Origin of the sequence: Mesorhizobium sp. M2A.F.Ca.ET.043.05.1.1 (assembly GCF_003952445.1) — a bacterium.
In the GTDB taxonomy this organism is placed as follows: Bacteria; Pseudomonadota; Alphaproteobacteria; order Rhizobiales; family Rhizobiaceae; genus Mesorhizobium.
Genome location: NZ_CP034446.1, coordinates 1,640,317 through 2,089,359, shown reverse-complemented (window position 1 = coordinate 2,089,359; position 449,043 = coordinate 1,640,317). Strand labels below are relative to the sequence as shown.

Annotated in this window: 451 protein-coding genes, 7 tRNA genes and 12 pseudogenes (2 of these 470 cut by a window edge); 269 read left to right on the top strand and 201 right to left on the bottom strand. The window is 62.8% G+C overall.

Annotation, left to right across the window (positions count from 1 at the left end; translation table 11 throughout):
- Positions 1-120, top strand: the final stretch of a protein-coding gene (locus EJ069_RS10090) for a hypothetical protein (RefSeq protein WP_126061142.1). 177 nt of this gene lie to the left of the window's left edge; the window shows 120 of its 297 coding nt (coding positions 178-297); its start codon lies beyond the left edge, outside the window; it ends in the stop codon at positions 118-120.
- A gap of 36 nt (positions 121-156) precedes the next feature.
- On the opposite strand, the gene EJ069_RS33720 is transcribed toward EJ069_RS10090, so the two are convergent.
- The gene (locus tag EJ069_RS33720; RefSeq protein WP_126061141.1) at positions 157-882 is read right to left on the bottom strand and encodes a LuxR C-terminal-related transcriptional regulator; all 726 of its coding nucleotides are present in this window, start codon (positions 880-882) and stop codon (positions 157-159) included.
- Positions 883-1,110: 228 nt separating this feature from the next.
- Between EJ069_RS33720 and EJ069_RS10080 the strand changes: the two genes are divergently transcribed.
- From EJ069_RS10080 to EJ069_RS10040, 9 genes are all read left to right on the top strand, one after another.
- Complete coding sequence (locus tag EJ069_RS10080) at positions 1,111-1,524, top strand: hypothetical protein (RefSeq protein ID WP_126061140.1); 414 nt, start codon at positions 1,111-1,113, stop codon at positions 1,522-1,524.
- Positions 1,525-1,650: 126 nt separating this feature from the next.
- The gene (gene glyA / locus EJ069_RS10075) at positions 1,651-2,964 is read left to right on the top strand and encodes a serine hydroxymethyltransferase (protein ID WP_126061139.1); all 1,314 of its coding nucleotides are present in this window, start codon (positions 1,651-1,653) and stop codon (positions 2,962-2,964) included.
- Between the two features lie 108 nt (positions 2,965-3,072).
- The gene (locus tag EJ069_RS10070) at positions 3,073-3,666 is read left to right on the top strand and encodes a hypothetical protein (protein ID WP_126061138.1); all 594 of its coding nucleotides are present in this window, start codon (positions 3,073-3,075) and stop codon (positions 3,664-3,666) included.
- A gap of 140 nt (positions 3,667-3,806) precedes the next feature.
- The gene (gene nrdR, locus EJ069_RS10065; protein ID WP_040983276.1) at positions 3,807-4,286 is read left to right on the top strand and encodes a transcriptional regulator NrdR; all 480 of its coding nucleotides are present in this window, start codon (positions 3,807-3,809) and stop codon (positions 4,284-4,286) included.
- Positions 4,287-4,288: 2 nt separating this feature from the next.
- Positions 4,289-5,416, top strand: a complete 1,128-nt coding sequence (gene ribD / locus EJ069_RS10060; RefSeq protein WP_189476254.1) for a bifunctional diaminohydroxyphosphoribosylaminopyrimidine deaminase/5-amino-6-(5-phosphoribosylamino)uracil reductase RibD — start codon at positions 4,289-4,291, stop codon at positions 5,414-5,416.
- A 60-nt stretch (positions 5,417-5,476) separates the two neighbouring features.
- Positions 5,477-6,094, top strand: coding sequence for a riboflavin synthase (locus EJ069_RS10055; RefSeq protein WP_126061137.1), 618 nt, complete (start codon positions 5,477-5,479; stop codon positions 6,092-6,094).
- A gap of 244 nt (positions 6,095-6,338) precedes the next feature.
- Entirely contained in the window at positions 6,339-6,833 is a 495-nt protein-coding gene (locus EJ069_RS10050; protein ID WP_126061136.1) for a 6,7-dimethyl-8-ribityllumazine synthase, read from the top strand.
- A complete protein-coding gene (nusB, locus tag EJ069_RS10045; RefSeq protein WP_126061135.1) occupies positions 6,830-7,324 on the top strand; it encodes a transcription antitermination factor NusB in 495 nt (164 codons plus the stop codon). Before EJ069_RS10050 ends, nusB begins: the two co-directional genes overlap by 4 nt.
- Positions 7,321-8,541 (top strand): MFS transporter, encoded by a 1,221-nt coding sequence (locus EJ069_RS10040; RefSeq protein ID WP_126061134.1) that lies wholly within the window; start codon positions 7,321-7,323, stop codon positions 8,539-8,541. Before nusB ends, EJ069_RS10040 begins: the two co-directional genes overlap by 4 nt.
- A 46-nt stretch (positions 8,542-8,587) precedes the next feature.
- Here EJ069_RS10040 and EJ069_RS10035 read toward each other — a convergent pair whose 3' ends face one another.
- Positions 8,588-9,160 carry an NADPH-dependent FMN reductase gene (locus tag EJ069_RS10035; RefSeq protein WP_126061133.1) on the bottom strand — a complete coding sequence of 191 codons (573 nt, stop codon included), beginning with the start codon at positions 9,158-9,160 and terminating at the stop codon, positions 8,588-8,590.
- A gap of 275 nt (positions 9,161-9,435) precedes the next feature.
- Between EJ069_RS10035 and EJ069_RS10030 the strand changes: the two genes are divergently transcribed.
- The 5 genes from EJ069_RS10030 to EJ069_RS10010 all read left to right on the top strand — a co-directional run bounded on the left by EJ069_RS10030 (position 9,436) and on the right by EJ069_RS10010 (position 15,617).
- Positions 9,436-10,314 carry an ABC transporter substrate-binding protein gene (locus EJ069_RS10030; RefSeq protein ID WP_348639373.1) on the top strand — a complete coding sequence of 293 codons (879 nt, stop codon included), beginning with the start codon at positions 9,436-9,438 and terminating at the stop codon, positions 10,312-10,314.
- 50 nt (positions 10,315-10,364) lie between these two features.
- On the top strand, positions 10,365-11,531 hold the full coding sequence (locus EJ069_RS10025; RefSeq protein ID WP_126061131.1) for an ABC transporter permease: 1,167 nt from the start codon (positions 10,365-10,367) through the stop codon (positions 11,529-11,531).
- Positions 11,528-12,466, top strand: coding sequence for an ABC transporter ATP-binding protein (locus EJ069_RS10020; protein ID WP_126061130.1), 939 nt, complete (start codon positions 11,528-11,530; stop codon positions 12,464-12,466). Before EJ069_RS10025 ends, EJ069_RS10020 begins: the two co-directional genes overlap by 4 nt.
- On the top strand, positions 12,463-13,212 hold the full coding sequence (locus tag EJ069_RS10015) for an ABC transporter permease (protein WP_126061129.1): 750 nt from the start codon (positions 12,463-12,465) through the stop codon (positions 13,210-13,212). The genes EJ069_RS10020 and EJ069_RS10015 overlap by 4 nt, the downstream gene beginning before the upstream one ends.
- 263 nt (positions 13,213-13,475) lie before the next feature.
- The gene (locus tag EJ069_RS10010; RefSeq protein WP_126061128.1) at positions 13,476-15,617 is read left to right on the top strand and encodes a sodium-translocating pyrophosphatase; all 2,142 of its coding nucleotides are present in this window, start codon (positions 13,476-13,478) and stop codon (positions 15,615-15,617) included.
- A gap of 91 nt (positions 15,618-15,708) precedes the next feature.
- Here the strand turns inward: EJ069_RS10010 and EJ069_RS10005 are convergent, their stop codons facing one another.
- The 3 genes from EJ069_RS10005 to EJ069_RS09995 all read right to left on the bottom strand — a co-directional run bounded on the left by EJ069_RS10005 (position 15,709) and on the right by EJ069_RS09995 (position 17,898).
- Entirely contained in the window at positions 15,709-16,698 is a 990-nt protein-coding gene (locus EJ069_RS10005; protein ID WP_245456492.1) for a glycosyltransferase family 2 protein, read from the bottom strand.
- Between the two features lies 1 nt (position 16,699).
- Positions 16,700-17,245, bottom strand: coding sequence for a dTDP-4-dehydrorhamnose 3,5-epimerase family protein (locus EJ069_RS10000; RefSeq protein WP_245456491.1), 546 nt, complete (start codon positions 17,243-17,245; stop codon positions 16,700-16,702).
- Between the two features lie 131 nt (positions 17,246-17,376).
- A complete protein-coding gene (locus tag EJ069_RS09995; RefSeq protein WP_042640142.1) occupies positions 17,377-17,898 on the bottom strand; it encodes an outer membrane protein assembly factor BamE in 522 nt (173 codons plus the stop codon).
- A gap of 117 nt (positions 17,899-18,015) precedes the next feature.
- On the opposite strand from EJ069_RS09995, the gene EJ069_RS09990 reads away from it, so the two are divergent.
- The 8 genes from EJ069_RS09990 (at position 18,016) to EJ069_RS33225 (ending at position 22,793) form a co-directional block, all read left to right on the top strand.
- Positions 18,016-18,582 (top strand): ubiquinol-cytochrome C chaperone family protein, encoded by a 567-nt coding sequence (locus EJ069_RS09990; RefSeq protein ID WP_126061126.1) that lies wholly within the window; start codon positions 18,016-18,018, stop codon positions 18,580-18,582.
- A complete protein-coding gene (locus EJ069_RS09985; protein ID WP_126061125.1) occupies positions 18,569-19,117 on the top strand; it encodes a DUF177 domain-containing protein in 549 nt (182 codons plus the stop codon). The genes EJ069_RS09990 and EJ069_RS09985 overlap by 14 nt, the downstream gene beginning before the upstream one ends.
- 130 nt (positions 19,118-19,247) lie before the next feature.
- Positions 19,248-20,318 carry a phosphate acyltransferase PlsX gene (gene plsX / locus EJ069_RS09980; protein ID WP_042640146.1) on the top strand — a complete coding sequence of 357 codons (1,071 nt, stop codon included), beginning with the start codon at positions 19,248-19,250 and terminating at the stop codon, positions 20,316-20,318.
- 9 nt (positions 20,319-20,327) lie between these two features.
- On the top strand, positions 20,328-21,299 hold the full coding sequence (locus tag EJ069_RS09975) for a beta-ketoacyl-ACP synthase III (protein WP_126061124.1): 972 nt from the start codon (positions 20,328-20,330) through the stop codon (positions 21,297-21,299).
- Positions 21,300-21,391: 92 nt separating this feature from the next.
- The gene (locus EJ069_RS09970) at positions 21,392-21,727 is read left to right on the top strand and encodes an integration host factor subunit alpha (protein WP_126064675.1); all 336 of its coding nucleotides are present in this window, start codon (positions 21,392-21,394) and stop codon (positions 21,725-21,727) included.
- Between the two features lie 132 nt (positions 21,728-21,859).
- Positions 21,860-22,399, top strand: coding sequence for a MerR family transcriptional regulator (locus EJ069_RS09965; protein WP_042640150.1), 540 nt, complete (start codon positions 21,860-21,862; stop codon positions 22,397-22,399).
- 92 nt (positions 22,400-22,491) lie between these two features.
- Positions 22,492-22,698, top strand: coding sequence for a hypothetical protein (locus EJ069_RS09960; protein ID WP_245456490.1), 207 nt, complete (start codon positions 22,492-22,494; stop codon positions 22,696-22,698).
- On the top strand, positions 22,695-22,793 hold the full coding sequence (locus tag EJ069_RS33225) for a hypothetical protein (RefSeq protein ID WP_245456489.1): 99 nt from the start codon (positions 22,695-22,697) through the stop codon (positions 22,791-22,793). Before EJ069_RS09960 ends, EJ069_RS33225 begins: the two co-directional genes overlap by 4 nt.
- Before the next feature lie 139 nt (positions 22,794-22,932).
- On the opposite strand, the gene EJ069_RS09955 is transcribed toward EJ069_RS33225, so the two are convergent.
- Positions 22,933-23,541 (bottom strand): hypothetical protein, encoded by a 609-nt coding sequence (locus EJ069_RS09955; RefSeq protein ID WP_126061123.1) that lies wholly within the window; start codon positions 23,539-23,541, stop codon positions 22,933-22,935.
- 293 nt (positions 23,542-23,834) lie between these two features.
- On the opposite strand from EJ069_RS09955, the gene EJ069_RS09950 reads away from it, so the two are divergent.
- From EJ069_RS09950 to EJ069_RS09920, 7 genes and pseudogenes are all read left to right on the top strand, one after another.
- Positions 23,835-24,101, top strand: a complete 267-nt coding sequence (locus EJ069_RS09950; RefSeq protein ID WP_126061122.1) for a helix-turn-helix transcriptional regulator — start codon at positions 23,835-23,837, stop codon at positions 24,099-24,101.
- 153 nt (positions 24,102-24,254) lie between these two features.
- Positions 24,255-24,713, top strand: a complete 459-nt coding sequence (locus EJ069_RS09945; protein WP_126061121.1) for a YbaK/EbsC family protein — start codon at positions 24,255-24,257, stop codon at positions 24,711-24,713.
- 245 nt (positions 24,714-24,958) lie between these two features.
- Positions 24,959-26,287: an NAD(P)H-dependent oxidoreductase gene (locus EJ069_RS09940; RefSeq protein WP_126061120.1), complete on the top strand. Its 1,329-nt coding sequence runs from the start codon at positions 24,959-24,961 to the stop codon at positions 26,285-26,287.
- A gap of 2 nt (positions 26,288-26,289) precedes the next feature.
- Complete coding sequence (locus EJ069_RS09935; protein ID WP_126061119.1) at positions 26,290-27,318, top strand: thiamine pyrophosphate-dependent dehydrogenase E1 component subunit alpha; 1,029 nt, start codon at positions 26,290-26,292, stop codon at positions 27,316-27,318.
- A complete protein-coding gene (locus EJ069_RS09930; protein ID WP_126061118.1) occupies positions 27,318-28,316 on the top strand; it encodes an alpha-ketoacid dehydrogenase subunit beta in 999 nt (332 codons plus the stop codon). The genes EJ069_RS09935 and EJ069_RS09930 overlap by 1 nt, the downstream gene beginning before the upstream one ends.
- A gap of 3 nt (positions 28,317-28,319) precedes the next feature.
- A pseudogene (locus EJ069_RS09925) lies at positions 28,320-29,665 on the top strand (pyruvate dehydrogenase complex dihydrolipoamide acetyltransferase).
- A 50-nt stretch (positions 29,666-29,715) separates the two neighbouring features.
- Positions 29,716-31,008, top strand: a complete 1,293-nt coding sequence (locus EJ069_RS09920) for a DUF930 domain-containing protein (protein WP_348639362.1) — start codon at positions 29,716-29,718, stop codon at positions 31,006-31,008.
- Here the strand turns inward: EJ069_RS09920 and EJ069_RS09915 are convergent.
- Positions 30,982-31,656 (bottom strand): HAD family phosphatase, encoded by a 675-nt coding sequence (locus tag EJ069_RS09915; protein WP_126061117.1) that lies wholly within the window; start codon positions 31,654-31,656, stop codon positions 30,982-30,984. The two genes, EJ069_RS09920 and EJ069_RS09915, sit on opposite strands and share 27 nt — an antisense overlap.
- A gap of 89 nt (positions 31,657-31,745) precedes the next feature.
- Complete coding sequence (locus EJ069_RS09910) at positions 31,746-32,387, bottom strand: hypothetical protein (protein WP_042643978.1); 642 nt, start codon at positions 32,385-32,387, stop codon at positions 31,746-31,748.
- 188 nt (positions 32,388-32,575) lie between these two features.
- Between EJ069_RS09910 and EJ069_RS09905 the strand changes: the two genes are divergently transcribed.
- From EJ069_RS09905 to ptsP, 5 genes and pseudogenes are all read left to right on the top strand, one after another.
- On the top strand, positions 32,576-33,013 hold the full coding sequence (locus tag EJ069_RS09905) for a transcriptional regulator GutM (RefSeq protein ID WP_042643996.1): 438 nt from the start codon (positions 32,576-32,578) through the stop codon (positions 33,011-33,013).
- Positions 33,014-33,065: 52 nt separating this feature from the next.
- A complete protein-coding gene (locus EJ069_RS09900; RefSeq protein ID WP_126061116.1) occupies positions 33,066-33,833 on the top strand; it encodes a PTS glucitol/sorbitol transporter subunit IIC in 768 nt (255 codons plus the stop codon).
- A gap of 14 nt (positions 33,834-33,847) precedes the next feature.
- Positions 33,848-34,851 (top strand): annotated as a pseudogene (locus EJ069_RS09895) (PTS glucitol/sorbitol transporter subunit IIB).
- A gap of 29 nt (positions 34,852-34,880) precedes the next feature.
- The gene (locus EJ069_RS09890; protein WP_126061115.1) at positions 34,881-35,261 is read left to right on the top strand and encodes a PTS glucitol/sorbitol transporter subunit IIA; all 381 of its coding nucleotides are present in this window, start codon (positions 34,881-34,883) and stop codon (positions 35,259-35,261) included.
- Between the two features lie 48 nt (positions 35,262-35,309).
- The gene (ptsP, locus tag EJ069_RS09885) at positions 35,310-37,295 is read left to right on the top strand and encodes a phosphoenolpyruvate--protein phosphotransferase (protein ID WP_126061114.1); all 1,986 of its coding nucleotides are present in this window, start codon (positions 35,310-35,312) and stop codon (positions 37,293-37,295) included.
- 17 nt (positions 37,296-37,312) lie between these two features.
- On the opposite strand, the gene EJ069_RS09880 is transcribed toward ptsP, so the two are convergent.
- On the bottom strand, positions 37,313-38,083 hold the full coding sequence (locus EJ069_RS09880) for a hypothetical protein (protein ID WP_126061113.1): 771 nt from the start codon (positions 38,081-38,083) through the stop codon (positions 37,313-37,315).
- 142 nt (positions 38,084-38,225) lie between these two features.
- Here EJ069_RS09880 and EJ069_RS09875 point away from each other — a divergent pair, with 142 nt between their 5' ends.
- On the top strand, positions 38,226-39,239 hold the full coding sequence (locus EJ069_RS09875; protein WP_126061112.1) for a sugar-binding transcriptional regulator: 1,014 nt from the start codon (positions 38,226-38,228) through the stop codon (positions 39,237-39,239).
- Between the two features lie 291 nt (positions 39,240-39,530).
- Here EJ069_RS09875 and EJ069_RS09870 read toward each other — a convergent pair whose 3' ends face one another.
- The 6 genes from EJ069_RS09870 to EJ069_RS09845 form a co-directional block, all read right to left on the bottom strand.
- A complete protein-coding gene (locus EJ069_RS09870) occupies positions 39,531-40,481 on the bottom strand; it encodes a proline iminopeptidase-family hydrolase (RefSeq protein WP_126061111.1) in 951 nt (316 codons plus the stop codon).
- A gap of 449 nt (positions 40,482-40,930) precedes the next feature.
- A tRNA-Pro gene (locus EJ069_RS09865) sits at positions 40,931-41,007 on the bottom strand.
- 54 nt (positions 41,008-41,061) lie between these two features.
- Entirely contained in the window at positions 41,062-42,345 is a 1,284-nt protein-coding gene (locus EJ069_RS09860) for an O-antigen ligase family protein (RefSeq protein ID WP_126061110.1), read from the bottom strand.
- Positions 42,342-43,877, bottom strand: a complete 1,536-nt coding sequence (locus EJ069_RS09855) for an undecaprenyl-phosphate glucose phosphotransferase (protein WP_126061109.1) — start codon at positions 43,875-43,877, stop codon at positions 42,342-42,344. Before EJ069_RS09855 ends, EJ069_RS09860 begins: the two co-directional genes overlap by 4 nt.
- A 98-nt stretch (positions 43,878-43,975) precedes the next feature.
- A complete protein-coding gene (locus tag EJ069_RS09850; RefSeq protein ID WP_126061108.1) occupies positions 43,976-45,106 on the bottom strand; it encodes a glycosyltransferase family 4 protein in 1,131 nt (376 codons plus the stop codon).
- Positions 45,107-45,116: 10 nt separating this feature from the next.
- Entirely contained in the window at positions 45,117-45,680 is a 564-nt protein-coding gene (locus EJ069_RS09845; protein WP_040983193.1) for a polysaccharide biosynthesis/export family protein, read from the bottom strand.
- Positions 45,681-45,943: 263 nt separating this feature from the next.
- On the opposite strand from EJ069_RS09845, the gene EJ069_RS09840 reads away from it, so the two are divergent.
- A complete protein-coding gene (locus tag EJ069_RS09840) occupies positions 45,944-48,193 on the top strand; it encodes an exopolysaccharide transport family protein (protein ID WP_126061107.1) in 2,250 nt (749 codons plus the stop codon).
- A gap of 181 nt (positions 48,194-48,374) precedes the next feature.
- A complete protein-coding gene (locus EJ069_RS09835) occupies positions 48,375-48,809 on the top strand; it encodes a peptidylprolyl isomerase (protein ID WP_126061106.1) in 435 nt (144 codons plus the stop codon).
- A 19-nt stretch (positions 48,810-48,828) separates the two neighbouring features.
- Here the strand turns inward: EJ069_RS09835 and EJ069_RS09830 are convergent, their stop codons facing one another.
- On the bottom strand, positions 48,829-50,058 hold the full coding sequence (locus tag EJ069_RS09830; protein WP_126061105.1) for a GNAT family N-acetyltransferase: 1,230 nt from the start codon (positions 50,056-50,058) through the stop codon (positions 48,829-48,831).
- Between the two features lie 91 nt (positions 50,059-50,149).
- On the opposite strand from EJ069_RS09830, the gene EJ069_RS33220 reads away from it, so the two are divergent.
- Both EJ069_RS33220 and EJ069_RS33215 read left to right on the top strand, forming a co-directional pair.
- A complete protein-coding gene (locus tag EJ069_RS33220) occupies positions 50,150-50,683 on the top strand; it encodes a polysaccharide deacetylase family protein (protein ID WP_245456488.1) in 534 nt (177 codons plus the stop codon).
- Positions 50,641-51,207 carry a polysaccharide deacetylase family protein gene (locus EJ069_RS33215; protein ID WP_245456487.1) on the top strand — a complete coding sequence of 189 codons (567 nt, stop codon included), beginning with the start codon at positions 50,641-50,643 and terminating at the stop codon, positions 51,205-51,207. Before EJ069_RS33220 ends, EJ069_RS33215 begins: the two co-directional genes overlap by 43 nt.
- A 30-nt stretch (positions 51,208-51,237) precedes the next feature.
- Here EJ069_RS33215 and EJ069_RS09820 read toward each other — a convergent pair whose 3' ends face one another.
- Positions 51,238-51,453, bottom strand: a complete 216-nt coding sequence (locus tag EJ069_RS09820; protein ID WP_042643947.1) for a DUF2842 domain-containing protein — start codon at positions 51,451-51,453, stop codon at positions 51,238-51,240.
- A gap of 151 nt (positions 51,454-51,604) precedes the next feature.
- Here EJ069_RS09820 and EJ069_RS09815 point away from each other — a divergent pair, with 151 nt between their 5' ends.
- Complete coding sequence (locus tag EJ069_RS09815; RefSeq protein ID WP_126061104.1) at positions 51,605-52,696, top strand: COX15/CtaA family protein; 1,092 nt, start codon at positions 51,605-51,607, stop codon at positions 52,694-52,696.
- 62 nt (positions 52,697-52,758) lie between these two features.
- Here EJ069_RS09815 and argC read toward each other — a convergent pair whose 3' ends face one another.
- Both argC and speB read right to left on the bottom strand, forming a co-directional pair.
- On the bottom strand, positions 52,759-53,691 hold the full coding sequence (argC, locus tag EJ069_RS09810) for an N-acetyl-gamma-glutamyl-phosphate reductase (RefSeq protein WP_126061103.1): 933 nt from the start codon (positions 53,689-53,691) through the stop codon (positions 52,759-52,761).
- A 29-nt stretch (positions 53,692-53,720) separates the two neighbouring features.
- Positions 53,721-54,722, bottom strand: a complete 1,002-nt coding sequence (speB, locus tag EJ069_RS09805) for an agmatinase (protein ID WP_126061102.1) — start codon at positions 54,720-54,722, stop codon at positions 53,721-53,723.
- Positions 54,723-54,847: 125 nt separating this feature from the next.
- Between speB and EJ069_RS09800 the strand changes: the two genes are divergently transcribed.
- On the top strand, positions 54,848-56,062 hold the full coding sequence (locus EJ069_RS09800; protein WP_126061101.1) for an acyltransferase: 1,215 nt from the start codon (positions 54,848-54,850) through the stop codon (positions 56,060-56,062).
- A gap of 94 nt (positions 56,063-56,156) precedes the next feature.
- Positions 56,157-57,215 carry a glycerophosphodiester phosphodiesterase family protein gene (locus EJ069_RS09795; protein WP_126061100.1) on the top strand — a complete coding sequence of 353 codons (1,059 nt, stop codon included), beginning with the start codon at positions 56,157-56,159 and terminating at the stop codon, positions 57,213-57,215.
- Between the two features lie 181 nt (positions 57,216-57,396).
- On the opposite strand, the gene EJ069_RS09790 is transcribed toward EJ069_RS09795, so the two are convergent.
- Entirely contained in the window at positions 57,397-58,269 is an 873-nt protein-coding gene (locus EJ069_RS09790; protein WP_126061099.1) for an aldo/keto reductase family oxidoreductase, read from the bottom strand.
- 94 nt (positions 58,270-58,363) lie between these two features.
- Here EJ069_RS09790 and EJ069_RS09785 point away from each other — a divergent pair.
- Both EJ069_RS09785 and EJ069_RS09780 read left to right on the top strand, forming a co-directional pair.
- Positions 58,364-59,271 (top strand): annotated as a pseudogene (locus EJ069_RS09785) (LysR family transcriptional regulator).
- Between the two features lie 224 nt (positions 59,272-59,495).
- Positions 59,496-60,524, top strand: a complete 1,029-nt coding sequence (locus tag EJ069_RS09780; protein WP_126061098.1) for an acyltransferase — start codon at positions 59,496-59,498, stop codon at positions 60,522-60,524.
- Positions 60,525-60,566: 42 nt separating this feature from the next.
- On the opposite strand, the gene rpsI is transcribed toward EJ069_RS09780, so the two are convergent.
- The 4 genes from rpsI to EJ069_RS09760 all read right to left on the bottom strand — a co-directional run bounded on the left by rpsI (position 60,567) and on the right by EJ069_RS09760 (position 62,925).
- Positions 60,567-61,037 carry a 30S ribosomal protein S9 gene (gene rpsI, locus EJ069_RS09775; RefSeq protein WP_040999876.1) on the bottom strand — a complete coding sequence of 157 codons (471 nt, stop codon included), beginning with the start codon at positions 61,035-61,037 and terminating at the stop codon, positions 60,567-60,569.
- Complete coding sequence (gene rplM / locus EJ069_RS09770) at positions 61,037-61,501, bottom strand: 50S ribosomal protein L13 (RefSeq protein WP_040983169.1); 465 nt, start codon at positions 61,499-61,501, stop codon at positions 61,037-61,039. The genes rpsI and rplM overlap by 1 nt, the downstream gene beginning before the upstream one ends.
- Before the next feature lie 267 nt (positions 61,502-61,768).
- Positions 61,769-62,380, bottom strand: coding sequence for a LysE family translocator (locus tag EJ069_RS09765; RefSeq protein WP_245456486.1), 612 nt, complete (start codon positions 62,378-62,380; stop codon positions 61,769-61,771).
- 80 nt (positions 62,381-62,460) lie between these two features.
- Positions 62,461-62,925 carry a PaaI family thioesterase gene (locus EJ069_RS09760; protein WP_126061096.1) on the bottom strand — a complete coding sequence of 155 codons (465 nt, stop codon included), beginning with the start codon at positions 62,923-62,925 and terminating at the stop codon, positions 62,461-62,463.
- A 152-nt stretch (positions 62,926-63,077) separates the two neighbouring features.
- Between EJ069_RS09760 and EJ069_RS09755 the strand changes: the two genes are divergently transcribed.
- The 6 genes from EJ069_RS09755 to EJ069_RS09730 all read left to right on the top strand — a co-directional run bounded on the left by EJ069_RS09755 (position 63,078) and on the right by EJ069_RS09730 (position 67,798).
- The gene (locus EJ069_RS09755; protein WP_126061095.1) at positions 63,078-63,899 is read left to right on the top strand and encodes an enoyl-CoA hydratase; all 822 of its coding nucleotides are present in this window, start codon (positions 63,078-63,080) and stop codon (positions 63,897-63,899) included.
- A 44-nt stretch (positions 63,900-63,943) separates the two neighbouring features.
- The gene (locus EJ069_RS09750; protein ID WP_126061094.1) at positions 63,944-64,726 is read left to right on the top strand and encodes an AAA family ATPase; all 783 of its coding nucleotides are present in this window, start codon (positions 63,944-63,946) and stop codon (positions 64,724-64,726) included.
- Positions 64,727-64,736: 10 nt separating this feature from the next.
- Positions 64,737-65,492, top strand: a complete 756-nt coding sequence (locus EJ069_RS09745) for a GNAT family N-acetyltransferase (protein WP_126061093.1) — start codon at positions 64,737-64,739, stop codon at positions 65,490-65,492.
- The gene (locus tag EJ069_RS09740) at positions 65,489-66,010 is read left to right on the top strand and encodes a CoA-binding protein (protein ID WP_126061092.1); all 522 of its coding nucleotides are present in this window, start codon (positions 65,489-65,491) and stop codon (positions 66,008-66,010) included. The genes EJ069_RS09745 and EJ069_RS09740 overlap by 4 nt, the downstream gene beginning before the upstream one ends.
- A 161-nt stretch (positions 66,011-66,171) precedes the next feature.
- Positions 66,172-67,452, top strand: coding sequence for an O-acetylhomoserine aminocarboxypropyltransferase (locus tag EJ069_RS09735; protein WP_126061091.1), 1,281 nt, complete (start codon positions 66,172-66,174; stop codon positions 67,450-67,452).
- Position 67,453: 1 nt separating this feature from the next.
- Complete coding sequence (locus EJ069_RS09730; protein WP_126061090.1) at positions 67,454-67,798, top strand: cupin domain-containing protein; 345 nt, start codon at positions 67,454-67,456, stop codon at positions 67,796-67,798.
- A 23-nt stretch (positions 67,799-67,821) separates the two neighbouring features.
- On the opposite strand, the gene EJ069_RS09725 is transcribed toward EJ069_RS09730, so the two are convergent.
- From EJ069_RS09725 to EJ069_RS09715, 3 genes are all read right to left on the bottom strand, one after another.
- Positions 67,822-68,520 (bottom strand): transporter substrate-binding domain-containing protein, encoded by a 699-nt coding sequence (locus EJ069_RS09725; RefSeq protein WP_126061089.1) that lies wholly within the window; start codon positions 68,518-68,520, stop codon positions 67,822-67,824.
- Between the two features lie 54 nt (positions 68,521-68,574).
- Entirely contained in the window at positions 68,575-69,813 is a 1,239-nt protein-coding gene (locus EJ069_RS09720; RefSeq protein WP_126061088.1) for a cytochrome P450, read from the bottom strand.
- A gap of 81 nt (positions 69,814-69,894) precedes the next feature.
- The gene (locus EJ069_RS09715; RefSeq protein WP_126061087.1) at positions 69,895-70,623 is read right to left on the bottom strand and encodes a hypothetical protein; all 729 of its coding nucleotides are present in this window, start codon (positions 70,621-70,623) and stop codon (positions 69,895-69,897) included.
- A gap of 109 nt (positions 70,624-70,732) precedes the next feature.
- Here EJ069_RS09715 and EJ069_RS09710 point away from each other — a divergent pair, with 109 nt between their 5' ends.
- Together EJ069_RS09710 and EJ069_RS09705 are read left to right on the top strand one after the other, a co-directional pair.
- A complete protein-coding gene (locus EJ069_RS09710) occupies positions 70,733-71,077 on the top strand; it encodes a hypothetical protein (protein ID WP_126064674.1) in 345 nt (114 codons plus the stop codon).
- A 19-nt stretch (positions 71,078-71,096) separates the two neighbouring features.
- A complete protein-coding gene (locus tag EJ069_RS09705) occupies positions 71,097-71,624 on the top strand; it encodes a gamma carbonic anhydrase family protein (protein WP_126061086.1) in 528 nt (175 codons plus the stop codon).
- A gap of 20 nt (positions 71,625-71,644) precedes the next feature.
- Here EJ069_RS09705 and EJ069_RS09700 read toward each other — a convergent pair whose 3' ends face one another.
- The 4 genes from EJ069_RS09700 to EJ069_RS09685 form a co-directional block, all read right to left on the bottom strand.
- Complete coding sequence (locus tag EJ069_RS09700) at positions 71,645-72,196, bottom strand: ankyrin repeat domain-containing protein (protein ID WP_126061085.1); 552 nt, start codon at positions 72,194-72,196, stop codon at positions 71,645-71,647.
- Between the two features lie 257 nt (positions 72,197-72,453).
- Entirely contained in the window at positions 72,454-73,059 is a 606-nt protein-coding gene (locus tag EJ069_RS09695) for a transglutaminase-like cysteine peptidase (protein WP_126061084.1), read from the bottom strand.
- Positions 73,060-73,300: 241 nt separating this feature from the next.
- On the bottom strand, positions 73,301-73,918 hold the full coding sequence (locus tag EJ069_RS09690) for a PilZ domain-containing protein (RefSeq protein WP_126061083.1): 618 nt from the start codon (positions 73,916-73,918) through the stop codon (positions 73,301-73,303).
- Positions 73,919-74,090: 172 nt separating this feature from the next.
- Positions 74,091-74,729: a PAS domain-containing protein gene (locus EJ069_RS09685; RefSeq protein WP_126061082.1), complete on the bottom strand. Its 639-nt coding sequence runs from the start codon at positions 74,727-74,729 to the stop codon at positions 74,091-74,093.
- 426 nt (positions 74,730-75,155) lie between these two features.
- Between EJ069_RS09685 and EJ069_RS09680 the strand changes: the two genes are divergently transcribed.
- Together EJ069_RS09680 and EJ069_RS09675 are read left to right on the top strand one after the other, a co-directional pair.
- Positions 75,156-75,893, top strand: coding sequence for a rhomboid family intramembrane serine protease (locus EJ069_RS09680; protein ID WP_126061081.1), 738 nt, complete (start codon positions 75,156-75,158; stop codon positions 75,891-75,893).
- A gap of 133 nt (positions 75,894-76,026) precedes the next feature.
- Positions 76,027-76,458, top strand: coding sequence for a CBS domain-containing protein (locus tag EJ069_RS09675; RefSeq protein WP_126061080.1), 432 nt, complete (start codon positions 76,027-76,029; stop codon positions 76,456-76,458).
- A 49-nt stretch (positions 76,459-76,507) separates the two neighbouring features.
- Here EJ069_RS09675 and EJ069_RS09670 read toward each other — a convergent pair whose 3' ends face one another.
- Positions 76,508-76,780 carry a YjhX family toxin gene (locus EJ069_RS09670; protein WP_042643899.1) on the bottom strand — a complete coding sequence of 91 codons (273 nt, stop codon included), beginning with the start codon at positions 76,778-76,780 and terminating at the stop codon, positions 76,508-76,510.
- A 374-nt stretch (positions 76,781-77,154) separates the two neighbouring features.
- Here EJ069_RS09670 and gatB point away from each other — a divergent pair, with 374 nt between their 5' ends.
- Positions 77,155-78,654, top strand: coding sequence for an Asp-tRNA(Asn)/Glu-tRNA(Gln) amidotransferase subunit GatB (gene gatB / locus EJ069_RS09660; protein ID WP_126061079.1), 1,500 nt, complete (start codon positions 77,155-77,157; stop codon positions 78,652-78,654).
- 4 nt (positions 78,655-78,658) lie between these two features.
- Positions 78,659-79,147, top strand: a complete 489-nt coding sequence (locus tag EJ069_RS09655) for a GNAT family N-acetyltransferase (RefSeq protein ID WP_126061078.1) — start codon at positions 78,659-78,661, stop codon at positions 79,145-79,147.
- 104 nt (positions 79,148-79,251) lie between these two features.
- On the opposite strand, the gene panC is transcribed toward EJ069_RS09655, so the two are convergent.
- Both panC and panB read right to left on the bottom strand, forming a co-directional pair.
- Complete coding sequence (panC, locus tag EJ069_RS09650) at positions 79,252-80,103, bottom strand: pantoate--beta-alanine ligase (RefSeq protein ID WP_126061077.1); 852 nt, start codon at positions 80,101-80,103, stop codon at positions 79,252-79,254.
- Positions 80,100-80,939: a 3-methyl-2-oxobutanoate hydroxymethyltransferase gene (panB, locus tag EJ069_RS09645; RefSeq protein WP_126061076.1), complete on the bottom strand. Its 840-nt coding sequence runs from the start codon at positions 80,937-80,939 to the stop codon at positions 80,100-80,102. The genes panC and panB overlap by 4 nt, the downstream gene beginning before the upstream one ends.
- Before the next feature lie 213 nt (positions 80,940-81,152).
- Between panB and EJ069_RS09640 the strand changes: the two genes are divergently transcribed.
- From EJ069_RS09640 to EJ069_RS09630, 3 genes and pseudogenes are all read left to right on the top strand, one after another.
- Positions 81,153-81,551 carry an NADH:ubiquinone oxidoreductase subunit NDUFA12 gene (locus EJ069_RS09640; protein ID WP_042643890.1) on the top strand — a complete coding sequence of 133 codons (399 nt, stop codon included), beginning with the start codon at positions 81,153-81,155 and terminating at the stop codon, positions 81,549-81,551.
- 135 nt (positions 81,552-81,686) lie between these two features.
- Positions 81,687-82,256 (top strand): annotated as a pseudogene (locus tag EJ069_RS09635) (DUF2155 domain-containing protein); the annotation flags it as partial.
- 118 nt (positions 82,257-82,374) lie between these two features.
- Complete coding sequence (locus EJ069_RS09630; RefSeq protein WP_126061075.1) at positions 82,375-82,758, top strand: hypothetical protein; 384 nt, start codon at positions 82,375-82,377, stop codon at positions 82,756-82,758.
- A 2-nt stretch (positions 82,759-82,760) separates the two neighbouring features.
- Here the strand turns inward: EJ069_RS09630 and aat are convergent, their stop codons facing one another.
- From aat to EJ069_RS09600, 6 genes are all read right to left on the bottom strand, one after another.
- Positions 82,761-83,378 carry a leucyl/phenylalanyl-tRNA--protein transferase gene (gene aat / locus EJ069_RS09625; protein ID WP_126061074.1) on the bottom strand — a complete coding sequence of 206 codons (618 nt, stop codon included), beginning with the start codon at positions 83,376-83,378 and terminating at the stop codon, positions 82,761-82,763.
- A gap of 12 nt (positions 83,379-83,390) precedes the next feature.
- The gene (gene accC / locus EJ069_RS09620) at positions 83,391-84,734 is read right to left on the bottom strand and encodes an acetyl-CoA carboxylase biotin carboxylase subunit (RefSeq protein ID WP_126061073.1); all 1,344 of its coding nucleotides are present in this window, start codon (positions 84,732-84,734) and stop codon (positions 83,391-83,393) included.
- Positions 84,735-84,747: 13 nt separating this feature from the next.
- Entirely contained in the window at positions 84,748-85,215 is a 468-nt protein-coding gene (gene accB / locus EJ069_RS09615; protein WP_042643882.1) for an acetyl-CoA carboxylase biotin carboxyl carrier protein, read from the bottom strand.
- 26 nt (positions 85,216-85,241) lie between these two features.
- Positions 85,242-85,676 carry a type II 3-dehydroquinate dehydratase gene (gene aroQ / locus EJ069_RS09610; RefSeq protein ID WP_042643880.1) on the bottom strand — a complete coding sequence of 145 codons (435 nt, stop codon included), beginning with the start codon at positions 85,674-85,676 and terminating at the stop codon, positions 85,242-85,244.
- A 132-nt stretch (positions 85,677-85,808) separates the two neighbouring features.
- Positions 85,809-86,636: a DsbA family protein gene (locus EJ069_RS09605; protein WP_126061072.1), complete on the bottom strand. Its 828-nt coding sequence runs from the start codon at positions 86,634-86,636 to the stop codon at positions 85,809-85,811.
- Positions 86,637-86,694: 58 nt separating this feature from the next.
- Positions 86,695-88,107 carry a M48 family metalloprotease gene (locus tag EJ069_RS09600; protein WP_126061071.1) on the bottom strand — a complete coding sequence of 471 codons (1,413 nt, stop codon included), beginning with the start codon at positions 88,105-88,107 and terminating at the stop codon, positions 86,695-86,697.
- A 185-nt stretch (positions 88,108-88,292) separates the two neighbouring features.
- On the opposite strand from EJ069_RS09600, the gene EJ069_RS09595 reads away from it, so the two are divergent.
- Genes EJ069_RS09595 through EJ069_RS09585 form a run of 3 tightly spaced genes read left to right on the top strand, consistent with a single transcriptional unit; the run spans position 88,293 to position 90,634 of the window.
- Positions 88,293-89,441, top strand: coding sequence for an aminotransferase class I/II-fold pyridoxal phosphate-dependent enzyme (locus EJ069_RS09595; RefSeq protein WP_126061070.1), 1,149 nt, complete (start codon positions 88,293-88,295; stop codon positions 89,439-89,441).
- 5 nt (positions 89,442-89,446) lie between these two features.
- On the top strand, positions 89,447-90,376 hold the full coding sequence (locus EJ069_RS09590; protein WP_189341672.1) for a glutaminase: 930 nt from the start codon (positions 89,447-89,449) through the stop codon (positions 90,374-90,376).
- Between the two features lie 27 nt (positions 90,377-90,403).
- Complete coding sequence (locus EJ069_RS09585; RefSeq protein ID WP_126061068.1) at positions 90,404-90,634, top strand: hypothetical protein; 231 nt, start codon at positions 90,404-90,406, stop codon at positions 90,632-90,634.
- Positions 90,635-90,741: 107 nt separating this feature from the next.
- On the opposite strand, the gene EJ069_RS09580 is transcribed toward EJ069_RS09585, so the two are convergent.
- Positions 90,742-93,705, bottom strand: coding sequence for a ribonuclease E/G (locus EJ069_RS09580; RefSeq protein ID WP_126061067.1), 2,964 nt, complete (start codon positions 93,703-93,705; stop codon positions 90,742-90,744).
- A 92-nt stretch (positions 93,706-93,797) separates the two neighbouring features.
- Here EJ069_RS09580 and EJ069_RS32685 point away from each other — a divergent pair, with 92 nt between their 5' ends.
- From EJ069_RS32685 to EJ069_RS09540, 10 genes are all read left to right on the top strand, one after another.
- On the top strand, positions 93,798-93,935 hold the full coding sequence (locus tag EJ069_RS32685) for a hypothetical protein (protein WP_189341632.1): 138 nt from the start codon (positions 93,798-93,800) through the stop codon (positions 93,933-93,935).
- A gap of 417 nt (positions 93,936-94,352) precedes the next feature.
- Positions 94,353-95,609: an N-acetylmuramoyl-L-alanine amidase gene (locus EJ069_RS09575; protein ID WP_126061066.1), complete on the top strand. Its 1,257-nt coding sequence runs from the start codon at positions 94,353-94,355 to the stop codon at positions 95,607-95,609.
- 230 nt (positions 95,610-95,839) lie between these two features.
- Positions 95,840-98,296: a penicillin-binding protein 1A gene (locus EJ069_RS09570; protein WP_126061065.1), complete on the top strand. Its 2,457-nt coding sequence runs from the start codon at positions 95,840-95,842 to the stop codon at positions 98,294-98,296.
- 16 nt (positions 98,297-98,312) lie between these two features.
- Positions 98,313-98,495, top strand: a complete 183-nt coding sequence (locus tag EJ069_RS32680; RefSeq protein WP_189476591.1) for a hypothetical protein — start codon at positions 98,313-98,315, stop codon at positions 98,493-98,495.
- Positions 98,424-99,555, top strand: a protein-coding gene (gene prfB, locus EJ069_RS09565; protein ID WP_108702967.1) for a peptide chain release factor 2 whose coding sequence is annotated in 2 segments (ribosomal slippage) — positions 98,424-98,489 and positions 98,491-99,555 — 1,131 coding nt in all. Because the reading frame shifts where the segments join, the coding sequence is not laid out codon by codon here. Before EJ069_RS32680 ends, prfB begins: the two co-directional genes overlap by 72 nt.
- A 31-nt stretch (positions 99,556-99,586) precedes the next feature.
- A complete protein-coding gene (locus EJ069_RS09560) occupies positions 99,587-99,991 on the top strand; it encodes a GFA family protein (protein WP_126061064.1) in 405 nt (134 codons plus the stop codon).
- 297 nt (positions 99,992-100,288) lie between these two features.
- Positions 100,289-100,666 (top strand): hypothetical protein, encoded by a 378-nt coding sequence (locus EJ069_RS09555; RefSeq protein ID WP_126064673.1) that lies wholly within the window; start codon positions 100,289-100,291, stop codon positions 100,664-100,666.
- Between the two features lie 148 nt (positions 100,667-100,814).
- Complete coding sequence (locus EJ069_RS09550) at positions 100,815-101,183, top strand: GFA family protein (RefSeq protein WP_071036034.1); 369 nt, start codon at positions 100,815-100,817, stop codon at positions 101,181-101,183.
- 136 nt (positions 101,184-101,319) lie between these two features.
- Positions 101,320-101,970: an OmpA family protein gene (locus EJ069_RS09545; protein ID WP_126061063.1), complete on the top strand. Its 651-nt coding sequence runs from the start codon at positions 101,320-101,322 to the stop codon at positions 101,968-101,970.
- Positions 101,971-102,218: 248 nt separating this feature from the next.
- Positions 102,219-102,827: a hypothetical protein gene (locus EJ069_RS09540; protein ID WP_126061062.1), complete on the top strand. Its 609-nt coding sequence runs from the start codon at positions 102,219-102,221 to the stop codon at positions 102,825-102,827.
- A gap of 79 nt (positions 102,828-102,906) precedes the next feature.
- Here EJ069_RS09540 and EJ069_RS09535 read toward each other — a convergent pair whose 3' ends face one another.
- From EJ069_RS09535 to EJ069_RS09500, 7 genes are all read right to left on the bottom strand, one after another.
- On the bottom strand, positions 102,907-104,445 hold the full coding sequence (locus tag EJ069_RS09535; protein ID WP_189476250.1) for a DEAD/DEAH box helicase: 1,539 nt from the start codon (positions 104,443-104,445) through the stop codon (positions 102,907-102,909).
- 190 nt (positions 104,446-104,635) lie between these two features.
- Positions 104,636-105,409 carry an NAD kinase gene (locus tag EJ069_RS09530; RefSeq protein WP_126061060.1) on the bottom strand — a complete coding sequence of 258 codons (774 nt, stop codon included), beginning with the start codon at positions 105,407-105,409 and terminating at the stop codon, positions 104,636-104,638.
- 431 nt (positions 105,410-105,840) lie between these two features.
- Positions 105,841-106,599, bottom strand: a complete 759-nt coding sequence (locus tag EJ069_RS09520) for an MBL fold metallo-hydrolase (RefSeq protein ID WP_126061058.1) — start codon at positions 106,597-106,599, stop codon at positions 105,841-105,843.
- A gap of 3 nt (positions 106,600-106,602) precedes the next feature.
- Positions 106,603-107,667, bottom strand: coding sequence for an ABC transporter ATP-binding protein (locus EJ069_RS09515; protein ID WP_126061057.1), 1,065 nt, complete (start codon positions 107,665-107,667; stop codon positions 106,603-106,605).
- Complete coding sequence (locus tag EJ069_RS09510; RefSeq protein ID WP_126061056.1) at positions 107,664-108,446, bottom strand: ABC transporter permease; 783 nt, start codon at positions 108,444-108,446, stop codon at positions 107,664-107,666. The genes EJ069_RS09515 and EJ069_RS09510 overlap by 4 nt, the downstream gene beginning before the upstream one ends.
- A 2-nt stretch (positions 108,447-108,448) precedes the next feature.
- Positions 108,449-109,294 carry an ABC transporter permease gene (locus EJ069_RS09505; protein WP_126061055.1) on the bottom strand — a complete coding sequence of 282 codons (846 nt, stop codon included), beginning with the start codon at positions 109,292-109,294 and terminating at the stop codon, positions 108,449-108,451.
- A gap of 8 nt (positions 109,295-109,302) precedes the next feature.
- On the bottom strand, positions 109,303-110,385 hold the full coding sequence (locus tag EJ069_RS09500; RefSeq protein WP_126061054.1) for a spermidine/putrescine ABC transporter substrate-binding protein: 1,083 nt from the start codon (positions 110,383-110,385) through the stop codon (positions 109,303-109,305).
- A gap of 94 nt (positions 110,386-110,479) precedes the next feature.
- Here EJ069_RS09500 and EJ069_RS09495 point away from each other — a divergent pair, with 94 nt between their 5' ends.
- On the top strand, positions 110,480-111,094 hold the full coding sequence (locus EJ069_RS09495; RefSeq protein ID WP_126061053.1) for a TetR/AcrR family transcriptional regulator: 615 nt from the start codon (positions 110,480-110,482) through the stop codon (positions 111,092-111,094).
- Positions 111,095-111,231: 137 nt separating this feature from the next.
- Here the strand turns inward: EJ069_RS09495 and EJ069_RS09490 are convergent, their stop codons facing one another.
- Positions 111,232-113,148 carry a BTAD domain-containing putative transcriptional regulator gene (locus EJ069_RS09490; protein WP_126061052.1) on the bottom strand — a complete coding sequence of 639 codons (1,917 nt, stop codon included), beginning with the start codon at positions 113,146-113,148 and terminating at the stop codon, positions 111,232-111,234.
- 120 nt (positions 113,149-113,268) lie between these two features.
- Between EJ069_RS09490 and EJ069_RS09485 the strand changes: the two genes are divergently transcribed.
- Positions 113,269-113,469 (top strand): hypothetical protein, encoded by a 201-nt coding sequence (locus EJ069_RS09485; protein WP_126061051.1) that lies wholly within the window; start codon positions 113,269-113,271, stop codon positions 113,467-113,469.
- 38 nt (positions 113,470-113,507) lie between these two features.
- Here EJ069_RS09485 and EJ069_RS09480 read toward each other — a convergent pair.
- Positions 113,508-113,582: transfer RNA gene (locus EJ069_RS09480), tRNA-Thr, on the bottom strand.
- Between the two features lie 152 nt (positions 113,583-113,734).
- Here EJ069_RS09480 and EJ069_RS09475 point away from each other — a divergent pair.
- Both EJ069_RS09475 and EJ069_RS09470 read left to right on the top strand, forming a co-directional pair.
- A complete protein-coding gene (locus EJ069_RS09475; protein WP_126061050.1) occupies positions 113,735-113,902 on the top strand; it encodes a hypothetical protein in 168 nt (55 codons plus the stop codon).
- 175 nt (positions 113,903-114,077) lie between these two features.
- Positions 114,078-114,389, top strand: a complete 312-nt coding sequence (locus EJ069_RS09470) for a BA14K family protein (protein WP_126061049.1) — start codon at positions 114,078-114,080, stop codon at positions 114,387-114,389.
- Between the two features lie 509 nt (positions 114,390-114,898).
- On the opposite strand, the gene EJ069_RS09465 is transcribed toward EJ069_RS09470, so the two are convergent.
- A complete protein-coding gene (locus EJ069_RS09465; protein ID WP_126061048.1) occupies positions 114,899-115,255 on the bottom strand; it encodes a hypothetical protein in 357 nt (118 codons plus the stop codon).
- A gap of 205 nt (positions 115,256-115,460) precedes the next feature.
- Between EJ069_RS09465 and EJ069_RS09460 the strand changes: the two genes are divergently transcribed.
- Complete coding sequence (locus EJ069_RS09460; RefSeq protein ID WP_126061047.1) at positions 115,461-115,820, top strand: hypothetical protein; 360 nt, start codon at positions 115,461-115,463, stop codon at positions 115,818-115,820.
- Here the strand turns inward: EJ069_RS09460 and bhcR are convergent.
- Positions 115,817-116,638, bottom strand: coding sequence for an HTH-type transcriptional regulator BhcR (gene bhcR / locus EJ069_RS09455; protein ID WP_126061046.1), 822 nt, complete (start codon positions 116,636-116,638; stop codon positions 115,817-115,819). The two genes, EJ069_RS09460 and bhcR, sit on opposite strands and share 4 nt — an antisense overlap.
- Positions 116,639-116,841: 203 nt before the next feature.
- Here bhcR and gcl point away from each other — a divergent pair, with 203 nt between their 5' ends.
- The 3 genes from gcl to EJ069_RS09440 all read left to right on the top strand — a co-directional run bounded on the left by gcl (position 116,842) and on the right by EJ069_RS09440 (position 120,430).
- On the top strand, positions 116,842-118,623 hold the full coding sequence (gene gcl / locus EJ069_RS09450; RefSeq protein ID WP_126061045.1) for a glyoxylate carboligase: 1,782 nt from the start codon (positions 116,842-116,844) through the stop codon (positions 118,621-118,623).
- Between the two features lie 20 nt (positions 118,624-118,643).
- Positions 118,644-119,441: a hydroxypyruvate isomerase gene (hyi, locus tag EJ069_RS09445; RefSeq protein ID WP_126061044.1), complete on the top strand. Its 798-nt coding sequence runs from the start codon at positions 118,644-118,646 to the stop codon at positions 119,439-119,441.
- A gap of 104 nt (positions 119,442-119,545) precedes the next feature.
- Positions 119,546-120,430, top strand: coding sequence for a 2-hydroxy-3-oxopropionate reductase (locus tag EJ069_RS09440; protein WP_126061043.1), 885 nt, complete (start codon positions 119,546-119,548; stop codon positions 120,428-120,430).
- Between the two features lie 95 nt (positions 120,431-120,525).
- On the opposite strand, the gene EJ069_RS09435 is transcribed toward EJ069_RS09440, so the two are convergent.
- Positions 120,526-121,389, bottom strand: a complete 864-nt coding sequence (locus EJ069_RS09435) for an RNA methyltransferase (protein WP_126061042.1) — start codon at positions 121,387-121,389, stop codon at positions 120,526-120,528.
- 198 nt (positions 121,390-121,587) lie between these two features.
- On the opposite strand from EJ069_RS09435, the gene EJ069_RS09430 reads away from it, so the two are divergent.
- Both EJ069_RS09430 and EJ069_RS09425 read left to right on the top strand, forming a co-directional pair.
- Positions 121,588-121,672: transfer RNA gene (locus EJ069_RS09430), tRNA-Tyr, on the top strand.
- A gap of 89 nt (positions 121,673-121,761) precedes the next feature.
- Positions 121,762-121,835, top strand: a tRNA-Gly gene (locus tag EJ069_RS09425).
- A gap of 79 nt (positions 121,836-121,914) precedes the next feature.
- On the opposite strand, the gene EJ069_RS09420 is transcribed toward EJ069_RS09425, so the two are convergent.
- Positions 121,915-122,370: a YidB family protein gene (locus EJ069_RS09420; RefSeq protein ID WP_126061041.1), complete on the bottom strand. Its 456-nt coding sequence runs from the start codon at positions 122,368-122,370 to the stop codon at positions 121,915-121,917.
- Positions 122,371-122,499: 129 nt separating this feature from the next.
- Here EJ069_RS09420 and EJ069_RS09415 point away from each other — a divergent pair, with 129 nt between their 5' ends.
- Entirely contained in the window at positions 122,500-122,757 is a 258-nt protein-coding gene (locus EJ069_RS09415; protein ID WP_126061040.1) for a GlsB/YeaQ/YmgE family stress response membrane protein, read from the top strand.
- 72 nt (positions 122,758-122,829) lie between these two features.
- Here EJ069_RS09415 and EJ069_RS09410 read toward each other — a convergent pair whose 3' ends face one another.
- Entirely contained in the window at positions 122,830-123,717 is an 888-nt protein-coding gene (locus EJ069_RS09410; protein ID WP_126061039.1) for a DMT family transporter, read from the bottom strand.
- A 227-nt stretch (positions 123,718-123,944) separates the two neighbouring features.
- Here EJ069_RS09410 and tuf (EJ069_RS09405) point away from each other — a divergent pair, with 227 nt between their 5' ends.
- The 13 genes from tuf (EJ069_RS09405) to EJ069_RS09345 all read left to right on the top strand — a co-directional run bounded on the left by tuf (EJ069_RS09405) (position 123,945) and on the right by EJ069_RS09345 (position 141,217).
- Positions 123,945-125,120 (top strand): elongation factor Tu, encoded by a 1,176-nt coding sequence (gene tuf / locus EJ069_RS09405; protein ID WP_040983039.1) that lies wholly within the window; start codon positions 123,945-123,947, stop codon positions 125,118-125,120.
- 216 nt (positions 125,121-125,336) lie between these two features.
- On the top strand, positions 125,337-126,935 hold the full coding sequence (locus EJ069_RS09400; protein WP_245456485.1) for a hypothetical protein: 1,599 nt from the start codon (positions 125,337-125,339) through the stop codon (positions 126,933-126,935).
- A 250-nt stretch (positions 126,936-127,185) separates the two neighbouring features.
- Positions 127,186-127,671: a group II truncated hemoglobin gene (locus EJ069_RS09395; RefSeq protein WP_126061038.1), complete on the top strand. Its 486-nt coding sequence runs from the start codon at positions 127,186-127,188 to the stop codon at positions 127,669-127,671.
- A 146-nt stretch (positions 127,672-127,817) separates the two neighbouring features.
- Positions 127,818-127,893: transfer RNA gene (locus EJ069_RS09390), tRNA-Trp, on the top strand.
- Positions 127,894-128,242: 349 nt separating this feature from the next.
- A complete protein-coding gene (secE, locus tag EJ069_RS09385; RefSeq protein ID WP_027170383.1) occupies positions 128,243-128,446 on the top strand; it encodes a preprotein translocase subunit SecE in 204 nt (67 codons plus the stop codon).
- 27 nt (positions 128,447-128,473) lie between these two features.
- Positions 128,474-129,001 carry a transcription termination/antitermination protein NusG gene (gene nusG / locus EJ069_RS09380; RefSeq protein ID WP_095818149.1) on the top strand — a complete coding sequence of 176 codons (528 nt, stop codon included), beginning with the start codon at positions 128,474-128,476 and terminating at the stop codon, positions 128,999-129,001.
- 182 nt (positions 129,002-129,183) lie between these two features.
- Positions 129,184-129,612, top strand: a complete 429-nt coding sequence (gene rplK / locus EJ069_RS09375) for a 50S ribosomal protein L11 (RefSeq protein ID WP_042642146.1) — start codon at positions 129,184-129,186, stop codon at positions 129,610-129,612.
- A 4-nt stretch (positions 129,613-129,616) separates the two neighbouring features.
- The gene (gene rplA, locus EJ069_RS09370) at positions 129,617-130,315 is read left to right on the top strand and encodes a 50S ribosomal protein L1 (protein ID WP_126061037.1); all 699 of its coding nucleotides are present in this window, start codon (positions 129,617-129,619) and stop codon (positions 130,313-130,315) included.
- Between the two features lie 370 nt (positions 130,316-130,685).
- Positions 130,686-131,204, top strand: coding sequence for a 50S ribosomal protein L10 (gene rplJ / locus EJ069_RS09365; protein ID WP_126061036.1), 519 nt, complete (start codon positions 130,686-130,688; stop codon positions 131,202-131,204).
- Between the two features lie 54 nt (positions 131,205-131,258).
- The gene (rplL, locus tag EJ069_RS09360) at positions 131,259-131,639 is read left to right on the top strand and encodes a 50S ribosomal protein L7/L12 (protein WP_042642152.1); all 381 of its coding nucleotides are present in this window, start codon (positions 131,259-131,261) and stop codon (positions 131,637-131,639) included.
- A gap of 264 nt (positions 131,640-131,903) precedes the next feature.
- On the top strand, positions 131,904-136,040 hold the full coding sequence (gene rpoB, locus EJ069_RS09355; RefSeq protein WP_126061035.1) for a DNA-directed RNA polymerase subunit beta: 4,137 nt from the start codon (positions 131,904-131,906) through the stop codon (positions 136,038-136,040).
- Between the two features lie 135 nt (positions 136,041-136,175).
- Positions 136,176-140,372 carry a DNA-directed RNA polymerase subunit beta' gene (gene rpoC, locus EJ069_RS09350; protein ID WP_126061034.1) on the top strand — a complete coding sequence of 1,399 codons (4,197 nt, stop codon included), beginning with the start codon at positions 136,176-136,178 and terminating at the stop codon, positions 140,370-140,372.
- A gap of 179 nt (positions 140,373-140,551) precedes the next feature.
- Complete coding sequence (locus EJ069_RS09345) at positions 140,552-141,217, top strand: O-methyltransferase (RefSeq protein ID WP_126061033.1); 666 nt, start codon at positions 140,552-140,554, stop codon at positions 141,215-141,217.
- Between the two features lie 33 nt (positions 141,218-141,250).
- Here the strand turns inward: EJ069_RS09345 and EJ069_RS09340 are convergent, their stop codons facing one another.
- Positions 141,251-142,180, bottom strand: coding sequence for a Gfo/Idh/MocA family oxidoreductase (locus tag EJ069_RS09340; RefSeq protein WP_126061032.1), 930 nt, complete (start codon positions 142,178-142,180; stop codon positions 141,251-141,253).
- A gap of 85 nt (positions 142,181-142,265) precedes the next feature.
- Positions 142,266-142,547 carry a hypothetical protein gene (locus tag EJ069_RS09335; RefSeq protein WP_042642163.1) on the bottom strand — a complete coding sequence of 94 codons (282 nt, stop codon included), beginning with the start codon at positions 142,545-142,547 and terminating at the stop codon, positions 142,266-142,268.
- Positions 142,548-143,009: 462 nt separating this feature from the next.
- Here EJ069_RS09335 and rpsL point away from each other — a divergent pair, with 462 nt between their 5' ends.
- From rpsL to EJ069_RS09125, 41 genes are all read left to right on the top strand, one after another.
- A complete protein-coding gene (rpsL, locus tag EJ069_RS09325; protein ID WP_006202128.1) occupies positions 143,010-143,381 on the top strand; it encodes a 30S ribosomal protein S12 in 372 nt (123 codons plus the stop codon).
- 9 nt (positions 143,382-143,390) lie between these two features.
- The gene (gene rpsG, locus EJ069_RS09320; RefSeq protein ID WP_027170372.1) at positions 143,391-143,861 is read left to right on the top strand and encodes a 30S ribosomal protein S7; all 471 of its coding nucleotides are present in this window, start codon (positions 143,391-143,393) and stop codon (positions 143,859-143,861) included.
- Between the two features lie 27 nt (positions 143,862-143,888).
- The gene (gene fusA, locus EJ069_RS09315) at positions 143,889-145,979 is read left to right on the top strand and encodes an elongation factor G (RefSeq protein WP_126061031.1); all 2,091 of its coding nucleotides are present in this window, start codon (positions 143,889-143,891) and stop codon (positions 145,977-145,979) included.
- 65 nt (positions 145,980-146,044) lie between these two features.
- On the top strand, positions 146,045-147,220 hold the full coding sequence (gene tuf / locus EJ069_RS09310; RefSeq protein ID WP_040983039.1) for an elongation factor Tu: 1,176 nt from the start codon (positions 146,045-146,047) through the stop codon (positions 147,218-147,220).
- A 68-nt stretch (positions 147,221-147,288) separates the two neighbouring features.
- Entirely contained in the window at positions 147,289-147,597 is a 309-nt protein-coding gene (gene rpsJ, locus EJ069_RS09305) for a 30S ribosomal protein S10 (RefSeq protein WP_006205468.1), read from the top strand.
- Positions 147,598-147,658: 61 nt separating this feature from the next.
- Complete coding sequence (gene rplC, locus EJ069_RS09300) at positions 147,659-148,378, top strand: 50S ribosomal protein L3 (protein WP_042642177.1); 720 nt, start codon at positions 147,659-147,661, stop codon at positions 148,376-148,378.
- A complete protein-coding gene (gene rplD / locus EJ069_RS09295) occupies positions 148,378-148,998 on the top strand; it encodes a 50S ribosomal protein L4 (RefSeq protein WP_126061030.1) in 621 nt (206 codons plus the stop codon). The genes rplC and rplD overlap by 1 nt, the downstream gene beginning before the upstream one ends.
- Positions 148,995-149,288: a 50S ribosomal protein L23 gene (locus EJ069_RS09290; RefSeq protein ID WP_040983033.1), complete on the top strand. Its 294-nt coding sequence runs from the start codon at positions 148,995-148,997 to the stop codon at positions 149,286-149,288. Before rplD ends, EJ069_RS09290 begins: the two co-directional genes overlap by 4 nt.
- A gap of 22 nt (positions 149,289-149,310) precedes the next feature.
- Positions 149,311-150,144 carry a 50S ribosomal protein L2 gene (gene rplB, locus EJ069_RS09285; protein ID WP_040970375.1) on the top strand — a complete coding sequence of 278 codons (834 nt, stop codon included), beginning with the start codon at positions 149,311-149,313 and terminating at the stop codon, positions 150,142-150,144.
- A gap of 16 nt (positions 150,145-150,160) precedes the next feature.
- Positions 150,161-150,439, top strand: coding sequence for a 30S ribosomal protein S19 (gene rpsS, locus EJ069_RS09280; protein WP_006205463.1), 279 nt, complete (start codon positions 150,161-150,163; stop codon positions 150,437-150,439).
- Between the two features lie 2 nt (positions 150,440-150,441).
- Positions 150,442-150,831, top strand: coding sequence for a 50S ribosomal protein L22 (rplV, locus tag EJ069_RS09275; RefSeq protein WP_010909277.1), 390 nt, complete (start codon positions 150,442-150,444; stop codon positions 150,829-150,831).
- The gene (gene rpsC, locus EJ069_RS09270) at positions 150,831-151,562 is read left to right on the top strand and encodes a 30S ribosomal protein S3 (RefSeq protein WP_040983028.1); all 732 of its coding nucleotides are present in this window, start codon (positions 150,831-150,833) and stop codon (positions 151,560-151,562) included. Before rplV ends, rpsC begins: the two co-directional genes overlap by 1 nt.
- A gap of 27 nt (positions 151,563-151,589) precedes the next feature.
- Positions 151,590-152,003: a 50S ribosomal protein L16 gene (gene rplP / locus EJ069_RS09265; RefSeq protein WP_040970378.1), complete on the top strand. Its 414-nt coding sequence runs from the start codon at positions 151,590-151,592 to the stop codon at positions 152,001-152,003.
- 12 nt (positions 152,004-152,015) lie between these two features.
- Entirely contained in the window at positions 152,016-152,216 is a 201-nt protein-coding gene (rpmC, locus tag EJ069_RS09260) for a 50S ribosomal protein L29 (protein ID WP_042642190.1), read from the top strand.
- A 4-nt stretch (positions 152,217-152,220) separates the two neighbouring features.
- On the top strand, positions 152,221-152,460 hold the full coding sequence (gene rpsQ, locus EJ069_RS09255; RefSeq protein ID WP_042642192.1) for a 30S ribosomal protein S17: 240 nt from the start codon (positions 152,221-152,223) through the stop codon (positions 152,458-152,460).
- A gap of 87 nt (positions 152,461-152,547) precedes the next feature.
- A complete protein-coding gene (gene rplN / locus EJ069_RS09250) occupies positions 152,548-152,916 on the top strand; it encodes a 50S ribosomal protein L14 (RefSeq protein ID WP_006205457.1) in 369 nt (122 codons plus the stop codon).
- A 12-nt stretch (positions 152,917-152,928) separates the two neighbouring features.
- On the top strand, positions 152,929-153,243 hold the full coding sequence (gene rplX / locus EJ069_RS09245) for a 50S ribosomal protein L24 (protein ID WP_040983021.1): 315 nt from the start codon (positions 152,929-152,931) through the stop codon (positions 153,241-153,243).
- Complete coding sequence (gene rplE, locus EJ069_RS09240) at positions 153,236-153,814, top strand: 50S ribosomal protein L5 (RefSeq protein WP_042642197.1); 579 nt, start codon at positions 153,236-153,238, stop codon at positions 153,812-153,814. The genes rplX and rplE overlap by 8 nt, the downstream gene beginning before the upstream one ends.
- A gap of 26 nt (positions 153,815-153,840) precedes the next feature.
- A complete protein-coding gene (gene rpsN, locus EJ069_RS09235) occupies positions 153,841-154,146 on the top strand; it encodes a 30S ribosomal protein S14 (protein ID WP_042642199.1) in 306 nt (101 codons plus the stop codon).
- A 12-nt stretch (positions 154,147-154,158) separates the two neighbouring features.
- Positions 154,159-154,557: a 30S ribosomal protein S8 gene (gene rpsH, locus EJ069_RS09230; RefSeq protein ID WP_042642201.1), complete on the top strand. Its 399-nt coding sequence runs from the start codon at positions 154,159-154,161 to the stop codon at positions 154,555-154,557.
- Between the two features lie 90 nt (positions 154,558-154,647).
- Positions 154,648-155,181, top strand: a complete 534-nt coding sequence (gene rplF / locus EJ069_RS09225; protein ID WP_042642203.1) for a 50S ribosomal protein L6 — start codon at positions 154,648-154,650, stop codon at positions 155,179-155,181.
- A gap of 136 nt (positions 155,182-155,317) precedes the next feature.
- A complete protein-coding gene (gene rplR / locus EJ069_RS09220; RefSeq protein ID WP_042642205.1) occupies positions 155,318-155,680 on the top strand; it encodes a 50S ribosomal protein L18 in 363 nt (120 codons plus the stop codon).
- A 128-nt stretch (positions 155,681-155,808) separates the two neighbouring features.
- Complete coding sequence (gene rpsE, locus EJ069_RS09215; protein WP_027046810.1) at positions 155,809-156,378, top strand: 30S ribosomal protein S5; 570 nt, start codon at positions 155,809-155,811, stop codon at positions 156,376-156,378.
- A gap of 25 nt (positions 156,379-156,403) precedes the next feature.
- Positions 156,404-156,601 (top strand): 50S ribosomal protein L30, encoded by a 198-nt coding sequence (rpmD, locus tag EJ069_RS09210; protein WP_027170355.1) that lies wholly within the window; start codon positions 156,404-156,406, stop codon positions 156,599-156,601.
- Between the two features lie 22 nt (positions 156,602-156,623).
- Positions 156,624-157,100: a 50S ribosomal protein L15 gene (gene rplO, locus EJ069_RS09205; protein ID WP_126061029.1), complete on the top strand. Its 477-nt coding sequence runs from the start codon at positions 156,624-156,626 to the stop codon at positions 157,098-157,100.
- A gap of 257 nt (positions 157,101-157,357) precedes the next feature.
- Entirely contained in the window at positions 157,358-158,698 is a 1,341-nt protein-coding gene (gene secY / locus EJ069_RS09200; protein ID WP_126061028.1) for a preprotein translocase subunit SecY, read from the top strand.
- Complete coding sequence (locus tag EJ069_RS09195) at positions 158,695-159,285, top strand: adenylate kinase (RefSeq protein WP_126061027.1); 591 nt, start codon at positions 158,695-158,697, stop codon at positions 159,283-159,285. Before secY ends, EJ069_RS09195 begins: the two co-directional genes overlap by 4 nt.
- Before the next feature lie 206 nt (positions 159,286-159,491).
- Entirely contained in the window at positions 159,492-159,860 is a 369-nt protein-coding gene (gene rpsM / locus EJ069_RS09190) for a 30S ribosomal protein S13 (RefSeq protein ID WP_027170351.1), read from the top strand.
- A 124-nt stretch (positions 159,861-159,984) separates the two neighbouring features.
- Positions 159,985-160,374: a 30S ribosomal protein S11 gene (gene rpsK / locus EJ069_RS09185; RefSeq protein ID WP_006205444.1), complete on the top strand. Its 390-nt coding sequence runs from the start codon at positions 159,985-159,987 to the stop codon at positions 160,372-160,374.
- A gap of 97 nt (positions 160,375-160,471) precedes the next feature.
- Positions 160,472-161,482 (top strand): DNA-directed RNA polymerase subunit alpha, encoded by a 1,011-nt coding sequence (locus EJ069_RS09180; protein WP_040994640.1) that lies wholly within the window; start codon positions 160,472-160,474, stop codon positions 161,480-161,482.
- A 104-nt stretch (positions 161,483-161,586) separates the two neighbouring features.
- Positions 161,587-162,018 carry a 50S ribosomal protein L17 gene (rplQ, locus tag EJ069_RS09175; protein ID WP_042642218.1) on the top strand — a complete coding sequence of 144 codons (432 nt, stop codon included), beginning with the start codon at positions 161,587-161,589 and terminating at the stop codon, positions 162,016-162,018.
- Positions 162,019-162,211: 193 nt separating this feature from the next.
- Complete coding sequence (locus EJ069_RS09170) at positions 162,212-163,699, top strand: DegQ family serine endoprotease (RefSeq protein WP_126061026.1); 1,488 nt, start codon at positions 162,212-162,214, stop codon at positions 163,697-163,699.
- Between the two features lie 123 nt (positions 163,700-163,822).
- Positions 163,823-165,133: a replication-associated recombination protein A gene (locus tag EJ069_RS09165; protein ID WP_126061025.1), complete on the top strand. Its 1,311-nt coding sequence runs from the start codon at positions 163,823-163,825 to the stop codon at positions 165,131-165,133.
- A gap of 180 nt (positions 165,134-165,313) precedes the next feature.
- On the top strand, positions 165,314-166,141 hold the full coding sequence (locus EJ069_RS09160) for an aspartyl/asparaginyl beta-hydroxylase domain-containing protein (protein ID WP_189476248.1): 828 nt from the start codon (positions 165,314-165,316) through the stop codon (positions 166,139-166,141).
- Positions 166,142-166,310: 169 nt separating this feature from the next.
- Positions 166,311-167,279, top strand: a complete 969-nt coding sequence (locus EJ069_RS09155; protein WP_126061023.1) for a helix-turn-helix domain-containing protein — start codon at positions 166,311-166,313, stop codon at positions 167,277-167,279.
- Between the two features lie 143 nt (positions 167,280-167,422).
- Positions 167,423-168,940: an aldehyde dehydrogenase gene (adh, locus tag EJ069_RS09150; protein ID WP_126061022.1), complete on the top strand. Its 1,518-nt coding sequence runs from the start codon at positions 167,423-167,425 to the stop codon at positions 168,938-168,940.
- Positions 168,941-169,010: 70 nt separating this feature from the next.
- Entirely contained in the window at positions 169,011-169,376 is a 366-nt protein-coding gene (locus EJ069_RS09145) for a DUF779 domain-containing protein (protein WP_126061021.1), read from the top strand.
- A 121-nt stretch (positions 169,377-169,497) separates the two neighbouring features.
- Positions 169,498-170,478: an RluA family pseudouridine synthase gene (locus tag EJ069_RS09140; protein WP_126061020.1), complete on the top strand. Its 981-nt coding sequence runs from the start codon at positions 169,498-169,500 to the stop codon at positions 170,476-170,478.
- A gap of 43 nt (positions 170,479-170,521) precedes the next feature.
- Positions 170,522-171,397 (top strand): DMT family transporter, encoded by an 876-nt coding sequence (locus EJ069_RS09135; RefSeq protein WP_126064671.1) that lies wholly within the window; start codon positions 170,522-170,524, stop codon positions 171,395-171,397.
- Between the two features lie 10 nt (positions 171,398-171,407).
- Complete coding sequence (locus EJ069_RS09130) at positions 171,408-172,199, top strand: ATP12 family chaperone protein (protein WP_126061019.1); 792 nt, start codon at positions 171,408-171,410, stop codon at positions 172,197-172,199.
- A 255-nt stretch (positions 172,200-172,454) separates the two neighbouring features.
- Positions 172,455-174,344: an MFS transporter gene (locus EJ069_RS09125; RefSeq protein WP_126061018.1), complete on the top strand. Its 1,890-nt coding sequence runs from the start codon at positions 172,455-172,457 to the stop codon at positions 174,342-174,344.
- Between the two features lie 182 nt (positions 174,345-174,526).
- Here EJ069_RS09125 and EJ069_RS09115 read toward each other — a convergent pair whose 3' ends face one another.
- Entirely contained in the window at positions 174,527-174,718 is a 192-nt protein-coding gene (locus EJ069_RS09115; RefSeq protein WP_126061017.1) for a DUF2735 domain-containing protein, read from the bottom strand.
- A gap of 309 nt (positions 174,719-175,027) precedes the next feature.
- Between EJ069_RS09115 and EJ069_RS09110 the strand changes: the two genes are divergently transcribed.
- Complete coding sequence (locus EJ069_RS09110; RefSeq protein ID WP_042642239.1) at positions 175,028-176,065, top strand: glutamine synthetase beta-grasp domain-containing protein; 1,038 nt, start codon at positions 175,028-175,030, stop codon at positions 176,063-176,065.
- Positions 176,066-176,388: 323 nt separating this feature from the next.
- On the opposite strand, the gene glnA is transcribed toward EJ069_RS09110, so the two are convergent.
- Positions 176,389-177,798 (bottom strand): type I glutamate--ammonia ligase, encoded by a 1,410-nt coding sequence (gene glnA, locus EJ069_RS09105; RefSeq protein ID WP_042642240.1) that lies wholly within the window; start codon positions 177,796-177,798, stop codon positions 176,389-176,391.
- A gap of 61 nt (positions 177,799-177,859) precedes the next feature.
- A complete protein-coding gene (locus EJ069_RS09100) occupies positions 177,860-178,198 on the bottom strand; it encodes a P-II family nitrogen regulator (RefSeq protein WP_018428041.1) in 339 nt (112 codons plus the stop codon).
- Positions 178,199-178,544: 346 nt separating this feature from the next.
- On the opposite strand from EJ069_RS09100, the gene EJ069_RS09095 reads away from it, so the two are divergent.
- Positions 178,545-180,062 (top strand): NAD(P)H-hydrate dehydratase, encoded by a 1,518-nt coding sequence (locus EJ069_RS09095; RefSeq protein ID WP_126064670.1) that lies wholly within the window; start codon positions 178,545-178,547, stop codon positions 180,060-180,062.
- A gap of 18 nt (positions 180,063-180,080) precedes the next feature.
- Here the strand turns inward: EJ069_RS09095 and waaF are convergent, their stop codons facing one another.
- From waaF to EJ069_RS09080, 3 genes are read right to left on the bottom strand one after another with little or no spacing between them, the layout of a single operon-like run.
- Positions 180,081-181,085, bottom strand: a complete 1,005-nt coding sequence (waaF, locus tag EJ069_RS09090) for a lipopolysaccharide heptosyltransferase II (RefSeq protein ID WP_126061016.1) — start codon at positions 181,083-181,085, stop codon at positions 180,081-180,083.
- 59 nt (positions 181,086-181,144) lie between these two features.
- A complete protein-coding gene (locus EJ069_RS09085) occupies positions 181,145-182,086 on the bottom strand; it encodes a glycosyltransferase (RefSeq protein WP_126061015.1) in 942 nt (313 codons plus the stop codon).
- 19 nt (positions 182,087-182,105) lie between these two features.
- A complete protein-coding gene (locus EJ069_RS09080; RefSeq protein WP_126061014.1) occupies positions 182,106-183,638 on the bottom strand; it encodes an acyl-CoA carboxylase subunit beta in 1,533 nt (510 codons plus the stop codon).
- 388 nt (positions 183,639-184,026) lie between these two features.
- Here EJ069_RS09080 and EJ069_RS09075 point away from each other — a divergent pair, with 388 nt between their 5' ends.
- Entirely contained in the window at positions 184,027-185,484 is a 1,458-nt protein-coding gene (locus EJ069_RS09075; protein ID WP_126061013.1) for a DEAD/DEAH box helicase, read from the top strand.
- A gap of 56 nt (positions 185,485-185,540) precedes the next feature.
- Here the strand turns inward: EJ069_RS09075 and EJ069_RS09070 are convergent, their stop codons facing one another.
- Positions 185,541-186,530 carry an alpha/beta fold hydrolase gene (locus tag EJ069_RS09070; protein ID WP_126061012.1) on the bottom strand — a complete coding sequence of 330 codons (990 nt, stop codon included), beginning with the start codon at positions 186,528-186,530 and terminating at the stop codon, positions 185,541-185,543.
- A gap of 84 nt (positions 186,531-186,614) precedes the next feature.
- Positions 186,615-187,463: an SDR family oxidoreductase gene (locus tag EJ069_RS09065; protein ID WP_126061011.1), complete on the bottom strand. Its 849-nt coding sequence runs from the start codon at positions 187,461-187,463 to the stop codon at positions 186,615-186,617.
- Between the two features lie 191 nt (positions 187,464-187,654).
- Here EJ069_RS09065 and EJ069_RS09060 point away from each other — a divergent pair, with 191 nt between their 5' ends.
- The 6 genes from EJ069_RS09060 to EJ069_RS09035 all read left to right on the top strand — a co-directional run bounded on the left by EJ069_RS09060 (position 187,655) and on the right by EJ069_RS09035 (position 192,247).
- On the top strand, positions 187,655-188,689 hold the full coding sequence (locus EJ069_RS09060) for a cysteine synthase A (RefSeq protein WP_126061010.1): 1,035 nt from the start codon (positions 187,655-187,657) through the stop codon (positions 188,687-188,689).
- Entirely contained in the window at positions 188,689-189,432 is a 744-nt protein-coding gene (locus tag EJ069_RS09055) for an alanyl-tRNA editing protein (RefSeq protein WP_126064669.1), read from the top strand. The genes EJ069_RS09060 and EJ069_RS09055 overlap by 1 nt, the downstream gene beginning before the upstream one ends.
- Positions 189,433-189,452: 20 nt before the next feature.
- Positions 189,453-190,304: a 3-mercaptopyruvate sulfurtransferase gene (gene sseA, locus EJ069_RS09050; protein WP_126061009.1), complete on the top strand. Its 852-nt coding sequence runs from the start codon at positions 189,453-189,455 to the stop codon at positions 190,302-190,304.
- On the top strand, positions 190,304-190,867 hold the full coding sequence (locus tag EJ069_RS09045) for a GNAT family N-acetyltransferase (protein WP_126061008.1): 564 nt from the start codon (positions 190,304-190,306) through the stop codon (positions 190,865-190,867). Before sseA ends, EJ069_RS09045 begins: the two co-directional genes overlap by 1 nt.
- Before the next feature lie 109 nt (positions 190,868-190,976).
- Positions 190,977-191,534, top strand: a complete 558-nt coding sequence (locus tag EJ069_RS09040; protein WP_126061007.1) for an OmpA family protein — start codon at positions 190,977-190,979, stop codon at positions 191,532-191,534.
- A gap of 245 nt (positions 191,535-191,779) precedes the next feature.
- Positions 191,780-192,247, top strand: coding sequence for a DUF1203 domain-containing protein (locus EJ069_RS09035; RefSeq protein WP_126061006.1), 468 nt, complete (start codon positions 191,780-191,782; stop codon positions 192,245-192,247).
- A 439-nt stretch (positions 192,248-192,686) separates the two neighbouring features.
- Here EJ069_RS09035 and ald read toward each other — a convergent pair whose 3' ends face one another.
- A complete protein-coding gene (gene ald, locus EJ069_RS09030; protein WP_126061005.1) occupies positions 192,687-193,802 on the bottom strand; it encodes an alanine dehydrogenase in 1,116 nt (371 codons plus the stop codon).
- Positions 193,803-194,015: 213 nt separating this feature from the next.
- Here ald and EJ069_RS09025 point away from each other — a divergent pair, with 213 nt between their 5' ends.
- Both EJ069_RS09025 and EJ069_RS09020 read left to right on the top strand, forming a co-directional pair.
- On the top strand, positions 194,016-194,489 hold the full coding sequence (locus EJ069_RS09025) for an Lrp/AsnC family transcriptional regulator (protein WP_040994689.1): 474 nt from the start codon (positions 194,016-194,018) through the stop codon (positions 194,487-194,489).
- 39 nt (positions 194,490-194,528) lie between these two features.
- Entirely contained in the window at positions 194,529-194,879 is a 351-nt protein-coding gene (locus tag EJ069_RS09020) for a hypothetical protein (protein ID WP_126061004.1), read from the top strand.
- Here EJ069_RS09020 and EJ069_RS09015 read toward each other — a convergent pair.
- The gene (locus tag EJ069_RS09015; protein WP_126061003.1) at positions 194,876-195,535 is read right to left on the bottom strand and encodes a 5-formyltetrahydrofolate cyclo-ligase; all 660 of its coding nucleotides are present in this window, start codon (positions 195,533-195,535) and stop codon (positions 194,876-194,878) included. The genes EJ069_RS09020 and EJ069_RS09015 overlap by 4 nt on opposite strands.
- Positions 195,536-195,707: 172 nt before the next feature.
- On the opposite strand from EJ069_RS09015, the gene EJ069_RS09010 reads away from it, so the two are divergent.
- The 6 genes from EJ069_RS09010 to EJ069_RS08990 all read left to right on the top strand — a co-directional run bounded on the left by EJ069_RS09010 (position 195,708) and on the right by EJ069_RS08990 (position 199,908).
- A complete protein-coding gene (locus EJ069_RS09010) occupies positions 195,708-196,973 on the top strand; it encodes an NAD(P)/FAD-dependent oxidoreductase (protein WP_126061002.1) in 1,266 nt (421 codons plus the stop codon).
- A 131-nt stretch (positions 196,974-197,104) separates the two neighbouring features.
- A complete protein-coding gene (locus tag EJ069_RS33715) occupies positions 197,105-197,233 on the top strand; it encodes a hypothetical protein (RefSeq protein WP_278161972.1) in 129 nt (42 codons plus the stop codon).
- A gap of 101 nt (positions 197,234-197,334) precedes the next feature.
- On the top strand, positions 197,335-197,625 hold the full coding sequence (locus EJ069_RS09005) for a Dabb family protein (protein ID WP_126061001.1): 291 nt from the start codon (positions 197,335-197,337) through the stop codon (positions 197,623-197,625).
- 72 nt (positions 197,626-197,697) lie between these two features.
- Positions 197,698-198,573, top strand: coding sequence for a VOC family protein (locus EJ069_RS09000; RefSeq protein ID WP_126061000.1), 876 nt, complete (start codon positions 197,698-197,700; stop codon positions 198,571-198,573).
- Positions 198,570-199,415, top strand: a complete 846-nt coding sequence (gene kdsA, locus EJ069_RS08995; RefSeq protein ID WP_126060999.1) for a 3-deoxy-8-phosphooctulonate synthase — start codon at positions 198,570-198,572, stop codon at positions 199,413-199,415. Before EJ069_RS09000 ends, kdsA begins: the two co-directional genes overlap by 4 nt.
- A 127-nt stretch (positions 199,416-199,542) precedes the next feature.
- A complete protein-coding gene (locus tag EJ069_RS08990; protein ID WP_042642274.1) occupies positions 199,543-199,908 on the top strand; it encodes a PRC-barrel domain-containing protein in 366 nt (121 codons plus the stop codon).
- A gap of 66 nt (positions 199,909-199,974) precedes the next feature.
- Here EJ069_RS08990 and EJ069_RS33710 read toward each other — a convergent pair whose 3' ends face one another.
- On the bottom strand, positions 199,975-200,097 hold the full coding sequence (locus EJ069_RS33710) for a hypothetical protein (RefSeq protein ID WP_280952541.1): 123 nt from the start codon (positions 200,095-200,097) through the stop codon (positions 199,975-199,977).
- Between the two features lie 200 nt (positions 200,098-200,297).
- On the opposite strand from EJ069_RS33710, the gene eno reads away from it, so the two are divergent.
- The 10 genes from eno (at position 200,298) to EJ069_RS08940 (ending at position 210,259) form a co-directional block, all read left to right on the top strand.
- Entirely contained in the window at positions 200,298-201,572 is a 1,275-nt protein-coding gene (gene eno / locus EJ069_RS08985; protein WP_126060998.1) for a phosphopyruvate hydratase, read from the top strand.
- A 156-nt stretch (positions 201,573-201,728) separates the two neighbouring features.
- Positions 201,729-202,052 (top strand): septum formation initiator family protein, encoded by a 324-nt coding sequence (locus tag EJ069_RS08980; RefSeq protein WP_042642278.1) that lies wholly within the window; start codon positions 201,729-201,731, stop codon positions 202,050-202,052.
- 176 nt (positions 202,053-202,228) lie between these two features.
- Positions 202,229-203,266 (top strand): pyruvate dehydrogenase (acetyl-transferring) E1 component subunit alpha, encoded by a 1,038-nt coding sequence (pdhA, locus tag EJ069_RS08975; protein WP_126060997.1) that lies wholly within the window; start codon positions 202,229-202,231, stop codon positions 203,264-203,266.
- A gap of 15 nt (positions 203,267-203,281) precedes the next feature.
- Positions 203,282-204,673 carry a pyruvate dehydrogenase complex E1 component subunit beta gene (locus tag EJ069_RS08970; protein WP_126060996.1) on the top strand — a complete coding sequence of 464 codons (1,392 nt, stop codon included), beginning with the start codon at positions 203,282-203,284 and terminating at the stop codon, positions 204,671-204,673.
- Positions 204,674-204,691: 18 nt separating this feature from the next.
- Complete coding sequence (locus EJ069_RS08965; RefSeq protein ID WP_126060995.1) at positions 204,692-206,062, top strand: pyruvate dehydrogenase complex dihydrolipoamide acetyltransferase; 1,371 nt, start codon at positions 204,692-204,694, stop codon at positions 206,060-206,062.
- 115 nt (positions 206,063-206,177) lie between these two features.
- A complete protein-coding gene (locus EJ069_RS08960) occupies positions 206,178-206,816 on the top strand; it encodes an SGNH/GDSL hydrolase family protein (RefSeq protein ID WP_126060994.1) in 639 nt (212 codons plus the stop codon).
- Between the two features lie 28 nt (positions 206,817-206,844).
- A complete protein-coding gene (gene lpdA, locus EJ069_RS08955; protein WP_126060993.1) occupies positions 206,845-208,293 on the top strand; it encodes a dihydrolipoyl dehydrogenase in 1,449 nt (482 codons plus the stop codon).
- A gap of 156 nt (positions 208,294-208,449) precedes the next feature.
- Positions 208,450-208,707 carry a GlsB/YeaQ/YmgE family stress response membrane protein gene (locus EJ069_RS08950; protein WP_042642286.1) on the top strand — a complete coding sequence of 86 codons (258 nt, stop codon included), beginning with the start codon at positions 208,450-208,452 and terminating at the stop codon, positions 208,705-208,707.
- A gap of 124 nt (positions 208,708-208,831) precedes the next feature.
- On the top strand, positions 208,832-209,797 hold the full coding sequence (lipA, locus tag EJ069_RS08945; RefSeq protein ID WP_042642288.1) for a lipoyl synthase: 966 nt from the start codon (positions 208,832-208,834) through the stop codon (positions 209,795-209,797).
- Positions 209,798-209,803: 6 nt separating this feature from the next.
- Positions 209,804-210,259, top strand: a complete 456-nt coding sequence (locus EJ069_RS08940) for a type II toxin-antitoxin system RatA family toxin (RefSeq protein WP_126060992.1) — start codon at positions 209,804-209,806, stop codon at positions 210,257-210,259.
- Here the strand turns inward: EJ069_RS08940 and EJ069_RS08935 are convergent.
- Both EJ069_RS08935 and EJ069_RS08930 read right to left on the bottom strand, forming a co-directional pair.
- Positions 210,256-210,744: a CinA family protein gene (locus tag EJ069_RS08935; RefSeq protein ID WP_126060991.1), complete on the bottom strand. Its 489-nt coding sequence runs from the start codon at positions 210,742-210,744 to the stop codon at positions 210,256-210,258. The genes EJ069_RS08940 and EJ069_RS08935 overlap by 4 nt on opposite strands.
- A complete protein-coding gene (locus EJ069_RS08930) occupies positions 210,741-211,970 on the bottom strand; it encodes a bifunctional 2-C-methyl-D-erythritol 4-phosphate cytidylyltransferase/2-C-methyl-D-erythritol 2,4-cyclodiphosphate synthase (protein WP_126060990.1) in 1,230 nt (409 codons plus the stop codon). Before EJ069_RS08930 ends, EJ069_RS08935 begins: the two co-directional genes overlap by 4 nt.
- Before the next feature lie 140 nt (positions 211,971-212,110).
- On the opposite strand from EJ069_RS08930, the gene dusB reads away from it, so the two are divergent.
- From dusB to hflX, 8 genes are all read left to right on the top strand, one after another.
- On the top strand, positions 212,111-213,139 hold the full coding sequence (gene dusB / locus EJ069_RS08925; protein ID WP_126060989.1) for a tRNA dihydrouridine synthase DusB: 1,029 nt from the start codon (positions 212,111-212,113) through the stop codon (positions 213,137-213,139).
- Positions 213,136-214,272, top strand: a complete 1,137-nt coding sequence (locus tag EJ069_RS08920; protein ID WP_126060988.1) for a nitrogen regulation protein NR(II) — start codon at positions 213,136-213,138, stop codon at positions 214,270-214,272. Before dusB ends, EJ069_RS08920 begins: the two co-directional genes overlap by 4 nt.
- The gene (gene ntrC / locus EJ069_RS08915) at positions 214,269-215,729 is read left to right on the top strand and encodes a nitrogen regulation protein NR(I) (RefSeq protein WP_042642300.1); all 1,461 of its coding nucleotides are present in this window, start codon (positions 214,269-214,271) and stop codon (positions 215,727-215,729) included. Before EJ069_RS08920 ends, ntrC begins: the two co-directional genes overlap by 4 nt.
- Before the next feature lie 127 nt (positions 215,730-215,856).
- Positions 215,857-218,148: a PAS domain-containing sensor histidine kinase gene (locus EJ069_RS08910; protein WP_126060987.1), complete on the top strand. Its 2,292-nt coding sequence runs from the start codon at positions 215,857-215,859 to the stop codon at positions 218,146-218,148.
- The gene (locus EJ069_RS08905; protein ID WP_042642304.1) at positions 218,138-219,499 is read left to right on the top strand and encodes a sigma-54 dependent transcriptional regulator; all 1,362 of its coding nucleotides are present in this window, start codon (positions 218,138-218,140) and stop codon (positions 219,497-219,499) included. The genes EJ069_RS08910 and EJ069_RS08905 overlap by 11 nt, the downstream gene beginning before the upstream one ends.
- Before the next feature lie 141 nt (positions 219,500-219,640).
- Positions 219,641-220,504 carry a D-amino-acid transaminase gene (locus EJ069_RS08900; RefSeq protein WP_126060986.1) on the top strand — a complete coding sequence of 288 codons (864 nt, stop codon included), beginning with the start codon at positions 219,641-219,643 and terminating at the stop codon, positions 220,502-220,504.
- Positions 220,505-220,646: 142 nt separating this feature from the next.
- Positions 220,647-220,892: an RNA chaperone Hfq gene (gene hfq, locus EJ069_RS08895; protein WP_006202172.1), complete on the top strand. Its 246-nt coding sequence runs from the start codon at positions 220,647-220,649 to the stop codon at positions 220,890-220,892.
- Positions 220,893-222,281, top strand: a complete 1,389-nt coding sequence (gene hflX / locus EJ069_RS08890; protein ID WP_126060985.1) for a GTPase HflX — start codon at positions 220,893-220,895, stop codon at positions 222,279-222,281.
- Between the two features lie 8 nt (positions 222,282-222,289).
- Here the strand turns inward: hflX and mazG are convergent, their stop codons facing one another.
- Positions 222,290-223,114, bottom strand: coding sequence for a nucleoside triphosphate pyrophosphohydrolase (gene mazG, locus EJ069_RS08885; protein WP_126060984.1), 825 nt, complete (start codon positions 223,112-223,114; stop codon positions 222,290-222,292).
- 80 nt (positions 223,115-223,194) lie between these two features.
- Positions 223,195-224,379, bottom strand: coding sequence for an amino acid aminotransferase (locus EJ069_RS08880; RefSeq protein ID WP_126060983.1), 1,185 nt, complete (start codon positions 224,377-224,379; stop codon positions 223,195-223,197).
- A gap of 148 nt (positions 224,380-224,527) precedes the next feature.
- On the opposite strand from EJ069_RS08880, the gene EJ069_RS08875 reads away from it, so the two are divergent.
- From EJ069_RS08875 to EJ069_RS08855, 5 genes are all read left to right on the top strand, one after another.
- Positions 224,528-225,049 (top strand): sigma-70 family RNA polymerase sigma factor, encoded by a 522-nt coding sequence (locus EJ069_RS08875; protein WP_245456484.1) that lies wholly within the window; start codon positions 224,528-224,530, stop codon positions 225,047-225,049.
- Positions 225,046-225,819 (top strand): anti-sigma factor, encoded by a 774-nt coding sequence (locus EJ069_RS08870; protein WP_126060981.1) that lies wholly within the window; start codon positions 225,046-225,048, stop codon positions 225,817-225,819. Before EJ069_RS08875 ends, EJ069_RS08870 begins: the two co-directional genes overlap by 4 nt.
- 17 nt (positions 225,820-225,836) lie before the next feature.
- Complete coding sequence (locus EJ069_RS08865) at positions 225,837-226,553, top strand: Bax inhibitor-1/YccA family protein (RefSeq protein WP_126060980.1); 717 nt, start codon at positions 225,837-225,839, stop codon at positions 226,551-226,553.
- A 173-nt stretch (positions 226,554-226,726) separates the two neighbouring features.
- On the top strand, positions 226,727-227,602 hold the full coding sequence (locus EJ069_RS08860; protein ID WP_126060979.1) for an aldose 1-epimerase family protein: 876 nt from the start codon (positions 226,727-226,729) through the stop codon (positions 227,600-227,602).
- Between the two features lie 76 nt (positions 227,603-227,678).
- Entirely contained in the window at positions 227,679-228,017 is a 339-nt protein-coding gene (locus tag EJ069_RS08855) for a hypothetical protein (RefSeq protein WP_245456483.1), read from the top strand.
- Between the two features lie 18 nt (positions 228,018-228,035).
- Here EJ069_RS08855 and EJ069_RS08850 read toward each other — a convergent pair.
- Positions 228,036-228,949 (bottom strand): annotated as a pseudogene (locus EJ069_RS08850) (agmatinase).
- Positions 228,950-229,080: 131 nt separating this feature from the next.
- Here EJ069_RS08850 and EJ069_RS08845 point away from each other — a divergent pair.
- A complete protein-coding gene (locus EJ069_RS08845) occupies positions 229,081-229,626 on the top strand; it encodes a lysozyme inhibitor LprI family protein (RefSeq protein ID WP_210211326.1) in 546 nt (181 codons plus the stop codon).
- Positions 229,627-229,855: 229 nt separating this feature from the next.
- Here EJ069_RS08845 and EJ069_RS08840 read toward each other — a convergent pair whose 3' ends face one another.
- The 7 genes from EJ069_RS08840 to EJ069_RS08810 all read right to left on the bottom strand — a co-directional run bounded on the left by EJ069_RS08840 (position 229,856) and on the right by EJ069_RS08810 (position 237,496).
- Positions 229,856-230,674, bottom strand: a complete 819-nt coding sequence (locus EJ069_RS08840; protein ID WP_126060977.1) for an MBL fold metallo-hydrolase — start codon at positions 230,672-230,674, stop codon at positions 229,856-229,858.
- Entirely contained in the window at positions 230,671-231,465 is a 795-nt protein-coding gene (locus EJ069_RS08835) for a TatD family hydrolase (protein WP_126060976.1), read from the bottom strand. Before EJ069_RS08835 ends, EJ069_RS08840 begins: the two co-directional genes overlap by 4 nt.
- Positions 231,465-233,009, bottom strand: a complete 1,545-nt coding sequence (gene metG / locus EJ069_RS08830; protein ID WP_126060975.1) for a methionine--tRNA ligase — start codon at positions 233,007-233,009, stop codon at positions 231,465-231,467. Before metG ends, EJ069_RS08835 begins: the two co-directional genes overlap by 1 nt.
- Positions 233,010-233,136: 127 nt before the next feature.
- Positions 233,137-234,192, bottom strand: a complete 1,056-nt coding sequence (locus tag EJ069_RS08825) for a DNA polymerase III subunit delta' (protein WP_126060974.1) — start codon at positions 234,190-234,192, stop codon at positions 233,137-233,139.
- Positions 234,189-234,863: a dTMP kinase gene (tmk, locus tag EJ069_RS08820; protein ID WP_126060973.1), complete on the bottom strand. Its 675-nt coding sequence runs from the start codon at positions 234,861-234,863 to the stop codon at positions 234,189-234,191. Before tmk ends, EJ069_RS08825 begins: the two co-directional genes overlap by 4 nt.
- Positions 234,864-234,935: 72 nt before the next feature.
- Positions 234,936-236,114 carry a D-alanyl-D-alanine carboxypeptidase family protein gene (locus EJ069_RS08815; RefSeq protein WP_126060972.1) on the bottom strand — a complete coding sequence of 393 codons (1,179 nt, stop codon included), beginning with the start codon at positions 236,112-236,114 and terminating at the stop codon, positions 234,936-234,938.
- A gap of 116 nt (positions 236,115-236,230) precedes the next feature.
- Positions 236,231-237,496: a septal ring lytic transglycosylase RlpA family protein gene (locus tag EJ069_RS08810; RefSeq protein ID WP_126060971.1), complete on the bottom strand. Its 1,266-nt coding sequence runs from the start codon at positions 237,494-237,496 to the stop codon at positions 236,231-236,233.
- 531 nt (positions 237,497-238,027) lie between these two features.
- Between EJ069_RS08810 and EJ069_RS08805 the strand changes: the two genes are divergently transcribed.
- A tRNA-Ser gene (locus tag EJ069_RS08805) sits at positions 238,028-238,117 on the top strand.
- A 96-nt stretch (positions 238,118-238,213) separates the two neighbouring features.
- Here EJ069_RS08805 and EJ069_RS08800 read toward each other — a convergent pair.
- Positions 238,214-238,480 (bottom strand): hypothetical protein, encoded by a 267-nt coding sequence (locus tag EJ069_RS08800; protein WP_126060970.1) that lies wholly within the window; start codon positions 238,478-238,480, stop codon positions 238,214-238,216.
- Positions 238,481-238,610: 130 nt separating this feature from the next.
- On the opposite strand from EJ069_RS08800, the gene EJ069_RS08795 reads away from it, so the two are divergent.
- The 4 genes from EJ069_RS08795 to rimO all read left to right on the top strand — a co-directional run bounded on the left by EJ069_RS08795 (position 238,611) and on the right by rimO (position 242,102).
- A complete protein-coding gene (locus tag EJ069_RS08795; protein WP_126060969.1) occupies positions 238,611-238,874 on the top strand; it encodes a hypothetical protein in 264 nt (87 codons plus the stop codon).
- A gap of 270 nt (positions 238,875-239,144) precedes the next feature.
- On the top strand, positions 239,145-239,552 hold the full coding sequence (locus tag EJ069_RS08790) for a DUF930 domain-containing protein (protein ID WP_042642342.1): 408 nt from the start codon (positions 239,145-239,147) through the stop codon (positions 239,550-239,552).
- A 269-nt stretch (positions 239,553-239,821) separates the two neighbouring features.
- Entirely contained in the window at positions 239,822-240,508 is a 687-nt protein-coding gene (locus tag EJ069_RS08785; protein ID WP_126060968.1) for a TerC family protein, read from the top strand.
- A 280-nt stretch (positions 240,509-240,788) separates the two neighbouring features.
- Positions 240,789-242,102, top strand: a complete 1,314-nt coding sequence (rimO, locus tag EJ069_RS08780; RefSeq protein ID WP_126060967.1) for a 30S ribosomal protein S12 methylthiotransferase RimO — start codon at positions 240,789-240,791, stop codon at positions 242,100-242,102.
- Between the two features lie 82 nt (positions 242,103-242,184).
- On the opposite strand, the gene EJ069_RS08775 is transcribed toward rimO, so the two are convergent.
- The 8 genes from EJ069_RS08775 to EJ069_RS08740 all read right to left on the bottom strand — a co-directional run bounded on the left by EJ069_RS08775 (position 242,185) and on the right by EJ069_RS08740 (position 250,631).
- Positions 242,185-243,252 carry a BMP family ABC transporter substrate-binding protein gene (locus EJ069_RS08775; RefSeq protein ID WP_126060966.1) on the bottom strand — a complete coding sequence of 356 codons (1,068 nt, stop codon included), beginning with the start codon at positions 243,250-243,252 and terminating at the stop codon, positions 242,185-242,187.
- 51 nt (positions 243,253-243,303) lie between these two features.
- On the bottom strand, positions 243,304-244,224 hold the full coding sequence (locus EJ069_RS08770) for an ABC transporter permease (RefSeq protein WP_126060965.1): 921 nt from the start codon (positions 244,222-244,224) through the stop codon (positions 243,304-243,306).
- A complete protein-coding gene (locus EJ069_RS08765) occupies positions 244,224-245,351 on the bottom strand; it encodes an ABC transporter permease (protein WP_126060964.1) in 1,128 nt (375 codons plus the stop codon). The genes EJ069_RS08770 and EJ069_RS08765 overlap by 1 nt, the downstream gene beginning before the upstream one ends.
- Positions 245,348-246,925, bottom strand: a complete 1,578-nt coding sequence (locus EJ069_RS08760) for an ABC transporter ATP-binding protein (RefSeq protein ID WP_189476239.1) — start codon at positions 246,923-246,925, stop codon at positions 245,348-245,350. Before EJ069_RS08760 ends, EJ069_RS08765 begins: the two co-directional genes overlap by 4 nt.
- Before the next feature lie 265 nt (positions 246,926-247,190).
- Positions 247,191-248,168, bottom strand: a complete 978-nt coding sequence (locus EJ069_RS08755) for a quinone oxidoreductase (protein WP_126060962.1) — start codon at positions 248,166-248,168, stop codon at positions 247,191-247,193.
- A gap of 130 nt (positions 248,169-248,298) precedes the next feature.
- Positions 248,299-249,117 (bottom strand): phosphatidylcholine synthase, encoded by an 819-nt coding sequence (gene pcsA, locus EJ069_RS08750; RefSeq protein WP_126060961.1) that lies wholly within the window; start codon positions 249,115-249,117, stop codon positions 248,299-248,301.
- A complete protein-coding gene (locus EJ069_RS08745) occupies positions 249,114-249,728 on the bottom strand; it encodes a DUF1326 domain-containing protein (protein ID WP_126060960.1) in 615 nt (204 codons plus the stop codon). The genes pcsA and EJ069_RS08745 overlap by 4 nt, the downstream gene beginning before the upstream one ends.
- Before the next feature lie 12 nt (positions 249,729-249,740).
- Positions 249,741-250,631: a DUF2182 domain-containing protein gene (locus EJ069_RS08740; protein WP_126060959.1), complete on the bottom strand. Its 891-nt coding sequence runs from the start codon at positions 250,629-250,631 to the stop codon at positions 249,741-249,743.
- Positions 250,632-250,733: 102 nt separating this feature from the next.
- On the opposite strand from EJ069_RS08740, the gene EJ069_RS08735 reads away from it, so the two are divergent.
- Entirely contained in the window at positions 250,734-251,945 is a 1,212-nt protein-coding gene (locus EJ069_RS08735) for a UbiH/UbiF family hydroxylase (protein ID WP_126060958.1), read from the top strand.
- On the opposite strand, the gene EJ069_RS08730 is transcribed toward EJ069_RS08735, so the two are convergent.
- Complete coding sequence (locus EJ069_RS08730; protein WP_126060957.1) at positions 251,922-252,884, bottom strand: AEC family transporter; 963 nt, start codon at positions 252,882-252,884, stop codon at positions 251,922-251,924. The genes EJ069_RS08735 and EJ069_RS08730 overlap by 24 nt on opposite strands.
- A 308-nt stretch (positions 252,885-253,192) precedes the next feature.
- Here EJ069_RS08730 and hspQ point away from each other — a divergent pair, with 308 nt between their 5' ends.
- Complete coding sequence (gene hspQ, locus EJ069_RS08725; protein ID WP_042642369.1) at positions 253,193-253,516, top strand: heat shock protein HspQ; 324 nt, start codon at positions 253,193-253,195, stop codon at positions 253,514-253,516.
- Positions 253,517-253,589: 73 nt separating this feature from the next.
- Here hspQ and EJ069_RS08720 read toward each other — a convergent pair whose 3' ends face one another.
- Positions 253,590-254,210, bottom strand: coding sequence for an invasion associated locus B family protein (locus EJ069_RS08720; RefSeq protein ID WP_126060956.1), 621 nt, complete (start codon positions 254,208-254,210; stop codon positions 253,590-253,592).
- Between the two features lie 296 nt (positions 254,211-254,506).
- Between EJ069_RS08720 and EJ069_RS08715 the strand changes: the two genes are divergently transcribed.
- On the top strand, positions 254,507-256,327 hold the full coding sequence (locus tag EJ069_RS08715) for an extracellular solute-binding protein (protein ID WP_126060955.1): 1,821 nt from the start codon (positions 254,507-254,509) through the stop codon (positions 256,325-256,327).
- 38 nt (positions 256,328-256,365) lie between these two features.
- Entirely contained in the window at positions 256,366-257,049 is a 684-nt protein-coding gene (locus EJ069_RS08710; RefSeq protein WP_126060954.1) for a DsbA family protein, read from the top strand.
- Between the two features lie 40 nt (positions 257,050-257,089).
- Here EJ069_RS08710 and EJ069_RS08705 read toward each other — a convergent pair whose 3' ends face one another.
- A complete protein-coding gene (locus EJ069_RS08705) occupies positions 257,090-257,548 on the bottom strand; it encodes a hypothetical protein (RefSeq protein WP_245456482.1) in 459 nt (152 codons plus the stop codon).
- 230 nt (positions 257,549-257,778) lie between these two features.
- Between EJ069_RS08705 and EJ069_RS08700 the strand changes: the two genes are divergently transcribed.
- The 3 genes from EJ069_RS08700 (at position 257,779) to mgtE (ending at position 262,075) form a co-directional block, all read left to right on the top strand.
- Entirely contained in the window at positions 257,779-258,180 is a 402-nt protein-coding gene (locus tag EJ069_RS08700) for a DUF6252 family protein (RefSeq protein WP_126060953.1), read from the top strand.
- Positions 258,181-258,537: 357 nt separating this feature from the next.
- Positions 258,538-260,430: an ABC transporter ATP-binding protein/permease gene (locus tag EJ069_RS08695; protein WP_189341681.1), complete on the top strand. Its 1,893-nt coding sequence runs from the start codon at positions 258,538-258,540 to the stop codon at positions 260,428-260,430.
- A 280-nt stretch (positions 260,431-260,710) separates the two neighbouring features.
- Positions 260,711-262,075 carry a magnesium transporter gene (gene mgtE, locus EJ069_RS08690; protein WP_126060951.1) on the top strand — a complete coding sequence of 455 codons (1,365 nt, stop codon included), beginning with the start codon at positions 260,711-260,713 and terminating at the stop codon, positions 262,073-262,075.
- Between the two features lie 43 nt (positions 262,076-262,118).
- Here mgtE and gor read toward each other — a convergent pair whose 3' ends face one another.
- The 3 genes from gor to rpiA form a co-directional block, all read right to left on the bottom strand.
- The gene (gor, locus tag EJ069_RS08685) at positions 262,119-263,507 is read right to left on the bottom strand and encodes a glutathione-disulfide reductase (RefSeq protein WP_126060950.1); all 1,389 of its coding nucleotides are present in this window, start codon (positions 263,505-263,507) and stop codon (positions 262,119-262,121) included.
- A 119-nt stretch (positions 263,508-263,626) separates the two neighbouring features.
- Positions 263,627-264,226, bottom strand: a complete 600-nt coding sequence (locus EJ069_RS08680; protein WP_126060949.1) for a DUF2059 domain-containing protein — start codon at positions 264,224-264,226, stop codon at positions 263,627-263,629.
- Positions 264,213-264,944, bottom strand: a complete 732-nt coding sequence (gene rpiA, locus EJ069_RS08675) for a ribose-5-phosphate isomerase RpiA (RefSeq protein ID WP_126060948.1) — start codon at positions 264,942-264,944, stop codon at positions 264,213-264,215. Before rpiA ends, EJ069_RS08680 begins: the two co-directional genes overlap by 14 nt.
- Positions 264,945-265,104: 160 nt before the next feature.
- On the opposite strand from rpiA, the gene EJ069_RS08670 reads away from it, so the two are divergent.
- Both EJ069_RS08670 and EJ069_RS08665 read left to right on the top strand, forming a co-directional pair.
- Positions 265,105-265,785 (top strand): phosphoglycolate phosphatase, encoded by a 681-nt coding sequence (locus EJ069_RS08670; protein WP_126060947.1) that lies wholly within the window; start codon positions 265,105-265,107, stop codon positions 265,783-265,785.
- A 127-nt stretch (positions 265,786-265,912) separates the two neighbouring features.
- A tRNA-Val gene (locus tag EJ069_RS08665) sits at positions 265,913-265,987 on the top strand.
- Positions 265,988-266,067: 80 nt separating this feature from the next.
- Here the strand turns inward: EJ069_RS08665 and EJ069_RS32670 are convergent.
- Positions 266,068-266,238: a hypothetical protein gene (locus EJ069_RS32670; protein WP_181179958.1), complete on the bottom strand. Its 171-nt coding sequence runs from the start codon at positions 266,236-266,238 to the stop codon at positions 266,068-266,070.
- Between the two features lie 87 nt (positions 266,239-266,325).
- On the opposite strand from EJ069_RS32670, the gene EJ069_RS08660 reads away from it, so the two are divergent.
- The 3 genes from EJ069_RS08660 (at position 266,326) to EJ069_RS08650 (ending at position 267,982) form a co-directional block, all read left to right on the top strand.
- Positions 266,326-266,781 carry a rhamnan synthesis F family protein gene (locus EJ069_RS08660; protein ID WP_210211325.1) on the top strand — a complete coding sequence of 152 codons (456 nt, stop codon included), beginning with the start codon at positions 266,326-266,328 and terminating at the stop codon, positions 266,779-266,781.
- Positions 266,782-266,852: 71 nt separating this feature from the next.
- A complete protein-coding gene (locus EJ069_RS08655) occupies positions 266,853-267,350 on the top strand; it encodes a C-type lectin domain-containing protein (protein WP_126060945.1) in 498 nt (165 codons plus the stop codon).
- 74 nt (positions 267,351-267,424) lie between these two features.
- A complete protein-coding gene (locus EJ069_RS08650; protein ID WP_126060944.1) occupies positions 267,425-267,982 on the top strand; it encodes a hypothetical protein in 558 nt (185 codons plus the stop codon).
- Between the two features lie 63 nt (positions 267,983-268,045).
- Here EJ069_RS08650 and EJ069_RS08645 read toward each other — a convergent pair whose 3' ends face one another.
- Both EJ069_RS08645 and EJ069_RS08640 read right to left on the bottom strand, forming a co-directional pair.
- Positions 268,046-269,572 (bottom strand): MBL fold metallo-hydrolase, encoded by a 1,527-nt coding sequence (locus EJ069_RS08645; protein ID WP_189476236.1) that lies wholly within the window; start codon positions 269,570-269,572, stop codon positions 268,046-268,048.
- On the bottom strand, positions 269,565-273,071 hold the full coding sequence (locus EJ069_RS08640; RefSeq protein ID WP_245456481.1) for a S8 family serine peptidase: 3,507 nt from the start codon (positions 273,069-273,071) through the stop codon (positions 269,565-269,567). The genes EJ069_RS08645 and EJ069_RS08640 overlap by 8 nt, the downstream gene beginning before the upstream one ends.
- Positions 273,072-273,834: 763 nt before the next feature.
- Here EJ069_RS08640 and EJ069_RS08635 point away from each other — a divergent pair.
- On the top strand, positions 273,835-274,518 hold the full coding sequence (locus EJ069_RS08635; protein WP_126064666.1) for a Crp/Fnr family transcriptional regulator: 684 nt from the start codon (positions 273,835-273,837) through the stop codon (positions 274,516-274,518).
- A 49-nt stretch (positions 274,519-274,567) separates the two neighbouring features.
- On the opposite strand, the gene EJ069_RS33210 is transcribed toward EJ069_RS08635, so the two are convergent.
- The 3 genes from EJ069_RS33210 to EJ069_RS08625 all read right to left on the bottom strand — a co-directional run bounded on the left by EJ069_RS33210 (position 274,568) and on the right by EJ069_RS08625 (position 280,691).
- Entirely contained in the window at positions 274,568-275,659 is a 1,092-nt protein-coding gene (locus EJ069_RS33210; RefSeq protein WP_245456480.1) for a Dyp-type peroxidase domain-containing protein, read from the bottom strand.
- Complete coding sequence (locus EJ069_RS08630) at positions 275,587-278,793, bottom strand: cytochrome P450 (RefSeq protein WP_245456479.1); 3,207 nt, start codon at positions 278,791-278,793, stop codon at positions 275,587-275,589. The genes EJ069_RS33210 and EJ069_RS08630 overlap by 73 nt, the downstream gene beginning before the upstream one ends.
- Positions 278,794-278,909: 116 nt before the next feature.
- Positions 278,910-280,691 (bottom strand): adenylate/guanylate cyclase domain-containing protein, encoded by a 1,782-nt coding sequence (locus EJ069_RS08625; protein ID WP_126060941.1) that lies wholly within the window; start codon positions 280,689-280,691, stop codon positions 278,910-278,912.
- 248 nt (positions 280,692-280,939) lie between these two features.
- Between EJ069_RS08625 and EJ069_RS33205 the strand changes: the two genes are divergently transcribed.
- From EJ069_RS33205 to EJ069_RS08610, 4 genes are all read left to right on the top strand, one after another.
- The gene (locus EJ069_RS33205; protein ID WP_245456478.1) at positions 280,940-281,389 is read left to right on the top strand and encodes a PepSY domain-containing protein; all 450 of its coding nucleotides are present in this window, start codon (positions 280,940-280,942) and stop codon (positions 281,387-281,389) included.
- Between the two features lie 85 nt (positions 281,390-281,474).
- Complete coding sequence (locus tag EJ069_RS33200) at positions 281,475-281,798, top strand: hypothetical protein (protein ID WP_245456477.1); 324 nt, start codon at positions 281,475-281,477, stop codon at positions 281,796-281,798.
- On the top strand, positions 281,782-282,165 hold the full coding sequence (locus tag EJ069_RS33195; RefSeq protein WP_245456476.1) for a hypothetical protein: 384 nt from the start codon (positions 281,782-281,784) through the stop codon (positions 282,163-282,165). Before EJ069_RS33200 ends, EJ069_RS33195 begins: the two co-directional genes overlap by 17 nt.
- A gap of 103 nt (positions 282,166-282,268) precedes the next feature.
- Positions 282,269-282,751, top strand: coding sequence for a hypothetical protein (locus EJ069_RS08610; RefSeq protein ID WP_126060939.1), 483 nt, complete (start codon positions 282,269-282,271; stop codon positions 282,749-282,751).
- A gap of 61 nt (positions 282,752-282,812) precedes the next feature.
- Here the strand turns inward: EJ069_RS08610 and EJ069_RS08605 are convergent, their stop codons facing one another.
- Positions 282,813-284,696: a murein L,D-transpeptidase gene (locus EJ069_RS08605; RefSeq protein ID WP_126060938.1), complete on the bottom strand. Its 1,884-nt coding sequence runs from the start codon at positions 284,694-284,696 to the stop codon at positions 282,813-282,815.
- A gap of 299 nt (positions 284,697-284,995) precedes the next feature.
- On the opposite strand from EJ069_RS08605, the gene EJ069_RS08600 reads away from it, so the two are divergent.
- A complete protein-coding gene (locus tag EJ069_RS08600; protein ID WP_126060937.1) occupies positions 284,996-285,397 on the top strand; it encodes a rhodanese-like domain-containing protein in 402 nt (133 codons plus the stop codon).
- Positions 285,398-285,405: 8 nt separating this feature from the next.
- Here the strand turns inward: EJ069_RS08600 and EJ069_RS08595 are convergent, their stop codons facing one another.
- Positions 285,406-286,314: an alpha/beta hydrolase gene (locus tag EJ069_RS08595; protein WP_126060936.1), complete on the bottom strand. Its 909-nt coding sequence runs from the start codon at positions 286,312-286,314 to the stop codon at positions 285,406-285,408.
- A 47-nt stretch (positions 286,315-286,361) separates the two neighbouring features.
- On the opposite strand from EJ069_RS08595, the gene EJ069_RS08590 reads away from it, so the two are divergent.
- Positions 286,362-286,814: a MarR family transcriptional regulator gene (locus EJ069_RS08590; protein ID WP_042642392.1), complete on the top strand. Its 453-nt coding sequence runs from the start codon at positions 286,362-286,364 to the stop codon at positions 286,812-286,814.
- Positions 286,815-286,826: 12 nt separating this feature from the next.
- Here EJ069_RS08590 and EJ069_RS08585 read toward each other — a convergent pair whose 3' ends face one another.
- Both EJ069_RS08585 and EJ069_RS08580 read right to left on the bottom strand, forming a co-directional pair.
- Positions 286,827-287,438, bottom strand: a complete 612-nt coding sequence (locus tag EJ069_RS08585; RefSeq protein ID WP_126060935.1) for a pyridoxamine 5'-phosphate oxidase family protein — start codon at positions 287,436-287,438, stop codon at positions 286,827-286,829.
- Between the two features lie 92 nt (positions 287,439-287,530).
- Positions 287,531-287,884, bottom strand: coding sequence for a DUF971 domain-containing protein (locus EJ069_RS08580; RefSeq protein ID WP_126060934.1), 354 nt, complete (start codon positions 287,882-287,884; stop codon positions 287,531-287,533).
- Between the two features lie 309 nt (positions 287,885-288,193).
- Here EJ069_RS08580 and moaA point away from each other — a divergent pair, with 309 nt between their 5' ends.
- The 12 genes from moaA to EJ069_RS33190 all read left to right on the top strand — a co-directional run bounded on the left by moaA (position 288,194) and on the right by EJ069_RS33190 (position 297,164).
- A complete protein-coding gene (gene moaA / locus EJ069_RS08575) occupies positions 288,194-289,189 on the top strand; it encodes a GTP 3',8-cyclase MoaA (RefSeq protein WP_126060933.1) in 996 nt (331 codons plus the stop codon).
- A gap of 56 nt (positions 289,190-289,245) precedes the next feature.
- On the top strand, positions 289,246-289,740 hold the full coding sequence (locus EJ069_RS08570) for a hypothetical protein (RefSeq protein WP_126064665.1): 495 nt from the start codon (positions 289,246-289,248) through the stop codon (positions 289,738-289,740).
- Between the two features lie 87 nt (positions 289,741-289,827).
- Positions 289,828-290,184, top strand: a complete 357-nt coding sequence (locus EJ069_RS08565; RefSeq protein WP_042642401.1) for a hypothetical protein — start codon at positions 289,828-289,830, stop codon at positions 290,182-290,184.
- A gap of 124 nt (positions 290,185-290,308) precedes the next feature.
- The gene (locus EJ069_RS08560) at positions 290,309-291,229 is read left to right on the top strand and encodes a DMT family transporter (protein WP_126060932.1); all 921 of its coding nucleotides are present in this window, start codon (positions 290,309-290,311) and stop codon (positions 291,227-291,229) included.
- 4 nt (positions 291,230-291,233) lie between these two features.
- Entirely contained in the window at positions 291,234-291,866 is a 633-nt protein-coding gene (mobA, locus tag EJ069_RS08555) for a molybdenum cofactor guanylyltransferase MobA (RefSeq protein ID WP_126064664.1), read from the top strand.
- Positions 291,863-292,378, top strand: a complete 516-nt coding sequence (gene mobB, locus EJ069_RS08550) for a molybdopterin-guanine dinucleotide biosynthesis protein B (RefSeq protein WP_126060931.1) — start codon at positions 291,863-291,865, stop codon at positions 292,376-292,378. Before mobA ends, mobB begins: the two co-directional genes overlap by 4 nt.
- Before the next feature lie 151 nt (positions 292,379-292,529).
- Positions 292,530-293,315 (top strand): ABC transporter substrate-binding protein, encoded by a 786-nt coding sequence (locus EJ069_RS08545; RefSeq protein WP_126060930.1) that lies wholly within the window; start codon positions 292,530-292,532, stop codon positions 293,313-293,315.
- Between the two features lie 78 nt (positions 293,316-293,393).
- Positions 293,394-294,110: an ABC transporter permease gene (locus EJ069_RS08540; RefSeq protein WP_126060929.1), complete on the top strand. Its 717-nt coding sequence runs from the start codon at positions 293,394-293,396 to the stop codon at positions 294,108-294,110.
- Complete coding sequence (locus tag EJ069_RS08535) at positions 294,107-294,931, top strand: ABC transporter permease (protein ID WP_126060928.1); 825 nt, start codon at positions 294,107-294,109, stop codon at positions 294,929-294,931. The genes EJ069_RS08540 and EJ069_RS08535 overlap by 4 nt, the downstream gene beginning before the upstream one ends.
- Positions 294,932-295,047: 116 nt before the next feature.
- Positions 295,048-295,917, top strand: coding sequence for an NAD(P)-dependent oxidoreductase (locus tag EJ069_RS08530; RefSeq protein WP_126060927.1), 870 nt, complete (start codon positions 295,048-295,050; stop codon positions 295,915-295,917).
- A gap of 5 nt (positions 295,918-295,922) precedes the next feature.
- On the top strand, positions 295,923-296,627 hold the full coding sequence (locus tag EJ069_RS08525; protein ID WP_126060926.1) for a DNA alkylation repair protein: 705 nt from the start codon (positions 295,923-295,925) through the stop codon (positions 296,625-296,627).
- Positions 296,628-296,810: 183 nt separating this feature from the next.
- Positions 296,811-297,164, top strand: coding sequence for a GNAT family N-acetyltransferase (locus tag EJ069_RS33190; RefSeq protein WP_245456475.1), 354 nt, complete (start codon positions 296,811-296,813; stop codon positions 297,162-297,164).
- A gap of 21 nt (positions 297,165-297,185) precedes the next feature.
- Here EJ069_RS33190 and EJ069_RS08515 read toward each other — a convergent pair whose 3' ends face one another.
- Positions 297,186-298,532, bottom strand: a complete 1,347-nt coding sequence (locus tag EJ069_RS08515; protein WP_126060925.1) for a hypothetical protein — start codon at positions 298,530-298,532, stop codon at positions 297,186-297,188.
- 249 nt (positions 298,533-298,781) lie between these two features.
- Here EJ069_RS08515 and EJ069_RS08510 point away from each other — a divergent pair, with 249 nt between their 5' ends.
- On the top strand, positions 298,782-299,348 hold the full coding sequence (locus EJ069_RS08510; RefSeq protein ID WP_126060924.1) for a DUF3299 domain-containing protein: 567 nt from the start codon (positions 298,782-298,784) through the stop codon (positions 299,346-299,348).
- A 21-nt stretch (positions 299,349-299,369) separates the two neighbouring features.
- Here the strand turns inward: EJ069_RS08510 and EJ069_RS08505 are convergent, their stop codons facing one another.
- From EJ069_RS08505 to EJ069_RS08490, 4 genes and pseudogenes are all read right to left on the bottom strand, one after another.
- Entirely contained in the window at positions 299,370-299,861 is a 492-nt protein-coding gene (locus EJ069_RS08505) for an Lrp/AsnC family transcriptional regulator (protein ID WP_006205209.1), read from the bottom strand.
- A 108-nt stretch (positions 299,862-299,969) separates the two neighbouring features.
- A complete protein-coding gene (locus EJ069_RS08500; RefSeq protein ID WP_126060923.1) occupies positions 299,970-300,587 on the bottom strand; it encodes a uracil-DNA glycosylase family protein in 618 nt (205 codons plus the stop codon).
- 28 nt (positions 300,588-300,615) lie between these two features.
- Positions 300,616-301,225: pseudogene (locus EJ069_RS08495) on the bottom strand (glutathione S-transferase).
- A 47-nt stretch (positions 301,226-301,272) separates the two neighbouring features.
- Entirely contained in the window at positions 301,273-301,896 is a 624-nt protein-coding gene (locus EJ069_RS08490) for a thermonuclease family protein (RefSeq protein ID WP_126060922.1), read from the bottom strand.
- A gap of 76 nt (positions 301,897-301,972) precedes the next feature.
- On the opposite strand from EJ069_RS08490, the gene EJ069_RS08485 reads away from it, so the two are divergent.
- Entirely contained in the window at positions 301,973-303,496 is a 1,524-nt protein-coding gene (locus tag EJ069_RS08485) for a HAMP domain-containing sensor histidine kinase (RefSeq protein WP_126060921.1), read from the top strand.
- 14 nt (positions 303,497-303,510) lie between these two features.
- Here EJ069_RS08485 and EJ069_RS08480 read toward each other — a convergent pair whose 3' ends face one another.
- The gene (locus tag EJ069_RS08480) at positions 303,511-304,506 is read right to left on the bottom strand and encodes a nicotinate-nucleotide--dimethylbenzimidazole phosphoribosyltransferase (protein ID WP_126060920.1); all 996 of its coding nucleotides are present in this window, start codon (positions 304,504-304,506) and stop codon (positions 303,511-303,513) included.
- 165 nt (positions 304,507-304,671) lie between these two features.
- On the opposite strand from EJ069_RS08480, the gene EJ069_RS08475 reads away from it, so the two are divergent.
- Both EJ069_RS08475 and EJ069_RS08470 read left to right on the top strand, forming a co-directional pair.
- Positions 304,672-304,902: a DUF1289 domain-containing protein gene (locus EJ069_RS08475; RefSeq protein WP_126060919.1), complete on the top strand. Its 231-nt coding sequence runs from the start codon at positions 304,672-304,674 to the stop codon at positions 304,900-304,902.
- Between the two features lie 10 nt (positions 304,903-304,912).
- A complete protein-coding gene (locus EJ069_RS08470; protein WP_126060918.1) occupies positions 304,913-305,617 on the top strand; it encodes a TIGR02281 family clan AA aspartic protease in 705 nt (234 codons plus the stop codon).
- Positions 305,618-305,627: 10 nt separating this feature from the next.
- Here the strand turns inward: EJ069_RS08470 and dusA are convergent, their stop codons facing one another.
- Positions 305,628-306,626: a tRNA dihydrouridine(20/20a) synthase DusA gene (dusA, locus tag EJ069_RS08465; protein ID WP_126060917.1), complete on the bottom strand. Its 999-nt coding sequence runs from the start codon at positions 306,624-306,626 to the stop codon at positions 305,628-305,630.
- On the opposite strand from dusA, the gene EJ069_RS33895 reads away from it, so the two are divergent.
- Positions 306,564-307,802: a site-specific integrase gene (locus EJ069_RS33895; protein ID WP_348639361.1), complete on the top strand. Its 1,239-nt coding sequence runs from the start codon at positions 306,564-306,566 to the stop codon at positions 307,800-307,802. The genes dusA and EJ069_RS33895 overlap by 63 nt on opposite strands.
- A 335-nt stretch (positions 307,803-308,137) precedes the next feature.
- Here the strand turns inward: EJ069_RS33895 and EJ069_RS08455 are convergent, their stop codons facing one another.
- Positions 308,138-308,341 (bottom strand): KTSC domain-containing protein, encoded by a 204-nt coding sequence (locus EJ069_RS08455; protein WP_126060915.1) that lies wholly within the window; start codon positions 308,339-308,341, stop codon positions 308,138-308,140.
- A gap of 75 nt (positions 308,342-308,416) precedes the next feature.
- Here EJ069_RS08455 and EJ069_RS08450 point away from each other — a divergent pair, with 75 nt between their 5' ends.
- Both EJ069_RS08450 and EJ069_RS08445 read left to right on the top strand, forming a co-directional pair.
- A complete protein-coding gene (locus EJ069_RS08450; RefSeq protein ID WP_126060914.1) occupies positions 308,417-308,638 on the top strand; it encodes a hypothetical protein in 222 nt (73 codons plus the stop codon).
- A 38-nt stretch (positions 308,639-308,676) separates the two neighbouring features.
- Complete coding sequence (locus EJ069_RS08445; RefSeq protein ID WP_126060913.1) at positions 308,677-309,270, top strand: SOS response-associated peptidase; 594 nt, start codon at positions 308,677-308,679, stop codon at positions 309,268-309,270.
- A gap of 1 nt (position 309,271) precedes the next feature.
- Here EJ069_RS08445 and EJ069_RS08440 read toward each other — a convergent pair whose 3' ends face one another.
- The gene (locus tag EJ069_RS08440) at positions 309,272-309,589 is read right to left on the bottom strand and encodes a hypothetical protein (RefSeq protein WP_126060912.1); all 318 of its coding nucleotides are present in this window, start codon (positions 309,587-309,589) and stop codon (positions 309,272-309,274) included.
- Positions 309,590-309,776: 187 nt separating this feature from the next.
- A complete protein-coding gene (locus EJ069_RS08435; protein ID WP_245456474.1) occupies positions 309,777-310,403 on the bottom strand; it encodes a hypothetical protein in 627 nt (208 codons plus the stop codon).
- Between the two features lie 57 nt (positions 310,404-310,460).
- On the opposite strand from EJ069_RS08435, the gene EJ069_RS08430 reads away from it, so the two are divergent.
- Positions 310,461-311,024, top strand: coding sequence for a hypothetical protein (locus EJ069_RS08430; protein ID WP_245456473.1), 564 nt, complete (start codon positions 310,461-310,463; stop codon positions 311,022-311,024).
- A gap of 72 nt (positions 311,025-311,096) precedes the next feature.
- Here EJ069_RS08430 and EJ069_RS08425 read toward each other — a convergent pair whose 3' ends face one another.
- Positions 311,097-311,585 (bottom strand): hypothetical protein, encoded by a 489-nt coding sequence (locus EJ069_RS08425; RefSeq protein ID WP_189341652.1) that lies wholly within the window; start codon positions 311,583-311,585, stop codon positions 311,097-311,099.
- Between the two features lie 360 nt (positions 311,586-311,945).
- On the opposite strand from EJ069_RS08425, the gene EJ069_RS08420 reads away from it, so the two are divergent.
- Positions 311,946-312,410, top strand: coding sequence for a hypothetical protein (locus EJ069_RS08420; protein WP_126060911.1), 465 nt, complete (start codon positions 311,946-311,948; stop codon positions 312,408-312,410).
- Positions 312,411-312,719: 309 nt separating this feature from the next.
- Here the strand turns inward: EJ069_RS08420 and EJ069_RS08415 are convergent, their stop codons facing one another.
- From EJ069_RS08415 to trbB, 11 genes are read right to left on the bottom strand one after another with little or no spacing between them, the layout of a single operon-like run.
- Positions 312,720-312,941: a DUF2274 domain-containing protein gene (locus tag EJ069_RS08415; protein ID WP_126060910.1), complete on the bottom strand. Its 222-nt coding sequence runs from the start codon at positions 312,939-312,941 to the stop codon at positions 312,720-312,722.
- A 1-nt stretch (position 312,942) separates the two neighbouring features.
- Positions 312,943-314,079 (bottom strand): TrbI/VirB10 family protein, encoded by a 1,137-nt coding sequence (locus tag EJ069_RS08410; protein WP_126060909.1) that lies wholly within the window; start codon positions 314,077-314,079, stop codon positions 312,943-312,945.
- Complete coding sequence (gene trbG / locus EJ069_RS08405) at positions 314,076-315,140, bottom strand: P-type conjugative transfer protein TrbG (RefSeq protein WP_126060908.1); 1,065 nt, start codon at positions 315,138-315,140, stop codon at positions 314,076-314,078. Before trbG ends, EJ069_RS08410 begins: the two co-directional genes overlap by 4 nt.
- On the bottom strand, positions 315,137-315,826 hold the full coding sequence (trbF, locus tag EJ069_RS08400; protein ID WP_126060907.1) for a conjugal transfer protein TrbF: 690 nt from the start codon (positions 315,824-315,826) through the stop codon (positions 315,137-315,139). Before trbF ends, trbG begins: the two co-directional genes overlap by 4 nt.
- 4 nt (positions 315,827-315,830) lie before the next feature.
- Positions 315,831-317,201, bottom strand: a complete 1,371-nt coding sequence (gene trbL, locus EJ069_RS08395) for a P-type conjugative transfer protein TrbL (protein ID WP_126060906.1) — start codon at positions 317,199-317,201, stop codon at positions 315,831-315,833.
- On the bottom strand, positions 317,202-317,528 hold the full coding sequence (gene trbK-alt / locus EJ069_RS08390; RefSeq protein WP_126060905.1) for a putative entry exclusion protein TrbK-alt: 327 nt from the start codon (positions 317,526-317,528) through the stop codon (positions 317,202-317,204). It abuts the gene before it with no gap.
- A 10-nt stretch (positions 317,529-317,538) separates the two neighbouring features.
- Positions 317,539-318,297: a P-type conjugative transfer protein TrbJ gene (gene trbJ / locus EJ069_RS08385; RefSeq protein WP_126060904.1), complete on the bottom strand. Its 759-nt coding sequence runs from the start codon at positions 318,295-318,297 to the stop codon at positions 317,539-317,541.
- Positions 318,294-320,744: a conjugal transfer protein TrbE gene (trbE, locus tag EJ069_RS08380; protein WP_126060903.1), complete on the bottom strand. Its 2,451-nt coding sequence runs from the start codon at positions 320,742-320,744 to the stop codon at positions 318,294-318,296. Before trbE ends, trbJ begins: the two co-directional genes overlap by 4 nt.
- An 11-nt stretch (positions 320,745-320,755) precedes the next feature.
- Positions 320,756-321,037: a VirB3 family type IV secretion system protein gene (locus tag EJ069_RS08375; RefSeq protein WP_126060902.1), complete on the bottom strand. Its 282-nt coding sequence runs from the start codon at positions 321,035-321,037 to the stop codon at positions 320,756-320,758.
- The gene (locus EJ069_RS08370; RefSeq protein ID WP_126060901.1) at positions 321,037-321,369 is read right to left on the bottom strand and encodes a TrbC/VirB2 family protein; all 333 of its coding nucleotides are present in this window, start codon (positions 321,367-321,369) and stop codon (positions 321,037-321,039) included. Before EJ069_RS08370 ends, EJ069_RS08375 begins: the two co-directional genes overlap by 1 nt.
- Positions 321,366-322,349, bottom strand: coding sequence for a P-type conjugative transfer ATPase TrbB (trbB, locus tag EJ069_RS08365; RefSeq protein ID WP_126060900.1), 984 nt, complete (start codon positions 322,347-322,349; stop codon positions 321,366-321,368). Before trbB ends, EJ069_RS08370 begins: the two co-directional genes overlap by 4 nt.
- A 428-nt stretch (positions 322,350-322,777) precedes the next feature.
- Between trbB and EJ069_RS08360 the strand changes: the two genes are divergently transcribed.
- From EJ069_RS08360 to EJ069_RS08350, 3 genes are read left to right on the top strand one after another with little or no spacing between them, the layout of a single operon-like run.
- A complete protein-coding gene (locus EJ069_RS08360; protein WP_126060899.1) occupies positions 322,778-323,431 on the top strand; it encodes an amino acid ABC transporter permease in 654 nt (217 codons plus the stop codon).
- Positions 323,421-324,080 (top strand): ectoine/hydroxyectoine ABC transporter permease subunit EhuD, encoded by a 660-nt coding sequence (gene ehuD, locus EJ069_RS08355; protein WP_126060898.1) that lies wholly within the window; start codon positions 323,421-323,423, stop codon positions 324,078-324,080. Before EJ069_RS08360 ends, ehuD begins: the two co-directional genes overlap by 11 nt.
- Positions 324,081-324,123: 43 nt before the next feature.
- Positions 324,124-324,849, top strand: coding sequence for an amino acid ABC transporter ATP-binding protein (locus EJ069_RS08350; RefSeq protein WP_126060897.1), 726 nt, complete (start codon positions 324,124-324,126; stop codon positions 324,847-324,849).
- A gap of 76 nt (positions 324,850-324,925) precedes the next feature.
- On the opposite strand, the gene EJ069_RS08345 is transcribed toward EJ069_RS08350, so the two are convergent.
- The gene (locus EJ069_RS08345; RefSeq protein WP_126060896.1) at positions 324,926-325,624 is read right to left on the bottom strand and encodes a response regulator transcription factor; all 699 of its coding nucleotides are present in this window, start codon (positions 325,622-325,624) and stop codon (positions 324,926-324,928) included.
- Between the two features lie 343 nt (positions 325,625-325,967).
- Between EJ069_RS08345 and EJ069_RS08340 the strand changes: the two genes are divergently transcribed.
- Positions 325,968-326,321 (top strand): hypothetical protein, encoded by a 354-nt coding sequence (locus tag EJ069_RS08340; RefSeq protein ID WP_245456472.1) that lies wholly within the window; start codon positions 325,968-325,970, stop codon positions 326,319-326,321.
- Between the two features lie 85 nt (positions 326,322-326,406).
- Positions 326,407-326,985 (top strand): DNA-binding protein, encoded by a 579-nt coding sequence (locus EJ069_RS08335; RefSeq protein WP_245456471.1) that lies wholly within the window; start codon positions 326,407-326,409, stop codon positions 326,983-326,985.
- Here EJ069_RS08335 and EJ069_RS08330 read toward each other — a convergent pair.
- The 3 genes from EJ069_RS08330 to EJ069_RS08320 form a co-directional block, all read right to left on the bottom strand.
- Complete coding sequence (locus EJ069_RS08330; protein ID WP_245456470.1) at positions 326,963-327,403, bottom strand: acyl-homoserine-lactone synthase; 441 nt, start codon at positions 327,401-327,403, stop codon at positions 326,963-326,965. The genes EJ069_RS08335 and EJ069_RS08330 overlap by 23 nt on opposite strands.
- 160 nt (positions 327,404-327,563) lie before the next feature.
- Positions 327,564-328,295 carry a LuxR family transcriptional regulator gene (locus tag EJ069_RS08325; RefSeq protein WP_126060895.1) on the bottom strand — a complete coding sequence of 244 codons (732 nt, stop codon included), beginning with the start codon at positions 328,293-328,295 and terminating at the stop codon, positions 327,564-327,566.
- Between the two features lie 167 nt (positions 328,296-328,462).
- Positions 328,463-328,729, bottom strand: a complete 267-nt coding sequence (locus tag EJ069_RS08320) for a helix-turn-helix transcriptional regulator (RefSeq protein ID WP_126060894.1) — start codon at positions 328,727-328,729, stop codon at positions 328,463-328,465.
- A gap of 164 nt (positions 328,730-328,893) precedes the next feature.
- On the opposite strand from EJ069_RS08320, the gene EJ069_RS08315 reads away from it, so the two are divergent.
- A complete protein-coding gene (locus tag EJ069_RS08315; protein ID WP_126064661.1) occupies positions 328,894-330,195 on the top strand; it encodes a threonine synthase in 1,302 nt (433 codons plus the stop codon).
- Here the strand turns inward: EJ069_RS08315 and EJ069_RS08310 are convergent.
- From EJ069_RS08310 to EJ069_RS08300, 3 genes are all read right to left on the bottom strand, one after another.
- The gene (locus EJ069_RS08310) at positions 330,190-331,263 is read right to left on the bottom strand and encodes a PLP-dependent cysteine synthase family protein (protein WP_126060893.1); all 1,074 of its coding nucleotides are present in this window, start codon (positions 331,261-331,263) and stop codon (positions 330,190-330,192) included. The two genes, EJ069_RS08315 and EJ069_RS08310, sit on opposite strands and share 6 nt — an antisense overlap.
- Positions 331,257-332,195, bottom strand: a complete 939-nt coding sequence (locus EJ069_RS08305) for a kinase (protein ID WP_126060892.1) — start codon at positions 332,193-332,195, stop codon at positions 331,257-331,259. The genes EJ069_RS08310 and EJ069_RS08305 overlap by 7 nt, the downstream gene beginning before the upstream one ends.
- Positions 332,196-332,309: 114 nt before the next feature.
- Positions 332,310-334,691, bottom strand: a complete 2,382-nt coding sequence (locus EJ069_RS08300; protein WP_126060891.1) for a transketolase — start codon at positions 334,689-334,691, stop codon at positions 332,310-332,312.
- Between the two features lie 126 nt (positions 334,692-334,817).
- Here EJ069_RS08300 and EJ069_RS08295 point away from each other — a divergent pair, with 126 nt between their 5' ends.
- Positions 334,818-335,285, top strand: a complete 468-nt coding sequence (locus EJ069_RS08295; protein WP_126060890.1) for an Lrp/AsnC family transcriptional regulator — start codon at positions 334,818-334,820, stop codon at positions 335,283-335,285.
- A gap of 232 nt (positions 335,286-335,517) precedes the next feature.
- On the top strand, positions 335,518-336,393 hold the full coding sequence (gene ehuB, locus EJ069_RS08290; protein WP_245456469.1) for an ectoine/hydroxyectoine ABC transporter substrate-binding protein EhuB: 876 nt from the start codon (positions 335,518-335,520) through the stop codon (positions 336,391-336,393).
- Between the two features lie 94 nt (positions 336,394-336,487).
- Here ehuB and EJ069_RS08285 read toward each other — a convergent pair whose 3' ends face one another.
- The 6 genes from EJ069_RS08285 to EJ069_RS08255 all read right to left on the bottom strand — a co-directional run bounded on the left by EJ069_RS08285 (position 336,488) and on the right by EJ069_RS08255 (position 342,033).
- On the bottom strand, positions 336,488-336,928 hold the full coding sequence (locus EJ069_RS08285) for a CopG family transcriptional regulator (protein WP_126060889.1): 441 nt from the start codon (positions 336,926-336,928) through the stop codon (positions 336,488-336,490).
- A 5-nt stretch (positions 336,929-336,933) separates the two neighbouring features.
- Positions 336,934-338,919 (bottom strand): conjugal transfer protein TraG, encoded by a 1,986-nt coding sequence (locus EJ069_RS08280; RefSeq protein ID WP_126060888.1) that lies wholly within the window; start codon positions 338,917-338,919, stop codon positions 336,934-336,936.
- A 635-nt stretch (positions 338,920-339,554) separates the two neighbouring features.
- A complete protein-coding gene (locus tag EJ069_RS08270) occupies positions 339,555-340,094 on the bottom strand; it encodes a class I SAM-dependent methyltransferase (protein ID WP_189341622.1) in 540 nt (179 codons plus the stop codon).
- A 970-nt stretch (positions 340,095-341,064) separates the two neighbouring features.
- Positions 341,065-341,358, bottom strand: a complete 294-nt coding sequence (locus EJ069_RS08265; RefSeq protein ID WP_126060885.1) for a hypothetical protein — start codon at positions 341,356-341,358, stop codon at positions 341,065-341,067.
- Between the two features lie 151 nt (positions 341,359-341,509).
- A complete protein-coding gene (locus tag EJ069_RS08260) occupies positions 341,510-341,752 on the bottom strand; it encodes a hypothetical protein (protein WP_126060884.1) in 243 nt (80 codons plus the stop codon).
- Positions 341,753-341,799: 47 nt separating this feature from the next.
- Positions 341,800-342,033 (bottom strand): hypothetical protein, encoded by a 234-nt coding sequence (locus tag EJ069_RS08255; protein WP_126060883.1) that lies wholly within the window; start codon positions 342,031-342,033, stop codon positions 341,800-341,802.
- A 262-nt stretch (positions 342,034-342,295) separates the two neighbouring features.
- On the opposite strand from EJ069_RS08255, the gene EJ069_RS08250 reads away from it, so the two are divergent.
- On the top strand, positions 342,296-342,517 hold the full coding sequence (locus EJ069_RS08250; RefSeq protein ID WP_126060882.1) for a hypothetical protein: 222 nt from the start codon (positions 342,296-342,298) through the stop codon (positions 342,515-342,517).
- A 95-nt stretch (positions 342,518-342,612) separates the two neighbouring features.
- Here EJ069_RS08250 and EJ069_RS08245 read toward each other — a convergent pair whose 3' ends face one another.
- Entirely contained in the window at positions 342,613-342,801 is a 189-nt protein-coding gene (locus EJ069_RS08245; RefSeq protein WP_245456468.1) for a hypothetical protein, read from the bottom strand.
- 122 nt (positions 342,802-342,923) lie between these two features.
- On the opposite strand from EJ069_RS08245, the gene EJ069_RS08240 reads away from it, so the two are divergent.
- Positions 342,924-343,793, top strand: a complete 870-nt coding sequence (locus EJ069_RS08240) for an RNA ligase family protein (RefSeq protein ID WP_126060880.1) — start codon at positions 342,924-342,926, stop codon at positions 343,791-343,793.
- Positions 343,780-344,004 (top strand): hypothetical protein, encoded by a 225-nt coding sequence (locus EJ069_RS08235; protein WP_126060879.1) that lies wholly within the window; start codon positions 343,780-343,782, stop codon positions 344,002-344,004. Before EJ069_RS08240 ends, EJ069_RS08235 begins: the two co-directional genes overlap by 14 nt.
- Here the strand turns inward: EJ069_RS08235 and EJ069_RS08230 are convergent.
- The 12 genes from EJ069_RS08230 to EJ069_RS08180 form a co-directional block, all read right to left on the bottom strand.
- Entirely contained in the window at positions 343,998-344,243 is a 246-nt protein-coding gene (locus EJ069_RS08230; protein WP_126060878.1) for a hypothetical protein, read from the bottom strand. The two genes, EJ069_RS08235 and EJ069_RS08230, sit on opposite strands and share 7 nt — an antisense overlap.
- Before the next feature lie 305 nt (positions 344,244-344,548).
- Positions 344,549-346,288: a VirD2 family relaxase/mobilization nuclease gene (locus EJ069_RS08225; protein WP_126064659.1), complete on the bottom strand. Its 1,740-nt coding sequence runs from the start codon at positions 346,286-346,288 to the stop codon at positions 344,549-344,551.
- A gap of 242 nt (positions 346,289-346,530) precedes the next feature.
- The gene (locus EJ069_RS08220; RefSeq protein WP_126060877.1) at positions 346,531-347,193 is read right to left on the bottom strand and encodes a lytic transglycosylase domain-containing protein; all 663 of its coding nucleotides are present in this window, start codon (positions 347,191-347,193) and stop codon (positions 346,531-346,533) included.
- 110 nt (positions 347,194-347,303) lie between these two features.
- Complete coding sequence (locus tag EJ069_RS08215) at positions 347,304-347,633, bottom strand: DUF736 family protein (protein WP_126060876.1); 330 nt, start codon at positions 347,631-347,633, stop codon at positions 347,304-347,306.
- Positions 347,634-347,669: 36 nt separating this feature from the next.
- Positions 347,670-348,215 (bottom strand): S26 family signal peptidase, encoded by a 546-nt coding sequence (locus tag EJ069_RS08210; RefSeq protein WP_126060875.1) that lies wholly within the window; start codon positions 348,213-348,215, stop codon positions 347,670-347,672.
- Positions 348,212-348,703: a DUF2840 domain-containing protein gene (locus EJ069_RS08205; protein WP_126060874.1), complete on the bottom strand. Its 492-nt coding sequence runs from the start codon at positions 348,701-348,703 to the stop codon at positions 348,212-348,214. The genes EJ069_RS08210 and EJ069_RS08205 overlap by 4 nt, the downstream gene beginning before the upstream one ends.
- The gene (locus EJ069_RS08200; protein ID WP_126060873.1) at positions 348,700-349,746 is read right to left on the bottom strand and encodes a replication initiator protein A; all 1,047 of its coding nucleotides are present in this window, start codon (positions 349,744-349,746) and stop codon (positions 348,700-348,702) included. Before EJ069_RS08200 ends, EJ069_RS08205 begins: the two co-directional genes overlap by 4 nt.
- Before the next feature lie 9 nt (positions 349,747-349,755).
- Positions 349,756-350,037: a helix-turn-helix domain-containing protein gene (locus EJ069_RS08195; protein ID WP_126060872.1), complete on the bottom strand. Its 282-nt coding sequence runs from the start codon at positions 350,035-350,037 to the stop codon at positions 349,756-349,758.
- A gap of 301 nt (positions 350,038-350,338) precedes the next feature.
- Complete coding sequence (locus EJ069_RS08190; RefSeq protein ID WP_126060871.1) at positions 350,339-350,665, bottom strand: DUF736 domain-containing protein; 327 nt, start codon at positions 350,663-350,665, stop codon at positions 350,339-350,341.
- 1 nt (position 350,666) lies between these two features.
- On the bottom strand, positions 350,667-351,044 hold the full coding sequence (locus EJ069_RS32665) for a hypothetical protein (RefSeq protein WP_189476232.1): 378 nt from the start codon (positions 351,042-351,044) through the stop codon (positions 350,667-350,669).
- Between the two features lie 478 nt (positions 351,045-351,522).
- Positions 351,523-351,897: a DUF2285 domain-containing protein gene (locus EJ069_RS08185; protein ID WP_245456467.1), complete on the bottom strand. Its 375-nt coding sequence runs from the start codon at positions 351,895-351,897 to the stop codon at positions 351,523-351,525.
- A 181-nt stretch (positions 351,898-352,078) separates the two neighbouring features.
- Positions 352,079-352,273: a DUF6499 domain-containing protein gene (locus EJ069_RS08180; RefSeq protein ID WP_126060870.1), complete on the bottom strand. Its 195-nt coding sequence runs from the start codon at positions 352,271-352,273 to the stop codon at positions 352,079-352,081.
- A gap of 321 nt (positions 352,274-352,594) precedes the next feature.
- Between EJ069_RS08180 and EJ069_RS08175 the strand changes: the two are divergent.
- The 3 genes and pseudogenes from EJ069_RS08175 to EJ069_RS08160 all read left to right on the top strand — a co-directional run bounded on the left by EJ069_RS08175 (position 352,595) and on the right by EJ069_RS08160 (position 355,929).
- A pseudogene (locus tag EJ069_RS08175) lies at positions 352,595-353,913 on the top strand (DUF2130 domain-containing protein).
- Between the two features lie 633 nt (positions 353,914-354,546).
- Positions 354,547-355,452, top strand: a complete 906-nt coding sequence (locus tag EJ069_RS08165) for a ribonuclease Z (protein WP_126064657.1) — start codon at positions 354,547-354,549, stop codon at positions 355,450-355,452.
- A 9-nt stretch (positions 355,453-355,461) separates the two neighbouring features.
- Positions 355,462-355,929 (top strand): metallophosphoesterase family protein, encoded by a 468-nt coding sequence (locus tag EJ069_RS08160; RefSeq protein ID WP_126060868.1) that lies wholly within the window; start codon positions 355,462-355,464, stop codon positions 355,927-355,929.
- A 259-nt stretch (positions 355,930-356,188) separates the two neighbouring features.
- On the opposite strand, the gene EJ069_RS08155 is transcribed toward EJ069_RS08160, so the two are convergent.
- From EJ069_RS08155 to EJ069_RS08140, 4 genes are all read right to left on the bottom strand, one after another.
- Positions 356,189-358,300 carry an ABC transporter permease subunit gene (locus tag EJ069_RS08155; RefSeq protein WP_126060867.1) on the bottom strand — a complete coding sequence of 704 codons (2,112 nt, stop codon included), beginning with the start codon at positions 358,298-358,300 and terminating at the stop codon, positions 356,189-356,191.
- Positions 358,297-359,358: a betaine/proline/choline family ABC transporter ATP-binding protein gene (locus tag EJ069_RS08150; protein WP_126060866.1), complete on the bottom strand. Its 1,062-nt coding sequence runs from the start codon at positions 359,356-359,358 to the stop codon at positions 358,297-358,299. The genes EJ069_RS08155 and EJ069_RS08150 overlap by 4 nt, the downstream gene beginning before the upstream one ends.
- A gap of 94 nt (positions 359,359-359,452) precedes the next feature.
- Positions 359,453-360,394 (bottom strand): ABC transporter substrate-binding protein, encoded by a 942-nt coding sequence (locus EJ069_RS08145; protein WP_126060865.1) that lies wholly within the window; start codon positions 360,392-360,394, stop codon positions 359,453-359,455.
- A 109-nt stretch (positions 360,395-360,503) separates the two neighbouring features.
- Positions 360,504-361,541, bottom strand: a complete 1,038-nt coding sequence (locus EJ069_RS08140; protein ID WP_126060864.1) for an alcohol dehydrogenase catalytic domain-containing protein — start codon at positions 361,539-361,541, stop codon at positions 360,504-360,506.
- A 111-nt stretch (positions 361,542-361,652) separates the two neighbouring features.
- Between EJ069_RS08140 and betI the strand changes: the two genes are divergently transcribed.
- On the top strand, positions 361,653-362,291 hold the full coding sequence (gene betI / locus EJ069_RS08135) for a transcriptional regulator BetI (RefSeq protein ID WP_189476229.1): 639 nt from the start codon (positions 361,653-361,655) through the stop codon (positions 362,289-362,291).
- A 59-nt stretch (positions 362,292-362,350) separates the two neighbouring features.
- On the opposite strand, the gene EJ069_RS08130 is transcribed toward betI, so the two are convergent.
- Genes EJ069_RS08130 through EJ069_RS08110 form a run of 5 tightly spaced genes read right to left on the bottom strand, consistent with a single transcriptional unit; the run spans position 362,351 to position 368,838 of the window.
- Entirely contained in the window at positions 362,351-363,178 is an 828-nt protein-coding gene (locus tag EJ069_RS08130) for an SDR family oxidoreductase (RefSeq protein ID WP_126060862.1), read from the bottom strand.
- A gap of 18 nt (positions 363,179-363,196) precedes the next feature.
- Positions 363,197-363,967 (bottom strand): glucose 1-dehydrogenase, encoded by a 771-nt coding sequence (locus EJ069_RS08125; protein WP_126060861.1) that lies wholly within the window; start codon positions 363,965-363,967, stop codon positions 363,197-363,199.
- Positions 363,968-363,974: 7 nt separating this feature from the next.
- Positions 363,975-364,481: an acetone carboxylase subunit gamma gene (locus EJ069_RS08120; RefSeq protein WP_126060860.1), complete on the bottom strand. Its 507-nt coding sequence runs from the start codon at positions 364,479-364,481 to the stop codon at positions 363,975-363,977.
- Between the two features lie 5 nt (positions 364,482-364,486).
- On the bottom strand, positions 364,487-366,682 hold the full coding sequence (locus EJ069_RS08115) for a hydantoinase B/oxoprolinase family protein (RefSeq protein ID WP_126060859.1): 2,196 nt from the start codon (positions 366,680-366,682) through the stop codon (positions 364,487-364,489).
- A 14-nt stretch (positions 366,683-366,696) separates the two neighbouring features.
- Positions 366,697-368,838: a hydantoinase/oxoprolinase family protein gene (locus EJ069_RS08110; protein WP_126060858.1), complete on the bottom strand. Its 2,142-nt coding sequence runs from the start codon at positions 368,836-368,838 to the stop codon at positions 366,697-366,699.
- Positions 368,839-368,948: 110 nt separating this feature from the next.
- Here EJ069_RS08110 and EJ069_RS08105 point away from each other — a divergent pair, with 110 nt between their 5' ends.
- Positions 368,949-369,731 carry a helix-turn-helix transcriptional regulator gene (locus EJ069_RS08105; RefSeq protein WP_126060857.1) on the top strand — a complete coding sequence of 261 codons (783 nt, stop codon included), beginning with the start codon at positions 368,949-368,951 and terminating at the stop codon, positions 369,729-369,731.
- Between the two features lie 168 nt (positions 369,732-369,899).
- Here EJ069_RS08105 and EJ069_RS32660 read toward each other — a convergent pair whose 3' ends face one another.
- The 6 genes from EJ069_RS32660 to EJ069_RS08080 all read right to left on the bottom strand — a co-directional run bounded on the left by EJ069_RS32660 (position 369,900) and on the right by EJ069_RS08080 (position 380,509).
- On the bottom strand, positions 369,900-370,067 hold the full coding sequence (locus tag EJ069_RS32660; protein ID WP_189341749.1) for a hypothetical protein: 168 nt from the start codon (positions 370,065-370,067) through the stop codon (positions 369,900-369,902).
- Positions 370,068-370,414: 347 nt separating this feature from the next.
- Positions 370,415-371,344: a DUF2493 domain-containing protein gene (locus EJ069_RS08100; RefSeq protein WP_126060856.1), complete on the bottom strand. Its 930-nt coding sequence runs from the start codon at positions 371,342-371,344 to the stop codon at positions 370,415-370,417.
- 356 nt (positions 371,345-371,700) lie between these two features.
- Complete coding sequence (locus EJ069_RS08095) at positions 371,701-372,759, bottom strand: toprim domain-containing protein (RefSeq protein WP_126060855.1); 1,059 nt, start codon at positions 372,757-372,759, stop codon at positions 371,701-371,703.
- A complete protein-coding gene (locus EJ069_RS08090; RefSeq protein ID WP_126060854.1) occupies positions 372,759-377,081 on the bottom strand; it encodes a strawberry notch-like NTP hydrolase domain-containing protein in 4,323 nt (1,440 codons plus the stop codon). Before EJ069_RS08090 ends, EJ069_RS08095 begins: the two co-directional genes overlap by 1 nt.
- 155 nt (positions 377,082-377,236) lie before the next feature.
- Positions 377,237-379,357, bottom strand: a complete 2,121-nt coding sequence (locus tag EJ069_RS08085; RefSeq protein WP_126064656.1) for a ParB/RepB/Spo0J family partition protein — start codon at positions 379,355-379,357, stop codon at positions 377,237-377,239.
- A gap of 192 nt (positions 379,358-379,549) precedes the next feature.
- Positions 379,550-380,509, bottom strand: a complete 960-nt coding sequence (locus EJ069_RS08080) for a zincin-like metallopeptidase domain-containing protein (RefSeq protein WP_126060853.1) — start codon at positions 380,507-380,509, stop codon at positions 379,550-379,552.
- Between the two features lie 1,090 nt (positions 380,510-381,599).
- On the opposite strand from EJ069_RS08080, the gene EJ069_RS08075 reads away from it, so the two are divergent.
- The 3 genes from EJ069_RS08075 (at position 381,600) to EJ069_RS08065 (ending at position 384,622) form a co-directional block, all read left to right on the top strand.
- The gene (locus tag EJ069_RS08075; protein ID WP_126060852.1) at positions 381,600-383,117 is read left to right on the top strand and encodes a PAS domain S-box protein; all 1,518 of its coding nucleotides are present in this window, start codon (positions 381,600-381,602) and stop codon (positions 383,115-383,117) included.
- A gap of 127 nt (positions 383,118-383,244) precedes the next feature.
- On the top strand, positions 383,245-383,994 hold the full coding sequence (locus EJ069_RS08070; protein ID WP_126060851.1) for a DUF4142 domain-containing protein: 750 nt from the start codon (positions 383,245-383,247) through the stop codon (positions 383,992-383,994).
- 22 nt (positions 383,995-384,016) lie between these two features.
- Positions 384,017-384,622, top strand: a complete 606-nt coding sequence (locus tag EJ069_RS08065; RefSeq protein WP_126060850.1) for a general stress protein — start codon at positions 384,017-384,019, stop codon at positions 384,620-384,622.
- A gap of 160 nt (positions 384,623-384,782) precedes the next feature.
- On the opposite strand, the gene EJ069_RS08060 is transcribed toward EJ069_RS08065, so the two are convergent.
- Together EJ069_RS08060 and EJ069_RS08055 are read right to left on the bottom strand one after the other, a co-directional pair.
- The gene (locus EJ069_RS08060; RefSeq protein WP_126060849.1) at positions 384,783-385,613 is read right to left on the bottom strand and encodes a plasmid partitioning protein RepB C-terminal domain-containing protein; all 831 of its coding nucleotides are present in this window, start codon (positions 385,611-385,613) and stop codon (positions 384,783-384,785) included.
- The gene (locus EJ069_RS08055) at positions 385,601-387,175 is read right to left on the bottom strand and encodes a recombinase family protein (RefSeq protein WP_126060848.1); all 1,575 of its coding nucleotides are present in this window, start codon (positions 387,173-387,175) and stop codon (positions 385,601-385,603) included. The genes EJ069_RS08060 and EJ069_RS08055 overlap by 13 nt, the downstream gene beginning before the upstream one ends.
- 65 nt (positions 387,176-387,240) lie before the next feature.
- Between EJ069_RS08055 and EJ069_RS08050 the strand changes: the two are divergent.
- The 4 genes and pseudogenes from EJ069_RS08050 to EJ069_RS08035 all read left to right on the top strand — a co-directional run.
- Positions 387,241-387,492: pseudogene (locus EJ069_RS08050) on the top strand (type II toxin-antitoxin system HicB family antitoxin); the annotation flags it as partial.
- Positions 387,493-387,690: 198 nt separating this feature from the next.
- The gene (locus EJ069_RS08045) at positions 387,691-388,008 is read left to right on the top strand and encodes a YMGG-like glycine zipper-containing protein (RefSeq protein ID WP_066999331.1); all 318 of its coding nucleotides are present in this window, start codon (positions 387,691-387,693) and stop codon (positions 388,006-388,008) included.
- Between the two features lie 194 nt (positions 388,009-388,202).
- A complete protein-coding gene (locus EJ069_RS08040) occupies positions 388,203-388,925 on the top strand; it encodes an acyltransferase (RefSeq protein ID WP_145965053.1) in 723 nt (240 codons plus the stop codon).
- On the top strand, positions 388,892-389,299 hold the full coding sequence (locus EJ069_RS08035; RefSeq protein ID WP_126060845.1) for a hypothetical protein: 408 nt from the start codon (positions 388,892-388,894) through the stop codon (positions 389,297-389,299). Before EJ069_RS08040 ends, EJ069_RS08035 begins: the two co-directional genes overlap by 34 nt.
- Before the next feature lie 74 nt (positions 389,300-389,373).
- On the opposite strand, the gene EJ069_RS08030 is transcribed toward EJ069_RS08035, so the two are convergent.
- Both EJ069_RS08030 and EJ069_RS33185 read right to left on the bottom strand, forming a co-directional pair.
- Entirely contained in the window at positions 389,374-390,546 is a 1,173-nt protein-coding gene (locus tag EJ069_RS08030) for an acyltransferase (RefSeq protein WP_126060844.1), read from the bottom strand.
- A gap of 816 nt (positions 390,547-391,362) precedes the next feature.
- Positions 391,363-391,524, bottom strand: a complete 162-nt coding sequence (locus EJ069_RS33185; RefSeq protein WP_245456748.1) for a hypothetical protein — start codon at positions 391,522-391,524, stop codon at positions 391,363-391,365.
- On the opposite strand from EJ069_RS33185, the gene EJ069_RS33180 reads away from it, so the two are divergent.
- Positions 391,468-391,692, top strand: a complete 225-nt coding sequence (locus EJ069_RS33180) for a DUF982 domain-containing protein (protein ID WP_245456466.1) — start codon at positions 391,468-391,470, stop codon at positions 391,690-391,692. The genes EJ069_RS33185 and EJ069_RS33180 overlap by 57 nt on opposite strands.
- A 625-nt stretch (positions 391,693-392,317) precedes the next feature.
- Here the strand turns inward: EJ069_RS33180 and EJ069_RS33175 are convergent.
- The 3 genes and pseudogenes from EJ069_RS33175 to EJ069_RS08015 form a co-directional block, all read right to left on the bottom strand.
- Positions 392,318-392,443 (bottom strand): annotated as a pseudogene (locus tag EJ069_RS33175) (PLP-dependent aminotransferase family protein); the annotation flags it as partial.
- Between the two features lie 199 nt (positions 392,444-392,642).
- Entirely contained in the window at positions 392,643-394,466 is a 1,824-nt protein-coding gene (gene glmS, locus EJ069_RS08020) for a glutamine--fructose-6-phosphate transaminase (isomerizing) (protein WP_126060842.1), read from the bottom strand.
- A gap of 1,125 nt (positions 394,467-395,591) precedes the next feature.
- Positions 395,592-396,610: pseudogene (locus tag EJ069_RS08015) on the bottom strand (NAD-dependent epimerase).
- A 235-nt stretch (positions 396,611-396,845) separates the two neighbouring features.
- On the opposite strand from EJ069_RS08015, the gene EJ069_RS08010 reads away from it, so the two are divergent.
- From EJ069_RS08010 to EJ069_RS07990, 5 genes and pseudogenes are all read left to right on the top strand, one after another.
- A complete protein-coding gene (locus EJ069_RS08010) occupies positions 396,846-399,479 on the top strand; it encodes an AMP-binding protein (RefSeq protein ID WP_348639360.1) in 2,634 nt (877 codons plus the stop codon).
- A gap of 5 nt (positions 399,480-399,484) precedes the next feature.
- Positions 399,485-400,468, top strand: a complete 984-nt coding sequence (nadE, locus tag EJ069_RS08005) for an NAD(+) synthase (protein WP_126060840.1) — start codon at positions 399,485-399,487, stop codon at positions 400,466-400,468.
- Between the two features lie 4 nt (positions 400,469-400,472).
- Complete coding sequence (asnB, locus tag EJ069_RS08000) at positions 400,473-402,494, top strand: asparagine synthase (glutamine-hydrolyzing) (protein ID WP_126060839.1); 2,022 nt, start codon at positions 400,473-400,475, stop codon at positions 402,492-402,494.
- A pseudogene (locus tag EJ069_RS07995) lies at positions 402,491-404,043 on the top strand (AMP-binding protein). Before asnB (EJ069_RS08000) ends, EJ069_RS07995 begins: the two are co-directional and overlap by 4 nt.
- A gap of 47 nt (positions 404,044-404,090) precedes the next feature.
- Complete coding sequence (locus tag EJ069_RS07990; protein ID WP_126060838.1) at positions 404,091-404,366, top strand: acyl carrier protein; 276 nt, start codon at positions 404,091-404,093, stop codon at positions 404,364-404,366.
- A 122-nt stretch (positions 404,367-404,488) separates the two neighbouring features.
- Here the strand turns inward: EJ069_RS07990 and EJ069_RS07985 are convergent, their stop codons facing one another.
- The 7 genes from EJ069_RS07985 to EJ069_RS07955 all read right to left on the bottom strand — a co-directional run bounded on the left by EJ069_RS07985 (position 404,489) and on the right by EJ069_RS07955 (position 411,305).
- Positions 404,489-405,181 carry a class I SAM-dependent methyltransferase gene (locus EJ069_RS07985; RefSeq protein ID WP_126060837.1) on the bottom strand — a complete coding sequence of 231 codons (693 nt, stop codon included), beginning with the start codon at positions 405,179-405,181 and terminating at the stop codon, positions 404,489-404,491.
- Between the two features lie 48 nt (positions 405,182-405,229).
- Positions 405,230-406,492, bottom strand: a complete 1,263-nt coding sequence (locus EJ069_RS07980) for a polysaccharide biosynthesis/export family protein (RefSeq protein WP_126060836.1) — start codon at positions 406,490-406,492, stop codon at positions 405,230-405,232.
- A 269-nt stretch (positions 406,493-406,761) separates the two neighbouring features.
- Entirely contained in the window at positions 406,762-407,766 is a 1,005-nt protein-coding gene (locus tag EJ069_RS07975; protein WP_126060835.1) for an SDR family NAD(P)-dependent oxidoreductase, read from the bottom strand.
- Positions 407,767-407,814: 48 nt separating this feature from the next.
- Entirely contained in the window at positions 407,815-408,489 is a 675-nt protein-coding gene (locus tag EJ069_RS07970) for a sugar transferase (protein WP_126060834.1), read from the bottom strand.
- On the bottom strand, positions 408,486-409,622 hold the full coding sequence (locus EJ069_RS07965; protein WP_126060833.1) for a DegT/DnrJ/EryC1/StrS aminotransferase family protein: 1,137 nt from the start codon (positions 409,620-409,622) through the stop codon (positions 408,486-408,488). Before EJ069_RS07965 ends, EJ069_RS07970 begins: the two co-directional genes overlap by 4 nt.
- 37 nt (positions 409,623-409,659) lie before the next feature.
- Positions 409,660-410,376: a sugar phosphate nucleotidyltransferase gene (locus EJ069_RS07960; RefSeq protein ID WP_126060832.1), complete on the bottom strand. Its 717-nt coding sequence runs from the start codon at positions 410,374-410,376 to the stop codon at positions 409,660-409,662.
- 161 nt (positions 410,377-410,537) lie between these two features.
- A complete protein-coding gene (locus tag EJ069_RS07955) occupies positions 410,538-411,305 on the bottom strand; it encodes an AAA family ATPase (RefSeq protein ID WP_126060831.1) in 768 nt (255 codons plus the stop codon).
- Positions 411,306-411,588: 283 nt separating this feature from the next.
- On the opposite strand from EJ069_RS07955, the gene EJ069_RS07950 reads away from it, so the two are divergent.
- Together EJ069_RS07950 and EJ069_RS07945 are read left to right on the top strand one after the other, a co-directional pair.
- A complete protein-coding gene (locus EJ069_RS07950) occupies positions 411,589-412,380 on the top strand; it encodes a class I SAM-dependent methyltransferase (protein WP_348639359.1) in 792 nt (263 codons plus the stop codon).
- A gap of 545 nt (positions 412,381-412,925) precedes the next feature.
- Positions 412,926-413,495: pseudogene (locus EJ069_RS07945) on the top strand (response regulator transcription factor); the annotation flags it as partial.
- Here the strand turns inward: EJ069_RS07945 and EJ069_RS07940 are convergent.
- Positions 413,418-414,851: a sensor histidine kinase gene (locus EJ069_RS07940; RefSeq protein ID WP_245456465.1), complete on the bottom strand. Its 1,434-nt coding sequence runs from the start codon at positions 414,849-414,851 to the stop codon at positions 413,418-413,420. The pseudogene EJ069_RS07945 and the gene EJ069_RS07940 sit on opposite strands and share 78 nt — an antisense overlap.
- Positions 414,848-415,243, bottom strand: a complete 396-nt coding sequence (locus EJ069_RS33170; protein WP_245456464.1) for a hypothetical protein — start codon at positions 415,241-415,243, stop codon at positions 414,848-414,850. Before EJ069_RS33170 ends, EJ069_RS07940 begins: the two co-directional genes overlap by 4 nt.
- A 394-nt stretch (positions 415,244-415,637) precedes the next feature.
- Between EJ069_RS33170 and EJ069_RS07935 the strand changes: the two genes are divergently transcribed.
- Positions 415,638-416,162, top strand: coding sequence for a helix-turn-helix transcriptional regulator (locus EJ069_RS07935; protein ID WP_126060828.1), 525 nt, complete (start codon positions 415,638-415,640; stop codon positions 416,160-416,162).
- 173 nt (positions 416,163-416,335) lie between these two features.
- Here the strand turns inward: EJ069_RS07935 and EJ069_RS33165 are convergent, their stop codons facing one another.
- The 4 genes from EJ069_RS33165 to EJ069_RS07920 all read right to left on the bottom strand — a co-directional run bounded on the left by EJ069_RS33165 (position 416,336) and on the right by EJ069_RS07920 (position 420,017).
- Complete coding sequence (locus tag EJ069_RS33165; RefSeq protein ID WP_245456463.1) at positions 416,336-416,620, bottom strand: hypothetical protein; 285 nt, start codon at positions 416,618-416,620, stop codon at positions 416,336-416,338.
- Positions 416,575-417,825 (bottom strand): calcium-binding protein, encoded by a 1,251-nt coding sequence (locus tag EJ069_RS07930; protein ID WP_245456462.1) that lies wholly within the window; start codon positions 417,823-417,825, stop codon positions 416,575-416,577. Before EJ069_RS07930 ends, EJ069_RS33165 begins: the two co-directional genes overlap by 46 nt.
- A gap of 294 nt (positions 417,826-418,119) precedes the next feature.
- The gene (locus EJ069_RS07925; RefSeq protein WP_126060827.1) at positions 418,120-419,229 is read right to left on the bottom strand and encodes an acyltransferase; all 1,110 of its coding nucleotides are present in this window, start codon (positions 419,227-419,229) and stop codon (positions 418,120-418,122) included.
- Positions 419,230-419,273: 44 nt separating this feature from the next.
- Positions 419,274-420,017 carry a class I SAM-dependent methyltransferase gene (locus tag EJ069_RS07920; protein WP_189341551.1) on the bottom strand — a complete coding sequence of 248 codons (744 nt, stop codon included), beginning with the start codon at positions 420,015-420,017 and terminating at the stop codon, positions 419,274-419,276.
- A gap of 598 nt (positions 420,018-420,615) precedes the next feature.
- Here EJ069_RS07920 and EJ069_RS07915 point away from each other — a divergent pair.
- The 4 genes from EJ069_RS07915 (at position 420,616) to EJ069_RS07900 (ending at position 424,849) form a co-directional block, all read left to right on the top strand.
- A complete protein-coding gene (locus tag EJ069_RS07915; RefSeq protein WP_189476226.1) occupies positions 420,616-421,941 on the top strand; it encodes an oligosaccharide flippase family protein in 1,326 nt (441 codons plus the stop codon).
- A gap of 165 nt (positions 421,942-422,106) precedes the next feature.
- Positions 422,107-422,709: a hypothetical protein gene (locus tag EJ069_RS07910; RefSeq protein WP_126060824.1), complete on the top strand. Its 603-nt coding sequence runs from the start codon at positions 422,107-422,109 to the stop codon at positions 422,707-422,709.
- Positions 422,710-422,738: 29 nt separating this feature from the next.
- Entirely contained in the window at positions 422,739-424,007 is a 1,269-nt protein-coding gene (locus EJ069_RS07905; RefSeq protein WP_126060823.1) for a hypothetical protein, read from the top strand.
- 629 nt (positions 424,008-424,636) lie between these two features.
- Positions 424,637-424,849, top strand: coding sequence for a Trm112 family protein (locus tag EJ069_RS07900; RefSeq protein ID WP_126060822.1), 213 nt, complete (start codon positions 424,637-424,639; stop codon positions 424,847-424,849).
- Between the two features lie 216 nt (positions 424,850-425,065).
- Here EJ069_RS07900 and EJ069_RS07895 read toward each other — a convergent pair whose 3' ends face one another.
- The 5 genes from EJ069_RS07895 to EJ069_RS07880 form a co-directional block, all read right to left on the bottom strand.
- Positions 425,066-427,261: an exopolysaccharide transport family protein gene (locus EJ069_RS07895; RefSeq protein WP_126060821.1), complete on the bottom strand. Its 2,196-nt coding sequence runs from the start codon at positions 427,259-427,261 to the stop codon at positions 425,066-425,068.
- Between the two features lie 2 nt (positions 427,262-427,263).
- Positions 427,264-429,252 (bottom strand): asparagine synthase (glutamine-hydrolyzing), encoded by a 1,989-nt coding sequence (gene asnB / locus EJ069_RS07890; RefSeq protein WP_126060820.1) that lies wholly within the window; start codon positions 429,250-429,252, stop codon positions 427,264-427,266.
- Positions 429,252-430,340, bottom strand: coding sequence for an O-antigen ligase family protein (locus tag EJ069_RS07885; RefSeq protein ID WP_245456460.1), 1,089 nt, complete (start codon positions 430,338-430,340; stop codon positions 429,252-429,254). The genes asnB (EJ069_RS07890) and EJ069_RS07885 overlap by 1 nt, the downstream gene beginning before the upstream one ends.
- Before the next feature lie 172 nt (positions 430,341-430,512).
- Complete coding sequence (locus EJ069_RS33705; RefSeq protein WP_281060049.1) at positions 430,513-430,947, bottom strand: glycosyltransferase; 435 nt, start codon at positions 430,945-430,947, stop codon at positions 430,513-430,515.
- Positions 430,902-431,720 (bottom strand): glycosyltransferase, encoded by an 819-nt coding sequence (locus EJ069_RS07880; protein WP_281060048.1) that lies wholly within the window; start codon positions 431,718-431,720, stop codon positions 430,902-430,904. The genes EJ069_RS33705 and EJ069_RS07880 overlap by 46 nt, the downstream gene beginning before the upstream one ends.
- 905 nt (positions 431,721-432,625) lie before the next feature.
- On the opposite strand from EJ069_RS07880, the gene EJ069_RS33160 reads away from it, so the two are divergent.
- Positions 432,626-435,742: a type I secretion system permease/ATPase gene (locus EJ069_RS33160; RefSeq protein WP_245456459.1), complete on the top strand. Its 3,117-nt coding sequence runs from the start codon at positions 432,626-432,628 to the stop codon at positions 435,740-435,742.
- Positions 435,743-436,616: 874 nt separating this feature from the next.
- Here the strand turns inward: EJ069_RS33160 and EJ069_RS07865 are convergent.
- Complete coding sequence (locus tag EJ069_RS07865) at positions 436,617-436,901, bottom strand: hypothetical protein (protein WP_126060818.1); 285 nt, start codon at positions 436,899-436,901, stop codon at positions 436,617-436,619.
- Between the two features lie 303 nt (positions 436,902-437,204).
- Here EJ069_RS07865 and EJ069_RS07860 point away from each other — a divergent pair, with 303 nt between their 5' ends.
- The 5 genes from EJ069_RS07860 (at position 437,205) to EJ069_RS07840 (ending at position 441,873) form a co-directional block, all read left to right on the top strand.
- Positions 437,205-437,426, top strand: coding sequence for a hypothetical protein (locus EJ069_RS07860; protein ID WP_126060817.1), 222 nt, complete (start codon positions 437,205-437,207; stop codon positions 437,424-437,426).
- Between the two features lie 161 nt (positions 437,427-437,587).
- Entirely contained in the window at positions 437,588-437,794 is a 207-nt protein-coding gene (locus tag EJ069_RS07855) for a hypothetical protein (protein ID WP_126060816.1), read from the top strand.
- Positions 437,795-437,806: 12 nt separating this feature from the next.
- Positions 437,807-438,031: a hypothetical protein gene (locus EJ069_RS07850; RefSeq protein WP_126060815.1), complete on the top strand. Its 225-nt coding sequence runs from the start codon at positions 437,807-437,809 to the stop codon at positions 438,029-438,031.
- Positions 438,032-439,292: 1,261 nt separating this feature from the next.
- Positions 439,293-440,831 carry a winged helix-turn-helix domain-containing protein gene (locus EJ069_RS07845; RefSeq protein WP_126060814.1) on the top strand — a complete coding sequence of 513 codons (1,539 nt, stop codon included), beginning with the start codon at positions 439,293-439,295 and terminating at the stop codon, positions 440,829-440,831.
- A gap of 493 nt (positions 440,832-441,324) precedes the next feature.
- A complete protein-coding gene (locus EJ069_RS07840) occupies positions 441,325-441,873 on the top strand; it encodes a J domain-containing protein (protein WP_126060813.1) in 549 nt (182 codons plus the stop codon).
- A gap of 567 nt (positions 441,874-442,440) precedes the next feature.
- Here EJ069_RS07840 and EJ069_RS33700 read toward each other — a convergent pair.
- Entirely contained in the window at positions 442,441-442,566 is a 126-nt protein-coding gene (locus EJ069_RS33700; protein ID WP_281058766.1) for a hypothetical protein, read from the bottom strand.
- 418 nt (positions 442,567-442,984) lie between these two features.
- Here EJ069_RS33700 and EJ069_RS32600 point away from each other — a divergent pair, with 418 nt between their 5' ends.
- Positions 442,985-443,239 (top strand): hypothetical protein, encoded by a 255-nt coding sequence (locus tag EJ069_RS32600; protein WP_145965052.1) that lies wholly within the window; start codon positions 442,985-442,987, stop codon positions 443,237-443,239.
- 390 nt (positions 443,240-443,629) lie between these two features.
- On the opposite strand, the gene EJ069_RS07825 is transcribed toward EJ069_RS32600, so the two are convergent.
- From EJ069_RS07825 to EJ069_RS07800, 6 genes are read right to left on the bottom strand one after another with little or no spacing between them, the layout of a single operon-like run.
- Entirely contained in the window at positions 443,630-444,892 is a 1,263-nt protein-coding gene (locus tag EJ069_RS07825; RefSeq protein WP_126060811.1) for an ABC transporter substrate-binding protein, read from the bottom strand.
- Positions 444,893-444,941: 49 nt separating this feature from the next.
- Positions 444,942-445,370, bottom strand: coding sequence for a DUF4440 domain-containing protein (locus EJ069_RS07820; protein WP_126060810.1), 429 nt, complete (start codon positions 445,368-445,370; stop codon positions 444,942-444,944).
- A 5-nt stretch (positions 445,371-445,375) separates the two neighbouring features.
- Positions 445,376-446,425: an aldo/keto reductase gene (locus EJ069_RS07815; RefSeq protein ID WP_126060809.1), complete on the bottom strand. Its 1,050-nt coding sequence runs from the start codon at positions 446,423-446,425 to the stop codon at positions 445,376-445,378.
- Positions 446,422-446,781, bottom strand: coding sequence for a TIGR04076 family protein (locus tag EJ069_RS07810; protein ID WP_126060808.1), 360 nt, complete (start codon positions 446,779-446,781; stop codon positions 446,422-446,424). The genes EJ069_RS07815 and EJ069_RS07810 overlap by 4 nt, the downstream gene beginning before the upstream one ends.
- A gap of 2 nt (positions 446,782-446,783) precedes the next feature.
- A complete protein-coding gene (locus tag EJ069_RS07805) occupies positions 446,784-447,272 on the bottom strand; it encodes a DUF3830 family protein (RefSeq protein WP_126060807.1) in 489 nt (162 codons plus the stop codon).
- A 1-nt stretch (position 447,273) separates the two neighbouring features.
- A complete protein-coding gene (locus EJ069_RS07800) occupies positions 447,274-448,002 on the bottom strand; it encodes a GntR family transcriptional regulator (RefSeq protein WP_126060806.1) in 729 nt (242 codons plus the stop codon).
- 152 nt (positions 448,003-448,154) lie between these two features.
- On the opposite strand from EJ069_RS07800, the gene EJ069_RS07795 reads away from it, so the two are divergent.
- Both EJ069_RS07795 and EJ069_RS07790 read left to right on the top strand, forming a co-directional pair.
- Positions 448,155-448,943 carry an ABC transporter ATP-binding protein gene (locus EJ069_RS07795; protein WP_245456458.1) on the top strand — a complete coding sequence of 263 codons (789 nt, stop codon included), beginning with the start codon at positions 448,155-448,157 and terminating at the stop codon, positions 448,941-448,943.
- Positions 448,940-449,043, top strand: the 5' portion of a protein-coding gene (locus EJ069_RS07790; protein ID WP_126060804.1) for an ABC transporter ATP-binding protein. It continues 664 nt past the right edge of the window; only the first 104 of its 768 coding nucleotides appear in the window; its start codon is at positions 448,940-448,942; its stop codon lies off the right edge, out of view. The genes EJ069_RS07795 and EJ069_RS07790 overlap by 4 nt, the downstream gene beginning before the upstream one ends.

The window sequence follows — 449,043 nt, the reverse complement described above, 5'->3', positions numbered from 1 at the left end:
CTGACGGCGAAACCCAAACAAGCGAGAGCCGTGTCGTTGCTGACCAGGGTAAACTACGTGCTGGTCGTAGTGCTAATCGGTGGCTCCTTCGCTGCATTTAAACTCGGCTTTTTAGCGTAAATATTCGCCCGACCTGCTAGCCTCTCTGCCGAACTGCTAGATCAGCCGCTGGTTCACCAGCCGCGCGACCGCTTGCGCGCGGTTGACGGCGCCCAGCTTGCGCCTGGCATTGTCGACATGGAAGCGCACGGTCGCTTCCGCGATGCCGAGGATGACCGAGATCTCCCAGTCGGTCTTGCCTTCGGCGACAAGCGCCAGGCTGTCGCGCTCGCGCGTCGTGAGCCTGACCGCGGTGGTCGGGGGCGGCGAGGTCAGGCTCATCAGCCTTTCCGTCAAGGCAAGGCCCGCCATGTGGATTGCGAAACGCTCGTCCGGCGCAAACTCCCGCCGATGAAAGCCGAGATGCAGCGAAGCGATCACGCCTTCCGCGCCGTAGGAGGTGGCGCAGAGCGCGTCGTCGATATTGGCTTCGCTCAGCGCCTCCCAATAGGCGCCGTATTGCGCATCGTCGTGCGGCGCGAAATCGCTGAAGCGGTAGCTCGTGCGGCTCTCGCGGATCGCGCCAAGCAGCGGATTGCATTCGAAACAGACATAGTCGAAGGCCGGACTGCCGGGCCAGCCGCTTGGCGCCAGCCTGGTGATGAAGCCGCCGGCCGCCCAATGGCTGGCCGAAGTCAGGATCGCCGCCGGCCGCCGGTATAGCCTCGTCTGCAGATAGGAGGCGCCGAAATCTTCCATTGCCGCGAAGAAGGCCGCGCTGGCGTCTTCGGCCGTAGGCGCCGCATACGCCGCCTCCACATGCGTCATCAATCGTGACAGCATCTCACACCCCAGTATCAACCCACCCGGGAAGACAGGGTTGCACGGGCCGTGCCATGCCGCAAGGGCAGGGGCGCTTCGTCTGTCAACCCGGCGATTTCGAGAGGTTGATGGAGTTGGCCTCTCGGGTATCAGGAAAGACGCGGCGCCAGCCACCCGCGCGCTTCCGGCGGAAGGGTGCGGACCCGGCGCCCTCTTCTGTATTTGCCACGCCGATTCCAGGGCCTTGGCGTGGCGGCCGGCCACCCGGCGCCCCCTAGCAGCCTTGCGCTGACGCCGGGTGCCGGCCGGTTTTTTCGAATTTGGCTGGCGCTCCAGATTATCGCGAGCCGCCGGATGCGCCCCGACATTGGGGGACGCTCTCGACCAAGCGCGGCGGCTGCGGCGAGAGAGCGGACGTGGGGCCGTCGGGGCGCATCTTCGGCTTGCTCAAATCTTCTGTGGCCGCTTCGAACGCCGAGCGCCGAAGCCCGCGATTCCGGCCGCATCGAGATCGAATTCAGGCTTGCCGGCATCGAGGCCGAGCGCGCCGAACTGCAGGCCATGCTGCGCCGCGGTGACATCAACGACCACACGGCGCGCAAGCTGTTGACCGAGATCACCTTCTCCGAAGCGATCCTCAAGGGCCGGGAACCGCGGGATTAGAACCAGGCGGCTTTATCTTGGCGCAAACCGGCCAGCAAATTTCGCGCCGCAAACGTGGCGGCCCGAAAACAACTGTGTTAATGCGCGGCGACCTCGCAGACCTCCGGCCCCAAGGGAAAGCAAGCCATGTCAAATGCAGCGGCAGCCTCCAGCAAATTCGTATCCTTCTTCGAGACCACGCTTGCCGACGCCGATCCGGAAATCTTCGGCGCCATCCGCAACGAGCTCGGCCGCCAGCGCCATGAGATCGAGCTGATCGCGTCGGAAAACATCGTGTCGCGCGCCGTGCTCGAAGCGCAGGGCTCGATCATGACCAACAAATATGCCGAGGGCTATCCGGGCAAGCGCTACTATGGCGGCTGCCAGTTCGTCGACGTGGCCGAGGAACTCGCCATCGAGCGCGCGAAAAAGCTGTTCGGCTGCAACTTCGCCAATGTCCAGCCGAATTCGGGCAGCCAGATGAACCAGGCGGTGTTCCTCGCGCTGCTCCAGCCCGGCGACACCTTCATGGGGCTCGATCTGAATTCGGGCGGCCATCTCACCCACGGCTCCCCGGTCAACATGAGCGGCAAGTGGTTCAAGGTCGTCTCCTACGGCGTGCGCAAGGACGATCACCTGCTCGACATGGACGTGATCGAGAAGACCGCGCACGAGACCAGGCCGAAGCTGATCCTGGCCGGCGGCACCGCCTATTCGCGCATCTGGGACTGGAAGCGTTTCCGCGAGATCGCCGATTCGATCGGCGCTTATCTGATGGTCGACATGGCCCATATCGCCGGCCTCGTCGCCGGCGGCGTGCACCCGTCGCCGCTGCCTTATGCCCATGTCGTGACCACGACGACGCACAAGTCACTGCGCGGTCCGCGCGGCGGCATGATCCTGTGCAACGACGAGGAGATCGCCAAGAAGATGAACTCCGCGGTGTTCCCGGGTCTCCAGGGCGGCCCGCTGATGCATGTTATCGCCGCCAAGGCGGTGGCCCTCGGCGAAGCGCTGAAGCCGAACTTCAAGACCTATGCCGAAAGCATCGTCGCCAACGCCAAGGCGCTGGCCTCCAGCCTGCAGGAGACCGGCCTCGACATCGTCTCGGGCGGCACCGACAACCATTTGATGCTGGTCGACCTGCGTCCGAAGAACGCCACCGGCAAGCGCGCCGAGGCGGCGCTCGGCCGCGCCAACATCACCTGCAACAAGAACGGCATTCCGTTCGATCCGGAAAAGCCGTTCGTCACCTCGGGCGTGCGTCTCGGCACGCCGGCCGGCACCACGCGCGGCTTCGGCCAGGCCGAATTCCGCGAGATCGGCAAGCTGATCGCCGAGGTGCTGGACGGTCTGAAGGTGGCGAATTCCGACGAAGGCAATGCGGCGGTCGAGGCCGCGGTGAAGGCCAAGGTCACTGCGCTGACCGACCGCTTCCCGCTCTACCCCTATCTCGGTTGATCCCTCCGCCGGCTGTCAGCCTTCGGTTGACCGGACGCCGCGCGTCATCTTTTATCCTCGCGCTTCGCGCCGCTCCCTGATCGGGCGGCGCGGCTTACCGGAGACTTGATGATGCGCACTTTCCACCTTGCCGCCCTGGCCTTGTCAGGCTCGCTGACCGCTTTCGCCCTGTCCGGCGCGGATGCGCAGGAGCAGACGCAGTCCGCCTCCGACATGCCGGCCACCAAAAGCTTCGGCAGGTGGACCACCATCATCGACACGCTGGATACCGGGCAGGACGCACACAAGACCTGCGCCGCCTCGACGGCTTTCGTCGATGGCGACGGCAACGCCGGCTCGCTGACGCTCTCGATCTCGACCGGCGACGCGCTGCCGCCGGACGCCTATCCGGCCATCATGTTCATCATCGACAACAAGACGCTTCCGACCGGCGACAAGATCGCCGCGACTTTCGGCGACCCCGGCGTAAAGGTGGCCGCGACCGTAAGCTCCAACGCGGCCGCGGGCGGCCGTCCGAGCTGGATGGTCGACGACCAGGCCAAGACCAGTCTTGCCCTGCTGCGCGCGATGCGCAAGGTGACGTCGCTCGATGTGACCTTCGGCAAACAGCAGGTCACCAGCATCCCGATGGACGGCTTCACCAAGGCCTATCGCAATCTCGGCACGTCCTGCGGGTTCTCGACCAAGGATGTCGCGCCCTGACACCTGTCGGCCGGCGGGGCGGGGCGCTGGCAATTATCCCCGCGCCTCGCTATCTCTGATACGAAGGCTCCGCGCTTTGCCGTGGCGGCAAAACAGACTAAGCCTGCGGCATCCCGAGAATCGCCAACCGAAAGCTCCCTATGCGCTGCCCCTATTGCCAGTCCGAAGATACGCAGGTGAAGGATTCGCGTCCCGCCGAGGATGGCGCGGCGATCCGCAGGCGGCGGGTGTGCCCGGATTGCGGCGGCCGCTTCACCACCTTCGAGCGCGTTCAACTGCGCGATCTCGTCGTCATCAAGAAGTCCGGCCGCAAGGTGCCTTTCGACCGCGACAAGCTGCTGCGCTCCGTCGAGATCGCCGTGCGCAAGCGCAATGTCGACCCTGAGCGCATCGACCGCGCCGTCACCGGCATCGTGCGCCAGCTGGAAAGCTCGGGCGAGACCGAGATCGCTTCAGGCGAGGTCGGCCGCTTGGTCATGGAGGCGCTGAAGTCGCTGGATGACGTCGCCTATGTCCGCTTCGCCTCGGTCTATCGCAATTTCCGCGAAGCCAGGGATTTTCACGAGCTGCTGGGCGAATTGAAGGGCGACGAGGAAAAGACCGAAGAGGACGCCGGCTGATCATGGCAGGACCGCGACTGGACGAGGCCGCGCAGGCGGCCCTTGATCGCCGCTTCATGGCCGCGGCCATCAGGCTGTCACGCCGCAATGCCGGCCGCACCTCGACCAATCCTTCCGTCGGCACCATCATCGTGCGCGATGACGGCGCCGGGCCGATGATCGTCGGCACCGGCGTGACCGCCGTGGGTGGGCGCCCGCATGCCGAGACAGAGGCGCTGGCCGAGGCCGGTGAATTGGCCCGAGGCGCCACCGCTTATGTGACATTGGAGCCTTGCGCCCATCACGGCCGCACGCCGCCTTGCGCCAACGCGCTGGTCAATGCCGGCGTAGCGCGCGTCGTCGGCGCCGCCAGCGATCCCGACTTGCGCGTCTCCGGTAAGGGCTACGCCATACTGCGCGCCGCCGGTGTCGAGGTGGTGGAGAAGGTGCTGGCAGCCGAAGCCGCAGAGCAGATGGCTGGCTATCTCACTCGTTCTCTGAAGAAGCGCCCGGAAGTAACTCTGAAGCTTGCGCTCTCGAGCGACGGCAAGATCGGCCGCAAGGGCGCCGGCCAGGTCGCCATCACCGGCGAGATCGCGCGGCGCGACGTCTATCTGATGCGCGCCGAGTCCGACGCCATCCTGATCGGCATCGGCACCGCGCTCGAGGACGACCCGGCGCTGACCGTGCGCCTGCCGGGACTGGAGAACCGCTCGCCGGCGCGCATCGTCCTCGATCGGCAGATCCGGCTGCCGGAGACATCCAAGCTGGTGTCCGGCGTCGACCGCGTCCCGCTCTATGTCGCCTCGTGCCTCGAAGCCGACCCGCACCGGCGGGCCGCGCTCGAACGCGCCGGCGTGCGCTTCATCGGCACCGAAACCCATGACGGCGTCGTCGCCCTGCCGGAATTGCTGGAAGACCTTGCCGCGCTCGGCATGGCAAGCGTTTTGGTCGAAGGCGGCGCTAAGGTGGCCAAGGCCTTCCTCGAGGAAGACCTTGTCGACCGTATCGTCCTGTTCCAGGGGCCGGACGCCATTGGCGAAGACGGTATTGCATCGCCGATCGACGCAGACCACATCCCGGCCGGATTTCGCAAGCTGCGCGACATGCGCTTCGGCGAGGACAGCTACGCCGAGTGGATAAGACCATGATCCCAAAAGTGGGAACCGGTTTTTGGATCAGATCATGGTCAAAACGAAAGAAACTCTCTGATGTTTACGGGAATTGTGACTGACGTCGGCACGGTAGCCGCTGTGAAGCCGCTCGCCGAAGGCGTCGGCCTGCGGATCGTCACCGCCTACGATCCGGAGACCATCGCCATCGGCGCCTCGATTTCCTGCGGCGGCGTCTGCCTGACCGTCACGGCGCTCCCCGAACACGGCTCGAACGCGCGCTGGTTCGAGGTTGAGGCCTGGGAGGAAGCGCTCAGGCTGACCACCGCGTCGAGCTGGAAATCCGGCACCCGGATCAATCTCGAACGGGCGCTGAAGATCGGCGACGAGCTCGGCGGCCACATCGTCTCCGGCCATGTCGACGGTACCGCCGAGATCATCGAGCGCAAGGAGGAGGGCGATGCCGTGCGCTTCACGCTGGAGGCGCCGCGCCATCTGGCAAAGTTCATCGCGCCCAAGGGTTCGGTCGCGCTCGACGGCACATCGCTCACCGTCAACAAGGTCGAAGGCACCCGCTTCGACGTGCTTCTCATCCATCACTCGCTGAGCGTCACCACCTGGGGCGAACGCCAGGCCGGCGACCGCGTCAATATCGAGATCGACACCATGGCCCGCTACGCCGCGCGGCTAGCGGAGGCAGCGAAAGAGGGGCTTTGATGGATCCCGCCGGAGCCGAAGAGAAGGCCGACCGCCGACAGATGACTCTTGACGCGTTGGCGGATGTCGATGCCGGCCGAGTGATCGATCACAGAGAGGTAGAGGCTTGGGTCAAGAACCTCGTAAAGCGCGTGGAGACCGTAACGCGCCGGCCTGACTAGGCCACAGAACGTCGCGCCCAGCATCTTCCGCTTGCGATCAACCTCGCTTCGGCCTAAGTCACCGGCAACCCCCGGAGACTTTTATGGCAGGCACATCCCAACACGGCAAAGCGTTCATTCGCCCGAAGGCGAAGGCGCATCTGCTCATTGTCGAAGCGCGTTTTCACGACGATCTGGCCGACGCGCTTCTGGAAGGCGCGACAGCCGCGCTCGATGATGCCGGCGCCACTTATGACGTCGTGACCGTTCCCGGTTCGCTGGAGATACCGGCCGTCATCACCTTCGCGCTCGATGGCGCCGCCGAAGGCGGCACGCATTATGACGGCTTTGTCGCGCTCGGCACCATCATCCGCGGCGACACCTATCATTTCGACATCGTCGCCAATGAATCGAGCCGCGCGCTGATGGACCTGGCGGTGCAGGAAGCGATCGCGATAGGCAACGGTATCCTGACCACCGAGAACGACGCGCAGGCATGGACGCGCGCGAAGAAGACCGAGGGCGACAAGGGTGGCTTCGCCGCGCGCGCGGCGCTGACCATGATCGCGCTCAAAGAGAAATTCGGAGCCCAATCGTGACCGAGTCTGCCTCGACCGGAGCGGTGCGCCACGCCAACAAGCGCGGCGCCGCCCGTCTTGCTGCCGTCCAGGCGCTTTATCAGATGGATGTGGCCGGCAGCGGCGTCTTCGAGATTACGGCTGAATATGAGGCCTTCCGCCTAGGCAAGGAAGTCGATGGCGCGCTCTACCGCGAGGCGGACGCGCAATGGTTCCGCGCCATCCTGACCGGCGTTGTCGAGAACCAGAAGACCATCGACCCCGTCATCCGCCAGGCGCTGACCGAGGATTGGCCGTTGTCGCGGCTGGATTCGACGCTGCGCGCCATCCTGCGCGCCGGCGTCTATGAATTGATGAAGCGCGAAGACGTGCCGGTGGCCGTGATCGTGTCCGAATATGTCGACATCGCAAAAGCTTTTTACGAGGAAGACGAACCCAAGCTGGTGAATGCCGTTCTCGATCGCGTCTCGCGCCGGGTTCGCGGCGAGGGGCGCGGCAAGGACGCTTCGTGACGACCGCAACGGCCGCGGTCGCCGCGACCGGCAGGGAAGGGCGCCGCACAGCCGTCCTGCTTGCCGCCGCGCAGGCGATCGTCGGTTCGGCCGCTCCGATCGCCATTTCGCTCGGCGCGCTGGCCGGTCAATATCTGCTCGGTCCCGATAAATCGCTGGCGACGGCGCCGGTCACCGGTTTCAATCTCGGCGTGGCGCTGGGAGCCTTGCCGGCCGCAGCCATCATCCGCAGCCTCGGCTATCGCGGCGGTTTCATGACCGGCACCGTGGTCACCGCGCTCGGCGGCCTGATCGCGACGCTAGCGCTCTTCCAGGCAAGGTTTTGGCTGTTTGCCTTCGGCCTTTGCGTGATCGGCGTCGGCGGCGCCTTCGTGCAGCAGTTTCGCTTCGCGGCCGCCGACAACGCGCCGCCCCAATTCAAGGCACGCGCCATCTCCTTTGTGCTAGCGGGCGGCATCGTCACCGCCATCCTCGGGCCGCAGATCGTCATTTACACCCGCGAACTGCTGGCCCCAGTCATGTTCGCGGGATCTTTCGCTTCGATCCTGCCGCTTGCGGCGGTTGGCGCGCTTGTCCTGTCGTTCCTGCGTGTGTCTTCAACGACCAACACCGTCACCGAAACCGCTGCAAGCGATGCCCGGCCGCTGGCTGAAATCGTCACACAGCCGCGTTTTGTCGCAGCACTTTTCTGCACCGTCGGCAGCTACGCGCTGATGAGCTTCGTCATGACCGGCGCGCCGCTCGCCATGGTCGGCTGCGGCCTGTCGGAAGACGATGCGACGCTGGGCATTTCCTGGCACGTCATGGCCATGTTCGGGCCGAGCTTCTTCACCGGCTCGCTGATCCACCGCTTCGGCGCCGAACGCATCCTGGCCACTGGCCTCGTGCTCCTGATCGGCTGCGCCACGGTGGCGCTTTCCGGGCTGCATCTGTGGCAATTCTGGACGGCGCTGATCCTGCTCGGGCTTGGCTGGAACTTCGGCTTCATCGGCGCAACGGCCATGGTCGCGGCCAGCTACCGCCCTTCAGAGAAGAGCAAGGTGCAGGGTTTCCACGACTTTGTCCTGTTCGGCTCCGTCGCCTTCTCCTCGCTCATGTCAGGTGCGATCTACAACGCATGGGGCTGGACGATGCTCAACTGGGTCGTCTTCCCGGTCGTCGCGCTTTGCTTTGTCGCGCTCGGCACGTTGAGGATGGTAGGCTCCCGCGAACTCTGAGGAAGGTGCCGAGGCCGTTCCGGCGACAAGTCCGAAACGGTCGGCGTCATGCATCAGGCGGGAGCACCTGCAGCACCCGCGCGATGAACATGTGGAACTCGTCCATGTAATTGCGCAGGAATGTTTCGGTTGACGCCACAGTCACCTCGCCGTCGTCGGTGATCAATCCCGGGGTAAACTGGATATAGGCTTCGGGAGAGTTCATCTGGGGTGCGTTGCAGAAGCTGAGCACGCTGCGCAGGCTCTGCTGGGCGACGGCTGTCGCGATCGCACCGGGCGACGTTCCGATGACGGCTGTCGGTTTGCGGGCGAAAGAGTTCTTGCCGTAGGGCCGGCTCGCCCAGTCGATCGCGTTCTTCAGGCCGCCGGGGATCGAGCGGTTGTATTCCGGCGTGACGAAAAGCACTGCCTGGACGGACGCGATGGCCTTCTTGAACTCCAGGGCGACCGGCGGAAAGTCGGCATCATAGTCGTAGCTGTAGAGCGGCAGGTCCTTGAAGGGGATTTCCGTCATCTCAAGTTCGGGCGGCGCCAGTTTCACGAGGGCTTTCGCAAGCTTGCGGTTGATGGAGCCCCTGGCAAGGCTGCCGATGAGGTAGCCGACTTTATGCTTGGCCATGACACACTCCCTGTTTTTGGCCGCCGACCCGCCTTTCCCTAGTATTCCCCAGAACAGGGCAGGCGGCCAGCCGACGTTAGGTCGGCATAGCCATGTCGGGGTGCGCCCGTGGCCTTCGTCTGGGCCGAACAAAATTATTGCGTGTATCCCCCTAGTTATGAAACCGTATGCCCCGACCGGCCGTTGAAGCTGTGCTCATATGCGACCACCGATTGAACGGCTTATAGCAAGGGATTTTCACAATGTTTTCAGGTAGAAAGCTCGCTTTCGCGGCGATGGCGCTTGGTATCGCGACGGCATCGGCGAATGCCCAGGTGGTGGTGTCTTCCAAGATCGACACCGAAGGCGGCGTGCTAGGCAACATCATCCAGCTCGTGCTCAACGCCAACAACATCAAGACCACCGACCGTATCCAGCTCGGCGCGACGCCCGTGGTGCGTAAGGCGATCACCGCCGGCGAGATCGACATCTATCCAGAATATACGGGCAATGCCGCCTTCTTCTTCCAGAAGGCCGACGATCCGGTCTGGAAGGACGCCGCCAAGGGCTACGAGACCGCCAAGAAGCTCGACTACGATGCCAACAAGATCGTCTGGCTGTCGCCGTCGCCGGCCAACAACACCTGGGCGATCGCGCTGCGCAAGGAAGTGGCTGACGAGAACAAGCTCGCCACCTTGTCGGACTTCGGCAAGTATGTCGCCAGCGGCGGCAAGGTGGTGCTCGCGGCTTCCGCCGAATTCGTCAATTCTGCGGCGGCGCTCCCCGCCTTCCAGACGACCTATGGCTTTACGCTGAAGCCAGACCAGTTGATCACCCTCTCCGGCGGCGACACCGCGGCGACCATCGCTGCCGCCGCCAACCAGACCAACGGCGCCAACGCCGCCATGGTCTATGGCACCGACGGCGGCATCCAGCCCTCCGGCCTCGTCGTGCTCGAGGACGACAAGGGTGTGCAGCCGGTCTACCAGCCGGCGCCGATCATCCGCGAAGAGGTCCTGAAGCAGCATCCCGAAATCGAGGCGCTGCTGAAGCCGGTCTTCGCCAAGCTCGATCTCGTCACCCTGCAGGAGCTCAATGGCCGCGTCCAACTGGGTGGCGAGCCTGCAAAGGGCGTGGCGGAGGATTTTCTGAAGAAGAACGGGTTCTTGAAGTGAGGTGAGCTCGGCGCGCCGTGCTGCGGCGCGCCGCCGATTGAGGGGCGATCGTGACCATCCGCTTCGACAAGCTCGGCGTCGTCATTGCCGCGATCGTCGTCTACGCTGCGTTGGCGGCCCCCTTTGCGACGTTCCGCGCCAACCGCATCGTGCCAGGCCAGGCGCGTTCGATCCTCGAAGCGCTGCCGCCCGCGCTTGGCATGGTGCTGCTGGCTATGGTGATCGTCGCCGCCATCGTCGCCTTGCTTAAGACGCCGCTCATCCTCAGGCTGGCGGTCAGCGTCGTCGCGCTGGTCGCGCTATCGGTCCTGATCGGCACCGCCGGCGGTTTCCTGACGCCTGCCGGAAACACCTTTGCCCGCGTCGCGCCCGCCTCCGGTTTCTGGCTGCTGATCTTTGCCTTCACCCTGCTATTGGCCGATGTGCTGACCAGGCTGAACCTGTCGCCCTGGTCGCGCGTCGGCGTGCTCGTCCTTGCCGCGCTCGCCATTGCCGTGCTGCTCGTCTCGGGAAGCTGGGACAGCCTCTCCATCCTCAAGGAATACGCCAGCCGCGCAGACAGCTTCTGGGCCGAGGCTTCCAAGCACGTTAGCCTGGCGCTTGGCTCGCTGGCTGGCGCGGTGATCGTCGGCATACCGCTCGGCATCCTTTGCCATCGCGTCGAGAAGCTGCGGGCGGGCGTGCTGAACGTGCTCAACATCATCCAGACCATTCCCTCCATAGCGCTATTCGGGCTGCTGATCGCGCCGCTCGGCTGGGTCGCCGTCCACGTGCCGGGGGCCGCCGCGATCGGCATCAGGGGCATCGGCACCGCGCCCGCCTTTGTCGCGCTCTTCCTCTATTCGCTGTTGCCGGTGGTGGCCAACACGGTGGTCGGGCTGGCTGGTGTGCCCCGAGCGGCCAACGACGCCGCACGTGGGATGGGTATGACCGATCGCCAGCGCCTGCTCGATGTCGAGTTCCCGCTCGCCTTTCCGGTGATCCTGACCGGCATCCGCATCGTGCTGGTGCAGAATATCGGCCTTGCCACCATAGCCGCGCTGATCGGCGGCGGTGGCTTCGGCGTGTTTGTCTTCCAGGGCGTCGGCCAGACGGCGATGGATCTGGTGCTGCTCGGCGCGCTGCCCACCGTGGCGTTGGCCTTTGCGGCTGCCATCATCCTCGACGCGGTCATCGAGATGACCGCCACCAAGCGCAGGGTAGTTGAAAAGGCATGATCGAGATCGAGGGCATCACCAAGCGCTATGACGAGACGACTGTGGTCGACAACGTTTCGATGGTCATCGAGCCGCGAACCATCGCCACCATTGTCGGCACATCCGGATCCGGCAAGACGACGCTGCTCAGGATGATCAACCGGTTGGTCGAGCCGACCTCCGGCGTCATCAAGCTCGACGGCGCCGACAACCGCTCGGTGCCCGGCTATCAGCTGCGCCGCAGCATCGGCTACGCCATCCAGGGCCACGGCCTGTTTCCACACCGCACGGTGGCGCAGAACATCGCCACCGTGCCGCTGCTGCTCGGCTGGGACAGGGATCGCATCAAGGCGCGTGTCGACGAGCTGATGACGCTCTACCAGCTCGATCCACAGGCCTATGGCCCGCGTTACCCGCACGAGCTTTCCGGCGGTCAGCAACAGCGTGTCGGCGTGGCCCGCGCTCTGGCCGCCGAGCCCAACGTGCTTTTGATGGATGAGCCCTTCGGCGCTGTGGATCCGATCATCCGCACGAAGGCGCAGGAGGATCTACTGGCGATCCAGAAGCGTTTTGGCACCACCATCATTCTCGTCACCCACGACATGGAAGAGGCTGTGCATCTGGGCGACAAGATCGCCGTCATGGATGCCGGCAAGCTGGTGCAATACGCAACACCGGCGGAGATTCTGGCCAGGCCTGCAAGCGATTTTGTCGAGACATTGGTCGGCACCAACGAAAGGCCGTTCCGGCTGCTGTCGCTCGGGCCTGTGAGCGATGCCATAGAGCCGGGCGGCGCGGAAGGCGATGCGATCCCCGGCGAGGCCACGCAGCGCGACGCGCTGGCCGAGCTGTTGTGGTCGGGCCGTCCTGCGCTGCCGGTGAAGGGCACCGACGGCAAACTCATTGGCCGCGTCACCATCGAAGGCCTGGTGAAGCGCGCGGCGAGGCCGCAATGAAAGCCTGGCTGCCCGCGCTGCTGAGGCTGGCTGTCCTGGCGCTGCTGGTGATCTTCATCACCAGCCCGGGCTGGTTCGAGCCGCTGTTGAAACCTTTGACGGAGAATGGCGCGCCGGCGATCTACAACCAGGGCAGCCTGCTGACGCTGACCCTGCAGCACCTGCGGACCGTCCTTGTCGCGACGGTCGCGGCAACGATTGTCGCGGTGGCTTTAGCCATCCTGGTCACGAGGCCGGCAGGCGCCGAGTTCCTGCCCTTGTCGCGCAGCCTGGTTAATATCGGCCAGACCTTTCCGCCGGTTGCCGTGTTGGCGCTTGCGGTTCCGGCCGTCGGCTTCGGCGAGAAGCCGACGCTGATCGCGCTCTTCCTCTATGGGCTGTTGCCGATCTTCGAGAATGCGCTGACGGCGCTGACAACGCTGCCCGGCAACGTGATGGAAGCGGCGCGCGGCGCCGGCATGACCGGCTGGCAGAGGCTGATGAAGGTCGAGCTGCCGCTGAGCGCCCCGGTGATCCTGGGCGGCATCCGGCTTTCGGTGGTCATCAGCCTCGCCACCGCGACGATCGGCTCGACGGTTGCCGCAAAGACCCTGGGCGAGGTGATCATCGCCGGCCTGATCTCGAACAACCTTGCCTTCGTGCTGCAGGGCGGCCTGATCGTGGCAGCGCTTGCGGTGCTGATCTATGATGGCCTGTCGGCGATCGAACGCTACGCCGCGCGGCGCATGGGGCAGGGGGCGGAGTAGCGCGATACGGGGGCAGGCGGGCAGGGTTGCCCTGTGATGCCCTGCGTCATTTTAATCGATCTAATTCCAGGCTCGCACTGGCACAACGATTCCCGCCTTCTTCTTTTGGGCGAAAGCCGGGCAAAAACCGAACAATATCTTGACGTTCCAAGCCTTGTTTCGCATACCCCAACCAAGGGGTGGATTCCGCGCGCGGCATCCATCTCCGTTCCAACGGCCCAGGGAGGGGTTCTTTTGGGCCATCAATCGAGGAAAATCCGGCAATGACCATTATTACCGCCGTCATCGCCTGCGGCTTGCTGTCAGTTCTGTACGCCATCTGGGCGACACGTTCGGTCCTTGCGTCCGATCAGGGCAATCAGCGCATGCAGGAAATATCCGCCGCCATACGCGAAGGCGCCCAGGCCTATCTGGCGCGCCAATACACCACCATCGCCGTGGTCGGCATCGTCGTGCTCCTGCTTGCCTGGTGGTTGCTCTCGATTACCTCCGCGATCGGCTTCCTGATCGGCGCCGTGCTTTCGGGCGCCGCCGGCTTCATCGGCATGCATGTCTCGGTGCGCGCCAACGTGCGGACCGCGCAGGCCGCCTCCAACAGCCTCGCCGCGGGCCTTGATATCGCCTTCAAATCCGGCGCCATCACCGGCCTGCTGGTCGCGGGGCTGGCGCTTCTCGGCGTCTCGATCTACTACGCCATCCTGACTGGCCCGATGGGCCTGCAGCCGAATGACCGCGTCGTCATCGACTCCCTGGTCTCGCTCGGCTTCGGCGCTTCGCTGATCTCGATCTTCGCCCGTCTCGGCGGCGGCATCTTCACCAAGGGTGCGGATGTCGGCGGCGACCTCGTCGGCAAGGTCGAGGCCGGCATTCCCGAAGACGATCCACGCAACCCGGCCACCATCGCCGACAATGTCGGCGACAATGTCGGCGACTGCGCCGGCATGGCCGCGGACCTTTTCGAGACCTATGCGGTGACGGTTGTCGCCACCATGGTCCTGGCCGCCATCTTCTTCGGCGGAACGGCCGCGCTGGGCGCGGCCATGCTCTATCCGCTCGCCATCTGCGGCGCCTGCATCCTGACCTCGATCGTCGGCACCTTCTTCGTCAAGCTCGGCTCCAACGGCTCGATCATGGGCGCGCTCTACAAGGGCCTGATCGTCACCGGCCTGCTGTCGATCGTCGGTCTTGCCGCCGCGACCTCCGCCACGGTGGGCTGGGGCGAGGTCGGTACCGTCGCCGGCATCGCCATCACCGGCAAGAACCTGTTCATCTGCGGTCTCATCGGCCTTCTGGTGACGGGCCTCATCGTGGTGATCACCGAATACTACACCGGCACCAACAAGCGCCCGGTGAACTCGATCGCCCAGGCGTCGGTGACCGGCCACGGCACCAATGTCATCCAGGGCCTCGCGGTGTCGCTGGAATCGACCGCGCTGCCGGCAATCGTCATCGTCGGCGGCATCATCGCGACCTACCAGCTCGGCGGCCTGTTCGGCACGGCGATCGCGGTCACCACCATGCTTGGCCTGGCCGGCATGATCGTGGCGCTCGACGCCTTCGGCCCGGTCACCGACAATGCCGGCGGCATTGCCGAAATGGCCGGCCTGCCGAAAGAAGTGCGCCACTCCACCGACGCGCTCGACGCCGTCGGCAACACCACCAAGGCTGTGACCAAGGGCTATGCCATCGGCTCGGCCGGTCTCGGTGCGCTGGTGCTGTTCGCGGCCTACTCGAACGACCTCCGGTTCTTTGCCGCCAATGGCGACAAATACCCCTACTTCCAGGGCATGGGCGACGTCTCCTTCGACCTCTCCAACCCCTACGTCGTCGCCGGCCTGATCTTCGGCGGCCTGATCCCCTATCTGTTCGGCGGCATCGCCATGACCGCCGTCGGTCGCGCCGCCGGCTCGATCGTCGAGGAAGTGCGCAAGCAGTTCCGCGAGGACAAGGGCATCATGGCCGGCACCTCGAAGCCGAACTATGCGCGCGCCGTCGACATCCTGACCAGGGCGGCGATCCGGGAAATGATCATCCCGTCGCTGCTGCCGGTGCTGGCGCCGCTCGTCGTCTATTTCGGTGTGCTGCTGATCTCGGGCTCGAAGGCCTCGGCCTTCGCCGCGCTCGGCGCCTCGCTGCTCGGCGTGATCGTCAACGGCCTCTTCGTCGCTATCTCGATGACCTCCGGCGGCGGCGCCTGGGACAACGCCAAGAAGTCGTTCGAGGACGGCTTCACCGACAAGGACGGCGTCAAGCACCTGAAGGGCTCCGAGGCGCACAAGGCCTCGGTCACCGGCGACACCGTCGGCGACCCCTACAAGGACACCGCCGGCCCGGCCGTCAATCCGGCGATCAAGATCACCAACATCGTCGCGCTGCTTCTTCTCGCCGTGCTCGCGCACGGCTGATCGCGGCGGCTATTCCAGGATAAAGCCCGCGGGAGCGATCCCGCGGGCTTTGTTTTTTCGCATGACACCATGCCGCCTTCCCGGCGGGCGCTCAGTTGGCTTCAGGCCTTTCGCTGGCATGGCGATAGCGGGCCAGCAACGCGTCGATGTCCGGCTCTCGCTCGGGCATCGGCGGCAAGCCGCGTGTCTGGCGCAGCATGACAATGAAGGCGCCTCGGCGATGCTGGCGACGGAAGGAACGCGCACGCGGATGTATGCCAAGCATCGCCAGAAACCTGCGTTTAAGGTAACGGGAACGCTTAAGGGGAGCAGGTTCCTCGGCGTTGCCAAGAATCCTGGCGCGCAAAGCGTCCGGCGAGCTCATCGCGTCCATCAGTTCTTCCTGCTCCTGCGCCGTATCACGCGCATAGCTGCCTTCGCGCTTGCCCGAATGCAGCATGAGCACGGTCAGATGCGGCATTGTCGCGATCACCGCACCCTTGCGCCAGGCACGGAACAGCCAGTCTTGGGAACTCTCGCAAACGCACTGGCTGGCCGGGCGCCATGGCCCAAGCTTTGGTAGCGACGTGCGCCGGATCATTTGCGCGGAGCCAAATCCGACCGTGGTGACGGGGTCATAGAAGCCGTCCCGCCCCATCCCGAGGATCATATGCCTGGAACCCTTGCTCGCGGCCGACTCGATGACCGCGCCGCGGGCGATCACTACATCGGCAGCGGTGGCGTCGATCCAGCCGCTCATGGATGCCAGATGGTCGGGTAACCAGAGGTCGTCATGATTCAAGATCGCGACGAAGCGGCCGCGAGCCCTGGCGAAGCCGATGTTGTTCGGCCCTGATTGCTCGCCGAAATTCACCGGAAGATCGATGTAGGAAATGCGGCAGTCATCGAAGTCGGCGACAATTGCCGGTGTGTCCGGCCGGCACGCGTCGCCGACGACGATGGCTTCCCAGTCCTGCAGGGTCTGACCGATGAGGCTTTTCAGCGTCTGGCGCAGGACCGCGGGGCGGTTGTGCGTCGCGATGATGACCGAGACAAGCGGTTCGATTCGCCCTTTTGGTGCGCGCTGGCCGGCCTGTTCCACGCTATGCCAGCTTGTAGGGGATCTGTTCGGTATCGGGCGGTAGCCGCCAGTGATCGGGCGCGTCATAGGCATAAGCCTTGTCGACCAGATTGAGCACCAATGCAATGTCCGGTCCGAGCGCGACGACTCCGTGCCAGACGCCGGGCGGAATGACGACGATGGCAGGCCTGAGCGCGCCGACGATCTTGTGCCAGACCGCGCCGAATGTCGGCGAGGCCTTGCGACCGTCGAACAGTGAGATGCGAACGCTGCCCACCGAGCAAAAAAGCCGGTCGGTTGTGACGCCATGGGCATGCCATCCCGTCACCGCGCCGGGATAAAGCGTGCGTTGAAACACCTGTCCGACGGGAAGCCCGTCCAGATCCCATTCCTCGCGAAAGATCTCAGTGAGGTAGCCGGTCGAAGTCGCGACAGGCCGGATTTCCTTGAGCGCGACGCCGTCGATTGTCGGCGCATCGACGACAAGCCAGTCAGGTGTCACGGTCTGCCGGTCGGGCGTGCCTGTCGCCATCCAGCCTTGCGGCACAGTATGATCGCTGTTGCTCATGACCGGCTCCCAAACCCCGGCAAATTGATAGGGGGACGCCGGAACATAAGCAAGTATGCGTCTGGCCTCACATACACAAAACCCGCCGGCGAGGCGGCGGGTTTTGATTGCTCTGCAGGCCGTCGATGGACTTAAGGAGTGCCGCTGCCACCGCCGGGGATGCCGGGTGCCAGCTTGGCGGCGCCGTTGATGACCTGGCTGAGGAAGTTCTGGTCCTTGCCGCCGGTCGGTGTCGTCCTGGAGATGAAGTCGAAGATCTTGCCGTCCTTCAGGCCGTAATTGGCAATCTGGGTCACGCGGCCGTCAGCGCCGAAATAGACCGCCAACACATGCTGGTCGATGATGTGCGGGTTGTCGAAGGCGACGTAGCGCTTGCGCGTCTGCGAGATATAGTAGAAGGCCTCGTTGTCGAAGGTCGCCGTCGTCGAGGGCGTGCCCAGCGCCAGCAGCACCTGTTCACGGCTCGATCCGACCGGCACCGAATCGATTGCCTGCTGGTCGATGACGTAGCCTTTGGTCAGCGTCTCGCTTGGATGGAGATCGCCGAACATCTTGGACGAATTGCAGGCGGAAAGCGCTGATACGACCATCAGCAGTGAGGCCACGCCCACCGGGGCGGGCGCAAGAAACGACTTGAATTTCAGCGCACCCAACAACAATTCTCCATCACATCCCCGCAACTTGCGCTGGGCCGCAAAACCGGTAAACCAGCTTGCATGCCGATGCAACAAGGCCAAATCAAACAACAGGTCCCCGGGAGACCGCCCTCAATGTTCCAGCGCCTTTTTGGCCGCGAACGCAATGCCAACCGCGCTATCACCGACGCGCTCTACGCACAAATCGTGGCGGCGGCGCGGCAAACGCTGTTTTATTCGGACTGGAATGTGCCGGATACGCCGCTCGGCCGCTTCGAGATGCTGTCGCTGCATATCTATCTCGTCCAGCACCGTCTGCATGGCGAGCAAGGCGTGGCGGCCGAGGTCGCGCAAGTGCTGATCGACGAGTTCTTCCTCGACGTCGATCATTCGCTTCGCGAACTTGGAATCAGCGACGTCGGCGTGCCCAAGCGCATGAAGAAGCTGGCAAGGATGTTCTACGGCCGGACGGCCGCCTATGATGATGCCCTCCGGGAAAACGACCGGGCGGCGCTTGCGGCGGCGCTTGCCCGCAATGTCAGGCCGGACGCGGGCCCCTGGCCGCAGGCCTCGCTGCTGGCGGATTATGTCTGCGATGCCAGCAAGAAGCTCGCCGCGCAGCCGACCGAATCGATCGCCGCCGGCACGGTCGCGTTCCCGGCGCCGGGGCCGCATGAAGGAGGCCAGCATGAAAGACGCTGAATTGCGCAGCCCGGTATCCTTTGTCGCCAATGTCGCGCGGCTGCCGCAAAAGGGCCTGCCGGTCCTGGTCGAGGCCGACCAGCGCCAGCGCGAGGCACTTGCCGCCGAATATGAGCTGCTTTCGGTCGAAAGCTACCGCGCCGAGCTGCTTGTTGCTTCGTGGAAGCGCAACGGCGTCAAGGTTACCGGCCGCGTCGAGGCCGAGATCACGCAGGCCTGCATCGTCACCCTGGAGCCGGTAAGCGCGCATATAGACGAGCCGGTCGAGGCGCTGTTCCTGCCTGAGCAGTCGAAGCTTGGACGCGAGGGCTTCGAGGGCGGCGGCGAGATCATTCTCGACGCCGATGGACCGGACAGTCCGGAAACATTCTCCGGCGACACGATCGACGTCGGTGCGCTGGCCGAACAGTTCTTCGGCTTGGCGATCGACCCCTATCCACGCAAGCCGGGAGCCTCGCTCGACGTCGCCGGCGACGATCAGGCCGAGGAAAGCGAATTCCAGAAAAAGCTGCGTTCGCTGCTCGGAAAATCCTGAGAGTGGTCCGGATTTTGGAAAAGTTGGTTGTGCGCAGGCGCAAAACCGCTATTTTCGCCGAACCTTCGCGAGCCCCCTTACCTTGGCAGGCGTCCGCCGCTAGCCAGGCAAACCGTGAGAAAAACACCGAGTGATCAGGATTTCCATCGATGCCATGGGCGGCGATCACGGACCGAGCGTGGTCATCCCGGCGCTGATGACGGTCGTCATCCGCCGCCCTGACATCCGCTTCGTCATCTATGGCCGCGAGGACGTGGTGCGTCCCGAGCTCGCCAAGTTCCCGAAACTCGCCGAAGTAAGCGAGTTCGTCCATTGCGAGATCGCTGTGCGCATGGACGACAAGCCGAGCCAGGCTCTACGCCACGGCCGCTGGAAGTCGTCGATGTGGAAGGCCGTCGAGGCGGTGAAGAGCGGCGCCGCGCAGGCCTGTATCTCGGCCGGCAACACCGGCGCGCTGATGGCGATGTCGAAATTCTGCCTGCGCACCATGGCCACCATCGACCGCCCCGCGATCGCGGCGCTCTGGCCGACGACGCGTGGCGAAAGCGTCGTGCTCGATGTCGGCGCCACCATCGGCGCGGACGCGCATCAGCTGATCGATTTCGCCATTCTGGGCACCGGCATGGCGCGCTCGGTGTTCGGCATCGAGCGCCCGAGCGTCGGCTTGCTCAATGTCGGTGTCGAGGAGATCAAGGGCCAGGAAGAGGTCAAGGAGGCCGGCCGCATGCTGCGCGAGGCCAACATGGCCTCGATGAACTACCGCGGCTTCGTCGAAGGCGACGACATCGGCAAGGGCACGGTCGACGTGGTGGTCACCGAGGGCTTTGCCGGCAACATCGCGCTCAAGACCGCCGAGGGCACGGCAAGGCAGATCGCCGGCTACCTTCGCGCCGCCATGAGCCGCACGCTCATGGCCAAGATCGGCTATGTCTTCGCCAAGGGCGCCTTCGACCGGCTGCGCGAGAAGATGGATGTCGGCCGCTCCAATGGCGGCGTCTTCCTGGGCTTGAACGGCATCGTGGTGAAGAGCCATGGCGGCGCCGATTCGGATGGCTTCGCCGCGGCGATCGAGCTCGGCTACGACATGGTGCGCAACAATCTGCTTGACCGGATCGAGGCCGACCTCGATCTGTTCCATGCGCGCAATCCCAATGCCCAGGCAAACAGGAAATCCGGCGTCTCCGCCGACGCCGAGGAATAGGAACGGACCTTGATCAGATCAGTCGTGCGCGGCAATGGTGCCGCGCTGCCCCGCCGCATTATGAAGAATGCCGACTTCGAAGGCATGGTCGAGACATCCGACGAGTGGATCGTCCAGCGCACCGGCATCCGCCAGCGCCATGTCGCGGCCGATGACGAGACGACGGCCTCTCTGGGCGAGGCGGCGGCGCGCGCCGCGCTCGACAGCGCGGGCATGACGCCAGCCGATATCGACCTCATCATCCTGGCGACTTCGACGCCCAACAACACATTCCCGGCGACCGCCGTTGAGATCCAGAACAAGCTCGGCATGCATCACGGCTTTGCCTTCGACATGCAGGCCGTCTGCTCTGGCTTCGTCTATGCCGTCGCCACCGCCGACCTTTATATCCGTGGCGGCTTGGCCAATCGTGTCCTGGTGATCGGCTCGGAGACATTCTCGCGCATCCTCGACTGGAACGATCGCTCGACCTGCGTGCTGTTCGGCGACGGCGCCGGGGCGCTCGTTCTCGAAGCCCAAGAGGGCGCCGGCGCGATCACCGACCGCGGCGTGCTGGCGGCGAGCCTGCGCTCCGATGGCGTGCATAAGGACAAGCTCTTCGTCGATGGCGGGCCTTCGACGACGGGAACCGTCGGTCATCTCAGGATGGAAGGCCGTGAGGTGTTCAAGCATGCCGTCGGCATGATCACCGATGTCATCGAGGCGACCTTCGGCGAGGCCGGCATAACGGCGCAGGACCTCGACTGGTTCGTGCCGCATCAGGCCAATAAACGGATTATTGACGCTTCCGCCAGGAAGCTCGGGATAGCCGAGGAGAAAGTTGTGGTCACCGTCGATTTACACGGTAACACCTCGGCTGCCTCGGTGCCGCTGGCTCTCTCGGTGGCCGTCGCCGACGGCCGCATCAAGAAGGGCGATCTGGTGCTTCTCGAGGCGATGGGTGGAGGCTTCACCTGGGGCGCGGTGTTGCTCCGCTGGTAAGTGCCGAACGCGCCGGTTCGGTCCTTGACCTTGCCGGATCAATTACTTAGGCTCTGCCTTTGGCTGTATCGATTTACATTTTCTGCGAGCAGATGGGACGGTCGCATGGGGGAAAGACACTGACGCGTGCCGACCTTGCTGAAGCCGTTTATCGGAAGGTTGGCCTGTCGCGGACTGAATCGGCGGAACTCGTCGAAGCCGTGCTGGATGAAATCTGCGAAGCCATCGTTCGGGGCGAGACGGTCAAGCTTTCGTCCTTTGCCACCTTCCACGTCCGCTCCAAGAATGAGCGCATCGGCCGCAATCCCAAGACCGGTGAGGAAGTGCCGATCCTGCCGCGCCGGGTGATGACGTTCAAATCGTCGAACGTGCTCAAGAACCGGATTCTGCGCTCGCACCAGAACAGCAAGGGCAAAGGCGGCAAGTAGTTTGCTGGCGAATGCGGTTGAAAACCCCCGGCCGTTTTGACGCTGGGCTTGAATATCGCTCCATAAATCGCTGAAATAAGGGGCGATTCGGCATCATGCGCCGGATCGTGGTCCAGTGTGGAGGATTGGCCCATGGACAAGAGCCCCGATGCTTTCCGCACCATCAGCGAAGTCGCGGAGGATCTCGACCTGCCGCAGCACGTGCTGCGTTTCTGGGAGACGCGCTTCACCCAGATCAAGCCCATGAAGCGCGGCGGCGGCCGTCGCTATTACCGGCCGCAGGACGTCGAGCTGATCAAGGGCATCCGGCACATGCTTTACGATCAGGGCTATACGATCAAAGGCGTACAGAAGCTGTTGCGCGAGAACGGCAACCATTTTCTGGTCGCCATCGGCAATGGCGACATGGCCGCGGTGGAGGCGATCGCCCAGCGCCGTCAAGCCGAGCAGGTGCCGCTGACGGCGGCCGCGCAGCCGCGCGGCGATGAGGATGCGCTCGTCGGCCAGCCGAAGGTGAAGCCCAGCCGCCGTTTCTTCGGTCTCGGCAAGAGTGACGACGAAGGTCCGGTGCAACCGGACGCCTCAAAGTTGTCGCGTGACAATCGCGCCTTGCTGCAGGAGGCGCTGTTCGACTTGCTGGAATGCAAACGCCTGCTCGACCAGGTTCGTTGAAGGCATCATTCCACGTGATGCCGCGCGGTCGGACCGCCGGAACTGGCCCGTCGTCCGTGCGTTAGGCCTTCTCGAAGAGAAGGACAATCAGCATGGCATCGTTTTCGACCCTCTCCGACCTCGACATCGACAAGCAGGTCGCGGCGCTCTCGCGGCAATTGAACGACCTCAAGAAGGTTTTGGCCAGGCGCGGTGACGCCTATTATGAGGATGGCCGCGAGGCGGCGTCCGACTATTACTCGCAACTTGCCGACCGCCTTCACGAGGCGCTGCCGGCAATAAGGCGCAGGGCAGGGTGATCGAGCGGACGGCGCGCGACCATCCGGCCACGACCGCCGCCGTCGGACTTGTCGTGGTCGGACTGCTTGCCGGCCTTTTGATCAGTCGGCGCTGATCTTTTTTGGAACGGCCTTAGAAATGGCGGCCGCGTTTTGCGACCGCCATTTCCATGCCGTGGGTGGCGATCAGCGAACGGGCTTGAAAGCCAAGATGACGAGGAGGAGTCGAACCGGCCGGCCGCGGCCTGCGCGGCCTCACATGGGCGGCGCGATGCCGTGATTCCCGACCACCACCCGGTTCGCGAGGAGCTTGCCGTCGCTGCCGCGTTGGGCGTTGACGAACACCGCGACGCCCGGCGCGAGATCCGCCGGCGTGGCAGCGGCGAATGTCACGATCGGCGTCGTCTGGGGGATCGCGATCTGCTTTTTCTGGCCGTTGTCATAGGTGAGCGTGACCGTGCGGCCTTGGATTTCGGTGACGTCGGCGACGGTGCCGTTGGTCATCCGGCTGTTGGGCTGCAGATCCCAGTCGCGGTCGCCTTCTCCCGTGCCCTTCAGCGCCGCGGGAAAGATGACGACTTCCAGCGCCCCGCTGCCGCCATCGGCCTTGGAAATCGAGGCGATACCGAGAAAATCACCCTGCTTGATATCGGCGGCCGACCCCTTGGCGACACCCGAAATCTTCCAGCCGTCGGCAAGCTTGATCGCATCGGTTTTGCCGTCGCGGTCCTTCACCGTCAGTGTCGATCCGGCAACGCCGACGACAGTGCCTCGAACGCGAGTGGCGTCCGCCGCCCATGTTTCCGTCGCGCCGATGACGCCCGAGATTGCGCCGAGCACAATTGCGAATGATTTCAAATTCATGGCATTCGATCCTTCCGTGAAACGCCCTTCGCCCGGGTTTTGGCTGCCGGTGACGGCTAGCTAACGAATCGAGGCGTCGAAAATGCCGGCGAAACTGGTCGCCGAGCTTCAAAAGAACTTGATTGGGCGCCACGCGACCTTACATGTGGGAGGCCTGCGATACCGGCCGGAATGCCGCTTCACGATGGCGTGACGGCCTAAGCTCTTGGCAAATCATTTGTTAACGAGCATTCTCCCGCCAGTCTCAGGCAACGCCACATTTCATCCGACCTGTTTCATCCAAAGGAGTTGCCATGCCCAACACCGCACGGAACGCCGTTTCCAACGACATCATTGCCGCGCCCGGCCTCAATCCGCTGAAGGCCGCTCGCGAAACGAGGGGATATACGATCGAGGAACTGTCTTTGACCTGCGGCCTGGCCGTGGGCGAGATCGTCGACATCGAGGACGGCAAGGACGCCGATCCCGCCAAGCTCCGGCGCATCGCTTCCGCGCTGCAGATGCCGGAAGAGGAATTGATCAAAGTGCCGGCCGCCGATAATCGGCCCACGCATCAGTAGAGGCGCGAAAAGCGTCCATTCGAGCCCGCCGAGGTTTTACCCGGCGGGCTTTTTAATGCCTGAATGGCGGGAAGCGCTGGCCCTTGCCAACAATGGTTTAGCCGTGCGATTCGCCGACCGCTGCTATCCGACAGACCTGACGAGGGGTCCACCATGAGCTTGGAATCGGTTCGCGCTTTCTTTGCGCGGCATGCGCCCGACATCGAAGTCATCGTCACCGAGGCCAGTTCGGCCACCGTGGCGCTGGCGGCGGAAGCCCATGGCGTGATGCCCGCGCAGATCGCCAAGACGATCTGCCTGCGTGTTGGCGACGAGGCCATGCTGGTCGTCACCAGCGGCGTCGCCAGGCTCGACAACCGCAAGTTCAAGGACAGGATGGGCGGCAAGCCGCGCATGTTAGGCGGCGAGGAGGTGCTGGCCGTCACCAGCCATCCGCCGGGCGGCGTCTGTCCGTTTGGCCTGCCGGCGCCGCTTCCCGTCTATTGCGATCTGTCGCTCAAGGCCTTCGACGAGGTCGTCCCCGCTGCCGGCGCCACCAACGCCGCTGTGCGCATCACGCCGCAGCGCATGGCCGATCTGGTCGGCGCCATATGGGTCGACGTTTGCCAGTAACAATTGCCGCCTAGATATCTCCTTGCGGTCCGTCGAGCGGCCTTGGCTGGCATTCGGCCGCAGGCGCACTCTCGCATTGGGTTTGATGGCGGCGCTCATGGTCCATGCCTTTCGCGGCCGCGCCTCGACCAATCCGAAAGCGTCGACTAACGGCCAAAATTTTGGACATTAGTCTTGACAGAAATACATATGTTCAATACCCGTCAAACAATCAAACAGCATGCGATATGGGAGGAATAAGCGGCATGGCTTCCAATATTTCGTTGACGGGCCTTGCCCGGGATCTCGAGGAACGCCGCAAGTCCGGAAAGCCCATCCGCATCGGCCTCATCGGCTCAGGCGAAATGGGAACCGACATCGTCACTCGCGTCGCCCATATGTCCGGCATCGAGATCGGCGCCATTTCCGAACTCAACCTGCCGGCGGCCAGCAAGGCCGTCGACATTGCTTTCCAGGAAACCGGACACGCGCGAGAGGTTTCCAACGCCTCGGCCATGACCGCTGCCATGGAGGCGGGCAAGATCGCCGTCACCAGCGATTCCAGTCTTGTCATCGGCAATGACCTCATCGACGTCGTGATCGACGCGACCGGCGTTCCGGCCGTCGGCGCCGAGATCGGCCTGCGCGCCATGGAGCACGGCAAGCACCTGGTGATGATGAATGTCGAGGCGGACGTCACCATCGGCGCCTATCTCAAGGCCGAGGCCGACCGGCTTGGCGTCACCTATTCCCTGGGCGCCGGCGACGAGCCGTCTTCCTGCATGGAGCTGATCGAGTTCGTCTCCGCCATGGGCCATCCGATCGTTGCCGCCGGCAAGGGCAAGAACAACCCGCTCAACATCGACGCCACGCCTCCGGACTATGAGGAGGAGGCGAAGCGCCGCCACATGAATGTGCGGATGCTGGTCGAATTCGTCGATGGTTCGAAGACCATGGTCGAGATGGCGGCGATCGCCAACGCGACCGGGCTGGTGCCCGACAAGCCGGGCATGCACGGCCCGGCGGCCACGCTCGGCGAATTGTCGAAGGTGCTGGTGCCCGAGAAGCACGGCGGCGTGCTGTCGAAGGTCGGCGTCGTCGACTATTCGATCGGCAAGGGCGTGGCGCCGGGCGTCTTCGTCGTGGCCGACATGTCGCATCCGCGCATCTCGGAGCGCATGGAAGACCTGAAGATGGGCAAGGGTCCGTACTTCACCTTCCATCGCCCCTATCACCTGACCTCGCTGGAAGTGCCGCTGACCTGCGCCCGCGTCGTGCTCTACGGCAAGGCCGACATGGTGCCGCTGGCAAAGCCGGTCGCCGAGGTCTGCGCCGTCGCCAAGAAGGACCTGAAGCCCGGCGACAAGCTCGATGCCATCGGCGAGTATTGCTACCGCGCCTGGATCATGACCGCGTCGGAAGCCCATGCGGCGCGTGCCATCCCCTGCGGTCTGCTGCAGGGCGGCTCGGTCACCGCGCCCATCAAGAAGGGCGAACTCATCACCTATGCCAATGCGGCGCCCGCGCCGGGCTCGAAGATCGCCGAGCTGCGCGCCCGCCAGGACAAGCTCGTCTACGGAACCGTGGAGGCGTGATCATGGCCGGAGCCAGCAAAGCCGTCATGGATAGCCGGGCCAACCTGCCTTTCGTCTATCGCCAGTACAGTCCCGAGCAGCTGAGACAGGTCCTTCACAAGATGTACCTCATCCGTCGCTTCGAAGAGGGCGCGGAAGAGTGCTACATGCGCGGCCTCATCCACGGCACCATGCACCTGTCGATCGGGCAGGAAGCGAGCGCCATGGGCATCTGCATGCCACTCGCCGAGGACGACCAGATCACCTCGACGCATCGCGGCCATGGCCATTGCATCGCCAAGGGTGCCGAGGTCAGCCGCATGTTCGCCGAGTTCTTCGGCAAGACCACCGGCTACTGCAAGGGCAGGGGCGGCTCCATGCACATCGCCGATGTCGCCAAGGGCAATCTCGGCGCCAACGGCATCGTTGCCGGCGGCATTCCGATCGCCGTGGGCGCAGCACTTTCATCCAAGAGGATGAAGACCGGCAAGGTCGTGGTCTCCTTTTTTGGCGACGGCGCCAACAATGAAGGCGCCTTTCACGAGGCGCTGAACATGGCGGCGATCTGGAAGCTGCCGGTGATCTTCGTGTGCGAGAACAACGGTTACGGCATGTCGACCTCGACGGCGCGCTCGACCGCGGTGAAGAACATCGCCGAGCGGGCGGCCGCCTATTCGATGCCGGGCGTCATCGTCAACGGCAACATCTTCTCCGAGGTGGCCGAGGCGTCCTTCAAGGCGGTTGAGCGGGCGCGCGCCGGCGAGGGGCCGACGCTGATCGAGTCCAAGACCTACCGCCACCGCGGCCATTCCAAGAGCGACCGCAACCGCTACCGCACCAAGGAAGAGATCGAGGACTGGATGGCGAACCGCGATCCGATCACGCTCTTCGAGACCGAGCTGCGCGATTTCGGCTTCATCGACGACCGGGGCATTGAGGCGATCCGCGACGCGGTCGCCAAGGAGATCGCCGACGGCATCGAATTCGCCAAGGCGAGCCCGGCGCCGGAGATCACCACCCTTCAGAATTATGTTTACACGGAGCACGCCTGATGGACGCCGCGGTGCGTGAACTGAGCTACGCCCAGGCGATCCAGGAAGCCATGGCGATCGCCATGGACATGGACGAGCGCGTCTTCCTGATGGGCGAGGACATCGGCGTCTATGGCGGCGCCTTCCAGGTGACCGGCGACCTCGTCGAGCGCTACGGCACCGACCGGGTGATCGACACGCCGATCTCCGAACTGGGCGGTGCCGGCGTCGCGGTGGGCGCGGCCGTCACCGGCATGCGGCCGATCTTCGAATTCCAGTTCTCGGATTTCGCGACGCTCGGCATGGAGCAGATCGTCAACCAGGCGGCCAAGATGCGCTTCATGCTCGGCGGCGAGGTCTCGGTGCCGGTGGTGATGCGTTTCCCTGCCGGCTCCGGCACGGGTGCCGCCGCGCAGCACAGCCAGAGCCTGGAGGCTTGGCTCGGCCATGTGCCTGGCCTCAAGGTGATCCAGCCGGCGACGCCGCACGATGCCAAGGGCATGCTGCTTGCCGCTGTCGCCGACCCCGACCCCGTCATGATCTTCGAGCACAAGCTGCTCTACAAGATGAAGGGCCATGTGCCGGAAGGCCACTATACGGTTCCGATCGGCAAGTCCGAGATCCGCCGCGAAGGTCGCGACCTCACCATCGTCGCCACGTCGATCATGGTACAGAAGGCGCTTGACGCTGCTGCCGCGCTGGAAGGCGAAGGCATCGACATCGAGGTGGTCGACCTGCGCACCATCCGCCCGATCGACAGGCAGACCATCATCGACAGCGTGAAGAAAACCTCGCGCCTGCTTTGCGTCTACGAAGCGGTGAAGACGCTCGGCATCGGCGCGGAAGTAAGCGCGCTTGTCGCCGAAAGCGAGGCCTTCGACTATCTCGATGCGCCGATCGTGCGCCTGGGCGGTGCCGAGACGCCGATCCCTTACAATCCGGACCTGGAAAAGGCGACCGTGCCGCAGGTTCCCGACATCATCACTGCTGCCCGCGACCTCGTGAAAGGGGTCCGTTGAGCGATGCCGACAGAAGTCATTCTTCCCAAGGTCGACATGGACATGGCGACCGGCCAGATCTCGCGCTGGTTCGCCGAGGAGGGCGCTCGCGTCAAGAAGGGCGACGTGCTCTTCGAGATCGAGACCGACAAGGCGGCGATGGAGATCGACGCGCCGGCCAGCGGCACGCTGCGCAACGTGACCGGCAAGGAGCGCGTCGACATTCCTGTCGGTGAGCCCGTCGCCTGGATCTATGCCGACGATGAGGTTTACGCGCCAATCTCCCCCCAAGTGGGGGAGATGTCGGCGAAGCCGACAGAGGGTGGCGCTGTCCCGCCAACGTCTCATTCCTTCGCGCCCCCCTCTGCCCTGCCGGGCATCTCCCCCACAGGGGGGAGATTGGCCAATCGCAGGGCGAGCGCGCAACGCCGCTGGCGCGCCGCTTGGCTCGTGAAGCCGGTCTCAAGATAGCCGAAATACAAGGCAGCGGTCCGCGCGGCCGTGTCGTGCGCGCCGACGTCGAGGCCGCGATCGCAGTGAAAGGCACGGCCACCCCTGCCAAGCCGGCCGCCGAGATTCCGGTCGAGGTCCCGTCCGCTCCGGTGCCCGCGCCGAAGCCGATGTCGGACGACCAGGTGCTGAAGCTGTTCGCCGAAGGCTCCTACGAGTTGGTACCGCATGACAACATGCGCAAGACCATCGCGCGCCGCCTGGTCGAGGCGAAGTCCACCATCCCGCATTTCTATCTGACGCTGGATTGCGAGCTCGATGCGCTCTTGGCGCTGCGCACGCAGCTCAATGCCGCCGCCCCGATGAGGAAGACCGACAAGGGCGAGGTTCCGGCCTACAAGCTTTCGGTCAACGACATGGTGATCAAGGCCATGGCCATGGCGCTGATGGCGGTGCCGGATGCCAACGCCTCCTGGACCGAGAACGCCATGGTCAAGCACAAGCATGCCGATGTCGGCGTCGCCGTGTCGATCCCCGGCGGCCTGATCACGCCGATCATTCGGCACGCGGACGAAAAGACGCTGTCCGTCATCTCCAACGAGATGAAGGACCTGGCCAGCCGTGCCCGCAGCCGCAAGCTGAAGCCGGAAGAATATCAGGGCGGCACGACGGCGGTGTCCAATCTCGGCATGTTCGGCATCAAGGACTTTGCCGCCGTCATCAACCCGCCGCATGCGACGATCCTGGCGGTCGGCGCGGGCGAGGAGCGGGCGGTGGTGAAGAAGGGCGAGATCAAGATAGCCACCGTGATGTCGGTGACGCTCTCGACCGACCATCGCGCGGTCGACGGCGCGCTCGGCGCGGAGCTCCTCGGCGCCTTCAAGCGCTTGATCGAAAACCCGATGGGCATGCTGGTGTAAGCCAACTCCTGCAGGCCTTTGATCCGGCTTGATCTTACGCTACGGGCCCTGTGATCACCGACTTGTCAGGCCGGCAGCTCGCGCAAATCCCGGCCCGGTGCTTGAAGCCGCCGCCATTTCGTTCCACATCGGGCGCAATGAACGGCAAGATGCGGGAATGGTTTCGGAATTGGCGATGGGCCTTGGCCGCATCGCTGTTCCTGCATGTCCTGATTGCCGCGTTCCTGTTCTTTGGCCTGCCGAGGCCCGAGCAACAGCCGGACCAGCAGGAACAGCCGGTCAACGTCGCGATCGTGCCGCCGCCGGAACAGCCAAAGCCGAAGCCCGCTCCGAAGCCGCCGGACCCGAAACCTGAACAGAAGGTCGAAAAGCCGCCTGAGCAGCCGGCTCCGCGGCCACCACCTCCGCAGCCGCCGAAGCCGCAGGACATCCCGGTTCTGAAGCGCGTTTTCCAGTACGGCGAGAAGGATACCGGCCCGGAGAAATCTCTGAACGGGGGCAGCGCTCCGGCCAACGCGCCATCGCCGACCCAGGATGAGCCCGCGAAGCCGCCGGTCGCGCCGAAGCCCGCGCCCGGCCAGCCCGCTTCGCCTGCAACGCCCGAGCAGCAGCAGCCGGATTCCAATAAGGCTCAAGAGAAGCCGGCAACCGCAGCGTCGGACGAAAAACCCGCGCAAAGCGAGGAGAAACAAACCACTAAGGATGCCGACAAGCAGCAGCCCGACAAACAAGAGACGCCGCCGCAAACCACCGAGCAGCAAGCGGCCGTGCCGTTAAAGCCATTGTCGGCCGAATCAGGCGACAAGCCCGCGCCTCCACCCATGGCCGAAAAGGCAAAGCCCAAACCTTCCAAGGCGATGAAGTTCAAATCCGCAAGAGCCTTGAGAGCGCCGAGCTTGAACCCAGAGAGATCAAATCCAGCCGACAGCGCGGCTGCGGGAGCGCCGATCTATTCCGGCCTGCCGGGCGTCAGGAAACTTTACTCGCCGGGTGCGACCGGCAATATGCAGGCTACGAGCTCGATGGAGAACGTGCCGCGCGATCAACGCATCGCCAATCTTTGCGCCAACGTCCTGAACCAGGAACTGCAAAGTGCCGACTACGCGCCGAAATGGCTGCCGACCATCCCCCTGAAGCAGGGCAATGTTCTCAACCCTCCGCAGGCCGCCTTCAGCACGACAACCCAATGGTACGATCTGAGCTTCCGCTGCGAGGTCGACGCCGATGCAACGAGGGTCCTGTCCTTCAACTTCCGTGTAGGGGATTGGTGCCGCCGGGGGACTGGACCCGGCGTCGCTTCCCCAGTCTCCGCTAGCTTAAGCCGGCACGCCGAGCTCGGCTAAGTGTCGGGCAACCTCATGCCAGTCGGCGCAGACAAAATCGGCGCCGGCAGCCTTCAGCCGCGCGCCGTGCTCGGGATAGGTGTGACCGCCGCCGGTATAGCCGATCGCGATCATGCCGGCAGCCACCGCGCCCTGAACGCCGAAGGGCGAATCCTCGACCACGATACAGTCGGGCGGCTTCGCGCCCATCTTCTCGGCGGCGTAGAGGAAGATGTCGGGCGCTGGCTTGCCGTTCTTCACCATCGAGGAGGAAAAGATCGCCTCGCCGAAGAAACGCGACAATCCCGTCACCGACAGGCTGTGGTTGATGCGCTCGACCGAGGACGACGAGGCGACGCAACGGTTTCCGGCAAACGCGCTGAGGAATGGCGCGATCCCCGCCGTCGGCTTCAACTCCTCGGAGAAGAGCAGCTTGGTCTCGGCCCAGATGTCGCCATCGGCCGCCGGGGGGAACTGGTGGCCGGTCAGTTCCTTGATCTTCACGATGATGTCGGCCTGCTTCATGCCGATGCATTGCGCGATGATGCCGCCATGCACGCCCGGCATGCCGTGCTTCTCATAGACGCGCTCGTAAGCCTTGGCGGCCAACGGTTCGCTGTCGACGAGAACGCCGTCGCAATCGAAAATCATCAGTCTAGCTTGCGCCACGCGCCTCTCCCAGCTCCTGTGCTAATGCGCACATCGCTATCGGTAAATAGTCAGATGTTCAATAGTAAGGCGGCTACGTCTCCAGCGGCTCAAAGCTGGCGCAACGCCTCGCTTACCGGCGAAGATCCGAGCGCGCGCTGCATGGCCTGGCGTGACTGGGCGCGGTCGGGTGTGATCCAGTTGGGCTCGGCGCCGAGGAAGCGGTCGAGGAATGCCACGGCATAGGCGGGCATTTCCGTTGCGTTCTCGCGGTAGGACCACCAGGTGCGCAGGTCGTCGGCGCATTTATCGATGCTGGGCGCGGTGCCGAATTCCTGCTCGTGCACTGCCAGGATCGCCGACACGCAGTAGTTGGTATAAAGGAAACCTTCCGGCCAGAAGCGCACGATTTCCGCCGTGCCGGCATTTGCCTCGGTCTCGATCATTTCCTTCAGACCTGAGACCTCCCGCGCCGGCGCCTGCCGGATCAGCTCACGCAGCACCAGTCCCGCGGCGAAGACGATGAAGTCCGCGCGGTCGACCGCCGCGAATCGCTTCTGCGCTTCCATGACCTCGATCCAGTCGAGGAAGGCGCGCGTCAGCTTGGCCTCGTCGATCTCGAAGCGCACGCCGAACGTTTCCGACACCACCTTCGCACTGCTGCGGAAGGTGGCGCGGAACCAGCGCAGCTGCCGCAGCCGGTGGCGAAGGTCCGGCATAAGCGCCAGTTCGTGCCTGAAGGGCAGGTCCATGTCTCACATCCCGTTTGACGACAGGCTAGCACAGCGCCGCCGATGCCGAAATCGGCCGGTCGCCTGTGGAGCGTTGCGGCCGCTAATATAATACATGTTGACATTCGAGGAAACAAATGTTCTCACTTTCGGGTCATCTCGCCTCCGTCCAATATGTGCCGGAGGAAGAGAATCGGGAGGAGACCGAAATGGCGATCTGGCAGTGGGCACTGCTTCTGCTGTTTGTTGTATGGGCGCTGCAATCATTGGGCGTCTGGCTGCAGATGCGGCACTATTCGGATGTCTTCAAAGGCGTCACCAGCCAGTACAAGGACGGTTTCGTCGGCGCGGGCAATTTCCGCGGACGCCTGGCCAAGGGCACCATCGCGCTCATCGTCGTGACGCCGGATCTCATCGTGCGCCGCATGATGGTCATGAGCGGCCGTTCGGTGCTGACCAAGTTCAAGCGACATGAAGAATTCGAGGGCATCCCCCTCGATCGACTCCGGTCCAACCCTGCGATCATGGGGGAGGGGGAACCCGGTGTGGCCGAGGCTGTGAAACGGGCGATCGAGCAGATCGACCGCGCACGGTCGGAGCCGGGGAAGAAGCCGGGCCTGGCCGGCTTGAACATAGCAAGGGCTTAAACGACGCCGGCAGCCGGCTGGGAATGACCGGCAGGGGTCATAAGGAGGAGAAATGTCTGTAATTACACTATTTGCGCAGCATGCGGACCTCGCGGTGCACAACCTGCATGTCGCAGGCACCATGGTCTCGGATGCTGCCTGGCACGGCAAGCTCGGCGTCGAGCATGCCACCGATCATCTCGTGGTCCTGGCGCAGGCCACGACCGACAACGCGCCGGTCACCGCCGATCAGCTCAAGGAACAGCTGAAGAATGTGCAGCAGGAAGAGCAGCTCGGCTGGCTGACTGCGATCGGCAAATATTTCATCGGCATCTTCCAGAAGGGCGGCGAAGTGTTCGCCGGCTTCGTCACCGGCATCATCCCGACCCTGGTCGTGCTGATGACGGCCTTCTACGCCGTCACCGAGCTGGTCGGCGAGGAGCGCGTCCACGGCTTGGCGCGTGGCGCCGGCCGCATCGCGCTGACCCGCTACACCGTGCTGCCTGTGCTCTCGGTGTTCTTCCTCACCAACCCGATGGCCTATACCTTCGGCTCCTTTCTGGAAGAAAAGCACAAGCCTGCCTTCTATGACGCGGCGGTGTCCTATGTGCATCCGCCGCTCGGCCTCTTCCCGCACATCAACCCCGGCGAATATTTCGTCTGGGGCGGCATGCTGGTGGCACTGCTCGACCTCGAGAAGCGCGGCGTTATCGCCAACGGCTATCACGTTAAGGTGGCCATCTGGTACGCCATCGTCGGCCTCGTCGTCATCCTGCTGAAAGGCATCCTGACCGAGCGCATCACCGCCATCATGGCACGCCGCCAGGGCGTCGAGCTCTAAAGCGGGAGGACACCATGGCCAAGACATACAAGGCAGTAAAGATATCGAGAGGCTCGACCGGCTGGGGCGGTCCCCTGGTCATCGAGCCGACCGAGCAGCGCAACAAGGTCGTGTCGGTGACCGGCGGCGGCATCCATCCGGTGGCGCAGCTCATTGCCGACATGACCGGCGCCCAGGCCGTCGACGGATTCAAGTCGCCGCCGATCGAGAGCGAGATGGCGGTCGTCGTCGTCGACTGCGGCGGCACCGCGCGCTGCGGCGTCTACCCGCGCAAGCGTATCCCGACCGTCAATCTGACGCCGGTCGGCCAGGCGGGTCCGCTCGCCCAGTTCATAACGGAAGACATCTACGTTTCGGGCGTGAAGCCGGCCAATGTCACAATGGCGGACGGATCCGAAGCGGTCACCACTGCGGGGGAGCAGCAACGATGAGTTCAAGCAACAACACCACTGCCAGGGCGGCCGAGCCGCTGCCGAGCGAAGGCGGGCTTATCGGCCTGATCAGCTCGATCGGCCGCGTCATGGGCCGCGTGGTCGGCATCTTCTTCAACTCCGGCCGCCGCACCATCGACCAGGTCGTCCGCAACGTGCTGCCCTTCATGGCCTTCGTGACCATGCTGATCGGCCTCATCCTCTATACCGGCATCGGTGACGTGCTGGCGCAGCCGATGGGTCCGCTGGCCAACAACATCGTCGGCCTGCTGATCATCTCGGCCATCTGCGGCCTGCCGTTCCTGTCGCCCATCCTGGGACCGGGCGCGGTCATCGCCCAGGTCATCGGCGTCGCCATCATCGGCCCACAGATCGCCAACGGCACCATCTCGCCTGCAATGGCGCTGCCGGCGCTGTTTGCCTACAACACTCAGGTGGGCTGCGACTTCGTTCCCGTCGGTCTGGCGCTCGGTGAGGCCAAGCCGAAGACGATCGAAATCGGCGTGCCGGCGGTGCTCATCAGCCGCCAGATCATGGGCCCGGTCTCCGTGCTGATCGCATGGGTCGTGTCCCTGATCGTGTTCTAAAGCAGCAGCAATAAAACGAGGTTCGTCATATGTCGGTTCTTCTCAAGACACGGGTCACGGCAATTGGACCCGAAGTGGCGGACCTCGCCGAGGGCGGCGTGCTCATCCTGTTCGCGGATGGCTCGCCTCCCGAACTGGCCGAGGTCTCCGTGCTGCACAAGACGGAGGAAGGCCCGAGCGACGATGCGCCGGCAACAGGCGCCTCCATCACGCTCGGGCCGGTCTCGGCGACGATAACGGCGGTCGGCTCCACGGCCTGGAGCAAGGTCCGCGAGATGGGTCATGTCGTGATCTCCTTCAACGGAGCATCCGAGGCCGAAAGGCCGGGCGAGGTTTGCGCATCCGAGGTCGATACCGGAGCGCTCGTGGCCGCCCTGACACCGGGCGCTGTCATCACCATCGCCGCCTGATAATATCCGCGCTGTCTGTCGATAAGCGCCCAAACCTAGAGTATTGCCATGGAACGCTCGACCATCGTCAGAGTGCACGAAGGTTTGCACGCCCGTCCCGCCACGCGGTTCGTAAAACTCGCCAAGGGTTTCGAATCCGATGTCGAGCTGGTCAAGGACGGCAAGGCGGTCAGCGCCAAGAGCTCGGTCAAACTGATGCTGCTGGCGGTCAAGGAAAACCAGGAAGTCACCGTGCGCGCCAACGGCGCCGACGCCATCGAGGCGATCGAGGCGCTGATCGGCTATCTGGAGAATCCGCGCGCCGGTCTCGACGACGAGAGCGAAGCGGGTGAGGGCAGCTCTGAAACCGCAGCCGTCGCACTGGCGTCGGAGCCCGTGGAACCGGCTGCAGCATCGGCGGATGGAACGCCGAAACTCCAGGGCGTAGCCGCCAGTGAGGGCGTGGCGGTCGGGCCGGCCTTCGCCCATTTCCCGCCGGAGATCCAGGGGCCGGGCAGGCAGCTGCAGGCCGGTGAGATCGAAGGCGAGCTCGAGCGCTTCCGCAGCGCCGTCGCCAGCGTCCAGGCGCGCATGGACCGCACGCTTGCCGAGAACAATCTCTCCGCCGGCGACCGCGGCATCGTCGCAGCGCTGCGCGACATCGCCGCCGACGACAGCCTGACCGGCGAGGTCGAAAGACTGATCAAGGGCGGCGACGATGCGGTTTCCGCGGTCATCGCGGCCGCGTCCACCATCGCCGCCGATTTCAGCGCGGTCGACGACCATTATCTCAATGCCCGGGCCGACGACGTCCATGCCGTCGGCCGGCAGATCTGCCTGGTGCTGCTCGGCCAGGACGAAGTCAGCCTGGAGACCATTCCGCAAGGCGCGATCCTGATTGCCGACGACATCGGCGCCTGGGATCTGGCGCGCGCGCCGCTGAAGCGCATCGGCGGCGTGGTCTGCGGCCATGGCGGCGCCACCTCGCACATCGCCATCATCGCCCGCTCACACGGCATTCCGGCCGTGCTGGGTCTGGGAGACAAGGTCAACGAGTTGCGTGCGGCCAAGGAGGTCGCCATCGACGGCAATGCCGGGCATGTGATCGTCGATCCGGATGAGGCGACGCGCTCCGATTTCAACAAGCGCGTTGAAGCCGCGACGCAGGAGCGCGCCGGGCTGAAAGTGTTCAAGAGCGTGACGCCGACCCGCGCGGATGGCACGGTGATCGAGGTCGCGGCCAATATCGGCTCGCTGGAGGAGATCGAAGCGGCGCAGGAAGCCGGCGCCATGGGCGTCGGCCTGTTCCGCACCGAGCTGCTCTTCATGCGCCACATGCATCTGCCTTCGGAAGACATGCAGGCCGAGACCTACAGCGCCCTGGCCAGGGCGTTCGCGCCGCATTCGGTCATCGTGCGCACGCTCGACATCGGCGGCGACAAGCCGATCGCCGGCATCGAATTCCCCGACGAGGAGAATCCCTTCCTCGGCTGGCGCGGCATCCGCATGTGTCTGGATCGTCCCGACATCTTCAAGAGGCAGCTGCGGGCGCTACTCAGGGCCGCGGTTCACGGCAACATCAAGGTGATGCTGCCGATGGTCTCGGAAATCGCCGAGGTGACGCGGACCCGTGCGCTGGTCGATGAATGCGCGGCCGAGTTGAAGGCTGAGGGCGTGGAGCATGCAAGCTTCGACCTCGGCGTGATGATCGAGACGCCGGCCGCCGTGCTGATCGCGCCGGCGCTGGCGAAGGAAGTGGCGTTCTTCTCGATCGGCACCAACGACCTCACCCAGTACATCATGGCCGCCGACCGCCTCAATCCGACGGTCGCCAAGCTCAATGACGTGACCAATCCGGCGGTGATGTCGGCGATCGAACTGACGGCCAAGGCGGGTATCTCCGCCGGCATCATGGTCGGCATGTGCGGCGAAGCGGCCGGTCGTCCGGACCTTATCCCGGCCTTCATCGGGATGGGCCTGACCGAGCTCAGCATGAGCCCGGCCTCGATCCAGCGCGCCAAGAAGACCATCGCGGCCATTGCGGCCGAACGATAGCGGATCCCTCGCGGCGGTTACGTCAGATGCGCGAGCAGAGTGGCGAGAACCGGTGTCAGTTCCTGGACGGCATTGGCCTGGGCGCAAGCCTGCCGGATGCGATCCTCCCGCACTTCGGCCGCCAGCACCGCGATCTCGAGAATGTCGGGCTCCGGCGTGCCGCCGTCCGCCTTGGTCGCCAGTCCGCAGGCAAGCACGACGGGCGCCAGACATCTTATGTCGAGCGACCGGTCGGCCGTGGCCGCCTCGCCAGGCTGAACCGGACGGTGGTTGAGGCATTCGACGAGGAGAGCCGCGCAGGCCGCAGCGACCTGGTCGGTGGAGGCCGCATCCGCCGTCGCCCCAGCCAGAAGATCGGCATGGCGCTTGCGCATCGCGGCGTGCACGGCGGAAAAACTCGCCTCGTGCACGCGGGGATTGTCGACGCCGTAACCGGCCAGAACCGCGCGGGTCAGATAATACATGTCGCGCCTGAATTGACGTTCGCCGCCGATCTGCCGGTCTTCATCGCCGTCCGGGAAATAGGAGCGCAGGCTTTTCACGGTCGTTCCGTCGACCTTGAGCGGCCGGGAATGGGGAACGAAGGATTCGGCGATCGTCAGCGCGTCGTCGACAGCGCTCGCGGCGTGGCCGAGCAGGCTGCGGCCCGGAAAGGGAGGCAAATTCCCTGCTATATCATGAGACGTCTCGCCGGCGCTGTCGTGCCGGCTCTGGCGAATGGCGTCGCGCAGTTCCCGAAGCCGGTCCTTCAGGTTGGCGCGGACGTCCTCGGAGATTTGTCGCAGCATCGCCAATTGCCTCGAAATGCTGAAGTCGCTAACGGCTCGGGGGCGCCAGCCGCCCCTCTCTAGATTGTTCGTGTCGATTGGTAGATCAATAGACGATATTTAACCAGCACGCAGAATCGGCGACGGCATCTCGGAGGGGAACTTGGGCAGGCGACGGCAGGGCGAAGCTGAAAACGGCAAGGCGACAGCGGAGGCGGCCGAGCAGGTCGTCAATGAAAGCCGGACCGACCGGCTCAGGATCCGCGCCGCCTGGATGTATTTCGTCGAGCAGATGACACAGAACGAGATCGCCGATGTGCTCGGCGTCGGCCGGGTCACCATCGTGCGCATGCTGGCGGAGGCGAGGGCGCGCAACGAGGTGAAGATCACCATCGAGAGCGAGCTTCTGGAGATCGTGCGCCTGGAGCGCGCGCTGGAAAAGACCTTCGGCCTGCGGCAGGCGCTGGTGGCGCCGCTCTCCGACCCCAACGCCGATCCGATTCCGGCGATCGCCGCCAAGACCGGCATGTTCCTGTCGGACGCGATGAAATCCGGCATGCGGGTCGGCGTCGGCTGGGGCGTGACGCTGTTCCACACCTTGCCTTTCATCAGCGCCAAGTCGCTGACCGACTTCAGCGTCATCTCGCTGCTTGGCGGCGTTGGCGTCGCGCGCCGGGTCAACCCGGCCGAGTTCGCCTGGCGCTTCGCCCAGATTTTTCAGGGCGACGGCTATCTGATGCCGACGCCGGCCGTCGTCGACAGCATCGAGACCAAGATCGCGCTGGTCGAGCGCTGCGGCCTGCAGGAAATCTTCGAGATGGCCGACGCGCTCGATGCGGTCCTGCTGAGCGTCGGCGGCATCGCTTCGGCCACCACCTTCTCGCGCGGCGGTTTTCTCAAGGAGGCGGACCGGGAGGCTCTGCTTGCGCGTGGCGCCGTCGGCGACCTTCTGTTCCATTTCTACGACCGCAAGGGCGACCTGGTCGACCATCCCGTCAACAGCCATGTGATGTCGGTGGACGTCGATCGGCTGCGCAAGGCACCGATCCGAATCCTCACCTCCGGCGGAGCGGAGAAGACCGAGGCGCTGCTCGGCGCCATGAACCTGGTCGCGCCGACCGTGCTCATCACCGACGAGGAAAGCGCGCGCCGCATGCTGGCTGGGCATGCGGCATGAATCAGGCGACGGAAGGGCTTGCCCGTTCCGCAATTGAACCGCGGAGGAGCTTGCGGGCAGGCTCCTCCATCAGGATGAAGACGGCGACTGAAATAACGATCAGCAAGGGCTGATACAAAAGCCGTCCGACTGGCGCGCCGTCGGACGCTAGGTGCGCAGGTCAGCGGTTGGCGGGATGCGCTGGCCGGATCCGATCGCTCCGGGATACGCGCCAGCGCCTTCAGGTATCTCGACTTAGGTTGTCAAACTAGGACGAAGGGTCAAACCGATCAGTGGCGGAGACATAGTCCATCAGACTGGACCATCACGGACCTGGGTATCTTGTCTGAGAGGGTCGCCGCAAAACGCATGTTCGTCGAGGAAGGATTGCAGTATTGTGAAGTAGGCTTCCGGTTCCTCTAGGAATGGCGAATGTGAGCTGTTGGGAAAAACCACCATTCGGCTGTTCGGGAACATCTGCTGCATCAGTCGCGAACAGGCAGGAGTCAGAAGGTCGTGCTGGCCGCACAGCAGCAGCGTCGGCTGGCTAAGACGATGCAGTTGACCGAGCCTATCCCAGCCCTTCAGGTTGCCTGTGAACACAAAGTCGTTTGGCCCCTGGATGGCATTGAAAACGGCGGTGTTGACGTTGCGGACCGAGCGCAGCAGGGGTTCTGGTACCGTCTCGAGACGGCAGATATGGCGGTGCGTAAGAAGCTCGATGGCAGCCTGGTAGTCCGGATGGTCGAATCTGCCTTCGGCCTCGCAATGTCGCATCATGGCCGCTGTTTCGCTGTCGAGCGCGTCGCGTAGCATATCCAGCTGTTCCGTTAGGTGAGGAATGCTGGCCGCGCCGTCGACGATGATCAATGTCTTGATGGCGTTCGGATGGGTCAGCGAATATTCGATGCCGAGCATGGCACCCCAGGACTGTCCTAGGAGATGAACCTTGCCGAGATTGAGAGCATTCCTAACGATTTCAACCTCGTCGACATAGCGGTCTATGTTCCAAAGCCTCTCATCGTCGGGTCTGTCCGAGGCTCCGCAGCCGAGTTGGTCGTACGTGACAACGCGATATCGACCGTCAGCCAGCCATGAGTGGGTATCCCGAATATAGTCGCAGGACAGCCCCGGTCCGCCATGGAGGCAAAAGAGAACCTCTTCGCCGTTGCCGAAGCTGTAAGTCGCAACTTCGTAGCCATGCACCGGAATGCGCACGACCTCCTGTGGATGCGGTTTAAGGTCTCCCCCGTGCGTATCCATTCCGTCGTCCACCGCTTCTGATCCGTCGACACCGGAACCTAACCCGGCGACGGGGCGGACGATAGGGGGGCTGGTCGGCAGGGCGAGTGAACTCGCCTTTGTATGGTGGGTAGGCGCGTCATCGGAACATTCGCGGAGATGGTCTTCAAGGAATGCTTCTCGAATTAACGGAACGCTAAGCTGGTCGGTGGGTGCCGTTCATACTCTGCAGATGCTCAGGACCCACCAGGGATAAGCCAGCCAGAAGCCCCGGGCTGCCGACGCTGCTCTGTCCCAATCGCAGTCGTGCTCGTCCTCAAGGGACGCTCCGTGGGACGCGCGACGGCCGCTCCCGGGATCGGGCTTGGGTTCCAGACAACCCTTACAGCGCAAGGTGGCATGGTTGCGCGGAATCGGTCGAGTCGCTCTCCGGTCGATGAAAGCTCTGGGGCCAAGTCTCAGGTAGAAAATGGTCGGAGTGGCCGGATTCGAACCGACGACCCCTTGACCCCCAGTCAAGTGCGCTACCGGGCTGCGCTACACTCCGGACCGGGTGGCGATGTATCTTGATAACCCTGTGCGGGTCAACCGAATTCGGTGCCTATCGCGCAGGTGAAATTGCAAGAAGGGATGCGGGCCTCGCCAGCCGCAAGTCCCGCTGATGCCGGTACTCCAGCGCGATGGCGCCCCAGACCAGGCCGAGCAGCAGATAGAGATGGCGCCAGTGGTCGATGTCGATGAAGGTGCCGAGCCCGATATTGCCGAGATAGGCGACATAGGCGCAGAGCAGATAGGGCTGCCAGGGCCGGTCGCGCAAAAGGATGCGGAAGCCGGCGCCGATCGTCCATAAGGTCAGCGTCAGGAACGAGACGAAACCCAGCCAGCCATAGTCCATCAGCGCCTTCAGCCAGATGTCGTGCGTGTCCTCGCCATAGATCGTGCCGAAGACCAGCGGGCCGATGCCGAACGGGTGCTCCGTCGCCAGCTGGAAGCCGATCGCGTAGCGGGCGAAGCGGCCGAGTCGCGCCGAATCGTAGCTCTGCTCGAGCTGCGCGCGCTGGGTGAACATGTCCGACACGCCGGGCAGTTGCAGGATGATGAGGAAGGCGATGACCAGCAGCGCCACGGCGGCGACCGTCATCACCACGACCCGCAGCCGGAACTTGCCGCTGGCGCTCTGCAGGAACAGGCATGCCGTGAGCAGCACCGCCGACACCGCGAACATGCCCCAGGCGCCGCGCGAGAAGGAAAAGAAGATGCCGGCGGTGATGATGAGCAGCGGCATCGCAAGCAGCGGCATGCGCGACACCGGCCCGGTGAGCAGAAGGTAGAGCAGGTAGGTGCCGGGCAGCACCAGGAACGGCCCGAACACGTTCGGGTCCTGGAAGGCGCCGGCGGCGCGGTCGTATTTGGTGAACATCTCAGCGCCGGGAAAGACATGGAAATAGCCGGCGATGCCGAGCAGCGACGTCGCCACCGCCGACACGACATAGGCGATGAAGATCAGCCGGTAGAGGCTGGGCTGGACCGAGGTCACCGAGGCGAAGAACACCGCGCTGAAGGCCAGGAACAGCGAGACGGCGAGATAGAGCGGCGTGTTGGCGAGATCCGCCATCTGCGTCATGGCGATCATGCCGCCGATGTTCATCGCCACCAGCAGCACCAGCAAGGGAACGATCGCCCGCGAGATTCGAAGGCCGAACAGCGCCCAGACCGCGATCAGCCCGGCCATGTATATCTCGTAGGGCGCGGGCTCGCTGATGACGAAGCCTGAGAGCAGGATGCCGATGCCGATCGCGGCCGACGCGATCAGCGAGATCAGCTTCGCGTTGACCGCCGAAGGCGGCATTGCCCGCGGCTGCAACTCATGGGCGACGGCGCTCAATAGGCGTTTTCCGTGTTGAGCAGGCGGATCGGCGTCAGGAAGAGGATGCGCAGGTCGAACAGCATCGACCAGTTCTCGATGTAATAGAGGTCGTATTCGGTGCGCATGCGGATTTTTTCGTTGGTGTCCATCTCGCCACGCCAGCCATTGATCTGCGCCCAGCCGGTGACGCCGGGCTTCACCTTGTGGCGGGCGAAATAGCCGTCCACCACCTCGTTGTAGAGCAGGTTGTGCGACTGCGCGGCGATGGCATGCGGGCGCGGCCCGACCAGCGACAGCGAGCCGAAGAGCGAGTTGAAGAACTGCGGCAGCTCGTCGATCGAGGTCTTGCGGATGAAGCGTCCGACGCGGGTGACGCGCGGGTCGTTCTTGGTCACCGTCTGCTTGGCGGTCGGGTCGGACCGGTCGGTGAACATCGAGCGGAACTTGTAGACCTCAATGATCTCGTTGTTGAAGCCGTGCCGCTTCTGCTTGAACAGCACCGGGCCCTTGCTGTCGAGCTTGATGGCGATCGCGGTGGCGAGCATCACCGGCGAGAAGACGATGATGCCGACAAGCGAGAAGACGATGTCGAAGGCGCGCTTGGCGACCGAGTCCCAGTCGTTGATCGGCTTGTCGAAGATGTCGAGCATCGGCACGGAGCCGATATAGGAGTAGGCGCGCGGCCGGAACTGCAGCGCGTTGGAATGCGCCGAGAGCCGGATGTCGACCGGCAGCACCCAGAGCTTCTTGAGCAGTTGCAGGACGCGCGATTCGGCGGTCAGCGGCAGCGAAACGATCAGCATGTCGATGCGCGCGATGCGGGCGAATTCTATGAGCTCGGAGATCGTGCCGAGCTTCGGATAGCCGGCGACGATCGGCGGCGAGCGCTTGTCGTTGCGGTCGTCGAAGATGCCGCAGATGCGGATGTCGTTGTAAGGCTGCTTCTCGACCGAGCGGATCAGCTGCTCGGCGGCCTTGCCGCCGCCGACGATGAGGGCGCGGCGTTCCATGCGGCCATCGCGCGCCCAGCGCCGGATGAGCCTGGACATCACCAGCCTCAGGCCGAAGATCAGCACGAAGCCGACCACGAACCAGGTGCCGAACAGCAGACGCGAATAGTCTTCCGACGCCTTGATGGCAAAGGCGGTCAGCGCCATCAGCGCGAAGCTGCCGGCCCAGACAAGCAGCACCCGGCCGAAATTGGCCAGCGGGCGCATCAGCGCCGCGATCTGGTAGCAGTCGGTGACGTCGAGCAGCACCACGGCCAGGAACGATGTCGCCGCGATCGCCAGCGGGTATTGCCAGGCCAGATAATTGAAGAAGCCGACATAGTAGAAATAGACGCCGAGCCCCGACAGGAACAGCAGCGCGAACTCGACCATGCGCAGCACGCCGCTGACCATGATCGGCGACATGGTATCGCGCCGGTATTGCGAGGCGACCTGGCGCGCCACATCGTTGATGCCGCCGGGCTTTTCGCTTTCGGCGGGAGCGTCGTAGTTGCGCACCGCATCCATGGAAAAGCGGCGTGCGGGGTCGATCTCATTCATGGGAACTGTCCGCGAGCTTCGCGCAATTGCTTAGCAAAAGAGAGCTAAGAAAGGCTTGAAACAACCCGTGGTTTTGAAGCTGTTGTGCGGTTGCGAACCTACTTGTTCAGCGCCGCGAAATAGGCCTTCTCGATCTCGGCCGCCATCACGTCGGCGCCGAATCGCGCCTTCAGCTCGTCGGCCTGCGGCATCGCCTTGCGGTACGCTTCCATGTCTTTGATCGCCATGCCGATTTTGCCGGCAAGCTCGACGGGATCCGGCCGGATCAGGGCAGGGGAGCCCTCGCCGAAGACTTCCGGAATGCCGCCGACCGCGGTCGCGATCATCGGCATGCCGGCGGCCAAGGCCTCGAGCACGATATAGGGCATCGCCTCCGCGCGCGACGGAACCACGACCATCTCGGCCAGGGCGAAAGCTTTCCTCGCCGGCATCGGCGGCAGGAAGCGAACGCGGTTCTTGAGGCCGAGCCGCTCGACCTGCGCATGGTAGCGAGGCAGGTCGTCGCCATCGCCAACCATCACGGCGCTCAAGGGGCGTTCAAGCTCACTGCCGGCCAAGGCCAGCGCATCGATGAAGATATCCGGACCTTTCAGGTCGCGCATCATGCCGATGTACAGGAAATCGGCGGCATTCGTCGCCGCCGCCACCGATTCGAATTCCGCGGCGCGCAGGCCGTTATAGACGAGCCGGTTGGGTATGGGCGGCTCGCCGACCTTGCGCCGATAGGTTTTCCGCTCGTAGTCGGAAACGAACAACAGGCAGTCGGTGAAGCGCGCCATGAAGCGCTCCAGGCCGAAGAACAGCTTTCCCGTCGCCGTCGTTTCGTCATAGTGGAGGGAGCCGCCATGCGGCGAATAAAGGCGGGCCACGCGAGACCTTGAAACCCGCAACAGTGAGCCGAACAGCCGGGCATAGGCGCCACCCTTGGCGCCATGCCCATGCAGCACGTCCGGCCGCAATTCCTGAATGATTCGATAGGTGCGCCAGGCCGAGGCGAGGTCGCCCGGCCCGACATGACGCTGCATTGGCGTGCGATGGATGCCGAGCACGAGGCTGTCCTTCATCGCCTCGAACAGCCGCTCCTCGTAGTCGCCGCCGGTCGTCGAATCGCAGACGATTCCCACCGCATGGCCGGCGGCGACCTGCGCCTCGGTCAGGTCGCGCACATGCCGGAAGATTCCCCCGACAGGTGAGCGGAAGCAGTGGACGATCCTGAGGTTCACCGTCACGACGACTTTTTCAGAACAGGCGTTCGCGAACGTAGACGGTGTCGCCTGGCAGCAGCGGATCGGATGTCAGCACCCGTCCTGTCATCACCTTGCCGTTGATGTCGCGGGTGATGTCGACGCTCTCCTGATTGGCGCGCGGGGTGAAGCCGCCGGCGATGGCGACCGCCTTTTGCACGGTGAGCCCCGGCACATAGGAATACTGGCCGGCAGCGCCCACTTCGCCCATCACGAAGATCGGCCGGTAACGGTCGATCTCGACCGAAACGTCGGGATCGCGCAGATAGCCCTGGCGCAATTTGTCGGCGATCTCCTTTTCCAACTGCTGCGCGGTGTGGCCGCGCGCCGGCACGGCGCCGACCAGCGGGAAGGAGAGGTAGCCGGACTGGTCGACGCTGTAGGTGTTGGTCAACCCGTCCTGCTCGAACACCGTGACACGGACGCGGTCGCCGGCACCGAGCCGGTAGGGCTGGTCGAGCACTTCATGGAAGGCGGCGGGCGTCGGGCGATAGCTCGAGCAGCCGGTCAGCAGCGACAGGGCAAGCAAAGCGCGAAAGAGGGAAGCAGTGCTTTTCATGACCGGCCAGGAACCTTCATCGCTCTTGCCGCAAGCCGCGGCACAACCCCAGGAATGTGCGACCGTTATCATCCTGTTAGGGTTAATGGGCGGTAAAGGAGGGCGGCCGGGCAGCGTGCTGATCGGTAAAAAGCCCAATTGTTCTATTGCTTTCGCCGGATGTTCTTTGAGGATTGTCTAATAAGTGTGCATTCCGATCTTAACGGGTGAGTTACCATAGTTGTTTACGGTCCATCCTCGACTCAAAGTTCGGAGCAGGATGCATGTCCGTTCAGTCCGCGGCCGCAGATGTCGATGTCGACCTGAAACAGCTGTTCGCCAGCCTGGCGAGGAACTGGCTGCGCATTGTTCTCGTCACGCTGGTGGTCACCGGGCTCGCCTTCGCTTTGGCCTGGCTCGCGACGCCTTATTACAAGGCGACTGCCAAGCTGGAGATCGGCTCGCGCGAATCGGAATACACAAGGCCGCCGGGCACCAACGATGACGACAAGCCGATTCTCGACGAACAGGGCGTGGCGACTCAGGTCCAGATCATTTCCTCGCCCGATATCCTCAAGCAGGTCGCGACCAAGCTCGACCTGGACAAGCTGCCGGAGTTCGATGAAACGCTGAAGATGTCGGCGCTCGGACGCATCCTCGTTCTCGTCGGCTTGAAAAGCGACCCCTTCGATATTCCGCCGGAAGAGCGCGTGCTGAATGCCATGCACGACAAGCTCAATGTCTACGCCGTCGAAAAGACACGCGCGATTGCAATCGAGTTCTCTTCGAAGGATCCGAAGCTTGCCGCCGATATCGCGAACGGCATTGCCAACGCCTATATCGCCTCGAAAGGCGACGCCAAGCTCGAATCGAACGCCGCCGCCACCGACTTCCTGGCGCCGGAGATTGCCGATCTGCAGAATCGCGTGAAGGACGCCGAGGCCAAGGTCGCGGCCTTCCGCGCCCAGTCAGACCTTCTTATGGGCGGCAACAATGCGGTGCTGCCGACTCAGCAGCTCGCCGAGCTGTCGAGCGAGCTGTCGCGCGTGCGCGCCAGCCGCGCCGCCTCCGAGGCGAGTGCTGAGAGCGTGCGCCGGGCGCTGCAGAATGGCGGTTCGCTGGACAGCGTGCCGGAGGTTCTGTCCTCCGAGCTGATTCAGCGCCTGCGCGAGCGGCAGGTCGAACTCCGGGCCAACATTGCCGACCTTTCGACGACCCTGCTGGACAATCATCCGCGCATCCGGGCGCTGAAGTCGCAGCTTGCCGACCTCGACGGCCAGATCCGCAACGAGGCGCAAAAGATCATCCGCGGCCTGTCGGCCCAGGCGCAGACGGCCAAGGCCCGCGAGGATCAGCTGGTCGCGGACGTGAACACGCTGAAGGCCGCCTCGGCGCGCGCCGGCGAACAGCAGGTGCAGTTGGATGCCTTGCAGCGCGACGCGAACGTTCAGCGCCAACAGCTTGAATCCTATATGGCAAGTTACAATGCGGCGGCCTCGCGCAAGGACCGCAAATACTCCCCCGTCGCGGCGAGCCTGATCGCGCAGGCGCAGGTGCCGTCGCAGCCTTATTTCCCGAAGATCGGGCCGATCACCGGGGCCGCCGCCGCCGCCTCGCTGCTGCTGATGGCGATCGGCACACTGCTTGGCGAGTTGTTCTCCGGCCGCGCCATGCGTCCTGCCCCCGGTGCTCGGTTTGAGAGCATAGAGCAGGTGGCGATGCCTGTCGCGCGCACGGAACCGGCGATCGATGACCAGCGTCGTGCTTTCGCTCCTTACGAGGAAGCCGCTGCAGGACATTCAATCGCGGAAGCGGAACTCCCAAGGCCGGCCGAGAGCGAGCCGGTGGAGGTTCATGCCCCCGCTGCCGGATCCGCTGACTCCGTTGTCGGGCCTTCTCAACCCGGCAAATCGGCGCTCGAGCCGCGCCAATCCCGGCTCGGCGAGATCGATGTCGACAAGGCGGCGGAGAAGCTGATCGCTTCAGGCGCGGCGCGCGCGATCTTCGTGTCGCCCGAAGGCGATGAGGCGGCCGCGTCCGCCGTGCTGGTGGCGCGCGAAGTGTCGGATGCCGGCCTGCGCGTGTTGCTGCTCGATCTCACCGCGTCGGGCGCGGCATCGCGGCCGATGCTGGACTCGAGCCTCTTCCCCGGCATCACCAATCTTCTAGCCTCCGAGGCGCAGTTCAGCGACGTCATCCATCCCGATCTCTATTCGGATGCGCATGTCATTCCGGTCGGCACCGCAGACCCGGTCCGCGCCATGCGCGCCGCCGACCGGCTGCCCATCATCATGCAGTCGCTGACCACGGCCTACGATCTCGTCGTAGTCGAATGCGGCCCGGCCGATGCGCAAGGCATCAGCCGCCTGGTCGGCGATGGCACCGAAGTCTTCCTGTCGATGCTGGAAGCCGACGACCAGGTGACCCAGGCTGCGGTGAAGCTGATCGAGAACGGCTATCCCGACGTCACGCTGGTCACCCCGGTCGGTCATGAGCCGGGAGATCCATTGCCCGGGCGCCGGTCGGCTGCATAAGGCCGGAGGCCGACAAGGCTGTCCCGCGTTGCCGCAGCATTTCTCGGCGGCTCCCGCACTTTACATTGGCGGCAAGGCTCCTAGTTTCGATGTTTCGCGCTGCGCATTCTGATGCGTGGATGATCGAGAGCGGGACCGAGATTCCTAGGCCGGCCCCCAAAACTCCCAAAGGATGGCTGCTATGACACAAGCCAAGAACGGCGACACCGTACGCATCAACTACACCGGGCGTCTGGTGGACGGCACCCAATTTGATTCTTCCGGCAATGACCCGTTGCAGTTTACACTCGGTGAAGGACAGGTAATTCCTGGTCTCGAAACGCATGTCGAGGGCATGGAGGTCGGCACGAAAAGCACCGTCACAGTTCCCGCTGACGCCGCTTATGGTCCCCATCGCCCCGAGGCGGTCGTAACCATCAACCGCGCCGCCGTCCCGGCAAACATCAACATCGATGTTGGCACCCGATTGCAGGCTCGCACCCGCGAGGGACGTCCCATGCAAGTGACGGTCATCGGCGTCGACGATGCCAGCGTCAAGCTCGACGGCAATCATCCGTTGGCCGGAAAGGACCTGGTGTTCGACGTTGAGTTGGTCGAGATCGTTCAGGCGGCGTAATCAGCGACTCTGACCAGGCCTAGCTGTCGTCCTCGGCTGCGGCAGGTGCTGCCTGTCCGGCAGCCTTGCGGCGCAGCATCTTGGTCAGCCTCCAGATCGTCGGATTGTTCTTGATGAAGGCCTTCACCCGCGCGCCTTGCCGCAGTCCCGTCGCCAGCGCGCGGCCCTTCAGCGTCAGCGGCGCGAGCACCTCGAAATGCTGAACCTCGATATCGCACCAGAGCCGCTTGTAAGGCTCGTCGCCGACGGAGAAGTCGTAGACATCGAAACCCTGCTCGCAGGCTTCCTGGATGTTGTCGAAGAACAGGAAGTCGCCGGGGCTGGTGAAGGCGAGATCATCCTCGGCGATGGCGCCGAACTCGCAGATCAGCCGCTTGCCGGACCGGCTGGAGCCGGTCACCGCGCGCAGCTTTCCCGCCACCTCCAGGCCGTGCAGCAGGAAGGACGGCTTTTCCTCAGCCAGCGCATCGGTAAACAGCGCCCGGAAGAAGTCGCGCACTTGCCTGTCGCCGAAGACATTGGCGATGCCCATCTTGGCGAAACGCGCTTCCTTCATCTCGATGAAGGCGTCGAGCAGCCTGTCGACCTCCTCGCGGCTGCCGGCCTCGATGCGGCGGAAGGTTCCGACTGCCTCGAACTTGCGCGTCTGCGAGCGGTGCTTCTTGCGCTTGCGCTTGCCGCTCGCGCGCGACAGCAACGCGTCGAACCCGCCGTCGAGATCGATGGCGAGCGCGATGTTCGGACTCGCGAAATTGGGCAGCGCTGCGAACGGGTTGGCGACGCCATCGAGGTTGGGCAGCAGCCTTTCCAGCGAGATCAGGTCGATGTCCGGGCGCACCCTGGCGATCGCCTTGAACATTGAGCGGATCGCCGAAGCGTCGATGGCGGGCAGAAAGCGCGGATCGGCCGCCGCGAAATTGCCGTTGGCGTGACGCCCGCCGGCGAAACGGGCAAGCTTGAACGGGCCGAGCCGCACGACTTCCAGCGCCAGCGATAGCGCCGGGCGGGCATCACAAGTCAGCTTGGCGACAACCATGTCGGCGCCTGTCGCGGCTGCCCAGTTGTTCACCCAGGATGCGCTTTGCGCCGGCGCAAACAGCGCCGAGGCGCAGAATTGGATGTAATCGGCAAGGCCGGCACCGTCGCTTGCGGCAACGGTCCATCGACCCTGATCGGCTCGCATGGAGCGCGCGGAAATCTCGTTGGCCGCGACCCGGTTGCCGTCAAATGACGCGGCGGCGTCAACCATCCCTCAATCCTTAAGACGTATTGGTTCCGACTTGGGGGTTCGCATAGGCGAATGTCGTGCTTGGATGAGCCTAGGCGCAAAAGGTGAAGGAATGATCGACGGGGGCGAGGCAATCCGGAAACTGGCGTTGAACCTTGCCCGCTACTCCGGTCTGGCGCCCTTGGCGCGGCCGTTTGTCGGCGGCATCGGCGCCATCCTGATGCTGCACCGCGTCACAGCGGCGCCGGAGAAGCCGAACAGCGTCAACCGCCATCTCAATATCGCTCCCGCTTTCCTCGACAGGCTAGTCGCGGACATGAAGGGGCGAGGTTATGCCTTTGTTTCCCTTGATGAAGCGATCGAACGCATCAAGACGGGCGGCAAAGGCGGCCAGTTCGCCACCATCACCGCCGACGACGCCTATCGCGACAACATGACCGAGGCGCTTCCGGTGCTGGAAAAGCACGGCGCGCCAATCACCATCTACGTCGCCCCCGGCCTGATCGACGGCGCCGTCGATCTCTGGTGGGACGTCATCGAGGATATCGTCGACACCAGCTCGCGCCTGACCCTGACAATGGCGGGCAAGCCGAGGGTGTTCGATTGCTCGACACGGGCAGGAAGATCCAGGCCGTCGCGCGGCTGAACGCTTGGCTGACCGTGGAAGTGCCCGAGGAGGAGCAGGGTGCGGCATTGCGCGAGCTTGCCCGATCGAACGGCTATGAATTCGGCACAGGCCGCCCATGCACCTTGATGAATTGGGATGAGCTCCGTGCCGTGGCCGCACACCCGCTGGTGACCATCGGCGCGCACACGGTCAATCATCGAAACTTGAAGCGGCTGTCCGAAACCGATGCGCGCCATGAGATCGGCGACGTCCGCCGCATCCTAGCGGAAAGGCTCGGCGAGGAGCCGCGTCATTTCGCTTACCCTTACGGCTATGCCAGCGCTGTCGGCTGCCGCGAAGTGGGCTTCGCCCGCGACGCGGGCTATGTCTCGGCGGTGACCACGCGGCATGGCGTATTAAGGGCCGAGCATGCCGGCTTCCTGCACGCGCTGCCGCGCATCTCCGTCAACGGCCGCTACCAGAGCGTTGCGCATATCCAAACGATGCTGTCAGGCATCACCACGCCGCTCGCCAATGCCGGCAAGATGGTGGTGACCATCTAGACCAGCCGGCGCCGCTGGCGTCAGCGAGGATCAGCCCTTCGGACGCGGCTCGATGATCAGCCATTTGATAATGGCCATGGCCGGCAGAACCCAGAGAAAGCCGCTGAGCAGGAAGAACAGGAGATGCGCCGTAGGCCCGTATTCGGCGAGCCTTGTGACCGCGACCGCGGAGGCGATCAGCGCATAAATGATGACCAGCGCCACAAGCAGGATGGTTCCGATCAGCTTTTTCAGGCGAATGGGCATGTCGCGGTCTCGTTGACCCGTCTCGCTTAAGCTGAATGGCGTGCGTGTGCAACCACCGCGGCCCGGCGCGACGGCGTGCCGCGCTGTCCAGCCTTGCCACGGCGCGAGCCTTGGTCCACCACTCCAGCGTTTCAATTGCCGGAAAACGTCCATGGCTGCCATCACCGCCACGGCCCACTATGCCGCACGCGACCGAGACCTCCGTAACCGCGCTTTGGTGCGCGGCTGGCTCTACGTCGTAGTGCTCGTGCTGTTCGCGCTGGTGCTGGTTGGCGGCTCCACCCGTCTCACCGGCTCGGGGCTGTCGATCACCGAGTGGCAGCCGATCCATGGCGTCATCCCGCCGCTCAACGACGGCGAATGGCAAGAAGAGTTCCAGCGCTACCAGCAGATCCCGCAATATACCGAGATCAACAAGGGCATGAGCCTCGAGGATTTCAAGTCGATCTTCTGGTGGGAGTGGGCGCACCGCATCCTGGCGCGCAGCGTCGGCGTGGTCTTTGCCTTGCCGCTGCTGTTCTTCTGGGCAACGCGCCGCATCGAGCGCGGCCTTGGGTTGAAGCTCATCGGTATCCTGGCGCTCGGCGGGCTGCAAGGCGCCATCGGCTGGTGGATGGTGGCTTCCGGCCTTGTCGACCGCGTTTCGGTCAGCCAGTACCGGCTGGCGACGCATCTGACGCTTGCCGCGCTGATCTTCACCGCCACCATGGCGGTCGCGCGAGGTCTCGCGCCGCATTCCGAGCCCGCAGCCGATCGCTCGACGCAGCGGCTCGCCGGCTTCATCGTGTTCCTGACGCTGATCCAGATCTATCTCGGCGGATTGGTCGCCGGCCTTCATGCCGGTCTTTCCTACAACACATGGCCGCTGATGGACGGAAAGGTGATCCCATCCGATCTGCTTCTCCTGAAGCCCGTCTGGCTGAACTTCTTTGAAAATCCGAAGACGGTGCAGTTCGTCCACCGGCTGGGCGCCTACACGGTCTTTGTCGTGGCGCTCTGGCATATGATCGCCACGTGGCGGCGTCTGCCCGGCACCACCCATGCCCGTCGCGCCACGCTTCTCTTCGCGCTTGTGGTCGTCCAGGCCTCGATCGGCATCGGCACGCTGCTGATGCAGGTGCCGCTGCACATGGCTCTGACACATCAGGCGATCGCGCTGGTCCTGCTCGGCTTCGCCACCGCGCATTGGCGCGGCACCAAGGGCGCCTATCCGCTACCGACCGAGATAAACGTCAGAAGCTGACGGCCGGCAATGAGCTCAGGAGCGCCGACCTTCCAGCGCTCGGGAAACGCCTGCATTGCCGCTCAGTGCTTGATGCCGAGCATCAGGTCGAGATTCTGCACCGCGGCGCCCGACGCGCCCTTGCCGAGATTGTCGTAGACGGCCATCAGCAATGCCTGCGCCCGCTCGTCATTGGCGAACACATAGACCTTCATCCGGTTGGTGCCGTTATAGATCTCGGGATCGATCTCCGGGATCCGCTCCATATGAGTGTAGGGCGCGACCTCGACCACGCCGCCGTCGATCGACGCATAATGGTCGGCGATCGCCGCGTGGAGTTCGGCGCCGGTCGGCACGCGGTCGAGACCGCCGAGCTGCAGCGGCACCACCGTGATCATGCCCTGCGCGAAATTACCCACCGCCGGCTGCATGATCGGGTCGTGCGACAGCTTCGCATAGGCGCGGAGCTCCGGCACATGCTTGTGCTGCAGCGTCAGCCCGTAGGGCAGGAACTCGGGCGCGTCCTCACCCTTGCCGACATAGTCCTCGATCATCGGCCGCCCGCCGCCGGAATAGCCGGAAATGCCGTTGACGGTGACCGGAAAATCGGCCGGCAACAGGCCAGCGGAGACCAGCGGCCGCAGCGTCGCGATCGGCCCTTGCGGCCAGCAGCCCGGATTGGCGATGCGCTTCGCACTGACGATCTTCTTCGCCTGGTCCTTGTCCATTTCGGCAAAGCCGTATTCCCAGCCCTCGGCGACGCGATGCGCGGTCGAGGCGTCGATCACCTTGGTCGTGTCGTTCGTGATCAGCGACACGCTTTCCTTCGCCGCCGCATCCGGCAGACAAAGGATCGCGACATCAGCCGCGTTGAGGAATTCGGCGCGGGCTGTGGTCTCCTTGCGGCGCTCCGTCGGGATGGAGATGATCTCCAGGTCGCCGCGGTCGGCAAGCAGCGCCCTGATTTGCAGGCCCGTCGTGCCATGTTCGCCGTCAATGAAGATTTTCGGTTTCATCGCCTGTCAAATTCCCTGCGATTCCAATGTCATATGCCGAGAGCATGATTTATCGCGGCATGATTGCCGTTGTTCAACTCTTCCGCCCGTGCCTTTCGTTCCGCCAACAGGCCGAGATAGTGCATGGCGATGATCGATCCGGCGATCGCCGTTATATCGGCATGATCATAGGCAGGCGCAACCTCGACGATGTCGGCGCCGACGACATCGACCTGGCCGAGTTGACGCAGCGTCGACAGCATCTTGGCCGAGGACGGGCCACCTGCCACCGGCGTGCCGGTGCCTGGCGCGAAGGCCGGATCGAGGCAGTCGATGTCGAATGTGAGGTAGGTCTTCTTGCCGCCGGTGCGGTCGACGATCGCATAGGCGATATCAGAGGCGCGCATTTCCTCGACCTCATGGCCGTAGAGGATTTTTATGCCGAACGTATTCGGCGCATGGGTGCGGATGCCGATCTGGATCGAGCGATCGGGGTCGATGATTCCTTCATTCACCGCGCGGGCGACGAAGGAACCGTGGTCGATGCGCTTGCCGTCATCCGGCCAGGTGTCCTGATGCGCGTCGAACTGCACCATTGCCAGCGGCCCGTGGATCGCGGCATGCGCCTTGAGCAGCGGCCAGGTGACGAAATGGTCGCCACCGAGGGTCAAAAGGAACGCGCCTGATTTCAGGATCTTGGCCGCCTCGCGCTCGATCGTGCCGGGCGTCTTCTGATGATTGCCGCTGTCCAGCAGGCAATCGCCGTAGTCGACCACCGAAAGATGCTCGAACAGATCGCGCGAGAACGGGTATTGCGGATCGTTGTCGAGGATCGCCGAGGCGCGGCGGATCGCCTGGGGCCCGAAGCGGGCGCCCGGCCGGTTGGTGACGGCGGCGTCGAAAGGAATGCCCCATACCACGGCGTCCGCGCCCTTCACGTCCTTCGTGTATTTGCGCCGCATGAACGACAGCGCGCCGGCATAGGTCGGCTCGAACGACGCGCCCGTCTTGGAGCGGGCGGTGAAGGCGTGGTCGATCTCTTGGTTCGCCATTACGGGTCCTCGGTTTGCATCGGGGCAGCCACAACTACAGAACCGGCACGCAACATGCCAGTCACAGCTTGCGGAAACGGCGCGGCGCTCGGCGAGTGCCACGGCAACACAGGATCTGTATCATTATGGCTGAGACGGCTCTGCTCAATCTTGCGCCCGCACCAGCGGCGACCCGTGCCGGCACGGCGGCCGCCGAGCGCTTTCTGGTGCTGGATTCCTGGCGCGGCATCTGTGCGCTGCTGGTGGCGCTGTTCCACTTCCCGACGACCTCGATGATTTCGCAAAGCGCCTTTGTCGGCGGCTCCTATCTGTTCGTCGATTTCTTCTTCGTGCTCTCCGGCTTCGTCATCGCCAGCGCCTATGGCAGCCGGCTTAACGAGCCGGACGATCTTGCCCGTTTCGCGCTCGTGCGCTTCGGCCGCATCTATCCGCTTCATGTCCTGATGCTTGCCGCTTTCGCCGGCTTCGAGGCGCTGCGGCTCGTCCTGCCGGCGCTGCACGGAACGGGTCCCGCGCCCTTCACCGCCGGTTTCGACCTGAAAAGCCTCCTCGCCAACCTCTTCCTCCTGCAGGGCATGGGCGTCGAGGATCATCTGAGCTGGAACGCGCCGAGCTGGAGTATTTCGGCCGAGTTCTTCACCTATTTGCTGTTTGCCGCCGTCGTCTTCACCGCTGGACAGCGCGCCTGGATATGGTTGGTCGCCGCCGCGGTGACGGCGCCGCTTTTCCTGGTGGCGGTCTCGACGCGTCATATGGACGTATCCTTCGACTTCGGCTTTATCCGTTGCCTTTACGGCTTCTCGCTCGGCGCGCTGCTCGCCTGGTTTCAGCATGATTCCATTGCAGAGGCGCGACAGGCGCTTAGCGGCGGGGCAGGGCGCATCGCCTGGACGATTGCAGAGCTTGTGATGATCGCGGGGATCGCGCTGTTCGTCTCCATCGCCAGCACCAATGACATCGGCATCGCGGCGCCCGTCGTCTTCGCGCTGGCGCTTTACCTGTTTGCACATGAGGGCGGTTTGGTCAGCGCCATGCTGCGCAGCCGGCCGATGCTGCTGCTCGGTTCGCTCTCCTATTCGATCTACATGGTCCACATCTTCGTCCAGGCGCGCCTGATCAATGCCGGCGGCCTGATCGAACGCAAGCTTGGGCTTGGCATCGTTGGCGACCTGATGCTGCGGGGTGAGCATGCGACCGGTTTCGGCGCCGGCTCGCCCTTGATCGGTTTTGCGGCTTTGATCTCGATGTTGATCGCCGTCGTCGTCGCGTCGTGGTTCACCTGGCGCTTCGTCGAAATGCCGGCGCTCGCCTGGTTCCGGCGCCTTTCCAAGCGGATTTGACGGACTTCGAAACGAAACAGCTAGCCGGCTTCGTTCACCGCCCTGTCATGGGCATCGCCTAACCGGGTCGCGACCGGAACGGAGCGATTCCCCGATGCGAACACTCTGGCTGAGCCTTTTTCTGTCCGCCGCGCTTGGTGCAATTCCTAACCAAAGTCTAGCCGGCGAGACGCGCGCCGCCCAAATCCTCGATCGCTTCGAGCACGCCAACCAATGGCGCGATCATGTGATGATCGCCGCGCACCGCGCTGGCAGCATGCAGGCCGGCAAGACGCTTTACGCCGAGAACTCGTTGGCTGCGGTCGAAGGGTCGATCGCGATCGGCGCCGAGATCGTCGAGGTCGATGTCCGGCGCGCGAAGGACGGCGAGTTCGTCATCATGCATGACAGCTGGCTCAACCGCACCACCACCTGCAAGGGGGAGGTCGTGAACTACACGCTGGCCGAGCTGAAGAAATGCCGGCTGGTCATCGAGGGCACGGGCGCCGTCACCAACGAGACGGTGTCGACGCTGCGCGAGATGCTGCTGACGACCAGGGACAGGATCCTGATCAACCTCGACAACAAGCTGGAGGTGACCGACCTGCCGGGCATGGTCGCGGAGGCGCGCGACCTCGGCATGGCCGACCAGGTGATCGTCAAGGAGAACCTCTGGAACCGGCAGCGCATCGATGCCGCCAGTGCCGCGCTTGCCAGGGCAGGCGGCGGCTTCCAGTTCATGCCGATCCTCGCCGACGACGCCGTGCATGATGCCGCCTTCGCCGATGAGGTCGACAAGGCGTTCGCGCCGCGCGCCATCGAATTGATCAACTGGCGCAACGGCGCCGAGACGCTGACCGCCTCTGGCGGGCCGCTGTTCAGCAACCATATGCGCGCGGAAGCCGCCCGCGGCGATTGGCACCTTTGGGTCGACACCTACGCCATCGTGCACAAGCCGGGCGGCTTTCTTGCCGGCGGTCGCGGCGACGAACTCGCCGTCGCCGCGGGTCTGCCGCGCGAAGCCTGGGGTTTCTGGGTCGACCGCGGCGCGACGATCATCCAGACCGACGAGCCGAAAGCCGCGATCGAGTGGCTGGCGGCGAATGGCTATCGGGTGCCTTACACGACGGGCATCAAGCAGGCCGAGCCGGCGCATACGGCGAGTATTAATTGAGCGAGGCGCTGGAACTGCGATATCCCCCCTCGAGGGGGAGATGGCCGGCAGGCCAGAAGGGGTCGTCTCACGTAAATCGCCAGCGTGGCCCTGCGTCGCGGAAGGCGCTGGCGCTCCACGCGAAGCGACCCCCTCTGTCGCCTTCGGCGACATCTCCCCCTCAAGGGGGGAGATTAGCTAATCACGTAGCTTTCGCCACGCCATCCAGCTCGTTCAACACATCAGCCGACAGCTCCAGCTCCGCGGCTGCCAGATTCTCCCGCAGATGCGCGACCGAAGAGGTGCCCGGTATCAAAAGGATATTTGGCGAACGCTGCAGCAGCCACGCCAGCGCCACCTGCATCGGCGTCGCGCCGAGCCGGTCGGCCACGTCGGACAGCGTCGACGATTGCAACGGGCTGAACCCACCGAGCGGGAAGAACGGCACATAGGCGATGCCCTCGCGCGCCAGCTCATCGATCAGCGCGTCATCGTCGCGGTGCGCCAGATTGTACTGGTTCTGCACGCAGACGATGTCGCAGATCTTGCGGCCTTCCGCGATCTGCGCGCGGGTGACGTTGCTCAAGCCGATATGGCGCACCAGGCCTTTGCGCTGCAACTCGGCCAGCTTGGTGACCTGCGCCTCGATGGAACCCTCAGCCGGACCATGCACCCCGAACATGATGCGCAGATTGACGACGTCCATCACCTCAAGACCGAGATTGCGGAGATTGTCGTGCACGGCCTGTTCGAGCTCGTCGGCTGTGAAGGCCGGCAGCCAGGAGGCGTCTTCGCCACGGCGGGCGCCGATCTTGGTGACGATGGTGAGGTCGTCGGGGTACGGCGACAGCGCCTCGCGGATCAGCCTGTTGGTGACGTAGGGACCGTAGTAATCGCTGGTGTCGATATGGTTCACGCCTTGCGCCACCGCTTCGCGCAGCACAGCGATGGCCGCGTCATGATCTTTCGGCGGACCGAACACGCCTTTGCCTGCTAGCTGCATGGCGCCGTAGCCGAGGCGGCGGACCGGACGGTCGCCGAGTTTATAGGTGCCGGATTTGTCTACGCTGGACATCTTGGTCTCCTTCGCTGTCGACGACGGAGATAGAGCATGGCCGCTGTCCCGATAACCGGATATAACCGAAACAACTTGTACGGATTGCAGAACAATGGCTGATCTCAATGATCTTCAGGCGTTCATGGCCGTGGCGCGCGCCGGCGGCTTTCGCGAAGGCGCCCGCGCAACCGCGGGCAGCGCCTCTGCGCTCAGCGAAGCCATCCGCCGTCTGGAAACCCGGCTTGGCGTACGGCTCTTCAACCGCACCACACGCAGCGTCGCTTTGACCGAGGCTGGCGCCGGCCTGCTGGCGCGGCTCGGCCCCGCGCTGGGGAGGTCGAAGCCGCGCTCGATGTGGTGAACGGCTTTCGCGACCGGCCTGCCGGAACCTTGCGGCTCAACGTGCCGATAAGCGCCTCGCGGCTGGTGTTGCCAAGGATCATTCCGGGATTTCTGGCGGCCAATCCTGCCATTCGCCTGGAGGTGATCGCCGAGGAGAACTTCATCGATCTGCTGGTGGCTGGCTGCGATGCCGGCATCCGCTATGACGAGCGGTTGGAGCAGGACATGATCGCCGTGCCGATCGGACCGCGCACGCAGCGCTTCACAACCTCCGCCGCGCCGGCCTATCTTGACCGGCACGGCCGACCGCAGCACCCGCGCGACCTGCTTGGCCATGCCTGCATACGTGGCCGCTTCCCGAGCGGGGTCATGACGCCCTGGGAGTTCGAGCGGGACGGCGAGGTGGTGCGGGTCGATACCACGGGACCATTGCTCGTCAGCATCGGCGGAGGCGTCGATCTCGCCATTGACGCGGCCATCGCCGGCGTCGGCATTCTCTGGCTCTTCGAGGACTGGGTACGCCCGCATTTCGAGAGCGGCGTGCTGGAGCCCGTGCTGGAGCCGTGGTGGCAAAACTTTTCGGGGCCGTTTCTCTACTATCCCGGGCGCCGCTTGGTGCCGGCGCCGCTGCGTGCCTTCATCGACTACATCAAGATGCCGGCCGGGCACTGGCAGTAGCTGGCGCGAACGCGGCAATTATCCGTAATGAGCATGGTCCTTCTCCCATCGGTGAAGGGGGCGCACCCTGTCGGCAGTCTTCACAACTGAATAGAGTCGCGCGGTAGGTGCGATAGAGTCGATCGCGATGACCACGCATTTTTGGCCGCGGCGCGGAGAAGCCGGCTCGAGACTGAAACCCCGCCTGTCTTCAGCCGTGGGAGAATAGCGTGCACCGGCGATACGTGACGCTGGACCTGCTTCGTGGCATCGCGGCTATCGGCGTCATGCTTTTTCACAACTGCGTTGGTGTCGTTCAAAGCGGCTATTTGGCCGTCGATCTCTTCTTCGTTCTCAGCGGCTTCGTGATCGCCCTTTCCTACGAGGACAAGTTGAGAGGCGGACTGGCCCAATCGTCCTTCTTCCTTGCGCGGTTCATCCGCCTCTGGCCGATGATTGTAGTCGGCAGCGTGCTGGGACTTTTGGCCGGATTGGCCCACTATGTTGCGCATCCCGGTGATCTATGGACGTTGGGGGCTCAGTTCTCGGCTTCCCTGATTCTGTTCCCGAAATTGGCCATAGCCGAGGGAGACGAACTGTTCCCTCTCAATACGGTCTTCTGGTCGCTGTTCTTCGAGATTGTCGTCAATGTGATTTACGCCGCATGGCTATATAGCCGGCGAGCGCAGGGCTTGTTGGTTGCAGTGGTCATCGTGTCCGCAATCTGCATCTTGCTCCAACCGGAGATAAGGATGCTGATGTTGTTCACCCGCGCGCTCCTTGGCTTCTTCCTGGGCGTGCTCATGTACCGTATGTCGAACAAGCTGCAATTGACGGCGGTTCGGTTCGGCTGGCTTTTTTGCGCTGCCGCCGTTGTTCTCATTCTCGTCATGCCCACGTCGATCAGGCCGCCCGGGATGCTCGTCTTGCTGATAGACGCGGCATTCTGCGCGATCATTCTCGTGGCCGCTGCCAGCGACAAGACGATGCCTGCCATCACGGTAGGCTGGTCGCAGTGGCTCGGGGATATCTCCTATCCGCTTTATGCCATCCACCGGCCGCTGTTTTACTTCTGCTCGCTGCTTGTCGTGAGGGCCACGCATGATCTGGCCGCCTACAACCTCGCGGCTCTCGTTGCCTCCGTCGCCATCGTCGCTGCATCAAGCGTCGTGCTGCGCTCGTTCGATCAGCCAGTCCGGCGTTATCTGACAGGGCTGACCCGACCATACCTGAAAGCAAAAGGCCGCCCGGAGGCGGCCTTTCGAGAAGCTTGATCGAGTAGCGCGTAGCGCCTGGATCTTAGCCCCAAGCGCTCTTTAGCGCTTGGAGAACTGGAAGCTGCGACGGGCCTTGGCCTTGCCGTACTTCTTGCGCTCGACCACGCGGCTGTCGCGGGTCAGGAAGCCGCCCTTCTTGAGCACCGAGCGCAGGCCCGGCTCATAGTAGGTCAGCGCCTTGGAGATGCCGTGACGGACCGCACCGGCCTGGCCGGAGAGGCCGCCGCCGATGACGGTGGCGACGATGTCGTACTGGCCGGCGCGGTTGGCCGCTACGATCGGCTGGTTGAGGATCATCTGCAGCACCGGACGCGCGAAATAGGTCGCGAATTCCTTGTCGTTGACAGTGATCTTGCCGGAGCCCGGCTTCACCCAGACGCGCGCGATGGCGTTCTTGCGCTTGCCGGTGGCATAGGCGCGGCCCGACTTGTCGAGCTTCTGGACATGCACGGGCGCGGCCGGCTGCGCGGCGACGGTGCCGAGTTCTGCGAGCGAGGAAAGCTCAGCCATTACGAAGCCCTCTTGTTCTTGGAGTTCAGCTTGGCCACGTCGAGCGTGACGGGCTGCTGGGCGGTGTGCGGATGCTCGGCGCCGGCATAGACGCGAAGATTCTTCATCTGGCGGCGGCCAAGCGGGCCGCGAGGGATCATGCGCTCGACGGCCTTCTCGACGACGCGCTCGGGGAAACGGCCCTCGAGCAGCTGGCGCGCGGTGCGCTCCTTGATGCCGCCGGGATGGCCGGTGTGCCAGTAATAGACCTTGTCGGTGTATTTCTTGCCGGTGAACACCACCTTGTCGGCATTGATGACGATGACGTTGTCGCCATCATCGACATGCGGGGTGAAGGTGGGTTTGTGCTTGCCGCGCAGATGGTTGGCGATGACGGTGGCCAGACGACCGACGACGAGACCTTCGGCGTCGATCAGCACCCACTTCTTCACCACATCCGCAGGCTTCTGCGAAAAGGTAGCCATGGTTTTGCTCTCAGGTTGACCCTTCCTGCCTGGGGGCAGGAGAAGGCGTTTCTTGTTGCTTGGATTGACGGAAAGCCGAGCCAGCCGCCAATAACAAAACGGCGGCCGTTGCGGGCCGCTGCTTCGCGAGGGCTTATAGGCGAGGGGGGCATATACGTCAAGGGTCAGTTGCGGGCGATCGTTATGAAAAACCGTTTAATTTCAACGGCCAAGGGCAGAGGTATTATTTTACCCCACCCACAGGTTGCTAATCGACGATCATCTCGCTCAGCGCCGACCGCCCACAGCTGTAAGAAGAAGTCGGACGCCGATGGCGATCATTAAAGCTCCTGCCAACCTTTCTTGCCAGACAAGAAAGGAGTTTCGGCGCGCCAGCCAGCCGCCCACCGCGCCGGAGGTCAACGCGACAGCGCCGAGGATGACCAGTCCGGTTATTTTCATGGTCGCGCCGAGAATGATGAACTGCAGCGCCGGCGAACCGCTCCAGGGGTGAACAAATTGCGGCAGCACCGCCAGCATGAAAGCGAGCGTGGTCGGATTGGTGAGATTGCAGATCATGCCTTGCCGGAAGGCAGCCGGGATGCTGTTGGTGTTGGCAAAGGTAGACGCGCCGCCACCCTCGCCCAGTCGGCGCGCCAACAGGAATTTGATCCCGATGGCGATCAGATAGGTGGCGCCGATGATCTGAAGGAAGCTGTAAAGAGTTGGGGAGGATGTGACCAGCGAGGCAAGCCCCATTGCCAGCAATGGGATTTGGACGACGCCGGCCGATACGCAGCCCGCTGCGGTGGCCAAGGCATGGCGCCAGCCTTGCCCGACGCCGCGGCTGATCACCAGCATCATGTCGGGGCCGACACCGGAAAGCTGATAGGCGAGCACGGCGCCGACAAAGGCAAGGTAGGTTGTAACATCGGGCATGCCGCAGAACGAACGTATCGACTGGGAGTTCCGGCAATACGTCAGGCGGGCTTGTCGTTTATTCGCTTCCTCGGGATCGAGTAGGTCCCTGTGGCATGGGCCACAGTGTGCCCATCCGGGCCCGCCACGATGTCGATGTCGAACACCATCAGGCTCTTGCCGAGCTTCAGGATCCGGCAATGGCCGTCGATCGGACCGGCTTCGGCCTTGCGCATGAAATTGATGTCGAGGTTGACGGTCACCGAAAGCGCATCCGGTCCGGCATGGCTGAGCACGCAGACATAACCGCCAATGTCGGCCAGCGTGAACAGCGACGGACCGGACACCGTGCCGCCGGGACGCAGATGCCGTTCGTCGGCGTTGAGCCGAACCATGCAGCCGCCGGGAAACACGTCGATCGCCTCGTAGGAGGTGAAACTGTCGTTGAGCTGCGGATAGACGCTTGCCATCAGCGCATTGACTTCGGCCGCATTGAGCATTGGCTTCAGATCGCTTTGGGCGGGCATGGGCAACGTCCTATATGAGGTGACAAGCTCCGGGCGATAGGCCTGGACCAAACGGTGTGACGGAGAAAGCACGCCTCGCGGCTGTTCTTCAACCAGCAGCGTGCTAGTTCTGTTGCTCCATGCGCCGCGAGCGCTGACCCGAAAGGTTGGACATGGCTGAAGTTGTTGCCATCAAGCCCGCCGTCGCCGACGGCCCCATTCTTGTCAGCCAGGACAAGGGCATCCTGCGCCTCACGCTCGCCAGCCCGCCAGCCAATGCGCTCTCGCTGGCGACGATGGCAGCGCTGCAGGCCGAACTCGATCGCGTGAAGGCCGACAAATCCGTGCGAGTCATCATCCTGGCGGCGTCGGGAAAAGTGTTCTGCGCCGGTCATGACCTCAAGGAAATGACGGCGCACCGCGCCGAGCCGGACCGCGGCAAAGCTTTCTTCGAAAGAACCTTCGCTGCCTGCGCGAAGTTGATGCAGACCATCGTTCGCCACCCGAAACCGGTCATCGCCGAGGTCGACGGTCTCGCCACCGCCGCTGGTCTGCAACTGGTCGCGAGCTGCGACCTCGCCATCGCCTCGCATGAGGCCACCTTCTGCACGCCTGGCGTCAACATCGGCCTGTTCTGCTCGACGCCCATGGTGGCGCTGTCGCGCAATGTCTCGCGCAAGCAGGCGATGGAAATGCTGCTCACCGGCGAGACGATCGACGCTGTGACCGCCAAGGAATTCGGCCTGATCAACCGCATCGTGCCGCGCGAATATCTCAACCAGGTGGTCAACAAATACGCCCAAACCATTGCTTCCAAGTCATCTTTGGTGGTCAAGACCGGCAAGGAAGCCTTCTACGCCCAGGCCGAAATGAGGCTGGCCGACGCCTATGCCTATACCGGCCGCGTGATGGTGGAAAACATGCTGGCGCGCGACGCCGAGGAAGGCATCGGCGCCTTCATCGGCAAGCGCAAGCCGGAATGGTCCGACGAGTAGCCGGGTTGAATGGAGCCGCGCCATTCCATCGCTGAAGGTTCGACGTGGCTGCCCGCAAGCAACTGACACGGCTGAAAGCGCCTTACCTCAAGCGCATCCTGCTTGAGCCCTCGCGGGTTGCCGATTGGGACCAATATCCCTGGAACCTGCCGATTTTTCGCGACCGCGAATTCGAGTTCGAATTCGCCTCGGCCATCACCATCATCGTCGGCGAGAACGGCACCGGCAAATCGACGCTGCTGGAAGCGATCGGAGCATTGGCAGGCTATGATGAGGCGGGTGGCGGCAAGGGGTATCGTCCGGTAGATCATTCCATCGCCATCGACAAAAGCGGCGCGGCGCTTGCGGACACGCTGCGCGGCCATTGGCTGCCGAAGGTCACAGCCGGCTGGTTCTTCCGCGCTGAATCCTTCTACTCGGTCGCGCGCTATCTCGATAAGGTTGCGCTCGAAGATCCGTTCAGGCCACCGCCACCCGACTTCCTGTCCTGGTCGCATGGCGAGGGCTTCATCCGCTTCTTCGAGGAGCGCTGCCGCCGGCAAGGCATCTACATCCTCGACGAGCCCGAAAGCGCGCTGTCGCCGACGCGCCAGATCGAGCTGCTCAAATTGCTTCAACGCATGGAGCAATCCGGCACGGCGCAGGTGATCATGGCGACGCACTCGCCGCTGCTGATGGCCTGTCCGAATGCGCGGCTCTTCCGCATCAGCCGCTTCGGCCTCGACCCGATCGATTTTCAGGACACCGACCATTTTCGCATGATGCGCGACTTCTGCAGCGACCCACAGATGTTTATGGAGGAGGCGCTGCGGGATGACGACGAGTAGTGGCGAGCGCATGACTTTGGACGATCTCAACTGGCGGATGGAAGAGGCGTGCCGCTCGGCCTGGCCATCGGCGCTCGAAACCATTGCCGATGGCTGGGTGCTGCGGCGCTCCGGCGGCCGTATCCGGCGCAGCAATTCTGCCAACCCCTTGCGTGGCAAACGCGGCGCGCCGGAGCGGGTGATCGACGTTGCCGAAGCTTTCTACACCGGCCACGGTCAGGCTCCGCTGTTTCGCATACCCGATATCGCCGCGGAGCTGGAACCCGAGCTTGAGCGTCGCGGCTACAGTTGGGAAGGCGGGACCATCCATCTCCATGCCGGCATCGATGCGCTGGTGGGATGCAGCTATGACGACGTCACGGTTTCCCCGACACCCAGCGAGCGCTGGTTCGAGGCACGCTTCCGTACAGGGGGTTATGATGACGCCGAGCGCGGCATCTTTCGCTACATGACGAGCTTGATCGTGAGCGACAGGGCGTTCGTATCGTGCGAGCGCGATGGCCAAATCGCAGCCTTTGCCTTCGGCGTCATCCGCAGCGGGCTGCTCGTCGTCGAGGCGGTTGAAACCGACGCCCGATTCAGGCAGCAGGGGCTCGGTCGCAGGACGGTCGGCGGGCTGATTGATTGGGCCAGGCGGGCAGGTGCCGGGGCTGGCTGCCTGCAGGTGGTAGCCGACAACACGCCCGCACGCGCGCTTTACGCTTCGCTCGGCTTCAGCCGGGAACTCTATCGCTACCATTACCGCAGGAAGACGACCGCAGCATGAATCACGACACTTACGACAACGCCTACATCGCCGGCATTTTGAACTCGGTTAAGACGATCGCCATGATCGGCGCGTCGCCCAACGACGTGCGGCCGAGCTACTTCGTGCTGAAATATCTATTGGCCAAAGGTTTTTCGGTGTTCCCGATCAACCCCGGCCATGCCGGCAAGGAGATCCTGGGCCGCACTGTCTATGCCAGCCTAGCCGACCTGCCACAGCCGGTCGACATGATCGACATTTTTCGCGCTTCCTCGGCAGTGCCCGGCATCATCGACCAAGTGCTGAAGCTCGACCCGTTGCCCAAGGTCGTCTGGACGCAGCTTGGCGTGCGTCATGACGAGGCCGCCGCCCGCGCCGAGGCGGCCGGCATCAAGGTGGTGATGAACCGCTGCCCGAAGATCGAATACGGCAAGCTGTCAGGCGAGATCGGCTGGACCGGCGTCAACTCCGGCGTTCTGTCGTCGAAGAAACCCTTGATGCGCCAGGGGTTTCAGAGCTTCGGCGTGCGCCAGAAGTAGGCGCCCTAGCGGCGCGCGCAAAATTATTCCGGGAAGAAACGGATTTTCTCGGCCGTTCGTCGCAGATCGCGCCCGGAAAGATATTTTCTTCTTTGCATTCCAACCCGGGCTTCGCCAAGAATGCCCGGCGTTTTTTCGAAGATCAGGAGAGGAAGATTTAGATGACCCGTACGCCCGGTTTCAACACCTTGGCCGTTCATGCCGGCGCCAAGCCCGATCCGGCAACCGGCGCCAGGGCCACGCCGATCTATCAGACCACCTCCTTTGTTTTCGACGATGCCGACCATGCCGCCTCGCTGTTTGGGCTGAAGGCCTTCGGCAACATCTACACCCGCATCATGAACCCAACGCAGGCGGTGCTCGAGGAGCGCGTCGCAGCACTTGAAGGCGGCACGGCCGCACTTGCCGTCGCCTCCGGCCACGCCGCGCAGGTAATCGTCTTCCACAACCTGATGCAGCCCGGCGACAATTTCATCGCCGCCAACAAGCTCTATGGCGGTTCGATCAACCAGTTCGGCCACGCCTTCAAGAACTATGGCTGGGAAGTGCGCTGGGCCGACGTCAACGACCTCTCGACCTTCGAGAACCAGATCGACGACAGGACCAAGGCGATCTTCATCGAAAGCCTCGCCAATCCAGGCGGCATTTTCGTCGACATCGAGAAGATCGGCGACATCGCCCGCAAGCATGGCCTGCCGTTGATCGTCGACAACACGCTGGCTTCGCCCTACCTGGTGCGGCCGATCGAGCATGGCGCTGACATCGTCGTGCATTCGCTGACAAAATTCATTGGCGGTCACGGCAATTCGATCGGCGGCGTCATCGTCGACGGCGGCACGTTCGACTGGTCGAAGTCGGGCAAATACCCGATGCTGTCGGAGCCGCGGCCCGAATATGGCGGGCTCGTCCTGCACGAGACCTTCGGCAATTTCGCCTTTGCCATCGCCGCGCGCGTGCTTGGCCTGCGCGACCTCGGCCCGGCTATCTCGCCCTTCAACGCCTTCCTGATCCTGACCGGCCTGGAGACGCTGCCGCTCAGGATGCAGCGCCACTGCGACAATGCCGCAAGCGTCGCCGGCTGGCTCTCCAACCATCCCAAGGTCGCCTGGGTGAACTATCCCGGACTGCCGAGCGACAAGAACAATGCGCTGCAGAAGAAATATTCGCCGCAGGGCGCCGGCGCGGTCTTCACATTCGGCCTCAAGGGCGGTTACGAGGCCGGCGTCAAATTCGTCGAGGCGCTGGAGCTGTTCTCGCATCTCGCCAATGTCGGCGACACCAAGTCGCTGGTCATCCATCCGGCCTCGACGACGCACCGCCAGCTCTCCGACGAGCAGAAGGTCAAAGCCGGCGCGGGACCGGATACGGTACGGCTGTCGATCGGCATCGAGGACGTCAACGACATCGTCGCCGATCTCGAACAGGCGCTCGGCAAGGTCTGATATGCCGGCCTTCCTTGCGGTCAATATCGACAGCGTCGAGCCGGAGGCCGGTGCGCCGGCCCCGGACCGGGTGATCTCGGGCGATCCGAAATTCCGCACCTGGAATGTCGAGGAGCGCGACGGCGGTCTCTATGCCGGCATCTGGGAAGCGACGCCGGGCAAATGGCGCATCTCTTACGACGAATGGGAGTTCTGCCACATCCTGTCCGGCGTCTCGGTGATCGCCGAGGACGGCGGCGAGGCGCGCACCGTGCGGGCCGGCGACAGTTTCGTGCTGAGGCCGGGCTTCAAGGGCAGCTGGGAAGTGCTCGAGACGACGCGCAAGGAATATGTGATCAAGCTTTGACGATTTCGGCCGGATCACAACAGTCAGTCGACATCCTCATCGGAAAGACCATATTCGCTCATCATCTTCCGGTGCCAAGGACTGCCGAGTAGATCACTCAGGCATCGATCGATCCGCTGGCGCAGCGCGGCGTCGCTCTTGGCCAATGCAAACGCGCCGGCGGCAGGCTGCTTCTCCGATGCAGGAACGTCGACGACATCGAGCCGCGCATCGGGGCGCTGGGCAATGTAGCCGCGATGCGCCATGGCGACGCTGGCATAGGCCTGGGCCATGCCCTTCGCCACGGCCTCCGCCGCCTGAGCCTGCGTCGCGAACATCCTGATCCGATCGGGCAGGACGCCGTTCTGCAACGCGGTTTGATGCTGAACCTGGTCAGATATCACGGCAAGCACCGCTGAAGGGTGCCGGACAAGCGAGCGATAGCCCTCCAGCCCCAACGGATTGTTCTTCGCGACCATCAGCCCGTCAGGCAACGACCAGATCGGGCGCGTAAACTCAACGAGCCTTTTGCGCTCATCCGAGATGAACAGACCGGTCGTCATGTCCCATCGGTTGTCCACCAGCCCGGGAAGCAGTTCAGCGAACTCGGCTTCGACGGGAGAAAACTCGCCCAGCCCGAGCATCTGGCATATCCGCTTGGCGAGCTCCACGTCGCAGCCGACGACCAAGCCCGATGCATCGGTGAAGCAGAAGGGTGGTTCCTGCAGGTAGGCGAATTTCATGTCTAGGTTCCCGAACGACAATTCTAGCTGCTCGAGGCAGGATCGATTCGCCGATCAAAAAGTCACGGCAACCCGTTCCAGCCCGTGGAAATGATAAGTGTCGCGGAAGCGCGGCGTTTCCGCCAGGCGTAGTTCCGGCAGCCGGTCGAACAGCGTCTTCAGCGACACCTGCAGCTCAAGCCTGGCCAGCGGCGCGCCGATGCAGAAATGGATGCCGGCGCCGAAGGAGACGTTCTTCTGGTCCGCGCGGGCCGGATTGAAGGTGTCGGGTTCGGCAAAAGCCAAGGGATCGTGATTGGCCATGCCGAGCAGAAGCGCAACCATCTCGCCGGGCTTGACCACGATGCCTGGTGACACTTCGATCTCCTCATAGGCATAGCGCAGGAACATGTGCAGCGGCGCGTCGAAGCGAAGGCACTCCTCGACCGTCGCGACGTTTTTCTCCGGCATTTCAAAGAACCGGCGTGGATCGCCGCCCTGGGCCAGGATCGAGCGCACCGCATTGCCGGTCTGGTGCACCGTCGCTTCATGACCGGCGTTAAGAAGCAGGATGGCCGAGGACACCAGCTCGTCCTCCGACAGCCTCTGGCCGTTGTCCTGGGCCTCGATCAGCAGGGAAAGCAGATCATCGCCCGGCTTCTTGCGCCGCTCGGCGACGTAACCGCGCAGAAAGGCGGCAAAATCTCGTGCGGCGCGGTTGGCTGTGTCCTCGACCTCGCGTGTGCGGCCATGCATGTACATGGCCACCATCTGATGCGACCAGCCGAGCAGTTGCGTCCCCATCTCGACCGGAACGCCGAGCATCTCGGCAATGATGGTGATCGGCAGGGGCGAGGCGTAGGCCGGCAAAAGGTCGACGCCGTTTGGCTGGAAGCGGTCGACCAGCTCGTTGGCCAAGGTCTCGATGCGCGGCCTGAGCCGCTCGACCTGGCGCGAGACGAAGGCGCGGTTTACCAGCGTTCTGAGCCGCGTGTGCACCGGCGGCTCGAGTTCCAGCATGGAGTTGGCCTCGATCTTGTCGAACGCCGCGAGATGCGAGCGGTCGTCCCCCACGCCGCGGCTGTCGGGAATCCCCGCCGGGTTCTGGCGGCCGAAACGGCGGTCGCGCAGCAAGCGGTTGACGTCGTCGAAGCCGCCGAAGCACCAGAAGCCGTAGTCTTCCCAGAAGAAGGCGTTGGCAGTGCCATGAAGGAAGGCATAGGCCTCGTAAGGGCTCTGCACGAAGGCCGGTTCGTGCGGGTCCAGACGCAGGTGGCGGTTCGATGTGTCAAAGTCGAGATAGGCTGGCTTCATGGTCGATCTTTAGCGCGCCTTGTCAGCGCGATGCCAGACAATGTCTTGGCGCCCGAGGCGGAGAAGCGTTGAGCCAACCCCTCAGTGTCCCGCCTTCAGGATGCTCGCCACCTTGGCGGCAATCGCCGCGTCCAGCGCCGGCCAGTTCGCCAGCAACTCGCGCGGAAAGCGGTAGGTGAGGCTGAGATCGTCGCCGACCTGGATGTCGCGCTCGCAAGGCGCCAGCGATTCGTCCGCGCTCGGCCCGCTGAGGCAGCGGGCGACGAACGGATCCTTGCCGGGACGCTCAGCGACGGCCAGCACCTCGTTGAGATAGCCTGACTTTTCCGTGAAAGCGTAGACCGTTGTGCCGCCCGGGCCGGGCGTACCCGGCTTTTCGATCAGGGCGCTGTAGATCGGCGCGAAACGGCCGCTCATGTCGCGCGACATCATGCGCGGCTCGAACGACAGGAAGATGATCTTCCTGGTCGTGGTGTGGTTGAAGTCGTCGCGCGCGGCCGCGCTGTAGCCGTCCATCTCGGGATAACGCAGATAGAGATCGAGCCGCGAGGCGATGCCGTCGCGCCTAGCCTGATCGAAACGGATGAAGTTCGCCGGCACGCTGATCAGATTGTTGCCCATGACGACCTGGCGCACCGTCGTGTCATCCGAATAGCCCGCCATGGCGATCGACCGTCCGAGCCATTTGCCGCCGAGGCTGATCGCTACCGAAAGCAGCGCCAGCGCCGCAAAAATATAGAAGACCCGCTTCATCAGGGTCGAATCGACGACCTCGAAGTCCGGGCTCTCGGCAGCCGTTGCGTCTCTCATCGCTCTTTCCCGATCCGCCCACCTGTCCTTCGGCGGCACAGCCTGCGCGGCATGGCTCTTGCAGCGCGTTGGCACGACTGTGCGTTTTCATGGTAAACGGTTGGTAAACATGGGTGCCGTTCTGCTTGTTCTTTACGCTTTTGCGGTTGGTCTCACGGCCTGCGGGTTGTCCGGATCGGCCATGGAACTTTTGTCAGGCCGGCGCCTGGCCTTTGCCGAGCCCTATGTTTCGCCCGTCCAAATCCTGCGCTCGCTCGCGGCAACGGCCTGCGCCGGACCGTTCATGCTCACCAACGAAGCCCTGACCGCCCGCCGCGAAGGCCGCATCGGCACGATGGCGCTCTTGTCCTGCGGCTGCACGGCCATCGTCTGGGCTCTGGCGCTTGGTGTCGTGCTCATCGCCATTGCGTCCTGGGCGACCGCCAATTTAGGGTCTTTCGAATTCGCTGGTTGAGACGAATCGGAGACGAAAAATGCCGGTCTATGCGATCGATGGGAAGGCGCCCGAGTTCGAGGACGCCGATACGAACTGGATCGCGCCCGATGCCACGCTGATTGGCAATATCCGGGTCGGCCGCAATGTCGGCTTCTGGTTTGGCGTCGCCATCCGCGGCGATGGCGAGCCCATCACGATCGGCGCCGACACCAATGTGCAGGAGCACACGATCATGCACACCGATCCGGGCTTTCCACTGACCATCGGCGAAGGTTGCACGATCGGTCATAGAGCTCTGCTGCATGGCTGCACGATCGGCGACAACAGCCTGATCGGCATGGGCGCCATCGTGCTGAACGGCGCCAGGATCGGCAACAACTCGCTCGTCGGCGCCGGCGCGCTGGTGACGGAAAACAAAGTCTTTCCGGACAATTCGCTAATCGTCGGCTCACCCGCCAAGGTGATCAGGACGCTGAATGATGCGGCGATCGAGCGCCTGCGCGCCTCGGCCGCCCACTATGTGGCCAATGCCAAACGCTTCAAGGCCAGGCTGACGGTGGTATGACGACGGCCGCGCTCCGCGCGTCATCCGCGGCGGCTGTTCATCGCTTCACGCAGCAGAAAGGCGCCGGCCTCGAAGCCAGCCTCTTCCGCGCCTTCCAATGGTGTCTCATAGTCGTCGACGCGGGTTCTTAGCGATGGGTCCGCGCCCGAGAGCAACAGCAGGTGGATCGCCTCGGCGTCGCGCCGGGATACCGCATAGTGCAGGGGCGTCCAGTCGTTCACGCCGCGCATGTTCGGGTCGGCGCCATGCTCGAGCAGGATATGGATGACGTCAAGCCGGTCCGGCCGCTCCGTCGACAACGCCGCTATGATCGAAGGGAACCCGGCGGGATCGTCATAGTTCGGGTTCGAGCCGGCATCGAGCAAGGCGGTGATGAAAGCGGTCGGGCTCCAGTAGATGGCATATTCCAGCGGATGGCCAAGGCCGAGCTCGAACGGCATCCGCTCGTCGAACCAGCGCGCGAAGCCGCCGAGCGCAACGCCCAGGGCCGCGAAATCTCCGGCCTTGAACGCTTCGTCTATGGCCTTGAACAGCCGGTGGCGGGCGCCGCGATCCTCAGGGACTTCCAGCATCGCCTTCATCCGCAATGAACGGAGCTATATTGCTCCCTTCCGACTCGCTCGGAAAGGCCGGCCCGGCCTGTGGCCCTCGGCTGAACCCCGATCGTTTGCCCTCGACAGGCCCGGCCTGAAACAGCGGAGCCGGCCCCGGGGACAGGGGCCGGCTCCTAAAACCCGGTCGTTGGGGACGGGGAGGGTGGGGACTCGACCGGGCTTTCTTCCTGGGCACGCCGCCGCGTCACCGCGACGTGCCCGATCGCGTTGGCGCCTTAGCGGACGCTGGCGACCGCGTCCTCGCGGCCGTCGTTGATCGTCACCCAAACGCCGGAATTCTCAGTCGATTGGCGCTTGAGATAGGTGTAGACCGTATCGTTCCAGGCGAGCACTTTCGGCTCGAGATTGTCGAGGATGAACTCGCCGAGGCTGGTGCGCACGGTGAGCACGGCATGGCCGTCGCCATTCGGCTGGCGCACCACCGTCATCAACAGATTGCCGGCCGGGACACCTGTGGCCATCAGCTCGCGACGCTTCTCCAGCGCGTAGTCCTCGCAATCGCCAACGCCATGGTCGGGATAGGCCCAGTATTCCTCGACACCGTAGATTTCCATGTCGGTGCGCGGCTTGACGCGGGCGTTGACCGAATTGTTGATGTTGATGATCGTCGCCCACAGCTTGCGCGTCAGCTCGACCGGCGGTCCCTTCGGTGTCCGCTCGTTGCATTCGACCGGAATGCGCTGACAGAAATCATAGTGACCGACCGGCTGGGTGGTGCGGCCACCCGTATGCATGAAAATCGGTCCTGCGCTTGCCGTGCCCCAGGCGGAAAGCTGCATCGCCATTGCCAAGAGCAACAGCTTGCCCCTCGTCATTGTCATTCTTGTAGTCTCCCCGTTTGAGGAGACTGTGCCACGTTGGGATTTATTTGACGCAAAAACCCGAAGTAGACATTGAGTAAAACGCCAGTAGAATAAGCATAAAATTTGAACTACCGTGGGCCTGGATTGTTCAGATTTGTGAAGATTTGGTAGGTGCCGGGTGGCCTATTTCGGGTGAAAACCGGGCAACAAAAAACCAGCCGCCGAGGGCCGGTTCGTTTTCGCTTTGCGGTGGCTTGCGTCAGGACCGCGGCGCGTTGAATTCCTGGTCGAGCGTTTCCGGCCGCTGAATGACGGCGAATTCGATGGCTACCCCGTCCTCGAAATGGCGCACCACCTGGCCGCGCATGGTTCCAAGCATGACCTGGATGCCGATCGCCGGCTTGACGTCGATCTCGATCGCTGCGCCCGAGAGCGACAGGTCGATGATGCGGCACTGATACTGGCGCCCGTCGGTGAGCTGCAGGACGCTCATCGGATTGCGCGGCGCCACGCGCTCGTGGCGACGGTCCTCGGGCAGGTCCAGCTCATGCTTGTTGGCAAGCCAAGTGAGCTGCGCGGCAAGCTTGTCCTTCTTGCGATCGGAGGCAATGACAGTCATGGCGAAACCGTCCGGCGACGTGCGCGTCACGATGCCCTCGACGCGGCCGATATGGTCGATATAGGCGATGACCTTCTCGCCTGGCATGCCGATGCGGTCGGTGCGCAGCGCGACATTGCCCGGTGACATATCGATCACCTGGCATGGATGCTCGGTGCGGTCTTCCAGCATGAAGCGCCCGTAAATCTTGACCCGGACACGCTGAAAATTGCGCCGCTCAGCTCGTGACGGTGCAAATTCTACCGCCGCTGACCTCATGACTGCCTACACCCCATTGGCATTCCGCGCGACGATGCGTGGAATTTCGCCCGAAAAACTACAGCGAAGCAGGTTAACAAACGGGAAAAATCGGCCGCGAAAGCCCTGGCCATGAGACTCGCGCGACGTGGAAAAATTAACCGCGCGAGGGGAAAATCCCGCGCGGCCGGGCTCATTCGTGACGTCCGCCGTCGAGGACGACGAGGTGGCGGATCCGGCGCACACGGCCGAGCGCCGAAATGGTTTCCGGCGGATCGAATTCGGACGGAACGAGCGAGGGAACCTCGATCGCCGGCCGGTTCTTCAGGAACATCGGTTCCTTGTCGGGATCTATCACCCGGATCGTTTCGATGAGCGCGTCGGCGAGCGGGTCGGCGCCAAGCCAGAAGGGCTTTTCGGCGGTGCTGATGATGCCGAGGCAGCGCGGGTTCTCGTGGCCCCCGTCCAACGGCAGCGCCAGGAGCTCGAACTTGTTGGAGCGGCCGTTGCGGCTGAATCCCTCGTAAGTCATGAACAGAACCGATTTCTGGTCGAAGACGCCCTGCATCAACCGCGACACCAGCCGCTGGTCCTTCTCGCGCCACAACGAAGGGAAAGAGAAGCCCTTGAGCTCGCGTCCGTAATAGGCGCAGAGCCTCGTGCCGGCCAGCCGGAACACCGCTTCGCCGCGGGTATCGCGCTCGAGGATGAAGGTGTCGGCCAGAAGCGACTTGATGTCGGCCGGCTCCACTTCCGATCGCTTCGGGGCGAGGCGGCCATCACGCAGCTGGTTCCAATATTGGAACAGCGCGATCGATCCTTTTTCTTTCATTTCCATTCCGCTCCGCACAATCTGTCTTTTGATGTCCCATCGGCGAACAGACAGGGCGCCCTCCGATGACCTTCATGCGGTGCGGAGCAGGATGCGTGCCAGTATCGTTAACGTTTGTTCACGCCTCGGGGTCGTTAAGGTTAACGAATGGTTTACATTGCGCGCTGCCGAGGCCCGTGGCACACAAAAGTCACTCCAAAACGGTCGTTTCAGCAGCGATCGGCAGCACTTCAGTCACGAGTTTACGGGGAGCAGGGGACTCGACCGGCCGTTCAGGGGGACACCTGGACGGCCTTCTTTTTGATTCGACCCTGTTCTGATTCGCCCCTTTTCTGCTGGGACGCTGTGGCGATTAGCCGTTTGTGATTCGAACGGGCGTGATCTACATGCTCGCCGAAACCTCAAGTCCCAGACCTGCGAAGGCGCATGAGCGAACCGGCAAGCCCCGCTGAAACCGAACCGTCGCCGGACGAGGCGCCCGAGCCCGGGCGTCGCGAACCGGTGTTCAACTTGCCGCCGGTCGTGCTTGCGGTGATCGCCATTTGCGCGGTCGTCTATCTGCTGCAGGAATATGTGCTGAGCGAGACGCAGCAGATGACGCTGCTCTACGACGGAGCCTTCATTCCGGTGCTCTACACCGGCAAATATGGCTTCGACTGGTTCTTGTTCACGCGTCCATTCACCTATGCGTTCATGCATGGTGGCTTTGCCCACATCGCCATCAACATGATCTGGCTTGCGGCCTTCGGCTCGCCGCTCGCCAATCGTCTCGGCGCGCTGCGTTTCGCCATATTCTACGCGGTGACCGGGCTGGCTTCGGTTGTTCTGTTCTGGGCGCTGCATCCCTACGGCGAGGTGCCGCTCGTCGGCGCATCGGGCGCGATTTCCGGCATGATGGGCGCGGCCGCGCGCTATGGCTTCCGCATCGACCGGTCATCCGGCAGGGCGGCCTTCGCCGGCGAGCCGCTGCCGATCGCGGCCGTGTTGCGCTTGCGCGGCGTCATGACCTTTCTCGGCGTCTGGATGGTGATCAATCTGGCCACCGGCCTGCTCGGCGTCGCGCCGGGCGTCGATGGCCAGATCGCCTGGGAAGCCCATATCGGCGGCTTCATCGCCGGCTTCTTCGGATTGCGCTTCTTCGACCGCCCGCTGGCTGCAGCCTAGTCCTTAGGCGCACTTGAAAAGCAACCAATCACGGCGCACCATGTTTGCTAAGCACCCGGTGTCTTCCTAGGGGCGCAGGGGCTGAAAAGCCGGTCGGGGCGGGGAGCCGGCGTCAAAGGCAGTGGAGGACGCCATGACGGTTAAGGCAATTCTCGAAAGCAAGGGCCATGACGTGTTCACGCTCGGGCCCAATGAGAAACTCAGCGAGGCCATTCGAATGCTGGCCGAGCACAGGATCGGCGCGCTCGTCATCACCAATGGCGACCGGAAGATCGTCGGCATCCTCTCGGAGCGCGACATCGTCAAGGTCCTGGCCAGGGAAGGCGCCGCCGCGCTCGATATCGCCGTGCGCTCGGCGATGACGCCGAAGGTGAAGATCTGCAACGAAAACCACACGGTCAACGAGGTCATGGAGATCATGACGAGGGGCCGCTTCCGCCATCTGCCGGTTGAGAAAAACGGCTTGCTCGACGGCATCGTCTCCATCGGCGACGTGGTCAAGCGTCGCATCGAGGATGTCGAACGCGAGGCAGAGGAGATCAAGCAATACATCGCCACTGCTTGATCTTGAGTGAAAACCGCCGGCTGTTGCCAGCCGGCGGCGTGGGCGCGTTCTATCGGTTGTCGAGTTCGGCGCGGACGAGCTGCAGCCCGCGCCGGGTGATGCGGTAAGGTCCGCCATCCGTCGAGGAAACCGCTTTCTTGCGCCTCAGTTTTCGAAAGAGCTCCAGGTCGAAGCCAGGATAGCGCCAGCCGTCGCGGGTCAAGCACTGGACGGAGGCGATCTTCCTGCTCTCGTTCTTTTCGATTTCGATACGCCCGCCCTGCGCGAGCAGGTGCAGGATGCGCTGTTCCCCACAGCGCCGCGCGTCCTCTTGGACGCGCAAAAGGACGCTGTGGTACTCTTGGTTGGCGCATGATCCTTTCCGAAAATCGGTTCCGATTTTCGGGGTCATGCGCTGCGCGAAATGTCCATTGGATAAAGTCCCGGGAAAAACAACAAAAGCCGCAGCCGCGAGAAATCGCGGCACGGGGTTTCAGGTTTTTCTGCCCTGCCTCGCTTACGAGGTCAGGGCTTCACCGGGACTGAGCGTAAGTGGACATCCACTCTCCATTGGGATGCACGCTTCTTAGGCGAACGCGCGGGCAAACGCCAGTAGATGGCTTTGCGCTTGTCTCTCCGTGCGGTTTGCACTAGCGAAGTTGCGCAGCGAAATTTGCATTAATGCAACTCCGAGAATTCTAAGTTCGTAGGCCCTCCATGAGCATCATCGACACCCGCACCCCCGACGCGAAACGCCTGATCCCCGGCGCCACCGGCGACTGGGAGATCATCATCGGGCTCGAAGTGCATGCGCAAGTGATCTCGGAAGCAAAACTCTTCTCCGGCGCCTCGACCTCGTTCGGCGCCGCACCCAACGCCAATGTCAGCTTGGTCGACGCGGCAATGCCCGGCATGCTGCCGGTCATCAACGAGGAATGCGTCAAGCAGGCGATCCGCACCGGGTTGGGCTTGAAGGCGGCGATCAACCACAAGTCGGTCTTCGATCGGAAGAACTATTTCTATCCGGACCTGCCGCAGGGATACCAGATCTCGCAGTTCAAGCAGCCGATCGTCGGCGAGGGCAAGGTGATCGTCTCCGTCGGTCCCGACCGCCAGGGCGAGTTCGAGGACATCGAGGTCGGCATCGAGCGCCTGCACCTGGAACAGGACGCCGGCAAGTCGATGCACGACCAGCACCCGACCATGTCCTATGTCGACCTCAACCGTTCCGGCGTCGCGCTGATGGAGATCGTCTCCAAGCCCGACATCCGCTCGGCCGACGAGGCCAAGGCCTACGTCACCAAGCTGCGCTCGATCATGCGCTATCTCGGCACCTGCGACGGCAACATGGACGAAGGCTCGCTGCGCGCTGACGTCAACGTCTCGGTGCGCCGCCCGGGCGGCGCGTTCGGCACGCGCTGCGAGATCAAGAACATGAACTCGATCCGCTTCATCGGCCAGGCCATCGAATATGAGGCGCGCCGCCAGATCGCCATTCTGGAAGACGGCGGCAAGATCGACCAGGAGACGCGTCTGTTCGACCCGAACAAGGGCGAAACACGTTCGATGCGCTCCAAGGAAGAAGCGCATGACTATCGCTATTTCCCCGATCCCGACCTGTTGCCGCTGGAGTTCGACCAAGCCTATGTCGACGCGCTCGCCAAGGACCTGCCAGAACTTCCTGACGACAAGAAGGCGCGGCTGGTCGATGTGCTCGGCCTTTCGGCCTATGACGCCTCGGTGCTGGTTTCGGAAAAGCCGATCGCCGACTATTTCGAGAAGGTTGCCGCCGGGCGCGACGGCAAGCTCGCCGCCAACTGGGTCATCAACGATCTCCTTGGACAGCTGAACAAGGCTGGCAAAGACATTGAAAATGCTCCGGTTTCGCCTGAGCAGCTGGGCGCCGTGCTCGACCTGATCAAGGAAGGCACCATTTCAGGCAAGATCGCCAAGGACCTGTTCGAGATCGTCTGGAACGAAGGCGGCGATCCGCGCCAGCTCGTCGAGAGCCGCGGCATGAAGCAGGTCACCGACACCGGCGCCATCGAGAAGGCCGTCGACGAGGTGATCGCCTCCAACCCGGACAAGGCGGAGCAGGCGCGCGCCAAGCCGACCATGGCCGGCTGGTTCGTCGGCCAGGTGATGAAGGCGACGGGCGGCAAGGCCAACCCGCAGGCGGTCAACGACCTCGTCAAGGCCAAGCTGGGCATCGAATAGGGCGATGTTCGTCCGTACCGCCAGCGAGCGCGATCTTGTTGCGGTCCGCGCCCTGCTGGTCGAGACCTGGCATGCGACCTATGACGTCATCTACGGCGCCGAGCGGGTTACGGCGATCACCGACGACTGGCATTCGATCGCCTCGCTCAAGGCGCGGCTGACGCGACCGAATTCCGAGTTCCTGGTGGCTGACGACGGCAAGCGGCTCGGCGGCATGGCATTTGCTGCCGCTACCACCGACCCGAAGATCGTCCTTCTGAACCAGCTCTACGTGCATCCAGGCTGTCAGCGGCAGGGGATCGGCCAATCGCTGCTCGACGAAGTCGAGGCCAGTTTTCCGGAGATGGATATGCTGCGCCTCGAAGTCGAGGAAGCAAATGCCGTGGCGATCGCCTTCTACCAGGCGAACGGGTTCCGCTTGGCGGGCAGGACCGCCGATTGCGGCGGCGGTTCGGGATTGCCCGCGCTCATCATGGAAAAGCGGCTGGGCTAGATCGCCGGCGCGCATTCAGTCGATGTATCTGCATATGCCGTCGGAAGAATAGGCGTCACGGCGGCGACAGCCCGCGGATCGGCAGCCGACCGGGCAGCGGACGCTCAGGCGGAGGGAATCTCCACATTGTCGATCAGCCGCGTCGTGCCGAGCCAGGCTGCCGCTAGCAGGCGGCCGTCGCCGTCCCGTCGCCAGGGTGCAAGCGTGACGCTCGCGCGAGCGGCGACATAGTCGATCTTCCGGAAGCCCGCGGAGACAAGCGCCTTTGCAGCATCTTCGGTGGCGCCGGATTCATCCGCACCGGCCGAAAGGGCCGCTGCCGCGCGGCGCAGGATTAGGTTGAGCTGGCGCGCGATGTCGAGCTCGGCTTCGCCCAGATAGGCATTGCGCGACGACATGGCGAGGCCGTGCGCGTCACGCACGGTCGGCGCGCCGATGATCTCGACAGGCAGGTCCAGATCACGGCAGAGCTGCCTGACGACGCAAAGCTGCTGGTAGTCCTTCTCGCCGAACACGGCGCAATCGGGCGCCGCCTGCAGGAAGAGCTTGGCCACCACGGTCGCGACGCCGTCGAAGAAGCTTGGCCTGAAGTCCGTTTCGAGGCCCGACGAGGGGCCGCCCACCGAGATCTTGGTGGCGAAGCCGGCGGGGTACATTTCGCTTACGCCCGGCGTGAAGGCGAGATGCGCGCCCGCCTCCCGCAACCGGTCGAGATCGCGGGCCAGCTGGCGCGGATATTTGTCGAGGTCCTCCGTCGGCGCGAACTGCGTCGGATTGACGAAGATCGAGACGACGCAGCGATCGGCCCGTTCGAGCGCGATCCTGACCAGCGAGATATGGCCGTCATGCAGCGCGCCCATGGTCGGCACCATGGCGACCCCGAGTCCGGCCCGGCGCCAGTCACGGACCTGTGCGCGAAGGGTGGCGACGCTGTTGACGACGATTGGAGGGTTCATGTCTCGTCCTTGCCGGATGCCGTCGTGAAGACATGGGTAGCACCGGGGAAGGCGCGGCTGCGCACCTCGGCCGCGTAGCGCGCCGCCGCATCCGCGATGACGCCGCGCAAGTTGGCGTATTCCTTCACGAATTTAGGCACGCGGTCGACGGTCATGCCGACCATGTCGTCGATCACCAGGATCTGGCCGTCACAGTCGGCGCTGGCGCCGATACCAATGGTCGGTATGGAAATATGACGAGTTAGCCTCGCCGCGACGGCCTCCATCGTCCCCTCTATGACGACCGAGAAGGCGCCGGCCTTTTCCACCGCCTCGGCGTCGCGGAAGAGCTCTGCGATGTTTTCCTGCGTGCGGCCCTTGACCTTGTAGCCACCGTCCTTTTCCACCGACTGTGGCTGCAGCCCGATATGACCCATGACCGGTATGCCTTCGGCGACGATGGCCGCGATCTGGGCGGCCATGTCGACGCCGCCTTCGAGCTTCACGGCCTGGCAGCCCGTTTCCTCGACAATGCGCCTCGCGGACGTCGCGGCCTGCGCCGGCGAGGTCTCATAGCTGCCGGCCGGCATGTCGACCACCACGCAGGCCTTGGCCGAGCCGCGCACTACGGCCTGGCCGTGGGCGATCATCATCTCCAGCGAGGCGCCGAGCGTGGTGGCGTGGCCATGCAGAACCATGGCGACGCTGTCGCCGACCAGCATCAGGTCGACATGCGGATCGAGCAGGCGGGCGACGGGGTAGGTGTAGGCGGTGAGGCAGACGATCGGCACGCCGCCCTTGCGGCGGCGGATATCTTCGGCGTTGATCCGGCTGTCGGCGGACGGTTTCCGGGTCAATCGTCACCTCCCTGAAGGCGCCCCGAACCGGGGGCGGGTCGAGCTTTAGAAAGACAGGCAAGGCTTTGCAAGCCGCCCTGCCGCCAGCGGAGCGGCTGCATCGATTTAGCGCACGAAGCATTATGTTCCGGGAGCGGCAAAACCCTTGCCTTCGCGGTGGCGTGACGCCATAAGCAGGGGAGAGGCGCAGCCGCTGCCGCCGCGAGGATCTGGATGAAAACTTTCCTGCTGCAGTTTTTCACCTGGTGGAACAGCCAGACGCTTGGCACCCGCTTCCACACCTGGCGCTTCGGCAAGAAGGTCGGCGAGGACGAAGCAGGCAACGTCTATTATGAAGGCGGCGTCGATTCGGAAGGCCGCACCCGCCGCTGGGTGATCTATCGCGACTATTCGGAAGCCTCGAAGATCCCGCCCGGCTGGCATGGCTGGATCCATCACCGCGTCGACACGCCCCCTTCGGGCGAGAGCTACAAGGCGCGCGAGTGGCAGAAGCCGCATCGGGCGAACCTCACGGGAACGCCCGGCGCCTATCGGCCGCAAGGTTCGATCTTGACCAACCAGCATCGTCCGCAAGTGACCGGCGACTACGATGCCTGGACGCCGGGATCGTAATCCTCCGGATCGCAATCCAAAGCGCCGCTTCGATCCTTTATCGCCACAATTGGCGTTTAGCTGCTTGCTGACTGCGCGGCCATGATTAGCCTTGGGCATTGAAGAATCACCCGGGCACAACCACCGGTATTTTGCATGAGCTCTTCTAAGCAATTCCAGGAAAAGTGCGCAGCGGTTTTCCGTTCGGAATTGCGGCTCAGGATTCCAGCCCAAATCTCTAAGGCGCTGATCGCCGGGACGTCCCTTCTGCTTGCCTCGACAGCCACTTTCGCCGCCGCGCAGGCGCCGGCCCCTGCGCCGGCTACCTCCGAGCGTATCACCAACCCGGTGGCCGAATTCGCCGGCATAGACAAGATCACCGGCCGCATCATCACCTTCGACGTCTATGTCGACGAGACCGTGCAGTTCGGCGCCTTGCAGGTCACGCCCCGCGTCTGCTATTCGCGGCCGGACACGGAGCAGCCGAAGACCGATTCCTTCGTCGAGGTCGACGAGATCACGCTTGATCGCAAGATCCGTCGCATCTTCACGGGTTGGATGTTTGCCGAAAGCCCTGGTCTCAACGCCGTCGAGCACGCCGTCTATGACGTCTGGCTCAAGGGCTGCAAGCAGAAGTCGGACGTGCCGCCGCCGACTGCGGCAAAGGCCGAGACGGGCAAGCCGAAGACCCAGGCCGCCAAGCCCAAGGCTTCGGCGGAGCCGGCGGCCGAGCCGGCTGACACTGCCCCGAGCCAGCCGACGACGATCCTTCCAGCACCAACTGATCCCGGAACCTGCCCGCCTTTCAGCCGTTCCAACTCGGCAAGGCGAGGAGGATTCCGCGATGACCGCCACGAAGCCCATCATGGCCAACAAGCAAGAGCTTCTCGACATCGAGAAGGGCTTCTGGACCGGCGATTCCGCCTATTATGAAGCCAATGCCGATGTGGAATGCCTGGTGGCGTTTCCGCAAATGGCCAAGGCGATGACCAACGCCGAACTGGCGGCGACAGCCAGCAAACCCAACCGTTGGCGCGACCTCGACATCAAGCTGAAGGGAATGGTCGAGCCGGGCAGCGATATCGTCATGCTGACTTACGAAGCGCGCGCGACGCGTGAGAACGGCGAATCCTATGCCGCGCTGGTCAGCACCGGCTATGTTCACCGGGCCGACGGCTGGAAGATGATGTTCCATGCGCAGACGCCGATTGATACGGCGCAGGGCTGACCTCAGGGATAGAAGACGGCCTCGCCCTTCAGCGCCTCGGCCAATAGCTTCTCATACTGTCCGCGCGGCACGTCGATGGCGCCGAAGCGCTTCAGATGCTCGGTGGTGAACTGCGTGTCGAGCAGCGCGAAACCGCGCGCCTTCAGCCGCTCGACGAGATAATAGAGGCACGTCTTCGAGGCATCGGTCTCCCTTGCGAACATGCTCTCGCCGAAGAACACGCGCCCGAGCGAGACGCCGTAAAGGCCGCCGACCAGGCGGTCCTCGCGCCAGGCTTCGACCGAATGGCAGTGGCCGAGGCGATGGAGCTCGACATAGGCTTCGCGGATCGGCGCATTGATCCAGGTCGAGCGGCGCTCTTCGCGCTTCTCGGCGCAGCCGTCGATCGTCGCCTCGAAATCGAAATCGTAGCGGATCTCGAACGGGTGCCTGCGGATCGTCTTCTTGAGGCTGCGCGGTGTATGGAACCCGTCCAGCGGAATGATGCCGCGCGTTTCCGGCCGCACCCAGAACACTTCCGGGTCGTCGGCGCTCTCGGCCATCGGGAAGACGCCCGAGGCGTAAGCCCTGAGCAGCAGGTCGGTCGGGATGCGATAGCCTGGCGCGTAGGGGCGGGTCATCGCATCCCCGTGCTATTCACCCTTGGCCAGGTATTTTTCCAGCCAGTGGATGTCGTAGTCGCCATTGGCGATGTCGGGATTGCCGACAAGGTCGCGAAACAGCGGCAGCGTCGTCTTGATGCCGTCGACGACGAATTCGTCGAGCGCGCGGCGCAGCCGCATCATGCATTCGACGCGGTTGCGGCCATGCACGATCAGCTTGCCGATCAGGCTATCGTAATAAGGCGGGATCTTGTAGCCGGAATAGACACCGGAGTCGACGCGGACTCCGAGGCCGCCCGGCGTATGGAAATGCGTGATCGTGCCGGGCGAAGGCGTGAAGGTGCGCGGGTCCTCGGCGTTGATGCGGCACTCGATGGCGTGGCCGGTGAACTTGATGTCCTCCTGCCTGACCGACAGCCCGCCGCCGGAAGCGACGCGGATCTGCTCATGCACGAGGTCGATGCCGGTGATCGCTTCGGTCACCGGATGCTCGACCTGCAGTCGCGTGTTCATCTCGATGAAATAGAACTCGCCATTCTCATAGAGGAATTCGATCGTGCCGGCGCCGGAATAGCCGAGATCGGCGATCGCCTTTGCGCAGATGTTGCCGATGCGCGAACGTTCCTCGGCATTGAGCGCCGGCGAATTGGCTTCCTCCCAGACCTTCTGGTGGCGCCGCTGCAGCGAGCAGTCGCGTTCGCCGAAATGCACGCCGCGACCGGCGCCGTCACCGAACACCTGCACCTCGATATGGCGCGGCCTCTCCAGATATTTCTCGATATACACGGCGTCGTCGCCAAAGGCCGCGCCCGCTTCCGACTTTGCCGTCTGCAACGCGACTTCGAGATCCGCTTCAGTGTGCGCCACCTTCATGCCGCGGCCGCCGCCGCCCGCGGAGGCCTTGATGATCACCGGATAGCCGATGTCGGCCGCAACGCGCTTGGCTTCCTTCTCGTCGCTGATCGCGCCGTCGGAGCCGGGCACCACGGGAATGCCGAGACGCTTTGCCGTGCGCTTGGCCTCGATCTTGTCGCCCATGATGCGGATATGGTCGCCGGAGGGGCCGATGAAGGTGATGTTGTGCGCGGCGAGGATATCGGCGAACTTGGCGTTTTCCGACAGGAAGCCGTAGCCCGGATGCACGGCGTCGGCGCCGGTGATCTCGCAGGCGGCAACGATCTGGTGGATGTTGAGATAGCTTTCGCGCGACGGCGGCGGGCCTATACAGACGCTCTCGTCGGCGAGCCGCACATGCATGGCGTCGGAATCCGCGGTCGAGTGGACCACCACCGTCTGGATGCCGAGCTCCTTGCAGGCGCGCAGCACCCGGAGCGCGATTTCGCCGCGATTGGCGATGAGGATCTTCTGGAACATCTCTTGGCTGTTCCTACTCGAGGACCACCAGCGGCATTCCGTACTCGACCGGCTGGGCGTCTTCGATGAGGATCGCCGTCACCGTGCCGGCGCGCGGCGAAGGAATCTGGTTCATCGTCTTCATCGCCTCGATGATGAGAAGCGTCTGGCCTTCCTTCACCTTCTGGCCGATCTCGACGAACGGCTTGGCATCGGGCGAGGGCGCCAGATAGGCAGTGCCGACCATCGGCGAAGGCACGGCGTTCTTGGACGGATCGGCAGGCGCCGCGGCGGCGGCCGCTGCCGGCTGAGCCGCGGCAGCGACGGGAGCGGCGATCGCGGGCAGGGGCGCGGCAACCGCATGGACAGCCTGCGACTGACGCGACACGCGCACCTTGAGGTCGCCGAGCTCGACCTCGATCTCGGTCAGATTGGTGTCGTTCAGGATGCCCGCCAGATCGCGGATCAGCTGCTGGTCAACACCGGTCTTTTTTATCGACATTTTCGAGCCTTCTGTTTGGGGGCCGGTCACAGGCGTGCCGCCAGTGCCTGCAGCGCGAGCGTGTAGCCGAGCGGCCCGAACCCGCAGATCATGCCGACAGCGACCGGCGCGACCATGGAGACGTGGCGGAAGGGCTCCCGCGCGTGGATGTTGGAAAGATGGACCTCAGCGACGGGCAGCGGCGCAACAGAGCGGATGGCGTCGTGGATGGCGATCGAGGTGTGGCTGTAGGCGCCGGGATTGATGACGATTCCTGCAGCCTTCTCGCCGGCTTCCTGAATCCAGTCGACCAGATCGCCCTCATGATTGGACTGGCGAAAATCGATCCCGAGCCCAAGCGCGGCGCCCGCCGCCTTGCAGTCCTCTTCGATGGCCGCAAGCGTCTTGCCGCCATAAATTCCCGGCTCGCGTTTGCCGAGCGCATTGAGATTGGGACCGTTGAGGACGAAAATCGTTTTCAATATGCCGACCTTGTTTCACGCCGACCCCAAGCCGGCGCACTGGGCCTCTATAATGGGCATAGCCGCCCGCGAAAAGAGCGCAAGTGCGTTCTTACGCTGTCCACAGCGGCCGGCTTTTGTATCCGCAAGCGCCTACAGCGCGCTTTTTGCCTCTTCGATCTTTTCCGCCAGAACCTGCTGGCCGAGCGCTCCGAAGATCACCTCGTTGCCGACCACATAGGACGGTGTGCCGGTGATCGACAGTTTCGTCGCAAGGTCATAGGTGCGCGAAAGCGTCTCGGCGATGCGCGGATCCTTCATCTTCTCGCGCAGCGTCGCCTCGTCGGCGCCGAGCGAAAGCGCCACCTTGATAGCGGTCGCTTCGGTGGCGCGGCCCTGGCCGCCGAGCAGCGCGGTATGGAATTCGCCGTATTTCTCCGGGTGCATCAAGTGGAACGCCATGGAGACGACGCTGGCCTTCTGCGAATCGGGGCTCAGGATCGGGAACTCCTTGAGCACGAAGCGCAGGTCCGGGTCGGCCTTGGTCAGCGCCTTCATGTCCTCGATGGCGCGTTTGCAGAAGCCGCAATTATAGTCGTAGAACTCGACGATCGTGACCTTGCCCTTGGGGTTGCCTACGACGCCGTCGAACGTCGAGTTGAAGATCTCGTCCTTGGAATTCTTGATGACGCCCAGTGCGGCAAGCCGCTGCTCTTCCTTCTGCTTGGCCTCGAGCGCGTCCTGCACCTCGAGCAGCACTTCCGGGTTCTTCAAGAGGTAGTCGCGGATAATGCCCTCGACCTCCTTGCGGTCGATCTTGGTATCGGCGGCCGCCTTGGTGTCGGTGGAGGACGTGACCTGGGCGACCTGCACGGTGTCGGCCTTCGCGGCCTGCGGATTTCCCGCCACGAAACCGAAGGCCAGCATGCCGAGCGCCACCGCCAGGCCGCCGGCACTGCCAAGCAGGATTGCCTTGTTCATTGTCCTCGTCCTTTTTCCTGTTCCGGTCCGCCTTCGTCGTCGTCGACGTCCGGGAGGTTCATTTGAGTTTGTTAGACGGTGTGTAGTTTATAATATCCTGAGCGCGTACCCAGCGGGGTTCGCCGCGCTTCAATTTCTGTTGAGCGCGCATGGCGAAGATCTTCGCATTCTTGTAGTCGCCCGCATAGTAATGGCCCTCGGCGGTGGCAAGATCGGCTGCCGGAATGTCGCCCTGTTCTCCATAGGCCTGCGCCAGGAAGCGGTAGGCTTCGGCATTCTCCTTGTCCCGCCCGACGCCGTTGTTGAGCTGGACCACGGCCTTTTTCAGCGAATCGGGCGTGCCCACCGCCATCAGCGCCTGGCCGAGCGAGACCAGCAGCAGTCCGGAATGCGCGGGATCGAGGCTCACCGCCTTGGCATAGGCGTCCGCCGCGTCCTTCGGCTTGTTGGCCTTCATCAGGATATCGCCGCGCAGCTCCTGGAAATAGGGGTTCTTCGGCTGTTCCTTGATCAGCGCCGCCGTCTTGGTCAGCGCCGCGCCCGGATTGCCGTAGAGATAGGTCTGCTGCGCGTCGCCATAGCGCGAGGCGATGCTGGCCGGATTCTTGCGCATCAGCCGCGCGACGGCCGCCTGGCCCTGCATATAGGCGGCGATCTTGATGCGCATCATGTCGTGCCGCTGCTGCAGCGCCGGCGGGTCGACAACATTGACGAAGGGGCTCTGCTTGACCAGCACTTCAAGGTTGGCGATGCGCTCCTGCGGCATCGGATGGCTGATCCGGTAGGGATCCACCTGGGTGCCGGCGAGCGACAGCGCGCTCTGGAAGCGGCCGAAGGTCTTCAGCATGCCCATGCCGGACTGGCCGGTGGCGTTGAGATAAGTGATCGCCGAGCGGTCGGCGGTGATCTCTTCGGTACGCTGATAGGCAAGGATCGAGCGCTGCGCCATCTCGCCGCCGCCGGCGGCAACACCCATGCCGGCGCCCGCCAGGCCCTTGCTGTTGGTGGTCGCGCCGGCAACCATGGCGCCGGCGCCGAGCAGCGTGGCGATGATGGCCATTGTCTTGGCGCGGTCGAGCTGGTCGCGCAATTTCTGCTGATGTCCGCCTGCGATATGGCCGGCCTCGTGCGCGATGACGCCGATGATCTCGTTCGGCGTTTCGGCGGTCACCAGCGCGCCGGTGTTGACGAACAGGCGCCGCCCGGTGACGAAGGCGTTGAAACTCGGATCGTTGACTAGAACGATGTCGATGCCGTCATTTGCAAGCCCCGCAGCCTTGAAGATCGGCCGGGCATAATCGCGCACCAGCGCCTCGATCTCGGCGTCGCGCACCACCGGCACGCCTTGCGCGAAGGCGCTGACCGAGCCCGACACGGCAACGGCGGCGGCAAGCATAAGCGTCGCGAAGCCGCGCGCGGTTCGGCTGAGAGAGGTCGATCTGCCAATCGATGGTCGGGGTCGGCTCAACATAGGTCCACTGGTAGACGAGCGGGCGAAAGATGAAAAGTCGGCGCCGGCAACTTCCTGCGCGCTTGTGATCCCCACATCAATCGGGCATTTGTGCGGCGCTGTTCCTTTAACTAGGGCAGTTCAAGGACAAGTCTGCGCTGCTTGCGTCCGGAATTCACCGAAATAGGGCAGTTGGAAGAGGTCAAATGGTCGTTTCGCTTTCGCGCCGGGGGGAAGTCGAGCCCTTCCACGCCATGGACATCCTGGCCGAAGCCAACCGGCTGAAGGCCACCGGCGTGCCCGTGGTGTCGATGGCCGTCGGCCAGCCGTCGGATCCCGCGCCGGCGGGCGTCCGCGAAGCGGCGGCCGCGGCCCTCAGGCACGGCCGCATCGGCTACACCGATGCCTTGGGCCTGGCCGATCTGCGCAAGGCGATCGCCGAGCACTATGGCGAGCATTACGGGATCGACGTCGCGCCGTCGCGCATTGCCGTCACCACGGGGTCGTCGGCCGCCTTCAACCTCGCTTTCCTGGCGATGTTCGATCCGGGCGACCGCGTCGCCATCGCCGCGCCCGGCTATCCGGCCTATCGCAACATCATGGCCGCGCTCGGCATCGAGATCGTCGAGATCGAGCTCGGCGCGGACGCCTATCTGCATGCCGAGCATCTGAAGAGCGCGCATCGCGATAAGCCGCTGAAGGGTGTGCTGTTCGCCAGCCCCGCCAATCCGACGGGTGCGGTGATCCCGGCGGACGAACTTGCGGCGCTGGTGAAGACGGCCGAGGAACTCGGCATCGCCGTCATCTCCGATGAAATCTACCACCGGCTGGCCTATGCGGCGCCCGATGTGACCGCGCTGGCGTATGGCGCCGGCGTGACCGTGATCAATTCCTTCTCGAAATACTATTGCATGACCGGCTGGCGCATCGGCTGGATGGTGCTGCCCGATGAACTGGTGCGGCCGGTCGAGCGCATCGCCCAGAGCCTTTATATCTCGCCGCCGGAATTGTCGCAGATTGCCGCGATCGAGGCCTTCAAGGCCACGGAGGAACTCGAAAAGGTGAAGGCGCGCTATGCCTGGAATCGCGACCTTCTGATGAAGCGTCTGCCGGAACTCGGCTTTGCGCTGGCTGCTCCCATGGACGGCGCCTTCTACGCCTTCTGCGATGTCACCCGTCACACCAATGACAGCATGGCCTTTGCGCGAAAAATGCTGGCCGAGGCGCATGTCGCGGCGACGCCAGGCCGCGATTTCGATCCGCAGCAGGGGCATCGCACCATGCGCTTTTCCTATGCCGGCAGCCATGAAGACATGATCGAGGCGCTGGCGCGCATCGAACGCTGGCTGAAATAGACGACATGCCGGAACTCGAGCAAGCATTGGCGGAAGTCGCCGCCGAAATGGCCGAGCGTAGCGATCGCGGCAAGGTGGCGACCTACATCCCGCAACTGGGCAAGGTCGATCCGAAGAGATTCGGCATCGCCGCCGTGACCAATGATGGCCGGGTCATCCTTGCCGGTGATGCCGATCAGCCCTTCTCTATCCAGAGCGTCTCGAAGGTCTTCACCCTCACGCTGGCGCTGGGCAAGATCGGCGATGCGCTCTGGCAGCGAGTCGGCCGCGAGCCGTCCGGCAATCCGTTCAATTCGATCGTTCAGCTCGAGCATGAGAACGGCATCCCGCGCAATCCGTTCATCAATGCCGGCGCCATCGTCGTCTCCGACGTGCTGCTCGCCGGGCATCAGCCGCGCGAGGCGATCGGCGAGATCCTGCGCTTCATCCAGTTCCTCGCCGATGACGAGACGATCATCATCGATCGCGAAGTGGCGGCGTCCGAGCGGGCGACCGGCTACCGCAACTTCGCCTTAGCCAACTACATGAAATCCTTCGGCAATCTTCATCATGAGCCGGAGCTGGCACTGGGCGTTTATTTCCATCACTGCGCCATCGCCATGAGTTGCCGGCAGCTTGCCATGGCGGGCCGGTTCCTCGCCAATAGCGGAAGGAATCCGGCGACCGGGCATTCGGTCGTGTCGGCCGAGCGGGCACGCCGTATCGGCGCGCTGATGCTGACCTGCGGCCACTATGACGGTTCCGGCGATTTTGCCTTCCACGTCGGCATCCCCGGCAAAAGCGGTGTCGGCGGCGGCATTTTGGGCATCGTGCCCGGCGTGGCTTCGCTGGCGGTGTGGTCGCCCGGCCTCAACGAGAACGGCAACTCCAAGCTCGGCTCGATCGCGCTCGAGAAGCTCGCGCGGATGATGAACTGGTCGATCTTCGCGCCATAGGATGAATGAGGTGGGAGGAGGTGGCCCATGGAAGATCGAAATCGGTGGATATTGCATATTAAGGAGCTACGCTCCCGCCAAGGCGCAAGCATTCTTGAGGCCGAGCGCATCGCACTATCGGATCCTCATTGGCGACGTTGGGTAGAGCGCCAAATCAACACGGACGAACGCTGCCACAAGTTCGCCCGCAGTCACATGAAAGCCAACCGAGAAGCCGCTTTGATTTACAAAGACGGCGAGATGCTAAAATTGCGGTAGGTGAAGCGCCACACAGAGTGTTTCCAATTCGGCCACACCCATAGCAAAAATCCCGCGCCGGATGGCGCGGGATTTTGTTAGCTGCTTAGCTTAGAAGATTGAAAGGCCTAGAAAAAGCCCTTGCGCTGCCACCAGCCTGCACGCTTCGGCTTGTCCTCGGTCTTGGCCTCTTCGGACACGTTCGAGGACACGACGGGAACAACCGGCGCATCGATCGATTGCGGCTTGCGCCGCGTCGGATGCGGGTTGGCGGCAGACTCCGCCTCGGCCGCCGCGGGAGCGGCAGGTGCCGGCTCCGGCTCGACCGCCACGGGCGCGACCTGAGCTTCCGCCACCGGTTCGGACACCGTCTCCGCCACGGCCTCCTCGGCGGCCTTCTTGGCGCGCGAACGGCGGGGCTTCTTCGGCTTTTCGACCGCCTCGGCGTCGTTATTGGCGGCCGCGGGGGCAGCAGGCTGCGAAAGCGCGGCTGCCACCGCCGGCTCGCCTGCGGCGTCCTCATCTTCCGCCGCTTCCTCCTCGACGTCGCCGGCGGCGGCCTCTGAAGCCTCGTCGTCGCGGCGGTTGCGCTTGCCGCCGCGCTTGCCGCGCCGGCGCTTCTTGCCGGAAGCATCATCGGTAGCGGTTGCCTCGGCTTCGCCGCCAGCGGTCGCCTCCTGGGCCGCTTCTTCCGGCGCATCCGTGGCATCGTCGCTGGTTTCGCCAGCTTCCGCCGGCGCCGCCACGACATCCCCATTATGCTCGCGGTCGCGGTCCCTGCCGCCACGCCGCCGGCGGCGCTTGCGACGCTTGCGGTCGCGGCCTTCGCCGTCCTCTGACCGCTGCTGGTGCTGGCCCTGCTGCTGCGGCTGGCGCGGCTGTTCGGCCTGAACCGCAGCCTCTTCTTCCTCCTCGATGACGATCTCGTCCTCGGGCTCGTCCGGCTCGACATAGGCCGGCAGGCTGCGCACCTCGACGAAGCCTTCCGGCTTCTCGGCGATGGCGCCGCGGAAGATCGCGTAATGCTGGGTGCCGAGCGTCTCGTCAGCCTCGATCGTGATCGTCAGGCCGAAACGGGCTTCGAGTTCCACAAGGTTGGCGCGCTTGTGGTTCAGCACATAAAGCGCGGTCGCGGCCGGCGTGCGCACGATGATGTGGCTGCGCGAATCCTTGAGCAGGAATTCCTCGATCGCCCGCACCACCATCAGCGCCACGGAGGAATCGGAACGCACATGGCCGGTGCCGCCGCAATGCGGGCAGGGCTTCATGGTCGATTCCAGCACGCTGGCGCGGATGCGCTGACGCGACATTTCCATCAGGCCGAAATGCGAGATGCGGCCGACCTGGATGCGGGCGCGGTCGTTCTTGAGGTGATCCTTCAGCCGCTTCTCGACAGCGCGGTTGTTGCGATTCTCCTCCATGTCAATGAAGTCGATGACGATGAGGCCGGCAAGGTCGCGCAGTCTGAGCTGCCGCGCGACTTCCTCGGCCGCCTCCAGATTGGTGTGGAGCGCGGTCTCCTCGATCGAATGCTCCTTGGTGGAGCGGCCGGAGTTGACGTCGATCGAGACCAGCGCCTCGGTCTGGTTGATGATGATGTAGCCGCCGCTCTTCAGCGTCACCTGTGGCTGCAGCATGCGATCGAGCTGCGCCTCGATGCCGTTGCGCACGAAGATCGGCGTGGTGTCCCGGTAGGGCTGAACCACCTTGGCGTGGCTCGGCATCAGCATGCGCATGAAGTCCTTGGCCTCGCGGTAGCCGTCCTCGCCGGAGACCAGGATCTCGTCGATATCCTTGTTGTAGAGGTCGCGCACCGAGCGCTTGATCAGGCTGCCTTCCTCATAGACGAGGGCAGGGGCCGTGGATTGCAGCGTGAGGCTGCGGACGTTCTCCCACAGCCGCATCAGATATTCGTAGTCGCGCTTGATCTCGGCCTTGGTGCGGCTTTCGCCAGCGGTGCGCAGGATGACACCCATGCCCTGCGGCACGTCGAGGTCGGTCACGACCTCCTTCAGCCGCTTGCGGTCCTGCGCGTTGGTGATCTTGCGCGAGATGCCGCCGCCGCGCGCCGTGTTCGGCATCAGCACCGAATAGCGGCCGGCAAGCGAAAGATAGGTGGTGAGCGCGGCGCCCTTGTTGCCGCGTTCTTCCTTGACCACCTGCACCAGAAGGATCTGGCGGCGCTTGATGACTTCCTGAATCTTGTACTGGCGGCGGACCGGCTTGCGGCGGCTGCGGATTTCCTCGAGCGCATCCTCGGCGCCGACCGATTCGACCTCGTGCTCGTCCGAATGCGAGGCCGAGACGTCCTCCAGCATGCCGCGATCATTGTCGCTGGCGGCGTCGCCGGTCTGCTCGGGCTGATCCGCCTGCGGGACCGCCTCGGAAATCACATCGGCTTCGACGCTCGCGGCAATCGAGGTGGGGCCACCTTCGGACGGCTTGTCGCCCTCGTTGTCCGCTGCGTCGCCGCCGCCGGTCTCGGCGGCGGGCTCTTCAGCCGTTTCCTGGTCGGTTTCGACTTCGACGGCTTCGGCGACGATGGATGCATCCGATGCATCCGATGCGTCTTCTGGCGAGGCATCGGCAGTTACGCCGCCGGCTTCCTCGCTCCCGGCAGCCTCTGCCGCGGGCTCTTCGAGGGCTGCGGGCTCAGCCGGGCTTTCCTCGTTTTCCGAGGAAGCGTGTCTGTGCTCGCCGCGGTCACGGTTCTTGCCGCCGCGCCTGCGGTTGCGCCGGCCGCCGCGATCGCGCGCCTGCTGCTCTTCGCCGTTCTCCGCTTCCTCGTCGTCTTCGTCCTCGGCCTCCTGCGCTTCGGCGCGCAGTAGAGCCTGACGGTCGGCGACCGGAATCTGATAGTAGTCGGGATGGATTTCACTGAAGGCGAGGAAACCGTGACGGTTGCCGCCATACTCGACAAAGGCTGCCTGGAGGGAAGGTTCGACGCGGGTTACGCGGGCGAGGTAGATGTTTCCTTTGAGCTGCTTCTTGTCCTGGGATTCAAAGTCGAATTCTTCGATGCGGTTACCGCGAACGACGACAACGCGTGTTTCCTCCGGGTGGGAGGCGTCTATCAGCATCTTGTTGGGCATTATCTTGTTTCCTGCCGGCAGCCGACGGCCGCAGCTGGCGTGGCAATGCCCGCCGCTGTGCGCCTGTATCTGTGTGCATGCCGGATAATTGAATGTCCGCTAGCCGCCGCTTGAGCGCGATGGCGGTGCCGCCCGCAGCCAATATGGCGCGGTTTGATGCGGACCTTTCCATGATTGCGCTTGAAGCCATCGGCACCCAGCAGAACCTTTTGAACCAAAGCCCGGGCTGAGCCGGACCAGCTTGTTTGCTCACGAAGAGCCGGCGCGGGGCAAACCCGGCCGTTTTCCACACGCAAGCGATTCCCCCGCCACGGGAGCACGCCTGCGAAAATCGTCGCGACCACCTGAGCCTGGAAGGATAAAGGAGCCGCCTTTGCATCCGACCTTTGGCAGGAAACTGCTGAGGCGAGCGGTTCCAGGATTGCAGTGATCCAACGTCGCTTTTATGATTTGGCGGGATGGAAGGCAACCCCGATTTCGGATGCCGGCAAAAAGCGCTTCCGTTGGGGAAGGTGCCCTTCGTCTCACATCATGAAAGGCTTGGTTAACCTTCTCTGAATACCAATCGTTAATCGAATTGGCGGCCTTACGGGCACTCTGCGAGAAGACCGGGCGCAATGCGTCAAACCGGGAGCAACGGATAACAGATGGGACTGGCGGGCAGCGCGGACAAGAGGGGCGGGGCCGCGGCGCATGTCACGCGCCTGGCCTGGGCCGCCTTGATGCTGGCGCTGCTGCTTTGTTTCGCAGCCGCCGCGCGCGCCGACGGCCTGCTTGGCGCGACCGGCTACAAGATGGCCGGCGACGCCACCAAGATGCGCATCGTCGTTAATTTCGATCGCGAGCCGGACGTCAAATGGTTCTTGTTGCGCGGCCCCAATCGCCTGGTCGTCGACTTGCCGCGAACGCGATTCGCCCTGGAGGCCAAGGATGTGAAGCCGCGTGGCCTTGTGCGGGCCGTCCGTTACGGCGATCAGGGACATGGTTCGCGACTGATCCTCACCGGCAAGGGTCCTTTCGCCGTCGATAAGCTTGACGTGCTCAAGAATGACGACGGCACCGGCTATCGCATCGCCATCGACATATCGGCCGCCTCCGAACGGGAGTTCGACGAGGCGCTGGCCAACCAGTCGCTGACCACCGGTTCGACGGTCTCCACCGAGAAAGGCGAGCGGGTCGGCACCGGGCCGGTCTCGGCGCCCGGTCATCGCTTCACGGTGGTGATCGATCCAGGCCATGGTGGCGTCGATGGCGGCGCCGAAAGCTCGGCCGGTACGGTCGAGAAGGACGTCACGCTCGCTTTTGCCAAGGAATTGCGCGACAAGCTGGCCGCGGTCGGCAAATACGATGTCTTCATGACCCGCGATGACGACGTCTACCTGGCGCTTGACGAGCGTGTGCGCATCGCACGGCAGCACGAGGCGGATCTCCTGATCTCGATCCACGCCGATACGATTGCCGTCAAAGGTCTTCGCGGCGCCACGGTCTACACACTTTCGGACAAGGCCTCCGACCCGGAAGCCCAGGCGCTCGCCGATCGCGAGAACCTGTCCGACCAGTTCGCGGGGATGAAGATCGAGGACGACAACAAGGAAGTCACCGACATTCTTATCGACCTGATCCGCCGGGAAACGCACGGATTCTCGATGAGCTTCGCCCATACGCTGGTCGGCCAATTGTCGACCAGCGTTGGCCTCATCAACAATCCGCAACGCTCGGCCGGCTTCAAGGTGCTCAAGGCTCCGGACGTGCCGTCCGTACTTGTCGAGCTTGGCTACCTCTCCAACAGCAAGGACGAGGCGCAATTGCTCAGCGCCGACTGGCGCGGCAAGGCGGCGCAAAGCATAACCAACGCGGTCGCCCTGTTTGCCGCTGCCAAGGCCGGAACGGCGACGGGCGGTTGATCCGCCCACGCCCCCACAACCGCCCGAGGTCTGCAACCCCAAGCAGCCGTTGCATGACGACAACACCCGGCGTTATTATTCGGCGACCGAGTCCTCAAATCTCGCGCTGCCGTATTTTGTCCACATGGTCGCGACATGGGTCTTTTGATTGCGGATTGGGACCGCCCCGGGAAGCTTGCGCGACTGCCGGCTTCGTCTAGGAAACTCCCGAACCTCGGACTGGAGCGGGCATGATTCGTCTCATCGGCTATTTCTTTGGCATCGGCACGACGCTGGCGTTGCTGGTGGCGGCCGGCCTTGCCATCTATATCAGCCATGTCGCGAAGGACCTGCCCGACTATGAGGTTCTGGCCAAATACGAACCGCCGGTGACGACGCGCATTCATGCCTCCGACGGCTCGCTGATGGCGGAATATGCGCGCGAGCGGCGCCTCTATCTGCCGATCCAGGCCATCCCGGACCGCGTCAAGGCCGCCTTCATGTCGGCCGAGGATAAGAACTTCTACAACCACCCCGGCATTGACGTCACCGGCCTTGGCCGCGCCATCATCGTCAACCTGCAGAACCTCGGCTCGGGCCGGCGCCAGGTCGGCGCTTCGACCATCACGCAGCAGGTGGCGAAGAACTTCCTGCTCACCTCGGACCAGACCTACGAGCGCAAGATCAAGGAGATGATACTGGCCTTCCGCATTGAGCAGGCCTATTCCAAGGACCGCATCCTCGAACTCTATCTCAACGAAATCTTCTTCGGCTTCGGTGCTTATGGCGTCGCGGGTGCCGCGCTCACCTATTTCGACAAGTCGGTCAACGAGCTGACGGTCGCGGAAGCCGCCTATCTCGCCTCGCTGCCCAAGGGCCCGAACAATTATCACCCCTTCAAGCATGCTGACCGCGCGATCGAGCGCCGCAACTGGGTCATCGACCAGATGGTCGAGAATGGCTATGTCACCCGCGAGGAGGGCGCCAAGGCCAAGGCCGAGCCGCTTGGCGTGTCGCCGCGCCGCAACGGCTCCTATCTGTTTGCCGGCGAGTATTTCACCGAGGAAGTCCGCCGCCAGATCATCGCCCGCTACGGCGAGAACGCGCTCTATGAGGGCGGCTTGTCGGTGCGCACCACGCTCGACCCGAACATCCAGCTTATCGCCCGCAAGTCGCTGCAGAACGGCCTACTCAAATACGACATGCTGCGCGGCTACCGCGGTCCGGTCACGCATATCGACATTTCCGGCGACTGGGGCGTGCCGCTCGGCAATGTGAAAGGCCTCGAGGATGTGCCGGAATGGACGCTTGCCGTCGTGCTCGACAGTTCGGCGGACGGCCTGACCATCGGCATCCAGCCGACGCGGCAAGTCTCTGGCGAACTCGTCAAGGACCGCGTCCAGGGGACCGTCAGCAAGGACGACATGGGCTTTGCCATGCGCCACTTCGTCAACGGCAAGTCCGTGAGGGCGAAGTCTCCGGCGGAGGTTCTGGAGCCCGGCGACGTCGTCTTCGTGCAGAAGAATGACGGCTCCGACAACACCTATATGCTGCGCCAGGTGCCGGAGGTCGAAGGCGGTCTCGTCGCCATGGATCCGCACACCGGCCGCGTGCTCGCCATGGTCGGCGGATTCTCCTACGCGCAGTCCGAGTTCAACCGTGCCACCCAGGCAATGCGCCAGCCCGGCTCCTCGTTCAAGCCGATCGTCTATTCGGCCGCGCTCGACAATGGTTACACGCCGGCCTCGGTGATCATGGATGGCCCGATCACCATCCAGAGCGGCAACACCACCTGGACGCCGAAGAACTATGACGGCACGGTCGCTGGCCCGGCAACCTTGCGCTCCGGCATCGAGAAGTCGCGCAACCTGATGACGGTGCGGCTCGCCAACGACATGGGCATGAAGCTGGTCGTTGAATATGCCGAGCGCTTCGGCGTCTACGATCATCTGGCGCCCTATCTGCCGATGGCGCTGGGCTCCGGCGAGACGACCGTCATGCGCATGGTCTCGGCCTATTCGATCATGGCCAATGGCGGCAAATCGATCAAACCCTCGCTGATCGACCGCATCCAGGACCGCTACGGCAAGACGGTGTTCAAGCAGGATGAGCGCGGCTGCGAGGGCTGCAACGCCGCCGAATGGAAGAACCAGCCCGAGCCGGAGCTGGTCGACAATTCCGAGCAGGTGCTCGACCCGATGACGGCCTACCAGATCACCTCGATGATGGAAGGCGTGGTCCAGCGCGGCACCGGCGCCACCATCGGCGAGCTCGGCCGCCACATCGCCGGCAAGACCGGCACCACCAATGACGAAAAGGACGCCTGGTTCATCGGCTTCACGCCGAACCTCGTCGTCGGTCTCTACATGGGCTACGATACGCCGCGCGGCCTCGGCAAGGGCGCCACGGGCGGCGGTCTCGCCGCGCCGATCTTCAAGGATTTCATGCGTGTGGCGCTGGACGGCAAGCCGAACACCGACTTCCAGGTTCCGGACGGCATGAAGCTGATCGCCATCAACCGCAAGACCGGCATGCGCGCCGCCGAAGGCGATCCCAACACCATCGTCGAGGCGTTCAAGCCCGGCACCGGCCCGGCCGACAGCTACTGGGTGATCGGCATGGGCGCGGATGGCTCCAACGGCTCGGGTGGCGCGCTGTCGCCGCAGGCCAACCAGGCCATCCAGGACGGCGGCGGCGGCCTCTACTGATCTCCTGCATTCCGGAATGGGCCGGCGCGAAACCGCCGGCCCATTTCGCTTTACAGGCGGCGATGCCGTGCCTATGTATCGCGCCTATTCCGAAAAGACCGAAAAGAACAGGACCGAACGAAAAGCCATGCGCGCGGAAACGCTCAACATTGTCGACGAGATCAGGCAGGCGATAACCCTGCTGAGGAGGCATCTTTGACTGGGATCAGGCTGTAAAGCGGCTTGAGTACCTGAATTCGCGCGCCGAGGATTCCAGCCTCTGGAATGATCCGATCGAAGCGCAGAAGCTGATGCGGGAACGCCAGGAGCTCGAGGACGGCATCGCCGCCGTCAAGGGGCTGACCCAGGCTCTGGAAGACAATATCGGCCTGATCGAGCTCGGCGAGGAAGAGGGCGACGACGGCATAATCGCGGAAGCGGAGGCTGCGCTGCGCTCGATGCAGGGCGAGGCGAAGGCTCGGCAGGTCGAGACGCTGCTCTCCGGCGAAGCCGACGCCAACGACACCTATCTTGAAATCCATGCCGGCGCGGGCGGCACCGAAAGCCAGGACTGGGCCTCGATGCTTCTGCGCATGTACACGCGCTGGGCCGAGCGCCGCCGCTTCAAGGTCGAGGTGCTGGAAGTCCATGACGGCGAGGAGGCGGGCATCAAGTCGGCAACCGTGCTGATCAAGGGCCACAATGCCTATGGCTGGCTGAAGACGGAATCCGGCGTCCACCGCCTGGTGCGCATCTCGCCGTATGACAGCAATGCGCGGCGCCACACCTCCTTCGCCAGCGTCTGGGTTTATCCGGTTATCGACGACTCGATCGAGATCAATGTTTCCGAATCCGACGTGCGCATCGACACCTATCGTTCCTCGGGCTCGGGCGGCCAGCACGTCAACACCACCGACTCGGCGGTCCGCATTACCCATCTCGCGACCGGCATAGCGGTTGCCTGCCAGGCCGAGCGCTCGCAACACAAGAACCGCGCCAAGGCCTGGGAAATGCTGCGCTCGCGCCTCTACGAGGAAGAGCTGAAGAAGCGCGAGGCGGTCGCCAACGCCACGGAGGCGTCGAAGAGCGACATCGGCTGGGGCCACCAGATCCGCTCTTACGTGCTGCAGCCCTATCAGCTCGTGAAGGATCTGCGCACGGGCGTCGAAAGCACCTCGCCTTCGAGCGTGCTCGACGGCGACCTCGACGAGTTCATGGAAGCTTCGCTCTCGCATCGCATCGAGGGCGGTGCGGGCGAAGCGGTGGCGGACCTCGACTAGGATTGCCGGCGCTGGACGACGGAGGAAGCCGGTGACGCGCAAACTTACCGGAAGATGCTTCTGCGGCGCCGTTCACTATGAAGTGGCGGACGAATTCGTCTATGCCGCGAACTGTCACTGCTCCAACTGCCGGCGCACGACGGGGGCGGCGTTCAAGCCCTTCGCCGGCATCGAGCGTGGCAAGTTCCGTCTCACCGCGGGCGACGACAGGCTGTTGATTTTCGGCGACGAGAGCAGCCATGACGCGCATTGCGGCCGCTGCGGCTCGCTCGTCTATTCATTGGTCCGCGAAGGTGCCTATGTCCATGTCGCTATGGGGACGCTGATGGACGATCCAGGCATTCGCCCGAGCGCACATATCTTCGTCGGTTCAAAGGCGCCGTGGTTCACGATTACAGACGATCTGCCGCAATATCGTGAACACGCCGACGGCTGAAGGCCGGAACTTCCTTTGGAGGAACTTCGTTCTTAGGCACCCTGGGCGCAGGCCGTTGTCTGGTTCTTGCCAGCCAGGTCTGCGCATCCTTTCCGTCGCCGAAGCTTGAAACCGGCGCGTCGCCATGGCGCGCCCACTTCTTGCGCTGGCTATGGAATCAGCTCAGCATTCGAGCTGTGGGATAGAAGCATTTATGGCCGGACGCGGCATAAACTGCGACCGACGATCCGGCCACTGGGAAGACACGTTCCGGGAACGGGCAAGCTGAAACGCTTGATGCTCGAAAGGAACGTTTCGATGTCTGCTGCCACATCAAGATCGGCCCAAGCCGCTCGACCGGCTGGCCGACTGTTGTTCTCCCTCTTCGCTGTTGGAGCTGTCTCGGTGCTGACGCCGCCGGCCATCGCGCACGACGCCCAGCCGACGGCGGCTGTGCCGCAAGGCTGGAAATATCCCTTTGCCTGCTGTGCCAACTTCGATTGCAAGGAAGTGCCGCAGTCATCGATCAGCGAGCGGCCCGAAGGCTATGTCATAAAAGGCACGGGCGAGGTGGTGGCCTACAGCGACAAGCGGATCAAGAATTCGCCCGACGGCGAATACCACTGGTGCGCGCATCAGGCCGGGCTCGACGCCGGCAAGACCATCTGCCTGTTCGTCCCGCCGCCTTCTTACTAGGCGGCCAAGGTGCTGCGGAAGATGGCCAAGCGCAGGCCTGACCCCTAGCGGCAGAACATCGCCATCCCTGCCGACAGACAGTTGTCAGGACGGCTCCTTTATGTTGCCTTGCCGCAGCGGGCGCGGCGGACAATGGAGAGGTGAGTTCATGACCATCAAAGGCAGCTGCCACTGCAAGGCGACAACCTTCGAGGTTGCCGAGGCGCCGCAGACGGTGACGCAATGCACATGCTCGTTCTGCTCGAAGCGCGGGTCGCTGTGGGCCTACTATGTCCCGTCGCAATTCAAGCTCACGAGCCCGCCTGAGAACGTCTCCTTCTATCGCTGGGGCTCGAAGACCGTGAAGCATGGTTTCTGCGCCATATGCGGTTGCGGCACCTTCACCGAGACCCCTGACTGGTCGACCGGAAAGCCGGATTTCGACAACCCGAAGATTAGCGTCAATTCGCGCCTGTTCGACGATTTCGACTTGGATAAGGTCGAGGTGGTGGTCATCGACGGCAAGAATTTGTGGTAGAGGCGAAGCGGGAACGGCCCGAGGGTTTTGCGGCTGCATTCCCGTTCCGTTTTTCGCCGCATTTCATGCTACAAGGCTGCGGAAGGGCTGATTTGGCGTGGCCGCAAGGGCCGCGAACTGGAGAGGGACCAATCTCATGAAGAAGACCGTGCTCGTCGTCGTGGCGACGGCTGTGCTGGTGAGCGCCTGCACCACCACCGATCCGTATACCGGCGACCAGAAGATTTCCAACACGGCGGCCGGCGCCGGCCTTGGCGCGCTGGCAGGCGCCAGCCTTGGTCTGCTCGCCGGCGGCAATGACCGCCGCAATGCGTTGATCGGCGCCGGCATCGGCGCGCTGGCCGGCGGCGCGATCGGCGCGACCATGGACCAGAACGAGGCCGAGCTTCGCCGTCAGTTGCAGGGCACCGGCGTCAGCGTCACCCGCAGCGGCGACCAGATCATCCTCAACATGCCGTCCGACATCACCTTCAACGTCGACCAGGACGCGGTGAAGCCGGGCTTTTATCCGGTGCTGAATTCCGTCGCGCTGGTGCTGAAGAAGTTCCGCCAGACCACGGTGGACGTGTTCGGCCACACCGATTCGACCGGCAGCGACGAGCATAATTTCGACCTGTCGCAGCGCCGGGCGCTCGCCGTCGCCAATTACCTGGCCGGCCAGGGCGTCGATCAGCGCCGCTTCGCCGTCACCGGCTTCGGCAAGACGCGCCCGATCGCGTCCAATGCGACGGCCGCCGGCCGCGAACAGAACCGGCGCGTCGAAATCCAGCTGTCGCCGCTCACCTGAGAAACCGCGCCCAACTGCGCAGCGCCATCGAAGCAAAACGGTCCCGTAAGGGGCCGTTTTTTGTTGGCGTGTCCAAGGATGGTCAAAGGTCGTAGGACATTAGCTTGTTCTAATTGATACTTTTCAAATCCAGGGAAAGGACTACCATTCCGCTGTTCCAGAGGGGATGGGGCGGTCAAACCGGCCGCGCAATAGCATCTGCCGCCCCGGTCTTGCACGGCCAGATCAAGGGAATCTGGGAGGAATGCATGACAAGAACAACTCGCCTCGGGCGCTGCGGCGTCCTCGTTTTGACTGGCCTTTTGGGCGCATGGCTCGGAGCCGCCACGGCCCGGGCAGAGGATGCCAACAAGGCCGATATCGAAGCCCTGAAGAAATCGCTGGCCAAATATGAAGATTACACCGCCGCCATCCGCGACCTCTATCTGTCGACCGAAGGCTGCGTCTACTATGGCGGCGAGAAGATTGACGGCGCCATGTATTATCCTAAGGGCGCCATGGGCATCCATTTCGTCAATGTCCCGAGCATCGGCAAGCCGCTCGACCCGATGAAGCCCAACGTCCTGATCTACGAGCCCACGAAGAAGGGTTTGAAGTTGGTCGCCGTGGAATGGCTGGTTCCATTGACGCCGGACGTGAAGGCGGTTCCGACACTGTTCGGCCAGAAGTTCATGGGACCGATGGAAGGGCACTACCCGCTCATCCCGCGGGAGTTCGTCCACTACGACCTCCATGCCTGGCTGTTCAGGGACAATCCGAACGGCATGTTCACCCCGACCAACCCGAAGGTGAAATGCACCAAGGCCGAGTTCCCGATGCTGGAGAAGCCGACCAAGATGATGCCTGGCCCGATGTAGGGCAGGGCGAGCAAGCAGCTTGAAAAGAAACGGCCCCGTTTTGGGGCCGTTTTGATTTCTGCTTTATTGGCGGGAAGCTTTAGACCTTGGCGACAATCCGCATGAAGGCCGGCACGTCGTCGCCGAAACCGATAGTCGCGTCGTCTTCCTCGCGATGGCGCCCGGGGCGGTCGCGTTGCGGGCGGGCATCGCCGCGTTGCTCGTGACGGTTGCCCGAACCCTTGCGTTCGTTCTCGGAACGGATCGCATCCTTACGGGCGCGGCGTTCGGCGATGTCGGCCACTTCGGCGACGGGCTGCTCTTCGCGCACGGTCTCGGGCGTCTCGTCGCGCTTGGCGTGGCGGTCCTTCCGGCGCTCGCCGCGATCCTTGCGGTCGTCGTCATTGCGGCCGGCGCGACGCGGCGCGCCGCGGCCGCGGCGCGGCTGCTCCTCGCCTTCGCTTTCGGTCACGGTCGACAAGTCGCCGTCATGCCATTCGATCTTGGTGCCGATCAGCCTCTCGATCGCGTCGACATATTTGGTGTCGGAGCGGGTGGCGATAGTGAAGGACTTGCCGGCGCGCCCGGCGCGGCCGGTGCGGCCGATGCGGTGGACATAGTCCTCGGCATGGATCGGCACGTCGTAGTTGAAGACATGGCTGACATCGGGAATGTCGAGGCCGCGCGCGGCGACGTCCGAGGCAACGAGATAGCGCAGCTTGCCGTCGCGGAAATTGTTGAGCATCTGCATACGCGCCCGCTGGTCCATATCGCCATGCAGCGCGCCTGCGTCGAAATCATGCTTCAACAGCGAGCGGAACAGCTCCGACACCTCGACCTTGCGGTTGCAGAAGATGATGGCGTTCTTCAGGTCGGCGTCTTCGGCCTTGATCAGATTGCGCAGCGTCTCGCGCTTCTCCCAAGGCTTGTTGCCGGACTTCACCAGCCGCTGCGTGATGCTGGTCGCGGTGGAGGCGGCCTTGGAGACCTCGACGCGCACCGGCGCGTGCAGGAACTTCTCGGTCAGCTTGGTGATCTCCGGCGGCATCGTCGCCGAGAAGAACAGCGTCTGGCGCGTGAACGGGATCATCTCGCAAATGCGCTCGATGTCGGGAATGAAGCCCATGTCGAGCATGCGGTCGGCCTCGTCGATGACGAGGATCTCGACGCCGTTGAGCAGAAGCTTGCCGCGCTCGCGATGGTCGAGCAGGCGGCCAGGTGTCGCGATCAGCACATCGGCGCCGCGCTCGAGCTTCTTGTCCTGCTCGTCGAAGGAGACGCCGCCGATCAGAAGCGCGATGTTGAGCTTGTGGTTCTTGCCGTATTTGATGAAGTTCTCCTCGACCTGCGCGGCGAGCTCACGGGTGGGTTCGAGGATCAGCGTGCGTGGCATGCGCGCGCGGGCGCGACCCTTTTCCAATCGCGTCAGCATCGGCAGCACGAAGGAAGCTGTCTTGCCGGTGCCGGTCTGGGCGATGCCCAGCACATCCTTGCCGAGCAGCGCATGCGGGATGGCGCCGGCCTGGATCGGAGTCGGCTTGGTGTAGCCGGCATCTGAGACTGCGGAGAGGACCTTGGGCGAAAGGCCAAGGTCTGAAAATGTCAACGCTTCTTGAACGGTCTGGGTGTCTGAGGACAAGTGTTTGTTGTCTTTGGCTGGTTCGGGAAATCGCAACGCGTGTTGCGGCAGGCGCCGCGCGCCTGCAAGATCGCGGTTGCAGTTAGGCGCAAGTCCGCGATTTGTCAACACAAACAGCCGGAAATCCCGGCGATTGTGAAGACGTAACCTTAATCGCGATGCTTAATCGAACAGGTATCGTTGCGCCGGCTCAGTAGCGGAACTGCTCGGCAAGGATGCGTTCGTTCCAGGAATGGTTCGGATCGAACAGCAAAGTCGCCGTCTCCGTCGGCGATTCCCGCACGGTGACGGAAGCCACGGCCTTGACCTCGGTGTGGTCCGCGGCGGCATTCACAGGACGCTTTTCGGCTTCGAGAATGTCGAAGCGCACCGTCGCCTTGTTGGACAGCAGCGCCCCGCGCCAGCGGCGCGGCCGGAAAGGGCTGACCGGCGTCAATGCGAGGAGCGGCGCATCGAGCGGCAGGATCGGCCCGTGCGCCGACAGATTGTAGGCCGTCGAGCCGGCGGGGGTGGCGATCATGACGCCGTCGCAGTTCAACTCCTCCAACCGCACCTGGCCGTCGACAGTGATGCGGATCTTCGCGGTCTGGTAGGACTGGCGCCACAGCGCCACTTCGTTGATGGCCGGCGCCGATACGGATTCGCCGTCATGCGTCACGGCGACCATTTCCAGCGGCCGGATCATCTCGGCAACGGCGTTGGCGATGCGCTCCTCGAGACCGCCGGCGCGATATTCATTCATCAGGAAGCCGATGGTGCCACGGTTCATGCCGTAGACCTTCTTGCCCGTGCTCATCGTCTCGCGCAGCGTCTGCAGTAAAAAACCGTCGCCGCCGAGCGCGATGATGATCTCGGCCTCAGCGACAGGCACGTGCCCATAGCGCGCCGACAGGCTTTCCCGCGCGGCGAGGGCGTCGTCGGTGTCGGAAGAGACGAAGGCGAAACGACTGGCGGCTTTGCTCATGGCTCCCGGAGGGCGACCGTCTGCGGGGCCGCGCCGGCGACGGCGTAGCATGCGCCGCCCATATCTGTGAAGGGCGGCGTGCCGGCTGGCGGGTCACACCCGCAGTCGCGCTTCGTGACAGGCGCGACATGAATGTGATGGCCGCAATGGTTAAGAGGAGGCTTAAACACTCGTAAAGCCGGATCGATCATGTTAGCCGACAGTGGATGGGTTGGCGGGGGCTGGCCAGTCGAGAGACCTGTCTATTGCCGGTAACGCGTCTGATCATAGTCTTCCTGATGATGGGAAGTTTCGCGCTTATGTTCGCCGAACTCGTGCGTCATTCGGAAGAGACGAGCCAGCGGCCGCAGCCGACAGCTTCCCGTTGCGGCGATGCCACGGGTACACCTTGCCCGCAACGGGCGCTGTAGGCTTTCGCTTTTTCCGTTCGCTCAACCGCCCTGCAGGTGGCAGCCCGCCTTGCGCTTGCCGGCGACATAGTCGTCGATGAGTTGCCGGTAGCGCACCTTGCCGAAGCTTGGGAAATGGCCGCCATGCACGACCGACACGTCCAGGTTGCGCATGGCGAGCAGCGTCCCGACATAATCCTCGATGTCTGAGTGGTAGACGTCGTCAATCAGCGGCCCGTCATAGACGATGTCGCCGGACAAAAGGATACCGGTCTTCTTCTCGTAAAGTGCGATGCCGCCCGGCGAGTGACCCGGCGTGTGGATGACCTCGAAGCCGCGGTTGCCGAGATCGACGATGTCGCCGTGTTCGAGCAGCCGGCCGGCTGGCGCGGGCGGGATGCGATAGCGCGCCGTATCCCAGCCTTCCGGCGCGCCGTCGAACATCTCCTCATTGGCGTAGCGGTCGGCGACCGTCCATTCGTTGCGCGGATCGGCGAGGATTGACGCCTCGGCCGAATGCACGCAGCGGTCCGGGAACTCGTGATGGCAGCCGATATGGTCGAAATGCGTGTGGCTGGCGACGCAGGTGAGCTTGCGCTCGCTGACAAGCGGCACATGGCTTCTCAGGCTGAAATGGCCAAGGCCGGTGTCGAACAACAGGTCGCGGTCGCGCCCCCGCACATGCCAGATGTTGCAGCGGAAGAACGGCTTGATCCATGGCTCATGGATGAGCGTGATGTCGTCGCCCATGCGGATGGTTTCGTACCAGTCTGGAGCCTCGATGACCGGAAGCGTGCCCATGGATCAGTCCGCCAGCAGGATGATGTCTTGAGCGTTGCACGAAATCGCTATCGTGTCGCCTGCCTGAACGGTGGCGGAAGCGGAAGCCTTGGCGATGAACTGCGGTGCCGGATCCAGCGTCGACGTGGCCAGCACGCGCTTGAAGCTGCCCTGGAAGACGACATCGCCAACCTTGCCGTCGCCGAGCGCGACATCGCCTTTCGCTTTGCCGAGAACCAGGTGCTCGGGCCGGATGGCGAGCGCGACCGTGGCGCCGGCAGTCGATGCGCCGGGCAGCGAGACCGGCCCGACCGCCGTCGAGACGGTGACGATCCCGTTCTCCGCTTCGGTCACGGTGCCGGCAAGAATGGTGCTTTCGCCCATGAAGGTCGCCGAGAAGCGTGTCTTCGGCCGCGCATAGACGCGCTCGGGCGGGCCTTCGTCCTCGATGCGGCCGTCATTCATCACCACGCAATGATCGGCCAGCGCCATCGCTTCTTCCTGGTCATGCGTGACATGGACGAAGGCGGTGCCGACGCGCTTCTGGATCGCTTTCAGCTCGTCCTGCATCTGCCGCCGCAGCTTGAGATCCAGCGCGCCGAGCGGCTCGTCGAGCAAAAGCACCGCCGGTTCGATGACCAGCGCACGGGCCAGCGCCACGCGCTGGCGCTGGCCGCCCGAGAGCTGATGCGGCTTCTTGTCGAAGGCGGCCGCCAGCCCGACGAGGGCAAGCGCATCGCGCGCCTTCGCCGCCCGGGTCGCGCCGTCGACACCCTGCATGCGCAAGCCGAAACCGACATTGCCGCCGACGCTCATATGCGGAAACAGCGCATAATCCTGGAACACGGTGGTCGTCGGGCGCTTGGCCGGCGGCACGGCGGTGCAGTCCGCGCCGCGGATGAACACCTTGCCTTCGCTGGGCGTGACGAAGCCGCCAAGGATCGACAGCAGCGTCGTCTTGCCGGAACCCGACGGCCCAAGCAGGATCGTGTAGCTGCCGGGCTCGATCGCCAGCGAGACATTCTTCAGCACCGGCAAGTGGCCGAAGCGGTGCGAGACGTTGCGGATGTCGACCAGGGGCGCGCTCATGCCGGCTTTCTCCGCAACAGCGTCAGTTCGAAAAACACCACCAGCACGATGGAGACGGCAAAGACCAGTGAGCCGACGGCATTGGTCTTGGGATTGAGGCCGGAACGCAGGAGGTTCCAGATCTCCACCGGCAGCGTCGTCTCGAAGCGGGTGAGCAGGAACGAGATGACGAACTCGTCCCAGGAGAACGTCATCGACAGGAAGAAGCCGGCGAAGATCGCCGGCGCCATCACCGGCACGGTGATCAGGAGCAGCACCTTCCATTCGGCGGCGCCGAGGTCGCGCGCGGCGCGCTCGATGTTGATCTGGTGGTCGCCCATCTGGCTGTAGATGATGGCGAAGCAGAGCGGCAGGTTGATCACGACATGGCCGATGCCGGCCGCAAGCAGCGATTTCGGCACGCCGGCCCAGTTGAACAGCACCAGCAGGCCCATGCCGATGATGAGGTAGCTGACGGTGAGCGGCAGCGTGATCAGCCCGCGCAGGATGGCCGAGCCCGGCAGGACGAAGCGCGCGAAACCCCAGGCTGACAGAAATCCGAGCGTGGCCGATGCGAGCGAGGAGAGCACCGCCACCAGCAGCGAATTGACCAGCGCGGAGGTCAGCCGCGCATCGGAAAGCACCGCCTGGTACCAGCGCAGCGATGGGCCGGTGAAAGGCGGTATAGGGAAGGAGGTGGCCTGCAGCGAGAAGAGCACCAGCACGACCACCGGCAGGAAGATGAAGCCGTAAACGGCTATGGCATAGAGCCAGGCGGCGAGGCGGACGGCGGCGCGCATCGTCAGGCCCGCTCGATCTTCAGCCAGCGCGCGCAGGCGAGATAGGCGATGGTGACGATGGCCATCAGGATGATCGAAAGCGCCGAAGCCAGCGGGAAATCGCCTCGGCGGCCGATCTGCATCATGACGAGCTGCGGCATGACCAGCTCGTTGTTGCCGCCAAGGATCTGCGGCGTGATGTAGTCGCCGATGCAGAGCACGAAGGTGAGGAAGGCGCCGACCATGATGCCGGGCAGGGTCAGCGGCAGCACGACATGCAGGAAGGTGCGCACCGGCCCGGCGCCGAGATCGGCGGCGGCCTTGCGGTAGCTCGGGCTGAGCTGCTTCAGGTTGGCGAAGATCGTCAGCGTCAAAAGCATGACGAAGAAATGCACGAAGCCGGTGACGGTGGCGAAACGCGTGTTGGCGAGCTGCAGCGGCTCGGCGATGAGGCCGATGCCGGTGAGCGCCCGGTTGATGACCCCATTCTGCGCCAGCACCAGCAGCCAGGAATAGGAGCGCACGACATAGGACGTCCAGAACGGCAGCACGGCCAGCATCAGCGCCAGCCGCTGCCAGCGTTCCGGAACCATTTCTGCGAGGATCCAGGCGAAGGGATAGGCGAGCAGGATCGAGATCACGGTGACGGTTCCCGTCACCTTCAGCGAGTTCACCATCGCCCGCCAATAGGACGGATCGGTGAAGAACTGGCTGTAATTGGCCAAGGTGAAGCCGCCGCCTTCATGGGCGGTGAGGCTGGAAAACCCCATGGCGATAAAGGGCAGCACGAAGAACAAAAGCGTCCATGCCAGCGCCGGCGTGACCAGCGCCCAGGGCAGGGCACGCGAGTTGCTTCCAGAAACACTCATCGGCCGATTTACTGGGCCTGCAGCATCTCGGTCCACATGTCCTGCATCTTCTTGTCGAGATCGGCGTTCGGCGCCGGATAGGCCTGGGCGCGGGCGAGGAAGCCGGGCTGCTCGTCGAAGCGCAGGATCTTCTTCTGCTCGTCGGTCAGCGCCGCGGTCTTGTTCGCCGGCATGCCCCAGTAGCAGGAGGAGGTGGCAAGCCGTGCCTGGCCCTCAGGGCTCATGATGTACTGGATGAATTTCAGCGCCATGTCCTTGTTCTTGGAATCCTTGAACATGGCGAGCGACTGCGACCAGAGCACAGCACCTTCTTTCGGGATCGAGAAGTCGAGCGCCGGGTTCTCCTTGGCAAGGCCGGCCGTGACCCATTCGCCGCCGCCGACCAGAACGTCCACCTCGCCGGTGGCCAATGCGGTCTGGCTGGCGGTGACCTCGCCGACCAGCTTGGCATTGGCCTTCATCTTGAGCAGTTCCGCCTTCAGCGCTGGCAGATCGGCCTCGGTGAGGTCGGCGGTCTTCTTGCCGATCGCCAAAGCCGCCATGCCGATCACCGGCAGATAGTAATCGTAGATCGCGACCTTGCCCTTGTATTTGTCGCTGGTGAGCGAGGCCAGCGACTGCATGTCGGCCGGATCGACCTTGGTCTTGTTGAAGCCGATCGTGTTGTAGCCGAATTTTTCGGTGATGCCGTAGCGCTTGCCGTCGACGATGGTCGACTTGTCCATCTTCACTTGCGGGAAGAGGTCGGCGAAAGGCAATTTGTCCTCGGGCAGCGGCTCGAACAGGCCCTTCTCGACGCCGCGCGGCACGTCGATGGAATCGATCACCATCACGTCCCAGTCGCCGGGTTGCGACTGGTCGACGATGGCCAGCCCCGCGCCGGTGCCCTCGAATTCCTTGACGTTGACCTTGACGTCGTTGGCCTTCTCGAAAGGCTCGAGCAGCGCCGGATCGGAATGGTCGCACCAGATCAGCGCATTGAGATCGGCAGCCTCAGCGCCGCCGGTCGCGAGCAGCAGCGCCGCGGCCGCGCAGGCGGCGGAAAGGTGCGACTTCAGCATGGAAAGCGGATTCTTGGCATTGACGGTCATCGAGTGTTCTCCCTGCCTTGCTGGCTTGTTGGAAGAAAAGTTGAACCAATTCTAAAATTGAGTCAATTATGATTTTGTGGCAGAGAGGCCGATTATGAGCGGATTGCGCGAACGGCAGAAGGCGGACCGGCACCGCCGCATCATCGATGCGGCCACCGCGCTGTTTCGCGAGGCCGGCTATGAAGGCGCCAAGATCGAGGCGATCGCCGCGCAAGCCGAGGTCTCGATCGGCACCATCTACAATTACTACCAGAACAAGGGCGACATCCTCGGCGCCATCGTGTCGATGGAGGTCAACGAGGTGCTGAATGCCGGGCGAGGCGTGGTCGCCAGCCCGCCCGCCAATGTCGGCGATGCGCTCGACACGCTGATCGGCATCTATATCGAGCACTCGCTGAACTATCTCAGCAAGGAGATGTGGCGCCAGGCAATGGCGATCTCCACGCAACTGCCCGACAGCCCGTTTGGCCAGGCCTATACCGCGCTGGACCGGGAACTGACCTGGCAGATCAGCGCCTTGATCGCCCGCCTGCAGCAGATCGGCCTTGTGCGCCCGGACATCGACGGGCTGGCAGTGGGCGAGCTGATCTTCAACAACATGAACATGATGTTCATCGAGTTCGTGAAGCGCGACGAGGCGAAGATATCGGAGCTGAGGGCGGCCATACGAAGGCAGAACAGGGTGCTGGTGGCGGCTATTGGGGTGTGAGGGTGTCACAAACAGCAACGCTATTCCTCACTGACGTGCCCCTCCGCGCAGGGAGCCATTCCTTTCACGCATTAGGAGCTTTCGTCGATTGAGGCATGGCGGTTTGCGGGCGGAGAACCGGTCGAGCATTGCGACTTTCACCCATCGGGTATGCCGAGAGCAAGAAGGTCGTTCCGAAGGCCCTCAAGGATTTTTGGGTCACGATATGGGTCTGAGAGAATGGCGCTGACGGTTAGGCCGGGTTTGGCGGCCAAGCATTGCCTGACTGCATCGGCAGCGAGAGCGACGTCGCCCTCCCGCAAATGGCAAACTGCAAGAAACGCGTATGACCAAAATGAATAGGAGTTGAGATTGCGGTAGGACTTTATTGCCTCCGAATGCCGCCCGAGAACCAAAAGAATCTGCCCACGCACGTCCCAGAACCAATCGTAAGTCAGCGGATCACGGGCAACACATGCGTCAAGATCGGACAACCCTTCCGCGTGCTGACCGATATAGCTGCGGCATAAACCGCGGATTGCTCGTATCCAGACGTCATTGGGGTTGAGGCTCACGCCCTGTTCCAGGTGGGCAAGAGCCTCGTCGAGCTGCCCCAGGAACATGAGCGGGTGAGCCACCGCCTTGTGGCACCACGCCTGTTGCGGTCCGAGTTTGAGGGCGCGGCGACCATGAGCCAAAGCCGTCTCGAGTAGTTCTCGATTGTGCGGATTCGCCTCGAGCAGCCATCTTGTCGAAAGTACGATCGCCATCATGGCATGGATCGACGCGACGTTCGGGTCCAGTTCGATCGCCCTGACGAGGTAAGGCTCCGCTTCCAGGATAGTGTCATAGCGAACGAAGCGAACGCGGGCCTGCAGGTAAAGTTCATAGGCATCAAGTTGAGTAATAGGAACACGCCGTATTTTCCCTACGCTTGAAATCCGGATCGTTCCCGCAACGATCGTGGCCACGCTTCTGGCGATCTCGTCCTGAAGATCGAAAATGTCGACGAGTTCCCGATCAAATCGATCTGCCCATATTTGATTGCCGGACCGTACATCTATGAGTTGAGACGAAATCCGCACCCGGTTGCCGGCACGGCGGACGCTTCCCTGAACAAGGTAGTCGGCAGACAACTGCTTCGCGACGGTGGAGGTGTCGGCAACTCTGCCCTTGAAGGTGAAGGATGAATTGCGGGCAATGACGTGAAGTTCACCAAATCTGCCCAGTTCGGTGATGATATCCTCTGTAATTCCGTCGCTGAAATAGTCCTGATCGGAATCGCCGCTCATGTTCTCGAAGGGAAGAACCGCTATCACCGGGCTGTGGCTAGATGGACCCTTGCCAGATCGCGTGACCGACGTCTCGTCCAGCACACGGCGCAATTGCTGAAGTTGGTCGCCGGGATCCACGTTCAACTCGCGCTTTAGCAGCAGCTTGCATGCCTCGTACTGCTTGATGGCAAGAGCCGTCTGGCCCATGGAGACATGGGCCAGAACCAAGGCAATGTGTGACTGTTCGCGTAGGGGTTCGAGGCCCACCAGCCGCTCAGCCACCGCGACACGCTCGCTACCGCTCACCGATGCTGACAGGGACTCGAGCACGCGAATGGCACGGGCCAACAAGTCGGCGCGGACGTCGCGCAGCCAGTCTTCGAAGACGTCGTCCGTCGAACTCAGGCCGTCAAGGAAAGGCCCGGCATAGAGATCCGCCGCTTGCCGGAGCCCAGCGGCATCGCGGCTTGCGGAGGCGGCGATGAACTCCGTCACGTCGACCGATATGCGTCTTGGACTGAGCGCGACACGATCTCCGATCAGAACGAGAGTATCGGCATCCAGATCCGCAAAATCCCTGCGCATGGAAGCCAGGGCCTGCCGCAGGCTATTTCGGGCCTGCTCCTCGCCTCGATCCCCCCATAAGAGCCCGGCGAGCTTCTGGCGGGTCGCCTCATGGTTCGGCGCCAAGGCGAGGACGCCCAGAAGCGCTCGATTCTTCCTGGCGGGCACCTCTAGCCTCGTTCCCTCCCGAGACGTCAGGCGAAACCCGCCCAGCAGATCGAGCCGCGCCAAGCTCATCGCGATTTGCTCTGAATTTCGATTTCTTGCGCGATTTTCACGCGGCTTTTCACAGCCACCTCACGCCCTTTGTTCCACGTTGCCCTTCGATGACTAAACAACATCTGAGGGGAAACTCCAATGTCCGTCGCACCGAAGGTTTTGAAAACGGCAAACAAGGTTCGGACAGCCGATTGCGCGAGACTTCCGGGAACCGATTTCCGTCGATTTTTCTGCAAGCTGCCATTGGCTTACGCCAGCGCCATCTGGGCGGCCTACAGCGTTGCGATTGGTTTCAGCTCAAACACCTGTCGCCTCGGCGAGGACGTTGGCGAGCATTGATCCTGGACAGGCGACAGAAGAGAAATACGCGCAATATCTGGTGCCCCGGCAGGGATCGAACCCGCGACCTTCGGTTTACAAAACCGCTGCTCTACCAGCTGAGCTACAAGGGCATGGGCGCTCCGGTAGCACATTTCGTGCGCCAGTAAAGACAAAACTCCGTTTTGGCTTGCTAATGGATGGCGCGGTTTGGCCGGCATGCTGAAAAGCGACGGGCCGCTTCCTACATTCCGTTCAGGTGCAATCGCATCGAACGGGGTGTCGCATGATCAGATTAGTCATCATCCTGCCGCTCATCGTCGTGACCTGGCTTCTCCTGGTGAAGCTCATCAGCGATCTGAAGAAAGCCAATATCGACTGGACCGGTGTCGCTACCTTCGTCGGCTTCATCGTGCTCGCCTTCTGGCTGAGGCATGTCACGGGGATGGGATGAGGTGAGCGAATAGCGAATAGAGGACCTCCGTTCTGGTCGCTATTCGCTATTCCCTACGCGCTATTCGCTACTCCCTTCGAAAAAATCTCAAAATCTTCGAACCTTTCTCGAGGCCGCGACGACAGACGATCAAGAGGCGGATGGTTCGCCTCTCCAACGAAACCAGGAGATCGTCATGTTCAAGCGCACCATCGTTTCCGGCCTCATCGCCACCACCGTCGCCGCCGGCTCGCTCGTCGGCACCGTCCAGCCTTCGGCTGCTCACAACCACCACAATCGCGAGCTCGGCATCGGCATTGCCGCCGGCGTCGGCGGCTTCGTCCTCGGCAGCCTCCTCTCTCAGCAGCCGCGCCCGGTCTATGTCGAGGAGGGCGGCTACGAAGGTTCCTGGCACGTTCGCCGCTGCATGGCCCGCTACGGCAGTTACGACCAGGATACGAACACCTATATCGGCTACGACGGTTACCCGCACTATTGCCATCTGTAAGAGAAGGCGGGCCAGGAAAGAGGGCTGCACGCAGCCCCTTTTCTTGCGTTCGAGCGTTAGACACCAGTTCCCCTGCACAGGGATTTTGACTGGTCGGCTATGTTAGGCAGGTGGAATGCCTTGGAGATTGGCCGAAACGCCTCACCCAGTCGTCATCCACGGGCGGAGCAAGGAGCGAAGCGACGCGCGCAGACCCGAGGATCCATTCCGTGACCCTGATCGAAGAGTGCAGCGGATCAGAATTCTGCACCGCCGCAGCGCTCATGCGTCACGGAATGGATCCCAGGTCTCCGCGACGCCGCTTCCGCTCCTTGCTCCGCCCAGGGATGACGAGGTTGGAAGGCTTCGGCCGATCCTTGGTGTTTGCACTGATTCACGGAAAGGAACGGTGAAAATCGTGCCCGTCGACAAACGGCCACCTTCAAAAATCCCTGTGTAGTGCCACTAGCCTGATTGGCTTTATTTGAAGCGGACATCTTTCCCGCCTCGACTGATTCAGGAATTGGGCCTCAGCTCGGCATCGCCAGTCCGGCTACCCTGCAGGCTCCGCTGACCGAAACGTCGTTTATCGCGACGAGTTCGAAACTGTTTCCGGCGTCGGGATAGATCTTGCCGATGAAAGGCTCGTTGCCGCCGGAAGAACCCTTGTCGTCGACATAGCCGCACACCACGATTTCGTGGCGGCCGTTCAAACTGCGTTCGCCGGCGAGCATCGTTCCGAACTTGGCGGCGAGCGGGTTCTTCAGGTGCTGGCGGACGCCGGCGGTGACGATCTCGTCCATCGCCAGCGAGATCGGAACGGGATCGACCAGCGGGTTGCCGCTGGGGCTGCCGATGGGCTCGACCGGCGCCGGTGCCGCCGCCACGCATCCGCAAAGGGAAGCGGCGGATAGGAGATAAGCTGTTTTCCGCATCCGCGCCCTTTCGCATGCATGCCGACGCCCCGGCAAGATGGTCAAGCCGGTGGTCCGGCCTGCCTATGCCCGGTCGGATCCTGCCAGGCATCCAGCGATGTACAGCGATTTTGCAAGCGTTTAGTCTGGCTTTGACGCCAAGTGAGGGGAGGGTGGCATGGACGAGCAGTATCCCAAGGAAGAACGGGTCGAACCGGTTTTCCGCAACGGCACCATCACCATCGTGGGTATTCTGCTTGCGTTCTCGCTAGGCTTCATCACCCACTGGGCGGCCAACCCGATCCCCTGGCAGACCTACCATCTGATTGCCGTTCTGCCGATCCTGGTCGGAATTGCGCTGCAGATCCGGGCGCTTGCCATTCTGCTCGACATGAAATCCCTACAGCGAAGCGTTCATGACCGCGCCAGTCGGATATTCCTCGCCGGGCTCATCCTGGCGGCCTGTGGCGTCGGGCTGGCGATCCTGCTCGATTTCTTCGAGGTAGCGGCCAAGAGCGCCTTGCCGGGTGCGTCCTAATACGCTTTCACGCCGCCGATCATCCTGGTCACCTCGGCCGCGGCGTCGCGCACCAGCGGGCCGATCTCGGCCAGCCGCTCGGGCGTGACCCGCACCGTCGGGCCTGATACCGAAACGCCGCCGATCGGCTCGCCATATTCGTTGAAGATGGCCGCGGCCACGCATCGCATGCCGGGATGGCGCTCCTCGTCATCCACTGACCAGCCACGATGTTTTATGGTCGCGAGGTCATGGGCAAGCGCCGAGATGTCGGAAAGCGTCTTGTCGGTGTAGCGCTGCAAGCCTGCCTTGCGCAGGATGGTGGCAACCCGCTCCGGCTCGAGATGCGCCAGCACCGCCTTGCCGATGCCTGAAGCATGAAAGGGGCTGCGCGTGCCCGGCCGGAAGAAGGCGCGGATCGCCTGATGCGTCTCGACCTGGCTGACGAAGACGACGCAATCATCCTCGGCGACCCCCAGATTGGCGGTCTCGCCGGTCTTCTCCATCAACTCCTGCATGACGATACGGGCGCGGTCGACCAGCTTGCGGCGGCGCAGGAAGGCGGCGCCCATGCGGTAGGTCTCGACGCCGACCGACCAGAGCTGGTCGGTCGTATCGAACTCGACCATGCCGTGGTTTTCCAGTGTCGTCAGCATTCTATAGGCTGTGGAGGCGGCAATGCCGCTTTGCGCCGCGATTTCGCTGAGCGACAGCCCGCTGGCATCAGCGACGATCGCCAGGATCCGCAGCGCCCGGTCGAGCGACTGCACCGAAGCCGCTTCGGAAGGACCGTTGAAGGCGCGCGGCCGGCCGCGCTGGCGTTTTTCCGTCGTTTCCATAGGCGGCATTCTCGCTGAATTCGCGCGAGGTGCAATGGAAAAGTTTTTCATCGTTCTGGCAGGGTGAATTTCTGGAAAACCGAAAATGACGTGAATTCAAAGGGTAAATGCCGTCTGCTAGAAATGAAAAAATATTCTGAAAAAATTGAAAAATCGAAGGTGCGCTGTCACTATCAAGCCAACCAACGAAATGGAGGCTTGTCATGGCCAGGATGCGCGCTGTCGACGCGGCAGTTCTCGTTCTCGAAAAGGAAGGCATCACCAATGCCTTCGGCGTGCCGGGCGCGGCGATCAATCCGCTCTACTCGGCGCTGAAGGCGCGGGGCACCATCCGCCATGTGCTTGCCCGCCATGTCGAGGGCGCCTCGCATATGGCCGAAGGCTATACGCGGGCCAAGGCCGGCAATATCGGCCTCTGCATCGGCACCTCGGGCCCCGCCGGCACCGACATGATCACCGGCCTCTATTCGGCTTCGGCCGACTCCATCCCGATCTTGTGCATAACTGGCCAAGCTCCCCGCGCGCGCCTCAACAAGGAGGATTTCCAGGCCGTCGACATCGCGTCGATCGCGGCACCAGTCGCCAAATGGGCGGTCACCGTCATGGAGCCTTACCTGCTGCCGATGGCGCTGCAGAAGGCGTTCCACCTGATGCGCTCCTCTCGGCCAGGTCCAGTGCTGGTCGATCTGCCCCTCGACGTCCAGCTTGCGGAGATCGAGTTCGACATCGACGCCTATGAGCCGCTCGCGGCGTTCAAGCCGGCTATGACACGCGCCCAGGCCGAGAAGGCGCTGGCGATGCTCAACGAAGCGGAAAAGCCGCTGATCGTCGCCGGCGGCGGCATCATCAATGCCGATGCCTCCGATCTCCTGATCGAGTTCGCCGAGGTCACCGGCGTGCCTGTCATCCCGACGCTGATGGGCTGGGGCGCGATCCCCGACGACCACCGGCTGATGGCCGGCATGTGCGGCCTGCAGACCTCGCATCGCTACGGCAATGCGACGATGCTGGCGTCAGACTTCGTCTTCGGCATCGGCAACCGCTGGGCCAACCGGCACACCGGTTCGGTCGACGTCTACACCAGGGGGAAAAAGTTCATCCATGTCGACATCGAGCCCACCCAGATCGGCCGCGTCTTCGCGCCGGATCTCGGCCTCGTCTCGGATGCGGGCGCCGCGCTGAAGATCCTGCTCGACGTCGCCACCGAATGGCGCACGGCAGGCAGGCTGCGCGACTGGTCGGGCTGGGCCAAGGAATGCCAGCAGCGCAAGAAGACCATGAAGCGCAAGACGCATTTCGAGCAGGTGCCGCTGAAGCCGCAGCGCGTCTATGAGGAGATGAACAAGGCCTTTGGCCGCGACACCACCTATGTCACCACCATCGGCCTGTCGCAGATCGCCGGCGCGCAGTTCCTGCATGTCTACAAGCCGCGCAACTGGATCAATTGCGGCCAGGCCGGACCGCTCGGCTGGACGCTTCCGGCAGCCCTTGGCGTGCGGGCCGCCGATCCGGACCGCGCTATCGTGGCGCTCTCCGGCGACTATGATTTCCAGTTCATGATCGAGGAGCTGGCCGTCGGCGCGCAGCACAAGCTGCCCTACATCCACGTCGTCGTGAACAACGCCTATCTCGGCCTCATCCGCCAGGCGCAGCGCGGCTTTTCGATGGATTACGAGGTGAGCCTCGCCTTCGAGAACGTCAACCGCGCAGGCGATCCGGAGGCCGGCTACGGCGTCGATCATGTCGCCGTCGCCGAAGCCATGGGCTGCAAGGCGGTCCGCGTGAAGAAGCCCGAGGAATTCGCCGGCGCCTTCAAGGAAGCGCAGCGGCTGATGAAGGAGCACCAGGTTCCGGTGGTGCTGGAGTTCATCCTCGAGCGCGTCACCAACATTTCGATGGGCACCGAAATCGACAAGATCACCGAATTCGAGGAACTTGCCGAGAGCCACGAGGATGCGCCGACGGCGATCGTGATGTTGGACTAGCGGGACGAAGGAGAAAAAGAATGCCGCGTTTTTCAGCCAATCTTTCAATGCTCTTCGGCGAGCACGAGTTCCTCGATCGCTTCGATGCCGCCGCCCGCGCGGGCTTCAAGGGCGTCGAATATATCGGTCCCTATGATCACACGCCGGACGTGGTCGAGGCGCGCCTGAAGAAGAACGGTCTCAGCCAGGTTCTTTTCAACCTGCCGGCCGGCGACTGGGGCAAGGGCGAGCGCGGCATTGCCGTGCTGCCCGACCGGGTGCCGGAATTCCGCCAGGGCGTCGCCAAGGCGATCTCCTATGCGCATGCGCTGGGTTGCGAGCAGGTCAACTGCCTCGCCGGCATCGCGCCGCAGGGCGCCGATCGCGCGGTGCTGGAAAATGTCTTTGCCGAGAACCTGGCCTTCGCGGCGGAGAAGCTGGAGCAGGCCGGCATCAGGCTGCTGATCGAGCCGATCAACACCCGCGACATCCCGGGCTTCTTCCTGAATTATTCCGACCAGGCCTTGGCGCTGATCGACCGCATCGGCTCGAAGAACCTATTCCTGCAATACGACATCTATCACATGCAGATCATGGAGGGGGATCTCGCCCGTACCATCGAGGCGAACCTTAGCCGCATCGCGCACATCCAGCTTGCGGACAATCCCGGCCGTCACGAGCCGGGGACGGGCGAGATCAACTATCCCTTCCTCTACGACCACATCGACCGCATCGGCTATTCCGGCTGGATCGGCGCCGAATACAAGCCGAAGGCCGGCACTGAGGCCGGACTCGGGTGGTTCAGCGCGTTCGCCGGACAGGGCAGCGCCGCGGCTTAGAGCCGACGCCGAAACTGCCAATCTCCCCACTTGTGGGGGAGATGGCCGGCAGGCCAGAGGGGGGCGCGAAGGAACGCGACCTCGACAAATTGACGGAGACACAAATGGAAACCATCGGCTTCATCGGCCTCGGCATCATGGGCGCGCCGATGGCGGGGCACCTCCTCGACGCCGGCTACACGGTCGTTGCCAGCGACCACCGCTCCAAGTCGCCTGCCGACCTTGTCGCCAAGGGCCTGAAGGCCGTCACTGGCCACAATGCGGTGGCCAAGGTCGCCGACATCATCATCACCATGGTGCCAGACACACCCCAGGTCGCGGATGTTCTCTTCGGCGAGAGCGGCGTCGCCGCTGGCTTGTCCAAGGGCAAGCTCGTCATCGACATGAGCTCGATCTCGCCCATCGCCACCAAGGAATTCGCCAAAAAGATCAACGATCTCGGCTGCGATTATCTCGACGCGCCGGTGTCGGGCGGCGAGGTCGGCGCCAAGGCGGCCTCACTCACCATCATGGTCGGCGGCGAGGAAAAGGCCTTCGAACGCGCCAGGCCGGTCTTCGAGAAGATGGGCAAGAACATCACGCTGGTCGGCCCGAACGGCGTTGGCCAGACCACCAAGGTCGCCAACCAGATCGTGGTGGCCCTCACCATCGAAGCGGTCGGCGAAGCGCTTGTGTTTGCCTCGAAGGCGGGCGCCGATCCGGCCAAGGTCAGGCAGGCGCTGATGGGCGGGCTCGCCGCCTCGCGCATCCTCGAAGTGCATGGCGAGCGCATGATCAAGCGCACCTTCGCGCCGGGCTTCCGCATCGAGCTGCACCAGAAGGACCTCAACCTCGCGCTGGAAGGCGCGAAAGCGCTTGGCGTCTCGCTGCCAAACACCTCGACCACGCAACAGCTGTTCAATTGCTGCGCAGCCAATGGCGGCGCCAAGGAGGATCACTCGGCGCTGGTCAGGGCGCTGGAGCGGATGGCGGCCCACGAAGTGGGCTAGCCAGTAGCGAATAGGGAGTAGCGAATAGGGATTGCAGGCCGGCACCTCGCTGTGTTCCGCTTATTCGCTATTCGCTATTCGCTATTCGCTATTCGCTATTCGCTATTCGCTAGGAATTTTCTTGCCGCATAAAGGCTCACCGCCGCCGCATTCGACACGTTGAGCGAATGGATGGCGCCCGGCATGTCGAGGCGGGCGAGCGCGGCCACCGTCTCGCGGGTTTTTTGCCGCAGGCCCTTGCCTTCCGCGCCCAGCACCAACGCGATCTTTTGGCCGTCGAAGGTCTTTTCGAGCTCGGCCGGTCCTTCCGAATCGAGTCCGATCGTCTGGAAACCGGCCTCGTGCAGCTGCCCCAGCGCATCGGCGAGGTTCTTCACCTCGATCTGGTCGATATGCTCCAGGGCGCCGGACGCGGATTTCGCCAGCACGCCCGATTCCTGCGGGCTGTGGCGTGCAGTCGTGATCAGCGCGCCGGCGCCGAAGGCGACCGCGGAGCGCAGGATCGCGCCGACATTGTGCGGGTCCGTCACCTGGTCGAGCACAAGCACCAGCCTGGTGCCGCCGAGCGCGTCGAGGCGCTTGGGCTTCAGCGGCTCGGCCTCGATCAGCACGCCCTGATGCACGGCGTCCGACCCGGTGATCCTGTCGATGTCCTTCGGCTCGACCAACTCGGCCTTGAAGGGCAGGGCGGCCAGATCGCCGATCGAAAGCCGCTCGGCCGCGTTGCGGGTCACCAGCATCTTTTTGATCTTGCGGCGCGGATTGTCGAGGGCGGCCCGCACCGTGTGAAGGCCGTAAAGCCGCACCAGCCCGTCGCCAGGCCCTTCCCCCGGCGGCACCGGCTGGCGCGGCCGGAATGCCGGTGCGCCGCCCGCCCTCTGGTCGCGATGCGCGCGCCTCAGCTTGGCGTAGTGGGTGTCCTTGCGCGTGCCGGGCTTGTTGCTTTTTTCGTCGCTCATGCGGCCTCTATAGCGGCCCTGTCGGGCCAAGGATATGGCCTGCGGCAATGAATGCGGAACATCTTCGAAAAACCCTCGCCGCGCCGGTTGACACCCACCGGCCTTGCCGCCATAAGGCGCTTCGCTGATTTCGGAGAAGATCCTGCTCGGGCTTCGGATCGGCGAAAATGCCTCGTTGCATGGCTCCGGCGGCAGACTGGAGAGGTGCCCGAGTGGTTAAAGGGGACGGACTGTAAATCCGTTGGCTTAGCCTACGTTGGTTCGAATCCAACCCTCTCCACCACTGCCGGCCCGGAAGCCCTGAAACGAAAAGTCTCGGACCGAAAAGTGGATGGCGCTTTTCGGGTGAATCCGGTACCTCAGTGCAAGGGCGCGGGTATAGCTCAGTGGTAGAGCAGCAGCCTTCCAAGCTGAATATGCGGGTTCGATTCCCGCTACCCGCTCCAGATTTCCCGCCCCTGCCGCCAATCGCACAAAAAACGCCGCGCGCCGTAGCGCGCAGCTCATTGCCTTTCGTCCAGCCACTCAGCTGTTGAAGGCCGAAGCGACCTGATGGTTCTGCGGGATCTGGCCGTTCGGCGTCAGCTTGTCGACGATGCCGGGCAGGGCCGTGGAGAGCTGCTGCAGCAGCTCCTGCTCGTTCATGCCTGTGCGCTGGGCGATCTCGCGGATCACCGCCGGCCCGAGCGCCGAGCCGAGATCGCCCGGATTGATCGGCTGGTTCTGGCCGGTGCCGACCCAGGAGTCGGCGACATTGCCGTGGCCGGCATCCTTGAGCTTGCCGAGCAGGCCGCCGAGACCGCCGAGCAGGCCGCCATCGGCCGACGCGTCGGTTCCAGCAGGCGCCGGGGCCGGCGCTTGCGGCGCGGCCGGTTCCTCGCTTCTGCCGCTCAGCATCTTGCCGACCAAAAGCGCGCCGAGCGCGATCATCAGGGGTTTGGTGATATTCCCGCCGGGAACGGCATTGTCGAAAAGGCCCATCGTGGATCTCCTTGTCCAGTCAAGTCCGCCGGCCTCAGAATGGCGCAAACCGACGGCATTTCAAGCTGTCTTGAGCTTTTGACAATCATATGACCATGATGGCGGGGGCGGGGGTATTTGGAGGGAACTATGGGCATCATCAGCTGGATCATTCTGGGCCTTATCGCCGGCTTCATTGGCAGCAAGATCGTCAACAAGACCGGCCAGGGCATGATCATGGACATTGTGCTCGGCATCGTCGGCGCTATCGTCGGCGGACTGATCTTCAGCGCTTTCGGCTCGGCGGGCGTCACCGGCCTCAACATCTGGAGCTTAATCGTGGCCGTCATCGGCTCGATCGTCGTGCTCTGGGCCTATCATCAGATCAGCGGCAAGCGCACGCTGTAGGCCAAGAAAGTCGCAGCCGGCCGGGCTGCTGTGGGTCGATCCTGTCGGATCGGCCCAGATTGATGCGCGTCGTCAGGCGACCATGGCCAATCGGCGCTTCCTCTCGTCGAGCGAAACGATCACCAGGCCGCTGGCCATGACCAGCAGGATGCCGCAGACGGCGAGCGCGTTGGGAAACTGCCCGAACACCAGCAGTCCGGATATGACCGCCCAGACGGTGAAGCAGTAATAGAAGGGCGCGACCGCGCTTGTCGGTCCGACCCGGTAGGCCATGAAGATGAAGAAATGGCCGAAGATCAGGAAGAGGCCTGCTCCAGCGATTAGCAGCAGATGGCGTCCTTCGGGCATCACCCATTGCTCGGAGACGAGATGCGCCGCGCCTGAGCCGACCAGCACCACCAGGACGGCGGAGATGGCGACGATCATGCCGGGCACCTCGGCGCCCACCTTGCGGCCGGCTATATCGCGCACCGCCGCGAAGGCTGCATTGCCGAGCGCCAGCAGCGCATAGACCGAAATGCCCTGCATGGTCGGCTGCGCCACCATCAGCGCCCCGACAAAGCCAAGGCCGATCAGCGCCATGCGCGTTGCGCCGATCCTTTCGCCGAACAGCATTGAGGAGCCGACCAGCACGAGGAGCGGCGTGATCTGCCCGAGCGCGGTGGAATCCGCGATCTGCATGTTCGCCAGGGCGACGACATAGCAGAGGATAGCCAAGAGCTCGAACAGGTTGCGGCGCAGCACCTTGCGCTCGAAGAGCAGCGGGATCTGCCGGGCGTAACCCAGCATCAGGAGCAGCGGCACGCCCCACAGCGTCGCGGCGGCACCACGCAGCAACAGCACTTCGTAGGGCGGCAATCCCGTGGTCGCGAGCTTCATCATCGTGTCGTTGACGAGGTACGATCCCGTCGAGACGACCATGAACAGCGGGCCGCGGATATTGGATGGAATGACCTGCATGCGGCGGACAAGATCAGAGCGGCGCGGCGGCCGCAATGGGCCAGCCTGGAGCCTTTGATTTTACGCGCGGCAGCCCTATATCCGCCCGCATCCCCCTGAAATCGACCGTCGGTTCGGGTCGAGCCGGAATCCGCTCAGCCACAAGGTACTTGTGTTTTTCGGCCGTTGTCGCTAATCGCCCCGCATTCGACTGAACTGAAGGTCAAGGCCGTCCAAGGAAAGAGACTATGGCAAAAGGTAAATTCGAGCGCACCAAGCCGCATGTGAACATTGGCACGATCGGCCACGTCGATCATGGCAAGACGTCGCTGACGGCGGCGATCACGAAGTATTTTGGCGAATACAAGCGCTATGACCAGATCGACGCAGCACCCGAAGAGAAGGCGCGCGGCATCACCATTTCGACGGCGCACGTCGAGTATGAGACGGCCAACCGTCACTATGCCCACGTCGACTGCCCCGGCCACGCCGACTATGTGAAGAACATGATCACCGGTGCCGCCCAGATGGACGGCGCGATCCTGGTCGTGTCGGCCGCCGACGGCCCGATGCCGCAGACCCGCGAGCACATCCTGCTTGCCCGCCAGGTCGGCGTGCCCTCGATCGTTGTGTTCCTCAACAAGGTCGACCAGGTCGACGACGCCGAGCTGCTCGAGCTGGTCGAGCTCGAGGTTCGCGAGCTTCTGTCGAAGAACGAGTTCCCCGGCGACGACATTCCGATCGTCAAGGGCTCGGCTCTGGCCGCTCTCGAGGATTCGAACAAGACCATCGGCGAGGACGCCATCCGCGAGCTGATGGCCCAGGTCGACGCCTACATCCCGACGCCGGTTCGTCCGCTGGACAAGCCGTTCCTGATGCCGATCGAGGACGTGTTCTCGATCTCGGGCCGCGGCACGGTCGTGACCGGCCGCGTCGAGCGCGGCGTGGTCAAGGTCGGCGAGGAACTGGAGATCGTCGGCATCCGTCCGACCGCCAAGACGACCTGCACGGGCGTTGAGATGTTCCGCAAGCTGCTCGACCAGGGCCAGGCCGGCGACAACATCGGCGCGCTGCTGCGCGGCATCGACCGTGAAGGTGTCGAGCGCGGCCAGGTTCTGGCCAAGCCGGGCTCGGTGAAGCCGCACAAGAAGTTCGTGGCCGAAGCCTACATCCTGACCAAGGACGAAGGCGGTCGTCACACGCCGTTCTTCACCAACTACCGTCCGCAGTTCTACTTCCGCACGACGGACGTGACGGGCATCGTGACGCTGCCGGCCGGCACCGAGATGGTGATGCCCGGCGACAACATCACCGTCGACGTCGAGCTGATCGTGCCGATCGCGATGGAAGAGAAGCTGCGCTTCGCCATCCGTGAAGGCGGCCGCACCGTCGGTGCAGGCATCGTCGTCACCATCAAGGAATAATCGATCCGGCATTTGCCGGTTCGACAAGGAAAGGGCGGTCTTCGGGCCGCCCTTTTTCGTTTGGAAGCAGTATCGGGCCGGCAAGCTCAATTCTGTTGCAAGCATCGTCGCTGGAACTAGTATGGGTTGTACCCGAGGGGCTAGCCAGGCGTGGTTTCGGCGTTTCGTTCAAAAATCATTTTGCGGCGGCTTATCCGGCTCGGGCTGCCTATCGCCATGGGATTGGCCGCCTTCGGCGCCGCCGCAAAGGAGGATCCGCCCGATCTCGGTCCGACGATGCGCTTCGTGGTGGTGCGCAGCAGCGCGACGGGCTGCGAGCCGAATTGCCCGGAATGGATTTCCGCCGAAGGCACGATCGAGGCCGGCACGCCGGCGCTGTTCAGGCGCTTGCTGAAGACGCTCGACGGGAGGCAACTGCCGATCGTCGTCAATTCTCCCGGCGGCAATGTCGATGCCGCGCTCCAGCTTGGCCGCATGATCCGCAAGAACAAGCTCGATATCGCGGTCGGCATCACGGAGTTTTCCGGCTGCTCGCCAGGGATGAGGAACTGCCGGGGCAACGACGCCAGGCAGCAGCCCTATTCCGGCGTCGCTTACGACAGCGGCGCGATGTGCAATTCGGCCTGTCCGCTGATGTTTGCCGGCGGCATCCGCCGCGTCGTTGGCGAATGGGCCTATCTCGGTGTCCACCAGATCACCACCACCTTCCGGCGTGAAAAACTGCTCTACCGCACCACCTATCGGATCGTGAACGGCAAGAAGAAGATCATCGGCACCACGATCGTCAGCCGCAAGAATGCCGGCAGCTACAAGACCTATGAGATGAGCAAGGCGATCGAGAAACGGCTGTCGGCTTATCTGAAGGAGATGGGCGTCGAGCAGGGCGTGCTGGATGTGATGAAGACGACGCCCGCCAGCGATATCCGGCAGATCGAGCCCGACGACATGCTGGAGATGAAGCTCGTCACCAGCCCGGATTCGCTCGATCTGCTGACCGATAAGAGCATGTGCCGGCGCAATCCCGTGCCGGCGAATTGCCGCAAGGTGCCGTCGAACGCCAAGCCGGCCGAGGTCGCGAAGGTCGAAGCCGCGCCTTTGTCCGCTGCTCCGGTCCCGGCGCCCTGGCCGCAGGTCCAGGATCAGGAGATGCGCTTCGTTGTCGTTCGCGGCAGCAACCCGCTCTGCAATCCCGATTGTCCGGAGTGGATTTCGGCGGAAGGCACGATCGCCGCGGGCACGGCCGGCAAGCTTCGCCAGCTGCTCGATACGCTCGGCGGGCGCAGATTGCCGGTGGTCGTCAACTCGCCAGGTGGCGATGTGCAGGCAGCGCTTGCCGCAGGCCGCCTGATCCGTGAGCGTGGGTTGGATGTCGCGGTCGCCCGAACCGACTTTCTCGATTGCGATCCGGGCAAGGCGGGTTGCGAACCAACCGATGGCCTCTACAGCGGCCTCACCATCGATGCAGGCGCCCAATGCGACGCCGCCTGCGCGGTGATGATCGCCGGCGGCATCAGGCGCCTCGTCGGCGCCGATGCGCATTTTTTGGTGCATTCCATGAACATGGAAGAGAAGGTCAGGGCGTATCTCGACGAGATGGCTATCGGCCCGGGCTTTTTTGCCGCCATGCAGTCGGCGCAGTTCGCCAAGCACAGGGAACTCAAGCAGGGCGAACTTCGCGAATTCGGGCTCACGACCGGACCGCAATCGGTGGATGCGCTGACTGGGGCGACCATCTGCAACTCATCGCCGAAACCGGACAATTGCCGGGTGCTGCCGGCCGCCAATGCCGCGGCCGAGGCGCCAGCGAAACTTTAGGGCATGTCTCCCGAAAGTGGGAACCGGTTTCGGGATAAAGACATGCGTAAAATCAAAAACCTAAAGCGCATGGAGCGAATCTGAAAGATCGCGACGCGCTTTAGGAGCAATTCCAGGAAAAGTGTTTGCGGTTTTCCGTCCGGAATTGCGTAGACAAGGAGAGAGCCCGCACTGGCCATCGAGGCAGGTTGAGGCGGGCAGGGTGGCGCCGCTATCCTCCTCGCGCGATTTGCGGAACGGAGGATCGGCGATGAGCGCGGAAATCCCGACTTTGTACGAATGGGCCGGGGGCAGCGAGGCGCTCTACAGGCTGACACGCACTTTCTATGACAAGGTGGCGCTCGATCCGATCGTCGGCCCCGTGTTCAAGACCATGTCGCCGGACCATCCGGCGCATGTAGCCGCCTTCATCGGCGAGGTCTTCGGCGGGCCAAAGACTTATAGCGAAGAGTTTGGCGGCCATCGCGAGATGGTGATGCATCATCTCGGCAAGCACCTGACCGAGGAGCAGCGCCGGCGCTGGATCAACCTTCTCGCCGACGCGGCGGACGAAGTCGGCCTGCCGGACGACCCCGAGTTCCGCTCCGCCTTCATGGGCTATGTCGAATGGGGATCGCGGCTGGCGAAGATGAACTCGAATCTGGGTGAGACCTGCGACCCCGAGATGGAGCCGATGCCGGCCTGGGGCTGGGGCGTGCCGGGCGGACCGTACAAGCCGCCGGCCGGAAAATCGTAGGCCCAGGCCCGTTTTCCGGTAACGCAATCCGTTGCCGACGGAAATGCGATCGAGAAATCCGGCAAAGCTTCGAAAACGGCAGGTCAGTGCTCTTTACAGAGGGCCCGGAAGCTTTTAGGAAGCGCCTGCGCCGAACAAGCGCATGCACGGGCATAGCTCAGTTGGTAGAGCGGCGGTCTCCAAAACCGCAGGTCGTAGGTTCGAGCCCTGCTGCCCGTGCCAATCTCCCATACGGCCAATCGGAAGCCTCCGCAGTTGAAAATCGGCGGGTGGCTTGCCATTTTGGGAAAATTGGGGCATAAGCCCCGCATAGCCGGGACGGGACGACTGGATGGTTCCGAGGCGGCGCCAGGACATAAAGCGGACCTTGCCACTTGCGTGGATTAAGAATCGGTTTTATGTAGACAAGACAGACACGCGACGCGTGGAGCTGGGAAGCCGGCTTTACGCGTCTGATTTGCGTGGGTGAAATAGCGGCGCTGATTCGCACCGCATGGAGCCCAGGCGGCACGTCCCGGCCAGCGGGATCATCCAGGAGGCCCGGCCAACGGGTCTTGAAAACAGGCGGCACATGGCTTCGAAAACCACTAATCCCTTCACCTTTCTCCAGCAGGTCCGCGCGGAGACGGCAAAGGTGACATGGCCTTCGCGGCGCGAAACCATGATCTCGACCGTGATGGTCCTGGTGTTCGCGGTGATCGCGATGCTCTTCTTCTTCGCAGCCGACATTTTGATGGGCTATGCGATCGAGTGGATCCTGGGTCTCGGGCATTAATTCGGCGGTTTACGGAGAGGTCGGGAAATGACTGCGCGCTGGTATATCGTCCACGCCTATTCGAACTTCGAGAAGAAGGTCGCCGAGGATATTGAGAACAAGGCCAAGCAGAAGGGCCTGGCCGGCGAGATCGAGCAGATCGTGGTGCCGACCGAGAAGGTCGTCGAGATACGCCGTGGCCGCAAGGTCGATGCAGAGCGCAAGTTCTTCCCGGGCTATGTGCTCCTGAAGGCCAACCTGACGGACGCCGTGTTCTCGCTGGTCAAGAACACGCCGAAGGTCACCGGCTTCCTGGGCGATTCCAAGCCCGTGCCGATCACCGAGACCGAGGCGCAGCGCATCCTGAACCAGGTCCAGGAAGGCGTCGAGCGGCCCAAGCCCTCGGTCACCTTCGAGATCGGCGAGGCGATCCGCGTCTCGGACGGTCCGTTCGCGTCTTTCAACGGCGTCGTCCAGGAAGTGGACGAGGAGCGTGCCCGCCTCAAGGTGGAAGTTTCGATCTTTGGGCGCGCCGTGCCCGTCGATCTGGAATTCGGACAGGTCGAAAAGGGCTGATCCGTACACCCGCGCCGCAAGGCGTCGGGATCCGCGCCGCGAGGCGTCGGGGCGGTTGCCTAAGGCGCCGCATGAACGGGTGGGAGGCGAAGGCGGCATAGCCGGCCGTCGGAACCGCACCACCAGACTGCAACCGCCGGTGTTCCGCTAACGGGCCGGCATGAGAAAAGGCAGGAATAGAGATGGCTAAGAAAGTTGCAGGCCAGCTCAAGCTCCAGGTTGCCGCGGGCTCGGCCACGCCGTCGCCCCCGATCGGCCCGGCGCTTGGTCAGCGCGGCATCAACATCATGGAATTCTGCAAGGCGTTCAACGCGCAGACGCAGGAGCTCGAGAAGGGGTCGCCGATCCCGGTCGTCATCACCTACTACCAGGATAAGTCGTTCACCTTCGTCATGAAGACGCCGCCGGTGAGCTACTTCCTGAAGAAGGCCGCCAACCTGAAGTCGGGCTCCAAGGAGCCGGGCAAGACCAAGGTCGGCACGATCAGCCGCGACAAGGTGCGCGCGATCGCCGAGCAGAAGATGAAGGACCTGAACGCAAACGACGTCGAGGCGGCCATGCGCATGGTCGAGGGCTCCGCCCGCTCGATGGGCCTGGAAGTGGTGGGCTAAGATCATGGCAAAGATTGCAAAGCGTGTTGCTGCGAGTCGCGAAGGCATCGATCCGAACAAGGCTTACGCGCTCTCCGAGGCGCTGCAGCTGCTCAAGGACCGGTCCAAGGTGAAGTTCGACGAGACCGTCGAGGTCTCGATGAATCTCGGCGTCGATCCGCGCCATGCGGACCAGATGGTCCGCGGCGTGGTCAACCTGCCGAACGGCACCGGCCGCTCGGTGCGTGTCGCGGTGTTTGCCCGTGGCGACAAGGCCGAGGAAGCCAAGGCCGCCGGCGCCGATATCGTTGGCGCCGAGGATCTGGTCGACATCGTCCAGAAGGGCACGATCGATTTCGATCGCTGCATCGCCACGCCGGACATGATGCCGCTGGTCGGCCGTCTGGGTAAGGTGCTCGGCCCGCGCGGCATGATGCCGAACCCGAAGGTCGGCACCGTGACCACCGACGTCGCCGCGGCCGTCAAGGCTTCGAAGGGCGGCGCCGTCGAGTTCCGCGTCGAGAAGGCCGGCATCGTCCAGGCCGGCGTCGGCAAGGTCTCGTTCGGCGTCAAGGCGCTGGAAGAGAATGTCCGCGCCTTCGCCGATGCGGTGAACAAGGCCAAGCCCGCGGGCGCCAAGGGCAACTACGTCAAGAAGGTGTCGGTCACCTCGACGATGGGCCCGGGCCTGAAGCTCGACATCGCGACGCTCGCCGCGTCGTAAGTGTCGTCGGGTCGGCCCTGCGTCGACCCATGAAGAATTCCGGACCGCCGATCCGTCGGCGGCCCGGTAATCCGGGAGCCGAAAGGTTTCCGGATATCCTGTCCGAGATTGCAGGCGGCCCAACAGCCTTAATTCATGTGGGCCTGCATGAGACGGGTGAAGACCCGACAAAGGAGCCAAAGGCTCCAATGAAAGGTTCGAACCGTGTTTGCCTTTTGTCAGCGCATCGCCGGCTTAGCCGTCGGTGTGGCGAAAGGGGGCAGGATCCTCGAGCGTCGTTCGGGAGATCCATTTTTGGATGGCCCGGCCGGCAAAAGGCAACCCGACTTCTGACCTCGAGAATGAGGCAGTGGTCAACTGGAGATAGGCAGTGGACAGAGCGGAAAAGCGCGAACTCGTCACGGGCCTGAATGATGCGTTCTCGAACGCGGGTTCAGTCGTCGTGGCCCACTACGCCGGTATCACCGTGGCGCAAATGAACGACCTTCGGTCGAAGATGCGCGCCGCCGGCGGCACCGTCAAAGTCGCGAAGAACCGTCTCGCCAAGATCGCTCTTCAGGGCACGGACTCCGCATCGATCATCGATCTGTTCAAGGGACAGACGCTGGTCGCTTATTCGGAGGATCCGATTGCGGCGCCGAAGGTCGCGTCCGAATTCGCCAAGGGGAATGACAAGCTGATCATTCTCGGCGGCGCGATGGGCTCGACCTCGCTCAACGCCGATGGTGTCAAGGCGCTCGCCACGATGCCGTCGCTCGACGAGCTGCGTGCCAAGCTGGTTGGCATGATCGCCACGCCGGCAACCCGGATCGCCCAGATCGTCAATGCGCCCGCGGCTTCGGTCGCGCGTGTCATCGGCGCTTACGCCCGGAAGGACGAGGCGGCATGAGGCCGTTCCTCGCTGTCAACAACACACGTTCGAACCAAGTAAAGGAATATCAAAATGGCTGATCTCGCGAAGATCGTAGACGACCTTTCGAGCCTGACCGTCCTCGAGGCGGCTGAGCTTTCGAAGCTCCTGGAAGAGAAGTGGGGCGTTTCGGCCGCCGCTCCGGTGGCTGTTGCCGCCGCTGCTGGTGGTGCTGCCGCTGCCGCTGCTCCGGCTGAAGAGAAGACGGAATTTGACGTCGTTCTCGCCGACGCCGGCGCCCAGAAGATCAACGTCATCAAGGAAGTCCGCGCCATCACCGGCCTTGGCCTCAAGGAAGCCAAGGACCTGGTCGAAGCGGCTCCGAAGCCGGTCAAGGAAGGCGTTTCCAAGGCCGACGCCGACAAGTTCAAGGCTCAGCTGGAAGCAGCTGGCGCCAAGGTCGAGCTGAAGTAACAGGCGAGGGCGGACGGTCTCGCGCCGTCCGCCCCCTCCCTTGGACTGGGGGGAGGCTTTGTTTGCGCGAGGCGTTTGAAAACCTCTTTCCTGAGGGCCGAAAAGCGGCCTTCCGGAAACGGGTTTTCTCCCGTTTTAGCCGGTACCCGCCAAGCTGTTGGCAAGGGAGGCCGGAAAACAGATAGGGGCAGCCGCCGAGGCGGCCCGTTGGTGCAAGGCGAGCCGCGGCGAGGTTCGTCCCGAGTTTAGAGCTAAGGAGCGACGATGGCCCAGACCCAGACTTTCAATGGCCGCAGACGCGTACGCAAGTTCTTCGGAAAGATCCCGGAAGTTGCGGAGATGCCGAACCTGATCGAGGTTCAGAAGGCATCCTATGACCAGTTCCTGATGGTGGACGAGCCCAAGGGCGGCCGTCCGGACGAAGGGCTGCAGGCCGTTTTCAAGTCGGTCTTCCCGATCTCCGACTTTTCCGGCTCCTCCATGCTGGAGTTCGTGAAGTATGAGTTCGAGGCACCGAAATTCGACGTTGACGAATGCCGTCAGCGCGATCTGACTTATGCTGCGCCGCTCAAGGTGACGCTGCGCCTCATCGTGTTCGATATCGACGAAGATACCGGCGCGAAGTCGATCAAGGACATCAAGGAGCAGGACGTCTATATGGGCGACATGCCGCTCATGACGTCGAACGGCACCTTCATCGTCAACGGCACCGAGCGCGTCATCGTCTCGCAGATGCACCGCTCGCCGGGCGTCTTCTTCGACCATGACAAGGGCAAGTCGCACTCGTCGGGCAAGCTGCTGTTTGCCGCGCGCGTCATCCCCTATCGCGGTTCGTGGCTCGACATCGAGTTCGATAGCAAGGACGTCGTGCACGCCCGTATCGACCGCCGCCGCAAGATCCCGGTGACGTCGCTGCTGATGGCGCTCGGCATGGATGGCGAGGAGATCCTGTCGACCTTCTACAACAAGATCACCTACAAGCGCTCCGGCGACCACTGGCGCATTCCGTTCAATGTCGAGCGGTTCCGCGGGCTCAAGGCCGTCGGCGACCTGGTCGACGCCGACACGGGCGAAGTCGTTGTCGAGGCCGGCAAGAAGATCACCGCCCGCCAGGCCCGCCAGCTCGGCGAAAAGGGTCTTAAGGCCATCAAGGCGACCGACGAGGACCTGCTCGGCAACTACCTTGCCGAGGACATCGTCAACTACGCCACCGGCGAGATCTTCCTCGAGGCCGGCGACGAGATCGACGACAAGACGCTGAAGGTGCTGCTCGGCACGGGCGAGGAAGAGATCCAGATCCTGGACATCGACCACGTCAATGTCGGCGCCTACATCCGCAACACGCTTGCCGTCGACAAGAACGAGAGCCGCCAGGACGCGCTGTTCGACATCTACCGCGTCATGCGTCCGGGCGAGCCGCCGACGCTCGAGACCGCCGAAGCCATGTTCAACTCGCTGTTCTTCGACAGCGAGCGCTATGACCTGTCGGCCGTCGGCCGCGTCAAGATGAACATGCGCCTCGAGCTCAAGGCCGAGGACACCGTGCGCGTGCTGCGCAAGGAAGACATCCTGGCCGTGGTCAAGACGCTGGTCGAGCTCCGTGACGGCAAGGGCGAGATCGACGACATCGACAATCTCGGCAACCGCCGCGTGCGCTCGGTCGGCGAGCTCATGGAGAACCAGTACCGCGTCGGCCTGCTGCGCATGGAGCGCGCGATCAAGGAGCGCATGTCCTCGATCGAGATCGACACAGTCATGCCGCAGGACCTGATCAACGCCAAGCCGGCGGCGGCGGCCGTGCGCGAGTTCTTCGGCTCCTCGCAGCTGTCGCAGTTCATGGACCAGACCAACCCGCTGTCGGAGATCACCCACAAGCGCCGTCTCTCGGCGCTTGGACCGGGCGGTCTGACCCGCGAGCGCGCCGGCTTCGAGGTGCGCGACGTGCACCCGACGCATTACGGCCGCATCTGCCCGATCGAGACGCCGGAAGGCCCGAATATCGGTCTGATCAACTCGCTGGCCACTTTCGCGCGCGTCAACAAGTACGGCTTCATCGAAAGCCCGTACCGCAAGATCGTGAACGGCAAGCTGACCAACGAGGTTGTCTACCTGTCTGCGATGGAAGAGGCCAAGCACTATGTCGCGCAGGCCAACGCCGAGCTCGACAAGAACGGCAGCTTCGTCGACGAGTTCGTCATTTGCCGTAACGCCGGCGAAGTGATGATGGCGCCGCGCGAAAACGTCGACCTGATGGACGTCTCGCCGAAGCAGATGGTGTCTGTCGCGGCAGCGCTCATCCCGTTCCTCGAGAACGACGACGCCAACCGCGCGCTGATGGGCTCGAACATGCAGCGTCAGGCCGTGCCGCTGGTGCGCGCCGAGGCGCCGTTCGTCGGTACCGGCATGGAGCCGGTCGTTGCCCGTGACTCTGGTGCTGCCATCGGCGCCCGCCGCGGCGGCGTGGTCGATCAGGTGGACGCGACCCGTATCGTCATCCGCGCCACGGAAGATCTCGATCCCGGCAAGTCGGGCGTCGACATCTACCGGCTGATGAAGTTCCAGCGTTCGAACCAGAACACCTGCATCAACCAGCGTCCGCTGGTGCGCATGGGCGACCGCGTCAACAAGGGCGACATCATCGCCGACGGTCCGTCGACCGAGCTCGGCGATCTGGCGCTCGGCCGCAACGTGCTGGTCGCGTTCATGCCGTGGAACGGGTACAACTACGAGGACTCGATCCTGCTCTCCGAGCGCATCGTGGCCGACGACGTCTTCACCTCGATCCACATCGAGGAGTTCGAGGTCATGGCGCGCGACACCAAGCTCGGGCCGGAGGAAATCACGCGCGACATTCCGAACGTTTCGGAAGAGGCGCTGAAGAACCTCGACGAGGCAGGCATCGTCTATATCGGCGCCGAAGTGCAGCCGGGTGACATCCTGGTCGGCAAGATCACGCCGAAGGGCGAAAGCCCGATGACGCCGGAAGAAAAGCTTCTGCGCGCCATCTTCGGCGAAAAGGCCTCGGACGTTCGCGACACCTCCATGCGCATGCCTCCGGGCACCTTCGGCACCGTCGTCGAAGTGCGCGTCTTCAACCGCCACGGCGTGGAGAAGGACGAGCGCGCGATGGCGATCGAGCGCGAGGAGATCGAGCGTCTGGCCAAGGACCGCGACGACGAGCAGGCGATCCTCGACCGCAACGTCTACGCGCGTCTTTCCGACACGCTGGTCGGCAAGGAAGCGATCGCCGGGCCTAAGGGCTTCAAGAAGGGCTCGAAGCTGTCGAAGGACACGCTCGACGAGTATCCGCGTTCGCAGTGGTGGCAGTTCGCCGTGGAGAACGAGAAGCTCCAGGGCGAGCTCGAGGCTCTGCGTGGCCAGTACGACGAGTCCAAGAAGGCGCTCGAGCAGCGCTTCATGGACAAGGTCGAGAAGGTGCAGCGCGGCGACGAAATGCCTCCGGGCGTCATGAAGATGGTCAAGGTCTTCGTGGCGGTGAAGCGCAAGATGCAGCCGGGCGACAAGATGGCCGGCCGTCACGGCAACAAGGGTGTCGTGTCGCGCATCGTTCCGGTCGAGGACATGCCTTTCCTCGAGGACGGCACGCATGCCGATATCGTGCTCAACCCGCTGGGTGTGCCGAGCCGCATGAATGTCGGCCAGATCCTGGAAACGCATCTGGGCTGGGCTTGCGCCGGCATGGGCAGGAAGATCGGCGAGCTGATCGACGCGTATAAGGGTGGCGGCGACATCAAGCCGCTGCGCAAGACGCTGGAAAGCTTCATGCCGGCCAACGACCGCAACGAGCCGATCCGCGACTATGACGACGAGAGCATCGTTCGCCTGAGCGAGCAGATGCGCCGCGGCGTCTCCATCGCGACACCGGTGTTCGACGGCGCGCATGAGGTCGACATCAACACCATGCTGGAGCAGGCGGGCCTGCACACCAGCGGTCAGTCGCAGCTCTATGACGGCCGCACCGGCGAGCCGTTCGATCGCAAGGTGACGATGGGCTATATTTATATGCTCAAGCTGCATCACCTGGTGGACGACAAGATCCACGCGCGTTCGATCGGTCCGTACTCGCTCGTCACCCAGCAGCCGCTGGGCGGCAAGGCGCAGTTCGGCGGCCAGCGCTTCGGCGAAATGGAGGTCTGGGCGCTCGAAGCCTACGGCGCCGCCTACACGCTGCAGGAAATGCTGACGGTGAAGTCGGACGACGTCGCCGGCCGCACCAAGGTCTACGAGGCGATCGTGCGCGGCGACGACACGTTCGAGGCGGGCATTCCGGAGAGCTTCAACGTTCTCGTCAAGGAAATGCGCTCGCTCGGCCTCAACGTGGAGCTGGAAAACACCCAGGTCGAAGAGGCTCCGACGCGTCTGCCCGACGCAGCCGAATAAAGCCTAATGGCGCGCGCCGCGCTCAGAGCGCGGCGCGCGCCTCAAAATTCTCGGCCGGTTTGACCGGCCAGTCTGCGGACATTTCGTCCGCGAACGATTGAAGGGGTTATCGAGGACCCCGAAAAGGAGAACGGCATGAACCAAGAGGTCATGAATCTCTTCAACCCGCAGGCGCCTGCGCAGGTGTTCGATTCCATCCGGATCTCGCTTGCCAGCCCAGAGAAGATTCTGTCCTGGTCGTTCGGCGAGATCAAGAAGCCGGAGACCATCAACTACCGCACCTTCAAGCCGGAGCGTGACGGCCTGTTCTGCGCGCGCATTTTTGGTCCGATCAAGGACTATGAGTGCCTGTGCGGCAAGTACAAGCGCATGAAGTACAAGGGCGTCATCTGCGAAAAGTGCGGCGTCGAAGTCACGCTGTCGCGCGTTCGCCGCGAGCGCATGGGCCATATCGAGCTCGCCGCGCCCGTCGCCCATATCTGGTTCCTGAAGTCGCTGCCTTCGCGCATCGGCACCCTGCTCGACATGACGCTCAAGGACATCGAGCGTGTGCTCTACTTCGAGAACTACATCGTCACCGAGCCGGGCCTCACCGCGCTGAAGGAGAACCAGCTCCTCAGCGAGGAAGAGTACATGCTTGCCGTCGACGAGTATGGCGAGGATTCTTTCACCGCAATGATCGGCGCCGAGGCCATCCATGACCTCTTGGCCGGCATGGACCTGGAAAAGATCGCCGGCGACCTGCGTTCGGAGCTGGCTTCGACCACCTCCGAGTTGAAGCAGAAGAAGTATCTGAAGCGGCTCAAGGTCGTGGAAAACTTCATGGAGTCCGGCAACCGTCCGGAATGGATGATCATGAAGGTGGTTCCGGTGATCCCGCCGGACCTGCGCCCGCTGGTTCCCCTAGACGGCGGCCGCTTCGCCACGTCGGATCTGAACGACCTCTATCGCCGCGTCATCAACCGCAACAACCGCCTGAAGCGGCTGATCGAGCTGCGCGCGCCCGGCATCATCGTGCGCAACGAGAAGCGCATGCTGCAGGAAGCCGTCGATGCGCTGTTCGACAACGGCCGTCGCGGCCGCGTCATCACCGGTGCCAACAAGCGTCCGCTGAAGTCGCTGTCCGACATGCTCAAGGGCAAGCAGGGCCGGTTCCGCCAGAACCTGCTCGGCAAGCGCGTCGACTATTCCGGCCGTTCGGTCATCGTGACCGGTCCGGAGCTGAAGCTGCATCAGTGCGGCCTGCCGAAGAAGATGGCGCTGGAGCTCTTCAAGCCCTTCATCTACGCCCGCCTCGACGCAAAGGGTTTTTCCTCGACCGTCAAGCAGGCGAAGAAGCTGGTCGAGAAGGAGCGTCCGGAGGTTTGGGATATCCTCGACGAGGTCATCCGCGAGCATCCGGTGCTGTTGAACCGCGCGCCGACGCTGCACCGCCTCGGCATCCAGGCGTTCGAGCCGACCCTGATCGAAGGCAAGGCGATCCAGCTGCACCCGCTGGTCTGCACCGCCTTCAATGCCGACTTCGACGGCGACCAGATGGCGGTCCACGTGCCGCTGTCCTTGGAAGCGCAGCTCGAAGCCCGCGTGCTGATGATGTCGACCAACAACATCCTGCACCCGGCCTCCGGCGCGCCGATCATCGTGCCGTCGCAGGACATGGTTCTCGGTCTCTACTATCTCTCGATCGTTAACCAGAACGAGCCGGGCGAAGGCATGGTGTTCGCCGACATGGGCGAGCTCCAGCATGCGCTGGAGACCAAGGCCGTGACGCTGCACGCCAAGATCAAGGGCCGCTTCCGCACCGTCGACGCCGAAGGCAACGTCGTGTCGAAGATCTACGACACCACGCCCGGCCGCATGATCATCGGCGAGCTTCTGCCGAAGAACGTCAACGTGCCGTATGAGACCGCCAACCAGGAGATGACCAAGAAGAACATCTCCAAGATGATCGACACCGTCTACCGCCACTGCGGTCAGAAAGAGACGGTCATCTTCTGCGACCGCATCATGGCGCTCGGCTTTGCCCATGCCTGCCGTGCCGGCATTTCGTTCGGCAAGGACGACATGCTGATCCCGGATACCAAGCTGAAGCTGGTCTCCGAGACCGAGGCTTTGGCCAAGGAATACGAGCAGCAGTACAATGACGGCCTGATCACGCAGGGCGAGAAGTACAACAAGGTCGTCGACGCCTGGGCCAAGTGCTCGGAAAAGGTCGCCGACGAGATGATGGCGCGCATCAAGGCGGTGGAGTTCGAGGACAATGGCCGTCAGAAGCCGATGAACTCGATCTACATGATGTCGCATTCGGGTGCGCGTGGTTCGCCCACCCAGATGCGTCAGCTCGCCGGCATGCGCGGCCTGATGGCGAAGCCCTCGGGTGAAATCATCGAGACGCCGATCATCTCGAACTTCAAGGAAGGCCTCACCGTGCTCGAGTACTTCAACTCGACCCACGGCGCCCGCAAGGGTCTGGCCGACACCGCCTTGAAGACGGCGAACTCGGGCTATCTCACTCGCCGTCTCGTCGACGTGGCGCAGGACTGCATCGTCAACTCCGTGGATTGCGGCACCGACAAGGGCCTCACCATGCAGCCGATCGTCGATGCCGGCCAGATCGTCGCCTCGGTCGGCCAGCGCGTGCTGGGCCGCACGGCGCTCGACGACATCAACCACCCGGTCACCGGCGATTTGCTGGTCAAGGCCGGCAAGCTGATGGACGAGCGCGATGTGGAGCAGATCGAAAAGGCCGGCGTGCAGTCGGTCCGCATCCGTTCGGCGCTGACCTGCGAGGTCAGGACCGGCGTGTGCGCCGTGTGCTACGGTCGCGACCTGGCCCGCGGCACGCCCGTCAACCAGGGCGAGGCCGTCGGCGTCATTGCGGCGCAGTCGATCGGCGAGCCGGGCACCCAGCTCACCATGCGTACCTTCCACATGGGTGGCACGGCGCAGGTGGTGGACTCCTCGTTCCTTGAAGCCTCCTATGAGGGCAAGGTGCAGATCCGCAACCGCAACGTGGTGCGCAACTCGGAAGGCCAGCAGATGGTCATGGGCCGCAACATGGCGGTGCTCATCCTCGATGAGACCGGCAAGGAGCGCGCTACGCACCGCGTCGCCTACGGTTCGCGTATCTTCGTGGACGATGGCGACAAGGTGAAGCGCGGCCAGCGTATCGCCGAGTGGGATCCCTATACCCGCCCGATCCTCACCGAAATCGAGGGTCGCGTGGCGTTCGAGGACCTCGTCGACGGCATCTCCGTTCAGGAAACGGCCGACGAGTCGACCGGCATCACCAAGCGTGAGGTCATCGACTGGCGTTCGACGCCGCGCGGCAGCGACCTGAAGCCGGCGATCGCCATCCAGGACGCCAAGGGCAAGGTCGGCAAGCTGTCGAAGGGCGGCGATGCGCGCTTCCTGCTCTCGGTCGAGGCCATCCTCTCGGTCGAGCCGGGCGCCCATGTGAAGCCTGGCGACGTGCTGGCGCGTATCCCGATGGAAAGCGCCAAGACCAAGGACATCACGGGTGGTCTGCCGCGTGTTGCCGAACTGTTCGAAGCTCGCCGTCCGAAGGATCACGCCATCATCGCCGAGATCGATGGCACGATCCGCTTCGGCCGCGACTACAAGAACAAGCGCCGCATCATCATCGAGCCGCATGACTCGACGCTGGAGCCGGTGGAGTACCTGATCCCGAAGGGCAAGCCGTTCCATCTCCAGGACGGCGACGTCATCGAGAAGGGCGACTACATCCTCGACGGCAACCCGGCGCCGCACGACATCCTGGCGATCAAGGGCGTGGAGGCGCTTGCCTCCTACCTCGTCAACGAGATCCAGGAGGTCTACCGTCTGCAGGGCGTGTCGATCAACGACAAGCACATCGAGGTGATCGTTCGCCAGATGCTGCAGAAGGTCGAGATCACCACCCAGGGCGACTCGACCTACATCCCGGGCGACCATGTCGACGTGATCGAGTTGGAAGAGGTCAACGAGCGCCTGATCGAGGACGGCAAGAAGCCGGCGGAAGGTCAGCCGGTGCTGCTCGGCATCACCAAGGCCTCGCTGCAGACGCCGTCCTTCATCTCGGCCGCCTCCTTCCAGGAGACGACCAGGGTGCTGACCGAGGCTGCGGTTGCCGGCAAGACCGACATGCTGCAGGGCCTGAAGGAAAACGTCATCGTCGGCCGTCTGATCCCGGCCGGCACCGGCGGCACGATGAGCCAGATCAGGCGCATCGCCACCTCGCGCGACGAGCTCATCATCGACGAGCGCCGCAAGGCCTCCGGTGTCGAGGTCGCCGACCCGATGCTGACCGACATGGTCAACGCCGCGCAGTAAGCGGCATGATGTGAGAAACTGAAGAGAAGGGGCCCACGCGGGCCCCTTTTTGCATTCAGAGCATGATCCCGAAAAGTGGGTACGGTTTTCGGGAAAGATCATGCTCCACAAAGAAACCGGATCGGAATGGTGGATCTAAGAGCGTCATCCCGATCTGACTTCACGAACGAGGAAGAGCTATGAGCAGCAAGACCTGGGCGGCAGTCGACGACTATATCGTTTCCTCGCTTTTCGAAGCGGACCCCGTGCTGGACGCGGTGCTTAGGGCCAACCGCGACCAGGGCCTTCCGGCCATCGACGTGTCGCCCGCGCAAGGCAAATTGCTGTCGCTGCTGGTGCGCATCCGCGGCGCGAAGACCGTGCTGGAGGTCGGCACGCTCGGCGGCTACTCGACCATCTGGATGGCGAGGGGACTGCCGGCGGACAGCAAGGTGGTGACGCTGGAGCTAGATCCGCATCACGCCAGGGTCGCGCGTTCGAATTTCGAGCAGGCAGGGGTTTCCGGCAAGGTCGACCTGCGGGTCGGTCCCGCGCTCCAGTCTCTCGCCGCGCTGGTCGACGAAAATGCCGGGCCCTTCGATCTGATCTTCATCGACGCCGACAAGCCCAACAACCCGAACTATCTCGACTGGGCAATGAAGCTGTCGCGCTCAGGCACGATCATCGTCTGCGACAACGTCATCCGCGACGGCGCGGTCGTGAAGAAGAACAGCGGCGACGTCAACGTCGAAGGCGCCCGCGCCGCGTTCTCGTTCATCGGCGGCGAGAAGCGGCTGGACGGCACCGCCATCCAGACGGTTGGCGCCAAGGGCTATGACGGCTTTGCCATCGCGATCGTAGAATAGGGATATCGCTCGCCTCGGCGCTTTGCCGCTGACTCAGTCGAAGAACGCCTCGACCACATTGCGCTTGCCGAGCATGAAGGCGTCGGCCACGTGCTGCAGCGGCGCGAGGTCGACATCGGAAGTGCCTGCGCGAATGATCTCGGCGAAACGCTTGTAAAGCATCGGATATTCCGCCTCCGGCTCGTCGTGAATGACTTTGCCGTCGACGGCGAGCTTCGCGCCGCCGCCCGACAGCAGCATCTTGCCCTTGTCGGTCTCGGCCACGATGTCCCAGCTCTGCGGGCCGGTCTGCAACCAGTCGAGTTCCATCGTCACCGGCAGGCCGTTCGAGGTGCGGAAGGCGACATGCGCCGCGACCGGAGCTGCGCGGTTCTCCGGAAAATCGAGCTCGGCCGAGGTGATGAACATCGGCGGCAGGATGTGGGTGGCGATCGACAGGGCGTTGATGCCCGGATCGAACACGCCAAAACCGCCTGGTTCCCAGATCCATTCCTGGTTCGGATGCCAGCGGCGCACGTCTTCCTTCCAGTTGATGGCGGCCGAGGTCAGCCTGGCCGAACCGAGGAAGGCGCGTGCGGCCTCTACCGCCGGCGCATAGCGGGAATGCCAGCTGGCAAAGAGCGAGACGCCGTTCTTGTCGGCCAGCGCCTTGAGGTGCTCGACCTCGCTTACCGTCGCGCCCGGCGGCTTTTCGAGGAACACGTGCTTCTTCGCCTCCAGCGCGGTGCGCGCTGCGTCGTAGCGGAACTGCGGCGGCATGCAGAGCGAGACCGCCGCGAGACCAGGTTCAGCCGCAAGCATCGCCTCGATCGTCGGGTAGTTCGCAATGCCTTCAACCTTGCCATGGCGGCTCGCCGCGGCGACGAGCCGGTAATCGCCGTCCTTGGCGACCGCAGGAAGATGCTGGTCACGGACGATCTTGCCCACGCCGACGATGCCGAGCTTGATGGGGTTGCTGGTCATGGGAACTCCGGAAGGAAAGAATGGCTGTCTGATAGAGAAGTGTTGCGGGACAGAGCGGGAAGGGGCGTCGCGCCCGGCAGCGAGATCAGAACGGCTCGTCAAAGGTGACGATCGAGACCTCGCCTTCGAGCGCGCCCTGATAGGCCGACAGATGCGGCTCCTCGTCGGGCTCGCCCTCCATGTCGCCGATCTGGTCGAGCTCGGCCTCTGCGAATCCCTCGGCGGCGAGCGATTCGAGCGCGCGGCGCACGGCAGAATCATCGTCGGGCGCAACCAGCATCACATGCACGCCCTCAGCCTTGCCGCCCTTCTTGCGCCAGACTCGTCCGGTGATGATGGTGACCGGCCGTTCTTCATTGTCGTTCACGGGCTGATTCCTCGTTTTCCGGCGGAAAGTCCGGTTGAAGCCGCCTTTTGGCACGAAGCCAGTGCGGAAGACAGCCGCAAGTCGGTCACTTTCTTCCTCGCTCTTGAAAAAAGGCGCAATAAAATTACATGCGTTTTTGCGCATGGCTGCCAAGCCTCGAATTGACCGCAATATTTGGCGTTGCGGGGTTGACGGGCAATGGCCTTACGAGTAGAAGCCGCGACGTCAGAACCGATGTGAGACCAGCCTTTCCAAGGCGACACGCTTTGGAGTTTGTCTCAAACAGGGTTCGTTTTACGAGCGAAAAGACATTTCCGGCGCGCATGAAGCGGCTTCCGCTTCCTCTGCAATTTGTTCGGGCAGGACCGCGAGACGCGGTGTGTTGCCCGAATTCGCGTATGGAAATGACGCTTTGAGCGGCCCTGACAGGGCAGACACGGAATTGAGAGACAAGAGGGTTTAATGCCTACCGTCAACCAGCTGATCCGCAAGCCGCGCCTGGCGCCGGTGAAGCGAAACAAGGTCCCGGCCATGCAGCAGAACCCGCAGAAGCGGGGCGTCTGCACGCGCGTCTACACCACGACGCCGAAGAAGCCGAACTCGGCGCTGCGCAAGGTGGCCAAGATTCGCCTGACCAACGGTTTTGAAGTGATCGGCTACATCCCCGGCGAAGGCCACAACCTTCAGGAACACTCGGTGGTCATGATCCGCGGCGGTCGCGTCAAGGATCTGCCGGGCGTCCGCTACCACATCATCCGCGGCGTGCTCGACACGCAGGGTGTGAAGAACCGCAAGCAGCGTCGTTCGAAATACGGCGCCAAGCGTCCGAAGTAAGGGTTTCCCATGTCCCGTCGTCACAGTGCAGAAAAGCGTGAGATCAACCCGGATCCCAAGTTCGGCGATCTGATCGTCACCAAGTTCATGAACGCCGTCATGTATGACGGCAAGAAGTCGGTTGCCGAGACCATCGTCTATGGCGCTCTGGACCAGGTCCAGGCGAAGACCAAGCAGGAGCCTGTCACCGTCTTCCACCAGGCGCTCGACAATGTCGCGCCGCATGTGGAAGTGCGCTCGCGTCGCGTCGGCGGCGCCACCTACCAGGTTCCGGTCGACGTGCGCCCCGAGCGCCGCCAGGCGCTGGCCATTCGCTGGCTGATCGCCGCGGCCCGCAACCGCAACGAGACCACCATGGTCGACCGCCTCTCGGGCGAGCTGATGGATGCGGCCAACAACCGCGGCACCGCCGTCAAGAAGCGTGAAGACACCCACAAGATGGCGGAAGCCAACCGCGCCTTCGCGCATTACCGCTGGTAACGCGAAAGAGACTGAGAGGCACCTCCCATGGCCCGCGAATACAAGATCGAAGACTACCGCAATTTCGGTATCATGGCGCATATCGACGCCGGCAAGACGACGACGACCGAGCGCGTCCTGTACTACACGGGCAAGTCGCACAAGATCGGCGAAGTCCATGACGGCGCTGCCACCATGGACTGGATGGAGCAGGAGCAGGAGCGCGGCATCACCATCACGTCCGCCGCGACCACGACCTTCTGGAAGGGTCGTGACGGCAAGATGCGCCGCTTCAACATCATCGACACCCCCGGACACGTCGACTTCACCATCGAAGTCGAGCGTTCGCTGCGCGTGCTCGACGGCGCCATCGCGCTGCTCGATGCCAACGCCGGCGTGGAGCCGCAGACCGAGACCGTGTGGCGCCAGGCCGACAAGTACCATGTGCCGCGCATGATCTTCTGCAACAAGATGGACAAGATCGGCGCCGACTTCTACCGCTCGGTGGAAATGATCGGTTCGCGCCTCGGCGCTCAGGCCGTCGTCATGCAGCTGCCGATCGGCGCCGAGACCGAGTTCAAGGGCGTTGTCGACCTGGTCGAGATGAACGCGCTCGTCTGGCGCGATGAGACCCTGGGCGCCGCCTGGGACGTCGTCGAGATCCCGGCCGACCTCAAGGAGAAGGCGGCTCAGTACCGCGAGAAGATGATCGAAGCCGCGGTCGAGATGGACGAGACCGCGCTCGAGAACTACCTCGAAGGCAACATGCCGTCGAATGACGAGATCCGCGCGCTGATCCGCAAGGGCACCATCGCGGTCAAGTTCTTCCCGATGTTCTGCGGCTCGGCCTTCAAGAACAAGGGCGTGCAGCCGCTGCTTGACGCCGTCGTCGAATACCTGCCGTCGCCGATCGACGTGCCGGCCATCAAGGGCGTCGACGCCAAGACCGAAGCCGAGATCGAGCGTCACGCCGACGACAACGAGCCGCTGTCGATGCTGGCGTTCAAGATCATGAACGACCCGTTCGTTGGTTCGCTGACCTTCGCCCGCATCTATTCGGGCAAGCTCACCAAGGGCACCTCGCTCGACAACACGGTGAAGGGCAAGAAGGAGCGCATCGGCCGCATGCTGCAGATGCATGCGAACTCGCGCGCCGACATCGAGGAAGCCTACGCCGGCGACATCGTTGCGCTGGCCGGCCTCAAGGATACGACCACCGGCGACACGCTCTGCGACCCGCTGCACCCGGTCATCCTCGAGCGCATGGAATTCCCCGATCCGGTCATCCAGATCGCCATCGAGCCGAAGACCAAGAACGACCAGGAAAAGATGGGCCTCGCGCTGCATCGCCTGGCGGCCGAGGATCCGTCCTTCCGCGTCAAGACCGACGAGGAATCGGGCCAGACCATCATCGCCGGCATGGGCGAGCTGCATCTCGACATCATCGTCGACCGCATGCGCCGCGAGTTCAAGGTTGAAGCCAATGTCGGCGCGCCGCAGGTAGCTTATCGCGAGACGATCACCCGCACGCACGAGCAGGACTACACGCACAAGAAGCAGACCGGCGGTACCGGCCAGTTCGCCCGCGTCAAGATCCTGTTCGAGCCGAACACCGAGAGCGAAGAGTTCGTGTTCGAGTCCAAGATCGTCGGCGGTGCGGTTCCGAAGGAATACATCCCCGGCGTCGAGAAGGGCATCAACAGCGTCATGGGTTCCGGCCCGTTTGCCGGCTTCCCGATGATCGGCGTCAAGGCGACCCTGATCGACGGCGCCTTCCACGACGTCGACTCCTCGGTGCTGGCGTTCGAAATCGCTTCCCGCGCCTGCTTCAAGGAAGCCGCTCCGCGCCTCGGCGTGCAGTTGCTCGAGCCGATCATGAAGGTCGAGGTCGTGACGCCCGAAGATTATGTCGGCGGCGTCATCGGCGACCTCAACGGCCGTCGTGGCCAGATCCAGGGTCAGGAAGCGCGTGGCGTTGCCGTCGTCATCAACGCGATGGTGCCGCTGGCGAACATGTTCAAGTACGTCGACAATCTGCGTTCGATGTCGCAGGGCCGCGCCCAGTACACGATGCAGTTCGACCACTACGAGCCGGTTCCGACCGCGGTCGCCCAGGAAGTTCAGAAGAAATACGCGTAACTCGAGCGGGTTGCACGAGACCTTAATTCAAGGCCCGCACGGGCAGGCAGGAATGGAGAGATCACATGGCAAAAGGTAAATTCGAGCGCACCAAGCCGCATGTGAACATTGGCACGATCGGCCACGTCGATCATGGCAAGACGTCGCTGACGGCGGCGATCACGAAGTATTTTGGCGAATATAAGCGCTATGACCAGATCGACGCGGCCCCCGAAGAGAAGGCGCGCGGCATCACGATTTCGACGGCTCACGTCGAGTATGAGACGGCCAACCGTCACTATGCCCACGTCGACTGCCCCGGCCACGCCGACTATGTGAAGAACATGATCACCGGTGCTGCCCAGATGGACGGCGCGATCCTGGTCGTTTCGGCCGCCGACGGCCCGATGCCGCAGACCCGCGAGCACATCCTGCTTGCCCGTCAGGTCGGCGTGCCCTCGATCGTTGTGTTCCTCAACAAGGTAGACCAGGTCGACGACGCCGAGCTGCTCGAGCTGGTCGAGCTCGAGGTTCGCGAGCTTCTGTCGAAGAACGAGTTTCCCGGCGACGACATTCCGATCGTCAAGGGCTCGGCGCTGGCCGCTCTCGAGGATTCGAACAAGACCATCGGCGAGGATGCCATCCGCGAGCTGATGGCCCAGGTCGACGCCTACATCCCGACGCCGGTTCGTCCGCTGGACAAGCCGTTCCTGATGCCGATCGAGGACGTGTTCTCGATCTCGGGCCGCGGCACGGTCGTGACCGGCCGCGTCGAGCGCGGCGTGGTCAAGGTCGGCGAGGAGCTGGAGATCGTCGGCATCCGTCCGACCGCCAAGACGACCTGCACGGGCGTTGAGATGTTCCGCAAGCTGCTCGACCAGGGCCAGGCCGGCGACAACATCGGCGCGCTGCTGCGCGGCATCGACCGTGAAGGTGTCGAGCGCGGCCAGGTTCTGGCCAAGCCGGGCTCGGTGAAGCCGCACAAGAAGTTCGTGGCCGAAGCCTACATCCTGACCAAGGACGAGGGCGGTCGTCACACGCCGTTCTTCACCAACTACCGTCCGCAGTTCTACTTCCGCACGACGGACGTGACGGGCATCGTGACGCTGCCGGCCGGCACCGAGATGGTGATGCCCGGCGACAACATCACCGTCGACGTCGAGCTGATCGTGCCGATCGCGATGGAAGAGAAGCTGCGCTTCGCCATCCGTGAAGGCGGCCGCACCGTCGGTGCAGGCATCGTCGTCACCATCAAGGAATAATTGGACTGAAACGGATCTGTCGCGGGCGCGGGAGCTGCCCGCGCCGCGCCAGAACAAGGAATTGACGCATGAACGGACAGAATATCCGCATCCGCCTTAAGGCGTTTGACCACCGGGTGCTCGACGCCTCGACCCGCGAAATCGTGTCGACCGCCAAGCGCACCGGCGCGAACGTCCGCGGCCCCATCCCGCTGCCGACGCGGATCGAAAAATTCACGGTCAACCGGTCGCCCCACGTCGACAAGAAGAGCCGCGAGCAGTTCGAGATGCGCACGCACAAGCGGCTGCTCGACATCGTCGATCCGACCCCGCAGACGGTCGATGCTTTGATGAAGCTCGATCTTGCCGCCGGTGTCGACGTCGAGATCAAGCTCTAAGGGAACGAGAGCGCGGTAAGGGGCGCTGCCCCTGGCCCGGAACTCTAAAGGAATTGAACCGATGCGTTCAGGTGTGATTGCAAAGAAGGTGGGAATGACCCGCATCTATAACGATGCCGGCGAGCACGTTCCCGTCACCGTTCTCCAGATGGAGAACTGCCAGGTCGTGGCTCAGCGCACGCAGGAGAAGAACGGCTACACCGCCGTCCAGCTCGGCGTTGGCCTTGCCAAGGTGAAGAACACGTCGAAGGCGCTGCGCGGCCATTTCGCCGCCGCCTCCGTCGAGCCGAAGGCGAAGCTCGCAGAGTTCCGCGTCTCCGCCGACAACATGATCGACGTCGGCGCCGAGCTGACCGTCGAGCATTTCGTCGCCGGCCAGAAGGTCGACGTCACTGGCACCTCGACCGGCAAGGGTTTCCAGGGCGTGATCAAGCGGCACAACATGGGTGGTGGCCGCGCGACCCACGGTAACTCGGTCTCGCACCGCACGCACGGCTCGACCGGTCAGCGCCAGGACCCCGGCAAGGTGTTCAAGGGCAAGAAGATGGCCGGCCACATGGGTGACACCCGCGTGACCACGCAGAATGTCGAGGTCGTCTCGACGGACGTGGATCGCGGCCTGATCTTGATCCGCGGCGCGGTTCCCGGCGTCAAGGGCGCCTGGATCCTGGTTCGCGACGCTGCCAAGGTTGCGCTGCCGGCCAACGCGCCGAAGCCCGCCGCGATCCGTGCCGCTGCTGCCGCCAAGAACGAAGCCCCGGCCACTGAGGGAGCGGAATAATGGACCTCAAGATTAAAACGCTGGGCGGCAAGGACGCCGGCGAGCTGAAGCTCTCCGAAGAGATTTTCGGCCTCGACCCGCGCGAGGACATCCTGCAGCGCGTCGTGCGCTGGCAGCTCGCCAAGAAGCAGCAGGGCACGCACAAGTCCAAGGGCCGCGCCGAGATCGCGCGCACCGGCGCCAAGATGTATAAGCAGAAGGGTACGGGCCGCGCCCGTCACCATTCGGCTCGCGCTCCGCAGTTCCGCGGCGGCGGCAAGGCGCACGGCCCGGTCGTGCGCAGCCACGAGCACGACCTGCCGAAGAAGGTGCGCGCGCTTGGCCTCAAGCACGCTCTCTCGGCCAAGGCCAAGAGCGCTTCGCTCATCATCGTCGACGAGTTGAAGCTTGCCGAAGCCAAGACCAAGGCGCTGGCGGCGAATCTCGAGACGCTGGGGCTGACCAACGCCCTGGTGATCGGCGGCGCCGAGCTTGACCAGAACTTCAAGCTGGCCGCGACCAACATTCCGAACATCGACGTGCTGCCCATCCAGGGCATCAACGTCTACGACATTCTGCGCCGCGGCACGCTGGTCCTTTCGAAGGCCGCCGTCGAGGCTCTCGAGGAGCGCTTTAAATGACCGACCTCCGTCACTACGACGTGATCGTCTCGCCGGCGATCACCGAAAAGTCGACCATGGCTTCCGAGCAGAACCAGGTCGTCTTCAACGTCGCCAAGAAGGCGTCGAAGCCGGAAATCAAGGCTGCCGTGGAAGCTCTCTTCGGCGTCAAGGTGACGGCTGTGAACACGCTCGTCCGCAAGGGCAAGATCAAGCGCTTCCGCGGCACGGTTGGCCGCCAGGGCGACGTCAAGAAGGCGGTTGTGACGCTGGCCGACGGCCAGTCGATCGACGTCGCGACGGGTCTCTGAGCAAGGCCGCGAGGACAGGACAATGGCACTTAAGAAATTCAACCCGGTAACGCCGAGCACCCGCCAGCTGGTCATCGTCGACCGCTCGGGCCTCTACAAGGGCAAGCCCGTCAAGGGGCTGACCGAAGGCCTGACCAAGTCGGGCGGCCGCAACAATTACGGCCGCATCACGGCCCGCTTCATCGGCGGCGGTCACAAGCGTTCGTACCGCATCATCGACTTCAAGCGTAAGAAGTACGACGTCGTCGGCACGGTCGAGCGTATCGAATACGATCCGAACCGCACCGCCTTCATCGCGCTGATCAAGTATGACGACGGCGAGCTGTCCTACATCCTGGCCCCGCAGCGCCTTGCTGCCGGCGACAAGATCGTGGCCGGCGAAGCGGTCGACGTCAAGCCGGGCAATGCGATGCCGCTGGCCTCGATGCCGGTCGGCACGATCGTCCACAACATTGAGCTGAAGCCGGGCAAGGGCGGTCAGGTCGCCCGTTCGGCTGGCGGTTACGCCCAGCTCGTCGGCCGCGACCAGGGCATGGCGATCCTGCGCCTCAACTCGGGCGAGCAGCGGGTCGTGCATGGCTCCTGCATGGCCACCGTCGGCGCGGTGTCGAACCCCGACCACGGCAACATCAATGACGGCAAGGCCGGTCGCACCGTTTGGCGCGGCAAGCGTCCGCACAATCGCGGCGTGGCCATGAACCCGGTCGACCATCCGCATGGCGGCGGCGAAGGCCGCACCTCGGGTGGCCGTCATCCGGTTTCGCCTTGGGGCAAGCCGACCAAGGGCAAGAAGACGCGGTCCAACAAGGCGACCGACAAGTTCATCGTGCGCTCGCGCCATCAGCGCAAGAGCTAAGAAGAGGTAACGCCAAGTGACTCGTTCGATTTGGAAAGGCCCCTTCATCGACGGCTACCTTCTCAAGAAGGTGGACAAGGTTCGTGAAGGCGGTCGCAATGAGGTGATCAAGATGTGGAGCCGTCGCTCCACCATTCTGCCGCAGTTCGTCGGCTTCACCTTCGGTGTCTACAACGGCCAGAAGCATGTCCCGGTCTCGGTGAACGAGGACATGGTCGGCCATAAGTTCGGTGAATTCGCTCCGACCCGGACCTATTACGGTCACGGCGCGGATAAGAAGGCGAAGAGGAAATAATCATGGGCAAGGCCAAAGCTCCGCGCAGGCTTGCTGATAACGAGGCGCGTGCCGTTCTGCGCACGATCCGTATCAGCCCGCAGAAGCTGAACCTTGTTGCCGCGCTGATCCGCGGCAAGAAGGTCGCGACAGCGCTTTCCGACCTCGAATTCTCGGCCAAGCGGATTTCCGGCACGGTCAAGAAGACGCTGGAATCGGCGATCGCCAACGCGGAAAACAATCACGACCTCGATGTCGACGCGCTCGTCGTGGCGGAAGCCTATGTCGGCAAGTCGATCGTCATGAAGCGTTTCCACGCTCGTGGCCGCGGTCGCGCCAGCCGTATCGAAAAGCCGTTCTCGCACCTCACGATCGTCGTTCGTGAAGTCGAGGAAAAAGGGGAGGCCGCATAATGGGCCAGAAAGTCAATCCGATCGGGCTGCGTCTCGGCATCAACCGCACCTGGGATTCGCGCTGGTTCGCGAACACCGGCGAGTACGGCCAGCTGCTGCATGAGGACCTCAAGATCCGCAAGTATCTCGAGAAGGAGCTCAAGCAGGCCGCGATCTCCAAGGTCGTGATCGAGCGTCCGCACAAGAAGTGCCGCGTCACCATCCACGCTGCGCGTCCGGGTCTGATCATCGGCAAGAAGGGCGCCGACATCGAGAAGCTGCGCAAGAAGCTGACCGAGATGACGAAGTCCGAGACGCACCTCAACATCGTTGAAGTGCGCAAGCCGGAAATCGACGCCACGCTGATCGCCCAGTCGATCGCTCAGCAGCTCGAGCGCCGCATCGCGTTCCGCCGCGCCATGAAGCGCGCCGTTCAGTCGGCCATGCGTCTCGGCGCCGAAGGCATCCGCATCAACTGCTCCGGCCGTCTCGGCGGCGCCGAAATCGCGCGCATGGAGTGGTACCGTGAAGGCCGCGTGCCGCTGCACACGTTGCGCGCCGATGTCGATTACGGCACGGCCGAGGCAAACACGGCTTACGGCATCTGCGGCGTCAAGGTGTGGGTGTTCAAGGGAGAGATCCTCGAGCACGACCCGATGGCTTCCGAGCGCCGTGCAACCGAAGGCGATGCCGCGCATGGCGGCGGTGCTGGTGGCGAGCGCGAACGCGGCCGTCGTCGCGAGAACGCCTGAGACATTTGAGAATTTGGAGTTAGAACGATGCTGCAGCCAAAGCGCACAAAGTTCCGCAAGCAGTTCAAGGGCCGTATCCACGGTACCGCCAAGGGCGGCACCAACCTGGATTTCGGCGGTTTCGGGCTGAAGGCGCTTGAGCCGAACCGCGTCACCGCGCGCGAGATCGAGGCGGCCCGCCGCGCGATCACCCGCGAGATGAAGCGCGCCGGCCGCGTCTGGATCCGGGTGTTCCCGGACCTGCCGGTCACCTCGAAGCCGACCGAAGTCCGCATGGGTAAGGGCAAGGGCGGCGTCGACTATTGGGCGGCGCGCGTGAAGCCCGGCCGCATCATGTTCGAGATCGACGGCGTCAGCGAGGAGACCGCGCGTGAGGCGCTGCGTCTCGGCGCCGCCAAGCTCTCGGTCAAGACGCGCTTCGTGCAGCGCATCGCAGAATAAGGACAGGCGATCATGAAAGCCGAAGACATCCGGACCAAGACCCAGGATCAGCTGACCGACGACCTGGCCGCGCTGAAGAAGGAGCAGTTCAACCTGCGCTTCCAGAAGGCTACCGGCCAGCTCGAAAAGACCGCGCGCGTGAAGCAGGTCCGCAAGGACATCGCGCGCATCAAGACCATCGCCGCGGAAAAAGCCGCGGCCAAGAAGGGTTAAGACCATGCCGAAGCGTATCCTGCAGGGCACCGTCGTCAGCGACAAGAACGAGAAGACGGTTGTCGTCAAGGTCGAGCGTCGCTTCACGCATCCGGTGATGAAGAAGACCGTGCGCATGACCAAGAAGTACAAGGCGCACGACGAGAACAACGCCCACAAGGTCGGCGACCAGGTGTTCATCCAGGAATCGAAGCCGATTTCGAAGGACAAGCGCTGGGTCGTGGTTACCTCGGACCAAGCCTGATCTTTGGGCGTAAACAAACGAATTTTGGACAGACCGGGGAGGGGCGTCGCGCGCCTGTCCCGTTAGAAAAGAAGAAGGCGGCCAGTCATGATTCAGATGCAAACAAACCTCGACGTCGCGGACAATTCCGGCGCCCGTCGTGTCATGTGCATCAAGGTGCTGGGCGGCTCGAAGCGGAAGTATGCCTCCGTCGGCGACATCATCGTGGTGTCGATCAAGGAAGCCATTCCGCGCGGCCGCGTTAAGAAGGGCGATGTGATGAAGGCGGTCGTGGTTCGCACGGCCAAGGACATCCGCCGTCCGGACGGCAGCGTGATCCGTTTCGACAAGAACGCGGCCGTTCTCGTCGACAATAAGAAAGAGCCGATCGGCACCCGTATCTTCGGACCGGTTCCGCGCGAGCTGCGCGCCAAGAACCACATGAAGATCATCTCGCTCGCGCCTGAAGTGCTGTAAGGAGCCGGACCAATGCAAAAGATCAGAAAAGGCGACAAGGTCGTCGTGCTTGCCGGCAAGGACAAGGGCCGTTCGGGCGAAGTCCTGTCGGTGCAGCCGAAGGAAGACACCGCGGTCGTCCGCGGCGTGAACCTCATTCGCCGTCACCAGAAGCAGACCCAGTCCCAAGAGGGCGGGATCATCACCAAGGAAGCGCCGATCCACCTGTCGAACATCGCGCTGGCCGACCCCAAGGACGGCAAGCCGACCCGCGTCGGCTTCACCATCCAGAAGGACGGCAAGAAGGTGCGCGTCGCCAAGCGCTCGGGAGAAGTCATCAATGGCTAAGGCTGAAACCAAGCAGGCGGCTGCCAAGAACGAGCCGCGCCTCAAGAAGGTCTATCAAGAGACTATCCGCAAGGCGCTGCAGGAGCAGTTCGGCTACGACAACGAGATGCAGGTTCCGCGCATCGACAAGATCGTGCTGAACATGGGTGTCGGCGAAGCAACCGCCGATTCCAAGAAGCCCTCGGTCGCGGCCGAGGATCTCGCGCTGATCGCCGGCCAGAAGGCCGTCGTCACCCGTGCCCGCAACTCGATTGCCGGCTTCAAGGTGCGTGAGAACATGCCGATCGGCGCCAAGGTCACGCTGCGCAAGGAACGCATGTACGAGTTCCTCGACCGCCTCGTGAACATCGCGCTGCCGCGCGTTCGCGACTTCCGCGGACTGAACCCGAAGAGCTTTGACGGCCGTGGCAACTACGCCATGGGCATCAAGGAACACATCGTGTTCCCGGAGATCAACTACGACAAGGTTGATCAGGTCTGGGGCATGGACGTCATCGTTTGTACGACGGCGAAGACGGATGACGAAGCCAGGGCTCTGCTCAAGGCTTTCAACTTCCCCTTCCGCCAGTAACGGCAGCGAAAAAGGAAAAATCTGAAATGGCAAAGACCAGCTCAGTCGAGAAGAACAACCGGCGCCGCAAGCTCGCCGACCAGTACGCCGCCAAGCGCACGGCGCTCAAGGCCATCATCATGGATCAGTCCAAGCCGATGGAAGAGCGTTTCCGCGCCCAGTTGAAGCTGTCGGCGCTGCCGCGCAACTCGGCCAAGATCCGCATCCGCAACCGTTGCGAAGTCACGGGCCGTCCGCGTGCCTACTATCGCAAGCTGAAGCTTTCGCGTATCGCGCTTCGCGATCTGGGCAACACCGGCCAGATCCCGGGCCTGGTCAAGTCGAGCTGGTAAGGAGACACTGAGATGTCATTGAGCGATCCTCTCGGCGATATGCTGACCCGCATCCGCAACGCCTACGGCCGCAAGAAGTCGAGCGTCTCGACCCCGGCCTCGCGTCTGCGCGCCCGCGTCCTCGAAGTGCTGAAGTCGGAAGGCTATATCCGCGACTACAGCCAGACCGATTTCGAAAACGGCAAGTCCGAAATTGAGATCGAGCTGAAGTATTTCGACGGCGCTCCGGTCGTGCGCGAAATCGAGCGCGTCTCGAAGCCCGGCCGCCGCGTCTATGTCTCGGCCAAGTCGATCCCGCAGGTCGCAAACGGCCTCGGCATCGCCATCCTTTCGACGCCGAAGGGCGTCATGGCCGACCATGAGGCGCGTGAGCAGAATGTCGGCGGCGAGATCCTCTGCCAGATCTTCTGATCGGCCAAGAGATTGATGAATGGGCTTCGGTTCTCGGGATCGCGCCCGGGAACTGGAACCTGAAACGAAAGAAGTGACGAGGACAACAAAATGTCTCGTATCGGAAAGAAACCCGTTTCGCTGCCGCAGGGCGTGACCGCATCCGTCAACGGCCAGACCGTGACGGCGAAGGGCCCGAAGGGCGAGCTGAAGTTCGTGGTCAACGACGAAGTGCTGGTCAAGATGGAGAACAACGAGATCTCCGTCGAGCCGCGCGACCAGACCAAGACCGCACGCTCCAAGTGGGGCATGTCGCGCACGCAGATCGTCAACATCCTGCAGGGCGTGAAGGATGGCTTCGAGAAGAAGCTCGAGATCACCGGCGTCGGCTATCGTGCGGCGTTGCAGGGCAAGAACCTGCAGCTCGCGCTTGGCTTCAGCCACGACGTCGTCTACGAGACGCCTCAGGGCATCACCATCACGGTGCCGAAGCCGACCGAGATCACGGTCTCGGGCATCGACAAGCAGCAGGTCGGCCAGGTCGCCGCCGAGATCCGCGAGTATCGCGGTCCGGAGCCGTACAAGGGCAAGGGCGTGCGCTATGCCGACGAGCGCATCGTGCGCAAGGAAGGCAAGAAGAAGTAATGGGCTCGGCCCGGAAAGTCGCGGACTTTCGGACGGGGCCTGGCTTGAGAAGTGTAACGCCGCGGGGAGCGGCCGCGGGAGGCCTAGCCTACCGCACAGGGTTGCCCCCGTTTTCTGAAGGCAAGGAACTGACATTATGGCAAGCCCCAAGGAAACTATCCAGCGCCGCGCGCAGCGCGTCCGCCGTCAGCTGAAGAAGGTCGCCGGCGCGCGTCCGCGGCTTTCGGTGCACCGCACCTCGAAGAACATCTACGTCCAGGTCATCGACGATGCCAACGGCCACACGCTGGCTGCCGCCTCGACGCTCGAGAAGGACCTCAAGGGTTCGCTCAAGACCGGCGCCGACACCGCCGCCGCCGCTGCGGTCGGCAAGCTGATCGCCGAGCGCGCTTCGAAGGCCGGCGTCAAGGAAGTCGTCTTCGACCGCGGCCCGTACATCTATCACGGCCGCGTCAAGGCGCTGGCCGAAGCTGCCCGCGAAGGCGGGCTGAGCTTCTAATGCATGATCCCGAAAAGTTGCAGACTTTTCGGACAAGATCATGCAAAGGAAAAAGTTCGCCGCTGATGACCCAAAGCGGCATCGGCAAACAGCAACCCGTGCTTCCGGAAAAGAACAAGGACTAGGATATGGCACAGGAACGTAGAGAAGGCGGCCGCGGCCGCGAGCGTGAACGTGAAGAGCGTGACGACGGCATGGTGGACAAGCTCGTCCACATCAACCGCGTCGCCAAGGTGGTGAAGGGCGGCCGTCGTTTCGGCTTTGCCGCTCTCGTCGTAGTCGGCGACCAGAAGGGCCGCGTCGGCTTCGGCCACGGCAAGGCGCGCGAAGTGCCGGAAGCCATCCGCAAGGCGACCGAATCGGCCAAGCGCGACATGATCTTCGTGCCGCTGCGTTCGGGCCGCACGCTGCATCACGACGTCGAAGGCCGCTGGGGCGCCGGACGCGTTCTGCTGCGCGCCGCCAAGCAGGGTACCGGCATCATCGCGGGCGGTCCGATGCGCGCCGTCTTCGAGACGCTCGGCATGCATGACGTGGTCGCCAAGTCGATGGGTTCGTCGAACCCCTACAACATGGTTCGCGCCACCTTCGACGCGCTGAAGAGCCAGATGCATCCGAAGGATGTGGCTGCCGCGCGCGGCATCAAGTACTCGACCCTTCAGGCCCGCCGCGGCACCGCCGTTGCGGCTGAAGAATAGTCGACGCTGACCAGGGATTTCGACCATGGCCAAGAAAGCTACCAAGACCATCACCGTCGAGCAGATCGGCTCCCCGATCCGCCGGCCGAAGGAGCAGCGCGCGACGCTGGTCGGCCTCGGCCTGAACAAGATGCACAAGCGGCGCACGCTGGAAGACACCCCTTCCGTGCGCGGCATGATCGCCGCCGTCCAGCACCTCGTCCGCGTCGTGGACGAGGCCTGAACGGAAGCGCAGGAGAAGAATGATGAAACTCAACGATCTGCGTGACAAGGACGGCGCCACGCATTCCAGGAAGCGCCTCGGTCGCGGCATCGGCTCCGGCTCGGGCAAGACCGCTGGTCGCGGCGTCAAGGGTCAGAAGGCCCGTTCGGGCGTTGCCATCAACGGCTTCGAGGGCGGCCAGATGCCGCTCTATCGGCGCCTGCCGAAGCGCGGCTTCAACAACCTGTTCGGCAAGAGCTTCGCGGTCGTGTCGCTGGCCAAGATCCAGGCGGCGATCGACGCCAAGAAGCTCGACGCCAAGGCGGCCGTGACGGCCGAGGCCCTGGTTGCCGCCGGCGTCATCCGCCGCGCCAAGGACGGCGTGCGCGTGCTGTCCGACGGCGAGCTCAAGGCCAAGCTCTCCTTCGACGTCGCCGGCGCTTCCAAGGCCGCGATCGAGAAGATCGAGAAGGCCGGCGGTTCGGTGAAGCTGCCGGAAGCGGCCGCCGCCGCCGAGTAACGGCGATTTGAAGCGCGGCCGACCGGGATGACTTCGCATTTTCCCTCGAACCGCGCTTTGACCAGATGAATTGGGCGGCCGCGTCAACGCGGCCGCTTGCATGTTTAAGGTCCGGAGCTTATCTCGTGAGCTTCGGTGACACGCGCCGCCTGAGCTGGGGGCGTCGAGCGTGACACGGAAATCAATGAAGTAGAGCAGGATGTTGTCCGAAAACCGCTCCACACTTTTCGGCATCATGCTCTAGCGGAGAATCAGGCATGGCTTCGGCTGCTGAACAACTAGCCTCCAATCTGAATTTCGCGGCCTTCGCCAAGGCCGAGGACCTCAAGAAGCGCATCTGGTTCACCATCGGCGCGCTGCTCGTCTACCGCCTCGGCACCTACATCCCGCTTCCCGGCATCAATCCCGACGCTTTCGCCCAGGCTTTCTCCTCGCAGAGCAAGGGCGTGCTGGGCATGTTCAACATGTTCGCCGGCGGCGCCGTGCAGCGCATGGCGATCTTCGCGCTGGGCATCATGCCCTACATCTCCGCCTCCATCATCATGCAGCTGATGACCTCGGTCATCCCGTCGCTGGAAGCGCTGAAGAAGGAAGGCGAGCAGGGCCGCAAGATCATCAACCAATACACGCGCTACGGCACCGTGCTCCTGGCGCTGATCCAGGCCTACGGCATTTCGATCGGTCTCGAAGGCGGCAACGGCATCGTCAACGATCCCGGCATGTTCTTCCGCATCTCGACCGTCGTCACGCTGGTCGGCGGCACCATGTTCCTGATGTGGCTCGGCGAGCAGATCACCGCGCGCGGCATCGGCAACGGCATTTCGCTGATCATCTTCTCCGGCATCGTCGCCGGCCTGCCGCGGGCGATCTCCGGCACGCTGGAGCTCGGCCGCACCGGCGCGCTGTCGACGGGCCTCATCCTCGCGATCATCGTGCTGGCCATCATCGTCATCGCGCTCATCGTCTTCTTCGAGCGCGCGCAGCGCCGCTTGCTCATCCAGTATCCGAAGCGCCAGGTCGGCAACCGCATGTTCCAGGGCGATACCTCGCATCTGCCGCTGAAGCTCAACACTTCGGGCGTCATCCCGCCGATCTTTGCGTCCTCGTTGCTGCTTCTGCCGGCAACCGTCGCGGGCTTCTCGCAGGCGACCAACCTGCCTGCCTGGGCAAGCACGATCCTCGCCTCGCTCGGCCACGGCCAGCCGCTCTACATGATCTTCTATGCGGGCATGATCGTCTTCTTTGCCTTCTTCTACACGGCGATCGTTTTCAACCCGAAGGACACGGCCGACCAGCTCAAGAAGCATTCCGGCTTCATCCCGGGCTATCGTCCAGGCGAACGCACCGCCGAATATATCGACTATGTTCTGACGCGTATCACCGTCATCGGCGCCATCTACCTGGTGCTGGTCTGTCTGCTGCCGGAATTCCTGATCTCAGCGACTGGCGTACCTTTCTACCTCGGTGGCACATCGCTTCTGATCGTGGTCAGTGTCACGCTCGACACGGTGGCGCAGATTCAGGGTCACCTGATCGCGCACCAGTATGAGGGCCTGATCAAGAAGTCGAAGTTGCGTGGGGGGAAGAGGAGCAGATGAGGCTGATATTGCTTGGGCCGCCGGGGGCGGGCAAGGGGACGCAAGCACAAAGACTGGTAGAAAAACACGGCATCCCACAGCTCTCGACGGGGGACATGCTGCGTGCCGCCGTCCAGGCCGGAACCGAGGTCGGCAAGCGTGCCAAGGCGGTGATGGATGCCGGCGAGCTGGTCTCGGACGCGATCGTCAACGCCATCGTCGCCGAGCGCATCGATCAGCCGGATTGCGCCAGGGGCTTCATCCTCGATGGCTACCCGCGCACGCTGGTCCAGGCGGATGCGGTCGAGGCCATGCTTGCCGAGCGCGGCATCGCGCTCGACACCGTCATCGAGCTTGTCGTCGACGACAAGGCGCTGGTCGGCCGAATCGTCAAGCGCGCCGAGGATGCCAAGGCCGCCGGCCAGCCGGTGCGCAAGGACGACAACCCGGCGGTGTTCGAGGAACGCCTTCGCGAATATTACAAGAAGACGGCGCCGCTGACCGGCTACTACTACGCCAAAGGCAAGCTCAAGACGGTCGATGGCATGGCCAGTATCGATGCCGTGACCGACGAGATCGGCAAGGTGCTCGCGGCCGCGGCGAAATAGCTCGCGCCGACAATTGAAGATTGCGCTTGACGGGAACGGGCCGTTGGGGTATGGCGGCCCGTCTTCCTATCAGGCATGGACTTTGCTTGCCCTTGCGGGCAAGGCATCCGCTTTGAACCAGGAAACTCCCGCAAGGGCCGGCCTCCACCGGACGCGGGGTAACTTGAACGCCGGCTCGTCCGGCCTACATGGAGAAAGAGAAGAACATGGCTCGTATAGCCGGCGTCAACATTCCGACCAACAAGCGCGTCGTCATCGCGCTTCAGTACATTCACGGTATCGGCAAGAAGTTTGCCCAGGAGATCGTCGACAAGGTCGGCATTCCGGCGGACCGCCGCGTCAACCAGCTGACCGACGCGGAAGTGCTGCAGATCCGCGAGACGATCGACCGCGACTACCAGGTCGAAGGCGACCTGCGCCGCGAAGTCTCGATGAACATCAAGCGGCTCATGGACCTCGGCTGCTACCGTGGCCTGCGTCACCGCCGCTCACTGCCCGTCCGCGGCCAGCGCACGCACACCAACGCGCGCACCCGCAAGGGCCCGGCCAAGGCGATCGCCGGCAAGAAGAAGTAATTGAGCGAATAGCGAGCAGTCATTAGCGAGTAGGGTTCTATTCGCAACTCACTGCTCCCTACTCGCTTCCCAAGGTGGAGCCGCTGGCATTACGGCGGTGTAGAGATCAACTGAAAGGACTACCATGGCCAAGGAAGCCGCTCGTGTTCGCCGTCGCGAACGCAAGAACATCTCGTCGGGCGTTGCCCACGTCAATTCGACCTTCAACAACACCATGATCACCATCACCGACGCGCAGGGCAATTCGATTGCCTGGTCGTCGGCCGGTGCGCAAGGGTTCAAGGGTTCGCGCAAGTCGACCCCGTTCGCCGCCCAGATGGCTGCCGAGGACGTCGCCAAGAAGGCCCAGGAACACGGCATGCGCATGCTCGAGGTCGAGGTCTGCGGACCCGGCTCCGGCCGTGAATCGGCCCTTCGCGCGCTGCAGGCGGCCGGCTTCACCATCACCTCGATCCGCGACGTGACGCCGATCCCGCACAATGGTTGCCGTCCGCGCAAGAAGCGCCGCGTCTGATTTTTAAGCGCCGCGCGAGCGCCACAGGGTTCCTCCGCGGTTTTCCGTGTCGCCCGCCACGATTGGATGGTGGCGGGGCAAAGGAAGGAAGACATTTATGATCCAGAAAAACTGGCAGGAACTGATCAAGCCGAACAAGATCGAGTTCTCGTCGAAGAAGAAGACGCTGACCACGCTGGTGGCCGAGCCGCTCGAGCGCGGTTTTGGCCTGACGCTGGGCAACGCGCTGCGGCGCGTGCTTCTGTCTTCGCTGCGCGGCGCGGCTGTCACCGCCGTGCAGATCGACGGTGTGCTGCATGAATTCTCGTCCATCGCCGGCGTGCGCGAGGACGTGACCGACATCGTGCTCAACATCAAGGAAATCGCCATCCGCATGGAAGGCGATGGTCCCAAGCGCATGGTCGTGCGCAAGCAGGGCCCGGGCGCGGTACTCGCCGGCGACATCCAGACCGTGGGCGACGTCGAGATCCTCAACCCCGACCACGTCATCTGCACGCTGGACGAGGGCGCCGAGATCCGCATGGAGTTCACGGTCGACACCGGCAAGGGCTATGTGCCGGCCGAGCGCAACCGCGCCGAGGACGCGCCGATCGGCCTGATCCCGGTCGACTCGCTCTACTCGCCGGTCAAGAAGGTCTCCTACAAGGTCGAGAACACCCGCGAGGGCCAGGTGCTCGACTATGACAAGCTGACCATGACCATCGAGACCAACGGCTCGATCTCGGGCGAGGACGCGGTCGCTTTCGCCGCCCGCATCCTGCAGGACCAGCTCGCGCTGTTCGTCAACTTCGACGAGCCGCAGAAGGAAGTCGCGACCGAAGCCGTCACCGAGCTCGCCTTCAACCCGGCGCTGCTCAAGAAGGTCGACGAGCTCGAGCTTTCGGTGCGTTCGGCCAACTGCCTGAAGAACGACAACATCGTCTATATCGGCGACCTGATCCAGAAGACCGAAGCCGAGATGCTGCGCACCCCGAACTTCGGCCGCAAGTCGCTGAACGAGATCAAGGAAGTGCTGGCGGCCATGGGCCTGCACCTCGGCATGGAAGTGCCGGACTGGCCGCCGGAAAACATCGAAGACCTCGCAAAACGTTACGAAGACCAATATTGAGCATGAATTCCAAGGATCGGCGGCGAAAGCCGCTCGATCCGACGGTCATGCGGAAAACCATCAGAGGCCGTGGCCTCTTGAACAACTGAAGAAGGAAAAGAGCCATGCGCCACGGTTTCAAAGGCCGTCGCTTCGCCCGCAGCGTAAGCCACCGCAAGTCGATGTTCGCCAATCTCGCCGTGTCTCTGATCGAGCACGAGCAGATCGTCACCACCCTGCCGAAGGCGAAGGACCTGCGTCCGATCGTCGAGAAGCTCGTCACGCTCGGCAAGCGCGGCGACCTGCACGCACGTCGTCAGGTCATCGCTCAGATCGGCAACGAGCCGGTCGTGAAGCGCCTGTTCGAGACCCTCGCTCCGCGCTACGCTACCCGCAACGGCGGCTACCTGCGCATCATGAAAGCGGGCTTCCGCAAGGGCGACAACGCTGCCATGGCGGTCATCGAATTCGTCGACCGCGACACCTCGGCCAAGGGCGCCGCCGACCGCGCTCGCCTTGAGGCAGAGGGCGCCAATGAGGAAGCCGCGGCCGCCTGAGGCCTGCGTTTTCCTCAATGACTTCAAGGGGCCTTCGGGCCCCTTTTTTGCATTTGGAGCGGCTTGATCCGAGCGAGCCGAATTTAACGTACAGGCTCATGCTTTTGCGCGACAAGTGTCGCATTTGTGTGCATTAGCCTTTCATTTTGCACAATCGTCGGGACAATGGCGCCCGATCTGGAGGGATTCGAAAATGCGCCTCAAACGACTGTTTCTTGTTGCCGCGCTGGCCGTCTTCGCCGTGGCACCGGCCGCAAGACAGGCTTTTGCCGAGGATGCCGCCAAGCCGGCGGATCCGGGCCTCTCCGATGTGCTGACCGACCTGTTGCATGGCGTCGAAGGCGAGAACGGCACGTCCGGCCCCGACAAGCGGGTGCCGTTCGGCCGCGAGGAGGTGCAGCTCTCCTTCGCGCCGCTGGTCAAGCAGACGGCGCCTGCCGTGGTCAATGTCTATGCCTCGCAGACCGCCAAGGTGACGTCGCCTTTCGAGGGCGATCCCTTCTTCGAGGAGTTCTTCGGCCGCGCCCAGCCGCGCGCGCAGTCCTCGCTGGGCTCGGGCGTGCTGGTCGATCCGAGCGGCGTCATCGTGACCAATTACCATGTCATCAAGGACGCCGATGAGGTCAAGGTCGCGACGGCGGATGGGCGCGAGTTCACCTCCAAGGTCATGCTCAAGGACGAGACGCTCGATCTCGCCGTGCTCAAGATTTCGGCCGACAAGCCGTTCCCGGTGATCGCCATCGGCGATTCCGACGCGCTTGAGGTCGGCGACCTCGTGCTCGCCATCGGTAATCCGTTCGGCGTCGGTCAGACCACCACCAGCGGCATTGTCTCGGCGCTTGCCCGCAGCCATATCGGCGTTTCGGATTCGGGCTATTTCATCCAGACCGACGCCGCCATCAATCCCGGCAATTCCGGCGGCGCGCTGATCAACATGGGCGGCCAGCTGGTCGGCATCAACACGGCCATCTACAGCCGCAGCGGCGGCTCGATCGGCATCGGCTTCGCCATTCCCTCGAACATGGTGCGCGCCTTTGCCGACGCCGCCAAGGCCGGGCTCGACTTCTTCGAGCGACCCTATATCGGCGCGGAATTCGAACTGGTGACGCCGCAGATCGCCGAATCGCTCGGCTTGGAGAAGCCGACTGGCGCACTGGTTTCATCGGTCGAAGGTTCCGGGCCCGCCGGCAAGGCCGGCCTGAAGCCCGGCGACGTCATTCTGTCGCTCAACAACACGCCCGTCGAAAGCATCGAGGCGCTCGACTATCGCATGGCGACGCTGTCGATCGGCACCAAGGCGACCTTCGGCGTGCTGAGCAAGGGCCAGCAGGCGACGCTGGAAATCCCGCTGGAGCGCGCGCCGGAAGGCGCCAAGCCCAGCGAGGTCACCTTGCGCGGCCGCAGTCCCTTCGCCGGCGCCAAGGTCGCGGAGCTGTCGCCCAGGCTTGCCCAGCGGCTTGGCCTTCGCACCGACCTCAAGGGCGTCACCGTCATCGATATCAGCCGCGATTCGCCGGCCGCCGATTTCGGCTTCCAGCCCGGCGATATCGTGCGCGAGGTGAACGGCACCAGCATCGACACCGCGGCGACGCTGGCGCAAATTGCCCAGCAGGACACGCGCTGGTGGCGCTTTACCGTCGAACGCGGCGGGCAGATACTGCGCCAGGTGTTGCGTTATTGAGGCGGTCTGCCCATCTAAGGCATGATCCCGAACCGAAGGTCCGCTTGGAAAAAAGTGGGAACCGGTGTTTGGACAAGATCATGCTCTCAAGAGAGCTGGCTCGCGTTTCAACAAAAGACTTGCATGGCCGATCTGTTCAGTTCCGATGAGCCGGAGAAAGCGCCGCCCGGGCGGCCGCTGGCCGACCGGTTGCGCCCCAAAAACCTCGGCGAGGTCGTCGGCCAGGAGCATCTGACCGGCCCCGACGGCGCGCTGACCAGGCTGATCGATTCCGGTTCGCTCGGCTCCATGATCTTCTGGGGTCCCCCCGGCACCGGCAAGACGACGGTGGCGCGGCTGCTCGCAGGCGAGACCAATCTCGCCTTCGAGCAGATCTCGGCGGTGTTTTCCGGCGTCGCGGACCTCAAGAAGGTGTTCGAGGCGGCGAAACTCAGGCGCGCCAATGGCCGCCAGACGCTGCTCTTCGTCGACGAGATCCATCGTTTCAACCGCGCCCAGCAGGACGGCTTCCTTCCGGTGATGGAAGACGGCACCGTGGTGCTGGTTGGCGCCACCACGGAGAACCCGTCCTTCGAGCTGAACGCGGCGCTTCTGTCGCGAGCGCGCGTGCTGGTGTTCCGTTCTCTGGGCGAGGAAAGCATCGCCAAGCTTCTGGCGCGGGCGGAAGAAACCGAGGGCAGGGCGCTGCCGCTCGACGACGAGGCGCGCGCGATGCTGATCCGCATGGCGGACGGCGACGGCCGCGCCTCGCTGACGCTGGCCGAGGAAGTCTGGCGCGCCGCCAAGAAAGGCGAGGTCTTCGGCCCCGAGGGCCTGCAGCGCGTCATCCAGCGCCGCGCGCCGATCTACGACAAGGGCCAGGACGGCCATTACAACCTGATCTCGGCGCTGCATAAGTCGGTACGCGGCTCCGATCCGGATGCCGCCCTTTATTACCTCGCCCGCATGTTCGATGCCGGCGAGGATCCGCTCTATCTCGGCCGCCGGCTGGTGCGCATGGCGGTGGAGGATATCGGGCTCGCCGATCCTCAGGCGCTTGTCGTCGCCAACGCGGCCAAGGACGCCTATGACTATCTAGGCTCGCCCGAGGGCGAGCTCGCCTTCGCGCAGGCCACCGTCTATCTCGCCACCGCGCCGAAATCGAACGCCGTTTATACCGCCTTCAAGGCTGCGACCGCGGCCGCCAAGGAGTTCGGCTCGCTGCTGCCGCCCAAGCACATCCTCAACGCGCCGACCAAGCTGATGAAGCAGGAGGATTACGGCGCCGGCTATCGCTACGACCATGACGAGCCGGACGCCTTTTCGGGCCAGGACTATTTCCCGGAGAAGATGGGCCGGCACACTTTTTACGATCCGCCGGAACGCGGTTTCGAGCGCGACATCCGCAAGCGGCTGGAATACTGGGCGAAGCTGCGCGCCGAACGGAACAGCTGAGTTGTGCGGCCATGGCTGAAGTGGAGTAGCTCGCTCCAAATATTTGCGCCGAGAGACCCCTCGAGCCCACGCGACGGCATTGTGCCGGGAAACAAAAAATCCTATCAAGACGCACGGCTGGCGGGGGTCGCCGTGATTTTGTCCCATGGAACAGGATCGCGCCTTCCCGCGCGAATGGCAATGAAAAAGCAAACCGTCAAGTCGCTCCGCAAGGCCGCCATCGCGGTCGTGGTTCTCGCGCTCGCCTTCTACTTCATCCCGATCCTGACCGCGATCTGGGTCGTCTGCGGCCTGATCGACGTCATGCGCAACGATCAGAAGAACCGAAACCTGTTCGAGCGCTACTTCCTCGGCAACGGCCTGTTCACCTGGCTGCTGTCGCCGTTCAACCTGATTGTCGACCTTCTCTGCTACCGCAACCCCGGCGTCTGGAAGCCCGAGCAGTTCCCCGAGGACTATCAGCGCGAGATCAGCGAGGTCCTGGGTGTCTTCAAGGCCCGCAAGGACGAGATCATCGCCGACATCGACGCCAATTTCGGCGCAGGCCGGCGCGGCATGTATGTCTATCAGTGGTACGGCAAGCACAAGATCGACAACGTTCCCGAATTCAACAAGGACTACAAATACATCAAGACGATCGCCGTATCCGTTTTCAGCAAGCGCGAATCCACGTCCTGGCATTTCGGTCCGCTCCGCCTCAGCCTGCGCATCCTCTACAATCTGATCCCGGTGCAGGCGGAGATCTTCGTCCAGTGCGGCAGCAAGAAGAACTACTGGTACGACAACCCTCTGTTCATCTTTGACGACACGCTGTTCCACCGCTCGGTCAACGAATATGACGGCCGCCGCTACTGCGTCTTCGTCGACATCATCAGGCCGTCTCCATTCCCAAAACTGATCGCGGGCCTTCTCGCCATCGTCTCGGTCAGCGTGGAGCGCATCAATTCGGTCTTCTACAAGAACTGGAAGATGATCGGCTCGTCCAAGCCTAAGGCCACTGCCAACTGATTCTGGGCCTCTTCAATCTCCTGGCTCGGCCTGCTCGGCCGGGCCTCGATGCTCTTAAACCAACGTCCTATAGCGCCGATCCGCTGCAACCGTTACAACTCTTCCATCGGATATATCCACAAGGATATAACGACGGGCGGAAGGAGGTCCGCTCGCTGGGAGGATAGGTTTGAGCGGGCGGCAAGCAGCCGGTCATGCGGATTTCGTCCAGGCTTCGATCGCCAGAAGCGATGCGGCGCATTCGGCGTTGGTCGCCTCGTGGCGGCGTTCCCTTCAACTGCATCGCCTCGATCCGGCTGAGCGTAAGGCGCCAAGGCGGCTGACCGAAGCCGAATTGCGGCAGGCACGGCAGCGCATGGAACGGATGATCCGCGCCGCCGAGACAAGCCTCAACCGGCTCTATCAGGCGGTCGGCGGGGTCGGTTGCTGCGTGATGCTGGCCGACCGCGACGGCATCCCCGTCGAGCGCCGCGGCGCGGTCGCCGACGACGAGACCTTCGACGAATGGGGCCTGTGGATCGGCACGGTCTGGAGCGAAGACAGTGAGGGAACCAACGGCATCGGCACCTGTCTCGCCGATCAGCGGCCGCTCACCATCCATCGCGACCAGCATTTCTTTTCGCGCAACACGCTGATGAGCTGCACCACGGCTCCCGTCTTTGACCATGAAGGCAACCTGGCGGCCGCGCTCGACGTATCGTCCTGCCGCTCCGACCTCACGGAAGGCTTCGTCCAGCTCATCTCGGTCGCGGTGGGCGACGCCGCGCGCCGTATCGAGGCCGAGAATTTCCGTATGGTCTATTCCAATGTCCGCATCCTGCTTGCGCCGGTTGCCGAGCGCAGCGCCGGCGCGTTGATCGCCGTCGACGCCGACGACCTTGTGATCGGCGCGACACGCTCGGCGCGGCTTGCTCTCGGCATAACGTCGGAAGGCCTGGCCAAGGGCCTGCTCGCCGCGGACATACTCGGGGACCCGGCCAGGGCCCGGGAGGACCTCGACGATGCCGAGCGAAGCGTGCTGCAGCGCGCGATGGCGCGCACCGGCGGCAATGTCTCGGCTGCGGCGCAGAGCCTCGGCATCTCGCGCGCGACGCTGCATCGCAAGCTCGCCCGTTTCAGCATCCGCCGGCCGCATTGATTTACGCAACCTGACCTGTCGCAGTTCTGCGACACTCGGCGGCCGCGATCCGTTTGCCTGGGGATGACAGGCTGAAGAGCATCCGCAAGTGTTTCCAGCGACGCGCCACATTCCGTGACGCCGTTTTTGCTGGGAGGCAGACAATGAACAAGGTTGAGTTCTCACGCGCGGCGAAGGTCCCCTTCGCCAAGCGCTATGACAACTTCATCGGTGGCCGCTGGGTCGCCCCGCATGCCGGAAGATACTTCGACAACATCTCGCCGGTGACCGGCCGGCCGCTTTGCGAGATCGCAAGGTCCGACGCACAGGACGTCGAAGCCGCGCTCGACGCCGCGCACAAGGCGAAGGATGCCTGGGGCAAGACCAGTCCGGCGGCCCGCGCCTTGATCCTCAATCGCATTGCGGACCGCATGGAAGACAATCTCGACCTGCTGGCGCTCGCCGAAACGTGGGACAACGGCAAGCCGATCCGCGAGACGACGGCGGCGGACCTGCCTCTGGCCATCGACCACTTCCGCTATTTCGCCGGCGTCCTTCGCAGCCAGGAGGGCAGCCTTTCGGAGATCGACCACGACACGGTCGCCTATCATTTCCATGAGCCGCTGGGTGTCGTCGGCCAGATCATCCCTTGGAACTTCCCGTTGCTGATGGCCTGCTGGAAGCTGGCGCCTGCGCTCGCCGCCGGCAATTGCGTGGTGCTGAAGCCGGCCGAGCAGACGCCTGCCACCATCATGCTGTGGGCCGACCTTATCGGCGACCTTTTGCCGGAAGGCGTGCTCAACATCGTCAATGGCTTCGGCCTCGAGGCTGGCAAGCCGCTGGCATCGTCGAACCGCATCGCCAAGATCGCCTTCACCGGCGAGACGACGACCGGCCGCCTGATCATGCAGTATGCCTCGCAGAACCTCATCCCGGTGACGCTGGAACTCGGCGGCAAGTCGCCCAACATCTTCTTCCAGGACGTGGTTGCCGAGGATGACGACTTCTTCGACAAGGCGATCGAGGGCTTCGTGATGTTCGCGCTCAACCAGGGCGAGGTCTGCACGTGCCCCAGCCGCGCGCTGGTGCATGAAAAGATCTACGACAAGTTCATGGAGCGCGCGCTGAAGCGCGTCGAGGCGATCGTGCAGGGCGATCCACTCGATCCGGCCACGATGATCGGCGCGCAGGCTTCGAGCGAGCAGCTGGAAAAGATCCTCTCCTACTTCGATATCGGTCGCCAGGAGGGAGCCCAGGTGCTGACCGGCGGCGAGCAGAACCACCTGCCGGGCGACCTTGCCGGCGGCTATTACGTGAAGCCGACGGTCTTCAAGGGTCACAACAAGATGCGCATCTTCCAGGAAGAAATCTTCGGGCCGGTGGTGTCGGTGACGACCTTCAAGGACGATGACGAGGCGCTGTCGATCGCCAACGACACGCTGTACGGCCTCGGCGCCGGCATCTGGAGCCGCGACGCGAACCGCTGCTACCGCTTCGGCCGCGCGATCCAGGCAGGCCGCGTCTGGACCAACTGCTATCACGCTTATCCGGCGCATGCCGCCTTCGGCGGCTATAAGCAGTCCGGCATCGGCCGCGAGACGCACAAGATGATGCTCGACCACTACCAGCAGACCAAGAACATGCTGGTCAGCTACAGCCCGAAGAAGCTCGGCTTCTTCTGATCCTCCCAGGGCGAAGGAGGAAGGGAGGGCGCCGCGGACGGCGCCCTCCCTTCGACATAGGAGGATTGCCATGGACAGGGCTTCATTGGGCAAAGTCTCGGCCACGGCGGCAGCCAAGGCGCTGCTGGCCGAGATCATCGCCGACCACGGGCCGGTGCTCTTTCACCAGTCCGGCGGCTGCTGCGACGGATCCTCGCCGATGTGCTATGCGCGCGGCGAGTTCATGATCGGCGACAATGACGTCAAGCTTGGCGAGATCGGCGGCACGCCGGTCTATATCAGCGCCTCGCAATATGAAGTTTGGAAGCACACCGACCTGATCATCGACGTGGTGAAGGGCAGGGGCGGCATGTTCTCGCTCGACAATGGCCGCGAGAAGCGCTTCCTGACGCGCTCGACGGTCTGCGCGGTATCACCGTCATCTTCCGCCGACTGAGCGAGCAGACTAGCGCACCATCGGCCGTGATTGGGGTAATCGCCGCGCTTTGTTGGGCCTTTGGCTCGCAACCTGTTCGCCTTAGTGCTATGGCGCCGCTTTCAAACGGAAAAGCGTATCCATGGCAGGTGTAGAACAGATCACGGTGGAGGCCGGCGAGGCGGGCATGCGGCTCGACCGTTGGTTCAAGGTCCATTATCCGGGCCTCGGCTTTGGTCACCTGCAGAAGCTGTTGCGCTCGGGTCAGATCCGTATCGACGGCGGCAGGGCGAAGGCGGACACGCGCGTAGAGCCTGGCCAGACAGTGCGTATCCCGCCGCTCGACATCGACAAGAAAGGCGATGCGCCGCTCACCGGTCACTCGATCCGCAACCAGGGCGATGCCGACGTGCTCGCCAAGATGCTTCTGCACGAGGACCCGAAGGTCTTCGTCTTCAACAAGCCGGCCGGCCTGGCGGTACAGGGCGGCTCGGGCGTCACCCGCAATGTCGACGACATGCTGGAAGCCTGGCGCAACCAGAAGGGCGAGAAGCCGCGCCTCGTCCACCGCCTCGACCGCGACACCTCCGGCGTGCTGGTCGTCGCCCGCACCCGTCTGGCCGCGATGAAGCTTTCCGAAGCGTTCCGGGCGCGCGAGACCAAGAAAACCTATTGGGCGCTGGTCAAGGGCGTGCCGCCGAAGCGCGAGGACAAGATCTCGACCTGGCTGGTCAAGGAGGCGACACCGGATGGTGACCGCGTGCGCATCGCCAAGCATGGCGAGAAGGGCGCCGACCATGCCGTTTCCTACTATCGCGTCGTCGAGCAGGCGGCGCAGTCGCTGTCCTGGCTGGAGATGGAGCCCTATACCGGCCGCACGCACCAGCTTCGCGTCCACGCAGCCCATATCGGCTGCCCGATCATCGGCGATCCGAAATATTTCGAGGCCGATACCAATTGGGAATTCCCGGGCGGCATCCAGAACCGCCTGCACCTGCACGCCCGCCGCATCGTCATCCCGCATCCGGACCAGGGCGTCATCGATGTGACGGCGCCGATGCCGCCGCATATGCGGCAAAGCTGGAACCTGCTCGGCTTCGACGAACAGAGCGCGGAGGACTAGATTGACCGTTGCGCCCGCACTGGATCGCCGCGACGCGGTCGATATGGCGGCAGCGGCCATCATGGTCGGGCTGACCTTCTCGTGGGGACTGAACTACGTCGCGGCCAAGATCTCCTACGCAGGCTACGATCCCGTCTTCGTCTCAATCGCCCGTTCGCTCATCGGGGGAGCCTGCGTGCTTGGCTGGTGCCGGTTGCGCGGCATCAAGCTGTTCGAAGCGGATGGGACGCTGGGCGCCGGCATTATCGTCGGCGTGCTTTTCGGCGTCGAGTTCCTGTGTCTCTATATCGGCCTCGAATACACGACCGTCGCCCGCAACACGCTGCTGGTCAACACCATGCCGTTCTGGGTGCTGATCGGCGGTCATTTCCTGCTCGGCGAGCACATCAACGCGCGCAAGCTCGGTGGACTTGTCCTGGCCTTCTGCGGCCTGGTGGCCGTGTTCTCCGACGGCATCGTCGAACGCAGCGACGCATCGCTGACCGGCGATCTGCTCAGTCTCAGCTCGGGCATTCTCTGGGCGGCGACCAGCATCGTCATCAAGCGCTCGAAACTGGTCGCGACCAGCGCCGAGAAACTGCTGCTCTACCAACTGGCCGGCGCGGCGATAGTCGGTTTCCTGGTGATGCCCTTGGCCGGCCCGCCCATTCGCGCGGTTGCAACCTTGCCGACGCTGGCGCTGCTCTTCCAGTCTTTCTATATCGTCGCCTTCACCTATGTATTGTGGTTCTGGCTGCTTCGGCGCTACCCCGCGTCCGGTCTGTCGAGCTTCGCCTTCCTGTCGCCGGTGTTCGGCGTCTTGTGCGGCGCGGTGGTCCTTGGTGAAGCGCCGACGACCAGGATATTCCTGGCTCTGGCCCTGATCGCCGCCGGTCTCATCATCGTCAACCGGCCGGCGCGCAGGCAGCCAACAGTTTAGGGAGTTCGACATGCGCGACATCCTCGAAGACCTCGAAGCCGGAAAACTGCTTTCCGATCCCGATCCCGTGCGCCGCGCCCAGATCCAGATGAAGACGCCGCTGCCGAAGCGTTTCTACAAGGAGGTTTCGGTTGTCCCGGTGGAAAACGGCTTTGCCGTTCGTCTCGACGGCCGTCCGGTGCGCACGCCGGGCAAGGCCGTGATGGTGTTGCCGACCGAAAGGGCTGCGGCACTCGTGGCCGACGAATTCAGCGCGCAGGCCGAGGTCATCGACCCCGTGACGATGCCCGTCATGCGCCTCGTCAACACCGCCATCGACGGCGTCGCCTCCGACCCGCAGGCGGTGCTGGAAGATGTATTGCGCTTCGCTTCGTCCGATCTGCTTTGCTACCGCGCCGATGGTCCGCAAGGTCTGGTCGATCGTCAGAACAAGCTGTGGGATCCGGTGCTGGACTGGGCACGTAGCAGCCTCGGCGCGCGCTTCAACCTTGCCGAAGGCGTCATCCATGTCGAGCAGCCGCGCGAGGCCATCGCCATCCTCGGCGCGCTTCTCGGCCAGCGTTCCGAGCCGATGCGGCTGGCCGCCATCCATGTCATGACGGCGCTGACCGGCTCGGCGCTGCTGGCGCTGGCCGTGGATTTCGGCGAGTTGGACGCCGAGGAAGCTTGGGCAGCGGCGCATGTCGACGAGGACTGGCAGATCGAGCACTGGGGCCAGGACGCGGAGGCAGTCGCGCGCCGCTCGGCGCGCAAACGCGACATGATGGCGGCGGTCAGCCTGCTCGAGGCACTGCAAGGCTAAAAGCAATTCCGCCTGGAATTGCGTAAGACAAACAAATCTGGAGTGGACCGGTGACCCGCCGGAGTTGAGCCACTGCAGGCGCACGCCGTTTTCGCACCGCACCTAATACCAAAGTCATAATCCCATCGTCGCGGTGCCTTTCGGCCGTCATTTCTGTCATTTTTTGCTTCGTTGGCTGTGTTTTCGAGTCTGCGTTCGGAGGAGTGCGGCGTGCAGCCATCGAGGACAGACGGGATCTCACGGGAGGATATACAAATGGCAATGGCATCGGCCGCCGGCGGAACCAGCCGCGGCATGACGCGGGAGGAGAAGAAAGTCATCTTCGCCTCATCGCTTGGCACCGTTTTCGAATGGTATGATTTCTATCTCTACGGTTCGCTGGCCGCCTTCATCGGCTCGACCTTCTTCAGCCCGGCGATTCCGGAGGCGACGCGCAACATCTTCGCGCTGCTGGCCTTTGCCGCCGGCTTCCTCGTGCGCCCGTTCGGCGCGCTCGTGTTCGGCCGCATTGGCGATCTCGTCGGCCGCAAATACACCTTCCTCGTCACCATGACGATCATGGGCCTGTCGACCTTCCTGGTCGGCCTGCTGCCCGGTTACGCAAGCTGGGGCATCGCGGCGCCGGTGATCCTGATCGGGCTGCGCATGCTGCAGGGCCTGGCGCTCGGCGGCGAATATGGCGGCGCCGCGACTTACGTCGCCGAGCATGCGCCGGACGACCGCCGTGGTTACTACACCTCATGGATCCAGACCACGGCGACGCTCGGCCTGTTCCTGTCGCTCATCGTCATCCTGATCGTGCAGGGTTCGCTCAGCAAGGAAACTTACGCGTCCTGGGGCTGGCGCATACCCTTCATCGTCTCGTTTATCCTGCTCGCCGTTTCGGTCTGGATTCGGCTGTCGCTGTCGGAGTCGCCGACCTTCCAGCGTATGAAGGACGAGGGTAAGGGCTCCAAGGCGCCGCTGACGGAGGCGTTCGGCCAGTGGAAGAACGCCAAGATCGCCCTTCTGGCGCTGCTCGGCCTCACCGCCGGCCAGGCCGTGATCTGGTACAACGGCCAGTTCTACGCTCTCTTCTTCCTCACCAACGTGTTGAAGGTCGACGCGCAGTCGGTCAACATCATGATCGCCATAGCGCTTGCCATCGGCTCGATCTTCTTCGTCGTGTTCGGCTGGCTGTCCGACAAGATCGGGCGCAAGCCGATCATCATGGCCGGACTGGCCTTGGGTATCGTATGCACCTTCCCGCTGTTCAAGGCGTTGACCTCGGCCGCCAACCCGGCTCTGGCCACCGCCCAGCAGAACACCCGCGCGACGGTGACGGCGGCGCCCGGCGACTGCAGGTTCCAGTTCAACCCGGTCGGCACGGCGAAGTTCACGACATCCTGCGATATCGCGACCTCGTTCCTGACCAAGAACTCGGTGCCATACGACGTTGTCACGACGGCCGCGCCTGGAACTGCGGCCACGGTCAAGATCGGCAACGAGACGGTGGAGTCTTATGACGCCGTTGCCGCCGGCGATCAGGCCAAGGCCAAGGAGGGGGCTTTCCAGAAGGCGGTGAACATGGCGCTGAAGGACGGCGGCTATCCGCTGAAGCGCGCCGCGGCCAAGGTGGCGGACCAGAAGCTCGACGCCTTCATCGCGGCCAATCCGGAACTGAAGCTGGACGCCGCGGCCATTCGCGGCGGCGAGAAGGCGACGGTGAAGGCCGATCAGGCGGTCGCCGACAAGATCCTGACCAAGGACGAGGCGGCCGGCGCGACGGAAGTCACGGTCTACACCATACCGGGCGGCGGCGCGTTTGCCATGTTCGCCGATCCGGCGGCCATCAACTGGCCGATGACGATCGGCATCCTGTTCATCCTGGTGCTGTTCGTGACCATGGTCTACGGGCCGATCGCCGCGATCCTGGTCGAGATGTTCCCGACCCGCATCCGCTACACCGGCATGTCGTTGCCTTACCATATCGGCAACGGCTGGTTCGGCGGCCTGCTGCCCGCGACCGTGTTCGCGCTCAGCGCCTACAAGGGCGATATCTACTACGGCCTCTGGTACCCGGTGATCATCGCGGCGATGTCGCTCATCATCGGCATGATCTTCGTCAGGGACACGCTCGGCACCGACTTGCACGCCAAGGACTGACCTCGGCCATCTGCTCGACAAGGAAGCCCGGCGCGAACGATCGCGCCGGGCTTTTTCGTCCACAAAACCTAATGCATGTCGCTCAGAAGTGCGTAGCGGTTCTGGGACAACGACATGCATCAAAACAAAGACTTAAAGCGCGTCGCCTGAATCCGTTTCAGCGCGACGCGCTTTAAGGGCGATCAGCTCTTGCGCTGATTTTCTTCCTCGACGGCTGCTTCGTGGTACCAGCCGTCAAAGTCGGAGTGCTCGCCGCGAAGCGTCGCAAGCTCTGCCGCGAATTTCGCCTTGGCGCCTAAATTTGAGGCAGACTTGCGCCCTGCCAGCGGGAACATCAGGATTTTTGCCGACGGACGCGGTTGCATGACCTGCATTGGCGACCTCCTTGCTTGTCTAGGGACTTGCCGATTCAACTTAGCAGCCAAGATAGGTTCTGCGATTCATTTAGGCAATATGCCTACAAAAAGATCATTATTTGCCAATTATTTGTGCAGAAATATCGATTGAGCGATCCGAGCGCATTATTGGGGCGGCTAAGCAAAATCTACGTGTTGTTTTGAGCATTTTGCCGCACCCGCCGACGGCGGAGTGGCATACGAATTGCTTTTTAACCATCGGCAGGCCGGCAAGCCCGGCCATGCGTTGACGCCGCTTGCGGTGTCCTAGCAACGAGAGGCACTGGAATGACCAAATACAAGCTCGAGTATATCTGGCTCGACGGATATGTCCCGACCCCCAGCCTGCGCGGCAAGACCCAGATCAAGGAGTTTGCCGAGTTCCCGACGCTCGAGCAGCTGCCGCTGTGGGGCTTCGATGGCTCGTCCACCAACCAGGCCGAGGGCCACAGCTCCGACTGCGTGCTGAAGCCCGTCGCCGTGTACCCGGATCCGGCCCGCACCAATGGCGTGCTGGTCATGTGCGAAGTCATGATGCCGGATGGCGTGACCCCGCATGTCTCCAACAAGCGCGCCACCATCCTCGACGACGAGGGCGCCTGGTTCGGCTTCGAGCAGGAGTATTTCTTCTATAAGGACGGCCGTCCGCTCGGCTTCCCCGAGAGCGGCTACCCGGCGCCGCAGGGCCCGTACTACACCGGCGTCGGCTACAAGAATGTCGGCGATGTCGCCCGCACAATCGTCGAGGAGCATCTCGACCTCTGCCTCGCCGCCGGCATCAACCATGAAGGCATCAACGCCGAAGTGGCGAAGGGCCAGTGGGAATTCCAGATCTTCGGCAAGGGTTCCAAGAAGGCCGCCGACCAGATGTGGATGGCTCGCTACCTGCTGCTGCGCCTGACCGAGAAATACGGCATCGACATCGAGTTCCACTGCAAGCCGCTGGGTGATACCGACTGGAACGGCTCGGGCATGCACGCCAACTTCTCCACCGCCTATATGCGCGAAGTCGGCGGCAAGGCCTATTTCGAGGCGCTGATGGCGCAGTTCGACAAGAACCTGATGGACCACATCGCCGTCTACGGTCCGGACAACGACAAGCGCCTCACCGGCAAGCACGAGACCGCGCCGTGGAACAAGTTCTCCTATGGCGTCGCCGACCGCGGCGCTTCTATCCGCGTGCCGCACTCCTTCGTCAAGAACGACTACAAGGGCTATCTGGAAGACCGTCGCCCGAACTCGCAGGGCGACCCCTACCAGATCGCTTCGCAGATCCTGAAGACGATCTCCCAGGTTTCGACCGACGCTGTTTCGGCTGCCGCCTGATCATCGAGGGGCGGGCCTCGCCCGCGCCTCGTAAGTTTCAATTGTCGAAAGCCCTGGCGTTCTTCGCCGGGGCTTTTTTTGCATGCAAACAACCAGCGGGAATGTTTTGCCTCCCGCCGCCGCCAGCGGCAGCAACGCCACGCGATTGAGCGCCGCGACCACTTTGGCATGACTGCTGCTTCTGCAGCGGCGGACCGGGCCGGATGCTGCATGGCTCCGATGGATTTGCGGAAAGGCGACAGCCCTCCGATGGACCGCCCATGCGAAAACCCCGGCGAAACGCCGGGGTCCGTCTTTGTCGCCGATGCGGAGAAGTTCGGTCGTCAGACCGAATAGTACATGTCGTACTCGACCGGATGCGGGGTCATTTCGAAGCGCATCACCTCGGCCATCTTGAGTTCGATATACGCATCGATCTGATCGTCGTCGAACACGCCGCCGGCCTTGAGGAATCCGCGATCCTTGTCGAGGTTCTGCAATGCCTCGCGCAGCGAGCCGCAGACGGTCGGAATCTTCTTCAATTCCTTCGGCGGCAGGTCGTAGAGGTCCTTGTCCATCGGCTGTCCGGGATGGATCTTGTTCTTGATGCCGTCGAGGCCGGCCATCAGCATGGCGGCGAAGCCGAGATAGGGATTCGCGCCCGGATCGGGGAAGCGGACCTCGACGCGCTTCGACTTCGGCGAGGAGCCGAACGGAATGCGGCAGGACGCGGATCGGTTGCGCGCCGAATAGGCGAGCAGCACCGGCGCTTCATAGCCTGGCACCAGACGCTTGTAGGAGTTGGTGAGCGGGTTGGTGAAGGCGTTGATCGCCTTGGCGTGCTTGATGATGCCGCCGATGTAATAGAGGCAGGTTTCGGAGAGGCCCGCATATTCGTTGCCGGCGAAGGTCGGCTTGCCGCCCTTCCAGATCGACTGGTGCACATGCATGCCCGAGCCGTTGTCGCCGAACACCGGCTTCGGCATGAAGGTGGCCGTCTTGCCGTAGGCATTGGCGACCTGGTGCACGACATACTTGTAGATCAGCATCTTGTCGGCGTTGCGCACCAGCGTGTCGAACTTGATGCCGAGCTCGTGCTGGGCGGCGGCGACTTCATGGTGGTGCTTCTCGACGCGCACGCCCATCTCGGCCAGCACGGTCAGCATTTCGGAGCGCATGTCCTGGGCGGAATCGATCGGCGGCACCGGGAAATAGCCGCCCTTGATGCGCGGACGGTGGCCGAGATTGCCGGTCTCGTAGTCGGTGTCGTCATTGGACGGCAGTTCGGTGGAGTCAAGGCGGAATCCGGTGTTGTAGGGGTCTGCCTTGTACTTCACGTCGTCGAACACGAAGAACTCGGCTTCGGGGCCGACATAGATGGTGTCGCCGATGCCTTCCGACTTCATGTAGGCTTCGGCCTTCTTGGCGGTGCCGCGCGGATCGCGGTTGTAGGCTTCGCCCGAGATCGGATCGAGGATGTCGCACAGGATGACCATGGTCGACTGCGCGAAGAACGGATCCATGTGGACGGTATCCGTGTCGGGCATCAGCACCATGTCGGACTCGTTGATTGCCTTCCAGCCGGCGATCGAGGAGCCGTCGAACATGACGCCATCGGCGAACATGTCTTCCTCGACCTCGACGACATCCATCGTCACATGCTGCAGCTTGCCGCGTGGATCGGTGAAGCGCAGGTCGACGAACTTCACGTCGTTGTCCTTGATCTGCTTCATGATGTCTTTGGCTGTCGTCATGTCATGTATCCCTGTGTGATGACGTGTTTTTGATGATGACGTTGCAGAAAGATGGGGGACGTCAGATGGCGTCGATACCGGTCTCGCCGGTGCGGATTCGCACGACTTCCTCTATGTTGGAAACGAAGATTTTTCCATCGCCGATACGGCCCGTTTGCGCCGCTTTCCGGATGGCCTCGATGGCGCCTTCAACGGCTTCGTCGCCCAGCACCACTTCGATCTTCACCTTGGGCAGGAAGTCGACGACATATTCGGCGCCGCGATAAAGCTCGGTATGCCCCTTTTGACGGCCGAAACCCTTGGCCTCGGTGACGGTGATGCCTTGCAGCCCGGCCTCTTGAAGCGCTTCCTTCACTTCGTCCAGCTTGAATGGCTTGATGATCGCTTCGATCTTTTTCATGTAAAAAATGGCCTCCACTGCCAAGAAGACGGGTTGTGTACCCCGCTTGCGCCTCCATCTAGCACGAACCGTGCCAATCCAGAGGGGAGGAGACGGTACAGGGCCTTTTCGATTCCGCATCGGGCCCGGATGCAAATTCGCGTCATCCGCTGCGCCGGATGCGGCATGGACGCCCAAACCCTATACATCGCCCCTCCTCAATCCTGCATAAAAAATGGGCAGGAAGCGCAAATAGCAATCAGACCCCTCTCGGATGCGGCCGCATCTGCAAACGATGCGCGGCCGCGGCGGTTTGCTTCGAACCGAAAACTGGACAATGCTTGATCGCACGGAGATCGGCAATCCCATGCGCAATGAACTTCTATCGACGACCGAAATGGCCGAGGCGGACAGACTAGCGATCGCGGCCGGGCCGCTCGACGGCTATGGTCTGATGCAACGCGCCGGCGAAGCGGTCGCGACCCTGGTGCTGGCGCGCCACCCGGACGCGAAGAGGGCGCATGTGCTTTGCGGCCCCGGCAACAATGGCGGCGACGGTTATGTCGTGGCGCGGCTGTTGGCCGAGGCCGGCGTCGATGTGGCTCTGTGGGCGTTGGGCGAACCGCGGGCAGGCAGTGGCGCCGCGCTCGCGGCGGCTGCCTGCACCCTGGAGCGGCGCCCGCTGTCGGCCCTCACTCCCGAAGTCGGTTCGCTGGTCGTCGACGCGCTCTTTGGCGCAGGCTTGTCGAAGCCTCTCACCGGCGACGCCAAGGCCGCGGTCGAAATCGTGACAGCGATGAACTTGCCGGTTGTCGCGATCGACCTGCCTTCGGGCGTTTCCGGCGATAGCGGCGAAGTTCTTGGCTCGGCATTTCGCGCGGTCCTCACGGTGACCTTCGCGCGAAAGAAGCTCGGGCACCTGCTGCTGCCGGGCCGCGAGCGATGCGGCGAGATCGTGTTGGCCGATATCGGCATTCGCGACGAGATCATCGACGAGATCGCGCCAAGGACCTTCGAGAACCGGCCCGGGCTTTGGATCGCGAACTTTCCGGCGCCGGCGGTCGACGCGCACAAATACAAGCGCGGCCATACGAGCGTCTTTTCGGGCGGACCATCGGCCACCGGCGCGGCGCGGCTGTCGGCGCTGGCGGCCGCAAGAAGCGGGGCAGGGGCCGTCACCGTGCTCTCGCCGGCAAACGCCATGCAGGTCAACGCGGCGCATCTGACTTCCATCATGCTGCGCAAGGTTGACGCGATCGAGGACGTGCATGACCTGATCGGCGATCGCCGGCCGTCCAGCTTTGTCCTCGGCCCCGGCTTCGGCATCGGCGACAAGGCGCGCGATTTCACGCTCGCCGTGCTGGCCAGGAAGCGCCAGGACGGCGGCGTCGAGGGCCTCGTGCTCGACGCCGACGGCATCACCTCCTTCCGCAATGGAGCCTCGACGCTGTTCGAGGCAGCCGGCAGACCGGATGCGCCAGCGTTGATCATGACGCCGCATGAGGGTGAGTTCGGCAGGCTGTTCGCGGACATTGCGGGCAACAAGGCGTTGTCGAAGCTGGCCAAGGCGCGCGAAGCCGCTCAGCGCGCCAACGCCGTGATTGTCTACAAGGGCGCCGACAGCGTGATCGCCGCGCCGGACGGCCGCGCCGCGATCAACGGCAATGGCGCGCCCTGGCTTGCCACCGCCGGTTCGGGCGACGTGCTGGCAGGTATCATCGCGGGCCTCCTTGCCCAGGGCATGCCGGCCTTCGAAGCGGCTTGCGCCGGGGTCTGGATCCATGCCGAGGCCGGCAGCCGTTTTGGGCCGGGCTTGATAGCCGAAGACCTGCCCTTGGCCATGCTGCCGGTTCTTCGCGACCTGCTGGAGGGCACTCCCCGATGATTCGGACGGGGCTCAGATTCATTTTCCAGATGCTGCGTCGGCCAAGGCCGCGAGAACCCGCTCCTCGCTGACACCGCGTGTATCAAGCACCCAGCTCGGCGTCGAAATCGGCGGCTCGAGATAACGCACCTGATCGTTTACAGGCCCTGTCTCATAAGACCGATTTGATCCGAAGATAAGCACGCATGGTCCGCCCAAGGCTGCGGCCGCATGGCAGAGGCCCCCATCAACGCCGAGGAAGACGGTCGAGGCGGCGATCTGGCACATGGCGTCGGTCAGTTGGGGTGTCGACGTGAAATCCACTGCCTCCGGAAGCGCTGCCCGGATCTGCGCGGCGGCCTCGCGTTCTCGTGGGCCGCCGATGAGCCAAACCGACCAGCCGCGCCGGGCGTGATCCTTCGCTACCGAGATGAAACGCTCCGCCGGCCATGAGCGGAAATTGGTGAAAGCGGACGTGTAAAGCGCCAGCGCCGGTCGCGCAGGGTCGATCCCGTGTCGGGCGCGCCAATCGGAAAGCTCTTCGGCCGAAATAGCCATTTGCGGCGCAGGCAACCGCATGCGGTGGGCTGGCTTTTCACCCAGCATCGCGATGGCGCAGACCTGTTCGTACAATCTGGTCTTGCGCGGACCGAACGCCAGGAAGCTCTTCAGCCAGCCGGCAGGCAGGCGGTTGATGATGCCGAACTGGAATTCCCGTGGATAGCCGATGCGTTCCGGTATGCCGGCCAGCCATGGCACGAGCGCGGCCTTGGTGCTGCTGGTGAGCATATAGGCCGCCTGGTAGTTCTCCTTGCGGATTTCGCGCGCCAGACCGGCCCGTTGTTTCAGCCCGGGCTTCCAGTGCTTCTCGACAATCCATGTCTTGCGGATATGCGGCATCAACCGCGCCAGTGGCGCGGCAAGCGGCGAGGTGGCGACGTCGATCGGATGCCCGGGAAACTTCTCGGCCAGAATCTGGATTGCCGAATGGCAACGGATGAAGTCTCCGATCGCCGGCAAGCAGAAGACTAGGATGGGACGCAACGGGCGCTACCTTTAGATCCGGAACAATCGCTACCAATGGCTAATATGACGGTGATTTGTCACGGAAGCGCTTCGCCATCAAGGATGCGCGCATAGAGTTCCAGATAGGCCTTCGCCGTCTTCTCGATCGGGAACCTGTCAGCGGCCGACTGGCGGCATCGTTGCGCCGACAGGCCTCCGATCTCAGCAAGACCGCGCCCGAACTCCTCGTCGGTCTGGAAGAAGCGCCCGGTATCGGCATCGACGGTTTCCACGAGCGCGCCGCGCGGTGTGGTGAGCACGGGAGTGCCGCACAACATCGCCTCGACCTGCGCCATGCCGAACGGCTCTTCCCACGAGATCGGGTTTAGAAATGCCTTCGATTCCCCAAGCAGGCGCAGCTTGTCCTGGCCATCGACCATGCCGTGAAAGCGGTAGCGGGCGGAAAGGCTCTTGAAAAACACGCCCTCGCGGCGCGTCTTGCTTCGGCCGAGCAGCTTCCAGCGTGAGCCGCCGGCGATATCAAGGATGAAGTCGAATTTCTTGGCAAGATCCACCGCGCGATTCAGCCCCTTTCCGGCGCGCGCAATCGCCGCCATGAAGAAGAGATGATCGTTCTTCGTCACCGTCAGCCGGTAGGCGTCCACAGGAAACCCGTTGTAGACGAAGGTCTTGCGGCCATGCAGCTCGGCATGACGGGCGCTGAGGAAGTTCCAGTTGGGCTGCGGCCGCGGATAGTCCGGAAGGTGGCCGTGCTCGGTGTTGAGCGTCGGGTAGGGGACCTCGACTTTCCAGGCGTGGAGATTGACGATCTGCGTGTCGCGGGGGATCGCCGCCCTGCACTCGGCTTCGCTGACCGCATGCCTGACCTCGCACATCGGGTGCGACGATCCCGGCGCGGCGATCAGGACGACATGGTGCCCGAGCCTGACCAGTTCGGTGACCAGCCATTCGACCTGGCGCTGCGTTCCGCCATACCCCTTGGCCGGAATAAGGCTCTGAGCTGCAAGGGTTATGCGCATTTCTTGTCGGCGCGGCTTCTCACAACGGGATGTTGTCGTGCTTCTTCCAGGGGTTCTGCATGTCCTTGTTGCGCAGCATGCGCAACGCGCGCGCCACCCGGCGGCGGGTCGAATGCGGCATGATCACCTCATCGACATAACCGCGTTCCGCGGCGACGAAGGGCGACAGGAAGCGATCCTCGTAAGTCTTTGTATGAGCCGCGATTTTCTCCGGGTCACCGATGTCCTTGCGGTAGATGATCTCGACCGCGCCCCTGGCGCCCATCACGGCGATCTGCGCCGTCGGCCAGGCATAGTTCATGTCGCCGCGCAGATGCTTCGACGCCATGACGTCGTAAGCCCCTCCATAGGCCTTCCGTGTGATGACGGTGATCTTCGGCACGGTCGCTTCGGCATAGGCGAAGAGCAGCTTGGCGCCATGCTTGATCAGCCCGCCATATTCCTGCGCGGTGCCAGGCAGGAAACCCGGCACGTCGACGAAGGTGACGATGGGAATCGAAAAACAGTCGCAGAAGCGCACGAAGCGCGCCGCCTTCCGGCTGGCGTCGGAATCGAGCACGCCGGCCAGCACCATCGGCTGGTTGGCGACGAAGCCCACCGTACGCCCTTCGACGCGACCGAAGCCAGTGACGATGTTTCTCGCAAAACTCTGCTGGATTTCGAAGAAGTCGCCTTCGTCGGCGACCTTCAGGATCAGTTCCTTGATGTCATAGGGCTTGTTGGCGTTGTCGGGGATCAGCCGGTCGAGCGACAGGTCGTGGTCCGTCACCGACTGGTAGCACTCGATCTCGGGGATCTCGGCGGTGTTCGAAGCCGGCAACAGATCGACCAGCCGGCGCATCTGCAGCAGCGCCTCGACATCGTTGTCATAGGCGCCGTCCGCAATCGAGGATTTGGTCGTGTGGACGGAAGCGCCGCCGAGGCTTTCTGCGGTCACCGTCTCATTGGTCACCGTCTTCACCACATCCGGTCCGGTGACGAACATGTAGGAAGTGTCGCGCACCATGAAGATGAAATCGGTCATGGCCGGCGAATAGACATCGCCGCCGGCGCAAGGACCCATGATCAGCGAGATCTGCGGGATGACGCCGGAGGCCAGCACGTTGCGCTGAAAAATCTCGGCATAGCCGCCGAGCGCCGCCACGCCTTCCTGGATGCGCGCGCCGCCTGCGTCATAGAGCCCGATGATCGGCGCGCGATTGCGCAGCGCCATCTCCTGCACCTTGATGACCTTCTCGGCATGCGCCTCCGACAGCGAGCCGCCGAACACGGTGAAATCCTTGGCGAAGATATACACCGGGCGGCCGTTGACCGTGCCCCAGCCGGTGACGACGCCGTCGCCGGCGATCTTGGTCTTCTCCATGCCGAAATCGGTCGAGCGATGCTCGACATACATGTCGAACTCCTCGAACGAGCCCTCATCGAGGAAGACCTCAATACGCTCGCGGGCGGTGAGCTTGCCCTTCTTGTGCTGCGCCTCGATACGGTCCTTGCCGCCGCCCATGCGGGCAATCTCGCGGCGGCGTTCGAGTTCCTTCAGCACGTCTTTCATCGCTGGTCCCCAAAACGGATAAGTGGTTTGTGGTAATGGCGAGGGCAGGAGAGCGCAAGCACCCTCGTTTTGCTGCATTGCAACATGCCCCCTTGCATTTCGGGCCGGACTCGGCCATATGCAGCGGCATAGGCGCTTGGGCCGGCTTGTCCGGCTTTCTCCACGAATGAGACTGGTTGCGTCTGTTTTCCCTCTTTCACATCGGCCTCGGTCGATCGGCAAGACGGCGAAAAAGCCCCGGGGCACGACGTCCGCGGGCACGACAGCGCAGCCGCGCGGACGTTTCCCGTCCGCCGCCTTGTCGTTTCCTGATATTTGTTTCGACGGCAGGTTGCGCCCTGCCGCCATCGACGTTTGCGGCGATTGCGCCGCTTGAAAGAAGATAAATTTGACCAACGAAAACACTCTCCCCAACAACGACGCTGGGGAACTCTCCGGTTTCGCGGCCCTTGGCATCGGCGGCGCGCTGCTGAAGGCTACGCTGGCCGCCGGCTTCACCGAGCCGAAGCCGATCCAGGTGCAGGCCATCCCGCCGCAGCTCGAAGGCCGCGACATTTTCGGCATCGCCCAGACCGGTTCTGGCAAGACGGCCGCCTTCGCGTTGCCGATCCTGTCGAAGATCATCGGCCTCGGCACCAAGCGCCGGCCAAAGACGGCGCGCGCGCTGATCCTGGCGCCGACGCGCGAGCTCGCCGTGCAGATCGAGGACACCATCAAGCTGCTCGCCAAGGGCGCGCATATCTCGACCGCGCTGGTGCTCGGCGGCGTCTCGCGCTTCAGCCAGGTGAAGAAGATCGCGCCCGGCGTCGACATCCTGATCGCCACGCCTGGACGGCTGACCGATCTGGTGCGGGAAGGCGACCTCATCCTTGCCGACACCAAATGGCTCGTCCTCGACGAGGGCGACCGCATGCTCGACATGGGTTTCATCAACGACGTCAAGCGCATCGCCAAGGCGACCGCGCCGGATCGCCAGACTGCGCTGTTCTCGGCAACCATGCCCGACGAGATCGCCGAGCTTGCCAAGGGCCTGCTGAAGAATCCGGTCCGCGTCGAGGTCTCGCCGCAGAGCACGACCGCCGCCGAGATCGTGCAGAGCGTGGTGCTTGCCCGCACAAGGCAGAAACGCCAGGTGCTGTCCAAGATGCTGGCCGACGAGGCGATGCGCACGGTGATCGTGTTCTCGCGCACAAAGCATGGCGCCGATCGTGTCACCAAGGATCTTGTGCGCGACGGTTTTGAAGCCGCCGTCATCCACGGCAACAAGTCGCAGAACGCCCGTCAGAAGGCGCTCAACGATTTCCGCGACGGCTCGGTCCGCATCCTGGTCGCGACCGACATCGCGGCGCGCGGCATCGACGTGCCCGGCATCAGCCATGTCGTGAATTTCGACCTGCCGGACGAGGCGGAAAGCTATGTCCACCGCATCGGCCGGACGGGTCGCAACGGCAGGGACGGCATCGCGATCACGCTTTGCGATCCTTCGGAGAATGCCAAACTGCGGCAGGTCGAGCGCATCATCCGCATGAAGCTGCCGGTCGTTGCCGACCACCTCGGCAGCCCGGATCCGCAGCGCGACCCCAGGGAAAAGACCGAGCGCCATTTCGAGCCGGCCAATGACCGCGAGCATCATGGCGGCCGCCGCGATGGCCGCCGACCGGGCAATGGCGGTGGCAAGAAGCACTTCGCCGGCAAGCCCAATGGCGAGCGCGGACCGAAGCCGCAGGGCGAACGCCCGGCGGCCGCCCAGCCGAACGGCGAGCGCAAGTCCGGCAGTTTCAAGCGCTTCAAGGGCAACAACAAGCGCCGCTTCGGCGGCAAGCGTCCGGCGAACCGCGCTGCTTGAACCCATCAAATCCGATCGAGGAACGGCCTGAGCGAATGCTCCGGCCGTTTTTCGTTTCACTGGCCAGATTGCTGCTGCATCAGCGCCTTCACCCAGACCACGATACGCTCCGTTAGAAAGCGTGTGGTCTGCGGCGACAACACATCGCCGGCAATGACGTGATTGTCTGGATCGCCGGTATCGTCGACCGGCACCAGCTCGTGCGGACCGCCCCAGCGCCCGGCGATCTCGCGCGTCCGGTCCGGCCGCACCACCTTGTCGGAATCCGAGAAGATGAACAGGGCAGGTATCTTTGCCTTCTCGACCGGCGCGGCATAGGCCAGCTCGGTGAGCGCCGCCATCGGCAGCACTGCCCTCATTGGATATTTCGTGGTCCAGAATTTTTCGTGCAGCGCGTTGCGTGCCGGGAAGCTGCGCTCCTTGCCGCCGACAAGCTCTGCAATCTGCCTGCCCCAGGGCATGGTCAGCAACTCCGCGCCGGAGGCCTTGACGCCGAAATTCGGTGAGATGAATGCGATGGCCGCGACACCGTCGGAAGCACCCGGCTCTGTCGCTGCCCATGCCGCCAGCGAGCCGCCGGTCGAGGTGCCGATGACGATCACCTTGTCGCCGATTTCGCGGCCGATGGCCAAAGCCTCCTCATAGTCGTTGATCCAGGCATTGACGCTGCCTTGCGCCATGGCCGCGCCGTCCTGGCCGTGGCCGGTCAGCCGCGTGTAGAAGAGGTTGGCGTCCAGTTCATCCGCAATTTCGTCCGGCAAGGGGCGGACCTCGCCTTTAGAGGCGGAAAAGCCGTGGATGTAGACGATGGCCAAAGGCGTCTTGGCGTGGACCATCGGGTTTGCCCAGATGATCTCCTTGTCGAGCCCGTCGCGGATGTTGGGCACGGCAGCCTCTTCACGCGCCAGATAGGCCTGCGGATCGTCGCCGATCACCGATGGATTGAAGCGGATTGTGGTGTCTACCGGCACGCGCGGGCCGAGAAAGAAGCCGGCGACCAGCATGACTGCAAGGCCAAGCACCGCCAGCACGATCCGCCGCCCCATTCCAGTCTCCAAGCAATGATTCTCAACCTATGGCCGTCCCCGCCGGCAGGCAATCGCCGTTTCGCCGGCTTATGTCGCGCCGGTTCATGTCGCCTTGTCGCGGGACGGGTCTTTTTTGCCCGCCGGCCTGCGATCGAAATGCAGCGGCCGACCCCACCAGTGGGTGGTGAGTCCGATGACGAAGCGGCCGATCGGCCGCGGCAGCAGGCCGAGCAGCTTCACCGGCCAGCTTATGTGATACGGGAAGGTGACTTCGAAGCCGCCCTTCCTGATGCCGCGCGCCATGCGGCGCGACGCGCGATGCACAGGCATGAGGCCCGGCATCGGCAGCTTGTTCTTTTCGGTCAAAGGCGTGTCGATGAACCCCGGATTGATGACCTGGATGCGGATGTTCATCTTGTCGAAGTCGTATTTCAGCGACTCCGCCAAGATGTTGATCGCGGCCTTGGTGCCGCCATAGGCCGCCGTTGTCGGCCAGCCGGAATAGGCGGTGACCGATCCGACAAGAACGACATGGCCGCGTCCGCGTACGCGCATATGCTCGACTACAGGCACCACGCCGTTGACGATGCCGAAATAGTTCACGGCGAAGGAACGATGAAAATCGCGCACCACCAGATTCTCTCCGGGGGTGGCGATGTAGTTGCCGGCGTTGAACACGGCGAGCACGATCGGCCCCATCTGCTCCTCGATCGCGGCGGCCGTGCGGGCCATGCCCTGCTCGTCGGTGACGTCGCAGGGAAAGGACCTCACATGCCCGGACATTTGCGCCGTTTCGACGATCAGCGTGTCGGCTGGATCTTCCGGCAGCGACGTCACCGCCACGGCATAGCCTTGATTGGCGAGATCCTTGGCCAGCGCGCGACCAAGCCCGCTGCTGCCGCCTGTGATCCAGGCGACACCGTCTTTCGGATTGGCCCGGTAGAGTGTCATAGGGTGTCCTGCGGATGTTCCGGTTTGCTCTAGCGGCGGAGAATTCGGTTGAAAAGAGCGGTTTTGCACCTGGCACTGAAATGGTTGCGAGCGTTGCACCATCCGCAATGCGACTGGACCAGGCAAAATCTTGCCTTGAAACCGCGGCGTCCGGTTTTTAGGGTCTCGCCGCACACATGAAGGAATCCCACATGCCCCGTTCAGTGATCGAAGCGATCGGCAACACGCCCCTGATCCGGCTTAACAAGGCTTCGGAAGCGACCGGCTGCGAGATCCTCGGCAAGGCCGAGTTCATGAATCCGGGGCAATCGGTGAAGGATCGGGCCGGCCTGTTCATCATCCGCGACGCCGAACAGCGCGGGCTGCTCAAGCCCGGCGGGCTCATCGTCGAAGGCACTGCCGGCAACACCGGCATCGGCTTGACGCTGGTCGCCAAGGCGCTCGGCTACCGCACCGTGATCGTCATCCCCGACACGCAGAGCCAGGAAAAGAAGGACACGATCAAGATCCTGGGCGCGGAGCTCATCGAAGTACCGGCCGTGCCCTACAAGAACATCAACAACTACATAAAACTGTCCGGCCGGCTTGCCGAGCAACTGGCACGCTCGGAGCCGAACGGCGCGATCTGGGCCAACCAGTTCGACAATGTCGCCAACCGCGACGGTCATGTCCGCACGACGGCCGAGGAGATCTGGGCCCAGACCGGCGGCAAGGTCGATGGCTTCGTTTCGGCCGTAGGCTCCGGCGGCACGCTCGCCGGTGTCGCGCTGGGGCTCAAGGGCAAGAGCAAGGACGTCAAGATCGCGCTCGCCGATCCACTGGGCGCCGCGCTCTACAGTTTTTACACCAGCGGCGAGTTGAAATCCGACGGCAGCTCGATCACCGAAGGCATCGGGCAGGGCCGCATCACCGCCAATCTGGAAGGCTTCAGGCCGGACTTCTCCTACCAGATCCCGGACGAGGAAGCGTTGCCGATCATCTTCGACCTGATCCAGGAAGAGGGCCTCTGTGTCGGCGGCTCGACCGGCATCAACATCGCCGGCGCCATCCGGCTGGCGCGCGAGCTCGGACCGGGCCACACCATCGTGACGATCCTTGCCGACTACGGCACGCGCTACCAGTCCAAGCTCTTCAATCCGGAGTTCCTGCGCGGCAAGAACCTTCCGGTGCCGGGCTGGATGGAAGAGAAGGCCGACATTTCCGTGCCGTTCGAAAAGGTAGCATGATGGCGCACAAGACGGAGGCGCTGTTTCGCGACGACGCCTATCAGACGACGGCCGAGGCCGAGGTTGTCGCCATCAACGATCGGGGTGGCATCCTTCTCGACCGCACCATCTTCTACGCCACGTCGGGTGGACAGCCGGGCGATACCGGCACGCTCGAACGAGCGGACGGCGGCCGCATCGCGATCGCCGCCACCATCACCGGCGAGACCAAGGACGAGATCATCCATGTGCCGGCGCCGGAGCAGCCGCTCCCCGCAGTCGGCGAAAGGCTGAAGCTCTCGATCGACTGGGAGCGGCGGCACCTTCTGATGCGCATGCATACCGCCTGCCACCTGCTGACCGTCGTTTGCCCGTTTCCGATCACCGGAGCGGCGGTCGCCGAGGACGACAGCCGTGTCGACTTCGATATCCCCGACACCGGCTTCACCAAGGAAGATGTGACGGCCCGGCTGATGGAGCTGGTGCGCGCCGACCATCCGGTCTTCACCCGTTTGATTACCGACGACGAGCTCGCGGCCAATCCCGGCCTGGTCAAATCGAAGAACGTCCGCCCGCCGGTCGGCACAGGAAAAATCCGCCTGGTCTGCATCGGCGAGAACGGCTCGGTCGACAGCCAGCCCTGTGGCGGCACGCATGTGAAGTCGACCGGCGAGGTCGGCGAGATCCATATCGGCAAGATCGAGAAAAAGGGCCGCGAGAACCGGCGCTTCCGCATCCGCTTCGGCCCGATGCCGGCGAATTGAGGCGGGCCATGGAGAACAAAATGGCGCAGGACAGTCCCTTCATCGTCGACGCCGACTGGCTGGAGAAGCAGCTTGGCGAGCCCGGCCTCACCATCATCGACGCCTCCTGGTATCTGCCGGCGCAAAAGCGAGACGCCCGCGCCGAATACGATGCGGCGCACATTCCCGGTGCGCGCTTCCTCGACCAGGATGCGGTTTCCGATCCGGATTCCAAATTGCCGCACACTTTGGCTTCGCCGCAGCACTTTGCCCAATATGTCGGCGCCATGGGCGTTACGGCCGATGACACCATCATCATCTATGACGGGCCTGGCCTGTTCTCGGCGCCGCGCGCCTGGTGGATGTTCCGCGTCATGGGCGTTTTCCAGGTCTATATTCTGAACGGTGGCTTCGACCGCTGGAAGGCCGAGGGGCGGCCCGTGACGTCCGAGCCGACCAAGATCGCGCCGAGCGTCTTCCATGCCGATTTCGATGCCGGCCGGGTTGTCGGCCTCGACGAAATGCGCAGGATCGTCGAGGGCCGCCAGAGCCAGATCGCCGATGCGCGCTCGGCCGGCCGCTTTGCCGGAACCGATCCGGAGCCGCGCCCTGGCGTCCGTTCGGGCCATATGCCGGGCGCGCATAATGTCCCGATCACGGCGCTTGCCGAGAATGGCGAGCTGCTGCCCAAGGACCGCTTGCGCAAGGTGATCGAGGATGCCGGCATCGATTTGTCGAAACCGGTCGTCACCTCCTGCGGCTCGGGCATCACGGCGGCGGCGATCACGCTGGCGCTGGAGACGCTCGGCCATACCGACAACCGGCTTTACGACGGTTCGTGGACGGAATGGGGCAGTCTCAGCGATACGCCGGTGGCGACGGGGAAAGAGTGATGGAAAACGGCGCGCCGCAAGCTATCGATGTCACGGTCACGTTCCTGGAGATGCACGCCGCACCCGCGGTTTCGCCGCCAATCCCCTATAACCGGCAGATCGCGCTGCTGAAGACCAAGGACATCCCGCTCCATTTCTACCGCTATTTGATAGATCGCGTCGGGCGCAAATGGCACTGGGTCAATGTGCTGAGGATGAGCGACGAGGAGCTTGCCGCCGGCCTGCACCGCGAGGACCGCGACGTCAGGGTGCTCTATCTCGACGGCGCTCCAGCCGGCTTCTTCGACCTAAAGCCGCATCTTCCGGACGAAGTGGAGCTCGCCTATTTCGGCATGATGGAACATGCGCATGGCCAGGGCCTCGGCCGCTGGTTTCTCGGCGCGGCGATCTCGGCGGCCTGGGCATATGGGCCAAGGTTCGTCTCCGTGCAGACCTGCACGCTCGACCATCCGGCGGCTCTGCCGCTTTACCAGAAACTCGGCTTCACGCCTGTGGCGCAGAAGAAGGAAGTCGTACACCCGCTGACCTTCGCCGAGCGCTCGGCCAGCGTTATGCGAGGCTAAGCCGTACCCTGGAATTGCCTCGCGCCTGAACGCTCCGTTCATCGCCGCTTCAGACTGTCTTTGCCATTGTCCGGCCGCATTACGAGGCCGAGCTTCTGGGAGAAAAGACATGTTGACCCGACGTATGTTTGCCTTCGCCGCGATTGCGGCAATTGCCATGCCGAGCCTGGCATTCGCACAGGCGACCACGCCTTCGGCCGCGACCATCGAGCGGCAGCTCGACGCCGCGCCCAGGAAGAAGCTGCGCCCCAATGAACGTGTCACCATTCGCGAGTTCAAGCGCCGGCCGGACCTGCGGCGCATGGCGCGTTCGATCGACATCCAGTCGATCAATTTCGAGTTCGGCTCGGCCGCCATCGCCCCCTCGCAATATGGCAAGGTCGAGATCATCGCCGACGCGCTCCATCGCATCCTGCGCCGCGACCGTGGCGCCCGCATCCTGATCGAGGGCCACACCGACGCTGTCGGCTCCTTCGAGTCGAACCAGGTCCTGTCCGAGCGCCGGGCCGCCTCCCTCAAGCGGACCCTCGTAGGCGAGTTCGGTGTGCCCGCATTCGCGCTGGAAACCGTCGGCTATGGCGAGGAATTCCTGCTCGTGCCGACCCAGCAGGAGAACTGGCGCAACCGCCGCGTGACGCTGCGCCGCTTCGACGACTTCGTGCGGTAACGCTCAGTCCGACAATGCCGATGGTCGAGAGCCCGGTTGCGCAAGCAGCCGGGCTCTTCATGTGCGCGCCGCTAGAGCAATTCCAGGAAAAGCGTGAGCGGTTTTCCGTCCGGAATTGCGTCAAAACAAAGGGATAGAGCGGTTCGCCGTTTCCGTGAAACGGTGAAACGCTCTAAGGCAGGAATCGGGTGGGAGGCACTGCCGCCAAGGCGTAATTTCCGGACATCGCCACCGGAGATTTTGCCATGAGCATCCAGTTCAAAGCCTTGCCGACCGAAGCCGTGCGCGCCTTGCAGCGGGGAGGGCCCGATACCTATGGCCTCGCCCCGGAACACCGGATTTCCGACGGCGACGGCGTGCCCTGCAGGCATTGCATGAAGAACGTCGCCGCGGGCGACAGCTACCTGATCGTCGCCTACCGGCCGTTTCCGGAACTTCAGCCCTATGCCGAGACCGGCCCGATCTTCCTGCATGCCGAGGAATGCGAACGCGCCGCCGACGGGGAGGCGCTGCCGGAAATGCTCGCAAGCAGCGACTATATCGTCAGGGGCTATGGCAAGGACGATCGCATCGTCTATGGCAGCGGCGCCGTCACGCCGACGGGCGATATCGCAGCGCGCGCGACAACACTGCTTGAGCGCGACGACATCGCCTACATCCACGTCCGCTCGGCGCGGAACAATTGCTATCAATGCCGCATCGAGCGGGCCTGATCCCAAACCGATAAGCCCCAAAAAAGAAGCCCGCCGATGGTCGGGCGGGCCGTTGGAGGGTCTGACAGAAGCTGTCGGCAAGCGCTGTCAGGTCGGGATTGTCCGAACCCGGCAAGCAGCACAGACCGCCAGTAGCACTGCGTGTCTAGGCATCTTTCCCGCCGGGCGAATGTGAAGCATTTCACACAAGGGGCATAATGGCCGGAAGACGAAAAACCGAGCCTTCCAAACTGTCGTATTCCCGTCGTACTACCGCGCTACAAAACAATGGTTGATGATCAGTCGACCGCGGATGGACCGGCGGCAGATCGCAACATCGAGGAAGCGGGGCTTTTGCTCCGCTTTTTTGTTGCCCGGATTTCTCGACGAACACGCTCGCGCGCAAAGAAAAGCCCGCCAGAATGACCGGCGGGCGACTGGATGAAGCTATGCGAGCCCGTCAGGCGGCAAGCACCGCCCTCGGCTCGACCATTTCGTAGCCGAGCGCTTCGGCGACGGCGCGGTTGGTGATCTTGCCCTTATGGACATTGAGGCCGTTGCGCAGGTGGTGGTCGTCGACCAGCGCCTTGAGGCCCTTGTCGGCGAGCTGCAGGCCGTAATGCAGCGTCGCGTTGTTGAGCGCGTGCGCCGAAGTGACCGGCACGGCGCCCGGCATGTTGGCGACGCAATAGTGGATGACGCCATCGACCTCATAGGTCGGATCGGCGTGCGTCGTGGCATGCGAGGTCTCGAAGCAGCCGCCCTGGTCGATCGCGACATCGACCAGCACCGAGCCCTTCTTCATGCCGGAAAGCATCTCGCGGGTGACGAGCTTGGGCGCCGCGGCGCCCGGGATCAGCACGGCGCCGATAACGACGTCGGCCGAGAAGCATTCCTCTTCCAGCGCCTCGACGGTCGAGTAGCGCGTATGGACGCGACCGCCAAAAATGTCGTCGAGCTGGCGCAGGCGCGGGATCGAGCGGTCGATGATGGTGACGTCGGCGCCGAGGCCGGCCGCCATCTTGGCCGCATGCAGGCCGACGACGCCGCCGCCGAGCACGGTGACCTTGCCGGGCAGCACGCCCGGCACGCCGCCAAGCAGCACGCCGCGGCCGCCATTGGCCTTCTGCAGCGCGGTAGCGCCGGCCTGGATCGACAGGCGGCCGGCGACTTCCGACATCGGCGCGAGCAGCGGCAGGCCACCGCGATCATCGGTCACGGTCTCATAGGCAATCGCGGTGACGCCTGAGCCAAGAAGACCCTTGGTCTGCTCCGGATCCGGAGCCAGGTGCAGGTAGGTGTAAAGGATCTGGCCGTCGCGCAGCTGCACCCATTCATTGGGCTGCGGTTCCTTGACCTTGACGATCATGTCTGACTTGGCGAACACGTCGGCGGCCGTCTTGGCGATGGTAGCGCCAGCGGCGCGATAGGCATTGTCGTCGGCGCCGATGCCGGCGCCGGCACCGGTCTCGACCAGCACGTCATGGCCATGCGCGACATATTCGCGGACCGAGCCGGGCGTTAGGCCGACGCGATATTCATGGTTCTTGATTTCCTTGGGGCAGCCGACACGCATCTTTCTTCTCCTGTCCTCGCCTTTCAAAGGGCGCTCTCCCTGTCATTGGTGCATGCCATCAGCTCCGGAACGCCGCGCGATTTGGAGGCGACACGCAATAATCGCAGTCAACCACGAATCGTTCCGTATGTGTTTGCGAATGCACTTGCGGCAAGGATCGCTCTTCGATAATCGTTGCGCGAAATAGCCGAAAATTCGCAGGAACCACGAAAAATGCCGCTCGACAGGATTGATATCGCCATTCTGGAGACTTTGCAGAAGGATGGCCGGATACCCAACGCGGCGCTTGCCGAAAAGGTCGGCCTTTCGCAATCGGCCTGCTCGCGCAGGCTCGACAATCTCGAAAAATCCGGAACCATCCGCGGCTATCACGCCAGGCTGTCCAATTCCGCGCTCGGCCACCAGATGACGGCGATCGTCCACATATCGCTGTCGGGGCAATTCGAAAAGACGCTGTCGGACTTCGAGGCGGCGATCAAGCGCTGCCCGAACGTGCTCTCCTGCCATCTGATGTCTGGCGAATACGACTACATACTGCGCATCGCGGCGAAGGATCTCGTCGACTATGAGCGCATCCACAAGGAATGGCTGTCGGCGATGCCGCATGTGACCAAGATCAACTCGTCCTTCGCGCTCCGCGAGATCGTCGATCGCACGGCGGTCGGCTTGAGGCCGGAGATGGCCTAGGGTCTGGACTGATAACCAGTAGGAGGCAGCAGCTGCGATATGACAGAAAGAACTACGCTCGCCGAGTCATTGCCGACAACCTCCGTCATCCGCATCTCGCGCGCCAGCTTCGATCCGGCTCGGTTTGCCAAGGTTGATGCCGCCAGCAAGAAAACCGCGCAGTACATCATCCCAGCCGTCAGACGGCTCCCGGGGCTGCTCCACTTTTATTCGGGCGTCTCGCCGAAAGGCGAGATGGTCCAAGTTAGCGTCTGGGATACCGACGAGCATGCGGCGCAACTCAACACCCTGAAGGAGATGGTCGTCGACGGCCGCAGGGACATGGAGGCGGTCGGCGTCACTTTCACGCCGATTTTCCACTATCCGATCGATTGGACCTGGACCGTTTAGGCTGGATTCGCCTCCGTCACCACAGTCGTCATCGCAATGTCGTGCGGCTGCGGGTAGATGGTGGGGATGCGCTGCAATTCATAGCCGACGCCGATCACCAGCGGCCTGAACGGCATGGCGGCCAGCGTGCGGTCGTAAAAGCCGCCGCCATAGCCCAGCCGATACTTGCCTGGATCGATGCCGACGATCGGCGAAATCACGATGTCGGGCAGGACGGGGTCGCCTTCGGCCGGGATCGGAATGTTCCAGACACCCTTTTCCAGCCGGTCGCCCGGTCTGTAGGCGCGAAAGATCAGCGGCTGACCCTTCTCGATGACGACAGGCAGCGCGGTGCGGCCGCCGCGCTCGTTGATAGAGGCCATCCAGCCGCGCAGATCCGGCTCGCCGCGAAACGGCCAATAGAGGCTGACCATCCGGCTTTCTATGTCGCCGATGAGCGCGTCGAGGCCGTCCGCGATACGTGCCGACATGGCGGCGCGCGCATCGGCTGAGACGGCAAGCCGCGCATTGATGAGCCGCTCGCGTTCGGCCTTGCGCCAACGCCTGATATCCGTCCAATCGGACGGCGGCTCCCGGTATTCCGGATCGAGTTCATGCATGAAGCAGGGCGGTGATGCGTATTGGGCCGGCCCTTCGTCGTCGCGATTGTCAGCCATGATAGGCTCCTGTCATGGGGTCTCACGCTATACCTGCGGCAGCACGCGCTACATATGCATTCACGACGCCGCGCGACGACTCTGGGGCATGTTTCAGAGCCGGCAAGATGTTGTTGCAGCGCACAAAATACCTACATTCCATGTGGTAGTTTTACGCCGCGAGGTGGATGAAATGAACGAAGCCAGGCATCATGTCGTGGTCGTCGGCGCCGGATTCGGCGGGCTCGAACTCACCCGCGCGCTGGCTGGTGCGCCGGTGCGCATCACCATGATCGACAAGCGCAATCACCACCTGTTCCAGCCGCTGCTCTATCAGGTGGCGACGACGTCGCTGGCGACCTCGGAGGTTGCCTGGCCGATCCGTCATCTCTTACGCAGGCGCAAGGACGTGACGACGCTTCTCGGCACTGTCACCGGCGTCGACCGCGCCGGCAAGCGCGTGCTGCTCCAAGACGGCAGCTCCGTTCCCTACGACACGCTGGTGCTCGCCACCGGTGCGCGCCATGCCTATTTCGGCCACGACGAATGGGAGCCCTTCGCGCCGGGGCTGAAGACGCTCGAGGATGCCACCACGATCCGGCGCCGCATCCTGCTCGCCTTCGAGCAGGCCGAACGCGAAACCGATCCCACCAGGCGCCAGGCGTTGCTGACGTTTGTCATCGTCGGCGGCGGCCCGACGGGCGTCGAGCTCGCCGGCACCATTGTCGAACTCGCGCACGACACGCTACGCGGCGAGTTCCGCAACATAGACACACGCCAGGCGCGCGTCGTGCTGATCGAGGCCGGCGACCGCATCCTGGCCAATTTCGCACCGCAGCTTTCCGACTACGCCCGCAGGGCGCTTGAACGGCTCGGCGTCACCGTCGAGCTCGGCCGCCCCGTCACCCAACTCGACGCCGACGGCGTCGTCTTTGGCGACAAGCAGCTGCCGGCAAGGACGATCATCTGGGCCGCCGGCGTTGCGGCCTCGCCCGCGGCCGAATGGCTGGGCGCTTCCGCCGACCGGGCGGGCAGGGTGCTGGTCGAACCCGACCTCACCGTGCCGGGCAGCCCGGACATTTTCGTCATCGGCGACACCGCGCATGTGCTGCGGCCGGATGGAAAGCCGGTGCCGGGCGTGGCGCCCTCGGCCAAACAGGAGGGCAAGCATGTCGCCGCGACGATCAAAGCGCGGCTCGCCGGCGACACGGCGACGCGGCCTTTCCAATACCATCATGCCGGCGATCTGGCGACGATCGGCAAACGCGCTGCCGCGATCGATTTCGGCTGGGTTAAGCTCACCGGCTGGCTCGCCTGGTGGCTGTGGGGCATCGCCCACATCTATTTCCTGATCGACTTTCGCAACCGCCTGGCGGTCTCGCTTAGCTGGCTATGGATTTATCTTACCGGTCAGCGCAGCGCCCGGCTGATCACGCAGGGCGACGACGACAAGAGCTGATTTCCTTGGCGCCGCTGTCGAGGGCTTGGTGATCGGCCCGGAGAAGCGGCCCGGCGCAAAAAGCCGTGAACTCGAAGGATCGCTGCCGCTCCCGCTCTGGTTCCAGCCGTCCACATGCGTTAGTTTTAGCCATGCGTTATGTAATCGTCATCGCAGCCATTGCCTTCTTCCTGATCTGGGATGGCCTCTACAATCATGGTCACTATCTCGACGTGACCGTGCGGGAAATGTCGCGCATCGTGCGCCAAGTCACCGGATAAGCCTTGCCGGTTGCATATCGCGGGCGCGACATCGTTGCCGGTTGACGCCCAGGCGTCGCTCCCACAAAAACACCGCTGAATCGACGATCACGGAGGTTGGCTTGATCCGGCACATCGTTTTCTTCAGCGTGCGGCGCAAGGAAGATGTCGAGGCCGTGCGCTCGGGCCTGCTGGCGCTGGGCAAGATTCCGCATTCCAAGCATTTCGAAGTGACGCTCAACACCAAGGTCGATCTGTTCTCCAACGCGATCGACGTGGTCGTCTATGCCGAGTTCGAGGACGAGGCGGCACTTGCCGCCTACAAGGCGCATCCGATCTACGCCGATACGACCAGCAAGGTGAAGCCGATGCGCGAACTGCGCTATTCGGCCGATGTCGTTGCCGCGGCCTGAACCGGCATAGGGCGCATACTGTGGATCCCGCGCCCTTGAACCGCGGGCCGGAATGGGGCAAACCGCGCCGGCATGACCAAAAAATCCGCTCATCCGCTCGACCATCTCGTTCTGCCGGCACAGAACCTCGATGCCGTCCGCTTGCGCCTGACGTCGCTCGGCTTTGTCGTCGCGCCCACGGGCATCCACCCCTTCGGCACGGAGAATGCCTGCGTCTTTTTCACCGACGGCACCTATCTGGAGCCGCTGGCGATCGGAAATGAACAGACGGCGGACCTCGCCATAAGCGAGGGCAATGTCTTCGTCGCGCGCGACCGTCTCTACCGTCAAACCATTGGCGATGAAGGTTTTTCCGCGGTCGTCTTCGGAACGGCCGATGCCGATGCCGATCATAGGCGCTATGTCGAGGCCGGTCTTTCGGCCGGCGAAATGCTGAGCTTCTCGCGCGCCTTTACTGACGCAAACGGCAAAAGCGACATGGCTTCCTTCAAGCTGGCATTCGTATCCGACAAGGAGGCCGACGAGGCCTTCCTCTTCGCCTGCCAGCGCATCAACGCGCCAAAGATCGGTCGCACGGCGCTGCAGGCCCACGCCAATGGCGTGACGGGTATTCTCGAAATCATCGCGGTCAGTGACAGGCCCGCAGCCCAGATCGGATTGATTGCGACCGCCGCCGAAGCTGGTGCGAGCGACGGCGACGCCGTGCGGCTGCCGAATGCAGTCCTCAGCGTTTTCTCGTCCGAAGATTATGGCTCGCGCTTCGGCCTGACGGTCGCGCCATCGCCGAACCTGCGTTTCACGGCCATCGTTTTCTCGGTTCGCGACACGGCCGCCGCCAGGCGACTGCTTGCGGAAAACGCAGTCCGACACAACATGAGCGGCAATGATATCGTCGTTCCGCCGGCGCCCGGGCAGGGCGCCGCCTTCATCTTCCGGGAGACCCCATGAGCAAGCCCCTGGCGCCCAATTCATCGGTAACGGTCGGCAAGGTCGTCTTCGCCAACAATGCGCCGCTGTCGCTGATCGCCGGCCCGTGCCAGCTTGAATCGCGCCAGCACGCCTTCGACATGGCCGGCGCGCTGAAGGAACTGACGGACCGGCTGGGCATCGGCCTCGTCTACAAGACCAGCTACGACAAGGCCAACCGCACCTCGCTTTCGGCGACGCGCGGTGCCGGGCTCGATGCGGCGATGCCGATCTTCGACGATCTGCGCAAGGAGTTTGGGCTCCCGGTGCTGACCGACGTCCACACCGAGGAACAATGCGCCATCGTCGCGCCGCATGTCGATGTCCTGCAGATCCCGGCCTTCCTGTCGCGCCAGACCGACATGCTGGTCGCCGCCGCCAGGACCGGCAAGGTCATCAATGTGAAGAAGGGCCAGTTCCTCGCGCCATGGGACATGAAGAACGTCGTCGCCAAGATCACCGGCTCCGGCAATGCGAATGTGCTCACCACCGAGCGCGGCGTCTCCTTCGGCTACAACACGCTGGTCTCGGACATGCGCGCCTTGCCGATCATGGCCGAGATCGGCGCTCCGGTGATCTTCGACGCGACGCATTCCGTGCAGCAGCCGGGCGGGCAGGGCGGCTCCTCCGGCGGCGAACGGCGCTTCGTCGCAACGCTGGCGCGCGCGGCCGTTGCCGTCGGTGTGGCCGGTGTCTTCATCGAGACCCATCAGGACCCCGACAATTCCACGTCTTCAGATGGCCCTAACATGGTGCCTCTCAAGGACATGCCGGCGCTGCTGGAAAAGCTCATGGCCCTCGACCGCATCGCCAAAGATCACTGATTGCGGCGACTGACCTCGCGCTGGCCTGTGGGAGTTGGCACTGCCTGGTCGACAGCAAGCAAAAGTCGGGAACCTTAGCGCGCTCCTCTCATTGTCATGCAGGCATTCAATCGAGAGGAGCACCACCATGACCACCCCGTCCGGGCACACTGAAGCTATTGCCGCCTCGCGCGTTATCGGCACATCGGTTTACAACACCGCAGGCGACAGCATCGGCAGCATTGAAGACGTCATGCTCGACAAGATGTCGAACGGCATCATGTTCGCAGTGATCGGTTTCGGCGGCTTCCTCGGCATGGGCGAGAAGTACCACGCCGTCCCGTGGGCGACGCTCGACTATGACGAGGACAAAGGCGGCTACGTCGTCCCGTTCACCAAGGAGCAGTTGCAGGCCGCGCCCGCATATTCGATCGAGGAACTGACCGGCGCCGACGGCGAAGCCGCACGCGATGCCTCATTCCAGTATTATCACGTGAAGCCCTATTGGCATTGACCGCTTGCTAGGTGCGCTGAAAGCAAAGGCCCCCGGGCAAAACCCGGGGGCCTTTGGCGTTTTGAACTACTGCGCCGCTTGGAGCGTCGATAGTTCCACTGAACTCTGCTGAGGTTTCTGGTCGTCGCATGACGTCAGGAACGCCGCCGCGATCAGGAACAAACTCACGATACCGCTCAACTGGGACATGGCGAAACTCCTCCTGTTTCGCCCCGCGCGAACGCGACCATAGACGAGAAGGCCACGCGATGCGCATGACTTATGATGACAGAAATTTGCGCTTCGTGAATCCGGCCCGCGGCAATAATTGCGGGCGCGCCGATTGCCTTTTGCGCCGCTTTGGCTAAGAGGGGCGCGACGCTTCAATCGATCAATCGGGGACATCGCAAATGACCGCCATCATCGACATTGTCGGGCGTGAAATCCTGGACAGCCGTGGCAATCCGACCGTCGAGGTCGACGTGGTGCTGGAGGACGGCTCGATGGGCCGCGCCGCGGTGCCATCGGGCGCATCGACCGGCGCGCATGAGGCGGTCGAACTGCGTGACGGCGGGCCGCGATATCTCGGCAAGGGCGTCCAGCGCGCCGTCGAAGCGGTGAACGGCGAGCTGTTCGAGGCGATCGGCGGCATGGAAGCCGAGAACCAGATCCATATCGACCAGACAATGATCGAGCTCGACGGCACCCCGAACAAGAGCCGCCTCGGCGCCAACGCCATCCTCGGCGTATCGCTGGCGGTCGCCAAGGCCGCGGCCGAAGCCGCCGGCCTGCCGCTCTACCGCTATGTCGGCGGCGCCAAGGCGCACATCCTGCCGGTGCCGATGATGAATATCATCAATGGCGGCGCCCATGCCGACAATCCGATCGACTTCCAGGAGTTCATGATCCTGCCGGTCGGCGCGCCGACGCTGCGTGACGGCGTGCGCTGGGGCTCGGAGATTTTCCACACGCTGCGCAAGAAGCTGAAGGAGGCCGGCCACAACACCAATGTCGGCGACGAGGGCGGCTTTGCTCCCAACCTGAAGAGCGCACCGTCGGCGCTCGATTTCATCATGGAATCGATCGAGAAGGCCGGCTTCAAGCCCGGCGAGGATGTCGCACTTGGCCTCGACTGCGCGGCGACCGAGTTCTTCAAGGACGGCAACTACGTCTATGAGGGCGAGAAGAAGACCCGCGATCCGAAGGCGCAGGCCAAGTACCTGGCCAAGCTCGCTTCCGACTATCCGATCATCACCATCGAGGACGGCCTTGCCGAGGACGACTGGGAAGGCTGGAAATATCTGACCGACCTGATCGGCAAGAAGACCCAGCTTGTCGGCGACGACCTCTTCGTCACCAACACCGCGCGGCTGCGCGACGGCATCCGCATGGGCGTCGCCAATTCGATCCTGGTCAAGGTCAACCAGATCGGCTCGCTGACCGAGACGCTCGACGCGGTCGAGACCGCGCACAAGGCCGGCTACACCGCCGTCATGTCGCATCGCTCGGGCGAGACCGAGGATTCGACCATCGCCGACCTCGCGGTCGCCACCAATTGCGGGCAGATCAAGACCGGCTCGCTGTCGCGTTCGGACCGCATGGCCAAATACAACCAGCTCATCCGCATTGAGGAAGAGCTCGACAAGCAGGCGCGTTACGCCGGCAAGTCGGTGTTCAAAGGCTGATCCAGCCTGTTGGAACAGTTCGGAAAGGGCGGGGCATTCCCGCCCTTTTTCGTTTCCGGCGGCCCCGCACCAGGTCGCCCGTAACCGTCCATTAAGCACAATCGGGCGAAATACGACTCATGGCCGCTTGCGTTCGCGGCCGCGAGGGTTCGGGTCATGTGGACACGTCAGCACAAGCAGAGAAACACCGGCAGGCTGATCATCCCCTCGCTTTGCGTGCTGTTCCTGGCCTATTTCGGCTTCCACGCCTATCACGGCGAATTCGGCATCTATTCCAAATACCGGCTCGAGGCCCGGGCGGCCGAACTGCAGGCGCAGCTTGATGCCGTGAAGGCGCGCCGGGTCGACTTCGAGCGCCGTGTTCAGCTGATGCATGAAGGCACGCTGGAAAAGGATATGCTTGACGAGCAGGCCCGAAAGGCGCTCAATCTGTCTCAGCCCGACGAAATCACCATCATGCTGCCCTCCGCGACGAAATAACCGAGTTTCGGTTAATCGCCGTTATTTGCAATGATTCTAATCGCTTAGATGCATGCCAGCCATGCATTTTTCAGCATGGCGCAATGCATCCTTGCATGTTAGCCTCGCGCAAATCGGTGGGGAGACTTTTCGATCTCCCTGAATGTCCGCAAAGAGACGCCAACAGGGAGTGATGCATGGCCACCGCCGCCAAAAAAGCGCCCGCCAAATCCAGATCCGACAAGCAGCCCAATCTGTCAGCGCCCAAGCCCGCTGATTTCACCAAGGAGGAAGAGCTCTCCGCCTACCGGCATATGCTCTTGATCCGCCGCTTCGAGGAGAAGGCCGGCCAGCTTTACGGCATGGGCTTCATCGGCGGCTTCTGCCATCTCTATATCGGCCAGGAGGCCGTCGTCACCGGCATGAAGATGGCGCTTGTCGAAGGCGACCAGATGATCACCGCCTATCGCGACCACGGCCACATGCTGGCGATGGACCTGTCGCCGCGCGGCGTCATGGCCGAACTGACGGGGCGCCGCGGCGGCCTGTCGAAAGGCAAGGGCGGCTCCATGCACATGTTCTCCAAGGAGAAGCATTTCTATGGCGGCCACGGCATTGTCGGCGCCCAGGTGTCGCTCGGCACCGGCCTAGCCTTCGCCAACCGCTACCGCGAGACCAAGAACGTTTCGCTCACCTATTTCGGCGACGGCGCCGCCAACCAGGGCCAGGTCTATGAGAGCTTCAACATGGCCTCGCTGTGGAAGCTGCCGGTGATCTACATCATCGAGAACAATCGCTACGCCATGGGCACGTCTGTGTCGCGCTCGTCGGCCGAGACCGACTTCTCGCATCGCGGCGCCTCCTTCAAAATCCCGGGCATGCAGGTCGATGGCATGGACGTCCGCGCCGTGAAGTCCGCAGCCGATCTCGCCACCGAATGGTGCCGCGCCGGCAACGGCCCGCTCATCCTCGAAATGCAGACCTACCGCTATCGCGGCCATTCGATGTCTGACCCGGCGAAGTACCGCTCCAAGGAGGAGGTGCAGAAGATGCGCTCCGAGCACGACCCGATCGAGCAGGTTCGGGTGCGGCTGCTCGACAAGAAGTGGGCAAGCGAGGACGAGCTCAAGGCCATCGACAAGGAAGTCCGAGACATCGTCGCCGACGCCGCCGAATTCGCCCAGAACGACGCCGAGCCGGATCCGTCCGAGCTCTGGACCGACATCGTACTCTAAGGGGAGGGCAAGGACATGCCGATCGAAATTCTCATGCCCGCGCTCTCACCGACGATGGAAGAGGGCAATCTGTCCAAATGGCTGAAGAACGAGGGCGACAAGGTCGTCGCCGGTGACGTCATCGCCGAGATCGAGACCGACAAGGCGACGATGGAAGTCGAAGCCGTCGATGAAGGCACGCTGGCCAAGATCGTCGTTCCCGCCGGCACCGAAGCGGTCAAGGTCAATGCTGTGATCGCCGTGCTCGCGGTCGACGGCGAGGACGTCGACAAGGCCGGCGAAGGCATCGGCGAGGAAGAACCTGCCAAGGCTGAAGCCGCGCCTGCGCCGGCGCCCGCTGCTGCCAAGAGCGAGGCTCCGGCCCCTGTCGCCGCCGCGCCGAAGACGGAAGTCGCGGCCGACCCGGACATTCCCGCCGGCACCGAAATGGTTTCCACCACGGTGCGCGAGGCGCTCCGCGACGCCATGGCCGAGGAAATGCGCCGCGACGGCGACGTCTTTGTCATGGGCGAGGAAGTCGCCGAATACCAGGGCGCCTACAAGATCACGCAAGGCCTGCTGCAGGAATTCGGGCCGCGGCGCGTAGTCGATACCCCGATCACCGAGCACGGCTTTGCCGGTGTCGGCGTGGGTGCGGCGATGGCCGGCCTGAAGCCGATCGTCGAGTTCATGACCTTCAACTTCGCCATGCAGGCGATCGACCAGATCATCAACTCGGCCGCGAAGACGCTCTATATGTCCGGCGGCCAGATGGGCGCGCCGATCGTCTTCCGCGGCCCGAACGGCGCCGCCGCCCGGGTCGCCGCGCAGCACTCGCAATGCTACGCCGCCTGGTACAGCCACATCCCCGGCCTCAAGGTCGTGATGCCCTACACCGCGGCCGACGCCAAGGGCCTGCTCAAGGCAGCTATCCGCGATCCGAACCCGGTCATCTTCCTCGAGAACGAGATCCTCTACGGCCACTCCTTCGATGTGCCGAAGCTCAACGACTTCGTGCTGCCGATCGGCAAGGCTCGCATCCACAAGCAGGGCAAGGACGTCACCATCGTCTCCTTCGGTATCGGCATGACCTATGCGGTCAAGGCGGAGGCCGAGCTGCGCGGCATGGGCATAGATGCCGAGATCATCGATCTCAGGACCATCCGGCCGCTCGATTTCGACACGATCATCGCCTCGGTGAAGAAGACCAACCGTCTCGTGGTGGTGGAAGAAGGTTTTCCGCAGAACTCGGTCGGCGACCACATCGCCAACCAGGTCTCGCAGCGCGCCTTCGACTTCCTCGACGCGCCGGTGATCACCATCGCCGGCAAGGACGTGCCGATGCCTTATGCGGCGAACCTCGAAAAGCTGGCGCTGCCCAATGTCGGCGAGGTCGTCGAGGCCGTCAAAGCCGTTACCTATCGCTAAGCCGGTCGGGAGGACATCATGCCAATCAACATCACCATGCCGGCGCTCTCTCCGACGATGGAAGAGGGCAACCTGTCAAAATGGCTGGTCAAGGAAGGCGATAAGGTTTCGCCAGGCGACGTGATCGCCGAGATCGAGACCGACAAGGCGACGATGGAAGTCGAAGCCGTCGATGAAGGCACGGTCGCCAAGCTGGTGGTTCCGGCCGGCACCGAAGGCGTCAAGGTCAACGCGCTGATCGCCATCCTGGCTGGCGAGGGCGAGGATGCCGGCGCCGCGGCCAAGAGCGGTGGCAGCGCCGCGCCAAAGGCCGAAGCGCCGAAAGCGGACGCTCCGAAGGCCGAAGCCCCCAAGGAAGCACCCAAGCCGGCCGCGGTGCCTGCGCCGGCGAAGGCCGAGCCCGCTCCCGTCGCCAACGGCCACGCCACCGGCGACCGCGTCTTCGCGTCGCCGCTGGCTCGCCGCATCGCCAAGGATGCGGGCGTGGATGTTTCCGCCGTGACCGGCACCGGCCCGCATGGCCGCGTCGTCAAGGCCGATGTCGAAGCGGCGATCTCTTCCGGCGGCGCGAAATCTGCCCCCGCTGCGAAAGCGCCCGCCGGTGCCCCTGGCGCGACTCCGGTGCCGGCACCCAAGCCGATGTCGGACGACCAGGTGCTGAAGCTTTTCGCCGAAGGCTCCTACGAGCTTGTGCCGCATGACAACATGCGCAAGACCATCGCGCGCCGCCTGGTCGAGGCGAAGTCCACCATCCCGCATTTCTATCTGACGCTGGATTGCGAGCTCGATGCGCTCTTGGCGCTGCGCACGCAGCTCAATGCCGCCGCCCCGATGAGGAAGACCGACAAGGGCGAGGTTCCGGCCTACAAGCTTTCGGTCAACGACATGGTGATCAAGGCCATGGCCATGGCGCTGATGGCGGTGCCGGATGCCAACGCCTCCTGGACCGAGAACGCCATGGTCAAGCACAAGCATGCCGATGTCGGCGTCGCCGTGTCGATCCCCGGCGGCCTGATCACGCCGATCATTCGGCACGCGGACGAAAAGACGCTGTCCGTCATCTCCAACGAGATGAAGGACCTGGCCAGCCGTGCCCGCAGCCGCAAGCTGAAGCCGGAAGAATATCAGGGCGGCACGACGGCGGTGTCCAATCTCGGCATGTTCGGCATCAAGGACTTTGCCGCCGTCATCAACCCGCCGCATGCGACGATCCTGGCGGTCGGCGCGGGCGAGGAGCGGGCGGTGGTGAAGAAGGGCGAGATCAAGATAGCCACCGTGATGTCGGTGACGCTCTCGACCGACCATCGCGCGGTCGACGGCGCGCTCGGCGCCGAACTGCTCGGCGCCTTCAAGCGCATGATCGAAAACCCGATGGGCATGCTGGTGTAGGACGGGAAAAGGCGGTGCGGAAATTCTTCACCGGCCTTTCGCCTTGTTCTTTCCGCCGGGCGGATCGCGCGCAGGCGGCCTGGTCGACCGGTGACGGCAGGGGTGTGGCAAAAGCATGAAGACGATTCTCTGCTACGGCGACTCTCTCACCTGGGGCTATGACGCCGCCAGCCTCGGGCGCCATGCGCTGCAGGACCGCTGGCCGAGCGTGCTCGGGGCCGAGCTCGGCGACGATATCCAGATCATCGCCGAAGGACTTAACGGCCGCACCACGGCCTTCGACGACCATCTGGCCGGTGTGGACCGCAATGGCGCCCGTGTGCTGCCGACGATCCTGACCAGCCACGCGCCGCTCGACCTGATCATCATCATGCTTGGCGCCAACGACATGAAGCCATGGATCCACGGCAATCCGGTCGCAGCCAAACAGGGCATCCAGCGCCTGATCGACATCGTGCGCGGCCATGACTACCCGTTCGACTGGCCGGCGCCGCAGATCCTGATCGTCGCGCCACCGGCGGTGACGCGCACCGACAATGCCGAGTTCAAGGAGATGTTCGCCGGCGGCGACGACGCCTCCAAGCGTCTGGCGCCGCAATATTCGGCACTGGCCGACGAGGCTGGCTGCGGCTTCTTCGACGCCGGCACGGTGGCCGTCACCACGCCGCTTGACGGCGTCCATCTCGATGCCGAGAACACCCGCAACATCGGCAAGGCGCTGGTGCCGCTCGTGCGCGTGATGCTCTCACTCTAACCTTCAGAAAGTTCAGGGAGAAAACCCCGTGGCTGAATCCTACGACGTCATCATCATCGGCTCAGGCCCCGGCGGCTATGTCACGGCGGTGCGTTCCGCCCAGCTCGGCTTCAAGACGGCGATCGTCGAGCGTGAGCATCTGGGCGGCATCTGCCTCAACTGGGGCTGCATCCCCACCAAGGCGCTGCTGCGCTCGGCCGAGGTCATGCATTATTCGGACCACCTCAGGGATTATGGCCTTAAGCTCGAAGGCGGCAAGGTCAGCCCCGACACCGCCGCCGTGGTCGACCGTTCGCGAAAAGTATCGCTCAGGCTGAACACTGGCGTCGGCTTCCTGATGAAGAAGAACAAGGTCGATGTCATCTGGGGCGAGGCGAAGCTGTCTAAGCCCGGTGAGGTCGTCGTCTCGAAGACGGCCAAGAAGGCGATGGAACCGCAGCCGCCGGTGCCGAAAGGCGTCAAGGGCGAGGGCACCTACACCGCCAAGCACATCATCCTGGCGACCGGCGCCAGGCCGCGCGCGCTGCCCGGCATCGAGCCGGACGGCAAGCTGATCTGGACCTATTTCGAGGCGATGGTGCCGAAGGAGATGCCGAAGTCGCTGCTGGTGATGGGCTCAGGCGCCATCGGCATCGAATTCGCCTCCTTCTACCGCACCATGGGCGCCGACGTGACGGTGGTCGAGCTGCTGCCGCAGGTCATGCCCGTCGAGGACGCCGAAGTTTCGAAATTCGCGCAGAAGCAGTTCGAGAAACAGGGGATGAAGATTATCCTCGAAGCCAAGGTGACCAAGGTCGAGAAGGGCGCCAACTCGGTCACGGCGCATGTCGAGATGAAGGACGGCAAGGTCGAGAAGATCACCGCCGACCGCATGATCTCGGCCGTCGGCGTGCAGGGCAACATCGAGAATCTCGGCCTCGAGACGCTCGGCGTGAAGACGGACCGCGGATGCGTCGTCGTCGACGGCTATGGCAAGACCAATGTGCCGGGCGTCTACGCCATCGGCGACGTCGCCGGACCGCCGATGCTCGCCCACAAGGCTGAGCATGAGGGCGTCGTCTGCATCGAGAAGATCGCCAACTTCCCGGGTGTGCACGCCATCGACAAGCTGAAGATCCCCGGCTGCACCTATTGCAGCCCGCAGGTCGCCTCCGTCGGCCTGACCGAAGCCAAGGCCAAAGCCGAAGGCAGGGACATCCGCGTCGGCCGCTTCCCCTTCAGCGCCAACGGCAAGGCCATCGCGCTCGGCGAGGACCAGGGCTTCGTCAAGACCATCTTCGACAAGAAGACCGGCCAGCTTCTCGGCGCGCATATGGTGGGCGCCGAGGTGACCGAGCTCATCCAGGGTTTTGTCGTGGCGATGAACCTGGAGACCACCGAGGAAGAGCTGATGCACACGATCTTCCCGCATCCGACGCTGTCGGAGATGATGAAGGAGAGCGTGCTCGACGCCTATGGCCGTGCTTTGAACGCATGATGGGTCACCAACCGGTGACAAATCGCCGACCGGTGGTAGATGGCCAATCCGTGCTAGATTGGTCGGGTGAGACTCACACGCGGCAGCCGGAGAAAGCTGCCGGCAAGGCAGTTCGTATCCGGATGCATTTTCACCTGATCGAGGAGGAACTGGCACATGCATTTGAATGGCGTCGGCTGGATCGCAGCCATCATCGTCGGCGGCTTGGCGGGCTGGCTCGCCGAGATGGTCATGAAAAGCAACACTGGCATCTTCATGAACATCATCATGGGCATCGTCGGCGCGATCGTGCTGAACGCGATCCTGCAGGCTCTCAACATCCAGTCGTTCGGCGTCGGCTGGGTCGCCTATCTGATCACCGGCTTCATTGGCGCCTGCCTGCTGATCTTCGTCGGGCGACTCGTTCGCCGCTGAGCAAAAGCCGTTATGCGAAACGGCCGTGGCGGCATGCGCTGCCCCGGCCTTTTTCTTTGCCGCGAAAAGTCCTAGATGACGGAAGACAGCCGGCCGTAGAAATCGCGGCCGCGAAGGGTTTGAGATGGTCACAGTCGTAGACACGATCGCCAACCGGCCGCGCCCGCGGCATCCTGAGAAGGCGCACCGGCCCGACCAGGAGGTGCTGCGCAAGCCCGACTGGATCCGCGTCAAGGCGCCGGTCTCCAAGGGCTATTCCGAGACGCGCGAGATCGTGAAGTCGCACAAGCTGGTGACGGTGTGCGAGGAGGCCGGCTGCCCGAATATCGGCGAATGCTGGGACAAGAAGCACGCCACCTTCATGATCATGGGCGAGATCTGCACGCGCGCCTGCGCCTTCTGCAACGTCGCGACGGGCATCCCGACCGCGCTCGATCCGGATGAGCCCGCCCGTGTCGCGCATGCGGTCAAGCAGATGGGGCTGAGCCATGTCGTCATCACCTCGGTCGACCGCGACGATCTGGCCGACGGCGGCGCGCAGCATTTCGCCGACGTCATCCGCGCCATCCGCGCGGCGACGCCCTCGACAACGATCGAGATCCTGACGCCCGACTTCCTGCGCAAGGACGGCGCGCTGGAGATCGTCGTCGCCGCCAAGCCCGACGTCTTCAACCACAATCTCGAAACCGTTCCGTCGAACTACCTGACGGTCCGTCCGGGCGCACGTTACTTCCACTCGATCCGGCTCTTGCAGCGCGTGAAAGAACTCGACCCGTCGATCTTCACCAAATCCGGCATCATGGTCGGCCTCGGCGAGGAGCGGAACGAGGTGCTGCAGCTGATGGACGATCTGCGGTCGGCCAATGTCGACTTCATGACCATCGGCCAGTACCTGCAGCCCTCGAAGAAGCACCATCCGGTGATCCGCTTCATTCCGCCGGACGAGTTCAAGTCCTACGAGACGATCGGCAAGACCAAGGGTTTCCTGCTCGTGGCATCGAGCCCGCTGACGCGTTCCTCGCATCATGCCGGCGAGGATTTCGCCAGGCTGCGCGCGGCGCGCGAGGCGCAGCTCGCGAAGGCCAGCTGACTTTCAATGCCGAAATTCGAGGCGACACGCCGCGTCGCGCATACACCGCAAGAGATGTTCGCGCTGGTGGCGGACATCGAGGCCTACCCGCAATTCCTGCCGCTCTGTGAATCGCTCACCGTGCGCTCGCGCAAGGAGCGGGACGGCCGCACCATCCTGGTTGCCGACATGAGCATCGGCTACAAGGCGATCCGCGAGACCTTCACGACACAGGTGCTGCTGAAGCCCGACGAGAACGCCATCGACGTCAAATACGTCGACGGCCCGTTCAAATATCTCAGCAACATCTGGCGCTTCGACCCAGCCGATGGCGGCTGCGAGGTGCATTTCTTCATCGACTATGAATTCAAGAGCCGCATTCTCGGCGCGCTGATGGGCACGATGTTCGACCGCGCCTTCCGCATGTTCTCGGAAGCCTTCGAGAAGCGCGCCGATGTCATATATGGCGCGAAGCCGGCCTAACTTTCGCCGAGCGCGCGCAAGCCGAGTTGCAGCGCGTGCCGCACCGTCTCGTGCCGGATGAATTCGCGGCCCTTCTGGCCGAACAGCTGCTGTTCGGCGGCAATCGGCTGTCCGGCCAATCCGATCCCGAACCAGACAAGGCCCACCGGCTTGTCCGCCGAGCCGCCGCTCGGACCGGCAATGCCGGTGACGGCGAGCGACAGGCTTGCCCGCGAATGCGCCAGCGCGCCGGCCGCCATCTCCAGCACTGTCTCGCGCGCGACGGCGCCATGCGCGTTCAGCGTGGCGGCGGAAACGCCGAGCATTTCCATCTTGGCTTCGTTGGAATAGGTGATGAAGCCACGATCGACCACGGCGGACGATCCGGCGATGTCGGTCAGCGCGGCAATGATCAGGCCGCCGGTGCAGCTTTCGGCCGTCGCCAGCATGATGCCGCGCTGTTGACAGGCCTGGAGCAAAGCGATGGCAAGTTCGGCGTTGCTCATGCCGGAACCTCTCCTGGATAGACGACGGAGGCCGTGGCGATCGCGGCGATGCCTTCGCCGCGCCCGACAAAGCCGAGCTTCTCGTTGGTCGTTGCCTTGATCGAGATGCGCTCGGGCGCGATGCCGAGCATGGCCGAAAGCGCCTCCGTCATCGCCACGCGATGCGGCCCGACGCGCGGCGCCTCGCAGATCAGCGTGATGTCGGCATTGGCGATGCGGCCGCCGCGCTCGCGCACCAGCTTGGCCGCGTGCTCGACGAAGATCCTCGAGGCCGCACCCTTCCATTGCGGGTCCGATGGCGGGAAGTGCGTGCCGATGTCGCCGGCGCCGCAGGTGGCAAGCAGCGCGTCGGTCAGCGCATGCAGCCCGACATCGGCATCCGAATGGCCGGAGAGCTTGCGGTCATAGGGAATGGCGACGCCGCAGAGCGTGACATGGTCGCCGGGCTCGAACGCATGCACATCGTAGCCATTGCCGGTGCGAATATCGGGGAAGCGCTGCTGCGCGCTTGAGAGCCGCTCGTCGGCCAATGCAATGTCCCTTGCCCAGGTGAGTTTGACGTTGTCCGGCGATCCGGGAACGATCTTGACCGGTATCTGCGCCCATTCGGCGATCGCCGCGTCATCGGTGAACTCGGTCTTGCCCAGATGATGCGCCTTCTCATGCGCCGCAAGCAGCGGCCAGAACGGAAAACCCTGCGGCGTCTGCGCCGCATGGAGGCCGGCCCTCGACACCGTCTCGTCGATCATGCCGGTGGCCGATTCCCGCTTCAGCGTATCGGCGACGGGCAGTGCCGGCAGGGCGCCGTGGCGCTCCCCGATGGCCTCGATGGTGCGATCGATCAGCCCGGCATCGACGAACGGGCGCACGGCGTCATGCACAAGCACCTTTTCGGGTGCCTGATCCCTCAGCGCGAGGAGGCCGAGCCGGACGGAGGCCTGGCGCGACGGGCCACCGATGACAGTGATGAGACGTTCGGCGTGTGCCCCCGCGGCGCGTTGCAACAGCTCGGCATCGTCGGCGTGGATGGCGACAACAACCGGGCCGATCAACGGATGCGAAAGAAAGATATCCAGAGTATGGGCGATAACGGCCCGGCCGCCGATGCGCTGATATTGCTTCGGACCGTCGGCTTGACCGGCACGCGCGCCACGGCCGGCGGCGACGATCACCACTCCGATCCCGCCGCCTGGGGACGCCGCTTGCTTTTCGCTTGCCTCGCTCATTCCGATCGGTCCTAGTCGGGGTGATGGCCGAAGGCCAGCATTTTCCAAAATGCGCCTTAATGTGACGTCATTGCGCGTTGCACAACGCCGCACTTCTGGCTAGAGAATGTGCAACGATCGAACATGCTTGGTTTTTGTGCATGGCTGAACTGACCACATTGGCATCGCCACTTGATGTCGGCGGGGTAAAAATCCACAATCGGGTTTTCCTCGCGCCGATGTCGGGCATCACCGACGAGCCGTTCCGGCGGCGCGCCCACGCGCATGGCGCGGGGCTGGTCGTGTCGGAAATGGTGGCGAGCGGCGAACTGGCCAAGGGCAGGGCGGGCTGCGACCTGCGTATACGTCATTCCGGCCTGCCGGTACATATGGTGCAACTGGCCGGCCGCGAGGCCGCCCATATGGGCGAGGCCGCGCGAATCGCGGCGGGCGAGGGCGCCGATATCATCGACATCAACATGGGCTGCCCGGCGAAGAAGGTGACCGGCGGCTATGCCGGCTCGGCGCTGATGCGCGACCTCGACCATGCGCTGTCCCTGATCGAGGCGGTGGTCGGCGCCGTTTCGGTGCCGGTGACGGTCAAGATGCGGCTGGGCTGGGACGAAAGCGCTCTCAACGCCCCGATGCTGGCGCGCCGCGCCGAACAGGCCGGCGTCAGCATGGTGACCGTGCATGGCCGCACGCGCTGCCAGTTCTATCAGGGCAAGGCCGACTGGCGCGCCATCGCGCGCGTCAAGCAAGCCGTCTCGATCCCGGTGGTGGCGAATGGCGATGTCGGCTCGCCTGAGGAAGCAGCGGCGATCCTCAAACTTTCCGGCGCCGACGCGGTGATGATCGGCCGCGCACATTACGGCGCGCCGTGGATCGCCGGCGGCATTGCGGCAGTCGCGGCAGCCGCAAACACACGGGGAATTCCACTGACGCCGCAAGAGTTAACCGATTACGTCGTCTCTCATTACGAGGACATGCTCGCGCTCTACGGCGTCGAAAGCGGGCTGCGCCAGGCGCGCAAGCATCTCGGCTGGTATCTTGACCGCCATGCTCCAGGTGTTTGCGCCGAGCAGCGCAAACGTATCCTCACATCGTTCGAACCGGCCAAAGTCGTCGCCGGATTGCGCCGCGTATTCACCGACAGCTTGCCGTCGGACAGCCTGCGGAGCGCTGCATGAAAGCCGATGCCCCGCAGCAGGTGGCGGACGCCGCCAACATCGTGCTCAACACCATCCGCCGCCCGGTAATCATGGTCGATCCCGACGGCTTCATCACTTTCGCCAATGCGGATGCCGAGGATTTCTTCCGCTCCAGCGCGACCATGCTTGCCCGCAACACGCTGTCCAAGCTGGTGCCCTTCGGCAGCCCGTTGCTGACGCTTGTCGACCAGGTGCGCGAGCGCCGCGCGCCGGTCAATGAATACCGCGTCGACGTCTCGTCGCCGCGCCTCGGCATCGAGAAGATGGTCGATCTCTATGTCGCGCCTGTGCCGGAGTTTCCGGGTTCCGTCGTCGTGATGTTCCAGGAACGGTCGATGGCCGACAAGATCGACCGCCAGATGACGCATCGGGGTGCTGCGCGCTCCGTCACCGGCCTGGCCGCCATGCTGGCCCACGAAATCAAGAACCCGCTGTCCGGCATCAGGGGCGCGGCGCAGTTGCTCGAACTGTCGGCTTCCGACGAGGACCGGGCGCTCACCCGCCTGATCACGGACGAAACCGACCGCATCGTCTCGCTGGTCGACCGTATGGAAGTGTTTTCGGACGAGCGGCCGATCGAGCGCTATCCCGTCAACATTCACGTCGTCCTGGATCATGTGAAGGCTATCGCCAAGAACGGTTTTGCTAGGCGAATCAAGATCTTGGAAGAATACGATCCATCACTGCCTCCGGTCTTCGCCAACCGTGATCAGCTGATCCAGGTCTTCCTCAACCTGGTCAAGAACGCCGCCGAGGCGATCGGCGCCGACCCGCAGGGCGAGATTGTGCTGTCGACGGCATTTCGTCCCGGCATCCGCGTTTCCGTGCCTGGAACGCAGGACCGCGTCTCGCTGCCGCTGGAATTCTGCGTGCACGACAACGGTCCCGGCGTATCGGAAGACATCCTGCCGATCCTCTTCGATCCGTTCATCACCACCAAGCCGAATGGCTCCGGCCTCGGGCTGGCGCTGGTCGCCAAGATCGTCGGCGAGCATGGCGGCATCATAGAATGCGATTCGACGGCGCGGGGCACAACGTTCCGCGTCCTGATGCCGGCCTGGAAGGAGACTTCGCCCGGCTCAGGCGATGAAGCAGAAGGAGACCGCAAATGAGCGTTCGCGGCAATATTCTGGTCGCCGACGACGATGCGGCCATCCGCACCGTGCTCAACCAGGCTCTGTCGCGCGTCGGCCACGAAGTGCGCGTCACCTCGAACGCCTCGACGCTGTGGCGCTGGGTCGCGGCTGGCGAAGGCGATCTGGTCATCACCGACGTGGTGATGCCGGACGAAAACGCCTTCGACATGCTGCCGCGCATCAAGAAAGCGCGGCCCGAGCTGCCGGTCATCGTCATGAGCGCCCAGAACACGTTCATGACCGCTATCCGCGCGTCCGAGACGGGCGCCTACGAATATCTGCCGAAGCCGTTCGACCTCACCGAGCTGCTCAACATCGTCAACCGGGCGCTGTCCGAGCCGAAGCGGCCGAAGCTCGACGCGCGCGCGGAGGACCAGCCGGAAACAATGCCGCTGGTCGGCCGCTCCGCCGCCATGCAGGACATCTACCGCATGCTGGCGCGCATGATGCAGACCGATCTCACGGTCATGATCAGCGGCGAATCCGGCACCGGCAAGGAGCTGGTGGCGCGCGCCCTGCACGAATATGGCCGACGCCGCGGCGGCCCGTTCGTGGCCATCAACATGGCGGCTATTCCGCGCGACCTCATCGAATCGGAACTGTTCGGCCACGAGAAGGGCGCCTTCACCGGCGCGCAGAACCGTTCCAGCGGCCGATTCGAGCAGGCGGAGGGCGGCACGCTGTTTCTCGACGAAATCGGTGATATGCCGATGGAAGCGCAGACCCGGCTGCTGCGCGTCCTGCAGCAGGGTGAATACACGACGGTCGGCGGACGCACGCCGATCAAGACCGACGTGCGCATCGTCGCGGCCACCAACAAGGACCTGCGCACGCTGATCAATCAGGGCCTCTTCCGCGAAGACCTGTTCTATCGCCTCAATGTCGTGCCGCTGAGGCTGCCGGCGCTGCGCGAGCGTTCCGAGGACATTCCCGACCTGGTGCGGCACTTCTTCAAGCAGGGCGCCAGCGAGGGCCTGCAGACCAAGCGGATTTCGTCCGGCGGCATCGAGCTCATGAAGCGCTATCCCTGGCCGGGCAATGTGCGCGAGCTGGAAAACCTGGTGCGCCGGCTGGCCGCCCTCTACTCGCAGGACGAGATTTCGTCGGAGATCATAGAGTCCGAGCTCAAGACCGGCGAGCGGCCGGTCGTGCCGGACGGCGGCGCGCTCATCCCCGACGATCTGTCGATCGGCCAGGCGGTCGAGCATTTCCTGCAGCGCTATTTCGCCTCCTTCGCCGGTGAATTGCCCCCGTCGGGACTTTACCAGCGCATTCTTGCCGAGGTCGAATATCCGCTGGTGCTGGCTTCGATGACGGCGACGCGCGGCAACCAGATCAAGGCGGCGGAGCTTTTGGGGCTCAACCGCAACACGCTGCGCAAGAAGATCCGCGAGCTTGGCGTCAACGTATACAAGTCGTCCAGGCAGCCATAGCGCAGCCTCGTGCTTGCGATAATTGGCGAATTGACGGGGGAAAGATTTCGTCCTCGGCCACACTTGTTGCATAATCGCCACAATGCGTTGCATACATCCGACGCAATGACCGACTCTGTACCGCGACATGGCAGCTGAGGCTCCGACCCTGAACCAACCGCTTTTCAGCCAGGCTGGCACACGTGACGGCCGACGGCTGCTGGCGCTGCCCGGCGTGGTGGCCATCGCCGGCGCGGTGATCACGGCGGCAATCTCGTTTGCTATCCTGGTCGGCGCAACGCCGATCGCGCCGACCGCCGACACGACCTGGGCGCTCGTCGCGGCCAATGCCGTCTTCGTTGTGTTCCTGATCGCGCTGATCGCCCGCGAGGTGCGCCGCATCGTCCTGGCGCGGCGCCACGGCAGGGCCGCCTCGCGGCTGCATGTGCGCATCGTCGCGATGTTCGCGCTGGTTGCCGCTATCCCGGCCATCATGGTGGCGATCATCGCCTCGATCACACTCGACATCGGCCTAGACCGCTGGTTCGAGATCCGCACCAAGACGATCGTCAACTCATCGCTGTCGATCGCCGACGCCTATGTGCAGGAGAACGCGCGCAACCTGCAGGGCACGACATTGTCGATGGCATACGATCTCGATGCCTCGCGCACGCTCTACGGCCTCGACCAGGGTGGGTTCCTCGATCTGCTGAACAAGGAAGCCGTTGGACGCGGACTGGCTCATGCGGCCCTGATCAAGCCCGACGGCTCGTTCGTCATGAACGCCAAGACCGATTCCGATTTCCCGATGCCGGAGCCACCCTCGGGCGCCGTCGAGACCGCGTCCGGCGGCAAGCCGGTTCTGATAGAGCCGCGCACCCGCAACATCATGGGCGCCATCATCAAGCTGCGCGAGATCGAAGGGCTTTACCTCTACACGATCCGGCTGGTCGATCCCGACGTGATCAAGGCGCGCCAGATCGTCAAGGCCAACACCGACGAATACCGCAATCTGGAAGACAACCGCCGGACCTCGCAGGTCGCCTTTGCGCTGCCTTATCTGTCGCTCACGCTGATCATCATCCTGTCGGCGATCTGGACCGGCATCGCCGTCGCCGACCGGATCGTGCGGCCGATCCGCCAGCTGATTGGCGCCGCCGACGAGGTGGCCACCGGCAATCTCGACGTCGCCGTGCCCGTGCGCCAGTCCGACGGCGACGTCGCCTCGCTGGGCGATACCTTCAACAACATGATCCTTGAGCTCAAATCGCAACGCAATGAGCTCCTTTCGGCCAAGGATCTGATCGACGAACGCCGGCGTTTCTCCGAGGCGGTGCTGGCCGGCGTCACCGCCGGCGTCATCGGCGTCGATCCCTACGGCATCATCACCATCGTCAATCGCTCGGCCGAAACCATGCTGGCGATTTCGGCAAGTGCGACGCTCGGCCAGAACCTTTCGGCGGTCCTGCCCCTTGTCGGCCGGGTCTTTGAGATCGGACGCCAGTCGGGCAAGCCGGTCTACCGCGAGCAGGTGACCTTCTTCCGCGCGGGCCTGGAGCGCACCTTCAACGTCCAGGTCACCGTCGAGTCCGGCGACGACGGCGAGGAAGAGAAATCGTACGTGGTCACGGTCGACGACATCACCGATCTCGTCCAGGCGCAGCGTTCTTCGGCCTGGGCGGATGTGGCGCGACGGATCGCGCATGAGATCAAGAACCCCCTGACGCCGATCCAGCTCTCGGCCGAGCGCATCAGGCGCCGCTACGGCAAGGTCATCACCGAGGATCGCGAGGTCTTCGACCAGTGCACCGACACCATCATCCGCCAGGTTGAGGACATCGGCCGCATGGTCGACGAATTCTCGGCCTTCGCCCGCATGCCGAAGCCGGAGATGAAGGCGATCGACCTGCGTGAGTCGCTGCGCGAGGCCTCCTTCCTGGTCGAGGTCAGCCGCCCCGACATCGCCTTCGAGCGCGATTTCGGCAGCGAGCCGTTGAAGGGCACTTTCGACAGCCGCTTGATGGCGCAGGCCTTCGGCAACGTCATCAAGAACGCCGCCGAGGCGATCGATGGACTTGATCCGGCAGATCGTTCGGACGGCACAATCCGGATTCAAGCCGGGCGCCAAGATGGCGCCATACGAATCGACGTTATCGACAACGGCAAGGGGCTGCCGCGCGAGAATCGCCAAAGGCTTCTCGAGCCCTATATGACGACGCGCGAGAAGGGGACCGGGCTCGGCCTCGCTATCGTCAAGAAGATTGTGGAGGACCATGGCGGCCGTCTCGAATTGCACGACGCGCCAGCGGATTTCCATGGTGGCCGGGGCGCGATGATCTCGATCATCCTGCCGCCGGCGACGGTCGTAGCCGCGCCGCCACGCGGTGAAGGTCGAAACGAACACGAACGAGAAACTGAAAAGGTCGGTAATGGCGTCTGACATTCTCATAGTCGATGACGAGGAAGACATCCGCGAACTTGTCGCCGGTATCCTGAGCGACGAGGGTCATGAAACCCGTACGGCGCATGACGCCGACAGCGCGCTTGCGGCGATCGCCGACCGCGCGCCGCGGCTGATTTTCCTCGACATCTGGCTGCAGGGCTCTCGCCTCGACGGCCTGGCGCTGCTCGACGAGATCAAGACCATGCACCCGAACATGCCGGTCGTGATGATCTCCGGCCATGGCAACATCGAAACGGCGGTGTCGGCCATCCGACGCGGCGCCTACGACTTCATCGAGAAGCCGTTCAAGGCCGATCGCCTCATCCTGATCGCCGAGCGCGCTCTGGAGACGTCCAAGCTGCGGCGCGAGGTATCCGACCTCAAGCAGCGCAGCGGCGAGACCTTCGATCTGATCGGCATGTCGTCGGCCATGAGCCAGCTGCGGCAAACCATCGAACGCGTCGCGCCGACCAACAGCCGCGTCATGATCGTCGGCCCGTCCGGCTCCGGCAAGGAGCTGACGGCGCGCGCCATCCACGCCCTGTCATCGCGCAAGGCCGGCCCGTTCGTGACGCTGAGCGCGGCCACCATCACGCCCGAGCGTATGGAAATCGAACTGTTCGGCACCGAATCGAACGGCACCGAGCGCAAGGTCGGTGCGCTGGAGGAAGCGCATCGCGGCATCCTCTATATCGACGAAGTCGCCGACATGCCGCGCGAAACGCAAAACAAGATCCTGCGTGTGCTGGTCGAGCAGCAGTTCGAGCGGGTAGGCGGCACCAAGCGCGTCAAGGTCGATGTCCGCATCATCTCCTCCACCTCGCAAAACCTGGAGGCGATGATCGCCGACGGCCGCTTCCGTGAGGACCTCTACCACCGCTTGGCGGTGGTTCCGGTCATGGTGCCCGGGCTTGCCGAGCGGCGCGAGGACATTCCCTATCTCGTCGACAATTTCATGAAGCAGATCGCACGCCAGGCCGGCATCAAGCCGCGCCGCATCGGCGACGATGCGCTTGCCGTGCTGCAGGCCCACAACTGGCCGGGCAACGTTCGCCAGCTGCGCAACAATGTCGAGCGGTTGATGATCCTGGCGCGAGGGGAAAATCCCGATGCTCCGATCACCGCCGACCTTCTGCCCTCCGAGATCGGCGACGTGATGCCACGCACGCCCAATCAGTCGGACCAGCACATAATGGCGCTGCCGTTGCGCGAGGCGCGCGAGCAATTCGAGAAGGACTATCTGATCGCCCAGATAAACCGCTTCGGCGGCAACATCTCGAAGACGGCCGAGTTCATCGGCATGGAGCGGTCGGCCCTGCATCGCAAGCTGAAGTCGCTAGGCGTGTAAAAGCAATTCCAGGAAAAGTGCGTAGCGGTTTTTCCGCCCGGAAATTCGTAAGACTCCCGGAGCTGGCTTGGCCCACGCGATTGTTCATTACGGCCGGGGCGGAATCGCCTAAGAAAGCCCGATATTTCCCTGAGGATGCCCATGCCGCGCATTGCCTATGTCAACGGGCGCTATGTCGTCCATTCCCAAGCCAGCGTCCATATCGAGGACCGCGGCTACCAGTTCGCCGACGGCGTCTATGAGGTCTGCGAGGTGTCGCGCGGCCATATCGTCGACATGCCGCGCCATCTTGCCCGGCTCGAGCGCTCGCTAAAGGAACTGTCGATCGCCTGGCCGGTATCGGAAGGCGTGCTGCCGCTGCTTCTGCGCGAGGTGGTCAACCGCAACGGCGTGGTCAACGGCCTTGTCTATGTGCAGGTGACGCGCGGCGTCGCCAGCCGCGAGTTCGTTTTTCCGCCGGCAGGCACGAAATCTTCCCTGGTCATAACCGCCAGGAAAGCCGATCCGGCGGCGAATGCGAAGCGGGTGGAGGCCGGCATCAAGGTCATCACCGTGCCTGAGAATCGCTGGGACCGCGTCGACATCAAGAGCACGGGCCTTTTGCCCAATGTGCTTGCCAAGCAGAAGGCCAAGGAAGCCGGCGCCCAGGAAGCCTGGTTCGTCGACGGCGATGGCAACGTCAAGGAAGGCGGCTCGTCAAACGCCTGGATTGTCACAAGGGACGGCGTCCTGGTGACCCGGCCGGCCGAGCACGGCATCCTGCGCGGCATCACCCGCACGACGCTTTTCGATGTCGCCGCCAAGCTCGGGCTCAAGATCGAGGAGCGCGGTTTTTCGGTCACTGAGGCCAAGGCTGCCAGGGAGGCGTTCATCAGTTCGGCAACCACAATCGCCATGCCGGTGGTCGAAATCGACGGTGCGCCAATCGCAAATGGCTATCCTGGCTCTATGACACTTTCGTTGCGGCAGGCTTTTTTTGACGTTGCGGAAAAAAGTCCAGCCTGATAACCGCACAACTGGAGTTAACCTCAACTATCTCGTTCTGCTTGCCTTTGTATCGGCAAGAGGGGGTTTGCGCGCTTGACACGTGCCGCGTAATTTGGCGCATTGGCTGCAAACCGAAGGGGATCGGCGAAAGACAAGAAAAATGGCGGAACGATCGCAAAACCTTCAGGACCTGTTCCTGAATTCAGTTCGCAAGAGCAAAAATCCACTTACCATCTTCCTCATCAACGGCGTGAAGCTGACCGGCGTCGTCACTTCGTTCGACAATTTTTGTGTGTTGTTGCGGCGTGACGGGCACTCCCAGCTCGTCTACAAGCACGCCATTTCCACGATCATGCCGAGCCAGCCGGTTCAGATGTTCGATGGCGAGGAAAGCCAGGGCGCCTGATTGGCACGTGATAAGGACGCGGACCGCAGCGTTCGCGGAAAACAAGGACATCAACTCGGGCCGGAAGCCAAGGATCCGACCCGGGCCGTCGTCATTGTGCCGGTGCTTACCCGCCAGCCGCGCGGCGACGATGAGTCGAGCCGCCCGCGGCTGAGCCGCTCGGCCGATGCCCGCCACGATGAAGCGGTCGGGCTAGCAAGCGCCATCGACCTCAACCCGGTCCACACCGCGGTGGTGACGGTCGCCGACCCGCGGCCGGCCACGCTGCTCGGCAGCGGCAAGGTGGCCGAGTTCGCCGACATCGTGAAAGAACGCAAGGCGGAGCTGGTCATTGTCGACCATCCGCTGACGCCGGTTCAGCAGCGCAATCTCGAAAAGGAGCTGAACGCCAAGGTGCTCGACCGTACCGGGCTCATTCTCGAGATCTTCGGCGAGCGGGCGCGCACCAAGGAAGGCACGCTGCAGGTCGAGCTTGCGCATCTCAACTACCAGAAGGGCCGGCTGGTGCGCAGTTGGACCCACCTCGAACGGCAGCGCGGCGGCGCCGGTTTCCTCGGCGGCCCCGGCGAAACCCAGATCGAATCCGACCGCCGCATCCTGCAGGACAAGATCACCAAGCTGAAGCACGAGCTGGAAACGGTGCGGCGCACGCGCGACCTGCACCGCGCCAAGCGCAAGAAGGTGCCTTTTCCGGTGGTGGCGATCGTCGGCTACACCAATGCCGGCAAGTCGACGCTGTTCAACCGGCTGACCGGGGCAGGGGTGCTGGCCGAGGACATGCTGTTCGCCACGCTCGACCCCACCTTGCGGCGCGTGCGGCTGCCGCACGGCACGCCGATCATCCTGTCGGATACGGTCGGCTTCATCTCCGACCTGCCGACGCATCTGGTGGCCGCCTTCCGGGCGACGCTGGAAGAGGTGGTCGAGGCCGATCTGGTGCTGCACCTGCGCGACATCTCCGATCCGGACACGGCGGCCCAGGCTGAGGATGTCGAACGCATCCTTGCCGATCTCGGCGTCGACGCCGCCGACACGAACCGCGTGATCGAGGTCTGGAACAAGATCGACCTGCTCGACGAAGGCAATCGCGAGCGGCTGCTTGCGGAGGGCGCGAGCGGCAAGTCGCCGCCGATCGCGATTTCGGCGGTGACCGGCGAGGGACTGGACACGCTGAAGGCGCTCATCGAGACGCGCGTGTCGGGCGAGCTGGAAACGATGACGGTGACGTTGAGCCCGGCCCAGCTCGGCCAGGTCGACTGGCTGTACCGCAATGGCGACATCGTTTCGCGCACCGACAATGAGGACGGCAGCGTCACTCTCTCGCTCACGGCCACGCACAGCGCCCGGCAGGAGATCGAGAGCCGCCTGCATCGTAAGAACGGCAGCTAACCGGCTGATTACCTGGCGCTTTTGGCTTGCTGCCAGAGCGCTTCCATCTCGTCGAGCGTCGCCTTCTCGAGCGAACCGCCCGAAGCCGCCAGGGCCTGCTCGACATAGTGGAAGCGGGAGCGGAACTTTTCATTGGTGCCGTTGAGCGCCGCTTCCGAATCGAGCTTGAGATGGCGGCCGAGATTGACGATGGCAAACAACATGTCGCCGAACTCGTCCTTGATCGGCGCGGCATCCCCCGTGGTGAGCGCTTCGCGCAATTCGCCGATTTCCTCCTCGATTTTGTCCAGGATGGGGGCAGCCTCGCTCCAATCGAAGCCGACGCGCGCTGCCTTCTCCTGCAGCTTGAGCGCGCGTGTCAGGGCAGGGAGCGCCACCGGAACGCTGTCGAGATAACCCTTGCCGTGATCTTCCGGATCGAGCCCGCGCGCGATGCGGGCACTGCGCTTTTCAGCCTTCTCCTCAGCCTTGATCTTCTCCCACATGCCCTTGGCCATGCCGGCGCTGCGCGCCTTCTCATCGCCGAAGACGTGCGGATGGCGGCGGATCATCTTGATGGTGATGGCCTCGACGACATCACCGAAAGCGAACTCTCCGATCTCCTCGGCCATCTGCGCATGGTAGACGACCTGCAGCAGCAGATCGCCCAGTTCCTCGCGCAGGTCGTCGAAATCGCCGCGCGCGATCGCGTCGGCCACTTCATAGGCTTCCTCGATCGTGTAGGGCGCGATGGTCGAAAAGTTCTGCTCGATATCCCACGGGCAGCCGGTCTTCGGCGCGCGCAACGCGGCCATGATCTCGATCAGCCGGGAAATGTCTTTCGAGGGTTTCATGGCCTCAAGCTAGCGCGCGGCCCGCAAGTCGGCCATCCCGGCGGCTCGCCGGCGTGACTTGTCCACAGCTGTCGCGGGCTTCAGTCGAGCACTGAGACGATCGCCTTTGCGAGATCGTCCATGCCGTCCTCGGGCAGGCCGGCCACGTTGATGCGGCTGTCACCGACCATATAGACGGCGTGCTCGGTGCGCAGGCGCTCGACCTGTGCCTCCGTCAGTCCGAGGCGGGAGAACATGCCACGATGGCTGGCGACGAAATCGAAGCGGTCCGAGTTGGACTGCCGGCGCAACGCTTCGGCGAAGGCGACGCGGAGCCTCAGCATGCGCAGCCGCATCTCCTCGAGCTCCGTCTCCCAATCTTTCCTCAGGCCGGCGTCTTCCAGCACCATGCGCACCGCCGCGGCGCCATGATCCGGCGGCATCGAATAAAGCGCCCGCGCCGCCGCCAGCATCTGGCTCATCGCCACATCGGCCTGCGCGCCGTCCTTGGCCATGATCATCGCAGCCCCCACGCGGTCGCGATAGACGGCGAAATTCTTCGAGCAGCTCGAAGCGACAACCATCTCCGGCACCTTGTCGGCCAAGAGCCGCAGACCCGCGGCATCGGCGTCCAGGCCCTCGCCAAATCCCTGATAGGCGATGTCGACGAAAGGCAGCAGGCCGCGCTCCAGGAGAACGTCGGCGACCTTCGCCCACTGATCGAGATCGAGATTGGCGCCGGTCGGGTTGTGGCAGCAGCCATGCAGCAGCACGACATCGCCGCTGTTGGCAGTCCTGAGCGTTGCCAGCATGTCGTCGAAGCGCACAGCGCCGGAGGCGGCATCGAAATAGGGATAGTTGCGAACCTCAAGGCCGGCGGCCCGCATCACGGGCGGATGGTTCGGCCAGGTCGGGTCGGAAAGCCACACCGTCGCACCGGGACGCGTGCGCTGCAGCAGCTCTGCCACCAGCCTGAGCGCGCCGGAGCCGCCCGGCGCCTGTGCGGCGCGGATGCGCGAACGGTCGGACTTCTCGCCAAAGGCGAGATTGATCATGGCGGCGTTGAAGCCGGTGTCGCCGGCAAGGCCGAGATAGGTCTTGGTGTCCTGGCTCGCCAGCAGCCGCTTCTCGGCCTCGCGCACGGCGCGCATCACCGGCGTCTTGCCGTCGATGTCCTTGTAGACGCCGACGCCGAGGTCGACTTTGCCCGGACGTGGATCGTTGCGGTAGAGGCCGATCAGGGCAAGGATCTTGTCGGCGGCCGCGGGCTGCAGGGTCTCGAACATCGAAAAGGACTCCAATGGCGGCGGAGTGATACGCAAATCGATCCCGCCGCGCCAGCGGTTTCCTCAGCGCGCCGCCGATGCCTAAAGAAAATGCCGGGCAGGGGATTAAATTCCCTACATGCTCCGTAAACAGGGCATGAAACGGTCGATGGCACGCTTCGATATTGTCGGGCAGTTGGGCTCGCTGCGGCGTTACGCGCGCTCGCTGACGCGCGACAGCACTGATGCCGAGGATCTTGTCCATGACGCGCTGGTGCGCGCCTATGAGCGGCGCGCAACCTTTCGCTCGGGCGGTAATCTGCGCGCCTGGCTCTTGGCGATCGTGCACAACATCTTCATCGACCGCATGCGCTCGCGCCGCTCCGAGACGGCGCGCATCGAACAGGCCGGCCTGGTCGCCGACCAGAGCGTGCCGGCCTCGCAGGACCATTCCGTGCGCCTGTCGCAGGTCCGGGAAGCGTTTCTTTCGCTCCCCGAGGAACAGCGCTCCGCGCTCCATCTCGTCGCCATCGAGGGGCTGTCCTATCAGCAGGCGGCGGAGGTCATCGGCGTGCCGCTCGGAACCTTGATGTCGCGCATCGGCCGCGCGCGCGCCGCGCTGCGCGAGATGGAGGAGGGCGCGCCGCAGAAAGCCAAGCCGCATCTCAGGATCGTGGGAGACGATCAATGACCGTCATTGTCGACCCCGTAACCGATGCCGATCTCGACGCCTATGTCGACGACCAGTTGGATGTCGCCCGCCGCATCGAGGTCGAGGCGCACCTCGCCGCGCGCCCGGAAGCGGCGGCGCGCGTGATGTCGGACCTGAGGACGCGCGACGAACTGCGCGTCGCGCTTGCCGGACCTGTCGGCACGGCGCGTCCGGCCACGACCGAAGCGGCGCGGCGGCTGGAAAGGGCCCTTGCCAGGGGGCGTATGCTTGCCGTGCTGCAGCGCGCCGCGGCGGCGGCCGTGCTGGTCGCGGCAGGCTGGCTTGCCAACGGCATCTTTGGGCCAATCGCGGTGACCAAGGTGGTCGCCTCGACGCAGCCGCCGGCCTATGTCGAGGATGCGGTGAGAGCGCACCGGACGACCTTGATGCGCGAGACAATGCCGTCGCAGCGGGAAGCGCCGGGCTATGATGCCGACGAGATCCGCGCGGCCACCGCAATCGTCATGCCGTCGCTGCCCGACGACTGGAAGATCCGCGACGTCCAGGTCTATCCCTCGCAATTCGGGCCGAGCGTCGAGATGGCGGTCCAGACCGAGGACCTCGGCCTTGTCTCGCTGTTCGCCATCAGGCCGGGCACGTTCGACGTCGTGAAGCCGACGGTCGCGCCCGCCGACGACATTTCAACCGCCTATTTCCAGATCGGCGAGGTCGCCTATGCGGTGGTCGGGCGCGGCGACGCCGGCAGCCTCGACCGTGCCGCCGAGAAACTCGCCAGAACTCTCTACTGAGAACCAAGGAGAACCAAATGAACAGCCCCAATCTGGGATACCGAATGGGCACCGGCGTCCAGGCCGGAGCCGTCTATGACGAGGGCCTGCGCAAGCACATGCTGCGCGTCTACAACTATATGGGCCTCGGTCTCGTCGTCACCGGCCTCGTCGCCTTCTTCGTGGCCTCGACGCCGGCGCTCTACGTGCCGATCTTCTCCAGCCCGCTGAAATGGGTGGTGATGTTGGCGCCGCTCGCCTTCGTCATGCTCTTCTCGTTCAAGATGCAGACCATGTCGGCGGCGAGCGCGCAGACGATGTTCTGGGCCTTCTGCGCCGTCATGGGCTTGTCGCTCGCCTCGGTGTTCCTGCTCTTCACCTCGACCAGCATCGCGCGCACCTTCTTCATCGCCGCCACGATGTTCGGCGCCACCAGCCTTTACGGCTACACGACCAGGCGCGACCTGACGCAGTTCTCGTCCTTCTTGATCATGGGCCTGATCGGCGTGGTGATCGCCAGCCTCGTCAACCTGTTCCTCGGCTCGACCGCGCTGCAATTCGCCATCTCGGTGATCGGCATCGCCGTCTTCGTCGGCCTCACCGCCTGGGACACGCAGACCATCAAGGAGCAGTATGCGGAGAATTTCGATGCCGAATCGCAGCAGAAGCTCGCCGTCTTCGGCGCCTTCTCGCTGTATCTGAACTTCATCAACATCTTCCAGCTGCTCCTGAATTTCACCGGCGAGCGCGAATAGCCCGGGCCGTAGCAGGCAACACTGACCTCGGCGTGGCCGGAGGGAAACCTCCGGCCATTTTTGTCGACCGCGCCCAAAGCGTCCACGACCAAGGTGGATCTGCTTGCCGTGCTTGAGTTCACGCGCGCCCTTTTGCTAGCCTGCCGGCCCAACCAGCCAGCCAAGAGGACGCAATGGAACAGGTGACGCTTCACGCTGACGGGATCTCGGCGACCGTCGTCGGGCAGGGGGCCGAGCTGGTCTCGCTACGCGATGGCGACGGCACCGAGCTTCTGTGGCAGGCAGGCCCCGCCTGGCGGCGCCACTCGCCGGTCCTGTTTCCGATCGTCGGCCGGCTGAAGGGCGATCAGCTGCGCCATCGCGGTCAAACCTATCCGATGACGCAGCATGGCTTTGCCCGCGACCGGCGCTTTGCCTGGGCGGAGAAGGGGCCGACCTCCTGCACATTGGTGCTGTCGGATGACGCCGAAACGCGGACGCACTACCCCTTCGCCTTCCGCATCGCCATCGGCTACGAGCTGAAACCCCGGCAGCTCGGCGTGACCTTCGAGATCACCAACACCGGCGACGAGCCGCTGCCGGCCTCGATCGGCGCGCATCCGGCCTTTAACTGGCCGCTGCTGCCGGAATTGCCCAAGGAAGCCTATCAGCTGACCTTCGCCAAGGATGAAGCTGCGCCCGTCCGCCGCCTGAAGGACGGCCTGCTGCTGCCGAACCCACTACCGACGCCGGTCGAGGGAAAGACGCTGCCGCTGTCCGAAAAATTGTTCGTCGACGACGCCGTCATCCTCGACAAGCCGGCCAGCACCAGCGTGCGCTACACCGCCGAGCGCGGGCCGGCGATCGAGATGTCGTGGCAAGGCTTCAACGAGCTGGGCATCTGGTCCAAGCCCGGCGGCGCGCCTTTCCTGTGCATCGAGCCCTGGCACGGTATCGCCAGTCCCGCCGATTTCGACGCCGAGTTCGCCGACAAGCCGGGTGTCATGCTGATCGAACCGGGCGCCCGGCGCGTCCTGAGCTACCGGATCGGCCTCAGCCGGGAACTGTAGGGCATGGCATACGCCATCAAGACCGGGGTCGAGGACACGCGGGCGAGAACGTTTCGTCTTCGCCGCCCAGAAGACCATGTATGGCGGCAAGCGCATTGCCGAAGGCGACGTCGTCTTCCTGTTCGCCAGCGAGAACGAAGGCGGGCAGGGGCTGATCGCGCGCGGCCTCGTGACCTCATCAGAGGCCACACCCAGGCATCCCGATCTCGAACGGCAGATGCCGCGGGTCAGTGTCTCAGTCCGCCGTACCGCCCTGGCGACGAAACGGCTGGGCCGCAATGAGCTCAAGCGCTTCAGGGACTGGAAGGACGGCCGGCCCGAGACCGAGCTCAATTTCAAATTCTACCGCCAGGCGACGAACAAGATCGTCGACATCTCGGACGCGACGGCGGCATTTCTCGAAGGGTTTCTCTAGCTCCGGTTTCTTCCGATGCTAGCCCTCCAAGCGCGGCTGCCGCACGATCGCAGCTATCGCGTTGACGAGAAGCCTCGAAGCGGTCAGCGCTGACAGGCCATCAATGTCAGCGGGAGGGTAGAACTCGACAAGGTCGAATCCAGCGATCCTGGCCCGCTTGCCGAGGCCCGCGATCAGGTCGATCGCTTGCGTGTAGGTGAGGCCGCCAGGCGTGCGCGCCGCCACGCCCTGCATGATCGAGAGATCGAGGCTGTCGCAGTCTAGGGTGACGACGACACGCGCTCCTTCCGGAATGTGGCGCAAAGCGGCTTCGACGCCATGGGCGTGAACTTCCCGCGCGGTGACGAAGCGGCTGCCATAGCGCCGCGCCGCTTCGATTTCGGCGGGACGTGCGCTGCCGACGCTGCGCAGGCCGACCTGCACCATGCCGGCGACATGCCGCATCTCGCTCGCCCGGCGCATCGGGCTTGAATAGCCGTAGCGTTCGCCATGCACCTCGTCACGCCAGTCGATATGGGCGTCGATCTGCAAGACCCAGACCGGCCCGTGTTCGCCAAAACCAGCAAGGAAGGGGATGGTGGCGGAACAATCGCTGCCGAGCAGGATCGGCACGGCCGCCATCAACAGCACCTCGCGCGTCTTCGCCTCGATCCGGCTCCTGTTGCCGGCATTGTCATGCATGGCTGTTGCGACGTTGCCACCATCGACACAGCAGACCGGCCGGCCGGCGAACAGCGGACCGCCGAGGTCGAAATCCCAATGCTCGACGAGCGGGGCATCCTCCTGGCTCGCTCGGCGGATGGCGTCGGCTGCCGAGGCGTCGCCACCATTGTGCCCGCCGGGATAAGCGGTGCAGTGATCTGCCCCGAAAATCACCGCGGCAAGTGCCCGTCGGCGAGGCGATCGGGAAAGCCGAGAAAGGAAGCGGTCATTTTCTGGATGCTTTCGTTGTTGCGCCGCAGCGCGCGACAGTCTGGGGTAGGGTAGTTGCTTCGGCTGGGAGTTTTGCGACAATCCGCGTCTTAGGCAACAAGATGGGGCTGCAGCAATGAGGAGTGTTCTAATGCTTGCCAGTGTTGGTGTGCTCCTTGCCACCTTATCGCCTGTGACAGCCGTGGAGAAACTGCGCGCTTCGGACAAGGCGGCGCTTGCCGAATGCCTGAAATATGTCGGCGATTTTCAAGGTGGCGTTCCCGGCGTGAACGATACGCCGACACCGGCGATTCACATCGACAACACCATCAAGCTCGCCGGACACGAGCCCGCCTCGTGCATCAACTACGTGACCGAGCTGTGCTCCTTCGAGAGCGATGACGGCCGCTCGCAGCTCGGATTGATCGATTGCGCGAACCGCGAGGTCGGCGTGTGGGAGGATCGTCTCAACACGACATATGCGGCGCTGATGGCCAAGGCCGCGCCCAAGGCTCGCGACGGCTACCGCAAGATGCAGCGCGCCTGGATCGCTTATCGCGACGCGCGATGCTCGGCGGAAGCGTCCGCCGAAACCGTCAACACCGATCGCCAGAACAACATCATGGTCAGCTGCGCGCTCAACGCGACGGCTCGGCAGGCGCTGATCCTCGATGATGAGTTGTCGGACCTGCAGTGATCGGGCTGCAAGGAAGGGCGGCCGGGTTGAGATTGCGGCACAGCGCCATAAGTCGCATAAGATGGATTATGGAACTTGCGTATTACTCACTCGGAGAATTGCCGCGGCTCGCCATTGGCGCCATTGGCGACAAACACTGTGGACTGCTGAGTGCGCCGCCTCGCGAATTCGGGCTACCAGCCAAACGCGCGAATGACGGGCTGCGACACCGACTGAGCGGCTGTCGCTATCACTCTGACTCATAAGGAATTTCAACCACCATGCCATCATAGGCCGGCACCACGTGCTCCGGCGTCTCGACCATCACCACGGCGTAGTCCAGCGGCACATGCATATGCGTCAGCACGGCCTTGTTCGGAGCCAGCCTTTCGATCCAGCCGAGCGCCTGGCCAAGCGACAGATGGCTGGGATGGGTGTTGTACTGCAGCGCGTCGATCACCAGCATGTCGAGGCCCAGCAACCGCTCGGCCGTGGCGGCCGGGAAGTCGCTGATATCCGGGCAGTAGGCAAGCCCGCCGATGCGGAAGCCCAGCGAAATGATGTCGCCATGGATCTGCGGCAGCGGCTCAAAGGTGAGGGCGCCCCCCTCGCCTTCGATCACCACCGGTCTCGCGTGATCGATGATATGGGCCTTGACGATCGGCGGATAGGCGCTGCCGGGCGGCGTCTCGAAGCAATAGCCGAAGGCCTGGCGCAGCCGCTCCATCGTCGGTTCGTCGGCGTGGATGTCGATCCTGTGCCGCTGGTCGTGCACAAAACCGCGCAGGTCATCGATGCCATGGATATGGTCGGCATGCGGATGGGTATAGACGACGGCGTCGATACGCCGGACCGAAGCCATCAGCATCTGCTGGCGAAAATCCGGTCCCGTGTCGATGACGACTGTGGTGCGCGCGCCATTGGTTGCAATCCGCTCGACCAGGGCCGCCGTGCGCATGCGCCGGTTCTTCGGATTCGCGGGATCGCAATTGCCCCAATCGCCGGTGATGCGCGGCGTGCCGGGCGATGAGCCGCAGCCAAGGATGGTGAAGCGCAGCCGGTCGCTCATGTCCGCGCCATGTCCGGGCGCGGCATCTTGGTGAACAGCCTGAAGAAATTGCCGGTGGTGATATCGGCGATCTCGGTTTCGCTGACACCGATGGTCTCGGCAAGAACCTTCGCCGTGTTCGTGACATAGGCCGGTTCGTTGCGTTTCCCCCGGTGCGGGATCGGCGCGAGGTAGGGCGCGTCGGTCTCGACCAGCAGCCGGTCAGGCGGAACATCGGCTGCGATAGCGCGCAACTCGGGGGAATTCCTGAAGGTCAGGATGCCTGAGAAGGAGACATAGCCGCCCAGCGCCACGCCGACTTCGGCCAGCCTGCGTCCAGACGAAAAACAGTGCAGAATGAAGGGAAAGGCGCCCTTCCCTGTCTCGTCCTCGAGGATCGACGCCATGTCGTCGTCGGCATTGCGCGCATGGATGACCAACGGCAGGCCGGTCCGGCGCGCAGCGGCGATATGGGTGCGAAAACCTTGCGCCTGCGCATCGCGCGGCGCCTCGTCGTAATGGTAATCCAGCCCAGCCTCTCCGATCGCCACCACCTTTGGATGCTCGGCTAGCAGCACCAGCTCGTCGGCGGTGACGTCGAGTTCTTCCGCCGCATTGTGCGGATGAGTGCCGACCGAGCAATAGACTTCGTTGAAAGTTTCAGCGATTTCAAGGATCTGCTGGAAGCGCCTCACGCGCGTCGAGATCGTGACCATGCGGCCTATCCCGGCGGCGAGAGCGCGGGCGACGATAGCCGCCCGCTCTTCGGCGAAGTCCGGAAAGTCGAGATGGCAGTGGCTGTCGACCAGCATCAGGCGCCCTGCTCGACATAACGCGGGAACACGCCCTCAGGCGCCGGCAAGGCGGCGCCGGGCACCAGCGCGTGGTCGGCATGGGCGTGCTCGAAAGCACGCTTGCCCGCAGGCACGGCCAGCAGGTCGAGCAGCTTGGCCGCCGATCCCGGAATGAAGGGCTGGCAAAGGAGTGCCACGCGTCGCACCAGTTCGGCCGTTGTCCACAAGACCGTTTCCATCCGCTCCGGATTGGTCTTCTTCAGCGCCCACGGCTCCTGGGAAGCGAAATAGCGGTCCGCTTCCGCCACCACGCCGAAGATCGCCGCCAGCGCCAGATGGATGCCCTGCTCCGCCATCGCCCGGCGCGAAACGGCCAGCGCTTCGATCGCCTGGTCGAGGATCGCCGCATCGGCCTCCGCCAGCTCGCCGCGCCTCGGCACCGCGCCGCCGCAATTCTTGGCGATCATCGACAGCGACCGCTGCGCCAGATTGCCAAGGCCGTTGGCGAGATCCGCGTTGGTGCGGTTGACGATCGCCTCATGGCTGTAGTTGCCATCCTGGCCGAACGGCACCTCGCGCAGGAAGAAATAGCGCACCTGGTCGACGCCGTAATGGTCCACCATCGTGAACGGGTCGATGACGTTGCCGACCGATTTCGACATCTTCTCGCCGCGGTTGAACAGGAAGCCGTGGCCGAAAACGCGCTTCGGCAGCGGAATTCCAGCCGACATCAGGAAAGCCGGCCAATAGACCGCGTGGAAGCGCACGATGTCCTTGCCGATGATGTGCGCGTCGGCTGGCCAGAAACGCCATTTCTCATCGTTTTCATTGGGATAGCCGACGCCGGTGATGTAGTTGGTCAAGGCGTCGACCCACACATACATCACATGCTTCTCGTCGCCAGGCACCGGCACGCCCCAGTCGAAGGTGGTGCGCGAGACCGACAGGTCCTTCAGCCCGGATTTGACGAAGCTCATCACCTCGTTGCGACGCTCGGCCGGACCGATAAAATCGGGCTGGCTCTCGTAGAGCGCGAGGAGCTTGTCCTGGTAGGCCGACAGGCGGAAGAAATAGCTTTCCTCCTCGACCCATTCGACAGGCGTCCCCTGCGGCCCGTAGCGCACATTGTCGGCGCGGACCTCGGTCTCCTCTTCGCCGTAATAGGCCTCGTCGCGCACCGAATACCAGCCGGCATAGCCGCCCTTGTAGATGTCGCCATTGGCGGCCATCGCCTTCCAGATCGCCTGGGAGGACGCATAATGCCGTTCCTCGGTGGTGCGGATGAAATCGTCGTTGGAAGCGTTCAGCGCGCTCGCCATGCGCTTGAACTCGGCCGAATTGCGGTCGGCGAGCTCGCGCGCCGCGATGCCTTCCTTGCGCGCCGTCTGCAGCATCTTGATGCCGTGCTCGTCGGTGCCGGTCAGGAAGAACACGTCCTTGCCGTCGAGCCGCTGGAAGCGGGCAAGCGCGTCGGTGGCGATCAGCTCATAGGCATGGCCGATATGCGGCTTGCCGTTCGGATAGGAGATCGCGGTCGTGATGTAGAATGTGTCGCGTGACATGAATGAACCGTCATGAATATCTGAATGTGAGTTGTGGCGGTGGATATCGCATCGGAACGTCGATTGCCATCCCGAGGTCAATGCATGCCGCCCGAAAGTGGGCCAACGGCATGCATCGAACGAGCCGTCACATTCGCATCGCAGAATTCAGGCGGTCGATCATGGTCAGGGCGTGCTGCTTCTTGTCGAGGTTGTAGGTCTCGGCCTCAGATATCGTGTTAAGCGCCTCCTGCCAAGCCTCGGACAGCGTTTTGGCCCTGGCGAGGTCGCCGGACAGCGCCGCTTCGCTGGCGGCGGCCGAAAGCAGATCGAGCGCGCGGCGATTGAAGATGTCGAACTGGATCGCCTGGTCGCGTCCCGCCACGGCCTCGGCGAGGCGGTGGGCGCCGGCAATGTCGGGCTTCCCGGCCGTCACCAGTGCGTCGAGCGCGCCGGCGATCTCCAGCCCGCCATATTGGGTGAGCAGGATGGCGTTGCGCGCGCTGCCCCCTGCCCGCTCGGCGAGCGCCGCGCGTGCGGCCGCATCATCCGGCGGCGGCGGTTCGATAGTCTCCAGCACCGCAATCAGCTCGTCAGCGGCCAAAGGCGCCAGCCGCACCATCTGGCAACGCGAGCGGATCGTCGGCAGCAGGCTGCCCGGCGCGTGCACGATCAGAATGAACAAGGTGCGCGCCGGCGGCTCCTCGAGATTCTTGAGCAAGGCATTGGCGGCGTTGGTGTTCATGTCGTCGGCCGGGTCGACGATGACGACGCGGTAGCTGCCGTCATGCGAGGTCATCGACAGGAAGCGGCTGACCCTGCGGATTTCGTCCACAGTCAGCACCGTCTTGAAGCTCTTGGTCTTGTCGTTGGCGGGGCGCGTCAGATGCAGCACGCCCGGATGCGCGCCGGTGGCGATCTGGCGAAACAGCGGGGACGCCGGATCGGGAACGGCAAGCGTGTCGGGCGCCGTCCTGTAATCCGGATATTTCAGAAGATGGTGCGCCAGATGGAACGCCAGCGTCGCCTTGCCGATGCCGAGCGGCCCGGCAAAGATCAGCGCATGCGGCAGCTTGCCCGCGCGGTAGGCGCCAGCGAGCATCCCAGCCGCCGTCGCGTGGCCGATCAGCCGCGGCGTTTCAGCCGGCTCGGGCACGCCGTCCAGCGTGTCGTGCTGCTCTGGGGCGATGCGTTCGAAGATCATGCCGGCGCCGTCTCGATCCTTTGCGCCGGCGTCCTCTCTTCCAGCGCCGCGAAGACGGCGGCGGTGACGACATTTTCCACCGTATCGGGATCGGCGGCCGCGTCGATGACGATGCAGCGCTCCGGCTCCGCCGCGGCGATGGCCAGGAAAGCCTCGCGCCGCCGCCGGTGGATGGCCAAGGTCTCCTTCTCGAAGCGATCGGCGGCGTCACCGGCGCCGCGCCGCGCGGCCGCCCGCTTCAGGCCTTCAGCCGGATCGATGTCGAAGATCAGCGTCATGTCCGGCATGAAGCCGTTGATGGCCACCGCCTCCAGCGCCTTCATGAAATCGGCATCAAGACCGCCCGTGACACCCTGATAGACTCGCGAGGAATCGATGAAGCGGTCGCACAGCACGATCGAGCCGCGCTCGACCGCCGGCCGGATGACCTGCTCGACATGGTCGGAGCGCGCGGCGGCGAACAGGATTGCCTCCATCTTCGGGCCGAACGGCTCGGCCGCGCCGGACAGAAGCACGTGCCTTACCGCCTCGGCGCCAGGCGATCCACCCGGCTCGCGGCTGACCAGCACCTCGTATTTCTTGGCGCGCATGCGCCGCGCCAGCCGCTCGATCTGCGTCGACTTGCCTGCTCCTTCGCCGCCCTCGAAGGTAATGAAAAATCCGCTCGCCAATCGAGACTGCCTTTGCCCGTGCTGGCCGCTGTCATAGCTCCCGTCCGACAAAAGGTCCACGAACTTGCCCGATCACAAATGTTTCTGACGCAGCCAGCCGACAGCGAGTTCCTTGGCCGCGTCGAGCGCACGCTGCGGCAGCGTGCCCACCTTCACCGATTCGGCGGCATAGAGCGGCGTCTGCTGGCTCAGCGTATCGCCTATCCAAACGCGCAGCTCACCGACCGGTTGCCCTTCCTCGACCGGCGCCGACACTGGACCCTGATAGACGATCCTGGCGGTCAGCTTGTCGCGGTTGGCTATCGGCAGAAAGATGTCCACGGGGCCCTTGGCTTTCAAGGCCAGGCCGGATTTGGCGCCGCCGAAGACCTGCGCTTCCCCGACCACCTCGTCCTTGGCGAAGATCTCGGTCTTCTGGAATGACCGCGAGCCCCAGTCGAGCAGCTTGCGCGCCTCTTCGGAGCGTTCGCGGTCATTCGCCAGCCCGGTGAGCGCCGCGATCACGCGAATGCCGTTGTGATTGACGGTGCCGACCAGGCCGAAGCCCGCCTGTTCGCTGGCGCCGGCGACAAAGCCGTCGGCTTCGATGCCCATGGCGATCAGCGGATTGCGGTTCCTCTGCGCGATCTTGTTCCAGGTGAAGTCCGGCTGGCCGTAATAGTGGAAGAACTCCGGGTAGTCGCGCCACAGATGCAGCGCCAGCATCGTCAGCTCGCGCACCGTCGTCTGCTGGCCGTCGGCAGGCAGGCCGGTCGAATTGACGAAGGTCGATTTCGACAGGCCGAGCTGGCGGGCGCGATCCGTCATCTGCGCGGCGAAATTCGCTTCCGAGCCGGCCATGCCCTCGGCAAGCACGATGCAGCCGTCATTGGCGGCCTGCACGGTGACGCCCTGGATCAGGTCCTCGACGCGGACCTCGGATTTGAGCTTGGCGAACATGGTCGAGGTCCCAGACGGCGCGCCGCCGGTGCGCCAGGCGTTTTCACTGACGACGAACGTGTCGTCGAGCGTGATCCGCTTCGCCTTGAGAGCGTTGAAGACCACCTCCATCGTCATCAGCTTGGCCATCGAGGCCGGTGGGATCGGCTTGTCGGGGTCCTTGGCGAAGAGCACCGTGCCGGTGTCGGCATCGATCATGAACGCCTGCGTCGCCTTGGTCTCGAACAGCTGCGCGCCCGCCGGGGCGGCGCACAACAGCGCCAGCACCAATCCCAGAAGGCTGGCGAAAGGCGGAAGAATGCGCAATTGCATGAAATGTCGACCCAATCTGAGCAAAACCGGAGAGTCGCCCGGAATTGCGCCAAGACTACCCCGCGGCCAAGCTAGCAGGGTTTTTTCGGCCGGATCAACGTGCAGTGCAAATTTGATCAGTTACGCACAACCAGCGCGTCCGGCGCGCCATGTGACCAGGCTGCCTGGAGCAGGTCGTCAATGCTGCCGTGCCCATCCGGATAGACATTGACCGCGTACCAATCATTGCCGTCGAGCTCGGTGCGCTGGATCTCCGTCCGGCCGAACGGCTCGAGCGCCGCGGCCACGCGCTTGGCCTCGGCGGCTTCGTCGAAGGAACCAGCGGCGATGTAGTCGGATCCAGGCGTCTGTTCCTGGCGGTTCGATTTCTTCCACGATTGCAGGATATCGGCCGGCGACATGCCGCCGGCATCGAGCGCGGCAAAGACATCGGCGCGCTTCACCCGCTCATCCGCATAGGACAGCGAAGCCATGGCGAAGGGCGAGTTCGGCGGCAAGCCGAAATCCGGCCGTTCGGGCACGATCGGTCCGAAATCGGGCAGCACGACATCGCCGGCGCCTTGCACCGAGAACGCTGCCGGCTGCACGGTCGGCTGCTCCGACAGGCCCGGCTGCGCGGCAAATGCCTGCCCAGAATTGGTCAACTGTCCAGGGAACGGCACGGCGGCCGGCGGCGCGCCCACCGACAGGCTCGGCGACGGGCCGTTCATGGCCACCATCACACCGGTCGGCAGGCCGTCTGACGGGTCCGGCCGGTTGTTGCCGGGGCGGTAGGAGGCCACCAGATATTGGTCGTCGTCGCCATCGAGCGGCGCGCGGCCGACATATTCGACTTTGACCCGGGCCGTGCCCACCTTGTCATAGTCGAGCATCTGCGCGGCGCGTTCGGAGACGTCGATGATGCGGCCTTCATGATAAGGGCCGCGGTCGTTGACGCGAACGATCACGGAACTGCCGGTCTCCAGATTGGTGACGCGGGCATAGCTCGGCAGCGGCATCGTCGGATGCGCAGCCGTCAGATGCGTCATGTCATAGACTTCGCCATTGGCGGTCAAACGTCCGTGAAAGGCATCGCCATACCAGGAGGCCAGCCCAACCTTGGTGAAGCCCTTCTTGTCTTCCTTGGGATAATACCACTTGCCGCGAACCTGATAGGGCTTGCCGAGCTGGTCGCGGCCGCCGCCCCGGCGCATGAACTGGACCCGCGGGCTTGCCTTCACGCCATATTCGGATTCGGCGAAATATTCCTTGGGACGAGCCTTCTTGTAGACCATCCCCTTCGTCTCGGGTTGTGAGGCGCAGGCGGCCAGCAGCAGGCCCGAAAGGGCGCACAGGGCGAAAGCAGAAGCGCGACGAAGACGCGGGCGCGTCGGAGTCTGCATGTTTTCGATTGTCCCCTACGTGCTGCACCCGACGGAGCCAGAAGTCGCCCACCAGGCCAACACCTTGATCCCCAATCCCTTTTTGCACAGGAATTGCTTATCACGATGTTAATTGATTATGGCCGCAACAGGGCGAGATTGTGGCGCGGATGCGGAAGTAGTGCTGCCTGAGCCGCGGTTTCGGCGATGGCGGCAGACTTCCGCCGTCAAACCCGCTGAAGCGCCGGGACCGACTCTCCGGTGTTACCGCGTATCGACCCGTTGGCGACGACATGCGAGAGCTTCAAGCGCTTCGTCAAGACCGGCTACTCATAAATCCTTTTTATGAATTCCCCCGTTAGAAGATCGGCAGGGTCTTGGAGGCATTGTCAATTGCATCCGACCGGCTTCCTGCAACCGTCCGGCTCCCGAGAACGTTGATTGAGCCTTTCCTGCGATTGACAGATCTTTGCGCCGCGCACTAGAGCATGGAGCGCTCGCGTTTCTGCCGGCACGGCCTTACGGAACGAAGCGCCTCGTGAAGATCACGATGGAGGGATGGCCGAGCGGTTTAAGGCACCGGTCTTGAAAACCGGCGTGGGCGCAAGTTCACCGTGGGTTCGAATCCCACTCCCTCCGCCATAGATCCAATAAAATCAATAACTTAAGCCAAGTCGTCGGGCCGCGACATAACTTTTAGCCGGATATGAAAAAGGCCCGGCAAGCCGAGGCTGGCCATCAATAACCAGTCGGGATCCACGGATCGGTGTCGTACCCCAAGCGATGGTCCAGGAAATTTGCGGCCTGATTTGACGGACGCGCAACAACCACCGTGCCTGTTGATTTGCAATCCAGTTTCGGTGCCGGCTTGCCGCTGCCAGCCTTCATATGTGCTGCAGGACAAGAGATTGCTGCCTGAGCGGTGGCTACCTTTTTCTTTTCTTTCGCAACAGCTGCTCCGGTGGCCGCCAATACCATTGCTACGCCAAACACAACGAGTTTCATTGAAACGCCCTCACCCTGCACAATCCGAAATGGTCGCGCCTACGTTAACGTTACGTCAACTATATGTTGTCCGCAACGACGAGAGCATAATCCTATCGGCGGGTACGAGGAGCTTTTGAGGGAGAGTTCCATGCGACCGATCATTCTGGTGGTCGCCTGCGTCGCTGTGTTCTTCGTCGGGGAGGGCTTGGCCAACAACAGCGCTTATCAAATTGCGACAGTGAAAAGCCTCGAACAGGTGGAAGGGTTCCGCCTGGTTACAGAGCTAGCGCCAGAAGTCGCCTGGCTCATACTGGTCAGCACTCCAAGCCCCGCGATATTGCAGGCCGTTGGCCTCAGCCAATTGAGGGCTCAGCATGGGCCATCCTACCGTCCTCGCGCTCACGCGGCGTGAGCCTGTCATGCGACACTCCCGGGCCTCGCATAGGGTCGGATGCAGGTCTGTCAGGGCTGACTTTTTCTGGGCATATCGCGACTTGCGTCAAGGGGATGCGAACATGGCGCCCCCGGCGCCGGCCCGGACCTTTGTGCGCATTAGCGGTTCTGCAAGTCGCAGGCCACCAAGAGTTGCGCGCCTGTATTAGTTGGCGGCCTGAAGCGGTCCTGACGCCCATGGCGGTCAACCGTTGGTGAAACACCGTTTATTTGATTTCTCGAACAAAATATGCTGCTTCTCGCGCCCATGAAAAAGCTCTGCCTGATGGTTCTGGCGTCGCTGACGCCGGTCTTGCCGGCCAAGGCGATGGACAATGCGTTGCGCGCCGGCCTGATGAAACTCGATCCCGAAACCCGCCTCGAGCAGCGGTGCGATGCCGAAGTGCTCGACCGGATCAGCCACGACGATCGCAACTACAAGGCCGACCGCGTCGTGGCCTACGCCTTTGCCACGCCGCAGATGAGCGCCGATGCCATCAAGAGCTCGGGCGCCGCCTTCCGCAGCAAGGGCCAATGGTACCGGCTGAAGTTCAAGTGCCAGACCGCGCCGGACCACATGCAGGTGCTGCAGTTCCGCTACAAGATCGGTGACGAAATCCCGGAATCCGACTGGGCCAAATACAATCTCTACGATTAGAGCAATTCCAGGAAAAGTGTGAGCGGTTTTCCGCCCGGAATTGCGTCAAAACAAAGGGATAGAGCGGTTCGCCGTTTCCGCGAAACGGTGAACGGCTCTAGTTCCCGCCCGGCCGCCTGACCGGCGAACACCCGAAATGATTGAGGGCTTGCGCTGGCGGCGCCGTTTTCCGGCGATGTCCGAACCTGCGTCTTGACGCCGGTGAACCATGCCTTTAGGGCCGTCTGGGTATTGGGCGACCCGCGTTTCAGGCAAGGGATTTCTAGTCTATGGAAATATTCACTGCCGCAGGCGTTTCAGCTCTCCTTCAGGTCGTCGCAATCGATCTCGCGCTCGCCGGCGACAACGCAATTGTGATCGGCCTCGCGGCCGCCGGCCTCCCCGCGGATCAGCGCAAGCGCGCCATCATTGTCGGCATCGCGGCGGCGACAGTCCTGCGCATCGTCTTCGCCCTCATCACGCAATGGCTGCTGAGCATCGGCCCGATGCTGCTCATCGCCGGCGGGCTTCTGCTTCTGTGGGTCTGCTGGAAGATGTGGCGCGAATTGCGCGTCAGCCATGACGACGAGCGCGACGCGACCGAAGCGCTGTCGAACAGCGACTACAACAAGGACGGATCCGTCGCCGGGAAGGGTGCGCGCAAGACCTTCTCGCAGGCCGCTTGGCAGATCGTCATCGCCGATGTCTCGATGTCGCTCGACAATGTGCTCGCCGTCGCGGGCGCCGCCATGAAGCATCCGACGGTGCTGATCATCGGGCTGGCCCTTTCGATCGCCCTGATGGGTTTTGCCGCATCCTTCGTCGCCCGGCTGCTGCACCGATATCGCTGGATCGCCTATATCGGTCTGCTGATCATCTTGTACGTGGCGATCAACATGCTTCTTGGCGGCGCCGTGCAGCAGTTCCCCGACCATTTTGCCTTCCTGGCGCCCTGGTTCGGGTCGGACGGTCACTAGCGCTCTTAAAGCATGTCTCCCGAAAGTGGGAACCGGTTTCGGGATAAAGACATGCGTAAAATCAAAAACCTAAAGCGCATGGGCGAATCTGAAAGATCGCGACGCGCTTTAGGGCGAATGCTTGGCGCACGCCCTCTTGCACTGGCCGCCGGCAGGTTTGCTTCTGTGCCGAAGCGTGCTATTGCGCCGCGCGAAAGGGCTCAAAGCCGCGCCGTAGATCGACCTTCAGAGCCGAAGGCTCAATCCTCGATCTCGCCTTCACCTCTTGGAAAACAGGTTTATGTCCGCCCCACGCGTCAGTTTCGTCAGTCTTGGATGCCCGAAAGCGCTCGTCGATTCCGAGCGCATCATCACGCGGCTCCGCGCCGAAGGCTATGAGATCGCGCGCAAGCATGACGGCGCCGACCTCGTCGTCGTCAACACCTGCGGCTTCCTCGATTCCGCCCGCGACGAGTCGCTCAACGCCATCGGTTCCGCGCTTTCCGAAAATGGCCGCGTCATCGTCACCGGCTGCCTCGGCGCCGAGCCGGAGGTCATCCGCGAGAAGCATCCCAATGTGCTGGCGATCACCGGCCCGCAGGCCTATGAGAGCGTGATGGCGGCGGTGCACGAGGCGGCTCCGCCCAGCCACGATCCCTATGTCGATCTGCTGCCGCCGCAGGGCGTGAAGCTGACGCCGCGCCACTACGCCTATCTGAAGATTTCCGAGGGCTGCAACAACCGCTGCACCTTCTGCATCATTCCGGCGCTGCGCGGCGATCTCGTCTCGCGGCCGGCGGCGGACGTGCTGCGCGAAGCCGAAAAACTCGCCAAGGCCGGCGTCAAGGAAATCCTCGTCATCTCGCAGGACACCAGCGCCTACGGCGTCGACATCAAGTACCAGACATCGATGTTCGGCGACCGCGAGGTGCGGGCAAAATTCCTCGACCTTGCCGAGGAGCTCGGCAAGCTCGGCATCTGGATACGCATGCATTATGTGTACCCCTACCCGCATGTCGCCGACGTCATTCCGCTGATGGCGGAAGGAAAGATCCTGCCCTATCTCGACATCCCCTTCCAGCACGCCTCGCCGCAGGTGCTGAAGAACATGCGGCGCCCCGCGCATGGCGAAAAGACGCTGGACCGCATCCGCGGCTGGCGCGAGGTCTGCCCGGATCTCGCCATCCGCTCCACCTTCATCGTCGGTTTCCCCGGCGAGACCGAAGACGATTTCCAGATGCTGCTCGACTGGCTGGACGAAGCGAAGATCGACCGCGCCGGCTGCTTCAAATACGAGCCGGTCAAGGGCGCGCGCTCCAACGACCTCGCGTTGGAACAGGTGCCGCAGGAGATCAAGGAAGCGCGCTGGCACCGCTTCATGCAGCGCCAGCAGAAGATTTCCGCGGCGCAGTTGGCCAAGAAAGTCGGCAAGCGCCTGCCGGTGCTGATCGACGAGGCGCACGGCGCATCCGGCAAAGGCCGCACCAAATACGATGCGCCGGAGATCGACGGCTCGGTCCACATCCAGTCGCGGCGGCCGCTGCGCGCCGGCGACATCGTCACCGTCAAGATCGATCGCGCGGACGCTTACGATCTTTACGGATCGGCCGTCTGATCGTCCTCCAAAGCGAAGGCATACCGAACGAGAAAGGGCGCCGCGCGGCGCCCTTTCAGTTTTAACATCAACAAGGTGCAGCTTACTGCGGCAGCTTGTCGTCGACGCCCTTGACGTAGAAATTCATGCCGAGCAGCGTGCCGTCATCGGCAACCTCGCCGTCCTTCAGCCACGGCGAGCCGTCCTGCTTGGAGACCGGTCCGGTGAAGGGGTTCCAACCGCCGGCGATCTTCTTCGTGGTTGCCTCCGCCATCGCCTTCACGTCGTCGGGCATGTTGGTGAAGGGCGCGAGCTTGACGGCGCCGTCCTTGATGCCGAGCCACACATTGTCCGGCTTCCAGGTGCCGTCGAGCGCGGCCTGCACGCGGCTGATGTAGTAGGGACCCCATTCGTCCGTGAGCGAGGTGAGCTGCGCGTTCGGCGCGAACTTGATCATGTCCGACGACTGGCCGAAGCCGTGCAGCTTGCGCTCCTCGGCGACCTGCAGCGCGGCGGTGGAATCGGTGTGCTGCACGATGATGTCGGCGCCCTGGTCGAACAGCGCCTTGGCTGCGTCGGCCTCCTTGCCGGGATCGAACCAGGAATTCACCCACACGATCTTGACCTTGAAGTCGGGATTGACCGACTGCGCGCCGAGCATGAAGGAGTTGATGCCCATCACCACTTCCGGGATCGGGAAGGACACGATGTAGCCGGCAAGGCCCTTCTTCGATTCCTTGGCCGCGATCTGGCCGAGCACGTACCGGCCTTCATAGAAGCGGGCGTTGTAGATGCCGAGATTCTTGCCGGTCTTGAAACCGGTGGCATGCTCGAACATCACTTTGGGGAACTTCTTCGCGACCTTCACCTCGGCGTCCATGAAGCCGAAGGACGTGCCGAAGATGATCTTGCACTTCTCGCGCGCCAGGCGCTCGAAGGCGCGGTCGGCGTCCGGGCCTTCCGAGACGTTTTCGAGATAGGCGGTCTCGACCTTGTCGCCGAGCGCCTTCTCGACTTCGAGGCGGCCCTGGTCGTGCTGGTAGGAATAGCCGAAGTCGCCGATCGGACCCGTATAGACCCAGCAGGCCTTCAGCTTGTCGGCCGCCTCGGCGGTTGCCGCGACCGACAGGGCCGCAGCCGTGGTCATCAACGCAATAAGCAGTTTTTTCATTGTGTTACCTCTCTGAGTTAAGCCTTGGAGCTTCCCGTCTTTTTGTTGTCGTCAACGATCCGGAACGAATGGCTGCCCCAACGAAGCCGGCGTGTTCATCATTGTCAGCCGCTTGTTGCGCGAGATTAGAACGAGAACCACGATGGTTGCCAGATAGGGCAGCGAAGAAAGAAACTGCGAAGGCACAGGAATGCCAAAAGCCTGTGCATGAAGCTGGCCGATCCACACCGCGCCGAAGATATAGGCGCCTGCCAGCACCCGCCACGGACGCCAGGACGCGAACACCACCAGAGCCAGCGCGATCCAGCCGCGGCCCGCGCTCATGTTCTCCACCCATTGCGGCGTGTAGACCAGCGACAGGTGCCCGCCGGCAAGGCCGGCGCAGGCGCCCCCGAATATCACCGCCAGGTAACGGTAGCGGATGACCTTGATGCCCAGCGCATGCGCCGACGTGTGGCTGTCGCCGATCGAGCGAAGCGTAAGCCCCGTGCGCGTCCTGAACAGGAACCACATGACCGCCGCGGTGAGCGCGATCGAGATGTAGAAGACCGGATCCTGGCCGAAGATCAGCTTGCCGACGACCGGGATCGAGCTGATCACCGGGATATCGAGATTGGGCAGCCTCACGCCCGGCTGGCCAACGAAGCTGGTGCCGATCATGCCGGAGAGGCCGAGGCCGAGCAGTGTCAGCGACAGGCCGGTTGCTACCTGGTTGGTCGCGAGCGACAGCGTCATGACCGCGAACAGCAGCGAAAACAGCGCGCCGACGATGATTGAGGCAAGCAGGCCGATCCAAGGCGACCCGGTGAGATAGCCGGCGCCGAAGCCGCCGACGGCGCCCATGATCATCATCCCCTCGACGCCGAGATTGAGCACGCCCGAGCGCTCGACGACCAGTTCGCCGATCGCCGCGATCAGCAGTGGCGTCGCCGCGGTCGCGATGGTCAAAAGGATGTTGACGGTGATGTCCATCAGCGTGCCTCCTCGAGCTTGGGCGCTGCATCGAGCTTCGCAGCGTTCGGCTTCATCAGCGCCACGCCGATCAGGCGAATGCGGTAGTGGATGAGCGTGTCGCAGCCGAGCACGAAGAACAGAAGCATGCCCTGGAACACGCGCGCCACCTTGTCGGAGATGCCGAGCGCGCTCTGCACCGCCTCGCCGCCGAGATAGGTCAGTGCCAGGACGAGACCCGCGGCCACGATGCCCAGCGGATTGAGCCTGCCGAGGAAGGCGACGATGATGGCGGTGAAGCCGTAGCCCGGCGAGATCACCGGCTGCAACTGGCCGATGGCGCCGGAAACTTCCGAAATGCCTGCCAGACCGGCCAGCGCGCCGGACAGAAGGAAGGTGAAGAACACCATCCGGTTCAAGCCGAAGCCGGCAAAGCGCCCTGCCCTTGGGCTGGAACCCAGAACGCGCACCTCGAAACCTTTCAGCATGCGGCTCATCATCAGCCAGATCGCTACGGCGGCGACCAGGGCGAAGACGAAGCCCCAATTGGCGCGGCCGGCATCGGGCATCAGCTCCGGCAGCACCGCGGAATCGCCGAACTGGATGGTCTGCGGGAAGCCATGGCCTTGCGGGTCACGCCATGGGCCGCGCACAAGCCAGTCGAGGAAAAGCTGCGCGACATAGACGAGCATCAGGCTGGTCAGGATCTCATTGGTGCTGAAGCGCGTCTTCAAAAACGCCGGGATCGATGCGTAAAAGGCGCCGCCGACCATGCCCAGCAAGAGCATCAGCGGGATCACCAGCGGGCCTTCGAATTGCGGGAACAGCACCGGGATGATCGAGCCGAAGATCGCGCCGAAGATGAACTGGCCTTCGGCGCCGATGTTCCAGATGTTGGCCTTATAGCAGACCGACAGTCCGACCGCGATCAGGATCAGCGGCGCTGCCTTGATGGCCAGCTCGTGCAATTGCCACACCTCGCTGATCGGCTGGATGAAATAGATGTTGAATGCATCCAGCGGATTGACGCCGAGCAAGGCGAACATGATGGCGCCGGCGATCATCGTCAGCGCGAAGGCAATGAACGGCGACAGCACCGAAAACAGCGCCGAGCGCTGCGGACGTTTGACCAGTTCGATGCGCATCATGCGATCTCCAGGCTGTGTTCTGCGTGGCCGGGCTCGGCGCCACCCATCAAGAGGCCGATCTTCTCGAAAGTCGCCTCGGCGATCGGCAGCGGCGCCGACAATTGCCCGTTGTGCATGACCGCGATCGCATCTGACAGCTCGAACAATTCGTCGAGATCCTGGCTGATGACCAGGACGGCGGAGCCGCTGCGGGCAAGCTCGATCAGGGCCTGGCGAATGCGAGCGGCCGCGCCTGCGTCCACGCCCCAGGTCGGCTGGTTGACGATCATGACGCTCGGCTTGCGGTCGAGTTCGCGTCCGACGATGAATTTCTGCAGATTGCCGCCCGAGAGCGCGGCCGCCTCCGGATCGGGCGCGCTCTTGCGCACGTCCATGGCGGTGATGATGCGCTGGGCGGCGCTATAGACGGCGCTGTTCTTGACCATGCCGCCGGAGCCGACGAAAGCCTTGCCGTCGGTGGCGTGACGGGACAGCAGCAGGTTCTCCGAAAGCTTCATGCGCGGGGCGGCGCCGTGCCCCAGGCGCTCTTCCGGCACAAAGGCGGCGCCCATCAGCCGCCGGCCGGTGATGGAGAGCGCGCCGGCGTCCTTGCCGCGGATGCGCACCGAACCCGCATCCTGCTGCAGCACTTCGCCGGAGACGGATTCGAAGAACTCGCCCTGGCCATTGCCGGCAACGCCTGCAATGCCGATCACCTCGCCGGCGCGCACGGTGAGATTGACGTTCTTCAGCGGGATGGCGAAGGGCGTCGCCGGCTTGCGCGTCAGCCCACGGATTTCCAGCAGCGCCGGCGCGGTCTCGATGCCTTCGGCCGGCGCGCGCTCCACGGCCTTGACTTCGCTACCAACCATCATGCGAGCCAGCGATGCGGCCGTCTCCTCGCGCGGATTGCAGTGGCCGACCACCTTGCCGTGGCGAAGCACGGTGGCGCGATCGCAGATGCGTTTGACCTCTTCCAGCCGGTGCGAGATGTAGAGGATCGATTTGCCCTCCGAGCGCAGTCGCTCCAGCGTCTCGAACAGCTTGTCGGCTTCCTGCGGCGTCAGCACCGAGGTCGGCTCGTCCAGGATGATGAGCTGCGGCGTCTGCAAGAGGCAGCGGATGATCTCGATGCGCTGGCGTTCGCCGACGGAGAGGTCGCCGACCAGGGAGTCCGGATCGAGCGGCAGCCCATAGCTGAAGGAAAGCGCCCTCGCCTTCGCCGCGATGGTGCTGATCGGCGAACCGTCATTGAGCGAAAGCGCAATGTTCTCGGCCGCCGTCAGCGCCTCGAACAGCGAGAAATGCTGGAACACCATGCCAATGCCGAGCTTCTTCGCCACGCCCGGGCTGGTGATCTTGACCGCCTTGCCGTCCCAGAAGATCTCGCCCGAGTTCGGCTCCAGCGAGCCGAACAGCATCTTGACCAGCGTCGATTTGCCGGCGCCGTTCTCGCCGAGCAGCGCGTGGATTTCGCCCTTTGCGATGTTGAGATCGATGTGATCGCACGCCGTCAGCGTGCCGAAAATCTTGGTAAGGCCACGAACCTCTAGCAGGTTCGACCTGTCATGATTTGCACTCACAGTGCCTCCCATCCGGCTTCCCGGATATGTTCTGTGTTCCCGAAAGCATGGTATGCGCGGCCGGCTCCCATCGGAAAGCAGCACCCAACTTGAAAGAGCTTCAAGAATTTCAGCGGAAACTCAAGGGCTAAGATAGACCTCTTGAGAACAACGGCAAATCCGCAAAGCTTTTCAGCCTTGCCGCGCCTTCGGCCACGGCAAGTCGCTGAAAAACAGGGCAGTTGGCTAAAGGCATGATGCCGAAAAGTGCGAAGCGGTTTTCGGACGACATCATGCTCTAGGGAATGAGGACGGTCGTTCCCGTCGTCTTGCGGGCTTCGAGATCGGCTTGCGCCTTTCTTGCGTCCTTCAGCGCGTAGCGCTGGTTGATCTTGATCTCGACGGCGCCGCTATTGACCACATCAAACAGCGCTTCTGCCGACTTCACCAGATCCTCACGCTTGGCGTTGTAGACGAAGAGCATCGGCCGGGTCGCGTAAAGCGAGCCTTTCTGGGCGAGAAGCGACATGGGGAAAGGCGGGACCGGTCCCGACGACGAGCCGAAGCTGACGAACATGCCGAGCGGCCGCAGGCAATCGAGCGAGGCGGGAAAAGTATCGGCGCCGACGGAATCGTAGACGACGTCGCATTTTCTCCCGCCGGTGAGCGCCGCGACGCCGGCGACGAAATCCTGCTCCTTGTAGTTGATGACATGATCGAAGCCATGCGCCCGCGCGAGCTCGATCTTGTCGGAAGAACTCGCGGTGCCGATCACGGTCGCGCCGAGATGCTTTGCCCATTGGCCGAGGATCAGGCCGACACCGCCGGCTGCCGCATGGTAGAGGATCGTGTCGCCGGCCTTCACCGGGAAGGTACGGCGCAAGAGGTATTCGGCCGTCATGCCTTTCAGCATCATCGCCGCGGCCTGCTCGTCGCCGATGCCGTCCGGCACCTTGACCACGCGGTCGGCTGCGATCACGCGCTGCTCGCTATAAGCGCCGACATTGATCGCATAGGCGATGCGGTCGCCGGGCTTCAGCCAGTCGACGCCGGTGCCGAGCGCCAACACGACGCCCGCCGCCTCGCTCCCGGGGATCAGCGGAAGACCGCCGGGGGGCGGATAAAGCCCGGAGCGGTAATAGACGTCGATGAAGTTCAGGCCGATCGCCGTGTGCCGGATCAGGATCTGGCCTTCTCCCGGCTGCCCGGGATCGGCATCCTCGTAAGCCAGGACTTCGGGGCCGCCATTGGCGTGGATGCGGATTGCCTTGGACATCGCTCAACTCTCTGAAGGGTACGTAAACTGGAGCATGACCCCGAAAGGGGAAAGCCGATGTTCGAAAGATCATGCGCCGATAATAGCTAGGTCAGGATGACCGTTCGACCAAAAATGTCCTGATCCAGGATCAGGGCTTCCTGGCGCCCAGACTGGGGAACATCTGCATGACGCCCCCGATACAGGCGAGATAGAGGCCGGTGATGGTGATGCCGATCTTGGTGAAGTCGCTGACCTGCTCTCCCAGCACGCCGATCTTGTCATAGAAGGCGGCAAGCGCTGCCTGCGCCAGCGCCAGCGCGCCGAAGGCGCACCACAAGAGCGTCATGCCGAGATTGACCGGCCTCAGCCGCACGACCCGCACCGGATGGATGAAGTTGATCGGCAGGAAGGTCAAAATACCGGCAACCACCACCACGGCGAACGACACCCATTGCCCCGGCTCGATGACGAACAGCGTGAACACCACCATGTTCCAGACGACAGGGAAGCCTTTGAAGAAGTTCTCCTTCGTCTTCATGCCGGTGTCGGCATAGTAGATCGCGCTGGAGACGACGATGATGGCCGCCGACAGGAAGGACAGGTTCTCGCCCATGAAGCCTCGCTGATAGAGCGCGAAGGCTGGAATGAGCACGTAGGTGACGTAGTCGATGATGTTGTCGAGGAGCTCTCCCGACCATGTCGGCAGGATTTCCTTGACCTCGAGCTTGCGGGCAATCGGGCCGTCTATGCCGTCGACGAACAGCGCCAGCCCCAGCCACCAGAACATCGCCGTCCAGCGTTCCTCGCTCGCCGCCACCAGCGACAGGAAGGCCAGGAACGATCCTGACGCGGTCAGCAGATGAACGGAGAACGCGCGCGCCTGCGGCCACGTCACCTTCTTCTTCGGCAACGGGATCCGTTGCGCGATCTTCTTCGCCGCTTTCCTGGCCGTTGTGTTCTTGCTCACGGTCCCCGCCAGTCCAGCTTGCAGATTTCGGCCGATCGGCCGGCAAAATTCCAGTTGCGGCCGAAGGCCCGCATCTTGCTCTTGTCGGACTTCGCCACGATGATTTCCGGCGCGATCCAATATTCGGAATTGGTGATCACCGTATCCTTCTCTCGGTCCTTGCCGGGGATCGGCGTCACCGCGCCGTCGATAATCTTCGGTATCTGGAAGACGCGCGTCGTGTCACGCGTCTCGTAGGTGATCGGCACCTGCTCGACGCCGAGGAATTTCCCGACGAGGATCGACAGCAGCGAGGTGGTGCCGCCGGCCTTGCCCGTGAAGATCTTGGTCAGCGCTTTGACCGCATAAACTGACGCCCGCTTGTCGATGAACAGTCCGGCGCTCCAGTTGCCGCGGCTCATATAGCCGGGGATTTCCATGACCAGGCCGAGATTGAGACCTGAAAGGTCGACTTCGCCGAAATGGCCGGCATCGATGCGGAAGCCCGCCCAGGTCTGGCAGTAGCCTTCCGTCGGCGGGTGGCTGCCGAGCGACAGCACGCAGGGGCAGAAAACCGTGCAATTGCAGGAGAGTACCAGCTCCCCTTTCATCGCCCAGCTTTGGTCGGTCATCGAATTCTCCCCTTACGGCGAAACTAATAGCAGGGCTGCCGCCCACACAAGCAGTATCGTACCGGCGACCCGGCTGGCCACCCTGCCGGTGGTCTGTTTTTCGATCAGGGTGAACAGGCCGATCAGCGCCATCCAGTAGATGTTCATCGCGCCGACGGCGAACATCACCAGCATCAGCGCCCAGCAGCAGCCAAGGCACCAGACGCCCTGCTCCACTCCTAGGTGGAAGATGCGGCCCGGCTTCGCGCTCCAGTTGGCGAACAGGATCGAGAACGGGTTGCGGCATTTTTCCAGGCACGCCTGTTTCAAGCCGCTGAACTGATAGAAGCCAGCGACAAGCAGTGCCGCGGCGCCGGCAATACCGACTGCGGGATCGAGCATCCGGCCGGAACCGGCAAAAGCGTAGACCGCGAGCGTCAGCGCGGCGAAAGCCGCGGACGCGCCAAGCCAAGTGGTGAGGTATCCGGTAACGAGCACCAGCGGATGAACAACCGGCTCGCCCTTGATCCTCGCTGTGTCGGCAATCTCGCAATAGGTGCGGATCAGCGGCGCGGCGGAAGGCAGCATGGTCGCCACCGCCATCAGGAACCACATCAGCACAAGCGCTGGTACCTGCAGGCCAGCCGGGCCGGCAAGCGGCGCCGGCACAAGGCAGAGAGCAAAGAACCGGTCGAGAAAATCCGGCAGAGGCAGGCTCGGGAGATTCTTGAGCAGGAAATCGCCGGGCCTGCCGGCAAGGCTGCCTTCAGCGCTGCGGATCGCCATCGCGCCGAGAAGCAACCATGCAAGGACGATGGCGACGCCCACCGTGAGCGTCACCGCAAAGCGCGGACTGCGCGCCACGCCGGCCGTCGCGCGTCCCGCGCGGTCGAGATGGTTGAAATCCTGCTGCTCCCCGCTCATGGCAACCGAATGGGCTGAATCGCCGCGTTGATCAAGCCGGCTGATCCGACCTATATCTTGGATAAGGGCCCGACGGGGCGCCTTCCAACGTGGAAGCATGACGTGGATCATAACGACAGCGCCCGCATCCTGCTTGCCGGCAGCGGTCCGGCCGGCCTTATCGCTGCGCTCGGCTTTGCCCAGGCTGGCTTTCAGGTGACGCTGGTGGGGCCTGAGGCCAACACCACCGATGGCCGCACCACGGCGCTCATGAACCCCGCCCTGAAGATTCTTGAACGGCTGGGCGTCCTCGCCGAGCTCAAGCCGCAGGCCGCGGCGCTCAAGGTGATGCGCATCGTCGACGCCACAAGGCGGCTGATCCGCAGCCCAACCGTGACCTTCCGCGCCAGCGAGATCGGCGAGGAGCAGTTCGGCCTCAATCTGCCGAACAATGCCCTTATTCCGATCCTCGCCAAGGCGGCTTCAGCGCATGACGGCATTCATTGGCTGAAATCCACGGTAGAATCCTGGAGCCTCGACGCCGACCAGGCTCGTGCAAGGCTGGCCGACGGCGGCGAAGTCTCGGCGTCGCTCGCGGTCGCCGCCGACGGGCGCCTGTCTCCAGCGCGGGAAGCCGCCGGCATTCGCGCATTCGCGCGGCCTTATCCGCAATCGGCGCTTGTCCTCAATTTCGGCCACCGCAGCGATCACGGCTTCGTGTCGACCGAGTTCCACACCGAAACAGGGCCGTTCACCCAGGTGCCGCTGCCCGGCAGGCGCTCGAGCCTTGTCTGGGTCGTGAAGCCGGAGACGGCGCAAGAGCTTGCCGCGCTCGATGATGCAACCCTGTCGGAGCGTATCGAGCAGCAGATGCAATCGGTGCTTGGCCGGGTCTCAGTCGAAGCGGGACGCCAGATCTATCCGTTGTCGGCGGCTTCGCCCGCTCGGTTCGCGCAGAATCGTGTCGCGCTGGTCGGCGAAGCGGCGCATGTGTTTCCGCCAATCGGCGCCCAAGGGCTCAACCTCGGCATCAGGGACATCGACGATCTGATTGGAATCGCCAGCGAAAACCGCGGCGATCCGGGGGCGAGCAGGAGTCTTGCCGCCTATGATACCAGGCGCCGACCCGACATATGGGCGCGCAGCGGCGCGGTGAACCTGCTCAACATGTCGCTGCTGTCGGACATGCTGCCCGCACAGCTGGCGCGCAGCGCCGGCCTCAACGCGCTGGGCAGCTTCGCGCCGCTGCGGGCCTTCTTCATGCGCGAGGGATTGCGGCCGGGCAGCGGCTTTCGCGCCATTGCCGGCGGCTTACGGAAAGAGGTCGGCCGGTAGGATTCCGTGTCGGATCGCGTAGAGCAGCACGGTCACCGTCACCACCGAGAAGCATGTCGTGATCAGCACGCTGGCCGAAGAGCGCTGCACCCATATGTCGTACTGCTGCGCGATGACGAAGACATTGGTCGCGGTCGGCAGCGCCGCCAGCAGCATCGCTGAAAAGACCCAGGTCGGGGAGAAATTGCCGATCCAGCTCAGCACGACATAGCAGAGCAGCGGATGGACGATCAGCTTCAACCCGGCAATCAATGCCAGCTCGTGCGGCACGCGGTTGAGCGGCCTCAGCGCCAGCGTGACGCCCATGGCGAACAAGGCGCAAGGCGCGGCCGCGCGGGCGAGATAATCCAGGAAACGATCGACAGGCAGCGGCGGGTGGAACTCCACATAAGCGGCGGCGACACCAAGGGCGGTCGCGACGATGAAGGGGTGCAGCACGATCTTCTTCGCGACGCCGAGCGCGAGTTGGAGCGGCGGCGCCTTCTCCTTGCCCGAGAGCGCCATCATCATCGGCGCGACCGTGAAATGCACGATGTTCTCGAAGCAGAAGATCAACGCCACCGGCACCGCCGCCTGCTCGCCGAACGCCAGCAAGGCAAGGCCCGGCCCCATATAGCCGATGTTGCCGTAGGCGGCGGCAAGGGCGGTGATCGTCGCGGGCGCGACGCCGCTGCGGGAGGCGAAAATCGACCAGGCGAACATCAGCGTGAAGACGACATAGGTGGCGATGAGCGAGCCAAGGATGAAGCTCCATTCCGTCAACCGCTCGAACGGCGTCGTGGCGAGCAGTTGGAAGAACAGCGCCGGCAGCGCGACATAGGCGATGAAAATGTTCATCCAGCCGAGCGCCTCCAGCGGCTGCCGGGTGATGCGCGCCACCAGGAAACCGATGAAGATCATGCCGAAGAAGGGAAGGACGAGACCGATGACGTCAGACATTTTTCGCTCAGGCGGGAAAACTCCCGCGCGGGCTAGCCCGTTGCTTCGTCCGAGGTCAAGGACTTGGCTATTGAATAGCGCCTGCGCCTGCGCCAAATAGGCCCAGTCGAAAGTCGGAGTCGATTTTCGGCTGCGTGATGTGTAAATTCAAGGTCTTAGGCGCCCTGTGCGCGGCCACGAAAGGCGCCTCGGAACAGCGCATGACCCGAAAATCGATCGATTTTCGAAGAGGATCATGCGCAAACTAAAGTGCTGCAGCGTCCTTTGCGCGTCCGAGAGGACGCGCGGCGCTGCAGGTGGTGAATGCGATGAAAACGGCCAAATTCTCGATCGGGCAAGTGGTTCGCCACAGGCTGTTTCCGTTCCGCGGCGTGATCTTCGACGTCGATCCCGAATTCGCCAACACCGACGAATGGTACGAGGCGATTCCGGCCGACGTGCGGCCGCGCAAGGACCAGCCTTTTTACCATCTTCTGGCGGAAAATTCGGAGACCGAGTACATCGCCTATGTGTCCGAGCAGAACCTGCTCGAGGACCGGTCGGGCGAGCCGGTGCGGCATCCGCAGATCGGCGAGATGTTCGACAAGCTGCCGGACGGCCGCTACGAGCCTAAGCGCCAGTCGAAGCATTGAATGCGATGGCCTTGAGGTAACAAAAAAGCGGGCATTTGCCCCGCTTTTTTGCACGAGAAACGCGCTTGCGCGATCAGTTCGCGGTCTTGGCCTTGTCCTGCTCGTCCTTGAGCTTCTTGGCGAAATCCTGGTTGTTCTTGGCGACGAAGTCCTGCAGCTTCTTCTGCCGGTCCTCAATGTCCGACTGCTGCAGCGGCGGGCCATCATAGGCGCCGCTGAAGCCGGTGAGCGCGATCTTGATGGGGTTCGGCTGGTTCTGGAAGTTGATCGAGGTCAGCGAAATCGCCTGACCCTTCTTGAAAGACGCCACGAGTTGGTCCGTCAGCGGCACCTCGGCGACGCAGCGGTCCGGGAAGCAGATCACATAGTCAAGCTTCTGCGCTTTGCCGCCATCGATCTGCAGGCCGATGCCGGGAGGCACGAGGCGACCGGTCGGGACCGTGACCTGGAAGACCTTGCGGTTCACCTTGCCCTTGAGCTCGATCAGGCTGACGCCGGTGACGAGCTGGCCATTGCCGGCGGTGACGATGTTCTGCACATTGCAGATGTCGACGTCTGCCTGCTTGGTGCAGGCCTTGAACCAGCCCTGAGGAATCTGCGGCTGCTGTTGGGCCGAGGCAGTGAAAAGCCCGGCGCCCAGAACGCCGACCACGCCTGCGGCCAGCACCGAAAGGCGGTACGCGTTGATCGTCATATGGTGCACTTTCCTCTCAAATGATCCCGGGGACCGGCTTCTTCGTGCCGTGCGGTCCAGCTACCTGTTGCCCAAATGAGGCAACAGGATGACTTCGGAGCGCGTGTTACACTGCCAGCGGCATCGAATCCAGCCCGGTTTCCGCGATTTCTTAGTGGTTTCGTGTCCCCAGGAGCGAGCATCGATCGGCGATGGAGCGGCTGAACCCGATTCCCGTTGGCGCGCTGATTCAATCAGATGGCGAAATGCTCTACGGTGCATGGCGAATCACAAAGCCGCCCGGCAAGGAGACGGTCATGGACCGCATTCTCGTCCAACTGATCGCCGCGACCTCGTTTCTGGCTCTTTCGCTCCTTCCGGCGCAATCGGAGCCGAAGCACGGCATTGCCATGCAGGGTGAGCCGGCGCTGCCGCCCGATTACAAGCATTTCGACTACGTCAATCCGGACGCGCCGAAAGGCGGAAGCGTCACCTATTGCGTCGTCGGCTCTTTCGACAACCTCAACCCCTTCATCCTGAAGAGCCTGCGCACCACCGCGCGCGGCATGATCGATACCGTCTACGGCAATCTCGTCTTCGAGCCGCTGATGCAGCGCAACTACAACGAGCCTTTCAGCCTCTACGGCTTGCTCGCCGAGAGCGCCGACATGGATCAGGAGCGCAAGTCGATCGAGTTCCACCTCAATCCCAATGCAAAATGGTCGGACGGCCAGCCGGTGACGCCGGAAGATGTGCTGTTCACCTATGACGTTTTCAAGGACAAGGGCCGCCCGCCCTATAGCGACCGCATGAGCATGATCGCCAAGCTGGAGAAGACCGGCGAGCACAGCGTGAAATTCACCTTCAACGACAAGGCCAACCGCGAATTCCCGCTGATCGTCGCGCTGACGCCCATCGTCCCCAAGCACGCCTTCGACAAGGAGACGTTCGACAAGACGACGCTGAAGCCGCTGATCGGCAGCGGCCCCTACATCGTGGACAAGGTGTTGCCCGGGCAGCGCATCGTCTTCAAGCGCAATCCGGATTATTGGGGCAGGGACGTCCCGTCCAAGCGCGGCTTCGACAATTTCGACCAGGTCACCATCGAGTATTTTCTCAACGCCAATGCCAAGACGGAGGCGTTCAAGAAAGGCATCTGCGCTCTCGATGATGAGACCGATCCGGTCAAGCGTGAGCGCGACATCGACTTTCCGGCATTCCGAAAGGGCGATGTAAAGGAGGAGTATTTCAACACCGGCATCCCGCCGGTGGTGACCGGCTTCCTGTTCAACACGCGGCTGCCCAAGTTTGCTGATCCCGTGGTCCGCCGCGCGCTTGGCATGCTCTACGACTTCGAATGGGCAAACAAGAACCTGTTCGGCGGCAAGTTCAACCGCACCATGAGCTATTGGCAAAATTCCGAGCTGTCCGCGCTCGGTCACCCGGCCGACGATCGCGAAAAGGCGCTGCTTGCCCCCTACCCCGGCCGTGTGCCTGCCGATGTCATGGACGGCACCTGGCGGCCGCCCGTGACGGATGGTTCGGGCCAGGATCGCAAGGTGCTCAAAGCCGCCTTCGAATTGCTGAAGAGCGCAGGCTTCCGCGTCCAGGACGGCCGGATGCTCGACCCGCAGGGAAATCCGTTCGGCTTCGAGATCCTGACCTCATCGCAGGATGAGGAGCGGCTGGCGGCGATCTACCAGCGCACGCTGGAGAAGATCGGCATCGACGTCGGCATCCGCTCGCTCGACGGCGACCAGATCCAGTCGCGCAAGCAGCGTTACGACTTCGAGGTGCTGATCGGCACCAGCGGCTTCAACAACTCCTTGTCGCCCGGCAGCGAGCAGCTCGGCCGCTGGGGATCGGTTGCCGCGAAAACGGAAGGGTCGTTCAATCTCGCTGGCGTTGCCGATCCTGCCGTCGACGCCGCGATCGACGCGATGCTGAACGCCCGCACCAAGGAAGACTATGTCGCTGCCGTCCGCGTCCTCGATCGCCTTCTGATCTCGGGCAACTATATCGTGCCGATGCAATACAACACGCAGCAATGGCTCGCTTACTGGAGTTATCTGGAACATCCGCAAAAGACCCCCATATTCGGCTATCAACTGCCGACCTGGTGGCGAAAGCCCAACTGACGCAACCCCGACCAACCGGAACCAAACAGGAGACGAGCATGAGCGCCGAGAACTCCATCACTGTCGATGTTGTGTCCGATGTCGTCTGCCCCTGGTGCTTCATCGGCCAGAAGCGGTTGGACAAGGCCATTGCTGCCGCAAGCGATGTCGACGTGCGTGTCAGTTGGCGACCATTCCAGCTCGATCCGACCATCCCGCCTGGAGGCATGGATCGCCGCCAATACATGCTCGGCAAGTTCGGCAGCGAGGAACGCATTCAACAGATCCATGCGCGCATCGAGCCGCTGGGCGAAGCCGAGGGAATCCACTTCGCATTCGGTGCCATCAAGGTCGCGGCCAACACGCTGGACGCGCATCGCGTCATCCGCTGGGCGGGCGCCGCGGGCGAAGATGTGCAGAACCGGCTGGTGCGCCGCCTCTTCCAGCTGAATTTCGAGGAAGGCGCCAATATCGGCGACAATGCCGTGCTAGTGAAGGCCGCCGGCGAGGCCGGCATGGATGCATCGGTGGTCGAGACGCTGCTGCCAACCGACGCCGACGTCGAGGCGGTCCGCAACGAGATCGCCACCGCATCGCGCATGGGCATCACCGGTGTGCCCTGCTTCCTGCTTGAGGGCAAATACGCGGTGATGGGCGCACAAGATGCCGACACGCTTGCCGACGCGATCCGCCAGGTGGCCCGGGCCAAAGCGCGCGGCGAATTGGAAACCGTCGCGGACTGAGCATCGTCCGGCGCAGCTCGGGCGAAAGGCTACGGTTCTCCTATTTCGCGGTCACCTTGGCCTTGCTCAGGAAGAATCCGTGGCCATTGCTGCCAGTGCAGCTCAGTCCCTTCGTCGACGACTGGCAGGAAAACGGCCCCTGGCTCCAGCTGTTGCCGTAGCCGAGCTTGGTCGCGTCGCTGCAACAGCCCTGCTCGCCGGGATTCTTGATCAGTGCCGCCGGCCCTTTGGGTACCAAAATCACCGTGACATAGCTCGGCTCGACGCGCGAGCAGGAAAGCTCCGGCCCGCCATCCCGCGGCTGGTAGGTGCTGGTGCCGCCCTTCGGCGTGTAGATGCAGCCGATATTGCCGGACGGCGTGTTGAATTCGACCTGGCCTTCGGCGCTGGCCGGAATGCTCTGGCTGCCGGCATGCGCCGCCGACAAACAGATGAAAATGCTGAGCAGCCCGGCCGCGATTTTGCGTGCAGGCATGTCATCCCCCTCGACATAAACCATCGCCGGGCAGATTCGACCCGGCAGGCGGGCGTTGTCAAATCCGGTCCAGCCGTCAAAACACGATCTGGTGAATCGCCCCGAACACCGCGCTGAGCTAGGAACGGCAAGGGTCAGCTGATTTGAAGGGTCACCGAATGGCGGTCAGGCGTCGCGCATTGTCGTTGTTGTGCTTGCCACTCGCCCTTGGGCTTCCGCTGACATTGCAGCGCGTGTCCGCCGAGGAAGCCGTCATGTCGGCGACTTTCGAGGGCAAGCCCTGGACAGCGTCCTTCACCTTGGCCCAGACGATGCAGATGGGCGGCAAGCCGATGCTGAACTTGTCGGGCACAGAACAGGGGGCGCCGACCATGACCTTCAATTCGATGCTCGAGCTGAAGGATCCGAACGACCTTGCTGGCGGCTATCCACTCAAGACGGGCTCGCCTGCCAACAGCGCCAACTTCAACATTCTCGATTCCGGCGCCATGGTAGGCCATGTCCGTTTCAGCAGCGGCGAGATCGTCATCGACAAATACGACGCAGCCGCAAAGACCATTTCCGGTCATTTCAGCGCCTCCGGAAAAGACGAATCGGGCAAGCCCGAAGAGGTCATCGACGGCAAATTTTCGGGCATTCCGGTCACCGTCCAGTAGCCATTTCGGCTGACCGGCACCCCTTTTTCGTTCACAAACCCGTGTTTTTTGCTTCCCTAAGGGAAGCTTTCCGTCTGTTGGCTCAATTGCCTTTAACACACTGGAATAAAAGCCGAAATCAGCGCGATGGACGGTCCCTGGGCATTGGCTTTCTGTTGCCCTCGCGCCACGGCGGGGTAACCCTGTTCACATTCGCCCGCAGAAAATTAATGGAAAATGATCAATTGGTGTTACCCTGTGTAACAAAACTAGAAAGGTTTGGGCGGGATCGTGACTGGGGTCGGTAGACCGCAACGTACAGTACCGGAGCAAACATCCAGCGAGGCAAAGACCTCGTCCCTGACGCCGGTATCGTCGATGCGTACATTCTGGGGGCTGATGCGAGCCTACTGGTTCTCCGACCGGTGGAAGGAAGCCTGGACGCTCACCTTCGTCATCGCCGCCCTCACCGCTCTCTCCAGCAAGGCCGGCGTTTGGTTTGCCGTGGCGCTGGGCGAACTCGGCAATTCGATCGCCTTCCTCCACGATGCCGCCAACACCCATCCGCTGCAGACCATCCTGACCAACGCCGGCATACTGGTACTGCTGGTGATCCTGAAGGATGCCGGCTTCACCGGCGTGCGCAACCTCGTTTCAACGACCCTGCACCGCAAATGGCGCGGTTGGCTGGACAACCAGTTCAACCAAGCCCTGCTAGACGGCAATCATACCCATTTCCATGCCCAGCATGGTTCGGCGGCCAGCGGCATCGTCGCTCCCGACAATATCGACCAGCGGATCCAGGAATCGATCAAGGACATGACTGGCGGCGCCATCGGGCTTGCCATGGGCGTGCTTGGCGTGGCGACGTCGCTCTACTTCATCGGCGAAAACCTGATCGGATCGTCGGTCGAGGTCAAAGGCCTAGAATTCCTGGGCGGCTATGGCACCGCGGTTCTGGCTTTCCTTGCCGTCGCCATCTACGTGCCGCTGAACACCTGGATCGCGGTCAAGCTCGGACGCCTGCTCGAGCGGCTCAATGTCCGCATGCAACAGGCGGAGGGCAGCTACCGCAGCGAACTCATTACATTCCTGCGCCGCAGCTTCCATGTTGCCGCCTCGCATGGCGAGGACGTGCAGAAGTCGATGCATGACAGGCTCTATGTCGATATCGACAAGACATGGGGCCGACTGAATATCGTCAATACCAGCTACACCTCGTTCGAGCTGATCTACAATTTCGTCGGCGCCCGTATCGTTGCCTACGCGCCAGGCCTCTTGTCGTTCATCCACAACCGCCTCGACTACAAAGGCTACATCACCGGTTCCGAAATGGTCGCCCAGTTGATCAGCCAGTGCTCGTGGTTCATCCATGTCATGCCGGCGATTGCGACGCTCAGAGCCAACAGCCAGCGCGTGACCGAGCTCGCCAACGCGATCGAGAACGTCCAGCGCCCGCGGGAATTCTACCAGCAGACCGGCCGATCCGACTTCAGCTACGCGAGCCAGAATCCGGTTTTCGGTCTCACGATCCAGAAGTTGGAACTCGCCCATCAAGGCGAGGACGCCACACCTTTCCTCAGCGCTGCGAACCTCCGTTTCCGCCGCGGCGAATGGACCTTCCTCAAGGGCGAGTCCGGCTGCGGCAAGACTTCGCTGATCAAGGCGATCAACGGCCTCTGGCCCTATGGGCGCGGCACCATCGTGTTCCCGGAAAGCGTGACGAGCTTCTATGCCGCGCAGGAGGTCAAGCTTCAGCAGGTCTCACTGAAGCAGCTCGTTTGCCTGCCGGGCTCAGAGCACGACCACGGCGATATGCAAGTTGCGGCCGCCCTGCACAAGGCCGGTCTCGGCGACTTCATCGAACACCTGGCCGACGAGAGCCGCGAAGGCAAGATCTGGGACCAGGTGCTTTCGGGCGGCCAGAAGCAGAAGCTGGTGGTCGCGCGCATCATCCTGCAGCAGCCCGGGCTTCTCTTCCTCGATGAGGCGACCGGCGCGCTCGACCCCGATGGCAAGATAGCCTTCCACCAAGCGATCAAGGACAATTGTCCGAACGTCACCGTAATCAGCGTCATGCACGAGGCAGTGCCGCCGCGCTCGCTTTCCGGCGAGGAATTCTACCACAGCGTGGTCGCGATCGCCGACGGCGTCGCCACCAAGAAGCCGCTCGCTCCCAGCCTGCCGCGCGAGCTCACCACGATCCTCACTCAGCCGCCGCGGCCGACCGAGGACAAATGGCTGCGCTTCCGCCGGCTGAAGCAGAAATAGCAATCAGGCCAAGCTTTTACCTGCTTCCATAGCTTGGCTGCTGCGGCTGCCGGTCACAGTCTCGCGATCCGACCTCACCTCACCCGATTTCCGAGCTTTTGACAATTGACTCGGCAAAAAGCGCTCCTATGTTGCGCCAGCTCGCCAAATTCAAACTCGAACCCCGCGAGCAGAAAGGTCAACCCGCCATGCCTGGCGACAGTCACAGTCGAACGCAACCGCCGTCCGCCCTGACGTGACCTGAACGACTCACGTCCTGCCGGACGGCAAGGAGTGAGCCATGAACGAATTCGCACCCGTATCGGACGACGAAGCCGTCGCCGTCGCCCGTGTTCTTGCCAACGATCACGTCGCCGACGTCGTCGAAGCCCTCAATCACGAGCCTCGCGAAACAGCCATCGAGCTGCTCTGCGCCGTGCCGTTCGAGCGACTGGTCGAGATTTTCGATCAGCCGGAACTCGAAAGCGCTCCGGAACTCGCGGAAGCACTGCCACGCGCCAAGGCGAGCAAGCTTTTGACCGCCATGTCGGTCGACCGCGCGGCCGACATCCTGCGCGAGCTGGATGAACCGGCCCGCTCGGAGCTGCTCGGCGCGCTTGCCCCGCCGCTGCGCGCCACGCTGCTGTCCATCCTCGGATACCCAGAAGGCAGCGCCGCCTCGATCATGACGACCGAATTCGTCAGCGTGCCTTCCGACTGGACCGTCGGCCGCACGCTCGACTACATCCGCAAGGTCGAGCGCACGCGCGAAACCATCTACGCCATCTACATCGTCGATCCGGAGACGCAGCTCCTGCTGCGTTCGACCGGGTTGCGCCGGTTGATCACCGGCAATCCGGAGGATTCGATCCTGTCGGTGGCGCCTGATCGTATGCCGGTGACGGTGACGCCGCTCACCGATCGCGAGAACCTGGCGCAGACCATCTCCAAATACGACCTGCTCGCCTTGCCTGTCGTCGACCAAGGCAGAATCCTCGGCATCGTCACCGTCGACGACATCATCGACACGATGATCGAGGAAACGACCGAGGACGTGCATCGCTTCGGCGGCATGGAGGCGCTGGACGAGCCCTATATGAAGATGGGCTTCCTCGCCATGATCCAGAAGCGCGCCGGCTGGCTCTGCGCGCTGTTCCTCAGCGAGATGCTGACGGCCAACGCCATGCAGTCCTATGAGGGCGAGCTGGAGAAGGCGATTGTGCTGACGCTGTTCATTCCGCTTATCATGAGCTCCGGCGGCAATTCCGGCTCGCAGGCGACGTCGCTCGTCATCCGCGCGCTGGCGCTGCGTGAAATCGGCCTGCGCGACTGGTGGCGGGTGGCGCTGCGCGAGCTGCCGACCGGGGTGGTGCTCGGCTCGATCCTTGGCGTAGTCGGCATCTGCCGCATCGCGCTCTGGCAGTATTTCGGCCTCTACGACTACGGCCCGCACTGGATGCTGATCGCGGCGACGGTGGGCGCGGCGCTGATCGGCATCGTCACCTTCGGCTCGCTGTCGGGATCGATGCTGCCTTTCGCGCTGAAGCGGATCGGCTTTGACCCGGCAAGCGCCTCTGCGCCGTTCGTCGCCACGCTGGTCGACGTCACCGGGCTGGTGATCTACTTCTCGGTGGCGCTGGTGATCCTGCGCGGCACGCTGCTCTAAAAATCTTGGGTCGCTGGCGTCGCCAGCGGCCCCAAAGCTGCAATCAAACGCGTTCGCCGTTCTTCACGCGGTAGGTCGGCTTGTACATAGTGACCAGTTCCTCGGCCGCGGTCGGATGCACGGCCATGGTGCGGTCGAAATCGTCCTTGGTCAGCCCCGCCTTCAGCGGGATGCCCAGAAGCTGCGCCATCTCGCCGGCATCGGGACCCAGGATATGAGCGCCGAGCACCTTCCTGGACGCGCCGTCGACCACCAGCTTCATCAGCATCTTCTCGTCGCGGCCGGACAGCGTGTGCCGCATCGGACGGAAGGACGCGCGATAGATCTCGACGTCGGGGAAGCGCTTGACCGCGTCGTCCTCCGACAGGCCGACGGTTCCAATCTCCGGCTGGGAGAATACAGCGGTCGGGATGGTGTCGTGATCCGGCGCGGTCGGATTGCCCTTGAAGGCGGTCTCGATGAAGCACATCGCCTCGTGGATGGCGACCGGCGTCAGTTGCACGCGATGGGTGACGTCGCCGATCGCCCAGATGTTGTCGAGGTTGGTGCGCGAATATTGGTCGACCATGATCGCGCCCGTCTTGCTGAGTTCGACGCCGACGCCTTCCAGGCCCATATTCTCGGTATTGGGGATACGCCCGATCGCCAGCATGACCTGGTCGACCGTCAGCGTTTGGCCGGAGGACAGCAGCACGTCCAACCTGCCGTCGGGCGTCTTGCGCACCCATTCCGAAACCGCGGGACAGAGGATCTTGATCCCCTTCTTCTCCATCGTCTCATGCAGCGAGCGGCGCAGATCCATGTCGAAGCGGCTGAGGATCTCCTGGCCGCGATAGACCAGCGTGGTGTCGACGCCCAGGCCGTGGAAAATGTTGGCGAACTCGACGGCGATGTAGCCGCCGCCCTCGATCATGATCGCCTTCGGCAGTTCCTTGAGATCGAAGGCCTCGTTGGAGAAGATGCAGTACTCGTGGCCCGAAAGCGCCGGATGCGGCGCCGGCCTGCCGCCGGTGGCGATCAGGATCTGGTCGGCGCTGACGGTGCGGTCTTCGGCAACCAGGTAGACGGAATGCGGGTCGACCAGCACGGCGCGCGAGTGGAAGGTCTCGCCGCCTGAGCCCTCAACATTCCTCTTGTAGATCGCTTCGAGCCGCGCGATCTCCTTGTCCTTGTTGGCGACCAGCGTCTTCCAGTCGAAGCTCGCCTCGGGCACCGTCCAGCCATAGCCGGCGGCATCAGTGAAATGCTCGGAAAATTGCGAGGCATAGACATAGAGCTTCTTCGGCACGCAGCCGCGGATGACGCAGGTGCCGCCGAAGCGGTATTCCTCGGCGATGGCGACGCGCTTGCCGAGGGCCGCCGCCACCCGGGCCGCCCTGACCCCACCGGAGCCGCCGCCGATGACGAACAGATCATAGTCATAACCGGCCATCGTGCTGGGCTCCTGGGGATGAGAAAGACGGGTCACAGGTAGGCTGCCAAGCGGCAAAAGAAAAGCCCGGGCAAAGCCGGGCTTTGTGGTCCAGCGGCCGACGGCCGAATTGAAGCCGGTCAGTTCGCGGAATTGTCGGCGGGCGCCGAGCCATCGGCCGGAGCGGAATTGTCGGCCGGCGCGGTGGCGTCCGGAGCTGGCGCTGCCGGCGCCGCGGCCTTGGCAGCGGCGGCAAGCGTCTCGCCGACCTGCTGCGCGAGATCGCGGGCAACGCCGTTCTGCCAGATGTCGGCCGCCTTTACGAGATCACGCGTCACCGCGGGACCGCTGTCCAGCAGCTTCTTTCCGGAATCGGAGCTGTAGAAGGCGGCGATATCGTTGAGCTCCTTCTCGGAAAACACCTTGGCATAGGCAAGCGCTGCTTCCTTTTCGAGGTCGGCGCGACGCGATGCCATGCCGAGCGCCTTCTCGGTCACGGTCTTGCCGATCAGCTCCTGCATGTCGGGGTTCTTCTGGATGAGCTGCGACTCCAGCGCGGCCGCCGCCTGCGGCAGAATGTTGTCGAACGAGTCCGTGGCATGGATCGCAGCGACGGCCGCGCGCGCGGCCTTCAGGTGCGACTCGCTGACATCCTGCGCAAACACCGGCGAGGAGAGCGCGAGGACGGCCGAGGCCGCCAGAAACATCGAAAGGCGGCGAACCCGTTTATGCAACATCATGGTCGATAGAACTCCCTGGTTTTCGGGCGACATGGACGGTTTCGATACCGTCGCCGCCGGCGATGATGGCCGTTGACGCCAGCCCGATGAATAGACCGTGCTCGACAACGCCTGGAATGGCGAAGAGAGCATTCGAAAGCGCTCTTGTATCCGGAATGCGGCCAAAAGATGCATCGAGGATAAAGTGGCCGCCGTCTGTAACAAATGGCTGGCTTCCCGTCATCCTCAATGTAACCGGGCCGGAAAGGCCGAGCCTTGCCGCGGCGGCGCGAACCGCGATCTCGGTGGCGCGCAGGCCGAATTGGTTGACCTCGACCGGCAGCGGGAAGCGGCCGAGAGTCCCGACCAGCTTGGACTTGTCGGCGATCACGATCATGCGCTCGGATGCGGCCGCGACGATCTTCTCGCGCAGCAGCGCGCCGCCGCCGCCCTTGATCAAGGTCAGGTCCGGATCGATTTCGTCGGCGCCGTCGATGGTAAGGTCGAGTTCCGGCGTGTCCTCGAGCGTGGACAGCGGCACGCCCAGTTCGCGACAGAGCGCCGCGGTGCGCTCGGAAGTCGGCACACCGATGATCTTGAGGCCGGTCGCAACCTTCTCGGCCAGCAGCCGCACGAACTCGTCCGCCGTGGTGCCGGTGCCGATGCCAAGCCGCATGCCGTCGCCGACATGGGCGAGCGCTGCCCGCGCGGCTTCGACCTTCAACTGCCTTGCATCCATGGGGAGCCCTGATTTCGCCGGTTTCGCGCGCCTCCTAGCATTTTTGCCTGTCCCGTCAAAGGCTCCCTCGTCAAAGGCTCTGTGGACCGATCGAGGCTTCTTGCTTGAACCCTGGCCAGCCTGTATCGGCTGCAGCAATAAGAATTTCGCAGGACCGCCCATGACCCGCCCGATCATTGTCTTCGACCTCGACGGTACGCTGGTCGACACGGCGCCGGACTTGCTGGACAGCCTCAATCACAGCCTGGCGGCGAGTGATCTGGCCGCCGTCGACGAAGCCGGCTTCAGGCGCTTCGTCGGCCATGGCGGCCGCGTCATGATCGAACGCGCGCATGCCGCGCAGAACAAGGCGCTGATAGCCGAAGAGCACGACCGGCTGCTGAAGCTCTTCCTCGACCATTACACGCTGAACATTCCCGGCAAGTCGCGCCCCTACCCCGGCGTCATTGCCGCGCTCGACCGTTTCCAGGCCGCCGGATACCTTATGGCCGTCTGCACCAACAAATACGAAGCCAATTCCGCGACGCTGATCGGCGCGCTTGGCATGTCGGACTATTTTGCCGCGATCTGCGGCCAGGATACGTTTGCCTTCCGCAAGCCCGACCCGCGCCATCTCACCGAGACCATCCGGCTGGCCGGCGGCGATCCGAGCAGCGCCGTGATGGTCGGCGATTCGCAGACCGACATCGACACCGCCAAGGCAGCCGGAATTCCCGTGGTCGCGGTCGATTTCGGCTACACCGACCGCCACGTCCGCGAATTCGAGCCCACGCTGGTGATCTCGCATTTCGACACGCTGACGCCGGACCTGGCGGAACGGCTGATCGCGGCGGCGCGCTGAGCCGGCGCCAAATCCCGCCGACGGAAAATCAGGGAAATCAAACCGCGGAATACCTCGGGACATCGCCTTGACTTCCCGCGCCCGCCTACCTTATATCGCGGCTCGCTTCGGCCTTCGGGCCACAGGCGGGCGATTAGCTCAGCGGGAGAGCACACCCTTCACACGGGTGGGGTCGCAGGTTCAATCCCTGCATCGCCCACCATCCAACTCAATGAATATGTTGGATGATCTGACCCACAAGCTCACAAGCAATGCTGCCTACGTCGTTGAGCACGCCAAGGCTCAAATAAGCCCTCTCCGCACATTCATCCGCGTCACCGCCGTCACCAATACGGCGCCGGTCATGAAATAGAGCGTGGCGATGATGTGGCCCTGGTGGAAATGCAGCCCGGCGAACAGCAGGGCCATGACCACGGCAAGGAAGGCGATGATGCGCGAGAATTCGTCGGGCATGGGGCGACCTTGTGCAATGTGTTGAGCGGCCGCCCTCTTCAGCCGCACGCTCCATAGAGCGGTTTTCGATTTTTCGCAATCGGCACGGTGGCGCGACGCTTCAGCTATGTTGGCATTATCGCGCCACAGCATTTCCCGTTCATTCGCCCCTGGATTCATTGGGCAGGTTGCAAGGAGCTGGCTGGCGCCCTTGCCAAACGCATGCGTGTGGAACTGGAAACGCTTGAAAATATCGACTTTCCATCCGGTTCGATGTTCTGGGCGCGTCCCCAAGCACTTAAGCCGCTCCTGGATCTCAATCTGGCGGCCACCGACTTTCCCGAGGAAAGCGGTCAGCTATCTCTTACAAACGCGCATGCAATCGAACGTCTGTTTTTTGTTTCTTGCGAGGTGGCCGGATTGAAATGGCTCAAGATAGCAATCCTGCAGTGGCATCCGTCAAACAAGCACCACCAATCAGCCTCGTCGCGGTTAATCGTCCGACGGTTCGTCAGAAAACGAAATGTCGCCTTGCTTCACGGAGAAAACCGCAACAGGCCATGACGATGCAACCTGCACAAGTGCGGATCGCGCCCTAATATCCACGGCAGAATCAACCAGCAGCAGGGGAATGCATGACCGACATTTTCCAACACACACTCGTCCATCCGATCCATGGCGAGGTGCCGCTCCTACCGTTCGACAAGAAGGACGCCGAATGGGACCAGGGAAAGGTGGCGACCGCTCGTCGCCTGATTGCCGCCTACAAAGCCACTATGTCGCAAGAAAGCCCGCTTCGGCAAATCATGAACGGCGATCTTTGGTCCGCGTTGACACGTGACCATTTCGGTCAGCTGCTGGGGATCCTGCACGCCGAGGATGCAGAGCAGCTATCGCGCTACCTCGTCGATTTCGGCCGGGAATACACATGGTTCGGTGGCATCACAACGGGCGTAGACGGTTATACGTACTGGGATCGCGATGACCGGTTCGTAGCTTACAGCTACTTCGACAAATTGGTTTGCCTGGGCGAAGCCCTGGGGGTCCTTTCGGCTGAAAGCCCGGAACAGGGCCCTCGGGAAAGTGGGGCAACAACATTCAATCCGACCCGGAAGGCCTTGTCCGTGCCATAGAAGCACAGCTCGGCATCAAAATCGTTCCGCCTCAAGGCACGGTTCATGTCGCAGGATTGAGTGTCGGAAGTGGATTGCTGCACTACCGGCACATCAACGCGGTTTACCTCGCAACCCGAATCCGGGATTTTGCTGCACCCCAAGACCGCATTTGCGAATTTGGAGGAGGACTCGGGTTAGCGGCTTACTACTTGAACTTGTTCGGCCGCAAGAATGTTACGATCTTCGATCTTCCGATCGTAAACATTCTGTCGGGGTACTTTCTGATCGGTACACTTGGCCAGGAGGCCGTCTGCCTCGAAGGCGAAGAACCGCGACCGGACACGATCGCGATAAGAGCGAATTGGAATTGCGAGAAGGCGGCTGATGGTGCTTTTCGTATCACGGCCAACCAGGATTCATTTCCGGAAATCAATCGTCGCATCTTTGACGAATATGTCGAGCAGATAAGACGCACCACATCAGGCTTCTTCCTGAGCATCAACCACGAAGGTGAGCAGAAAATAGCGGGTGGCGAAAAACACCTTCACGTTTCGAAGCTCTTAAGCACCAGTCCTGACTTTCATCGCATGTACAGAAGTCCCTACTGGCTTCGCAGAGGCTACGTGGAAGAACTGTATAGGATTGTATAGGGAAAGTCTTGGATGCTTCGTGCCCGTACTTGGCAAATCCGCCCACGGTCACATCGTTTCGGCTCAGGCCAGGTCCACCTCGACCCACAGTCCGCCCGGCCCTCGGGCCGCATCGCGCGGTGCGCTGCGCACCGCCTGGATCGAACCGGACGGCGCGGCAAAGGCCGGTTTGCCGTTCTTGTCCGCCAGCCATGGATCATCGGCGCGGATGACGCGCCCCTTGGTCTTCGTCTCGAGCGCGGTCAGGATGCCGTCATAGGGCATCTCGCCCCAATGCACTTTCACCGCGTCGACCTTGTTGGTCGGGATGAAAGCCGAAAGGTCCGGGCTAGTCAGCAGGTCGAAACCCTGTTTCTGCGGCGTGGCGTTCTGGCTGCCGTGATGGGCGACCTTGAGATAGACGGTGCGCGCCAGAAGATCGGCCGATGTGACGGTGCCTTGACCCACCGGCCATTTCAACTCCTTCCAGCTCAGCCAGTTGCCGATCTGGGCGTCACCCGGGAACAGCAGTACCCGGGCCGAGTCGATGAACTCGAAGGCAAGCACCAAGCTGGTGTTGTTGACGCCGCGGTCGAGCTGCAGGGCAAGGTCGGCGGCGATCCCCATCCAGTCGGCGTCGATGCGTCGCCAGGACTGATCGCGATCTTCCATGGCCGCCACGGCCGAAACCGGCCCGGAATAATGCTTGCGGACATAGGCGCCGATATCGACGGCCGGGTCGCTGCCCTTGTCGCCGTTCAGTGCCGCGGAAAGCGGCGTGCCGACATTGCGCTCGAAGGGACTGAGCTCGTCGACATAATCGGCGTCGGCCGCCTCGTTCATCTTGAGGCCGCTGGCCAGCGCCCGCGCGAACGGGCCGCCGCTGGCCAGCGGGAACATCTCGCTCGCCTTCTCTTCCAGACGCAGCGCGGCCTTGTCGCGCGGTGGGCCTAAGACATAGACACGAAGGTTGGGCAGCCCGTCGATCGACACCGGCGGTCCACCCGGCTCGAAATAGGTCGGCGACGGTTTTTGCGACAGCTTTGCCGCCGCGTCGCGGGCCGAGCGCACACGCTCGCCGGCGGCGCCGAACTGGAAGCCGAGCACGGACTGCAGGCCGTCGCGAACGCCGGCCATGTAGGAACTGAGCCCCTGCATTCCATCGAGCTTCTGGCCCACGCCCTGCAGCGCGGTGATCGCCTGGCCCTTGAACTTGCCCAGTTCCGTGGCCTCGGCGTCGGCGGGATTCTCGGTCCACGCCATCCAGACATCGGCGACGACGAAATCCTTGAAAAGGTCCTTCGCCGTCAGGAAGCCCGAGACATGGTCCCAGTGCTCGTGCGTGACGACGAGAATGTCGATCTTGCCGCCGGTCTCTTTCCTGATGTCGGCGACGATGTCGCCGACCAGCGCCGGACCGCCTGCGATCGAGACATGGATGCCGCAATCGATGAGCATGCGGAACGGCGTGCCGTCCGCCTTCTTGAAGGTAAGCAGATGGCAATCGCCGATGCCCTGACAGTAATGCCGTACGGTGACGCCCGCGGCCTGTTGTGCCGCTGCGGCAGCCGTTCTCGCTGGCCTTGTCCGCGTCGCTGGCCTTCTAGACATGGTCGTCGTCTCCATCGCTGGCATGCAGCAAGGCAAACGGCTCCGACACCTCGCCGCCGAAATAGAGCGCTCTGAGCGGCGACAGATAGTTGGCGGCCATGGTGCCTGCCTGGCGCTTCTGGCGGTCCGCGCTGCCGGTGTTCTTGATGATCGAGTAGCGGATCTCCTCGAAACCCTCGCGCGGGTCGATGATGATCGTCGCGCCGCCGCGGAACCAGAAGAAGCCGTCGCCCTTGGCCATGCCTTGCGGCATCGCCGTGCCGTCGAGCGCGACCGGAATGCGCTGCTGGATGACAACCACGACCTCGACGCGGAACGAGCCGTCCGGCTCGACGCGGCGCGTCGGGCGCACACCATAGACATCGAAGGTCGTCTCGCCCTTCTTCGGCGCGTGCATGACCGTGCCGTCCTCATTGTAGCGGGGCAGATCGGGCAGCAGGCCGAACTGCTTGTAGAGGTCCGGATTGGAGGCAAAGGCCTTGTGCATGGCCTTCCACAGCGCGTAGCGGTTCTTGTCGTTGAGCGCGAAGATCTCGGCCCGCTTTAATTTCTGGTTCCAGCCGAGGTCGATCCTGCTGAGCAGGCCTTTCAGCCAGCCAGGCGACGGATTCTCCGGCGCGCTCCAGGCGAGCGTGTCTTCCGAGATGGTGCGCACGTCGCGCGGCAGAAGCTTCCATTTGCGGAACGATTCCAGGAAGGCCAGCCGGTAGTGCAGCGGATCGTCCGGGTAGGCGTCGCGGTCGGCGGTGATCAGCGCGCGCAGGTATTCGCCGAAGGTGATGTCGACGGACGGGCAATAGTCGAGCGCGCGGATGCACATGGTCAGCATCTGCTTCGCGGTCTTGGCGACCTCGTCGGTCAGGCGCTCGACAAGGCTTGGAGGCAAGGTTCCCGCCGGCAGTATGCCGGAGCCGCCCGTGGCGAGCTGGATCAGGTCGTCGGTCCGCCGATCGGCGATCGCCAGGAAGGCCTGGTAGACGGCGAAGACCAGGATAGAGCCGCGGTCATGCGCCTCGAAGGTCTTGTCGTAATCGAGATCGGCCATGCCGGCGCCGCCATATTCGCGCAGCGGCCCGGCCCGTCCGCTGCCTTCGCCGAACTGCTTGGCGATGCCGGAGAGCAGCGAGGCGGCCGACAACTCGCCCCTCGCCTTGCCGATCTCGAAGCTGACCAGTTCCTTCATCGTGAAATGCTGGAACAGCGCGACGATATCGGCGAAGGCCTCGTGGAAGGCCGGCACATCCGGGTTTGACGCTTCCTGGAAGCGGCGATGCAGCCCGTCGAGCAAGGCGTGCGACATCTCATGTGCGACGATGTCGCTGGACAGGCACGAGAACACCGTCGTTCCGGGCGTGGTGACGTCGCCTTCATTGCTGGTCGCCGGGAAATAGCCGAACAGCAGCGCCTTCTTTTCCGGGCTGTAATAGGCATTCTCGGCCCGCAGCGCGTGCGGATAGATGCGCAGGCGCGGCACGTAGTGCGCCTTCACCGTCATGTCGCCGGTCCGGCCGGGAGCCTCGGCATAGTGCGGCGCCCACAACGCCCGCCGGCCAAGCGCACGCTCGAAATGGCCGATCGTGGTCATGGCGACGGCGTAGACCATCTGCTGGTGGAATCTCGGGTTGCCTTCCGAAGGCGGCAGCCCGTCCTGCGCCAGAAGCACTTTGTCGTTGAGGTCGACGGGGTCGTAGACGCGGTCGGACGCCGGGTCGACATCGACCACTTCGAGATATTCGCCGATCGGACCGGGCAGCAGCGGCCTGTCGGTCGCCGGCTCGTCGTCCCAAGGCACCGAAAGCGTCGACTGGTAGACCGAAACCGAATCCAGCCGCTTTGCGACCGATGGATCGAGCGCGTAGATGCGCAGGCGCCGTTGCGGCGGCGGCAGCGGCCGCGGCTTGCGCCTGATGGCCGGCGCCAGGCCCATGACCGGCGCCGGAACCGCCGCGCTGGCGCCCGGACGGCCGAGCAAACCTTCCAGGAAGGCCTTCAGCGGCTTTGACGGATTGCCCTGGTCGAGGGCGGCTTCGAGATAGCGGTTGCGTGCCGCGGCCGAGATATTGCCCGGATCGCCATCCGGGTCGGCGATCGCCTGTTCGATTGCCGCGCTGCCTTGCGCCATCTGCGTCAATTCAAGCGCAAACATCATCCGCTGCCGGAGCGCCGCTGGCGTGGGCGCCGCCAACGAGCTTCCACCGGTCAGAAGGTCGAGCCAGCTCCATGTGTAGGTGGCGGGAGCAAGTTTCGTCAGGCTGTTCGCCGCCGGCGGCGGGAAGCCCAGCGCATCGAAGGCCCGCAAGACGCCCTGCCCGATCTTCTGCTTCGTCTCAGCCGCGTTCATCTTGGCCGTCGATTTCAAGGCCTTGGCGAACAGTGCCTTGCGCACCGCCTCGATCCGCATCCACGGCTGGGGATAGTTCTTCACCACGTCCCAATGCTCGGCCAGCCACAGAGCGGCCGCAGCGGCGACCTGCGGCGTCGCGGCCGAGGTGCCGCTGCCGTCCATGTCGACCACCTTGCGGCAATCGATCTCGGCCCAGGGCACGTTCGGTGTGTAGGCGCCAAGCGCCGTATCCATCTTCGAGGGCGGCCCGTAGTTGCCCTGCATGGTGCCGAGGGCGAGCCCGGCATAGGCGCGCCCGTCGCCCATCACGCCGCAGGCCGCAAGCACCCGGTTGTAGCGCGCGGGATAGACGATACTGCTGGGCGTGATGGTGAAATTGTTGCCGGCCGCCGTGACCATCACCACGCCGTGGTCGTAGGCAAGGTTGACGGCGTCGACTAGGGCCTGCGAGGCGAGGCCGCCCATGCTCATCGACAACACCTGCGCGCCTTGCTGGCGCGCGTAGTCGATGCCTTGCACCATGGTGCCAGTGGTCAGCCGCACCACCCAGTCGGCGATGCGCACCGGCAGGATTTTCGCGAGCGGCGCGCCGCCGACGAAATCTGTGAAGCCCGGCCAGTGCGGCGACGTTCCGTCGAGCTTGTTGCCGGCTAACAGGCTGAGCGTGCCGGTTCCATGGCCGCGATTGCTGGTCAGCGTGCCGGCCGGAGCGTGATCGGTCGCGTTGTTCGGGCCGGTCCCGTCGTCGACGAAATTGCGCTGCTGCGCTGTAAGAAGTCCGGCTGGAAGGGTCTCGTGACCGGGATCGAAACCGGTATCGAGATGGGCGATGGTGATGTTGGCCTGCCTGGCGCCGACGCTTTCGCGCGCGGCCTTGAACTGGCTAAAGTCCGGCGCGGCATTCCAGGCGACCCGGCCTGACACCGTCGCTTGTCCACCGCTCGGATCCTGATCGTCGAAAGTGCATGTCGGAGCCGCGCTCGCCGCCATGCCGCGCTCGCCGGCGCCGTTCCGGTAATCCCATTGCTGCATGATATCGGGCTCGACCGCGAGCACCTCACCGCCCGCGGCGGCCAGCGCCGGGTTCCGGGCGACAAGATCGTGGGCGTGGTCCCAGGGATTGTCGGTGTCAGCCGCATCCGTGGCCAACCGCAACCAGGTAGCGCCGCGATCCGCGGCCGCGGCCGTACCGGCGGCTGCGGCGCCAGGCGGGAGAGCAAGGATCGGATCGGCTTCGATCCCGCCAATCCGCGGCGGCCCGCCTCGCACCGATAGCCCCGCGCCGTCGCCGCGAACCTTTACAAGGAGTCCCTTCGCGCTTGCCACGGCGTCCCCTCCCCCAAGATGAACCTTGGCGCCGACCGTCCGCTGCAGTCAAGCCAAGGTTCCAGGCGCGCTTCGACTGATCTCTTTGCCGACTAGGCAATCATGCCGGCTGCACGGCAAAGATTGACAGCAAAGATGATCGAGGCGTGAACTACAAATTCTAAAATAATCATCGGTGCGTCCGACGCGCATATCTGTGAGCACCTTCACATACGTCACAAAGCGCTTGCGCTCAGATGCTGTAGCGGCGGCATCGATGGCCCGAGCTGATTTACGGCGTCCGAAGCTGCTGCCGAATATGCGGTTCTCGAGGAGAAATTTCGATCACCTAGCCATTTTCAGGTTTGCTGTCTGCGCGCATGGGCACCTCCCCCAAGCGCGCGGACGGCGTCCAAGGATCGGCCCGCAACCGCCAGTGCGCCCGGTCTCCTTACAGTTTGCCGGCTTATCCGGTTTCGACGTGTCGGGCATGACATTGGAACGTCTGTCAGCCACCCGCCGAATTCGGAGAGTCACCGTAGAAGGAGACGACGCTTTGATCGAGCACGCACTTATCCTACAATTTCCGTCTAATCAGAGGCGGAATCGTATCATGGCTACAAACGGCGCGGACGACAGCAACCTGCCGCGCCTGGCGCGCATCGATCCGCGCCACTTCGACCTGCTGTTCGGCGGCTGCAAGCTGGAGCGCTACGCCGCCGGCCAGCATTTGTTCGTCCAAGAGGATGCCTCCGATCGCATCTATGGTGTGATAAGCGGCACGGTCGAGATCTCGATCTATTCGCCGGGCGGACAGAAGCTGGTGGCCAATATCGAGCTGTCGCGCAGCCTCGTCGGCGAGATCGGGGCACTGGACGGACGCCCGCGCACGGCCACCGCCAGCTGTCTCACGGCATGCGAGCTGGTTTCGCTGAGCCGGACACAACTCTTTGACCGCATTGAGAAAAACCCGTCTCTCGCGAGAGCGATGATCGAATTGCTGTGCACGCGGCTGCGCTGGGTCAGCGGCGAGTTGGGCGACCAGGCCTTCTTCGGCATCGAGGCCCGGCTGGCGAAGCGGCTGGTGTTCCTGAGCGGGGTCATGGCCGACTCCGCCGGCTGGATTCCGATTTCGCAATCCGAGCTCGGCGAATTCCTCGGCGCGACGCGCGAATCCGTCAACAAGACGCTCAACGACTGGCGCAACCGTCAGATGATCGCCATCAAGCGCGGCGGCCTGCGCATCATCAACGCCGCCGCGCTGAACCACATCGCCGAATCGCAGGACGACGACTGAGCAGGCTCGGCGACTTCGCCCAAGCAGCAGACAGCCTAAGCGCCCCTGATCACAACCGCGAGATCATGTAGCGCAGCGCCGAGCGGCTCGGCATGAAGAAATAGCCGCCGCCTTTCGTGGTGACGAACTTCGGCACATCCTTGAGCACGGTGACCTTTTCCCAGGACGGGATCGAGAACCGGCCGCCGCCGCCCCTTGCCCCGATCGTCGGATCCGTCTCCCCGACAAGACCCTGGAACGAGCTCGATGAGACCCAGGTCTGCTGGATGAACTCGTATTGGCGCTCGATATCGGCGTTGAGACACATGAAGAGCAGTCCCTTCTCTGTCTTCCCGCTTCTGTCCTTTTTCACGTAGGTGCGGCCGACGCGCAGGATGCGATGGCGCTTGCCGATCCTGATCTGCGTCTCGCGGTCCTCGCCGAGCGAATCGCGCGGGTTGGAACGGCGTATGTGGGAGCCGAGTGGACAGGCGTGCCCCTGCGGATCCTCGGCGCCGAGCGCGAAATCATTGTCGACGCCGCGGCCCGGCCGCCCGTTCGGATTGCGCACGAGCGAGCTGCCGTCCTGCCAGCGGCCGAGCATCTTCGCGGCCACCCAGCGTTGATCGATGGCGGGATCGCCGCTCTCATCTGCGGCCTGCAGGGCGGCCCGCCTGCAATAATCGTCGAACAATTCGACATGCTGCTCGAACTGGCGCATGACGAGGAACGTGCCGTTGCGGCCGAAATCGCGCGGCGGAGGCGGTTGCCCAGGTATCTGGCGGTTGCGCCGCACCTGCGAGAGGATGCCGGCGCGGTCCAGCGCCGCCTCGACCGACGGCGAAGACGGGTAGAAGCCATGCTCGTCGCGATAACCGAACAGGAACTCGCCCGGCGCGAGCAGATGCATGGGCGCGGCTCCCTTGGCGGCGCGCGCCGTACCCCGAACGATCGGTTGCGAGATGCCGTCGACGAAGCCGAAATGCTCGACCGCCCGCTTGCCTTCGCGCTTCACCTTCAGCGGCAGTTCGGCGGTCACCGACATCCCGGCGCCTGCCGTCTGTCGCTTCATGGCCGTGATCTCGGCCTTCAGCAAGGCCGGTGTCTCGGCATAGCAGACGATGACGGCATCGACGGGCTTGGCGGATGACCCCACTGCCATTTGTCGGGCGCGTCAGGGCCGGTGTCGTTGAGGATGCGGCTGCGCTCGGGCGTGCCCATGCCTTCCCGGAAGGCGACCGGGAACGTGTCCAGCGGTTCGTCGTCGACGCCGCCTTCGAGCCCAAGCCGGCGCAGTCCGTTGGGGCCGAACGCCACCGTCATGGCGCGGCCCGCGGGCACCCCGTCGCCGAAGCTGGTTTTGCCGATGACGAAGTCGAGCCACGCCTTGCGCTTCGCCGCCGGCAGGCCGTCCGGCACCTGGATCGCAAGCATATGCGCGTCGCCGAGCGCGCCGAACGGCCCGAAGAAGATCGACTGGATTTCGCCGGATTCCAGCGCTTCGAGGGGCGAGGACGGAGGCTCCGCCAGGCTCCTCGCGTCAGCCGGCAGCGCTTGCGGACGCGGCAGGGAACCGAAAAGGCTCAGCCAGTCGCGCGCCTCGTTGCCGGTAGCCGAGGCGATGCCGCGCCTGATCCTGGAGTTGATGCGGATACGCGTGGTGTTGAGGTGCGGATAGGCGGTGTACCAGAACAGCGTCGGCACCTGTTGGCGCCGCGCCCAGCGCTTGAAGCGATCGCCGTCGCGCGCGCCGTCCAGGAACAGCCAGCGCGTGCGCGGATAGCCGTCGGTGTTGCTCCACACACCGGTCAAGCCGGCCGAGGCCTTGGCGATGAAGTCCTCGAGATAGCTTTCCCAACTGCCTCCGTAATTGGAGAAGAACATCAGCCTGTCGGTGCCGGGCAACAGCACCCAGCGGGCGAAATGAATGGTGTTGATGGTAGCGAGGAAGCCTGGCCTGAACACCTTCTGCGCCGATATCGAGATCAGGTAGAAGGAGAGCCGCAGCGCCAGCCGCCGCAAGATGCCCGCCTTCATCGTCGAGATCGCCGTCAGATTGTTCTGCGCGGTGTGGTCCTCATGGGCTAGGATCTTTTCGAGCGCGCCGATCTCGACAGGGGTGCTCGCCGGCTGGTCCTTGTCCTCGAGCCGCCGCAACGCCAGGAAGCAAAGCCCGACGAACAGGGCGAGAATGGCCAGCAGACCGAGGACTGAAAGCAGAAGCGAGGTGCCCGCAATCGCGATGTTGGTGAAGGTGATCCCATGCGGGTTTCCGAACACGAGCACATAGGTCATGCGCCAGAACGCCAGAATGACGATCGCGACGGTGGCGAACATCGCCGGCGTCAGCAGCGTCGTCGTCAGCGCCCGCGACCAGTGGCCGGGCGGTCTTTCCAGCAGGCTTTCGGCGGGCTCGAATGCCCAGCCGAATTGCCCGAGGCACCGGACATGGTGGCGCGCCTCGGCAAGCACATCCATCGCATTGCCGGCGCCCGCGCGCGGCTTTTCGACGATCTCACGCACGCTGTCGGCGAGCTTGGCCTCGGCCAGGATCCGCCGCACGGAATGTCCCGGCGTGCCGGAGAAAACCAGCCCGGCGGCGCTGCCGAAAGACGGCGATATCTCGATGTGCTTCCTCTTCAGGAAGTCTTCCAGCGAACCGCCGTCCGGGAGGCCGCAGACATCCCTGAAGATCGGCCGCAGCCGGTGACCGATCGCGTGCGCCATGGCGGCAATGACATCGTCGGTGCTGCCGTCGCCGGAGATTTCCAACACCAGCGCGCCGGTCTCGACCCCCGATTTTTCGTCTTTGCCGGTGGGAGCGACGGCGAGGCTGGTGAAATGGATGGTGCCGACCTTGTCGAGCGCGGCGCTGACCTCGCTGATCGCCGGATTGCCGAGATCCGCGACCTTGTCGCGCACAGCATCGAGCGGCATCGGTCGGGTGATCGGGCAGACCACGGTCACCATCGACTGCTCGGCAGTGCGGCAAAGCGGCGAGCGCTCGAAATCGACCTTGAGGCTTGCCGGGTAGGCGCCGACATTGACCATCTTGCCGGCCCTGCCCCGCGCGCGGGCCAGCTTCGGTTTGCTGAACAGGGCGCGGATGCATTCACCGATCTGAATGCGGGCGATTTCGGCGCCGATGCACAAATGGATCCCGTAACCGAACACCATGTAGTCGCGATGCGGGCGCGACGTATCGAACGCGTTCGGCCGCTGTACGATCTCCGGGTCGAACATCGCCGAGAGTGTCGCCGGCATGACGACCGTTCCGGCTTTGACCACGCGCTCGCGACGGGTGCCCTTGCCGATGACCGCGTCACGCCTGGTGTAGCGCCAGGGTCCGATCCAGATCGGCTTGAAGCGCATGGCTTCCATGATCGCCCGGTCGAGCTTGCCGGTATCGCCGGCGCCGAGGGCCTCATCCACGGCCTGCCGTGCATCGGTTCGCGACAGGATCACATCCAGGCAATTGCTGCCGGCGAGCACATTGGTCGGCACGAAGCCGGCGACCATGCCGAGCATGATGGAATGAATGTCGGGCAGCGACAGGCGTCCCTGGTCCATCAACGCAACCAAGCGGGCCAGCGGCCTGTCATCCTTGTCCGCCTTTTCCCGGACCGCGGCGATCGAGCGGTCGATAATTTTGATCAGGCGATCTCCCCCGACCATGGCAAGTTGGCGCGTGGTGGGATTTGCCGTCGGATCGGAAAAGAACAGAGCGCTGAGCGCGATCGACCAGTCGGCGAATTCGGTCTCATCGTCGATCTGAAGGCCGAAATAATCGCGGCAGATGCGCACCGGAACGATCTTCATCAAGCCTGCAATGGCATCGAAGCCGGGGCTGGCGCGGGTCATGATCTCGCGCGAATGGCGCTCGGCGATTGGCCTGACGGTTGCTTCGACCTCCGCCGGTGGGAACGCGCTCAGCACGGCCGATTTCATCTGCCGGTATGCAGCGCCATCCTGCATGCCGAGAATGAAATTCGAGCCCCTCGCCAGCTCGGCCATTTCCGGCCCGTAAGGCGTCTCGAACTCGTCGCCGCGCTCCAATATGTCGCGCACATCCGCGCCCTTGGTGACGAGCAGGAAATTGCCGAAGCCGGGATTCGGCCAGAAGCGGCGCAGCAGCGCCAGCAGCCAGCGCGGATCGCCGAGAAGAAAGCCGGCGATGCGCGACGCAATGCCGCCCTTGGAACGCAGTCGATAGATGTCGAACGGCGGCATTTCGGCGACGGGGCGCTGGCTCTTCTGGGCGGCCCGGACAGCGTCGAAGTACTTCAGTGTGATCATGCGCGTTCAAGCCCCCGGCTGTCCACGTCAATGCGATGCCGGCACCGTCTGGCCTAGGTTTGCGTCGGTCCGGCGTATGTGAATTCGTTCACAGTCATCTGTTGTCGGCCCGGCAATCATGCCACTGACTTGGCCCGATCGAAATTGGCGATCAGGAAATTGTTCTTGGCCGCGTCAACGAACGGTATCCAGCGTATCCTCTGCTCGGAAAAGTCAGGATGCCGAGTCATGAAAATCGCAAGCTCGCGCTCTGCCTCGTCATGCCTGCCGCTTCTGATCAGGGCGCCTATCTTCAGGAACCTGGCGTAGAAATAACTTGGCGACAGGTTGAGCGAGCGCTCGGCTGTGGCGATCGCGGCCGGCCAGTCCTCGACGAAGCAATAAGCGGCGGCCAGTTCACCCAGATTGTGGAAGCGATAGAGGTCGAACGGGCTCAACCGCTCGGTATCGAGAAAGAACGGGATCGCGCCGGCCGCGTCGCCAAGCAAAAGGCGCGCGCTGCCCATTGCCGAGCGGGCGAAGGCGAAGCTCGGATTGATGTGGATCGCCTCGGCGAGGTGCTCGGCCGCCAATGCCGGCAGGCCGCGCATGATGTCGGCCGCGCCGAGATAGGCATGCGGGCGCGCGTCGAGGCTGTCCATCAGCAACGCCTTGCGCGCAAGCTCCTCTACCTTTTCCAGGTCGTCGCTGTCGCCGAAACGCAGCCAGGCCCGCCAGAAATACCACCAGGCAAGTTCATTGAGCACGGCGCTCGAGTTCGGATCGTCCCGGTAGGCTCTGTCGAAGAAGTCGAGCGCGATGTCGGTGTCGCGGCGTGTGCGCCTATTCATGTGCCAGCGGCCGCGCCTGACCAGTTGCCAAGTCTCAAGGCTCTCCCACGGCACCTGGAACGTACGCGCCTGTTCGGCGCGATCGACCTCCTTGTCGAGGATGGAAACGATCTCGCTGCCGACCTGATCGCGCAGCCTGAAGATGTCGACCAGATCGCGGTCGAAGCGTTGCGACCAGACCAGGCGCCCGTTCGAGGTATCTGTGAGCGATGCGTTGAGACGGATATGCCTGTCGTGGCGCGCCAGCGTGCCGCTGACGATGTAGCGCGCGCCAAGCGCATTGCCGATGAGCCTTGTGCCCAGGCTATCGTCGCGAAACTGGAAGCTGGATCCCTTGGCGATGACCGAAAGCCAGCGCGTGTTGGAAAGACCGTAGATGATGTCCTCGGCGATGCCGTCGGCCATATAGCCGACGTCCGGTTCGCTCCCATTGCCCTGGAACGGCAGCACCGCGATTGCCGGTGGCCCCTTGGGGACGGGTTTGTAATGGCGGGGCGCGGCCGGAATAGAAGCGAAGGAGGCCGGCGTGGCAGGCCCGTTGCCGCCGCGGCCCGCGATCAGGACCCGCACCGGCAGGGCGATGTTCTTCAGGCTGAACTCGCCGAGATCGGTAAAGACCGCCGCTGTCTTGTCCTTCACATGGTGCCAGGTCGTCGCCGAGATGGCGACGCCGTCGTGGGGCGCGAATTCCTGAAGCCGGGCTGCGATGTTCACGTCGTCGCCGTAGAGACGGCCCTCGCGGACAATCACATCGCCGGTGTTGATTCCTGCGCGGAACGGCATGCGCATGTTCTCGGCAACCGCGGCATTCAGCGCTGCGATCCGCGCCTGGAAATCGAAGGCCGCCCGCAAGGCTTCGATCGGATTGCCGAATTCAGCCATGATGCTGTCGCCGGCATCGCCGAAGGTGCGCCCGCCAAATGCGCCGCAACTGCTGGCGATGATGTCGCGCCTCTCCTCGAACGCGGCAACGGCGAGCTCGTCGTCGATGCCCATCAGCCGCGAGAACCCTACGGCGTCGATCGAAATGATTGTCGCAAGCTGACGGGTGTAATTCCGTTCAGCCATGATCGCGCCCCCAGTCCCCGCTTACAGTCCAAAACGGGCGACCTGCGCTCAAAAGAAACACATCGCCGTCTGCCGATGGATATCCCCCGGCAGGTGCGGCGCGCCGTTGCCACCCTGTTATGACCAGAATTCTATCAGGGTCTTGCCGAAAGCTCTACCAAGAACAGCTAATATGGCGAAGGCCCTGTCCAGCGCATGGTTAGTCGTTCGTTATATCGGAAGGCACATCCGCATCGTGCCGTTACCCATTGAAATCACCTGATTTTTTGTCCTCAGGCAATGTTGAGTTTGGCTGCTGCCAGCCGAAGATCGGCCATGTCGAGCCAGACGCTTCACAATGCGCTGTTTTCACGCTACGGAACCAAGCTGCCCGCGTGCTGGTTTCTGACGGCACCCAGGCCCATATGAAACTTGGCCAATTACGCGATTTGAGGGCTCTCATGCGCACTGTTGTTTTAGCAACCGGTATCGCGGCCTTCCTTGCCGGCGGATCGGCCCTTGCGGCGGACGACCAGCCACTGCCACCGCAAAATGCCAAGAAGCTGTCGGAAATCATTGCCAAGGTCGAGCACCGCACCGACTTCCGCTATGTGAAGGAGGTCGATTGGGATAGCGACGGCTACACCATCACCTACTACACCACCGACAAGGCCAAGGTCCAAATCACCTATGACCCGGTGACCGGCGAGCCCAAATAGGCCGCGATCGCTTGCCCCCTCTGCCATTCCGCGGGGCCTGCATTCGGCAAAGACTCGATCGTCGAAACAAGCACCCGAGGAGAGCATGCGGCTTCATACCTGCGCGAGCGCCCTGATTGTGACCGCGTCGATTGTGGGGATGTCCGGCCTGGCGCGGGCGGTCGGCCCGTCCTTCGATTGCCGAAAGGCGCGGTTGCCCACCGAAAAGGCGATCTGCGCCGACCCACAAATGTCAGCCATCGACGCTTTGGTCACCAAGGCCTATGGCGGTTTTGAACCTGCCTTCGGCGGCGACAAGCGCAAGATCGCCAGGGAGTTGGTCGCTGACCGGAATGCCTGCAGGACAGATGCTTCCTGCATCGTCAGCGCCCAGAACAATGCGTTGCAGACATATGGCAGCGCGCCGTGAGGCGCTCGAATTCGCGGCAAGAACTCTGAAGCCGGCCGACCAGCCCCTGCCCGCGTCGATCGGAAACTGCGGCTTCACCCACATCAAGACGCTGACGGCAAGGCTGGGCGACGATCCGCTGGAAACCGCCAGCCCGGATGCCGGCAGCGCAGCGACGTTCACCAATGGCGGCACGGCGGTCTCCTATGACCGCGAGCCTGGACTGGCGAGTTCCAAGGTCGGCGATCCGGTCGTCATGTGCCTCATCGCAATCCCACGTGACTGTCCGAAAGACGATCTGCGCGGCAGGGTTTACTACGCCGTCGACCTCGCCGCCAAAGGCGCATGGGCCCTGCCGGACTCGCAGCATATGTGCGGTGGCGCCTGAGGACCTCGGCGCCGCGCCATGGAGTCCGGCGCGATGGGCCGCCCTTGCATCGTCACAACTTTGGTGGCTGACTGCCCCTCACTGATTGCGGGCACGGGGGTGCATGGCAATGATCGGCCACGTCCTGAAGCGCATCCTGATGGTGTTCGTCGGCTATCTGGTCGCGGTTCTTGCCGGGTTGATCGCGGTGGTGGTGATCTACGCGATAGTGAGCTCGCTGCCCAATGCGCCGGGCTACTTCAGACTTATGGAATTCACCCCCGTCGCCGTGCTGGTCGTACCGCCGCTCGGCATGTTCGTCTATTTCCTGACGATCATACTGACGGGGATGCAGACGCTGGTCTTCGCCTTGATCGCGGAGTTCTTTTCGCTGCGCAGCTTCTGGCTGCACATGGTCTTCGGCGCCGCCGCCGCGGCTGCCGGTTTCACATTGATATGGCCTGACGCCGATGATCCGGAACGCTGGGCCGACATGGGCATCATAGCGGGCGCCGGCCTCGTGGCCGGCCTGATCTACTGGCTGATCGCCGGGCGCGACGCCGGCTTTCGCCGGCCGCTCATCAAAGCAATTCCAGGAAAAGTGTGAAGCCGCCAGGCCGGGCGGCATCGCCGTAGCCTTCCGTCCGGAATCGCTTGAAGTTACAGGCTCAGCTTGACGGCGTGCGCACCGCTTCGGTCGCGTCCAGCGCCTGCATCAGCTTGGAATCGCGGTCATAGACGTCGTCGAAATACTCGACCTTGCCGGACATATCAGGCCAGGCGGTGAAATAGGCGACATAGACCGGAATGACGCGCGTGACATTCTCGGTCGAATGGCCGTGCTTCAGCTTCTCGGCAATGTCATCGACAGAGGTTCCAAGCACTGCGGCGGCCATGCCGCGCGGATCCTGCAGCCGGACGCAGCCATGGCTGAGCGCGCGCATGTCGCGCGCGAAGAAAGACTTCTGGGGCGTGTCGTGCATGTAGATGGCGTGCTTGTTGGGGAAGAGTATCTTCAATTCGCCCAGCGCATTGGCCTCGCTCGGCTGCTGACGCACGCTGAATGGGATCTTGGAGCCATAGGCGCCCCAGTCCACCTCTGACGACGGGATCTGCCTGCCGCGCGAATCCGTCACCTCGTAGCCGGCGCGGTCGAGATAGCCGGGATCGCTGCGCAGCCTCGGCAGCATCTCGTTGACGATGATCGATTGCGGCACGCCCCAATAGGGATGGAAGTCGACCTGCTTGATGTGATCGTAGAAGAAGGCGGTCTGGTTGGTGACCCGGCCGATGACGACGCGGGTCTTCAGCTTCTCCTCGCCACTGTCGATATAGCTGGCGGTGAAGGCGGGCTGGTTGATGAAGACGCGCGGACTGCCGAGATCGGACGGCAGCCAGCGCAGCTCCTCGAGCGCCACCTTGACCTTCTCGATCCTGTCGGCCTTCGAAGCGCCGGCCAGCAAAGCCACCGTCCGCGGCCCGATGACACCGTCGCCCTTCATGCCTTCCCGCTGCTGCACCGCCTTGATCACCGGCACCAGCTCGGGTTCGTAGACTTCGCTCTTGCCAAGGCGGGCGAGCACCTCGCCATAGTTGCCGCCCATCTCGTCATCGAGATTGTGGGCAATCAGCGTCAGCAACTTGGGCAATTCCGGGCTGCTCTCACCTGGCTTGAGCAACAGCTTGGGATCAACGACGATCTCGTTTTCCTCGCTGGCCTCGAGCGCTTCCAGTTCGACGCGCAGCGCCTGGTATTCCGGATTCTGCGGATGCCGCGACTCCAGATAGGTGCGGACCTCCTGGGTATGCGCCAGCGTCTTCAGCGCACCTTCCAGATCGAACGGCTTGGCCGGGAAATCATAATAGCCGGTCATCCGGTTGGGATCGACGCGGCCGCTCTGGGCATCATGGGCATAGCGCAGCACGCGCGCCGAGAGCGCCATCTCGAACCGAACCAGTTCCCTGGTCCGCTCTTCCGGCGTGGCGGAAGTCGCGGCCGCCGGAATGTCGACGGAGTAGTCGGCCGGCGTCAAACCGTAGCTCGCCGCCTCGCCCAGCACCCGCACCGCGTCCTGCGCCCTGCTGTTGGGGGCGTTGTCGCTCACCCAGATGAAATCCGGATTGGCCGAGTAATAGGCGATCAGCGCCTTGGCGATGTCGGGCTCGGCGAACAGCTCGTAGTCGCTCAGGCCGGCAACCGCATCGCGGAACGCGGTGCTCGTCACTGACGGCACGAAGGCGGCATCCTGCGCCGTTGCGGGCGGCGTCGCAGGCGCCAGCGACTTGAAGTCGACGCGCACGAGCTTGTCGGCCCGGTAGGTGTTGTAGGTCGGGCTGCTGATTCGGGCGCCACCACCACCCGCCCCCGGCGTTGCCGGACCTATCTTGCGAGGCTTCGGTGGCGGCGGAAATTCGCCTTGCGGGTTGTGTCGGATGCCGCCGCCGAACAGCATGTCGAACAGCCCCTGCGCGCTTGCCGGCTGCTGCCCGAAGGCAAGCGTCGCCGCGACCGCGATCGGCAGGACGGTTTTTTTGTTCCCGAGGATTTTCATGCTTCACCCGCACCGGTTGTGGCCGGTTCCCGTTCCGCGCCGCTGGACGGTCCCGCCCTCCGCATGGCGGATCTATGACGTGACTATACCGATTCATACCGATTTCGTTAAGCTTCCATAAATTTTCGAAGCCGTGTTGCAGAACAGTTTCACATCATCGTGAGGCCAGGAGCAGCGTTCGCCCCGGCCTCGAAAACAATCAGGCGTTGGCGGCGCCGTCGCCTGACCCGCGTGACAAACACCAGGCTTTGTGATCGAAATTCCGGCGGTCGCAGCAAACGTGGCCGGGAGGAATTGCCGTGAAGAAAGGGTATCGCCAGCTTCTCGACGAGGCGAATGCCGAGATCGAGGTCGTGTCGCCGGAGGAGGCCGCGGGGCTGCTGGAGGATGACGACACGATCTTCGTCGACCTGCGGGACCCGCGCGAGGTCGAGCGCGATGGCAAGATCCCCGGCGCCAAGCATGTGACGCGCGGCATGCTGGAATTCTGGATCGATCCCGAAAGCCCCTATCACAAGCCGTTCTTCGCCTCGGGCAAAACCTTCGTCTTCTTCTGCGCCGGCGGCTGGCGCTCGGCTTTAGCGACCAAGACGGCGCAGGACATGGGCCTGACACCGGTCAAACATATCCTCGGCGGCTACACCGCCTGGAAGGCGGCCGGCCTGCCGGTCGAGCCGGGGCAGAAGAAGAAGGCGGATTGATAGGCTGACTAGTGCAGGATCGCCTCCCGCTGCTCGGTCACGAAGCCAACCGCGCGTGCAACGACATTCCTGTCGGCAAGGATGCGGCGGTGGCCGAGCCCATCGGCCCAGTGCAGGTGGACGTGCTCGCCGGCGCCCGCGTAACGCCTGGCATGGTCGGCGTGGACCTCGCGATCGTCCGGTGCGTGGATGATCAGCGTCGGCACTGGGGCCTCGGCCAGCTGGCGGTCGCCGGTGAATTCGCTGAGCGGCCGGCCCGAAAGGTGTTTCACCCTGTCCGCCATCGCGACGCGAGAGCGCGGCCCGACATTGAGCCTGTGGCTGAAATCGTCGAAGATTGCCGGCAGCGAGCTCGGCGCGGCAATCAAGACCAGCTTCTGCGCCTTGAGCGGTGGCATGCCCTTGACCGATGCCGCGACGGCATTGGCCGCAACCGCGCCGCCGAAGGAGTGGCCGACCACGGCGGCAAAGGGACCGAACCATTCGCCTGTGACACGCACCGCTTCCACCGCATTCACCATGTTCAGATGGCGGCCGAGCGAGTGGCCATGCCCGGGCAGGTCGAGTGAGACGACCTTGTATCCGGCGCCGCGAAACCCTTCGATCAAGGCGCGCATATATTCGGTGCGCGAGCGCCAGCCATGGATGACGAGCACGGTGCCGCGCGGCTCCCTGCCCGGCTCCGGCCGGAATTCGTGCACGGTGACGCAATCCGTCCTGGTCTTCAGCCGGTGATGGCGCGCCTCGGCCATGAAGGCTGACGCGCGTTCGACGGCCCGGCGTTCGCCGTCGCTCAACCCTTTGACGCTGGGTGTCCGGCAAAACAATTCGAACGCGGCGCGACCGCTGAGGCGCGGCGCGATATGCTCGGCCGCGCCGAAAACGCCCCGGATGACCTTCATTCCAAATGATGCCATATTGGCAGTCCATCCATTCGTTCAAGCATGAACATAATAGTTCAAACATGAACATTAAGCAAGAGCTGCCCTGGGATAACCCGCGTTTTCGCAACTGGGTCGCGGTGGCGCGCGCCTGCCATGTGCTGGAGCGCACGCTTGCCGTGAAGCTTGCGCCGCTCGACCTCAAGCCGGCGCAGCTCGACGTGCTGATGAACCTCTACCGCCATCCCGGCATGTCGCAGCACGACCTTGCCCGCAAGCTCCTGGTCGGCCGCTCCAACATCACGATGCTGTTGCCGCAACTCGAGGGGCGCGGCCTGCTGCGGCGCGAAGGCGACGAGAAGGACAAGCGCGTGCTGCGGCTTAACCTCACCGAGGCGGGCGAGGCGCTGCTGATGAAGGCGCTGAAAGTCCACATGGCGCTGATCGAGAAGGCGATGAGCCAGTCGACGCCGGAACAGTGCGACATGATCGGCGAGCAGATGCGCAAGATCGCCGACGTGCTGAAGGAAGCCTGAGCGCGCTTCCAATCACCACATGGTTTTCTTGGCCCGCTCCGGCCACTCCTTGTCGTAAGTGGCGCCATCGATGTTCTTGCGGCTGGTGATCTCGAGGATCTGGCCGGGCGTCGGCAGCGACTTCGGGTCGAGATGCCTGGCCGGGTTCCAGAGTTCCGAGCGCACGATGGCTCGGGCACACTGGAAATAGACCGTGTCGACATCGATGACGGTGACCGAGCGGGCCGGCTTGCCGTCGACCGTGAAGGAGGCGCAAAGCGCGGCATCGGTGGTGATATGGGCGCGGCCGTTGACGCGCAGCGTCGTGCCCGAGCCCGGCACCAGGAAGAGCAGCCCCACGCGCGGATCGCGAATGATATTCCTCAGCGAATCGGCGCGGTTGTTGCCGCGCCTGTCCGGCATCATCAGCGTCTTGTCGTCGACGAGGCGCACGAAGCCGGCGAGATCCCCGCGCGGCGAGCAGTCGAGCCCCTCCGGCCCGCTGGTCGCCAGCGCCACGAAGGGCGAGGCCTCGATGAAAGCGGCATATTCGGGAATCACATGGTCGAGTTCCTTGACGACCGAAGCCTCGCCCGGCAGCCCGTAAAGCGCCTCGAGCTGTTCAACAGATGTGATGCGCGACATCTTTTTTCGCCTCCTGACCTTTTGCCGGCGCTACTCCATGTCCATGACGTCTTGACGACAGCCGGCTGCCAAATTGGGTTGCCAGGCGCAGGCTAGCGGTCCCGGCTCAGCCCCTTCTCGGCCAGTTCGGCGAGATAGGCGTTCCAGCGCTCATCCTTTTCGTGGCCGAGCGTATGAAGATAGGTCCAGGTGAAGATGCCGGTGTCGTGGAAGTCGTCGAAGGTGATGCGCACTGCGTAGTTCCCGACCGGCTCGATCTTGAGGATTGCGACATTGCGCTTGCCGGGGACCGTCACCCGCTGTTCCGGCGAATGACCCTGCACTTCCGCCGATGGCGAAGCCACGCGCAGAAACTCCGCCGGCAATTCGAACGGCTGATGGCCCGGAAAGGTCACGGTCAAGAGCTTGCGGTCTTTCGAGACCCTGAGTTCCTTTGGCGCGGTCATGACTGGTCCTGTCTAGAGACGGATGATTTCAGGTCGAATCGACCTGAAATCTGAATCCGTCTCTAAGTCAAAGAGATAGAGCATGATGTCGTCCGAAAAACCGCTTCACACTTTTCGGCATCATGCTTTGGGTTGCGCCCTTCCCTACGCCGCTTCGCGCGATGCGGAAAGCCACTTGAGGCCAGCCGACATACGATGTCGGTCGGGGAATGTTACCAAAGACCGAGAGCTTCTATCTTGAATGCGGCATTGGATCGTATCACATAGCCGTATATAACGACGCCGCTCAGGCCACGGGAAACGCTTGCAATGGATATGATCGACCCCTTCGGTCGCACGATCAGCTATCTGCGCGTATCGGTCACCGACCGCTGCGATTTCCGCTGCACCTATTGCATGGCCGAGGACATGACCTTCCTGCCGAAGAAGGATCTGCTGTCGCTCGAGGAGCTCGACCGGCTCTGCACCGTCTTCATCGAAAAGGGCGTGAAGAAGCTCAGGCTGACCGGCGGCGAGCCGCTGGTGCGCAAGAACATCATGCATCTGGTACACCAGCTGTCGCGTCATCTGGACAGCGGCGCGCTGGAAGAGCTGACGCTGACCACCAACGGCTCGCAGCTTTCGCGCTTCGCCGCCGAGCTCGCCGACTGCGGCGTCAAACGCATCAATGTCTCGCTCGATACGCTCGATGCCGAAAAATTTCACCAGATCACGCGCTGGGGCAATCTCCGTAAGGTGATGGAAGGCATCGATGCCGCTCAGAAGGCGGGGCTGAAGATCAAGCTCAATGCGGTCGCGCTCCGCGACTTCAACGATGCCGAGATCCCGGAGCTGATGCGCTGGGCGCATGGCCGCGGCATGGACCTCACCCTCATCGAGACGATGCCGATGGGCGAGATCGAGGCCGACCGCACCGACCAGTATCTGCCGCTGTCGATACTGCGCGCCTCGCTGGAGCGCCAGTTCACGCTCGCCGATATCCCCTACAAGACCGGCGGCCCTGCCCGCTATGCCCATGTCGCCGAGACAGGCGGCCGGCTCGGCTTCATCACGCCGATGACGCATAATTTCTGCGAAAGCTGCAACCGCGTGCGGCTGACCTGCACCGGCACGCTCTATATGTGCCTCGGCCAGGAGGACGCCGCGGATCTGAGGGCACCGTTGCGCGCCTCCGAAGGCAACGAACTGCTCGACGCGGCGATCGACGAGGCCATCGGCCGCAAGCCCAAGGGCCATGATTTCATCATCGACCGCCGCACCAGCCGTCCCTCGGTCTCGCGGCATATGAGCGTCACCGGCGGCTGATTTTTTCAACGGCTTGATGCATGATCGCCTTTGGTCAGAGGCCAAAAGTGAAGAACATGCAGTATCTTCGGCGCATCGGCTTGTTTTCCGCGCTTCTGTTCTTGACGACAGCGGCGCTGGCCAAGCCGTTCACCTATGTCAACGCGCGCTTCGGCACCGTGTGCACTTTCCCGGACCAGATTTTCACGGAGCGCATGCCGGAGCCGGAAAACGGCGACGGCCTGGAGTGGCACAGCTCCGACGGCGCCAGCGTGGCCTGTTACGGCAGCTACAATGCGCTAGACGACACGCCCAAGAGCCTCGTCGAGAACGAAAAAGCCAGCCCGGAGCCAGGTGAAGAAGTCACCTACGGCAAGGCCGGCAAGAACTGGGCGGTGCTGTCGGGTACGAAAGGCGACAAGATCTTCTATCGGCGGTCCGTGTTCGGCAAGGAGGACGTGATCCACAGCGTGTTCATCGAGTATCCGGCGGCGCTCAAGGCGAAATACGACCCGCTGGTCGGCACCATCGCCGGCAGCTTGCACGAGGCGTCCGGGCCAAACTCGAAATAAACCCTCCGCGCGATCCTCCGCCCGATTTACCGCCGGCCTTTTCCGGCCTAGCCTTCGAGCGCGATTTTCGCTCTAGGGGGAGTGCACATGCGCACAATCATGCTTTCACTCGCAATGCTTGGGATTGCTTCCATGCCGGCCGCGGCTCAGTCGATCGGCGGCACCTACACGGTCGCCGGCACCAATTTCGATGGTTCGAAATATGGTGGCGAGGCAACCATCACGCTGACCAGCGACACGACCTGCACGATCCACTGGGAAACCGGCGGCTCGACTTCGGACGGCATTTGCATGCGGAACGACAATGCGTTTTCCGCCGGCTATGCGATGGGCAAGGAAGTCGGTCTCGTCGTCTACAAGATCGAGAAGGACGGCTCTCTGCATGGGCTGTGGACCATCGCCGGCCAGAACGGCAACGGCACCGAAGTGCTGACGCCGAAGTAAGTCTCCGGGAGCCCGGCAAATCGACATCATGGGCCACGCAGAATTGGTGGCCCATTTCTTTTGGCGTTGCTGTTTGCCGATCGCCTGCTACGGGTTGATCTAGAAAAAGAATCCGGAAACGCCTTTGCCTCTCTCGCCAAACCTCCGCGGCGCGCTGTTCATGATCGTGGCCATGGTCGGCTTCACCTTGAATGATGCGATCACCAAATTTTCCTCCGAATCGATGAACATGGCGCAGGTCATGCTGGTGCGCGGCGCCTTCGCGTCCTTCTTCGTCGGCCTGCTTGCCTGGCGGCGCGGCGCGCTGGTCAATCCGGCCGCCATGCTGCAGCCGATGGTGGCCATGCGCGTGGCCGGCGAAGCCGGCGCCACGGTGTCGTTCCTGATCGCGCTTGCGCATCTGCCGATCGGCAATGTCTCCGCCGTCATGCAGGCTTTGCCGCTGGCGGTCACCATGGGCGCGGCCTTGGTGTTCGGCGAAAGTGTCGGCTGGCGACGCTGGACCGCTATTGCCGCCGGCTTCGTCGGCGTGCTCATCATCGTGCGGCCGGGTTTCGAAGGGTTCAGCGTCTATTCCCTGGTGGCCTTGGCCAGCGTCGCCTGCTGCGCGGTGCGCGACCTTTCCACCAAGCGCATCCCACACGCGATCCCGACCATGCTGGTGTCGACGGCGACCGCGCTTGCTATGACCGTGCTGGGTGCGCTGCTCTTGTCGCCGATGGGCGGCTGGACACCGATGAGCGGCCGCTCGACCATGCTTCTGGCGCTCGCGGCGGTGCTGGTGCTCATCGGCTATCAGTTCATCATCATGGCGATGCGCGCGGGCGACATCTCCTTCATCGCGCCGTTCCGCTACACTGCCCTGCTCTGGTCGATCCTGCTCGGCCTCGTCATTTTCGGCGATGTTCCCGACCTACCGATGATCGTCGGCGCGGCCATCATCATCGGCTCCGGCCTCTATGCGCTCTATCGCGAGCGCGTCGTCGGCAGGCAGCAGCCTGCCGCTGAAAGCGCTGGACCCGACATGGCGCCGGACGGCATATAGTCCGATGGACGGAAATGTTGCGGGGATCATTCTGGCGGGAGGCCAGGCGCGTCGAATGGGCGGCGGCGACAAGCCGCTGCTTTCATTGGGTAAAGCCAGGTTGATCGACCATGTCGCCGCGCGATTGAAGCCCCAGGTCGCGACGCTCGGGATCAACGCGAACGGCGATCCTGCGCGATTTGCCGGCATGGGGTTGCCGGTGATCGAGGACACGGTGCCGGGCCATGCCGGACCGCTGGCGGGCATCCTCGCCGGCCTCGAATGGGCGGCCAAGCAGACAGGCTGCCGGTGGCTCATGAGCGCCGCCGGCGACACGCCATTCTTCCCCGACGACCTCGTCGAGCGCCTCGCCGCCGCAACCAACGACCGGCCGGGCGTGATCGCCGTCGCCAGTTCGGGCGGCAGGTGGCACCCGACCTTCGCGCTCTGGCCGCTCGGCCTGCGCGACGCCCTGCGTCATTTCCTGGTCGACGAGGACAACCGGCGGGTTTCCGCATTCATGGAGCGCCATGGCCATGTCGAGGTCGAATTCCCGATGATCGAAGCGGGCGGCCAAAAGATCGACCCATTCTTCAACGTCAACACACCGGACGACCTTGCGGTGGCGGAGCGTCTGTTGCAAAGCCTCAGGCCATGAGACGCGTATTCGGCATCACTGGCTGGAAGAATTCCGGCAAGACGACCCTGACGGAAAAGCTGGTCACCGAGCTGGTCGCGCGCGGCTGGACGGTTTCGACGGTGAAGCATGCCCACCATGACTTCGACATCGACAAGCCGGGCGCTGACTCCTTTCGCCATCGGCAGGCGGGCGCCACCGAGGTCGCCATCATTTCCGGCCGGCGCTGGGCGCTGATGCACGAATTGCGCGGCCAGAACGAACCGACGCTGGATGACATCCTGGCGCGGCTGTCGCCGTCGGACATCGTGCTGGTCGAGGGCTACAAGCGCGAAGCGCACAAGAAGATCGAGGCAAGGCGGCTCGAAGCCAAGGACCGGACGCCGCTTTCGGCCAACGATCCCAACATCGTCGCGGTTGCCGCCGACTTTACGGTCGAAGGCGAAAACCTGCCGGTTTTCGACCTCGACGACACCAAATCGATAGCCGACTTTGTCGAGCGCAGCACAGGTCTCGTGGCTCGAACCAAGTAACGCAGCGGCACTTCCCGATTGTCGCTTGCCGTTGATTTGCAGTTGCTTTTTTCTCGCAAAGAGTGGGAGTATCCGCCTCAGCGGGCGGTAAAGAAGCTCCGCCCACAAGAGCCGCACGGGACAGCGGCCATGACAATATGAGAGGATTATCATGCGTATTGCACTGCGTATCGCGCTTGCCGCTTCGGCCGCGCTGCTGACACTCGGCGTCGCCCAGGCTCAGGAAAAGACCCTGAGGATCGGCACCGAAGGCGCGTACCCGCCCTTCAACAACCTGACCTCGGACGGCCAGCTGGTCGGCTTCGACATCGATATCGCCAAGGCGCTCTGCGACGAGATGAAGGTGAAGTGCACCTTCGTCGCGCAGGACTGGGACGGCATCATCCCGGCGCTGCAGGCCGGCAAGTTCGACGCCATCGTCGCCTCGATGTCGATCACGCCCGAGCGCCAGGAAAAGGTCGACTTCACCCACAAATACTACAACACCCCGTCGGCCATCGCCGTGCCGAAGGATTCGCCGCTCAAGGGCGTGACCAAGGAAGACCTCGCCGGCAAGAACATCGGCGTCGCCACCACGACCACGCATTACAACTACGCTTCCAAGACCTATACGGACAGCACCATCAAGGGCTATCCGAGCAGCCCCGAGGAGCAGGCCGACCTCGCCAACGGCCGTCTCGACGCGATCGAGGACGACATCGTCGTGTTGCAGCAATGGCTGGATACGCCGGACGGCGCCTGCTGCAAGATCCTCGGCCAACCCTCGCCCCAGCCGGTCGAGATCTTCGGACCGGGCGCCGGCATTGCCGTGCGCAAGGGCGAGACCGATCTGGTCAACAAGCTGAACCAAGCGATCGACACCATCCGCAAAAACGGAAAATACAAGGAAATCAACGACAAGTACTTTAAGTTCGACGTCTACGGCGCCGAATCCTGATCGTTGCGCCAAGGGCGGTGAGGCACCCCTCGCCGCCCTTCTCTTCTCCCGGGATCGCCACGGAGACACGACCCGTCAATGCCGGCCCAAAGCATTTGGACACTTCTCAGCTGGGGACCGGACGGCTGGAGTGACGACATTGCGTCTGGCGTTCTGGTTACCATTGTGCTGGCGCTCGCCACACTGCCCATCGGCCTGACGATCGGATTTTTCGTCGCCTTCGCCAAGCAGCATGAAGAGCCTTCCCTGCGGCTGGCCGCCAACATCTACACCACGGTTTTCCGTGGCCTGCCGGAGCTGGTCACGCTCTTCCTGTTCTTCTTCGGCATGCCGCTTCTGCTGCAATACTTGGTGCGGCTGTTCAATCCGGCCGCGACAATCGACGTCAACAGCTTCATCGCTGGCATGATCGTGCTGTCGCTGATCTTCTCCTCCTATGCCAGCGAGGTCTTCCTTTCCGCGTTCCGCGCCATTCCGAAAGGCCAGTATGAGGGCGGCTACGCCATCGGCCTGTCGAAATGGCAGACGATGCGGCTGGTCATCCTGCCGCAGCTGATACGCATCGCCTTCCCCGGCCTCGAGAATTGCTGGCTGAGCCTGCTCAAGGACACCTCGCTGGTCTCGGTGGTCAATCTCGCCGAGACCCTGCGCCAGTCCGGCGTCGCGGCGCGCGTCACCAAGCATGCCTTCCTGTTCTACAGCGTGGCGGCGTTGATCTTCCTGGCTCTCGCCATCCTGTCGTCGATCGCCACCGGCCATATTCTGCGTCATCTCGGGCGGAGGGCGGTGCGATGAGCGTCAGCCAGGCCATCGTCGTCGACAAGCCGCCCCCTCTGGCCCGCGGTTGGCCACGCGCCCGCATCGTCGGCTACGCACTGGTCGGCGTATGGATCCTGTTCGGTCTCGGCCTCGTCGCCTATCTCGTCTACGCCTGGAATCCAGAGTTCTTCGCCCGTTACGCGCCGGCCTATCTGCAGGGCCTGGGAACGACCCTGTCGCTGGTGTCCATCTCGATGGTGCTGGGAGCGATCTTCTCGCTGCCGGTCGCCTATGGGCGCATGTCGAAGAACTGGATCCTGTCGGGGCTTGCCTATTGCTACGTCTATTTCTTCCGCGGCACGCCGCTGCTCGTGCAGACCTATCTCGTCTATTACGGCGTCGGTTCCTTCCGGCCGGAGCTGGAAACTGTAGGATTGTGGTGGTTCTTCCGCGAGGCCTTCTACTGCGGTGTCTTCGCCTTCTCGCTCAACACCGCCGCCTACCAGGCCGAAATTCTGCGCGGCGCCATCGAAAGCGTGCCGCGCGGACAATGGGAGGGTGCGGCCTCGCTCGGCCTGCACACATTGCAGACGCTGCGAAAGGTTATCCTGCCGCAGGCGATCATCGTCGCGCTCAGGCCCTACGGCAACGAGCTCATCCTGATGATCAAGGCCTCGGCGATCGTTGCCATCATCACCGTTTACGACCTGATGGGCAACGCCAAGCTCGCCTATGCGAAATCCTTCGACATCCAGGCCTATATCTGGGTGGCGATCATCTATCTTGTGATGGTCGAGATAGTGCGCCACGGTGTCGAGTGGATCGAGCGCCGGATTACCGTCCACCTGCATCGATAATTCCCTGCGGCTCGGCCGCCTGCACTAGTCGATGCAGCGTGGCGCGCCTTGACGAATTTTTCGCATGGCCTAGACCTTCGGCCACTGGAAACCGTGTTTTGTTGGAAGGCAGGTCTATGGCATCGGTTGCATTTCTCGGTCTTGGCGTCATGGGCTATCCCATGGCCGGGCACCTCCGGAACAAGGGCGGCCACGACGTCACCGTCTACAACCGCACCAAGGCAAAGGCCGAGCAGTGGGTGGCCCAGCATCGCGGCAAGCTGGCGCTGACGCCGGCCGAAGCAGCCGAAGGCAAGGACTTCGTCTTCTCCTGCGTCGGCAATGACGACGACCTGCGCTCGGTCACCACCGGCGCCAACGGCGCCTTCGCCGCGATGAAGAAGGGTTCCGTTTTCATCGACAACACCACCGCCTCGGCGGAGGTCGCGCGCGAGCTGGACGAAGCGGCGCGCAAGGCAGGCTTCTCCTTTCTCGACGCGCCCGTGTCAGGCGGTCAGGCCGGCGCCGAGAACGGTGTCCTGACCGTCATGGTTGGCGGCGAGCAGTCGGCCTTCGACAAAGCCAAGCCGGTCATTGACGCCTACGCCCGTATGGTTGGGCTGATGGGTTCGGCCGGCGCCGGCCAATTGACGAAAATGATCAACCAGATTGCCATTGCCGGCCTCGTCCAGGGCCTGGCCGAGGGCATCCATTTCGGCAAGAAGGCAGGCCTCGACATCGAGAAGGTGGTCGAGGTGATTTCCAAGGGGGCAGCCGGCTCCTGGCAGATGGAAAACCGCCACAAGACGATGAATGCCGGCAAATATGATTTCGGCTTCGCCGTCGACTGGATGCGCAAGGATCTCGGCATCTGCTTGGCCGAAGCCAACCGCAACGGCGCCAAGCTGCCGGTGACCGCGCTTATCGACCAGTTCTACAAGGATGTGCAGGACATGGGCGGCAAGCGCTGGGATACCTCCTCGCTGCTTGCCCGCCTGGAAAAATAGGCGACATGACGTTGCCTGATCCGAGCTGGAGCGCCGACGACATCGTCGCGCACCTGCGCGCGATCGGCACGGAGGCGAATTTGGCAGGCATGGCGCGCTTCGGCATCAACACGTCGAGCGCGCTTGGCATCGGCAATTCCGACTTGCGGCCGCTGGCGCGCAAGCTGAGGAAGAACCACGAGCGATCGCTTCTGCTGTGGGACAGCGGCATTCGGGAGGCGCGGCTGATGGCGGCCTTCACCGGCGAGCCTAAGAAGGTCGACATCGACCAGTGCCGGCGCTGGGCCGCGGATTTCGACAGCTGGGAGATCGTCGACACCGTTGCCGACCTGTTTGCCGAAACGCCGTTCTGGCGCGACCTGATCGACGAATTCGCAGACGACGAACGCGAATTCGTCCGCCGCACCGCCTTTGCCATGCTCGCCTGGAGCGCGGTGCATCTCAAGAAGGAGCCGGACGCGACCTTCCTTGCCTATCTGCCGCTGATCGAGAAACATGCCCGCGATCCGCGCAATTTCGTCCGCAAGGCAGTCAATTGGGCGCTGCGGCAGATCGGCAAGCGCTCGATGAGCCTGCACGCCCCTGCCCTTGCGCTGGCGGAAAAACTGGCGGCATCGTCGGACAGGACGGCGCGCTGGATCGGCAAGGATGCGGTGAAGGAACTGACGGATGCCAAACAGCTCGCAAGGCTCGCAACCGCAAAAACCTGACCTTTCCGGCGTCCGCTTTGTTGAGGTGACGCAAGAGACGCGGGACCGTTTCGAAACGCTGTTCGAGCAGCCGAGCGCGCCGAAATATTGCTGGTGCATGGCCTGGCGCCATTCCAGCCGCGAGCACATCCAGAGCGATGAGAAGAAGCGCATGATGATGGCGCTCATCGATGCCGGCACCCCGTGGGCATCGTCGCAGAGTTGGATGGCAAGCCGGTCGGGTGGTGCTCGGTCGCGCCGCGCGAGACCTACCGGAAACTGTCAAAGCAGCAGGACGACAGTGAGACCGGCATATGGTCGATCGTCTGCTTCTATGTGCCGAGGTCTTTGCGCGGCGGCGGGCTGGCCTCCGCCCTGCTCGACGCGGCGATCGATCATGCCTTCAGCAAGGGCGCGCGCGCCGTCGAGGCCTATCCCGTCGACGAGGCGGCACCCAGCTATCGCTTCATGGGCTTTCGCGACATGTTCGCCGCGCGGGGCTTCCATGAGACAGGAACCGCCGGCACGCGTCGGCATGTGATGCGGCTCGGCCGTTGAAGGGGCACGGATGGAAATGCGCTACCGCCGCAGATCGTGGACGCCCAGTTCTTTCCACATCCACTCGAAGCTGTAGGTCGCCAAGGGATCAGTCGGGTCAGGCCGCTTGGCGGTCTGATTTTCCATATATTTCAGCCAGTCGGCGACCTTTTGCCGGCCGGCTGCAGTCTTGGCGGCCTGGCGTGGCGTCTTGTTCCCCAACATTTTGACCGGCTGGTCGAGGGTTTCCCGATAGTGTCGATCCACGTGCTCTCGGATGGCCTGTTCGGCGATCTCCGGCGGAATGTCCGATCGAGATGTTTGAGCACCTTCACTTGGCCGCTCGGCCTTCATCTGTTCGACGGTCGTGATCTTAGTCAGCGGTGTCCTCACGAGATGGCCGAGGGCCTGTTGGACAAGGGCGGTTCCTCTTGCCGCCCGCGCTGCGGAATTGGCGGACAGATGCAGAAAACGGCCTTTCAACTCGACGTTGCCAAGCACGAGCGAACCGTTGTCCATTGTGGTATCTATAGCGGGAGCCTCCGCATTTTTCTGGTTACCACCTTTCGGTGTCTCCTCCAGCCAGTTCCAGAATTTCGTGTCTGCCTGCGAGAAGGCTGGAATGCTGTTCAGCCGAACAGCGATGTCATCCGCTCCCACGCCCGGCGCGAGCGGAAAGCGAACGTCGTGGAAAGTGATTTCATCACCATCGGTGTTTTGCAGCTGAGGCCCCGCCACTCTTCCAAGGGTGTCGAACAACCAGGAGAGCGTGAACATGAATGCTGCAGCCTGCAGCTCGTCGTCTTTGATGGCCGGCAGCTTTTTCGCATTTCTCTTGCCGAACAGGCCCCGCAGCCCATCGAACAATATTTCGGTGGCCTTCGGGGTAAAGGGCAAGACACCGCCGGCCATTACGGCTTTGCCCATGACAGGCACGATCCGCGCGGCAAGCCTGTCCCACTGTTTCAAAGTCTTGGTGGCGGTGCCCTCGCTGACGGTCAACGGCTCACCGCCGCGGATAAGGTCGCGGGCCACAAAAGATATTCCTGGAACGACGTCGCTCACCTCATACAAACTCATGACGGAGGTGCGCAGCGCCGCTATATAGGCTCTTGCTTGCGCCCTTTCCTTCCAGCCTCGGCGCTTCAGATATTCGTCGACCATATTGCTGGGTTCACCCTCGAAATCCTGCGTCAGGAAATCCTCGAAAGCACAACCCCAAAGGGCATTCGTCCAGTGCTCGCCGAGGACTTCGGCAAGGTCTTCAAAATCGCCCTCGCCATCGAGCACCCTGCCGAAATGCTCGTTGAAAACTTCCGCGAAGCATTCGCGCCATTCGTCACGGGTGAGAAATTTCATCAGCCCGCTGAGATCATGGCTGGTCGGCATGGAACTTCTCCAGGTACTTGTGCGCTGGGGTCGCGCGACACAGGCTCACTGCCATCGTATCGTCCGGGCATCTTCAGCGCCGTTGCCCCGGTCAGGCAAGACTTCGACAACGATTTCCCGCAGTTTCTTCGGCGCGACGTTCCACCAGAGCGCTTCCATAGCCCGTGACTGATCCATCGGGGTGGAAAATGCTCCGAGATCACGGCAGTCTTACTCGCTCGCAGTCACGGACCGGCTAGAATGCAGCCAATGAACAATCGTCTCGGCACAGGCGCGATCATCGCCGCGGTACTTGGCCTCGCCGTCAGTCATGTCTCGGCGGAAACCGCGCATATCCTTTGGAAGGATCTGCGCCCCGCCACGCAGGCGATCGCCGAGGACGCGAACCTGCCGATGATCGCGGCAAAACTGCCCGACCACGGCGAGACGCTGTCGCTCAATCTGCAGGACAAGGCCATACAATTAGCCGGCTATGCGTTGCCGGTCGATCGCGACGGCGACCTCGTCTACCAGTTCCTGCTGGTGCCGTGGACAGGCGCCTGCAGCCACATGCCGACGCCGCCGCCCAACCAGATCGTGCTGGTGACGCCGGCGCATCCCTACAAGATGAAAGAGGCTTACGACCCGGTCGCCATCACCGGCGTGTTGCAGCCCGGCATGGAAAAGAGCCAGCTCTTTATCCTCGATGGCGTCTCGATCGTCCAGTCCGGCTACACGGTGCGCAGGGCCGAGGTGGCGAGCGTCGACAGCGTGCCGGACACGGTCACTCTGCCGGTCAACTCGCCGTGGAGTTTCCTCAACAAGAAGAAGAACTAAGGCCGGTCGGCGCAACCAGTGTCACGCCGCGTTCGCGCCCGATTCCTTGTCCAGAACCATGTAATCGAGCGGAATTTCCGTTGTGTACTTGATCTGCTCCATGGCGAAGGACGAGGACACGTCGCGGATCTCGATCTTGGCGATCAGGCGCTTGTAGAAGGCGTCATAGGCGGCGATGTCGGGCACCACGACGCGCAGCAAGTAATCGACGTCGCCGCTCATGCGGTAGAACTCGACCACCTCCGGAAATTCCTGGATGACCTCGGAGAAGCGCCGCAGCCATTCATGGCTGTGCGAATTGGTGCGGATCGACACGAAGACCGTGACGCGCACATTGACCTTCTCATGGTCGAGAATGGCGACGCGCCGCTTGATGACGCCCTCTTCCTCGAGCTTCTGGATACGCCGCCAGCACGGCGTGGTCGAAAGGCCGACTTTCTTGGCGACGTCGGCCACCGCGAGCGTGGCGTCCTCCTGCAGGAGGCGGAGAATTTTTCGGTCGAGGCGATCCATGGGGAGGCTCCAGGGGAATAGTTTGGCTATAATCCCTTTTATCGGAGCCTTTCACAAGAAAGAAATTCTGCCAAAGGTACCAAAAGCGGGTGATATCTTGCGGAATGCCTAACCAATGCGATAGCGGATTTCCGACCTGAGGAAGGGCAGCAAATCCATTTCAAACCAGGGATTCTTCTTCAGCCAGCCGGTGTTTCGCCACGACGGATGCGGCAGCGGCAACACTTTTGGACTGGCCGGAGCATCCCAGACGGCGCGCCAATTCCTCACCGTATCCGTCAAGGACGCCGCACGCGTCGTGCCCATATGCCATGCCTGCGCATAGCCGCCGATGGTCAGCACCAGGTCGATCTGCGGCATCAGCGCCATCAGCTGAGCGCGCCAGGCCGGTGCGCATTCGCGACGCGGCGGCAGGTCGCCGCCCTTGGCGTCCTGGCCGGGAAAGCAGAAGCCCATCGGCACGATGGCGAATTTTTCCGTGTCGTAGAACTCTTCGTTGCTGACGCCGAGCCAGCTTCTGAGGCGATCTCCGGACGCATCGGTGAACGGCATGCCCGATACATGCACCTTGGTGCCCGGCGCCTGGCTGGCGAGCAGGATGCGGGCGCTCGAGGACGGCCTCAATACCGGGCGCGGCTCGTGCGGCAAGGGCCGGCCAACCGGCTGGTCGACGCAGATGCGGCAGGCCCGCACTCTCGCGGTGAGGCGCTCCAATACTTCGCTCATATCGGGTGGATTATCCAATTTCGGTCGCTCAGGCCGTCGCGCTCGGCCGGCTCGTCAGCGCCGCGTACCAGCGCAGCACATTCGTGCATTCCGCAGGCACCTTGATGCGGGCTGGTTTCATGAAATCGATGGCGATCATTCCGGTGATATCGGCGACCGAATAGGCATCGCCGGCGGCGAATTCGCGCTGCGCCAGTTCATGGTCGAGGAGATGCAGGAACTCGATCGCCTTCGGCTTGTTGGCCTCGCCCATTCCGGGATCTGCGGCACTTCCCACTCCTTCATCGCCGGATGGATATGCCGGAACGCGGCCGCGACACTGACCATCAGGTTGAGTTCAAGCCGCCTTTGCCACATCTCGACCTTTGCCTTCCCGAGCGCACCCGTGCCGAACAGCGCGGGCTCGGGGTGCAACTCCTCGAAATAGCGGCAGATGGCGATCGATTCGGTGATAACGGTACCGTCGTCGAGCTCGAGCACCGGTAGGCGCCGCAGCGGATTGCGCTGCGCCACCTCTTCGCCGCGATGCTCCAGCGCAGCCATGTCGACGGGCACAAGCGGCACCGTCAGCCCCTTCTCGGCAAGGAAGACGCGCACACGTCGGGGTTGGGCGCGCGGCCGCCGTCGAACAGCTTCATTCCATCCTCCAGCTTCTCCACCGGATCATAGGGCCAGGGTCCGCCCATCACCAGAAGCGAAAGAAATCGCGCAACGCGTCGCTCAACCAGGCAAGCGTGCCGCGCTTTCTCTCGACCGGCGCGTCATGATGGCTGTCGCGCCAGTCCCGCGGCTCCTCGAAGGCGCCTGCCCAGATGCCGACCTTGGCCGCTCTCGCCACCGCTTCCTCGGTTTCGAAGTCGCCGAAGGCAACCGCCCATCCGGCCCGCACCTGGGCCTGGTTCAGGTCGGTGTCGCCTGCCCTGCAATCGCCGAGCAGCCTGCCGTAACGGTCGCGCTGCCAGCCGCTGCAGGAAACCGGCCTGCCGGCGATCAGCCGTACCAGCGATTGCCGCGCCAGCTTGCCGCAGGGATAGTCGGCGCCGGCCTTCTGGCAGGTCTGCTGGTACTCGGGAGCATCGATGCCGCGCATGCGGATGCGCTCGGTCCCGAGCGTGATCGAATCGCCGTCATTGACGATCGCCGTGCCTTGCTCCTTGCGAGTCTCGAAGCGATCGAGCCGCGCCACCACCAGAATCAGCAACCCGAGCAAGAGGAAGGCCAGCCCATAGTCCAGCAGCTTGCGCCACAGGCCGCGCGGCGGGGTTGCCGCATAGCGCCGGCGCGGTCCTCGCGACCCGAAGCGGCTCATATGGCAAACAGTCTCTTAATCATTCGAACGTAGCTTAACGAACTGAAAATCGCTGCGCGCAGAAATTGAAGTCCGTATGCCTTTGCTACGCTCGAACACAGCGGATAAATTCATTGTGGACCGCCGTAAACCGCACCGCAACAGCGATGTGGCGCGCGCGGTGCGCAAGACGCGCGACCGCCTTTCGCAACAGGCCGGCAGCCTCGACTTCGATCGCGAACTCCTGAAACTGCATGCGCGCGCCATGGTGGTCAGCGCGGTCGCCATCCCGCTGCTGGTGCTGGCGGTGGCGGCTCTCGGCCGGCTGGCGGGCCTGGACAACCAGATCACCATCTGGGCTCTGGCTATGCTGCTTTGCTACGCGATCGTCGCGTTCATGTCGCGGCGCGTCGAGCGAACCGAGGCCGCCGAACTCGACCCGGCGCAGACGCGCCGCGACTTCCTGATCGGCCATTTCCTGTGTGGCCTTGGCTGGGCGTGGTTCGCCTGGATCGGCTGCGACACCTGCCAGATCGACCAGTTCCATGTCGCCAAGGCTATGGTGCTGCTGATCGCGATGGCGACGACCGCGGTCTTGGCCTCCTCGCTTGGCGGCGCGCTGTTCGCGACCTTTGCCATTCCCGTAGCCGTCTATGTGTACACCATCATGCGCCTGTGGACGCCGATCGAAGCCACGATGGCGGCATTGCTCATCACAGCACTTCCGTTCTTCGGCTATGTCGCGCGCCACCTCAATCAGGCCTCGTTGATGGTGCTGTCCTTCCGCTCGGAGAAGGACGCGCTCATTGCCGAGGTGGAGACGGCGAAATCAATGTCGGACGAGGCAAGGCGGCGCGCCGAGGATGCCAACCTTGCGAAATCGCGCTTTCTCGCTTCGATGAGCCATGAGCTCAGGACGCCCCTCAACGCCATTCTTGGCTTCTCCGAAGTGATGGCCAATGAAGTGCTGGGTCCGATGAACAATCCGACCTACCGCGACTATGCCCATGATGTGCACGAGTCCGGCCAGCATTTGCTCGACCTGATCAACGAGATCCTCGACCTGTCGCGCATCGAGGCCGGCCGCTACCAGCTCAACGAGGAGCCGGTGATGCTGGTGACCATCGTCGAGGACTGCTGCCACATGATGGAATTGCGGGCCCGCAACAAGGACATCCGCATCGTCCAGGAGTTCGAGGACACCTTGCCGCGCCTCTTTGCCGACGAGCGCGCGGTGCGTCAGATCACGCTCAACCTCCTGTCCAATTCGATCAAGTTCACCCCGTCCGGCGGCGAAGTGCGCGTGCGCGTCGGCTGGACCGCCGGCGGCGGCCAGTACGTTTCGGTCAAGGACAACGGTCCAGGCATACCGGAAGAGGAAATCCCGGTGGTGCTATCCGCTTTCGGTCAGGGCTCGATCGCCATCAAGAGCGCGGAACAGGGAACCGGCCTCGGCCTGCCAATCGTGCAGGGCCTGCTCGCCATGCATGGCGGCACGTTCGAGCTTCATTCCAAGTTGCGTGAAGGCACGGAGGCGATTGCCATTTTCCCGCTGAGCCGGGTGATGGAGGAACTGCCGGCCCTGCCAACCAAGACGGTCGCCACGCGCGGCCGCCGCTGACGTCATCCGCAGCATTATAGCCGGACAGCCATCGCCATGCCCGAGCTGGTCAACGCCGCGGCTTTGACAATGCCGGCAGCGAGCGCAGCCCCTACCCCTTCGCCATGGCTGATACCGAAATCGAGCAGCGGCCGCAGTCCGAGCCTTTCGGCGGCCTTGGCATGGCCAGGCTCGGGCGACAGGCCGGCAAGCAGACAATGATCGAGCGTGCCGGGGCTGGCGGCGTGCAGAACAGCGGCCGCGGCAGTCGCCACGAATCCGTCGAGCAAGACGGGAATCTTCTCCATGCGGGCCGCAAGAATAGCGCCGCAGATCGCCGCGAACTCGCGGCCGCCGACCCGTCGCAGGGCCTCCAGCGGATCGCCGAGGCCGGAACCATGAAACGCCAGCGCCCGGTCCACGACCTCGGCTTTTCGCGCCATCATCGCCGCATCGGCGCCAGACCCTGGGCCAACCCAATCCGTCCCCTTGCCGCCGAACAGCGCGGCGCAGAGCGCGGCGGCGATCGTCGAATTGCCAACCCCAAGATCACCCAGACACAACAGGTCGGCGCCGCCGGCGACCGCCTCCATGCCGAAGGCCATGGTCGCGGCGCAGCCGCGTTCGTCCAGCGCGGCTTCCTCGGTGATGTCGCCTGTCGGGATATCCAATGCCAGGTCGAAGACTTTCAGGCCGAGATCGTTGGTGATGCAGACCTGGTTGATCGCGGCCCCGCCAGCGGCGCAGAGCTCGACCTCATTGGCGGTCGCCGCCACACGCCGCGGCGAAATGCCATGCCTGACGGCGCCGTGATTGCCGGCGAAGATCGCCACCAGCGGCCGGTTGATCGCCGGCGGCGCCCGCCCGCTCCAGGCGGCAATCCAGGCCGCGATGTCCTCGATGCGCCCGAGCGATTCGGTCGGCTTGTCCGCTTTGGCAAACAGCGCGCGGACACGCGCGGCCGCCGCGTCATCGGCAGGCGGCAGCGCCGTGAGGAGGCTTCGGAAATCATCGAAAGGCTTAGCAGGCATTTGCGTCGGTCGCAGTTCGTTGCGGAAATCGCAAGCGGCATAGCCGCCTTCTGCAGCCGGCACAACCGCCGGACGATGCCGCGAACAGGTTGCCTTGCGGCGCATCGTGGAGGGCTTGCATTGCTCCGGCGGTTGCACCATGTGGAATAAAGCCAAGAGAACAGCATGACCGCCATCGAATCCCCCTGCATCCTGGTCTGTTCGATCGATATGAAAACCGGGTTCTGCTTCGGTTGCGGGCGCACGCGTGACGAGATTTCCGGCTGGCTCACGATGACTCCTGACGTTCGCCGGGCGGTGATGGCCGAACTGCCGGCGCGGCTCGAAACGGTGGAGCGCCGCCCGCGCCGCGAGACCCGGCGTGCCCGGATGGCGCGTGAACGCGGCGTTCTGTGAGAAGAAACCGATGAACCGGCTGTTCTGGATCGTCATGGCGGTGATCGGCGCCGGGGTCGTGCTGCTGATGCTCAACAATTCGGCCGGCCACACTTTCGGCATGAACAACAATGATTTCGGCCGGCTGATCTGGGTCGGCGTGCTGGTCATGGTGATCGGCGCGAGCCTGCTCCGCTCGGGCCGGCCGCTTGGCGACATGGCACGCAATATCGGTGTCTGGGCCGCACTGATCCTCGTGCTGATCGCCTGCTATCAGTATCGCTACGAGCTGCAGGACGTCGCGAGCCGCGTCACCGCCGGCCTGGTGCCGGGCAGCCCGCTGGCGCTCGGTGTGGAGAATGGCCGCCCGACCGTCACGCTCGACAAGGCCGGCAACGGCCATTTCGAAGCTCGCATCCTGGTCAACGGCGCGCCTGTGCGCGCCGTCGTCGACACCGGCGCGACCAGTACCGTGCTGACGTCGGAAGATGCCCAGGCCGCGGGTTTCAACCCGGCGACGCTCAGCTACAGCGTCGACGTCTCCACCGCCAACGGCATGGCGCGCGCGGCAACGGTCAGGACCGACGAGGTGGCGATCGGCGGCATCGTGCGCAAGGACATGACGGTGATGGTCGCCGCGCCCGGTATGCTTGAGCAAAGCCTGCTCGGCATGAACTTTATCGGTTCGTTGTCGGGCTTCGACGTCCGCGGCGACCGCATGATCCTGCGGGATTAATCGGATCGAGTCAGGCGGCCTCGACTTCCGCCGCCGCGAAATCGATTGCCGCGAAAGCGGTCTTCAGCACCTCCGGCCCGGCTCCAGGTTTGTTCGCATCCGTGGAAAGGATCTGCCGGAAGCGGCGCGCGCCGGGCAGGCCATGGAACAGTCCGACCATATGGCGGGTGATGTGGCCGAGCCGCCCGCCGCGCTCGATATGGCGCGCGGCGTAACCGGCCATGGCGTCGATCAGTGCCGCGTAATCGAAGGCGGCAGGCGCCTCGCCATAGAACGCGGTATCGACGCCGGTCAGGATGCCCGGCGTATGGTAGGCTGCACGGCCGAGCATGGCGCCATCGACATGAGCGAGATGCGCCGACGCCTCCGCAAGCGATTGAATGCCGCCATTGATGCCGATGAAGTCGTTCGGCTTTCTGGCCTTCAGCCGGTAGACGCGCGGATAGTCGAGCGGCGGGATGTCGCGATTCTCCTTGGGGCTCAGCCCTTCCAGCCAGGCCTTTCGGGCATGCACCCAGAGCGCGTCGGCGCCGGCCGCGAGCACGCCGTCGGCAAGCGTGTCGAGCGCAGGCTCCGGGTCCTGGTCGTCGACGCCGATGCGGCATTTGACCGTGACGGGGATTTTCACCGACGCCTTCATGGCCGCGACGCAGTCGGCCACCAGGGCCGGCGTCTTCATCAGGCAGGCGCCGAACGTCCCCGACTGGACACGGTCGGACGGGCAGCCGACATTGAGGTTGATCTCGTCATAGCCGAAGGCCTCACCGATCCGCGCCGCCTCGACGAGCTTTGCCGGATCCGATCCGCCAAGCTGCAGCGCCACCGGATGCTCGACATCGTCGAAACCGAGCAACCGTTCACGCGCGCCGTGGATGACCGCGTCCGCCACGACCATCTCGGTGTAGAGCAGCGCGCGTCTCGTCAACTGACGGTGGAAGAACCGGCAATGCCGATCCGTCCAGTCCATCATGGGCGCAACGGCTACTCTATGCTCTTGATTTTTCAGCATTTTTCCTTTAACATCAAATTCCTACAACCTGCCGAGTGCAGACGAATTTACGCCAAAATACGACCCTTTTCGCCACGTTTCGATCTCTCAGTGCACACGGAGCGCACACGAAAAATGGCCACCTTCACGAAGCTCTCATCCGGTTCCTGGCGCGTGCAGGTTCGTCGCAAAGGTCGCTACGTCAGTGAGACGTTCTTGCGCCGAGACGACGCAAGGCGATGGGCGACCGAAACCGAACGCCAAGTCGACCGCGGCGAGACACCGACCAAGTCCCGTGTAGCGCGCCTTAAAACTTTCGGCGAACTCATCGACCTCCATATCGACGACATGTGCGATGTAGGCAAGTCCCCTCGCCGCTCCAAGGCCGCCGCCCTCGATATGCTCCAACGACACCTGGGGAAATGCAACATCGCGGCTCTCGATCGCGAACGGCTCATCCTTTTTGGTCGCGAGCGAGCCGCCCAAGGTGCCGGACCGATGACGCTCGGCACCGATATCGGGTTTATAAAGCTTATCCTGTCTCATGCTGCGGCCGTCCACGGCCTACCGGTCAAGGTCGAGCCGGTTGATCTGGCGCGTATCGCCCTAAAGAGGCTCGGTCTGGTTGGCAAAGGCCAGCAGCGCGACAGGCGGCCGACGCAGGATGAACTCGACAAGCTGATTAGTCATTTCGATGCGAACCCTCGCCAAACTGCGCCGATTGGCCAGATCATTCGTTTCGCGGTCGCAACCGCCATGCGCCAGGAGGAGATCTGCAAGGTGCGTTGGTCTGATTTGGAACCTCGCACGCGGATGCTCCTAATCCGCGACCGGAAGGACCCTCGAAACAAGAACGGCAACAATCAGCGCATACCGCTGTTTGCGGCCACTGGATATGATGCGTGGGCCATCGTCGAGGAGCAGCGGGCAAAACGGAGCAATGACGATGATCGAATTTTCCCGTTCAATCATAAGTCGGTCGGCACCGCCTTCCGCCGAGGTTGCGGCGACTTAGACATCCAGGATCTTCATTTTCACGACTTGCGGCACGAAGGAACGAGCCGTCTGTTTGAAGCTGGGTTCACAATTGAACAGGTAGCGCTGGTCACTGGGCACAAAGATTGGAAGATGCTGCGCCGCTACACACATCTGAAGCCCGAGACGCTTCACGCTATCTACGCGGGGAAGGCTGCATAATTCAGGGCAGCAGGGGCAGGCTGCGGACCGAAAGTCCCGGCGAAGGGCGCCGTTCGCATTACGCAAAGTCCGGGCGATTAAACGACTGATATTGCGATCTGGCCGATCAGCCGAGCTCGAAGGTGCAAGGGCGCTTTACTCTTCCCGAAAAGAGTGGCCGTGGCGTTCCGAACTCGGCCCTGCAAAGGAGCGACGGTGCACCGCCCGCCGGACTCCAAGGAGGGTTCGGATTATTATCGGTGTGAGACGTGCGGTCAGGTTGTCGACTGCAAAGACATCAGACAGGTTATGTGGCACCAGTTCCAGGAGGACCATCAGCCGCTGGAACTCGACAGCTAGTCGGGAATACGTCGGTACTGGAAGTGATTGCGGATATGGTTGTTGAAAAAGCGGCCTTTGACAAAAGCCGACCGGAATGCGGTGTAGGTTTCCGGAGGCACTCCCTCAAAGTCGTAACGCTTGCCGCTGGCCACGAACCAGACCGAGAGAATCCTGCTGGTCGGATCGTATTCTGTTTTCCTGATCGAGGTGGATGGCATGGAGTACCCATCGTTGCAGCTCGCCAACGATCGGCCCCGCCTTTTGTTTCAGAAACACAAACCTATAACGCCTGCATGAAGACCATAGCGACTTACGATTCGGCGGCGGGGACCTTCACGCTGGAGAAAAACATTTGGCGAGGGACATTCCCGATCGCCGACTTGCCAAAGTGGCTGGTCTTCTACCGGCACCAGATGCAGCGTTACCCGGCGCAAGGTGGCAACTACGCACTCGATGTCGAGGCGCTTGAAATGCTCGCGAAGCAGCTCGAGGATTGGGAACGTAGCGCCCGCTGACTTTTGCGGAACGCCATCCGATCGAGTGAGAGAGCCGAATGTGCAACGATTACGAACAGCATATCGCCTGGGCTGAATACTGCCGGATGATGGAATCGCTGGCGCTCAAGATCCCTACCCATCAAACCGAGCTCGATCTCCCGCAGGCAGACGATATCCGCATCAATGATCCGGCGCCCATCATGCGCGCCACAGGCGACACCATCGAGCTCGCCTCGATGACCTTCGGATTTCCGCCCTCGGGGCTCAAAGGCGGCCCTGTGTTCAACTTCCGCTCAGAGGGCCGGCAATTCGGCAACAGCAACCGTTGCCTGGTGCCGGCGTCGGCCTTCTTCGAGTTTACAGGAACGAAGTATCCGAAGGCCAAGCACCGTTTTACGCTCAACGGCTCGCCATTCATGGCGATTGCCGGCCTTTGGCGTGAAGCCGCCGGCAACAAGCCACCCACGTTCACCATGCTCACCACCGAGCCCGGACCCGACGTCGCGCCGATCCACAACCGTCAGATCGTCGTCCTTCAGCCGGAGAACTGGGCGGCCTGGCTCAACCTGACCAAGCCCGAAGCGGAGTTGCTGCGGCCGCTCCCGGTCGGCTCGTTCTCGGTTGAGATGGTGCGTCCCGAGAAGTCATAGGTCATCGCCGCAGGATTTCCGGCACGCTGAGCGGCCCAAGCACCAGAATTCGCTCATAGGCGCCCTGGCGCCGCCAAACGCCGCGTGCACTTCCCCTCTCCCGGTCTCGCTTCGGATCAAACGCAATCCCCCCAAAGTGGCTGAGGAATGCGACGGCGGCTTCGCGCCCGGCGAAGCAATACAACCGCCATTGCTCCTGCTTGCCGTTCTCCCAGACTGCGATCACCATTCGCGTCTGACATTTGAGGCCACGCTCTCTGAGGAAACATCCGATCAGCGTGAAGTTACGATCCGTGCAGATATCGTCCGGCAGCGCCACCTGATGGGGCCAATCGCGGTCGATAATCGACGGCGCCGGGATGCCTCGCCCGCGCTTAACCACTGTCTACGCTATTCGAAATGAGCAGCCTGGCCACGCATGATCGCCAGCGTCAGAGCGATGGCGGTGTTGACCGGTGGTTTTTCCATGTGCAGCGATCCGTCGAAGTCGCGCCATGCCGCCATACTCAGGTCATCGTCAGGATGTCGTCTCCGCGGCGAGGATTGATCACGCGGGCGTCGCAGGGTTCCTGGTCGATCTCGATGGTCCAGTCCGCCAAGGATTTGTGGGCAATCGCGGCGACCTGCGCCAGATTGCTGGTAAGATAGGGCAGGTCCAATTCCGCAGCCTGTTCCGGCGTGCCACGCTCATCCACCCATCCAAGCGCAAAAGCAATGTCGATGTCGATCTGCCGGTCCGGTCCCGTGGCGGTTTCCAGGCGCTCGATGAGGTCGCCAAAGAGTCGTCTTCGCTCCGGCCAATTGGCCGGATTTGCCGCTTCCACCTTCGAACGTAGCACGCCGACCAATTCCAAGACCAGGTGCCGGCAGACCTTGTCTTCAGGCCACCCCGAGCAACACGCATCGCAGGCTGCACGATTGGCTTCCAGCCACGCATCCGCCGCCTTCTGCTCCTGCTCACTTGGCTCCTGGCCTTCGGGGAATCCTCTGATGTCCCAGCCCTCCAACGCGAACATGCCGTGGGCGGCCTGCTCAGCCGTTATCCTAGCCTGATCAAAAATGGCCTGTGCCGCCTTTATGCCGCGTGCAATTTCCTCGGGTGTGGCGCCCTCAATGTCCAAGCGAAGCTCCATGCTCGCCTCCTATGATCCATTAGCGTGATATGAACAAAACAAGAACACGAAGTCAAGGTGAGCCTTGACGAGACAGGAATATGTTCCTTATTCCTGTTTCGATCTGGAGACGGAAAGGACCGAGGGCAACGCGCTTCAACCGCGCTGGCCGGCGAAGCTATGCCCAAAACGGACGAAGACAACTTTCGCATTGAGGTCTGGGATCGCGAGGAGACGGCGCTGGTCGAGACGATCAGCCGCTCGCCTGATTTCTCGGTCAGCCAAGCCGCCTGGCAGACGGCTATCCGCCGGCGCCCCGGCATGCTGCTGATCCACTACAATAGCCGCCACATCATGGAGAAAATCCTCACGCCGGGAGAACCCAAACTCCCGCCTGAAACCATCGTCGAGGGCAGCGTCCATGCCGGCCTCGACGTGTCGCTTGGTGATCTGCGCGAATGGCACACGCTGTGCGCATGGTGCAAGAACTGCTCGCACCATGCGCCCGTCGAACCCGCTAGTCTGATCCGCCGCTATGGTAAGGATGCCCTGTTCAGCTCGGTTGAGAGAGCACTGTTTTGCACCAGTTGCGATCGAGGCGGCCCGGTACGGCTCGAGATCCACAAGCTGCCGCGAAACTGACTGGCAACCTTCGACACACCAGCTGCGGGCTATCGATCCAGTGGGAGCTCTCCTGCGTAGAAGCAGACCGGCTCAGGAATGGGTTTTCGTGAGCCGCCGAAGAAGCGCGTAGTCGTCAAGGTCCTTGTATGGTGTGAGGTCCAGATCGGCAGGCACTTTCTTCAATGTTTCTTCGTCGATTGCCTTTTCATGACGCTTCATGAAGCGCTGATAGTCCACCCACCTTATGCCGCTCGTTCGAACGGCATCCCGTTCGATGCGTGAGGCAATCTGGTGCGCGTGAAGGTAATGCAGTCGTAACTCATCCAGAAGCGCCTTCTCGACGATCTCGTGACACACTAAGAAAGGCTCGATCCGAACCGCTTTGTTCTTCGCCTTCAGTGTGAGGGGTAGATGTCTGTCGATGTAGACGGTCTTGGCATCGAGGCTGTAGCCGGCAATGTAGGGGATGTCGAACTCGTGAGAGATGGTGACTCTGCGGTTGAGGGCAGCCACAACATCGGACAACACGCGGGCATCAACATCTTCCGATTTATGATGAACCTCACTCTCAGCGAGCAATCGTTTCTCCATCGCTGAATGGCCGTCGAGATGCCGAAGCGGCTGCCACAAAAATCAGGCGAGCGATAAAATGTTCCATAAGGTTCCAGGCGCCCGGGCCTCTGGCTCGGTTCCCTGTCGGTCGCTTGTCCCGTAGGCGGTGCGGCGCCCCCCGGACGTAACGTTCATACGTCAAACCGTCGGGCTTCTTTACACTGTGGTGTCCCAAGGGTTGGGCCATTGGGTAGGTGGCGGAGGAGCCACTTCAAATCTTCTACACGCTGGAACTTCCCAACCAGAACGAGGTTTGGCTGCGAAGGGACGCGGAGGCGACTCTGGACTGCGCTGCTGCAGGAGGGAGGCCTCGCACAGGAGACGGCCATGAAATACCAGACACTTGAAGAACTGAATGCGGTCGCGGAAGTCGAACCATCGTTTCCGGCCATGACGCGAACTCAGCGCTTGGAGCATTGGGCCATGCTGCTCGAGCGAAACCCCGAGCGTTGCATCGTCGCCTTCCCGGGGACGGAGTACATGACCCTGGATGTGCGCCACAAAGAACAGTGCGTGGGCTCCGCGCTCAGCATCGCCTTCGCGGATCCGGTGTTGCGCGCGCAAGGTTTGAAGGACGACACGTACGGCGAGGCCAAGCGCTTCTTCGAGCTGGCGGAATGGCAGCTGCACGCCATCGTCTGCCACTGCCATGTGGGCGCCACAATGAAAGCCGGATGGGCTGCCGTTCAGGTTCGTTCTGCCATCGACAAAGACAGCAAGCTTTTCAGCAAGCTTCGGGAAGCTATTGCCCGTTGGCCGGTATTCCGCATCTTGACGCATTTGCGGGAGTGAAGCCCGGCGGCAGCCAAATCGCACTCGCGAACTTCTTCAACGAATGATTTGGAAATGCTGGTCTGACATGTCCAAGACGGGCGACGCCCAGGAAGCTCACCCTCAGGGTCGCCCGCCTCCTTCAGCCCATCTCCGGCATTGGGCCAAATCAACCGTAGCCCCGCCGGTCCCCGGCAAGCGGCGCGGCTAATTTAGTCCTCTATTGCCTCGATCGGGCAAGCCACTGCCGATCGAGTGGATTACCCCGATTACCGGCCGAAGCGGTCGTGCGCCAGCGCATCAAGTGGGCTGGTAGAAGATAAGCCTGATCTAAGCCTGCTCCTTCTTTGCTTTGGAAAAGCCGCGATCCGCCGCGATGAACCGCTCAAGCATCGGCGCGATCAAGCGCGACGGGCTGGCGGGTGGCTGCCCTGTCTCGCGGCCAAGGATCTCTCCATATTTCACCAAATCGCGATGCAGAGCCGCCGGCAGTTCCACGGTGATCTTCACCGGCTTGTCGTCGGCGATCACTGCGAGTTTCAACTTGGCCATGTCAACCTCCATATGGTTCAAGCGCAAGGTCGCGGGTGACGAGGACGCGAACGGGAAATCCTGGCCGGATCATAAGAGTCGGCGCTATAGCGAGCTGGCGCTGAACGACTTGCTGACCCACCTGGTTTACGCTATCGGAGGCGCCGCTGCGCAGAGCACGGACGATATCGCTGTCTTGGTCGGAGGTACCGGCCTGCGCGCCAATGCTCAGAACAGTCGACAACGCCGCAGCCTTGAATAGCTGGCCCCAGTGATAGTCGACGCCGTCCTCGAGGCCAGCATAGCCTTCCGCGCCCGCCCCTGGCTGCCGTTCCAGAACGATGGAGCGCCCGTCGGGAAAGATCAGCCTGTTCCAGACAAGCAGCACGCGACGCTGTCCCGGACCAATTCCGCTGTCGTATTGCCCGATAACACGAGTGCCCTGCGGGATGAGCAGGGAGCGGCCGGTGGGACTGTCATAGACATTTTCAGTTACCTGGGCGCTGATCTGGCCGGGCAGGTCGGACCGGATACCCGTGATGAGCGCGGCCGGGATCACGGCGCCGGCTTGAAGCACATACTGGGAAATCGGAGGCGTGACGTGATCTGGCGCCACGGTACGCCGGTCGGCGGCGGCCCACAGGAAAGCTAGCTGGCGATCATGCGCATTTTGCTGTCCGTTCTGACTGGCAAGGTCGATGCCAGCAGGGGCGGACGCTTCGGCGGTCCTGGCACCTTCCTGCGCAATCTGAAAAAACACGCGCGAGGTTCTGGCGGCTTCCTCCTCGGCCCGCCGGCGTTGCTCGGCTTCGTCGATCGCAGGGCTTGCGACCGAGTTTGGTACGCCCCCCTGCCCCTTGTTTTGGGCATCGAGGATCGGTCCGCCGAGGTCTCCCGGCAGCGGCGGCCCAAGGACAGGCCCGGTATAGTCGCGCGGAAGCCCTGCCAGTCCATCGGCGGGCGGCCGATTGGAGGTTGGGTAGAGTTCCTCGCCCTGCTTGAATCTGTTGGAGTCCTGCAGAGCGTAAATCAGCGCGCCGCCGACACCGAACGAGGCTACGAAGGCGATGGCTGCGAGCATCTTGCGCGACAGACGCGTGACACGCGGCGCCTCGGCGCGAAGCCGCATGGGTTCGACAAGCCTATCCTTCTCGTTCATGGCTGCGGCGCTCCCTTCGACGCCGGGGTCGGCGCCTTCGATCCGGCGTTGTCGCCTGGCCTGTGCCACAATCCATCGGTTCTCCCTCCGTCGAGGCGGGCTATCCTTACCGTTTGCTGCCGCTTGCCGGCGCCAAGACGCAGTTCGGCAGCGCCGAAAAGGCGGTCGACAATCAGGATGTTTTTATAGACGCGGCTGTTGGTGATTTCGGCCTCGCCATCCGGACCGATGACAAAGACCGGTGGCATCTCGCCTTGCATGATGCCGCGCGGAAACTCGACATAGACCCTGCGGCCATCGTCATAGGCGCTCACCGGCTTCCAGGGCGGGCTGTCGCCGGTGAGGCCGTAGCGATAGTTGCGCGCTGTAACGTCCGGTATGACCGGCGTTGCGGCCACGCTCTGCAGCAGGCCCGCTTTCAGCGCCGGGTAGGACCACGAAACGGCGGGCATATAGGGCTTCGCGCCGGATCGTAGCTCAAGCATGTAGCTGCGCCGATCAGTGGCGATGATGAGGTTCGTTGTGATGTCGACCCGCGAGGGTTTCACTAGGACGTGGACGCGTCGGGCAATGCCCGAACCGGTTTCGGTGTTGCCAATGATCCAGCGCGCGGTATCACCGGCGGCGATCGGACCCTCTCCCGTCAGGCTCTCGCCCGGCTCAAGCGCAATGTCCGTTATCTGGCCAGGCGCGGCGTAGACCTGATAGAGCGCTCCTTCGCTCCACGGGTAGATCTGGATGGCGTTGTAGTAGCCCTCCCGGCGCGGCTCCACGCGCGCCGCGGCGTTCGCGTTCTCGACGCGCGCGGCCGGTGTCTCGCCGATGGCGCCGCCGCGCGCGGGAGCCCAGCCGGGTGGCACGCGCAGAGGTTTCGGCCTTTGCTCTGTCGCGGCCGCCGGAGCCGGCGGCAACGGCGGAACATAGCTGTCGTAACTGATCTCCGGGGGCTTTTTCGGAGACATGGCGCAGCTTGCGAGCAGCGACGTCCCCGAGACCAGCATGGCTGATAGCAGATATTTTGAAAACATCGAGCCGGCTTCAAGACGCAAGGTCTGGCTCATTGGCTCATCTCCCGCGACCAGTTGACGGCGTTGACATAGATGCCGAGCGGATTGGCGCGAAGTCGCTCGGCGTCATTTGGCATCTGCGTTACGATCGTCAGGATCGCGGTCCAGCGCTCGGTGCCGGAAAGCTGGCCGTTTTCATACCGGCGCTCGATCCAGGCGACACGAAAGGAGTTCGGCGAGGCGCGGATGACCGAGGAAATCTCCACCGCGACCTGTTGCTTGCCGACCATGGAGAAAGGGTCGTTGGCCCGAGCATAGTCGTTGAGCGCCGCAGCACCCTGATCGGTGGTCCATTCATAGGCGCGCAGCCAGTCCTGACGCAGGATGACCGGATCAGCGGGAATGGAGCGCACCTGTTCGATGAAGCGGGCGAGATGCCAGGCGATCTGCGGATCGGTCGGCTTATAACCGGCGATCGCGGGTGCGGTCGCCTGGACCTCGCCCAACCTGTCGACCTGCACGACCCAGGGCACGACGGTACCGCGGGCCAATTGCCAGACCAGGGAAGCGGCAAGGCCTGCCGACAGGATCAGCGATCCGAATGCCATCAGGCGCCAGTTCCGCGCCTGGACGCGGGCGGAGCCGATGCGCTCGTCCCAGACCTGCGCCGCCTTCTGATAGGGTGTCTCCGGTCGAGGGGTCTTGCCGTAGTGGACGGCGGGGCGCCTAAAGATGTTCATGGGGTCATTCGCCTTCAGAAAGAGAAATCGAAGCGCCGCTGCCATGGCTATCGCCGGCGCGTACCGCGTGGGCGGCGGTCTGGGCGCCATGGGAGAGGCGCTGTGAGCGCTGCAAACGTCTGGCCCATTCGGGCTGTCCTTGATTGCCGAATGACTTGCCCGTTGCGGGCTGAGGAGCCGTGGCCGACGCCCAGCCGCCTCCGATCGTTCCCAAGGTCGACGACCCGCCAGTGATTTCAGCGGCCGAACTGGCGCCGGAGGCAAAGCTGGACTGAAGCGATTGCCCCGCATTCATTGCGGCGCGCTTCAGCGGCGAGGCCGCCGCCGCAGCACCAGCGCGCGCAAGGCCACTGAGGCCGGAGGCGATGCCTGCAGCACCTGGCTGGCCGACCGCGGCAAATGTGTAAGCAGCCGAGCCGCCGCCAGCGAGCGACGCCGCGCCCCGTGTTGCCGACACAGTTCCCGAGACTGCCGCTGTCCCGCCTCGCGCCGCCAGACCGGCCGCGCCGTAGCCTGCGACCGCCATGCCACCCGCGGCAAGGCCAGTGCCAACGGCAGCACCGGCGCCAAGCTGCGGTCCACCCGCGACGAGACCATTGGCGATGCCGGGCCCGAAGATGCCGAGGCCAAGCAGCGACAGCGCCGCCAACACGATCGCCATGGCCTGGTCGATGGTGGGGTTCTCGCCGCCGAAGCCTTGGGTGAATTCGCCGAAGAGCGTCGATCCGATGCCGATCACCACGGCAAGCACCAGAACCTTGATGCCGGACGAAATCACATTGCCCAGCACCCGTTCGGCCATGAAGGCCGTCTTGCCGAACAGGCCGAAGGGGATAAGCACGAAGCCGGCCAGCGTCGCCAGCTTGAATTCGATCAGCGTCACGAAGAGTTGCACAGCCAGGACGAAGAAGGCGAGCAGGACGAGCGCCCAGGCAAAGAGCAGACAAGCGATCTGGATGAAGTTCTCAAAGAAGGAGACGTAGCCCATCAATCCGGAGATCGCCTCAAGCAAGGGTCGCCCCGCGTCGAGGCCGGTTTGCGCCACCTTGCCGGGGTGCAGCAGGTCCTGTGCCGAAAAGCCGGTTCCACTCGCCTTGAGACCAAGGCCGGAGAAACTCTCGAAGACAATTCGCGCCAGGCTGTTCCAGTTCGAGATCAGGTAGGCGAAGACGCCGACGAAGAGCGTCTTCCTGACGAGCCGCGCGAGGATGTCTTCATCGGCGCCCCAGCTCCAGAAAAGCCCGGCGAGCGTCACGTCGATGACGATCAGCGTGGTGGCGACGAAGGCGACCTCGCCGCCGAGCAGGCCGAAGCCCGAGTCGATGTAGCGGGTGAAGGTCGCCAGAAACTGGTCGATGACACCGGTATTGCCCATCTATCGCACCTCGCGCAAGGCAGCACCCGGCGACTGCGAAACGGCCGGCGCGCTTGTCGAGCTTGCCGACAGCTTATCGAGACCAAGGAAGCGATCACGCTGTTTTGCCCACAGCCGCGCGCATCCATCATCCCGCAGGGCAGCCTCGCCGATGGCCTGGCAGCGGCGCAGGCCATCGCGAAGCGGATCGGGCATCGAAGCCGCCGGAGCGTGCAGGCCCTCCCCTAGCGGCTTGTCCGCCTTGTGGCTCATCTCGAGCGCGCTTGCCGTCACGGCGAGCGCGACGAAGACGACGCTCACGAGGCGAGCGAGGGCTTTGCCGTCCATGACGATCACCTCAACGGTTGAACATCTGAACGTCGCCAGCCTGGTAGCCGGAGCCAGGGGCGAGGAAGCGGCGACGTTGCTCGCGGCCCTGGTCGACCGCGGTGGCACGTTCGGCTTCGGTCAGCGCCTGGGCGCGACCGTTTGCGGCTATCACGGCAGTCAGGTCCGCAAGCTGCTGGCCCTGGAGCGCAAGCAACTGGTTGCCTGCTTGCGCGGCCTGCAGCGCACCGGCCGCCGACTGGCTGGCACCGACCAGGGCCGAGATTTGCGCACGACCGGTTTCGATGTTTCCAACAACGCCCGCCTGGACGCGCATGGCGTCCTGGAGGCCGCCGACTGTGTTTTGCCAACGCGAGCGCGCGTCCGTGACGAGCTGCTGGTCCGGAGCGGAGAGCGAGACGTCGCCATATTGCTGTTGAAAGGCCTTGTCGACCTGCTGGACGTCAAAGGCGATGTTCTGTGCTTGCCCGAGAAGCTGTTGCGTCCTTTGCACCGACTGCTGCAATTGCTGCAGCGAGGACAATGGCAGGCTGGCCAGGTTGCGCGCCTGGTTGATCAGCATCTGGGCCTGATTCTGAAGCGAGGTGATCTGGTTCGTGATCTGGTGCAGCGAACGCGCGGCCGTCAGCACATTCTGCGAGTAGTTCGATGGATCGAACACGATGAGGGCATGTGCCGGCGCGGTCATCATCGGCGAGATCGCGACCGGCCCGGCTAGCATCGCCGTGACCAGAAGAAGGGCGCGCGGGCGGCTTTGACGGACAGTCATGGCTGTGGATCCTTTCCAGGTTCGAGAACAGTGGGATTGGGGATGAGGTCGGCGGCCCAGCCGATGCCGCGGGCGCGCAGCCAGGCCGCCAGGAAGCCGTCGCGGCCGTGCTCGGCGAGGATGGTGCCTATCAGGGCCTGATCGCTCTTCGAGGACGCGGCGCAAAGTGCCAGCCCGACCTCGGACAGGCCGACCTCGAAGAGCCGGTTGCCGCGGCGGGACTGGCAGTAATAATCGCGCTTGGGTGTCGCCCGCGCCAGGATCTCGATCTGGCGGTCGTTCAGGCCGAAGCGGCGATAGATGGCGGTAATCTGCGGCTCGATCGCGCGCTCATTTGGCAACAGAAGCCGGGTTGGGCAGCTTTCGATAATCGCCGGAGCGATCGTCGAATTGTCGATGTCAGAGAGTGACTGGGTGGCAAAGACGACGCTGGCATTCTTCTTGCGCAGCGTCTTCAGCCACTCACGCAACTGGCCTGTGAACGCGTCATCGTCCAGCGCAAGCCAGCCTTCGTCGATGATGAGCAGCGTTGGGCGGCCATCGAGCCGGTCGCCGATGCGATGAAACAGATAGGACAGAACGGCCGGCGCGGCCGCCGTGCCCACCAGACCCTCGATTTCGAACGACAGCACGGATGCATGGCCGAGATGCTCGGCCTCGGCGTCGAGCAATCGGCCGTGAGCGCCGCCGACGCAGTAGGGACGAAGCGCCTGCTTCAGGTCATTGGCTTGCAAAAGCACGCTGAGCCCGGTGATGGTGCGCTCCTCGACGGGAGCCGAGGCGAGCGACGTCAGCGCCGCCCAGATATGCTCCTTGGCGTCGGGCGTGATCTGGATCCCCTCGCGCGTCAGGATTGCAACGATCCAGTCAGCCGCCCAGGCGCGCTCGTAGGTATCGTGGATGCGCGCGAGCGGCTGCAGCGAAACGGAGGCCTGCATGCCTTCGGTGATGTGACCGCCGAGATCATGCCAGTCGCCGCCCATGGCGAGCGTCGCGGCTCGGATCGACCCGCCGAAGTCGAAGGCGAAGATCTGAGCATCGCGGTAGCGGCAAAACTGCAGCGCCATCAGCGCCAGCAGCACGGATTTGCCAGCGCCGGTCGGGCCGACGACCAGCGTGTGGCCGACATCGCCGACATGCAGGACCAGCCGGAACGGGGTCGAGCCTTCGGTCTTGCCGTAGAGCAAGGGAGGACTGACCAGATGCTCGTCCCGTTCCGGCCCCGCCCACACGGCAGACAGCGGTATCATGTGGGCGAGATTGAGCGTTGAGATCGGAGGCTGGCGGACATTGGCATAGGCGTGCCCGGGCAAGGAGCCGAGCCAGGCGTCGACGGCGTTGACGGTTTCGGCAATCGCGGTGAAATCGCGACCCTGGATGACCTTTTCGACGAGCCGCAATTTCTCGTCGGCCACGCGCGGGTCGGGGTCCCAGACCGCGACGGTGGCGGTGACATAAGCCATACCCGCCATGTCGGCACCGAGCTCCTGCAGCGCCGCGTCGGCGTCGGCCGCCTTGTTGGCGGCGTCGGTGTCAAGAAGTGCTGACGCCTCGTTGGTCATCACCTCCTTCAGGATCGCGGCGATGCTCTTGCGCTTGGCGAACCATTGCCGCCGTATCCTGGTCAGCAGGCGGACAGCGTCGACCTTGTCGAGCAGGATCGCTCGGGTCGACCAGCGGTAGGGGAAGGCCAGCCGATTGAGGTCATCAAGCAGGCCGGGGGTTGTGGCGGTCGGGAAGCCGACAATCGTCAGCACACGAAGATGCTTGTCGCCAAGCCGCGGCTCGAGACCGCCGGCCAGCGGCTCGTCGGCCAGCAGCGCGTCGAGATAGATCGGCGTCTCGGGGAGATGCACCCGATGGCGTTTGGTCGAGATCGTCGAATGCAGGTAGGTCAGCGTTTCGCCGTCATCGAGCCATTGGCATTCCGGCATGAATCCGTCCAGCAGGGCCAGCACGCGCTCCGTCCGGTCGACAAAGGCGCGCACGATCTCGCCCGGATCGGCGCGCGACTGGTCGTGGCCCTCATAGAGCCAACCCTCGGCGCGCGTGGCATCATCGGGCGGCGGCAGGAACAGGAATGTGAGAAAGTAGCTCGATACGAAATGAACCCCTTCCTCATCGAAGTCGGCCTTGCGTTCGGCATCGAGCAGGCCGGAGGCCGCATCGGGAAACTGGCTCTCAGGATAGGAAGTCGCTTCATGCCGCTGCGCTTCGACGAAGATGCTCCAGCCGGAACCTAGACGGCGAAAGGCATTGTTGATGCGCGAGGCTACCGCGACAAGCTCCGCCGCGACGGCGGAGTCGAGATCTGGCCCGCGAAACCGCGCGGTGCGCTGGAAGCTGCCGTCCTTGTTGAGCACGACACCCGGCGCGACCAGTGCCGCCCAAGGCAGATAATCGGCAAGGCGAGCGGCGGTCCGACGGTATTCGGCAAGGCTCATCATAGCTGCGCCCCTCAAACCGACAGCTGCGCCGACAGCCGCAGGTGCCGGCGTCCAACCTCGAAGAAAAGTGGATCGCGCCTCGCAGCCCAAACCGCCGTGAGATGCCCGATTGCCCAGATGAGGAGCCCGACGAGCCACAGCCGCAGCCCAAGGCCAACAGCGCCAGCCAGCGTGCCGTTCAGGATTGCGATTGCACGCGGCGCGCCCCCGAGCAGGATATGCTCGGTCAGTGCCCGGTGGACAGGCACGGTCCAGCCCGGCACCGTGTCGAGCTGTTCCAAAGCCGTTGCCATCAGATCACCGCTCCGCCGCCGAAGGAGAAGAACGACAGGAAGAAACTCGACGCCGCAAAGGCGATCGAAAGGCCAAAGACGATCTGGATCAGCCGACGAAAACCGCCCGAACTATCGCCGAAGGCCAGCGTCAGGCCGGTAACGATGATGATGATGACGGCGATGATCTTGGAGACCGGCCCCTCGACCGACTGCAGGATCTTTTCGAGTGGCTGCTCCCATGGCATCGAAGAACCTGAGGCATGGGCGGTCGACGCGACGATGACGTTGGAGGCAAGGGCGACGCCGGCCATGGCCAGGCTGCCGTGGCAGCGCGAAAGCAGGCGGATCATGAGGTTTCTCCTGAGTTGATCAGTGTGGCTTCAGCAATGCGGTAATCGCCATCGGGACCGAGACCCTCGACCCGGACGAGCTCGGTAAGCCGTCGCGCGGCACCGCGTCCCGCGAGCACCGCGACGAGGCTGATCGTGTCGGCGATCAACGCACGCGGGACAGTGACGACGGCCTCCTGGATCAGCTGCTCAAGCCGGCGCAGGGCGCCTATGCCGGAGCCGGCATGAAGCGTGCCGATGCCACCGGGATGCCCGGTACCCCATGCCTTCAAGAGGTCCAGGGCTTCGGCGCCGCGTACCTCGCCGATCGGAATGCGATCCGGCCGCAAGCGCAAGGACGAGCGAACTAGGTCGGATAGCGTGGCGACGCCGTCCTTGGTGCGCATCGCGACGAGGTTGGGCGCCGCGCACTGCAGTTCGCGGGTGTCCTCGATGATGACGACCCGATCCAACCCTTTCGCCACTTCGGCAAGCAGCGCGTTGGTGAGCGTCGTCTTGCCTGTCGAGGTGCCGCCGGCGACAAGGATGTTCGCGCGCCCGGCAACCGCGGCGCGCAAGATCGCGGCCTGGCCAGCCGACATTGTGCCTGCGGCGACATAGTCATCGAGCGTGAACACGGCGACGGCGGGCTTGCGGATCGCGAAGGCCGCCGCGGCCACGACGGGCGGCAACAGGCCTTCGAAACGCTCCCCGGTTTGCGGCAGCTCGGCCGACACGCGTGGGGAACGGGAATGCACCTCGGCGCCGACATGATGGGCGACCAGGCGCACAATGCGCTCGCCCGCGGCAGGCGCCAGCATTTCTCCTGTATCGGCTAAGCCTTCCGATAGCCGATCGACCCAGATCCGGCCATCCGGGTTCAGCATAACCTCAACGATCGCGGGATCGTCGAGGAAGCGGGCAATGGCCGGTCCAAGCGCGGTGCGCAGCATTCGCGAGCTGCGCGCGCGTCCCTCGGTATTGTCGTTCGATATGACCATGCTGTCCCCGTTTTGACCCGGGAACACGTCGAACTGTTCCCGGTCGGGACGATCAAAAGAGCCTCGGCGCAGTCCGATTCAACGGCTTTCAGCCGCCGTCGTAGCGTAGCGAGCAAATACCGGCCAACGGCGGTGCCGAAGGCGGTACCCTCTTCGGCGAGCTATTGCGGCTTCCACCGCAAAATTCGTTGTATGAAGCTTCGCAATATAATGTACATGTTTATTGACATGCGATTCATGCCGGGTTTATGTGATTTCCATCGGCCGCCTGCCGGCACAGGCGACCGTCCTTTGACGGCGCGGAGGATTGCCATGAGGAACCGTACGCAGAGCGCGATTTCTCGGCGCATGGTCACATTCCCGAGGCGCGTCGAACCGCTACTGCCACCGTTGATATCCGCCTTGGCAAAGACGGGTGACACGTGAGCATGTTCGACATCTGGCTCGGCATTCTGCAAGGGCTGGGTATCACCGCGCAGGTCACGGCCTACGCCCTTGTCTTTGCAGTCCCCTTCGCGCTCGTCTTCGGCGTCGCGCAGTTTCTTGCCACCGGTCTGACGCGCCTTCTGGTTACCGCCGTGATCGAATTCTGGCGCAGCTCCGCGGTCGTCGTCCTGCTGTTCGTCTTTTATTACGTGCTGCCGGTGCTGGGGATCACCCTCTCGGCGCTCACCGTCAGTGCATTGGTGCTCGGTCTCAACATCGGCGGCTATGCCACCCAGGCTGTACGCGCCGGGCTGCAGTCTCTTCCCGCCGGCCAACGCGAGGCCGGCATGGCGCTCGGCCTCTCGCGCCCGGCGATCCTGCTTCTGATCGAGCTGCCGCAGGCCTTGGTCGCCATGAGCCCGACCTTCGTCAACAACCTTATCCAGCTCGTCAAGGCGACTTCGCTTGTCTCGCTGGTCACACTCACCGACATGACCTTCCGCGCCAAGGAGATCGCGCAGACCGACTACGACCCAGTCGCGATCTATTCGGCGCTGCTGCTGGCCTTCTTCGTCGTCTGTTATCCGATCGCGCTCGCCGGCCGATGGCTGGAGGCGCGGGTCCACCCTGAAAAAGGAACGCCTCGTGGGATTTGACCTCCATTTCGCACTGTCGACCATTCCGACCATCATTGGCGCGATTGGAGCTACCCTGCTCGCGACAATCTTGAGCTGCCTCGGCGCCTCGACGCTTGGCTTCACTTTTGAAATGATCCGCCGCGGAGGCGGAGCCCCTGGTCTGGCCGTCCGCTTCCTGATCGACTTCATCCGCTCGACGCCGGTACTGGCCTGGCTCTATTTCCTCTATTTCGTCATGCCCTTCTACGGGATCCGGCTTGGAGCCATGACGGTGGGCATACTGGGGCTGAGCCTCTACTACAGCGGTTATCTTGCGGAGGTGTTCAAAGCGGGCATCGACGCGATCCCGAAGGGCCAGCAGGAAGCAGCCCGGGCATTGTCGCTAACCCGGCGAGATACGATTGTTTTCGTCATCGCGCCCCAGATGTTGCGCAACATCGCCGCACCGCTCGGCAACTATCTGGTATCGATCCTAAAGGCGACGCCCTATCTCGCCGTCCTGGCCGTCCCCGAAATGCTTGGACGCGCCTTCGATATCGCTTCCGAGACCTATCGGTACGCGGAGCCGCTGACGGTCGCCGGCATCCTGTTCCTCGCGCTTGCACTGATCGTTGCTTACGGCGTGAAGCGCATCGAGCAGCGCCTGCTTGCAGCTGGACGGCGCTGATGCTCGCGCAAGCTCCACACCCAGCCAGTGAAACCCTCCCCTTGTGCGGATCGTCGGCCTCAACAAGTGGTTCGGCGCCCTGCAGGTCTTGAAAGACATTGATCTTGCGGTACGAGCTGGCTCACGCGTCGTGGTTTGCGGGCCGTCCGGCTCGGGCAAATCGACCTTGATCCGCTGCATCAACGGTCTTGAGCGCTTCCAAAAGGGAACGATCCAGCTTGAAGGGACAGCGCTCGGAAGAAATGCTCGCGATACGGCGACGGCGCGCCGGCAAACAGGCATGGTGTTCCAGAGCTTCAACCTCTTTCCGCACCTGACGGTGCTCGCCAACTGCACGCTGGCGCTGCGCCGGGTTCTGCTGAAGCCGGCGAGCGAGGCCGAAGAGATCGCCATGCATCACCTGACGACGGTGCGCATCCCCGAAAAGGCGCACGCCTACCCGGCCCAGCTCTCGGGCGGTCAACAACAAAGGGTGGCGATCGCGCGCGCGCTCTGCCTCAATCCTCGTATCATGCTGTTCGACGAGCCGACCTCGGCGCTGGACCCGGAGATGATCAAGGAGGTGCTCGATGTCATGGTCGCGCTCGCGGGAAGCGGTGTGACCATGGTTTGCGTGACGCATGAAATGGGCTTTGCACGCGAAGTCGCGGACCAGATCGTTTTCATGGATGAAGGCCGCATCGTCGTCCATGCCTCTTCCAAGGACTTTTTCTCAAGGGCAGCTCACCCACGCGCCCAGCTTTTCCTGGATAACATCCTGAACCATTGATGCCAGATGCCCTTGAGCCAGTGTGCCGGCACGGGCGCACACGGCGCCGACATGGCGACAGGCGGATGCGAGCAGATTACCACTCCGGCGCGAACGCGTAGCCAGCCGAGCGGACGGTGCGTATGACTTCGCTTCCCACGGATGCCCGGAGCCGTTTGCGCAGCCTGGCTATATGGACGTCGACGCCCCGCACATCGGTGGCGGCGGCATGTTCAGGCCATGCTGCCGCGACCAATTCCTCGCGGCTGAACACCTTGCCTGGCCTTGCCAAAAGGCTGCGCAAAAGCTTGAACTCGATCGGAGGCATGACAATCTCCTTTTGCTTGAAGAATGTCCTGTAGGTCTTTGGTTCCAGTCGGAAATCGCCCTGCACAAGATCCCCCGATCCCGTTTCGCGCGATGAGTTTGCAAGGCCCGCTTTGCCATGCAGCCAGTTCAGAAGCTGTTCAGGCGCAAAGGGTCGTGAAAATATCTCGTCGACACCAGCCTTGATCAAATCAAGATGCAGCTTGCCAGAACGCGGCGCAACCAAGCCTGCGAGAGGCGTTGCTCTTGTCGATTCGGACGACTTCAGCGCCACGCACTGCTTGGCGATTGCGCGGTCGCCTGGATGACAATCCAGGATGACGGCAAGCGGCACCGCGGCCTTGATGGCGCGCGCGATCTGCTTGTCTGCGGTGATCAGGCGGGTTTCGAAGCCTGCAACTGTAAGGATGTGCCCGAAAACGAGGAAAAAGTCCGGGTCCTTCGAAGAGATCAGGACCAGCGGCTTCATTGAGTCACCAACGGAGTTTGACGCATCATAGGGCTGACTACCGCGCAATTGGGCGCGATGACAATATCCCCGCGGTTCTTGTCACTCGTTCATACTTTCCAGGTCGCGACTAAGTCCCCATTTGGAAGGCATTGAATGTGAGTGGCAGCTTTGCGCCTCATCCGGCCGGCCGGCGCTGGAGATCTTGAGTTCCCGTGTCCGGCGTTCCATCTACCCGGACCATGGCGGACGCGTTCAGGCCTTCGCCGGTTGCACGGCCTACTGTTCGTTGAAAATGCGTCCATGTTTGCTATGTTGTCTAAATTGGAATTTTGTTGAACAGATGAGACAAGGGAGCGGACAGGTGGCAAAGATCGCTTCGCGCACACCGTTGCGGCCCGGGGTAGCAGCTGGCAAGCGGGGAAGAGCAATCAGCAAATTGGCCGGGAAGAAGAAGACGAGCCTGCCCAGGCTGGCAAAGGTCGCCGCTATTTTCGAGCGAGCGGAAGAGTCAGGCCTTCGCCGTGAAAAGGATGGCAGGATCACAGGGCGAGTGAGCGCGGTTCTGATAGAAAAGGCCAAAGCCCGAACCGGGTTGACCTCGGATACCGAACTTGTCGAGTTCGCCCTGGCGAACGTGGCCCTGGAGGACAACTTCGCCGAGACCTTCAGGAAGACCCAAGGTACGGTGGATCCAGACCTGAAGCTCGGGTACTAGTGTGCCTGGGTTCGACTTCGCGGCCGCCGTTAGATGGAGTCGCCTAGATCCTCGGAGGTCCTTGAGCCACCGCCCTGACAGTAAGTTGCCGATCATCGGCGATACTGCGCTGCCGGGGCAGGAATTGTTGCTGGATACCAATGTCTACATCCATGGCCTCCAGGGGAAAGCACCTGAAGTGGTGGCCGATCTCCTGGACCTCCGGCAGGTCAATCATTCCAGCGTTGCCATGCAGGAATTGATGCATACGGTGGGGGCTTTGGATCCCAACCACCCTGGAACTTCGGGTGCGATCAAGCGGATCGGGACAACGATCGAGGCCATGCCGGCACATCGTATTTTCACACCGGATGCCGACTTGCTCGGCCGCGCTGCCCTCCTGTCGGGAATGCTGTCGCGCCTTCAAGGGTACGACAAGGATTCAAAGCTTCGTGCCCTCCAGGATTGCCTCCTTCAGGCGCAAAAGTTGGGGTTCGTCGTTTTGACCGCAAACAGCGACTGCTTTGCGGCCAGGCCTTCAATCAAGCGCTCGGTACATCAAAACCCGCCCGGCAGGGATCAATTGCAACAAAAGATCGAAGTCGCGGACGATCGATCGGCATTCTCCAGCCGCAAAACCTTGGCTAACTGTGGCAATCAGCCTAAATTCTGTCCGCAAATATGACGCCGCTTATCCCATAAGCGCGGCGCGTCTGCTCAATCGCCTCAGGCGTGACATCGATCAGCAGCGCGATGATGTCGCCATCGGGATGCTGGAGAGCGTTGCCGAGTTCGAGGAGCGTCCAGCCAAGCGCACGCAGGCGCTTTGGCCAGAATGTTTCGCATACCACGCTAATCTGTCGAATTCCCAGACTTTGCGCCGTCTCGAGAAGTCCGCAGAGAACGAACCCAGCAACCGGCGACGAGGCTCCCTTCGTGCGAAGGGATGGGATGACAAAGAAGCGAGTCCATTCGAAAATTTCGGCCGCCCTCGGAGGTGTTCCGCCGGCGAGTATCGGAAAGACCTCGCTCATGAGATGCGGCTCCAGCGTGGGAACAAGACGGGAGCCGCCGACGATCTTGCCGTTGGCGTCGAGCGCCAAAACCGTAAATGTCGTATCTTATGCGAAAGTAGCGCTCCAGAACCTTCCTGTAGAGCTTCCTGTTTTCCCAGGTGACCAAATGTATACGGACCATGACGCCTCCAGGCGGAGGGTCGTAGGAAAACGGACTTGCGGTACGTATGACGGTATTCAGGTATTGCTAAATGTGGATTTCCTGCCGTCGCAGCGCTTTGACGATGGCATGTGATACATTGATCGCATCGAGCTTTCCCCGGATGTTGCGCTGATGGCTTTCGACCGTGTTCCTGGTAACGCCGAGGATGCAGGCGATATCGTCGGTGGTTTTGCCTTGTGCGCTCCACTCCAGGAGCTCGCGCTCACGCGCCGTCAAAGGCGTGGGCTCATCGCCGCCGCCGTCGCCGGGTGTTCCCAGCCCTGCGAGGCTGCGAAAGGTATGAACGCAAAGCGTCTCGATAAAGGGCAAGGTGCTTGGCGGAACTTCTATCCGGTCGCTCGCCACTGTGACGACACTTGGCCCCGCCAGTGGCACGTGAATGGGAACACAAATACCGTCTTTCATCCCGAACTCAGCCGCCTCGTCCATCACCAGTCTTGAACGCTTAGAAAGTCTCGCGGCCGGAAGCTCTCGCCACAGGAAGGGCTGCGGCGAGTGCCGGCACTGGGCAACGCAAGGATCGTGCTGAAAGTGATCCTCGGAGACATAGCGATTATACCAATCGACGGGCCAGCCATCACCCAGGATCTCGCGTTGCCAGTCCGCATCGTGCGGCACCGGCAGGCCGGTGATCAGAAAACTGCGCAATCCGTAGCGCGCCATGGCTGAGCGGAACTCCTGAAGGATTGCTTCAGCCGACCGTGCAGTGTCGATCTTCGAGATCGCCGCAACGAGGTCAATGATTTCGTTCTCCATTGGCAGACCTAGACCACAAAAAGGCCCTACCCGCGGAACAACCTATGCGTGTCCAGATGCCATCTTCAATGGGACCAACGCCGAATGTACACTGAAGGAGTCAATTAGACGGCTTAAAGTCGAGAAAAGGTGAATCGCGCTCAACGTATCGACGAAAACATCAGGCTTCATTCCGTCGACTTCGCCGCACCTTGTTTCGTCGTCCGAATAGCTCTCCTATTTGCCGGGCTCGCCGAGACCAACTCTTGTGGCTCGACATTCAAGGCTTTGGCCAAAATCTCGACTGTATCCAGAGTAGCGTTGCGCCGTCCGGCTTCGACGCTACTGATATAGGCTCGCGTGCGCCCCGAAACGAAAGACAACTGCTCCTGAGAGAGTTTTCTTTCTCTCCGAAGCCGCTGCACGTTCAGACCAAAAACGCCGCGAAGTTTCATCCAACAACGGATGCTACGGCGCGCACTATGGTGCGACACACTATAGTGCACATTCCGCATTGACAGCGGTGCCCTGGGCTGTTTGAAACGACGAGCGAATTCAATCGTTTCCCGGACAAGGAATAGCCATGTCTAGCCGGCCGTTTCGCGATCTCGCGCACGACATGTCCGCGCATTCCTCGGGTGAGACCAGCCGCCCAGAAAGTGACAAAAGCCGGGTCCTGGAATTCGCCTGCATCCGATGCGGCGCGTCCTACCCTGCAGATGTCAGCATCGACTCCAAAGGGTGCGCGCGGTGTCAGGAAACCGCGCCGGCAAATCTTCGGCCGGTCTACTCGGACCCAAACCCTCACCCTTTGGAGAGCGCCACCACCTCGCGCTCCCTATGGCGTTTCGCGCCTATGCTCCCCTGCACGGAAGCGGAGGCAGTGAGCCTGGGCGAGGGTCTGACGCCGTTGCTTGCAGCGCCGCGCATCGGCGCGTTTCTCGGCGTACCGAACCTCGCGGTCAAGGACGAGGGCCGAAACCCGACCTGGTCGCATAAAGACCGTTTCTCAACCATCGCGGTCAGCGTGGCGCGGGCGCGTGGCGCCAAGACCGTCGCGACCGCCTCATCGGGGAACGCCGGCGCTTCGCTGGCGGCATACGCCGCCCGAGCCGGGCTGAAATGCGTCGTCACCACTTTCGCGGGCTCAGCCGGCCCGATGCTGGCGCAAATCCGCAAGTATGGCGCGACGGTGCTGCCGCTGGTCAACAAGATGGACCGATGGTCGCTGCTTGAACAGGCCGCCGCCCGCTACGACTGGTTCATCGCCTCGCCCTATCACGGTCCGGTCGTCGGCAGCCATCCCCTCGGCATCCAAGGCTATAAGACGATCGCCTATGAGATCGTCGAGCAGCAGGATGGGATGGCGCCAGACTGGTGCGTCCTGCCGGTCTGCTATGGCGATGCGTTGTCCGGTGTGTGGGCGGGGTTCTGCGAGTTGTACGCGCAAGGGGCGATTTCGCGCCTGCCTCGCCTCGTCGCCGCAGAGGTTCACGGCTCGCTGACGGACGCCCTTGCCAGCGGCGCCGACGCCTTGAGCGAACGCAAGATGCTCTTCGACAGTCTTGCCGTATCGATCGGCACGCCGCGCAGCACGTTTCAAGCGTTGAAGGCTCTGCGCGAATCCGGCGGGCACGCCGTGCCCGTCAACAATCATGGCCTGATCGCGATGCAGGAACGCCTTGCGCGGGACGAAGGGATCTTTGCCGAACTGGCGTCGGTCACGCCGCTGATTGCAATATCGACGTTGAAGGATCGAGGTGTCATCGCTGCCACGGACCGTGTGGTGGCGGTGGTGACTGCCAGCGGCCTCAAGGACCTCGATCGGTCCGCCGGATCGAACCAACATGACCGGATCTTCCAGACGACGGACGAAGCCTGGCGCTGGCTTGACGAAAACGGGCCGGAGCTCAGTTCATAGATTTTCCGCCGCGCCAACGGCCGGCGGCACCTCGCTCGCCGACTGCGTTTTCAGCACATCGTCGAGACTCCGACGAAGCCAAAGAAAGCGCGTCCATTGCGTCTCTGCCGCAGGCGCGATTGTCGTCAGCGTCCTCGGCTCGGACAGTTCCTTGCAAGGCCAGCCAGGCAGCGCGCCGAGCCAGTCGTCATTATAGACAGTCTCGGCGTGGCGATGGCCTTCGTCAGGCATAATGACCGCGACCTGCGCGTCCGGAAGCGTCGATGCAACCCATTTCGCCACCAACGCGGCGGCACCGCTGGTCGGCCCCATGAAGATCCCGTGCTCGCGCAGCAAACGGTGCGCGGTCATATAGGCCGGATAGGCGCCAACCCAATGTATCTCGTCGACAAGCTCGTGCCTCACGTTTTTCGGCAGAACGCTGTTGCCCAAGCCCCGCAGCATGCGTTTGCCGACGGGCTGACCGAACAGAATGCTCCGATGCGTATCGACGGCGAACACAGTCAGGTGTGGAAAGACCGTTCGCAGAAAGGACGCGGTGCCGCATAGCGAACCGCCCGTACCGACGCAGCCGACCAGGCAGTCAACCTTGCCAATTGCGCGGATGAAGAGTTCGGCCAGCCGCGCATAAGCGAGCCAGTTCCCCGGACTGTCGTATTGGCGGGTCCAGAAGCTGTCCCGCTCCTTGGCCAGGATTTCCTGAAGACGCGCAAGTCGGCCGGGCTGGTTGCCGTCGCCGCGCGGATCATCAAGCGCGATGACCGTGGCGCCGATGCGCTCCAGGCGGGCTTTGTATTTGGCATCGATCAGTGTTGAGGCGGTGACGAGCGTCAAGCGATAGTCACGTGCCGCCGCGAGCAGCGCCACCGCCATGCCGAAGGTGCCGGACGTCGTCTCGACAATGTGGGAACCGGCTTTCAGTTCGCCATTCGATGCTGCCCGATCCAGAATGTAGCGGGCCGGCATCAGCTTCATCAGCGGAAAGGCCGCGGCCACGAGGTTTGGCGCCAGGAGCGCGAGACGCGGGGTCTCAAGGTCCCTGAAATAGTCCACTGCTGGGGTCACCATGTCCAGCCCTCCGCGTTGACCAGATGGACGTCGACGTCCTTAAAGCCCGCGCGCCTTATCTGCTGTGCGACCAGGGCTGCCCGTCGCTTCAGGTTCGATGCGAAAAGATCGAAGATCAGACCAAACAACGAGCCGCTATGGGCGACTTGTACCCCGCACGCTCCGGCTCGCCTGGCAATTTCAGCGACTTCGTGAAAGCCCTGTTTGGGCAAGTGCCGTTGACTGATCACGGCACTGGCCGAGGCGGCCCGCCCGAGAAGATCTGGATCCTGATGCCGGACCGCTCGCGCCACCAAGGCCCGAAGCACACCGAATTCCTGGATTTCGGCACTGTCGTAGCGCGCGGGCGGCAGCTGCAAAGTGTCGACCGGGATGCCATCCTTTGCCTTGAAGCCGAGCAGAAGCAGCGGCGGCAGGGCGCCGCCGAAATTCTCGATGACCACGCCTTCGCGTTGCGCGAACAGCACCGCGTGATCGTCAAAGGCAATCGCGTCGCTGGCGCGCTCGGCGGCAACGGCAAGACGCCCGATGCTCGAGGGCCGCAACTGGATCTTGAGGGTTGCGGCGACAGCGCGAATGGAAGCGACGACATCCGCAGTCGACGAGCCGTAGCCGTGCCCCACGGGAATTGAGCTTTGAAGCGTCAGCACGCCGCCGCCGGTAACGTTCAGGAAATCGAGCGTGAGCCGGGCGGCCGCTGACGCCTTGATCTTGTGATCGGGGTGGACAACGATCGCATCGTCGTCGCTCCTGGCGAAGCTCGCCTCCGATCTCAAGCCGGCAATCGGCAGCGTTACGAGCCCGCGGTGAAGGCGCCCGCCATCATCCTTGAAGACGCCCTGGATGAGTTCGCCGTGATGCGCGATCGCCGTTCCTGTCCCAACCGACGACCTCGAGATTTCATCACTCATAAGATCCCTGGCGCCAGCCATTTCCGCCTCCCCAGCTTTCTCGCCGCGGATGAGGATTGCGCCGACGATCGCAAGCGGCCCTCAAGGAATTCCGGTATTGACGGGCTTTCTGTCGAATGGCCGCACGTGCCGTCGTCAGGCGGCGAAGCCAAGATGCCTCAGCGGCCGGCCGGCCGACACCGATTGCGCCGCAGCCATGATGCCTTGCGCATCGATCCCGTAGTGCCGGTAGAGATCCGCGATCGTGCCGGTCTGGCCGAAATGCTCGACGCCCAGCGCCCGCGTGCGGTGGCCGTGCACCGAACCAAGCCACGCGAGCGTCGCCGGATGCCCGTCCAACACCGTCACGATCGCGCAGGAGGCCGGAAGAGCAGCCAACAGGCGCTCGACATGACTGGTAGCGCGCGGATGACCATACTGGCGTGCCCGCGCCGCAGCCGACCATCCAGCGTTCAACCGATCGGCCGAGGTGACGGCCAAGAGCCCGACATCGCGCCGATCTCCGGCTATCAGCCCCACTGCCTGTACCGCCTCCGGCGCGACAGCCCCCGAATAGGCGATGACGATTTCAGCGTTCGGTCCGGGTTCGCGCAGCCAGTAGGCGCCATCGATGATGTCGCGCGCCGGCGGATCCTTCGGCTGACGTGTCGGCTGCTCGATCGATCGCGTCGAGAGCCTGAGGTAGACCGAACCCCCTGTCTGATCCCGAAGCCAGGTGCGGTGGTCAGGCTCGGCCTCGCCGGAACGCTGGATGTAGTCGAATGCCCAACGCAGGATGACTGCCAGCTCATCGACATAGGCCGGCTCGAACGTCGCCAGCCCGTCCTGCGCCATGCCGATCAGCGGCGTGGCGATTGATTGATGCGCTCCCCCCTCGGGCGCCAGCGTGACGCCGGACGGCGTCGCGGCCAGAATAAAGCGGGCATCCTGATAGCAGGCATAATTGAGCGCATCGAGGCCGCGCTCGATGAATGGATCATAGAGGGTTCCGACCGGGAGCAGGCGTTCGCCGTGAAGCGAGTGGGACAAACCAAGCGCCGAAAGCATCGTGAAAAGGTTCATCTCCGAAATGCCCAATTCCAAATGCTGTCCCGACGGCGAAAACGTCCAATTGAAGGTGGAGGGAATACGTTCTTCCCGGAATAAGTCCGACTGATCGGCGCGCGCGAACAGACCTCGCCGGTTCACCCAAGCGCCCAGATTGGTCGAGACCGTGACGTCGGGAGACGTCGTGACGATACGCTTGGCAAAATCGCTGTCTGATTTTGCAATGTCGTGCATCAAAAGTCCGAACCCCTGTTGTGTCGACATCGCCGCCTGGGAGGCAACATCGATCCGCGCCGGCACCGGAATTGCAGGGGCTGGGTGGCGGCGCGCAGCTGCCTTGGCGAAAGGAGTCGATGCCAGATAGGACCGGATCTCGGCCTCATCGTATGCGAGGCCCTCGAATCTGTCCCATTCGCACCCTTCGCGAACGCCCATGACTTGCCGCAGCGCTTCGACTTGCGACGGTGTCATCAATCCGGCGTGATTGTCCTTGTGGCCGGCCAAGGGCAGGCCAAAGCCCTTGATTGTATAGGCGATGAAACAGGTCGGACGATTGTGACCGCGGGCTTCCTCGAAGGCATCGACGATGGTGGCCAGGTCGTGGCCGCCGAGGTTTGCCATCAAGGCGGCAAGCTCCTCGTCGCTGCGCTTCTCGATCAGGCGGGTGACCGGTCCCTGGTCGCCCAGATCGTCCAGAAGGCGCCTGCGCCATGCGGCGCCACCCTGGAAGGTCAGGGCGGAATAGAGCTGATTGGGGCATGCATCGATCCAGGTCCGCAGCTTCTCGCCGCCCTCTTCCTCGAAGGCCGCCTGTTGCAATGTCCCATGTTTCAGGATCACCACTTCCCAGCCGAAGTTGCGGAAGAGGGATTCGAAGCGCTGCCACAGGCCCTCGCGCACCACCGCGTCGAGGCTCTGCCGGTTGTAGTCGACGACCCACCAGGTGTTGCGAAGGCCGTGCTTCCAGCCTTCTAGAAGGGCCTCGAAGATATTGCCTTCATCCATTTCAGCGTCGCCGAGAAGAGCAACCATCCGGCCTTCCGGCCGGTCGGCATTCCAGCCCTTTGCCCTGACATAGTCCTGGACCAGGGACGAAAACAGGGTCTGCGCCACGCCCAGTCCAACCGATCCGGTCGAGAAATCGACGTCGTCGATATCCTTGGTTCGGGATGGATAGGACTGCGCGCCGCGATAGCCGCGAAAATTCTGCAATTGCTCGAGCGTCTGCTTGCCGAACAGGTACTGGATGGCATGGAAGACGGGGCTGGCATGCGGCTTGACGGCAACGCGGTCCTCAGGCCTCAGGACTTGGAAATAGAGCGCCGTCAACAAGGTCGAGGCGGACGCCGACGAGGCCTGATGACCGCCGATCTTGAGGCCATCCTCCGACCCCCGAACATGATTGGCGTGATGGATCATCCAAACAGCCAGCCACAGAACCTTGCGTTCAAGCTCGGAAAGGATCGTCATCTTCAGCTCCCGTCAGACCACGGCCCAACGATAGCGGTCTCCAGTTCTCAAAAGTGACTATTCTTACGCAAGCAGATCGACGATATTGGCTGATCCAGCCAATAGTAGTGCTCAGACGAGGGAAACATGCCAAATCCGGCGCTTGATGCAATCGACTTGAAGATTATCGCAGCGCTGCAGAAAAACGCCAAGGCGACGACGAATGATCTCGCCGAGGCCGTCGGTCTTTCGCCCTCGCCTTGCGCCCGACGCGTCAGAATCCTGGAGAGCGCAGGGGTTATCAAAGGCTACACCGTGGTGGTCGACCAGAAGAAGCTCGGCCTGCCGATCAGCGCTTTCGCATCAATCAAGCTCGAACGGCAACGCGAGGACGATCTCGATCGCTTCTCGCAAGCCGTGCTGCGCTGGCCCGAGGTGGTCGATTGTTATCTGATGACCGGCCAGCGGGACTACCTGATGCGCATCGTGGTGCGCGACCTCGAGGCCTATGAACGGTTCATCAAGGACAAGCTGACGCGGCTGGATAACATCGCTTCGATCGAAAGCAGCTTCGCGCTCGGCCAGGTCAAGCGCTCGGAAGCCTTGCCTATCTAGCCGACCGCAGCGGCCATCGCGGCGGCAACTGGGCGAGATTGGACGCGCCCGAGGGTAGTTCACGCGCATGTTTGATTCCCTCGCGAGGAGCGACAGCGCTTCCCATTCCCTCTATGGCAACAGTACGTACATATTTTGTACATATAGATTGACTGACTACACCTCCGCAACGTAGCGTTGAGCGGCCAGGGCGGAACGCCTGCGCGAAAACTCAATCTGATGGGAGGACTACATGATGAAATTTCGAGCCCGATCGGCCGCCGTTGGCCTGGCCTGCATCGCCTATGCCGCGCTTGTCGGATCTGTGCTGCCGGCCACGGCGGAAACGACGAAAGAACGCGTCCTGAATAACGGAAGGATCGTCATCGGTATCCATAACCGCGCGCCATGGGGCTACAAGAAGGAGGAAACCGGCGAATTGCTGGGCTGGCACCCGGATCTCCTCAGAGCCGCTTTTGCCGATCTCGGCGTCAAACAGGTCGATTTCGAGGTGACCGAGTTCGGCGCCTTGATTCCGGGCCTGATGGCGGGGCGTTTCGATGCCGTGGCGTCAGGCCTTTCGATCACACCGCCGCGCTGCCAGCAAGTCGCCTTCGGCGCCCCCGATCTGAGAACGGACGACGCGGCGGTCGTGCTGGCTGGCAACCCCAAGGCGATCCACAGCTATGCCGATCTTGCCAAGAAATCCGACGCGATCATGGGCGGTGGCCGCGGCAGCAACGTGATCGGGAATGCCATCGCCGAGGGCGTGCCGGAGGACCGCATCCTGCAGTTCCCTGACATCGAGACCAATCTGGCGGCATTGCGCGCCGGCCGCATAGACGCCGCCGTGTTCTCTTCTCCGACAGTGATCGGGCTGCTTGCCGGCAACAAGAGCCCCGATTTGGAGCGCGCCAGCCCGTTCACGACCAGCGAGAAGTCGATCAGCTATATCGCGATCGCCTTCAGGAAGGGCGATGGGGATCTGCGTGACCTCTACAATCAGGGTCTGGCGAAGGTCATGTCGAACGGCACGATCGCCACCATCATGGCGAAGTATGGATTTGGCCGCTCGGAAAACGTGCCGCCAGGATTGACGACCTCGCAGCTATGCGGTGCCGCCAACTGACGGTTCTGCCACTCGAAGGCGTTTGCACCAACAGGACTTGGAGGCGTCGCGCGGGCTCAGGCGGCGCGACCCTCAGCCGATATGCCCTTTCAGGTCAATCTTGTGATGGATCGATCGACGGAGCGACGTCTTCTGGGATTTCCTGCCCCAAGGTTGGTCCTTTGGCCAGCCGCCTGCCGAGGGCGGCAACGAAAGCCTCATAACGCTCGCTTCCCTTGGCGCGCGCTGCCTGGGCCATCGGCTCAGGCAAAGCGGGTGTGGTCGCCAGCCAGAAGCGCACGAACACGGCCAGCGTTTCGATGGAGATGCCGACATCTCGCTCCAGCCTGGCGATCCGGCGGTCGATCCGGTCGAGCCGTTTGGACACCGCCGCCTCACGCTGGCCGTCGGCATCCGGAGAGAGGAAAGAGGCGATCGCCGCCTCAGCAACAAGCGACTGGGATCGATCGCGCCGGGCAGCATATTCGACCAGCCCCTCCCTCACGGCAGGATCGAGATAGACGGAAATCTGCACCTTCTTCTTGGCTGACGTCACGGTCGTCACAACTCCATGCCGTCATCCGGATCGAGCGCGATCTGCCGCGCCACGCCTCGCGCTAGGCGAGCCAACCGGCTGCTGCTCGCGGCGAGATCATCCGTCTCGTCGGCCGCATCGGGCTCGAACTCGTTGACGAACGTCGGCTCCGTTGCAGCCGGCAGAAAGGGATCGAGCTCGGGCTGGCACCGCCATTCGGAGTCGGTCGAGTCCTCCTGGACTCCCGCTCCGGCAGTTGTGGCTGGTGTACCAGATGGAGAAAGCGGCAACGGGAGGTTCGTCCAATCGTCAGGCTGCGGTTCAAATCGACCCGAAAGAGCCGGTGGCGGCAGAATGCGCTCCCGCAACCGCAGGTCCTCGAAATAGCGCGCCTTCCTGGCCCGGATCGGCGGCGTGCCAGCCAGCATGACGATCTCGTCGCCAGCCGGCAATTGCATGATCTCGCCGGGCGTCAGCAAGGGCCGTGCCGTCTCTGAGCGTGAAACCATGAGGTGACCGAGCCATGGTGAGAGCCGGTGACCGGCATAGTTCTTCATCGCCTTCAGCTCGGTAGCCGTGCCAAGGGCATCGGAGACACGCTTGGCGGTGCGTTCGTCATTGGTCGCGAAGCTGACGCGCACATGGCAGTTGTCCAGAATGGAATTGTTGGGCCCGTAGGCCTTCTCGATCTGATTGAGGGATTGCGCGATCAGGAAGCTCTTCAGCCTATAGCCGGCCATGAAAGCGAGCGCGGATTCGAAGAAATCGAGCCGTCCAAGCGCCGGAAACTCGTCAAGCATCAGAAGCAAGCGGTGACGATCGGTCCCGGCATGCAAATCCTCGGTCAGGCGGCGGCCGACCTGGTTGAGGATAAGACGGATCAGCGGCTTGGTGCGACTGATGTCGGAGGGCGGCACGACGAGATAGAGCGTTGCCGGACGGGTGTCGGTGACCAGATCGGCGATGCGCCAGCCGCATGCGCGGGTCACCTCGGCCACGACCGGATCGCGATAGAGCCCAAGAAAGGACATCGCCGTCGAGAGCACGCCGGAGCGTTCGTTGTCGGACTTGTTCAGCAACTCACGCGCCGCGCTGGCGATGACCGGGTGCGGACCGCCCTGCCCCAGATGCGGCGTGGTCATCATCGCTGCCAGGGTCGATTCGATCGGCCGCTTCGGATCGGACAGGAATGCCGCCACGCCGGCCAGTGTCTTTTCCGGCCCGGCATAGAGCACATGCAGGATCGCGCCGACCAGAAGCGCGTGGCTCGTCTTTTCCCAATGATTGCGCCGTTCAAGCGAACCCTCGGGATCGACTAGGATGTCGGCGATGTTTTGCACGTCGCGGACCTCCCATTCACCGCGGCGGACCTCGAGCAATGGGTTGTAAGCGTCGGATCTGGAATTGGTCGGATCAAAAAGCAGCACACGGCCGTGGCGGGCGCGGAAACCGGCGGTCAGGCCCCAGTTCTCGCCCTTGATGTCATGGACGATCGCCGAGCCAGACCAGGTGAGCAGCGAGGGCACGACAAGGCCGACCCCCTTTCCCGAACGCGTCGGCGCAAAGCAAAGCACATGCTCTGGCCCATCGTGGCGCAGGTAGTGAGACCCATACCGCCCCAGCACCACGCCGTCCGGGGCGAGCAGGCCTGCCGCCTGCACCTCGCTCTTTTCGGCCCAGCGGGCGGAGCCGTAAGTCTCGACATTCGTCGCCTCGCGGGCACGCCACAGCGACATCCCGATCGCCACGGCGATAGCGACGAAGCCACCAGACGCGGCAATGAGACCACCGCGCAGGAAGATGGCAGGCGCGTAGGCTCCGTAGAAATACCACCACCAGAAGATGGCAGGCGGATAATAGACTGGCATGCCGCCGATCACGAACCACGGCGTTCCCAACCCCACTTGGTAGCCTAGTTGCCACGCCGACCATTGTGTCGATCCCCAGGTCGTGAAGAGCACGACCAGGAGGACAGCGACGATCTGCCCCCAAAGGACTTTCGTTCCCGACACACGTTTCTCCTTATGCCGGCACTTCAACGAGGTTGCGGTGAGATTCAACCGCCGCCTCGCGCCGATGGCGCTGCGGCGCACTGCCGGCAAGGAAAACAAGCGATCGGCGGCGACGATCCCGGCGCAATGTCGCGGATGCCAAAATTCGTCAACGGCAGCCGAAGGCGAGCCTTTTGCTTAGGATCCCAAAAGCGCGCGTCGAGCAGGCCGGCCGATGCCGCAGCCGGTAGCGGCGTCGCGGGCGGGACAGCCGGCAGGCTTCCCACCTACAGAGCCAGCTCGCCCTGGTCAGCGCGGCCCTGGCGATCGGTGGGTTCGCCTGTGGCTAGCATGCCCGCCGCAAGGCGGCGCGCCTGGCGCTCGCCACAGGCACGGCGGATCGACCCATTGAAAAGCCTCAAGGCAGTTCTCACCCAGGTGACCGACCAGCGCTGGCTGTCTTCGCCGGGTTCCCATGAAGAAGACTTACGAGAAGCCAACTCTCCAAAAGCGCGACCGCCTTGGGACCGTCGCTGCGGAGGTGATCATTGTCTCTGGGCCTGTCGCGTAGACTTTGGCGCCTGGCAGCACATCAAGCCTGCGGGTTCGGGCCGGCGGGCTTTTTTGTTGCCGTCCGTTCACCAGACTTGAGAAACTCAGTTTCGCACACCTGTAGCGACGGCCCAGGTCGTCTCCGAGTTCGGCGTTCGAACCTCGATCTCTCTGAATCCCGTGGCTTTCAAAGCGGCGACGATGTCGTCCGGCTCGCGCGGGGTGAAGATATCGGCCGGCATGTTCATCCGGTCCATATGCCTCTTGGGGAGGAAGCCCAACACGACGCGGCCGCCCGGCGCGAGAACTCGGGCGAGCTCCGCAGATCCGGCTTCAAGACTCTGCCAGAAGTATACGGTGTGAACGCTTAGGGCTTTGGTGAATGTCGCATCCTGCAGCGGAAGTTTCTCAACCGCGCCCACGTGAAACTGGGCTCGTCCGGCGCCGACCGCGTCGGCAAACTTGCGGGTGGCAGCGCTCACAACATCATGAGAGCGATCAACACCGCAGACGAACGATGCGCCGCTGAGAAGTCGCAGGAGTGCCGCGCCGCCGCCGAAGCCGATCTCCAAGACTTGATCGTCAGGCACCAGCTGTAATTGATCGAGAGCGTAGCTGTTCAGCCGAGCGTTGCCACGATTCATTCCGGCTCGGACTAGCCAGCCGCCGATCCCGGCCGGACGAGCAAGCTGTTTTGCTAAGAACCTTGGCGCCATGTCACTCCCAGCCCAGCGAAGAGCATAGGCGGGTCGGTCCGCTGCGAGCAACTATTATGTCGCCGAAATTGATCCGGCCGGGGGCCTTTTTCACATTCTGTTACATCCAGGAAGGCCTCCGAAACCTTCTCGAGGCTGCTTCATTCACCATTCGGTGAAGGAGTTGCGTAATGCGTGACGGTAACGACAAAGACGATTTCGAGAATGATGCGGACTTATTGATTCCTCGCCTCATTAAGGAGGCAGAGATTTCTGAGGAGCAGGCCCAGGAGTTGGTGGAAAAATGATCGGCACAGACTGGCCGTCATTGGTTAGAGAGGCCCGCTTTTTGAATAATCGGCATTGACCCTGGTGGAACATTCCGACCAGGCGGTGTTTGAAGCTCGACGTTGCCCTTTCCCGAGAGCGTCTTTACAGCGTCGCGTCGGGTTTTTGCTTCCCTACTCGAGCCCGCACCGTTCCCCTCGGTGCGGGCTCGTTTATGAGCGCAACCTGGTTGCGGTAAGTGACTTGGCTGACGAGCTGATGAGGGCGGCGCAACGGGAAGACATTGCGGCGATCGAGTCGACAGCGTTTTCGAGTGATCTTCGCAGCGATGGACAATGGGGAAGGCAGCTTCAAGTAGAAAAATGGAACACATTGCACGCCGCTGAGTTTCTGTGCAGCGGTCGGCCCCTCGGATGTTAGCCGTTGGACTGGAAAAAGGTCGCAAGAAGCCCGTCGCTTACGCTTATTAGCTGCGACGGGCTTTTCATTAGCGATACCTAGCATTGATAATGCGGGCTTGTCACAACTGGCGCATAGTGTTGTTCTGCCCCGCACTCAACCGGGGTAAGGGCCCGGCCTGTCTGCCCGAAGTCCCCCCGACTCCCCGCAGGCCGGGCATCGTATGTTTGGGCTAGTTCGGCCTGGGCGCCCTGTCAGCAATGAACGGCGCCAATGCCTCGGCAACGCGCTGTAGAAACGGCGCCAGATCGAGCACCACGCCATTCGGCTCGACAAAGATATCCTCCTCGTCCTGCCTCTGGGGATGCTCAAGCGTCACGGTAAACGTATAGTCCGGCATCGCAGCCGACAGGGCGGCTTCCATCTGCGCCCGATAGGCTGCACTTTCGTAGCGGGCTTCCCTGGGCGGCACTACCAGAAATTCTCTGGCGGACATGCCCGCCGTTATGCGCTCAAGCCACTGCATGATTTCGCCCCCGCGAACTTCCCCGCGTGAAAATCCAGCGGCCGACGCATACGAGGATTTGGGGTCCGTACATGAAAGCGTCGGCCGCCAGTATTGGGCGGGGGCGCGTCTCAATTGACGCAAGGCCAGATTATGAGAGCTGTCTGGGCCTTCAATTCGAATGCCCTGATATGGTGAACGAGGGGTTACTATCCACAGCCTTGCGCAGGAGCCGAGACAAATGCAGGCGGTGCAGAGCTTGCATGTCCTCTAATTGCTGGAGGAAATCGATCGCGACGCGCGTCGGCAGATTGTCCCGCTCCAGTTGGGCAATGAGTTCGTGTTGACGGAGCAGATGCTGCTCACCCACCCTCACATGGCCTTTCACCATTTCGATCTCTTCGGCGAGAACCATGGACAGGAACGCTGCTGTCCTTTTCTCGTTCCGCTCGCCCGCGGGGACTACTTGAACGCGTATTTGTACACCGCGCGGCTGCTTTCCTCGGTGACGCGAACCCATAGCCGCTCATCTCTGCGCGCCTGGACCTCTTTCTTGGTACCGATGCTCGCAGCCTCCCACGGCGAATTGGCGGTGACTGTTTGACGGGAAACCGGCGTCTCGCCGGCCATTTCTTCGACTTGGTAGGTTTTCATGCTTGGCCCCGATTCGGTCACCGATCCAACGATGAGCGCCAATCCTTGTTCCGGCTCAGAGGCGCGAGCGCGAGGTCGGTATTGGTTCGCCTGTCACCAAGGCCCTCTTGGTAGGAACGTGGGCTCGTCATCGGGCCACAGTGGTCGTTTTGACCCGTGATCCCGAGATCCTGTCGGGCCGCTACGTCAAATGCAATAGACAGCCGCTTCGTAAGCGGCCAAGGTGCGCTGGTCAGCGGCTATGTTACGGGCTCCGCTGCTTGAGAGCGACCAACGCACTCTCGCCCTCAACGGGAATAGAGAGATGCAACGGTACCTGCCGACTAATGCCTTTTATCCAGAAGACCTTGACGTGCTGAAGCGCGTGTTTGACGTCCTGTGCCGCGAGCGCGGTTGCCAGCCGGGTTCCCCGGACGCCGAAGCTACCGCGTTGCTTCTTGTCAACATGTTCGAGAGCGGCCGGAGAACGGAAGAAGAGCTGCTTGAGGCGGTTCAGACCACACAGGCCTACCGCCGGGCGAGCTAGGAGGCAGCGGCTTACGCGCTTCCCGGCGCCTTTTTGTGAGAGTCTCGGCTTCCTCACGTCATGGGCAGCAGTCAGCTCCGGTGCTGAGGGGAAACTCACGTCTTTATGCTCGACGCTGGAGGGAACTCTCGGGGCTCAAAACTGAGCCGCTCCACCGTGGCAACAATCGCAACCGACAGTGCCTCGGCTTCGTCGAGCAGCGTCGGGCCATACTGGCCGTTCACCTGGTCCTCGCTCATCAGGACGCCGGGCGGGCAATACTCCTCGATCGTTGCCCGGATCATGCGGAGCGCTGCCCGGCACTCAGGATCGTTCTTCATAACCAAATAAACATTCAATTTTGCTAAAATGTTCCGGAACTAAGGTAGCGGCCCGCGCCTTGAAAGCGTTGTGTTGGGGTTGTGCGTTGCGTCTCAATTTCATCAAGCCGATGGAGCCCGAGCTGGTCGAGCAGCCTCCGAAGGGCGATGGCTGGTCGCATGAGGTGAAATTTGACGGCTACAGAACCCAGCTTATCAAGGACGAGAATGGTATCCGGCTCTATACGAAGACCGGGATCGACTGGACGAGCAAGTATCGGCCGACCGCGGCAGAAGCGGCAAAGCTGAAGGCCGAGAGCTTCGTCATCGAAGGTGAGATCATCGTAACCAACGACGCGGGCCTTTCCGATTTCCATGCGCTGCGCTCGGCCATCACGCGGCGCCCGCAACACCTCTACCTGGTGGCTTTCGATCTTCTCCACCTCAACGGCCACGACCTTCGCGACATGCCGCTCAGCGACCGCAGGGAAGTCTTACAAGCGCTTGTTCCGGCCGGCGGTCATATCCAGTTCAGCGAGGCCCTGCCAGGCACTGGCGACGCCGTCTACCACCTTGCTTGCGAAGCGAACCTGGAAGGCATCGTCTCGAAGCGGCTGGATAGCGTTTACCGCTCCGGCTCGACCATGAACTGGCGGAAGATCAAGTGTTACATCGAGAAGGAAATGGACATCATCGGCGTGCAGCGCGAGCGCGGCAAGCCGGCCATGGTATTGATGGCCGACAAGGGCCGCTACATGGGCGGCGCCTTCGTGACCTTCAAGGCGGACAAGCGCCAAGCGCTATGGGACAGGGTGCAAGGCAAGGTCGGCGCGCCGCCGCCGAAGGGGCTCAAAATGCAAAAGGCGGAATGGCTGAAGCCGGGCCTTTCAGGCAGAGTGCGGTTCCTGAAAGGCGAAGAGCAGCTTCGGCACGCGATGCTAAAGGACTTCTGGGAGGACAATGATGCCGGTCACTAAGAAGGATCAGGAGCGCATCGCCCATGCCTGGATGTATGGCCAGCAGGCGCGCAAGGACGGCAAGGAACGGGCTGTGCCGGAATGTTGGGCGATCATGCAGCTGCAGGGCTTTGGCGGCGTGTCACTCGGCAGCGAGCCCCGGAGTCCGGTGAGCGAAAGCTTCGAGGGAGAGCTGGCCGAGAGTGCGGTGGCGCACAGCTCTGATCATTGAGGCCGGCCGGCCCGGATCATCGCTCGCGCGATCGCGAGCTCTGCTTCCACCTTGGCATTTTCCTGCTGGGTCATGTTGTCGGCGGCGATCAGCCGGCGGACCGATCGCTTGGCCTCCCCGCGAGACCAGCCTGCCTCGATCATGCAATCTATGATGGCCTGAAAACCGGGCTCCATGGCCTCCTGACAATCGACCTCGCGATCGGGGTAGTCGCCGGTGCGCCGCGGCTTTCCGATCAAAGGCAGGCCTCCCGTCGCCGCGGTGCTCGTAGCAGAACCAGTGCGACGGTCTCTTCGGCTTGGCAAATCCCCAGCCGGCATCCTTGCCGCAGCCTTCGTGTTCGCAGACGTGCCGGAGCGGGCCTGGGGGGCGCTGCGTGATCAGCTCTCCAAGGCGTGTCGGCTCGTCGCTCATGACAGAAAGATTCCACAGACCGGCTTGACGGGCAAGGAATTTGTTCTCATTTTGTTCTCATGGCGCACGAGAAGGTCGATACGCTCGAAGTATGTTCCGTCGCACCTCCAAGCCCCGGGTGAGAGCGCCGTCACAAGCCGAGACTTAGCTTGCGACCGAAATTCCAATCGGCGCCGCCGTCGCCACGAATGACGCCGGAGACGTGCTTGCCAACATGGCGCTCCAACGACGGTGTCCACGGCACGAGCTGGAAGCCGAGTCCGTCATCGATCATCGCGAAACGGCCAGATGCGAGCGCGAAGCGCTGACTGTAAGTACCAGAGACGAATTGGCCTTTGCCGGCTCGGTTGAATGGCTGGCCGGTTTGGGCCGCGAGCCTGCTTCCCAGCGCATCGAGTTCCCTTCGGCGCAGCGTTTCGATCAGGTTGCCGGCAAAGACGGTCCCGGCCGGTTGGCGCTCAGCCAGACCCAAGCCGACAAGCTGCTCGACGCGCCGGTCGAGCGCCTGCCGCACCTCGGCACCGAAGCCGCCATCGGAAAGAGCTGCCGCGGGACCGGCGAGCGCCTGCCTGTCGAGCCAGGTCGCCCCCTCCGCAGCGACCTGTCTGTCGAGATCCAGATCGGAGCGCACAGCGAGCGCCAGGCGTCGGCGCCCCTGAACGTCCACAAATTTGCGCAGTTCAACGATCGAGCCCGGCGCGCCGTCGCCGGCCGCCTCGAGATCGGCGAGCCGGACGTGATGGCAACGGCCGTCGACGCCGTCGACGACCGCATAGGCGGTGCCCTTGAGTTCGTCATCCAGCCCGCGCTCGATTAGACGGCCGACAATCGGCCCATCGAGGTTCTCGGCGGCCAGCACGTAGCTGGAGCTCGCGCGTTCAATATCGCGGTCCGAGAATGCGCGATGCAGGCGTTTGATGATATCGGCGCGCTCGCCCATCTCGCGCAGCGTTGCCTCGGCCCTCTCGCTGACGATCCATTGGCCTGGACCGAGCTGCTCGGCGAGGCCGAGCGTTTCTAGTTTGCGCAACCGACCCAGCTTAAGCGCGGTGGATTCATCAGGCAGGCGATCGGCGTGCGGCGCGAGATCGATGACAGCGTTGTCGCGCGAATCGCGCATCAACTGACGGTCGAGCCCGGTCCATCGCTCAGCCTCGACCTGGCGTTGGACATGCCGACGGATTTCGAGATCGGACCGAGGGCCGAGCTCCTGCGTGATGAGCTCGCTAGCGCGATCGCGCATGCCGCGACTGATGTAGTCGCGCGAAATCACCAGGTCCTGCCCGTCATCGGTCCGGCCGCGCAGGATGACATGGACATGCGGATTGTCGGTGTTCCAATGATCGACCGCGATCCAGTCGAGCGCCGTGCCGAGATCCTTCTCCATGAGACTCATGAGATCACGGCTGAAGGATTTCAGGTCGGCCATCTCGACAGCGTCCTCTGGCGAGATGATGAGGCGGAAATGATGCCGGTCCTCCTTGCAGCGCGCGGCGAAATCCGTGGTCGACGCATCGTCGATCTCGGGCCCGAACATTCGGGCTTTCGCGTTGTCCCGCGTGACGCCCTCGCGGCTCAGGTAGTTGAGGTGGGTCGAAAGCGGCGCGCCATGCTTCGAATGGCGGACCACCCGGGTCTTGATCGTGGCGACGCGGGAGCGGCCGGTAAGCAAACGGTTGGCCTGAATGCTCGCCGCGCGGCCGCGTCCGAACTGCGAGCGCTTGCCCGACCCGATGCGGCCGGAACGCGACACGCTGCCGCCAGCCTTTTGGGCCGCCGCAAGCGCCTGGGCGACGAAGGGCCGCGACGATTGGGCTCGCGTCGAGCGAATGCGACCCGGACGGACACGGAATTCGCGCTCATCGGACACGGCAAGCGCCTGCACATTTCGAACAGCTAGGCAAATACAATGATTTAGATGCTCTCAACACATTGCGCCTACCCGTTGCAATGTGAGGAAAGCCTCGAAAAGCCCAGCAAATCCAACCGTCCGGCCGCAGCACAATGTGCGCCCTTTTATCTTGCCATCCCTCGGTTGTTGCCTCGCGCGCTCCCCTTCCCTACGCCCTGACGTCCAGCAAAACGCCCGGGTGCGATTTGCAGATTTCGCCGTCACCGCACCGATGCCCCTGCTTCGGACCCGACGAACAGCTCGCGCCGCTGCGAGCCAGCCGCGAAAACATCGCCCACGGAAGCTGCCACCGAATGCGCGGCGGAAGCGCCTTGGCCGCGCGCAAGATCCGATCCAGGCCCGGAGGCCGACTGCGGCACGAAGAGAGGCGCGATCCGCCAGCTCACGGCCTTTGCGTCGGCGGCGGCAAGCGAGCCGGGCGCATCACCGCCGCCCCAGAAAGGGCGAAGCTTTGCAACATAGGCCCGGGTCTCAGCCGGGAGCGGGCGGCCCTTCAAGGAGGCTTCGTAACGCCGCGGCCCGGCATTGTAGGCGGCCAGGAAGCCCGGTGAGCCGTATCGATCAAAGAGTTCGCGAAGATAGGCCGTTCCGGCTAGGATGTTGTCGCGCGGATCATAGGGATCGCGGCCGAGTTGGTGACGAAGGCGCAGCTCAGCCCAGGTCGCGGGCATGATCTGCATCAAACCCACTGCCCCCTTTCGCGAGACCGCGCGCGGATCGCGGGCGCTTTCGAGATACATGACTGCCCGTATCCAGCGCTGAGGTACGCGGAAGCGATGCGATGCCTCGGCGATATGCGCGGCATAAGGATCGTCCACGGATTTGCTGGAGGCCGGAGCGGATTGTGCGGCCGCCCCTGTCATTGCGTCACAGAGGATCAGCATGCCAACGACAAGACAAAGTGCGCCACTCCGACTGCGCAACCGACGGATGGGGCGACTTTCGTCCGCGCAGCTCGGCGCCGATGGCCCACTCACCGCGCACGCTCCGGCTTTGGTTTCGGGCGGATCCAGCGCAGCGACCAGGAGCCGTCATCGGATCGGAAGAGACCGGCGCGGAAGCGTCGGCCGAACAGCGGATCCTCCAATCGGCAGGACAGGTAGTCGCCAGCCGTTTGGCCGGTTTCCTTCCAGGCGGCGCCGACTTCTGGACCGCCGGGCGCGCCGATATGGATACGGAAATCCGGCGCCTTGCCGTCGGAGGTCGTCGTCGGGACGAGCACCAGCTCGGCATCGATGAGCAGTGTTCGAATGCGTCCTGAGTAACCGGATTCTGTTTTCTGGAAGACGCCGATCTCGCCCATGGTCCATCTCCTTCCTCTCGTTGGCTGGGTGAATTTTCAGGTTGCCGGAGCAAGCCAGGCGAAGTGGCCATCGCCGCTCTCGTCGGTCCAAAGCGGCAGCGCGCGTCCGACGATCGAGGTCGCCGGGAAAGGGCCGAAATAGCGGCCGTCGAGACTGTCTTGGACTTGTCGGTTCATGACGAAGATTTCGTCGCCGGCGACGATGCGGCAGCCCTGCCAGTCAGGTAGCGCGCGCCCTTTGCGATCACGCTCCAATGCGACGCCAAGCGCACGCCCGTTCACCGTGATGAGGCGACCGAGGCGGCAGACTTCCTGCCCAGGAAGCGCCTCGATGTGCTTCAGCATCGGCACCCCGAGCGGAAGGTAGCCTCGCTCGGCGGCGAAGAGCGCGACGGTCGCTGGCGGGTCGATGACGGCAAGCGCGCCAGCCGTTGGAACGACCATTTCGCCGATCGCGTAGAACCCGATCGGCGCGCTGGCCGACGCGTTCCATAGCAAAAGCGGCGGCATCCCAATCGCAGCCGGAGCGACCGTGGCGACGACGGCCACGAGCGTCGCGGCCATGGAAGCGATGCGGCTCATGATGTCGCTCGCTTGCGCAACAGAAAGGCCCGGTGCTGCTCGAGCGAATAGGCTCGCGGCGTTCCGCCGGCGACCAGCCTGTTGTGGCTCTGGCGCCAATAGTCGGGTGCCGCCTCGACCGGATCGAGGCCGATCGCCTCGATCGCATCGATCAATTCGAGAACGCGCTCGACCTTCTCCCAGCCCGCGATCTTGAGAAGAATCTCGCCGCCTGGCCGGATGTAAGGCAGCGTCTGATAGGCTTCACCGGGAAAGACGGCGCGCACGATGTCGATGCGCGAAACGATGGTGCCAAAATCGTTCGCCGCCCAGCGCACGAACGCAAAGACACTGCCCGACGCAAAGGCGACGACACGGCGCCGCTTGTCGATGATCGTCTGATTGGCAGGACGTCCGAAGCGGAGGCGATGCTCGATCCGCTTCTCGATCCAGGTCAGCTCGACCGTCGTCAGATCGCCGCGCGGCGTCGATGGAGTTGACGGCGTCATGCGTCGTCTCCCTCGCGCCGGCCAAGCCACCGCTGCTCACCGCCAGTCCGTGGCTTGGGCGCAAGACTGTTAGATTGAGAGTTAGACTCTAAGTTAGGAGCGCGATTTTCCGCGCCCGGTCCGCAGCTTGGCGCCAGTCGCGGTTCCCGAAAGCACGAGGACGCGGTTCCCGATGGCACGATAGTTCGGGTTCCCGATGGCACGAACCTGTCAACAGTCATGGGAGTCGGCTCGAAAGCCAACAACACACGGCCGCCGGCTTCGACCTCGGTGAACACAAGGTACCCGGGCAAAGGCTGGCGGCGCACGATGTCACGCAGCTCGAAGGCGAAGCGCTTGAGCGGCGAGAGGCTGCCGGACTTGCGATGCAAGTGGCTAATGTCGAAACGCCAGCCAGCGCGCTGGCGACCGCCATGCTTGCGCACCAGCCGGTAGAGCCAGCGCTCAAGACCGCCCGTCAGCGCGAAGTATGCACGGTCAATCGTCAGGATCAGCGCATCATCCATGACGGCGCGGTAGAACCAGTCTGGCAAGATCAGCTCGACGCCGAGCGGGCAGCCGTTGCGCCCGCAGCGTTCCTGCCATTCGTTGATCCACGAGAAGCGATGGCGCCGGCCTTCAACAGGCTGGCGAATGGAGGTGACCACGCTTGTCGCCTGTAGCCGGTCGAGCGCAGCTTTGAGGCGCTGGTAGTCTCGCTTCGAGACCCCGCGCCCGATGAATCTGAGTATTTCGTATGGCGTCGCGGCCATCAGACGCGACGTGCGCAATCCGGCATCCCGCGCGTTGACAATTTGGCTCGCGGCCCAGATCAGGATGTCGGCATCCCAGATCGTCGCCATGCCATGATCGGGCATTGCTTCGACACGGATCGCCACATCGCCGGCGCGAAAATCAATCGGCGCGACGCGCCTGGATTTGGCAAGGGAAAAGAATGGATAGGCCATGAGATCCTGCGCATCGCGTGGTGCAGTGACACCTGGCAGCGCCTGGAACAGATCGAGCTGTCCGCGCTCCGAGGGTTGGCGTGGTCTTAGAGACATACGGGAGGCTCAGCGCCTCTCGCGCCCGGCATAGGGGATCAGGCGTCCCGCGGGAGGTTTGGCAGGCAGCACCGACCCACGCGGATCGGTTGTCGATGTCATGGCGCCCCGCTGAGCCCAGGCCTCAAGGTCCTCGACAGAATAGACGACGCGGCCGCCAAGTTTGCGATAAGCAGGCCCGGTCCCGTAGGTGCGATGCTTCTCCAGCGTGCGCGCCGAGAGACTGAGGAAGTGCGCAGCTTCCGAAGTGCGCAGGTAGCGCGGCGGCAATGGCGCGGCGTCAGCGTTCATGAGGTGTCTCCTTCCGGCCGTTGCGGTTGAACGGCGATCGATGGCCAGGATGGAGGAGCTTGGGGACGGTGATCAGGTGCGAAATTGAGGGGCGCTATTTCGCACCGCTAACGAGGATTTCAGAAGTGGCGCCGCCTCGCACGGCATGGCGGTAGCCGTACTCAACCATCTTCACGCCATCGCGATTCAAGCAACGCGTCTGATGAAAGGAGGCCGGTCATGGCGGCCGGCGGCGCGAAGAGCTCCCGCAGTCAGTACGAGAAGACGCCTCGCCCGGCATTGGCCGGGCGAGGCTCTTGATTCACTCGCCGTTGCGGCGGTTGGGGCGGGACCAGATGAGGCTGTGGCCCTCGCCTTCCTCGTCGGCGAAGAGGTTGGCGTAGATCGGAGCGGTGAAGCTCGGATCGTCGAGCTTGAGCCCGAGATAATCGCGGCCCTCGTTGGATCGCTTGGACCAGGCGGCGCCGATCTCGGCCTTGCCGACCACCACGCGATGGGTTGGAGCGTTCTCGCCGTTGGCCCTTGTGTCGGGGACGATGCGCACGCCCTTGGCCTGGACGCTGAGGGTGACGATCTCGCCGGTGAACTCGTTCGCATTGGTCTTCTTGAAAGTGCCGATCGTAGCCATGTTAGTCTCCGTCTTCTTCGTTTCCGAGCCCGCACCATGCGACCTCGATGGCGATCGTGAGGCCGAAGGCGAGCGCTGCCGCATCGCTTGCGACCGCAGCAAAGCGGAGGATGGCGCAGGCGCGCGTTTCTTGACGCGCGAGGAATGGGCTTCGCCCAGGGGAAGAAACTCGCGCCGCGCCATTGCGGCATAGGCGCTCGAGGCGGCAGCCGTCCTTCGGCCAGATCAGCCCGTTCGAGAGGTCGTTGGTGCGCTCCGTGAAAGGAGAGGCGGAGGCGATGGCGGATCCGCGCCCACGAGACACTGAAGTGACGTGCTCGCCGGTAGGATATCGACAACCGTATGGCGTATGGGGATCAAGGCTTTCGTCCTTCGACAATCAGGCCCCAACCGGCTTGGCCATCGCAGCCCCCGGCTGAATAACGTCGTGCGGACTGTACGGAGAGTTCACTCCGTGCCGGTATGGTCCTATCGCGCGCTGCTTCGCTCGCGAACACAGGCGTAAACAAACCGAGATCGATCTGACTCCTCAGCCCGTCTGCAGCATTGCCGCCGTGAGCAATGACGCTCGCCTCGCCCCTTGCTTGGGCAAGCCTTGCGCCGAAACACCGCGAGTTCATTGCGACCCACATGCCGTCCCTCGACGGCAGCTATCGCCATCAATCCGCGAGTTCTATGAAGCGATCAGAGAGCTACGGAAGAAGAAGGTGGTAGTGATGGATGCGGAGGTGACATCGCCACCAGACCGCCTCCGAGCAGACTACAGTGAAGCGACCGGTTCCCAGTTTCGATCACGCGATCAATTCCCTCCCGGACCTTCGAAAGCGCACGACCGCGTACTACGGCACGGGAGCCCTTCAAAAATGACGCCGTCGCGTGCGCAGCAATTGGCGATAGCCGCGCTCGACCATTTTAAGGCCGTCGCGCAAGAGGCGATGCGTTTGGTAGCGGAAAGCCGAGTCATGCCAATCAGCGGCGCTGACCAGCCGCCGACCGAACAGGGCGGTCGCGACTTCAAAGTGGGATGCCTGTTGGTCCCGGCCATCCAAGCATCGCAGCATGTTGCCCAGGCGGCGGCGCTGGGCTGCGGTCAAGCGGGCGTCGGGAAGGTATTGCCTGTGGATCGCGCGGATGAAACGCTCGATCGCGTGAAGCCTGTCATGTGCCATTTCATCGAGGGGAATGATCGCAGCAAGCGGCTTGCCCGGCTGTGTCTCGCTGAGAAATGCCAACTGCGTGCCACCAGGCGGGGATCGCATATGTTGGCCGATCTCGTCATACCGGCCAGCGGCAAGTGAGACGTCGATGGGGCTGCCCTCCCCCGCGCTGAGACCCGGCGGGGTCTCGACAAGGTTGACGATCCCAGGGTCGACCTGAGGCGCCCAATAGACGGGCTGCTCGACCGCGGACTGGTCAGGCCTGGCAGCGAAACTGTAACCCCCAGCGTTTGCGCAGCACGCGCATTGCCTTCGTTGAGCGGGAGGCAGCGAAGTCTTGCTGATATTGCGGATTACGCCGCAGGAACTCCCAGGCAATCGCATCGGCGGCGGCGCCTTTAACGAATGCATAAGCCTCTGGGTCACGCCACTGAGATGTGTCCGGCTTCATCCGCATCCTTCCCTGCTCAAGGATTTGATAGGGGGACGTGGCGCTAAGCGAAATCCTTGGATTCAGCTATTGACGAATGGAGGAGGAGAAGCTCCGGCGCCGAGCGGATCAGGCCACACGAAACTTGGTTCCGTTTTGACCCTCACTCACCGTTGCGCGGCTGGCGCGGGACCAGAAGAAGCTGAGACCCCGCCCTCCACGTCCGTTCGATTAACTCATACTAGTGGAGCGCCCGAACTGTTCCCTTTTTGTTCTATTCACTGATGCGAGTATCGGCTAAACTACCGCGTCAAGGAAACCGATTCTTCCGAGGCGATTTCGATGACCGTTCAACCTGTCACCAAGACTCTGCACGGCGACAAGATCTTCAGCGAGCCGACGATCACCTGCCCCAGTTGCAACACAGACATCAAGCTCAACGAGTCGCTCGCGGGGCCGCTAATCGCTGCTACGCGAGAGGAGTATGAGCAGCGCATCGCTCAGACAAATGCAGCAATTGCCCGCAGGGAAGAAGAACTCGAACGTCAGCGCCAGGAGGTGGCAGCGGCGAAAGAAGGCGTCGAGAGCCTCGTTGCCGAGACACTCAGGATCGAGCGGGGCCACATTGCGGCCGACGAGGCTCGTAAGGCCAAGCTTTTGCTCTTAGCCGACTTGGACGAGCGCGATCGCAAGGTGGCCGAGTTGCAGGAGACGCTGAAGGCGCGCGATGACAAGCTCGAGCAGGCGCAAAAGCAGCAAGCGGAATTCCTTACCAAGCAGCGCGAGCTGGAGGATGAGCGAAGAGAACTAGCCCTCACAATCGAGCGAAGGGTGCAGGAGGGACTGGACGCGGTCCGTGCAAAAGCTCGGAGCGACGCGGAAGACGGTCTCAAAATGAAGATCGTCGAGAAAGAGGAACAGATCGCAGGCATGCAGCGCCAGATCGAGGAGCTGAAGCGCCGCGCTGAACAGGGTTCCCAGCAATTGCAAGGTGAAGCTCTGGAGCTGGAATTGGAAGCGCTGATCAGCAGTCGCTTCCCAGTGGACGTGATCGAGCCGGTCGCAAAGGGCGAGTTCGGTGGTGACGTCCTTCAGCGGGTCGTGGGGCCGGCTGGTCAGCCATGCGGGGCCATCCTTTGGGAGTCAAAGCGGACTAAGAATTGGAGTCAGGGGTGGCTCACCAAGCTGAGAACTGACCAGCGAGCAGCCAAGGCTGATATCGCTTTGCTTATTTCTGAAGCCCTGCCCCGGGAATTGAGACATTCGACCTGGTCGACGGCGTATATGTTGCCCATCCCAAGTGCGCCATTCCCGTTGCTGTTATGCTGCGGCAGTCGCTGATCGAATTGTCCAACTCGCGGTTGGTCCAGGTAGGCCAAGCCTCAAAGATGGAGCTGGTCTATGGTTATCTGACCGGGCCACGTTTTCGACAGCGGGTCGAGGCCATCGTCGAAAAGTTCTCAGACATGCAGGACGATCTTGCACGTGAGCGCAAAGCCACCATCCGACTGTGGGCCAAGCGAGAAGCCCAAATCCAAGGAGTAATCGAATCGACGGTGGGCATGTATGGCGACTTGCAGGGCATTGCCGGGAAAGTAATGCAAGAGATTGAAAGCCTTGAAGTACTGGCTGTCTCGGGACCCCTCTCCGAGATCGATTAGGAGTCTCGTCTGAGCGGCAGTGGGGCGGAAAGCGGTCAGTCGGCTTCTAGCGACGTATTTCAAAAAGCGGCCGCCCTTCTAGTGGCGTGCCGATCGAAAGTTAGCTCGGCGAGGACTCTGAGATCACTTTCTAGCTGACTTCCCTAATGGGGCTACACAGACGGGACGAGAAGCCGACGCAGGCCTCGTGGAGGACCGGTAGGCATCGTCCTGTCCCTTTGCCCTCTTAGACAGATTAGCGAGATAGAGATCCGTCCCATCGACCGCGTCGCCTGAACGACAGATCATCTTCTGCTGCGGTCCCGCGGCCAACGGAACCTAATTCCCCCGGTCCTGTTTCGGATTGAGCGACCGAAGAGGACAGGCATATGAGATCAAAATCATCGCGGGACATGCCGGGCGCGAAACCCCGGACGGACAAAGAGCGGGATACTCGGGAGGCGGAGGCCAAGACGCCTGACAAGACCAATGACTGGGACCGCGACCTTGTCCACGGTGATGGTGAAAGCGTCGGGATAAAGCCCGAGCAGGGCATGGACGCAAAATAGCCAAAGATGGGCGCAGCAACTGGCAGCGTGGAAGGCGTTGTTTGCCCGCTTTGAGACCTTGCTGCCGCGGATAGACTAGCCCATGATTTTCAAACTGACGTTTCTTGGCACCTCGGCCAGCGTACCCTCTGCCGAGCGAAATCACCCTGCACTGCTTGTCGAGGCCGGAGGCCACCGAATTCTGGTTGATTGCGGGGAAGGCACGCAGCGCCAGCTGCTGCGCAGCGGCGCGGGCTTCAGGCGGCTTCATCGCCTGTTGCTCACGCATGCCCATTTCGACCATATCCTTGGAATCCCCGGCCTGTTCTCGACACTCCGGTTGCGGCAAAGTGACGATCTCCTGACCGTCCACGGAGGCTCGGACACCCTGGACCTCGTTGTGCGCATGCTCGCTGGTCTGTGGGGTGAAGGACGAGCGCCGATCCCATTAAAGCTCGAGCCGCTGACGCCCGGCCGGTTTTTCGACGCGGATGAATTCATGATCGACTGCTTTCAGGTTCGTCACCGCGACACCGATAGCTACGGCTTCGTGCTCGAGACTCCACCGCGCCGCCACCTTCGCGCCGAGCACCTCACGTCTCTGGGCGTGCCAGACGGTCCAATCAGGAAGGAACTGGTAGAAGGCCGGTCTATCACCCTCGTCGATGGCCGAACAGTTGCTCCCGAAGATGTATTAGGCCCGCTGGAAGCAGGCAAGAAGCTGGTCATCATCGGCGATACGGAGGCGACCGATGATCTCGCGGACCATGTCTGCGGCGCCGACCTTCTGGTGATCGAGGCCACCTTCCTGGAACGGGATGCGACCATGGCCCGCGACTATGGTCATCTCACGGCTGCGCAGGCGGCATCCCTGGCAGCGATCAGCAACGTGAAGCAGCTCGTTCTTACGCATATCTCTGGTCGATATGCCGACGAAGACATCCTCGCAGAAGCCGTGCGGGCATTTCCGAACAGCCGTATTGCGGCTGATCTCGATGTGCTCACCGTATAATGGCCGACAATGACATTCAGGATAGGCATCATCTCTGACACCCACGGCCTGCTGAGGCCTGAGGCGGAACGACGCCTGGCCGGGGTAAACCACATCATCCATGGCGGAGACATTGGCAGTCCTGACGTTATTGCCGCTCTTCAGCAGATCGCACCGGTTACCGCGATCAGAGGAAACGTCGATACAGCTGAGTGGGCTGCGAGCTACGCCGACAGGGTGTTGGTGCGGCTGGCAGGCAGAACCTTCTACGTCCTTCATGATCTCAAGGCGCTTCAGGTCTCACCAGCGGCACTCGGCATCGACATGGTCGTGTCGGGTCACTCCCATGTGCCAAAACTCAAAACCGTTGACGGCGTGCTATATCTTAATCCGGGCAGTGCCGGTCACCGTCGTTTTAAGCTACCGATCACCCTTGCGACGGTTGATATCACGCCTGACCGTCTACTGCCGGCCATTCACGATCTAAGTAGCGGCTAAGGCGCGGGCTCAAGGCGATCGCATGCCAAGCCGAACGGCCCCCATCGGGTGAATGAACGCGTCCGCGCGCGCGATCAATCATGCGGCGCGGGCCCAATGCGGCGGATGCGTCACAGCCGGTCGACGTGCTCGGGTTCGAAATCACCCGGTGGAACCTTTGCAAGGCTAAGCCCCCTCCCCTCGAACGACCTTGGATCCTGCTCCCGCCTCTCTGAACCGATCTAGGATATCGCCGAGCGCCGTCCGCTGCATGTCGGCATTATCGCATGTGCGCCGTCCAGACGGTCGAGGTCGTACCCGCTACGGCAGCCTGAATCAGTCGGTCGGCGAGTATGGCCAGGAACGCGATCGACAGGCCGGCGATGAGGCCCATTCCGGCATCAGCCTTGCCGAGCGCGACATAGACCGCCTGACCAAGGTCGCGGGTGCCGACGAGGGCGGCTATGGCGAGCATCGAGAGCGCCGCCATGATTGTCTGGTTGAGGCCTAGCATGACGACCGGCAGCGCCAATGGCAGCTTGGCCTGCAGCAGCGTCTGGATGGGCGTGGCGCCCATCTGCTCGACCGCCTCTACCACGTCGGCCCGCACGTGCCTCAGCCCGTGCTCGACGTAACGGATCGGCGGCACGATCGCGTAGAGCATGATGGCGATCAGCGCCGTGAACTCGCCGACCTTGAAGAACATCAGCGCCGGGATGAGGAAGACGAATTGCGGCATGGTTTGCAGCGCGTCGCAGATCGGCCTCAATGCGCGGGAGACCCGCTCGCTATGCGCGGCCCAAACACCGAGCGCGCCACCGACCAGAAGGCAAAGCAGAACCGCCAGTGTGCAGAGATAGAGCGATTGCACCAGCTGCGGCCACAGGCCATTGACCAGGATCAGCCCGAAGCCCACCACCGAGAAGAGGCCGAGCCGCGGCCCGCCCACCTGGCCGGCAAGCAAGGCCACGGCAAGGATGAAGACGGGCCAAGGCAGATCCAGAAAGCCGGTGTAGAGAACAAGGCCGGCGGCCAGCACGGCGACCGCCGCCCGCCAGCCGAAACGGCGCAGGGCCAACGCGGCCAAGGCCGCAACCAAACCCATATAGACGGCCAGGGCCGATGGCGGCAGCGAGAAGCCCCACATTGCCGGCGTCGCCGAGCCGGAAATGCCGACGCGCATCGGCAGAAGCAGGCAGTAGAGCACTGCATTGCGCACGCCGTTGAAGAACCAGGCGTAGTCACGCACCAACCCCAGCAGCCATTGGTTTACGGCGCCCATCTGCATGCGCAGCCCGGTTTCCGGCAGAAGCGTCGCATCGGGCGCGGCCAGCCGGATGGCGACGGCGAGAGCCAGCGCAACCGCCAGCGACAGGGCCAGCCGGCGCGGCGTCATCCAGCGCTTGGCGCGCGTCGGTCCGGTCTCGGGCGCCTTGGCGAAACCGATGGTGAGGCGGTCGATGAGAATGGCGAGCAGCGCGATCACCAGGCCGGACAGGATGCTCTGGCCGAACTCGGCCTTGCGCATCGAGGAGAGCACTTCCCAGCCGATATCCTCGAAGCCGCCGATGATGGCGGCGACGATCACCATCGAAAGCGCCGCCATCGTCGTCTGATTGAAACCGACGAGAAGCTGCGGCAGCGCCGTCGGCACCTCGACCTGCCAGAATTGCTGGCGGCGCGTGCAGCCGCTCATCAAGCCGGCCTCGCTGATCGCCGCCGGCACACGGTCCAGTCCGAGCATGGTGTTGCGGACCATCGGCGGCGTCGCATAGATCGCCGAGGCGATCAGCCCGACCACAGGACCGAAGCCGAACAGCAAGAGCAGCGGGATGAGGTAGGCGAAGGCCGGCACCGTCTGCATCAGGTCGAGCGCGCCGTTGAGCACAGGGCGCCAGCGCGGGCGAGCGTAACCCAGAACGCCAAGCAGGAAGCCGAGCACGGTCGAGATCGGCACCGCCAGCAGCACCAGCGCCAGCGTGTTCATGCTCTGCGACCAGTAGCCTGCGAGCAGGATGTAGGCGAGCGTGGCGAGCGCGAAGATCGCCAGCCGCTCGCCGCTCGATTTCAGCGCAAGGGCGGCGACCGCCAGCATCACCGCCGGCCAGGGCAGCCAGGCGAGCGCCAGCCGCGCGCCGCGCATCGGCGCATCGAGCAGTGCGGAGAGCGCCCGGAACCCCGGCTGGATCACCGAGACGACCACGTCGGTCACGGCATTGATGTAGGTGGCAAGCGGCAGCGTCCATTCCTTGGGGAAATTGACCAGCCAGGGGATCTCGTTTTTCAGAAGGAGGCAAATCGCCGTCAGCACGGCCAGCGCGCACCAAGGAACAAGGGCCGGCGCGATGGTGAACCTTTGAGCGGATCGCGCTATGGCGGCCGGCGCTGTCATGAGCTTTTGCGCCTCGCCTGCTCGCGCTCCAGCACCGCAAGCACCGCGCCGGCGCTGAGGACCGCCGGCGGACCGTCACCAGCGACTGGCACGGTGAAAGCACTCACGCCGGAGGCGAGCTGCGGGATCAACGCCTCGAGGCTGGTGGCGGCGGCGACGCTGCGCTCCGGCAGCGCCGCGCCATTGGCCGGCGTGGCGATGTCGCCGGCGGTGATTACGCGCAGCAGCGGCATGTCCTCGGTGAACTGCGCGACATAGTCGTCGGCCGGGTTGAGCACGATGTCGGCGGGGCGGCCGATCTGCACGATCTTGCCCGCCCGCATGATTGCCAGCCGGTCGGCCAGGCGGAAGGCCTCGGCGATATCGTGAGTGATGAAGATGATGGTCTTCTTCAGCATGCGCTGCAGGCGTAGGAACTCATCCTGCATCTGCTTGCGGATCAGCGGATCGAGCGCCGAGAACGGCTCGTCGAGGAACCACAGCTCTGGCCCCACCGCCAGCGAACGTGCGATGCCGACGCGCTGCTGCTGGCCGCCGGAGAGCTGGTGCGGGAAGGATGCCTCGCGGCCTTCGAGCCCGACAAGCGCGATCATCTCGCGGGCGCGGGCCTCACGCTCCTTCGCCGGTTTGCCCTGGATCTTCAGCGGGAAGGCGACATTGTCCAACACGCTCAGATGCGGTAGCAGGCCGAAATTCTGGAACACCATGCCCATGGCGTGGCGGCGCAGTTCGATCAAATCCTTGCCGCTGGCGGCGAGCAGGTTCCTGCCGTCGAGCAGGATCTCGCCGGCGCTCGGCTCGACCAGGCGCGACAGGCAGCGCACCAGGGTCGACTTGCCGGAGCCGGACAGACCCATGATGACGAAGATCTCGCCCGCCGCCACCTCGAAGCTGGCATCGACCACGGCCGGCAGATGCGCCTCCGCGCGCAGACGCTCGGCCAGCGCATCTGGGTCGATCACATAGCCGCGCGAGTCGAAATAATAGTCCGGACGCCGGCCATAGACCTTCCAGACATTGCGGCAGGCAAGTTTTATCGGACGCGCTGCAGTGTTCATTCCGATCGACCCCTGCCGATTGGTCGCCTGGCCCCGCGCATTGCGGAAGCCGGGCCTTTATCGCCCTTAGCCTTTGCCAGGCACATCGGCGAATTTATCCCTTGGCGCCGTCAACCCAGGGCTTCCACACCGCCTCGTTCTTGTCGATCCAGGCCTTGACCACGGCGTCGAGGTCCTCGCCCTTCTTGTCGACGGCAAGCATCATCTTCTCCTGCTCGCCGGCGTCCATCTTGAACGCCTTGAGGAAGGCGTAGGCCGCCGGCCATTTGGCGCCGAAGCCCGACCAGACGATCTTGTCGACATCCGGCGGGGTGATGCAGTGCTCGTTGGTCTGCTCCTTGCAGGGCGGCATAGTGACCCAGCCGACGTCGTTTTCGGCCAGTGCGTAATGCGGCCCCCAGAACATCATCACCAGCGGTGTCTTGGCAGCCTCGGCGGCTTCGAGCTCGGCCACGAGCGCACCCTCGGAACCGGAGGGAACGGCGGTGTAAGGCATGTTGTTGTCGGCAAGGATCGTGGCGGCCCGCGAGCCCCAGTCGGCCGGATAGTCGAGGAAGCGCGCATTGGGCGCGGTTTCCGGCGTCGACAGCGCCTTGACACAGTCCGGCTTGTTGAGCGCCGTCCAATCGGGCAGACCGGGGCAGACCGTCTCCATAAATTTCGGGTAGATCCAGCCCTCACGCGTCTTCAGGTCGAGCTTGCCGATATCCTCGATCTGCTTGGCGGCGAGCGTCTTGGGATAGATGTCGCCGACATTGTTCATCCACACCTCGACCGAGGCGCTGAGCGAGCCGTCGGCGAGACCGGAAAACTGCGGGAAGTTGCCGGCGGTGACGTATTCGACCTTGTAGCCGAGCTTTTCGAGAAGCTGTCCGGCGATGTGGGTGGAGACGTGCGCGCCGGTCCATTCGAGCATGGCGAGCTTGATCGGCTCGTCCTTGGCGCCGAGATCGGCGGCGGCGACCGGCGCGCTGGCGGCAAGCATCAGCGCCAGGCCAATTCCTGCATTTCTTATTCTGTTGATCGTATTCGACATGATGTTTCCCCTGTCTGGTTGTTATGGTTCGAGATGAACTTCCATCCTCGATGGCGAGGCTGCCGCTAGCCTCTTTCCGCGCCACTCCCCTGGCCGCCGGAAAATTCCGTTACCGCGCAAAACTGATGACGTACCTCCCTTTCGACTGACCCCGTTCGAGAGCGACAAGTGCTGCCGATACCTCTTCCAGCCCGATGACCTCGACCGTCGTCTCAAGCGGCTTATCCGCATGTATGGCGACCAGCTCGCGCATCTCCTGCCTTGTGCCGACGCTGGTGCCGGTGATGAGGACACCGGTGGCCGTTAGCCATTCCTGGATGAGCGGCACAGGCTGGAAGACCATGGCCGCGGCGATGATCCTGCCGCGCGGCCGGATGCCCGCGACCATGGCGTCCCAGGTGGCGGTGGTCGGCGCGAAATTGATGCAGGCGTGGTATTTTTCGCCCTTGGCCGCCAGCCGCGAGGGCAAGCCGCTGTCGGCGATTTCAGTTTCCGCCGCATCGTAGCGGCGCGCGATCTCCAGCTTCGCCGGATCGCGGTCGACGGCGAGCACGCTGACGCCGAGCCGGCTGGCGATCTGCACCGCATAGAGGCCGAGTCCGCCACAGCCGAAGACGATGCATTTCTCGCTGGCTTTCAGCCCTGCCCGCTTCACCGCACCATAGGCGGTGATGCCGGCGCACATCACCGGCGCGGTGGTCACCGGATCGATGGTTTCCGGCAACGCCACCGCGAAGCTCGCGTCGCAGACGACATATTCAGCAAAGGCGCCGGGCACATTCAGACCATGCGCGCGATGGTGCTGGCAAAAGGACTCGTAGCCATCCAGGCATTCGTCGCAACGGCGACAGGTGTCGTGGATCCAGGGCACGCCGGCACGATCGCCAAGCGACCAGCCGCCGACGCCCTCGCCGATCGCCACGACGCGGCCGATGCCCTCATGACCCATGACGAAGGGGGAAGGCGCGTGCGGCGGAACGCTCTCGCCACGCCAGATATGCACGTCGGTATGGCAGACGCCGCAGGCCTGAAGCCGCACCAATATCTGACCGGGGCCGGCGACCGGACGCGGCACGCTGGTGACCTCGAGCGGCTCGCCGTAACTGCCCAGGACCGCGGCCCGCATCGTTTGTGTGTGCGATGTCATCGATAGTCCGTCCGGCGTCTGCTTGCTTTCGCAGCCTAGGCCTGCCAAAATCATATGACAATACAAAAATTTGTTAGAGCGTACAAAATTTTCGTCGGATATACGAAACCCATGGCGACCAGGACGAAGAAACAACGCACTCGCATCGAAGACATCAGGCGGGTCGAGCTGATCGAGGCGGCGCACCGCATCTTCCTGCGCGACGGGCTGAAGGGCCTGACGACGACCCGCATCTGCCATGAGGCTGGCATGTCGCAGGGCATCCTGACCTATTATTTCAAGGACAAGGACCAGGTGCTGTTCGAGATGGTGCGCTACGCCAACCGCGTGCTGATGGACGCCGTGGTGGTCAATCTGCGCAAGGCCGAGACCCGATGGGATCGCCTGACGGCGATCGTCGACGGCAATTTCCCGGAAGAAAAGTTCGAGCGCAACACGGCCAATGCCTGGGTGTCGTTTTATGCGGAAGCCGCGCACAACCCGCGTTACGCGCGGCTGCAGGAGCTGTTCTACAAGCGCCTGCGGTCGAATATCCGCTCGGCGCTGTCGCCGCTGTGGTCGAGAGAGGAAATCGACCATTTCGTGCGCGGCTTCGCCGCGATGCTCGACGGCTTCTGGCTGCGGCGCGGCCATTCCGACGACGCCATCTCGCATCTGGAAGCGCGGGCGCTGCTTGTCGAGTATTCGGAAAAGATGCTCGGTCCGGCCGTGGTGTCGAAGCTGAAAAGGCTTCAGCTGCAGGCGGCGTGACGTTTTGGAAGGCATCGCCGGCAGCGAGCGGTTGCAGGCGCTCCTTGCCAGGGCGGGTTTCACCATAAGGCTCCACCGGTGATCTGAATATTTTCCATGGTAATCCCCTTGGCGAGATCCGAGCAGAGGAAGACGGCGAGCGCCGCGATTTCTTCCGGCTGCATCATGCGCCCCTGGGGGTTGCCCTTCCTGAACTCGTCCATCAATTCCTCGGCGCTGCGGCCCTTGCCTTCGCGCTCGACGACCTGCGAGACGTTGCGGCGCATCAGCTCGGTCTCGACCCAAGTCGGGCTGATCATGACGCAGGTGATGCCATGTGCTGCGCCTTCGAGCGCCACGCAACGCGTGAGCCCCAGCAAGCCCGCCTTGGAGGCGCAATAAGCAGAATTGTCCTTCCAGCCGACGGAAGCGGCGGTCGAGCCGATGTTGACGATGCGGCCCCAGCCGCGTTCGATCATGCCGGGCAGCACCGCGCGCGTGGTGCGAAACGCCCCGGTGAGATTGGTGTCGACGATCTTGTCCCAGAGCTCGTCGGAATGGCCGCAGACCGGCTGCTCGGCCGTGGTGCCGGCGGCATTGACCAGGATGTCGGCCGGGCCGATCGCCGCCTGCGCTTCCGCGAAGAAGAGGTTGGTGAGGTCACTGTCGCGCACGTCGAGATGCGCGGCATGGACCTTGGTGCCATGCGTGGCAAGCGACGACTTCACGCGTTCGATCTCGTCGGCGCCGGGATAATAAGCGGCGTCCACCCTGCCCGCCTGCGGCGGCGCGACGTAGGATCCGACGGCGACATTGGCGCCGGTCTTGGCGAGCGCGGTGGCGATGGCAAAGCCCATGCCGGAAAAGCCGCCGGTGACGATGGCGCTGCGGCCGGTGAGATTGGTCATCGCCAACGGGCTCCGTTTTCACACTGCAAGATAGCCTCCGTCGACGACCATTTCGGAGCCGGTGACGAATTTCGATTCATCCGAGGCGAGGTAGAGGACCATGTAGGCGATGTCGTTGGGCTCGCCGAGGAAACCGATCGGGTGACGCGATAGCGCCTTGGCCTTCTCCTGCTCGAGCGTGCCGAGGTCGCGCAGATAGTTCTCGGTCTGCGGCGTCCAGATATAGCCGGGATGAATGGAGTTGCAGCGGATGCCGTTGCGCTGCTCGGCACAATGCACCGCGACCGCCTTGGTCAAGGTGCGCACGCCGCCCTTGGAGGCGCAATAGGCGGCAAGCTCAGCTTCGCCGATGATGCCGTCGATGGAGGACAGATTGATGATCGATCCGCCGCCGGATTTCTTCATCAGCTTAATGCCCTCCTGGCAGCCGAAGAAGACGCCGTCGAGATTGACCGCCATGGTGCGCCGCCATTCGGCAAGCGAGGTGTCCTCAATGTTCCGGGCGATGGCGATGCCGGCATTGTTGACCAGCACGTCGAGCCGCCCCAACCGTTGCTCGACCGCCGCCATGACGGACGACCAATCCTCAGGCTTGGACACGTCATGGGGCAGCGCCAGCGCCTCACCGCCGGCCTTGCCAATCTCGGCCGCCGTATGGCCGGCGAGGCCCTCGTCGATGTCGGTGACGACCAGTCTGGCGCCTTCCGATGCCAGCAAGAGCGACGACGCCCGGCCGAGGCCGAGACCGGCCCCGGTTACGAGCGCCACCTTGCCTGCGACGCGGCCCATTGCGGCATCAGTCTCCCTTGTTCAACAGCTCCAGCGGCTTGCCAAGCCAGTCGCGGTAGAAACCTTCGAGATCCGGCTCGAAATCATGCACGATCGGGTAGCCAGGCGCGGCCGCCTCGACTTCGTGAAGCGTGCCGCATTCCGGGCAGATGAATTCGCGGATCTCCATCCAGTCCGGATCCGGCAGGTCGCTGTTGGGGTAGATCTCGCGCAGCGTCTCCTCTGTATCGCGCACGATGATCGACGCCTTCAGCTTCCAGTTCTTGCGGTAGTCGCCGAAGGAGTGGCCGCATTCGCATTTCGTGACCCGCTCGTCACCGCTCTGGCAGATGAAGAGATGGTCGCCGACGGGGAGCAGGATCGGATCGCTCCAGGCGACCCGATCCTGCAACACCGCGACATATTTGAAGAAACGGTCATCGTCCTTGTAGGCGCTCATGATGCGACGTGTCTGCGGCCAGGGCAGCGTGCCGGCAACCAGATCGGCGATGACTTCCTTGCTGTATGAGGTCATGGTTCTTACTCCACGCCGAAGGTCGATTTGGCGTCGACATCCCAGAAGGCCGAAAAGTCCCTGGTGAAGCGCGGCGAGAGCTTGATCGCGCTGGCATACATCTTCTTCACCTCGGGCGCGAAATCGGACGCCTTCACCCGTTCACGCTCCTTGGCGATCCACTCCGAAACCGGTTTCGCGCGCGCCAGGCGCTTCGCACGCATCTCGGCGCGATGGCGCTTGGTGGCTTCGAGATTGGCGACCGGGAACCCCTCCTCGTCCTCATCGAGCACGATGCCGAAGATGCCTTCGGCAGCCTCCTTGGTGAGGAAGCCGTTCTCGACGTCCCAGGCGGTCTTCATCGGGTCGCGCTCCAGCACGTCGCCGTAGCCGCCACCGCCATTGTAGGAATGGGTGAAGACGTCGCCGGTCTTGTGCGGCGCGGTGATGTAGGGGCCTTCCAGCGTCACATGCTCGCCTTCCAGCCGGACTTCCAGCTCCGAGCGATAGGGATTGGTGCCGGTGTGATGGGCCAGCGGCGCGCCATTTTCGGCCAGTTCGAAAATGTTCGAGTCGCGCACGGCGCGGTGCTTCTGGCAGGTCGGCGCCGGATAGCCGCCGCACAGGCCGCCATTATCGAACACGCGCGAGGAATGCTCGGAGGTGACCAGCCGCAGATGATCGGTCTTGGAGACCAGCCAGGTCGACAGGAAGGAGCAGCCGCCGCGATATTTGCCGGCGCCGCCGGAGTTGGGAACGATGGAACGGCCGATATAGAGCATCGGCATATTCTGTTCCCAGATCTCGATATTACCCATGTCGGATTCCGGGTTCCAGCCGACATAGGCAGTGTCGAGCCCGTCCTTGATGGCCAAAGCGCCGGAGCCGGCGGCGGCGCATTCGAAATGCGCCATGCCGAAGGGCGTGCCGTACTGGCTGGTGCCCCCCATCTCGATCATCGGGCTGTTGACTTGGCCGACGAAAGCTTCCTCGACGAAGCCGCGGGCGATGAAGGAGCGCGACAAGAGCCGCTGGAAGACGCCATATGCCGGCAGAAGCAGCGCCCAGGAGGTGGCCGTCGCCACCATCTCGTTGTCCGGGTTGGTCCAGGTGCCGTGTGGCAATTTCAGCTCAGTGGCCATCCAGGCGCCATCATTGACCAGGCCCTCGAAGTTCATGTGCTGGGTCAGCGTCACGAACATGCCACCATCCATGCCGGCCGGCGTGCAGTTCATCGAATGGTAGCCCCAGGGCTGCGTGCCCTCGAAATCCATAATAATCTTGCCGTCGGTGGTGATCTCCATCTCGATCGGGATGTTGTAGAGCCAGTCGGGATCGCCGAGCGGCTGGTAACCCGGCTTGCCGGCGGTGACGTGGCCGTAGAAGGTGTGGCCGCGATAAATGCCGGGCACGGTGAGCTGGCGTGTACGGCCGAGTTGGGCGCGGCGGCCCTCCTCGATGAATTCCTTCGACACCTGCATCCAGTAGTCGAGACCGATCTCGTCGATCAGCGTCTTGACGCTCTCGCGCATGTCGATGCACGATGCCACCTTGGCCTTCTCGTCCAGCACCCAATAGATCGGCATCCTGAGATTGCGCTCACAGCGGATGACGTAGTCGCGCCGAAGCTCGTCATTCTCGCCGACCTTTTCGGCGCAGACGAACAGGCCTTCGGTGAAGCGCTCCTGCGCCAGCGCCACGTCACCGCCGGGCGTGATGCCGCCGGCTTCGAGCTCATGGCAGACGGCGCCAGCCCAGCCGACCAGCTTGCCGGAATGGAAGATCGGCACCACGTCCATGACGTCAGGCACCTGCACGGTGCCGATGAAGGCGTCGTTGTTGGCGAAGATGTCGCCGTCGCGGATTTGCGGGTTTTCCTCGTAGCCGTTGCGGATCATCCATTTGATGAAGCGGCTCATCGTGTGCACGTGCACCATGATGCCGTTGGAGAGCGCGATCGCGTCGCCTTCCGGCGTATAGATGGCGACGACCATCTCGCCGACCTCGCGCACACCAGGCGAAGCCGAGATGCGGCGGGCCATCTCGCGCGCCGACACGCAATAGGCGCGCAATTTTGTGTGCAGCGTCTCGAACTTCAGCGGGTCCTGGTTGCGCAAATGGAGCTCGGTGATGCCGTCATAGCAGCCGGTCTCGTCCATCAGCCTTTCGGATTCGAGCAGCCTTTCGCGGATGCGCAGCGCAGAGGCGGGTTTATCCAGCATGGCGTTCGCCCTTCTCAAGCGTGGGTGTAGTGAAGCAGCGTCCATTCATCGACATGGACGCGGTCCTGCGGATGAACGACAAGCGTCGTGGCCGGGTGTTCGATGATGGCCGGGCCGGTGACCTCATGGCCAGGCTGCAGAAGGTCCATCTCGTAGAGATTGGCCTTGTGCCAGCGACCGCCGATATAGGCCTCGCGCACGCCCTTGTGGGCCGAGGCTGGATCGGATCTGCCGAGCGGCCGCTTGACCAGCATCGGCTTGACCTTGTCGGCGGTGGCGATCAGCCCGAGTTCCGTGATCGAGAAGCCGGCCTCGCCATAGCGCGAGACGCGGTGGTTGACCTTGGCATAGACCGCCTCGAACTCGGCGATGAGCTTGCGCATGTCGTCGGCCGAACGAACCGCCGGCAGCGGCGCCATCACCTCGACGTCCTCAAGCTGGCCGGTGTAGCGCATCATCAGGAACGGCACGGTTTTGATCTTAGAGAGCGCGTGGCCGTCGGTGACCATTTCGTCGACCGCGGCCCTGGTCAGGTCGTCCCAGATAGTGGTGACCTTCGCGCCAAACGCCTGCAATTCGTCGTCGCTTGCGCGCGCGCCGATATCGATCTGCGTCGACACCGAATGGCGGCGCATGAAATCGGCGGTGGTGCAGCCGAAGGCCGAAAAGGCTGCAGCGAACTGAAAGGTGATGATGTCCTTGAAGCCGATGCCGCGCGAGCAGCCGGCGAGGTGCAGCGGTCCCGAGCCGCCATAGGATAGGAGCGTGAATTCAGATGGGTGAATGCCCTGGCCAGAGATGACGCGGCGCAGCGCGTTGTTGGCGTCGGCCTCCAGCATCTCGATCATGCCTTCGGCCGCCTCTTCGACGCCGACGCCGAGCACGCGGGCGCATTTCTCCTCGAAGGCTTTCCGCGCCTTCTCGACCTGCAGCACGACCTTGCCGCCGAGGAAGTAATGTGGGTTCAGCCGGCCGAGGATGGCGTCGCAGTCGGCGATGGTCGGCTCGGTGCCGCCCTTGGCAAAGCAGATCGGGCCGGGGTCCGAACCGGCGCTTTCCGGCCCGAGCGAGACTTTCCTGGTCAGCGGGTCGACCTTCAGGATCATGCCGGCGCCGGCGCCGATCGTGTCAAGATGGAGCGTCGGCACGTTGAGCTTGAAACGGTCCATCAGCGGCTCGTTCTCGATCCGCGTCTGGCCGCGCGTGATGACGCCCATGTCGAATGATGTGCCGCCCATATCCGAGCAGATCAGCGAGTCGTTGCCGATCAGCTTGCCGACATAGGCCGCGCCCAGGATGCCGCCGATCGGCCCGGAGATCATCGTCTCGTGGAGGCGCGGATGGTTGATGGAGGTCAGGCCGCCAAAGGAGAGCAGCGTCTGCACGCCATATTTGAAACCATATTTCTTCGAGACGTCCTCGATGCCCTTGAGCTGCTTGCGGCCGCGCGAGGTGGCGTAGGCCTCGATCAGCACCGAGTTCAGCCGCGACTGCTCGCGGATGACCGGACGCACCTCATGGCTGGTGTAGACGAGTATGTCCGTGCCGGAGGCAGCGATCTCCACGCGGCAGATCTCGGCGATGCGCTTCTCATGCGCCGGATTGACGTGGGCGAAGACTGTCATGATGCAGATCGCCTCGACCTTGTCGGCGATCAGCTTCCTTGCCGCCGCATGCACCTCGTGCTCGTAGAGCGGCAGGATGATGTCGCCGAACTGGTCGATACGCTCGGTGACGCCATGGGTGCGGCGGCGAGGCACCAGCGGATCGGGGTGATGATGGGTGACCGCATGCAGGCGGTCGGCATAGGAGTAGTCGGCCCAGGCCTGCAGGCCGCGACCCATCAGGATCATGTCCTCGAGGCCCTTGGTGGTGATCAGCCCGAGCTTGCGGCCGGTGCGCGACAACAGCGTGTTGAGCATGCCGGTGCCCGAATAGAGCACCACATTGACGCCGGAGAACAGGTCCTGCAGCGAGATGCCCCAGGCAACGGCCGCGTCTTCGGCCGAAGCGAGGAAGCCTTCGGCCTCGTTCTTCGGCGTCGTCGCCGACTTGCCGATCTTGAAGTGGCCGTCCTGATCGACAAGGATCGTATCGGTCATGGTGCCGCCGGCGTCGATGCCGATGACGATTGGATTGGTCGTGATCTGGTCCACGGGTCGCTTTCCCTTGCCGAGAGTGACCGCAGGCTAGATTCCCGAAGCCGGATCGCGCCATATGCCTAAAGACACAATGACGCTTGGGCCGGCTTCGCCGAGAAAAGGGCATGCGCATGGGCAATATCTGGGCGCCGCTGGCCAGGGCGATCGCCGCCACCGGCACCGACCGGCATGTCGACTGCCTGATCGATCTGATCGGCGCCGACATCGCGCATGATCTGGTGACGGTGACGCGCTATTCGGCAACCAGGACCCCGGAATTCGTCAAGCACCGGGGCTTCTCAGACGAGATGGTTCGGCGCTATCTCGACAACTACTATGTCTTCGATCCGTTCTATGCATCCTGGCGGCGCGAGCGGCGACTCGGCATCATGCCGCTGAAAGGGCTGGCCGACGAGGAGGCCAAGCGCGGGCAATACATAGCAGGCTTCCTGGCGCAGTCGGAGATTTGCGACGAGGTCGGCATTATGCTTTCCGACGGCGGCGACTGGTGCCTCGGCATCTTTCTCGACCGCTCGACGGTGTCGTTCAAGGACAGCGAGATCGCGTTGCTGACCGAGCGGCTGCCGGTGTTCAAGGCGCTGCATGCGCTGGACATCAAGGCGCGCGGCTCAGACTTCTCCCGCACCTCGGCGCCGAGCGGTCCGGGCGCCTCGCCGCAGCAGAAGCCCAGAATTCCGGAAAGCCTCTGGCCCGAGCTTTCCTTGCGCGAGCGCGAGCTGGTGGAGCTGATCCTCGCCGGCCATCCGACCGCCAACATCGCCGAGCGGCTCGGCATCACCGTCGGCACTGTGAAGAACCACCGCCGTCGCATCTATGAAAAGCTCGACATCACCACCGAGCGCGAATTGTTCCTGCAGTTCTTCCAGCACAAAAGTTCAGCCAGGTAGCTGCTCTCAATCGAGTGCAGCGAATTGCCCTGCCGCACTGCAACCGGGGTGGCTGAAGTTCAAACCCTGACATCGTGGACGCGTGGTGAATGCCCGCTTCGGGCTTTGCACAAGCTGACTTTACCGGCCGACATGAGGCGCAAAGCAGGCAGCTGCTGGCTCTCCGGATCATTGCTCGTGAGGATCGATTTCCCGGACAATCTGGGAGACCTCTCCCTCAAACTCGTCTGCCCGCACGACCGAGAGCGTACCGTCGCCAGCACGGAAAATGACGATGCCGACCATCAGGCTGGCGGCGAGGCTGAAGGCGAAGGCGTTGGCTTCTACGAGGGACATTTTTCCTGCTCCTGTTCTGGAAGCGGGGATCGATCCCCGCGTGACAGGCGCCCGATTTGTCCGGCCGAGGGCCGCGATCACCGTGAAGGCACCGCCGAAACGGCGGCACGTTATGCGTAGTCCGACCCTTCATGGGTTGATGGCATCAGGCCTCGGACCGGATCAAGGAATTGCGCCAACAAACGCAGGATTGGTTCTCTGTTCTCCATTCCAGGACGAGACGGGATGAACCTCGTGGTCCGCCGCCTCGCTTTCGACGCTGCATCCGCAGGAGCGGTCGTCCGGTCAAGGCGCCTGGAGCGACGGAAACAGAGCGGACGACTTGCGCCGGGCGGACATTGGCCCGGTCAGGTCGAGCCGAACTTCATCACCGGAATGCCGAGCCTCCGGGCCTTGTCCGCGAGGTTATCTTGAATGCCGGAGCCGGGAAAATGAATCACGCCAATTGGCAAGGTGTCGAGCATGGCATCGTTGCGCTTGAACGGCGCGGCCTTGGCATGCCTGGTCCAGTCCGGCTTGAAGGCAATCTGTGGCACCTTGCGGCACTGAGCCCATTTGGCCGCGATCAGCTCGGCGCCTTTGGCCGATCCGCCGTGCAGCAGGACCATGTCGGGATGCTTGCCATGGACCTGGTCGAGCTTGGCCCAGATCAGCCGATGATCGTTGAAATCGAGCCCGCCGGTGAAGGCGACTTTCGGTCCAGGTGGCAACAGCACCTGGCTGTCTGCATGCCTCCTCGCGGCCAGGAAATCGCGGCTGTCGATCGTTGCCGCGGTCAGGTGGCGATGGTTGACGACTGAGCCCGAGCGCGGACGCCAGACCGAGTGGGTGTGACGCTCGTAATGCTCGATGGCCTGGTCGCGCATCAACTCGAAGGCGCTGCGGCGTTCAAGCAGTGTCTGACCTTGGGCAATGAGACGCTCGAGCTCGACCGACTTGACCTCGGATCCGTCCTGTTCGCGCTGCAGCCGCTGCTGGGCGAGTTCATTTGCATCGAGCTCGCGTTCGATCCGCTTGGTCGCGCGGTGGAACAGATTGACCGTACCCCACAGCAGTTCCTCGAGATCGGGTTCCAAGCGTGTGTCGGTCATCGCCATAACGAGGGCGTCGAAGATGTCGGCGATGCTGGCAGCGATGACGCGGCCCTCGGGAAGCGGCCGCGGATCGGGTTCGTCGTCGAAGGGGCGATGGCCGTAGAGCTGAAGCTCCTGAAGCATGTGGTCAATGGGTGATGATGCGCATTGCGGCTCGAAGTCGGTATCGTGCTCGGTGCTCATGGGGACTTACCTTCGTGGGACCGGCCGCGCCCATCGCGGCCTTCATGGCGACAAAGGCGATGGACGGCCCGGACTTGCACCCGAAGCGCCAGCGCAGGGCCGCAACGGCAGTGGAGGATGGCGAAGCCCGGCTATTTTGTCTCGCGATGGAAGGCCCGAAGACGGGGCCTCGCGCGGCCTGCCGCGTGGGGTGGCGGCGCCGCCGGAAAATAGCCGGGCGCAGCCATTGCCTGTCCGGATCGGCCGTCGCCCGATCGCCCTCTTGAAGGCCGTGGGTCGGCCCTCGCCCGAGCTAAGGTCCGCCTGCGCACCGCGGCCACGCGTCGCCGGCACGCCGCCCTCTCTTTCCCTTCCGGTCAGGCCGCCCGCTTCATGAAGCGATCGACATCCTGTGGCGCGAGCTGGACCCGCAGGATTGCCCTCAGGGCATCGGCACCAAGCAGGCGCAGATCCTCGTTGAAGTCGCCGAGCTGCGGCGTCAGGACTATCGCCTCGATGCCGGCCGCGTTGGTCCGTTCAATGAGGGTTGCCACAGCTGCGTCGCCGGCAGGATCATTGTCGCGGGCGATGTAGATCCGCCGCAAGGTACCGGGGAACAGGATTGCTGACAGATGCGCCGCCGACAGCGCTGCCATAGCTGGCATGGCAGGCAGGACGGTGCGTTGCGACAGCATGGTCTCGATGCCTTCGCCGGCGGCCATGACATCGCAACAGCAGCCGAAGCGGACGGCGTGACCGAGCAGTTCGCCCATTGCTCGTCTCGGCGTGTCGATCGGAGCGCGGCCGAGATGGGCCTCGCTGAATCCGGCCGGGTCGAGCCAGGTGCGGTGAGCGCCGGTGAGCTTGCCTTTGAGGTCGGTGACCGTCGCGATCATTGCCGGCCATGTTTCGGTCGGGCCGCCGTCGGGACGGTAATAGCAGCTCGGATGAAACCGCAGGCTCCCGGTCTCATGCAAGGCCGTTACTCCGCGTCCGCGAAGATAGGTCTCCACAAGCGTTCCTGGTATCGACCACGACATGGAGACCAACCGCCTCGCCGCCTCGGTGGAGCCGCCGGCGGCGGGAACGGCTGGCGACCTAGGTTCGCCCCGTTCGCAGTCCACGTAGGGCATAGACAGAAAACTGCGAGCCTCTTTCGACACGTCTCTGAAGTCAGCGAGACCAAGCGATTCTCGGATGACATCCAAAAGATCGCCGTGCTCACCGGTGGCGGCGTCGGTCCATTTCCCGGCGGCGCCCTTTCCGGACTCCGATCCCTTGAGACGGACAAACATAGAGCGCCCCTGCGCATTGCGGGCATCGCCGACCAGCCAGTAATTGCCGACCCGGCGACCGTTGGAAAGGTAGCGGCGGCACACCGCCTCGGCCCGACGGCCGAGGCGGTGTGCCAGTTCGGATATATCGCGAGGCGGCATCAGGTGGCCTCCCTCTCGCTGATGCGCTGCAATGGATACCGCTCGATTACCTTGGCCAGCACCGCAGGCCCGCTTGCGTCCGCGGGCACGAACATGCGCAGCTTCCAGGATATGATCTCGTGGAAAAGCCCGTAGGCCGTTAGCCGCTCGCGCATGGTATCGGTGAAGCCCGACAGTTCGATGCGGTTGGCGCTCATCACACGGACGCGGCGCAGATGAAGTCCCTCGGCAAGGTCGAGCATGGTGCTGCCATCCACAAGGGCGTTGAAGGCATCCTGTGCCGTAAGCGTGCCGACGCGGTTTGCGAGCGCCCCGGCGGCCCATGCGGCCGAAACCTTGCGGCCAATGATGCGCTCCCCCTGGTCGGTCTGGAGCCGATAGACCCGGCTTGACTCAGTTGGGAGTCGCTTCCAGATCGGCAGCAGCAGTCCCGCGACAATGTGGATGATCGAATCCGAGAATGCCGGGACGCCGGCGACCTCGGCCCTCCAGGCGGCGGTGAAGGTCTCGCGATCAGCCTGATGCCAATGGCTGTCTTCCATCATACGTAGCGAGGCATGGTGCTGTTCCATTGGCCGGATCAGCCTGACCCGACGCTCGATCTCGCCATCGTCGAGCATAAACGATGGCGCGGGCACCTGCACGGCAGCACGCCCTGAGCGTTCGTTGACCAAAAGGATGGCGCGCGGATCATGGAGGTGCGCGACAGCTTCCTCGACCGGCACGGGTCGGTTGCGCTGGCGCTGATTTATGGTGAGGAGCCGGGTCTCGGCGCCGGTGCCCGGATGGGTGTAAATCGTCGGCCGACTGGTGACGACGAAACTCTCCGCTCGCAGCGTTTCAAGCCCAAGGTCGTAGACCCCGGCCGCGATGGCACCTTCGACCTTCGCCGTGAGCAACTGCTCGAAAGCCGCAAACAGGATGTCTTGCAGCTCGATGGTGAGCGCCAAAAGGCGATTGAGGAACGTCGTGATCGGCGGCAGCTCGTCCCTGATGCCGTTGGCGTCCGTCAGCGTCAGCCCCGTGGTCTGCTCGAACAGCTTGAGTGAGCAGCCCTCCACCTTGCCGCGAACGATCAGCAGATAGAGTTGCCGAAGAGCATCGCGCGCATAGTGCGACTCCAGATTGTCCTCCGGCCGGAACAGGCCCTGCCCGCCGGTCTGGCGTTGGCCGCGCGTGATCGCGCCCAGCGTGTCGAGGCGGCGGGCAATCGTGGAGAGGAAGCGCTTCTCGGCTTTCACATTGGTTGCGATCGGTCGAAACAGTGGTGGCTGCGCCTGATTTGTCCGATGTGTGCGGCCAAGGCCCTGGATGGCGGTATCGGCCTTCCAACCAGGCTCGAGAAGATAGTGGACGCGCAGTCGCGTGTTACGCGCAGAAAGCTCCGAATGGTAGCTGCGGCCTGTCCCGCCGGCATCGCTGAACACCAGGATGCGCTTGACGTCATCCATGAAGGCCTGCGTCTCGGCGAGATTAGCAGAGGCGGCGCGGCCCTCGACCATCAGGCGTTCGCCCTTCCTGACGATGCGTCGCGACCGACCTGTCACCTCCGCTACCATGTCGGTGCCAAAGCGCTGGACGATCTGGTCGAGCGCGCCAGGAACCTGTGGCAAGCTCGCCAGCTTTTCGATCAAGTCTGTGCGGCGCGCGACCGCCTCGCGGCTTTCGACCAGTTGGCCTTCGCGAAACACCGGCCTCGATGACAGGTTTCCTTCCGAATCCGTGAATGGTTCGTAGAGCTGGACCGGGAAGGAATGTTGGAGGTAATCGAGCACATATTCGCGCGGCGTGATGTCGACGCGGACGTCGTTCCATTCCTGCGTCGGCACCTCTGCCAGCCTGCGTTCCATCAGCGCCTCGCCGGTGGAGACGATCTGAATGACAGCTGAATGCCCCGACTGAAGATCCTGCTCGATCGAGCGGACAAGCGTCGGCGTCTTCATCGACGTCAGCAGGTGAGCGAAGAAGCGCTGCTTGGCGCTTTCGAAAGCCGAGCGCGCGGCGGACTTCGCCTGGCGGTTCAACGTGCCGCTGTCGCCGGTGATGTTGGCCGCCTGCATGGCCGCGTCGAGATGGTTGTGAATGACGGCAAAGGCACCCGCATAGGCATCGTAGATCCGCCGCTGCTCAGGCGTCAACTCATGCTCGACCAGTTCATATTCGACACCGTCGAAGGAGAGCGAGCGGGCCGTATAGAGGCCAAGGGCGCGAAGATCACGGGCGAGCACCTCCATTGCCGCCACGCCACCGGCCTCGATCGCCTCGACGAACTCCGCACGGGTCGAGAACGGAAAGTCCTCGCCGCCCCACAGGCCGAGCCTCTGGGCGTAGGCCAGATTGGCTACGGTAGTCGCGCCCGTGGCCGAGACATAGACGACGCGGGCGCCGGGCAAAGCATGGTGCAGGCGCAGGCCGGCGCGGCCTTGCTGCGAGGGCGCGACATCGCCGCGGGCTCCCTTGCCCCCGCCGGCATTCTGCATGGCGTGCGCCTCGTCGAATATGAGCACTCCGTCGAAATCCGAGCCCAACCATTCGACGATCTGCCTGACGCGCGAAATCTTCTCGCCGCGGTCGTCGGAGCGCAGCGTGGCATAGGTCGTAAACAGGATGCCTTCCGGAAGCGTGATGGTGCGCCCTTGCGGGAAGCGCGACAGCGGCGTGACCAGCAGGCGCTCCATACCGAGTGCGGCCCAGTCGCGCTGCGCGTCCTCGAGCAGCTTGTCTGATTTAGAAATCCACACCGCCTTGCGCCGACCCTGCAGCCAGTTGTCGAGCACGATACTCGCGGACTGCCGGCCCTTGCCGACACCGGTTCCGTCGCCGATGAAGAAGCCACGCCGGAAGCGCACTGCTCCTGGCGTGTCATCGGGTGCCGCTTTGACAATGTCGAGCGTGTGGTCGACTGACGACGAGCCGGCAAGAAACCCGCAATGAGCCTCGCCGGCCAGGATTACCGTTTCGAGCTGGGCGTCGGATAGCAACGTCAGGATATCGCCGGGAAGGACCGGCCGATAAGTCGGCTTTGGCGGCGCGACAGACGCCATTGCCGCGGACTGGACCAGTCTAGTCTGGTGGGCTTGAGAACCGGGAATACGGATCGTCTGTAATCCATATTCCTCGTAGATGGCATCGGTCAGCCGTGCTCCGTCGTCGGGCGCCCAATCAACCGTCTCGTACGACAGTTCGACGCCCACCGGCTCGGGCAGCTGCCCGCGAGCTGTGCCTGCGACAGTGCGGGCAAGATAGCCGCGAACCGCCCGAGGTGCGGCAATGGTCGGAACGACCTTGGCCGCTTCGGCGATCGGCGGCCGCTCTGGAACGTGCTTCTCGATCCAGTCGAGCAACGTAGCGACATCCGGCGCAAAGCCGGGCGAGGCCGGGGCGGAGGACGGATCGCCAGTCAGGGTCTTGTCGATGACCGTCAGCCGGGTCTCGATCGCTGTGCCATGCCGAGCGTAGACGGCCCCACTGATCGTGGCGGTAAAGACGACGCGGCCATGCTGCTGGAGACGCGCGAAGTCATCGCGCCACGCTGGCATCTCCGGCCCAAAGCTCGCGCTAGTGATTGCGACCAGCCGGCCACCGTCGGCAAGCCGCGCGAGCGCCGAGGCGACATGGCGATAGGCCGCGTCCGTGACGCGCCGCCCCTGCACATTGGCGAGTGCAGAGAACGGCGGGTTCATCAGCACGACGGTGGGCAAGCTCGCCGGATCAAGATGGTCGTCGATCTGCGCCGCGTCGAGGCGTGTGACCGTGAGGGCCGGGAAAAGATTGGAGAGGAGTCCGGCACGCATCTCCGCAATCTCATTCAGCAGAAGCGAGCCGCCGACGATCTCGGCGAGGATCGCAAGAAGACCCGTGCCGGCGGAAGGTTCAAGCACCCGGTCATCTGGTCTGACCGCGGCGGCGGCGACGGCTGCGAGACCGAGAGGGACAGGCGTCGAGAACTGCTGCAGCGCCTGGCTTTCCGCGGAGCGGCGGGTATGGGTAGGCAGAAGGTTCATGATCCGGCTGAAAAGCGGTAAGACCGATGCCACGGAGCCGGCCTTGCGCAGCAGCGACTTGCCATACTTGCGAAGGAACAGGACGGTCGCGACCTCGCAGGCTTCATAGGCCATCTTCCAGTCCCAGGCACCGCTTGTGTCGGAGGCCCCGAATGAGGCTTCCATGGCAGCCCGCATGACGACGGCATCGACGCGCCGGCCGCATTCGAGGTAGGAGAGTAGATGCAGGGCCGCCGCATAAACGGCCGCGGCCTTATCGACAGGCGTGGTTGCGCAAGGCGCCGCACTGGCGGCCGCCGTCGAAGACAAGAAGTTCATAGGATTTCCTCTGGAGAGCGAGACGGAGGAAAGGCCCATCGGTGCTCTCTCTGACCGCACGGGCTCAACTCGTCCCGGCCGGACACTTACTCTCACCACATACGCAGAAACGCCCAGCACTCTTGCGAGTGCCGGGCGTTCGGATGCGGAGCGCCCTATTCGGCGGCGTCTAGCTGTTCTTCCTCCTGGTCGGCCAAGGCGACATCGTTGGCAGCTGCCAGGAATTCTGGAAGAGCTTCATCTTCGCCCGCATTAGGGTCGCCTGCTTCGACAGCAAGCTCGACAACCCTCAGAGGCTCAGGCAACCAACCGGTATCGGCGAGCAGGCGTTCGGCTTCCTTGGCCATGTCGCTCTTCTTGAGGTGATCGATGAGCTGGGAGGCGCGCTCGCCAGCCCCCTCGCGAACGGCTTCCAGGATACGCGCCTTGGTGACACGGCCGAGATAGTTGCCGACAGTGGGGCGCCATCCGGCGTCAGTCATGTCGAGCCCAACTGCCCGCACGAGATGATCGGCATCCAAAAGGCGCTGCCGGACACCGTGCACTGAGATGGCGCCGTTGCCGTAGCGATCAGCTCGTTCGTAGAGGGCGTTCACGCCGAAAGATGCGCAATGGGCGAAAAGCTCAGCCTGCTCCGTGTCCGTCAGTGCCGCGAGGGCGTCCCATAGGTCGGCGACGTCACTTGGAAGACGCCTGTCCCAGCCCTCATGGCGGGCCTGGACCGAGCGCGCGTAAATCGTATCCCGAAGCCCTTCGGACTGGACCGGAAATACCGTGCCGCGGACAAAAACCTCCATCGCCACGCCTTGCGCGCTGTAACGCGAGAACACGTCACGGACGAATTTGTGAAGCACAGCCAGAAAGGCGGTTGCGGGATCGCTTGCGAGCTTGTCGCGCAGAGCCAAAGTGCGATCCGCCGTCAGTTCCGCGATCAGACGATCCGGCAAGGGCTTGATGCCATCCTCCTCATCATCTTCCGTGTCGGCCGGCTGGCCACCGGTGGTGATGACGGCCCGCTGAAGGGAGCCCGTGGCCGATAAGCCGGCTCCTTCGGCGCCGGAATCGGTCCGGTCCTCGGGCGTGGCGGGCGCCTCATCCTCCGGCTTCACAAAGGCGCGCTCGACGAGAGTCATTCCGTCCGCATCGACGCTGACGAAGACACCGGCGCGCGCGATCTCGGCCGGATCGAAGCGGACGGGGCGCGCCTCGAGCGATTTGATCGCGGTTTCGATCTCGCCAAACCGTTGCTCGATCTCATCCGACAACTCGTCGGCTTCCTCGTACTGCGCCTGCAGCTTGTTGAACTCGTCGCGCAGCGCATCGAGCGTCGCCTGTTCCTCATCGGTAAGGTCGATCGGCATGCCCTCGAGTTCCCGCAAGCCGTCTGTCACGCCGTAGGGGAAGCTCACCGCGACTTCGATCCACTTCCAGCCTTCGTTGGCGATTTCGTCAGCCGTCATCTGGAGCTTCTCGGCGACCAGCCGTTCAAGCAGCGGGACGTCCTGCAGCCACCCGCCATCATCCGACTGGAACAGATCGCGCAACACTTCGCCGCCTGCCGCCTCGTAGCTCTCGATACCGACGAACACCGCCCGCTTGTCTGAAGCGCGGACGGTATTCTCGGTCAGCATGCGGCGGATCTGGTACGGTTCTTTTGACCAGCTGTTCTTGATCGCCTCCCAGACCTGCTCTTGTCGGACAGGGTCATTGCTGACGGAGAATGCCTCGAGTTGGGCGATCGTCATGCCGTCCTCGGCGTAGACGTCGAGAAGCGCTGGCGACACGGCCGTCAGCTTTAGGCGCTGCTTCACCACGTAGGTCGAGATGAAGAACGCGGCTGCGATCTCTTCCTCCGACATGCCCTTATCGAGCATGTCCTTGAATGCGCGATATTGGTCCAAAGGATGGAGCGGCGCGTGTTCGATGTTCTCGGCAAGGGAAATCTCCTGCGCGAGGATCGGGCCCGTGGAATTGCTCACCACGCACGGAACGGCTGCGGTCTTCGCCAGCCGTTTCTGGTTTATGAGCATCTCGAGCGCGCGATAACGGCGTCCCCCAGCCGGGACCTCGAACATTCCCGTTTCCTTGCCTTCGGCGTCGAGTACGGGACGGACATGGATGCTCTGGATAAGACCACGCCGGGCGATCGATCCCGTCAGGTCCTCGATCGAGACGCCCGCCTTGATGCGTCTGACGTTGGTTTGGGCAAGCACCAGCCTGTTGAAAGGAATGTCGCGCGAGGGCGACAGGGTGATCTTCTGAACTGCGTTGGCCATCGAGGTTTCTCCGCGACGGGGGCCGAAAGCCTCTCTCCCGGTCCTCAACCCGTCACCGACTTCCCTCCGATCTTTCCCTCTCTTCATTTCTCCAATGAACCGGCGCCCGAATGGTGGCAGCGGCGACCTGCAGAACACGCATCCTTTCGATGGCTGACGCTGACTTGGCCAAGCAGGACTCACAGAGCGGGCTCATGCCGCCCTCCTCTCGTTGCCGGTGCTCAAGCCGACGGAGACGTTAATCTCTTCCGGCAAGTGACCGAGAAGCCACTCGGCCGCTTTGCTGGCCCGGCTGGCGGCACGCACGATGGCGCGGCTGTCCTTTCGCAACACTTCCAGCCAGGAGCCGACATAGTCGGAATGTCGGACTGTTGGCACGATGCCCAACGCCGCGCAGCAGAAAGCTGCGTTTATCTCCGCCACAAGCTCCTCGAACGCGTACCCCCTTGAGCCGAAAGAACCGGAGAGGTCACGGGCCAAGCGTGAAGAGTGGCCGGTGGCATGCCCAAGCTCATGCAACGCAGTGCGATGCCAGTCGATCGGCTCGAAAAATGCTTGAGGGGGCGGCACCTGAACATAGTCGTAAGGCGGCATGTAGAATGCTCTGTCGCCGCCAATGCGGAAGTCGATACCTGTGGCCTTGATCAACGCCTCGACTCGCGGCTCGATCAAGCTAGCGGGTGGCGGCGGCGATAAAGGTGCGACTTCATCGGGGAGCCCATCACATTGCTCGATATTGAAAACGGTGAAGCGCTTCAGGAACGGCATCGCTTGGGCATTCTCGCCTGTCTCGCGAGCGCGCTTCTTCTCATCGTCCGGGACAAAACGATTGGCATAAACGACTGTAGTGCCACGCTCGCCTCTGCGGACGCTCCCGCCGAGGGCGACGGCCTGTCGATAGGTTACCCACCTCTGCGTTGGGAACCCGCGTTCGACGGCGGCGCCCCACAGAATAAGCACGTTGATCCCGCTATATGTGCGATGCGTGCTGGCATTCGTCGGCAGAGCAACCGACGTCTTTGCCGCCGCGGTGCCCCAGGGCTGTACCCAAGGAAAACGGCCCGCTTCCAGTTCGGCAATTATCTTGTTGGTGATCTCGTCGTAGAGGTTTGACCGGTCGGCGGCATGGGCTCGATTGGTTCGGACAGACATAGCGGTTCTCCGCGACGGGCGCCGAAGGCCTCTCCTTCCGCTTTAACCCGTCGCGAAAAACACTCCCCTCCTCTGACTCTCCGTCGGGAGAGCCGAGGATCTCCCGACCAACGCAAAAAGGGCGTACAAGGCGGAGGCACCGAAATGTCCGTCGGCGGAAATAAGTCAGTTCGGTGCTGTAGCAGGTTCGTGGCCCTGAGACCGGTTCAACAGGGCGGCCGAAGGAGCATCAGCATAGCGCCGCCGTGAGGCGGGATGCGGGACCGACAGCCCCCGGCGAAGGGCGCCACATGGGTGCAATTCCAGCAACTCTGATTCGATCCGATCGATCCCGAACGCAGTCTGGTCCCCGATGAGATCCACGGATTCGTCGCATACCAAACTCTGGATGCCGACGGACACATCTGAACGTGCCGATTTTGGGGCGCCGATAACAAAACCTCGCCGCAGCTGACGAACGCAGATTCCTCAGTTCATGGCTAGCACCGCGAGAGACCGAGAGGCGATGATCCCGCCTGAACCCGAAAGGCCCGCAACCGAGAAGGATGGGGCTGCGGGCTCTTGTCGGAAACCAGCCCGACACGACGGTCGCATGACGAGCCAAAGGAGTGCGTCGTGCTCCCGAACTGCCGCCCGACAAAGATGTTCCAACAACAAAAAACCCGCCGGCCGGAGCCAGCGGGCGAAGTTGAAGGTTGGTCTCGGCCCACCAGGGTCGAGCGGAAATAAAGGCATATCGTGCGGAGGGGCGCCCTCTCAAATGTTAAGTGTTGCCGCTCTAAGCACAGGTTGCTGTTTTCTGATCAGGAGGAGGAGAGAAGCCGAGCTGCTGCCGCGCCATTCGACTGGGGAGTTCCGGGCGGCCAGGCTGCGTCTGATACTTGATTTGGGAATCCGGAATTTCATCGCCTCACCAATACCGATTGACGGTCCTAATCAAGCATAGTGCCCGAAGTCCCTATTGCGAAACTGCGCAAGGCGCATATTGTTTGTTGGTCGGGGTCTGCGGTCCAAGGACTTGGCCCCTGGACGCGGTGCTATTTGGTCGAGGATGGCCGAACTTCAATAGAGCCGTCCGTGGGACAGAGCCATGCAGCACGGGGCCGTGAGTAATGCGGGCATGGGGCGAGGCCAGGGTGGGCCGGCCGGTGGCGATGTTGTCCGCGAGCAAGCCGTCCTCTTTCGTCTCACCGACCGACTTTACCGGGCCAACGGCCTTGACGAGATCTACGATGCAGCGCTGGACGCCATATGCGACGCCCTCGGTTCGTCGCGCGCCTCGATCCTGAGATTTGACAGCCACGGCGTCATGAGCTTCGTCGCCTGGCGCTCTCTCTCTGATGACTATCGCAGGGCCGTCAACGGTCACACACCTTGGACCTGCAATGAGCACGACGCCGAGCCAATCTTTGTCGAGGATATTCGTCTCAGCAGTGAATCCCGGCAGCTCATCGACACGGTCCTTGGCGAGGGAATCCAAGCGCTGGCCTTTATCCCACTTGCCAGCTCCCGCGAGCTCATCGGCAAGTTCATGGTCTACTACCCGGCACCCCATCGCTTCGCCGATCGTGAACGCGAACTGGCGTTGACCATTGCCCGTCAGCTCGGCTTTGCCATCGAACGGGAGCGGGCGGAAACGACAGCAGCGCGACTGAGCGCACTGGTCGAATCCTCGGATGATGCCATCCTCGCGACGGATATGGACGGCATCGTCACGGACTGGAACAGCGGCGCCGAGCGTCTCTACGGCTACGGCCGCGAGGAAATGGTCGGACGTCCGCTCATGTCGCTGATACCGCCCGATCGCCAGAACGAGGAGCGCGAGATTCTGGCGCGCATTCGCAATGGAGAGCATGTCGGGCATTTCGAGACCGTTCGCCTGCACAAGGATGGCAGCAGCATTCCCATCTCCCTCACCGCTTCCCCGATCGCGGACGCGTCCGGCGCGATCGTCGGTGTCTCCAAGATAGGCCGTGACATTTCCGAGCGGCTGCGCGCGCAACAGCAGCGCGAGCTGCTGCTTCGCGAGATGGACCACCGCGTGAAGAACCTTTTTGCCATCGCAAAAACAATCGTCAGTTTGAGCGCCCCAGCCGCTAAAACGCCGGCCGCGCTCGCCTCCACCGTGTCCGAACGCCTCGGCGCCCTCGCGCGGGCGCATGCGCTGACGATGCTCCCCGCGACTGGCTCGTCTGTTCAGGCCGCGACGAGCCTGCATGCATTGGTCGCTGCAATCCTCGAGCCATACCGACAGGGAACTGACGAGCACCCTCGCTTCGCGATCAGTGGCATCGATCTGCCGGTGCCTTCAAGGATGATCACGCCGCTTTCTCTCCTGCTCCACGAATTCGCCACCAACGCCGCCAAACACGGCAGCCTCTCGGCGGCCGCCGGCTCCATAGAGATCGCCTGCTCGAACACTGACGGCAAGGTGACTGTCCAGTGGAGAGAGATAGGAGGACCACCTCCGGTCGCAACCGACGACGAAGGTTTCGGGAGCCGCTTGATCCGCGCCGCGGCGAGTGAGCTTGGCGGAGTCGTGCGGGATTGGGACGCCGCCGGAATTGTCCTTGAGATCACGATTGATCTCGAAAGATTCCCGGCCTGATGTCCTAGCCGCTTGTCCGGGCGGCAGCTCCAGCGGGCGCTCAGCGAAATCGAGCTGGCGTTGGAACAAACGCGACAGCCTTCTGTTTGCCTTCAGGCACAATTCAGTGCGTTGGAGGACATCATCTATGAAGTTGCGTTTGTTATCGGCCGCGCTGTGCACGGCCGTCGCCTTGGGTTTTGCCCATCCGGCGCTCAGTGCCGAAAAGGCGCAGGATTTCGTCAACAAGGCTGCCGAAGGCGGGATCTTCGAGGTCGAGTCCAGCAAGATCGTCCAGGGCAAGGCGAAGGACCAGACTGTCAATGAGTTCGCCCAGAAAATGATAACTGATCACGGCGCGGCCAACGCCAAGCTGCAGTCGATCGCCGGCGAGCAGAAACTGCAGATTCCCGCCGAAACGGACGCGAAGCACAAGAGCGATCTCGAGGCGCTGAAATCGGCCAACGGTTCGGCCGACCAGTCCTACGTGAAGATGCAGCAGGACGCGCATGCGGACGCGGTCAAGCTATTCCAGGACTATGCGGCCGACGGCGACAACGCTGATCTCAAGGCATTTGCCCAGCAGACGCTTCCGACACTCAAGATGCACCAGGAGATGATCGAAAAGATCGCCTCAGGCAAAACCGACAATACGGCAACGACCAGCACCGTACCCGCGGCGACAGACACAGACCAGAATGCATCCGCCCCGGTGCCTGGAGCGAACAGCTTTACCGAAGCGCAGGCGAAGTCGCGGATCCAGGATGCCGGCTTCTCGAAGGTCAGCGCCCTGACGAAGGATGACCAGGGCATCTGGCGCGGCACCGCCGAGAAAGACGGAAAGCAGGTTGCCGTCGCGCTCGATTTCAAAGGCAACGTTGTTGCCGGCGCTCAATAACCATTCAGAAATGGAGTGAAACATGACGACTGTCACCGGACTTTTCGATGACTATCAGGACGCCGCCGACGCGGTAAGCGAACTGGAAGCGATCGGCGTGCCGCGAGACGACATCAGCATCGTGGCCAACAATTCCGACAATCGGTATCGGCAGGACGAGACTTCAGACGCCGGTGAAGATGCCGCGGCCGGCGTCGGCCTTGGGGCGCTCGTCGGCGGCGCTGGCGGGCTCCTTACCGGGCTCGGGATCATGGCCATACCCGGCGTCGGGCCCGTTGTGGCGGCCGGCTGGCTCGCCGCCACGGCCGTCGGCGCGGTGAGCGGCGCCGTGGTCGGCGGAGCCGCGGGCGGAATCGTCGGAGCGCTGACGGAGTCCGGCGTTCCGGAGCGCGACGCTCATGTCTATGCCGAGGGAGTTCGCCGCGGCGGCAGCCTGGTGACGGCCAGAGTGGATGATCGGCTCACCGGCGAAGCTGAGCGCATTCTGCGCGGGGAGCGTTCGGTCAACCTCGACGAGAGGCGCAGCGCTTATGAAGCCGGTGGCTGGACAGGGTTCGACGCCACCGCAGAGCCCTATGATGACATCGAGGCCGAACGCGACCGCGTTCGTCGAACCACACCGCTCTAAGGAATGCGGCCCCGTCGAACTCTCGACGGGGCCTTTTCCTTGCCGGGCGTCACGCACCCGCTTGGATCGATGCAGGCGGATCAGACCCCCGCGCCTGATCATGGACAGGAACAATCGAGCAGAACCGCAGTTTGAGCGTACACAATGGCTCGAACCACTTTCAATCGATCGACAAGCTGTGAAACTCCTCAAATTGGTCTGGGAAGTTGTGTGCGAGGTAGCGCACCACCTTGGAATTATCCATCAGACGCTCAAAATAACGGCTAGCTGCCACCAGTTCCAGGCTCGCGGAGCCACGCCGTTCCACTGCCCTCAGAAACTCACTGCTTAGCCTGCCAAGTTCTGGCGTCATCGCGCCGAGTTGATCTTCAGACACGTTGGCTATCGTCGTTGGATCGAAACCCTCCGCCAGCAGAGGGCGCGGCGTAAAGGCGATAAGGATCTTTGCGTATGTGAATGTAACCCGCTCCATGGCGACCATCAGTCGGGCAATTTCCATTTGCCTAGCCGGGAGCACATGCCGCAGCAGACCGAAGATCTTCACTTTCACAAAGCAGTCCTGGAGGAAAGCGAGGACGTCCGGGCAAATCCCGCTGACAAGTTGCCGGCCTGCGCTGCTGCCTGCGGGCGACATGCCGGCATGCTTTGCTGTTGCCGCCTCTGACGTAGCGTCGTGTAACCTCTGCACCAGGCAGTTTGGGATGGTGGCAAACCCCTCGGACATGAGCAACGAGAGAAACTCTTTGTCATTCATTATCACGCGAAGCGCTTCGGCCAGACGGACCAGGCAGCGTTCCGCTTCTTCGGTTTCTCGTATGAAATCGCGCTTGCGTCTGCACGCCGCCTTGTAGGCCGGCAACAGCCTGGGCGCGAAGAGCTTCTCCTTCGACCCAGGTTGATCGGCAGCAATTTCGCGGGCGTGTCTCTGGGCGCTGCCGTGCAAAGCCTTGTAGGCAGCTTCGCGGGTCAAACGACGCTTCAACTGCACCATGGGGTCTCCGCACTGGCTCGCGCTGACAGCTTGACGAGCGGGTCGAGCGTGGAAAAGAGGTAGGTGTCCAGCTGCGCTCCATTGTTCGCGGCCAACTGCGATTTGCCGACGATTTCAGAAGCGGGGGCAATAAGGTAGTCCCGAATGACCAGGTCACCCGGGCGCATCCTGATCAGGGTGAAAATGTCGGCCACCGACTGGCGTTGGGTGTCCATGGACCAGAAAGGGTAGCCGTGGTCGGAAGCGCGGCAGCGTGCGATTTCGACCGCAACCGTGAACTCGTCGTTGATCCGCAGGAGGTCGGTCTCTCCGTCGTAGGTGGCCTTTCCGCCAACGCATCCGATCGCGGCCAGTAGGTCCCCGATCGCCTGTGTGCGCAGCGACGTGAGTCGCTCTCGCGATGTGATAAACTGCCAGTTCTTCGGCGGCTGATACCCAATCAATTCGTAGGCCTTCAGAAGGCTTCCGAAGCGATGATGATAAAAGCTGGCCTTGGGGCATTCAGGCGCAGCCTCGATGATCGAGCTTGACAGGGCCCCGTGACGCGCCAGGACCTTCTTCAGTGCAGCCAGAATCTCATCATTGCTCACGCGCAGATGCGAATAGAGCTCTCTGTGGATGGCTTGAGCCCGATCGAATAGCTTGCGATCTACAATCGGCTCGAATGCCCCTTCCGCGCGCACCCACTGTTCAGGAGGGTTGCTCACTGCCTTTGCTTTCAGCTTGCGGGAGCGCTTGTTCCAGACATTGGTGCCGACGTATTTTTCATTGGTCAAGACGCCGCGCACCGTTTCCCGCTTCCATGGTCGCTCAAGGTCAGTCAGCACGCCGCGCTTGTTCAGGAGCCTTGCCATATCGAGCTCTGTCATGTGCGTTTTGACGAACTGACGGAAGATCCACCGAACCGTTGCAATCTCTTTCGCCGGCCCGGGCACCAGGATCGTTCTGTCGGTGTGCACGCTCTTTTGCTCGTGCTCAGAGAGGATAAGTTTTGGGCGTCCCGAATGGTCGATAATCTGGCGTCTCAAGCCGAGACCTGGCTTACCACCCTGGCGGAATCCCAACCGGATCAGCCTTGCCTGCCCTATGAACGTCTTTTGCGAGAGCATGCGACTGTGCTCGGCCGCCATGCTGCGTTTGATGGCCTTGAGCACGTCCGAGCCGATACTGCCGTCGTTCAAGAACTGCTCGGCGCAGAATTCGATCCGCACGCCGGCCAGATGGCACCGGTACTCGTAGGACGCGCTTTCATCGACGTTCTGAAAGCGGCCCCAGCGGCTGACGTCATAGACAACTATGGTTTCGAAATCGGCGCGTCCGCTCTCCACGTCGGCGAGCAAATTTTGCAGGCCGGGGCGCCCTTCCAACATGAGGCCGCTGCGACCGGCGTCCTCGTACGTGGCGACGATCTCGTAGCCCATGATATCGGCATAGTTGCGGATGGCGTCTTTCTGGTTTTCGATCGAGTAGGTCTGCTGCTCTTTCGACATGCGCACATACTGCGCAGCGCGAACCCTCGGCCTCCCTTCAGGAGTGGTGCGGGTCGATGTAACTTTGTCCATCGTCTTGCGCCGTCGTGCCGGCGATTTAAACTAGCGGTCGATGACCGTGCGGCAAGAGGAACGGAATGCGCCAGTACGTCGGGCTGATCCACAAAGAGGCGGGCAGCCATTTCGGCGTGTCCTTTCCCGACTTTCCCGGCGTAGTGACCGCCGGCGCAACTGTTGACGAGGCGCGCGACCTTGCCGAGGAAGCCTTGGCGTTCCACGTCGAAGGGATGATCGAAGACGGCAAAGCGGTCCCGCTCCCTACCTCGCTCGAGCAAATCGATCCAGACAATCGCGGCTGGTCTGCGATTTTGGTGCCGCTGAAGATCGACTGAACGGCGGGCGGCTGTTTACTGTTGCCCAGCGAACTTACCCGTTTGGCAACCATGGCGTTCAACTGCCGGGAAACCTTGATTCACTTCGTGAGCGAACTCCGCCGCCGTTCCGCCGCAATGCGCCCGCACTTGGGCGAAATCGCCCCTGTTTTCAACCTGTTGTCATTTCCCTGGGGCTTCAGAGGAGTTCTAGTGATGATCATCAAGAAGGCTATTCTGGCGGTGCTGATGACCGCTGCACTTGCCGGCTGCGAGACGCAGACCGAGGGCCAGCAGCGGGCCACCACCGGCGCCCTGATCGGCGGCGCCGGCGGAGCGCTTGTCGGCCAGGCGATCGGCGGCAACACCAAGTCGACGGTGATCGGCGCCGCGAGCGGCGCGCTGCTCGGCGCCGTTGTCGGCAGCGCCACCACCCCGCAGCGCCGCGGCGAGCAGCTCTGCCGCTACCAGGATCGCTACGGGCGCATCTACACCGCACCCTGCGACGACCGGTATTACAACGGCGATTATTGATCGTGCCGGTTCTTCCTTCTCCCCGTTAGCGGACCTCGTTTCGGGGAGAAGGTGCCCTCTCGTTCCTGCAGGCCAGGAACCGTGGTGGACACATTCCACTAGCGTGCGCCGCAAAAAGTTTCTTGTGCGACGCAGCAATCAATGCGTAGATGAATTGGGCGACGTTGGCGGGTTCGGGATAACCGGAGAGCGGTTTGAGACCTGAGACAACCCACTTCGACGCCTTGCACGGCTTAAGAGGCATCGCTGCCGTTCTGGTGATGCTTGGTCATTTCCGCGAGCTTACGGCGCAGCATCTTGATCTGGCGCCGTCAGGTTTTCTCGCAGTCGACCTGTTCTTTCTGCTAAGCGGCTTCGTGATTGCCCACGCCTATGACGAGAAGTTCCGAAAAGGCATGTCTTTCCGGGAATTCGCGGAAGCCCGCATCGTCAGGCTCTACCCGTTATATTTCGCCGGCATCGGCATCGCCATGGCCAGCGTGGGAGTGACCATCGCGATGCACGGGCTAAGCTCGTATTCTCGGCTGGATTTGCTTGCGAGCCTTGCGTTTTCCCTGCTTTTCCTGCCGACGCCGCCGTCGCTTTCAGTCGGTCCAGATTTGCTTTTTCCGCTGAACGGTCCGGCGTGGTCGCTTTTCTATGAACTTGTCGCCAACGCGGTTTTCGCCGCGCTGGCCCTGAGGCTCGCTCGCCGCTCGCTGGCTGCTATCTTCGGCGTTGGTCTCCTGGCGCTTGCCCTGCTGGCCTGGCAGGGCTTCAGCCTGGGCGGCGGCGCCCATTGGGACGGCACGATCGCGGCTCCCGCCCGGATCGCCTTTTCCTTCTTCCTCGGGGTTTATCTGCGGCGATATGCGACCGGGTCAGCCGGGATGGCAATCTCTACATGCCGGTCGTGCTTGCGCTTTGCGCCGGACTGATGATCTTCCGCCCTGCCGGAAATGCGCAATTATACGACTTGGCGATGATAGCGCTGGTCTGGCCATGGCTTGTTCTGATGGCTTCCCGCTTGCGGCTCTCGGGCTTCTGGCGCGCGATCGCCCTGTTCTCCGGCAATATCTCTTACGCCATCTATGCGCTTCACACGCCGCTGATCAGGATCGTGAACATCCTGGACGAATCCGTCACTGGAACCTTGCGGAACCAGCACGGCCTGCCATTCGTCGTGGGAACATCCATTCTCGTCATCGCGGTCGCTGCGTTCGCGCACTACGTCTACGACAAGAATGTGCGGACGCTGCTGCGGCATCTGCTTTCGCTGCGGCGCGCACGCGAGGAAGTGACGCAATTCTAAATTAGCCGAGGTCCTGCCGCATCGGCGGCGATCGGACAACGCGCCAGACCAGCGATGTGCAGCCGTTGCTGATGCTACTCGGCGGGACTTGGCTCAAGCGCTGGCTTCTTACGTGCAAACCGGCGCAACACCACGCGTCCGAGCTGCTGCCCAGGCATCTCGATGAGCCTGTAGGTCACGAAGGACAGAAGACAAACCACCGGCAGCACGACCGCCTGCACGATGGCGAAGCGCAGCGGCGCGCCGAGCCCGTCGCCATAATGGTTAATCACGAAGGCCGCCACGGGCTGCAGAATGAGAAGATGGATCAGATAGATGCTGTAGGACAGTTCGCCGAGCACATGAAAGATGCCTCCGCCCAATGCGACGGCGACTTTTCGCGCCGCGGCGCCCGCCGCGCCGGGCAGCATGCGATAGAGGACCAAGGCAAAGAACCCAAGCACCAGCGCTTCGCGTATCAGGAACTTCGAAAGGCCGTGGCCGTCGCCGAAGGGGATCGCCGCGAGCGCCATCGCCAGGGCCAGATGCAGCAGCGGCCGCGGCTGGTCCTTACCCAGGACGCCCGCCAGAAGCATGCCGCACAGGAAAACCTGGATCTTCAGCGGCAGGAAGGACGGCATCGGGAAACGGACCGACATCAACTTGAGGGCCACCACCGCCAAGGCGCCGAGCGCCGCTACGACGATCGCACACCGGAGCCAGCCGAAGCGGCGCACCAGAAGCATCAGCGCCGGGAACACCGCATAGAATTGCATTTCCAGCCCGAGGCTCCAGTCGGGCAGCGGCGTCCGGTAGGCGAAGTTCGGGGAAAGGCCGAACAGGAATGTCAGATGGGCGAAAATGTTCTTCAGGCTGCTGTCGAGGTAGCGCTCGGGCGCCTGCGGCGCGCGGCCCACGAACGCGTCGATGACTGTCCGTGACTCATAAACATACGGGCCGAGCGCCAGTGCGAAGAACAGCATGACGTAGAACAGCGGCGCGATGCGGAAATAACGCCGCGTCCAGAATTTCAGCCAGGTTTCAGGCCTTTGCCAGGGCTCCTTGTCCTGGCGCAACTGATAGTGGAACACCATCAGGAAGCCGGAAAGCATGATGAAGAGATCGACGCCGAGTGCCGGGTCGCCAAGCACCGGCAGATGCCAGCCGGTCAGGAGCAGGCAGTGGCCGACCAGCACCCACAATGCGGCGGCGGCGCGAAGGCCATCCAGGCATTCGATACGCGATGGCTCTGTAAGGCTGTTGTTCATGCTGCATTGCAGCATGGCGAGCGATCCCCGAATGTCAACCCGCGATGGTCTATCAGCCGAACTTCGACAGCGCCAGGTGCGCCACACCCAGCAGATTTAGACCCAGAAGGATTTTACCAACGGAGCACCCGACTCTGGCTACCCACCGTCGATATGCTGCACCATCCAGCGGTCCGCCGCCAACATCCATGGCATGATTAAGCCCGGTCGCTGGGCAATTTTGGCCGTCCTTCTTGTTTCGCGTGCACGCCGGGCGGGCTGAAGCAGCTGAAGAAGGCGGCCTCGCCGAGGTCCGGGCCTTCGGCTGGGACAACAAGGCGTGCCCCGCGCACGCATCGGGCGAGCCGGAGCGGGCGTATGGGTTATGACGGGATCTCGGCAACGACGAGCGATAACCGCTGATGTCGTGTGCCTTCGCCAGAAAGCCTGGCTAACCTCGAGCGGCTTCGCGATCTTGGCGAATGGCTGATCTCCGACCGCAACAAGCCGCATCGCTTTTGGCCGAACGCTGCGCACCGCTGCAGCAACGGGCGTTTGGCGCATATGTTCACCGTGTAAGAATGCGACCTCGTCATCCACGCTAGTGAGCAGCTGCGACGTGGGCGCCAAGGCGTTCCAGAGAGCGCTCGAGATCAGGCGGCATCGGCAGTCGGATGCAGGAAAATAGGCGGGCTGAGCGTTCATCGGCGATCCTTGACGCCGAAACAACGCCTTCCGATATTTTAGCCACGTTGGATTTGTCGTGTGGGACATCACATGGCTTGCAGTGGGAGCAGGCATATGGCAACCGAAGTCTTTCCCGGCCTTGACTGCGCTTCAGAAGGGAATGTCCGCACAGCCCGAAACGAGTGTCGAGACACGTTTTCGCGTCCCGTTCTCGTCGATGACGAGTTCCTCGGCGCTCGAAGCATAGGTTGCGTCATGGACGCGATCGAATTTCTTGAGGAATGGCCGATTGAGCAGCGAGGACGGCTGCACTCATGCGCCAGCGAAGTCTGCTGTGCCGCCTATGACGGACGACGTCCCGCCGATCACGCGCGACAAATATTCATTGCCTGGGCTCGCGATGCAGGGATCGCCGTCGGCCTATCATTGGATGCGGAGGCCGCTGCAACACCGGTCACTGGGCAGCGGCAACGAACTTAGCCATTCCACCACGCTCTGGAACCTGGGTGGTCGGGGCATCGGGCGAAGCCATCGGTTCCTCGGATGGCGGCTGCGGTTCTTACATGTCCTGCTTCTGGGTATTTACTGCAATCAGCCAGTTGGTCCAAGGCCTTCGCCAGTATGGCTGGCCCATCGAAGTCGCTGTCTCCAGCCTTCATTAAGATCACGACCTGCGCCGCCTCACCTGCTATCGACTTTATAGTCACTCCATGCGGAAGCACTGACGGGAATGCATGATTTTACATCGAAGCCTCACCCGTTCCGCCCTCCCCGATCTCGCGCCGATATGCAGTCAGAACGATGTCGTTGCTGTAATTCCCGAAGCCGTTGCCGAAGATGTTTATTCCGCCATAGTTTCGATCACACCCGGGAAAGAGGCGCGGGACTTCCATTTGCGGTCCCGAAGTCCGTGTAGCGATACTCAACAAGCGCTCCATTTGCCCGCGAATGCGAATTCCAATCCGGCACGGATAGTCCACCCGGTTTTGGTCTTCGTCCTGGGCTGCAACGTTGCCGGATCAGCTGCGTTGAACACTTCCTGAGTTTGCGCGCCCTAGGCCGATCTGGTGATTGGCTTCCGTCAGGCCGACCGATGGCCGCTGACTCACTGGACCGCTTCAAATAAGCGAGCGCAGTATCTTGCCAGGTTCTTCGTCGACGCGGTAGCAACGCCGAGCAAAAGGCCCCGTCTAGCGGCGGCTGGCGACGAATACCAGGCTGACAGCGGTGCCGTCGGTCAGCACTGCGTAGGCGAGCCCCAAGGAGCAAGCACAGCACGAAGCGCGGCGACAAGGATGCTGATTGCGATCCTGAGACGGCGGCGGTTTCTCCCTTAGTATGCTAGGTCTAGTGCAGCACGAAGCGGTGGGGCCAGCGTTGGGCTGCTAGCGGCCGGAATGTCCAGCGCCGGTGATAGCCGTCGATCTGCGTTACTCCACCGTCACCGATTTCGCCAGATTGCGCGGCTGGTCGACGTCGGTGCCCATGAACACGGCGGTGAAATAGGCGAGCATCTGGATCGGCAGCGCGTAGATGATCGGCGAAATGATCTCCGGCACGTCGGGCAGGATGATCGTCTCCATCGTCTTGATGCCGGCCTGCGCCGCGCCCTTGGCGTCGGTGATCAGGATGATCTTGCCGCCGCGTGCCGCCACTTCCTGCATGTTCGACACCGTCTTTTCGAAGATGCGGTCATGCGGCGCGATGACGATCACCGGCATGTTCTCGTCGATCAGCGCGATCGGCCCGTGCTTGAGCTCGCCGCCGGCATAGCCCTCGGCGTGGATGTAGGAGATTTCCTTGAGCTTCAGCGCCCCTTCCATGGCCAGCGGAAAATTGGTGTCACGGCCGAGATAGAGCACGTCCTTGTAGCGCGACAGCTCGCGCGAGATGCGCTCGATCTGCTCGTCGAGCTTCAGCACCTGGGTGGCGAAGCGCGGCGCTTCGGAAAGCTCACGCACCAGCTGCTTTTCCTGATCGGGCGAGATCGTGCCGCGCGCCACGCCCGCGCGCACCGCAAGCGCAGCCAAGACGGACAGCTGGCAGGTGAAAGCCTTGGTCGAGGCGACGCCGATCTCCGGGCCGGCAAGCGTCGGCAGCACGACGTCGGATTCGCGCGCCATGGTCGATTCCCGCACATTCACGACGGCGCCGATCTTCATGCCGGCCTGGCGGCAATAGCGCAGCGAGGCAAGCGTGTCGGCGGTCTCGCCCGACTGCGAGATGAAGAAGGCCGCGTCATTGGCCGAAAGCGGCATTTCGCGGTAGCGGAACTCGGAAGCGACATCGATATCGATGGGCAATCGCGCATAGCGCTCGAACCAGTATTTCGAGATCAGCCCGGCCAGATAGGCGGTGCCGCAGGCCGAAAGCGCCAGCCGGCCGATCCTGGCGAAGTCGAACGGCAGGTCGAGCGGCTTCGACTTGCCGGAAACGAAATCCACATAATGCGCCAGCGTGTGCGAGATCACCTCCGGCTGCTCATGGATTTCCTTTTCCATGAAATGCCGGCGGTTGCCCTTGTCGACCATGAAGCTGGTCGACAGCGACTGCTGGCGCTTGCGGTCGACCTTGCTGCCGTCGATGTCGTAGATGGTCACGCCTTCGCGGCGCACGACTGCCCAGTCGCCGTCCTCCAGATAGGTGATCGAGTTGGTGAAGGGCGCCAGCGCTATCGCGTCGGAGCCCAAAAACATCTCGCCATCGCCATGGCCGACGGCCAGAGGCGGACCGTTGCGGGCGCCGACGATCAGGTCCTCGTCGCCCTGGAACATGATCGCCAGCGCGAAGGCGCCCGAGAGGCGCTTAAGCGCCGCATGCGCGGCTTCCACCGGCTTCAGACCCCTGGCGAGCTCGCGCGCCACCAGATGCGCCACGACCTCGGTGTCGGTCTGTGAGGCGAATTTGTAGCCGTCGCGGGTGAGCTCGTCGCGCAGCTCGGCGAAATTCTCGATGATGCCATTGTGGACGATGGCGACGCCGTTGGAAAAATGCGGATGCGCGTTGGTCTCGTTGGGCACGCCGTGCGTTGCCCAGCGCGTGTGGCCGATGCCGATCGTGCCGTCGAGCGGCTCGTCCTTCAGTCGGCGTTCGAGGTTGATGAGCTTGCCTTCGGCGCGCCGGCGACCAAGTTCGCCCTTCTCGATGGTGGCGACACCGGCCGAGTCGTAGCCGCGATATTCAAGCCGCTTCAGCGCGTCGACGATGAGCGGCGCGACCTGCGAATGGCCGACGATTCCAACGATACCGCACATCGTACTTGCCTTCCCTTCAGCAGAAGATCGAGCTGGACATTCAGCGCAGATACTAACTCTGCCTCGCAAGCAGCTGATCGTTCATTCGAAGGAACGCAACACGGTCTGGACACCTTCCGAAGTCCACTCAGTGACTGCGGCGCAGTCCCCAACCCAAAAGGGCTCCGACTTTGAATTTGTCAGACCTCCTGCAGGAATTCGGCGATCGCGAGCTGTCTGGCGAGGACGCCAGACACAACTACCCTTGCCTATCGGCGAGTTGTCATGCCAGCGGCGACGGGCAGAACCGTGGGGCCGATTATCCAACGCATTTTAACATATGTTGCCGACCGAGGTCTGATGCGCCCGGGCATTGGTCCATGGTGTGAAACGATTAGGCCGCCGCGTCATTTGGGAGACTGTCAGAAATGTATCTCTCAATTCAGCCCCTGGCGGGCGGCCTTTCAGTGCAGCCGCCGCGACCGTCCGGGGCAATAGGGACCGTGAGGCAGGGGTGCCAATTCCTCAATATCTAAACGACCAGACGCTCAGCTTTGAATGTCCGCGATGCCACCATCTCATCGCAAGGAAGGGCTCATGGTTCAAGGTCATCTCCACATTCGAATGCCCGGCCTGCGGTGCAACGTTGCGTCTTGGCTATCCAGAAAAGCTGCGAATTTTTGAGCGCCACAAGCACCTCGTTGGTCGACCAGCTGACCGTTGACAGGTCGGCTCAACACCGGCGGAGCCGAGATCGCTTGGCGCGACCATCGTCTGTTTGCACGGCGATTACATCCCCAGGTGTTGATAGTTTGAGGCTAGCCGACCTTGCCCAGGGTCGGTTAGGCCCGACGGTTCGCCAAACGCACCCCAACGTCGCAACTGTCGGGCCGCCTATAGGGACACCATCGCCGATTGTATTCCTCATCTTAGAGGCAACTTGGGAGCGAAATCTCCCGCTGGATATAAGGCAAGACCATCGAACATTCCATCCCCAGCTGGTACCCGAACGCCGCCTGGTTGCCCAGGTCGCGGATACCGACTACTTGGATGCGCACATGCTCATGCCAACCGAAGCTTTGGCTTCAGTATTCGGCCCGCCCAAGGATCTATGTTGAGACCGCTGCGCATCGAGCAAGGCTGCTCCTACGCCTGATAGAATTCCCGATACCATTGAACGAAACGCGGAACTCCAATCTCGACGGGGATCGTGGGCCTGAAGCCAGTTGACTTCTCTAGTGAGCTGACGTCCGCGGAGGTAGCCAAAACGTCGCCGGGCTGGGGGGCATATGGTTGCGGTTGGCCTTTCTGCCAAGTGCACCCTCCAGAACTTCGATCAATCGGTTGAGCTCAACTGGGGAATTTCCGCCGATATTGTGTATCCTGAAGGGTGCGTTGCTGCTTGCCGGATCAGGTGCCGCGCTACTCCATTCTGCATTGGCTCTCGCGGGCTGTTGCATCACGCGGACCACACCCTCGATGATATCATCGATATAGGTGAAATCACGTTGCATGTTGCCATCATTGAAGACGTCGATCGGCGCGCCGGCAAGTATGGCCTTCGTGAAGATGAACAGGGCCATATCCGGCCGGCCCCATGGCCCATACACGGTGAAGAACCGTAGTCCCGTCGTCGGGAGCCTGAGAAGATGGCTGTAAGAATGCGCCATCAGTTCGTTGGCTTTCTTGCTGGCGGCGTACAGACTCAGTGGATGGTCGGCGGAATCTTTTTCCGAGAAGGGCATACGTGTGCTGCCACCGTAGATCGAGCTCGACGATGCGTAGACCAGATGACGAACAGAAGCGTGCCGGCATCCCTCGAGGACATTGAGGAACCCTTTGAGATTGCTTTCCCCATACGCGTGCGGATTTACCAGCGAGTAGCGTACTCCGGCCTGTGCCGCGAGATTGACGACGATCTCGGGATCGACTGAGCCGAACAGCGCCGAAATACGGGTCCAGTCCGCGAGATCGGCGTGCTCGAATTCAAAATGTGGAAATTCTAGCAGCCTATCGAGCCGGGCGCGCTTCAGGTTGACGTCGTAATACTCGTTCAAGGAATCGAGCCCGACGACTTTCCATCCGTCGCAAAGCAGCCTCCGGCAGAGATGAAAGCCGATAAATCCGGCTGCTCCAGTGATCAGAACGGGCCTGCTGACGGTCATGCATATCCCAAAGCTTACAAGTCAGACCAACCTCACGAACGTTTTGCATTTCACGTCTGTTGAACACGAGACGCATCATCAGAATGATCGATGAAAGTTTCGCCACGCCGATCGATAACCGGAACATCACTTTTAGCTCAGGCAAGCCATGCTCCCGGCGTACTTGAAGGCAACTGCGGCGGATCACGACCTTGATGAGGCACCTCTTGCCCTGGAGGAGTCCAGGTGGACTGACGTGGCTACCTACGCACTGGACGACGGCGGACCGATCCTGCGCCCATATCCGCCTTTGCCAGGCGAATTTGCGGAAATCGGGATCGCTCATCATCTTGAAACCATCGTGAGGCGATACCCCGACAAGGTCGCGATCCATGATGGCTCGGAGCAACTGTCATATTCGGCGCTCGGCGCGGCGGTTGAAAAGCTGTCGCGCCGCGTTGCAAGGTCTGCGGCGCAAGGCAGCCCGGTCGGTATCTGCCAGCCAAGTTCCGTCTGGAACGTCGTTGCCATGCTCGCAACGATTGCCGCCGGGCGGATTTCAGTGCCGCTGAACGCAAAGGACCCCGACGCCCGGATCCTGGAGATTGTGTCAGCGGCCAGGCTCTGCGCGATGCTGGGACTGGGCCACAGGCCCGGCGACCTGCCGGCGGACGTCGAATGGATTGATGTGGGCGCCGACGCGGACGGTGACCTTTTGGCCGCGCCGCTTCCCTCGCCCTGCGTCGATCAGCCGGCGATCATCCTTTATACGTCGGGCAGCACGGGGCGTCCCAAGGGCATAGTCAACAGCCAGCGCGCCCTGCTTTGGCGTGTGCAACAATATGTCGATGCATGTCACATCAACTCGGACGATGTCTTTCTTCCCCTGACAGGCCCGGCCACGATTGCCGGCTGTCGCGAAATTCTTGCGGCCGTCCTGACAGGCGCCACCTTGCAGCTCGTCGATCTGGAAGCGATTGGCCTGCGCGGCGTTTGCGCCAGGATCAAGGACCAGGGCACCACAGTCACCTACCTGGTGCCGGCCTTACTTCGCGCGCTCCTGTCCAGTTCTCCCCTCGAAACGTTCAGTTCGCTCCGGGTCGTGCGGGTCGGCGGAGAAAGAGTCCTCTGGAGCGATATTGCGCTTCTGCGCAAAGCAGTTTCGCCGGGTTGTCTTGTCCAGATTGGCTATTCGTCGACAGAGACCACCGGATCACAGTGGTTCTTGCCCCCGCAACCGGCAGACGCCGAGGCGGATGTGCCGGTTGGGCGTCTGTTGCCGGGCATAGCCTTTGCGATAGTGAACGAGCAGGGACGTGCCGCACTCGCCGACGAGACGGGCGAGTTGGTGATAAAAAGCCCTTATGTGCTTCTCGGGCACTGGGAAAATGGCGCCGTCCTTCCCGCTGATCCCGACCCCGTTGACCCCAACCAACGGATTTTTGCCACCGGCGATCTTGTGCGATTGGGTGGCGATGGCCTGTTGAGGATCATTGGCCGAAAGGGTCGCCAGATAAAGATCAACGGCCGCCGCATCGAGCCAGCCGAACTCGAGAGGGTAATGCGATCGGCCTCATTCGTTCAGGAAGCAGTGGCGGTGGTGACGGAGACAAACGAGCTTATCGCGTTCGCAATCCCGAATAATGCTGCCGGCCCACGTTTCACAGACGATCTTCGCAGGCTGGTTGCAGATGCGTTGCCTTCGCCCTTGCGGCCGCTGCGACTTCACCGCGTGGATCAGATCCCCCGCCTTAGCGGCGGAAAGGTTGACCTGGCGAAACTTGCAAAGATGGACCATCTGGCAAGGAAGCCGACGACCATTGCCGATCCGCCAGGTCCAGGAAATGATTTCCAAACACGTCAGCTGGTGGAAAAGGCGTGGCGCAAGGTTCTCAACACACACGTAGCAGCAGGGCGATGGGACGAAGCCGGAGGGGACTCACTGAAACTGCTGCATTGCGTCATGGAGATCGAGACGCTCATCGGCCAGGAACTGGGCCTCGAGGGCTTCACCGTTTCGATGACCGCGGATGAGATGGTCAGGGCGGTAGTCGCGGCGCAGGTAGCCTCTTACGGCAAAGCCGCCCCGGAGCATGATCCGCCGCTGCTTTTTCTATTTCCTGGATCTGTCGGTTACGGTCCAAGCCTTGCCGCCTTCGCATCGGCGATGCGGGCGACCGCAAAGGTCGTACCGGTTCGCTACCCAGGTCTCGCGATGATCCTCAAGGGTCAACGCGACCTGGCAAGCATGACCGATGCTGCGGTCCAACAGATCAACCGTGTCCAGCCATCGGGGAATGTCCGGCTACTTGGCCACTCGCTGGGCGGGGCGGTCGCAATGGAAGTCGCCGCCCGCCTGCTTGAGGCCGGCCGGCCCGTGAGGTTCGTGGGGATCCTGGATACCAGCCTCGAGGGTGAGCGCAGCCGCCTTTGGGATACGGTTGCACGCACATTGCGCAGACTACGCTCCAACCGTATCTCGTTTTATCGCGTTGCCTGTCGCGCACTCGCGAAGATCACGGTCAGAATGGGTCATGAAAGCCGTCTTGCAGACGCGATCGACCGTTACACCGATGGCCAGTTCAACGGGGCTTGCTTCCGCATCAAGCTTGAGCTGCAAGAGGTGCTGCGGGCTCAGGCGTTCTTCCACTGGCTGAAGGAACCTAAGCCAGCACTTCCAATCCATGGCACGCTGTTTCGCTGCGCCCGCCCGGGCATGTCCCTCGCCATCGGATGGGATCGGGTGTTCAGCCACCTTCAGGTTGTTCCAGTCGTCGGCAGCCACATCGATCTGGTCGCCGAGCCACATGTCGCAACCAACCGACCGCTGATCGAGAAGGCCGTTCTGGAGACCTATACGGCGGTCGAAACGCTTCGACGGGGGGGCTAGCAAGCATGATTTCGAAATTCACAAGGCAAGCATTGGAATTGGACGCCGCCACAGAAGCAGACCGCATCATTTCATCGACGCGCGAACAGGTTCTGGTTACGCTTCGGCGGCGCGGCGTGGTGGTCGGGCTGTCGGGTGGCATCGACAGTTCCGTCGTCGCATCCTTGTGTGTACGCGCCTTCGGCAAGGAAAAGGTGCTTGGCATACTGATGCCGGAGCGAGACTCCTCGGGCGACTCGCTGAGGCTGGGACGTGTCATCGCGGCCCAGCTCGGCATCGCCACTCTGGTCGAGGACATTGCCCCGGCGCTCGATGCCATAGGCGCATACCGGCGGCAGAGCGAGGCGATCCGCTCCGTCGTTCCTGACTATGACGAAGGTTGGAAATGCAAGCTGGTGCTGACCTCCATTCTGGAAAGCCAGGGCCTCAACATCACCCGTCTTACGGTTCAAGATCCGAATGGGAGGACCAAAACGGTCCGGCTGCCTCCGGCAGCCTACCTGCAGATTGTCGCCGCGACCAACTATAAGCAGCGCATCCGCAAGATGACCGAGTACTACCATGCGGACCGTCTCGGTTACGCTGTTGCGGGTACACCCAACCGGCTCGAATACGACCAGGGTTTCTTCGTCAAGCAGGGCGACGGCATCGCCGACGTGATGCCGATCGTGCACCTGTACAAGACACAGGTCTACCAGTTGGCTGAATATCTCGGGGTGGACGAGGAAATCCGCCGCAGGCCCCCGACCACCGACACGTTCTCCCTGGCGCAAAGCCAGGAGGAGTTCTACTTTGCTTTGCCTTACCAGCTCACCGATCTGTGCCTTTTCGGCATGAACCATGGGATAGGAGCCGACGAGGTAGCGGCGGCGGCGGGCCTCACCGGCAGCCAGGTCGAAAAGGTCTTCAAGGACATCGAAGCCAAGCGCCGCGGAGCGCGTTATCTGCACTCTCGCCCTTTGCCATCCGTTCCGATGGACGTGGACTGAGCCGATGTGCGGGATCGCCGGAATATTAGCGCTGAACGCCACGGCGAAGCCGCCTTCCCGGGAGGCCTTGCTACGCATGGCTGCCGCGGTTTCCCATCGTGGTCCAGACGAGCGGGGGCTCTACCGTGACAGACGTGCCGGCCTGGCGCATGCCCGTTTATCCGTAGTCGATCTCCAGCACGGCCAGCAGCCGCTTGCCGATGCAGAAGGCCTGACCTGGATAGTGTTCAACGGCGAGATCTTCAATTACCTCGAGTTGCGGGACCGGTTGATCGCTCTTGGCCATCGGTTTCGCACCCGCTCCGATACCGAAGTCGTCCTGCATGCCTATCAGGAGTGGGGACAGGCCGCGTTCGAACGGTTGAATGGCCAATGGGCTTTGGCGATCTGGAATGCGGTTTCTGGGCGCTTGGTGCTGTCACGCGATCGCTATGGCATCTGCCCTCTGCATTTTTGCGAGCACGGCGGCCACCTTTTCTTTGCCAGCGAAATAAAGGCGATTTTCGCGTCGGAGGCCTCCATACCGCGCAGCCTTGATCCGGCGGGCCTTGACCAGACCTTCACCCTGTGGGCGGCTGTCGCTCCGCAGACCGTATTCCAAGGCATCCGCGAGGTTCGTCCTGGGCATGTCCGCGTCTACGACAAGGGCGTGGCGCACGAACAGGCATTTTGGCAACCGCGCTTTCCGAAAATTGGCGACCAGGACGAGGATCGGTTCAGAGGCTCCTTGAATGAAGCCGTCGAGGTGGTGCAGGCGGCTCTGGAAGCCGCGACGGCCTCGCGAATGACGCAGGCCGATGTTCCGGTCGGCTGCTATCTGTCGGGTGGGCTCGACAGCTCCCTTGTCGCGAAGCTCGGAAGGCGCTTCGCCGGTGAGCGTTTCCACACCTTCTCGCTGCGTTTCGCCGATGCCGAATATGACGAGACCGATTTCCAGCGTCTGGTTGCCGCGCGGACGGCAAGCGAGCACCACGAAATCGTTGTTTCGCGGGGCGACATCGCAGATGTCTTTCCGGACGTGGTCCGCCACGCGGAGCGGCCAATCCTCCGAACCGCTCCGGCGCCGCTCTTCCTGCTTTCGAGGCTGGTCCGCGAACGCGGCATCAAGGTGGTGCTGACCGGGGAAGGCGCCGACGAGATGTTCGCTGGCTACGACCTGTTTCGCGAAGGCAAGATTCGCCGCTTCTGGGGACGCCAGCCGACGTCGACGAGGCGCGCGCTCCTGCTTCAGCGGCTTTATCCTTATCTCTCGCGCTCTCCCGTCCATGAGCAGGCGCTGGCGCGGCAATTCTTCGGGCGCAACATTGCGGCTCACCAAGCGCCTGGCTTCGCGCACGACACGCGCTGGCGCACGACGAGTGCAATCAAGCGATTGTTCTGCCCGGATATATCCGCCGCCGTGGAGCGCTCCGACGCCGTGACCGAACTGCTCTCGATGCTGCCGGCAGAATTTCGCCGCTGGAATCCCCTCGCTCAGGATCAGCACCTGGAGATCCAAACCTTGATGTCGAGCTACCTGCTTTCCGCGCAGGGCGACAGGATGTTGATGGCTCACTCCGTCGAGGGCCGCTTCCCCTTCCTGGACGATAACGTCGCTGCCCTGGCAAACAAACTCCCGGACGCTTACAAGCTGCACGGCCTTGATGAAAAACATGTGCTGAAGCGCATGGCGGCGCCCCTCCTGCCGCTGGAAGTCGTCGCCCGAAAGAAGCAGCCCTATCGGGCTCCGAATGCGCTCAGTTTCTTCGCCAGCGACGCACCGGCTTACGTCGGCGATGCATTGTCCGAGACGGCACTGCGTGCAGCTGGCGTATTCGACGTCAAGTCGGTGACCAGTCTGGTCAGGAAGTGCCAGGCCAAAACCGGCGGCGGCGATATGTCGAACACCGACAACATGGCTCTGGTGGGAGTGCTGTCGACGCAGCTTCTCCATCAGCAATTTGTAGCGGTCAGGCCCGGTAGCGCAGTGGTGCCGGACCTAAGCGTCGATGTCGACTATGAGAACAGGCAAAGGGTGCCAGCGTGATCCACGATGCTGTACCGCTCCTGCAAGACTATCTCGTCCGGTCGGCCGGCCGCCTCGCCGACAAGGTAGCGTTGGTCTGCAACAGGCAACGCCTCACCTATGCCGAAATCGATGAGCGTTCGAATGGAATCGCACGCTATCTAGCGACCGCTGGCGTGCAACGCGGCGACCGCGTGATGATCTTCGCCGACAACACAGCGGAGACGGTCATCAGTTTCTGGGCGGTGCTGAAAGCGAACGCAGTCGTGTGCATCGTCAACCCGCTCACCAAAAGCGCCAAGCTTGATTATCTGCTCAATGACTGCCGACCGGCGGCGCTGATCACCGACCAGCATCTTCGCTCGGTATTCAGTGGACCTGCGCACACGTGTCGATCGTTGTGCCAGGTGATCGTATCAGGGCCGATCGAGGAGGACGAGCTCAGCCGGCTGCCCAGCGCCGTACGCTGGGAAAAGGCCGCCGAAAGAACGTCGGCTGGTCCGGAACGCAAATCGATTGACATCGATCTCGCCGCCATCGTCTACACGTCCGGATCCACCGGCGAGCCCAAAGGCGTGATGCTGACGCACCGCAACATGACCGCCGCATGCACTTCGATCGCGTCATATCTGGAGCTTCGCGAGGACGAAGTCATTCTCAACGTCCTGCCTCTCGCCTTTGACTACGGTCTCTATCAGATGCTGATGGCCTTCCGCGCCGGCGCCCGGCTGGTTCTCGAGCGCTCCTTCGCCTTTCCGGCGCGGATCCTTCAGATCATCAAAGACGAGAAGATCACCGGCTTTCCCGGCGTGCCCACCATCTTCGCTTCGCTGGCGGAACTGAAGTCGCTGAAGAACCATGACTTTTCGAGCATCCGCTATGTCACCAACACCGCCGCCGCACTGCCGCTCAAGCATATCGCCATGCTCAGGGAGCTGTTTTCGGGCGCCAGGATCTATTCAATGTACGGGCTCACCGAGTGCAAGCGCTGCACTTATCTGCCGCCCGAGGATCTCATTCGAAAGCCACTGAGCGTCGGAATAGCTATCCCGAACACCGAGATGTGGATCGTCGACGACAAGGACCGACGGGTGGAGCCCGGCAACGTCGGCCAGCTCGTCATCCGCGGCGCGACGGTGATGAAAGGTTATTGGGGCAAGCCGGAAGAGACCGCCACGCGGCTGAAGCCGGGTCCCTTGCCGGGCGAGCTGGTGCTTTACACCGGCGACTACTGCCGCATGGATGCCGAGGGCTATCTTTACTTCGTCGGTCGTGGCGACGAGATCATAAAATCCCGGGAGAGAAGGTTTCCCCGAAGGAAGTCGAAAACGCGCTGGTGAACATTCCAGGCGTCAAGGAGGCTGCCGTGGTCGGCGTCCCCGATGAACTTCTGGGCCAAGCTGTCAAAGCCTTCGTAGTGCTGGAGCAGGGCGAGCGTGCAGGTGAGCGGCAGCTCCAGATGGAATGCCAGAAGCGGCTCGAGAACTTCATGGTCCCAAAGTCCATCGTCATTGTATCCAGCCTGCCAAGGACGGAGACAGGAAAACTCAAAAAGGTTGCGCTTTTGTAGCCGCGTTGGGGTGCACACCGTATTTAGTTTTAACCGGAGAGCGGATTATGGATGCGATTTCGGCAACGAAGTTCGAGGGCGAGATTTACACCAGACAAATCCGCGATTTTCTGGCGTCGAACTTTTACATCGCCGACGTGAAATCACTCAGCGCCACGCAGTCGCTGCTCGACCAGGGCATTGTCGATTCCACGGGCGTGCTCGAGGTCATCGGCTTCATTGAAGAGACCTTTGGCATCATGGTCGAAGACAGCGAGCTACTGCCGGAGAACCTCGATTCAATACAGGGAATAGCGCAGTTCATCGCCCGCAAGAGAGCATGAGCCGGTGAATGTTGCGTCGCAGGCGAGCTTGGCGTTCGGCGCTTCGGTGAGGAGTGGGACCCAGGCAGCCTCCGCAGATCAAGACGGCAAAACCGCCTCTGAACTTCCTGGAATCACCGGTCCTAAATCCGCGGTTTCGCGTATCCAAGCACGACACGCGCCTCGCCGGCGCCGTTGCTGACGGTGCGAACGCCGTCGTAGCTCCTGCTGCGCTCGAACAGACCTGCGACCTGACGCTCCTGGCCCAGTCCTACCTCGAACAGAAGCGCGCCCCCAGGTCGCAGATAAAGATGCGCATCTTTGACCACGCGCATGTGGATAGCGATGCCGTAGGGTCCGGCCGCGAAGGCTTCACGCGGCTCGAGAGTGATCAGATGTGAGCGGTCGCCCTCTAGCCGTTTGTCCGAGATGTAGGGCGGATTGCAAACGACAACATCGATCGAACCTGGAGCCACCAGGGTGGACAAAGGTTCGAAAAGATCGCCCTGTATGACCGACACTCGGTTGGCCAATCCGTGATGGGAGACGTTGCGGCGCGCCACCTCGACACAACTATCGGTAAGATCGCTGGCCCAGACCTGCGCCGTAGCAACATGATGGCCGATGCCACAGGCCAGATTTCCGGCGCCGCAGCACATATCAACGACACGCGGCGCCGGCAGCTTCATTTGACGCAAAAGGTCGACCGCGGTCGAGCCTAGCAGCTCCGTCTCCGGCCTCGGGACAAGGGCGCCTGAGGAAACCAGCATCTCCACGCCCATGAAGATGGTGCTGCCTTTGCTGTAGGCGTGGGCGACATCGATATCCTCGCTCAAGACCTGCCTCCATCCTCGAAGCCGAGCGGTCGCCTGGGCGACGTAGCGCTATTGCGCTGCCGCGCTTTCCATCTCGTTGTTGAACCGGACCTCGATGGTGTCTCCCGGCGCTACCTCGGTGTCCTCGTCCGATGCTTGCTTGCGCCATTGCCCATCGACGTTTCGGACGATCGTCATCTGAGCTCGAACGGTTTCGCCGGCGATCGACAAAGGCGCGGCGGTCGCACCCAAGGGCTGGAGTTTCTGGCTTGCCGCGCGCAGCCTGGTGCCGATATCGGCGAGGCGAACCTCCGTATCTCGCAACTCGTTCAACAGACCGATGCGCCTTTGGTTCTCGTTGCGTTCGATTTGCCTGACAAAGTCTTCCTGCTGGCGCTGCGTTCGCATCAGTTCCACCGAGGTTTCCAGCGCACGGGTTGACGAAAGCAGGACGGCGCGACGGACATCGGCAAGTCTGTTGTTAGTGAGGTTGCCAGCTTTGAACGCCTTGGTGACCTGCTGCAAATCGTCTTCATCGGCCTTCACTCCGGCCGCTTCATCCTGTGCGCGCTTCATCAGCGTTTCGATCTGCGCTGCAGCATCCTTTGCGCCCTTTTCGACAAAGCTCTGTTCTTGTTTGAAATTGTTCAAGGAGAGCTTTAACGCTTCCGCTTCGGCCTTCGCCAATCCTGCTGCCAGCGCCGGGGCAAGGGGCGATCCCTGTGGCGGCTGGGTGTCGAAGTTTTCCTGCTTGTCCAGTTCGGCGCGCAGGCGGGCGCTGTGAAAATATTCCCTAGTGTATTCGCCCCAGATCATCTCGTAATCACGTCGGAGATCGATGGGGTCCGGGCCTGCCTGGTTGGTGCGCGCCCGCAATAGGCTGAACCCGCCGGCGACCGCGATTGCCTGTCGCACCGTCATGAGCGGACGATAGGCCTGCTGTCCGGGGGTGAGCACGTCGCCGGTAACATAGATCGGGCGATACTCGGCGATTGTCGCTGTCACGTCGCTCGGCCTTACGACCGCCATCTGTTCGCGACCGTCCGGCGCGCGGACGTGAAAGATCTTGGTCGGCAGGATCGTTTGCATTCGGCTTTGCAATTCTGGCCGCGTCAGGCCACCGACGGAAACCGCGCCGACTTCAGGCAGCACGATCGTGCCGTCCACCTGGACGACCGCGCGTTGGGTCCGGTCTGCGATGGAAGCAATTCCGATCTCGACCGTGTCGCCGGGCGAAATCCGATAGAGGGACGACGTGTCGGCCGCCACGGCCAATGACGCGGTGCCTAAAACCGCGAGAACCGCAACGGAGAACCGGCTATGGCTGGCCATTTGAAGCGACCTCCTTCGGAATTTGACATTCGCTTGAATCGAAGCATGCGACCTGTCGCGGAGCGTGTCCCCGGACATGCCGCATGCATTTGGCGCCAATGATACGATACAGCCTTTTGCGTGCTGTACGAGAATAATGGAATGCGTCGGCGCGATGGCCGGCTTGGGCGACGCAAAGGAATAAGCGCGTACCTTCGCTGACCGCACGCAGCCCACGGGCCGAGGGTGCAGTAGGCACCGCGGCAGTGCGGCAGGAAGAGTGGTCAGCTTCACGTCATGTAGCCCATTTCATGGCGCACCAGCCCACGGTTGAGACGCGCCCGCCACCACGCAATGGTTCGTTTCAGGCCCTCGCGCAGGTCCGTGTGCGCCCTCCACCCGGTCGCGCGCTCAAGCCGGGACGAATCCGCCAGCAGCGCGCGAACCTCGGAATTTTGCGGGCGCAGCCGGCTCTCGTCGCGGCGCACAGGCTTGTTGGAGCCGCTCAGTTCCACCACCAGATCGAGCACGTCCGAAATGGTCACGGCACGCTGGCTTCCGGCGTTGTAGGCATGGCCGAATTCGAGGTCAGCCGAACCGGCGCTAAGAAACGCCGCGGCAGTGTCTTCGACAAAGGTCAGGTCACGGATCGGACTTGTGTCTCCCACCATGATGGCCGGGCAGTTCGCATCGATCGCTTGCCTGATGAGGGTGGGAACGATCGCACGCTCGCTTTGCCGCGGCCCGAAGGCATTGAATGGACGAAGCATCACGACCGGCACGTCGAAGGAGCGCGCGTAAGACTCGGCCATCATATCGGCTCCGATTTTCGAAGCTGAATATGGCGACTGCCCCTGCAGCGGATGGGATTCACTGATCGGCATCGTCAATGCGGTGCCGTAAACCTCACTGGTGGATGTATGCACCACACGCTCGGTATCCCACTGGCGTGCCGCTTCCAGGACATTGACGGTGCCCATGATGTTGGTCTCAACATAGGACTGGGCGGCCGCATAGGAATAGGGGATAGCGATCAACGCGGCGAGATGGAACACGACGGACTGGCCGCGGACGATCCGATTCAAGAACGCGCTGTCGCGAACATCGCCGCGAACCAGCTTGAGGTAGTTGCGGATCTCGTCCGGGAGATCATCGAGCCATCCATGGCTGTCGAAGGAATTATAAAGAGCCAAGGCAGTCACATCGGCTCCGCCGCGGACCAGAGCCTCAGTAAGGTGCGATCCGATGAACCCATCCGCTCCGGTCACCAGAACTCTTTTGCCTTTGTAGTTCATGATCAGACAATCCCTGCAGCACCTTGATTCGAACCGCCAAAATCGCGACTACGTTTCGCTTGGACGCCCCGCCGTCATCCCAAGGACAATGAAAATTCCTCGAACGATCATTGCCGCATCCGACACAAGTGTCCGGCGCGCATAGTAGGAAAGATCAATCCTGGCTTTGGTCGGAAACAGCACCTCTCTGTAGAAGGCTGTTGGCTCGACATCTCGGGGATAGAAGAGCGCCTCGTGGCGGAACTTGATCTGGGCAGGACCGAACAAGCCTGGCTTGTATTGCAGCACGGCTTCGTAGCCGTCCCTGAAGCAGTCGGCGAACGACAAGCTCTCCGGACGAGGGCCGACCAGGGCCATTTCGCCCTTCAGTACATTCCACAGCTGCGGCAGTTCATCCATCTTGCTGGAAGCGAGAAACCTGCCGACCCTTGTCATGCGCTGGTCATTGGCAAGGGTTAATGCGAGGCCCGCCGCATCGCATCGCGGATAGAATTTTCGAAACTTGTACATTCGAAAGAGCTGGCCGCCCACGCCTATGCGGGTCTGCACAAAGATCACCGGGCGCCCACCTTCCAGCAGCAGAGCCACCGCAACAAGCAGCATCAGCGGCGAGAACACGACGAGGCACGAAATTGCCGCGAGGACATCCATGGCGCGCCGGGCAAGCCCGTGGTGTACCGACCTCGTGGCGAGCCGATGAATGGGCAGGTCCATCGCGTTCATGCAGCGGCCCCTTCACGCGTGCTCCTGACGAGTGTCGAGGCCAACGCATCCACCACGGCTTCCACGACTGGTGATGTGATCTGGGGATGCAGAGGAATGGTGAGCTCGCGTTCGGCGAAGCCTTCCGTGCACGGCAAGTGGACACCTGGGCAACGTTCGCGGTAGAGCGTCATTTGGTGCACGGGGGAGTAGTGGATCGTGGTCTGTATGCCTTGCGCACGCAGCCCGTCGATCACGTCTTGCCGGTTGACGTAGGCCGGCAAGAGAATTGGCATAATGTGGTATGCTGAGGTGCGGGGCTCGCTGAACGGTATTGAAATGTCCGGGCACCGCGTGGCGATGAGACGGCGGTAGAGCGCAACAAGAATGCGCCTGACGTCGTTCCACTCCTGCAGATTGCGCAACTGAACCAGGCCCAGCGCGGCCCGCATCTCGTCCATGCGGTAGTTGAAGCCCAACATCGTGACGTCGTATTGTGGGGTACGACTGTTCAGTCTCTGATGGGTCCCCGTTGTCATGCCGTGGCCGCGGGCTTGACGGATGGCGTCGAGTAGATCCGGGTCCCTCGAGATGACCGCGCCGCCTTCAGCGGTGGTCATGTTCTTGTTGCCGTAGAAGCTGAAGGCCGCCCCGGCGCCGAAAGTGCCAACTTCCTTGAGGCCGGGTGCGTGCGCTGCATCCTCCACGATGCAGAGGCCGCGCACGCTCGCGAATGCCTGCCAGTCTTCCTTGTGGGCCAGATAGCCTGCGAAGTGGACCAGAATCACGGCTCTCGTGCGTGGCGTACATCGGGCCTCTGCGTCAGCGACTGACATGAGAGGAACGTCGTCCGACTCTATGTCCACGAAAACCGGCGTGGCGCCGACATAGAGCACGGCGTTCACCGTCGCCACGAAAGTCAACGAAGGAACCAGCACCTCGTCGCCGGGTCCAATGCCAAGTGCGTGCAGGATGAGGTGAAGGGCTGCAGTGCACGAGTTGACGGCAACGCAATCATCGGCGCCATGCATCGCCGCGAATGCCTCTTCAAACGCCCGGACCCGCTCGCCCATTGTCAGCCAGCCGCTGTCGATCACTTTCGATAAGGCGGCCTTTTCCGGCACGCCCAATACGGGCTCACTAACCAGGAGCATCACAACCTCCGCTGAACTCGCCTGGTTTTAGACAGCTTCATGCTGCTGCGACCTCAATTGACGCCGACTGCTCCTCCCACGAAGTAGCCTGCGCTTTCTGGAAGTCCTCGACGCGACCGATGTCTAGCCAAAGACCGTCGTGCTTAAAGACATGGACGGGCTTGCCGCTCTGAAGCATCTGCAGCATTAGATCGTCGAATCCAAAAGGGATTCCCGACGGGATAAACTGCATGACGCCCGGATCCATGCAGTATATCCCCATACTAACCAAGTGTGAGAGCGACGGTTTCTCGCGAAAGACCTGGACGGTATCATTGACTTCGTCAATAACTCCGAAATCCATCTTGGTGATGCGCGAGGCAGTCGCGATGGTTACGAGGTCATTGTGTGCCTTATGCGCTGCCACGAAGCGGCTGAGGCTCAAGTCGGTAAGCACGTCGCCGTTGAGAACAAGAAACGGCTCATCCAACTCGTCCCTGATCAGGGACAGCGGCCCGATCGTCCCCAACGGCTCCATCTCCTGCGTGTAGCGGATCTTGATATTCCATTGCGAGCCGTCGCCGCACACGCTACGGATCAGATGTCCAAGATAGCCGGTCGTGACATAGACATTCTCGATGCCGTTGCGCCGCAGCCATTTAAGCAGCAATTCGAGCACTGGCCGGGCGCCGATCGGCATGAGAGGTTTCGGCAGCACCGAGGTGAACGGCCGAAGCCTGGTGCCCATTCCGCCGCATTGAATAACCGCTTTCATACGATCCTCCCGCACAAATGACCGACACGGCCAGTGACCAGAGTTTTGTCGATGACCGGCCTCTACGGACCTGGTCCCCGACCTCCTGCGAGAAAATTAGCCCTCTGACAGCGGCCTGTCGTCGTGCGTTCGAATGGCGATCTGTTCGTTGCCAATACGGATCATGTGCCGGCAAATCGAGGCCGAACATCGTCAGGTCGCGCCAGGGCGATCTCCTTGACGTGTCCTGCGGACACCTTTGCGATGACCTTCTCGAAATTGTGAGGGTCGTCGCCGTTTACTTGTATCAGGGGCCATCCCTCCCGGTTCAAGCACTCGCCGACCTGCCTTGCCAAGTCAGCCTGCCTCAGTCCCCTTTCCACCCCGAGTTCGAACAGCAACACCTCGAGAAATGGTTGCTGCGCATATCGATCCACAAGGCGGCGGCGCAGAGTTTCTTGCGGCGCGTCCAATTGAACCAGGATATCCGGCCTCGGCAGGAACGCCAGGGTGTCGCGTATTGCGTCAACGCTGGGATTGCGCGCGAAAACCAGCATCGCGCACAGGGCCTGAATGAGGCCTTCCTCGAAGATAAAGCAGCCCTCGGATTCTTGCGCTTTATGCCAGGACTCGCACAGCAGAGCGATGTCGACCTTCATTCGCCATGACCAGGTGCGGCTTCGAAGAGGGAGGGACGCCAGGAGACGCGCAGCGACACTGTTGTTCGGCAAGGTGGCCAGCAGGATGGGACCGCAAGTCGCGATCTTCCGGCCGATCCTGCCTATCCCGTGGCGCGTTTCGGGGACGTCTTGCGATGCCGATGCTTGTTCAATGAGCCGATAGCCGTTCACGGTCTTTACGCTAACGCCTCGTTCAGCCATGCCATGACAGACGCGGCGTAGGAGTGTGGTCTTGCCCGCGCCAGGCGGCCCGAATAGTTCGATGATCATGTCCGTGTGCGCGCCCCTGACAATCCGATCAGCTTTTCGCGGAGCTTTAGGTAGAATCCGGACCACGCCAACATTCGTTTGGATGATTGCGGTTCCTCGCGAGCCCTGTGAAGTCGTCGAACTGGATCACTTCGTGCCGGACTTGCACAGGCCGAAGAGTCGGCGGGCGGTCATGAAGGGCATGAACCCACCTGCTGAAGCCGTCGTATGTTCAGACGATGCGGGCCCTTCAAAGACGGGTTAGACAGAAGCCACCTGGCAAACAGTCGAGCGCAGGAGCCGCATGCACATGCAATCCGCCTCAGCCCCCTCTCCTCCCGGGCACGCGCTCTCACATGACTACCGCCTAAGCCATGCTGCCCAAGGCTGCGGCGCCATATACACCGCTACGTTTCAATCTGGCTATTACGGTGCGCTTTGGGAAAAAATTGAGAGACCCATCGTTGAGGAGATATTTCGCTCTGCAGGGGGGCCAGATCGTCGTTGCCTCGACTTTGCCTGTGGTACTGGCCGAATCACAAATGTGGCCGCGAGATTTTTTGGGACGGTCGTTGGGGTCGATGTGTCAGAACCTATGCTTGCAGGCGCGACGCCCTGCAGCAATGTGCGCCTTTGCCTCATCGACATTACCAATGAGCCGCTAAACGAACGATTCAACGTCGCTTCGGCTTTTCGGTTCTTTTTGAACGCAGATGAGGATCTGAGACGCCAGGCGCTGCTTGCGCTTCGAGAGCATCTTGTTGAAGGTGGTCAGCTTGTCTGCAATATTCACCTCAATGCAACCTCGCCGGCTGGGGTGGCCTCAAGGCTCCTCAACACGGTTGTCGGACGCACAAAATACAACACGCTAAGACTTGATCGCATGGAAGAGCTTCTGGCTGATGCGGGTTTTCTCGTCGAGAAAGTCATTCCGTACGGCTTCCTTCCTCGGCCTGGCCGGTTTGCCCCGGGCCTTTGCGAAGCGTTGGTGGAGCCCGCAGAGACAATGAGCAGGGCGCTTCAGATTCCTGCGCGACTTGCAGAAAGCTTCATCGTCGTGGCCGCAAAGCCCAAGCCGTCGCCATATCCGGTTTGATGTTCTCCTCGCACGCCGGCCTTCTTTCGCTTCCTAGCCTGATCCCTCGCAGGACCTGCGCCTTTGGGGGTCAGCCGCTTTCATTGGTGCGCTACAGATTGTCGAGTGCTTCACAGAAGTGCCCCGCTTCCGCTTGGCCCAGTGTCGTTCAAAAGGAAGCGTGGCCAGTCTGATGTCCTGTTTTTCTGGTTGGCGCCCGGATGGTGGCGACCAGGACGACCAGAATAGGCGCGGGTCTTTGAGCTCGAGCGGCTGCAACCGCCGCCTGCAGAATGAAAGAGAAACACGGACTGGAGGCAAGCGCCTGGCCCCACCAGCATGACCGGGCTCGATATGACGGCCTCCTCTGCGGCATGGTTAACACAAGGTAGCTTTTCTTCTTGCCGACGAATGCATTAGAGGTGCATAATCAAACCTGCGTTGCATCGTTGGGGATAGACCAACCGTGGGTAGCAGCTTGGTGCCAGCAGTATCGGGTCCGATATCGCTGCGATCGATTGGCGTTGAAGCCCCAATGTGCGCACGTGTGTGTGCGTTGGGGTAATATGTACAGGATTGTCATTGCCGATGATCACGGACTTTACAGGCGTGGCTTACGGCTGGCGCTTAGCGCTGGCATCGAAGACGCGGAGATACTGGAAGCTACGTGTTTTGACGCGGTTGTTAGCCTTCTGGCCGAGCAGGAGTGCGTCAACCTCGCGATGCTCGATCTGAACATGCCGGGTCTTTTCACCCAGGACGTGCTGGGGGATGTCCTGGTGGCCTACCCGAACACTCGGTTTGCGATAGTTTCCGGCAACGATTCGCGCTCGGAGATTCTGACCGCCCTCAATGTCGGCCTGCACGGCTATATCGTGAAGTCGCAAAGTGACGACGAAGTCGTGCTGGCTGTGAAGGAAATCCTTTCGGGTCGTATTTATGTACCGGCGCTGCTATCGCGACCAGGCAGTCACCAGCAACCCATTGATGCCCGCTACGGCGGCAGCAACGCCAGCGGTGGCTCTCTCGAAAGGCTCACACCCCGGCAAAAGGATGTGCTACGGCTGATGGCGGAGGGATACTCCAACAAGGAAATAGCCCGAGATCTCGATATCGCCGAGGCTACGACGAAGATACATGTTGCCGCAGTCATGCGGGAATTGGGAGTTCGAAACCGAACGGAAGCGGCAGTTCTGATAAAGACCTGGCTCGGTTCGGTGTAAGCTAGGCTTGAACTTCCTTGGACGACATTCGAAGCGAATATCGGAACCCGTCCTCCCGAACCTGGAACTGCGAGGAATGTCCGACCAGCGGCGTTCCATCGACCCCAGGACCATTGATCCGAAGCCTTGGCGCGTGATCGGAGCCGCGCGCCGGCGGCCCGTTTCTATCCATTCAAAAACAATGTCGGCGCCTGTCTCGCCTGAGTTGAAATCCCAGCGCACCTCAACCGCGCCCGCAGGGTCGCCCAGCACCCCATGTTTGACCGAATTGGTGGTGAGTTCGTGAATGATCATGGCAAAACTCTCCGCTGCGCCGCCTGAAATCTTGATGTCGGCCCCCGTGATTGTCGCTTTGCCGCCTTGCAAGAATGGCCGTAGTTCCTGACCGACCAGATCACGAATCGTCGATGATCCACCGGCGCTGTTCGTCAGCAGCAGATGCGTCGCCTCGAGCGCCCGAATTCGGTCAATCAGCGTTGCCTTGAATTTGTCGACATCGCCGTCAGGCGCGCCCAGCATCTTCACTATCGCCGTGATGACGGGGAACAGATTGCTGAACCGGTGGCGCTGCTCCTGCATCAACTTTTCTTGGCGTCTTACCGCGGCTCGCAGCAGCGTGGTTTGGCGGCGCTCCGTCAGGTCTGCGGCGATCCCGATACGCTGGTCACGGCCGCCTTGGTCTTCTTCGCGGCCCCGCAAGGCGACCCAACGAACCTGGCCATCCCCGCGCTTTATACGAATTTCGACGTCGTAATTGGCTCCCGGCCGCACCTTTCCTGGAGGCGATGCCAGCTTGCCCCAGTCCGCTGGGTGGACGATGGATGACAGATCGGACAGCGGGCGGGACGCGGCCGGGGACAAGCCAAGAATGTCCCAGAACTGACGCGAGCCTGCGATGACGCTTTTGTCGTACTCTATTCGCCAGGTGCCCAGTCGACCGGCCGACAACGCGAGGTCGAGCCATTCGTTTTGGGCTCTAAGCGCCTCTTCGGCTGCTCTGCGTTCGGTTATGTCGTCCACCACCACAAAAAGGCTATCTGCCGGGATCGCGTCCGAGGCGGAAAGAGAAAGCGTTACCGAGGCCCAGAGCGTGCTGCCGTCGCTTCGGGTCAGGCGAATTTCCGAACCGAACCAGGGCGCCTGGGACCTCAAGGCATTGAGCGAATTCTCCAGCAGCGCACGATCGTCCTGATGCACAAGCTCATCCAAGCGCTTCCCAACAAGATCATCTTGGCCGTAGCCGAGAAGAACACCGAGGCGTTTGTTCACCCCAGCAGCACTCCGCGGTCACTGGCGGTTGCAAAGCCCAGCGCGGCTCGCTCGAAGGCCCGGCGGTAACGCGACTCCGCAGCTTCGACAGCAGCGAGCTTGACGTCCATCGCGGCCCGCAAGCCCTGACGGGATCGATCGAAAAGCATCGCAATCATTCCACCGGAAAGCACGAGCAGGATGGCGCGTGCCAACTCATCGGCAAGAGGCTGATGCTTCATGATCAGTCTTGCGCCAAGCCCGGCGGCGGCCAGCAACAAAGTTGCTGCGGCTGCGATCCTTCGATCTTCAAGGAACGCCATGACAACAATGGCGGGCACAAATTCGAGGAAGGCCAGGTCTGTGCCACCCGCGTGAGAAATGCCAAACTCAAAGAGCAGCGTAGCGACCACAACAGCCGTCGACGCCAAGTGTGTCGGCGACAGGATCGGACCTCCTCGGCAACTTCCTGCGGACCTAGCTACAACTTTTGGCCTAATCCGTCGAGGTTAGACTGGAGAGCGTGCACGTAGTTCGCTTGCCAGCTTTCCCATCCAACGAAATCGAGGCTTTATTAAGCCGGCTATATCGCCCTTGGGCGAGATAGAGAATAACGACGAGGAGGAACTATCCATGGGTCTGAATAGCGGGCAAAGCGGCACGGGATCGATCGCGGCGCCTGGGATGGGGCCGGTCGGCTTCGGGGGCAGAGCAGCGACCAACCCCGCTCGACGCGCCCCTCGCACCACGGCAAGGTCAATAACGGGCAGCACATGCGCGCGCCCGTCGCTCGATTCGGCGACCGGCATGCTTGAACGCATGGGGTGCGGGTGGCTTGTGCTGAGTGAGGCAAGAAGAGTACTTGAGTGGAACACGGCCGCCGAAACCATCCTGCGGGCCTGCGACGAGTCCCTTGATCCGCGCAGCGATCTGACGGCAGCCCTGAGGAGCCTGATAGCTGGCGTGCCGGCTCACTTTGCTGCCGGATCGCTTTCCTGGATCGTCATTCGCAATCCTGGCGATCGGCCGATCATCGTGAGCGAGGAAGGCGCCGTCACTCCTGATGGGTCGATCCTGGTGGCGCTCCTCGATCGCCAGCCGAGGACTGGCCCCAATCCAGAGACCCTACGAAAGATGTTTGGATTGACCGGTGCCGAGACGCATTTGGCATTGCGTTTGGCGAGCGGCGATGCACCCTTGGAAATTGCCGAGCGCAGCAGGCTGAGCCGAACCACTATCCGCACCCAACTCGCGTCGCTGTTCGCCAAAACAGAAACGAGGCGTCAGGCGGAATTGGTTGCCCTTTTAGGGCGCATATCTGTGCTGCCGTAGTGTCCAAGGGTCCGGCGGCGCTGGTTTTCGCAGTTCGCCGCCAGTTCAGGGCTCACCACCCAGACATAATCTCAATGAGGCTTGGATCGACGCAAAGTCGAGCCTCATTGAGGTAGCTTTTTGCGGATCTGCACGGCATTCACGTCGTGAACAGAGCATAAAGATTTCCGTGCTCACACCACGGTGAACGACGATGCTGTCAAGGGCAAATGATGCGAAAGGGCGGCAAACTGAATTTGATGTGCACCGCCGATCCCATCGCTGTCGAAAGAAAGGGCTCCGGTCGAGCTGTTGTAAATAATGTGATCGGTGCTGTCATGTGCACTCGCGCCCACGTGAAACTGTCCTGCGGCTAGAGGGCCCACATGAAGTCCCGTGAACACCTTGTGGTCGAGCTGGATCTTGTTATGGATCACACTGAAATCGGCGACCTTGGCGACATCACCGATCTTGAGCACCGAATCGAAGACGAAAACGTCGTTCCCACCCCTCCCCGCAAGATGTCGTGCCCGCCGCGGCCGTTGATGACATTGTTGCCTGCGTTGCCAGTTACGGTCTGGGAGAACTCATTCCCCGTCAGGTTGATTGCGGCGGTTCCGGATGGACTGGTTGTTGCGAGACGCTCGATCGCCGATCCAGTCGAGAGTGCATAGGTCACTGATGCCAGCACGGTATCGCGGCCACTACCGGCGAGCTCAACCACCTTGTCGCCAGCGTTGTTGACGTAATAGGTGTCGTTGTATCCGTAGCCAATCATGGTGTCTGCGCCGGTGGTGCCATGAATTACATCCGCACTTCCGGTGCCATTGAACACGTGATGACTGGGCGACGTGACGGTGGATGGAGCGCTGGTCGAGGGCGTGGAAGTAACCGGAGGCGTTGTGGTGGGCGCAGGCGCATCGCCGGAGTGGTTCAGATTGTCCACGCTTTTGTTATGCTGAAGGAAAAACGCCTTAAGCGCCGGTGATTGACCAAGCGCGGTGTCGCCCTGCTGAGAGCCCCAAGCATATGCGTAATCGAAGGCAGGTGATGGCACCAGCTTGGCAAAATGGTCTATGATGGTCTGTTCCTGCGCGGCAGTGGGAACGACGTATCTTCCACCTGTGTCGGTATTGTAGTTGCCGCCGCCAAACGCCTGGTAGCCTGGGATCATCTGGCTCACCGGGATGCCCGCCGCCTTGGCGGCAGCGACATAGCGGTCGATCATGTTGTAGTCGATCACGCCGCCGGTGCGCACCGGATAGGCATCCACCCCGAAATAATCGATATGGGTGTTGGCGGGGTTGTATGTGTTCGAAAAGTCGGGGTTCGCAGAGGTGCCCAAACTCATCATCGTTATGTAGGTTTTGGTGCCAGGCAGATGGGAGTGGATCCAGTCCGATTCCGCCTTTAGATTTTCAGCGCTGGCATAAGTGCCCCATTTGCCGGTGGGGTCGGGCTCATCAACTAGGAAGAAGCCGAACACCTTCGGGTTGCCGATGAAAGGCGTGACCTTCTGGATAAAGGATGCGGTGGTCCCGTTGGTCTCGCCCAGCCAGACCAGTCCCTTCATACCGGCAGGTAGGGCGTTGAGCTGGTCGACAGATGATACATCGGCCAAGTTGAATCCCGCTGTCGCAATGTCGGCGCCCGATCCGCCAGACGTGTAGTGGAGAGTGGCCATGCGCATTTCCTTCAGCTGTTCGACAAAGCCCTACACCCTACCTATTGGAGGCCTAAATTAGCGCCAAATCAAAAACGGTGGGCGCGTGAGAGATTTCTTGATCGCCCGGCGGGGGTGGCGCGCACGTATCGCAGACCGGCAGAGCACCAAGCGTTGAAGCGCTACGCATTGAAAGAAGGCCATACCTGCATCATGTCCGGCAGGCTCTGCTTATCATGCCTCAACGGTGATCACCTCATCCTGGCGACACTCCGCATATCAGCCGCGACGTAAACGTCCTCCCCAGGCATGTGATTATGGGGTCAGTGTGTGCGAGGTCGGCCTTATTTGCTGCGCCGCTGGCGCGAGCCGATAAACCCAAGGCGTCAGGGCGCGGACAATTGGCCTGCGCACCGGCGTTTCGATGAAGCGACAGACAAGAAAGGAGGCAAGCAGGACCCCACCTGACACGACAAGAAAAGCAACGTTCTTCCCAACATAGGGAGCGAGCGCATTCAACGAAATATAGCCGATATACTGATGCAAGAGGTATAATGGGTAAGTAAGTCCGCCGAGCAGCACCATAAGCTTTGACGGTCTTATGATTCTCCCGAACGAAACGGCACAGACAAATATCCCAAAGACCACTGTATTGGCGACAACGAGATCAGCGGACGAAAGCGAGACGCCATAGTGCTCCTGCATCCAGGCTTGGGGAAGCACCATGGTCTTGTAGGACAGCAGCAACGCGGCAGCAAAAAGCAGGAGCGCTGCGGGAGAACGTCCCCTTGCAACCAGGTCTTCGGCCAGAATGCCTCCGGCGAAGAAGGGCGCATAATCCGTGATGAAAAGAAGTCGTATCGCCGTGTTTGCGAACACGAGTTCGTTGCCTGCCGCGACCGCCAGCCACCCAGCTACGATCGGCAATTTCCAGCGCTGAAAGGCGCCCGCCAACATCAGCATCGCGACCCAGCAATAGAATAGAATTTCGACCATGATCGACCAGTAGACGCCGTCCATGGACTGCCGGCCAAAAATTCGAGCGAACATTGTCAGATTGGCGATATAGGTCGCAGCGTCGGTCGGGAGCCGCTGATCCTTGGCGACAACCAGAAAAAGGAACGTAGCCGTCATGCACACGAGAAACCCGGGATAAAGCCTAGCGAAGCGCGCGACAGCGAATTCTTGCCAGGTTCGGCCTTCGGCGGACCAGGCAATCACGAACCCGCTGATCAAAAAAAAGAGATTGACCCCGAGGTTGCCATAGATGGCGTAAGGTGCTGCATAAGGGTAGCTGACATCGAGATTTCCAGCGATCGCGCCGCGGAAAAGATAGTGGTAAAGCATCACTGCCAGAGCTGCCATCAACCTGAGCAGGTCGAGCGATGTCATCCGCGAAGTGCCTACCTTGCCAATGGACGCCATAACCAGCTCCCGCCCCGCGCTCGACGATCAGTCGAGCTCCGGGGCTATGCCTTTTCAAGGACGAAGACCTGCTCGCACGAAAGGAGCGGAAGGATACTGAACGATCTGACGAGCTTGAGGCCAGCCTGCGAGAAATCTTCCCGGGCGACACTGAAATCGACAGGATGGGGCGCGGAAACTCTGCCCGTGATCATATTCCGCAGTTTTAGTCGTATTCTCTGAAATCGGGACGCCAAGCCGTAAGAGACGATGAGGCGGCGACTCGTAACGCGCGCCAGTTCATTGATGATCTTGCGCCTGAGATGCGGCGGGATGAGATGGATCAGTCGAAGGCAGATCACCGTATCGAAGCTTTCGTTGGCCATTGGCAACTGGGTTACATCGCATCGTACGAAACCCTGGAACCCAGGTCGGCCCTCATATGCGGTCTTAGCCAAGGCCATCATTTCCATGGAAATGTCAGCTGCCATGACCTGGCAGTCGTGCCGGATAAGCACGTCGGCGAGCTTTCCGGTTCCGCAGGGAATATCCAGTATCTGAGACGGCAGTGGAGAACAGGTCTCCAGCGCCTTGGCGATGCAGTTCTGCTCCCGTCGTGCGATGACGTAGGACGCAAAGGTGGACAGCTTCAGGCGTCCGGCATACCCCGCTAGATACCGCTCCGCAAAACCAGGGTTTTGATATCTGGGTTTGGTCGCGAGTTCATAGGCCGCGACATCGGCATCGTAATTGACCGGCTTCGCGAGGATTGCTCCTGCAGCCTCATCTGTTTCGCGATCCTGGCCCATTCGCCGGCTCCCATTCAGGCCCGGTCGGAATTTTCTGTCCAATACGTTCATTGAAGCACAGCCTTTGCTTTTTGGCGGCAGGACATCCGTTGCCGATGAAGTCTGCCAACTATGACGCCGAGTCTTGTGGGTTCGACGTGGTCGAAACTCTTCCAGGCAAATCGCTCCGACCCAACTTTGTTTGCAAAACGGCCCCGTGAGTAACCGCTCGGCCAATCCGGACCGAGATTTTGAGATGCGACGCCCATCGAACCCATGCTGATGTGGCCGACAAGATCGACACTATCGCGGGGGTAAACTTCCAGATGGGTGTGCCCGACGCATCCCCCGAACGGATGACGACTGGCGATCACTTATGGCTACCGTGATGAAGAAGGGCGCTGCCAAAAGGCCGTTGCGGGGACAGATCGGAAAGAGAATGCCAGGGCGATCCGGAAGCATAGCTACTGAAGCGCCGCCAGTGGCCTCTCTAGGAAAGCCGGATTCCCCGAGGATCTCCCTATTTGGTCCTGCCGAGAACGCGGAATTCTTGGCGACTGTCAATGGGGCTGCGAGCGGCGTTGACCTGGGTGCGAGAACGCCTGGCGAAACTCACGGTTTGACCCAACGGCTTTCGCACGCGAGCCTTTGGGCATTCTTCATTTACATGGCGGGCGCCGCTCTGACCTTCGTCACTCAAGTTGCCATTGCGCGGATGGTCGGACCGGCAAGTTACGGCATCTACGCCTATGTCTTCGCCTGGATCGCGCTATTGTCTTACGGCGCAACGCTTGGCTTCCACGTGGCAGTCATGCGGTTCGTGCCGACCTACCTGACCACCAAGCAGCCGCCGATGGCGCTGGGTTTCATCATGCTAGGTGCAAAGGCCTGCATTGCCGCGGCGCTGGTCATTTCGCTCATTGGCATCTTGCTTGTCACCCAAGAGGCCCACGAACTCGATCCGGAACTGGCCGGCAGTCTATTAATAGGCATGGCGACGCTCCCCTTGGTCACCGTCTATCTTGCGGGCGGGGGTCTCGTGCGCGCGTTTGAGGCGTTGATATCTGCCCTGCTCCCCGAGCGGATCGTGCGGGACGGACTTGTCCTCACGCTTCTCTGCGGGGCAGCGTATCTGACGTCATGGCGTCTGGACGCCGTGGCGGTGATGTGGATGTTGTTCATTGCCTCCGCCGTTGCGGCGTGCATCACAGCTTTTGCCAGCTGGCGTCATTGGCCAGTTGAACTGAATTTCGGGAAGCCGGCCTATGCGTTTCGGGAATGGTGGCCTTCCCTCCTCCCGATCGTGATCATGGTTTTCATCGATACCCTGATGAACCGGACAGCCGTGATGCTGCTTGGATGGGACGGTTATGTAAAGGATGCAGGCATATTCTCGGCCGCAGCGAATATGGCGATGCTCATTGCTCTGCCGCGGGTTGCGGTGAGCAGCGCGTTCGCACCCACGATAGCGCGCCTCTCAGCGCACAACGACGTGGCGAGGCTCCAGACTGTCTTTGCCAAAGCCACGATTCTGTCTTGCGCGGGGGGGCTGGCGCTGGCGATGCCTCTCCTGATGTTCACCGAGACGATCTTTCACTTGCTTGGCAACGGATTTTCCTCCGGCGTGGAGCTGACCCGAATCCTCGTGGTCGGACAGTTGATTGGGGTCGCCGCCGGGCCGCAGCAGCAACTTCTGACCATGGCAGGACACGAACGCGCGGCCGCCACGCTGATGGCTGTTTCGGCAGTCATCAACATCTTGGGATGCATAGCGGGCATAGCCCTGGATGGAGTCGTGGGGGCAGCTATCAGCACGAGCGCGATGCTGATTTTTTGGAGCATTTCACAAGCGGTCTACATCCACGTCCGCCTTGGAATTCTGCCTGGCGTGGGATGGACGGTGAAGGCGCGTGTGCGATCTGAACAGAGTGACAAAGTTCTGTAACAAAGCCAGCTTCTGTTGGATTGAGAGATGATACTGGAAGTATTCGGGCCCTCAGGAGCTGGCAAGACGACTTTCACGTCCGGGCTGGTGCCTGTTCTGCGCTACCACGGGTGCCCCGTCGTGTTGCAGATCGGGGACCGGCGGCATCCAATTAGAAGAGCCGCGTTGAAGCTGGCTTATGGCTTGCATTCAAAATGGGTGGGTCAAAATCCGCTGACCACCGAGATATTCGAGCTGTTACCACCAAAAAGCGACCTCTGGGCAACCCGCCTCAAATGGCATTTCGAGCTCCTGATACAGGTATGGAATGCCGCTCTGGCTTCCAACGAAACGATCTCGATCTTCGATCAAGGCATGGTTCAATTCGTCTGCTCGCTGGTTATGTTCAGCGGGGTTACCAACCAAGAAAAGATAGCGCGCGCGCTAGACCTTGTACCCAAACCGAATTTACTCGTCAGATTACAAGCGCCAAGAGAGATTCTCGAGTCTCGGCTCAGGGAGCGCCAGCGACACCTCGGCATCGTTCAAAGGCTCCTTGAAGTCGATCTTCAGACCAGCCTCGACAACATTCGGCACGTCACTCTGGTCGGAGAGCTCGCGGAATCGTTTGGCGTGCCAACGATTTCTATCGACAGCTCGCACGCAAGTGGGCGCGCAGCGGCTCTCGACATGATAGCAAGAGACGCGATCGAAACGATGCAGGGCTCATTCACAAAAAGAGCTGACGTTGAATTCAGATACGGCAAATTACAAGCGACAATGAAGTAGAAAAACATTGAATACGTGAGTTTAGCTCCATGAACCCCCGTCAGTTATTCGGCGTTATTGGAATTCTAATCTATTTAAATGCCGTCTCTTCAGATGTGGACGGAGCCTCAGGTCCGCAGGAGATATCGACAGGGTTCGTGGCGCCGGTAGCGATGCAATTGCCCGAATACCTGCAAGCCGCTTTGGATCCGGCAACGGGAACAAGTTTCACGCTAATCACGAAACCCGGCCTCCTTGGCAATGACGTTGCGTGTCGTAATTATTGCAGCCACCGCTATTCGAGTGCGCAGGCCTGGAATTCGGATCAGACCCTCCTTGTCATCAGCAACGGTTGCGGAGGCTTGTGTTTCCTTGATGGACAAACTTACGTGCCGCTCTTTCGCCGTGCTCAGTCGGACGAATGCGAGTGGCACCCGCGCGATCCCAGTATGATGATTTGCGTAGGCGGTCAGGAAATCTTCACCTGGGCTCCTCGCACAAATCGAAAGCAGGTTCTGTTTGTCTCCACTGACGGCAGCATTCTCCAGTTCGGCCCGTACAAGGGAAATCCAAGTCGCGACGGAAGCCGTATCGCTGTACGCGCCGTTCGACAGGATGGGACAATGGTCGTCTTTGCATTCGACCTGCTGCAGCGTCGCAAGTTTGCGGAAATCGATCTTGCACAGATAGAGGGATCCAACGGTGCATGCTCGATCTCGCCGCTGGGCATTAACATCGTATGTATTCAAAAGGGTGACGTTGAACACACGTTCATTTTTTCTGTTGATGGCAATCTGCGGCAGAAATGGACTGAGCATCACCGGCCCGGCCACGGCGACATGACGGTCGACGCCGATGGCTGCGAAATATATGTCGGAATCAGCAAGTCAGATCCTGACAAATTCCAGGTCATCAAGCGCAGGCTTGCAGACGGTAAGGTCACCTCGCTGATGAGATACGGCGAAGCACAACACGCATCCCTCAGGTCCCTTGGCAGACCCGGTTGGGTCTTCCTCAGCTATTCCGGGGATCCGGGTGAAGTCTCGAAGCATCCTGACTGGGCACCGTATGCGCGGGAAATCATTGCGCTGCGCACCGACGGCAGCGGAGAGGTACGCCGCATTGCCCAGACGCGAAACGCTCCCTCCGACTATTGGAGTGAGACCCACGCGTCACCTTCGCCAGACGGTTCGCAGGTGATATGGTCCAGCAACTGGGGCCTTCCCGGGGGTCCGGTATACGACTTCGTTACCCGTGTTGACTGGCGACAATACCCCGACAGAGGGCGGAAGGCAGGGACCCGGAACTGCCTTCATTAAAGTAGCCATTCGGACGATGGCTCGCACTCGAGCGGCATCTCCAAGCACTGCCTGCGGGACCGAATTCGCCACGGATGCGACTAGAATCGCTAGAACGAGAGGGGACGACTTGCGGACAAAAGCCCCGCCGAAACGGGGCAGGCAGAGAGACGAGGGCGTACTCTCAGAATTTAGAGCTCATGGCCACACTGTTATCGCTGTCATTCAAGCTTCACACATGCGCTTCAAGCTATTGATTAGCTTGAAACCCAGTTCGCCCGGCCCGGCAATTCATTCAAACTGACGAGGAAAGTGTCGGGCCCTCGAACTAGGATGGTTGTCGTGTTCACGGACGGGATCCGAGGCCTGAGCGCCGTTTGCAACAACAGTGTCAATGGGTTCAAGTCGGCCCGCTGAGGCAGTTTTCTCGTCCCTACATGGTTGCTCCCTACACGACCATGACGCCTGTCGGAGTTTATGGCATGACAGGGCCCAGAGGGGTCCAAATGTTGCTCTGTTCGGGCTGCGTCGACGTTTGCCGGTTTTTGGCGAGAAAGATCGCAGACCACGTGAAGCCGGGTGATTGCATAGTATGACAAAACCCTGGGATTGCTGCTGGCGGGGCGCAAGTAAGATGGAGAGACGACAGGATGAAAACGCTTTCCTTTAACCCTGCGCTCTTGGAGCGGCTGGTATGTCCTATGACCAAGGGTTCCCTTGCCTGGAACGCGAACAATGGTGAACTCATCTCAGCGAGCGCTGGGCTGGCTTATCCCGTACGTGACGGTGTACCGGTTATGCTCCCGTCCGAAGCGCGGACGATCAAAGCCGCCATCGTGCAATATCGCGCACCCCGGACGTGATAACGCGCCGGGATCTGCGCAACTAACCGGCATCACAAAACAACGGACTCGGTGCGCTTCAGATCGCGCCCTAGCCCGCAAAGGACTGTTTCCCGGCTGGTACCGACAAAGACGACGGCCCAGTAACAAAGCCAGGACCGCTTTCCCATGGAGTGGTATGGTGCCTCGCAAGGTTCGCGACCAGCTTTACGGCTGACGTGTCGAACGATGGCCGATTCAGGGTGTCTGCACCGCCAAGAGATCCGCGCTATCGTGAAAACGATATTTGACGTGCCGCTTCAGATTGACCCGCGTGAGCACGCACCCAATTGGAACCGAACCAGCACCGTCTCTTCTCAGAATGTCCAAAACGCCTCCGGCGATATGGCGTGGTGTCTTGTTCCAACGGATCGCGAAAAGTATCGTGTCGGCCCAACTCGTCAGCAGGCTTGCTTCGGGTCCGGCGAGCCAGGATGGTCCGTTGATGACCACCAGACTGTACTGCGCCCGTAGTTCATCCCTGCATTCGAGGCTGTCAACGCGCGTCAGCAGCCCGAGAAGATCGTCCCCTGACGCAATGGTCATCAGGTCGACGCCGGCGCCAGGGACACTCACGACTGCATCCTTCAGGCTGCAGCGAGTACCGACAAAATCACCGAACGATCGATAAGCTTTGGGCCCCCCGGCCTGGCGGATGAACTCTTGCGTAAGCTGATGACGCGAGCACTCAAGATCGATCAGCAGCACGGGGCCACCCAACCGTGTGGCCGCCAAGGCCAGACTCCAGGCAAGTTCACTAGCGCCTTCATAACGAACGCTGGACGCGACAAGAATTGTCTGCGAGGCATTGGTCCGGGCTTGATTTGGCCCTGCCCTGACCAGAAGCGACATCACGGCTCGGCTGTAGGCCGCTTTGGGCTGATCCAGGAGCAATTCCCGCAGCTTCTTCATGGCGACCTTACCGGGCTCCGGCACCATTCCGACGCAAGGAACATTGAACGCAGCCTCGGTTTCGGCCTCGCCCCGCAAAGTGCGATTGGTACGATTGTAGATCAACACCAGGGCGGCACCAAGAATGGCAAAACCGATCATGCCCGGCGGGATAAGGAAGATCGGTGGCAACGTCTGCGGCTTTGTCGGCGGCCACGCTGTCGAAAGAATCGAGACGCCTGCCGTTGGAGCCGCAATGCGTCTGGTCAGCTCCTGCTGATGGCTCAAGAGCTCGTTGTATCTCTGCGTGAGCAGAGTTACCTGCGGTTCAAGCGCGCGTAATCCGGAAAGTCTGCTGGCGGTGTCTGCCCCGACCACATCGAGAACATTTTGACGATTTTCCAGAGTGCTGATCTGAGCCCGATAGGTGCTCACTTCCGACTCGAGCTTGGCAAGCCCTTCCTGGACAGCGTTTTGGATTGCAGAGGCAAGATCCTTGTCCGCAGGATCAGCAGCTTGACGGGCTGCAAGATCAGCCAACTCGGGCGACCCCAATGCTTCGGCGAGCGACGCAACCGGCGCGCCGCTGTTGCGAAGATCATTGGTATGTTCAAGGCGCGATTCCATTGCCCTGAGATCGGCCTTTGACATGGATATCTGCTGGCTTAGATCGGCTCTTTCGCGGGCGGCGTTATCGGCTGAGCCTTGATCTACGGCCCCAGCACCCAGACGGTACTTCTCCAGCCGGTCGATCGCCGCAACGAGATCACTCTGCACCCGCGGCAGACTGGCGATCACCACGTTGAGATCCTGCCTGTCCTCCGCCAATCTCCTTTTTGCAAGCTCGTCGATGTAGACCTGAGCGAATGTATTGGCCACCAAAGCGGCTCGGGCTGGATCCTCGTCCGCGAAGGCGATTGAAATGATCCTCGAGCGCAGCTCCTGCCCAATCCTTATTCTATTGCGCAGTTGCTTGAGGTCGGGGTCGGACGACGCCTCGCTGTGTGGCCAAAGCCGCTCGACAATCCCTGCAGCAATTGTCTGCAGCGATGGCACACGCATTTCGGGAGCTTCAGTCTTCGACGAACCCTGCCCCGGCGCAACACCTTCGATCGCGTGCAGCGCCGCTGCGACACGTCGCAGATGGCCCTGCGAAGAGAGCATGGTGATGTGATCGTCGATACTGGAATCGATGACGTCCTGCGCGGAACCTGCGCCAGGAGCAATGGAAACTCGCGCTGGGGCGTCGATGATCAACTGACTCGTCGCCTCAAACATCACCGGCCGAGTGAGACCGAGGATCGCAGCGAGTATCCCGCCTACTATCGCCAGGGCTAGGATAAGCCATTTTTTTCTTGCCAGAACTGCCATCAGCTGATGCGTGGGAGATGATTGCTCGTATTCGCGCCGAGGGCGCAATCGCTGACCGGCTTCCACGACTGCCGGGACAGATGCAGGAACGGAAGCCGGATTTTTGATCCGGCTGACGGCGGAACTTGCCATTTTCATACTCCTGCCATGTCGAGTTGGCGCGAATGAGCCGCCCATGGCGTTTTCCTGGTCTCATTTCGCCAGGCCTGAAACATCAGCGCCGACCACAATTCGCGTGAGCAATCTTGCCCCTGCATGTGATTGCGCCAGCATCTGTCCACCTTGGAGCTGTCCAGCACCTCATCGCCATCGTGCCGGATGTCGGCCATAAGATCGGTCGCCCAGTTGCGCAGCGACCCCCTTAGCCAGGTGGATACCGGCACGTCGAAGCCTTGCTTCGGCCGCTCGATCAGCCGGTCCGGAACATAGCGACGCAGCAGATTGCGAAGGATCCATTTGCCCTTGCCGTCGCGCACCTTTGCATTGGACGGGAGGCGCCAAGCGAATTCGATCACCCGATGATCAAGCAACGGACATCTTCCTTCAAGCCCGTTGGCCATGGTCGCGCGATCTAGCTTCACCAGTATGTCGCCGGGCAAATACCCCGCCATGTCATCGTAGAGGAGCCGTGACAGCAGCCCGTCGAGCTTCGGTATGCTGTGAGCCGGTATGGGGTGCCCGCGGCGAGTGAGGTTTGCCGTCGGAGGCGTTACCAAGCGCTGATACAGATCGTCCTCATGCCTTGCACCCATCAGGCCGGAGATCCGCTTGAGACGATCGCTGCGGAGCATATGGCGAATACCCGGTCCGAGAGGAAGCCGGCGCAGCATGTCCTCACGCGCTGCGCGGGCGAGGAGGTTCAGCCCGGTAGCCATGGTTCGCCGTACTGCAAAGGGCAGCTGTTGGCGGCGCCGCAACCAATCCGCCATGAAGTGGCGACCATAGCCGGCGAAGCACTCGTCGCCGCCGTCGCCCGACAACGCTACGGTCACATATTGGCGGGCGAGCCGCGCCACCAGGAGGGTCGGCAATTGGGATTCGTCGGCGAACGGCTCGTCCCATACCCGTGGCAGTTCCGGAATGACATCGAGCGCGGCATCAGGCGAAAGCTGAAGCTGCGTGTGATCGGTACCCAGATGCCGCGCCACTTCGGCTGCATAGCCACTCTCGTCAAAGCCGCCTTCCCCAAAGGCGATTGTGAAGGTGCGCACCGGGCTGGCGGATTGTGCCTGCATTAGAGCCACCACGGCAGAGCTGTCGATCCCGCCGGATAAAAAGCCGCCTAGCGGCACATCGGCGATCATCCGCTCGCGAACCGCGAGCCGCAGCAGGTCATCGAGTTCGTTGGTGAGATCATCGTCGGCGCCGACGATTTGTTTTGCACGTCCGATGCTGGCGACCTCGGCCAGCGACCACCAATGGTCGACACGCTGCGCAAGCGAACCCGCACTGACCACTTTCGCGAGATCCGAAGATTTGACCGAAAGGAAGGAGCCGGGTGGCAGCTTGAACGCGTTTCGCCAGATGCAGGCCTGATCTGGAACCCAGCCTTGCGACAGCATGGCTTCGGCGGCTTCGAGATCGATCTCGGCCGAGAAGGATGGAAAGCACCGGATTGCCTTGAGTTCCGAGGCGAAGAGCAAGGCCCCTCTTGCCAGCGCCACGTAAAGCGGCTTCTTGCCCACCCGGTCCCTGGCAAGGTGAAGAGTTCTGGTTTTGAGATCCCACAACGCGAAGGCAAACATCCCCGCGAGGCGTTTGACTGCGGCTTCCAGACCCCATAACTCTACCGCGCAAAGCAGCACTTCAGTGTCGCCGGTGCCATGGAATTCGCAGCCCGCATCCTCGAGCTGGCGCCGCAGGTCGCGGAAGTTGTAGATCTCACCATTGAAGGAAATGATGTAGCGACCGCTGGCGGAACGCATCGGCTGTTGACCGGTGCTCGACAGGTCGACGATCGCGAGCCGACGGTGGCCCAAGGCAATGCCGGCATCACGATCAATCCAAAGTCCTTGGCCGTCAGGTCCGCGGTGGCGAAGCGAACTCGTCATGTGCCCGATCGGCCGTAGCGAATTTGCATCCATGTGCTCCGGCGCGACTAGAATTCCGGCAATCCCGCACATCAACTTACCTCTGCATACCCGGGCCGCTGCCGGACTGCTGGATGCATTCCCGCCACTAGGCAGAACGTCAGCGCAAACCAAACGATGGGATGGCGGATGATCAGATGCGGCAAGCTGAAGACGACCACCGAGGCAAGGAGCACCGAGAGCGCGTCGAAGCGGCTTCGCCAGGCGGACATTGCGGCCGACCCCACGATCCAGACCAGCGCCAGGACCGCCACCAACCCTCCTTGCAGATAGAGATCCAGTATTGTGCTATGGGCTTCAAATGGGCGCTCCAGGAACTGTTTGTCGGCGACCGGCGGTCGCTCAAGGTGTGGTCCCGGACCAAGGCCAAGTGACCAGGATTGCAGTCCCGTCTCGATCGCCTGCCCCCAAAGAAAAACGCGCAGGTCAAATGTCTCCGCTGTTGCTTCGTCGCCCCCGTCCTTGGTGAGGCTCTTGGCAAACTCGGCCACGCTGCTCTCTTCGGTAACTACGTATGGTGCCGCCGCGATGGCGAGCGGAACTGCACCGACGACGAGCAGCAGGGCAATCTCTCGGGACAAGGTGGCTTTGCCGGAACTTGATGCGAACCACGCCCTGAGCCACAGCCCCAGAAATACGAGACCGCTCAAGATAGTGGTGTAGAGATAGGTGTCGCTTTTGGTCAGCCGTCCGACGTAGAAGATCGGGACAAGGCTAGAGAACGCGAACAACTGAGCCCATCGGCTCTGTGTTGTCGTCGCTAGGTGCAGCGCCAGAGGACCGAAGACTGCGCAATAGAGTGCGAGTTGGTTGGGATTCTCCGACCAGCCTCGCAAGCGGTCCCAATACCATGGCTCGACCTCCGACTGATGGATCCAGCCCCACGCCACCCCAAGCTGAACCAGGAAGGCTCCGGTGGCGATCGCGATCACCCACCAAGCGCTCCGTCGTAAGCGCAATTCCGCATCGGGTTCCAGTGCTGCAAGGCAAGTGACACTCGCCAGCAACACATAAGCCATTGCATCGTGTGATAGTCCCGTCAGATAAAGCACCGAGGTGAAGTAGCCGACGAAGGTGCCGACCGCCAAAGTCAGAGACAGAAGCAACCAGAACTTGGCCAATTTCGCGAAGGCCGGCGTGGCTACTATGGAACCCCCGCCAAAATCCGGCCGAGCGAGAGCATTATCCAAATTATCAGAAAGAGTTCGCCATACCCGAATGGCAGACCTGGGACGGAGATCTGCGATGCGAAAGACAAGGCGACCCCCGCAGCAAGCAATGCGTCCCTCATCATCAGCGCGACTCCCCCATTCGGCTGTTGGAGAGGCGGTGTGCCAAGTATGAAGGGGCGGGAGAGCCATGGGAACGAGCCGCAAGGACGTCCCTGTATAGATCGGAATACTGGTCGACTACCCCGGAAAGGGCGAAGCGCTCTTTGACAAGATCGACGGAACGGCTGCCCATGTTGACGGCGCGCTGGCGGTCAGCGAGCAGGTCGACGATTCGGTTGGCCAATGCATCCGGATCGCGTGGCGCCACAAGATGCCCGTTCCACCCATCCTGGACGACATCGGTGCAGCCCGGCATCCTTGAAGCAACAATCGGGAGCCCTGCAAGCCCGGCCTCCAGCAACACGCGAGGAACTCCCTCACGGTATTCCGTTGGAAAAGCAAACACATCAGCTATACCCAGAAGGGCCGGTATGTCGCAGCGCTTGCCCAGAACCACAACGTTGGAACCAAGCTGCCGAATTTTCGATTCGGCGACGGCGAACGGCCCTCGGACTGCCAAGGTCCGATCAGTACGAACCGCGCATTCGGCCGTCTGGCCAGAACCTTCGGCACCGCCTTGAGGAGGGTCAGAATCCCCTTCTGACGAGTCAATCTCCCGACAAACATGATGACTTCTGCCGATTCAAGCCCGAATTCCTGGCGAAGCCGCGCGGCTGGCGGCCCAAGATGCTGGGCAGCCGCGAAAGCGCCTATGTCTATGCCGGAACCCGGAATCAGGCAGTTGGTGCCATGGCCTAGCAGCCGGTATCGATGAAAGAACTTCTGATCGTCTCGGTTCTGGAATACCGTCGCCGCCGTCCAAAGGGATGCCAGCCGTTGCAGTCCGATGAACAGTGGCCGCAGCATCAAGGCGCGCAGCGCAAGGGACGAGAACGTCCACCCCAGTCCGTTGATGGTACGAACAACCGGCACCCGCCCCCGCGCCGCGAGCGGAGCCAAAAGATTTGGCTTTGTGTCGAAGCTCTGTACGATGTCCGGACGCAGCTCGGCGATTAATCCGCGGAGTGCTCTGATTGCGCCGGCTTTCCCGCTGCCACTGCTGAAGCGATCAAACTCATATCCCTTGTGGGATATCCCGTGCCTCCGGAAAGAGGCGCCGTCGCAAGTCGAAACTGCCGTGATCTGGAAACCTCTCGCACGCAGCTCCAAGAAGAATGGAACTCTCAGAGCGTGATCTTCGCCGCCGACGCAGACCAGATGCGGCTTCATTTTGCCGCTCCGCTAACACTGCGGCCGGCCAGCAGTCCGACATCGTCGGAATCGTAGTGATCTCTCATGGCCCGATTACTGTGCGAGATTGCCTAAGTCACGGAAAGCTACGGAGGGGTCTAACGTTTGTCCTCGTCCGTTCGAATGATGGACGACGGCCCCTCTTGGCGGGAACTGTAGAACCTCAATCCATCCAGCGCTAAAGAGGAAGCCGCGAGGGCTCAAACTGAAAGATGTCTTGGCTCCACTGTCTTCCGCGCCGTCCCACGCCAGCGGGGGGATAGTGCGCGCAAGAACCGGCTGTCAGCGTGCTTGCAGTGCAACGCAACTGAGGTCTCTTATCAAGGAGCAATCCACTACGGTGCCCGCCCGGTTCGAACACCGCCATCCGTCCGACCTCTGAGGCTCTCGAGATGATTTCCTGGTTTGTCCGGAGTGTTGCAGCAGCATTTGGGAATCGACGCTATGCCTTCGATATCTACGACCCCCATCCGCCTCCTACCAGCCCGCCTAGATCAACCGTGGAAAAATGAACGCAGCGCGCAAGTTTATCACGTACCGATTTCGCCGGACAAAATAGTTGATCAAAGCCGCGTGTCACAAAGGTGTCTCGCGGACAAAAAACGCCACGTTTCCAGCGCGGTGGGTCCAGAATAGTTGGGGTTAACTCAGTTTTCTTCCCCTGCGTTATCCCCGAATTTCACCGCTCTAGCTGCCGGCGAGCGCACTCGACGCCACGATTTTGCTTCATTTTGATTAAAGTTCGGATATTTCAGCGACGCCTCATGTTCACGTTTTTCACAGGGGAATTGGCCCGAACTGAGAGCATTCCAAGGGCGGGGTTTCCCCTATTGGCCAGAGCCCAACAAGGCCACGCGGCACTCCCGCGTGAAGAATAAGAGGCAATGAAGACCAAGCAAGTATCGTCCCTTTTACATAGCGCGATGTCGGACTGCGCACCGGGGCTATTTGGTGTTGGGCTTTTTTCCGCGATGACCAATCTGCTGGCGTTGACCGGTTCGCTCTATATGTTGCAGGTCTACGATCGGGTGCTGCCATCCCAGAGCATACCGACCCTGGTCGGATTGACTGCTGGCATGCTGGGTCTCTACGCGGCCTATGGACTGCTCGACCTCGTGCGACTCCGACTGTTGGCCCGCATTGCAAGCCGGCTCTACAAAAATCTCCATCAAAGGGCGTTTGCGCTTTCGGTGCTCTTGCCTCTGAAAGCTGGCCGAGAGGCTGACCGGCTGGATCCACTTCGAGACGTCGAGCACCTGCGTGGCTTTGTTGCAGGATCAGGGCCGACTGTGGTCTTCGATGCGCCCTGGATCCCTTTTTATCTGATGATCATCTACATGCTCCACCCGGCGCTCGGCATGCTCGCGACACTTGGTGCTGTTGCAGTGGTTGCAATAACCGCGCTGGCGGAAATTTTCGGTCGCACCCCCGCCAAGCTGACGTCAGAGGCAATGATATCGCAACGCGCACTTGCCGAGTCCGGGCGGCGCAATGCCGAGGTCGTTTACGCGATGGGCCTACTGCCCAGAATGGCGGGACGCTGGAGCGAACTCGTTCTTGGTTATCTGGCGCACCAAGAGCGGCTGTCCGACATCATTGGCGGAACTGCTTCGTTGTCAAAGGCGCTAAGGATGTCACTGCAATCGGGCGTGCTGGGGCTTGGCGCCTACCTGGTGATCGGCGGCGAGGCGTCGCCAGGCGTCATCATTGCATCATCGATTTTGCTTGGCCGTGCGTTGGCTCCGGTCGACGCAGCAATCGCGAACTGGAAGGGCTTCCTGTCCACCCGACACAGCTATTTCCATCTCAAGGCTACGTTGGAGGCATTCGAAACTGCGGCCGACCCCATGGAATTGCCGCGGCCGCATACACAGCTGACCGTGGAGAGACTGACTGTAGCGCCGCCTGGCATGCCGAAGCCGACGGTGCTCGATGTAAGCTTTCGCCTTACCAGCGGCGCCGGCATGGCCATTGTCGGCCCAAGCGGCTCAGGCAAGACCACCCTCGTGCGGGCATTGGTCGGAGCCTGGACTCCCCTCCAGGGCAAAGTCCGGCTGGACGGAGCCTCGCTCGACCAATGGAACCCGCGCTCGCTTGGCTCACACATCGGTTACCTGCCACAAGACGTTGAACTCTTCGACGGAACGGTTGCGGACAATATTTCGAGGTTCGGCGGAAAGAGCGACCCGAAAGGTATCCTTGCCGCCGCGAGGGCTGCAGGCATCTATTCGTTGATCATGAGCTTACCGGAGGGCTTTCAAACGCGCATCGGCGACGGAGGCAGGGCCTTATCGGCTGGCCAAAGACAATTGATTGGCCTTGCCAGGGCGCTCTATGGCGACCCATTTCTTGTTGTTCTGGATGAGCCAAACTCAAACCTCGACGTCGAAGGCGACGCCGCGCTTGCCGGTGCGATCCTGGCGGTGCGACAGCGTGGGGGCATCGTCATCGTGGTTGCGCACCGTCCCTCCGCTCTCACCAACATCGATCAGGTATTGGTGCTGGCTGATGGTATGGTCAGGACATTCGGCTCTCGCGAAGAGGTGTTGGCTAGCATCGTGCGCCCCCCCCCTTCCCCGCGCATCGTCCATCCGCTGTCATGCCCATTCGAACTGGTGTTAGCGGACATGCGTGACGTTCTGCCTCGCTTGCTTTCGTACCTTCCATTTTCCGCCTGGCCCGATGCCGGCTCGTGCTCGAAGACCTCGAAAGAGCTTACACCGACGGGCGACCTCGGACCCAGCCTGACGCTCGGACTGACGGTCACTTGCCTGCTAGTCGTAGGCGGAGGGCTATGGCTCGGTTTGACCGAAATTGCGGGCGCAGTGATCGCACCGGCAACTGTAGTCGTGGAAAGCGACACCAAGAAGGTACAGCACCAGACGGGTGGCACCATTAATGGAATCTATGTGCAGGACGGCGACCATGTCCGGGCAGGCGCAGTGTTGGTCAGGCTGGACGACACGCTGGCTCGGGCAAACCTCGAGATCATCAGCGAGGATCTAGACCGTGCCACGGTGCGACTTGCTCGACTGGAGGCCGAACGTCAAGGACTGTCGACAATGCGGATCCCAAGCGGCCTGCAGGCCGACATGGGCAATCCGAACGTGGTGGCGCTGGTCAACGGCGAGCGTACTCTGCTCGAAACAAGGGCATCGGAACTGGCCGGTCAGAAAACGCTTCTTAGAAGCCAGACCGAGCAGATCGGGCGTCAACTCGAGGGCCTCAAGGCCCAGCAGGCCGCGATGGACGAATCCGCTACCTTGCTCGGCCGCGATCTCAGCGATGTGGATAACCTGTATTCCAAAAAACTGGTCTCGAAAGAGAGACTCAGCAATGTGAGGCTTGAGGCCACAAGAGCGAAAGGCGAGTCAGGGCGTCTGGCCGCGGCTGTGGCGGAAGCACAGGTGAAGATCACCGAAACCGAATTGCAGGTCCTGCAACTTGACGAGCAAACGCGCAGCGAGGTGACCAAAGAGCTGCGTGAAACAGAAGCCAAGCGAACCGAGCTCGACGAGCGCAAGATCGTCGCGGAGAACGAGCTGTCCAAAACCGAAATCCGCGCCCCGCAATCGGGAACGATACAGCAATCCACTGTTCACACGATTGGCGGTGTAATCGCTCCAGGGGAATTGCTGATGACGATTGTCCCTGATGCGGACAACCTCGTAGTAGACGCGCGCATCCCCCCCTCCCAGGTTGACGAAGTCCGTTCGGGTCAGCCAGTCTCAATTCGCCTAACGGCGTTCGATGCGGGCACGACACCGGCGTGCAGTGGCAAGGTGAAATGGATTTCGGCAGACCTGATCAAGGATCAGCAGCACCAGCTCTCCTATTTCTCGGCACGCATCATTGTGCAAGATAAGGCTGATTGCCTGACCGACGCAAAGGTGCTTAAGCCTGGTATGCCGGCCGAGGTCCACGTAAGCACCGGCCGTCATAGCGTTTGGTCCTATCTTCTGAAGCCGCTCACGGACCAGATGTCACGTGCATTCCGCTAGAGTCCACAGCGATAGCGATCCATCACCCGAGGCCAAAGACACTCAAGACGGCGAGAACCAGCCCACTATGCAGATTTGGCAAGATTGGTTTCGCTGATGCCGATCACCCGCGCCGCCGGATTCCCTATTGGCCCGCCGGGCGCGAGCATTCTTGCCAACCCCTCCCTCGGATCAGCGATAGCATCCTTCGGCCTTCAATGACCGCACGATCCTAGCTGCCACCGGATCGTAGCGCACTTTTCATCTCGGCTGTAGTTGATGGTAAACAGCGCGGCACGGTTCGTTTATACCTTGATCGCCCCTGACATACCTAATCTCATGGTCTTTGATGCCCGACTAGCTGGTCCATTTCGGCGTAACGCGCCTATAGGTCCGTCATCCACCTCATTGCTGGTGAAGCGGAGCCCCATAAGGACGACCTGGGAGCAGCCAACAGCCGTCTCATCTGGGGACCCAATTGCTGGCATCAATTTTGGGTAGCTGGCCTACCCCGTCGTGCCGGGCCGCTCCCGACCCCCGTCCCGGACTGCGGATGTACCAGCGGCGGCGGTTCGACGTTAGGAGCGTGGCGCGCGCACTGCCTCGCACGCACTTGCGCCAGCAGAAATTGCGCCGCCGGGAGAGAGAACGCGCCCGGCGAGCTTCAGCGAAACCGGTGGAATGTAACGAACCGTGTTATTCATGCACTCTTTCTAATGTAACATCTCCATCGGCCGACTCCCCACCCCGAGTCGGCTAGGCCCGGCGGTTCAACCCAACGCACCCCAACAGAGCGCGGAACTGTCGGGCCGCTGCTAAGGCGTCCAGCCGTTCCCGGGCCGCGCCGCCCGGCACCTCGTCCTTAATTCGGATATCAGCCGGCGACTGTGAGTATCTAGTCGTGCGCCGCTCCGCCTGGGCGAATAGCTCGTCCACCATCTCCGCGGTCGGCAAGGAAGCCAATCCCGGTCACGACGGCCGCGATTGTCGACCCAAGCAGCGTGAATGCGCGGATGACGGAAAGGACTGCCGCGCCGAGGGCAAGCTCGCCGGCTGTGATGTCAGTACGGAAAACGCGGTTGAGGAGATCGGCCACAAACTGCGCGCCTGCCCGACGAGCCTTGAAGGCCGCAAGCACCAGGCCATTGAAGACGGGTTGTGGGTCTGGAGTTGTGTTCATGCGGGAGCACTTTCCCGAAAGGCATCTCGACTATTTCTCAACTCCAGAGCATGTTGGTTCCGTTCGCCAGTGGAGCGTAGATGGAAACCCCTAAGAGGTGGAAAAGACCCATGCAGAGTCAATTGAAGCGCTGGCAGCGAAGACTTTGCGGGACACGCGCTAAAGTAACGTATCCAAACGCTTCGCCAGAGCCGTGCTTGCGAACGCAGATGGCAACCCGGCCAAACCGGCTCCGCCAAAGAAACCGAAGCCCTGATCCCTAATCACCCCATGGCGCACTACGATTCCTGGCGGGACTATCTCATGACGCGAACTGATGACGTCGTGACATTGAGTTTCAAGTCTTTGGAAAAAATGGCCAGCTTGCCGGCCTCGGCCCGGGAATACGATTGGTGGTGGGCCAACGAAGATCCCGAGACAACGACCCATGTCCAATGCAAGTCGTGGCAAGCGGCCGGATTTGACGCGGATGTCGATCGTGCCCGGGCCATTGTGACGTTTAAGCGCAAGACAGCACGAGGCTAAAGGCGGGATGCGCCAGTCACGCCGCAGCTGCGTCGAGGACGGACTGCAGGTCGGGAGAGCCGTCATGATCTCGCCCCCAGACGTTATTCCGTCGCAGGAACAAAAGCTCCCGGCGCCGATTGATTTCTCGAAGGGACGGCAAACCGGAAGGATGCCGAACGATGATCGAGCTTACGGTCTTGGAAATAGCGGTCGCACGGCTACGCGCAAAGCGAGCCGAGCACTCGCTGAAGCAAGCGACGGCGCTGCTCGACGAGGACCACGGCCTCGCCGTTAGCCTGGCCCTTTGCAGCCGCATACGAGCCGGCCAGGCACGCGCGAAAGCTGCTCGCCGTCGGCTGCTCAAAATCGCGCCGACGGCACACTGAGGAGCGACCGTCATGCAGATCGCCGATTTCGATACGGCATCGATACATCATCACCGGCTGTTCCGCGATGCCAAAATCGCGATGCTTACGCACCGGGTATTGTTTCACATGCAGGCAACAGCGACCTCGGTCAACGAAGTCGAAGAGGCCTTGGAGGAGTTCGCCGATGCGGCCAGGCACGAGAGGCCGGCGGCAGATTTTGCTTTGCTGGAAGCGGGCGAAACGCTCGGATTGTGACCCGCCCATCGGCTCTTGGAGTACCACAAACGGTGGAGGCGTTCGCCAGATGGTGATCTCGCCGTGGCGACAGGTCTGAGCGACGATAGCCGCTCGTCCCGCGTGCCGAGTAAGTGTTTTGCGTTTTGAAGCTTTGACCATTGGCGAGAGGCGTGCCGAGCTTCACCAGCTCGTGCGTCTCCGCCTTCGAATCATGCGACGCCTCGATGAGGTCGATCGCTCGGCCGACTTGGTCTTGAAGGCAGCGGCCGAGGTGATCGAAGCTGTGTCGGCGGAACCTGACCGGCCGCTCAGGGTGCCAAGAGCCGATTGGACGCTTGGGATCTAGCTGCCTCGCGCGCGGTGTCATTCGTTGCGGGCTTCTCGCCAGCGTCGCCACCACTCCCTTTCAAGGATCGACGCAACCACATCGCCGGCTGGGTGCGCGGCGCGTCATGCGCGGCCTAGTGCTCGGCGAGGAAAGCGGCTTCTGGCATGCGCTCGACGACCGGGCGCGCTCGCTCCGATGACTGTGAGAAGTCGCAAAGCAGTCGTTACACTCAATGCCTCTGAACTATCCTAAGACCTAATCTACTGGCCCGCCTTACCCACAAGCACCCGCAATTCGGGTGGAGGCGAGGCGCAGAAAGTTCGAAAAGCTTCCAAGAATCCCCGTCGAGGAACAAGAACTGCGGCGGGTGACCAGAAGGCGGAAATCGCCCGCAGATTTGCAGATCGGGCTTCGATAAGCCGTCCTTATGGCCACGGCGGGATGGAACTGGCGCCGGTTTCTATCACGAGCACACGTTGGTTTGCCCTTGCCGAGGGAAACTCAAAGCATGTCCGGTCTGGACTGCTGAGCCGCCCGCCAGCCCAGGCGCTTTAGGAGCAACTTTCCCAATGGGTACGATTGGGGACTGCTGCGAAACTTGTCGATGATTTTCGCCGGTGAAAGTTCCCAGCGGGACGTTGCACGTTTCCGCAGACACGTTCCTGCGCTTTCGCCAGACCGCTCGACGGACTCTGTATAGTGTCTTTGTTCTTCGGCATAGAAGGCCATGTAGCGATCGAGCGCGGCACGGAACTCCTCCTCACGTCCGCGAGGGCTTTGAGCCGGCCGTACCGTTGGGGCTTCAGTTGCCATCGTCGGGTAGTCGCGGCTCCCAGGCATCGCACGCTCTCCTGTGGCTGAGCTGGAGCCAAGATGTCGGGCTGCCAACAAAACGTATCGAAGCGCGGCCGAACAGTTCCGAAAATCACCGAAAACACATAATGTCTCGTAATGCCGGAGCGGCTCGCATTTGGCCCTTTTGTGCTCAACCCCGAGGCGGGAACGCTTCTGAGGCAGGGTCTGCCTGTCGCGATCAGCTACCGGGGGCTGCTGCTCCTGTCGGCGATGGCAAGGAACGCTGGTGAGGTCCTGACCAAATCCGAACTGCTGAACGCCGCCTGGCCGGGGACCGCAGTCGAGGAAAGCAATCTTTCGGTCCAGATCGCGTCCCTGCGGCGCCTTCTCGGCTCCATGGCAGACTCAAAAGAGTGGATCGCAACCGTTCCGCGGGTTGGTTACCGTTTTACCGGGTCGATCGAGAGGCTCGACGAGGCAGCAGCCACCCGAAATTCTGCGGAGCCTGAGCCCTCGATCGCCGTGCTCCCTTTCGCCAACCTGAGCGACGATGCCGAGCAGCAATATTTCGCCGACGGTCTCGCGGAAGATATCATCATGAGGCTGGCCCGGCTAAGATGGCTCTTCGTCTGCGCCCGCAACTCGTCGTTCAGCTACAGGAACAAGGCCCTCGACGTCAAACAGGTCGGTCGTGAACTCGGGGTCCGCTATTTGCTGGGCGGCAGTGTCCGCCGCTCGGGTCAGCGGCTCAGGATCAGCGCCGAGGCGAGTGACACCTCCAGTGGGCGCCAAGTATGGACAGAGCGATACGACGTCCAGCTGGCTGATTTCTTCACGCTACAGGATCAGATCGCCGACAGCGTCATCGGTGCCGTCGAACCTAAACTCTATGCGGCAGAGCATCACCGTTACATCAGCCGGCCTCCCGCCAGCCTAGACGCCTGGGGCTTTGTTATGAAGGCGATGCCTCACATATGGAGCTGGAGCTCAGAAAGCGAGCTCGCGGTCGCCGAGCGCCTGCTGCGCAGGGCTGTAGACGCTGACCCGGACTACCCGCGCGCCAATAGCCTGTTCGCCTGGACGATGGCTTCCCGGGCGTTGCTCGGATTGGCGGAGCCGGCCGAGGTTCTTCCGAAGGCGAATGAGATGGCTCAGCGAGCCATTGCGCATGATGCCGACGATCCTTGGACGCATTTCGCTGCGGGTTACGTACACATGATGGCACGCCGATCGGAGGAGGCCGTCGCCGCACTAACCAATGCGATCACGCTCAATCCAAACTTTGCCATCGCACACGTCATTTTGGGCGCCGCATACGGCTTTGGTGGAATGCCGGAGGATGGCCTGCACCATCTCGCGATGGCCGAGCGACTTAGCCCTCGAGATTCCACGCAGCAGCCGGGCATCTTGACCGTGGCGGGCCTGTGTCACTTCGTTGCCCAACGATTCGTCGACGCGGCGAGTTTCGAGCATCGAGCTGTGCAGCTTCGGCCACATTTTGGCGCTGCGTGGCGTACCCTAGCCGCCGCAGCAGCAATAGCAGGGAATCTCGATGAGGCGACACGTGCCCTTTCAGAAGCGAAGCGACTCCATTCAACGCTGTCGGTCCAATGGGTGGAGAAATATTACCCGATGATTCGGGAACAGGATCGTGCCGCCTACATCGAGGGGCTGCGGATCGCCGGCCTCGAATGATATGGGCGTTTCGAGGAGCTGCCGGCCTGGCCTTAATCGCGTGCAAGACTGCTATAGCGCGCATTTGTGCTGATGTTCCGACAGGGAGGGATGCGCGGAACTCGATGCTTTACCTTATCCATCCTATCAGCCCACGTGAAGGGTGACGCCGCAGGCTCGAGCTATTCGGTGGATGTCGCAAGGAAGGTCACCTGTCCGCGCCAGCATCTCGCGCCTCATCTGCGAATGCGCGCATAATGCATAAGCGGCGCTTATCGGCAAGCTGATCGTTGTTGGACGGAAATGCTGGCATCGGCATTCCACCGCAGATGTTGCCATCCCTCCCAGGGTCGGCAGCTCGTCGGGCTTGAGGCGTTGTTGCGGGCCTCGCCCGGCGAGTTTCAGCGGTCGCCGGTTAACCTATTCGGTGGAATGCATCGCACCCCAACTTGCTTGTGCCGTCAACTTGCGCGATTCTTGATCCGTGGGGGTGGTGGCTTGGGGAAGCGCCACGATGACATTTGTTGACTATTACGAGCTGTTGGAAATCAGCCCGAGAGCGACGTCTGATACTATCGAACGAATATTCCGCTACTTCGCCAAACGATACCATCCCGACAACCCAGAAACTGGCGATCAAGGGCGCTTCAGCGATCTTGTAGAGGCGCACAACACGCTTAGAGATCCTGTCACCCGCGCGCAGTACGACATCCTCTACGGCGAATACCTAGGCCACAGCAATGAGTTGGCTCAAGAAGCGAGTGATCCCCGGGTCGTCGAGAAGGACACGATCGTCCAGACAAGAGTGCTCGCGCTGCTCTGCGCAAAGCGTCGGCAAGACGTCAATAATCCAGGCATTGGCGACGAAGAACTCGAGCGCTTATCGGGCTGCCCCCGCGAGCACCTGGAATTTCACCTTTGGTATCTTAAGGCGAAGGGTTTCATTGGCAGGACTGAGAACGGGACATTCGCCATCACCGTGCAGGGGATTGATCGGGCCTATTCGGAACAGCAGGATAGGAGGCCGATCACGGCAAGGCTGCTGGAGAACGCGGCTCGCTAACCCCCATGCGGGAAAGGTGGTCTGGTCTGCATCGGAACATTTTAGTGGTCCTGAATGTTCAAATCCTATGGACAGCCGAGACCTCACACCAGAACAAGCAAGAGCCGCCAGAGCTCTGTTGACTTGGTTGCGAGTGCGGCTCGCTGCCAAGGCCAATCTTGGCGAAATGGTTATCAACGAATTTGAAACCGGGCTCAGGAACCGACACCCCGCACTGCCGCGGCTATTCGAAATGCATTAGTGGTGGGGGGAATTGTCTTTGCGGCTGAAGGCGGCCCCTCATTGGTCCGCTCCGAAGGCGGAACTAGTAGGCACTATGCCGGCAACAGAAATTGGCGCCGCCGGAGAGCCAATGCCCCCAGCGAGTAGCGAAACCGGTGGAATGTAACCATCCGCTATCTTTATGCAGCCTCGCTAATGTGACCTCTGCAGCGGCCGAAGCTCCCTTACCGCCTCGGCTAAGGCCCGGCGGTTCAACCAACGCACCCCAACGCGGAACTGTCGGGCCGCTGGTTTGTTCGAGCATGCCCTTTGGGTCATGCACGAGCGGCGGCTTATCGGCAAGCGTCAGGCTCGCAAGCGCCATTCGGCGCCGCGGAAGAGAAGGCCGATTTCGGCTTCGGTCAGTGTGATCTGATAGCGCTGTTTTGATTGCTTCGAGTAGATGTCGTCAGCAACAATCGAGACGGTCACATCGCCGTTCTCATCGATCTGAACATCGTCGATCTGAAGTGGCGCTGAGTATATGCATTTCGGTGATCCTGGCTTCCGCCCAGGCTGAGTAGACAATCGCATGCGAGAGTATCCCCCTTGCCAGCAATTCGGCTGTTGCAAAATTGATGCCTGCAATTCGGTCCCGAGATGAGACAGGCTGTGGCTACTCCCTCGTCGTCCTTATGGATATGTGCCTCCTATTTGGGCAGAGGCGTATATTTGCGCGAGCCGAAGTCCCCCGGTTAGGCCCGGCGCTCACTGGCCTACCCCGTCAGCGTGCCGGGCCGCTTCCGACCTCCGTCGCCGACTGCGGATGTACCAGCGGCGACGGAGGAGGCCCTTGGCCTAAGGGCAAGGCGTCCAGCCATTCCGCTGCTCCGGCGCGTCACAGCATCGTTTGGAACTGCAGGTTCCGATCGTCGCGGCCGGCGCTGCGGCACTCGTGACAGTAAATGATTTTCAGCAGATCCCAATGCAGGCAGGGCTGGTCGGGGCCGAACCGACCGCCAGCGCGGCGACGGCGAGCACCGTCCTGCGCCTGCATGTGAAGCAGGCCACAGCCATGCTCGACGAGGACCACAGCCGCCACCTGGATCGAAACGGCTCTTGCTGCTTCGCCGAGGCCGAAACCACCTGTAGGGCCCCTTGCTGACTTGGTTACCAATGCCGGGAACCGGCAAACGTAGCGCATCAGCTGTTCGCTCGGATGTCCGCTTTCGGAAGCGGCTAGGATTTGCTCGACGACTGACACGGAGGTGCGAAGCTGCCGTCCACCCCCGATGCATCCTAAACGGTCCTAACCCGCATCTGCTGTCCCGCCTTATCCATTAGCGCCCGCAATTCCGCCTGAGGCGCGACCCAGAAAGTTCGAAAAGCTTCCAAGAACCCCAGCCAAACTGGATGCCCCTTAGACAAAACGGCTCTCGAGACGGAGCCGCTCAACGCGATGGATGTTACCTCACGTCCGCGCAGAGCATTCTTGAGCACAGGCGGCTCGAAAGACCCCGGGTCGAGCGATCCGGGGTCCAGTCGCTCAGAGGGCCTATTTGTTCAATTTCGCCTGCAACGCGTTGACGTCATCGGTCGTCATCTCGCTGTCGGTCGTCACCTTGCCGTCGACGATTTTCCAGAGCCGGAAGGGACCGGTGATATCGCCAAATTTGTCGAAAGACACCGGGCCGATCACGCCTTCGTAGCGGATCGGCTTTCCGTCCTTGATCAGGCCGAGCGCCTTGGCGAACTCCTCCTTGCCGGCATAGATTGGCGTGCCTGCCGGATCGACCGCCTTGTACATGGCGTCCTTGATCTTGGCCGGGTCGTCGGAGCCGGCGATGGCGATGGCGAGCCCGACGATGGCCCCGGCGTCATAGGAACGATCGGCGGCCGGGTTCGACGGCTCGATGCCTGAGAATTCCTTGTAGTTCTTGTTGAAATAGTCGGTCGAAGCGGTCGGGCTGGTGCCAGAGGACGTGCCATAGGCATCCTTGAGATAATCGGCCCCGACGGATTCAATGAAGTCAGGACTGTTCATGCCGTCATTGAGCAGGAACTTCTGCACGCCGCCTTGCGAGATCCATGTGCGGGCGACGGTGGCACCGTCGACCGGCGTGCTGACGAGATAGAGCCCGTCTGGTTCACCGGCCATCGCCGCCGTCACTTCCGAGGCATAACTCGACTGCTTCTCATTGTAGGGCGTGTCGGAGACGATGGTGCCGCCGAGCGCCTTGTAGGCGCGCGAGAACTCCGCCACCATGTTGACGCCGAAGTCGTTGTTGACGTGGATGATCGACAGCTTCTTGAAGCCCTTGTCGATGGCGTATTTGGCGGCGGCCACGCCCTGCAGCGCATCCGAGGTGATAGTGCGGAAGAAGATGCCGTTGGTCTTGCCGTCGCGGCCGAGCGCGGTCAACGTCGGCGAAGAGGACGCAGGCGACACCTGGACGATCTTGGCCGGTGCGGTGACCGAGGTGAGAATCGGGATCGACACCGAAGAGATGATGCCGCCGATGATCACCGGCACTTTCTTGACCTGGACGAGCTGGGTTGCGGCGTCGACCGCGACATTGCCCTGGCTCTGGCTGTCGCGCGTATCGGTGGCGAGATCGCAGCCGCGCACGCCGCCCGCGGCATTGATATCGCGAAAAGCCATCTCGACCGACTTGGCACCCGCTTGGCCGTATTCGCCGGCCGGGCCGGTCAACTCCATGACGAGGCCGACAGTGATCTTGCAGTCGGCGGCATGCGATGCGCCAGCCAGCGTTACGAGAGCGAGCGCGGTGGTGAATTTCAGGATCGTGTTTCTCATTGTTGTTCCCCTTCAGTTATTCGACTTTGCTTTGATCTCTTGAGCCTGTTCAGCGTTCCGGCAGCTGCAGCCAGGTCTCATGCAGATGCCGCCATTCGACGCCGTTGGGCGCCGATGAACTGGTGGTGAAGATGGCACTCGACTGTCGACGGCTGAGCTTGCCGTCGCGCAGCTGCGCCTCGACATAGAGGACGACGATGGTGTCGTCGGTTTGCCACCCGGGCCGGATGTCCTCGATCGAGATGGCAAAGCTGTCATCGCAGGTGGCGCGGCTTTGCCTGACATGGTCGACGACCGCATCGCGGCCGAGGACCGCGCCGCTCGGCGCGATCATGGTCAAGCCTTCGCCCATCACGGCTTCGAAGCGACCGAAGTCGACCGCGTCGGCGCGCACGGCGATGAACCAGTCGACGAAGAAGCGGTGCAGGTCGACGATCTCGGTGCTGGCGCGGGAAAACAGCGAGGCCTCCTGGCTCATGGCGCTTACACCCGGCCCGCATTCAAATTGTAGTGCATGATTGAGCCGTGGCGGCCATGGCGGTCACGCTCCAGCGTGTAGACGTCCCCCTCGAGACCGGGGCTTTGCGCGATCACGGCGCCGACCGCCGCCTTGTCGTCAGGGGTCAGTTGGACGTCCATGATTGCCGCATTGGCAAGCGCGTGCGACTGGTTGCGGGCGCCGACGATGACGGCCGCGACCTGCGGCTGTTCCAGCACCCAGGCACTGGCGATCGTGGCGATGTCGACGCCGTGGCGATCGCCGACCGTCTTCAATGCCTGCAGCAATTGCTGGAACAGGTCCCAGCCGCCGAAATCGTCGATGATGAGCTTGTATTTGACCAGCGAGCGGTTTTCGAGCGGCGTCGCCGGTTCGGCAGCACCCAGCCATCGATCGCTGAGGAACCCACCGGCAACCGAACCGTAGCACAGGAAATGCATCCCATGTTTCCTCGCCAGCGAGGCAAGGCCTTGGGCAGGACGCTGGTCGAGCACGGAATATTGCAGTTGCTGACTGACCAGAGGAATGCCCGTTGCCAAGATTTCGGCGAGCCGCTGCGTGTCGAAATTGGTGGTGCCGAGATTGCGAACCTTACCCTCGCGGCGGAGCTCGTCGAGCCAAGCCATCGCCTCGACATAACGAGGCTGTGCATAGTCCCACCAGTGGAATTGCACGAGGTCGATGCGCTCGGTCTTCAGCCTGCGCAGCGACTGGTCGATGATGCCCCTGATATACTCGCGGCTGATGCCGGCCAGCCGCTCGATATCGGGCACCAGCTTGGTGTGTACCTTCATCCTTGCGGCGGCATCGAGGCCGCGTTCGTTGCCAAGCCGCATACGCGCGGCGCCGATCAGCTCCTCGACACCCGTATAGATGTCGGCGCAGTCATAGGTGAAGATGCCGGCGTCGAAGGTCGCGATCAAATCGCTTACTGCTTGTTCGCGATCGATCGCGCCGTGCCCGCCGGCGAGTTGCCAGCCGCCGCGGATGACGCGCGAGATCGTGTAGCCGGGGCTGACTTCGACGGTCGTCATTTCTCTTCACCTTGCGCCGGCAGCGGCACCGCCGTCGTTTCGGCGTGGCTGAAACGCCGCTTGGCTATCCTGACGATCCTGAGCCGGCTGGCGCAGTTGGGATCTGGACAGGCAATCTCGGCGTCAGACGTCATCCAGTCATTGGCGTGCGTCAGCCGCTGCTTGGCGGCCAGCAGCGGCAGCACGGCGGCAAGCGAATAAATCGAAAAGCCTTGCCCCGCCGGCAGCGACAGCATCTCGCCCCTCAGTTCGAAATAGTCGCCGGCCTTGGCGCCGCAATAGATCGGCTTGCCCTCTGGAACGACTGCCTCGACGCGAAGATCGAAGAGCTCGAAACCGTCGTCGCGCTCGGCCATTTTCAGATCTCCGCCCGCATGAAGGTGACGTCGCACGCGCCATTGCAGCGAATAACGCCGCAGGCGACGGCGAACTCTTCCCGCTGCTCCGGCAGCACCTGTGCGACGACGCTTCCAGCGAGCCAGCCGATCGGGAACAAGAGCCGGGCGCCCTGCCCATAGAACAGGCCGATGTCGAAGATCGCGTTCGGATTGCCGCCCCACATGCGCGGCGGCACATAGGAGAGCACGATGTCGCCTGGCTGAGGCGTCAGCGTCGCATTCTCGGCTGGCAGCGGCTGGGCATAGGACTGGCCCTCCAGATGCGGCGGCGGCACCGGACAGGAGATTTCAGGGCCGGTCCACATCGCGTGGATGCCGGCGACCACGCGCGGCTTCTCCAGATAGCTCCAGAGAAAGGCAGCATTGCCCGGCGCCCTTTCCGGCAACAGCAGCGCCGTCGCCGACAATCCTGAACGCGGCTCGGTGATCTTTATGGCGCGGTTTGTCATCTCACTCCGCTCGAGCGTTGGATTGCATCTTGTCGCGGAGGAATGCAAAGGGTCGACTGATGTCGGCCACCAGAGCCTCGCGCGCAGCCTGGGCATTCTGCGCCGCAAGCGCTGCGACGATGCTGCGATGGTAATGCGCGGTGTCCACCTCGCCGGCTTCGGAAAAGGCGTAGATGGCGACGCGGATGCAGGGGCCCGATTGCAGCCAGAGGCTCTCTATCATCGGTATCAGCACAGCAGACCCGCAGGCACGGTAGATTTCAAAGTGGAAGCTCTGGTTGAGCGTAACCTCGCGGTCGATATCCTTCTTGTGCTTCAGTGCCCGGACCTCATCCCATTCGCGCAGTAGGGTCTCGACGGTTGCAATTCCACGCGGTCCCATGCGCGTCGCGGCGAGCGAGATCGCCTCCCCCTCGATCAGGATGCGTGCACGCAGCAGGTCGTCGATCCGCTCCAGCGTAATCGGCGGCACGCGCACCGAACGGTTAGGCAGCGCCTCGAGCGCTTTTTCCGTGATCAGCCGTCCGAGCGCCTCACGCACCGGCATGGTCGAAGTGACCAGCGCGTCGGCAAGGCCGCGAATGGTCAGCACCTGGCTTGGTTCGAACAGACCGCCGATCAGGGCGCGGCGCAGCTCGGAATAGACGCGGTCCTGCACAGTCTCGCGGCCGACCGGCGCAAGTTGCGCGGCGAAAACGTCATTGGTCCGCTCCACTGCTGCCTTGTGCATGCTCTCCCTGCTCCAGCCTTTTTGGCCGACCTGCCTGTTTTCGGCTTGCGGAAAAAATTAAAGCTGATTAGCGTGATCAAAGCAAGTGTGATCACATATCAAAATCAGGAAGCGATAAACGTTTCCGACCCGAGGGACTGATGGGAGACACGGTGAAACGGCATGGGGCTAGGCCCCACGAGCCGGTGCTGGCGGCAAGAAACGTCGTCAGGCGCTTCGGTGGGCTCGTCGCCGTGAACAATGTCTCGTTCGACGTTCGCCCCGGCGAGATTCTGGGCCTGATCGGTCCGAACGGCGCGGGAAAGACGACACTATTCGACCTTATGGCCGGCAGCATTTTGCCATCCAGCGGCGAGATCTATCTGGGCGGCGTGCCCGTTTCCGGCGAGGCCGCGCATCGCCGCATCGGACGTGGCCTCGGGCGAACGTTTCAGATTCCACGGCCGCTCCCCAACCTGACGCTGATCGAGAACGTCATGCTTGCCGCGCAAGGGCAGACTGGCGAGCGGCTGCTTGCCAATTTCCTTACGCCATGGCGGGTCGCCGCCGAAGAGAAAGCCGCCGCGAAGAAAGCCGCCGAGCTGCTGGAGCTCGTCTCGCTGACTCGCCTGGCGCAGGAACCGGCGCGGGTGCTTTCCGGCGGCCAACGCAAGCTGCTCGAGCTCGCCCGTGTGATGATGGCCGATCCGGCGATCATCCTGCTCGACGAGCCGGCGGCCGGCGTCAACGCGACGCTGCTCGAGGTCATCATCGACCGCATCCGCGACATCAACGAGAGCGGCATCACCTTCCTGCTGATCGAGCACAATATCGACATGGTGACGCGGCTTTGCCACCGCGTGCTGGTGATGGCGAGCGGCAATCTGCTGTGCGAGGGCACCGCCGACGAGGTGGCGCGGGACCCGCGTGTCATCGAGGCCTATCTCGGGGGCCCGGCATGAACGAAACCGTGCTGAACGTCAGCGACCTCGAAGCCGGCTACGAGCCCGGCGTACCGATCGTGCGCGGCGCCTCGATCACCGTCAACAAGGGCGAGATCGC

Excerpts from the sequence above, each read along its gene's own strand:
- EJ069_RS33720 (WP_126061141.1), bottom strand. The coding sequence starts at position 882 with ATGCTGTCACGATTGATGACGCATGTGGAGGCGGCGTATGCGGCGCCT.
- glyA (WP_126061139.1), top strand. The coding sequence starts at position 1,651 with ATGTCAAATGCAGCGGCAGCCTCCAGCAAATTCGTATCCTTCTTCGAG.
- EJ069_RS10070 (WP_126061138.1), top strand. The coding sequence starts at position 3,073 with ATGATGCGCACTTTCCACCTTGCCGCCCTGGCCTTGTCAGGCTCGCTG.
- nrdR (WP_040983276.1), top strand. The coding sequence starts at position 3,807 with ATGCGCTGCCCCTATTGCCAGTCCGAAGATACGCAGGTGAAGGATTCG.
- ribD (WP_189476254.1), top strand. The coding sequence starts at position 4,289 with ATGGCAGGACCGCGACTGGACGAGGCCGCGCAGGCGGCCCTTGATCGC.
- EJ069_RS10055 (WP_126061137.1), top strand. The coding sequence starts at position 5,477 with ATGTTTACGGGAATTGTGACTGACGTCGGCACGGTAGCCGCTGTGAAG.
- EJ069_RS10050 (WP_126061136.1), top strand. The coding sequence starts at position 6,339 with ATGGCAGGCACATCCCAACACGGCAAAGCGTTCATTCGCCCGAAGGCG.
- EJ069_RS10035 (WP_126061133.1), bottom strand. The coding sequence starts at position 9,160 with ATGGCCAAGCATAAAGTCGGCTACCTCATCGGCAGCCTTGCCAGGGGC.
- EJ069_RS10030 (WP_348639373.1), top strand. The coding sequence starts at position 9,436 with ATGGCGCTTGGTATCGCGACGGCATCGGCGAATGCCCAGGTGGTGGTG.
- EJ069_RS10020 (WP_126061130.1), top strand. The coding sequence starts at position 11,528 with ATGATCGAGATCGAGGGCATCACCAAGCGCTATGACGAGACGACTGTG.
- EJ069_RS10015 (WP_126061129.1), top strand. The coding sequence starts at position 12,463 with ATGAAAGCCTGGCTGCCCGCGCTGCTGAGGCTGGCTGTCCTGGCGCTG.
- EJ069_RS10010 (WP_126061128.1), top strand. The coding sequence starts at position 13,476 with ATGACCATTATTACCGCCGTCATCGCCTGCGGCTTGCTGTCAGTTCTG.
- EJ069_RS10000 (WP_245456491.1), bottom strand. The coding sequence starts at position 17,245 with ATGAGCAACAGCGATCATACTGTGCCGCAAGGCTGGATGGCGACAGGC.
- EJ069_RS09990 (WP_126061126.1), top strand. The coding sequence starts at position 18,016 with ATGTTCCAGCGCCTTTTTGGCCGCGAACGCAATGCCAACCGCGCTATC.
- EJ069_RS09985 (WP_126061125.1), top strand. The coding sequence starts at position 18,569 with ATGAAAGACGCTGAATTGCGCAGCCCGGTATCCTTTGTCGCCAATGTC.
- EJ069_RS09970 (WP_126064675.1), top strand. The coding sequence starts at position 21,392 with ATGGGACGGTCGCATGGGGGAAAGACACTGACGCGTGCCGACCTTGCT.
- EJ069_RS09965 (WP_042640150.1), top strand. The coding sequence starts at position 21,860 with ATGGACAAGAGCCCCGATGCTTTCCGCACCATCAGCGAAGTCGCGGAG.
- EJ069_RS09960 (WP_245456490.1), top strand. The coding sequence starts at position 22,492 with ATGGCATCGTTTTCGACCCTCTCCGACCTCGACATCGACAAGCAGGTC.
- EJ069_RS09955 (WP_126061123.1), bottom strand. The coding sequence starts at position 23,541 with ATGAATTTGAAATCATTCGCAATTGTGCTCGGCGCAATCTCGGGCGTC.
- EJ069_RS09950 (WP_126061122.1), top strand. The coding sequence starts at position 23,835 with ATGCCCAACACCGCACGGAACGCCGTTTCCAACGACATCATTGCCGCG.
- EJ069_RS09945 (WP_126061121.1), top strand. The coding sequence starts at position 24,255 with ATGAGCTTGGAATCGGTTCGCGCTTTCTTTGCGCGGCATGCGCCCGAC.
- EJ069_RS09940 (WP_126061120.1), top strand. The coding sequence starts at position 24,959 with ATGGCTTCCAATATTTCGTTGACGGGCCTTGCCCGGGATCTCGAGGAA.
- EJ069_RS09935 (WP_126061119.1), top strand. The coding sequence starts at position 26,290 with ATGGCCGGAGCCAGCAAAGCCGTCATGGATAGCCGGGCCAACCTGCCT.
- EJ069_RS09930 (WP_126061118.1), top strand. The coding sequence starts at position 27,318 with ATGGACGCCGCGGTGCGTGAACTGAGCTACGCCCAGGCGATCCAGGAA.
- EJ069_RS09910 (WP_042643978.1), bottom strand. The coding sequence starts at position 32,387 with ATGGACCTGCCCTTCAGGCACGAACTGGCGCTTATGCCGGACCTTCGC.
- EJ069_RS09905 (WP_042643996.1), top strand. The coding sequence starts at position 32,576 with ATGGCGATCTGGCAGTGGGCACTGCTTCTGCTGTTTGTTGTATGGGCG.
- EJ069_RS09900 (WP_126061116.1), top strand. The coding sequence starts at position 33,066 with ATGTCTGTAATTACACTATTTGCGCAGCATGCGGACCTCGCGGTGCAC.
- EJ069_RS09890 (WP_126061115.1), top strand. The coding sequence starts at position 34,881 with ATGTCGGTTCTTCTCAAGACACGGGTCACGGCAATTGGACCCGAAGTG.
- ptsP (WP_126061114.1), top strand. The coding sequence starts at position 35,310 with ATGGAACGCTCGACCATCGTCAGAGTGCACGAAGGTTTGCACGCCCGT.
- EJ069_RS09880 (WP_126061113.1), bottom strand. The coding sequence starts at position 38,083 with ATGCTGCGACAAATCTCCGAGGACGTCCGCGCCAACCTGAAGGACCGG.
- EJ069_RS09870 (WP_126061111.1), bottom strand. The coding sequence starts at position 40,481 with ATGGATACGCACGGGGGAGACCTTAAACCGCATCCACAGGAGGTCGTG.
- EJ069_RS09855 (WP_126061109.1), bottom strand. The coding sequence starts at position 43,877 with ATGAATGAGATCGACCCCGCACGCCGCTTTTCCATGGATGCGGTGCGC.
- EJ069_RS09845 (WP_040983193.1), bottom strand. The coding sequence starts at position 45,680 with ATGAAAAGCACTGCTTCCCTCTTTCGCGCTTTGCTTGCCCTGTCGCTG.
- EJ069_RS09840 (WP_126061107.1), top strand. The coding sequence starts at position 45,944 with ATGTCCGTTCAGTCCGCGGCCGCAGATGTCGATGTCGACCTGAAACAG.
- EJ069_RS09835 (WP_126061106.1), top strand. The coding sequence starts at position 48,375 with ATGACACAAGCCAAGAACGGCGACACCGTACGCATCAACTACACCGGG.
- EJ069_RS09830 (WP_126061105.1), bottom strand. The coding sequence starts at position 50,058 with ATGGTTGACGCCGCCGCGTCATTTGACGGCAACCGGGTCGCGGCCAAC.
- EJ069_RS33220 (WP_245456488.1), top strand. The coding sequence starts at position 50,150 with ATGATCGACGGGGGCGAGGCAATCCGGAAACTGGCGTTGAACCTTGCC.
- EJ069_RS09820 (WP_042643947.1), bottom strand. The coding sequence starts at position 51,453 with ATGCCCATTCGCCTGAAAAAGCTGATCGGAACCATCCTGCTTGTGGCG.
- EJ069_RS09815 (WP_126061104.1), top strand. The coding sequence starts at position 51,605 with ATGGCTGCCATCACCGCCACGGCCCACTATGCCGCACGCGACCGAGAC.
- argC (WP_126061103.1), bottom strand. The coding sequence starts at position 53,691 with ATGAAACCGAAAATCTTCATTGACGGCGAACATGGCACGACGGGCCTG.
- speB (WP_126061102.1), bottom strand. The coding sequence starts at position 54,722 with ATGGCGAACCAAGAGATCGACCACGCCTTCACCGCCCGCTCCAAGACG.
- EJ069_RS09800 (WP_126061101.1), top strand. The coding sequence starts at position 54,848 with ATGGCTGAGACGGCTCTGCTCAATCTTGCGCCCGCACCAGCGGCGACC.
- EJ069_RS09795 (WP_126061100.1), top strand. The coding sequence starts at position 56,157 with ATGCGAACACTCTGGCTGAGCCTTTTTCTGTCCGCCGCGCTTGGTGCA.
- EJ069_RS09790 (WP_126061099.1), bottom strand. The coding sequence starts at position 58,269 with ATGTCCAGCGTAGACAAATCCGGCACCTATAAACTCGGCGACCGTCCG.
- rpsI (WP_040999876.1), bottom strand. The coding sequence starts at position 61,037 with ATGGCTGAGCTTTCCTCGCTCGCAGAACTCGGCACCGTCGCCGCGCAG.
- rplM (WP_040983169.1), bottom strand. The coding sequence starts at position 61,501 with ATGGCTACCTTTTCGCAGAAGCCTGCGGATGTGGTGAAGAAGTGGGTG.
- EJ069_RS09760 (WP_126061096.1), bottom strand. The coding sequence starts at position 62,925 with ATGCCCGCCCAAAGCGATCTGAAGCCAATGCTCAATGCGGCCGAAGTC.
- EJ069_RS09755 (WP_126061095.1), top strand. The coding sequence starts at position 63,078 with ATGGCTGAAGTTGTTGCCATCAAGCCCGCCGTCGCCGACGGCCCCATT.
- EJ069_RS09745 (WP_126061093.1), top strand. The coding sequence starts at position 64,737 with ATGACTTTGGACGATCTCAACTGGCGGATGGAAGAGGCGTGCCGCTCG.
- EJ069_RS09740 (WP_126061092.1), top strand. The coding sequence starts at position 65,489 with ATGAATCACGACACTTACGACAACGCCTACATCGCCGGCATTTTGAAC.
- EJ069_RS09735 (WP_126061091.1), top strand. The coding sequence starts at position 66,172 with ATGACCCGTACGCCCGGTTTCAACACCTTGGCCGTTCATGCCGGCGCC.
- EJ069_RS09730 (WP_126061090.1), top strand. The coding sequence starts at position 67,454 with ATGCCGGCCTTCCTTGCGGTCAATATCGACAGCGTCGAGCCGGAGGCC.
- EJ069_RS09725 (WP_126061089.1), bottom strand. The coding sequence starts at position 68,520 with ATGAAATTCGCCTACCTGCAGGAACCACCCTTCTGCTTCACCGATGCA.
- EJ069_RS09720 (WP_126061088.1), bottom strand. The coding sequence starts at position 69,813 with ATGAAGCCAGCCTATCTCGACTTTGACACATCGAACCGCCACCTGCGT.
- EJ069_RS09715 (WP_126061087.1), bottom strand. The coding sequence starts at position 70,623 with ATGAGAGACGCAACGGCTGCCGAGAGCCCGGACTTCGAGGTCGTCGAT.
- EJ069_RS09710 (WP_126064674.1), top strand. The coding sequence starts at position 70,733 with ATGGGTGCCGTTCTGCTTGTTCTTTACGCTTTTGCGGTTGGTCTCACG.
- EJ069_RS09705 (WP_126061086.1), top strand. The coding sequence starts at position 71,097 with ATGCCGGTCTATGCGATCGATGGGAAGGCGCCCGAGTTCGAGGACGCC.
- EJ069_RS09700 (WP_126061085.1), bottom strand. The coding sequence starts at position 72,196 with ATGCTGGAAGTCCCTGAGGATCGCGGCGCCCGCCACCGGCTGTTCAAG.
- EJ069_RS09695 (WP_126061084.1), bottom strand. The coding sequence starts at position 73,059 with ATGACAATGACGAGGGGCAAGCTGTTGCTCTTGGCAATGGCGATGCAG.
- EJ069_RS09690 (WP_126061083.1), bottom strand. The coding sequence starts at position 73,918 with ATGAGGTCAGCGGCGGTAGAATTTGCACCGTCACGAGCTGAGCGGCGC.
- EJ069_RS09685 (WP_126061082.1), bottom strand. The coding sequence starts at position 74,729 with ATGAAAGAAAAAGGATCGATCGCGCTGTTCCAATATTGGAACCAGCTG.
- EJ069_RS09680 (WP_126061081.1), top strand. The coding sequence starts at position 75,156 with ATGAGCGAACCGGCAAGCCCCGCTGAAACCGAACCGTCGCCGGACGAG.
- EJ069_RS09675 (WP_126061080.1), top strand. The coding sequence starts at position 76,027 with ATGACGGTTAAGGCAATTCTCGAAAGCAAGGGCCATGACGTGTTCACG.
- gatB (WP_126061079.1), top strand. The coding sequence starts at position 77,155 with ATGAGCATCATCGACACCCGCACCCCCGACGCGAAACGCCTGATCCCC.
- EJ069_RS09655 (WP_126061078.1), top strand. The coding sequence starts at position 78,659 with ATGTTCGTCCGTACCGCCAGCGAGCGCGATCTTGTTGCGGTCCGCGCC.
- panC (WP_126061077.1), bottom strand. The coding sequence starts at position 80,103 with ATGAACCCTCCAATCGTCGTCAACAGCGTCGCCACCCTTCGCGCACAG.
- EJ069_RS09640 (WP_042643890.1), top strand. The coding sequence starts at position 81,153 with ATGAAAACTTTCCTGCTGCAGTTTTTCACCTGGTGGAACAGCCAGACG.
- EJ069_RS09630 (WP_126061075.1), top strand. The coding sequence starts at position 82,375 with ATGACCGCCACGAAGCCCATCATGGCCAACAAGCAAGAGCTTCTCGAC.
- aat (WP_126061074.1), bottom strand. The coding sequence starts at position 83,378 with ATGACCCGCCCCTACGCGCCAGGCTATCGCATCCCGACCGACCTGCTG.
- accC (WP_126061073.1), bottom strand. The coding sequence starts at position 84,734 with ATGTTCCAGAAGATCCTCATCGCCAATCGCGGCGAAATCGCGCTCCGG.
- accB (WP_042643882.1), bottom strand. The coding sequence starts at position 85,215 with ATGTCGATAAAAAAGACCGGTGTTGACCAGCAGCTGATCCGCGATCTG.
- EJ069_RS09605 (WP_126061072.1), bottom strand. The coding sequence starts at position 86,636 with ATGAACAAGGCAATCCTGCTTGGCAGTGCCGGCGGCCTGGCGGTGGCG.
- EJ069_RS09600 (WP_126061071.1), bottom strand. The coding sequence starts at position 88,107 with ATGTTGAGCCGACCCCGACCATCGATTGGCAGATCGACCTCTCTCAGC.
- EJ069_RS09595 (WP_126061070.1), top strand. The coding sequence starts at position 88,293 with ATGGTCGTTTCGCTTTCGCGCCGGGGGGAAGTCGAGCCCTTCCACGCC.
- EJ069_RS09590 (WP_189341672.1), top strand. The coding sequence starts at position 89,447 with ATGCCGGAACTCGAGCAAGCATTGGCGGAAGTCGCCGCCGAAATGGCC.
- EJ069_RS09585 (WP_126061068.1), top strand. The coding sequence starts at position 90,404 with ATGGAAGATCGAAATCGGTGGATATTGCATATTAAGGAGCTACGCTCC.
- EJ069_RS09580 (WP_126061067.1), bottom strand. The coding sequence starts at position 93,705 with ATGCCCAACAAGATGCTGATAGACGCCTCCCACCCGGAGGAAACACGC.
- EJ069_RS32685 (WP_189341632.1), top strand. The coding sequence starts at position 93,798 with ATGTCCGCTAGCCGCCGCTTGAGCGCGATGGCGGTGCCGCCCGCAGCC.
- EJ069_RS09575 (WP_126061066.1), top strand. The coding sequence starts at position 94,353 with ATGGGACTGGCGGGCAGCGCGGACAAGAGGGGCGGGGCCGCGGCGCAT.
- EJ069_RS09570 (WP_126061065.1), top strand. The coding sequence starts at position 95,840 with ATGATTCGTCTCATCGGCTATTTCTTTGGCATCGGCACGACGCTGGCG.
- EJ069_RS32680 (WP_189476591.1), top strand. The coding sequence starts at position 98,313 with ATGGGCCGGCGCGAAACCGCCGGCCCATTTCGCTTTACAGGCGGCGAT.
- EJ069_RS09555 (WP_126064673.1), top strand. The coding sequence starts at position 100,289 with ATGTCTGCTGCCACATCAAGATCGGCCCAAGCCGCTCGACCGGCTGGC.
- EJ069_RS09550 (WP_071036034.1), top strand. The coding sequence starts at position 100,815 with ATGACCATCAAAGGCAGCTGCCACTGCAAGGCGACAACCTTCGAGGTT.
- EJ069_RS09545 (WP_126061063.1), top strand. The coding sequence starts at position 101,320 with ATGAAGAAGACCGTGCTCGTCGTCGTGGCGACGGCTGTGCTGGTGAGC.
- EJ069_RS09540 (WP_126061062.1), top strand. The coding sequence starts at position 102,219 with ATGACAAGAACAACTCGCCTCGGGCGCTGCGGCGTCCTCGTTTTGACT.
- EJ069_RS09530 (WP_126061060.1), bottom strand. The coding sequence starts at position 105,409 with ATGAGCAAAGCCGCCAGTCGTTTCGCCTTCGTCTCTTCCGACACCGAC.
- EJ069_RS09520 (WP_126061058.1), bottom strand. The coding sequence starts at position 106,599 with ATGGGCACGCTTCCGGTCATCGAGGCTCCAGACTGGTACGAAACCATC.
- EJ069_RS09515 (WP_126061057.1), bottom strand. The coding sequence starts at position 107,667 with ATGAGCGCGCCCCTGGTCGACATCCGCAACGTCTCGCACCGCTTCGGC.
- EJ069_RS09510 (WP_126061056.1), bottom strand. The coding sequence starts at position 108,446 with ATGCGCGCCGCCGTCCGCCTCGCCGCCTGGCTCTATGCCATAGCCGTT.
- EJ069_RS09505 (WP_126061055.1), bottom strand. The coding sequence starts at position 109,294 with ATGAGTGTTTCTGGAAGCAACTCGCGTGCCCTGCCCTGGGCGCTGGTC.
- EJ069_RS09500 (WP_126061054.1), bottom strand. The coding sequence starts at position 110,385 with ATGACCGTCAATGCCAAGAATCCGCTTTCCATGCTGAAGTCGCACCTT.
- EJ069_RS09495 (WP_126061053.1), top strand. The coding sequence starts at position 110,480 with ATGAGCGGATTGCGCGAACGGCAGAAGGCGGACCGGCACCGCCGCATC.
- EJ069_RS09490 (WP_126061052.1), bottom strand. The coding sequence starts at position 113,148 with ATGAGCTTGGCGCGGCTCGATCTGCTGGGCGGGTTTCGCCTGACGTCT.
- EJ069_RS09485 (WP_126061051.1), top strand. The coding sequence starts at position 113,269 with ATGTCCGTCGCACCGAAGGTTTTGAAAACGGCAAACAAGGTTCGGACA.
- EJ069_RS09475 (WP_126061050.1), top strand. The coding sequence starts at position 113,735 with ATGATCAGATTAGTCATCATCCTGCCGCTCATCGTCGTGACCTGGCTT.
- EJ069_RS09470 (WP_126061049.1), top strand. The coding sequence starts at position 114,078 with ATGTTCAAGCGCACCATCGTTTCCGGCCTCATCGCCACCACCGTCGCC.
- EJ069_RS09460 (WP_126061047.1), top strand. The coding sequence starts at position 115,461 with ATGGACGAGCAGTATCCCAAGGAAGAACGGGTCGAACCGGTTTTCCGC.
- bhcR (WP_126061046.1), bottom strand. The coding sequence starts at position 116,638 with ATGGAAACGACGGAAAAACGCCAGCGCGGCCGGCCGCGCGCCTTCAAC.
- gcl (WP_126061045.1), top strand. The coding sequence starts at position 116,842 with ATGGCCAGGATGCGCGCTGTCGACGCGGCAGTTCTCGTTCTCGAAAAG.
- hyi (WP_126061044.1), top strand. The coding sequence starts at position 118,644 with ATGCCGCGTTTTTCAGCCAATCTTTCAATGCTCTTCGGCGAGCACGAG.
- EJ069_RS09440 (WP_126061043.1), top strand. The coding sequence starts at position 119,546 with ATGGAAACCATCGGCTTCATCGGCCTCGGCATCATGGGCGCGCCGATG.
- EJ069_RS09435 (WP_126061042.1), bottom strand. The coding sequence starts at position 121,389 with ATGAGCGACGAAAAAAGCAACAAGCCCGGCACGCGCAAGGACACCCAC.
- EJ069_RS09420 (WP_126061041.1), bottom strand. The coding sequence starts at position 122,370 with ATGGGCCTTTTCGACAATGCCGTTCCCGGCGGGAATATCACCAAACCC.
- EJ069_RS09415 (WP_126061040.1), top strand. The coding sequence starts at position 122,500 with ATGGGCATCATCAGCTGGATCATTCTGGGCCTTATCGCCGGCTTCATT.
- EJ069_RS09410 (WP_126061039.1), bottom strand. The coding sequence starts at position 123,717 with ATGCAGGTCATTCCATCCAATATCCGCGGCCCGCTGTTCATGGTCGTC.
- tuf (WP_040983039.1), top strand. The coding sequence starts at position 123,945 with ATGGCAAAAGGTAAATTCGAGCGCACCAAGCCGCATGTGAACATTGGC.
- EJ069_RS09400 (WP_245456485.1), top strand. The coding sequence starts at position 125,337 with ATGGGATTGGCCGCCTTCGGCGCCGCCGCAAAGGAGGATCCGCCCGAT.
- EJ069_RS09395 (WP_126061038.1), top strand. The coding sequence starts at position 127,186 with ATGAGCGCGGAAATCCCGACTTTGTACGAATGGGCCGGGGGCAGCGAG.
- secE (WP_027170383.1), top strand. The coding sequence starts at position 128,243 with ATGGCTTCGAAAACCACTAATCCCTTCACCTTTCTCCAGCAGGTCCGC.
- nusG (WP_095818149.1), top strand. The coding sequence starts at position 128,474 with ATGACTGCGCGCTGGTATATCGTCCACGCCTATTCGAACTTCGAGAAG.
- rplK (WP_042642146.1), top strand. The coding sequence starts at position 129,184 with ATGGCTAAGAAAGTTGCAGGCCAGCTCAAGCTCCAGGTTGCCGCGGGC.
- rplA (WP_126061037.1), top strand. The coding sequence starts at position 129,617 with ATGGCAAAGATTGCAAAGCGTGTTGCTGCGAGTCGCGAAGGCATCGAT.
- rplL (WP_042642152.1), top strand. The coding sequence starts at position 131,259 with ATGGCTGATCTCGCGAAGATCGTAGACGACCTTTCGAGCCTGACCGTC.
- rpoB (WP_126061035.1), top strand. The coding sequence starts at position 131,904 with ATGGCCCAGACCCAGACTTTCAATGGCCGCAGACGCGTACGCAAGTTC.
- rpoC (WP_126061034.1), top strand. The coding sequence starts at position 136,176 with ATGAACCAAGAGGTCATGAATCTCTTCAACCCGCAGGCGCCTGCGCAG.
- EJ069_RS09345 (WP_126061033.1), top strand. The coding sequence starts at position 140,552 with ATGAGCAGCAAGACCTGGGCGGCAGTCGACGACTATATCGTTTCCTCG.
- EJ069_RS09340 (WP_126061032.1), bottom strand. The coding sequence starts at position 142,180 with ATGACCAGCAACCCCATCAAGCTCGGCATCGTCGGCGTGGGCAAGATC.
- rpsL (WP_006202128.1), top strand. The coding sequence starts at position 143,010 with ATGCCTACCGTCAACCAGCTGATCCGCAAGCCGCGCCTGGCGCCGGTG.
- rpsG (WP_027170372.1), top strand. The coding sequence starts at position 143,391 with ATGTCCCGTCGTCACAGTGCAGAAAAGCGTGAGATCAACCCGGATCCC.
- fusA (WP_126061031.1), top strand. The coding sequence starts at position 143,889 with ATGGCCCGCGAATACAAGATCGAAGACTACCGCAATTTCGGTATCATG.
- tuf (WP_040983039.1), top strand. The coding sequence starts at position 146,045 with ATGGCAAAAGGTAAATTCGAGCGCACCAAGCCGCATGTGAACATTGGC.
- rpsJ (WP_006205468.1), top strand. The coding sequence starts at position 147,289 with ATGAACGGACAGAATATCCGCATCCGCCTTAAGGCGTTTGACCACCGG.
- rplC (WP_042642177.1), top strand. The coding sequence starts at position 147,659 with ATGCGTTCAGGTGTGATTGCAAAGAAGGTGGGAATGACCCGCATCTAT.
- rplD (WP_126061030.1), top strand. The coding sequence starts at position 148,378 with ATGGACCTCAAGATTAAAACGCTGGGCGGCAAGGACGCCGGCGAGCTG.
- EJ069_RS09290 (WP_040983033.1), top strand. The coding sequence starts at position 148,995 with ATGACCGACCTCCGTCACTACGACGTGATCGTCTCGCCGGCGATCACC.
- rplB (WP_040970375.1), top strand. The coding sequence starts at position 149,311 with ATGGCACTTAAGAAATTCAACCCGGTAACGCCGAGCACCCGCCAGCTG.
- rplV (WP_010909277.1), top strand. The coding sequence starts at position 150,442 with ATGGGCAAGGCCAAAGCTCCGCGCAGGCTTGCTGATAACGAGGCGCGT.
- rpsC (WP_040983028.1), top strand. The coding sequence starts at position 150,831 with ATGGGCCAGAAAGTCAATCCGATCGGGCTGCGTCTCGGCATCAACCGC.
- rplP (WP_040970378.1), top strand. The coding sequence starts at position 151,590 with ATGCTGCAGCCAAAGCGCACAAAGTTCCGCAAGCAGTTCAAGGGCCGT.
- rpmC (WP_042642190.1), top strand. The coding sequence starts at position 152,016 with ATGAAAGCCGAAGACATCCGGACCAAGACCCAGGATCAGCTGACCGAC.
- rpsQ (WP_042642192.1), top strand. The coding sequence starts at position 152,221 with ATGCCGAAGCGTATCCTGCAGGGCACCGTCGTCAGCGACAAGAACGAG.
- rplN (WP_006205457.1), top strand. The coding sequence starts at position 152,548 with ATGATTCAGATGCAAACAAACCTCGACGTCGCGGACAATTCCGGCGCC.
- rplX (WP_040983021.1), top strand. The coding sequence starts at position 152,929 with ATGCAAAAGATCAGAAAAGGCGACAAGGTCGTCGTGCTTGCCGGCAAG.
- rplE (WP_042642197.1), top strand. The coding sequence starts at position 153,236 with ATGGCTAAGGCTGAAACCAAGCAGGCGGCTGCCAAGAACGAGCCGCGC.
- rpsN (WP_042642199.1), top strand. The coding sequence starts at position 153,841 with ATGGCAAAGACCAGCTCAGTCGAGAAGAACAACCGGCGCCGCAAGCTC.
- rpsH (WP_042642201.1), top strand. The coding sequence starts at position 154,159 with ATGTCATTGAGCGATCCTCTCGGCGATATGCTGACCCGCATCCGCAAC.
- rplF (WP_042642203.1), top strand. The coding sequence starts at position 154,648 with ATGTCTCGTATCGGAAAGAAACCCGTTTCGCTGCCGCAGGGCGTGACC.
- rplR (WP_042642205.1), top strand. The coding sequence starts at position 155,318 with ATGGCAAGCCCCAAGGAAACTATCCAGCGCCGCGCGCAGCGCGTCCGC.
- rpsE (WP_027046810.1), top strand. The coding sequence starts at position 155,809 with ATGGCACAGGAACGTAGAGAAGGCGGCCGCGGCCGCGAGCGTGAACGT.
- rpmD (WP_027170355.1), top strand. The coding sequence starts at position 156,404 with ATGGCCAAGAAAGCTACCAAGACCATCACCGTCGAGCAGATCGGCTCC.
- rplO (WP_126061029.1), top strand. The coding sequence starts at position 156,624 with ATGAAACTCAACGATCTGCGTGACAAGGACGGCGCCACGCATTCCAGG.
- secY (WP_126061028.1), top strand. The coding sequence starts at position 157,358 with ATGGCTTCGGCTGCTGAACAACTAGCCTCCAATCTGAATTTCGCGGCC.
- EJ069_RS09195 (WP_126061027.1), top strand. The coding sequence starts at position 158,695 with ATGAGGCTGATATTGCTTGGGCCGCCGGGGGCGGGCAAGGGGACGCAA.
- rpsM (WP_027170351.1), top strand. The coding sequence starts at position 159,492 with ATGGCTCGTATAGCCGGCGTCAACATTCCGACCAACAAGCGCGTCGTC.
- rpsK (WP_006205444.1), top strand. The coding sequence starts at position 159,985 with ATGGCCAAGGAAGCCGCTCGTGTTCGCCGTCGCGAACGCAAGAACATC.
- EJ069_RS09180 (WP_040994640.1), top strand. The coding sequence starts at position 160,472 with ATGATCCAGAAAAACTGGCAGGAACTGATCAAGCCGAACAAGATCGAG.
- rplQ (WP_042642218.1), top strand. The coding sequence starts at position 161,587 with ATGCGCCACGGTTTCAAAGGCCGTCGCTTCGCCCGCAGCGTAAGCCAC.
- EJ069_RS09170 (WP_126061026.1), top strand. The coding sequence starts at position 162,212 with ATGCGCCTCAAACGACTGTTTCTTGTTGCCGCGCTGGCCGTCTTCGCC.
- EJ069_RS09165 (WP_126061025.1), top strand. The coding sequence starts at position 163,823 with ATGGCCGATCTGTTCAGTTCCGATGAGCCGGAGAAAGCGCCGCCCGGG.
- EJ069_RS09160 (WP_189476248.1), top strand. The coding sequence starts at position 165,314 with ATGAAAAAGCAAACCGTCAAGTCGCTCCGCAAGGCCGCCATCGCGGTC.
- adh (WP_126061022.1), top strand. The coding sequence starts at position 167,423 with ATGAACAAGGTTGAGTTCTCACGCGCGGCGAAGGTCCCCTTCGCCAAG.
- EJ069_RS09145 (WP_126061021.1), top strand. The coding sequence starts at position 169,011 with ATGGACAGGGCTTCATTGGGCAAAGTCTCGGCCACGGCGGCAGCCAAG.
- EJ069_RS09140 (WP_126061020.1), top strand. The coding sequence starts at position 169,498 with ATGGCAGGTGTAGAACAGATCACGGTGGAGGCCGGCGAGGCGGGCATG.
- EJ069_RS09135 (WP_126064671.1), top strand. The coding sequence starts at position 170,522 with ATGGCGGCAGCGGCCATCATGGTCGGGCTGACCTTCTCGTGGGGACTG.
- EJ069_RS09130 (WP_126061019.1), top strand. The coding sequence starts at position 171,408 with ATGCGCGACATCCTCGAAGACCTCGAAGCCGGAAAACTGCTTTCCGAT.
- EJ069_RS09125 (WP_126061018.1), top strand. The coding sequence starts at position 172,455 with ATGGCAATGGCATCGGCCGCCGGCGGAACCAGCCGCGGCATGACGCGG.
- EJ069_RS09115 (WP_126061017.1), bottom strand. The coding sequence starts at position 174,718 with ATGCAGGTCATGCAACCGCGTCCGTCGGCAAAAATCCTGATGTTCCCG.
- EJ069_RS09110 (WP_042642239.1), top strand. The coding sequence starts at position 175,028 with ATGACCAAATACAAGCTCGAGTATATCTGGCTCGACGGATATGTCCCG.
- glnA (WP_042642240.1), bottom strand. The coding sequence starts at position 177,798 with ATGACGACAGCCAAAGACATCATGAAGCAGATCAAGGACAACGACGTG.
- EJ069_RS09100 (WP_018428041.1), bottom strand. The coding sequence starts at position 178,198 with ATGAAAAAGATCGAAGCGATCATCAAGCCATTCAAGCTGGACGAAGTG.
- EJ069_RS09095 (WP_126064670.1), top strand. The coding sequence starts at position 178,545 with ATGCGCAATGAACTTCTATCGACGACCGAAATGGCCGAGGCGGACAGA.
- EJ069_RS09085 (WP_126061015.1), bottom strand. The coding sequence starts at position 182,086 with ATGCGCATAACCCTTGCAGCTCAGAGCCTTATTCCGGCCAAGGGGTAT.
- EJ069_RS09080 (WP_126061014.1), bottom strand. The coding sequence starts at position 183,638 with ATGAAAGACGTGCTGAAGGAACTCGAACGCCGCCGCGAGATTGCCCGC.
- EJ069_RS09070 (WP_126061012.1), bottom strand. The coding sequence starts at position 186,530 with ATGGGGCGGCGGATCGTGCTGGCGGTGCTTGGCCTTGCAGTCATGCTG.
- EJ069_RS09065 (WP_126061011.1), bottom strand. The coding sequence starts at position 187,463 with ATGACACTCTACCGGGCCAATCCGAAAGACGGTGTCGCCTGGATCACA.
- EJ069_RS09060 (WP_126061010.1), top strand. The coding sequence starts at position 187,655 with ATGCCCCGTTCAGTGATCGAAGCGATCGGCAACACGCCCCTGATCCGG.
- EJ069_RS09055 (WP_126064669.1), top strand. The coding sequence starts at position 188,689 with ATGGCGCACAAGACGGAGGCGCTGTTTCGCGACGACGCCTATCAGACG.
- sseA (WP_126061009.1), top strand. The coding sequence starts at position 189,453 with ATGGCGCAGGACAGTCCCTTCATCGTCGACGCCGACTGGCTGGAGAAG.
- EJ069_RS09045 (WP_126061008.1), top strand. The coding sequence starts at position 190,304 with ATGGAAAACGGCGCGCCGCAAGCTATCGATGTCACGGTCACGTTCCTG.
- EJ069_RS09040 (WP_126061007.1), top strand. The coding sequence starts at position 190,977 with ATGTTGACCCGACGTATGTTTGCCTTCGCCGCGATTGCGGCAATTGCC.
- EJ069_RS09035 (WP_126061006.1), top strand. The coding sequence starts at position 191,780 with ATGAGCATCCAGTTCAAAGCCTTGCCGACCGAAGCCGTGCGCGCCTTG.
- ald (WP_126061005.1), bottom strand. The coding sequence starts at position 193,802 with ATGCGTGTCGGCTGCCCCAAGGAAATCAAGAACCATGAATATCGCGTC.
- EJ069_RS09025 (WP_040994689.1), top strand. The coding sequence starts at position 194,016 with ATGCCGCTCGACAGGATTGATATCGCCATTCTGGAGACTTTGCAGAAG.
- EJ069_RS09020 (WP_126061004.1), top strand. The coding sequence starts at position 194,529 with ATGACAGAAAGAACTACGCTCGCCGAGTCATTGCCGACAACCTCCGTC.
- EJ069_RS09015 (WP_126061003.1), bottom strand. The coding sequence starts at position 195,535 with ATGGCTGACAATCGCGACGACGAAGGGCCGGCCCAATACGCATCACCG.
- EJ069_RS09010 (WP_126061002.1), top strand. The coding sequence starts at position 195,708 with ATGAACGAAGCCAGGCATCATGTCGTGGTCGTCGGCGCCGGATTCGGC.
- EJ069_RS33715 (WP_278161972.1), top strand. The coding sequence starts at position 197,105 with ATGCGTTATGTAATCGTCATCGCAGCCATTGCCTTCTTCCTGATCTGG.
- EJ069_RS09000 (WP_126061000.1), top strand. The coding sequence starts at position 197,698 with ATGACCAAAAAATCCGCTCATCCGCTCGACCATCTCGTTCTGCCGGCA.
- kdsA (WP_126060999.1), top strand. The coding sequence starts at position 198,570 with ATGAGCAAGCCCCTGGCGCCCAATTCATCGGTAACGGTCGGCAAGGTC.
- EJ069_RS08990 (WP_042642274.1), top strand. The coding sequence starts at position 199,543 with ATGACCACCCCGTCCGGGCACACTGAAGCTATTGCCGCCTCGCGCGTT.
- EJ069_RS33710 (WP_280952541.1), bottom strand. The coding sequence starts at position 200,097 with ATGTCCCAGTTGAGCGGTATCGTGAGTTTGTTCCTGATCGCGGCGGCG.
- eno (WP_126060998.1), top strand. The coding sequence starts at position 200,298 with ATGACCGCCATCATCGACATTGTCGGGCGTGAAATCCTGGACAGCCGT.
- EJ069_RS08980 (WP_042642278.1), top strand. The coding sequence starts at position 201,729 with ATGTGGACACGTCAGCACAAGCAGAGAAACACCGGCAGGCTGATCATC.
- pdhA (WP_126060997.1), top strand. The coding sequence starts at position 202,229 with ATGGCCACCGCCGCCAAAAAAGCGCCCGCCAAATCCAGATCCGACAAG.
- EJ069_RS08970 (WP_126060996.1), top strand. The coding sequence starts at position 203,282 with ATGCCGATCGAAATTCTCATGCCCGCGCTCTCACCGACGATGGAAGAG.
- EJ069_RS08965 (WP_126060995.1), top strand. The coding sequence starts at position 204,692 with ATGCCAATCAACATCACCATGCCGGCGCTCTCTCCGACGATGGAAGAG.
- EJ069_RS08960 (WP_126060994.1), top strand. The coding sequence starts at position 206,178 with ATGAAGACGATTCTCTGCTACGGCGACTCTCTCACCTGGGGCTATGAC.
- EJ069_RS08950 (WP_042642286.1), top strand. The coding sequence starts at position 208,450 with ATGCATTTGAATGGCGTCGGCTGGATCGCAGCCATCATCGTCGGCGGC.
- lipA (WP_042642288.1), top strand. The coding sequence starts at position 208,832 with ATGGTCACAGTCGTAGACACGATCGCCAACCGGCCGCGCCCGCGGCAT.
- EJ069_RS08940 (WP_126060992.1), top strand. The coding sequence starts at position 209,804 with ATGCCGAAATTCGAGGCGACACGCCGCGTCGCGCATACACCGCAAGAG.
- EJ069_RS08935 (WP_126060991.1), bottom strand. The coding sequence starts at position 210,744 with ATGAGCAACGCCGAACTTGCCATCGCTTTGCTCCAGGCCTGTCAACAG.
- EJ069_RS08930 (WP_126060990.1), bottom strand. The coding sequence starts at position 211,970 with ATGAGCGAGGCAAGCGAAAAGCAAGCGGCGTCCCCAGGCGGCGGGATC.
- dusB (WP_126060989.1), top strand. The coding sequence starts at position 212,111 with ATGGCTGAACTGACCACATTGGCATCGCCACTTGATGTCGGCGGGGTA.
- EJ069_RS08920 (WP_126060988.1), top strand. The coding sequence starts at position 213,136 with ATGAAAGCCGATGCCCCGCAGCAGGTGGCGGACGCCGCCAACATCGTG.
- ntrC (WP_042642300.1), top strand. The coding sequence starts at position 214,269 with ATGAGCGTTCGCGGCAATATTCTGGTCGCCGACGACGATGCGGCCATC.
- EJ069_RS08910 (WP_126060987.1), top strand. The coding sequence starts at position 215,857 with ATGGCAGCTGAGGCTCCGACCCTGAACCAACCGCTTTTCAGCCAGGCT.
- EJ069_RS08905 (WP_042642304.1), top strand. The coding sequence starts at position 218,138 with ATGGCGTCTGACATTCTCATAGTCGATGACGAGGAAGACATCCGCGAA.
- EJ069_RS08900 (WP_126060986.1), top strand. The coding sequence starts at position 219,641 with ATGCCGCGCATTGCCTATGTCAACGGGCGCTATGTCGTCCATTCCCAA.
- hfq (WP_006202172.1), top strand. The coding sequence starts at position 220,647 with ATGGCGGAACGATCGCAAAACCTTCAGGACCTGTTCCTGAATTCAGTT.
- mazG (WP_126060984.1), bottom strand. The coding sequence starts at position 223,114 with ATGAAACCCTCGAAAGACATTTCCCGGCTGATCGAGATCATGGCCGCG.
- EJ069_RS08880 (WP_126060983.1), bottom strand. The coding sequence starts at position 224,379 with ATGTTCGAGACCCTGCAGCCCGCGGCCGCCGACAAGATCCTTGCCCTG.
- EJ069_RS08875 (WP_245456484.1), top strand. The coding sequence starts at position 224,528 with ATGGCACGCTTCGATATTGTCGGGCAGTTGGGCTCGCTGCGGCGTTAC.
- EJ069_RS08870 (WP_126060981.1), top strand. The coding sequence starts at position 225,046 with ATGACCGTCATTGTCGACCCCGTAACCGATGCCGATCTCGACGCCTAT.
- EJ069_RS08865 (WP_126060980.1), top strand. The coding sequence starts at position 225,837 with ATGAACAGCCCCAATCTGGGATACCGAATGGGCACCGGCGTCCAGGCC.
- EJ069_RS08860 (WP_126060979.1), top strand. The coding sequence starts at position 226,727 with ATGGAACAGGTGACGCTTCACGCTGACGGGATCTCGGCGACCGTCGTC.
- EJ069_RS08855 (WP_245456483.1), top strand. The coding sequence starts at position 227,679 with ATGTATGGCGGCAAGCGCATTGCCGAAGGCGACGTCGTCTTCCTGTTC.
- EJ069_RS08845 (WP_210211326.1), top strand. The coding sequence starts at position 229,081 with ATGCTTGCCAGTGTTGGTGTGCTCCTTGCCACCTTATCGCCTGTGACA.
- EJ069_RS08840 (WP_126060977.1), bottom strand. The coding sequence starts at position 230,674 with ATGAGCGACCGGCTGCGCTTCACCATCCTTGGCTGCGGCTCATCGCCC.
- EJ069_RS08835 (WP_126060976.1), bottom strand. The coding sequence starts at position 231,465 with ATGCTGGTCGACAGCCACTGCCATCTCGACTTTCCGGACTTCGCCGAA.
- metG (WP_126060975.1), bottom strand. The coding sequence starts at position 233,009 with ATGTCACGCGACACATTCTACATCACGACCGCGATCTCCTATCCGAAC.
- EJ069_RS08825 (WP_126060974.1), bottom strand. The coding sequence starts at position 234,192 with ATGATCTTCGAACGCATCGCCCCAGAGCAGCACGACACGCTGGACGGC.
- EJ069_RS08815 (WP_126060972.1), bottom strand. The coding sequence starts at position 236,114 with ATGCAATTGCGCATTCTTCCGCCTTTCGCCAGCCTTCTGGGATTGGTG.
- EJ069_RS08810 (WP_126060971.1), bottom strand. The coding sequence starts at position 237,496 with ATGCAGACTCCGACGCGCCCGCGTCTTCGTCGCGCTTCTGCTTTCGCC.
- EJ069_RS08800 (WP_126060970.1), bottom strand. The coding sequence starts at position 238,480 with ATGAAACTCGTTGTGTTTGGCGTAGCAATGGTATTGGCGGCCACCGGA.
- EJ069_RS08795 (WP_126060969.1), top strand. The coding sequence starts at position 238,611 with ATGCGACCGATCATTCTGGTGGTCGCCTGCGTCGCTGTGTTCTTCGTC.
- EJ069_RS08790 (WP_042642342.1), top strand. The coding sequence starts at position 239,145 with ATGCTGCTTCTCGCGCCCATGAAAAAGCTCTGCCTGATGGTTCTGGCG.
- EJ069_RS08785 (WP_126060968.1), top strand. The coding sequence starts at position 239,822 with ATGGAAATATTCACTGCCGCAGGCGTTTCAGCTCTCCTTCAGGTCGTC.
- rimO (WP_126060967.1), top strand. The coding sequence starts at position 240,789 with ATGTCCGCCCCACGCGTCAGTTTCGTCAGTCTTGGATGCCCGAAAGCG.
- EJ069_RS08775 (WP_126060966.1), bottom strand. The coding sequence starts at position 243,252 with ATGAAAAAACTGCTTATTGCGTTGATGACCACGGCTGCGGCCCTGTCG.
- EJ069_RS08770 (WP_126060965.1), bottom strand. The coding sequence starts at position 244,224 with ATGGACATCACCGTCAACATCCTTTTGACCATCGCGACCGCGGCGACG.
- EJ069_RS08765 (WP_126060964.1), bottom strand. The coding sequence starts at position 245,351 with ATGATGCGCATCGAACTGGTCAAACGTCCGCAGCGCTCGGCGCTGTTT.
- EJ069_RS08760 (WP_189476239.1), bottom strand. The coding sequence starts at position 246,925 with ATGGGAGGCACTGTGAGTGCAAATCATGACAGGTCGAACCTGCTAGAG.
- EJ069_RS08755 (WP_126060962.1), bottom strand. The coding sequence starts at position 248,168 with ATGTCCAAGGCAATCCGCATCCACGCCAATGGCGGCCCCGAAGTCCTG.
- EJ069_RS08745 (WP_126060960.1), bottom strand. The coding sequence starts at position 249,728 with ATGACCGACCAAAGCTGGGCGATGAAAGGGGAGCTGGTACTCTCCTGC.
- EJ069_RS08740 (WP_126060959.1), bottom strand. The coding sequence starts at position 250,631 with ATGAGCGGGGAGCAGCAGGATTTCAACCATCTCGACCGCGCGGGACGC.
- EJ069_RS08730 (WP_126060957.1), bottom strand. The coding sequence starts at position 252,884 with ATGTCTGACGTCATCGGTCTCGTCCTTCCCTTCTTCGGCATGATCTTC.
- hspQ (WP_042642369.1), top strand. The coding sequence starts at position 253,193 with ATGAAAACGGCCAAATTCTCGATCGGGCAAGTGGTTCGCCACAGGCTG.
- EJ069_RS08720 (WP_126060956.1), bottom strand. The coding sequence starts at position 254,210 with ATGACGATCAACGCGTACCGCCTTTCGGTGCTGGCCGCAGGCGTGGTC.
- EJ069_RS08715 (WP_126060955.1), top strand. The coding sequence starts at position 254,507 with ATGGACCGCATTCTCGTCCAACTGATCGCCGCGACCTCGTTTCTGGCT.
- EJ069_RS08710 (WP_126060954.1), top strand. The coding sequence starts at position 256,366 with ATGAGCGCCGAGAACTCCATCACTGTCGATGTTGTGTCCGATGTCGTC.
- EJ069_RS08705 (WP_245456482.1), bottom strand. The coding sequence starts at position 257,548 with ATGGTTTATGTCGAGGGGGATGACATGCCTGCACGCAAAATCGCGGCC.
- EJ069_RS08700 (WP_126060953.1), top strand. The coding sequence starts at position 257,779 with ATGTCGGCGACTTTCGAGGGCAAGCCCTGGACAGCGTCCTTCACCTTG.
- EJ069_RS08695 (WP_189341681.1), top strand. The coding sequence starts at position 258,538 with ATGCGTACATTCTGGGGGCTGATGCGAGCCTACTGGTTCTCCGACCGG.
- mgtE (WP_126060951.1), top strand. The coding sequence starts at position 260,711 with ATGAACGAATTCGCACCCGTATCGGACGACGAAGCCGTCGCCGTCGCC.
- gor (WP_126060950.1), bottom strand. The coding sequence starts at position 263,507 with ATGGCCGGTTATGACTATGATCTGTTCGTCATCGGCGGCGGCTCCGGT.
- EJ069_RS08680 (WP_126060949.1), bottom strand. The coding sequence starts at position 264,226 with ATGATGTTGCATAAACGGGTTCGCCGCCTTTCGATGTTTCTGGCGGCC.
- rpiA (WP_126060948.1), bottom strand. The coding sequence starts at position 264,944 with ATGGATGCAAGGCAGTTGAAGGTCGAAGCCGCGCGGGCAGCGCTCGCC.
- EJ069_RS08670 (WP_126060947.1), top strand. The coding sequence starts at position 265,105 with ATGACCCGCCCGATCATTGTCTTCGACCTCGACGGTACGCTGGTCGAC.
- EJ069_RS32670 (WP_181179958.1), bottom strand. The coding sequence starts at position 266,238 with ATGCCCGACGAATTCTCGCGCATCATCGCCTTCCTTGCCGTGGTCATG.
- EJ069_RS08655 (WP_126060945.1), top strand. The coding sequence starts at position 266,853 with ATGACCGACATTTTCCAACACACACTCGTCCATCCGATCCATGGCGAG.
- EJ069_RS08645 (WP_189476236.1), bottom strand. The coding sequence starts at position 269,572 with ATGTCTAGAAGGCCAGCGACGCGGACAAGGCCAGCGAGAACGGCTGCC.
- EJ069_RS08635 (WP_126064666.1), top strand. The coding sequence starts at position 273,835 with ATGGCTACAAACGGCGCGGACGACAGCAACCTGCCGCGCCTGGCGCGC.
- EJ069_RS33210 (WP_245456480.1), bottom strand. The coding sequence starts at position 275,659 with ATGGCAGTGGGGTCATCCGCCAAGCCCGTCGATGCCGTCATCGTCTGC.
- EJ069_RS08630 (WP_245456479.1), bottom strand. The coding sequence starts at position 278,793 with ATGATCACACTGAAGTACTTCGACGCTGTCCGGGCCGCCCAGAAGAGC.
- EJ069_RS08625 (WP_126060941.1), bottom strand. The coding sequence starts at position 280,691 with ATGGCTGAACGGAATTACACCCGTCAGCTTGCGACAATCATTTCGATC.
- EJ069_RS33200 (WP_245456477.1), top strand. The coding sequence starts at position 281,475 with ATGCGGCTTCATACCTGCGCGAGCGCCCTGATTGTGACCGCGTCGATT.
- EJ069_RS33195 (WP_245456476.1), top strand. The coding sequence starts at position 281,782 with ATGGCAGCGCGCCGTGAGGCGCTCGAATTCGCGGCAAGAACTCTGAAG.
- EJ069_RS08610 (WP_126060939.1), top strand. The coding sequence starts at position 282,269 with ATGGCAATGATCGGCCACGTCCTGAAGCGCATCCTGATGGTGTTCGTC.
- EJ069_RS08605 (WP_126060938.1), bottom strand. The coding sequence starts at position 284,696 with ATGAAAATCCTCGGGAACAAAAAAACCGTCCTGCCGATCGCGGTCGCG.
- EJ069_RS08595 (WP_126060936.1), bottom strand. The coding sequence starts at position 286,314 with ATGGCATCATTTGGAATGAAGGTCATCCGGGGCGTTTTCGGCGCGGCC.
- EJ069_RS08590 (WP_042642392.1), top strand. The coding sequence starts at position 286,362 with ATGAACATTAAGCAAGAGCTGCCCTGGGATAACCCGCGTTTTCGCAAC.
- EJ069_RS08585 (WP_126060935.1), bottom strand. The coding sequence starts at position 287,438 with ATGTCGCGCATCACATCTGTTGAACAGCTCGAGGCGCTTTACGGGCTG.
- EJ069_RS08580 (WP_126060934.1), bottom strand. The coding sequence starts at position 287,884 with ATGACCGCGCCAAAGGAACTCAGGGTCTCGAAAGACCGCAAGCTCTTG.
- moaA (WP_126060933.1), top strand. The coding sequence starts at position 288,194 with ATGGATATGATCGACCCCTTCGGTCGCACGATCAGCTATCTGCGCGTA.
- EJ069_RS08570 (WP_126064665.1), top strand. The coding sequence starts at position 289,246 with ATGCAGTATCTTCGGCGCATCGGCTTGTTTTCCGCGCTTCTGTTCTTG.
- EJ069_RS08565 (WP_042642401.1), top strand. The coding sequence starts at position 289,828 with ATGCGCACAATCATGCTTTCACTCGCAATGCTTGGGATTGCTTCCATG.
- mobA (WP_126064664.1), top strand. The coding sequence starts at position 291,234 with ATGGACGGAAATGTTGCGGGGATCATTCTGGCGGGAGGCCAGGCGCGT.
- mobB (WP_126060931.1), top strand. The coding sequence starts at position 291,863 with ATGAGACGCGTATTCGGCATCACTGGCTGGAAGAATTCCGGCAAGACG.
- EJ069_RS08545 (WP_126060930.1), top strand. The coding sequence starts at position 292,530 with ATGCGTATTGCACTGCGTATCGCGCTTGCCGCTTCGGCCGCGCTGCTG.
- EJ069_RS08540 (WP_126060929.1), top strand. The coding sequence starts at position 293,394 with ATGCCGGCCCAAAGCATTTGGACACTTCTCAGCTGGGGACCGGACGGC.
- EJ069_RS08535 (WP_126060928.1), top strand. The coding sequence starts at position 294,107 with ATGAGCGTCAGCCAGGCCATCGTCGTCGACAAGCCGCCCCCTCTGGCC.
- EJ069_RS08530 (WP_126060927.1), top strand. The coding sequence starts at position 295,048 with ATGGCATCGGTTGCATTTCTCGGTCTTGGCGTCATGGGCTATCCCATG.
- EJ069_RS08525 (WP_126060926.1), top strand. The coding sequence starts at position 295,923 with ATGACGTTGCCTGATCCGAGCTGGAGCGCCGACGACATCGTCGCGCAC.
- EJ069_RS08515 (WP_126060925.1), bottom strand. The coding sequence starts at position 298,532 with ATGCCGACCAGCCATGATCTCAGCGGGCTGATGAAATTTCTCACCCGT.
- EJ069_RS08510 (WP_126060924.1), top strand. The coding sequence starts at position 298,782 with ATGAACAATCGTCTCGGCACAGGCGCGATCATCGCCGCGGTACTTGGC.
- EJ069_RS08505 (WP_006205209.1), bottom strand. The coding sequence starts at position 299,861 with ATGGATCGCCTCGACCGAAAAATTCTCCGCCTCCTGCAGGAGGACGCC.
- EJ069_RS08500 (WP_126060923.1), bottom strand. The coding sequence starts at position 300,587 with ATGAGCGAAGTATTGGAGCGCCTCACCGCGAGAGTGCGGGCCTGCCGC.
- EJ069_RS08490 (WP_126060922.1), bottom strand. The coding sequence starts at position 301,896 with ATGAGCCGCTTCGGGTCGCGAGGACCGCGCCGGCGCTATGCGGCAACC.
- EJ069_RS08485 (WP_126060921.1), top strand. The coding sequence starts at position 301,973 with ATGCCTTTGCTACGCTCGAACACAGCGGATAAATTCATTGTGGACCGC.
- EJ069_RS08480 (WP_126060920.1), bottom strand. The coding sequence starts at position 304,506 with ATGCCTGCTAAGCCTTTCGATGATTTCCGAAGCCTCCTCACGGCGCTG.
- EJ069_RS08475 (WP_126060919.1), top strand. The coding sequence starts at position 304,672 with ATGACCGCCATCGAATCCCCCTGCATCCTGGTCTGTTCGATCGATATG.
- EJ069_RS08470 (WP_126060918.1), top strand. The coding sequence starts at position 304,913 with ATGAACCGGCTGTTCTGGATCGTCATGGCGGTGATCGGCGCCGGGGTC.
- EJ069_RS33895 (WP_348639361.1), top strand. The coding sequence starts at position 306,564 with ATGCCGATCCGTCCAGTCCATCATGGGCGCAACGGCTACTCTATGCTC.
- dusA (WP_126060917.1), bottom strand. The coding sequence starts at position 306,626 with ATGCTGAAAAATCAAGAGCATAGAGTAGCCGTTGCGCCCATGATGGAC.
- EJ069_RS08455 (WP_126060915.1), bottom strand. The coding sequence starts at position 308,341 with ATGCCATCCACCTCGATCAGGAAAACAGAATACGATCCGACCAGCAGG.
- EJ069_RS08450 (WP_126060914.1), top strand. The coding sequence starts at position 308,417 with ATGAAGACCATAGCGACTTACGATTCGGCGGCGGGGACCTTCACGCTG.
- EJ069_RS08445 (WP_126060913.1), top strand. The coding sequence starts at position 308,677 with ATGTGCAACGATTACGAACAGCATATCGCCTGGGCTGAATACTGCCGG.
- EJ069_RS08435 (WP_245456474.1), bottom strand. The coding sequence starts at position 310,403 with ATGGAGCTTCGCTTGGACATTGAGGGCGCCACACCCGAGGAAATTGCA.
- EJ069_RS08420 (WP_126060911.1), top strand. The coding sequence starts at position 311,946 with ATGAAATACCAGACACTTGAAGAACTGAATGCGGTCGCGGAAGTCGAA.
- EJ069_RS08415 (WP_126060910.1), bottom strand. The coding sequence starts at position 312,941 with ATGGCCAAGTTGAAACTCGCAGTGATCGCCGACGACAAGCCGGTGAAG.
- EJ069_RS08410 (WP_126060909.1), bottom strand. The coding sequence starts at position 314,079 with ATGAACGAGAAGGATAGGCTTGTCGAACCCATGCGGCTTCGCGCCGAG.
- trbG (WP_126060908.1), bottom strand. The coding sequence starts at position 315,140 with ATGAGCCAGACCTTGCGTCTTGAAGCCGGCTCGATGTTTTCAAAATAT.
- trbF (WP_126060907.1), bottom strand. The coding sequence starts at position 315,826 with ATGAACATCTTTAGGCGCCCCGCCGTCCACTACGGCAAGACCCCTCGA.
- trbL (WP_126060906.1), bottom strand. The coding sequence starts at position 317,201 with ATGGGCAATACCGGTGTCATCGACCAGTTTCTGGCGACCTTCACCCGC.
- trbK-alt (WP_126060905.1), bottom strand. The coding sequence starts at position 317,528 with ATGGACGGCAAAGCCCTCGCTCGCCTCGTGAGCGTCGTCTTCGTCGCG.
- trbJ (WP_126060904.1), bottom strand. The coding sequence starts at position 318,297 with ATGACTGTCCGTCAAAGCCGCCCGCGCGCCCTTCTTCTGGTCACGGCG.
- trbE (WP_126060903.1), bottom strand. The coding sequence starts at position 320,744 with ATGATGAGCCTTGCCGAATACCGTCGGACCGCCGCTCGCCTTGCCGAT.
- EJ069_RS08375 (WP_126060902.1), bottom strand. The coding sequence starts at position 321,037 with ATGGCAACGGCTTTGGAACAGCTCGACACGGTGCCGGGCTGGACCGTG.
- EJ069_RS08370 (WP_126060901.1), bottom strand. The coding sequence starts at position 321,369 with ATGATCCGCCTGCTTTCGCGCTGCCACGGCAGCCTGGCCATGGCCGGC.
- trbB (WP_126060900.1), bottom strand. The coding sequence starts at position 322,349 with ATGGTCATATCGAACGACAATACCGAGGGACGCGCGCGCAGCTCGCGA.
- EJ069_RS08360 (WP_126060899.1), top strand. The coding sequence starts at position 322,778 with ATGTTCGACATCTGGCTCGGCATTCTGCAAGGGCTGGGTATCACCGCG.
- EJ069_RS08345 (WP_126060896.1), bottom strand. The coding sequence starts at position 325,624 with ATGAAGCCGCTGGTCCTGATCTCTTCGAAGGACCCGGACTTTTTCCTC.
- EJ069_RS08325 (WP_126060895.1), bottom strand. The coding sequence starts at position 328,295 with ATGGAGAACGAAATCATTGACCTCGTTGCGGCGATCTCGAAGATCGAC.
- EJ069_RS08320 (WP_126060894.1), bottom strand. The coding sequence starts at position 328,729 with ATGAAACTTCGCGGCGTTTTTGGTCTGAACGTGCAGCGGCTTCGGAGA.
- EJ069_RS08315 (WP_126064661.1), top strand. The coding sequence starts at position 328,894 with ATGTCCGCGCATTCCTCGGGTGAGACCAGCCGCCCAGAAAGTGACAAA.
- EJ069_RS08310 (WP_126060893.1), bottom strand. The coding sequence starts at position 331,263 with ATGGTGACCCCAGCAGTGGACTATTTCAGGGACCTTGAGACCCCGCGT.
- EJ069_RS08305 (WP_126060892.1), bottom strand. The coding sequence starts at position 332,195 with ATGGCTGGCGCCAGGGATCTTATGAGTGATGAAATCTCGAGGTCGTCG.
- EJ069_RS08300 (WP_126060891.1), bottom strand. The coding sequence starts at position 334,691 with ATGACGATCCTTTCCGAGCTTGAACGCAAGGTTCTGTGGCTGGCTGTT.
- EJ069_RS08295 (WP_126060890.1), top strand. The coding sequence starts at position 334,818 with ATGCCAAATCCGGCGCTTGATGCAATCGACTTGAAGATTATCGCAGCG.
- ehuB (WP_245456469.1), top strand. The coding sequence starts at position 335,518 with ATGATGAAATTTCGAGCCCGATCGGCCGCCGTTGGCCTGGCCTGCATC.
- EJ069_RS08270 (WP_189341622.1), bottom strand. The coding sequence starts at position 340,094 with ATGAATCGTGGCAACGCTCGGCTGAACAGCTACGCTCTCGATCAATTA.
- EJ069_RS08265 (WP_126060885.1), bottom strand. The coding sequence starts at position 341,358 with ATGCAGTGGCTTGAGCGCATAACGGCGGGCATGTCCGCCAGAGAATTT.
- EJ069_RS08260 (WP_126060884.1), bottom strand. The coding sequence starts at position 341,752 with ATGGTTCTCGCCGAAGAGATCGAAATGGTGAAAGGCCATGTGAGGGTG.
- EJ069_RS08250 (WP_126060882.1), top strand. The coding sequence starts at position 342,296 with ATGCAACGGTACCTGCCGACTAATGCCTTTTATCCAGAAGACCTTGAC.
- EJ069_RS08245 (WP_245456468.1), bottom strand. The coding sequence starts at position 342,801 with ATGATCCGGGCAACGATCGAGGAGTATTGCCCGCCCGGCGTCCTGATG.
- EJ069_RS08235 (WP_126060879.1), top strand. The coding sequence starts at position 343,780 with ATGCCGGTCACTAAGAAGGATCAGGAGCGCATCGCCCATGCCTGGATG.
- EJ069_RS08220 (WP_126060877.1), bottom strand. The coding sequence starts at position 347,193 with ATGACAGGGGCGGCCGCACAATCCGCTCCGGCCTCCAGCAAATCCGTG.
- EJ069_RS08215 (WP_126060876.1), bottom strand. The coding sequence starts at position 347,633 with ATGGGCGAGATCGGCGTCTTCCAGAAAACAGAATCCGGTTACTCAGGA.
- EJ069_RS08210 (WP_126060875.1), bottom strand. The coding sequence starts at position 348,215 with ATGAGCCGCATCGCTTCCATGGCCGCGACGCTCGTGGCCGTCGTCGCC.
- EJ069_RS08205 (WP_126060874.1), bottom strand. The coding sequence starts at position 348,703 with ATGACGCCGTCAACTCCATCGACGCCGCGCGGCGATCTGACGACGGTC.
- EJ069_RS08200 (WP_126060873.1), bottom strand. The coding sequence starts at position 349,746 with ATGTCTCTAAGACCACGCCAACCCTCGGAGCGCGGACAGCTCGATCTG.
- EJ069_RS08195 (WP_126060872.1), bottom strand. The coding sequence starts at position 350,037 with ATGAACGCTGACGCCGCGCCATTGCCGCCGCGCTACCTGCGCACTTCG.
- EJ069_RS08190 (WP_126060871.1), bottom strand. The coding sequence starts at position 350,665 with ATGGCTACGATCGGCACTTTCAAGAAGACCAATGCGAACGAGTTCACC.
- EJ069_RS08180 (WP_126060870.1), bottom strand. The coding sequence starts at position 352,273 with ATGAAGCCGGACACATCTCAGTGGCGTGACCCAGAGGCTTATGCATTC.
- EJ069_RS08160 (WP_126060868.1), top strand. The coding sequence starts at position 355,462 with ATGACATTCAGGATAGGCATCATCTCTGACACCCACGGCCTGCTGAGG.
- EJ069_RS08155 (WP_126060867.1), bottom strand. The coding sequence starts at position 358,300 with ATGACAGCGCCGGCCGCCATAGCGCGATCCGCTCAAAGGTTCACCATC.
- EJ069_RS08150 (WP_126060866.1), bottom strand. The coding sequence starts at position 359,358 with ATGAACACTGCAGCGCGTCCGATAAAACTTGCCTGCCGCAATGTCTGG.
- EJ069_RS08145 (WP_126060865.1), bottom strand. The coding sequence starts at position 360,394 with ATGTCGAATACGATCAACAGAATAAGAAATGCAGGAATTGGCCTGGCG.
- EJ069_RS08140 (WP_126060864.1), bottom strand. The coding sequence starts at position 361,541 with ATGACATCGCACACACAAACGATGCGGGCCGCGGTCCTGGGCAGTTAC.
- betI (WP_189476229.1), top strand. The coding sequence starts at position 361,653 with ATGGCGACCAGGACGAAGAAACAACGCACTCGCATCGAAGACATCAGG.
- EJ069_RS08130 (WP_126060862.1), bottom strand. The coding sequence starts at position 363,178 with ATGACCAATCTCACCGGCCGCAGCGCCATCGTCACCGGCGGCTTTTCC.
- EJ069_RS08125 (WP_126060861.1), bottom strand. The coding sequence starts at position 363,967 with ATGGGCCGCGTCGCAGGCAAGGTGGCGCTCGTAACCGGGGCCGGTCTC.
- EJ069_RS08120 (WP_126060860.1), bottom strand. The coding sequence starts at position 364,481 with ATGACCTCATACAGCAAGGAAGTCATCGCCGATCTGGTTGCCGGCACG.
- EJ069_RS08115 (WP_126060859.1), bottom strand. The coding sequence starts at position 366,682 with ATGCTGGATAAACCCGCCTCTGCGCTGCGCATCCGCGAAAGGCTGCTC.
- EJ069_RS08105 (WP_126060857.1), top strand. The coding sequence starts at position 368,949 with ATGCGCATGGGCAATATCTGGGCGCCGCTGGCCAGGGCGATCGCCGCC.
- EJ069_RS32660 (WP_189341749.1), bottom strand. The coding sequence starts at position 370,067 with ATGTCCCTCGTAGAAGCCAACGCCTTCGCCTTCAGCCTCGCCGCCAGC.
- EJ069_RS08100 (WP_126060856.1), bottom strand. The coding sequence starts at position 371,344 with ATGAGCACCGAGCACGATACCGACTTCGAGCCGCAATGCGCATCATCA.
- EJ069_RS08095 (WP_126060855.1), bottom strand. The coding sequence starts at position 372,759 with ATGCCGCCTCGCGATATATCCGAACTGGCACACCGCCTCGGCCGTCGG.
- EJ069_RS08090 (WP_126060854.1), bottom strand. The coding sequence starts at position 377,081 with ATGAACTTCTTGTCTTCGACGGCGGCCGCCAGTGCGGCGCCTTGCGCA.
- EJ069_RS08085 (WP_126064656.1), bottom strand. The coding sequence starts at position 379,357 with ATGGCCAACGCAGTTCAGAAGATCACCCTGTCGCCCTCGCGCGACATT.
- EJ069_RS08080 (WP_126060853.1), bottom strand. The coding sequence starts at position 380,509 with ATGTCTGTCCGAACCAATCGAGCCCATGCCGCCGACCGGTCAAACCTC.
- EJ069_RS08075 (WP_126060852.1), top strand. The coding sequence starts at position 381,600 with ATGCAGCACGGGGCCGTGAGTAATGCGGGCATGGGGCGAGGCCAGGGT.
- EJ069_RS08070 (WP_126060851.1), top strand. The coding sequence starts at position 383,245 with ATGAAGTTGCGTTTGTTATCGGCCGCGCTGTGCACGGCCGTCGCCTTG.
- EJ069_RS08065 (WP_126060850.1), top strand. The coding sequence starts at position 384,017 with ATGACGACTGTCACCGGACTTTTCGATGACTATCAGGACGCCGCCGAC.
- EJ069_RS08060 (WP_126060849.1), bottom strand. The coding sequence starts at position 385,613 with ATGGTGCAGTTGAAGCGTCGTTTGACCCGCGAAGCTGCCTACAAGGCT.
- EJ069_RS08055 (WP_126060848.1), bottom strand. The coding sequence starts at position 387,175 with ATGGACAAAGTTACATCGACCCGCACCACTCCTGAAGGGAGGCCGAGG.
- EJ069_RS08045 (WP_066999331.1), top strand. The coding sequence starts at position 387,691 with ATGATCATCAAGAAGGCTATTCTGGCGGTGCTGATGACCGCTGCACTT.
- EJ069_RS08035 (WP_126060845.1), top strand. The coding sequence starts at position 388,892 with ATGCCGGTCGTGCTTGCGCTTTGCGCCGGACTGATGATCTTCCGCCCT.
- EJ069_RS08030 (WP_126060844.1), bottom strand. The coding sequence starts at position 390,546 with ATGAACAACAGCCTTACAGAGCCATCGCGTATCGAATGCCTGGATGGC.
- EJ069_RS33180 (WP_245456466.1), top strand. The coding sequence starts at position 391,468 with ATGGACGCGATCGAATTTCTTGAGGAATGGCCGATTGAGCAGCGAGGA.
- glmS (WP_126060842.1), bottom strand. The coding sequence starts at position 394,466 with ATGTGCGGTATCGTTGGAATCGTCGGCCATTCGCAGGTCGCGCCGCTC.
- nadE (WP_126060840.1), top strand. The coding sequence starts at position 399,485 with ATGATTTCGAAATTCACAAGGCAAGCATTGGAATTGGACGCCGCCACA.
- asnB (WP_126060839.1), top strand. The coding sequence starts at position 400,473 with ATGTGCGGGATCGCCGGAATATTAGCGCTGAACGCCACGGCGAAGCCG.
- EJ069_RS07990 (WP_126060838.1), top strand. The coding sequence starts at position 404,091 with ATGGATGCGATTTCGGCAACGAAGTTCGAGGGCGAGATTTACACCAGA.
- EJ069_RS07980 (WP_126060836.1), bottom strand. The coding sequence starts at position 406,492 with ATGGCCAGCCATAGCCGGTTCTCCGTTGCGGTTCTCGCGGTTTTAGGC.
- EJ069_RS07975 (WP_126060835.1), bottom strand. The coding sequence starts at position 407,766 with ATGAACTACAAAGGCAAAAGAGTTCTGGTGACCGGAGCGGATGGGTTC.
- EJ069_RS07970 (WP_126060834.1), bottom strand. The coding sequence starts at position 408,489 with ATGAACGCGATGGACCTGCCCATTCATCGGCTCGCCACGAGGTCGGTA.
- EJ069_RS07965 (WP_126060833.1), bottom strand. The coding sequence starts at position 409,622 with ATGCTCCTGGTTAGTGAGCCCGTATTGGGCGTGCCGGAAAAGGCCGCC.
- EJ069_RS07960 (WP_126060832.1), bottom strand. The coding sequence starts at position 410,376 with ATGAAAGCGGTTATTCAATGCGGCGGAATGGGCACCAGGCTTCGGCCG.
- EJ069_RS07955 (WP_126060831.1), bottom strand. The coding sequence starts at position 411,305 with ATGATCATCGAACTATTCGGGCCGCCTGGCGCGGGCAAGACCACACTC.
- EJ069_RS07950 (WP_348639359.1), top strand. The coding sequence starts at position 411,589 with ATGCACATGCAATCCGCCTCAGCCCCCTCTCCTCCCGGGCACGCGCTC.
- EJ069_RS07935 (WP_126060828.1), top strand. The coding sequence starts at position 415,638 with ATGCTTGAACGCATGGGGTGCGGGTGGCTTGTGCTGAGTGAGGCAAGA.
- EJ069_RS07930 (WP_245456462.1), bottom strand. The coding sequence starts at position 417,825 with ATGGCCACTCTCCACTACACGTCTGGCGGATCGGGCGCCGACATTGCG.
- EJ069_RS07925 (WP_126060827.1), bottom strand. The coding sequence starts at position 419,229 with ATGGCGTCCATTGGCAAGGTAGGCACTTCGCGGATGACATCGCTCGAC.
- EJ069_RS07920 (WP_189341551.1), bottom strand. The coding sequence starts at position 420,017 with ATGGGCCAGGATCGCGAAACAGATGAGGCTGCAGGAGCAATCCTCGCG.
- EJ069_RS07905 (WP_126060823.1), top strand. The coding sequence starts at position 422,739 with ATGAACCCCCGTCAGTTATTCGGCGTTATTGGAATTCTAATCTATTTA.
- EJ069_RS07900 (WP_126060822.1), top strand. The coding sequence starts at position 424,637 with ATGAAAACGCTTTCCTTTAACCCTGCGCTCTTGGAGCGGCTGGTATGT.
- EJ069_RS07895 (WP_126060821.1), bottom strand. The coding sequence starts at position 427,261 with ATGGCAAGTTCCGCCGTCAGCCGGATCAAAAATCCGGCTTCCGTTCCT.
- asnB (WP_126060820.1), bottom strand. The coding sequence starts at position 429,252 with ATGTGCGGGATTGCCGGAATTCTAGTCGCGCCGGAGCACATGGATGCA.
- EJ069_RS07880 (WP_281060048.1), bottom strand. The coding sequence starts at position 431,720 with ATGAAGCCGCATCTGGTCTGCGTCGGCGGCGAAGATCACGCTCTGAGA.
- EJ069_RS33160 (WP_245456459.1), top strand. The coding sequence starts at position 432,626 with ATGAAGACCAAGCAAGTATCGTCCCTTTTACATAGCGCGATGTCGGAC.
- EJ069_RS07865 (WP_126060818.1), bottom strand. The coding sequence starts at position 436,901 with ATGAACACAACTCCAGACCCACAACCCGTCTTCAATGGCCTGGTGCTT.
- EJ069_RS07860 (WP_126060817.1), top strand. The coding sequence starts at position 437,205 with ATGACGCGAACTGATGACGTCGTGACATTGAGTTTCAAGTCTTTGGAA.
- EJ069_RS07855 (WP_126060816.1), top strand. The coding sequence starts at position 437,588 with ATGATCGAGCTTACGGTCTTGGAAATAGCGGTCGCACGGCTACGCGCA.
- EJ069_RS07850 (WP_126060815.1), top strand. The coding sequence starts at position 437,807 with ATGCAGATCGCCGATTTCGATACGGCATCGATACATCATCACCGGCTG.
- EJ069_RS07845 (WP_126060814.1), top strand. The coding sequence starts at position 439,293 with ATGCCGGAGCGGCTCGCATTTGGCCCTTTTGTGCTCAACCCCGAGGCG.
- EJ069_RS07840 (WP_126060813.1), top strand. The coding sequence starts at position 441,325 with ATGACATTTGTTGACTATTACGAGCTGTTGGAAATCAGCCCGAGAGCG.
- EJ069_RS07825 (WP_126060811.1), bottom strand. The coding sequence starts at position 444,892 with ATGAGAAACACGATCCTGAAATTCACCACCGCGCTCGCTCTCGTAACG.
- EJ069_RS07820 (WP_126060810.1), bottom strand. The coding sequence starts at position 445,370 with ATGAGCCAGGAGGCCTCGCTGTTTTCCCGCGCCAGCACCGAGATCGTC.
- EJ069_RS07815 (WP_126060809.1), bottom strand. The coding sequence starts at position 446,425 with ATGACGACCGTCGAAGTCAGCCCCGGCTACACGATCTCGCGCGTCATC.
- EJ069_RS07810 (WP_126060808.1), bottom strand. The coding sequence starts at position 446,781 with ATGGCCGAGCGCGACGACGGTTTCGAGCTCTTCGATCTTCGCGTCGAG.
- EJ069_RS07805 (WP_126060807.1), bottom strand. The coding sequence starts at position 447,272 with ATGACAAACCGCGCCATAAAGATCACCGAGCCGCGTTCAGGATTGTCG.
- EJ069_RS07800 (WP_126060806.1), bottom strand. The coding sequence starts at position 448,002 with ATGCACAAGGCAGCAGTGGAGCGGACCAATGACGTTTTCGCCGCGCAA.